468 protein-coding genes, 4 riboswitches and 3 other annotated features (2 of these 475 running past the window's edge) are annotated in these 461,373 nt (G+C 48.9%); of the genes, 146 read left to right on the forward strand and 322 right to left on the reverse strand.

Annotated features, from left to right (window positions below):
• The 4 genes from KNP62_RS05835 to KNP62_RS05850 form a co-directional block, all read right to left on the reverse strand.
• Window positions 1–2,300: the 5' portion of an Ig-like domain-containing protein gene (locus KNP62_RS05835; protein WP_214784218.1), read on the reverse strand. 271 nt of this gene lie to the left of the window's left edge; only the first 2,300 of its 2,571 coding nucleotides appear in the window; the start codon lies at window positions 2,298–2,300; the stop codon falls past the left edge of the window.
• 630 nt (window positions 2,301–2,930) lie between these two features.
• Entirely contained in the window at window positions 2,931–4,247 is a 1,317-nt protein-coding gene (locus tag KNP62_RS05840; protein WP_214784221.1) for an Ig-like domain-containing protein, read from the reverse strand.
• A gap of 215 nt (window positions 4,248–4,462) precedes the next feature.
• Window positions 4,463–7,192 carry a S8 family peptidase gene (locus KNP62_RS05845; protein ID WP_214784223.1) on the reverse strand — a complete coding sequence of 910 codons (2,730 nt, stop codon included), beginning with the start codon at window positions 7,190–7,192 and terminating at the stop codon, window positions 4,463–4,465.
• 160 nt (window positions 7,193–7,352) lie between these two features.
• Window positions 7,353–7,724 carry a nuclear transport factor 2 family protein gene (locus tag KNP62_RS05850; protein ID WP_251125620.1) on the reverse strand — a complete coding sequence of 124 codons (372 nt, stop codon included), beginning with the start codon at window positions 7,722–7,724 and terminating at the stop codon, window positions 7,353–7,355.
• A 118-nt stretch (window positions 7,725–7,842) separates the two neighbouring features.
• Window positions 7,843–8,074 (forward strand) — a binding site (T-box leader).
• A gap of 56 nt (window positions 8,075–8,130) precedes the next feature.
• On the opposite strand from KNP62_RS05850, the gene trpE reads away from it, so the two are divergent.
• Both trpE and KNP62_RS05860 read left to right on the forward strand, forming a co-directional pair.
• Entirely contained in the window at window positions 8,131–9,462 is a 1,332-nt protein-coding gene (gene trpE, locus KNP62_RS05855) for an anthranilate synthase component I (RefSeq protein ID WP_214784226.1), read from the forward strand.
• Window positions 9,459–10,034: an anthranilate synthase component II gene (locus KNP62_RS05860; RefSeq protein WP_214784229.1), complete on the forward strand. Its 576-nt coding sequence runs from the start codon at window positions 9,459–9,461 to the stop codon at window positions 10,032–10,034. The genes trpE and KNP62_RS05860 overlap by 4 nt, the downstream gene beginning before the upstream one ends.
• Window positions 10,035–10,037: 3 nt before the next feature.
• On the opposite strand, the gene KNP62_RS05865 is transcribed toward KNP62_RS05860, so the two are convergent.
• The 7 genes from KNP62_RS05865 to KNP62_RS05895 form a co-directional block, all read right to left on the reverse strand.
• Window positions 10,038–10,733: a ferredoxin--NADP reductase gene (locus KNP62_RS05865; protein WP_214784231.1), complete on the reverse strand. Its 696-nt coding sequence runs from the start codon at window positions 10,731–10,733 to the stop codon at window positions 10,038–10,040.
• Window positions 10,734–10,750: 17 nt separating this feature from the next.
• Window positions 10,751–11,503 (reverse strand): iron ABC transporter ATP-binding protein, encoded by a 753-nt coding sequence (locus tag KNP62_RS05870; RefSeq protein ID WP_214744240.1) that lies wholly within the window; start codon window positions 11,501–11,503, stop codon window positions 10,751–10,753.
• Complete coding sequence (locus KNP62_RS05875; protein WP_214784234.1) at window positions 11,500–12,558, reverse strand: iron chelate uptake ABC transporter family permease subunit; 1,059 nt, start codon at window positions 12,556–12,558, stop codon at window positions 11,500–11,502. The genes KNP62_RS05870 and KNP62_RS05875 overlap by 4 nt, the downstream gene beginning before the upstream one ends.
• A complete protein-coding gene (locus KNP62_RS05880) occupies window positions 12,555–13,559 on the reverse strand; it encodes an ABC transporter permease (RefSeq protein ID WP_214784237.1) in 1,005 nt (334 codons plus the stop codon). The genes KNP62_RS05875 and KNP62_RS05880 overlap by 4 nt, the downstream gene beginning before the upstream one ends.
• A 9-nt stretch (window positions 13,560–13,568) precedes the next feature.
• Entirely contained in the window at window positions 13,569–14,579 is a 1,011-nt protein-coding gene (locus KNP62_RS05885; protein ID WP_214784240.1) for a siderophore ABC transporter substrate-binding protein, read from the reverse strand.
• A gap of 563 nt (window positions 14,580–15,142) precedes the next feature.
• Complete coding sequence (locus KNP62_RS05890) at window positions 15,143–15,430, reverse strand: hypothetical protein (RefSeq protein ID WP_214784243.1); 288 nt, start codon at window positions 15,428–15,430, stop codon at window positions 15,143–15,145.
• Window positions 15,427–15,993: a zinc dependent phospholipase C family protein gene (locus KNP62_RS05895; RefSeq protein ID WP_214784246.1), complete on the reverse strand. Its 567-nt coding sequence runs from the start codon at window positions 15,991–15,993 to the stop codon at window positions 15,427–15,429. The genes KNP62_RS05890 and KNP62_RS05895 overlap by 4 nt, the downstream gene beginning before the upstream one ends.
• 116 nt (window positions 15,994–16,109) lie before the next feature.
• Here KNP62_RS05895 and KNP62_RS05900 point away from each other — a divergent pair, with 116 nt between their 5' ends.
• The 5 genes from KNP62_RS05900 (at window position 16,110) to KNP62_RS05920 (ending at window position 18,587) form a co-directional block, all read left to right on the forward strand.
• Complete coding sequence (locus KNP62_RS05900) at window positions 16,110–16,637, forward strand: TetR/AcrR family transcriptional regulator (RefSeq protein WP_214784249.1); 528 nt, start codon at window positions 16,110–16,112, stop codon at window positions 16,635–16,637.
• 1 nt (window position 16,638) lies between these two features.
• Window positions 16,639–16,947: a DMT family transporter gene (locus tag KNP62_RS05905; RefSeq protein ID WP_214784252.1), complete on the forward strand. Its 309-nt coding sequence runs from the start codon at window positions 16,639–16,641 to the stop codon at window positions 16,945–16,947.
• Window positions 16,948–16,958: 11 nt separating this feature from the next.
• Window positions 16,959–17,291, forward strand: a complete 333-nt coding sequence (locus tag KNP62_RS05910) for a DMT family transporter (RefSeq protein WP_214784255.1) — start codon at window positions 16,959–16,961, stop codon at window positions 17,289–17,291.
• A gap of 118 nt (window positions 17,292–17,409) precedes the next feature.
• On the forward strand, window positions 17,410–18,009 hold the full coding sequence (locus tag KNP62_RS05915; protein ID WP_214784258.1) for a short chain dehydrogenase: 600 nt from the start codon (window positions 17,410–17,412) through the stop codon (window positions 18,007–18,009).
• 119 nt (window positions 18,010–18,128) lie between these two features.
• Window positions 18,129–18,587, forward strand: a complete 459-nt coding sequence (locus KNP62_RS05920) for a hypothetical protein (RefSeq protein ID WP_214784261.1) — start codon at window positions 18,129–18,131, stop codon at window positions 18,585–18,587.
• Between the two features lie 41 nt (window positions 18,588–18,628).
• Here the strand turns inward: KNP62_RS05920 and KNP62_RS05925 are convergent, their stop codons facing one another.
• The 3 genes from KNP62_RS05925 to KNP62_RS05935 are packed head-to-tail and all read right to left on the reverse strand — an operon-like array spanning window position 18,629 to window position 20,463.
• A complete protein-coding gene (locus KNP62_RS05925; protein WP_214784264.1) occupies window positions 18,629–18,991 on the reverse strand; it encodes a VOC family protein in 363 nt (120 codons plus the stop codon).
• 3 nt (window positions 18,992–18,994) lie between these two features.
• Window positions 18,995–19,762 carry an ABC transporter permease gene (locus KNP62_RS05930; RefSeq protein WP_214784267.1) on the reverse strand — a complete coding sequence of 256 codons (768 nt, stop codon included), beginning with the start codon at window positions 19,760–19,762 and terminating at the stop codon, window positions 18,995–18,997.
• The gene (locus KNP62_RS05935; protein WP_214759613.1) at window positions 19,762–20,463 is read right to left on the reverse strand and encodes an ABC transporter ATP-binding protein; all 702 of its coding nucleotides are present in this window, start codon (window positions 20,461–20,463) and stop codon (window positions 19,762–19,764) included. The genes KNP62_RS05930 and KNP62_RS05935 overlap by 1 nt, the downstream gene beginning before the upstream one ends.
• Before the next feature lie 101 nt (window positions 20,464–20,564).
• On the opposite strand from KNP62_RS05935, the gene relB reads away from it, so the two are divergent.
• On the forward strand, window positions 20,565–20,789 hold the full coding sequence (relB, locus tag KNP62_RS05940; RefSeq protein WP_214784270.1) for a type II toxin-antitoxin system RelB family antitoxin: 225 nt from the start codon (window positions 20,565–20,567) through the stop codon (window positions 20,787–20,789).
• 23 nt (window positions 20,790–20,812) lie between these two features.
• Here relB and KNP62_RS05945 read toward each other — a convergent pair whose 3' ends face one another.
• Both KNP62_RS05945 and KNP62_RS05950 read right to left on the reverse strand, forming a co-directional pair.
• Complete coding sequence (locus tag KNP62_RS05945) at window positions 20,813–21,217, reverse strand: hypothetical protein (protein WP_214784273.1); 405 nt, start codon at window positions 21,215–21,217, stop codon at window positions 20,813–20,815.
• Window positions 21,218–21,547: 330 nt separating this feature from the next.
• Window positions 21,548–22,264 carry a GntR family transcriptional regulator gene (locus tag KNP62_RS05950; RefSeq protein WP_214694104.1) on the reverse strand — a complete coding sequence of 239 codons (717 nt, stop codon included), beginning with the start codon at window positions 22,262–22,264 and terminating at the stop codon, window positions 21,548–21,550.
• Window positions 22,265–22,438: 174 nt separating this feature from the next.
• On the opposite strand from KNP62_RS05950, the gene KNP62_RS05955 reads away from it, so the two are divergent.
• The 5 genes from KNP62_RS05955 to KNP62_RS05975 are packed head-to-tail and all read left to right on the forward strand — an operon-like array spanning window position 22,439 to window position 26,381.
• Entirely contained in the window at window positions 22,439–23,758 is a 1,320-nt protein-coding gene (locus KNP62_RS05955; RefSeq protein WP_214784276.1) for a 6-phospho-beta-glucosidase, read from the forward strand.
• Entirely contained in the window at window positions 23,755–25,074 is a 1,320-nt protein-coding gene (locus KNP62_RS05960) for a PTS sugar transporter subunit IIC (protein WP_214784279.1), read from the forward strand. The genes KNP62_RS05955 and KNP62_RS05960 overlap by 4 nt, the downstream gene beginning before the upstream one ends.
• Before the next feature lie 29 nt (window positions 25,075–25,103).
• On the forward strand, window positions 25,104–25,403 hold the full coding sequence (locus KNP62_RS05965) for a PTS sugar transporter subunit IIA (protein ID WP_214785199.1): 300 nt from the start codon (window positions 25,104–25,106) through the stop codon (window positions 25,401–25,403).
• Window positions 25,400–25,693, forward strand: coding sequence for a PTS sugar transporter subunit IIB (locus KNP62_RS05970; protein ID WP_214784282.1), 294 nt, complete (start codon window positions 25,400–25,402; stop codon window positions 25,691–25,693). Before KNP62_RS05965 ends, KNP62_RS05970 begins: the two co-directional genes overlap by 4 nt.
• Window positions 25,650–26,381, forward strand: coding sequence for a carbohydrate deacetylase (locus KNP62_RS05975; protein ID WP_353047518.1), 732 nt, complete (start codon window positions 25,650–25,652; stop codon window positions 26,379–26,381). The genes KNP62_RS05970 and KNP62_RS05975 overlap by 44 nt, the downstream gene beginning before the upstream one ends.
• Before the next feature lie 34 nt (window positions 26,382–26,415).
• On the opposite strand, the gene KNP62_RS05980 is transcribed toward KNP62_RS05975, so the two are convergent.
• Both KNP62_RS05980 and KNP62_RS05985 read right to left on the reverse strand, forming a co-directional pair.
• Window positions 26,416–26,976: an AAA family ATPase gene (locus KNP62_RS05980; protein WP_214784285.1), complete on the reverse strand. Its 561-nt coding sequence runs from the start codon at window positions 26,974–26,976 to the stop codon at window positions 26,416–26,418.
• A gap of 99 nt (window positions 26,977–27,075) precedes the next feature.
• Window positions 27,076–28,206 carry an AI-2E family transporter gene (locus KNP62_RS05985; protein WP_214784288.1) on the reverse strand — a complete coding sequence of 377 codons (1,131 nt, stop codon included), beginning with the start codon at window positions 28,204–28,206 and terminating at the stop codon, window positions 27,076–27,078.
• A gap of 162 nt (window positions 28,207–28,368) precedes the next feature.
• On the opposite strand from KNP62_RS05985, the gene KNP62_RS05990 reads away from it, so the two are divergent.
• Window positions 28,369–29,559, forward strand: a complete 1,191-nt coding sequence (locus KNP62_RS05990; RefSeq protein ID WP_214784290.1) for a S1 family serine peptidase — start codon at window positions 28,369–28,371, stop codon at window positions 29,557–29,559.
• Between the two features lie 11 nt (window positions 29,560–29,570).
• On the opposite strand, the gene KNP62_RS05995 is transcribed toward KNP62_RS05990, so the two are convergent.
• The gene (locus KNP62_RS05995) at window positions 29,571–29,735 is read right to left on the reverse strand and encodes a hypothetical protein (RefSeq protein WP_214694121.1); all 165 of its coding nucleotides are present in this window, start codon (window positions 29,733–29,735) and stop codon (window positions 29,571–29,573) included.
• A gap of 19 nt (window positions 29,736–29,754) precedes the next feature.
• The gene (locus KNP62_RS06000) at window positions 29,755–29,979 is read right to left on the reverse strand and encodes a YobA family protein (RefSeq protein ID WP_214784293.1); all 225 of its coding nucleotides are present in this window, start codon (window positions 29,977–29,979) and stop codon (window positions 29,755–29,757) included.
• Between the two features lie 118 nt (window positions 29,980–30,097).
• On the opposite strand from KNP62_RS06000, the gene KNP62_RS06005 reads away from it, so the two are divergent.
• Window positions 30,098–30,973, forward strand: a complete 876-nt coding sequence (locus KNP62_RS06005) for a tetratricopeptide repeat protein (protein ID WP_214784297.1) — start codon at window positions 30,098–30,100, stop codon at window positions 30,971–30,973.
• Between the two features lie 35 nt (window positions 30,974–31,008).
• On the opposite strand, the gene KNP62_RS06010 is transcribed toward KNP62_RS06005, so the two are convergent.
• From KNP62_RS06010 to KNP62_RS06040, 7 genes are all read right to left on the reverse strand, one after another.
• A complete protein-coding gene (locus KNP62_RS06010; protein WP_074036282.1) occupies window positions 31,009–31,758 on the reverse strand; it encodes an SDR family NAD(P)-dependent oxidoreductase in 750 nt (249 codons plus the stop codon).
• A gap of 117 nt (window positions 31,759–31,875) precedes the next feature.
• Window positions 31,876–33,582: a methyl-accepting chemotaxis protein gene (locus KNP62_RS06015; RefSeq protein ID WP_214784300.1), complete on the reverse strand. Its 1,707-nt coding sequence runs from the start codon at window positions 33,580–33,582 to the stop codon at window positions 31,876–31,878.
• Between the two features lie 182 nt (window positions 33,583–33,764).
• Window positions 33,765–35,609 carry a methyl-accepting chemotaxis protein gene (locus KNP62_RS06020; RefSeq protein ID WP_214784303.1) on the reverse strand — a complete coding sequence of 615 codons (1,845 nt, stop codon included), beginning with the start codon at window positions 35,607–35,609 and terminating at the stop codon, window positions 33,765–33,767.
• A 124-nt stretch (window positions 35,610–35,733) separates the two neighbouring features.
• Window positions 35,734–35,946: a DUF2922 family protein gene (locus KNP62_RS06025; RefSeq protein WP_074036279.1), complete on the reverse strand. Its 213-nt coding sequence runs from the start codon at window positions 35,944–35,946 to the stop codon at window positions 35,734–35,736.
• 26 nt (window positions 35,947–35,972) lie between these two features.
• Window positions 35,973–36,185, reverse strand: a complete 213-nt coding sequence (locus KNP62_RS06030; protein WP_214784306.1) for a hypothetical protein — start codon at window positions 36,183–36,185, stop codon at window positions 35,973–35,975.
• 27 nt (window positions 36,186–36,212) lie between these two features.
• Entirely contained in the window at window positions 36,213–36,353 is a 141-nt protein-coding gene (locus KNP62_RS06035; RefSeq protein WP_214694127.1) for a YvrJ family protein, read from the reverse strand.
• Window positions 36,354–36,421: 68 nt separating this feature from the next.
• A complete protein-coding gene (locus KNP62_RS06040; RefSeq protein WP_214784309.1) occupies window positions 36,422–36,631 on the reverse strand; it encodes a hypothetical protein in 210 nt (69 codons plus the stop codon).
• Between the two features lie 317 nt (window positions 36,632–36,948).
• Between KNP62_RS06040 and KNP62_RS06045 the strand changes: the two genes are divergently transcribed.
• Entirely contained in the window at window positions 36,949–37,392 is a 444-nt protein-coding gene (locus tag KNP62_RS06045) for a MerR family transcriptional regulator (RefSeq protein WP_214694131.1), read from the forward strand.
• Window positions 37,393–37,440: 48 nt separating this feature from the next.
• On the opposite strand, the gene KNP62_RS06050 is transcribed toward KNP62_RS06045, so the two are convergent.
• From KNP62_RS06050 to KNP62_RS06060, 3 genes are read right to left on the reverse strand one after another with little or no spacing between them, the layout of a single operon-like run.
• Window positions 37,441–37,785, reverse strand: coding sequence for a YxeA family protein (locus KNP62_RS06050; RefSeq protein ID WP_214784312.1), 345 nt, complete (start codon window positions 37,783–37,785; stop codon window positions 37,441–37,443).
• A gap of 13 nt (window positions 37,786–37,798) precedes the next feature.
• Window positions 37,799–39,631 carry an ABC transporter permease gene (locus tag KNP62_RS06055; protein ID WP_214784315.1) on the reverse strand — a complete coding sequence of 611 codons (1,833 nt, stop codon included), beginning with the start codon at window positions 39,629–39,631 and terminating at the stop codon, window positions 37,799–37,801.
• Window positions 39,618–40,379 (reverse strand): ABC transporter ATP-binding protein, encoded by a 762-nt coding sequence (locus tag KNP62_RS06060; protein WP_214784318.1) that lies wholly within the window; start codon window positions 40,377–40,379, stop codon window positions 39,618–39,620. Before KNP62_RS06060 ends, KNP62_RS06055 begins: the two co-directional genes overlap by 14 nt.
• Window positions 40,380–40,485: 106 nt before the next feature.
• Between KNP62_RS06060 and KNP62_RS06065 the strand changes: the two genes are divergently transcribed.
• Both KNP62_RS06065 and KNP62_RS06070 read left to right on the forward strand, forming a co-directional pair.
• A complete protein-coding gene (locus KNP62_RS06065; RefSeq protein WP_214784321.1) occupies window positions 40,486–41,172 on the forward strand; it encodes a response regulator transcription factor in 687 nt (228 codons plus the stop codon).
• Between the two features lie 12 nt (window positions 41,173–41,184).
• Window positions 41,185–42,555, forward strand: coding sequence for a sensor histidine kinase (locus tag KNP62_RS06070; RefSeq protein WP_339963136.1), 1,371 nt, complete (start codon window positions 41,185–41,187; stop codon window positions 42,553–42,555).
• Window positions 42,556–42,569: 14 nt separating this feature from the next.
• On the opposite strand, the gene KNP62_RS06075 is transcribed toward KNP62_RS06070, so the two are convergent.
• Window positions 42,570–44,417 carry a sensor domain-containing phosphodiesterase gene (locus KNP62_RS06075; RefSeq protein WP_214784327.1) on the reverse strand — a complete coding sequence of 616 codons (1,848 nt, stop codon included), beginning with the start codon at window positions 44,415–44,417 and terminating at the stop codon, window positions 42,570–42,572.
• Window positions 44,418–44,696: 279 nt separating this feature from the next.
• Here KNP62_RS06075 and KNP62_RS06080 point away from each other — a divergent pair, with 279 nt between their 5' ends.
• Both KNP62_RS06080 and KNP62_RS06085 read left to right on the forward strand, forming a co-directional pair.
• Entirely contained in the window at window positions 44,697–46,508 is a 1,812-nt protein-coding gene (locus KNP62_RS06080; protein ID WP_214784329.1) for a C40 family peptidase, read from the forward strand.
• A 112-nt stretch (window positions 46,509–46,620) separates the two neighbouring features.
• Complete coding sequence (locus tag KNP62_RS06085) at window positions 46,621–49,317, forward strand: EAL domain-containing protein (protein WP_214784332.1); 2,697 nt, start codon at window positions 46,621–46,623, stop codon at window positions 49,315–49,317.
• 12 nt (window positions 49,318–49,329) lie between these two features.
• Here KNP62_RS06085 and KNP62_RS06090 read toward each other — a convergent pair whose 3' ends face one another.
• Both KNP62_RS06090 and KNP62_RS06095 read right to left on the reverse strand, forming a co-directional pair.
• Window positions 49,330–50,058 (reverse strand): DUF3784 domain-containing protein, encoded by a 729-nt coding sequence (locus KNP62_RS06090; RefSeq protein WP_214784335.1) that lies wholly within the window; start codon window positions 50,056–50,058, stop codon window positions 49,330–49,332.
• A gap of 99 nt (window positions 50,059–50,157) precedes the next feature.
• Window positions 50,158–51,399 (reverse strand): UDP-glucose dehydrogenase family protein, encoded by a 1,242-nt coding sequence (locus KNP62_RS06095; RefSeq protein ID WP_214784338.1) that lies wholly within the window; start codon window positions 51,397–51,399, stop codon window positions 50,158–50,160.
• Between the two features lie 104 nt (window positions 51,400–51,503).
• Between KNP62_RS06095 and KNP62_RS06100 the strand changes: the two genes are divergently transcribed.
• Window positions 51,504–51,764, forward strand: coding sequence for a hypothetical protein (locus tag KNP62_RS06100; protein ID WP_214784341.1), 261 nt, complete (start codon window positions 51,504–51,506; stop codon window positions 51,762–51,764).
• Between the two features lie 98 nt (window positions 51,765–51,862).
• Here KNP62_RS06100 and KNP62_RS06105 read toward each other — a convergent pair whose 3' ends face one another.
• The 22 genes from KNP62_RS06105 to KNP62_RS06210 all read right to left on the reverse strand — a co-directional run bounded on the left by KNP62_RS06105 (window position 51,863) and on the right by KNP62_RS06210 (window position 74,681).
• Window positions 51,863–52,870, reverse strand: a complete 1,008-nt coding sequence (locus KNP62_RS06105; protein ID WP_214784344.1) for a DUF916 domain-containing protein — start codon at window positions 52,868–52,870, stop codon at window positions 51,863–51,865.
• 11 nt (window positions 52,871–52,881) lie between these two features.
• Window positions 52,882–53,589, reverse strand: a complete 708-nt coding sequence (locus KNP62_RS06110; RefSeq protein WP_214784347.1) for a WxL domain-containing protein — start codon at window positions 53,587–53,589, stop codon at window positions 52,882–52,884.
• A 17-nt stretch (window positions 53,590–53,606) separates the two neighbouring features.
• Complete coding sequence (locus tag KNP62_RS06115) at window positions 53,607–54,950, reverse strand: hypothetical protein (protein ID WP_214784350.1); 1,344 nt, start codon at window positions 54,948–54,950, stop codon at window positions 53,607–53,609.
• Window positions 54,951–55,101: 151 nt separating this feature from the next.
• Entirely contained in the window at window positions 55,102–55,740 is a 639-nt protein-coding gene (locus tag KNP62_RS06120) for a sugar transferase (RefSeq protein WP_483299209.1), read from the reverse strand.
• Window positions 55,737–56,792 carry a dTDP-glucose 4,6-dehydratase gene (gene rfbB / locus KNP62_RS06125; RefSeq protein ID WP_214784356.1) on the reverse strand — a complete coding sequence of 352 codons (1,056 nt, stop codon included), beginning with the start codon at window positions 56,790–56,792 and terminating at the stop codon, window positions 55,737–55,739. Before rfbB ends, KNP62_RS06120 begins: the two co-directional genes overlap by 4 nt.
• Window positions 56,698–57,669, reverse strand: coding sequence for a glucose-1-phosphate thymidylyltransferase RfbA (rfbA, locus tag KNP62_RS06130; protein ID WP_214784359.1), 972 nt, complete (start codon window positions 57,667–57,669; stop codon window positions 56,698–56,700). Before rfbA ends, rfbB begins: the two co-directional genes overlap by 95 nt.
• A complete protein-coding gene (locus KNP62_RS06135; protein WP_214784362.1) occupies window positions 57,666–58,823 on the reverse strand; it encodes a DegT/DnrJ/EryC1/StrS family aminotransferase in 1,158 nt (385 codons plus the stop codon). Before KNP62_RS06135 ends, rfbA begins: the two co-directional genes overlap by 4 nt.
• 11 nt (window positions 58,824–58,834) lie before the next feature.
• Window positions 58,835–59,551, reverse strand: a complete 717-nt coding sequence (locus KNP62_RS06140) for a WbqC family protein (protein ID WP_214784365.1) — start codon at window positions 59,549–59,551, stop codon at window positions 58,835–58,837.
• Between the two features lie 12 nt (window positions 59,552–59,563).
• The gene (locus tag KNP62_RS06145) at window positions 59,564–60,694 is read right to left on the reverse strand and encodes a glycosyltransferase family 4 protein (RefSeq protein WP_214784368.1); all 1,131 of its coding nucleotides are present in this window, start codon (window positions 60,692–60,694) and stop codon (window positions 59,564–59,566) included.
• 3 nt (window positions 60,695–60,697) lie between these two features.
• Window positions 60,698–61,849, reverse strand: coding sequence for a non-hydrolyzing UDP-N-acetylglucosamine 2-epimerase (gene wecB / locus KNP62_RS06150; protein ID WP_214784371.1), 1,152 nt, complete (start codon window positions 61,847–61,849; stop codon window positions 60,698–60,700).
• Window positions 61,776–62,951 (reverse strand): polysaccharide biosynthesis C-terminal domain-containing protein, encoded by a 1,176-nt coding sequence (locus KNP62_RS06155; protein WP_214784374.1) that lies wholly within the window; start codon window positions 62,949–62,951, stop codon window positions 61,776–61,778. Before KNP62_RS06155 ends, wecB (KNP62_RS06150) begins: the two co-directional genes overlap by 74 nt.
• Window positions 62,948–63,973: a polysaccharide biosynthesis protein gene (locus tag KNP62_RS06160; RefSeq protein WP_214784377.1), complete on the reverse strand. Its 1,026-nt coding sequence runs from the start codon at window positions 63,971–63,973 to the stop codon at window positions 62,948–62,950. The genes KNP62_RS06155 and KNP62_RS06160 overlap by 4 nt, the downstream gene beginning before the upstream one ends.
• A 183-nt stretch (window positions 63,974–64,156) precedes the next feature.
• Window positions 64,157–65,689, reverse strand: coding sequence for an oligosaccharide flippase family protein (locus KNP62_RS06165; protein ID WP_214784380.1), 1,533 nt, complete (start codon window positions 65,687–65,689; stop codon window positions 64,157–64,159).
• A 15-nt stretch (window positions 65,690–65,704) separates the two neighbouring features.
• Complete coding sequence (locus KNP62_RS06170; RefSeq protein ID WP_214784383.1) at window positions 65,705–66,769, reverse strand: EpsG family protein; 1,065 nt, start codon at window positions 66,767–66,769, stop codon at window positions 65,705–65,707.
• Between the two features lie 17 nt (window positions 66,770–66,786).
• Complete coding sequence (locus KNP62_RS06175; RefSeq protein ID WP_214784386.1) at window positions 66,787–67,704, reverse strand: glycosyltransferase family 2 protein; 918 nt, start codon at window positions 67,702–67,704, stop codon at window positions 66,787–66,789.
• Entirely contained in the window at window positions 67,647–68,918 is a 1,272-nt protein-coding gene (locus KNP62_RS06180; RefSeq protein WP_214784389.1) for a glycosyltransferase, read from the reverse strand. Before KNP62_RS06180 ends, KNP62_RS06175 begins: the two co-directional genes overlap by 58 nt.
• A 23-nt stretch (window positions 68,919–68,941) precedes the next feature.
• Entirely contained in the window at window positions 68,942–69,643 is a 702-nt protein-coding gene (locus KNP62_RS06185; RefSeq protein ID WP_214784392.1) for a CpsD/CapB family tyrosine-protein kinase, read from the reverse strand.
• The gene (locus KNP62_RS06190) at window positions 69,606–70,391 is read right to left on the reverse strand and encodes a YveK family protein (RefSeq protein WP_214784395.1); all 786 of its coding nucleotides are present in this window, start codon (window positions 70,389–70,391) and stop codon (window positions 69,606–69,608) included. The genes KNP62_RS06185 and KNP62_RS06190 overlap by 38 nt, the downstream gene beginning before the upstream one ends.
• A gap of 122 nt (window positions 70,392–70,513) precedes the next feature.
• The gene (locus KNP62_RS06195; RefSeq protein ID WP_214784398.1) at window positions 70,514–71,671 is read right to left on the reverse strand and encodes a glycosyltransferase family 4 protein; all 1,158 of its coding nucleotides are present in this window, start codon (window positions 71,669–71,671) and stop codon (window positions 70,514–70,516) included.
• 13 nt (window positions 71,672–71,684) lie between these two features.
• The gene (locus KNP62_RS06200) at window positions 71,685–72,737 is read right to left on the reverse strand and encodes a glycosyltransferase family 2 protein (protein ID WP_214784401.1); all 1,053 of its coding nucleotides are present in this window, start codon (window positions 72,735–72,737) and stop codon (window positions 71,685–71,687) included.
• Window positions 72,738–72,927: 190 nt separating this feature from the next.
• Window positions 72,928–73,839 carry an NAD(P)-dependent oxidoreductase gene (locus KNP62_RS06205; RefSeq protein WP_214784404.1) on the reverse strand — a complete coding sequence of 304 codons (912 nt, stop codon included), beginning with the start codon at window positions 73,837–73,839 and terminating at the stop codon, window positions 72,928–72,930.
• Complete coding sequence (locus KNP62_RS06210) at window positions 73,836–74,681, reverse strand: aldolase/citrate lyase family protein (protein ID WP_214784407.1); 846 nt, start codon at window positions 74,679–74,681, stop codon at window positions 73,836–73,838. The genes KNP62_RS06205 and KNP62_RS06210 overlap by 4 nt, the downstream gene beginning before the upstream one ends.
• A 231-nt stretch (window positions 74,682–74,912) precedes the next feature.
• On the opposite strand from KNP62_RS06210, the gene KNP62_RS06215 reads away from it, so the two are divergent.
• From KNP62_RS06215 to KNP62_RS06280, 14 genes are all read left to right on the forward strand, one after another.
• Window positions 74,913–75,560, forward strand: coding sequence for an acetyltransferase (locus KNP62_RS06215; protein WP_214784410.1), 648 nt, complete (start codon window positions 74,913–74,915; stop codon window positions 75,558–75,560).
• Window positions 75,561–75,789: 229 nt separating this feature from the next.
• Complete coding sequence (locus KNP62_RS06220; RefSeq protein WP_214784413.1) at window positions 75,790–77,913, forward strand: NAD-dependent epimerase/dehydratase family protein; 2,124 nt, start codon at window positions 75,790–75,792, stop codon at window positions 77,911–77,913.
• Window positions 77,903–78,772: a hypothetical protein gene (locus KNP62_RS06225; RefSeq protein ID WP_214784416.1), complete on the forward strand. Its 870-nt coding sequence runs from the start codon at window positions 77,903–77,905 to the stop codon at window positions 78,770–78,772. The genes KNP62_RS06220 and KNP62_RS06225 overlap by 11 nt, the downstream gene beginning before the upstream one ends.
• 10 nt (window positions 78,773–78,782) lie before the next feature.
• On the forward strand, window positions 78,783–80,417 hold the full coding sequence (locus KNP62_RS06230; protein ID WP_214784419.1) for a DUF2194 domain-containing protein: 1,635 nt from the start codon (window positions 78,783–78,785) through the stop codon (window positions 80,415–80,417).
• A complete protein-coding gene (gene pelF, locus KNP62_RS06235) occupies window positions 80,417–81,856 on the forward strand; it encodes a GT4 family glycosyltransferase PelF (RefSeq protein WP_214784422.1) in 1,440 nt (479 codons plus the stop codon). Before KNP62_RS06230 ends, pelF (KNP62_RS06235) begins: the two co-directional genes overlap by 1 nt.
• Window positions 81,819–83,255, forward strand: a complete 1,437-nt coding sequence (gene pelG, locus KNP62_RS06240) for an exopolysaccharide Pel transporter PelG (RefSeq protein WP_214784424.1) — start codon at window positions 81,819–81,821, stop codon at window positions 83,253–83,255. Before pelF (KNP62_RS06235) ends, pelG (KNP62_RS06240) begins: the two co-directional genes overlap by 38 nt.
• A 15-nt stretch (window positions 83,256–83,270) precedes the next feature.
• Window positions 83,271–84,998 carry a CotH kinase family protein gene (locus KNP62_RS06245; RefSeq protein WP_214784427.1) on the forward strand — a complete coding sequence of 576 codons (1,728 nt, stop codon included), beginning with the start codon at window positions 83,271–83,273 and terminating at the stop codon, window positions 84,996–84,998.
• Window positions 84,995–85,693: a polyphosphate polymerase domain-containing protein gene (locus KNP62_RS06250; protein WP_214784430.1), complete on the forward strand. Its 699-nt coding sequence runs from the start codon at window positions 84,995–84,997 to the stop codon at window positions 85,691–85,693. The genes KNP62_RS06245 and KNP62_RS06250 overlap by 4 nt, the downstream gene beginning before the upstream one ends.
• 13 nt (window positions 85,694–85,706) lie before the next feature.
• Window positions 85,707–86,387, forward strand: a complete 681-nt coding sequence (locus KNP62_RS06255) for a DUF4956 domain-containing protein (RefSeq protein WP_214784433.1) — start codon at window positions 85,707–85,709, stop codon at window positions 86,385–86,387.
• A 357-nt stretch (window positions 86,388–86,744) separates the two neighbouring features.
• The gene (locus KNP62_RS06260) at window positions 86,745–88,646 is read left to right on the forward strand and encodes a beta-glucoside-specific PTS transporter subunit IIABC (RefSeq protein WP_214784436.1); all 1,902 of its coding nucleotides are present in this window, start codon (window positions 86,745–86,747) and stop codon (window positions 88,644–88,646) included.
• Window positions 88,647–88,688: 42 nt separating this feature from the next.
• Window positions 88,689–90,140, forward strand: coding sequence for a 6-phospho-beta-glucosidase (locus KNP62_RS06265; protein ID WP_251125621.1), 1,452 nt, complete (start codon window positions 88,689–88,691; stop codon window positions 90,138–90,140).
• Window positions 90,141–90,331: 191 nt separating this feature from the next.
• Window positions 90,332–92,020, forward strand: coding sequence for a hypothetical protein (locus tag KNP62_RS06270; protein ID WP_214784442.1), 1,689 nt, complete (start codon window positions 90,332–90,334; stop codon window positions 92,018–92,020).
• Window positions 92,017–93,516, forward strand: a complete 1,500-nt coding sequence (locus KNP62_RS06275; RefSeq protein ID WP_214784445.1) for a hypothetical protein — start codon at window positions 92,017–92,019, stop codon at window positions 93,514–93,516. Before KNP62_RS06270 ends, KNP62_RS06275 begins: the two co-directional genes overlap by 4 nt.
• 154 nt (window positions 93,517–93,670) lie before the next feature.
• Window positions 93,671–94,858, forward strand: coding sequence for a PIN-like domain-containing protein (locus KNP62_RS06280; RefSeq protein WP_214784448.1), 1,188 nt, complete (start codon window positions 93,671–93,673; stop codon window positions 94,856–94,858).
• A gap of 60 nt (window positions 94,859–94,918) precedes the next feature.
• Here the strand turns inward: KNP62_RS06280 and KNP62_RS06285 are convergent, their stop codons facing one another.
• The 11 genes from KNP62_RS06285 to KNP62_RS06335 form a co-directional block, all read right to left on the reverse strand.
• The gene (locus KNP62_RS06285) at window positions 94,919–95,881 is read right to left on the reverse strand and encodes an aldose epimerase family protein (protein ID WP_214784451.1); all 963 of its coding nucleotides are present in this window, start codon (window positions 95,879–95,881) and stop codon (window positions 94,919–94,921) included.
• Window positions 95,882–95,895: 14 nt separating this feature from the next.
• Window positions 95,896–97,425, reverse strand: coding sequence for a UDP-glucose--hexose-1-phosphate uridylyltransferase (locus KNP62_RS06290; RefSeq protein WP_214784454.1), 1,530 nt, complete (start codon window positions 97,423–97,425; stop codon window positions 95,896–95,898).
• Window positions 97,422–98,426: a UDP-glucose 4-epimerase GalE gene (gene galE, locus KNP62_RS06295; RefSeq protein ID WP_214784456.1), complete on the reverse strand. Its 1,005-nt coding sequence runs from the start codon at window positions 98,424–98,426 to the stop codon at window positions 97,422–97,424. Before galE (KNP62_RS06295) ends, KNP62_RS06290 begins: the two co-directional genes overlap by 4 nt.
• Window positions 98,423–99,607, reverse strand: a complete 1,185-nt coding sequence (locus KNP62_RS06300; RefSeq protein WP_214784459.1) for a galactokinase — start codon at window positions 99,605–99,607, stop codon at window positions 98,423–98,425. Before KNP62_RS06300 ends, galE (KNP62_RS06295) begins: the two co-directional genes overlap by 4 nt.
• Window positions 99,608–99,629: 22 nt before the next feature.
• Window positions 99,630–101,696 carry an alpha-galactosidase gene (locus tag KNP62_RS06305; protein WP_214784461.1) on the reverse strand — a complete coding sequence of 689 codons (2,067 nt, stop codon included), beginning with the start codon at window positions 101,694–101,696 and terminating at the stop codon, window positions 99,630–99,632.
• Complete coding sequence (locus KNP62_RS06310; protein WP_214784464.1) at window positions 101,693–103,681, reverse strand: beta-galactosidase; 1,989 nt, start codon at window positions 103,679–103,681, stop codon at window positions 101,693–101,695. The genes KNP62_RS06305 and KNP62_RS06310 overlap by 4 nt, the downstream gene beginning before the upstream one ends.
• Window positions 103,682–103,699: 18 nt before the next feature.
• Window positions 103,700–104,485: a carbohydrate ABC transporter permease gene (locus tag KNP62_RS06315; RefSeq protein ID WP_214694276.1), complete on the reverse strand. Its 786-nt coding sequence runs from the start codon at window positions 104,483–104,485 to the stop codon at window positions 103,700–103,702.
• Between the two features lie 12 nt (window positions 104,486–104,497).
• A complete protein-coding gene (locus tag KNP62_RS06320; protein WP_214694278.1) occupies window positions 104,498–105,451 on the reverse strand; it encodes a carbohydrate ABC transporter permease in 954 nt (317 codons plus the stop codon).
• Window positions 105,452–105,518: 67 nt separating this feature from the next.
• Window positions 105,519–106,820, reverse strand: coding sequence for an ABC transporter substrate-binding protein (locus tag KNP62_RS06325; protein WP_224862085.1), 1,302 nt, complete (start codon window positions 106,818–106,820; stop codon window positions 105,519–105,521).
• A 24-nt stretch (window positions 106,821–106,844) separates the two neighbouring features.
• Window positions 106,845–107,291 (reverse strand): hypothetical protein, encoded by a 447-nt coding sequence (locus KNP62_RS06330; RefSeq protein ID WP_214744383.1) that lies wholly within the window; start codon window positions 107,289–107,291, stop codon window positions 106,845–106,847.
• 166 nt (window positions 107,292–107,457) lie between these two features.
• Entirely contained in the window at window positions 107,458–108,609 is a 1,152-nt protein-coding gene (locus KNP62_RS06335) for an ROK family transcriptional regulator (protein WP_214784470.1), read from the reverse strand.
• Between the two features lie 295 nt (window positions 108,610–108,904).
• Between KNP62_RS06335 and KNP62_RS06340 the strand changes: the two genes are divergently transcribed.
• Together KNP62_RS06340 and KNP62_RS06345 are read left to right on the forward strand one after the other, a co-directional pair.
• Window positions 108,905–110,854: an McrB family protein gene (locus KNP62_RS06340; RefSeq protein WP_214784473.1), complete on the forward strand. Its 1,950-nt coding sequence runs from the start codon at window positions 108,905–108,907 to the stop codon at window positions 110,852–110,854.
• Between the two features lie 18 nt (window positions 110,855–110,872).
• Window positions 110,873–112,843: a hypothetical protein gene (locus KNP62_RS06345; RefSeq protein ID WP_214784476.1), complete on the forward strand. Its 1,971-nt coding sequence runs from the start codon at window positions 110,873–110,875 to the stop codon at window positions 112,841–112,843.
• A gap of 130 nt (window positions 112,844–112,973) precedes the next feature.
• Here KNP62_RS06345 and KNP62_RS06350 read toward each other — a convergent pair whose 3' ends face one another.
• The 15 genes from KNP62_RS06350 to KNP62_RS06420 form a co-directional block, all read right to left on the reverse strand.
• Window positions 112,974–113,669 carry an N-acetylmannosamine-6-phosphate 2-epimerase gene (locus KNP62_RS06350; protein WP_214784479.1) on the reverse strand — a complete coding sequence of 232 codons (696 nt, stop codon included), beginning with the start codon at window positions 113,667–113,669 and terminating at the stop codon, window positions 112,974–112,976.
• Window positions 113,666–115,174 carry a DUF4127 family protein gene (locus tag KNP62_RS06355; RefSeq protein WP_214784482.1) on the reverse strand — a complete coding sequence of 503 codons (1,509 nt, stop codon included), beginning with the start codon at window positions 115,172–115,174 and terminating at the stop codon, window positions 113,666–113,668. The genes KNP62_RS06350 and KNP62_RS06355 overlap by 4 nt, the downstream gene beginning before the upstream one ends.
• Before the next feature lie 9 nt (window positions 115,175–115,183).
• Window positions 115,184–116,842 (reverse strand): ROK family protein, encoded by a 1,659-nt coding sequence (locus KNP62_RS06360; RefSeq protein WP_214784484.1) that lies wholly within the window; start codon window positions 116,840–116,842, stop codon window positions 115,184–115,186.
• A gap of 24 nt (window positions 116,843–116,866) precedes the next feature.
• Window positions 116,867–119,359 (reverse strand): glycoside hydrolase family 38 N-terminal domain-containing protein, encoded by a 2,493-nt coding sequence (locus KNP62_RS06365; RefSeq protein ID WP_214784487.1) that lies wholly within the window; start codon window positions 119,357–119,359, stop codon window positions 116,867–116,869.
• Window positions 119,356–120,699, reverse strand: coding sequence for an FAD-dependent oxidoreductase (locus KNP62_RS06370; RefSeq protein ID WP_214784490.1), 1,344 nt, complete (start codon window positions 120,697–120,699; stop codon window positions 119,356–119,358). The genes KNP62_RS06365 and KNP62_RS06370 overlap by 4 nt, the downstream gene beginning before the upstream one ends.
• Window positions 120,700–120,720: 21 nt before the next feature.
• The gene (locus KNP62_RS06375) at window positions 120,721–121,545 is read right to left on the reverse strand and encodes a carbohydrate ABC transporter permease (protein WP_214784493.1); all 825 of its coding nucleotides are present in this window, start codon (window positions 121,543–121,545) and stop codon (window positions 120,721–120,723) included.
• Window positions 121,546–121,558: 13 nt separating this feature from the next.
• A complete protein-coding gene (locus tag KNP62_RS06380) occupies window positions 121,559–122,494 on the reverse strand; it encodes a carbohydrate ABC transporter permease (protein ID WP_214736631.1) in 936 nt (311 codons plus the stop codon).
• Between the two features lie 70 nt (window positions 122,495–122,564).
• Entirely contained in the window at window positions 122,565–123,887 is a 1,323-nt protein-coding gene (locus tag KNP62_RS06385; RefSeq protein WP_214784496.1) for an ABC transporter substrate-binding protein, read from the reverse strand.
• 144 nt (window positions 123,888–124,031) lie between these two features.
• Window positions 124,032–126,356, reverse strand: coding sequence for a glycoside hydrolase family 10-like protein (locus KNP62_RS06390; protein ID WP_214784499.1), 2,325 nt, complete (start codon window positions 126,354–126,356; stop codon window positions 124,032–124,034).
• A 240-nt stretch (window positions 126,357–126,596) separates the two neighbouring features.
• Entirely contained in the window at window positions 126,597–127,547 is a 951-nt protein-coding gene (locus KNP62_RS06395; RefSeq protein ID WP_214784501.1) for an acetylxylan esterase, read from the reverse strand.
• A complete protein-coding gene (locus KNP62_RS06400; protein WP_214784504.1) occupies window positions 127,534–128,418 on the reverse strand; it encodes an ROK family protein in 885 nt (294 codons plus the stop codon). Before KNP62_RS06400 ends, KNP62_RS06395 begins: the two co-directional genes overlap by 14 nt.
• Window positions 128,419–128,450: 32 nt before the next feature.
• Entirely contained in the window at window positions 128,451–129,389 is a 939-nt protein-coding gene (gene manA, locus KNP62_RS06405) for a mannose-6-phosphate isomerase, class I (RefSeq protein WP_214784506.1), read from the reverse strand.
• 62 nt (window positions 129,390–129,451) lie between these two features.
• Complete coding sequence (locus KNP62_RS06410; RefSeq protein WP_214784509.1) at window positions 129,452–129,910, reverse strand: PTS sugar transporter subunit IIA; 459 nt, start codon at window positions 129,908–129,910, stop codon at window positions 129,452–129,454.
• A 13-nt stretch (window positions 129,911–129,923) separates the two neighbouring features.
• The gene (locus KNP62_RS06415; protein WP_214784512.1) at window positions 129,924–131,336 is read right to left on the reverse strand and encodes a PTS fructose transporter subunit IIC; all 1,413 of its coding nucleotides are present in this window, start codon (window positions 131,334–131,336) and stop codon (window positions 129,924–129,926) included.
• 96 nt (window positions 131,337–131,432) lie between these two features.
• Window positions 131,433–133,223, reverse strand: a complete 1,791-nt coding sequence (locus KNP62_RS06420; RefSeq protein WP_214784515.1) for a BglG family transcription antiterminator — start codon at window positions 133,221–133,223, stop codon at window positions 131,433–131,435.
• A gap of 496 nt (window positions 133,224–133,719) precedes the next feature.
• Between KNP62_RS06420 and KNP62_RS06425 the strand changes: the two genes are divergently transcribed.
• Together KNP62_RS06425 and KNP62_RS06430 are read left to right on the forward strand one after the other, a co-directional pair.
• Window positions 133,720–134,172 carry a sigma factor gene (locus tag KNP62_RS06425; protein ID WP_214784517.1) on the forward strand — a complete coding sequence of 151 codons (453 nt, stop codon included), beginning with the start codon at window positions 133,720–133,722 and terminating at the stop codon, window positions 134,170–134,172.
• 6 nt (window positions 134,173–134,178) lie between these two features.
• A complete protein-coding gene (locus KNP62_RS06430; RefSeq protein ID WP_214784520.1) occupies window positions 134,179–135,099 on the forward strand; it encodes a tyrosine-type recombinase/integrase in 921 nt (306 codons plus the stop codon).
• Between the two features lie 350 nt (window positions 135,100–135,449).
• On the opposite strand, the gene KNP62_RS06435 is transcribed toward KNP62_RS06430, so the two are convergent.
• The 15 genes from KNP62_RS06435 to KNP62_RS06505 all read right to left on the reverse strand — a co-directional run bounded on the left by KNP62_RS06435 (window position 135,450) and on the right by KNP62_RS06505 (window position 151,293).
• Window positions 135,450–136,028 carry an acyltransferase gene (locus KNP62_RS06435; RefSeq protein ID WP_214784523.1) on the reverse strand — a complete coding sequence of 193 codons (579 nt, stop codon included), beginning with the start codon at window positions 136,026–136,028 and terminating at the stop codon, window positions 135,450–135,452.
• Window positions 136,025–137,251 carry an oligosaccharide flippase family protein gene (locus KNP62_RS06440; protein WP_214784526.1) on the reverse strand — a complete coding sequence of 409 codons (1,227 nt, stop codon included), beginning with the start codon at window positions 137,249–137,251 and terminating at the stop codon, window positions 136,025–136,027. Before KNP62_RS06440 ends, KNP62_RS06435 begins: the two co-directional genes overlap by 4 nt.
• Window positions 137,248–138,582, reverse strand: coding sequence for a hypothetical protein (locus KNP62_RS06445; protein WP_214784529.1), 1,335 nt, complete (start codon window positions 138,580–138,582; stop codon window positions 137,248–137,250). The genes KNP62_RS06440 and KNP62_RS06445 overlap by 4 nt, the downstream gene beginning before the upstream one ends.
• A gap of 124 nt (window positions 138,583–138,706) precedes the next feature.
• Window positions 138,707–139,792, reverse strand: a complete 1,086-nt coding sequence (locus tag KNP62_RS06450) for a glycosyltransferase family protein (protein WP_214784531.1) — start codon at window positions 139,790–139,792, stop codon at window positions 138,707–138,709.
• Between the two features lies 1 nt (window position 139,793).
• Window positions 139,794–140,918 (reverse strand): non-hydrolyzing UDP-N-acetylglucosamine 2-epimerase, encoded by a 1,125-nt coding sequence (gene wecB / locus KNP62_RS06455; RefSeq protein ID WP_214784534.1) that lies wholly within the window; start codon window positions 140,916–140,918, stop codon window positions 139,794–139,796.
• Window positions 140,919–140,925: 7 nt separating this feature from the next.
• Window positions 140,926–142,038, reverse strand: a complete 1,113-nt coding sequence (locus tag KNP62_RS06460) for a polysaccharide biosynthesis C-terminal domain-containing protein (protein WP_214784537.1) — start codon at window positions 142,036–142,038, stop codon at window positions 140,926–140,928.
• Entirely contained in the window at window positions 142,035–143,057 is a 1,023-nt protein-coding gene (locus KNP62_RS06465; protein WP_214784540.1) for a polysaccharide biosynthesis protein, read from the reverse strand. The genes KNP62_RS06460 and KNP62_RS06465 overlap by 4 nt, the downstream gene beginning before the upstream one ends.
• Complete coding sequence (locus KNP62_RS06470) at window positions 143,050–144,279, reverse strand: glycosyltransferase family 4 protein (RefSeq protein ID WP_214784543.1); 1,230 nt, start codon at window positions 144,277–144,279, stop codon at window positions 143,050–143,052. The genes KNP62_RS06465 and KNP62_RS06470 overlap by 8 nt, the downstream gene beginning before the upstream one ends.
• A 34-nt stretch (window positions 144,280–144,313) precedes the next feature.
• Window positions 144,314–145,042 (reverse strand): GNAT family N-acetyltransferase, encoded by a 729-nt coding sequence (locus tag KNP62_RS06475; RefSeq protein ID WP_214784546.1) that lies wholly within the window; start codon window positions 145,040–145,042, stop codon window positions 144,314–144,316.
• A gap of 25 nt (window positions 145,043–145,067) precedes the next feature.
• Window positions 145,068–145,679, reverse strand: coding sequence for a sugar transferase (locus KNP62_RS06480; RefSeq protein ID WP_214784549.1), 612 nt, complete (start codon window positions 145,677–145,679; stop codon window positions 145,068–145,070).
• Entirely contained in the window at window positions 145,679–146,917 is a 1,239-nt protein-coding gene (locus tag KNP62_RS06485) for a DegT/DnrJ/EryC1/StrS family aminotransferase (RefSeq protein ID WP_214784552.1), read from the reverse strand. The genes KNP62_RS06480 and KNP62_RS06485 overlap by 1 nt, the downstream gene beginning before the upstream one ends.
• A gap of 48 nt (window positions 146,918–146,965) precedes the next feature.
• Window positions 146,966–148,798, reverse strand: a complete 1,833-nt coding sequence (locus KNP62_RS06490; protein ID WP_214785203.1) for a polysaccharide biosynthesis protein — start codon at window positions 148,796–148,798, stop codon at window positions 146,966–146,968.
• 280 nt (window positions 148,799–149,078) lie between these two features.
• Window positions 149,079–149,846, reverse strand: coding sequence for a tyrosine-protein phosphatase (locus tag KNP62_RS06495; RefSeq protein ID WP_214784554.1), 768 nt, complete (start codon window positions 149,844–149,846; stop codon window positions 149,079–149,081).
• 15 nt (window positions 149,847–149,861) lie between these two features.
• Window positions 149,862–150,578, reverse strand: coding sequence for a CpsD/CapB family tyrosine-protein kinase (locus tag KNP62_RS06500; protein ID WP_214784557.1), 717 nt, complete (start codon window positions 150,576–150,578; stop codon window positions 149,862–149,864).
• Window positions 150,571–151,293, reverse strand: coding sequence for a YveK family protein (locus tag KNP62_RS06505; protein ID WP_214784560.1), 723 nt, complete (start codon window positions 151,291–151,293; stop codon window positions 150,571–150,573). The genes KNP62_RS06500 and KNP62_RS06505 overlap by 8 nt, the downstream gene beginning before the upstream one ends.
• Before the next feature lie 195 nt (window positions 151,294–151,488).
• Between KNP62_RS06505 and KNP62_RS06510 the strand changes: the two genes are divergently transcribed.
• Window positions 151,489–152,733: a hypothetical protein gene (locus KNP62_RS06510; RefSeq protein WP_214784563.1), complete on the forward strand. Its 1,245-nt coding sequence runs from the start codon at window positions 151,489–151,491 to the stop codon at window positions 152,731–152,733.
• 13 nt (window positions 152,734–152,746) lie between these two features.
• Window positions 152,747–153,763 carry a UDP-glucose 4-epimerase GalE gene (gene galE / locus KNP62_RS06515; protein ID WP_214784566.1) on the forward strand — a complete coding sequence of 339 codons (1,017 nt, stop codon included), beginning with the start codon at window positions 152,747–152,749 and terminating at the stop codon, window positions 153,761–153,763.
• A 15-nt stretch (window positions 153,764–153,778) separates the two neighbouring features.
• On the opposite strand, the gene KNP62_RS06520 is transcribed toward galE (KNP62_RS06515), so the two are convergent.
• From KNP62_RS06520 to KNP62_RS06540, 5 genes are all read right to left on the reverse strand, one after another.
• Complete coding sequence (locus tag KNP62_RS06520) at window positions 153,779–154,117, reverse strand: hypothetical protein (RefSeq protein WP_214784569.1); 339 nt, start codon at window positions 154,115–154,117, stop codon at window positions 153,779–153,781.
• Between the two features lie 128 nt (window positions 154,118–154,245).
• Window positions 154,246–155,430 (reverse strand): alpha-amylase family glycosyl hydrolase, encoded by a 1,185-nt coding sequence (locus tag KNP62_RS06525; RefSeq protein ID WP_214784572.1) that lies wholly within the window; start codon window positions 155,428–155,430, stop codon window positions 154,246–154,248.
• A gap of 84 nt (window positions 155,431–155,514) precedes the next feature.
• Complete coding sequence (locus KNP62_RS06530; protein WP_214784575.1) at window positions 155,515–156,438, reverse strand: LCP family glycopolymer transferase; 924 nt, start codon at window positions 156,436–156,438, stop codon at window positions 155,515–155,517.
• A 104-nt stretch (window positions 156,439–156,542) separates the two neighbouring features.
• Window positions 156,543–157,388, reverse strand: a complete 846-nt coding sequence (locus KNP62_RS06535; protein WP_214784578.1) for a YihY/virulence factor BrkB family protein — start codon at window positions 157,386–157,388, stop codon at window positions 156,543–156,545.
• Window positions 157,389–157,460: 72 nt separating this feature from the next.
• A complete protein-coding gene (locus KNP62_RS06540; protein ID WP_214784581.1) occupies window positions 157,461–158,417 on the reverse strand; it encodes an LCP family glycopolymer transferase in 957 nt (318 codons plus the stop codon).
• A 432-nt stretch (window positions 158,418–158,849) separates the two neighbouring features.
• Between KNP62_RS06540 and KNP62_RS06545 the strand changes: the two genes are divergently transcribed.
• The gene (locus tag KNP62_RS06545) at window positions 158,850–159,062 is read left to right on the forward strand and encodes a hypothetical protein (RefSeq protein WP_214784584.1); all 213 of its coding nucleotides are present in this window, start codon (window positions 158,850–158,852) and stop codon (window positions 159,060–159,062) included.
• Between the two features lie 50 nt (window positions 159,063–159,112).
• Window positions 159,113–160,006: a phosphogluconate dehydrogenase (NAD(+)-dependent, decarboxylating) gene (gene gnd / locus KNP62_RS06550; protein ID WP_353047521.1), complete on the forward strand. Its 894-nt coding sequence runs from the start codon at window positions 159,113–159,115 to the stop codon at window positions 160,004–160,006.
• A gap of 48 nt (window positions 160,007–160,054) precedes the next feature.
• Here gnd (KNP62_RS06550) and KNP62_RS06555 read toward each other — a convergent pair whose 3' ends face one another.
• The 7 genes from KNP62_RS06555 to KNP62_RS06585 all read right to left on the reverse strand — a co-directional run bounded on the left by KNP62_RS06555 (window position 160,055) and on the right by KNP62_RS06585 (window position 168,228).
• A complete protein-coding gene (locus KNP62_RS06555) occupies window positions 160,055–160,648 on the reverse strand; it encodes a hypothetical protein (protein WP_214784590.1) in 594 nt (197 codons plus the stop codon).
• A gap of 19 nt (window positions 160,649–160,667) precedes the next feature.
• On the reverse strand, window positions 160,668–161,282 hold the full coding sequence (locus tag KNP62_RS06560) for a flavodoxin family protein (protein ID WP_214784593.1): 615 nt from the start codon (window positions 161,280–161,282) through the stop codon (window positions 160,668–160,670).
• Between the two features lie 108 nt (window positions 161,283–161,390).
• A complete protein-coding gene (pelG, locus tag KNP62_RS06565; protein WP_214784596.1) occupies window positions 161,391–162,854 on the reverse strand; it encodes an exopolysaccharide Pel transporter PelG in 1,464 nt (487 codons plus the stop codon).
• Window positions 162,835–164,253 carry a GT4 family glycosyltransferase PelF gene (pelF, locus tag KNP62_RS06570; protein ID WP_214784599.1) on the reverse strand — a complete coding sequence of 473 codons (1,419 nt, stop codon included), beginning with the start codon at window positions 164,251–164,253 and terminating at the stop codon, window positions 162,835–162,837. The genes pelG (KNP62_RS06565) and pelF (KNP62_RS06570) overlap by 20 nt, the downstream gene beginning before the upstream one ends.
• Window positions 164,250–166,094 carry a DUF2194 domain-containing protein gene (locus KNP62_RS06575; RefSeq protein WP_214784603.1) on the reverse strand — a complete coding sequence of 615 codons (1,845 nt, stop codon included), beginning with the start codon at window positions 166,092–166,094 and terminating at the stop codon, window positions 164,250–164,252. Before KNP62_RS06575 ends, pelF (KNP62_RS06570) begins: the two co-directional genes overlap by 4 nt.
• Window positions 166,091–167,005: a hypothetical protein gene (locus KNP62_RS06580; RefSeq protein ID WP_214784605.1), complete on the reverse strand. Its 915-nt coding sequence runs from the start codon at window positions 167,003–167,005 to the stop codon at window positions 166,091–166,093. The genes KNP62_RS06575 and KNP62_RS06580 overlap by 4 nt, the downstream gene beginning before the upstream one ends.
• The gene (locus tag KNP62_RS06585; RefSeq protein WP_214784608.1) at window positions 167,002–168,228 is read right to left on the reverse strand and encodes a nucleotidyl cyclase domain-containing protein; all 1,227 of its coding nucleotides are present in this window, start codon (window positions 168,226–168,228) and stop codon (window positions 167,002–167,004) included. The genes KNP62_RS06580 and KNP62_RS06585 overlap by 4 nt, the downstream gene beginning before the upstream one ends.
• Before the next feature lie 75 nt (window positions 168,229–168,303).
• Window positions 168,304–168,390, forward strand: a riboswitch (cyclic di-GMP riboswitch).
• A gap of 40 nt (window positions 168,391–168,430) precedes the next feature.
• On the opposite strand from KNP62_RS06585, the gene KNP62_RS06590 reads away from it, so the two are divergent.
• The gene (locus KNP62_RS06590; RefSeq protein ID WP_214784611.1) at window positions 168,431–169,288 is read left to right on the forward strand and encodes a glycoside hydrolase family 191 protein; all 858 of its coding nucleotides are present in this window, start codon (window positions 168,431–168,433) and stop codon (window positions 169,286–169,288) included.
• Between the two features lie 134 nt (window positions 169,289–169,422).
• On the opposite strand, the gene KNP62_RS06595 is transcribed toward KNP62_RS06590, so the two are convergent.
• The 3 genes from KNP62_RS06595 to KNP62_RS06605 form a co-directional block, all read right to left on the reverse strand.
• Window positions 169,423–170,970 (reverse strand): FMN-binding glutamate synthase family protein, encoded by a 1,548-nt coding sequence (locus tag KNP62_RS06595; protein ID WP_214785205.1) that lies wholly within the window; start codon window positions 170,968–170,970, stop codon window positions 169,423–169,425.
• Window positions 170,971–171,047: 77 nt separating this feature from the next.
• Window positions 171,048–171,434 (reverse strand): hypothetical protein, encoded by a 387-nt coding sequence (locus tag KNP62_RS06600; protein ID WP_214784614.1) that lies wholly within the window; start codon window positions 171,432–171,434, stop codon window positions 171,048–171,050.
• Between the two features lie 83 nt (window positions 171,435–171,517).
• Entirely contained in the window at window positions 171,518–172,366 is an 849-nt protein-coding gene (locus tag KNP62_RS06605; protein WP_214784617.1) for a MurR/RpiR family transcriptional regulator, read from the reverse strand.
• Between the two features lie 150 nt (window positions 172,367–172,516).
• On the opposite strand from KNP62_RS06605, the gene KNP62_RS06610 reads away from it, so the two are divergent.
• Window positions 172,517–174,988 carry a bifunctional diguanylate cyclase/phosphodiesterase gene (locus tag KNP62_RS06610; protein WP_285800609.1) on the forward strand — a complete coding sequence of 824 codons (2,472 nt, stop codon included), beginning with the start codon at window positions 172,517–172,519 and terminating at the stop codon, window positions 174,986–174,988.
• Between the two features lie 58 nt (window positions 174,989–175,046).
• Here KNP62_RS06610 and KNP62_RS06615 read toward each other — a convergent pair whose 3' ends face one another.
• Complete coding sequence (locus KNP62_RS06615) at window positions 175,047–176,663, reverse strand: WD40 repeat domain-containing protein (RefSeq protein ID WP_214784620.1); 1,617 nt, start codon at window positions 176,661–176,663, stop codon at window positions 175,047–175,049.
• Window positions 176,664–176,875: 212 nt separating this feature from the next.
• On the opposite strand from KNP62_RS06615, the gene gnd (KNP62_RS06620) reads away from it, so the two are divergent.
• The 6 genes from gnd (KNP62_RS06620) to KNP62_RS06645 all read left to right on the forward strand — a co-directional run bounded on the left by gnd (KNP62_RS06620) (window position 176,876) and on the right by KNP62_RS06645 (window position 182,378).
• A complete protein-coding gene (gene gnd, locus KNP62_RS06620) occupies window positions 176,876–177,757 on the forward strand; it encodes a phosphogluconate dehydrogenase (NAD(+)-dependent, decarboxylating) (protein ID WP_214784623.1) in 882 nt (293 codons plus the stop codon).
• An 89-nt stretch (window positions 177,758–177,846) separates the two neighbouring features.
• On the forward strand, window positions 177,847–179,190 hold the full coding sequence (locus tag KNP62_RS06625) for a GntT/GntP/DsdX family permease (protein WP_214784625.1): 1,344 nt from the start codon (window positions 177,847–177,849) through the stop codon (window positions 179,188–179,190).
• A gap of 16 nt (window positions 179,191–179,206) precedes the next feature.
• Window positions 179,207–180,706, forward strand: coding sequence for a gluconokinase (gene gntK, locus KNP62_RS06630; protein ID WP_214784626.1), 1,500 nt, complete (start codon window positions 179,207–179,209; stop codon window positions 180,704–180,706).
• A 116-nt stretch (window positions 180,707–180,822) separates the two neighbouring features.
• Entirely contained in the window at window positions 180,823–181,104 is a 282-nt protein-coding gene (locus tag KNP62_RS06635) for a hypothetical protein (protein WP_214784628.1), read from the forward strand.
• 5 nt (window positions 181,105–181,109) lie between these two features.
• Window positions 181,110–181,589 carry a GNAT family N-acetyltransferase gene (locus tag KNP62_RS06640; RefSeq protein WP_251125636.1) on the forward strand — a complete coding sequence of 160 codons (480 nt, stop codon included), beginning with the start codon at window positions 181,110–181,112 and terminating at the stop codon, window positions 181,587–181,589.
• A 54-nt stretch (window positions 181,590–181,643) separates the two neighbouring features.
• Window positions 181,644–182,378, forward strand: a complete 735-nt coding sequence (locus tag KNP62_RS06645; protein ID WP_214784632.1) for a polysaccharide deacetylase family protein — start codon at window positions 181,644–181,646, stop codon at window positions 182,376–182,378.
• Window positions 182,379–182,447: 69 nt separating this feature from the next.
• Here the strand turns inward: KNP62_RS06645 and KNP62_RS06650 are convergent, their stop codons facing one another.
• Window positions 182,448–183,518, reverse strand: a complete 1,071-nt coding sequence (locus KNP62_RS06650) for a GGDEF domain-containing protein (protein WP_214784636.1) — start codon at window positions 183,516–183,518, stop codon at window positions 182,448–182,450.
• A 156-nt stretch (window positions 183,519–183,674) separates the two neighbouring features.
• Entirely contained in the window at window positions 183,675–184,193 is a 519-nt protein-coding gene (locus tag KNP62_RS06655) for a dihydrofolate reductase family protein (protein ID WP_214784639.1), read from the reverse strand.
• A 75-nt stretch (window positions 184,194–184,268) separates the two neighbouring features.
• Between KNP62_RS06655 and KNP62_RS06660 the strand changes: the two genes are divergently transcribed.
• A complete protein-coding gene (locus tag KNP62_RS06660) occupies window positions 184,269–185,159 on the forward strand; it encodes a helix-turn-helix transcriptional regulator (RefSeq protein ID WP_214784642.1) in 891 nt (296 codons plus the stop codon).
• A gap of 38 nt (window positions 185,160–185,197) precedes the next feature.
• Here the strand turns inward: KNP62_RS06660 and KNP62_RS06665 are convergent, their stop codons facing one another.
• Both KNP62_RS06665 and KNP62_RS06670 read right to left on the reverse strand, forming a co-directional pair.
• Window positions 185,198–186,751 (reverse strand): PTS transporter subunit EIIC, encoded by a 1,554-nt coding sequence (locus tag KNP62_RS06665; protein ID WP_214784646.1) that lies wholly within the window; start codon window positions 186,749–186,751, stop codon window positions 185,198–185,200.
• A gap of 71 nt (window positions 186,752–186,822) precedes the next feature.
• Window positions 186,823–188,175 (reverse strand): 6-phospho-alpha-glucosidase, encoded by a 1,353-nt coding sequence (locus KNP62_RS06670; RefSeq protein WP_214784649.1) that lies wholly within the window; start codon window positions 188,173–188,175, stop codon window positions 186,823–186,825.
• Window positions 188,176–188,318: 143 nt separating this feature from the next.
• Between KNP62_RS06670 and KNP62_RS06675 the strand changes: the two genes are divergently transcribed.
• The gene (locus tag KNP62_RS06675) at window positions 188,319–189,056 is read left to right on the forward strand and encodes a GntR family transcriptional regulator (RefSeq protein WP_214744468.1); all 738 of its coding nucleotides are present in this window, start codon (window positions 188,319–188,321) and stop codon (window positions 189,054–189,056) included.
• Window positions 189,057–189,066: 10 nt separating this feature from the next.
• Here the strand turns inward: KNP62_RS06675 and KNP62_RS06680 are convergent, their stop codons facing one another.
• Window positions 189,067–189,483: an Lrp/AsnC family transcriptional regulator gene (locus KNP62_RS06680; protein ID WP_214784652.1), complete on the reverse strand. Its 417-nt coding sequence runs from the start codon at window positions 189,481–189,483 to the stop codon at window positions 189,067–189,069.
• A 118-nt stretch (window positions 189,484–189,601) separates the two neighbouring features.
• On the opposite strand from KNP62_RS06680, the gene KNP62_RS06685 reads away from it, so the two are divergent.
• Window positions 189,602–190,363: an MBL fold metallo-hydrolase gene (locus tag KNP62_RS06685; protein ID WP_214784655.1), complete on the forward strand. Its 762-nt coding sequence runs from the start codon at window positions 189,602–189,604 to the stop codon at window positions 190,361–190,363.
• Window positions 190,364–190,394: 31 nt separating this feature from the next.
• Here KNP62_RS06685 and KNP62_RS06690 read toward each other — a convergent pair whose 3' ends face one another.
• Window positions 190,395–190,640: a type II toxin-antitoxin system Phd/YefM family antitoxin gene (locus tag KNP62_RS06690; RefSeq protein WP_214784658.1), complete on the reverse strand. Its 246-nt coding sequence runs from the start codon at window positions 190,638–190,640 to the stop codon at window positions 190,395–190,397.
• Between the two features lie 111 nt (window positions 190,641–190,751).
• Between KNP62_RS06690 and KNP62_RS06695 the strand changes: the two genes are divergently transcribed.
• Complete coding sequence (locus KNP62_RS06695; RefSeq protein ID WP_214784661.1) at window positions 190,752–191,696, forward strand: M23 family metallopeptidase; 945 nt, start codon at window positions 190,752–190,754, stop codon at window positions 191,694–191,696.
• Window positions 191,697–191,728: 32 nt separating this feature from the next.
• Here KNP62_RS06695 and KNP62_RS06700 read toward each other — a convergent pair whose 3' ends face one another.
• From KNP62_RS06700 to KNP62_RS06725, 6 genes are all read right to left on the reverse strand, one after another.
• Entirely contained in the window at window positions 191,729–192,127 is a 399-nt protein-coding gene (locus KNP62_RS06700; RefSeq protein ID WP_026825163.1) for a cytidine deaminase, read from the reverse strand.
• 177 nt (window positions 192,128–192,304) lie between these two features.
• Window positions 192,305–193,141 (reverse strand): ABC transporter ATP-binding protein, encoded by an 837-nt coding sequence (locus tag KNP62_RS06705; RefSeq protein WP_214784664.1) that lies wholly within the window; start codon window positions 193,139–193,141, stop codon window positions 192,305–192,307.
• Window positions 193,142–194,173 carry a FecCD family ABC transporter permease gene (locus KNP62_RS06710; RefSeq protein ID WP_214784667.1) on the reverse strand — a complete coding sequence of 344 codons (1,032 nt, stop codon included), beginning with the start codon at window positions 194,171–194,173 and terminating at the stop codon, window positions 193,142–193,144. It abuts the gene before it with no gap.
• Window positions 194,170–195,171, reverse strand: a complete 1,002-nt coding sequence (locus KNP62_RS06715) for a FecCD family ABC transporter permease (protein ID WP_483299206.1) — start codon at window positions 195,169–195,171, stop codon at window positions 194,170–194,172. The genes KNP62_RS06710 and KNP62_RS06715 overlap by 4 nt, the downstream gene beginning before the upstream one ends.
• Before the next feature lie 20 nt (window positions 195,172–195,191).
• A complete protein-coding gene (locus KNP62_RS06720; RefSeq protein WP_353047522.1) occupies window positions 195,192–196,235 on the reverse strand; it encodes an iron-siderophore ABC transporter substrate-binding protein in 1,044 nt (347 codons plus the stop codon).
• A gap of 143 nt (window positions 196,236–196,378) precedes the next feature.
• Window positions 196,379–196,972 (reverse strand): FMN-binding negative transcriptional regulator, encoded by a 594-nt coding sequence (locus KNP62_RS06725; protein ID WP_214784673.1) that lies wholly within the window; start codon window positions 196,970–196,972, stop codon window positions 196,379–196,381.
• Window positions 196,973–197,043: 71 nt separating this feature from the next.
• Between KNP62_RS06725 and KNP62_RS06730 the strand changes: the two genes are divergently transcribed.
• On the forward strand, window positions 197,044–197,709 hold the full coding sequence (locus tag KNP62_RS06730) for a haloacid dehalogenase type II (protein ID WP_214784676.1): 666 nt from the start codon (window positions 197,044–197,046) through the stop codon (window positions 197,707–197,709).
• On the opposite strand, the gene KNP62_RS06735 is transcribed toward KNP62_RS06730, so the two are convergent.
• Both KNP62_RS06735 and KNP62_RS06740 read right to left on the reverse strand, forming a co-directional pair.
• Window positions 197,706–198,218: a GNAT family N-acetyltransferase gene (locus KNP62_RS06735; RefSeq protein ID WP_214784679.1), complete on the reverse strand. Its 513-nt coding sequence runs from the start codon at window positions 198,216–198,218 to the stop codon at window positions 197,706–197,708. The two genes, KNP62_RS06730 and KNP62_RS06735, sit on opposite strands and share 4 nt — an antisense overlap.
• Before the next feature lie 15 nt (window positions 198,219–198,233).
• The gene (locus tag KNP62_RS06740) at window positions 198,234–198,686 is read right to left on the reverse strand and encodes a MarR family winged helix-turn-helix transcriptional regulator (RefSeq protein WP_214784681.1); all 453 of its coding nucleotides are present in this window, start codon (window positions 198,684–198,686) and stop codon (window positions 198,234–198,236) included.
• 117 nt (window positions 198,687–198,803) lie between these two features.
• Between KNP62_RS06740 and KNP62_RS06745 the strand changes: the two genes are divergently transcribed.
• The 4 genes from KNP62_RS06745 to KNP62_RS06760 all read left to right on the forward strand — a co-directional run bounded on the left by KNP62_RS06745 (window position 198,804) and on the right by KNP62_RS06760 (window position 201,970).
• On the forward strand, window positions 198,804–199,160 hold the full coding sequence (locus KNP62_RS06745; RefSeq protein WP_214784684.1) for a DUF2200 domain-containing protein: 357 nt from the start codon (window positions 198,804–198,806) through the stop codon (window positions 199,158–199,160).
• Window positions 199,157–199,588 carry a DUF1801 domain-containing protein gene (locus KNP62_RS06750; RefSeq protein WP_214784687.1) on the forward strand — a complete coding sequence of 144 codons (432 nt, stop codon included), beginning with the start codon at window positions 199,157–199,159 and terminating at the stop codon, window positions 199,586–199,588. The genes KNP62_RS06745 and KNP62_RS06750 overlap by 4 nt, the downstream gene beginning before the upstream one ends.
• Before the next feature lie 78 nt (window positions 199,589–199,666).
• Window positions 199,667–200,308, forward strand: a complete 642-nt coding sequence (locus KNP62_RS06755) for a TVP38/TMEM64 family protein (protein WP_214784690.1) — start codon at window positions 199,667–199,669, stop codon at window positions 200,306–200,308.
• A gap of 129 nt (window positions 200,309–200,437) precedes the next feature.
• Complete coding sequence (locus tag KNP62_RS06760; protein ID WP_214784692.1) at window positions 200,438–201,970, forward strand: methyl-accepting chemotaxis protein; 1,533 nt, start codon at window positions 200,438–200,440, stop codon at window positions 201,968–201,970.
• Between the two features lie 38 nt (window positions 201,971–202,008).
• Here the strand turns inward: KNP62_RS06760 and KNP62_RS06765 are convergent, their stop codons facing one another.
• Window positions 202,009–202,866, reverse strand: coding sequence for an SDR family oxidoreductase (locus tag KNP62_RS06765; RefSeq protein WP_214784695.1), 858 nt, complete (start codon window positions 202,864–202,866; stop codon window positions 202,009–202,011).
• A gap of 159 nt (window positions 202,867–203,025) precedes the next feature.
• Between KNP62_RS06765 and KNP62_RS06770 the strand changes: the two genes are divergently transcribed.
• Window positions 203,026–203,946 (forward strand): TerC family protein, encoded by a 921-nt coding sequence (locus tag KNP62_RS06770; protein WP_214784698.1) that lies wholly within the window; start codon window positions 203,026–203,028, stop codon window positions 203,944–203,946.
• An 84-nt stretch (window positions 203,947–204,030) separates the two neighbouring features.
• Window positions 204,031–204,192 carry a hypothetical protein gene (locus tag KNP62_RS06775; RefSeq protein WP_214784701.1) on the forward strand — a complete coding sequence of 54 codons (162 nt, stop codon included), beginning with the start codon at window positions 204,031–204,033 and terminating at the stop codon, window positions 204,190–204,192.
• A gap of 43 nt (window positions 204,193–204,235) precedes the next feature.
• On the opposite strand, the gene KNP62_RS06780 is transcribed toward KNP62_RS06775, so the two are convergent.
• Window positions 204,236–204,952 (reverse strand): peptidoglycan DD-metalloendopeptidase family protein, encoded by a 717-nt coding sequence (locus KNP62_RS06780; protein ID WP_214784704.1) that lies wholly within the window; start codon window positions 204,950–204,952, stop codon window positions 204,236–204,238.
• Window positions 204,953–205,146: 194 nt separating this feature from the next.
• On the reverse strand, window positions 205,147–205,623 hold the full coding sequence (locus KNP62_RS06785; RefSeq protein ID WP_214694422.1) for a DUF305 domain-containing protein: 477 nt from the start codon (window positions 205,621–205,623) through the stop codon (window positions 205,147–205,149).
• 168 nt (window positions 205,624–205,791) lie between these two features.
• On the opposite strand from KNP62_RS06785, the gene KNP62_RS06790 reads away from it, so the two are divergent.
• The 3 genes from KNP62_RS06790 to KNP62_RS06800 are packed head-to-tail and all read left to right on the forward strand — an operon-like array spanning window position 205,792 to window position 208,232.
• Window positions 205,792–206,130 (forward strand): hypothetical protein, encoded by a 339-nt coding sequence (locus KNP62_RS06790; RefSeq protein ID WP_214784707.1) that lies wholly within the window; start codon window positions 205,792–205,794, stop codon window positions 206,128–206,130.
• A gap of 21 nt (window positions 206,131–206,151) precedes the next feature.
• Window positions 206,152–206,826: a response regulator transcription factor gene (locus tag KNP62_RS06795; protein WP_214784710.1), complete on the forward strand. Its 675-nt coding sequence runs from the start codon at window positions 206,152–206,154 to the stop codon at window positions 206,824–206,826.
• A complete protein-coding gene (locus tag KNP62_RS06800; RefSeq protein ID WP_214784713.1) occupies window positions 206,823–208,232 on the forward strand; it encodes a sensor histidine kinase in 1,410 nt (469 codons plus the stop codon). The genes KNP62_RS06795 and KNP62_RS06800 overlap by 4 nt, the downstream gene beginning before the upstream one ends.
• Window positions 208,233–208,250: 18 nt before the next feature.
• Here KNP62_RS06800 and KNP62_RS06805 read toward each other — a convergent pair whose 3' ends face one another.
• Window positions 208,251–209,186: a F510_1955 family glycosylhydrolase gene (locus KNP62_RS06805; RefSeq protein ID WP_214784716.1), complete on the reverse strand. Its 936-nt coding sequence runs from the start codon at window positions 209,184–209,186 to the stop codon at window positions 208,251–208,253.
• A gap of 58 nt (window positions 209,187–209,244) precedes the next feature.
• The gene (locus KNP62_RS06810) at window positions 209,245–211,257 is read right to left on the reverse strand and encodes a heavy metal translocating P-type ATPase (RefSeq protein ID WP_214784719.1); all 2,013 of its coding nucleotides are present in this window, start codon (window positions 211,255–211,257) and stop codon (window positions 209,245–209,247) included.
• Between the two features lie 130 nt (window positions 211,258–211,387).
• Here KNP62_RS06810 and KNP62_RS06815 point away from each other — a divergent pair, with 130 nt between their 5' ends.
• The 4 genes from KNP62_RS06815 to KNP62_RS06830 all read left to right on the forward strand — a co-directional run bounded on the left by KNP62_RS06815 (window position 211,388) and on the right by KNP62_RS06830 (window position 215,636).
• Window positions 211,388–212,917, forward strand: a complete 1,530-nt coding sequence (locus KNP62_RS06815; protein WP_251125622.1) for a multicopper oxidase family protein — start codon at window positions 211,388–211,390, stop codon at window positions 212,915–212,917.
• A 168-nt stretch (window positions 212,918–213,085) separates the two neighbouring features.
• The gene (locus KNP62_RS06820; RefSeq protein ID WP_214784725.1) at window positions 213,086–214,228 is read left to right on the forward strand and encodes a sensor histidine kinase; all 1,143 of its coding nucleotides are present in this window, start codon (window positions 213,086–213,088) and stop codon (window positions 214,226–214,228) included.
• 88 nt (window positions 214,229–214,316) lie between these two features.
• Window positions 214,317–214,460, forward strand: a complete 144-nt coding sequence (locus KNP62_RS06825) for a hypothetical protein (protein ID WP_026825140.1) — start codon at window positions 214,317–214,319, stop codon at window positions 214,458–214,460.
• 90 nt (window positions 214,461–214,550) lie between these two features.
• Complete coding sequence (locus tag KNP62_RS06830; RefSeq protein WP_214784728.1) at window positions 214,551–215,636, forward strand: GGDEF domain-containing protein; 1,086 nt, start codon at window positions 214,551–214,553, stop codon at window positions 215,634–215,636.
• A 40-nt stretch (window positions 215,637–215,676) separates the two neighbouring features.
• On the opposite strand, the gene KNP62_RS06835 is transcribed toward KNP62_RS06830, so the two are convergent.
• From KNP62_RS06835 to KNP62_RS06865, 7 genes are all read right to left on the reverse strand, one after another.
• Window positions 215,677–216,351, reverse strand: a complete 675-nt coding sequence (locus KNP62_RS06835) for a glycerophosphodiester phosphodiesterase (protein WP_214784731.1) — start codon at window positions 216,349–216,351, stop codon at window positions 215,677–215,679.
• A gap of 1 nt (window position 216,352) precedes the next feature.
• Window positions 216,353–217,660 (reverse strand): ABC transporter substrate-binding protein, encoded by a 1,308-nt coding sequence (locus KNP62_RS06840; protein WP_214784733.1) that lies wholly within the window; start codon window positions 217,658–217,660, stop codon window positions 216,353–216,355.
• Window positions 217,661–217,677: 17 nt separating this feature from the next.
• Window positions 217,678–218,487, reverse strand: a complete 810-nt coding sequence (locus KNP62_RS06845) for a carbohydrate ABC transporter permease (protein ID WP_214784736.1) — start codon at window positions 218,485–218,487, stop codon at window positions 217,678–217,680.
• Window positions 218,484–219,389 (reverse strand): carbohydrate ABC transporter permease, encoded by a 906-nt coding sequence (locus KNP62_RS06850; protein ID WP_214784739.1) that lies wholly within the window; start codon window positions 219,387–219,389, stop codon window positions 218,484–218,486. The genes KNP62_RS06845 and KNP62_RS06850 overlap by 4 nt, the downstream gene beginning before the upstream one ends.
• Window positions 219,386–220,477, reverse strand: a complete 1,092-nt coding sequence (locus KNP62_RS06855; protein WP_214784742.1) for an ABC transporter ATP-binding protein — start codon at window positions 220,475–220,477, stop codon at window positions 219,386–219,388. Before KNP62_RS06855 ends, KNP62_RS06850 begins: the two co-directional genes overlap by 4 nt.
• Window positions 220,474–221,061 carry a glycerol-3-phosphate responsive antiterminator gene (locus KNP62_RS06860; RefSeq protein WP_445236762.1) on the reverse strand — a complete coding sequence of 196 codons (588 nt, stop codon included), beginning with the start codon at window positions 221,059–221,061 and terminating at the stop codon, window positions 220,474–220,476. The genes KNP62_RS06855 and KNP62_RS06860 overlap by 4 nt, the downstream gene beginning before the upstream one ends.
• Before the next feature lie 202 nt (window positions 221,062–221,263).
• Window positions 221,264–222,745, reverse strand: a complete 1,482-nt coding sequence (locus tag KNP62_RS06865) for a cryptochrome/photolyase family protein (RefSeq protein WP_214784748.1) — start codon at window positions 222,743–222,745, stop codon at window positions 221,264–221,266.
• Between the two features lie 64 nt (window positions 222,746–222,809).
• On the opposite strand from KNP62_RS06865, the gene KNP62_RS06870 reads away from it, so the two are divergent.
• On the forward strand, window positions 222,810–223,439 hold the full coding sequence (locus KNP62_RS06870; RefSeq protein WP_214784751.1) for a class I SAM-dependent methyltransferase: 630 nt from the start codon (window positions 222,810–222,812) through the stop codon (window positions 223,437–223,439).
• A 108-nt stretch (window positions 223,440–223,547) separates the two neighbouring features.
• Here the strand turns inward: KNP62_RS06870 and KNP62_RS06875 are convergent, their stop codons facing one another.
• The 8 genes from KNP62_RS06875 to KNP62_RS15660 form a co-directional block, all read right to left on the reverse strand.
• Window positions 223,548–224,486 carry a sensor domain-containing diguanylate cyclase gene (locus tag KNP62_RS06875; protein ID WP_214784754.1) on the reverse strand — a complete coding sequence of 313 codons (939 nt, stop codon included), beginning with the start codon at window positions 224,484–224,486 and terminating at the stop codon, window positions 223,548–223,550.
• A 108-nt stretch (window positions 224,487–224,594) separates the two neighbouring features.
• Entirely contained in the window at window positions 224,595–227,921 is a 3,327-nt protein-coding gene (locus tag KNP62_RS06880) for an Ig-like domain-containing protein (protein WP_214784757.1), read from the reverse strand.
• A gap of 158 nt (window positions 227,922–228,079) precedes the next feature.
• Window positions 228,080–228,358, reverse strand: a complete 279-nt coding sequence (locus tag KNP62_RS06885; protein ID WP_012727334.1) for a hypothetical protein — start codon at window positions 228,356–228,358, stop codon at window positions 228,080–228,082.
• Window positions 228,359–228,415: 57 nt separating this feature from the next.
• Window positions 228,416–229,465 carry a C45 family autoproteolytic acyltransferase/hydrolase gene (locus KNP62_RS06890; protein ID WP_214784760.1) on the reverse strand — a complete coding sequence of 350 codons (1,050 nt, stop codon included), beginning with the start codon at window positions 229,463–229,465 and terminating at the stop codon, window positions 228,416–228,418.
• A gap of 63 nt (window positions 229,466–229,528) precedes the next feature.
• Window positions 229,529–231,265: a methyl-accepting chemotaxis protein gene (locus KNP62_RS06895; protein WP_214784763.1), complete on the reverse strand. Its 1,737-nt coding sequence runs from the start codon at window positions 231,263–231,265 to the stop codon at window positions 229,529–229,531.
• 95 nt (window positions 231,266–231,360) lie between these two features.
• The gene (locus KNP62_RS06900; RefSeq protein WP_214784766.1) at window positions 231,361–231,816 is read right to left on the reverse strand and encodes a hypothetical protein; all 456 of its coding nucleotides are present in this window, start codon (window positions 231,814–231,816) and stop codon (window positions 231,361–231,363) included.
• Window positions 231,817–231,827: 11 nt separating this feature from the next.
• Window positions 231,828–232,250 carry a 3-hydroxyacyl-ACP dehydratase FabZ gene (fabZ, locus tag KNP62_RS06905; RefSeq protein ID WP_214694486.1) on the reverse strand — a complete coding sequence of 141 codons (423 nt, stop codon included), beginning with the start codon at window positions 232,248–232,250 and terminating at the stop codon, window positions 231,828–231,830.
• A 13-nt stretch (window positions 232,251–232,263) separates the two neighbouring features.
• Entirely contained in the window at window positions 232,264–232,524 is a 261-nt protein-coding gene (locus tag KNP62_RS15660) for a DNA-directed RNA polymerase subunit beta (protein ID WP_214784769.1), read from the reverse strand.
• Between the two features lie 194 nt (window positions 232,525–232,718).
• Between KNP62_RS15660 and mscL the strand changes: the two genes are divergently transcribed.
• Window positions 232,719–233,096: a large conductance mechanosensitive channel protein MscL gene (gene mscL, locus KNP62_RS06915; protein ID WP_214784772.1), complete on the forward strand. Its 378-nt coding sequence runs from the start codon at window positions 232,719–232,721 to the stop codon at window positions 233,094–233,096.
• A gap of 26 nt (window positions 233,097–233,122) precedes the next feature.
• Here mscL and KNP62_RS06920 read toward each other — a convergent pair whose 3' ends face one another.
• From KNP62_RS06920 to KNP62_RS06935, 4 genes are all read right to left on the reverse strand, one after another.
• Window positions 233,123–234,220, reverse strand: a complete 1,098-nt coding sequence (locus KNP62_RS06920) for a glycerate kinase family protein (protein WP_214784774.1) — start codon at window positions 234,218–234,220, stop codon at window positions 233,123–233,125.
• A gap of 65 nt (window positions 234,221–234,285) precedes the next feature.
• Complete coding sequence (locus KNP62_RS06925; protein WP_214784776.1) at window positions 234,286–235,068, reverse strand: flagellar hook-basal body protein; 783 nt, start codon at window positions 235,066–235,068, stop codon at window positions 234,286–234,288.
• 11 nt (window positions 235,069–235,079) lie between these two features.
• The gene (locus tag KNP62_RS06930) at window positions 235,080–235,853 is read right to left on the reverse strand and encodes a flagellar hook-basal body protein (RefSeq protein WP_214784778.1); all 774 of its coding nucleotides are present in this window, start codon (window positions 235,851–235,853) and stop codon (window positions 235,080–235,082) included.
• Between the two features lie 98 nt (window positions 235,854–235,951).
• Window positions 235,952–237,907, reverse strand: coding sequence for a HAMP domain-containing sensor histidine kinase (locus KNP62_RS06935; protein WP_214784780.1), 1,956 nt, complete (start codon window positions 237,905–237,907; stop codon window positions 235,952–235,954).
• A gap of 187 nt (window positions 237,908–238,094) precedes the next feature.
• On the opposite strand from KNP62_RS06935, the gene KNP62_RS06940 reads away from it, so the two are divergent.
• Together KNP62_RS06940 and KNP62_RS06945 are read left to right on the forward strand one after the other, a co-directional pair.
• The gene (locus tag KNP62_RS06940) at window positions 238,095–239,876 is read left to right on the forward strand and encodes a sensor histidine kinase (protein WP_214784782.1); all 1,782 of its coding nucleotides are present in this window, start codon (window positions 238,095–238,097) and stop codon (window positions 239,874–239,876) included.
• On the forward strand, window positions 239,857–240,636 hold the full coding sequence (locus tag KNP62_RS06945) for a response regulator (protein WP_214784784.1): 780 nt from the start codon (window positions 239,857–239,859) through the stop codon (window positions 240,634–240,636). Before KNP62_RS06940 ends, KNP62_RS06945 begins: the two co-directional genes overlap by 20 nt.
• 40 nt (window positions 240,637–240,676) lie before the next feature.
• On the opposite strand, the gene KNP62_RS06950 is transcribed toward KNP62_RS06945, so the two are convergent.
• Window positions 240,677–241,438 carry an SDR family oxidoreductase gene (locus KNP62_RS06950; protein ID WP_214784785.1) on the reverse strand — a complete coding sequence of 254 codons (762 nt, stop codon included), beginning with the start codon at window positions 241,436–241,438 and terminating at the stop codon, window positions 240,677–240,679.
• Between the two features lie 187 nt (window positions 241,439–241,625).
• On the opposite strand from KNP62_RS06950, the gene KNP62_RS06955 reads away from it, so the two are divergent.
• Window positions 241,626–242,132 (forward strand): hypothetical protein, encoded by a 507-nt coding sequence (locus tag KNP62_RS06955; RefSeq protein ID WP_214784787.1) that lies wholly within the window; start codon window positions 241,626–241,628, stop codon window positions 242,130–242,132.
• 68 nt (window positions 242,133–242,200) lie between these two features.
• On the opposite strand, the gene mreB is transcribed toward KNP62_RS06955, so the two are convergent.
• The 22 genes from mreB to glyA form a co-directional block, all read right to left on the reverse strand.
• Window positions 242,201–243,187: a rod shape-determining protein gene (gene mreB, locus KNP62_RS06960; RefSeq protein ID WP_074035900.1), complete on the reverse strand. Its 987-nt coding sequence runs from the start codon at window positions 243,185–243,187 to the stop codon at window positions 242,201–242,203.
• An 81-nt stretch (window positions 243,188–243,268) separates the two neighbouring features.
• A complete protein-coding gene (murA, locus tag KNP62_RS06965) occupies window positions 243,269–244,570 on the reverse strand; it encodes a UDP-N-acetylglucosamine 1-carboxyvinyltransferase (protein WP_214784789.1) in 1,302 nt (433 codons plus the stop codon).
• 243 nt (window positions 244,571–244,813) lie between these two features.
• Window positions 244,814–245,032, reverse strand: a complete 219-nt coding sequence (locus KNP62_RS06970; RefSeq protein ID WP_074035896.1) for a DUF1146 family protein — start codon at window positions 245,030–245,032, stop codon at window positions 244,814–244,816.
• Window positions 245,033–245,233: 201 nt separating this feature from the next.
• Window positions 245,234–246,424, reverse strand: coding sequence for an EAL and HDOD domain-containing protein (locus tag KNP62_RS06975; RefSeq protein WP_214784791.1), 1,191 nt, complete (start codon window positions 246,422–246,424; stop codon window positions 245,234–245,236).
• 150 nt (window positions 246,425–246,574) lie between these two features.
• Complete coding sequence (locus KNP62_RS06980; RefSeq protein WP_012727354.1) at window positions 246,575–246,985, reverse strand: F0F1 ATP synthase subunit epsilon; 411 nt, start codon at window positions 246,983–246,985, stop codon at window positions 246,575–246,577.
• Window positions 246,986–247,013: 28 nt separating this feature from the next.
• Complete coding sequence (atpD, locus tag KNP62_RS06985; RefSeq protein WP_074035892.1) at window positions 247,014–248,432, reverse strand: F0F1 ATP synthase subunit beta; 1,419 nt, start codon at window positions 248,430–248,432, stop codon at window positions 247,014–247,016.
• A 34-nt stretch (window positions 248,433–248,466) separates the two neighbouring features.
• Entirely contained in the window at window positions 248,467–249,324 is an 858-nt protein-coding gene (atpG, locus tag KNP62_RS06990; RefSeq protein WP_074035890.1) for an ATP synthase F1 subunit gamma, read from the reverse strand.
• A gap of 36 nt (window positions 249,325–249,360) precedes the next feature.
• Entirely contained in the window at window positions 249,361–250,869 is a 1,509-nt protein-coding gene (gene atpA, locus KNP62_RS06995; protein WP_078147660.1) for a F0F1 ATP synthase subunit alpha, read from the reverse strand.
• An 18-nt stretch (window positions 250,870–250,887) separates the two neighbouring features.
• Window positions 250,888–251,421 carry a F0F1 ATP synthase subunit delta gene (locus KNP62_RS07000; RefSeq protein WP_074035886.1) on the reverse strand — a complete coding sequence of 178 codons (534 nt, stop codon included), beginning with the start codon at window positions 251,419–251,421 and terminating at the stop codon, window positions 250,888–250,890.
• Window positions 251,421–251,948: a F0F1 ATP synthase subunit B gene (atpF, locus tag KNP62_RS07005; protein ID WP_074035884.1), complete on the reverse strand. Its 528-nt coding sequence runs from the start codon at window positions 251,946–251,948 to the stop codon at window positions 251,421–251,423. Before atpF ends, KNP62_RS07000 begins: the two co-directional genes overlap by 1 nt.
• 71 nt (window positions 251,949–252,019) lie before the next feature.
• Window positions 252,020–252,241: a F0F1 ATP synthase subunit C gene (atpE, locus tag KNP62_RS07010; protein WP_012727360.1), complete on the reverse strand. Its 222-nt coding sequence runs from the start codon at window positions 252,239–252,241 to the stop codon at window positions 252,020–252,022.
• A 65-nt stretch (window positions 252,242–252,306) separates the two neighbouring features.
• Window positions 252,307–253,044 (reverse strand): F0F1 ATP synthase subunit A, encoded by a 738-nt coding sequence (gene atpB, locus KNP62_RS07015; protein WP_074035878.1) that lies wholly within the window; start codon window positions 253,042–253,044, stop codon window positions 252,307–252,309.
• On the reverse strand, window positions 253,044–253,451 hold the full coding sequence (locus KNP62_RS07020) for an ATP synthase subunit I (protein WP_214784793.1): 408 nt from the start codon (window positions 253,449–253,451) through the stop codon (window positions 253,044–253,046). The genes atpB and KNP62_RS07020 overlap by 1 nt, the downstream gene beginning before the upstream one ends.
• On the reverse strand, window positions 253,448–253,675 hold the full coding sequence (locus KNP62_RS07025) for a hypothetical protein (RefSeq protein ID WP_026825087.1): 228 nt from the start codon (window positions 253,673–253,675) through the stop codon (window positions 253,448–253,450). Before KNP62_RS07025 ends, KNP62_RS07020 begins: the two co-directional genes overlap by 4 nt.
• Window positions 253,676–254,336: 661 nt before the next feature.
• Window positions 254,337–254,966, reverse strand: coding sequence for a uracil phosphoribosyltransferase (gene upp / locus KNP62_RS07030; protein WP_074035874.1), 630 nt, complete (start codon window positions 254,964–254,966; stop codon window positions 254,337–254,339).
• Window positions 254,967–255,069: 103 nt separating this feature from the next.
• Window positions 255,070–256,278: a hypothetical protein gene (locus tag KNP62_RS07035; RefSeq protein ID WP_214784795.1), complete on the reverse strand. Its 1,209-nt coding sequence runs from the start codon at window positions 256,276–256,278 to the stop codon at window positions 255,070–255,072.
• A gap of 187 nt (window positions 256,279–256,465) precedes the next feature.
• Window positions 256,466–257,161 carry a hypothetical protein gene (locus tag KNP62_RS07040; RefSeq protein ID WP_214784797.1) on the reverse strand — a complete coding sequence of 232 codons (696 nt, stop codon included), beginning with the start codon at window positions 257,159–257,161 and terminating at the stop codon, window positions 256,466–256,468.
• 108 nt (window positions 257,162–257,269) lie between these two features.
• The gene (locus tag KNP62_RS07045) at window positions 257,270–258,505 is read right to left on the reverse strand and encodes a HAMP domain-containing sensor histidine kinase (protein ID WP_214784799.1); all 1,236 of its coding nucleotides are present in this window, start codon (window positions 258,503–258,505) and stop codon (window positions 257,270–257,272) included.
• Between the two features lie 2 nt (window positions 258,506–258,507).
• Entirely contained in the window at window positions 258,508–259,185 is a 678-nt protein-coding gene (locus tag KNP62_RS07050) for a response regulator transcription factor (RefSeq protein ID WP_214744568.1), read from the reverse strand.
• Window positions 259,186–259,250: 65 nt separating this feature from the next.
• The gene (locus tag KNP62_RS07055) at window positions 259,251–259,499 is read right to left on the reverse strand and encodes a hypothetical protein (protein ID WP_214784801.1); all 249 of its coding nucleotides are present in this window, start codon (window positions 259,497–259,499) and stop codon (window positions 259,251–259,253) included.
• Window positions 259,500–259,598: 99 nt separating this feature from the next.
• On the reverse strand, window positions 259,599–260,543 hold the full coding sequence (locus KNP62_RS07060) for a hypothetical protein (RefSeq protein WP_214784803.1): 945 nt from the start codon (window positions 260,541–260,543) through the stop codon (window positions 259,599–259,601).
• A gap of 4 nt (window positions 260,544–260,547) precedes the next feature.
• On the reverse strand, window positions 260,548–261,801 hold the full coding sequence (gene glyA, locus KNP62_RS07065; RefSeq protein ID WP_074035858.1) for a serine hydroxymethyltransferase: 1,254 nt from the start codon (window positions 261,799–261,801) through the stop codon (window positions 260,548–260,550).
• Window positions 261,802–261,929: 128 nt separating this feature from the next.
• Between glyA and KNP62_RS07070 the strand changes: the two genes are divergently transcribed.
• Complete coding sequence (locus tag KNP62_RS07070) at window positions 261,930–262,715, forward strand: alpha/beta hydrolase (protein ID WP_214784805.1); 786 nt, start codon at window positions 261,930–261,932, stop codon at window positions 262,713–262,715.
• Between the two features lie 48 nt (window positions 262,716–262,763).
• Here KNP62_RS07070 and KNP62_RS07075 read toward each other — a convergent pair whose 3' ends face one another.
• From KNP62_RS07075 to rho, 10 genes are all read right to left on the reverse strand, one after another.
• Complete coding sequence (locus tag KNP62_RS07075) at window positions 262,764–263,306, reverse strand: TIGR01440 family protein (RefSeq protein WP_483299207.1); 543 nt, start codon at window positions 263,304–263,306, stop codon at window positions 262,764–262,766.
• Window positions 263,303–263,743 (reverse strand): ribose 5-phosphate isomerase B, encoded by a 441-nt coding sequence (gene rpiB / locus KNP62_RS07080; RefSeq protein WP_214694546.1) that lies wholly within the window; start codon window positions 263,741–263,743, stop codon window positions 263,303–263,305. Before rpiB ends, KNP62_RS07075 begins: the two co-directional genes overlap by 4 nt.
• A 4-nt stretch (window positions 263,744–263,747) precedes the next feature.
• Window positions 263,748–264,248, reverse strand: coding sequence for a low molecular weight protein arginine phosphatase (locus KNP62_RS07085; RefSeq protein WP_214694549.1), 501 nt, complete (start codon window positions 264,246–264,248; stop codon window positions 263,748–263,750).
• A 21-nt stretch (window positions 264,249–264,269) separates the two neighbouring features.
• Window positions 264,270–265,280: an L-threonylcarbamoyladenylate synthase gene (locus tag KNP62_RS07090; protein WP_214784809.1), complete on the reverse strand. Its 1,011-nt coding sequence runs from the start codon at window positions 265,278–265,280 to the stop codon at window positions 264,270–264,272.
• Window positions 265,261–266,121: a peptide chain release factor N(5)-glutamine methyltransferase gene (gene prmC, locus KNP62_RS07095; protein ID WP_445236753.1), complete on the reverse strand. Its 861-nt coding sequence runs from the start codon at window positions 266,119–266,121 to the stop codon at window positions 265,261–265,263. The genes KNP62_RS07090 and prmC overlap by 20 nt, the downstream gene beginning before the upstream one ends.
• The gene (gene prfA / locus KNP62_RS07100; protein ID WP_074036532.1) at window positions 266,118–267,188 is read right to left on the reverse strand and encodes a peptide chain release factor 1; all 1,071 of its coding nucleotides are present in this window, start codon (window positions 267,186–267,188) and stop codon (window positions 266,118–266,120) included. Before prfA ends, prmC begins: the two co-directional genes overlap by 4 nt.
• Before the next feature lie 82 nt (window positions 267,189–267,270).
• Window positions 267,271–267,882: a thymidine kinase gene (locus tag KNP62_RS07105; protein WP_214744592.1), complete on the reverse strand. Its 612-nt coding sequence runs from the start codon at window positions 267,880–267,882 to the stop codon at window positions 267,271–267,273.
• 106 nt (window positions 267,883–267,988) lie between these two features.
• A complete protein-coding gene (locus KNP62_RS07110) occupies window positions 267,989–269,212 on the reverse strand; it encodes a cation:proton antiporter (RefSeq protein ID WP_214784811.1) in 1,224 nt (407 codons plus the stop codon).
• 99 nt (window positions 269,213–269,311) lie between these two features.
• Entirely contained in the window at window positions 269,312–269,554 is a 243-nt protein-coding gene (locus KNP62_RS07115; protein ID WP_012727387.1) for a type B 50S ribosomal protein L31, read from the reverse strand.
• Between the two features lie 82 nt (window positions 269,555–269,636).
• On the reverse strand, window positions 269,637–270,974 hold the full coding sequence (gene rho, locus KNP62_RS07120) for a transcription termination factor Rho (protein WP_214784813.1): 1,338 nt from the start codon (window positions 270,972–270,974) through the stop codon (window positions 269,637–269,639).
• 385 nt (window positions 270,975–271,359) lie between these two features.
• Here rho and KNP62_RS07125 point away from each other — a divergent pair, with 385 nt between their 5' ends.
• Window positions 271,360–272,061 carry a C40 family peptidase gene (locus tag KNP62_RS07125; protein ID WP_074035842.1) on the forward strand — a complete coding sequence of 234 codons (702 nt, stop codon included), beginning with the start codon at window positions 271,360–271,362 and terminating at the stop codon, window positions 272,059–272,061.
• A gap of 40 nt (window positions 272,062–272,101) precedes the next feature.
• Here KNP62_RS07125 and KNP62_RS07130 read toward each other — a convergent pair whose 3' ends face one another.
• From KNP62_RS07130 to KNP62_RS07175, 10 genes are all read right to left on the reverse strand, one after another.
• Window positions 272,102–272,872: an ABC transporter permease gene (locus tag KNP62_RS07130; protein WP_012727390.1), complete on the reverse strand. Its 771-nt coding sequence runs from the start codon at window positions 272,870–272,872 to the stop codon at window positions 272,102–272,104.
• Window positions 272,862–273,788 carry an ATP-binding cassette domain-containing protein gene (locus KNP62_RS07135; protein ID WP_214784815.1) on the reverse strand — a complete coding sequence of 309 codons (927 nt, stop codon included), beginning with the start codon at window positions 273,786–273,788 and terminating at the stop codon, window positions 272,862–272,864. Before KNP62_RS07135 ends, KNP62_RS07130 begins: the two co-directional genes overlap by 11 nt.
• 77 nt (window positions 273,789–273,865) lie before the next feature.
• Window positions 273,866–274,837 carry a class II fructose-bisphosphatase gene (glpX, locus tag KNP62_RS07140; RefSeq protein WP_074035838.1) on the reverse strand — a complete coding sequence of 324 codons (972 nt, stop codon included), beginning with the start codon at window positions 274,835–274,837 and terminating at the stop codon, window positions 273,866–273,868.
• 14 nt (window positions 274,838–274,851) lie between these two features.
• A complete protein-coding gene (murA, locus tag KNP62_RS07145) occupies window positions 274,852–276,108 on the reverse strand; it encodes a UDP-N-acetylglucosamine 1-carboxyvinyltransferase (protein WP_214784817.1) in 1,257 nt (418 codons plus the stop codon).
• Between the two features lie 27 nt (window positions 276,109–276,135).
• A complete protein-coding gene (fsa, locus tag KNP62_RS07150; protein ID WP_214784819.1) occupies window positions 276,136–276,786 on the reverse strand; it encodes a fructose-6-phosphate aldolase in 651 nt (216 codons plus the stop codon).
• Window positions 276,787–276,860: 74 nt separating this feature from the next.
• Window positions 276,861–277,691: a hypothetical protein gene (locus tag KNP62_RS07155; RefSeq protein WP_214784821.1), complete on the reverse strand. Its 831-nt coding sequence runs from the start codon at window positions 277,689–277,691 to the stop codon at window positions 276,861–276,863.
• Window positions 277,692–277,786: 95 nt separating this feature from the next.
• Window positions 277,787–278,641: a class II fructose-1,6-bisphosphate aldolase gene (gene fba / locus KNP62_RS07160; protein WP_214694578.1), complete on the reverse strand. Its 855-nt coding sequence runs from the start codon at window positions 278,639–278,641 to the stop codon at window positions 277,787–277,789.
• 161 nt (window positions 278,642–278,802) lie between these two features.
• Complete coding sequence (locus KNP62_RS07165) at window positions 278,803–279,162, reverse strand: response regulator (RefSeq protein WP_074035830.1); 360 nt, start codon at window positions 279,160–279,162, stop codon at window positions 278,803–278,805.
• Window positions 279,163–279,253: 91 nt separating this feature from the next.
• Complete coding sequence (locus KNP62_RS07170) at window positions 279,254–279,613, reverse strand: DUF1093 domain-containing protein (protein ID WP_214784823.1); 360 nt, start codon at window positions 279,611–279,613, stop codon at window positions 279,254–279,256.
• Window positions 279,614–279,740: 127 nt separating this feature from the next.
• Complete coding sequence (locus KNP62_RS07175; RefSeq protein WP_214784825.1) at window positions 279,741–281,399, reverse strand: glycerol-3-phosphate dehydrogenase/oxidase; 1,659 nt, start codon at window positions 281,397–281,399, stop codon at window positions 279,741–279,743.
• A gap of 261 nt (window positions 281,400–281,660) precedes the next feature.
• Between KNP62_RS07175 and KNP62_RS07180 the strand changes: the two genes are divergently transcribed.
• Window positions 281,661–282,776 (forward strand): NADH-dependent flavin oxidoreductase, encoded by a 1,116-nt coding sequence (locus KNP62_RS07180; protein ID WP_214784827.1) that lies wholly within the window; start codon window positions 281,661–281,663, stop codon window positions 282,774–282,776.
• A 20-nt stretch (window positions 282,777–282,796) separates the two neighbouring features.
• On the opposite strand, the gene KNP62_RS07185 is transcribed toward KNP62_RS07180, so the two are convergent.
• The 5 genes from KNP62_RS07185 to KNP62_RS07205 all read right to left on the reverse strand — a co-directional run bounded on the left by KNP62_RS07185 (window position 282,797) and on the right by KNP62_RS07205 (window position 288,076).
• A complete protein-coding gene (locus KNP62_RS07185; protein WP_214784829.1) occupies window positions 282,797–283,342 on the reverse strand; it encodes a GNAT family N-acetyltransferase in 546 nt (181 codons plus the stop codon).
• Between the two features lie 31 nt (window positions 283,343–283,373).
• Window positions 283,374–284,216 carry a TVP38/TMEM64 family protein gene (locus tag KNP62_RS07190; protein WP_214784831.1) on the reverse strand — a complete coding sequence of 281 codons (843 nt, stop codon included), beginning with the start codon at window positions 284,214–284,216 and terminating at the stop codon, window positions 283,374–283,376.
• Window positions 284,217–284,354: 138 nt separating this feature from the next.
• A complete protein-coding gene (locus KNP62_RS07195) occupies window positions 284,355–285,950 on the reverse strand; it encodes a CTP synthase (protein WP_031422194.1) in 1,596 nt (531 codons plus the stop codon).
• A gap of 249 nt (window positions 285,951–286,199) precedes the next feature.
• Window positions 286,200–286,679, reverse strand: a complete 480-nt coding sequence (gene rpoE / locus KNP62_RS07200; RefSeq protein WP_012727404.1) for a DNA-directed RNA polymerase subunit delta — start codon at window positions 286,677–286,679, stop codon at window positions 286,200–286,202.
• Window positions 286,680–286,759: 80 nt separating this feature from the next.
• Window positions 286,760–288,076: a hypothetical protein gene (locus KNP62_RS07205; RefSeq protein ID WP_251125639.1), complete on the reverse strand. Its 1,317-nt coding sequence runs from the start codon at window positions 288,074–288,076 to the stop codon at window positions 286,760–286,762.
• Window positions 288,077–288,254: 178 nt separating this feature from the next.
• Here KNP62_RS07205 and KNP62_RS07210 point away from each other — a divergent pair, with 178 nt between their 5' ends.
• On the forward strand, window positions 288,255–289,553 hold the full coding sequence (locus KNP62_RS07210) for a globin-coupled sensor protein (protein WP_214784835.1): 1,299 nt from the start codon (window positions 288,255–288,257) through the stop codon (window positions 289,551–289,553).
• 52 nt (window positions 289,554–289,605) lie between these two features.
• On the opposite strand, the gene KNP62_RS07215 is transcribed toward KNP62_RS07210, so the two are convergent.
• From KNP62_RS07215 to KNP62_RS07250, 8 genes are all read right to left on the reverse strand, one after another.
• Complete coding sequence (locus KNP62_RS07215) at window positions 289,606–291,732, reverse strand: (Fe-S)-binding protein (protein WP_074035807.1); 2,127 nt, start codon at window positions 291,730–291,732, stop codon at window positions 289,606–289,608.
• A gap of 92 nt (window positions 291,733–291,824) precedes the next feature.
• Complete coding sequence (locus tag KNP62_RS07220; protein WP_214694601.1) at window positions 291,825–292,541, reverse strand: hypothetical protein; 717 nt, start codon at window positions 292,539–292,541, stop codon at window positions 291,825–291,827.
• Between the two features lie 7 nt (window positions 292,542–292,548).
• The gene (locus KNP62_RS07225; RefSeq protein WP_214744620.1) at window positions 292,549–293,067 is read right to left on the reverse strand and encodes a GNAT family N-acetyltransferase; all 519 of its coding nucleotides are present in this window, start codon (window positions 293,065–293,067) and stop codon (window positions 292,549–292,551) included.
• Window positions 293,068–293,235: 168 nt separating this feature from the next.
• Entirely contained in the window at window positions 293,236–293,664 is a 429-nt protein-coding gene (locus KNP62_RS07230) for a hypothetical protein (protein WP_074035800.1), read from the reverse strand.
• Window positions 293,664–294,080 carry a YwiB family protein gene (locus KNP62_RS07235; RefSeq protein WP_214784837.1) on the reverse strand — a complete coding sequence of 139 codons (417 nt, stop codon included), beginning with the start codon at window positions 294,078–294,080 and terminating at the stop codon, window positions 293,664–293,666. Before KNP62_RS07235 ends, KNP62_RS07230 begins: the two co-directional genes overlap by 1 nt.
• A gap of 51 nt (window positions 294,081–294,131) precedes the next feature.
• Window positions 294,132–294,692, reverse strand: a complete 561-nt coding sequence (locus KNP62_RS07240; protein ID WP_214784839.1) for a GNAT family N-acetyltransferase — start codon at window positions 294,690–294,692, stop codon at window positions 294,132–294,134.
• 34 nt (window positions 294,693–294,726) lie between these two features.
• Entirely contained in the window at window positions 294,727–295,389 is a 663-nt protein-coding gene (locus KNP62_RS07245) for a Type 1 glutamine amidotransferase-like domain-containing protein (protein WP_214784841.1), read from the reverse strand.
• A gap of 119 nt (window positions 295,390–295,508) precedes the next feature.
• Window positions 295,509–297,215 (reverse strand): glycoside hydrolase family 13 protein, encoded by a 1,707-nt coding sequence (locus tag KNP62_RS07250; RefSeq protein WP_214784842.1) that lies wholly within the window; start codon window positions 297,213–297,215, stop codon window positions 295,509–295,511.
• A 213-nt stretch (window positions 297,216–297,428) separates the two neighbouring features.
• On the opposite strand from KNP62_RS07250, the gene KNP62_RS07255 reads away from it, so the two are divergent.
• Together KNP62_RS07255 and KNP62_RS07260 are read left to right on the forward strand one after the other, a co-directional pair.
• The gene (locus KNP62_RS07255; RefSeq protein WP_214784844.1) at window positions 297,429–297,893 is read left to right on the forward strand and encodes a GNAT family N-acetyltransferase; all 465 of its coding nucleotides are present in this window, start codon (window positions 297,429–297,431) and stop codon (window positions 297,891–297,893) included.
• Between the two features lie 47 nt (window positions 297,894–297,940).
• Window positions 297,941–298,705, forward strand: coding sequence for a MerR family transcriptional regulator (locus tag KNP62_RS07260; protein WP_214784845.1), 765 nt, complete (start codon window positions 297,941–297,943; stop codon window positions 298,703–298,705).
• 9 nt (window positions 298,706–298,714) lie between these two features.
• On the opposite strand, the gene KNP62_RS07265 is transcribed toward KNP62_RS07260, so the two are convergent.
• The 5 genes from KNP62_RS07265 to KNP62_RS07285 are packed head-to-tail and all read right to left on the reverse strand — an operon-like array spanning window position 298,715 to window position 303,893.
• On the reverse strand, window positions 298,715–299,374 hold the full coding sequence (locus KNP62_RS07265; RefSeq protein ID WP_214784846.1) for a hypothetical protein: 660 nt from the start codon (window positions 299,372–299,374) through the stop codon (window positions 298,715–298,717).
• Window positions 299,375–299,393: 19 nt separating this feature from the next.
• The gene (locus KNP62_RS07270; RefSeq protein ID WP_214784848.1) at window positions 299,394–299,972 is read right to left on the reverse strand and encodes a hypothetical protein; all 579 of its coding nucleotides are present in this window, start codon (window positions 299,970–299,972) and stop codon (window positions 299,394–299,396) included.
• 12 nt (window positions 299,973–299,984) lie between these two features.
• Complete coding sequence (locus tag KNP62_RS07275) at window positions 299,985–301,127, reverse strand: aminotransferase class I/II-fold pyridoxal phosphate-dependent enzyme (protein ID WP_214784850.1); 1,143 nt, start codon at window positions 301,125–301,127, stop codon at window positions 299,985–299,987.
• Window positions 301,124–301,963 carry an NAD-dependent epimerase/dehydratase family protein gene (locus KNP62_RS07280; protein ID WP_214784852.1) on the reverse strand — a complete coding sequence of 280 codons (840 nt, stop codon included), beginning with the start codon at window positions 301,961–301,963 and terminating at the stop codon, window positions 301,124–301,126. The genes KNP62_RS07275 and KNP62_RS07280 overlap by 4 nt, the downstream gene beginning before the upstream one ends.
• Window positions 301,964–301,976: 13 nt before the next feature.
• Window positions 301,977–303,893, reverse strand: coding sequence for a polysaccharide biosynthesis protein (locus KNP62_RS07285; RefSeq protein WP_214784854.1), 1,917 nt, complete (start codon window positions 303,891–303,893; stop codon window positions 301,977–301,979).
• 397 nt (window positions 303,894–304,290) lie between these two features.
• Here KNP62_RS07285 and KNP62_RS07290 point away from each other — a divergent pair, with 397 nt between their 5' ends.
• A complete protein-coding gene (locus KNP62_RS07290; protein ID WP_214744652.1) occupies window positions 304,291–305,043 on the forward strand; it encodes a homing endonuclease associated repeat-containing protein in 753 nt (250 codons plus the stop codon).
• Window positions 305,044–305,093: 50 nt separating this feature from the next.
• Here KNP62_RS07290 and KNP62_RS07295 read toward each other — a convergent pair whose 3' ends face one another.
• From KNP62_RS07295 to speE, 4 genes are all read right to left on the reverse strand, one after another.
• On the reverse strand, window positions 305,094–306,050 hold the full coding sequence (locus tag KNP62_RS07295; protein WP_214784856.1) for a sodium-dependent bicarbonate transport family permease: 957 nt from the start codon (window positions 306,048–306,050) through the stop codon (window positions 305,094–305,096).
• 217 nt (window positions 306,051–306,267) lie between these two features.
• On the reverse strand, window positions 306,268–306,627 hold the full coding sequence (locus tag KNP62_RS07300; protein WP_031422162.1) for a Na-translocating system protein MpsC family protein: 360 nt from the start codon (window positions 306,625–306,627) through the stop codon (window positions 306,268–306,270).
• On the reverse strand, window positions 306,628–307,509 hold the full coding sequence (speB, locus tag KNP62_RS07305) for an agmatinase (protein ID WP_214784858.1): 882 nt from the start codon (window positions 307,507–307,509) through the stop codon (window positions 306,628–306,630).
• A complete protein-coding gene (speE, locus tag KNP62_RS07310) occupies window positions 307,506–308,345 on the reverse strand; it encodes a polyamine aminopropyltransferase (protein WP_012727429.1) in 840 nt (279 codons plus the stop codon). The genes speB and speE overlap by 4 nt, the downstream gene beginning before the upstream one ends.
• Before the next feature lie 201 nt (window positions 308,346–308,546).
• Between speE and KNP62_RS07315 the strand changes: the two genes are divergently transcribed.
• The 4 genes from KNP62_RS07315 (at window position 308,547) to cls (ending at window position 312,851) form a co-directional block, all read left to right on the forward strand.
• A complete protein-coding gene (locus KNP62_RS07315; RefSeq protein ID WP_214784860.1) occupies window positions 308,547–309,485 on the forward strand; it encodes an EAL domain-containing protein in 939 nt (312 codons plus the stop codon).
• A gap of 189 nt (window positions 309,486–309,674) precedes the next feature.
• Window positions 309,675–310,859, forward strand: a complete 1,185-nt coding sequence (locus KNP62_RS07320) for a chloride channel protein (protein ID WP_214784863.1) — start codon at window positions 309,675–309,677, stop codon at window positions 310,857–310,859.
• A gap of 65 nt (window positions 310,860–310,924) precedes the next feature.
• Window positions 310,925–311,275, forward strand: a complete 351-nt coding sequence (locus KNP62_RS07325) for a hypothetical protein (RefSeq protein WP_074035622.1) — start codon at window positions 310,925–310,927, stop codon at window positions 311,273–311,275.
• A 46-nt stretch (window positions 311,276–311,321) separates the two neighbouring features.
• Complete coding sequence (gene cls, locus KNP62_RS07330; protein WP_353047523.1) at window positions 311,322–312,851, forward strand: cardiolipin synthase; 1,530 nt, start codon at window positions 311,322–311,324, stop codon at window positions 312,849–312,851.
• On the opposite strand, the gene KNP62_RS07335 is transcribed toward cls, so the two are convergent.
• The 9 genes from KNP62_RS07335 to ypfJ all read right to left on the reverse strand — a co-directional run bounded on the left by KNP62_RS07335 (window position 312,827) and on the right by ypfJ (window position 321,171).
• Window positions 312,827–313,360, reverse strand: coding sequence for a TVP38/TMEM64 family protein (locus tag KNP62_RS07335; RefSeq protein ID WP_251125625.1), 534 nt, complete (start codon window positions 313,358–313,360; stop codon window positions 312,827–312,829). The two genes, cls and KNP62_RS07335, sit on opposite strands and share 25 nt — an antisense overlap.
• Window positions 313,361–313,423: 63 nt before the next feature.
• Window positions 313,424–314,701, reverse strand: a complete 1,278-nt coding sequence (locus tag KNP62_RS07340; protein WP_214784869.1) for a dicarboxylate/amino acid:cation symporter — start codon at window positions 314,699–314,701, stop codon at window positions 313,424–313,426.
• 157 nt (window positions 314,702–314,858) lie between these two features.
• Complete coding sequence (locus KNP62_RS07345) at window positions 314,859–315,362, reverse strand: YwhD family protein (RefSeq protein WP_214784871.1); 504 nt, start codon at window positions 315,360–315,362, stop codon at window positions 314,859–314,861.
• 55 nt (window positions 315,363–315,417) lie between these two features.
• On the reverse strand, window positions 315,418–316,467 hold the full coding sequence (locus KNP62_RS07350) for a DUF871 domain-containing protein (RefSeq protein ID WP_214784873.1): 1,050 nt from the start codon (window positions 316,465–316,467) through the stop codon (window positions 315,418–315,420).
• Between the two features lie 60 nt (window positions 316,468–316,527).
• Window positions 316,528–317,901, reverse strand: coding sequence for a PTS transporter subunit EIIC (locus tag KNP62_RS07355; protein WP_214784875.1), 1,374 nt, complete (start codon window positions 317,899–317,901; stop codon window positions 316,528–316,530).
• A 14-nt stretch (window positions 317,902–317,915) separates the two neighbouring features.
• Window positions 317,916–318,809: an N-acetylmuramic acid 6-phosphate etherase gene (murQ, locus tag KNP62_RS07360; RefSeq protein ID WP_214784877.1), complete on the reverse strand. Its 894-nt coding sequence runs from the start codon at window positions 318,807–318,809 to the stop codon at window positions 317,916–317,918.
• A gap of 100 nt (window positions 318,810–318,909) precedes the next feature.
• Window positions 318,910–319,377, reverse strand: coding sequence for a GNAT family N-acetyltransferase (locus KNP62_RS07365; RefSeq protein ID WP_214784879.1), 468 nt, complete (start codon window positions 319,375–319,377; stop codon window positions 318,910–318,912).
• On the reverse strand, window positions 319,374–320,222 hold the full coding sequence (locus KNP62_RS07370; protein ID WP_074035742.1) for a MurR/RpiR family transcriptional regulator: 849 nt from the start codon (window positions 320,220–320,222) through the stop codon (window positions 319,374–319,376). The genes KNP62_RS07365 and KNP62_RS07370 overlap by 4 nt, the downstream gene beginning before the upstream one ends.
• A gap of 94 nt (window positions 320,223–320,316) precedes the next feature.
• Entirely contained in the window at window positions 320,317–321,171 is an 855-nt protein-coding gene (gene ypfJ, locus KNP62_RS07375; protein ID WP_214694680.1) for a KPN_02809 family neutral zinc metallopeptidase, read from the reverse strand.
• A 148-nt stretch (window positions 321,172–321,319) separates the two neighbouring features.
• Between ypfJ and KNP62_RS07380 the strand changes: the two genes are divergently transcribed.
• A complete protein-coding gene (locus KNP62_RS07380; RefSeq protein ID WP_012727443.1) occupies window positions 321,320–321,508 on the forward strand; it encodes a 2-hydroxymuconate tautomerase in 189 nt (62 codons plus the stop codon).
• Window positions 321,509–321,560: 52 nt separating this feature from the next.
• On the opposite strand, the gene KNP62_RS07385 is transcribed toward KNP62_RS07380, so the two are convergent.
• The 3 genes from KNP62_RS07385 to KNP62_RS07395 are packed head-to-tail and all read right to left on the reverse strand — an operon-like array spanning window position 321,561 to window position 325,138.
• Window positions 321,561–322,214 carry a hypothetical protein gene (locus tag KNP62_RS07385; protein WP_214784881.1) on the reverse strand — a complete coding sequence of 218 codons (654 nt, stop codon included), beginning with the start codon at window positions 322,212–322,214 and terminating at the stop codon, window positions 321,561–321,563.
• Between the two features lie 20 nt (window positions 322,215–322,234).
• A complete protein-coding gene (locus KNP62_RS07390) occupies window positions 322,235–323,821 on the reverse strand; it encodes a Na/Pi cotransporter family protein (protein WP_214784883.1) in 1,587 nt (528 codons plus the stop codon).
• Between the two features lie 21 nt (window positions 323,822–323,842).
• Window positions 323,843–325,138, reverse strand: coding sequence for an HD domain-containing protein (locus KNP62_RS07395; protein ID WP_214784885.1), 1,296 nt, complete (start codon window positions 325,136–325,138; stop codon window positions 323,843–323,845).
• Window positions 325,139–325,244: 106 nt separating this feature from the next.
• On the opposite strand from KNP62_RS07395, the gene KNP62_RS07400 reads away from it, so the two are divergent.
• On the forward strand, window positions 325,245–326,087 hold the full coding sequence (locus KNP62_RS07400) for a lipoate--protein ligase family protein (RefSeq protein WP_214784887.1): 843 nt from the start codon (window positions 325,245–325,247) through the stop codon (window positions 326,085–326,087).
• Window positions 326,088–326,095: 8 nt separating this feature from the next.
• The gene (locus KNP62_RS07405) at window positions 326,096–326,941 is read left to right on the forward strand and encodes a DegV family protein (protein WP_214784888.1); all 846 of its coding nucleotides are present in this window, start codon (window positions 326,096–326,098) and stop codon (window positions 326,939–326,941) included.
• A 38-nt stretch (window positions 326,942–326,979) separates the two neighbouring features.
• Here the strand turns inward: KNP62_RS07405 and KNP62_RS07410 are convergent, their stop codons facing one another.
• Window positions 326,980–328,929 (reverse strand): glycoside hydrolase family 3 protein, encoded by a 1,950-nt coding sequence (locus KNP62_RS07410; RefSeq protein WP_214784890.1) that lies wholly within the window; start codon window positions 328,927–328,929, stop codon window positions 326,980–326,982.
• Between the two features lie 322 nt (window positions 328,930–329,251).
• Between KNP62_RS07410 and lipA the strand changes: the two genes are divergently transcribed.
• Both lipA and KNP62_RS07420 read left to right on the forward strand, forming a co-directional pair.
• Window positions 329,252–330,154 carry a lipoyl synthase gene (lipA, locus tag KNP62_RS07415; RefSeq protein WP_339962969.1) on the forward strand — a complete coding sequence of 301 codons (903 nt, stop codon included), beginning with the start codon at window positions 329,252–329,254 and terminating at the stop codon, window positions 330,152–330,154.
• A gap of 17 nt (window positions 330,155–330,171) precedes the next feature.
• On the forward strand, window positions 330,172–331,002 hold the full coding sequence (locus KNP62_RS07420) for a lipoate--protein ligase family protein (RefSeq protein WP_214784892.1): 831 nt from the start codon (window positions 330,172–330,174) through the stop codon (window positions 331,000–331,002).
• 34 nt (window positions 331,003–331,036) lie between these two features.
• Here the strand turns inward: KNP62_RS07420 and desA are convergent, their stop codons facing one another.
• The 6 genes from desA to KNP62_RS07450 form a co-directional block, all read right to left on the reverse strand.
• Entirely contained in the window at window positions 331,037–332,050 is a 1,014-nt protein-coding gene (gene desA, locus KNP62_RS07425) for a Delta(5) desaturase DesA (RefSeq protein WP_214784894.1), read from the reverse strand.
• 204 nt (window positions 332,051–332,254) lie between these two features.
• Window positions 332,255–333,796 (reverse strand): alpha-amylase, encoded by a 1,542-nt coding sequence (gene amyS, locus KNP62_RS07430; RefSeq protein WP_371743030.1) that lies wholly within the window; start codon window positions 333,794–333,796, stop codon window positions 332,255–332,257.
• Between the two features lie 175 nt (window positions 333,797–333,971).
• The gene (locus KNP62_RS07435; protein WP_214744697.1) at window positions 333,972–334,499 is read right to left on the reverse strand and encodes a DUF2812 domain-containing protein; all 528 of its coding nucleotides are present in this window, start codon (window positions 334,497–334,499) and stop codon (window positions 333,972–333,974) included.
• On the reverse strand, window positions 334,496–334,828 hold the full coding sequence (locus KNP62_RS07440) for a PadR family transcriptional regulator (RefSeq protein ID WP_214744699.1): 333 nt from the start codon (window positions 334,826–334,828) through the stop codon (window positions 334,496–334,498). The genes KNP62_RS07435 and KNP62_RS07440 overlap by 4 nt, the downstream gene beginning before the upstream one ends.
• Window positions 334,829–334,956: 128 nt before the next feature.
• Window positions 334,957–336,084 (reverse strand): YfbR-like 5'-deoxynucleotidase, encoded by a 1,128-nt coding sequence (locus tag KNP62_RS07445; RefSeq protein ID WP_214784896.1) that lies wholly within the window; start codon window positions 336,082–336,084, stop codon window positions 334,957–334,959.
• 11 nt (window positions 336,085–336,095) lie between these two features.
• Entirely contained in the window at window positions 336,096–337,115 is a 1,020-nt protein-coding gene (locus tag KNP62_RS07450) for an ion channel (RefSeq protein WP_214784898.1), read from the reverse strand.
• 106 nt (window positions 337,116–337,221) lie between these two features.
• On the opposite strand from KNP62_RS07450, the gene KNP62_RS07455 reads away from it, so the two are divergent.
• From KNP62_RS07455 to KNP62_RS07475, 5 genes are all read left to right on the forward strand, one after another.
• Window positions 337,222–337,680, forward strand: coding sequence for a hypothetical protein (locus tag KNP62_RS07455; RefSeq protein ID WP_214694705.1), 459 nt, complete (start codon window positions 337,222–337,224; stop codon window positions 337,678–337,680).
• A complete protein-coding gene (locus tag KNP62_RS07460) occupies window positions 337,677–338,045 on the forward strand; it encodes a hypothetical protein (RefSeq protein WP_214784900.1) in 369 nt (122 codons plus the stop codon). Before KNP62_RS07455 ends, KNP62_RS07460 begins: the two co-directional genes overlap by 4 nt.
• The gene (locus KNP62_RS07465) at window positions 338,042–339,271 is read left to right on the forward strand and encodes a glutathionylspermidine synthase family protein (RefSeq protein ID WP_214784902.1); all 1,230 of its coding nucleotides are present in this window, start codon (window positions 338,042–338,044) and stop codon (window positions 339,269–339,271) included. Before KNP62_RS07460 ends, KNP62_RS07465 begins: the two co-directional genes overlap by 4 nt.
• The gene (locus KNP62_RS07470; protein WP_012727460.1) at window positions 339,268–339,681 is read left to right on the forward strand and encodes a DUF350 domain-containing protein; all 414 of its coding nucleotides are present in this window, start codon (window positions 339,268–339,270) and stop codon (window positions 339,679–339,681) included. Before KNP62_RS07465 ends, KNP62_RS07470 begins: the two co-directional genes overlap by 4 nt.
• Window positions 339,682–339,751: 70 nt before the next feature.
• Entirely contained in the window at window positions 339,752–340,309 is a 558-nt protein-coding gene (locus tag KNP62_RS07475; RefSeq protein ID WP_214784904.1) for a hypothetical protein, read from the forward strand.
• 41 nt (window positions 340,310–340,350) lie between these two features.
• Here KNP62_RS07475 and KNP62_RS07480 read toward each other — a convergent pair whose 3' ends face one another.
• Entirely contained in the window at window positions 340,351–341,451 is a 1,101-nt protein-coding gene (locus KNP62_RS07480) for a globin domain-containing protein (RefSeq protein WP_214784906.1), read from the reverse strand.
• 186 nt (window positions 341,452–341,637) lie between these two features.
• Here KNP62_RS07480 and KNP62_RS07485 point away from each other — a divergent pair, with 186 nt between their 5' ends.
• Window positions 341,638–342,078 (forward strand): RrF2 family transcriptional regulator, encoded by a 441-nt coding sequence (locus tag KNP62_RS07485; protein ID WP_214784908.1) that lies wholly within the window; start codon window positions 341,638–341,640, stop codon window positions 342,076–342,078.
• Between the two features lie 41 nt (window positions 342,079–342,119).
• Here KNP62_RS07485 and KNP62_RS07490 read toward each other — a convergent pair whose 3' ends face one another.
• Entirely contained in the window at window positions 342,120–342,608 is a 489-nt protein-coding gene (locus KNP62_RS07490; RefSeq protein ID WP_214784910.1) for a hypothetical protein, read from the reverse strand.
• A gap of 37 nt (window positions 342,609–342,645) precedes the next feature.
• Window positions 342,646–343,578, reverse strand: a complete 933-nt coding sequence (locus KNP62_RS07495; protein ID WP_214784912.1) for a ring-cleaving dioxygenase — start codon at window positions 343,576–343,578, stop codon at window positions 342,646–342,648.
• A gap of 119 nt (window positions 343,579–343,697) precedes the next feature.
• Here KNP62_RS07495 and KNP62_RS07500 point away from each other — a divergent pair, with 119 nt between their 5' ends.
• The 6 genes from KNP62_RS07500 to KNP62_RS07525 all read left to right on the forward strand — a co-directional run bounded on the left by KNP62_RS07500 (window position 343,698) and on the right by KNP62_RS07525 (window position 348,997).
• Window positions 343,698–343,907, forward strand: coding sequence for a helix-turn-helix transcriptional regulator (locus KNP62_RS07500; protein ID WP_214694717.1), 210 nt, complete (start codon window positions 343,698–343,700; stop codon window positions 343,905–343,907).
• The gene (locus KNP62_RS07505) at window positions 343,904–344,371 is read left to right on the forward strand and encodes a hypothetical protein (RefSeq protein WP_214784914.1); all 468 of its coding nucleotides are present in this window, start codon (window positions 343,904–343,906) and stop codon (window positions 344,369–344,371) included. The genes KNP62_RS07500 and KNP62_RS07505 overlap by 4 nt, the downstream gene beginning before the upstream one ends.
• 129 nt (window positions 344,372–344,500) lie before the next feature.
• Entirely contained in the window at window positions 344,501–345,829 is a 1,329-nt protein-coding gene (locus KNP62_RS07510; RefSeq protein WP_214784916.1) for an MATE family efflux transporter, read from the forward strand.
• Window positions 345,813–348,104, forward strand: coding sequence for a bifunctional glutamate--cysteine ligase GshA/glutathione synthetase GshB (gshAB, locus tag KNP62_RS07515; protein ID WP_214784917.1), 2,292 nt, complete (start codon window positions 345,813–345,815; stop codon window positions 348,102–348,104). Before KNP62_RS07510 ends, gshAB begins: the two co-directional genes overlap by 17 nt.
• Window positions 348,105–348,167: 63 nt before the next feature.
• Window positions 348,168–348,500: an ArsR/SmtB family transcription factor gene (locus KNP62_RS07520; RefSeq protein WP_214784919.1), complete on the forward strand. Its 333-nt coding sequence runs from the start codon at window positions 348,168–348,170 to the stop codon at window positions 348,498–348,500.
• Window positions 348,497–348,997 (forward strand): SRPBCC family protein, encoded by a 501-nt coding sequence (locus KNP62_RS07525; RefSeq protein WP_214694729.1) that lies wholly within the window; start codon window positions 348,497–348,499, stop codon window positions 348,995–348,997. Before KNP62_RS07520 ends, KNP62_RS07525 begins: the two co-directional genes overlap by 4 nt.
• 44 nt (window positions 348,998–349,041) lie before the next feature.
• Here the strand turns inward: KNP62_RS07525 and KNP62_RS07530 are convergent, their stop codons facing one another.
• The 3 genes from KNP62_RS07530 to KNP62_RS07540 are packed head-to-tail and all read right to left on the reverse strand — an operon-like array spanning window position 349,042 to window position 351,630.
• Window positions 349,042–350,100, reverse strand: a complete 1,059-nt coding sequence (locus KNP62_RS07530; protein ID WP_214784921.1) for a threonine aldolase family protein — start codon at window positions 350,098–350,100, stop codon at window positions 349,042–349,044.
• Window positions 350,101–350,155: 55 nt separating this feature from the next.
• Complete coding sequence (locus KNP62_RS07535) at window positions 350,156–351,136, reverse strand: zinc-binding dehydrogenase (protein ID WP_214784923.1); 981 nt, start codon at window positions 351,134–351,136, stop codon at window positions 350,156–350,158.
• A gap of 2 nt (window positions 351,137–351,138) precedes the next feature.
• Entirely contained in the window at window positions 351,139–351,630 is a 492-nt protein-coding gene (locus KNP62_RS07540) for a lactoylglutathione lyase family protein (RefSeq protein ID WP_211782174.1), read from the reverse strand.
• A 118-nt stretch (window positions 351,631–351,748) separates the two neighbouring features.
• On the opposite strand from KNP62_RS07540, the gene KNP62_RS07545 reads away from it, so the two are divergent.
• Window positions 351,749–352,057 (forward strand): winged helix-turn-helix transcriptional regulator, encoded by a 309-nt coding sequence (locus KNP62_RS07545; RefSeq protein ID WP_031422089.1) that lies wholly within the window; start codon window positions 351,749–351,751, stop codon window positions 352,055–352,057.
• A gap of 28 nt (window positions 352,058–352,085) precedes the next feature.
• On the opposite strand, the gene KNP62_RS07550 is transcribed toward KNP62_RS07545, so the two are convergent.
• Window positions 352,086–352,466 (reverse strand): VOC family protein, encoded by a 381-nt coding sequence (locus tag KNP62_RS07550; RefSeq protein WP_214784925.1) that lies wholly within the window; start codon window positions 352,464–352,466, stop codon window positions 352,086–352,088.
• A 75-nt stretch (window positions 352,467–352,541) separates the two neighbouring features.
• Between KNP62_RS07550 and KNP62_RS07555 the strand changes: the two genes are divergently transcribed.
• Window positions 352,542–353,024: a GNAT family N-acetyltransferase gene (locus KNP62_RS07555; RefSeq protein ID WP_214784927.1), complete on the forward strand. Its 483-nt coding sequence runs from the start codon at window positions 352,542–352,544 to the stop codon at window positions 353,022–353,024.
• Window positions 353,025–353,039: 15 nt separating this feature from the next.
• On the opposite strand, the gene KNP62_RS07560 is transcribed toward KNP62_RS07555, so the two are convergent.
• The 5 genes from KNP62_RS07560 to mtnK are packed head-to-tail and all read right to left on the reverse strand — an operon-like array spanning window position 353,040 to window position 358,670.
• Window positions 353,040–354,041, reverse strand: a complete 1,002-nt coding sequence (locus KNP62_RS07560; RefSeq protein WP_214784929.1) for an ABC transporter permease — start codon at window positions 354,039–354,041, stop codon at window positions 353,040–353,042.
• Between the two features lies 1 nt (window position 354,042).
• On the reverse strand, window positions 354,043–355,416 hold the full coding sequence (locus KNP62_RS07565) for a sugar ABC transporter ATP-binding protein (protein ID WP_214784931.1): 1,374 nt from the start codon (window positions 355,414–355,416) through the stop codon (window positions 354,043–354,045).
• Complete coding sequence (locus KNP62_RS07570; protein WP_214784933.1) at window positions 355,416–356,495, reverse strand: sugar ABC transporter substrate-binding protein; 1,080 nt, start codon at window positions 356,493–356,495, stop codon at window positions 355,416–355,418. Before KNP62_RS07570 ends, KNP62_RS07565 begins: the two co-directional genes overlap by 1 nt.
• On the reverse strand, window positions 356,488–357,522 hold the full coding sequence (gene mtnA, locus KNP62_RS07575) for an S-methyl-5-thioribose-1-phosphate isomerase (RefSeq protein WP_214784935.1): 1,035 nt from the start codon (window positions 357,520–357,522) through the stop codon (window positions 356,488–356,490). The genes KNP62_RS07570 and mtnA overlap by 8 nt, the downstream gene beginning before the upstream one ends.
• Window positions 357,519–358,670, reverse strand: a complete 1,152-nt coding sequence (gene mtnK, locus KNP62_RS07580) for an S-methyl-5-thioribose kinase (protein ID WP_214784937.1) — start codon at window positions 358,668–358,670, stop codon at window positions 357,519–357,521. The genes mtnA and mtnK overlap by 4 nt, the downstream gene beginning before the upstream one ends.
• Before the next feature lie 82 nt (window positions 358,671–358,752).
• Window positions 358,753–358,855, reverse strand: a riboswitch (SAM riboswitch).
• 205 nt (window positions 358,856–359,060) lie between these two features.
• Window positions 359,061–359,162, forward strand: a riboswitch (SAM riboswitch).
• 69 nt (window positions 359,163–359,231) lie between these two features.
• On the opposite strand from mtnK, the gene KNP62_RS07585 reads away from it, so the two are divergent.
• The 4 genes from KNP62_RS07585 to KNP62_RS07600 are packed head-to-tail and all read left to right on the forward strand — an operon-like array spanning window position 359,232 to window position 362,194.
• Window positions 359,232–360,386 carry a 2,3-diketo-5-methylthiopentyl-1-phosphate enolase gene (locus KNP62_RS07585; protein ID WP_214784939.1) on the forward strand — a complete coding sequence of 385 codons (1,155 nt, stop codon included), beginning with the start codon at window positions 359,232–359,234 and terminating at the stop codon, window positions 360,384–360,386.
• Entirely contained in the window at window positions 360,383–361,033 is a 651-nt protein-coding gene (locus KNP62_RS07590) for a 2-hydroxy-3-keto-5-methylthiopentenyl-1-phosphate phosphatase (protein ID WP_214784941.1), read from the forward strand. Before KNP62_RS07585 ends, KNP62_RS07590 begins: the two co-directional genes overlap by 4 nt.
• Complete coding sequence (locus KNP62_RS07595) at window positions 361,030–361,647, forward strand: methylthioribulose 1-phosphate dehydratase (protein ID WP_214784943.1); 618 nt, start codon at window positions 361,030–361,032, stop codon at window positions 361,645–361,647. The genes KNP62_RS07590 and KNP62_RS07595 overlap by 4 nt, the downstream gene beginning before the upstream one ends.
• Window positions 361,648–361,660: 13 nt before the next feature.
• Window positions 361,661–362,194: a cupin domain-containing protein gene (locus KNP62_RS07600; RefSeq protein ID WP_214744752.1), complete on the forward strand. Its 534-nt coding sequence runs from the start codon at window positions 361,661–361,663 to the stop codon at window positions 362,192–362,194.
• A gap of 18 nt (window positions 362,195–362,212) precedes the next feature.
• Here KNP62_RS07600 and KNP62_RS07605 read toward each other — a convergent pair whose 3' ends face one another.
• The 3 genes from KNP62_RS07605 to KNP62_RS07615 all read right to left on the reverse strand — a co-directional run bounded on the left by KNP62_RS07605 (window position 362,213) and on the right by KNP62_RS07615 (window position 364,174).
• A complete protein-coding gene (locus tag KNP62_RS07605; protein WP_214784945.1) occupies window positions 362,213–362,695 on the reverse strand; it encodes a DUF4188 domain-containing protein in 483 nt (160 codons plus the stop codon).
• Window positions 362,667–363,233, reverse strand: coding sequence for a PadR family transcriptional regulator (locus tag KNP62_RS07610; RefSeq protein WP_214784947.1), 567 nt, complete (start codon window positions 363,231–363,233; stop codon window positions 362,667–362,669). The genes KNP62_RS07605 and KNP62_RS07610 overlap by 29 nt, the downstream gene beginning before the upstream one ends.
• 110 nt (window positions 363,234–363,343) lie before the next feature.
• Window positions 363,344–364,174: a TerC family protein gene (locus KNP62_RS07615; RefSeq protein ID WP_214784949.1), complete on the reverse strand. Its 831-nt coding sequence runs from the start codon at window positions 364,172–364,174 to the stop codon at window positions 363,344–363,346.
• A 254-nt stretch (window positions 364,175–364,428) separates the two neighbouring features.
• Between KNP62_RS07615 and folE2 the strand changes: the two genes are divergently transcribed.
• A complete protein-coding gene (gene folE2, locus KNP62_RS07620; RefSeq protein WP_214784951.1) occupies window positions 364,429–365,340 on the forward strand; it encodes a GTP cyclohydrolase FolE2 in 912 nt (303 codons plus the stop codon).
• Between the two features lie 41 nt (window positions 365,341–365,381).
• Here folE2 and KNP62_RS07625 read toward each other — a convergent pair whose 3' ends face one another.
• The 3 genes from KNP62_RS07625 to pta all read right to left on the reverse strand — a co-directional run bounded on the left by KNP62_RS07625 (window position 365,382) and on the right by pta (window position 366,939).
• Window positions 365,382–365,549 carry a hypothetical protein gene (locus tag KNP62_RS07625; protein ID WP_158024803.1) on the reverse strand — a complete coding sequence of 56 codons (168 nt, stop codon included), beginning with the start codon at window positions 365,547–365,549 and terminating at the stop codon, window positions 365,382–365,384.
• On the reverse strand, window positions 365,546–365,845 hold the full coding sequence (locus tag KNP62_RS07630) for a rhodanese-like domain-containing protein (RefSeq protein WP_074035656.1): 300 nt from the start codon (window positions 365,843–365,845) through the stop codon (window positions 365,546–365,548). Before KNP62_RS07630 ends, KNP62_RS07625 begins: the two co-directional genes overlap by 4 nt.
• Before the next feature lie 104 nt (window positions 365,846–365,949).
• Window positions 365,950–366,939, reverse strand: a complete 990-nt coding sequence (gene pta, locus KNP62_RS07635; protein WP_214784953.1) for a phosphate acetyltransferase — start codon at window positions 366,937–366,939, stop codon at window positions 365,950–365,952.
• Between the two features lie 338 nt (window positions 366,940–367,277).
• On the opposite strand from pta, the gene hemQ reads away from it, so the two are divergent.
• Both hemQ and KNP62_RS07645 read left to right on the forward strand, forming a co-directional pair.
• The gene (gene hemQ / locus KNP62_RS07640) at window positions 367,278–368,054 is read left to right on the forward strand and encodes a hydrogen peroxide-dependent heme synthase (protein ID WP_214784955.1); all 777 of its coding nucleotides are present in this window, start codon (window positions 367,278–367,280) and stop codon (window positions 368,052–368,054) included.
• 75 nt (window positions 368,055–368,129) lie between these two features.
• Window positions 368,130–368,276: a hypothetical protein gene (locus KNP62_RS07645; RefSeq protein ID WP_012727492.1), complete on the forward strand. Its 147-nt coding sequence runs from the start codon at window positions 368,130–368,132 to the stop codon at window positions 368,274–368,276.
• A gap of 3 nt (window positions 368,277–368,279) precedes the next feature.
• On the opposite strand, the gene KNP62_RS07650 is transcribed toward KNP62_RS07645, so the two are convergent.
• Window positions 368,280–369,218: an ATP-grasp domain-containing protein gene (locus KNP62_RS07650; protein ID WP_214784957.1), complete on the reverse strand. Its 939-nt coding sequence runs from the start codon at window positions 369,216–369,218 to the stop codon at window positions 368,280–368,282.
• A 152-nt stretch (window positions 369,219–369,370) separates the two neighbouring features.
• On the opposite strand from KNP62_RS07650, the gene KNP62_RS07655 reads away from it, so the two are divergent.
• Window positions 369,371–370,861 carry a potassium/proton antiporter gene (locus tag KNP62_RS07655; RefSeq protein WP_214784959.1) on the forward strand — a complete coding sequence of 497 codons (1,491 nt, stop codon included), beginning with the start codon at window positions 369,371–369,373 and terminating at the stop codon, window positions 370,859–370,861.
• A 41-nt stretch (window positions 370,862–370,902) separates the two neighbouring features.
• On the opposite strand, the gene trpA is transcribed toward KNP62_RS07655, so the two are convergent.
• From trpA to trpD, 5 genes are read right to left on the reverse strand one after another with little or no spacing between them, the layout of a single operon-like run.
• On the reverse strand, window positions 370,903–371,670 hold the full coding sequence (gene trpA, locus KNP62_RS07660) for a tryptophan synthase subunit alpha (protein ID WP_214784961.1): 768 nt from the start codon (window positions 371,668–371,670) through the stop codon (window positions 370,903–370,905).
• Window positions 371,667–372,854 carry a tryptophan synthase subunit beta gene (gene trpB / locus KNP62_RS07665; protein WP_214784963.1) on the reverse strand — a complete coding sequence of 396 codons (1,188 nt, stop codon included), beginning with the start codon at window positions 372,852–372,854 and terminating at the stop codon, window positions 371,667–371,669. Before trpB ends, trpA begins: the two co-directional genes overlap by 4 nt.
• On the reverse strand, window positions 372,851–373,405 hold the full coding sequence (locus KNP62_RS07670; protein ID WP_214784965.1) for a phosphoribosylanthranilate isomerase: 555 nt from the start codon (window positions 373,403–373,405) through the stop codon (window positions 372,851–372,853). The genes trpB and KNP62_RS07670 overlap by 4 nt, the downstream gene beginning before the upstream one ends.
• Window positions 373,381–374,142, reverse strand: a complete 762-nt coding sequence (trpC, locus tag KNP62_RS07675; protein WP_214784967.1) for an indole-3-glycerol phosphate synthase TrpC — start codon at window positions 374,140–374,142, stop codon at window positions 373,381–373,383. The genes KNP62_RS07670 and trpC overlap by 25 nt, the downstream gene beginning before the upstream one ends.
• A complete protein-coding gene (gene trpD, locus KNP62_RS07680; RefSeq protein ID WP_214784968.1) occupies window positions 374,139–375,128 on the reverse strand; it encodes an anthranilate phosphoribosyltransferase in 990 nt (329 codons plus the stop codon). Before trpD ends, trpC begins: the two co-directional genes overlap by 4 nt.
• A 55-nt stretch (window positions 375,129–375,183) precedes the next feature.
• Window positions 375,184–375,411 (reverse strand) — a binding site (T-box leader).
• Window positions 375,412–375,459: 48 nt separating this feature from the next.
• Window positions 375,460–375,689, reverse strand: a binding site (T-box leader).
• 194 nt (window positions 375,690–375,883) lie between these two features.
• On the opposite strand from trpD, the gene KNP62_RS07685 reads away from it, so the two are divergent.
• Window positions 375,884–377,245 carry an amino acid permease gene (locus KNP62_RS07685; protein WP_214784970.1) on the forward strand — a complete coding sequence of 454 codons (1,362 nt, stop codon included), beginning with the start codon at window positions 375,884–375,886 and terminating at the stop codon, window positions 377,243–377,245.
• Window positions 377,246–377,330: 85 nt separating this feature from the next.
• Here the strand turns inward: KNP62_RS07685 and KNP62_RS07690 are convergent, their stop codons facing one another.
• The 3 genes from KNP62_RS07690 to KNP62_RS07700 form a co-directional block, all read right to left on the reverse strand.
• Window positions 377,331–378,857 (reverse strand): murein hydrolase activator EnvC family protein, encoded by a 1,527-nt coding sequence (locus KNP62_RS07690; protein WP_214784972.1) that lies wholly within the window; start codon window positions 378,855–378,857, stop codon window positions 377,331–377,333.
• Between the two features lie 421 nt (window positions 378,858–379,278).
• Window positions 379,279–379,644 (reverse strand): DUF423 domain-containing protein, encoded by a 366-nt coding sequence (locus KNP62_RS07695; RefSeq protein WP_214784974.1) that lies wholly within the window; start codon window positions 379,642–379,644, stop codon window positions 379,279–379,281.
• Window positions 379,645–379,656: 12 nt separating this feature from the next.
• Window positions 379,657–380,262, reverse strand: coding sequence for a trimeric intracellular cation channel family protein (locus KNP62_RS07700; protein ID WP_012727503.1), 606 nt, complete (start codon window positions 380,260–380,262; stop codon window positions 379,657–379,659).
• Window positions 380,263–380,355: 93 nt separating this feature from the next.
• Here KNP62_RS07700 and KNP62_RS07705 point away from each other — a divergent pair, with 93 nt between their 5' ends.
• Window positions 380,356–381,993 (forward strand): ABC1 kinase family protein, encoded by a 1,638-nt coding sequence (locus KNP62_RS07705; protein WP_214744786.1) that lies wholly within the window; start codon window positions 380,356–380,358, stop codon window positions 381,991–381,993.
• Here the strand turns inward: KNP62_RS07705 and KNP62_RS07710 are convergent.
• Both KNP62_RS07710 and KNP62_RS07715 read right to left on the reverse strand, forming a co-directional pair.
• Window positions 381,932–383,515 (reverse strand): GNAT family N-acetyltransferase, encoded by a 1,584-nt coding sequence (locus tag KNP62_RS07710; protein ID WP_214784976.1) that lies wholly within the window; start codon window positions 383,513–383,515, stop codon window positions 381,932–381,934. The genes KNP62_RS07705 and KNP62_RS07710 overlap by 62 nt on opposite strands.
• Window positions 383,512–384,024 carry a glycerol-3-phosphate acyltransferase gene (locus KNP62_RS07715; protein WP_214784978.1) on the reverse strand — a complete coding sequence of 171 codons (513 nt, stop codon included), beginning with the start codon at window positions 384,022–384,024 and terminating at the stop codon, window positions 383,512–383,514. Before KNP62_RS07715 ends, KNP62_RS07710 begins: the two co-directional genes overlap by 4 nt.
• A 92-nt stretch (window positions 384,025–384,116) precedes the next feature.
• Between KNP62_RS07715 and KNP62_RS07720 the strand changes: the two genes are divergently transcribed.
• Window positions 384,117–385,529 carry an NAD-dependent succinate-semialdehyde dehydrogenase gene (locus KNP62_RS07720; protein ID WP_214784980.1) on the forward strand — a complete coding sequence of 471 codons (1,413 nt, stop codon included), beginning with the start codon at window positions 384,117–384,119 and terminating at the stop codon, window positions 385,527–385,529.
• A gap of 46 nt (window positions 385,530–385,575) precedes the next feature.
• Here KNP62_RS07720 and KNP62_RS07725 read toward each other — a convergent pair whose 3' ends face one another.
• The 6 genes from KNP62_RS07725 to KNP62_RS07750 all read right to left on the reverse strand — a co-directional run bounded on the left by KNP62_RS07725 (window position 385,576) and on the right by KNP62_RS07750 (window position 389,656).
• Window positions 385,576–386,208 carry an HAD family hydrolase gene (locus KNP62_RS07725; RefSeq protein WP_214784982.1) on the reverse strand — a complete coding sequence of 211 codons (633 nt, stop codon included), beginning with the start codon at window positions 386,206–386,208 and terminating at the stop codon, window positions 385,576–385,578.
• A gap of 116 nt (window positions 386,209–386,324) precedes the next feature.
• Window positions 386,325–386,690 (reverse strand): rhodanese-like domain-containing protein, encoded by a 366-nt coding sequence (locus KNP62_RS07730; protein WP_214744795.1) that lies wholly within the window; start codon window positions 386,688–386,690, stop codon window positions 386,325–386,327.
• 109 nt (window positions 386,691–386,799) lie between these two features.
• Complete coding sequence (locus tag KNP62_RS07735; RefSeq protein WP_214784983.1) at window positions 386,800–387,078, reverse strand: DUF5327 family protein; 279 nt, start codon at window positions 387,076–387,078, stop codon at window positions 386,800–386,802.
• Window positions 387,079–387,140: 62 nt separating this feature from the next.
• Window positions 387,141–388,427, reverse strand: coding sequence for a DUF2252 domain-containing protein (locus KNP62_RS07740; RefSeq protein ID WP_214784986.1), 1,287 nt, complete (start codon window positions 388,425–388,427; stop codon window positions 387,141–387,143).
• Window positions 388,428–388,440: 13 nt separating this feature from the next.
• Window positions 388,441–389,391: a peptide-methionine (S)-S-oxide reductase MsrA gene (msrA, locus tag KNP62_RS07745; protein WP_214784988.1), complete on the reverse strand. Its 951-nt coding sequence runs from the start codon at window positions 389,389–389,391 to the stop codon at window positions 388,441–388,443.
• Between the two features lie 82 nt (window positions 389,392–389,473).
• The gene (locus tag KNP62_RS07750; RefSeq protein ID WP_031422036.1) at window positions 389,474–389,656 is read right to left on the reverse strand and encodes a hypothetical protein; all 183 of its coding nucleotides are present in this window, start codon (window positions 389,654–389,656) and stop codon (window positions 389,474–389,476) included.
• A gap of 225 nt (window positions 389,657–389,881) precedes the next feature.
• Here KNP62_RS07750 and KNP62_RS07755 point away from each other — a divergent pair, with 225 nt between their 5' ends.
• Both KNP62_RS07755 and KNP62_RS07760 read left to right on the forward strand, forming a co-directional pair.
• Window positions 389,882–390,958: a diguanylate cyclase gene (locus tag KNP62_RS07755; protein WP_214784990.1), complete on the forward strand. Its 1,077-nt coding sequence runs from the start codon at window positions 389,882–389,884 to the stop codon at window positions 390,956–390,958.
• A gap of 128 nt (window positions 390,959–391,086) precedes the next feature.
• Complete coding sequence (locus tag KNP62_RS07760) at window positions 391,087–391,611, forward strand: hypothetical protein (protein ID WP_214784991.1); 525 nt, start codon at window positions 391,087–391,089, stop codon at window positions 391,609–391,611.
• A 261-nt stretch (window positions 391,612–391,872) separates the two neighbouring features.
• Here the strand turns inward: KNP62_RS07760 and cydC are convergent, their stop codons facing one another.
• The 8 genes from cydC to arcA all read right to left on the reverse strand — a co-directional run bounded on the left by cydC (window position 391,873) and on the right by arcA (window position 403,523).
• A complete protein-coding gene (gene cydC, locus KNP62_RS07765) occupies window positions 391,873–393,588 on the reverse strand; it encodes a thiol reductant ABC exporter subunit CydC (RefSeq protein WP_214784993.1) in 1,716 nt (571 codons plus the stop codon).
• Complete coding sequence (gene cydD / locus KNP62_RS07770; protein WP_214784995.1) at window positions 393,585–395,309, reverse strand: thiol reductant ABC exporter subunit CydD; 1,725 nt, start codon at window positions 395,307–395,309, stop codon at window positions 393,585–393,587. Before cydD ends, cydC begins: the two co-directional genes overlap by 4 nt.
• Before the next feature lie 122 nt (window positions 395,310–395,431).
• Window positions 395,432–396,121 carry a Crp/Fnr family transcriptional regulator gene (locus tag KNP62_RS07775; RefSeq protein ID WP_214784997.1) on the reverse strand — a complete coding sequence of 230 codons (690 nt, stop codon included), beginning with the start codon at window positions 396,119–396,121 and terminating at the stop codon, window positions 395,432–395,434.
• Between the two features lie 112 nt (window positions 396,122–396,233).
• Window positions 396,234–398,576, reverse strand: coding sequence for a glycoside hydrolase family 31 protein (locus KNP62_RS07780; RefSeq protein ID WP_214784999.1), 2,343 nt, complete (start codon window positions 398,574–398,576; stop codon window positions 396,234–396,236).
• 161 nt (window positions 398,577–398,737) lie between these two features.
• Window positions 398,738–399,700: a carbamate kinase gene (gene arcC / locus KNP62_RS07785; RefSeq protein WP_214785021.1), complete on the reverse strand. Its 963-nt coding sequence runs from the start codon at window positions 399,698–399,700 to the stop codon at window positions 398,738–398,740.
• A gap of 14 nt (window positions 399,701–399,714) precedes the next feature.
• Entirely contained in the window at window positions 399,715–401,190 is a 1,476-nt protein-coding gene (gene arcD / locus KNP62_RS07790; RefSeq protein ID WP_214785023.1) for an arginine-ornithine antiporter, read from the reverse strand.
• A 53-nt stretch (window positions 401,191–401,243) separates the two neighbouring features.
• The gene (gene argF, locus KNP62_RS07795; protein WP_214785025.1) at window positions 401,244–402,272 is read right to left on the reverse strand and encodes an ornithine carbamoyltransferase; all 1,029 of its coding nucleotides are present in this window, start codon (window positions 402,270–402,272) and stop codon (window positions 401,244–401,246) included.
• A 21-nt stretch (window positions 402,273–402,293) separates the two neighbouring features.
• Entirely contained in the window at window positions 402,294–403,523 is a 1,230-nt protein-coding gene (arcA, locus tag KNP62_RS07800) for an arginine deiminase (RefSeq protein WP_214785213.1), read from the reverse strand.
• Between the two features lie 324 nt (window positions 403,524–403,847).
• Here arcA and mgtE point away from each other — a divergent pair, with 324 nt between their 5' ends.
• Window positions 403,848–405,206, forward strand: coding sequence for a magnesium transporter (gene mgtE / locus KNP62_RS07805; protein WP_214785028.1), 1,359 nt, complete (start codon window positions 403,848–403,850; stop codon window positions 405,204–405,206).
• A 64-nt stretch (window positions 405,207–405,270) separates the two neighbouring features.
• Here the strand turns inward: mgtE and KNP62_RS07810 are convergent, their stop codons facing one another.
• The gene (locus KNP62_RS07810) at window positions 405,271–405,888 is read right to left on the reverse strand and encodes a hypothetical protein (protein ID WP_214785030.1); all 618 of its coding nucleotides are present in this window, start codon (window positions 405,886–405,888) and stop codon (window positions 405,271–405,273) included.
• 182 nt (window positions 405,889–406,070) lie between these two features.
• On the opposite strand from KNP62_RS07810, the gene KNP62_RS07815 reads away from it, so the two are divergent.
• Complete coding sequence (locus KNP62_RS07815) at window positions 406,071–407,849, forward strand: solute:sodium symporter family transporter (protein WP_214785032.1); 1,779 nt, start codon at window positions 406,071–406,073, stop codon at window positions 407,847–407,849.
• Between the two features lie 21 nt (window positions 407,850–407,870).
• Here KNP62_RS07815 and KNP62_RS07820 read toward each other — a convergent pair whose 3' ends face one another.
• On the reverse strand, window positions 407,871–408,770 hold the full coding sequence (locus KNP62_RS07820) for a GGDEF domain-containing protein (RefSeq protein WP_214785033.1): 900 nt from the start codon (window positions 408,768–408,770) through the stop codon (window positions 407,871–407,873).
• A 147-nt stretch (window positions 408,771–408,917) separates the two neighbouring features.
• Between KNP62_RS07820 and KNP62_RS07825 the strand changes: the two genes are divergently transcribed.
• The 4 genes from KNP62_RS07825 (at window position 408,918) to KNP62_RS07840 (ending at window position 411,356) form a co-directional block, all read left to right on the forward strand.
• Complete coding sequence (locus tag KNP62_RS07825) at window positions 408,918–409,958, forward strand: serine hydrolase domain-containing protein (protein ID WP_214785035.1); 1,041 nt, start codon at window positions 408,918–408,920, stop codon at window positions 409,956–409,958.
• Window positions 409,955–410,344 carry a GNAT family N-acetyltransferase gene (locus KNP62_RS07830; RefSeq protein WP_214785036.1) on the forward strand — a complete coding sequence of 130 codons (390 nt, stop codon included), beginning with the start codon at window positions 409,955–409,957 and terminating at the stop codon, window positions 410,342–410,344. Before KNP62_RS07825 ends, KNP62_RS07830 begins: the two co-directional genes overlap by 4 nt.
• 11 nt (window positions 410,345–410,355) lie before the next feature.
• Complete coding sequence (locus tag KNP62_RS07835) at window positions 410,356–411,063, forward strand: SDR family NAD(P)-dependent oxidoreductase (protein ID WP_214785038.1); 708 nt, start codon at window positions 410,356–410,358, stop codon at window positions 411,061–411,063.
• Between the two features lie 83 nt (window positions 411,064–411,146).
• Window positions 411,147–411,356, forward strand: coding sequence for a hypothetical protein (locus KNP62_RS07840; RefSeq protein ID WP_214744831.1), 210 nt, complete (start codon window positions 411,147–411,149; stop codon window positions 411,354–411,356).
• An 18-nt stretch (window positions 411,357–411,374) separates the two neighbouring features.
• Here KNP62_RS07840 and KNP62_RS07845 read toward each other — a convergent pair whose 3' ends face one another.
• Window positions 411,375–411,797 carry a hypothetical protein gene (locus KNP62_RS07845; protein ID WP_214744833.1) on the reverse strand — a complete coding sequence of 141 codons (423 nt, stop codon included), beginning with the start codon at window positions 411,795–411,797 and terminating at the stop codon, window positions 411,375–411,377.
• Window positions 411,798–411,940: 143 nt separating this feature from the next.
• Between KNP62_RS07845 and KNP62_RS07850 the strand changes: the two genes are divergently transcribed.
• The gene (locus KNP62_RS07850; RefSeq protein WP_214785040.1) at window positions 411,941–412,933 is read left to right on the forward strand and encodes an MDR family oxidoreductase; all 993 of its coding nucleotides are present in this window, start codon (window positions 411,941–411,943) and stop codon (window positions 412,931–412,933) included.
• Window positions 412,934–413,000: 67 nt separating this feature from the next.
• Here the strand turns inward: KNP62_RS07850 and KNP62_RS07855 are convergent, their stop codons facing one another.
• The 4 genes from KNP62_RS07855 to KNP62_RS07870 form a co-directional block, all read right to left on the reverse strand.
• On the reverse strand, window positions 413,001–413,345 hold the full coding sequence (locus KNP62_RS07855) for a YflT domain-containing protein (protein ID WP_074035567.1): 345 nt from the start codon (window positions 413,343–413,345) through the stop codon (window positions 413,001–413,003).
• 96 nt (window positions 413,346–413,441) lie between these two features.
• Window positions 413,442–414,902 carry a UDP-N-acetylmuramoyl-L-alanyl-D-glutamate--2,6-diaminopimelate ligase gene (locus KNP62_RS07860; RefSeq protein ID WP_214785042.1) on the reverse strand — a complete coding sequence of 487 codons (1,461 nt, stop codon included), beginning with the start codon at window positions 414,900–414,902 and terminating at the stop codon, window positions 413,442–413,444.
• A gap of 150 nt (window positions 414,903–415,052) precedes the next feature.
• On the reverse strand, window positions 415,053–415,253 hold the full coding sequence (locus KNP62_RS07865) for a helix-hairpin-helix domain-containing protein (protein WP_214785044.1): 201 nt from the start codon (window positions 415,251–415,253) through the stop codon (window positions 415,053–415,055).
• Entirely contained in the window at window positions 415,250–415,483 is a 234-nt protein-coding gene (locus KNP62_RS07870; protein ID WP_214744842.1) for a hypothetical protein, read from the reverse strand. The genes KNP62_RS07865 and KNP62_RS07870 overlap by 4 nt, the downstream gene beginning before the upstream one ends.
• Window positions 415,484–415,611: 128 nt before the next feature.
• Between KNP62_RS07870 and KNP62_RS07875 the strand changes: the two genes are divergently transcribed.
• Complete coding sequence (locus KNP62_RS07875) at window positions 415,612–415,827, forward strand: zinc-ribbon domain-containing protein (protein WP_214694872.1); 216 nt, start codon at window positions 415,612–415,614, stop codon at window positions 415,825–415,827.
• A gap of 155 nt (window positions 415,828–415,982) precedes the next feature.
• Entirely contained in the window at window positions 415,983–416,288 is a 306-nt protein-coding gene (locus tag KNP62_RS15775; protein WP_214785046.1) for a sigma factor, read from the forward strand.
• On the opposite strand, the gene KNP62_RS07885 is transcribed toward KNP62_RS15775, so the two are convergent.
• A complete protein-coding gene (locus KNP62_RS07885; RefSeq protein ID WP_214785048.1) occupies window positions 416,234–417,034 on the reverse strand; it encodes an HAD-IIB family hydrolase in 801 nt (266 codons plus the stop codon). The two genes, KNP62_RS15775 and KNP62_RS07885, sit on opposite strands and share 55 nt — an antisense overlap.
• 62 nt (window positions 417,035–417,096) lie before the next feature.
• Here KNP62_RS07885 and KNP62_RS07890 point away from each other — a divergent pair, with 62 nt between their 5' ends.
• The 5 genes from KNP62_RS07890 (at window position 417,097) to KNP62_RS07910 (ending at window position 419,885) form a co-directional block, all read left to right on the forward strand.
• On the forward strand, window positions 417,097–417,363 hold the full coding sequence (locus KNP62_RS07890; RefSeq protein WP_214785050.1) for a hypothetical protein: 267 nt from the start codon (window positions 417,097–417,099) through the stop codon (window positions 417,361–417,363).
• Window positions 417,364–417,432: 69 nt separating this feature from the next.
• Complete coding sequence (locus KNP62_RS07895; RefSeq protein ID WP_214744848.1) at window positions 417,433–417,993, forward strand: RNA polymerase sigma factor; 561 nt, start codon at window positions 417,433–417,435, stop codon at window positions 417,991–417,993.
• Window positions 417,990–418,712, forward strand: coding sequence for an anti-sigma factor (locus KNP62_RS07900; protein ID WP_214785052.1), 723 nt, complete (start codon window positions 417,990–417,992; stop codon window positions 418,710–418,712). Before KNP62_RS07895 ends, KNP62_RS07900 begins: the two co-directional genes overlap by 4 nt.
• A 62-nt stretch (window positions 418,713–418,774) precedes the next feature.
• Complete coding sequence (locus KNP62_RS07905) at window positions 418,775–419,680, forward strand: Gfo/Idh/MocA family protein (protein ID WP_214785054.1); 906 nt, start codon at window positions 418,775–418,777, stop codon at window positions 419,678–419,680.
• A 13-nt stretch (window positions 419,681–419,693) separates the two neighbouring features.
• Window positions 419,694–419,885, forward strand: a complete 192-nt coding sequence (locus KNP62_RS07910; protein WP_214785056.1) for a hypothetical protein — start codon at window positions 419,694–419,696, stop codon at window positions 419,883–419,885.
• 43 nt (window positions 419,886–419,928) lie between these two features.
• On the opposite strand, the gene KNP62_RS07915 is transcribed toward KNP62_RS07910, so the two are convergent.
• The gene (locus KNP62_RS07915; RefSeq protein WP_214785058.1) at window positions 419,929–420,828 is read right to left on the reverse strand and encodes a DMT family transporter; all 900 of its coding nucleotides are present in this window, start codon (window positions 420,826–420,828) and stop codon (window positions 419,929–419,931) included.
• A gap of 326 nt (window positions 420,829–421,154) precedes the next feature.
• Here KNP62_RS07915 and abc-f point away from each other — a divergent pair, with 326 nt between their 5' ends.
• Window positions 421,155–422,999: a ribosomal protection-like ABC-F family protein gene (abc-f, locus tag KNP62_RS07920; RefSeq protein WP_214785060.1), complete on the forward strand. Its 1,845-nt coding sequence runs from the start codon at window positions 421,155–421,157 to the stop codon at window positions 422,997–422,999.
• 17 nt (window positions 423,000–423,016) lie between these two features.
• On the opposite strand, the gene KNP62_RS07925 is transcribed toward abc-f, so the two are convergent.
• Both KNP62_RS07925 and KNP62_RS07930 read right to left on the reverse strand, forming a co-directional pair.
• Window positions 423,017–423,181 carry a hypothetical protein gene (locus tag KNP62_RS07925; protein WP_214785062.1) on the reverse strand — a complete coding sequence of 55 codons (165 nt, stop codon included), beginning with the start codon at window positions 423,179–423,181 and terminating at the stop codon, window positions 423,017–423,019.
• 567 nt (window positions 423,182–423,748) lie between these two features.
• Window positions 423,749–424,597 (reverse strand): Cof-type HAD-IIB family hydrolase, encoded by an 849-nt coding sequence (locus KNP62_RS07930; RefSeq protein WP_214785064.1) that lies wholly within the window; start codon window positions 424,595–424,597, stop codon window positions 423,749–423,751.
• A 133-nt stretch (window positions 424,598–424,730) separates the two neighbouring features.
• Between KNP62_RS07930 and KNP62_RS07935 the strand changes: the two genes are divergently transcribed.
• The 5 genes from KNP62_RS07935 to KNP62_RS07955 all read left to right on the forward strand — a co-directional run bounded on the left by KNP62_RS07935 (window position 424,731) and on the right by KNP62_RS07955 (window position 430,576).
• Window positions 424,731–426,245 (forward strand): glycine betaine uptake BCCT transporter, encoded by a 1,515-nt coding sequence (locus KNP62_RS07935; protein WP_214785066.1) that lies wholly within the window; start codon window positions 424,731–424,733, stop codon window positions 426,243–426,245.
• 138 nt (window positions 426,246–426,383) lie between these two features.
• Window positions 426,384–427,658, forward strand: coding sequence for a kynureninase (kynU, locus tag KNP62_RS07940; RefSeq protein ID WP_214785068.1), 1,275 nt, complete (start codon window positions 426,384–426,386; stop codon window positions 427,656–427,658).
• Between the two features lie 12 nt (window positions 427,659–427,670).
• On the forward strand, window positions 427,671–428,510 hold the full coding sequence (kynA, locus tag KNP62_RS07945; protein WP_214785070.1) for a tryptophan 2,3-dioxygenase: 840 nt from the start codon (window positions 427,671–427,673) through the stop codon (window positions 428,508–428,510).
• Between the two features lie 15 nt (window positions 428,511–428,525).
• Window positions 428,526–429,149, forward strand: a complete 624-nt coding sequence (kynB, locus tag KNP62_RS07950; protein ID WP_214785072.1) for an arylformamidase — start codon at window positions 428,526–428,528, stop codon at window positions 429,147–429,149.
• Between the two features lie 98 nt (window positions 429,150–429,247).
• Entirely contained in the window at window positions 429,248–430,576 is a 1,329-nt protein-coding gene (locus tag KNP62_RS07955) for a sugar phosphate nucleotidyltransferase (RefSeq protein ID WP_214785074.1), read from the forward strand.
• A gap of 52 nt (window positions 430,577–430,628) precedes the next feature.
• Here the strand turns inward: KNP62_RS07955 and rbsB are convergent, their stop codons facing one another.
• The 7 genes from rbsB to KNP62_RS07990 all read right to left on the reverse strand — a co-directional run bounded on the left by rbsB (window position 430,629) and on the right by KNP62_RS07990 (window position 436,926).
• Window positions 430,629–431,540 carry a ribose ABC transporter substrate-binding protein RbsB gene (rbsB, locus tag KNP62_RS07960; protein ID WP_214694925.1) on the reverse strand — a complete coding sequence of 304 codons (912 nt, stop codon included), beginning with the start codon at window positions 431,538–431,540 and terminating at the stop codon, window positions 430,629–430,631.
• A gap of 23 nt (window positions 431,541–431,563) precedes the next feature.
• Window positions 431,564–432,529, reverse strand: a complete 966-nt coding sequence (locus KNP62_RS07965; protein ID WP_214694930.1) for an ABC transporter permease subunit — start codon at window positions 432,527–432,529, stop codon at window positions 431,564–431,566.
• A 1-nt stretch (window position 432,530) separates the two neighbouring features.
• Window positions 432,531–434,009, reverse strand: a complete 1,479-nt coding sequence (locus tag KNP62_RS07970) for a sugar ABC transporter ATP-binding protein (RefSeq protein WP_214785076.1) — start codon at window positions 434,007–434,009, stop codon at window positions 432,531–432,533.
• 12 nt (window positions 434,010–434,021) lie between these two features.
• Window positions 434,022–434,411 carry a D-ribose pyranase gene (rbsD, locus tag KNP62_RS07975; RefSeq protein ID WP_214785078.1) on the reverse strand — a complete coding sequence of 130 codons (390 nt, stop codon included), beginning with the start codon at window positions 434,409–434,411 and terminating at the stop codon, window positions 434,022–434,024.
• Window positions 434,411–435,295, reverse strand: a complete 885-nt coding sequence (gene rbsK / locus KNP62_RS07980) for a ribokinase (RefSeq protein WP_214785080.1) — start codon at window positions 435,293–435,295, stop codon at window positions 434,411–434,413. Before rbsK ends, rbsD begins: the two co-directional genes overlap by 1 nt.
• Window positions 435,296–435,298: 3 nt before the next feature.
• On the reverse strand, window positions 435,299–436,276 hold the full coding sequence (locus KNP62_RS07985; RefSeq protein ID WP_214694937.1) for a LacI family DNA-binding transcriptional regulator: 978 nt from the start codon (window positions 436,274–436,276) through the stop codon (window positions 435,299–435,301).
• Between the two features lie 107 nt (window positions 436,277–436,383).
• Window positions 436,384–436,926 carry a GNAT family N-acetyltransferase gene (locus tag KNP62_RS07990; protein WP_214785082.1) on the reverse strand — a complete coding sequence of 181 codons (543 nt, stop codon included), beginning with the start codon at window positions 436,924–436,926 and terminating at the stop codon, window positions 436,384–436,386.
• A 75-nt stretch (window positions 436,927–437,001) separates the two neighbouring features.
• Here KNP62_RS07990 and KNP62_RS07995 point away from each other — a divergent pair, with 75 nt between their 5' ends.
• A complete protein-coding gene (locus KNP62_RS07995; RefSeq protein WP_012727567.1) occupies window positions 437,002–437,448 on the forward strand; it encodes a DUF4385 domain-containing protein in 447 nt (148 codons plus the stop codon).
• Here the strand turns inward: KNP62_RS07995 and KNP62_RS08000 are convergent.
• The 8 genes from KNP62_RS08000 to tenA form a co-directional block, all read right to left on the reverse strand.
• On the reverse strand, window positions 437,445–437,888 hold the full coding sequence (locus tag KNP62_RS08000) for a GNAT family N-acetyltransferase (RefSeq protein WP_353047525.1): 444 nt from the start codon (window positions 437,886–437,888) through the stop codon (window positions 437,445–437,447). The genes KNP62_RS07995 and KNP62_RS08000 overlap by 4 nt on opposite strands.
• Before the next feature lie 62 nt (window positions 437,889–437,950).
• Window positions 437,951–438,400 (reverse strand): OsmC family protein, encoded by a 450-nt coding sequence (locus KNP62_RS08005; RefSeq protein ID WP_214785084.1) that lies wholly within the window; start codon window positions 438,398–438,400, stop codon window positions 437,951–437,953.
• Between the two features lie 42 nt (window positions 438,401–438,442).
• Window positions 438,443–440,008, reverse strand: a complete 1,566-nt coding sequence (locus KNP62_RS08010; protein WP_214785086.1) for a GGDEF domain-containing protein — start codon at window positions 440,006–440,008, stop codon at window positions 438,443–438,445.
• 112 nt (window positions 440,009–440,120) lie between these two features.
• Window positions 440,121–440,759: an SDR family oxidoreductase gene (locus KNP62_RS08015; RefSeq protein ID WP_214694957.1), complete on the reverse strand. Its 639-nt coding sequence runs from the start codon at window positions 440,757–440,759 to the stop codon at window positions 440,121–440,123.
• Between the two features lie 26 nt (window positions 440,760–440,785).
• Complete coding sequence (gene thiE / locus KNP62_RS08020) at window positions 440,786–441,427, reverse strand: thiamine phosphate synthase (RefSeq protein WP_214785088.1); 642 nt, start codon at window positions 441,425–441,427, stop codon at window positions 440,786–440,788.
• A complete protein-coding gene (gene thiD, locus KNP62_RS08025; RefSeq protein ID WP_214785090.1) occupies window positions 441,396–442,235 on the reverse strand; it encodes a bifunctional hydroxymethylpyrimidine kinase/phosphomethylpyrimidine kinase in 840 nt (279 codons plus the stop codon). The genes thiE and thiD overlap by 32 nt, the downstream gene beginning before the upstream one ends.
• Window positions 442,232–443,023, reverse strand: a complete 792-nt coding sequence (thiM, locus tag KNP62_RS08030) for a hydroxyethylthiazole kinase (protein ID WP_214785092.1) — start codon at window positions 443,021–443,023, stop codon at window positions 442,232–442,234. The genes thiD and thiM overlap by 4 nt, the downstream gene beginning before the upstream one ends.
• The gene (tenA, locus tag KNP62_RS08035; protein WP_214785094.1) at window positions 443,020–443,694 is read right to left on the reverse strand and encodes a thiaminase II; all 675 of its coding nucleotides are present in this window, start codon (window positions 443,692–443,694) and stop codon (window positions 443,020–443,022) included. The genes thiM and tenA overlap by 4 nt, the downstream gene beginning before the upstream one ends.
• 88 nt (window positions 443,695–443,782) lie before the next feature.
• Window positions 443,783–443,887: riboswitch (TPP riboswitch) on the reverse strand.
• Between the two features lie 127 nt (window positions 443,888–444,014).
• Between tenA and KNP62_RS08040 the strand changes: the two genes are divergently transcribed.
• Window positions 444,015–444,419: an ion channel gene (locus tag KNP62_RS08040; protein WP_274664709.1), complete on the forward strand. Its 405-nt coding sequence runs from the start codon at window positions 444,015–444,017 to the stop codon at window positions 444,417–444,419.
• A gap of 7 nt (window positions 444,420–444,426) precedes the next feature.
• On the opposite strand, the gene KNP62_RS08045 is transcribed toward KNP62_RS08040, so the two are convergent.
• From KNP62_RS08045 to KNP62_RS08055, 3 genes are read right to left on the reverse strand one after another with little or no spacing between them, the layout of a single operon-like run.
• A complete protein-coding gene (locus tag KNP62_RS08045; protein WP_012727577.1) occupies window positions 444,427–444,579 on the reverse strand; it encodes a hypothetical protein in 153 nt (50 codons plus the stop codon).
• Between the two features lie 51 nt (window positions 444,580–444,630).
• Window positions 444,631–445,458 carry an aminoglycoside 6-adenylyltransferase gene (locus tag KNP62_RS08050; protein ID WP_214785096.1) on the reverse strand — a complete coding sequence of 276 codons (828 nt, stop codon included), beginning with the start codon at window positions 445,456–445,458 and terminating at the stop codon, window positions 444,631–444,633.
• Window positions 445,455–446,057, reverse strand: coding sequence for a pentapeptide repeat-containing protein (locus KNP62_RS08055; RefSeq protein WP_214785098.1), 603 nt, complete (start codon window positions 446,055–446,057; stop codon window positions 445,455–445,457). The genes KNP62_RS08050 and KNP62_RS08055 overlap by 4 nt, the downstream gene beginning before the upstream one ends.
• A 55-nt stretch (window positions 446,058–446,112) precedes the next feature.
• Here KNP62_RS08055 and KNP62_RS08060 point away from each other — a divergent pair, with 55 nt between their 5' ends.
• Window positions 446,113–446,562 (forward strand): NUDIX hydrolase, encoded by a 450-nt coding sequence (locus KNP62_RS08060; RefSeq protein WP_214744919.1) that lies wholly within the window; start codon window positions 446,113–446,115, stop codon window positions 446,560–446,562.
• A 2-nt stretch (window positions 446,563–446,564) separates the two neighbouring features.
• On the opposite strand, the gene KNP62_RS08065 is transcribed toward KNP62_RS08060, so the two are convergent.
• Window positions 446,565–447,242 (reverse strand): YjjG family noncanonical pyrimidine nucleotidase, encoded by a 678-nt coding sequence (locus KNP62_RS08065; protein ID WP_214785100.1) that lies wholly within the window; start codon window positions 447,240–447,242, stop codon window positions 446,565–446,567.
• A 253-nt stretch (window positions 447,243–447,495) separates the two neighbouring features.
• On the opposite strand from KNP62_RS08065, the gene KNP62_RS08070 reads away from it, so the two are divergent.
• On the forward strand, window positions 447,496–448,953 hold the full coding sequence (locus KNP62_RS08070) for an aldehyde dehydrogenase family protein (RefSeq protein WP_214785102.1): 1,458 nt from the start codon (window positions 447,496–447,498) through the stop codon (window positions 448,951–448,953).
• A 66-nt stretch (window positions 448,954–449,019) separates the two neighbouring features.
• On the opposite strand, the gene KNP62_RS08075 is transcribed toward KNP62_RS08070, so the two are convergent.
• From KNP62_RS08075 to KNP62_RS08100, 6 genes are all read right to left on the reverse strand, one after another.
• Window positions 449,020–449,202 (reverse strand): DUF6440 family protein, encoded by a 183-nt coding sequence (locus KNP62_RS08075; RefSeq protein WP_074035494.1) that lies wholly within the window; start codon window positions 449,200–449,202, stop codon window positions 449,020–449,022.
• A gap of 89 nt (window positions 449,203–449,291) precedes the next feature.
• Window positions 449,292–449,678: a hypothetical protein gene (locus KNP62_RS08080; RefSeq protein WP_214785104.1), complete on the reverse strand. Its 387-nt coding sequence runs from the start codon at window positions 449,676–449,678 to the stop codon at window positions 449,292–449,294.
• A 115-nt stretch (window positions 449,679–449,793) separates the two neighbouring features.
• Complete coding sequence (locus tag KNP62_RS08085; RefSeq protein WP_214785216.1) at window positions 449,794–450,132, reverse strand: zinc ribbon domain-containing protein YjdM; 339 nt, start codon at window positions 450,130–450,132, stop codon at window positions 449,794–449,796.
• Window positions 450,133–450,198: 66 nt separating this feature from the next.
• The gene (locus KNP62_RS08090) at window positions 450,199–450,711 is read right to left on the reverse strand and encodes a GNAT family N-acetyltransferase (RefSeq protein ID WP_214785106.1); all 513 of its coding nucleotides are present in this window, start codon (window positions 450,709–450,711) and stop codon (window positions 450,199–450,201) included.
• Between the two features lie 92 nt (window positions 450,712–450,803).
• The gene (locus KNP62_RS08095; RefSeq protein ID WP_214785108.1) at window positions 450,804–451,133 is read right to left on the reverse strand and encodes a four-helix bundle copper-binding protein; all 330 of its coding nucleotides are present in this window, start codon (window positions 451,131–451,133) and stop codon (window positions 450,804–450,806) included.
• 81 nt (window positions 451,134–451,214) lie between these two features.
• Window positions 451,215–451,826: a protein kinase family protein gene (locus tag KNP62_RS08100; RefSeq protein WP_214785110.1), complete on the reverse strand. Its 612-nt coding sequence runs from the start codon at window positions 451,824–451,826 to the stop codon at window positions 451,215–451,217.
• A gap of 148 nt (window positions 451,827–451,974) precedes the next feature.
• On the opposite strand from KNP62_RS08100, the gene KNP62_RS08105 reads away from it, so the two are divergent.
• The 3 genes from KNP62_RS08105 (at window position 451,975) to KNP62_RS08115 (ending at window position 455,388) form a co-directional block, all read left to right on the forward strand.
• On the forward strand, window positions 451,975–452,871 hold the full coding sequence (locus tag KNP62_RS08105; protein ID WP_214785112.1) for an aldo/keto reductase: 897 nt from the start codon (window positions 451,975–451,977) through the stop codon (window positions 452,869–452,871).
• 286 nt (window positions 452,872–453,157) lie between these two features.
• Complete coding sequence (locus KNP62_RS08110; protein WP_214785114.1) at window positions 453,158–454,423, forward strand: hypothetical protein; 1,266 nt, start codon at window positions 453,158–453,160, stop codon at window positions 454,421–454,423.
• Window positions 454,424–454,530: 107 nt separating this feature from the next.
• Entirely contained in the window at window positions 454,531–455,388 is an 858-nt protein-coding gene (locus KNP62_RS08115; RefSeq protein ID WP_214785116.1) for a pirin family protein, read from the forward strand.
• 39 nt (window positions 455,389–455,427) lie between these two features.
• On the opposite strand, the gene KNP62_RS08120 is transcribed toward KNP62_RS08115, so the two are convergent.
• From KNP62_RS08120 to KNP62_RS08135, 4 genes are read right to left on the reverse strand one after another with little or no spacing between them, the layout of a single operon-like run.
• Window positions 455,428–455,727: a hypothetical protein gene (locus KNP62_RS08120; RefSeq protein WP_214759938.1), complete on the reverse strand. Its 300-nt coding sequence runs from the start codon at window positions 455,725–455,727 to the stop codon at window positions 455,428–455,430.
• Window positions 455,728–455,731: 4 nt separating this feature from the next.
• Window positions 455,732–456,205 (reverse strand): GNAT family N-acetyltransferase, encoded by a 474-nt coding sequence (locus tag KNP62_RS08125; RefSeq protein WP_214785118.1) that lies wholly within the window; start codon window positions 456,203–456,205, stop codon window positions 455,732–455,734.
• Window positions 456,205–456,504: a hypothetical protein gene (locus KNP62_RS08130; RefSeq protein ID WP_214785119.1), complete on the reverse strand. Its 300-nt coding sequence runs from the start codon at window positions 456,502–456,504 to the stop codon at window positions 456,205–456,207. The genes KNP62_RS08125 and KNP62_RS08130 overlap by 1 nt, the downstream gene beginning before the upstream one ends.
• A 57-nt stretch (window positions 456,505–456,561) precedes the next feature.
• Window positions 456,562–457,086, reverse strand: coding sequence for a GrpB family protein (locus KNP62_RS08135; protein WP_214785121.1), 525 nt, complete (start codon window positions 457,084–457,086; stop codon window positions 456,562–456,564).
• A 150-nt stretch (window positions 457,087–457,236) separates the two neighbouring features.
• Between KNP62_RS08135 and KNP62_RS08140 the strand changes: the two genes are divergently transcribed.
• Entirely contained in the window at window positions 457,237–457,782 is a 546-nt protein-coding gene (locus KNP62_RS08140) for a TraR/DksA C4-type zinc finger protein (protein WP_214785123.1), read from the forward strand.
• A gap of 44 nt (window positions 457,783–457,826) precedes the next feature.
• Here the strand turns inward: KNP62_RS08140 and KNP62_RS08145 are convergent, their stop codons facing one another.
• From KNP62_RS08145 to KNP62_RS08155, 3 genes are all read right to left on the reverse strand, one after another.
• The gene (locus KNP62_RS08145) at window positions 457,827–458,810 is read right to left on the reverse strand and encodes a M23 family metallopeptidase (RefSeq protein ID WP_214785125.1); all 984 of its coding nucleotides are present in this window, start codon (window positions 458,808–458,810) and stop codon (window positions 457,827–457,829) included.
• A 163-nt stretch (window positions 458,811–458,973) separates the two neighbouring features.
• A complete protein-coding gene (locus tag KNP62_RS08150) occupies window positions 458,974–459,159 on the reverse strand; it encodes a hypothetical protein (protein ID WP_214785127.1) in 186 nt (61 codons plus the stop codon).
• The gene (locus KNP62_RS08155; protein ID WP_214785128.1) at window positions 459,156–459,947 is read right to left on the reverse strand and encodes a GNAT family N-acetyltransferase; all 792 of its coding nucleotides are present in this window, start codon (window positions 459,945–459,947) and stop codon (window positions 459,156–459,158) included. Before KNP62_RS08155 ends, KNP62_RS08150 begins: the two co-directional genes overlap by 4 nt.
• Before the next feature lie 50 nt (window positions 459,948–459,997).
• Between KNP62_RS08155 and KNP62_RS08160 the strand changes: the two genes are divergently transcribed.
• On the forward strand, window positions 459,998–460,462 hold the full coding sequence (locus KNP62_RS08160; RefSeq protein ID WP_214785130.1) for a GNAT family N-acetyltransferase: 465 nt from the start codon (window positions 459,998–460,000) through the stop codon (window positions 460,460–460,462).
• On the opposite strand, the gene KNP62_RS08165 is transcribed toward KNP62_RS08160, so the two are convergent.
• On the reverse strand, window positions 460,451–461,041 hold the full coding sequence (locus KNP62_RS08165; RefSeq protein WP_214785132.1) for an NUDIX hydrolase: 591 nt from the start codon (window positions 461,039–461,041) through the stop codon (window positions 460,451–460,453). The two genes, KNP62_RS08160 and KNP62_RS08165, sit on opposite strands and share 12 nt — an antisense overlap.
• Window positions 461,038–461,373, reverse strand: partial view of a S66 family peptidase gene (locus KNP62_RS08170; RefSeq protein ID WP_214785134.1) — the 3' portion only. Its footprint extends 669 nt past the window's final position; only the last 336 of its 1,005 coding nucleotides appear in the window; its start codon lies beyond the right edge, outside the window — the gene reads right to left on this strand; the stop codon is at window positions 461,038–461,040. Before KNP62_RS08170 ends, KNP62_RS08165 begins: the two co-directional genes overlap by 4 nt.

Here is a 461,373-nt window from a genome sequence, read left to right on the forward strand (position 1 = left end):
ACGTTTTCAGACAATGACAAGAGTTGTGAAACTTTCTCACCTTGAAGCGTGTTACCTGCAGTTGAAACAAGGTTCTTACCTTCGAAGACATACATTCCGTTAACAGCTACAGAACCAGCTGGCAATTTAACGTGAACTTTTTTCAAGCTGTCTACAAAGTTAAGTGTCGTTCCAGCAGGAAGCGCTTGGCCACCAAGCATGTAGTTAGAAGCTTGGAGCGCAGACGTAGTCATATCTTCGTTGAAAGTAACAACGAGTGTAGACTTATCTACTGCTACAGAACCTGTAACTGTCGCTTTGCTTTCTGGTGTAGCAGGAACGAATTTACCTGTAGTCAAGTTGAAGTACAACGTTGAAGCAAGTGCGTTACCTGAAAGATCTTTAACTGAGTCTTTAGCAATTGAGAATCCGTACGAAGTAGACTCATCGAGGTCAACCGGTACTTTAATTGTGTATGCTTCAGTACCTTCAATTTTACCGTTTCCATCTACATCGTATCCAGTTGATTCATTAACTGCTACTTTGATTGGTGTGCTTTGAATGATTCCGTTGATTGATGTGATGTTAAGATCACCGTTGAAATCAACTTTCTCATTGAAAGTAAGGTAGACAGCATCTAGATCAGTTGAGACTGCTTTGTTGTCAGCAACGAGGATTGCAGCAGAAGCACCAGTGAATGAAGGAGCTGTTGTGTCAGCTTGAATCAATCCAGAGAATGCGTAGTCGTCCCCTTTATTTCCAGCTTTATCTTCGTAACCAGAAACTTTGAATGAAGCATTCAAGAATGTTGCTGAACCAAGTGCAGCTTTAACGTCTGCAGTATACTTCGTTTTAACATCAGCATCTTGAACTAATGCGTAAGCTACGCCGTTTACTGTGAACGTACCAGTAGATTTAAGTTCTTCTGAGAAGTTAAGCGTTACTTTAGTTCCTGAAACAGAACCTGACGCAGTAGGCTTCACGCTGTCCACAACCGGTTTCGCAACTGTGAAGTTAAGTGCGATTGGGTTAGAAACGTTACCAGCAAAGTCTTTAACACCGACGAGGTCAACACGGTATGACTTCTCAGCAGTAAGACCAGAAAGCGTAAGTTTCTTACCGTCAGCCGAAAGTGAACCTGTAGTTTGAACACCGTTCAAGCTCACAACACCTGCAGACTGAACTGGTTCAGAGAACATGATTTCAGCAGTTGTACCTTCAGCTTTAACGCCCGATACAGAAGCAGCTGATTTATCAGCAGCAGAGAAGATCGCGTTGTATGCTGCAGTCAACACTTTAGCGTCAGCTTTAGTTTTGATTGGAGCAACAGTCAGTTTTGCGTTCGAGACTTTGAGCTCGTCAGCTGAAGTAAGTGTAAGAACCAATCCATCTTCAGAAAGAACTGCAGATGTGAATGCTTCTCCTTCAAGCGCTACTTTACCAGCGACGTCATCTTTGTGAACTGGCTTGTTGAAAGTAACTTGAAGTTCTTTTGCGTTGATCGCTTCTACGTTTTTAACCATAGCTGCTTCAACAGTGAAGTTTTGAAGATCAGATTTCACTTCGCCAGAAACGAGTTGGAACGAGTGTGTACCAACTGGGAATTGGCGTGAAACTGACAATTTGCCTTCTTTAGTTACAGTTGCTTCCGTCACGATTGGAGCTGAAGCAGTGTTTTTGTTAGCGTAGACGTGAAGTTCAACCTTTTCGTCTTCTTTAAGGTTTTTCACATCAGCGTTTACAGAAAGAACTTCTGTCGCTTGGTTAACTGAAGCAGAGATGTTTTCGAACTCAACTTCTCCAGCAACAACTGTGTAAGTCAAGAATGAAGTGATGCGGTTCCCGTTGTGGTTGTAAGAGATGAGAACTTTTTGCTCGCCTTCATCTTTCGTGTTGTAAGTTGAGCTCATTGTGAAGCGCTCAGGAGCTTGTGTGTAAACTTTTCCGTCGCGGTACATAACGCGGATTGATGGCTTCTCGAGTTCAGAACCAGCTTCTACTTCACCAAGATCTTGGTCAAGGATGTAGAGTGGGTAGTTACGAGCGTAAAGTTTCTTGATGTAAGTCTTTCCATCAGAACCTTGGCCTTTAACTGTTTGCCATTTGTTGATTGCAGTAACGAGGTATTTACCCCATTTGATCTCAACGCCAGCTGGTGTGTTGAGTGCGAGTGCTTCTTTGAACTTCCCGCCGAGTACAACCTCTGCTTTGAGTTCAACTGTTGAAGTTGATGCTTCTGCTGCCATTACTGGTGTAAGGGCTGCTGCCGTCACAGCAAGAGCTGCTGACGCTTTGACTAGCTTGAATGATTTCTTAGCCATCTTGTGTAAATCCTCCCTTTGGTTATGTTACGTGTTTGTCTCTACTCGTCTACGTCGACGCTCCCCCCGCTAAAGATCCCATATGTATACGCCGCTCATACGAATGACTTATGCAACTTGATCGTTTAGGTCTTGAGCTTCATCGAAACGGGTAGGTATTCTTTCAAGAGGTGACCCTTGAACAATTTACCAAGTATGAACTTGGAAAACCTTACATCCATAATATACATAACGCTTCCAGCTAGCACAAGCGTTTTTTTTCGCAAAAATGGGAATGATTTTGAATTTCTCGTTATTGGAGATTATTCAATATCGAATTTACCTATTTTATAAATGTCGAAATGCGTCGAAAAAGGGCGAATTCAAGCCATTTATCATTCATAAATTCATTTATATACATTATTTGTATATTTAAATGAATAATATGGATTTATGTATAATTTCCATGTCTATTTTTTGATTTAAACATTTATCGACTTTATTTAATCCTAAATTTTACATTGACCAAACTTTTAAAACCATTTCGAGGAAATCCCTGCTCGCCATCACTCCTCCATTAGACCTATCCACGAAATTCAAAAAAGCCGCAGGTGAATGATTCACCTACGGCTAGTAACATATTTCTTCTTATTAATATCCTGCGTATTGAAGCGACTGGATGAAGGCACGCTTCTCACCTGCGATCAACGCCCACTCCACATCATAGTCGTATCCTTCGATTGTGATGACGATCCGATTCTCTGGACGAACATGTTGTTTGACGAAAGCGATCATCTTCGCGCTCGGTTCAAACCAGTACGATTCTTCTACTGATCCGTCATCATATTCATAGTAATCGACATCCCACTCATCGATTGCTTCTGTATATGTCGCATTCCCTACACGGATGCGAAGCTTATTGAATCCAACCACATCTCCATCTTCTGTGTAGTTGCTTAGTAAGAACAACATATTCGATTTCGACGGGCGGTCAATGAAGAACGGTGCAAATGTCTCGTTGTAACGTGTCGAGCCGTCCCACGCGAATACTTCTTTATGGAGGACCGCGCGGAACTCCTCATTCGCCACACGATAGAAGTTGTTGAAAAGCGCGTGTTGAACCGTCAACGTCTCAGAAGCGCTGTAGTTACCAGCACCATCACGTACCGCGAGAGTCATCTTCTTACCGAGTGGTTGTTTTGGAATCGGAAGCACGAACTTCCCAGTCGACATGACCGGTGCTGAGTATGCTTTTCCGTCAATCGTTACGACAACTGTCGCGAGCGGTTCCGCTGTTCCTGCGATTCCGTTCGATGTCGTCGTCACGGCTTGTGTCAAACGAGCTTTTGCAGGTGCAACTTTGTCAGCAACGACCGTTGTTTGAACGAGTTCACTGAGTGCCCCACTCTTCGCTTTCGCTTGTGCTGATAAAGGCGTCCCTACTTTTTGAAGCGCAATCACGCGACGGTATTGCCCGTTCGCATCAAATGATCCGTTGAACGTGCTTCCTCCGACTGTCACCGTTACGCCCACTCCAGGTGTTCCTGTAACAACGATCGCACGTGCCGAGTTATCGACCGTGTTGATGACCGGTGCTTCCGGGCGTTGCTCTGGGTCTTCTGCGACCACGACACGTGTTTCTTCACTTACATTTCCGCTCGCATCGACGAGACGGACTGTGATCACGCGACCGACAGGCTGTGGTGACATCGTGAAAATCGCTTCTCCTGTTGAACGTACGACGCGCTCATATGTTTTGTTCGCGACGAGAATCTCCGCTTTCGTCCCGACTTCTCCTGTAATTTTCAATGAAGTCGACGTATGAAGCGGTGTTTCTACGACTGGTGCTTCTGGTGCCGTCGTATCGACGACCGTTTCATTCGTCTCTGCTGCAACGAATGTTGGAGCGAAACCGCCGAGAACGAGTGTCCCCGCTAAGAATAAAGATAAGTACTTTGGTTGTTTCATGAAAAGATATTCCTCCTAAATAATGTTTTCTTCAGACAACATCTTTATTTTAATGGATTATTTTAAAAATAGGTACATAATTTTCTATTTTTAATCATATTTTTTAAAAACACAAAAGGACTCCTTATTGAAAAGGAATCCCATTGTGTCGCGCTGTATGCATACTCGATTATATATTGAAGAATCGCATATGATTTTTCAGTAATTTCCTATTCTTATCGAACCGTGATCGTTGTGACCGGACTGACCTTCTTCGTCACATCCTCCACATGAACCATCAGGCGCTCGCCTTTCTTCAACACTCGTGTCTTCACGACATATGTGCCGTTCAACGTCACTTTTGACTTTCCGATGACTTGTTTCTTCTGGTCGCGAATGACGACCGTCATCCCAGCCTGAGCTTTACCTGTCACTTGTTTTGTCTTCGCACGCACGGCGTTCACCTGTGCCGTTTTCGGACGAAGTCCTTTCATGACAATGAGGCGCTCGTTCGTACTGAATTTACCATTTGTGTATAGAGCCGTCAGTACAGCCCCTTCTTGTTGAGGTGCGATCGACATTGTGACTGTACCATTTTTTGAAACGCCAGAACCGATACGCTTCGTTCCGTTATAGAGCGTAACGCGTGTCCCAGATTTGACTTTAGCCGAGAAAACTGGCGCATTGTCATAAATCCGATTCGGTTTCGGTGCGAGTTGAAGCATGGATTCAGCGCGATAGACGTCTACTTTCCCGTATCCGCTCACAACATCATAGTACGGAAGAAGTGGACGATCTAATTCATCGAGCACATACTGTAACCCGTCTTCCATTCGTGGGTCACGTGGTGCATCGCCACCCGAGAATGCGAGAGGTTGTGCCGTACGACGAAGGATCGAACGCGCCCCTTCGACCGTCATGTTCGGGTGCTGTGATTTCAAGAGAGCGACGGCAGCCGCGACGTGTGGTGTCGCCATGCTCGTCCCGTCCATATAGACAACGTTTCCATCTGGAACAAGACTCGCTACTTTAGAACCTGGTGCGACGACATCGACATCAATCCCATAGTTCGAGTAATCCGAGACGATCCCGAACGAGTTCGTCGCCCCGACTGAAATCGTGTATTTCGAAGAAGCCGGATAAGACACACGTGACTGTCCGTCATTTCCCGTCGCCGCCACGATGATGACACCACGGTCATGTGCATATTTCAACATGTATCCGAGTGTACGGCTCTCATTTCCACCGAGGCTCATGTTGATGACTTTCGCCCCAGCGTCGACCGCATATTTGATGCCGAGTGCGATTTGATCCGTATCCCCATAACCACCCGCATCGAGAACTTTCACAGGTAAAATCGAGACGTTCGGAACAATCCCACGCATCGAGACACCGTTGTCTCGGATGGCACCGATGACACCGGCGACATGCGTACCGTGACCATGGTCATCAATCGCGTCGCCTTCACCGTTCGGGTCGACAAAGTTCTTTGCGTTGGCGATATCGACCTTCCCTTGTAAATCGAGCAGACGATGGTCGACTCCTGTATCGAGAACGGCCACTTTCACAGCCCGACCAGGAAGTTTTAACGCTTCGTAGCGATCAAGACCAATCCCGGCATCTTGGAACGGCTTGAGAACCGATTTTGAGTTAATAGACCATTGATAATCGAGGCTTACGTCTGTCGCGAACGATTTGTACGTCTGGACCGGTTCGATGTATTCCACGTTCTGGTCTGATTCGAGTGTCGACTTCGCTTGTGCCTGCATCTTCGTAGAAGCTTCTTCTACATCGACGAGCGCAAAGTAATCCGATGGCGAACCGATCGCGATTCGCTCAGCTGAAACGTTATTCATGGCATTCATCTTGCCAAGGGACTTACTCGGTGACGATTTGTATTTGACGATATAACGCGGTGCGTCCTGACCGTCCGTTTGAATCGTCATGCCGATTTTCCCAAAGAGGTCTGATACGGGTGTTCCTGCGAGCGAGTCCATTTCGAGCGCTGTCGCGATTTCACCAATCTCACTTTGGAGCGCCGTCGGAACGCTTCCATCAACAAGTGCATGGAGACGTTTGATTGCCGCTGCATCTTGCGTCTTCAACGTGTAGTCCTTTTTGTCGACAAGCGCTGTCAACAATGGACGGAGTGTCTTCAAGTCTGTGAGTGCCGCTTTTCGTTTTTCTCCATCAAACGTGATCGCTTTGACGATGTAAGGCGAAGCACGGTAATAGAGGGCCGATAAGTCCCGACCTTCTTGTGATTTGCCGAGTACTTCTGACTGCACACGACGGATGAGTTTGAGCATCGAATCACGCTCTGGTGCCGGTTGTACGATTGATTCGACGGCACACATGTCACCACCGACTTCTTCGTACTTCACCGGAAGTTTAACCGGATTGACGACGAGCTTGATGTCTGAAGCGAACATCGAGAGATCCGGTGCTGGTGGCTCTCCCCCTTCTTCTGGTTCTCCTTCTGTCGGTTCCCCGCCTTCTGCTGGTTCTTCACCGACTGGCATGTCCTCTGCCGGAATATCCATCATCCCGTCACCGAGGTCCATCGGCATATACTCGACCTTGATGTAGTATGGACCTTCCCAAGCGAATGGGAACGGAATCTTGGCCGTCTGTTCTCCTTCTTCTTTCGTCGCACTCGCGCGATAGCGATCGAACGTCTCATCCTTCGCCGCCATTTCGGCGCTCGGATAAATGCTGATGTTCGCGAGTTTGGAAGATTCGAACGTGACTTCCATATGTGTCATCGTTGACGCGACACGTTCCATCTTGAACCAATACGTGTTGACCGGTTCGATTTCGGTCGTGAACTCGACCGCCTCTCCCGGATTGAGTAAGGTGGCCTCCTTCATGCCTTCCCCTTTATCGGCTGACACCGGTGGGAGGAATGACAGGACGAGGACGAGGATCGTCATCATCGCCACGAACTGCTTGAATCTCGTTTTCATAGTTTCCCCTCTTTCATTTCGTCTTGGAGTGTATGCTCCAAATCGTTCTACGGAATATATCGGTTAATGTTTCAAAAATGTAACAAAAATGTTTCGACAATGTTTCGACAAGTAAATCGGCTCAAAAAAAGACACCTCTTTTTCAAGAAGTGTCTACACATCATTCGTTGATCATCGTCGCTTGACCGCCTTGCCATAGCCAGTCATCGCCTTCTTTTATATACAGGTGGAGCGCCCAAAAGCGTCCTTCGTATGCATTCGTTCCTAGAATAAACCGTTCTTCGAGCAAGACTTTCACGATTGCGAGGTCCGTCGTCACGGTTTCATCGAACGTCACCGTTTCTTGGGCAATCCATTGAATCGCAGTCGGGTCGACGTATTGGTCGAGGAACGTCTCTTTATCAAACTGACGCCCGCTCGAGTCGACATACCGAAACGAGTCATGCATCAAGTCACGCATCGCGTCGAGGTCACCTGCGACTTGTTTCGCCGCACGGTCGTCAGAAAGTTGTTTCATGTTGAGTGTCTCCATCGGTGCACCTTCCTTTCAAAGTCCATCATAGCATAATTTATCTATTTTCAAATGTCTGTCGCGTTTTGAGTCTTGACAAGAAAGCTTCATCCCGTTAAAGTAACGATAACATTCATACGAACTCGCGATGAGAAAGAAGAGTAGCGCGAAGGGACGTCTTCAGAAAGCCGGTGGTCGATGCGAACCGGTGTCGTGCCTTGCGTGAATGGGCTTTTGAGCGTTCAGACCGACATGTAGGCTCTGACGGGTCCTCCCGTTATCGGGGACAGCGAATGATGGTTCGCGATGAGTGGGAAGACAAGGCGTCTTTCAACGAAGGTGGCAACACGGGGAATCTCCTCGTCCTTCATGTCCGATTGGGCATGTGGGACGGGGAGATTTTTTTTAGTTTAAGGAGGAGATTTCGATGCAACAACTGATCATCAATGGCGACGAATTGACACCGGTGGCAATCTTCCACCGTCTGCAAGGTGAACGTAAGGTCCTGCTTGAGAGTCGGGCGGAAGGCAAGCACGGACGCTATTCCATCATCGCGGCGAATCCGGTCGAGACAATCCAGGTTTATGGGAACGACGTGACAGATTCAACCGGCACTATCTATGCGGACGACCCGCTCCATGCTCTATCTGAACGTATCACACGTGAAGATATCACTGCACCGTATCCGTTCATCGGGGGTGCCGTCGGCTATATCGGCTACGACTTACTTCGCGTGTATGAACCGATCCCAAACACACCGACGGAGACGCGCGATTTACCGGACGCCCTCTTCCAGCGCTATGAGACGGTCGTCTTATACGACCATCTCGAAGAACAGGTCGTCTTGATCGATACGAGTGAGACGGATGCTACGATGCGACTCGAGTCCATCCGTGAACAACTCGAGACACCAGAGACACACGCCCTCGAACCGGTCGTCCGGACGAGCGAACAGCTTTTAACGACAAAAGATGAGTTCATCGACCGTGTCCTCCAGGCGAAAGAGGCGATTCTTGCAGGTGAAGTGTTCCAACTCGTCTTGTCGCAACGCATCGATGCGACGTTTACCGGTGACCCGTTCCACTTTTACCGGACGCTCCGAAAACAAAACCCGAGCCCGTACTTGTTCTATATCGACCTCGGGGAAGCGATCGTCCTCGGTGCCTCACCCGAGAGTCTCGTCCGAGTCGAAAATGGCATCGTGACGACGAACCCCATCGCCGGCACACGTCCACGAGGAAAGACGGTCGAAGAAGATATGCGTCACGCGGAGTCGCTGCTTCAGGACGAGAAGGAACTCGCCGAGCACCGGATGCTCCTCGACCTCGGACGCAACGATATCGGTCGTGTCGCTAAAGTCGGCACAGTCACGATCCCGAAACACATTGAGCTCGAACGGTTCAAAAATGTGATGCACCTCGTCTCCGAAGTCGAAGGTGAGCTTCGTGACGATGTGACGCCAATCGATGCGCTCCGCGCCTGTCTTCCGGCCGGTACCGTCTCGGGTGCCCCGAAGATTCGGGCGATGCAACTCATTGACGAGCTTGAGACGGTGAAGCGCGAAGTGTACGCCGGGGCAGTCGGTTATCTCGACGTCCGGGGCGGATTCGACTTTGCTCTCGCCATCCGGACGATGGTCATCCAAGGTGACACGGCCCACGTCCAAGCTGGTGCCGGCATTGTCTATGATTCGGACCCCGTATCAGAATACGAAGAAACGCTGCATAAAGCCAAATCCCTTTTGGAGGTGTTCGCATGATTCTCCTCATCGACAACTATGATTCGTTCACGTATAACGTCTATCAAGACGTCGCTCGATTCAGTGACGTCTGCGTCATTCGGAATGATGAACATACTATAGAAGAAATCCGTCGCATGAACCCGAGTGGGATCATCCTTTCCCCGGGTCCCGGTGGTCCAAAAGATGCCGGTGTCTCGCTTGTGGTCGTTCGACAATTGTCCGGGTACGTCCCAATCCTTGGGGTCTGTCTCGGTCATCAGGTCATCGCCGAGGCGTTCGGCGGGGTCGTCGGTCGGGCGAACGAGGTCATGCATGGGAAAGTGTCGCGCATCAATACGTCACCGAGCGTCTTATTCGAAGGCTTGTCGATGGATGTCATGCGCTACCACTCGCTCGTCGTACAAGAGACGGAACTGATTGTCACGGCGGAGACGACAGACGGTGTCATCATGGCACTCGAACATCCGAATCATCCGACGTATGGCGTCCAGTTCCATCCTGAGTCGATTGGTACACCAGATGGTCGCAGTATCTTCGAGCGATTCGTCCAGCTGTGCACGAAAAAACCGGGGCGAATGTCCCCGGTTTAAGTATCAGCTTAAAAAGTCTTCTCGTTGAAAATCATGTTTGTCAATCTTGATGTTGTCACAGGCTACTCCGTTTGTTCGGAGCACCTGAATCGTTTCACGCAACAACTCGTCACTGCCAACGACATAGAACAAAGCATCTTGATCGGCTGCCAACGCTTCAACTCGTTCATAATAGTCTTTCCGACTCGGTACGAACTCGGACGTGAAGTGTTCGTTTGATTCGAAGACGTCACTGAACAAATACGCCTTCGACGAATCGACGTTCAATGAATGGAGATGCGGGACGCCTTCCCCGTTCGCCAAATAGTCGAGGACGATTGGACGGAATGTCGCGAGACCGACACCCGCCGATAACAAGTAGACGTTCTTTCCGCTCCGTTCAAGCGGAACGTTCGAATGTGTCTTGAACAAGGCGACCTTGTCCCCCGGCACCATGTCGCGAAGGATGGATTTGAACGTCGAACATTCGGACTTGATGCGGGTCGTGATTCCGATTGCCCCTTCGTGCGGCAACGTCGAAATCGACATATGGCGGACGAGGCTTCGGTTCGGCTTGTCCCCGGCGTTAAATCCTTCGAGCGCGAGATGTGTATGCGCCCCTTCTTGCCACGTGAACTCAGGAGGTAACGCGAGATGGAACGTGTATGTATCGGGTGCTTCGTTTACGACTTTTGTGATGGGTGTCCAATCAATTTTCATATGAATTCTCCCTTTCGTTAATACACCGCAATCGGCCCATACGGCCCTTCGATGATTTCGAGTTTCGTCTCAAAAATATCCGATAAAATCTTGGCGTCCATGATTTCTTCGACCTTCCCGAATGCGGCAATCTGTCCATCTTTCATCGCACAGATCCGGTCCGAGTATTTCGCCGCGAAGTTGATGTCGTGAAGTACCGTGACGATCGTCCGACCAAATTCGTCCGCGACGTGGCGCAAATATTCCATCATCTGAACCGAACGAGCGATATCCAAGTTATTAAGCGGCTCATCGAGGAGGACGTATTCCGTCTCCTGACAGAGCACCATCGCCACATACGCACGCTGACGCTGCCCACCTGACAGTTCGTCGAGATAGCGATTCTCGAGAGCGGTTAAGTCGAGGAAGTCGATATATTTCGAGATGATGGCCTCGTCCTCTTTCGTCAATCTTCCTTTTGAGTACGGGAAGCGACCGAATCCGGCGAGTTGCCGGACCGTGAGCCGCGTCACGAAATGGTTCTCTTGACGAAGAATCGTGATGATTTTCGCCAAATCTTTAGACTTCGTGCTCGACACGTCCATCCCAGCGACTTGAATCTGTCCCTCATCTAAGTTGAGCAACCGTCCAATCATCATGAGCGTCGTCGATTTCCCTGCCCCGTTCGGTCCAATGAGTGAAGTGAACCCGGCTTTTGGGATGTCGAGCGTGAGCGGTCCGATGTGGACGTCATCTGTATACGATTTTTTGACTTGTTCGATTTGAATCATAGTGACCTCTTCCTTAGAATGACGGCCAAGAAGATGAGTCCGCCGAACAACTCGATGATGACGGAGACGACACTTGGCGTCTGGAATATGTGATACATGAAGAAATACGCGCTCGTCAGGACGAAGAACCCTAAGGCGAACGCCATCGGGAAGACGTATTTATGGTCATACGTCGAGGCGACCTGATAGCTGAGCGTTGCGACTAAAAATCCGAAGAACGTGAGCGGACCGATAAGTGCCGTCGACACCGACATGAGGAGTGAAATCAGGACGAGCGTATAGATGACGCTTCTCCGATGATTCACGCCGAACGTCGTCGCAACGTCCTTACCGAGTGCCACGATATTGAGTCGGTTAGAAAACAAGAACAACAATGTCCCAGCGATGACAACAATCGGAATGACGATTGGAAAGTAGGCCACGTCAGCATTCGTCACCGAACCGAACAGTCGTGCCTGCAAGATATCGAACTCGGACGGTGCGAGCATGCGGCGCATGAAAGACGATACCGAGTTCAGTCCCGTCCCGATGATAATCCCAATGAGCAACATGAGCTGAAGATTGGCATATTTCCCCGATAAGAGCCATCCGTATAAGAGAAGACTCATCGTCACCATGAGCCCTACTTGTGTCAAGAAGGCGCCTGTTCCCGAAAATCCAATAAGGGCCCCTGCCCCGAAGAAGAACACCATGCTCGTCTGGATCGTCGAGTAAAGTGCATCGAATCCGAGAAGCGACGGTGTGATGATCCGATTGTTCGTCACGGAATGAAACGCGACCGTCGCAAGGCTTTGGCACAGTGCCGCGATCAACATCGTCACAATGGCGACGATTCGACGTTCGACGACCGGCACGAATGACGGCGAGTCGATGGAGACCGGATTGTTGTAAAGGAGAAGACCGAGCGCGCACAAGAGTCCCCCGAGAATAAACGTACTTAAAAAGAGCCAGTAGCGCCGCGCCGCTCGTTTTGATTGAAACGCCGAAGCATGACGTTCTTCTGTCAATGCGCCGACTTTCATTTCAACGCCATCTCGTTCAATGACCGTACTCATCGAACCCCTCCCTTTTTACGTTGCCGCAATAAAATCATGATGAAGACGAACGCACCAACCGTTCCAAGAATAAGCGAGACCGGGAGTTCGAACGGCATGATGATTGTCCGCGAGATCAAGTCACTCACGAGAATCGCGCCCATTCCGACAAGACAGACCCACGGCAGATTGCTGCGTAAATCATCCCCGCGAAACATCGAAACGAGGTTCGGTACGATGAGACCAAGGAACGGTAAATTCCCGATGACCGTCGCCACGACCCCGACCGACAAGGCGATGAGCCCGGTCGCAATCATCATCAATTGGTTATAGTTCACGCCGAGACTCGTCGCGATGTCTTCCCCGAGCCCAGCTAGCGTCAAACGGTTCGCCAGTAGAAAGATAAGCACCGTCACGATGATGATGACCCATAAATATTCGTAACGTCCGATTTGTACCGAAGCGAATGAGCCGACGAACCAGCCTTCGATCGCCTGACTTGCGCGGAAGAACAAGCCAAGGAACGTCGAGATGGCTGAGATAACCGCCCCTAGCATGAGCCCGATAATCGGGACGATGAGCGACGAGCGGAGTTTGACCGAACGTAAGAACCAGAAGAACACCATCGTTCCGATGAAGGAAAAGACGATGGCCCCGGTCATGCGCATCATGAGGCTCGGTGCCGGAACGAGCAAGTACACGGTAAGTAAGCCTAGTCCTGCCCATTCGAGCGTCCCCGTCGTCGTCGGTTCGACGAGTCGGTTTTGGGTGATGAGCTGCATGACGAGTCCCGCCATCGCCATCGCCGCTCCCGTCAGCATGAGCGCGACCGTACGAGGAACGCGGGTGATCCAAAACATATCGAAGCCGTCTGTCCGTGATAAGTCATATACACCTGTAAAGAGCGACAGCACCGCCAAACCGAGGACGATGATGACGGTGACAACGAACGACTTCGTCCACAATTTAGAAAAGGAGGGCTGAGACATCGTCTCAACCCTGGCTGTCAACGGTTTTTGCATAACGAACCCTTACTTCTTGAGTGCTTCCGCGACACTGTTGAAGAATTCCGAATACGTTTGAATCGATTCGTTCAAGTACGTATCTTTCGGCGCGTAAACGATTTGGTCTTCTGTCACAGCCGTCGTCTTTTGAAGGGCAGGTGCGTTGTCGATGACATCTTCTGCCGGTACTGCTCCTTCTGCGTCACCGAGTGGCGCGTCACGGTCTAAGACGAACAACCAGTCCGGGTTGCTTTCTGCGATGGCTTCAACAGATACTTCATCGCCTTCATGGTCACCCGTTGTCTTCTCGACTTCAAGTGCCGGTACCCAACCAAAGATATCGTACATCGGTCCGAACACGCGTCCCGTCACCGGTGCTGAGAATCCAATGTCGCCGCCCGACACGATGACGGACATGATTGTGTCTTCTCCGTTATATGCTGCTTTTGCACCTTCGATTGACTTGTCGAGGTCAGCGACAATTTGTGCTGCATCTTCGTTCTTGTCAAAGATTTGACCGAGCGTGAGTGTCGTATCTTTCAATCCTTTAACCAAGATCTCACCCGGTGTCCCTGCATCTTCTGGGATTTCAATGTTCAAGTCGATGACCGCTGCTTCTGGTACCAACTTTTTGATATCTTCATAGTAATCCGCGAAACGTTGACCGACGATGACGACGTCCGGGTCCACTCCCGCAATCGCCTCTAAGTTCGGTTCAAAGTGCATACCGACGTCTGCGATGTCTTTGTCTGAGGCGTATGGTGACTCCGCTGGAAGGAGTCCGATTGGTGCCGCCACCAAGTCAATATCCCACGCTGCCAATGTTTCGAACGTACGGTTGTCAAGGGCGACGACTTTCTCCGGATTGACCGGTACCTCGATTGTGCCATGTGCATCCGTAATCTCGACTGTCTCTGTTTTTGTTGCACCGTCGACGTTCTCTTCTTGCTTCGTCTCACTCGTTCCGCCACATGCGGCGAGTACGAAGACGAGTAACGTCAACATGAGTGAAAGTTTAAATTTCCCCACTTCATCCATCTCCTCTGTATGTAAAGTTCAATGATTCTCATATCTGGAACGAGTCGCGCTGGTTATATATGTCTATTCTCACGCACTCATTTTCATTGATAATGATTATCATTGTCGTTTTCATCAAGTAGCATAGCAAACAAAATGTGGATGCGCAATGCCAATTTGACAAGATTCGGATAGGAAAATTTTTCTTTCTATAGACGCACGCACAAAAAAGAAAGTGGAGGTCCACTTTCTTGGTTGAGTTCATGCGATTTAGTTTAGAGTTCAATCATTATTGTGCCGTGCCCTCTTTTTACCTCGAAACACAATATAAGTGATGAACCATACACATGTGATTGTGAACGCCAATAATACGGTTTGTGTCATCCCTCTCGGTAAAAGGTCCACCACGAAAAATAAGGATAAGATGACCGAAAAAATGAGATGTCCAAATCGTAAATCATCATCCAAATCTCGCCAATATATGACTAGAAGGACGAGCGCTACCGGGGCCACGAGGGCTGCTAAAATGAAAAACGGCACACGGCGCATTAGAAACGGAATGTTCTTCGGTTCGTCCATCTGACTCATGCCTCCGAAATCCCGTTCGCCAACAGCAACAAGAAAATCCAAATCGACAATGGGATCATCAATCCGATTGTCGCAAGAAGCGTGTAAATTTTTATGATTCGATCCTTCGTAAACAGTCCCCAAATCAACGTGGCGAACAAGGCGATGTCAATCGCGAGATATACCCAAATGACCATCATCAACTCGAGGTTCGGGAACACTCGGCCATTCAAAGTGAAGAAGATAATCACCGTCAATAGGAAGAGACCGAGCGTGGCGTAGAGTGGTGCGTATCGCTTGTTCATACGAGCATCGCCCGCTTCCGTTTGATCATCTCCAGGCAGCGACGGACACACGTATCGACATAACCATCGAACTGATGCGGCAAGAACATTGTGTATGTCCCCTCCTCTGTCATCGCCGTGTCTCGCTCGATTTTTTCAATCAATTCATCGAAAGCCGGATTCCCTTTCAATCGTTCAAAATTGAACGCCCCTAGTCGTCTGGACAGGCGGGCGTTATAGGCATCAAAATCTGCATAGTAGGCAGCCTGTTTCTCTGGATTTTGGATAATGATTTCTTTCAACCAACTCTTGTAAAACCCTTGTAGCCAAATCTCATCTGCGACGAGATGTGCATAGTAACCGAGTCGAAACGAGCTGTCCTCTCCCTTGCTATCACACCAGTACTGTTCGAAATCGAGACGACGTGATAAATCGTCGTGTCTCCCCGCATAGTAATGCGAATCTCCTTTTTCGGTCGTCGCGTCCGGCGCAAGACTCCCGAGTGTGAATGCAACTTCATCGAGTTCTGGTAACTCTCTTATCATCTCGTTCGCGATAACGAGATGCATCAAATGTGAGCCCATACCTACACCCCCTTTCCCACATTATTCCATCAGCCATTTCGCTAGACAACCTGAATCATTATTTGGTAGGATTACTTTACTAAACGGTCAGTAAAGTAAAAGTGGGGTGTGAATCGATGAGTAAAAAACAATTGTTGTTGCAGACGGCCGCCCAGATGATTCGAGAGGACGGCATCAGTCAATTGTCACTCGAACGATTGGCGACGAAAGCAGGAATCACGAAAGCAGGTGTCCTTTATCATTTTGATAGCAAGGCCAACTTATTGCGTCAGATGAACGAGATGGCTATCGAGACGTTCGAAACACGAATCACCGACCATTTGTCGGATGGTCCGTATCCATTCACTCGTGCTTATGCCCTCGCTACATTGGATGATGTCGACCATGGAGACACAGATCTCATCGCCGTCTTCATCTCCTCACAAGAAGATGCGGCGAGCGAGTCGATTTGGAGCAACGTCTCGACCGGTTGGAACGAACGGTTCGCAGCCGACGGTCCCGACCAAGATGCGATTTTAAAACTCCGTCTCCTCTGTGACGGTTTTTGGTTCGCTGTTTTGTATGGATATAGCGAATCGTTCAAAGATCGTGCGGCGACACTCATCCGAGAGGCGTGTGACGAGTTACTTGAAGGAGGTGGCTGACATGGGATTCATCTATTTGATTGGGGCCATCGTTTCTGAACTATTCGGATCGAGCATGTTGAAAGTGAACGCCACCTCGACGAATCGACTTCCGATTCTCGGGGTTGCCATCGGCTACGGGACGGCGTTTTATTTGTTATCACTGGCGCTCTTCACCATCCCGCTCAGCTTCGCCTATGCGTTTTGGAGCGGTGTCGGGACGGCGCTCACGGCTGTGATCGGCTTTGTCGTCTTCCACGAACAAGTGAGTCGTCAAAAAGTGACCGGAATTGCGCTCGTGATCATCGGGCTCGTCTTTATGAAATTGTGAGGCGAATGAAGATGAAAGCTTATTTTTTACTGTTCTTTTCCATCGCATTCGAGGTACTCGGGACATCGATGTTAAAGCTATCGGACGGATTCACGAACTTTGTGCCGAGTGTCATTCTCTTGGTTAGTTTCGCCGCCTCATTCACCCTCATGGGCATCGTCTTGAAGACAATCCCGCTCAGTATCGCCTATAGCATCTGGGCCGGACTTGGTACGGTGGCGACGGGTCTAATCGGCGTGTTCGTATATGGAGAAGTCCTCTCCGCATTGAACGGGATTGGTTTGTTATTGATTGTCCTTGGGGTCATCGTGATGAATCAACGAGGGCAGAAGGCCGCAGCTTGAACCATCTTCGTTGTACTTGAGAAGCAGTTGCTCACTAGAAGCAACTTGATTGCCGAACGTCCTCACCTTCCGCTACTCTGAAAAGGAATCTAGGCGTGACGAAAGGGGCAATTTTCACATGAATATTTTACTCGTAGGGGCAAGCGGAACGGTCGGTCAGGCCGTCGCAAACGAATTGGAGAAAACACATACAATCATCCGAGCTGGACGTAACGGAGCGGACGTGCAAGTCGACCTCACTTCTGAAGACAGCATCCGTCAGATGTACGAGACAGTCGGTCGCGTCGATGCGGTCATCAGTACGGCGGGCAGCACACATTTCGGTCCACTTTCCGAGATGACGCCGGCAGACAATCAGAAGAGTATGGACAGCAAAATTAAAGGGCAGGTCAACCTCGTCCTTCTCGGACTTGATTATGTGAACGATGGCGGCAGTTTCACACTGACGAGCGGGATCTTGATGGATGATCCCATCAAAGAAGGCGCATCGGCTGCACTCGCGAACGGTGCCATCAAAGGATTTGTCACCGGTGCGGCGATTGAGATGCCACGGGGCATTCGCATCAACAACGTTAGCCCGAACGTTCTCGTCGAAGCGCTCGATGCGTATGGTCCTTATTTCCGTGGTTACGCGGCGGTGCCGGGTGAACGGGTCGCCCTCGCCTATGTGAAGAGCGTCGAAGGCGCGCAGACGGGACAAACGTACGAAGTGTATTAACAGCAAAGCATCTCGTTGAGAGGTGCTTTTTTTCGTACCTTGAACGTTATTTTACCTGCTCATTCATATGAACTCCGCTATACTCAGGACAACTTATATGCGAGAAAGGTTGAATGTTCATGAATCACAAAACACTGCGCGATCTTTTTGACATTCCTCCACCATTCGTCCGCCACCCGTTCCCAAGTCAACTACTTCGCTTCACCGGTCGATTGAAGCGTCCGGAACAATCGTCCATTGAGGCCGTTTTTCGTGTCGGTGGCTTTGGTGTGTTTGATGTGAGTACACTGACCTTTTTTGAAAATGGTACCGTCCTTCGTCACGTCGATCAATCCGCCCTTTCGATATCTGAGGAATTCGAAGGCGAAGAAGCAGAACAAATTCGTATGAAGTTTGAATCACTCGGAACACATCGCTGGCCAATCGTTTTCGAAGAACCCGAAGGCGTCATCACTGTAGATGGTACACAATGGAACCTCAGCGTATACGCTAACGGTAAACTTATTCATGAACATAGCGGAAGTAACGCCTATCCAGCCCAATGGAGACAATTGACGCAGCTATTCTGTATTTCTTGAAGAACGACAAAGGGAGCATCCGCGATGGATGCTCCCTTTCGTCAAAGTGCTTGAATCATTTCGACCCGATTGCCGAACGGATCCCGGAACTCGAATCGATCGAATCCTGGGATTGGGATGCCTTCGGAGTATACAATCTCGTTTTCTGTGAGGGCTGCCTTCCAATGACCTAAATCCGTCACAGCATACGCGATGTGCGCTTTGCTCTTCTGTCGTTCGACGCCGTCCTCAGTACCGACATGAACGGAACGATCACCGACTTGAAGCCAAAATCCGCCGCGCCTTTTCAGTGAGTCCGGCTTCTCGATTTCATGTAGACCGAGAAAGTCGCAGTAGAACGCCTTCGCTTCTCGTTCCGCTCCAGTTGGAATCGTGAGCTGTACATGATGAATCCCTGTGATCATGCTTCATTTCCCCTTCCGATAGGTCAATCCGATATACTGCATCTTCTCGTTAAACAGACGCGGATACGCCAAGTAACCGACGAGTGTCGCCGAGATGGAGGCGGTCGTCAAAATCAAGAACAGAATCAAGAGTTGGTACAGCACCGCTTCCATCGGATCAGCCCCACCGATGATGAGACCACTCATCATTCCCGGTAGCTGGACGAGCCCCATCGTCTTTTGCGCTTCGACGGTCGGGATCATGCTCGTACGAATCGCGTTCTTCAAGCTACGGTCGATGGCCACTTTCGGTGTCCCTCCGAGTGAGAGGATGAGTTCGATGACATCGTCACTCCGTTCGACCTCGTCTTTGAACTTATTCAGGAAGAGGAGCGACAACACCATGCTGTTCCCGATGACCATCCCGCTGATGGGAATGACCTTTTCCGGTTCAAACGGGATGATGCCGAGCCCGAGCATGAGTCCCATCGTCAGCGTTTCGATCGTCACGAGCGTCAAGACGATGATCCACATGATGCCTGGAATCCCGTCCCCTTTCCGTCGGATGTTCTGTGTCGCCGCGACAATCATGAGTAAGATCATCAACAGCATGAAGATTGGACTGTCGCTCTCAAAGACGAACGTCAAGATATAGCCGATGATCAATAGTTGAATGATGGAACGGACGGTCGCGATGATAATATCTCGCTCGAGCCCAAGTCGTAGGACGAACGTCAAGGCGAGCGGGATGACGACGAATATGAGCGCCGTTGCGAGTTCAATGTATGACATCAATCTTCCCCCCTGACGAATTGTTGGATGACAGGATCGTCCGATTCATCGATGAACGATGCGTCCCCATACGCAAGCAGTTCCCCGTCTTTCAAGAACCACATGTCGTCACTCACCCGTCGCGCCTGGTCTAAGTCATGGGTGATCCAGATGACGGTCACGCCATACGATTGTTGCAGTTTCCGGATGAGTCGCTCGATTTCTTTCACTGTCCGATAATCAAGGCTCGCCGTGATTTCATCGAGCAAGAGTACGTCGGGTTTATTGACGAGTGTCCGTGCGATGGCGACCCGACTTCTTTCCCCGCCCGACAATGATTTGACGGGTTGGTCGAGGAGCGCCTCACTCAAATCGACGCGATGAAGCAACTCGGCAGCCCGGTCGCGGTCGAGTGTCTCATCGAAGATGGCTTTTGGGAGATTTAAGTTGTCGTACACCGACCCTTGAATCATCGGCGCACTTTGGAACGCCATCCCGATTTTCTTTCGTAGCTCGAGGATGTCCATCTCCGCGATGTCTTCCCCTTTAAATAAAATCGTGCCCGTGTCTGGTGACAGCAATCCGTTGATATGCTTCAGACACGTCGTCTTGCCGGCGCCGCTCGGTCCGACGAACGTCGTGATCCGTCCTTCCCGAAACGTCCCGGACACATGGTGCAGGATGTCTTGATGACTCACATCTTTGAATTCAATGATTGACATGCTTCTCTCGCCTCCTGATTCTAGTGTACAAAAAAGAAAGGATGAGGTGGTCAAGAATGCAGTTTGTAATCGGTTATAATCAGATTAAGGGGGTGTCTGTGATGGAGACGATAAATATCCATCTCAATGAAGAAGATGTGAGATTCATCAAGGAATATGTAGAAGCGAAACAGCTGCACCTGTCTACCTTCATTCGCGATGTGATGATTGAACATATTCAAAACGAAAGAGACCTAAATCGATATCACGAAACGATGTATCATCATCAAAAGGCATCGAAAGCAATCTCATTCGAAGAGATGATGAAAGAATTGGACGAGGAATAAATGTTTTGCAAATAACATCTACGTTAGACCATCTTTGTTATAGTTGGAGGATCAACCGATAGCACTTCAATCACATCATTTGATGTCAGAAAAACATATTGCTCCACTTCACCCATGCCCTCATATCGTTCAAATGACTCTTGGGCAAACCATTCCAGATAACTAGAATTTTTTACTTTGAATAACGTCCAGTTCCCGTACTCAAGATGTGCATAATGTTTATCTAAATGCTCTAACATTCTGATTCGTGAGCCTTCATCCGAGTTTCGATAAGAAAGTACAAGACAATCAAACAGGAATGAATATTTCTGCCCCTCTGTTTCATCACTTAAGATAATTCGCAAAGAATCACCATCATCAATTAATGACTCTTTATACAGACGTGCTGGAATAGACTCTAACGGAATCCATTTTTCCCATTCATTCATCCAGCTTCCTCCACTCGCCATCCATTACTTGAATTTATTCTCTTCAATCTTTTGAACGAATTCCCAACCCTAAGAGCAAGAGACCAAAAATTAGAACGCCAACAAATGTAGTTACGGTCATATTATGTCACCTTTCGAATCATGTCATCTGTTACAACATTCGAGTGACATCTTGAAATCCCTTGTTCGTATAGTGTTTTAGATTCAGATTCGTACTTATTTTATCGATAAACATAATCATCTCAGACCAAAATGACCATGATTCTTTTTGTTACAGGTTAAACCAAAAAGCGCCCGACCGTTTCTATACGAAACGGTCGAGCGCTTTTGTTAGTTATAATTCCGTTCGATGACGAAGCTCGTCTTGTCCCCACGGAAGTACGAGCGTGAATATTCGATCGCTCGTCCTGACTCATCTTCTGTCACCGTCTCGATATGAAAACATGGTGACCCGAGTGGACAGTTGAGGAGCGTACTCACTTTCTCGTCGGCAAGGGCAATCTCCAATGCCTCCGTCGTCTTCGCGACATGGACATCATGGACTTCAGCGAGTGTTCGGAAGAGCGAATGCTCTGCCTGTTCTTTCGTGATCCCCGGTGCAATCTTCCACGGGATGAATGAGACCTCATACTGGGTCGGTTCCCCGTCCGCATGACGAATCCGCTCAATTTTTTGAATCGGCGCATTGTCCTCTGCTTCAAACACCGAAGCGATTTGACCGGACGCTGAGATGACAGAGATGTCGATCAACGCGACTTGACCACGCTTCCCTTGAACGGCGAGCTGGGCCGCATAGTTGTTCGGTGTATACGATAGCGTCTGCTGGACTTTCTTTCCGGCGACGAACGTGCCGCGACCTTGTTGACGGACCAAATACCCTTCCGTCGTCAATTGGTTGAGGGCGCCACGCACCGTTGTTCGGCTCACATCAAACTCCTCGCAAAGCGCGTACTCGGTCGGAAATTTCTCCCCTTCTTTATAATGCCCACTTTTGATGCGGGACAACAATTCATCCTTGATTGCGGTTTGGAGCGTCGATTGCGACATACCTCCATCTCCTTTACGTTAGGTTGGTTCCTTTATTGTGATACAGCAAGCATACAATTGCAAATACAAAAAACTAATTGTATTATTTGTATTTTTTATATTGCCGATAGTTGTACTATTTGTTATATTTGTTACGACAAAAAGAAATCGCTTTCAAAAGGAGGAGTTGACACCATGGCAGTCAAGGTCGTCATCATCGGCGGTGGGTCTAGTTACACCCCGGAAATCATCGAAGGATTGATTGATCGGCAAGCCTCGTTCCCCGTTCGGGAAATCGTGCTCGTCGATATCGAAGAAGGGAGGGAGAAACTAGAGATTGTCGGTCGTCTCGCTCAGCGGATGATTGAGAAGGCCAACGCCGAGATCACACTCAGTTGGACGCTCGACCGAAGAGCCGCACTCGTCGGCGCAGATTTTGTGTCGACACAGATTCGTGTCGGTGGACTGAAGGCACGTGCGCTCGATGAACGCATCCCGCTCAAACACGGCTTCATCGGACAAGAGACGAACGGCGCAGGTGGATTATTTAAAGCGTTCCGCACGATTCCCGTCTTGATCGACTTGGCCAATGAAGTCGCCGAGATTTGTCCGGACGCCTGGCTCGTCAACTTCACCAATCCGGCGGGTATCGTCACCGAGGCCGTACTCAAGCACTCATCTCATAAGAAGGTCATCGGTGTCTGCAACATCCCGTTCAACATGCGAAACTCGGTCGCAGAGATTCTCGAGACGCCGGTCGAACGAGTCGCGATTGAATTTATCGGATTGAACCATTTCGTCTTCGGTCGTCACGTCTGGGTCGACGGCGTGGATCGGACGAATGACGTCCTTGCTTCGCTCAACGCAGGCAACGACTACTCGCCAGCGAACATCGTCGGTCTCGGATGGAGCGAATCGTTCCTGTCGTCACTCAGTATGTTACCGAACCCGTATCACCAGTACTACTTCCAGACGAAAGACGTGTTGAAAAAAGACCTCGAGGCGTACGAACAAAATGGCACACGTGCCGAAGTCGTTCAACAAGTCGAGGCGCAGTTGTTCGAGAAATATAAAGACGTCGATCTCGCCGTCAAACCGGAAGAGCTTGAAAAACGTGGAGGTGCCTACTATTCAGACGCCGCCTGCAATTTGATGGACTCGATTCACAATGACCGTGGCGACATCCAAACGGTCAACACGCTCAACAACGGCACGATTCGGGATTTACCAGACGACGCGGTCATCGAAGTGAACGCCGTCATCACGAAGTCTGGTCCTCGTCCAATCTCAATCGGGGCGTTACCGCTCCCGATTCGTGGACTCATCACGAACTTAAAAACGTTTGAACAGCTCGCCATTCAGGCGGCTGTATCCGGTTCTTACGAGGACGCCTACCTTGCCTGCCTCATGAACCCGCTCATCCAAGACGAGAAACGAATCGATCCGCTTCTCAAGGAGCTGTTCACAGCGCACGAGGCATACCTACCCCAATTTCAGAAGGAGGTCTATTCATGAACAAGTTTATTGAAATCGCGGGACGTATCGGGTCCCAAAGGCACTTAGTCGCCATCCGTGACGGGTTCGTCTCCGTCATGCCGCTCATCATCGTCGGGTCGCTTGCCGTCCTCATCAACAACTTCCCGGCTGTCAACATCGGCAGTCTCTCGCTCGACTTCGTCGGCGCGATGAACAACATGTTCGGCGAAGGAAATTGGCAAGGACTCGGCGGAAGTATTTGGAACGCGTCTTTCGCCATACTCGGACTGCTGATTGCTTTCTCCATCGGGTATAACTTGGCCCGCTCATACGGGATTGACGGACTTGCGGCAGGGATCTTGTCGCTCGCCTCATACATCATGCTCGTACCGGTCACTGCTGACTGGGGTCTCAACTTCGCATGGCTCGGTGCCCAAGGGCTCTTCGTCGCCATCATCGTGTCGATTGCCGTCACGGAAATGTTCCGCTATCTCATCAATACGAAACTGACAATCAAGATGCCAGAAGGTGTACCAGGTGGGGTCACACGTTCGTTCCAAGCGCTCATCCCATCGATGATCATCTTGACAGTCGTCGCAGGATTCCAGCTTTTCATGACGCTCGTCGTCGAGCTCAGTGTGTTTGAAGTCATCTTCAAGGCGATTCAACAACCGCTCCAAGGATTCGGAGATTCACTCCCTGCTGCCCTTGTCATCGCGTTCTTGAACCACATCCTTTGGTTCTTCGGACTTCACGGGACGAACATCATCGGCTCTGTTATCGAGCCGGTCTATCTCCCGCTCATCGAACAGAACTTGGCGGCATTCCAAGCCGGAACGTCAGCGTTTGATGTGCCGTATACAGTCACAAAACCGTTCTTGGATGCATTCGTCTTCATGGGGGGATCGGGTACGACATTCGCGCTCTTACTCGCCATCTTCATCGTCGTGCGGAAGCAACGGAATCACCCATATCACCAAGTGGCAAAACTCTCAACACCAGCCAGTCTCTTTAACATTAACGAACCGGTCATCTTCGGTCTTCCAATCGTATTGAACCCGATTATGCTCGTACCGTTCATCTTAGTGCCGGTCACGCTCACGATTATCTCATACGTCGCCCTCTCAACAGGGATGGTTCCGAAGACGGTCGCCATCGTTCCTTGGACGACGCCACCAATCATCAGTGGATATCTCGTCACTGGCGGTAGCGTCCGTGGTGTCTTGCTTCAAATCGTCAACTTGTCGATTGCGACTGCGATGTATATCCCATTCGTCATGGCAGGAGCAAGAGCGATGACAGCCGAAATCAACAAAAACAAAGCTGCCACTGAGGAAGGAGAAAAGATTTCGTGAAAACCGAAACGATTCAAGAACTCTCATTTATGATTATTCTGCATGCCGGCAATGCCCGTTCGTCGGCATTCGAAGCCATCGCTGCGGCAAAACGCGGTGAAGCAGACGAGGCGACAGACAAATTAAAAGAAGCCGATGCGGCTTTTCTAGAAGCACACAAATTACAGACAGAACTCTTACAAGAAGAAGCGCGAGGGGCAACGAGCGATATGAGCGTCCTCCTCGTCCACGCCCAAGACCACCTCATGACGGCGATGACCGTGAAAGAACTCGCCGTCGAAATGATTGACATGATCACCCGTTTGAATCGATTGGAGGAAACAACATGAACATCGTACTCGTCTGCTCGGCAGGTATGTCGACATCGATCTTAGTGGAAAAAATGCGAAAAGAAGCCGCGAACCGCGGAATCGACGCGTCCATTGACGCCATCCCCGAGTCTCGTTTGAAAGAACAGACGAATGTCGACGTCATCTTGATTGGACCGCAAGTTCGTTACCTTGAAGGGAAGATCAAATCGTCTGTCGACGTACCGGTCGCGGTCATCGACAATATGGCGTACGGGATGATGAAAGGTGACCTGGTCCTCGATCAGGCACTCGGTCTCGTCAATGCCTAAGACGTTCGTCTTGGTCAACGCCGATGATTTCGGATTGACGACAGGTGTGAACGCCGGCACCTTGGAGAGTCATCTGAATGGAATCGTGAATTCGGCGACGATGATCATGAACGGGTATGCCGTCGAGGAAGCCGTCCAACTCGCGAAACAGCAGCCATCGCTCCGCATCGGTGTCCATCTCGTCTTGTCCTGGGGCAAACCGCTCGCCGACACGAGTGCGCCTCTTACAAAAAAAGACGGCACGTTCCGCTACACGAGCCGTTTCTTGACTGAAGACTTGCCTGACCCAGAGCTCGTCTATCTCGAGTGGAAAGCCCAGATCAAGGCTTTTCTTGCGACAGGTCTCCCGCTCGACCATCTCGACAGTCATCACCATGTTCACGGCTGGCCGGTCCTACATGACGTCATCATTCGTCTCGCCGAAGAATATGACACGACGTTTCGGGCCTTAACGACGCTCGGGTCGCGCCGAGACTTGTGGGTGACCGAACGGTTCAGTGATCAATTTTATGCGGACGGTGTCTCCCATGCGACGCTCGATGCCATCGAACCTGGAGGGTCCATCGAAGTGATGGTCCATCCGGCCGACCTCGACGATGATCTTCCGAGCATCACCTCTTACCTCGTACCACGCCTCCTCGAAAAACAGGTGTTGGTCGACTATCAGCGCCCCGATTGGTGGGCATGATAAAAGCGGGTTCCCTTGTTGGGGACCCGCTTTTTCATAGGTCAAACACTCGTTGTATCTGTGCAGCCGTCTCTTCCGGACTTAAACGGGTGTTGTCGATACGAAGATAATGCTCGACATCCAATTCCCCCGGACGCGAGTTCAAGCGATACATCGTCGCCGTCTGCTTCAGTTCCGCTTCGGACCAGGCGATGTCGCGCTTCGATGGTTTATGCGTGAGGCGGTTCTCCGTCGTATTGCGCGCGAGCCGCTCCTCCATCTCTGCCTCGAGCTCGACGTAGTAAATGTCCGCCCCATGTGATTCGAACAAGTCCGTCACTTTTTTCACGTAATCCCAGTCTTCCTTCATGTCAAACGCCCAGACGAACGTGAAGATCATGCCGGGTAGATCACTCTTGGCGACCGACTCGAACAGCTCTTGCCGAAACAGTTGGACGAGTCGTTTCCCTTCTGCCGTCCCGTAATTGAAGAACGGTCCGACGAGATCGATCGTCATATGGTTATGGAATAACTTGAGTCCGGTCCGGTCGGCGAGTGCCTGTCCGACGGTCATTTTACCGACGGCTTGCGGACCGAATAAGATGATGAACTTCATTAAATCTCCCCCTGCGCTGAATCATTTTGTTCATCATACTAAAGTAGATATAGAAAATCATACGATTGACCAAATTTTCCACGGAATGATCGGAAAGAATCATTTGACCGGCCGATCAACTGGTTGTTTCGATGATTTACGCAACCGATACAGTTTTTGAAGATTAAGAAATGTGACTTTTAACACGGCGTAGAAAGGAACTGCAAGCAACATACCGACAATACCGGCTAATCGACCTGCGACGAGTAAGACCAAGGTGATCGTGATGGGATGGACCCGTAACGACTTCCCTTGTACAAGAGGAGAGATGACATTGGCATCTACTTGTTGAATGATGGTAATCGCGATGATGACATAGATCGCTTTGACCGGTTCATCGATGAACGCGATCAAGACAGCTGGAGCGGCCCCGAGAAAAGGACCGAAATAAGGAATGATATTTGTAGCAAAGATAAAGATACCAAGCGGCAAGAAGAACGGGACATCGAGTAACCAGAGCGCGATCGTCGCAAAGAAACCGACGAATGTACAGACAATCAACTGGGCCCGAACGTAACGCTTGATTGTTTGGTGCATATCCCGAAGAATTTGCCGAGCGTCTTGTTCATAGGCTCCTGGAATCCAGCGAACAATCGCGCTCGACAATTTCCCACCGTCAATCAGCATAAACACATATAAGAACAAGGCGATAAACAGGGTGAACAATCCCGAAATGATAAACGCAAGGACACGACCGAGTGAACCGGCGACGTTCCCGATCACCGCTCCCACCGTATCCGTCAATTGACGAATCCACGTATCAATCGAGGTCTCGTTTTGATTGATATACTCCTGGAACCAAGCGTACTCTTCTAAATTTCTATAGAGACTGACAAGTTGCCGATAACTCGCTTCCGCCACTCGAGGAAAGGCATCGAGTAATGCGAAGAGTTGCCGGGTAATGATGGGACCGAGCGTAATGACAAATAAGACAATGATGAGCAAGAGCAACAGGAGAACGATAAGAATCGCGAACGACCGACGTTTTAACTTCACCTCTAACCAATCAACGAAACCGACAGTGAGATAGAACAGAACGCCCGCAATGAGAAATGGGGTCAATACCGTAGCGAAGAAGATTCCAAGTGGATAAAAGATAAATTCGACTTGCTTCAACATAAAAATAATCGTGAGAACGAGCAACACCCAAATCCCATTACGGAAAGCAGGTGTGAGCCAGAAGGGGTGCATAACATGCCTCCTTTCGTCCGAAGTATACCTATTTTTTCCCCATTTTCAAAAAAACAGTCCCTTACAATTTTTTATAAAAACACCCTCCTAAAATATTTGTTTACCTCTTTCCAATTGAAGGAATAAGCATAACATCGAACTTTTTAGAAAGAAGGTGCCCCCGTGACTTGTCCCCACTGCGGAAAGAAGACACGATCGAAAACGGTCTGTCCGACGTGTGGCCGCCGCTCACGTCGCACGATTTGGTTTCTCGCCGCCCCGCTCGCCATTGCACTCATCGCCTTTGCCACCTTCATTGGAAACGCCTATTTCACGGATATGTTGCGTTCGACCGACTCGCTCGCCGATCAGGTCGACTTACCAGTTGGTGAGGATACCGTTTCTGCTGACGAAGCAACGACCGCCGACTTCGATACGTTACAGGACAGCCTCTTTACCGTCAGTTACGGGACCGGCTTTTTGGTCAGTTCCCGTGATGTCGTCACGGCGGCCTCGAACGTAGCCGGCTTGACGAACATCATCATGTACCATGACGGACAGGCCGTCTCCGGAACAGTCGTCGGTCGTACGAGTTTCATTGCCGTCATTCGCATTGAAGAAACCGACAAAACACCGTTCTTGCTGACGCAAGCCATCGCCGCAGAAGATGAAAACCTTATCACATTGACCATGAAGGAACGCATGAATGGTACTGTCACATTCGCGGAGAACGGCTACATCCGAAACTTTGAATTGCCACGTCATGCGTATGGCAGTCCGCTCCTTTCAGCATCCGGTCGGGTCGTCGCGATTCATTTACGAGGGATTGCCTTACCGACCGCCTTGTTCGAACGAGATCTCCGTACGTTGATCGATTCAGACGTAGCCGCGCCACCACCGGTCGAACTCGCACCGGTCGAGCCGATCCGACCTGATTTGACAGAAGAACCGGTCGTCATTCCGGAAACTCCAAGCGTTCCAGAGACAGAGCCCGAACTACCGCCAGCGACTGAACCAGAAGCACCTGCTGAAGAGAACGTCGAGGAAGAGGTGGTAGAAGAAGAGACCGAACCGGCTACGCCTGAGGTGACACCTGAAGAACCAACCGAACCACCTACAGAGCCAGCAGAACCAGTTGATCCACCGGAAACGGAAGAGCCGATCGAGGATGACCCTCCGGTGACAGAACCAGAAGTGCCTACTGAACCAGAGGAACCTGTCGAGCCTGAGGAGCCAGTTGAACCGGAGGAACCGACCACACTTGAACCAGATGGTGAAGAGGACTCTATAGTCGAGGACGATCCGGTCACGGAAGAAGATGTGGTGGAAGAAGAAAATGTTGAAGAAAACGACACAAGCGCACCATCCGAATGATGGTGTGCTTGTCATTTGTCTTGCGTGAATCGTCGTTGCAAATTACCGAGCACGGCCCCGAGTCCGAGGAGCAAGATGGATAATGCCCAAAATGGCAGCGCGTCTTGCAATAACCAGACGACGAGGGCACTGAATCCAATCACGGCTCCGAGCCACAAAAAGTTACGTTGTCCCATAGGATTCACCTCGTTCTCATCATAACACATCGATGCGATGCGCCGTTGTCTGCGGCGGCAAGGAACGCGTCATCCGCTCATCGTGCTCGACTTTTACATATTGCCCGACGAGAAGTGGTTTCTCTTCAAGAAATGGTTCCTCTAGATGAAACACGATGCCGTCGAACGGTTCTGCCTCTCGTGACGGAGCGACACGAATCTTTTTTTCCATCACTTCTGCGATATAACCTGTGAACGTCGCCATGTCCTCCCCTCCTTTTCACGCCTTACTTTCCATTTCCCGTTTTTTGAAAAGATGCTACTCCCACGTTTCGAGAACAAGTATAATAAAGCCACACCTATATTCGTGAGGAGGAGATCACATGACACACACCATCGATTTACACAGCCCAGACTTCCAACGCACGTTTCTTGAGATGATGCTCCTCGCAGAATTAACAGACGCGTATAACACAGAAGCAATTTCGGCACTTGCGACACGTGGCGAGACGGCTTTCCCAGAAGATCCATTCTTTCCCGCCATGCGCGCCTATCCGTATATTCGTGAAGGGAACACCGCAAAGGCAAAGGAGTGGCTCGATCGAGCAAGTGAACGAGGTGACCATTTCATCCTTCACATGCTGAACGGGATCGTCAGCGAAGATACAGGCTTCACGTTCGAGGCGGAGCAGCATTTCCTCCGAGGTGTCGAACGCTATCCTGACGTTCCGCTCATGCACCGTGCCATCGCCATTCATTACTTCGAGCGGAAGTTCTACGGAGAGGCCGGCCTTCACGTCATGCATTACGTCCGCCTTGCCGGACTCGGACCGGATACCGTCCCGATGCTTCTCGAGTTTTTCCAAGTATACGATGACATCCCGATTGAGATGGTGGACGAATTGATGAAAACGGCGAGCGGCTATTTGACGGCCAATCCGCATGACTCACATGCCCATTCCTTATACGCTGCCATCTGCAGTCAACGTTTCGCTTCCCTCTCCGCCGGACTTGAAGACGAGGACCCGCTCACCGAAGAGATGATTTGGATGCTCCTCGAAGTCGAGAACCACGGGATGTGGAGTGCGACATATGACCGCAGTGAAGACCGGACGTTCCGCCACATGTTCGCGGATTATGTGAACAACGTTATTCTCCCGAACACGTCACAGTTTTATGTATTGCGCCTTCGGATGCGCTATTGGACACGCCGTCTGACACACCGCTTCACAGGTGGCTACACGGTCCCGATGTCATGAAAAAATCACGCCACAAAATGGCGTGATTTTTTAGGTTATCCGGCGTACGGTTTAATCGGTCCGCGTAAACTGAACGAGTAGTCCTCTGGGTCGACAATCCCGACGACTTCATCCCCTTCGAGAAGGTCATACAAGAACTCAGCCATTTCGCGTGCCGTATGATATTTCGCCACGTTCTCACTATAGTCGAATCCTTCCGTATCGCGTGCCCGATCGGCAAAGCTCGTCTCAGTTGCAGCCGGTGCAAGCACTTTCGCCCGAAGCTTCGCACCGCTATTCATCAATTCTTGTGCGAGACCTTCCGTATAAGCGCTCACGTAAAACTTCGTCGCACAATACGTGACCGAGTTTGGCACGATCCGATACCCACCGACGGAAGACACGTTCAACAGTTGCGCCCCCTCAACATCGTGGTAGTCACGGACGTACAGGCTCGATAAGACCGTGAGCGCCTCAATGTTCAGGCGAATCATATTCTCAATCTTGCCTAAATCGACATCTTTGATGAGGTCTGCGTCTCCGAACCCAGCATTGTTGATCCACGTCTCGATATCAAGGTCGGCGAGTGATTCATATAGACCATATACGTTCTCGCTGTATGAAAGGTCTGTCGATTTGATGATGACGTCACTTTCTGACGAGATCGACTTGATTTCGTCTCGCAGCGATTCGAGCTCATCTTTTCGTCTCGCGACGAGGACGAGTGACTTCCCTTTTTCAGCGAGCAGCTTCGCTGTCTCATAGCCAATTCCTGAACTTGCTCCTGTAATGACGGTATATTTCATGTGATCCACTCCCTTTTTTTCGTTTACCCTGTTCTCAATTCCCTACTTTTTGCTTCATGAATCGTCTCGATGTGAATGAAAAAATCCTGACTCCGAAGAGACAGGATTTTCCTCACATCATGTCGTGAACTTTCCAATCAACGTCTGTAAGTCGCTCGTCATATTTCCGAGTGACTCGGCGACGCCGTTCAATTCTTGAATCATCGCAAGTTGTGCGTCAGAAGTTTCTCCGACCGAACGCATCGTTTCAGCCATCGCTTCACTGTCTTGTGACATGTGAAGAGAAGATGTCGCGACTTGCTTCGTCGTCTTCGCAATCTCGTTTGACGCGATGCGGATGTGCGACGTGTTATCGACCGACGTCTCGAGTTGACGGACAATCTGTTCGAACGCACGTGTCGCTTGTTCAAGCAACTGTGAATTCGTTTCGACACGCTTCGCACTGACGACGTGTTGGTCGAGGACGGCATTCGATTGCGCCTGAATCGACTCAATCAGCCCAGCGATTTGTGTCGCCGATTGTTTCGACTGCTCCGCGAGTTTACGCACTTCTTCTGCGACGACCGCGAATCCTTTTCCTTGTTCGCCGGCACGTGCCGCTTCGATGGCCGCGTTCAGCGCCAACAAGTTCGTCTGGTCGGTGATCGATTGGATGACTTCTGTGATGAGGGCGATCTCATCCGACTGTTGTTTCAATGCCGAAATCGATTCCCCGGTGAGACGTGTCTCCCGCTCAAGCGCACGCACTTCATCTTTCGCCTGCGTCATCGTTGCCCCGCCTTCTTCAGCGAGTTTCAAACTTTGTGACACATCATCATCAATCGAACCGATTGAACCGGCGATTTGACCGATGCCTTCGTCCGCAGCTGCCACGGACCGCGCTGAATCACTCGCTTCTTTCGCCTGGGCGACCGTTTCTTCCACGACCCGATCGATGAGGCGAGTCGTCTCTTCCGTCTGTGACGCCATCTCTTCTGTGCTCGCATAGAGCTCTTCAGATTGTGCTGTGATTTCTTGTGCGTTTTGTGTGACACGGTCAATCAATTCGCGTAAGTTCCCCTTCATGCGGTTGAAGCCAGTCATCAACTGTCCGATTTCATCTTGTGTGAGTGCTTCGAGGTCGTCACGTGTCAGATCACCTTCTGCGACCACAGCCACTTCTTTCGCTAAAAAGCGTAGCGGAGCCGTCACCATTCGACTGATGGCGTATCCTGCCCCCACCATCAACACAACACTCACAATGGCGATGACAATCGAATACAAGAAAGCACGCTCGCCCGCCTGTTGGAGTTTGGTTTGCATCGCCAACATGTCTTTCTCCGTTTCGGCTTGAAGCGCCTCCCCTGTCGATGAGATCGACTTCGTGACGTCCGGCATGAGACGGAGCGTCAAGCGGTCGATTGCCTCTTGGTCATTCTCATCGATGGCGGTGATTGCTTGTGTCGCGAGTGCATCGTATCCAGTCGCATATTCCAGCAATGCTTCAAACTCGTTCCGTTCAGCTTCATTGTCTGCCAATCCAATCAATGATTCGATGGCCGTTTTCTTTTCTTCTCCACCTTGGATGATTTGTTGTTTGCGTTCATCATCCTGAACCAAGACATAGCCACGAACCCCATATGCTTGACGTACCATTCCGAGCGCCAAATCGTCCGCCGCTTTCATTTTCATGACATCGTTTGAGATCATCCGCTCATACTGACTCGTCATGCGTTCGAGCGTCCATAGATTGTATCCCATCCCGACGAACGTCAAGATGAGGAGCAATCCGATGCTCGCCATGATTTTTTTGGACAACGTCCATTTGTTGAATACTGTTTTCATGACTTACGAGGAGTCTTCTCCTCTTCCACCTCTTTTTCTCTTTTTGTTTATGTACTGCCTTTTCTATATCGGACATCACACCCTAATTTGTACCAACAATTTGAAATTCACATATGCATTGACCTATCTTTCGAAAAGGCAGCAAAAAAAGAACCAGACGTATGCCTGGTTCTGATTACTGCTTATAGTTTAAATTGAGCGACACGATTCGATAGTTCGCTCGCACGTTTTTCCGTCTCACTCATCTTCGCCTGGACGTCATTGAAACGTTCGACCGAAAGTTGAACTTTCTCTGAGATCGACTGCGTTCCGTCCGCGCCTTCTGTCACGGTCGTCGCCACTTCTTGAATGACGCCGAGAATGTTGTCCGTCATATGTCGGAGTTGAAGCGCATTGCCTTCGAACGTCTTCGCTGTCTCTCCGAATACTGTCGCATCTTGTTCGTATTGCGTTGCGGCATCTTCAAGTCGATCGTAGTCGGCCATGACTTTTGTGTTCAAGAACGTCAGCATGTCAGCCGAACTCGTGTTGAGGCGCTCGACCGAATCGATGACCGTGTTCGATACGTCACGAATCTCGTTCACCGTCTGACGTGAGTTTTCCGCAAGTTTACGGATTTCAGAAGCGACGACCGCGAATCCGCGCCCCGCCTCTCCCGCTCGTGCTGCTTCAATTGATGCGTTCAATGCGAGCAAGTTCGTCTGGTCGGCGATGGCGAGAATGGCCGCCGTCAAGACGCGAATCTCTTCGACAGACTGTGCTCCCTTGATTGCTTCCGCGAGTTCAACCTGCTTCTTCTCGATAATCGTTACAGCCTCCGTCTTCGAGACGACAGCCTGTTCACGCATTTCGTGAGCACGTGTCTCGACACGTGTCGCCGTTTCGGCACTATCGTTGGATAAGTCGACGATGGAATCGATCGAGCTACCCATCTCGGTCGTCGAAGCACTCATCTCTTGCGAAGATGCTGCCGTCTCTTCCATCCCAGCCGTCAATTCTTCGACCGTTCCAGATGTTTCTTCCATATAGTGACTGAGTCGCGTCACTTCAGCAGATACGTCTTTTGAAGATGACAGGACGACTTTTGCCGTCTCGTCGACATCAATCATAATTTCGCGGAGTGTCCCGAGGAACGTGTTGAACGAGCGACTCACTTGGGCAATCTCATCGTTCGACGTCACCGGGATTGTCATCGTCAAATCGCCGCCCTGCGTTGCAAGCTCATCGAAGCGAGTCTGCAGCGTCTGCATCGGTCGGATAATCGAGCGTAACAAGCTGAGTCCGAGGAATAATAGAATGACCACGGCTCCGACCGTCACGGCGACGAGCGCCATGAGTGACTGCATGAATTCACGCTCCATGTCCTGCCCGACACGTTGCGACCCTTCTGAGTTGTATGCGACCAGGTCACTCAGTTTTTGAGTGAAGTTATCATACGTCGCTTGCGACTGGGCATCGTAGTATGAACGTGCCATGCCCGTGTTCCCAGTCGTACTGAACGTCAACATGTTGTCTGAGACACGTTGATACATCTCCCATTGACGTGAGAAGTTATGGAAGAGTTCTTTATCGATTTCGCCTGTCGCTGTTTTTTCGTATTTCGGCGCAATCGTATTGATTTCATCCCGAATCTCTTTCATCTGCGTCATCAATTCTTCTTTTTGCGTCGCATCCTCTGTCACGATGTGATCGAGTTCGAGCGTGCGATAGTTCGCTGCGAGCGTGTTCAGTTCATGGGCATAATCGAGCCCTTTGTTCCAGTTGTTGACGATATCGTCCGCTTGACGGTTCGCGTCGTTCATCGAAAATAGTGCATACCCACCGACGCCAATGACCATGACGAGTGAGATGATGACGAGTCCCCACAATTTTTGACGAATCGTCAAGTTCTTGCCGACGTTCGCCCCGAAAGATGTCGTGCGTTCACGCTTCTCTCCGCGTTTTCGTTTGAGCGTCGGTTTCCACGTCCATGTCGGTTTTCGTTTGATCCGACTGAGTGTCTTAGACCAGATTGATTTCGATGCCATCTATGTATTCCCCTCTCAATCATGCAGTGTTTCCTATACTATCGACAATTTTCTGAAAATAGTGAAGGGGATTGACCAAACTTAAAAAAGGCGACTCCAATTGCAAGAGTCGCCAGCCAAAAGATTATTTTGCACTCAATACCGTCTGCGTGCCTTCAATCATTTTGATTTCCGTCCACTCCATCACGTTTTTCGCGAGTGGATCGTTGGCGACCATGAAGTCCGCCAATGCTTCGATTTTTTGTGAGTCGACGGGTTGCTTCACGTTGTTGAGACGGAAACGAACGACCTTATGGAATGCGTCTAAAAATGAGATTTCAAGTTTTGTGTCAGTCATGGGTTATGTCCTCCTTAGGGTATGGGTTAGACTAAATCGTATTCGCGGATGATGCCGAGATCTGCGTCTTCATGAATCACCAAGTCAATCAAGAGACGACCGAACGCATTGACCGTATCGGCTGTGAGGTCGGCACGGACTGGACCGAACCGTTGTGCTTTTTTCGTTGGTTTTGCCGTTTCAATGTCGTGATGCGTCGTCAAGACGAGTGTCGCTTTCTTTTCTGTTAAGACAGCCATAGGGGGATGGCTCCTTTCAATGGGGGATTAGGTTTCTGATAAGGTCGAATCATCCATGCGCTCGAGGAGCTGGATCATCCGATCGAGTTTCGTCTCGATTCGATGAAGTAAATAGAGCGAAACGACGATCGGGAACCCGAGATTCGAGATGAGTTCGGGCCAACTCATGTGACCACCTGCTCATCATGCCGAATGCCGGTGCCGATACGAGTGAGGTTCTGCATAAGTCCTCCGTGTTAATACACGATCGATTCTTTAGCGACGACGTAATTGACGGATTCGACATCGATGAGTGCCGTCAGTAAATCTCCGAACTGCCGCATCAACGCCTCATCCATTTGACCGCCGAGCGGCCCGTAGCGAACGAGCTGCTTCTTCTCTTTCCCATCCACGAGTCGACGAGTGTCCAAATAAAACATCGTCGCCACTTCTTCGTAAGTTGCCATCTGTCTCACCTCCTTCGCCCTTATTAACCGTTCACGAGATGAATGTGCTCAATCTATTTTCAAGTTGATTTCAAGACAAAAGTCCCATATTGTCTGAATTTTTATTCATTTTTCAGATTTTTACTGCTAAGCTTGAGTTTTGATACCAATTAGGGTATCTTAATGTTCGACAGACATCGTTCAAAATTACGCCAAAAGTCCCATGAATCATTTCCCCACTTTGAAAAAACTGTAAGTTAAAATCTTGTAAATGGGGTACGATACGTAAGAAGACATTTTGAAATGACCAGTCAGTCTTGAAGAAGGAGATCCATCATATGAACAGCTTAGACCTCGCACGTACTACTTCTATTCCTTCCGCTCAACACGACTTCGACCAGGCCGACCTGACGTTTTCAGCGACCGAATGGGATACATACCGACCGGAACAAGGAAAACCAATCTCGTATAAAGAGCAACATTTGATTGTCTATCCGCTCAAAGAATTGAGCCGAGCCTTTAGTGTGGCCGGCATCCCACGCAGCCAACAACAATTGATCAAATGGGAGACAGATGGCGTATTGCCAGCTACCCCGTTCACATTTGGCCGGAAACGATTCTATACGGAAAATCAGATTCGTACCATTGTCGACATCGCATTAGAATGCGGATTGCGTCCACGGACACATGTCAAAAAGACAAACTTCTCGGAATTGGCGCATCATGAATTGACGTACATATTACAACTCGAACTGAACGCCTATGAAGCGCCTGTCGTCTGAGCAGGCAAAAGCCATCCGCCATGATGCTCATGACGAATGGCTTTTTTGTTACCGATTTTGAATGACCGAATCCGGTACGTCCTCGCGTGAGACTTCATCATACGACGTGACGGTGTCCCCGCCCTTAACGTATAAGCGCAAATACGCCCCTTCTCGAAGTTCTTTTCCTGCGGTAAACGTGACTTCTTTCGACTCCCCTTCTGGTGTATAAGCAGGTTGGATGTACACATACCGTGTCATCACAGCCCCATTTTCAAGTGTCGTCTCTTCCACGTCACTCGGTGTTTGAACTTCCACAAACAAGGTGTCTTTTCCAAATCGATTCCAATCCACTTGCAATAAACCCGCGAGGAGTAGGATGGAAACTACTCCCATTCTAATCCATTTCTTCATCTTTCTTCTCTCCTTATCGAATGGCCGTCATGAACCGACGAACCGTGATCCCGTAATAGACCGCATAAATGGCCGTATAGACACCCATCCATGCGAGAACAGGCACCGTGAAATTCATACTTAACAAGTTTGAAAAGGCAATGAGGGCGACCGTCGCATGCAAAATTCCGAGTGCGAACGGTGCGAGGAAGACGACGATGATCTGTTGACGCACCGTCCGTCGTACGTCCCGGTCGGATATCCCGATTTTTTGCAAGATGGCGTACTTCGCCCGGTCATCCTCAGCTTCCGTCATCGTCTTGAAGTAGATGACGCTGCCTGTCGCGACGAGGAAGACGAGTCCGAGGAACGTTCCGACGAAGAGGAGGGCCCCGTTCATCGCCATCGTTTCCGCGTATACGTCCGGTGCGCTCGAGAACGATTCGAGCCCGAAATTCGCCAAACGTTCAGATTGAACTTGTTGATCTTTGAACGACTCCGTGAGGGCGACGTGATACGTCTCGCTCGGCTCCGTCATCGCTTGAAACACATCGTCTGAGACGACGAGGAACGTACCACCGAACGTCATGACGTTGAGTGGTGAAGTTTCGGCACGTGTCGCGACGTCAAACGTCCCTGCTGAAAGTTCGACCGATTCGATCTCCTCCGAGTAACGCTCGTCATAGAACGGGTCGACCCACAACACCTCGACCTTCGGGAACGATGCAGGTTCTTTCTGCCCGAGCCCTTCGAGAAGGTGACGATAGGTCGACGCATCGATGACGCCAAGCTCTCGTTCTCCGTATTCCGCTTCCATCCGGATCGTCTTTTGTTCCACGCTTGATTCGAACGTCGCCCCTTTCACATCGACCGCCTCCCCTTTCCAGGCGTACGTGTACGGTGTATAGGATGCGACATTCTCTTCCGCGTAATAGTAGACACTGAAGATGGCACCACCGGCCGTGATGGCCGTCGCACTGATGATACTGATTAACGTGAGCGTCTTGGCATTACCACGGATGCGATAGAGAAGCTGTGACGTCGTCAACAAGTTAAGTCGTTTCCACGACCAGCGCTCATTCTGTTTCAACCACGTCAGGGCAAAGATCAACACGCTATGGAATAAGAGCGCCGAACCGATGACGCTCAACCCGATGATGAGCAGCGGCATGGCGAGCCCGAGCGTTCTCCAAAGCGAGGACGTCATCAAGTCTTGAAGCGCGAGCCAATAGGCAACGCCGATTGTGAGGACACCCATCAAAGCGACCCATCCTTTCGCCGTCGGCACACCTTCCCCGCTCTTATCCGCATGGAACAGCTCGATCAACTTGAAGCGATAGATGACCCGATACCCTTGGAACGAAGTAAAGAGGAAAATGGCAAGAAACACGAGGAACGTCTCCACGAATGCCGACGCCGAGAAGGCGAATCCAATGTCGAGGTCGCTCTTCATGAGACGCATCAACAGTTGAAGAAGCGCATTCGACCCGAAGAGTCCGAGAACGATTCCGATAATCAAAGACACCGCTCCGATGACGATGTTCTCAAACAAGAGCAAGAGTCCGATTTGTTTCTTTCGGACCCCGAGTAGCGAATAGAGCCCGACTTCTCGCTTCCGACCTCTCAAGAAGAAGGCGTTCGAATAGGCGATGAAGAGCGCGACGAACAACATGAGGATGAACGTCGACGTGCTCATCAATCCACTAATTTTCTTTGACGTCTCCGCGAGTGCACTGATTTCATGACTATGTTTGAGCGTCGCAAACGTGAAGTAAATGACGATGGAGAAGATCGTCGTCCCGACGTAGAGCGCGTATCGCGACAAATTACGTGCGACGTTTTTCTTCGCAAGCTCAAATAGCGTCATCGACGGCACCGCCTTTCGCCAACTCCTCGAGGATTGTTTGGTAGAACGCATCCCGTGAGGCGTTGCCACGAATCAGTTCCTTATTTAAACGTCCGTCCTGGATATAGAGGACACGGCGACAGAAACTTGCCGCGAAGGCGTCATGTGTCACCATCATGATGGTCGTCTCGGCCTCGTTCAACCGTGCGAGCATATTCAATAAATCCGTCGCCGACTTTGAGTCGAGCGCGCCGGTCGGTTCATCGGCGAAGATGAGTTTCGGGTCCGAGATCAAAGCCCGACAGACGGCCGTCCGCTGTTTCTGTCCTCCTGAGATTTGATACGGGTACTGCTCGAGAATCCCTTCAAGCCCAAACCGCTTCGCCAATCGTTCGACTTTCTCTCGCGTCTCGTGAACGGGCGTCTTTGAGACGGCGAGTGGGAGCAACATGTTTTCCCGTACCGTCAACGAGTCGAGCAGGTTGTAGTCTTGGAAGATGAAGCCGAGATGGTCGCGTCGGAAATCTGCGAGCGCCTCTTCGTTCATCGACGCGATATCCTCTCCTTCCACAAGAATCTCACCGGACGTCGGCGTATCGATTGTCGCGAGGACGTTCAGTAGCGTCGACTTCCCGGCCCCGGACGGTCCCATGATTCCGACGAACTCACCATGTTCGATTGTGAACGACACGTCATCGAGCGCCCGAAATGTCATACTTCCTTTTCCATATGTCTTTTGAATCGATTTCACTTGTAATAATGTTTCCATGTTCAGCACCTCTTTCTGACTCTTACATTACGCCCCTTGTCTTAACTTCAACTCACGCGTACCTTACAAAATCCTTACATGATATGCTTGAATAGAGGTGATGACGATGGAACAACCACGGATTCTCATCGTGGATGATGAACAAGATTTATGTACGTTGATGCAACGCGCACTCGAAAAGGAAGGAATCACGCAAATCCGGACCGCCCACACATTGAAGGACGGGTATGACGTCTTCGAGACGTTCCATCCGCATTTGGCGATTTTGGACGTCATGTTACCGGACGGGGAAGGTTATCAACTTTGCCAACAGATTCGGGCACACTCGAACATCCCCATCCTCTTCTTATCCGCTAAATCGGAAGAAGTCGATAAACTGCTCGGCCTCGCCATCGGGGGTGACGATTACATCACGAAGCCGTTCAGTCCGAAAGAAGTGGCCTTCCGCGTAAAAGCACAGTTAAGACGGCTATCGATGATGGAAGCACCGATGGAAGAGACGACCGTCGGACCGTTCCTTATGAATGAAGATGAGACGGAAGTGTATATGAACGGCGAACGATTGGAATTGACGGCGAAAGAAGTCGGTCTCCTCGCCTGCTTTTTACGAAACCCGAATCGAATTCTCAGCAAGGAGACACTGTTCACACAAGTATGGGGCGAATCGTTTTTCGGTTCGGATAACACGGTCATGGTCCACATACGGCGATTGCGTGAAAAAATCGAGCCGAACCCGTCTGCCCCGACCTACATCAAGACGGTCAAAGGTCTCGGCTATCGGTTGACGGTGTAAGGAGCGATCATGATGAAATGGAAGCTGACCGGTCGCTATTTACTGTCGATTGTATTGATTGTCGCCATCGTCGTCTTTCTGAACATCGTCATCTTATTTGTGCTACTCAACGACCGAACGGGTATCGATGATGTCGAAAGCAACTCAGGGGAGACGTTCACCCGTAACTTCAGCACGTACCTGTCACTCGAGGACGGAGAACCCGTCGTCTCAACTGAAGGTCAGGAGGCGCTCGAGCAATATGGGGCGTTCATCCGCTTTTTAGATGAGACGGGACGAGTCGTCAGTGAGATTGACGCACCGAGTGGATTGCCAGACGCCTATTCGCCAATCGAGCTGATTCAAATTTATAAATATATGGATGATGAGCTTCGTCTCTACTTCATCGGAGAGTTTGACGATTACAGCTACCTCATTGGTGTTCCGGATGCTAGTGAACGCCGGGCACTCTTTATGCTAGATGAACAAGCAGTCCTCTCCTATATCGCAAAGGCGTTCCTCTGGATTCTCGTCGTCGATTTGCTCGTGGCCGCCTTGATCGGTCTTTTGTTTAGCTCCAGATTGACCCGCCCCGTCTATCGACTGACCGAGCGCATTCACCAGCTGAAACGTCGGGATTTCTCGACATCCGAACCGAAACGTGTCGGCATTTATCGCCCTGTCTTCCACGACTTGAATGCGGTCTCGGAGACATTGACGACATACGAACGACAACGCGAGGAACTCGATGAGCGACGGAAAGAATGGATGAGTAATGTGTCGCATGATTTGAAGACTCCACTCGCCTCGATTCAAGGATATGCCGAACTATTGGATGACGAATCTCTAGATATAGCCGAGCGTAGCCAATACGTACACGTGATTGAACGCCAGGCGAAATATATGAAAGAATTGCTCGATGACTTCAACTTGACGATGCGTCTGCAACACGGCGACTTCCCGCTCGCGTTGGAAGAGACGCGCCTCGAGCCGTTCGTTCGCGAACTCATCATCGACGTGTTGAACGACCCTCGTTTCAGTGAGCGTCAGATCGAATTCGAGGCGACAGCGGCAGCGACCGTTTCGATTGACCGCCACTTTATGAAGCGTGCCCTGCTCAACTTCTTATATAATGCGCTTCTTCATAACGACGAATCGGTCATCGTGTCGGTTCGGGTCGACGAGGACGTCGTCACGATTGAGGATAACGGAAACGGGATTGCTGAATCCGACTTACCTTATATCTTCGAACGCTATTACCGTGGTACGAACACAGATGATGCCCGTGGGAGCGGTCTAGGAATGGCCATTTCGCGTGATATCATCGAAGCACACGGTGGAAAGGTCGAGGTCGAAAGCGATCCTGGACAAGGGACGACCATCCGAATTCTCTTCACCCCATAGCAAAAGGGACGCACTCAGGCGTCCCTTTTTTGTGTCATATAGTGATCAATCCATGTCTCTAGTTCTTCGAGCGGTAACGGTTTAGAGAAGTAATACCCTTGCATCTCATCACAGCCGAGTTCGCGTAACGCATGCCACTGCTCAATCGTCTCGATCCCTTCACAGACGGTCTTCAAGTTCAGTCCTCGCGCGAGGTCGACGATCGACTCGACGATGACGTTTCCGGTCGGATCGTTCTCCGTCACTTGGATGAATTGACGATCGATTTTGATCTCGTGAATTGGATAGTGCTTCAAGTAGACGAACGCCGAGAATCCGGTCCCGAAGTCATCGATTGAAATCGAAAACCCTTCTTCTCGGAACGCAACAAATCGGTCGATGACATGCTGTTGGTTTTCCATGCCGACACTCTCGGTGATTTCGAGGGTCAAATAGCTCGTACAGACACCCTCTTCACGGGCAATTTGGGCGAACTTCTCGACGACTCCTTCAGACAAGAAGTGACGTGCTGATAAGTTGAGGGCAAGTGAATACCTGTCTCCCCGGTCATGCCATCGCTTGAGCTGGCGACAGGCCGTGACGAATGCCCATTCTTCTAAGTCAATGATGACCCCCGTCGACTCGGCGAGCGGGATGAAGTCGAGCGGAGGGACGAGACCGCGCTCTGGATGATTCCAGCGCATCAAACCTTCGAACCCTCTGAGCACTCCGGTCGTCGCATCGATTTTCGGTTGATAATACAGCATGAACTCATTCCCGGCGAGCCCACTTCGTAAATTCATCTCTAAAATCAGTCGGTTCGCCGCTTTCGTCCCCATTTCTTCTTCATAGAAGACAATCGCAGCCCGTTGAAACGCTCGTTCACTCGCAGCGATGCGTGTTCGGTGAACCATCTCGAGCGTCGTGATATCCTTTTGCTCGACGGCGATAAACGCGCTCATCGTCAAGATGACTTCTAACTCATCAACAAGGAACGGGTCGCGTACGAGAACTTCACACAACTCATCCGCGACGGCATTTAGTTTGATTCGATCCCCGTACGGTAACCAAATCGCAAAACCTGACTGTGACAAGCGACTCAGGTTCGATTCGTCGACATAACGACGTAGGCGATTGGCCACTTCTCGAACAATCTCATCTGATTTTTCGATTCCAATCGCGTCCTCGATCGACCGAAAATCGTCGACCTTCAAATAGACTAAAGCGCCAAGTTGTTGAGGTTGAAGCTGGCGTTCCTCGTCCATTTTCTCGATGAAACCCGTATCTTTTAAAAGCCCCGTCAATTCATCTATATAGGCAAGACGACGAATGTGTGTCTCGACCGCCTGTCGATCAAGCCGGAAGTAGAGAATCGAAATAAAGTCTGTCAGTGTACTAATGATTAATTCCTCGAGATAGGTCCATTCTCGTGGGAAGAATGACTCACAACAGATGACACCTTTGACGCGATTATTCGCATAAATCGGCGCATCGAGCATCGATTGGATTCGCTGTCCTTCCACGAAATAGTCGGTGTATAGTTCCTTCACCCAAGGATGATTCCGAACATCTTCAATCGCAAGCACCCGATCTTTTTGAAGTGCATCAAAATAATCTGGAGCGAGGTTACGATGAATGGTTAACTTTGGATAATGCGTACCTGATTCAGGAGAATAGGCGATTTGGCACGAAATCGACCGATAGGATGAATCAAAATGCCAAATCGACACCGTATCGACCGCCAGCATATCGGCAACGATTTCACACATATATTGCGTTGCCTCTTGTACCGTGTCTTCCGTCACGATTGGCATGCGTACGAGCTCGAACAGTTTCTCTTGATGTTTACGATATGTTTGGTTTGAAAAGTTCTTCTCGACCATCAGTCTTTTACCTCACCACATTTGATTTGACATTATGATAGCATGAAACCTTTCGTCTCACGTTTTCCAAAATTCAACAGAAAGTCAATGCTTCCTACTTTTTCGAATGAATAAAATAGGTAGTTATTCCCACTTCTAAATTATTGACCTCCTTTACAAGAAAGAGACCCGAATTGACCATTTGTCCCATTGCTTGCTCGTTTCATCTCACCGTACAATGAACTTGTATTGTTTCACTTGTTGAATGTTTCGCTCTCATTTTTGAAAGGAAGTGACGCTATGAATCCAAAGTCAGGTCTCACCTATTCATTCGCGGCTCTCGCAGCGGTCAGCGTATTGGCTCATACAGATGAAGCCGCCGCCGCAAGTACACACACGGTGCGATCCGGTGATACGTTGTGGTCCATTAGCCGATCCTACGACCTTTCCGTTTCGGCATTAAAATCGTTGAACGGATTGACGTCTGATTCCATCCGAATCGGTCAAACGCTTCAAGTATCTGGTTCTGGGTCGACAGGCAGTTCGTCACTCTCAACGTCGAGCACGACGCGCATGGCGACGACGGATGCGTTAAATTTACGCTCGGGCGCCGGGACGTCCCATCGAATCCTATTGACGATTCCAAAAGGAAAAGTCGTCACGCCAATCCAAACGAACGGCTCATGGTCAAAAGTGAGCTACGGTGGTCAAACGGGGTGGGTGCACAATGGATACTTGAAAAAGACTTCAACGTCGACTCCCACAACACCTGCACCGACGACACCGCCTAGCGTGAAACCGAGTGCGACCACCGCGAAGACGAAAGTCAATTTGAACCTTCGTGCTTCTAAGTCGACGAAAGCCAGTATCGTATTGACGATTCCAAAGGGGAAAGCCGTCACGGTGCTAAAACGAGAAGGTTCATGGTCACAAGTCAAATATGGCTCACGCACAGGTTATGTCGCTCATACATATTTAACGACATCAGGATCCGCGACACCGTCCACACCTGTCACGACTACTCCAAACCCAAGTACTCCTACGGAAAGTACGGTGAACCAGCAGTTTATCACGACGGCGAACTTGAACGTACGCCAAGGCGCCGGCATCGGCTATGCACTCGTGACGAATATCCCGAACGGTACGGTCGTTCAAGCGACGAAGAAGTCAGGTGACTGGTATTACGTCACGTATAACGGTAAATCCGGTTACGTGAGCGCTGGGTATTTGAAGCAGACGACGACAACTCCAAGCAATCCAACCCCGAACGAAGGCGATGCCGGTGCCGGGAATGCGGAAGTCGATTATGTCGTGAACACACCGTCCCTGAACGTTCGGTCGAGCGCGTCGACGAACGCGACGATCATCGGGAGCGTCAAGGCCGGACAGACATTACGTGTCGTTCAAGCATCAAACGGCTGGCTTCAAATCTACTATGGCAATACGGTCGGTTTTGTCGCTTCCGCTTACGTCAAGACGGTCTCAAAAGGTTCGACCGGAACCGAAGGACCGACGTGGGTGGAAGGTTCGTATGATGCGAATTCATACTATACGTATTACCCAACGGCGATTCGGGCACAGGCGAACGAGTCGAGCAGTACGATCGGTTCGACGCTGCGCGGGGAATTGTTGAACGTGATCGGGGAAACGACGACCCACTACAAGCTCGCTTCAGGTTTTGTTGCGAAGTCAGCTGTCACCGAAATCACGGGTCAGAACGCGCAGGCGACACGACTTGCTACGATTCAGGTCGCCAAACAATACGTTGGTACCCCATATGTATGGGCCTCATCTAGCCCGGCAAATGGTGGTTTTGATTGTTCAGGTCTCATCTATTATGTATTCAATCAGTCAGGCGTCAGCATCCCACGCACAAACGTGGCCAACTACTGGGCTGGTGCTTACTTTGGTCCACAGTTACCGACGTCCTTCGTCCCTCAGGCGGGTGACCTCGTCTTCTTCGAGAATACGTACACTGCGGGACCTTCGCATATGGGCATCATGATCAATGCCGATACATTCATTCATGCCGGCTCGTTCGGATTAGGTTACAACCAAATTAGTAAAGAACCGTATTGGCAATCACGCTTGATTGGTTACAAACGACCGTGACTTTGGTCACGCCATAAAACCCGACGAAAGTCGGGTTTTTCTTTCGTTTTGCAGGATTTTCATCCAGTGAAACGGAATCGGAAGTATGATGAAGGAAAAAAGGAGGTGCCGGATGGGCCAACCCCGTTTTGCTAAAATTCCATACCGTACTTACACGATGGTACTCGCAATCGCTTGTCTCATCGGTGTCTTGATGTTCGGACTCGGGACGAGTTATTACTGGCATGAAAAACAAGAAGCGATCGACGAGACGATCACGAATTTGAATCAGGCGGCAAACCTCGCTGGCGTCGAAGCGTATGTCACCTTGTTCGAGGCGGCGACTCGCTATGAGGATCAATCGAATCAAACGACATCATTTCTTTCTATCCCTTATAAAGAGCGCGCGCTTCAATACAATGAACGACTGCAGAAAGACTTTGAATCAGGTGTAGACGAACAAGAACGAGAGACGCTTCAGACATTTTCGAATGACTTGGAAGGCGTTCTCGATGCAGAACAGTTCGAAGCGGTCCCGTCTGATGTCATCAGTTCAATCAATCGGCGTTGGCTCTATCAAGCGCTCGAACAGACCAATCAACCGAACGCCACGTATGAGCTGACGGATGCGATGATGCGAATGCAGTCAATGCTTATGCGCAATAGCGAGACGTTGTTCCAAGAGACGATTGACGAGGAACAATTGATGAGCACTGTTGATTTGATTGTCAATGAAGCGACAATCATTCAAAAAATCATCGATCAAAACGAAGCGTTACAAACAAAAGCCGTCATCGATGTCGCAGAAAGTGGTCAAACGTTTGCGAATATGGCCAGTCGTGAAGCGTCACTTGAAGCCCGTTACGTCAATTCGACGAACGTTTACGAAGATGCCTACGCTGCCCTTCGCTCGATTCGTTCCACGTCCGAGACGATGTTGCGAGAAGAAAGTAAGCATTATCAAGTCCTTGCCACGGCATCGTTTGTCATGACACTCCTCTTATCGCTCGGACTGCTTTTCCTGCTCTACTATACGCGTAAACGGTATAATCATGATTTGGCGCATCTGAAAGCACGTGCGCTCGCCATCGACCCAAGCTTAGAACCGGTCGAAGCGACATTCCCGAAAACACATGACTTCCGTGGCATCGAGGACGAATTACGTGAGATCGCGGTGAGCGTTCATTCGACCGTCCATGAACTCGAAAATCGCTCACAAGAACTCGTCCGCTATCACGAACGTTGGTCATCGCTCTTCTCCGAGACGGGTCTCGCCATCGCCTTGATGGACGATTCGTATAACCTGATGGAACGCAACGAGATGTTCCGTCAATTTTTCGGGGACCGAAACTTATACGAAATCAATCAGTTGTTCACTGATACGGGACGGCGAATGTTCGAGCAAGCACTTGAAGGCGTGACCGACCAAGGGACGAGCGCCCAGTTCATCATTCATTTAAAAGGTGAACACACACGCTATTTGAACATCAAGCTGACCCCGCTCAAACGGGAAGAAAAACTGACGTACTATTTGATTGTCGAAGATGAGACCGACCGGGTCGAACGGGAGCGAAAAGTCGACCGACTCGTCCGCTTCGATTTGGCGACGAATCTCTATAACGAGTATGGATTCATCAGGAAGTGGGAGCGTCAAGAGATTGACGGAACGTTCGTCCTGATTCGACTGCACGACTACCATCACCTTGTCGACTGGTACGACCCGGCGTATGCGGACTTACTCATGACAGAGTTCGCCCGCTCTGTCGAAGCCCGTCTATCGAAATATGCGCACCATCTCTTCGGTCGATATCGGGATGATATGTTCATGTTATACGTGAAAGGTTTCACTGCCGAGGATGAACATGAACTGCTGGAATTGTTCCCGAGCGAAGTGACGGTCAATCACAAGCGACAAAACGTACACATCCAAATCGGCGCGACCGAGACGAAACCGGCGTATAACGATTGCCTATTCGAGGCGATGAAAGCTTTGCAACATGCGAAAGAAACACGTACGCCGCTCGTTTGGTATGACTCTGACATTCTAGCTCAGATGCAGCTCGCCGCCTTAATCGAACAGGCACTTCCGGATGCGATTCGAAAAGGTGACTTGACAATCGCCTATCAGCCGCAAGTCGAGCTGAAAACTGGACGCGTCGTCGGTGCAGAAGTACTCGCTCGTTGGACACATCCTGAGATGGGCATCATTCCACCGAACGAATTCATCCGAATTGCCGAGCGGTCTGATCAAATCCTGTGGCTGTCACACAACATCCTCGACCAGACGATTGAACAACTCGTCGCTTGGCAAGGAACTTCGTTTGAAGACATCTCTCTCTCGTTCAACTTGTCGGCCCACTCCGTCGACCCATCAATCGTGACGAAACTTCGGGATTCGATTGAGAAATATCCATGGTTACCGGACCGATTGAAAATCGAATTGACCGAGTCATCGGATATCATGTCGTATGCGAGCGAACTTGAACGGTTAGAAGATATCGCCGATCTCGGGTATTGTCTCTCGATTGATGACTTTGGGACTGGATATGCCTCATTCGAAGCGATTTGGCACTTACCGATTCAAGAAGTGAAAATCGACCGGATGTATGTGAGTGGGAAAGCGAAAGAGAGCACGTCATTCTTACGTGCCGTCTCACGCTTTGCGAACGAACAGCAGTTGACCGCTCTCGCGGAAGGCATCGAGACCGAGAGCGACCTGTCCCGTATGATTCGGGAAGGGGTCGAGCTCGGGCAAGGTTACTACTTCTCACCCGCACTCGATGCGGCTTCATTTGAATCATGGGTCAAGACGAAGGGACACTCGAATTGAGTGTCCCTTTCTTCAGCGAGAACGAATGTCCTCATATAACTGCCTCGTCGCTTCTGCCGAGGACTGATTCAGATAAATGGGTTCTTCCGACCAATCGAGTCGAATGACCGGCTCGACATCACGGTCGATAAAGAGAAGAACGTCCTCCCCTGCTTTCGTCCGAAAATGTCCCGTCAGACGTGATCCCGATTCCGCCCCGCTCGTCCGTCGCGCAATTTCGGGTAACGTCGTCCACGTCACATCTTCGAGTTCATCGAATGGGATCTCACGGCTATAGCTCCCCTCAATGACAATCGTTGAGTCTGTCACCGTCACCTCGGTCGGTTGACTGAACCAAAACATGAGCGCCGGCACTCCGACGAGTAAGACGACGGAGACGATGACAATCGGGATGAGGCGTTTTTTACCGCCCGGTCTCAAACGCCCTGATTCGTCATAGATGTTGCCGTCATACTTTTGCATACGCCAAAGCATAGCTACGATGAAGACAATCATCACGATAAAAAATGGAGCGAGTGAAATGTCCAATTCAAATCCTTCGATGAGCGCGATGAGGAGAAAGATAGCACCAATCCCGTAACACATCCACGCGACAAGACGTGCCACTTTTTGAATGTTCACCCGTTCCTTCTTCTCTCTCGACATCGTATTGTAGCCAGAAATCAAATCGTGCCATCCGAGACGGTCTACCGCAAAACCGAGTGCGATGACGATGACCGCCGCCAATACAAGAATCCACATGTGCCTCACCTCCTCTTCTTTCCTTTACGTCATGAGTTACACAAAAGATTCATCCCACACAAAAACAGGACCGCTGAATGAAGCGGTCCCTCAGAAGATTTAGTTTGATGTCGGGGTGTTGGACGGACGTTGCATCCGGCCGATGCCTTCGTACGCGACGTCACCCGGGTCACGCGCGAACTTCCACGCATTCCGCGCATCGATCAACCGACGTTGACGCATGCCGGAGAAGGCTTCCGGTGCCAAGTTCACAAGCTCTTCCCATTCCGTAACGAGAATCGCATAATCTGCATCTTTCAAGGCTTCTTCTACAGACGCTGCTTGTGGATATTCCCATGTTGCGATCGGGTCATAGCCGATGACTTCCACGTCTCGTGCGACCATATGGTGTGCGAGTAGAATGGACGGTGCATCTCGCATATCATCCGTTCCTGGTTTGAATGCCAAACCGAGAATGGCGACACGCATCTTAGGTTCTAGATGAAGTTTCGACAATACGTATGGCGCTTGTGTTTCGTTCACTTTCGCTGCCGCCTTGATGACGCGAAGATTGACGTCATTTTCTTTTGCGACATGAAGAAGCGCATCCATATCTTTCGGGAAACAAGAGCCCCCATATCCGATTCCAGCGTTGAGGAACGAACGCCCGATCCGTGGGTCGAGCCCCATCCCGTCCGCAATCGTCGTGATGTCAGCCCCTGCCTCATCGGCTAGACGAGACAAGTCGTTCATGAAGCTGATCTTTGTCGCCAAAAAGGCGTTCGAGGCGTATTTGATGAGCTCGGCATTGATCGGTGTCGTACAGATGAGCGGGACGCCAAGTCGGCCATAAATCCCTGCCAACTCTTCGCAAACCTCAAGGTCCTCACATCCGATGATGACACGATGTGGTTTCATGACATCCGCGAGGGCGCGCCCTTCCTGTAGAAACTCGGGTACGATCGCAAACGTATGAGAAGGATACATGATTTTCAACAAATCTGTCGTGCCAGGTGGGACCGAGCTACGAATGATGACCTTGTGCTTTGTCTTCAATTCAGATAGAGCTGTCTCGATATAAAAGAGGTCACAACTTCCATCGGGCTTACTCGGTGTGCCGACCGCGAGAACCAAATAGTCGACATGATCTGCATCCGCGATTTCGTCGGTCAACGTGATTTGATCGGCGTGCTCTTGTAACACGTCCGCCATGCCCGGTTCGTGGAATGGAGGGTGACCACTCTTCAGGAGAGCTAACTTCCCTTGGTGCGTCTCGACCCCGATGACTTCATGACCAGCTTTGGCCAATCCGCATAGTGTCGCCAATCCAACATATCCTAAGCCTATAATTCCAAATTTCACATCAGTTCCTCCTTCAATCATCTTTTCTAAGCGTACTCAAATACGCCCAAGAAGTGAAGCTTCTAACACTCTCTCGATGTTCTTTGCTATAATGAGTCAAAATGATGGGTGAAAGGACAAACCGTATGGGCTTAATCGCTTTCTTGTTGGTGACGTTATTGATTTATTTTTGGCTTCCAGTCCGGGGGGGACTGAAAACCTTTTTACTTGTGTTGATCATGGTGAGTGGTTGGCTCTCCATTTTTGAGCTCGTTTCAATCTTAGAAACTCGACCATGGGTATTCGCTCCAATCCTGATTGTCATTGTGTCAGTGATTTGGAAAGTACAACGCGACCGAAAACAGCAAATGAAGAAAAGTGTTTGACCTCGGTCGGGCGCTTTTTCTTTTTGTCCTATTCGAGAAAGTGTGTGAAATTCCTGCATGCATACAAAAATCCTCGTTTCATCGACGAGGATTTGACGTTATTGTGTCTTTAACTTTCTTCTTAAATGAACGATGTACAAGAATGCTACCGTCAACAGAAGCGCAAGCAACGACATCGTCCACGTTCCGCTAAAGAAGCTTGATTCTTCCACAATCGGTTGCTCGACACGTTCGCGAATCGTTTCCGCCTCTTCTTCAGAAACGACCAGTTCGTCTTCCCAAGTCCAAGTCGCCCCTGTACCCGATTCGGTCATCGTCATCTCGACTTGATAAGTGCCCGCATCTAGTCGTTTCGTCAGCGGGAAGCGAAAACCCGTCGATGTGTAAGGGACGAGCTTCGCCTCCATCGCATGATCGAGCTTCACATCTTGTTCATCCGATCGAATCGTCATTTGAACGTCCAAGTCTTGACTGATGGAGCCGGATGCATTCATCACTTGAAACGCGATGTGCGGATAATGATGCTCTTGATTGACGTTCACGCCTTGCCATTCTGGAAAAAACGGGACTTGTTTGACCGAAGTTCGTAAGACGACGCCAATCACATATTCATATCGATTTTGAAGTCCGACCTGTGCATCTTCTTGTCGCTCTGTCGTTTCTGAAACACGGATTCCTCCCAAAATGACACCGTCCACGTCTCCGTTCACGCTGTTCAACACGAAAGATACACGCTTCGACTCACCTGCCGCAGCCGTTACGTTTTCATCAAAAGTGGATACAAGTTCTGTGAAAGAGAGATGATTTGAGATGGCTTTCTCCTGATCATACATGACCACCCCGTTCTCATTCGTATAGCCATTCCCAATCTTTACATCGAACGTTTTGTCTTCAGACGCATGGTTGTGGATAATCACGTCTAACGTCGTTTCTTCATCTTGCTTCACGAGCAAGTCAAAATACCCGACACGGTCATTCGTTTGCTGAACATGTGGGACCCGTTCAACGGAAAAGCCCACTTCTCCGGTTTGCGCGCTTACTGGCATCGTGGAGCTGACGAATAGACAAACGAATAAGATGGAGAGTAATCCGTAACATCTTTTCATACCCGACCCTCTCACGGTGCCAAATCAGGACTGAGTGTCCATGTAAGTTCGGACGTATGCTCCCCGACTTGCTTCGTATTGATTGGGATATCCAAAAACACACCGACATTTTCTGGTCCAATCCAATGCGCAATCCATGTAAAGGGTGCTTCTCCCGTATCAGCCGACAAGAGTGGGACTGCATCGCCACCCGCGTCCACCCGAATTTCGGTGCCTCGTAAATCTGGTCCATCGAATACACTGTTCGTAGCCGGACTGTCCACGACGCCGTTCAAGAATGTCAAATAGGCACCTGTCAACGTTGCGACTCCATTGCTCATAAATGTTGAAGCTTTAACTGAAACCGTCCACTGCCCCGGGATGATGCGGCGATCGGTCACTTGAAGGAATGGACCTTTCGTGAGTGAACCACCTTTGGCAGGAAGCACTGCTTCATATCGCGCCGCCAAATCATTTTCAATCTCGTTTGACCCGAAATAAAGATGCGGAACGAAGTCGAGCGTCAGATCACCAGCTGTATCGTTCACGTCCCCGTCTCCTTCATTCGGTTGGGGGTCCAAGACGATATCCGGATTTTCTGGATCTAAAATCTCAGGCGGCTCGAGGTCGACAAAGTCAATGATGGCGTTTGTCGTCCCTGTCGTCGCAGCATTTACCGTCATCACATTTCCAACAACCCATAATCCAATCATCCAACCCGTTACTTTATTCCATTTCATCATCGGTCATCTCCTTTTCAAGGCGCGTTGACGAGTGTCCAAGTAATCGTTGAGTAATATTGTTGCGCACGTGGTGTTTGTGTTTGTAAATCGAGAACAATCCCTTCATCAGAAGGATAGGAAAGTGTTGTCGGTTCCGTTTCCATCACGCCGGACGTGATCAGTTGTGGTCCTTGTTCAAGAGGCAACAGTTGTCCATCCGTCGTTCGAAAGTGGACACTGTTTTCGAGAACATCTCCCTCACTCGTCTGTAACGGCGAGGCGTTGACTAGGAGTCGCCACGGATAACCGAGTGCCCGCTCATGCGACACAATTAATGTCATCATCATTTGGCGATTCACCGTTCGTCTCGCTTCGTGAAGGGGCACAATCCCAAAATCAATCGTGGAGGGCACAGTTAAATAAAACAGAGGACCCTCTAACGTAAGCGTCCATGAATCGCTCCCGTCGGAAAGGAGTTCAATGTCCACGATTTCGTTCGTCACCTGACTAAAAAACGTATATTGCTGTGGGTGTCCTAGTGGTAGCGATGACAGTGTAAAACTGAGCGTGAACTTATACGTGGACCTCGTGAGTAGCGAGACATTCAATAAGTCATTGACGTTTACAATGACTTGTCCGCTCTCAGGATCGACTGTCAACGCATTGAACGTCCCAGTTTTACGTCCAACCTCCGCACCAATAACACTAATAGACGGTACATCGTAGGTTCCAGTCAAACTCGCTTGATTGATGTAAGGAATCAAACGAGTCGGAATTTTAAAGATGACGTATCGGTTTTTTAACAGGTTCAAATTGAGAACCCCACTCCCCGTGGCTGTCAATGTCACGCGGTCTGAATATGAACCGTCCAAGGTGAGGTCATCAAGCAATGATATGCCGATAATCCCGGATACTTCCTCCGCTGTTTCTGCCTCTTCCTCTGTCACTTCGTCCGATGACGGAGGAGTAGAAGGAACGTCTACAGCAGGCATATCTTCAGTCGGGATGTCCTGATTTGGTTCCCTGGATTCGGTGACAGGTGGGGTGGTCGGGAAATCTCCCTCTTCGTTTCGTTCAGGCACTGTCGCACCTGAATCATCCGGTATCGGAATCATCTCAACCGGTTCTTGGATTTCCTTTTCGTCTACGTCAGCGTCAAGTGGCGGGGGATGTTCTTCTGATGGCGGAGATGACTCCGACGGATTTGGTGGAATCACCTCTTCCGGTGGGGGATCGGGATCCTCCGTTTCTTCAATTGGTACTGGTTCTTCCTGACATTCTACGCACGTCGCATCGTTCGTTGCTTCATACACAAGCGGATGATTCAACGAGATGAACCCAATTAACAGCATCGCGAACAGTAAGTACTTTTTTTCCATAGACCCCTCCATATGTTAAGAGACGACGGGAACAAGATACTACATACATTATATCCATTATCAGACAATTAAAACTTTCAATATGTCATAAATGTTCTATTTATGTATGTCGAACTCAAATAAACACCTTCTGCTTTTGCAAAAAGGTGTTTCAATCATGTATAGATTCATTTCCCATAAACGCTTCCATCGTCGCTGAGGTTTCAGAAGAGATCCCATCTCGTTTAAATACTTTATAAACCGTTTGAACAACAATTTTCCAGTCCCCTAAAAACGTGATATGGTCCACGTATCGAACATCTAAGTTAAACCGGTCTTCCCACGACAAACGGTTACGCCCATTCACTTGAGCAAGTCCGGTCAATCCAGGTCGCACCTCATGACGGCGTTTCTGTACCACACTATATCTAGGTAAATATTCGACAAGAAGCGGCCGAGGACCGACAATCGATAAGTCCCCTTTGATGATGTTGATCAGACTTGGTAACTCATCGATGCTAAGGGAACGTAACTTCTGACCGAATGGTGTCAAACGCTTCTCATCGGGAAGCAGTTCTCCATGTTCATCTCGTTCCTCTGTCATCGTCCGAAATTTGATTAAATGGAATACGACGCCATCCTTACCCGGGCGTTCCTGTAGAAAGAAGATGGGACCCCCGAGCTTGATTCGAATCATCACACCGACAACGAATAAGATTGGGCTCAATACGAGTAGTGCGAGCGATGCTAAGGTGATGTCTTGCATTCGTTTAAAATGACGTTCATACATATTGAACCTCCCCCTTTCTATAGAGAAGCGTACATTTTTTCGTAGTAATCGCGATAAGCTCCCGTTACGACGTCCTCCACCCATTCTTGGTGCGTGCGATACCATTCAATCGTCTCTTCCATTCCCTGTTCAAACTGATAACGAGGTGTCCAACCGAACTCTTCCCGCATTTTAGAGGCATCGATCGCATAACGTCGGTCATGACCAGGTCGGTCGGTGACGAACTGAATCTTATCGTCTGATAGTTGAAACACTTGTAAAATCGTACGAACGAGTTCGAGATTCGTCTTCTCGTTGTTTCCACCGATGTTATACACCTCACCGAAACGACCCTTCTCCCGAACGAGATCGATGGCTTCACAATGGTCTTGAACGTGTAGCCAATCCCGAATATGTCCACCATCCCCATATACAGGAAGCAGTTTCCCAGTCATGCAATGATGCACCATGAGCGGAATCAGTTTTTCTGGGAATTGATACGGTCCATAGTTGTTGCTGCAACGTGTCGTTTTGACGGGGAGCCCGTATGTTTCATGATACGAACGTACAAGTAAATCCGAACTGGCTTTTGATGCTGAATACGGGCTATTCGGTGCAATCGGTGATTCTTCCGTAAAATAGCCGGTCTCGCCGAGTGAGCCATACACTTCATCTGTCGAGACGTGAACGAAACAGACACCCTCTCGGTACTCCCGACTGTATTTGTCATCCGGATGTAGCTTCCAGTGACGCATTGCTACATCTAACAGCACTTGTGTCCCGAGTACGTTTGTCGATAAAAACAGCTCGGGCTCGAGGATGCTGCGGTCGACATGGGATTCTGCCGCAAAGTGAACGACTTCATCCACTTGAAATAGCGTGAACAGTTCATCGATGGCGGGACGATCCCGAATGTCCACTTTTCGAAACACGTAGAGCGGGTCGGTCTCAAACTCCTGGATGTTGTTTAGGTTGCCTGCATACGTCAACGCGTCGACGTTAAGAATGCGGGACGTCGGATGTTTTGCCCGATAGTGTTTTATGAAATTTGAACCGATGAACCCGGCTCCGCCAGTCACTAGGATCGTATGCATTTGTCTGTTCCCCTTCCTCTACGAGTGAGATTAAATATTGACCGTAGTCGGTCATCTTGAGCGTCAAGCCGATGTCCCGAAGCTGTTCACGTGTGATAAAACCACGGCGCCACGCAATTTCTTCAAGACAAGCGATATAGTAGCCTTGTCGTTCTTGCACCGTCTGGACAAAGATTGAAGCTTTGATCATGCCTTCCGGCGTCCCTGTGTCGAGCCATGCCATCCCCCGACCGAATAGGACGACGTTCAGCTCACCCCGCTCGAGATACATATTGTTGATGGATGTGATTTCAAGTTCTCCCCGTGGTGACGGTTTGACTTGTTTTGCGAATTCGACGACTTGATTGTCATAGAAGTATAGGCCGGGTACCGCATAGTTCGATTTTGGAACGGCCGGTTTTTCTTCGATGGACACGACACGATGATTCTCGTCAAACTCGACAACACCGAACGCCCGCGGATCTTTCACCGGATACCCGAAGACCGTCGCACCTTTCGTCTTCGCTTGGGCGTCTTTTAAGAATCGGGTCAAGTCAGGTCCGTAGAAGACGTTGTCGCCTAAAATGAGGCAGACCGAATCATCACCGATGAACTCTTCTCCTAACATGAAGGCATCCGCTAAGCCGACGGGTTTCGTCTGGACTTTATACGAGACGTCAATCCCGAGCTGATGGCCGTCACCGAAGAGGCGTTCATACCCTCCGATGTCTTGAGGAGTAGAGATGACGAGCACTTCTCGGATACCCGCGAGCATCAAGACCGACATCGGATAATAGATGAGCGGCTTGTCGTAAATCGGTAAGAGTTGTTTCGATACAGCTTTTGTCATCGGATAGAGGCGCGTCCCGTTCCCGCCCGCTAATATGATCCCTTTCATCGTGTCATCATCCTTTCTCTCAAGATGTCACAAATTCGCGTGACGTCGGTCGGTGTCAAATCAGGGTAGAGTGGCAACGTCAGGACGCGATTCGCGATTTGTTGGGCGACCGGTGTCCGGCGGCTCGCAAATCGATTTTCCATCCAGTCGTAGTCCGTGACGAGTGGATAAAAGTACTTTCTCGTCAACACACCTTTTGCAGCCAGTACCGTCTCCATCTCGTCTCGACGATTGACCGCATCCGTGAACACGATTGGATAGTAGGAATGATTCGGGTGGACGCCTGGTTGATATTCGAGTACACGAATCCCTGGGATTCCTTTCAAAGCGGCGTCATACAGTTCTCGAATCTGCTTCCGCTTCGCCATCACTTCATCGATATGACGAAGGTTACACAGTCCCATCGCCGCTTGAAATTCATTCATTTTGGCATTCCCACCTGGTTCTTTGACGGTTTCAGGACCCGTGATGCCAAAGTTTTTTAGTCGCTCGAAGCGTTGTTTAAGTGCCGGGTCATTGAATGTGAGTGCCCCGCCCTCAATCGTATGGAAGACTTTCGTCGCATGAAAACTGAACATCGAGACATCTCCGAACGTTCCGATTCCACGTCCGTTCAGCGTCACCCCGAACGTATGGGCTGCATCATAGATCACTTTCAACTTATGTTTTTTCGCGATTGCCTCAATGGCCTCGACATCACATACATTTCCATATACGTGCACGGGTAGAATGGCCGATGTTTTTGATGTAATCAATCGCTCGATTTTTGAAGCATCGAGCGTATAGTTGTCTGCTCGAATGTCTCCAAAGACAGGTGTCAGTCCTTTTCGAATCAACGCGTGTGTCGTCGAAGCGAACGTAAACGGTGTCGTGATGACTTCCCCTGTCAGTCCGAGCGCCTCGATTGCCGCCTCTAACGCCAAGTGACCGTTCGTGAAGAGCGCTACCTGTTCGACGTTCAAATAGTCTTTCAGTGCTTGTTCGAGTTGCTGGTGCTTCGTCCCATTGTTCGTTAGCCATTTTGACTCCCATAACGATCGAATCTCTTCCACATATTCTTCGAATGGAGGGAGTGCCGACTGAATGACCGGAATGACGGGCTCATGCGATGGTAGCGGTGGTGTACTCGACTGAAGATCAACGATGTGCAACATATGCTTCCCTCCTAAGTCGGTTGATGATTGGCGACAAGTTCGTAACGATGAAGCATCTCATGAATGTGTTGAGCAGAGCAGTTCATCATGCAGTCGATGATGGACATGTAAGGCAGATACGTATCCGTTCCCTGCCTGTAAGCCGGGAGGTCTGACTGTAAAAAGGATAGTGCTATACCAGCATGTTGGAACGATTCCTCATCATAGAGTGCTCGCCCATTAATCGCATTGATGTAATGGGTCGCGCCGAGCTGCCTACAATAATCGATTACACGTTCTTGTCCTCTCAAAGTCGGGTCTCGCTCAAGTTCTGATGTCAATAGAAAGCGAGTATCGATTTGGAGATAGCGCGCCACTTCTTGTAGACTTTGAGCGAGATAGATCGCGACGTTTCGTTCTGGATTCGACAGCGCACGTTCGAGAACCGGCATCACCTCATTGAAATAAGGTGCTTTTTGATATGCGTGATGCAGCTGTTTGATTTGCCGCACAACCGTCTCTTCCGCAAGCGCTCGTTCATGTTCACAAATCAACTTGTTCTGGCTCATCTTTTGAATGGATAAGGTGAATGGATGGGGTTCACCGTCGATCACGATCTGATTCCGATGAATCCATCCCTTTTTGATAAATTGGACATCGTCGAAGATGACAAATGTATCGACGGCGTGCATCAGTTGGAAGTAGCCGATGTAGGGGAAAAAGTACGGCTGCATGATGGCGACTTTCATACGAACACTCCTTCACGAAATGATTTGCTTCTCCCGCAACGTGTCATAGTACCCTTTTGCCGTCACATCATTTCGATGGAATTTCACGAGCTCACGAGAGAGTTTGCCGTGTTCGATCAAGCGTTCGGGATGCGCCAAGTATTGCTCGATTCCCGCTTCGATCGACTCCACCGTGACATCACACATGTAACAGTTCTCTCCATCTACCGAATGATGCGATACGTTGTTGATTTGATTGCTGATGACGACCCCCATGCCGGAAGCCCGTGCCTCGATGATCGTCCCGTTCCCGTTCGAGTAAGTTGCCGGGAGAATCAAGATATCGGCTTGTTCGTACACAATCGGCATCTCGTCCCACGCCCGAATCTCATCTAAGAAATGAACGTTCTCGAGATGATGTTCCGCGATGTATGATTTACAGGCTTCGAGTTGTTGACCCGAGTGGTTCAAGTAAAGCTCTAGGTTGTATCGTTTTGATAAATTGCGATACGCCTCGAGGACGAGCAGTGGCTGATACCGTTCGACCAGGCGATTCGCGAACAATAACTTGAACGTGTCCCCTTGTTTTTTATGACGGAGACCATGATCGAAATAGGCATCGATATCTTGTGCATACGTGGCATGCACGACTTTATCCGGATCGAACTGTAGCTCCCGTTTGAACTGATCGACCGCGACCGTTCCCATGCCGAAGAATAAATCCGCATCTTTGAACATCCAATGCAATAGCTGTGTTTTTCGAGGGTTATCGATCCGATTCATCAATCGATCTGACGGGTCATCGTCGTTTTGAAGTGGACGGAGCGGTTCACTCATGACGACCGTTTTGATCCCTAACCGTTTCGCCACTTTTGTGATCAATGCGTGCATCGGCATGAATCCTCCGAGCAAGATGATGTCAGGCTTGAAACGAATGAGTTCAGGAATCAACCCGAGTGAGAGATAGCTCAGTTTCGGGAACCGTTTCGAGTATTTTAAGATCTTACATTTGTCTCCGAGCGGGATTTTCCACCAGTCCGGTCGATTCGCATCCAAGTGTTCATAAAACCAAAACTCTGCATCGAAATATTCTTCTAAGGCGTAACAGAGCTTCACTTGGTACGGAGACGCGATATTACTGATAAAGACAAGCTTCTGTTTCATCGTTTATCCCTCCTTGACGACCTGTCTCGGGTCGACGCTACCTTTCCATACTTCACGTCGAACGTAATCCGTATAAGACAAAAGGATGCGTACGACCTTGTCTGAGACGTTCGGCATACTGTAGTCGTTGACGAGTCGTGGACGTGGTTGTGACAAGACTACAGAGATGCCTTGGAGGATGCGCTCTTTCTCGAGCCCGACCATAAGGACAGCCCCTTCCTCCATCGCTTCAGGACGTTCATGACTCTCGCGGATATTGAGACCTCGCAACCCGAGAATCGAAGACTCTTCACTGATTGTCCCACTATCACTGAGGACCGCCTTCGCATGGAGCTGTAAGTGATTGTAGTCGATGAAACCGAGCGGCTTGAGCAACCGGACGTGCGGATGGAACGTGATATTCAACTCTTGGATCCGCTTCATCGTGCGTGGGTGTGTACTCACGATGACGGGAAGGTCGTACACGTCAGCTACCGTATTCAAACTGTCCACGAGCGCGATAAACAACTTGTCCGAATTGATATTCTCTTCCCGGTGAGCCGAGACGAGGAAATAGCCCTCCCGCATCAAGCCGAGTCGGTCGAGCACGTCCGACTGTTCGATGGCCTCGCGCTTAGAGTGGAGCACTTCATACATCGGACTCCCAGTCTTGATCACCCGTTCTGGCGGTAACCCTTCACGAAGCAGATATTCCCGGGCAATATCGCTATACGTCAAATTGATATCCGACGTATGATCCACGATTTTACGGTTCGTCTCTTCCGGGACGCGCTGGTCGAAGCAGCGATTGCCCGCCTCCATATGGAAGATTGGAATCTTCCGTCGTTTGGCGGCGATGGCCGTCAAGCAAGAGTTCGTATCGCCTAAGATAAGGACCGCATCCGGACGCTCCTGTTCTAAAATCGGATCGATGTGAATCAAGATGTTGCCGATTGTCTCCATCGGACTACCGGTCGCGGCATTTAAAAAGTGGTCTGGCTTTCTTAGTCCAAAATCTTCGAAGAAGACCTCATTTAATTCGTAGTCATAGTTTTGTCCGGTATGCACGAGGATATGCTCGATGGCTTCAGATTGTTCAAGTTTATGAAGGACGGCCGACAGACGAATGATCTCGGGTCGCGTCCCGACGATGGTCATCACTTTGAGCTGTTTCATCTTGCACCTCCATGAAATAAGTATCCGGACGATTCGGGTCAAACGCTTCATTGACCCACATGACCGTCACCAAATCTACCGTTCCAACGTTTTCGATACTGTGTGTATAGCCGACCGGGATATCAATGACGCGCATCATCTCACCCGTCACATAATACGAATGGACGACGTCCTCCCCGAGTTTTCGAAAGTGAATGTTCGCTTCCCCGCTGACCACTAAAAACTTTTCGTTTTTCGTATGATGCCAGTGGTTCCCTTTCGTGATCCCGGGCTTGGCCACATTGACGGAAACTTGACCGCGGTCAGGTGTCCGAAGGAATTCAGTGAACGAGCCCCGGTGATCCTCGTGCTTTCGTAAGTCATATCCGAATGCGTCGACCGGCAAGTAGCTGAGATACGTGCTATAGAGCTGCTTCGTGAAGCGATCATCGAGCGCAGGGACGGCTAGATTCTTCCGACTATCGCGGAACGTATAGAGAAGGTTTGCCAAACGCTCCAGCGAGACGGGGTCATGTGTGTCAACCATCTGATAGCCAGGCTTGACCGGATGTTCCAACACGTTCACGAAAGCTTCCACGACGTCGTCGATATAGGCGAGCGTGACGGTGCGATTCGGATCATGAATCTCGACTGCCTCTCCTTTGGCGACCCGGTCACAAAATGTGGCGACGACACTGTTATAATCCGGTCGACTCCATTTCCCGAACAAGTTCGGAAGTCGATAGATCATCACCTGACGTCCGGTACGGGTCACTTCATCTAGTAGCAACTGCTCGGCTTGACGCTTGCTTTGTCCATATGGGTTGTCGAGCTCGGCTTGAACAGAAGACGCGTAAACGATTGGTGCCGAGTTATCGACTTGAGTGAGGACATCGAGCAGATGTTGCGTCAAGCCGACATTCCCTTCGAAAAACTCGCGTTCCTCTTTCGGACGATTCACCCCAGCCAGATGATAGATGAAGTCTGCTTCACGACAGTAGTTCATGAACGTCTCCTCGTCCGTATCACGTGTTTGAGCAAACACTTCATGCCCGGCCGCTTCGAGCGTCACCCTTAAATTCTTTCCGACGAACCCGTTCGCGCCTGTGATGAGAATCTTCATGAGACTTTCACCCAGCTTTTCAACTCTTGTTGGATATAAGGAAGTTTCATGAGCAGTTGTTTCACTTGTTCGACATTCAGTTGCTCGGTGTTCGCCGAATTATACTCGCCTTCGACGGTCAATTTTTGACTGCCTTCGCTGAAGTATTTTTCATAGTTCAAGTCTCGCGTATCCGCTGGTACCCGGTAAAATCCGCCCATGTCTTCGGCGACCACATTCTCTTCTCGCGTCAAGAGTGTCTCGTACTGTTTCTCCCCGTGACGTGTCCCGATGACTTTAATCGGGTTGTCGACACCGAACAGTTCGATGAGCGCTTGTGCCAACGTTCCAATCGTCGAGGCCGGTGCTTTTTGAACCATGATGTCTCCTGCGTGTGCGTTTTTGAAGGCGAAGACGACGAGTTCGACGGCGTCTTCTAAACTCATCAAGAACCGTGTCATGAATGGATCCGTCACCGTCAACGGCTCACCTCGTTTGATTTGTTCGACGAAGAGTGGGATGACAGAACCGCGTGATGCCATGACATTGCCGTAGCGTGTCCCGCAGATGAGCGTCTGGTCGGGACGAACCGCTTTCGCTTTCGCCACGAACACTTTTTCCATCATCGCCTTTGAGATGCCCATCGCATTGATCGGATAGGCGGCTTTGTCCGTCGAGAGACAAATCACTTTTTTCACGTGTTGCTCGACGGCAGCCGTTAAGACGTTATCTGTACCAAGTACGTTCGTCTTGACCGCCTCGAGCGGGAAGAACTCACAAGACGGGACTTGTTTCAATGCTGCTGCGTGAAAGACGTAGTCGACTCCGTACATGGCGTTACGAACGCTGTTCACGTCACGGACGTCACCGATATAAAATTTGAGCTTATCGTCCTGATAAAGCTTACGCATATCGTCTTGTTTCTTCTCATCGCGCGAGAAGATACGAATCTCTTTAATGTCCGTTTTGAGGAAGCGTTGCATGACCGCATGACCGAACGACCCAGTCCCTCCTGTGATGAGTAACGTCTTATCTTGAAACATTGCAGATCCTCTCCTTCATGATGTAAATGGCTTCTATCGGTGATTGGAAAACTATTGCAATGAGTGGATATTAACGTGATACCCTTCTCCTACAAGAATCTGAAAGATATGTGTATCATTTTTTTGAAAGATGGCTTAATGGCGCGTTCCCATAATTAGAAAAAGCATCCTCGATTGGGATGCTTAAGATGATCGGCGTAATAACCCGGTGATGAGTTGTTTTTCATCCTCTCGAAACGTGAAGAGCCACAAGACGAGGATGTAGGCGGCACCAAGCACCCCGGCTTTCAGTAAGAAGAGAAACAGTGAATTGACGGGAAACGTTTGCTGAATCATCCAGCCTGCCACACCCAAGACGATGAGAGCCGGCATAATCTTGAGATGACACTCTTTAAAGAAGCGCCACATGTTCAGCTGAAGAATCCGGAGATAGACCCAGTTCATAAACAAGATGGTGCCAAAGACATTCCCGATTAAGATAGCGACGGCCGCCCCAATGGCCCCGTAATGCGGCGATAAGATAGAAGATAAGATGACGCTGACGAGTGCGACAATCAAAGAGGCGAACGCCCGATATTTAATTTGGTTCGTCGCAATCAATGTCGTGTAGGCAATCTCTTGAGTCAATGTGATGAACCCTGGGGCGATCAAGAAGAGCGCCACCCAGTAAGACGTATGAAACGATTCGCCGACCCACAGTCGAATAAACTCTTGTCCCATCGTCATGAAGCCGACGATGATCAAACCGACAATGTACAGTTGAATCCGCCCGACCCGGATCAGCAAGTTTTCTAAATCCCCGTGCCGGTTACTCGTCGTCATCCGTGTGACTTTCGGAAGGAAGAGCGAGCCGATGGCCGAGGAGATGGTCCAAACGTATCCTTCGATGACCATCCCGATGGAGAAGAGTGCGATGGAGGCACTCCCCGCGACCGCACCCAAAATGGTCGGGGTGATGTTGAGGATGAATCGCTGCGCGAGTGCAATCAACGTCGTCCAAGACGAAAAGGAGAAGATGTCCCGATACATCGTGCGACTCGAATAGAGGAACTCGACGACGGTATCCGTCCGTCGCATCAAGTAGAGTCCTTTCCCGATGATGATGGAGAGTCCGACGAGCGCGTTGACGAACACGAGCGCATATAGTCCATATCCGAGGAGGAGCGCCCCAATCATCAAGACGACCGTGAGCACTTTTTCAGATAAGTTGAACCAGTTCAAGACGACGAACCGTTCATTCGCAATCAAGATGCCGTTGAACGGTTTTGTCGGAAAGAGGACGACGATATAAAAGCCGACCATGATATAGAGCGTCTTCAATGTATCGATTTCACTCGCGGACAAGCTCGCATAAATCGTCTCGATCATGACGTATACGCCGACGAGCACGAGACCGATCAAGATGGCGATTCCCGTGAACAGTTTGAAGGCGACACCTAAAAAGCGAGACGCCCCCTCTTCGTCACCGAGTGCGTGATAATTGGATAAGAAGCGCGATACGGCCGCTTCAAGCCCGAAGTCGAGAGCGAACATGCTGACGAGCGAGATGGACAGCATATAAAGTCCGTAACTGGCTTGTCCGATTTCAGCAATCATCCACGGCGTATAGATCAACCCTGCTAAAATATTGAAGCCGATGGCGGTATATGACATGAGGGCACCGATTTTGATTTGACGTGAGCTGCGTTGTTCATCGAATTCCACTTTCGTCGCCATTTCGACTTCCCTCCTTTATTTTTGCTGCCAGAAGAATAGATAAATCGGTTCGTTCCGGACGAATAAGAAGAGTAACGCTGTGATGGCCACGTAATAGATGAGCAGGCGCTCCCTTCGGTCAAACGATCGTAAGATTTCTGGAATGAGAAGCATGATAAAAACGGAGAAATATTGAACGACGCGCATCATCGATGGATTGATGAATGTGAGCGGTAAGAAGCAGAGTGCAAGCAACAAGGCGTTGATATAATGGACGGCATACGGGTTGTTCGCAATCATCTCGTCTTTACGCCAGACGGCGACGATGGTGATCAAGAGGAGGAGTAACGAAAAGTTGAGCGTCCCTGCTCCCGCATAGTAATCGTATTGGTCATACCCGCTGATGATCCGGAACAGTTCAAACAGTTGTCCTCTGAAGACGAATAAGAACGGGATGAGCGTCCCCATGAAGAGAAGATAACGGCTCGTCAATTGCTTGTTGGCTAAGAAATAAAACGGGATGAAGACGAGTGCTGATTTATGAATGGTCGCTGCGAGAAGGACGATGAGTAGGAATGGCCAAAACCGACGCGCCTTCACGAACCCATAACCGATCATGACAGCGATGGCCGTCGCAATCGTCTGACGGATTCCCGTAATGGCGAAGAACGCATAAAATAATGTCGAAAAGATGATAAAGCTAAGTAATGGTTCCGTCGAGTTGCGATAGATCCAAATCCCGAACGGTACAAGGAATAGAATCGCGACAATGAGCAAGTACCATTGGTAGTTATCTGTCACGAGCTGGGTCGCTTTTTGAAGAACGAAGTAGCCCGGGTCTCGCTCGTCCCCGCTCTCGAATAAACCGCTCATGAAGTTGTTGCCGATCTGCTCCCACGACATGACCTTCGACTGGTCATACATCCATTTGTACTGCATCGTATCCGCCCCGACACTCAGATGCCGGAAGCCAGACAACACGATCCATTGAACGGTCGCGATGATCACGAACAACAATTTCCCGTTTCGAATGCCGTCATCGCGAAGGAGTAACGCTGCCCAAGCGATGAGGAGAATGAGGTTGATCAAATAGATGAGCATGTCGCCCCTCCTTTTCGTTAGCGATAACGTAAGTCCATGACACCGCGATAGACAGACAACGCCCGATGATATAAATAGGATCTACCTTGTAGCCACCTCTGCTCCCGGTAAGATAACAGACGATGACCGTCGTAACGTGTCATCAACTCTTCCCGCACATCAGGTGCGGTAGAGCGATAGATAGCTCGAAAGACTGTCTTTTGCTTGGAAGGTGACTCAAGCCGTTTCAACAACTGTTCAAAGAAGCGCCGTGACTCGATCGGGGCCACATCCGAAATCCGCTTCGTCTGCTGTTTCGGATGAACGCGCGATTTGACATAAGGGTTGGTCGTCACGAGAAATTCGTATCCGGCAAGCGCCATATCGACCCAAAGCACCCAGTCTTGGATATAGCGATAGTTCGTCGGGAACATCCCTGCCTCTTCAAACGCCTGCTTCGGGACGAGTAATGCACACCCGCTCAGACACGCCTCTAACATTAAATAATCAAACATCTCGTCACTCGTGTAAAAGCCTTTCGTACGCTTCCGAAGTCGTTGAATCGGGCGCCCGACCTCATCAATCAAGTCCGTCCCACAAGATAGAATCGTCTTCTGTGTGGAATCCATTCGGTCGAGGAGTTTGATTTGATGTGCGATTTTCTCAGGTGTATATAAATCATCGTGACTGAGCCACGAGAACCATTCTCCTCGCATCTTCTCAATCCCAAGGTTCAAGGCGGTCGATACGCCACCGTTCTCCTTCTCAAAATAGCGAATGCGATCACCGAACTGTTTGGCGATGGCTGCCGTCGCCCCACCATCCGTCGACCCATCGTTCACGACGATCACTTCAATCGGTTCGTACGTTTGAGCGAGTGCACTCTCGATCGTCTCGTTCAAATAGTCCGCTCCATTGTAGACGGGGATGACGATGGAGACGAGTGGCTGTGCCATAGTGAATCCCTTCCTTTCTGATGGATCAACTCCTGATAGACGTCCAAGTAGTCTGCGACGCGATGTTCCATCCGAAACGCCTGATGGGCATGGGTGACACACGCTTCCGTATAAAACCCTTTTCCATCTCGTTTGATTCGCTCGATCGCATCGACGAGAAGTGCCGGATGACTGCCGGATACGACAGATCCGCACGAGGCCGGGACGAGCTCTGGATTTGCCGTCCCATCTAAGACAATCGCTGGCGTGCCACACGCCATCGCTTCTGCCGTCACTTTCCCGAATGACTCTTCTTCAGATAAGTTCAAAAAGACATCGGCGAGGGCATAATATTCTGCGAGCTCTTCCGGACGGTTCGTCGACGGGATGTGGATGATGTGTTTTGGTAACTCGATGTCTGGCATCGCACCGACGAGTAGGATGGTGACGTCCGGGAGCCGTTCCGCCAAATCCATCCACTTGGACAATCCTTTCGAGTCATCCCAAGAGCTCGCTACCCCAAGGAGCACAAAGCGATTCGTCAGCCTGAGTCTCCGCCGCAACAACGCCGTATCCCGTGGACGGAAAATATCGGTGTCGACCCAGTTATAGATTCGACGAATGATCGAAGATTGCCCGAGAAATGAAAACCTAGCCTCCGTCGTGATCCAATCCGATACACCGATGACAGCGAGTCGAGGAATCGCTTGAAACCACGTTTTCTTGTCTTGCCACATCCGCGCGGTCCGATCGAGTCCCCAACTCGGATTATCGAGGGCGAGTCGTGGACAGTTTCCGCACCCAGATTGCCAGCGGTCGCATCCTGAACTCGTGTAATGCGTACATTTACCGGTATAAAACCAGCAGTCATGCAGCGTCAGGACCGTCGGCGTGTCGGTTTCAGCTAACCACGTCAACAGCGTCTCCAAATGCATATAGTTGGAGTGGAGGTTGTGCAGATGGACGACGTCAGGTGGATTGGCTTCTAATCGACGGATCAGCTCTTCCGTCGCTCCTTTCGAGGCATATCCTTGCTTGCCGGTCAGTCTCGACAAGAAAGCATGACGCTTTTGATCGAACGGCGAGCCGATTCGAATACCCGTCTCACTGTCCGGTCCTGTCGCATAGGCAACGATACTCTCATGACCAGACTGATTGGCGATGGTCGAGAGCTCTTTACAAATTCGTCCTGTGCTCTTTTCCTCATTGATCGCGTTAATGTGTAAGATGCGCATCGTCCTTCGCCTCCTCTCCTGGCTCAATCGTATTTGTAGTGATAATGACGTTCTTTTCCTTTGTCTCGCTTATTCATGACAAGACCGAGGATGTTCGCACCCGACAGTTCAAGCTGCTCTTTCGCTTTCAACACATAGTCTCGGTTCGAGTTGTCGCAACCGATGACAAGGATTGTCCCGTCCGCCTCACTCGCGACAATCCGACTGTCCGCGACCTGCATGATGGGTGGCGCATCTAAGATGATCATGTCATACGATTGCTTGATCTCTTCAAGCACCCGTTTCATCATCGGAGAAGCGAGTAATTCCGAAGGGTTCGGAGGAATCGGTCCGGCCGGCAGCATATACAGCTTAGGTACTTGGGTAGCCTGGATGGATCGCTCGAGCGTCGTCCGTTTGGCGAGCACAGTCGAAAGCCCGAGTTGCCCTGGAAGTTGGAAAGTGAAATGGGCTGTCGGTTTTCGCATATCGCAATCGACGAGTAAGACACGCTTTCCTAGCTGCGCATAGACGATGGCCAGATTGGAAGCCGTCGTCGATTTCCCCTCTCCTGGTGATGCGGACGTGACCACGATGGTTTGTAAGTCCGCTCCAAGCGAGGTGAATTGTAAATTCGTCCGAATCGTCCGATATTGTTCAGCGATGGGAGACTGTGGATTCACGAGCGTGATCAAGCTGCGTTTCGCTTCACGAACTTTGTCTTGTGTCTTTGGTAGGTGGAACATTTGTCTCGTCTCCTTTCGCCACTGGATTGACGTCTTCTTTTACAGGTTCCGGTTTCGACCGCTTCGCGGCCATGTCTCGCTTTTCAATCACTGGAATGTTTCCGATGACCGGTAACGCCAGTAGCTTCTCCGCTTCCTTCTCATCACGGATCCGTTTGTCGAACGTGTAACGGATGAGGGCGAGCACACTTCCGATGACAAACCCGACAATCAAACCGATGCCTGTATACATGACCGTACTCGGTGCAACGGGATCGCTCGGCACGTCAGCAACCGATAAAATCCGGACGTTATCGATATTCATGAGATCCGGGATTTCATTGGCGAATACTTCCGTGATGACGTTCGCGATATTCGCGGCGACGACCGGGTCGCTATACTCGACGACGATATTGATGACTTGGGATTCTTCCTCACTCTCGACCAACAACACTTCGCTAATATCATCCGGCGCGTTCGCCACTTGCTCCTGTACCTCGTTTAAGATGGCAGGACTCCGCATGATGACACGATACGTATTAATCAACGAGAGCGATGACGAGACCTGGGTACTGTCGACAACGTTTGAGCCGGCTTCTTGCTTCGGTACGATCAGCACCTGGGTCGATGCTTCATACGTCGGCTCGATCACATATTGACTGACATAATAGGCCGCTCCTCCGATGATCATGACCGTCAAAAGAATCAACAGTTTACTCTTTTTAAAGACAGCGAGTAAATCCGATAGGAGCATCGTCTGACTATTCACGGGTGAACCCTCCTTCAACTATTCAGCTGCATTTCCTAGTGTCTAGAATCTTGGTGTGCTTACTACTTACCCCCGCTCTTCTGACAAATCAAAAGAAATGATGACCATCTTTTTATAAACTATCAGGAAGGACGTCGATTCCTGAACGTATCGTAAATCTGCTTCATCTCCTCATGGGAACGCTCGACATCAAACGCCTTGGCTGATTGTGAATTATGCAACCCCATCTGATGAGATAGCTCGAAATCCAGTCGCATCGTTCGAATGGCGCGTGCGAATCCTTGAATATCGTTCGGGGCACACTTGAAACCGGTCACCCCGTCGACCGAATAATCGTTGATCCCATGCACGTTCGAGGTGATGATCGGTAACCCTGCCGCCATCGCCTCAAGCGCCGCCATCCCGAGCCCTTCTCGTTTAGATGGGAAGACGAAACAGTCTGCCGCTTTCATCACTTCAAACACGTCATCTCGGAAACCGAGGAGCTGTACTTGATTCGTGAGGTTCGTCTCTCGAATGACTCGCTCTAATTGAGGTCTCGCGTCCCCAGTCCCGGCAATCCAGTAACGGATGCTCGGATCACCGAGTTCGGCAATCGCTCGAATGATGGTCTCGTGATTTTTGTTCTCGTTCAATTCTCCGACGGACAGTAAGACGAAATCGGTATCGGTGTCCACCCCGAGCGACTGACGTTTCAACGGGCGATTGATATGAACCTGTTCGATTCGTTTCGTGTCGACCCCGATCCCTGGAATGCGGAACGTGTGCGTCGTTTTAAATGTCTGTGCTCTCGAAAAGTCTTCCTGATTGATCGTCACGATGGTATCGGTCAATCGGGCAAGTGTCCGTTCGACCGGATAATAGAGCATCCAGTTGAGAGAAGGACTGCCTTTGAAGAAGTGGAACCCGTGAGCCGTGTACATGCATGGCGTATCTGTCTGTCTTGCGACAAGGCGACCAATCACGCCACCGATCGGGGAGTGACAATGAATGAACGCATACGACTGTGCCGTCATGACGCGTTTCAATTGTTGGAATGCCCGAACATGCCCGTTCATCTTTTTGATGTCTCGCTCGAAGTCAATTTGAAAAAGGGTGACCCCTTCCTCCCGTAAACTTTGTTTGACGCGTTCGACCTTTTCTTCGCTATACATACTGCCCCATTCAAAATTCGTGGCGACGTGCACCTCGTATCCCATGTTTTGAAGGGTCCGGATGTTGTCACGGTTAAAACTTTCAATCATCGATACGACCGATGCGACCATGAGGACTCGTTTCATGTTCGACGCCCCCTCACACGCGTTTCCGCAAATAGTTCACGCTGCGGAGCATCAGGACGAGTGGTACGGTCCGTTCGTGCTTACATAATTGGAAGAACGTCCGCCACTTCAAATCGAAGTAACGCATATCCATCTGGGAATACGCCTCTTTGTATTCTTTTTGTTGGAGCACTTGTCGCAACACTTCAGCTTGTGCGAACAGTGGTTTGTTGGAACTCAATTCGTTTAATCCGATCCCAATCATGCTGAGTGCGATCCGATTATAGAGGGCACGCGTATAATCTTCTCCGAGATCATGTTCTTCAATGTACGTCATGAGCATGTGGAAGAATTCGAGTCGTGAGTTCACGAGATTACGTTGATAAACACTCGTCTCAGACTGTCCGTTCGTCTTACGGTAGTGATAGATCGGATAATCGATGTAAATAAAGCGTTGGCAATGTTCGAGTGCCTGAATTTGAAAATAGAGGTCGACAAATGAACCGTACGGACTACGGAACGAGAGATGACGAATCAAATCCCGATGGTACAAGGTGATACAATTCGAATTCAGCGCATCGACCGTCTCCGGATGTGCCAGTTCTTCCCCGACGAGTCCGAACAAACGACGATGGACGAAACGTCTCGTCTCTTCAGCGTTGTACGATAAGAAATCTGCCTCAAAGATACGCTTCGGTAAGGACCGTCCTTCATACTCACGGACGTACGTGCCCATGACAGCATCGGCGCGTTCTGTTTCTGCATGTGTGACGAGAAGCCGAATCGCATCAAGATCTAACCAATCATCGCTATCGATGAACATCATGTATTCACCGGTCGCCATTTGAAGACCCCGGTCGCGGCAGAATGAACAACCACGATTCGTCTGGTCAATCAGAATGACGCGTGGGTCATCATCAAATTCCAGCATGATGTCGAGACTTTGATCCGTACTGCCATCATTGATACAAATGATTTCAAGGTGGGGATACGTCTGATTGACGAGACTGTTTAAACATTGACGTAAAAAAGCGCTCGTGTTGTAAATAGGCACGATGATACTGACGAGCGTGTCAGGACGTTGCATGTGCGTTCACTCCTTCTTCGGTGCAGAGTCATGGTGTCGGTGAGTTACTATAACTCGTTGTTCCCATTCGATTTTTTGAATAAATACGAATTGAAATGAGTAGCGAATAATTTTTTAGTGAATTATCATAAGGGCCTCTTTTGAAGCGGCACAACAAAAAAACAGACCGAATATTTCGGTCTGTCCCTCGTCACGTGGTAGATGGTTGTTCATTCTGTAGATTTGCGAGCACATTCTGGAAGAGTCGGTTGTTCACCTGATCCGATACATAGGAGTTGTGTGGCGTGAGACTCACCCACGCAAACTCATACAACGGATGACTCGGTTGAATCGGCTCCGTTTCGAACACGTCGAGCGCGACGCCGAAGAATTTTCCTTCTTGGAGCGTCTCGACAAGTGCATCCTCGTCGATGATTGCCCCTCGTGCCACATTGATGAGGATCGCATCTTCTTTCATCGCCGCAAGCGCATCCCGATCGATCAGATGATACGTCTCGTCCTTGAGCGGTAACGCCAAAATGACGACGTCGCTCTCTTTCAACACATCATGGAGTTCGTCCAATAACACATAGCGATCGACAAACGGCACGTCTTTTTCACGGTGCCCGACACCAATCAGATGCATATCAAATGCGCGCAGTCGTTTGGCGATCGCCTCACTGACGTTGCCGACACCGAGTAGTGTGACCGTCTTGCCCGTCAATTCAAGTAACCGCCGTTCTTTTTCCCATTGTCGGTTTTGTTGCTTCTCCCGAAACGCAGCCCCATGTTTCATAAAGTCGAGCAATTGCCAAACGACCCATTCCGCCATCGGCACGGCATATGTATCGCCGGCGTTATAGATGCGGATACCTCTTTCTTTTAAGGCTTGAACAGGTAAACGGTCAAGGCCGGCACTCACTGCTTGAACGACCTTCAATCGTGGAAAATCTTCAAGCGCCCGATCAGCAAACACGTTTTGGCAGACGAGCACCTCCACTTCAGATACATCTCGTTCTTGAATGTCCGACTCTTTTTCAAGAATGGTGACGTTGTGGCCTAACTGTTCAAGTCGTGCTTGTTGGTCGAGGGATAGACGCATCCCTGTCACCCATACGTTCATGACAACATTCCTTTCTGTTGTTGTATTTCTAATGTGATGGCTTGAACTTCGTCGACGAGCCGTAGACGATTTTGTTCAAACCATTCCACAGGCATCGTTTCGAGTTGTTGCTCATATGCCCTAATTCTCCATACCCCTTCTCGGAACGTTTGAGCCTGCCGTGACGACACTTTTGTCGCATTTCCGATATTACAGAAACTCCGAGACAAAATGACGCACGACGAACCGAGGCGGACATGCTCTGGAATGATTCGCTCGGCAGGCACCCGCCCCTCCCCGATTCGGGCGATCCCACCGAAGCCATACGGGATACCGGCATCACGGATTTGCGTGACAATCGCTTCGACGAGTCCATTCGTGAGCGGTTCAAATAGAAACGCCTGACCATAACTCAAATGAAGATCGTTCAGTCCGATATGAATCGAATCGATTCCGTGTAAACGTAATACGTCCGGCATGCACGCGACCGCTTCTTTCGTCTCACAGAGAAGACAAACTTTGACGCGCCCCCCGACCATGTCGATAAATGTCTCCACTTCAGCTACCGTTTTATAATATGGCAACATCAATATGTCTGCACCACGAAAAATCGCTTCGTTTATTTCGAAACGTGACCCTGCATGAATCGGATTGATGCGGACGAGCAACATCGCATGTTTCAAGACGGAGCGGATGCGACTGACATCGTGCATCGAATGTCTTGAAATGACCGTGTCGAGATGTCCCTGTCGTTCCTCTTTCCCATTCAATTCTAAATCCACAAAGATGAGATCGACTCCGTTTTGTTCAGCTAACTGTGCAACTTCTGGTTGATTCGTAATGTACATAAACGCCAAAGACATCGTCCTAACCCCCTTTTACAAAATCACTACGATTTGAAATTAGCCATCGCCAAAAACAATGAAACAGAAAAAAATAGCATCTTTTTGAAACGACATACGTCTTGCAAAATAGCATTCCAAATTCATGCTCGCCAATTCTTTTCCGTTTTGTTTGAAATCAAGAGATTCGGCAATACTGTCATTACAGACAAATCATTTCGACATTTTTCGGCAAGAAGGGGTGACTTCCAGATGGAATGGATTGTGATTTTTGGTGCAGGTGGTCACGCGCAAGTATTGATTGATATGTTGGAACTGACAGGGATTTATCGAATTGCAGGCATTTATGATGATAGTCCACATTTAATCGGTAAATTCATTCTTGGATATCCAATCCTCGGGAGAATCGGTTCAAACACGGCTATCCGAAAAGGAATCATCGGAATTGGGGACAATGATCAACGCGCACTCATTGAGCAGCGAATACGAGAACGAATGCCAGACTTTGAATTCATCTCTGCCGTTCATCCTAGCGCCATCATCGGCAAAAATGTCAAGATTGGTCCAGGTGTCGCTGTAATGGCCGGAAGTGTCATCAATCCGAACACGCGACTCGACGCACACAGTGTCGTCAACACGATGTCTTCTGTCGACCATGATTGCCACCTCGCACCGTTTTCTTCTGTGGCGCCTGGTGCTCACCTTGGTGGCAATGTTCGTCTTGGCGAACGCTCTTTCATCGGAATGGGCGCGACAGTCATCCATAATATTCACATCGGGTCCGATACCGTCGTCGGTGCCGGCGCGACCGTCGTTTCCAACTTACCGAGCCAAGTCATTGCGTTCGGGACGCCGGCCAAAGTCACACGGAAGCGTGACATCCAAGAGAAATATCTATAGGTAAAAAGTTCCAACCGTCATTCATCAATCGGTTGGAACTTTTTATTATTCTCATATATCTTTTGTCACATTATGTCGCATCCTTTATGAAACATAAATTTTTCGACTAAAAACGACAAATTATCAATGAAAGTCGTTTGAATTTAGGTAAATTAAAATATCCTTATATTATAATATTTCATACATATTTTTATTTCTTTATAAAATTATTTCACGAAGGAGATCGCCCATGAACATTCTCATTACAGGAGGCTATGGTTTTTTAGGCAGTTCGATCGCCGAACGGTTCTTCAAAGAAGGGCATCGTATACATATTCTCGACAATCTCATATCCGGCTCAAAAGATACAATCGACTTCAAACATCGCCACTTGTCGGCAGACGTGGCCGACCGTAAGTGTGAGACATTTTTCAAAACGTATGCGTTTGATGTCGTCATCCATTGCGCGAACAGTTCAACCGAAGAGCACTCACACCCAACGACAGATGGTCTATTCAATTTGTTGTCCTTGTCTGAAAAATATGGAGTCAAAGAGTTTGTCTCCTTTTCATCAGCTGATGGATTCGAATTCGATGTCGATACAGACATACCTGAGACAGCGTCACTCGTTCCACGCTCGCCTTCTGCGTTAAATGAGCGACACGGCGAGGAGTACTGCCTGCACTGGGGCAATCACTCTGCACTCTCTACATTAGTTTTCCGCTTGTCTTCCGTGTATGGACCGAAGCAACATGTTAGTCTCACGAGTCGATGGATCCACGACCTCATGTCGACGACAAATCCGGAGCATCTCCGACTTCCTTTATCGCGTGACAGTCAAACTGATTTCATTTTTATCGGAGATGTAGTGGAAGCCGTATATCGGGGCGTGATCAGTGAATTATCGGGACTGTATCACCTGTCTTCGGGTGAACCGACTTCGATTAAATCATTCTGCGCATACCTAGGGATCCAACCACCACTTGCGAATCAACATGTACCGAAACATCAGCCCAGCCTCGACAACCGTAAATTGAAGACAGATTTAGACTGGGTACCTCGATTCGGTTTGGAAGAAGGGCTGCACGTAACGAAAAGTTATTATGCACAACAATCGTCATCCACATCGCCCCACCCAATTTCAAAAGAACGTCGATTTAAGAACGTACTCAGCCATCCGATCCTACGAACGCTAGAGAACCTCACCTTGTTCCTTCTGTTCTACATCGGGTCTCTTTTACTGACACCGATTGTGGATACGCCGGACTATTGGTTCATTTATGTCCTCTTGGCAGCACTGTTGTTCGGTAAGTCCCAAGCACTCATCGCTTCCCTCCTCGCTGTCGGGGTCCATCTCTACGAGAGTGCATCGATTGGTCGAAATATCCTGTCTCTCTTTGTCGACAACTCGATTTTGGCCACGTTCACGATGTACTTATTGATTGGTCTCGTCGTCAGCTATGTGATGGAACGTCGAAATATTGAAATTCAATTTTTGAAAGATGAATTGGCCGCAACGACCGAACGGCATACGTTCTTGAGCGAAATCTACGAAGAAACGCTCACCATCAAAAATCAGTTACAGCAACAGATTCTTCACTCAGAAGAGAGTATCGGAAGTGTGTATGAAGCGACGCGTGCCCTCGACAGTTTGGAACCAGAAGGGCTGTTCGTCGGATCGATTTCGGTTTTGGAGAAGACGCTAAAAGCTAAACATTTTGCGATTTACATGGTCAATCAGTCATCTTTCGCCCGACTCGCGGCAAAATCGGCTGATTCTACTTTCGCACCACGTAACTCGTTAGAAATCGTAGAGCAGACGGTGATTCATGAAGTAGTCACTTCTTCCGATATTGTTTTCAATACATCGCTAACGCCTGGTGAGCCTTTATTCGGTGCCCCGCTCATTCGTCAAGGCGAAGTAGTGGCCGTTGTCCTATGTTACGAAGTACCATTCCAGAATTTGACCTTGTCTTACCGCAATTTGATTGATGTCATGATCCGCCTCATCAACTCTTCACTCGATCGCTCGCTCGGGTACATTCATGCGATTCAATCTGATCGCTATGTCGGCAACACGAACGCATTGAAACAAGAGTACTTTGAGCGCATCCTCATTCAAAAAGAACAGGCACAACAGGAATTAAATATCCCGTATACGCTCCTGCTCATCGCAGAAGACAACAGTGAATCCGTCATTCAGAGCACGGATACGACGCTACGGACGACCGACTATTTAGGCTTCCGAACAGATGATCGATTGTATGCCATCCTGTCGAACGCGACGAAAGAAGAGTCACAAATCGTCATCGAACGTCTCGCACGTAAGGCGATTCGTGCCGAAGTCGTGGAGGACGTCACCTATGTGGATTAATCTTTTGCTGTTTCATTATGGCGTGTCTTTACTCGCCTTGCTTCTTTTGTTCGTGAAGCGACGCGAAGACATCATGCCAAGCTTCTTCTTGTTGTTGGCACTCCCCTTTTTCAGTTGGGGAATCCTCTATTATTTGCAACGCTCGAAGCATAGAGATGCCGAACTTCCAGATTGGTTACTTCGAAAAGAGACGTATGAAGATGTGTCGCTTCAACGACCAGATTTGTTGAACGAGACGAATATGATTTCCCTACAGGATGCGCTCATCCTCAACTCCAACCAAGTGAAGCGGAAGACGCTGATGAACGTATTAAAAAATGACTTTCTTCAACAAGCCCCGCTTCTCGCAGCAGCGCTCAAGAGTGAGGACAACGAGACGTCACATTATGCGGCAACCGCGCTACAACAAGCAAAATCATTGCTGTCTAAACAACTTCGACACGTGGAGCGAGAGCTAGCAGAACGTCCGAACGACTTAAGTGTCATGATCAACTACTTAAATATTCTGAAACAGATGATCGATATGGAATTTTTAGATCGACGCACACAAGTGAAATATACGTATTCCTACTTACATGCGTTAACCACCTTGATTGAACTGGGAGGGATGATCAATCCCGATTATCATGTCGAACGAATCCGGGTTGCACTTTCTCTAGAAGAGTATGACCAGGCGCTCGCAGCGAGCGAGCTCTTTTTAAGACAATATCCACGTCGTGAACAGGCCTACTTCGAGGCGATGCATGTTCATTATGTGATGAAGAACGTCAAACAAGTGCATCATATGGTCGATGCGCTTCGTGCATCCGACATTCGTCTCTCACCAGAGGGACTCCAACAATTACGATTTTGGATATAGGGGATTTTTTATGAAATATACATTTAAGATTCAAAAAGGGATGTATTTAATCGGTGGCTTTATCGCACTTTTCGGCTTCATCTTCATCCTAATTCGTTCAGATGTTGTCTTAAAGTTCCCACTGTTCTCAGAGAGTAATCCGACATCAATCCAATCACAATCCGTCTCTCGTGCAGACGGGATGCTCGACTCCTATTTAATATTGAACAGTACGAATGATGAACAGCTTGCTGAGCGTCTTCAGGAACGTTTTCGTTCGATTGGTAAAGAAAGCACTCTCAAGAACATTGAACAACTGACGTCTTTGACGGATGAGAAGACGGTCATCATCGCGACAGAACATCTCGACCGTTTAAAAGACCGAGATATTCTTCTCGATTATGTCGAAAAGGGCGGGACCGTCTTGTTTGCGACACGCCCGTCGCCGAGTGATCGACTGATGGAGATGTATCGCCAAATCGGCATCATCGAAATCGGATCATTTGTCGAGACGACTGGAGTTCGGTTGACCTCTCCGTTTTTCGAAGAGGATGCCGCAAAGTCATTTGAGTCAGAACGTCTATTGAACTCGTCACTCGCCTTACGGATTGACCCAGAGGCCAACTTACTCGCCACGTCCTCACAAGACTTGCCTTTACTGTGGTCAAAAACATACGGGGCAGGCCGATTCATCGTATTCAATGGCACGATGCTTTCCGAGTTCAACCAGCAGGCGCTTCTATTTGTCGGTCTCGCCCAAGGGGAACCTGTGTTGAGACCGATCTTGAATGCAGAAGTCACGACGCTTCAAGGTTTCCCATTCTTAGCTTCGAATGAACGACTTGTCACCAAGTCGATGACCGACCGTGACTACTTCCGGAACGTGTTTTGGGCCGACGTACAGCGCCTCGGCGCCAAATACGGGTTGAACTATGTCCTCGCCACGACGAGTCCTTCGTTGAATCCGACACCGGCAACCTCTGCATATTCGGAAGACTTAGCGCTTTATGGACGAGAGACACTACGATCCGGCGGAGAAATCGCCGTCTCAGGTTCCTCTTCCGAAGAGATTCGCGCAACGAAAACACAGTTTGATTACGCGTTACCCGGTCTCACCATTAAATCGTCTTATCTGACTGATGGAGAGACAGCTCAAGGCGTGTTTGATGATCATATGACAGAGATCGGGACGGCCAGTTTTCCAATAAAAACGGAAGCGGTCGTACAACTGCCATCGACCCCGCTCGACTTTTCCGACCCGGACTGGACAACGTGGACGCTCTTCAACGAGCTCGTAACAAGTGGGAGTGTCTCGATGACGCTCTCCCCTCAAAGCATCACGTCACAAACAGAAGGCGAAGCGTTGGTCACAGCCTTTCAATCTGTCTTAGATGAACAACGTCGCGACGTCCCGTGGCTCCGCTCGATGAAAGCATCGGACGTCGCACGAAACCATCACTTTTTTGAAGGTCACGTGTATGTCAGTCAGTCAGAAAACGTGTATACCTACACGTTGGACGAAGCAGCTGGTGCGACGTACTTTTACCTTCAATCTTCACAAGAGATTGAAGAGGTGGACCAGTGCGAAGTCGAACGAATCGGTCCTGACTTATATCTCGTCAAAACCGAAGCATTATCCTTCTCAATCCGATTGGAGGCGAAATGATGAAGATTTGCTTGATTTCAGAAGGTGCATATCCTCACGTGACGGGTGGTGTATCGAGCTGGATTCAGTCGCTCATCACCGAGATGCCCGAGCATGAGTTCATCGTTTACTCCATCTCGGCAAAAGAAGTGAAAGGAAGTAAACCGAAATATCCCATTCCAGAGAACTTGGTTGAACTGCATGAGATTCACCTCGGTGATTATGTAGACCAAAAGATTGTCAGCGGAAAACGATACAATCTGACGGACGCGGAACGCCTCGCCTTCCTGTCCCTCATGTCGGAGCGCCAGACGGACTGGGACGTATTGTTTCAGTTCTTTACGAGCGGTCGCATCGATTCGGTCATGAACTTCCTTGGCAGTAAAGATTTCTTCGATATCGTCAGTACGCTTTGTGAGAAACGGTTCGTCCAAGTGCCGTTCACCGATATGTTTTGGGCGCTCCGCTCGATGCTGTTACCGTTGTTCGTCTGTATCGACCATAAAGTACCGGAAGCGGACGTCTATCATAGCGTCTCGACCGGCTATGCGGGCGTACTCGGCGCCCTCGCAAAATATCAGTACGGCAAGCCGTTGCTCTTAACGGAACACGGGATTTACACACGGGAACGTGAAGAAGAAATCATCAAAGCCTCATGGATCAAAGGTTACTTTAAAGACGTATGGATCGATTATTTCTATAGCCTCTCCTACTGCGCTTACGGCTACGCCGATGACGTCAGCACGTTGTTCGAAGGGAACCGAGGGATTCAACTGGAGCTCGGTTGTCCGCCGGAGAAGACGTTCCTCGTCCCGAACGGCATCGATGTGTCTCGCTTCTCACCTGAAAGCCGTATGACACGTCCTGGCGTACACATTGGTGCCATCCTTCGGGTCGTCCCGATCAAAGACGTCAAGACGATGCTTCAAGCATTCGCCATCGTCCAAGAGAAGTTCGCGGAAGCCCAATTTTATCTCATCGGACCGTTAGATGAAGACGAGGAGTATTACGAGGAATGTCTCGAGCTCGTCGATATGCTCGGGCTCAAGCATGTTCATTTCACGGGACCTGCCAACGTTCAAGATTATTTGTCCTTTTTAGATATCCTCGTCCTCTCGAGCATCAGTGAGGGACAACCGCTTGTCATCCTCGAAGGGCTCGCCATGGAAATCCCGTTCGTCTCGACCGACGTCGGGGCTTGCCGTGAACTGCTCGAAGGCCCGAACGACCGCTTCGGAAAAGCCGGCAGCATCGTTCCCGTCATGCATTTTCATCTATTGGCGCACGAGATCATCAAATTGATCGAACAACCTGACGTACGAGAGACGTATGGGGAGAATGGACGGTCACGCGTCACGAATCACTACACCTTACCGATGATGATTGATGCATATCGTACTTATTATGAGAAAGGAGAACATCATGGCCGGAATCGGATTTCAATTGAAACGACTGTATGACAAATCAGGATTTTTCGGGCAGCTCCGTGCGTACGGCTATTCAGCCATCACGGCGGTCGGTCCGATGTTTCTCTCCATTCTGCTAATCACTGCATCGCGTGAATGGTTGCTCTACTTGAACGTCGGGGCGAGCGAAGTGAACATCTATATGGCAGCCGTCCAGTACACGTTCATCTTCTCGCAGTTATTGACGGGTGGATTTTTATTTACGATCTCACGGTTCGTGGCGGACCAGACCTTCTTAGAAAAAGAAGAAAACGTCTTGTCCTCGCTCTACGGGCTCATCAGTCTGATCGTCGTGATCGGTCTGGTCATCTCTGTGTTGTTTTATATGAGGTCCCCCCTCCCGTTCAGCTATAAGCTCGTGACATATCTGTATTTCACGCAACTATCCGTCATCTGGATTTTATCGATGTACGTGTCTGCCTTAAAAGACTATAAAAAAATCGTCACGAGTTATGTCCTCGGGACGTTGGTCGCAGCGTTCTTCATTTGGTTGTTGACGTCCCCGCTCGGTCATCCGACGGCGACCTCGGTGTTCATCGGGCTAAATCTCGGCTTCTTCGTCATTTTGATCCGATTGTTCCGCGACATCCATCATTATTTCCAAGTGAATAACCGCAACTACTTCTACTTTTTAGTATATCTCGAGAAGTATCCGCTCCTTTTCTTGATTGGAACGGCCTACTACTTCGGGTTGTATGGCCATAACCTCGCCACCTGGTTTAGTGACCGGGCGATTATCGTCGGGGAGACATACTTGATGGCGCCGTATTACGACACGCCGGTCTTCTACGCCTACTTGAGCGTCCTTCCGTCGCTCGTCTTATTCATGGTGACGCTCGAGACGACGTTTTATACGTCTTATAAGAAATACTACGGTCGGATCTTAAACGGGTATCCGTTCCAAGACATCCAGACCGCCAAGCGTGAGATGTTCCGTGTCCTCGGCTCAGAGCTCTTATTCATGGCCCAAGTCCAGATGCTCGTCACGTTCATCTTCTTGTTCCTCGGTGTCCGTTTATTGCCGTTCCTAGGCATGACGCAAAATCAGATCGACATCTTTATCATCGTCGTACTCGGTAGCTGGTTCTTGAGTCTCGTCATCACGATTTTCTTGATTCTACTGTATTTCGACGAGCGACGCGCCGCCATCCAACTGACAGGATTTTATGCGGTCACGAGTTTCCTCGTGACGCTCGCCCTCGTCTTGTTGTTCGATGTATATGGCGTCGGCATGTTCCTCTCTGCCATTCTCGCCTTCATGTGGGGAGCACGATTACTCATCCGGAGCTTGAACGATATCGACTATACGACGTTCTGCTCGCAGCCGATCGTCTATCAAGAAGTGACGACAAAAACGGAGATGTTCTTACGGCGCATCGGAAGTCTGTCTTAGAAGGAGTTTATATGTATGAAGCGTTTGCCTTACCCGAGAGTGATGATCGGCCTCATCATTCTCTTCTTTCTCTTGTTAGGGATACAAGCCTTATTAAAAGCACCTGAATCAGGCGCGACATCGACAGAACGTACTGAGACGATGAACGAGGTCGCCACACTCGATTCGACATTCAAAGAAGATAAGCGTGTCTATGACAAGCATGACGGGAACAAGCTCGAGCATGTGTATGTCACCATCTTCGACCAGCGTACCGTTCCCGAAAATGACTTGACGTTGTATGACTTGAACGAGTCGTACAAACAGTACAGCAACCTCGAGAGCGGTCCGAAGCTATATGTCCATTTCGAGACCGGGGATGCGAAAGGACCGGACGGAATCCAATTGTTCGATGAACAGGAAGTGAATGCGACGATCCAACTGCGCGGCCGGTCGAGCCGTCTCGAACCGCAAAAATCTTACAAGATTCGTCTTCAAGACAACGCAGGTCTTTGGTACGGTCAAAGCGTCCTCAACTTGAACAAACATGCCGACGACCGCACCCGCGTCCGGAACCGACTCGCGTTCGCGTACTATGAACAGTTAGACGATATCTCCAGTCTACGAACGAACTTTGTCCAGTTACACGTCCGGGATATGACCAATCCCGACAAAGCCGATACGTTCGAAGATTACGGACTCTATACCCACGTCGAACAATTGAACGAAGAAGCACTCGCCGCACGCGGGCTCAATCCGGATGGTCATTTGTATAAAGCCGAGAACTTCGAGTTCTTCCGTTATCCCGACAAACTCTTGCCGAGCGATGACCCGAACTATGACAAAAAAGCGTTCGAATCGGTATTGAAGATCAATGGGTCCGACAATCATGACGAACTGTTGACGATGCTCGACGACTTGAACGACTTGTCGAAACCGTTCGATCAAGTGTTCGACAAGTACTTTGATGAAGACAACTACCTGACCTGGCTCGGGACGAACATCTTGTTCGGAAACTATGACACGATGTCGACCAACTATTACCTGTATAGCCCGCTCAACTCGGAGAAGTGGTACTTCATGCCGTGGGACTTCGACAAGGCGCTCGGTCGGGACACGGAACGTACCGACGCCATGCCGAGTTGGCAACAAGGGATTCAGCGCTACTGGGGAACGCTTCTCCATCGTCGCTACTTAAAAGACCCGGAGAACGTCAAAGCGCTCCAAACGAAGATGACGGAACTTCAAGAGGTGATCAATCCGACCAGAACGAAACAATTGATCGATGGCTTTTATCCCGTCGTCTCGCCACTTGTAACGAGCGAACCGGATTTACGTTTCTTGAAGATCGAGGCGTCTTCCTATGAAGCAAATTATAAGAGATTAGAAGGCATCACGGCGAAATACGCGACAGACTTTGAACGGTCGCTCGAAAATCCGATGCCAATCTTCCTGCAGTACGGTCGCGACGGAAAACAAGATGTGTTCCGCTGGGATGCGTCATACGACCTTCAGAACGAGGAGTTGACGTATCACTTCGAATTGAGCACCTCGCCTGACTTTACAACCTTACTCAAAGAACAAACAAACTTGACGACGTTCTCTTATTCGATGCCGGCTCTCGCGCCAGGTCGCTACTATTGGCGCGTCACCGTTAAGGATGAATCGGGCAACACGCAAATCCCGTTCGATTATTATCGCGACAACGACCGCAAGCTCTATTGGGGCGTCCAACAAATCGTCATACCAGGAGAAGCATCATGAAACGATTCCGACATGAATTAAAATACTTTATCAACGAACAAGACTATCATACGCTTCGTGAGCGTATCGCCACGATTTTGAAACAAGATGAGCATTCCGTCTCTCGTGACGGCTACTTGATCCGAAGTCTCTACTTCGACAATGTCTACGACCACGACTTGATTCAAAAGAACAGCGGCATCTTCCGTCGGAAAAAGTTCCGCATCCGCACATATAACTATTCGGATACTGTCATTCGACTTGAGAAGAAGAGCCGCCAAGGCGAATATATCCTCAAGTCGTCCGTCGCCATCACGCGCGAGGAATACGAACAGATTTTAGATTGGGAGTATGATTTCTTACTCGAGAAGACCGAACCGCTCTACCATGAGTTTTATTCGTATCTCACGGGTACGATCATGCGCCCTCGGGTCATCGTCGATTATGTACGTGAGGCGTATGTCGGCAGCCTCGGCAACGTTCGGGTCACGTTTGACAAAGAACTGAGTTTCGTCACGAACAGTGTCGACCTGTTCGAACCAAACCCGGTCTCCGAAGAAGTCCTTGATTATCCGAAGACGATTCTCGAAGTGAAGTACGACGAGTTTTTACCGGACTATATCCGGCAAGTGTTACAACTTCATACCCATCAACGTTCCGCCATCTCGAAATATGTACACTGTCGGATGGCGAGCATTCAATATCACGGATTTTAGAAAGTGAGAGCCTATGGACACAACCGTAAACTTTAACGACATTATCAAAAATAGCTTTTTAAACGAGTTCAGCTTCGGCAACTTGTCAATCGTCGACGTCATGCTCGGACTGCTCACGGCTTTCCTAGCGGGGAGCTTCATCTACTTCATCTATAAAATTACCTATCGCGGCGTCCTGTATAGCCCGAGCTTCAACGCGACCCTCCTCGTTATGACGATGATCACGTCGCTCGTCATCATGACGATTTCGACGAACGTCGTCCTCTCGCTCGGGATGGTCGGGGCGCTCAGTATCGTCCGCTTCCGGACGGCGATCAAAGACCCGCTCGACGTCGTGTTCATGTTTTGGGCGATCGCTGCCGGTATTTCGAGTGGTGCCGGGCTCTACTTCCTGACCCTGTTCGGTGCAGCGGTCATCGGAGCCGTCATCGTCAGCCTCGCTCGTAAAAAACATACGGATACTCTTTATCTTCTTGTCATCCATTACTATGAGGACGGGAACGATGAAGTACGACGAGAGCTCCAGCAACTCGACTACACGCTCAAGTCGAAGATTGTTCGGAAAGACGTCGTCGAACTGACGGCTGAAGTCCGCTTGAAAATCGACAACACGGCCTTTATGAACCGATTGAATGACATCGAGGAAGTGCGAGATGTTTCTCTTGTTCAATACAATGGAGATTATGCTGTGTAAGACCACGGGACCGATTGAAAGATCGGTCCTTTTGCTGTCTCAACATCTCCGGGTTCTTTACCTTCGCAATTGAATCCTCATTCTCGCGCGTCGCATTGCTTAAAAACCCTTCTCCATCTATGTAGGAGACCTTTCAAAAAACAAATAATGTAAGCGTTGACATTCCGATTTCACTCATGCTACATTTCAAGTATCAAATAACAACTGAACGGTCTCCTGCGCAGGAATGTTACCTTTAGTGGGCATAACCTGGCTCGAGTCAGATGAATGACGTGACTTCACGTTCTTCATTTGGCACGGGTCAGGTTTTTTATTTGACGCAAACCCAAAAATCCATTGAAAAGGTAGGGAACGGACATGAAGTATGAACAGCTCGCACGTGACATCATCCAGCAAGTTGGCGGCAAAGAAAACGTCAACAGCGTCGTCCACTGTATCACCCGTTTGCGTTTCAAATTGAAGGATGAACAAAAAGCCAATACTGAAGCCATCAAAAATATGGATGGGGTCGTCACTGTCATGAAGAGTGGCGGTCAGTATCAAGTCGTCATCGGCAACCATGTTCCAGACGTGTATAAAGCGGTCGTCGAAGTCGGCGGATTCCAAAATCAATCACCGATCGAAGAAGGAAGTGCACCACAAGGGTCCTTGTTCAGTCGATTCATCGATACCATCTCTAGCATTTTCACTCCTGTCCTCGGCGTCTTGGCCGCGACCGGAATGATCAAAGGGTTCAACGCCTTGTTTGTAGCACTCGGTTGGCTCGACAGCACTTCCGGCACGTATCAATTGTTGAATGCGATTGGTGATTCGCTGTTCTACTTCTTCCCGATTTTCCTTGGCTATACGGCCATTAAAAAATTCGGAGGAAGCCCGTTCATCGGTATGGCCATCGGGGCATCGCTCGTCTATCCGACATTGTCCACACTCACTGCGGGAGACCCACTCTATACCGTCTTTACCGGAACGATGTTTGAGTCTCCGATCCATATCACGTTCCTTGGTGTTCCGGTCATTTTAATGACGTACTCGACATCGGTCATCCCAATCATCATCTCGGCGTTCTTCGCAGCGAAACTCGAGAAGTTCTTGAAGACCATCATTCCAGACGTCATCAAAATGTTCATCGTCCCATTACTTACGTTACTCATCGTCGTGCCGCTCACGTTCATCTTGATTGGACCGATTGCGACATGGGCTGGTATGTTGCTCGGTAGTGCGACGGTCGCCGTGTACAATTTGAGCCCGCTCGTCGCCGGTATCTTCCTCGGTGGTTTATGGCAAGTGTTCGTCATCTTCGGTCTTCACTGGGGACTTGTTCCGGTCGCCATCAACAACTTGACATCACTCGGAGCCGATCCTGTACTCGCACTTGTCTTTGCAGCATCATTCGCTCAAATCGGAGCCGTACTTGCCGTCTTCTTGAAAATTAAGAACCAGAAAATCAAAACACTTAGTATCCCGGCCTTTATCTCAGGCATCTTTGGGGTCACCGAACCGGCTATCTATGGGGTGACGCTTCCGCTTAAAAAACCATTTATTATGAGCTGTATCGGTGGTGCTGTCGGTGGTGGAATCATGGGAATCATGGGTACACAAGTCTATATTATCGGGGGTCTCGGTGTCTTTGGTTATCCATCAAACATCTCACCTGAAGGTATTACGACCGGCTTCTACGGTTCACTAATTGGAACAGCCGTTGCCTTCATTGTCGGATTCGTCTTAACGTACCTCTTCGGTGGTGTCAATAAAGCAGCGGCTACGACACCGCAACCAGAAGTCACTCCGGTCGCCAAAGAAGTATCCGCGACAACTGTCGGTCAAGAACAAATCGTCAGTCCGCTCAAAGGAACGGTCGTCCGTTTGAAAGACATCTCAGATGTCGCCTTCTCATCCGGTTCAATCGGTCAAGGCGTCGCAATCGAGCCGACGGAAGGCAAGCTCGTCGCCCCGGTCTCCGGTACCGTGTCCGCACTCTTCCCGACACATCATGCCATTGGCATCACGACGGAATCAGGGGCTGAAATCCTCATCCATATCGGCATGGATACCGTTCAATTAGAAGGAAAGCATTTCAAGGCACACGTCACGCAAGGTGAATTTGTCGAAAAAGGACAACTGTTGATCGAATTCGATATCGAGGCAATCGAACAATCCGGTCGTGCATTAACAACACCGGTAATTGTTACGAATCGAAAAGCACTTTCACCGAACAATGCCAACAACGTTCAGACGGGCGATCCAATTTTCAGCATTTAATGAATCAAGCGGGAGGAATCTTCCTCCCCTATTATAGAAAGGATGGATTCGATGAGTTTTCCAAAAGGATTTTTATGGGGCGGCGCGATTGCCGCAAACCAAGCGGAAGGTGCTTACTCAGAAGGTGGCAAAGGGCTGACGACAGTCGACTTGTTGCCAACCGGGAAGAAACGCTTTGACGTCATGTTCGGAGAGCTACCTTCTTTAGAGCCGGTGCCCGGTGAGTTCTACCCATCGCACGAGGCAATCGATTTTTATCATCGTTATAAAGAAGATATTGCGTTATTCGCCGAGATGGGATTCAAGGCACTTCGTCTTTCCATCGCGTGGTCACGTATCTTCCCGAACGGAGATGATGCAGAACCGAACGAGGAAGGACTACAGTTTTATGATGATGTCTTCGATGAACTATTGAAACATGGTATCGAGCCTGTCGTAACGATTGCTCACTTCGACGTCCCAGTCAGTCTCATCAAAAACTATGGAAGCTGGCGCAATCGCCGGGTTGTCGATTTCTTCGAGACGTATGCGACAACCCTCTTCACTCGCTACAACGGAAAAGTAAAGTATTGGATGACGTTCAACGAGATTAATATGCTGTTACACTTACCATTTATCGGTGCGGGAATCGTATTTGAGGATGGAGAAGACAAACAACAAGTGAAATATCAGGCGGCACACCATCAGCTCGTCGCAAGTGCGAAAGCGGTCAAAGCGGCCCATGCCATCAATCCAGAACTGCAGGTCGGCTGTATGCTTGCCGCCGGTCATACGTATGCCTATTCGTGTAACCCGAATGATGTGTTAGATGCGATGGACAAAGACAGGGAATCGTTTTTCTTCATCGACGTTCAATCGCGCGGGGAATATCCGGGATATGCGAAACGTTATCTAGAAGAACACGGGATCACACTTCAAATGGAAGACGGTGACCTCGAACTGTTGAAAGAGCACACGGTCGATTACATCGGCTTCAGCTATTATGCGAGCCGGACGACGAGCACAGACCCAGAGATTAACGCATCGACCGAAGGTAACATTTTCAGCTCGCTTGAGAACCCGTTCCTCGAGAAGTCAGAATGGGGCTGGACGATCGACCCAACCGGTTTCCGAATCACGGCGAACCAATTGTACGACCGTTACCAAAAACCATTGTTCGTTGTCGAGAACGGACTCGGTGCGGTCGACACACCGGATGCGAACGGATATGTTGAAGACGATTATCGCATCGACTATATGGCAAAACATATCGAACAGATGCACGAGGCCATCAAGGACGGTGTCGACATCATCGGCTACACGAGCTGGGGTCCGATTGACTTAGTGAGTGCGTCGACTGGTGAGATGAAAAAACGCTATGGCTTCATCTATGTCGATAAGGATAACGATGGGAACGGGACACTCAGCCGTTCGAAGAAAAAGAGCTTCGATTGGTATAAGCAAGTGATTACGACAAATGGAGCAGATGTGACACCTCCTGTTAAAACGATATAAATACGTAAATCGAACCAATTCAGTTGATTGGTTCGATTTTTTTCGGTTGAAAAATCATGATGACAGGTTCATCTATTATATGAATTTATACAAAAATTCAATATGTTTTACCAATTAAAATATTTTCCCAACTCTAAATCATCTATAAGTATATAATAACTTTATAAACATAATATGGAAGGTGATACTTGATGAATATTAATACATATTTGAAAGATTACGCACATACTTTACTCGGTGACGGCACTCATATCGCACCGAATATACCTGATAAAAAGTTGAATGGAGCTATTAAGAATTACGCTGAGGATGCGCTCCCGGAACATGTCGTTGCCTTGTACGACTCGACACTTTTTAAGAGTGGTAAAGAAGGCATGCTGTTTCTAGGTGATCGTTTCTACTTCAAACCGTTGCTCGAAAAACCGATTTGCGTTTACTACAAAAATTTGCAGCGCGTTGATTTGGACCGTGAAGTGACATATAAAAACGACAAGCTCAAAGAAAAAGTACACATCGTCATGCATACTGAGGAATATGATTATAGTCTATCGGATAAACTCGCGACGTATAACGTCGAAGGCGTCGTCGAACTATTGAACGGAATTGCCGCTTTGAAAGATAAAGAAGATGAGCTCGTCAACGTTTCTCAAGTGACGCCACTCGCCGACTTACCGGAATCATATAAGCTTACATATTTGAAAGTCTTAGCCAACTTCACGTTCGTCGATGATCATCAAATTGATGCACAAGAATACAGCGAACTCATGTCTCTCGTCACCCGCATCCACCTCAGTTCTGACTATCGTTTACAGCTTCGAGGTTATTTGAGTAACCCGGACGAGCACACTCCGACGATGACGTTAATTGATGAGTTACGCGATTTGTCGACGACCATCGATTTCTCCATAGTCGAAAAATCATTATTCAAAGACTTACTTTACTTATTCAAATTAAAGCGTCCACTCTCGGCTTGGTTTGAAAATAAATTTCTTGAAGAATTGAAGGAAGTTCTATCCATTTCGCGTGAAGAGATCGAACTCATTTCAAGTGCCATTCAAAGCGACGAAGATATTTTGACGTTCCGTAAAAACGACTCAGAAATCGCCAAATCGATGAAAGACTTGGCGGCGAAAGCTGCTGCTGTCGGCGTTCCCCTTACAGCTATTTATTTATCGGGGTCGGTCGTCGGATTGAGTGCCGCCGGATTGACGTCTGGTCTTGCCTCGCTTGGTATGGGTGGACTGCTCGGCTTCTCGAGCATGTTCACAGGTATCGGCGTATTGGTCGTCATTGGTGTCGGTACGTATCAAGGATTAAAGAAAATCACCGGCATGAAAGATATTGAGAATAACAAACAGCGCGAATTTATGTTGCAAGCTATTATTCGCAACACGCAACAAACACTCAACTACCTACTAGAGGACATTAATGAAATCTCGCACCGACTCGTTGTCGCGATTCAACAAGGAAACACCAACTCAGCAAAAATAAATGAGTTATCAAATATGTTGCAAATGCTAAGTCAGAGTGCCCAATTCAGTGCTGACAAACAAGTCCACTCTCAAAAAGAACAAATCATCACGCAGTTGCCTCCAAAACTGAGCACAATCCGATTGGACGAGTTGACTTCGAAACCGACGTATCAGAAGCTACGCGAGTACGTCTACTCATGCTACACGCCACAATCAATTCAAATCGACGATCTGACATTCAGCGACGAGGAAGAATTTGTCTTGAAAGAGACTCTCACTTTAGAAGAGTTCGAACAGTTACATGAATCGTTCCAGGCGATTGGCTACTTCGAGATGTCTGGTGGTGGTTTGGCAGAAGTCACAGGTGGGGCAAAACGTCTTGTGAAGAACGTCTTTGGTGACAAATGAACCGATCCGATCAAGAAATAATTGATGAGGCAAAAGCTCTACTCGTTCAACAACATCAAGCGGCGCAGGCCGAGCAACGCTTAGGCGACATCCATTCACACTTGAATCAACTTGAAGACACGCAGGACGCTCAAACGGTAGCGCTCGACCACTTATTCGAGGACATGATGCGACTGATGAATGGTCAGGTGCCACAAGCAGCCACACCTCAGTTGACGCCACTAGCTGTCCCGACATTCGAGGATCTCGAATCAGTTCAAGTCTTAGACGTTTCATGGAATCTCTATTTAACGAATCTCGATTCATACGCGACCCGTCATGACGTGACGGGACTCGACGACCCCTTCGCCCATCTTTTGACGGCAAGACAGCGGCATGATTTGGCGACAACGTTCAAAGAGGAGTTCTTGCTGAAGGAAGCAGAATGCGACCGTTTTGATTACATGATCGCGTCTTTCAGCGGTCTTGTTGCGGGACTAATCGACAGCTTCTTTGTCGGCTCTCCGACCGATAGTAAACTCCGAAGTTGGTCGGATGAAACGGTCGACAACGTCGTCATCAAATTTGCGAATCTTGTCTGGAAACAAGACAAGAAGAACGGGGCAAACCTCCGCAAGCAACCCGATTCGATCGCGAGTGCTATCGGTTTTTTGGAACGACGCTTTAAAGTGAACTATGACGCACGTTACGCAAAAGATTTGAAGATGGGTGAAGCGACGCTCAATATGCGTCCGTCAGACCACCATTTGAAGTCGCTCGCCCACGCACCGGACATCATCGGCTTGTTCTTCTCGATTTTGGATCAGTTCACAGGGAAAGCAAGCTTCGTATCAGATGGTCGCCTGCTTCGACTCGAGCCAAAAGAAGATGGTACGCAAAAGCTACAAGGTGGTAACTTACTGGCTAAACTGTTTGCCGGGTTTGCCAACTGGTTCGGTCATCTCTTATCTGACATATCCGGTTCGAGTGGTGTGCGCGGACACGATAATGGTCGTCGTGGCGCCGGGATTCCGCTCCCATTTTTCGAACTGTTCCAATTCGCCGATTTCGGACAAGTTTCACATAACGGACAGACACTCTCCTTCGCTGACTTTTCAACAAAAGTGTTCGAGAGTGGGTACGATGCTCGTCACGGTGTCGCGATGGCAGTACCCGTCATCTTTAATGAGCTCGTCATCCGTCTACTTTGGGGATTAAAGAGTCTGTTCTATCATAAAAACGGATGGCTCGCCTCGATTCCAGTCGGCAACAAGCCGACACTTCGGAAAATGCTACTCGTCGGGCACGGCGCTTTATGTTTGACCGACGGGATGGATGCATATATTCGAAGTGGCAACGTACCCATTTTATTTGCGACACGCTTGAACTATGTAGCATGGAGCCGCTTCGCGTTCGCCTCGATGCAAGAGTTGAAGCACGTGCTCGGCAAAGACGTGTACGACTGGAAAGCGGTCGACGCTCATCTCGAGCAAGAATGGAAAAAGCTTAGATTGTGATAAGTAAACAGTTATTTTTTAATAGGTTGCTCTCTTTTTACTCACTTACTTTAATCTGTGATATTTTTATAATACATTTTATTAATTTTGTATCTTCCAAAGCAATTTGATATATAAATTAATCAATAAATAAAATGAAATAGAGGTGGTTTTTGTGGCAGAAGCTTTTAGAGAATTTTTCCATAATACACATTTAGACTTTAAAAACCTGGATTCAGATACTTTAGTTGTATTTGACACAAATACCTTATTAAATATTTATAGATATTCCAATGATACTCGAGAAAAACTTGTCAACACAATAAAGTCCATAAAAGAAAATGTTTGGATTCCTTATCAAGTCGGACTAGAATTCAATTTACAAAGAAGAAGTGTGCAACAACAAATTAAAGACAAGCTAGAATCTAAAGAAAGTGAAATTGATTCTTATTTTTCAAGTCTTGAAAAAGAAATCAATTCAAATTTATTAGTGATTCCTTTAAAAAGTAGCGATATTCAGAACTCGAAAAAAGAAATCTTAGATTTTGTAGCTTCAGAGCTATCTACCCTTAAAACTAAAACTAACGAAAAAATAAAAGAGTTATTTGGGATGATTGACCTCGAAAAAGATCTTATTGAAGAATTTGAAGAGATATTTAAAGATCGAATTGGTGAATGCTATACGCCAGAAGTATTATCAACTAAATTAAGTGATGCTGAAAGTAGGTTTGAAAAGCTCATACCTCCTGGGTTTGAGGATCGAAAAAAGAAGGACACCATATATTATAATGGATTAGAAATACCAGAAAAATTTGGAGATTTAATTCTTTGGTATCAAATTCTTGATCGAGCAAAAGATGAAGCAATTAATAAAGTTGTCTTTATTACAGATGATCAAAAAGATGATTGGTGGTATAGACTAAAAGGCAAAACAATAGGCCCACGTGCAGAATTAAAAAATGAACTACTAAGAATTTCAAATGCGGATTTATTTATGTATAGTTCTAATTCATTCTTAAACCAATTCTCAGATACAGGAATTAAAGATTTAATCTCTGAATCCGTAAAAGACACGAGCACTTCCTTCAAAAAAATCACATTTGTTACTCCTTCTAAGTTTCAAGAAACAGATGGTGATTCAGATACAGGTCTTAAGTTAAAAGACAATAGACAATACAAATATGAAAATTTCTTGTTTAAATTAGCATTAGAGAACATTCAAAAACAGTTAGACTCTCTAGAAAATGACGGAAAAGATCCATATTCAACTGAATATATAGATTTACTTATCAAAAAAGCTGAAATAGAAAACAAAATTGAATTAAATAAAAAGTTATTAGATATCTCAAATAAAGAACATTAAGCGTCACCCCTCAGCTGTGAGGGGTGACGCTTAATGTTCTATCTAGATTATAACCAATACCTATTCCACCCCAAACCGATACACCGTCCGCGAGTGATACAACTCACCTGGTTTCAGTTCGATCGAGGTCGCAACGTCCGGATGGTTCGGGGCGTCCGGGAACGCCTGTGCCTCGAGACAAATCGCGCTATGTTTTTGTCGGCCGTCGAGCGTCACTGGTGTCTCTTCACTGAGGAAGTTGCCCGTATAGACGACCATGACGGGTTGATTCGTCTCGACGGTCATTGTCCGTCCGCTCTCCGGGTCATGTAGCCTCGTCTCTCCGTCCTTCAAGATAAACGGATGATCGAGTCCCCCGGCTTTTACAATCGCTTCGTCTCCTGACTCGAGCGCCTCTCGAACCACTTTCCCATCTCGGAAATCAAACGGGGTCCCGCTCACGTCACGCAACTCTCCTGTCGGCAGCGATTCCGCATCGAGCACCCCGACCGAATCAGCTGGTAGCGTCAGCTCATGGTCATGGATGGTCGGGCGTCCACCGAGATTGAAGTAGTTGTGATGGTTCAGGTTGACCCACGTCAGTTGGTCCGTTTCCGCCGTCATCGTGACAATCAGTTCATTGTCATCTGTCAGCTCATATAACACTTTGAAGAAGACGTTTCCGGGATATCCTTCTTCCCCGTCCGGACTCACATACGTGAACTGGATGCACTGCTCGTCGGCATCCATCTCCCAGTGTCGAGCCGTGATGCCTTTGTCGCCTCCATGGATATGATGAGGCGCCTCGCTTGGGGTCAAGGCGACACCATCGATTTCCGCGTCACGGATCCGTCCAGCAATCCGCCCGACGACCGATCCGAGATAGACCGGATTTTCTAAGTATTGAGAGACGTCCCCATATTTCAAGATGACCGAGTCGAGATTACCGTCTCGGTCCGGGGCCGTCAGTTCCGTCATCGCACAGCCATAGTCGATAGCGGATAGTTTCATGCCGTTGGTGTTTTGAATCGTCGCTTGTTTCACTCGTACAACCACCTTTAGTTCGTTTTCTCTCTCATTCCCGACCTTGGTGTTCCGTACTCCACTTTATCGACATGACTCAAGAGCGAACGGACGAACACATCAAACCGTTCCTGCCCCGTTTCCGTCTGTTTGAAGACTCCTGCGTCTTCGAGTCCTTTCACGAACTTGTCGACGACGGCTTGGTCGACGATTGTTTTCGGGTCGCCCGCCTTCTTGCGTAGTGTATCGGCCCATTCCTGGTGCATCGCTTCGACTTCGACGTCCTCGCCCGCCACATAACGGACGACTTGTTCGAGTTCCGTCTTCAGGCGTGCCGGTAAGACGGCGAGTCCCATCACCTCGATCAAGCCGATATTCTCACGCTTGATGTGGTGCACATCAGCATGAGGATGGAAGATGCCGTCCGGATGTGCGTCGCTCGTCCGATTGTTCCGAAGAACGAGATCGAGCTCATAGCGCCCGTCCCGTCGTCTCGCAATCGGAGTGACCGTGTTATGCGGGACGCCATCCGTATACGGGATGACCTCACTCGATTCGTCCTCATAGTCACGCCAATAGCCGAGCAACTGATTCGCCAACATGACGAGCTGCTCTTGTTGACGGGAACGGAGACGAACGACCGAGAGCGGCCAGTAGAGCGTCTCAATCTCGACCTGGTCATAGCGTTCCGAGCGATACGTCGAGACGACTCGCGCATCATCCATCGCAAACCGGTAGCGGCCGGCCTGATAATGGTCGTGCGTCAAAATCGAACCGCCGACAATCGGCAAGTCCGCGTTCGACCCGGCGAAATAATGCGGGAACTGTGTGATAAAGTCGAGCAGACGCTCGAACGCACCGCGGTCGATGACCATGTCGCGCACCTCGTTCGACAACAAAATCGAGTGCTCGTTGTAGTAGAGGTACGGTGAATATTGGAACGACCACGGTTGACCGCCGAGTGTGAGCGGGATGATGCGATGGTTCGCACGCGCCGGATGTTTCAAGTGCCCGCCGTAGCCTTCGTTCTCAATCGCGAGCAACCCTTTCGGATAGTTCGACGTCGGGGTCGGCTGCGTCCGAGCGAGTGCGATCTCACGCGGGTCCTTCTCCGGTTTGGACAAGTTGATGGTGATGTCGAGCGTGCCATAGCGGGTCGGTGCCTTGTACGTGATGTTGTTCGCGATTCGCCGCGTCTGGATATAGTTTGACGCCTGGCTCATCCGATAGAAATAATCCGTCGCAGCCGTCACGTCAGTCGCACGGAGTTCATTGAAACGACGCGTCACTTCAGACGGTTTCGAGACGAAGACGTTCATCACTTCGGCCATAAAGCGGTCCTTTTCTTCCAGGATTGGTTCAATCAACTCCTGTTCGATCGCATATGCGACCAGCTCCTCTAATGCGTCCGGGATTTCTATCGACGGCACAGACGTCGGGACGTCCATGTCGAATTTATGAAGTGTGGCGAGTACACGGTTCCGTGAATAGATCCGGTCCTGTTCTTCAATCAACTCTGCACGAATCGCCGCCTCGACGAGCGCCTCAATCGTCACATCAATCATCGTCTCACCTCTTTCGCCTGATAACCGAATGGATGGGTCGCATGCCAGTTCCACGCGTCCGTCAAAATCGTTTCGACATTCGAGCGGGTCGGTGTCCAACCGAGGACGCGTCGTGCCTTATCGGAAGAGGCGATCAACTTCGCCGGGTCACCGGCGCGGCGTTCCCCGAGTCGGACCGGGATATCATGACCCGTCACGCGACGTGCCGCTTCAACGATTTCAAGCACGGATAATCCGTTCGCCGTCCCGAGGTTAAACACATCGCTCGCCCCGTCTTCCCGTAAATAACGGAGTGCGAGAAGATGCGCGTCGACGAGGTCTTGGACGTGGATGTAGTCGCGGATACACGTGCCGTCTTCTGTCGCATAGTCGTCACCGAATACGGTGATGGCGTCACGCTGTCCGTTCGCCACTTGAAGGACGATTGGGATGAGGTGTGTCTCCGGGTCATGGTCTTCCCCGATCTCACCGGTCGCGATTGCGCCGGCAACGTTGAAGTAACGGAGCGCGACCGAGCGGATGCCGTGCGCCTGGTCACACCAGCGAATCATCGACTCCATCGCAAGTTTCGTCGCCCCGTACGTGTTCGTCGGGTTCGTCAGCGCCGTCTCATCGATCGGCATGACGGTCTGGTCACCGTATGTCGCGGCCGTCGAGGAGAAGACGATCCGCTTCACCCCTGCGTCCCGCATCGCCTCGAGAAGCACCTGTGTCCCGAAGACGTTGTTGTCATAGTAGGCGAGCGGGTCCGACATCGATTCACCGACGAGCGAGTTTGCCGCGAAATGAAGGACGTCCGTGATTCTTTCTTTCGCGAATACCTCTTTCACGAACGCACGGTCACGCAAGTCTCCTTCATAGAAACGGACGTCTTGCGGGATCGACTCGACGTGTCCCGTCTGGAGATTGTCGAGGATGACGACGTCCTCCCCGTCTTTCAATAAGGCACGGACGGCGTGCGATCCGATATAGCCGGCACCGCCGACGACAAGTACACTCATTTCACTTCCTCCTCTACGAGTTCTCTGACGCCGTCCCCAACCGAGGCGACGTAACATGTCGGCGCGTAACCGATCGTCTCTTCGTACTTCGCAGACGTCTGTTTGATCATCGCATTCGTATCCGTTTGTCGGACGATGGCGATGGCACAGCCACCGAATCCGGCCCCTGTCATACGGGTCCCGATGACACCGTCACAGCCTTGGGCGGCCGCGACGAGCGTATCGAGCTCGAGCCCCGTCACTTCATAATCGTCACGAAGCGACGCGTGTGACGCGTTCATCAACTGACCAAACGTCTCGAGTCGTCCTTCTTGTAAAGCGGTATAGGCAAGTTTCGTCCGCTCGTTCTCCGAGACGGCGTGGCGTGCCCGTTTGCGGAGCGTCTCCGGTAAGTCAATCGCGACTTGTTCGAATGCCTCCATCGACAGCTGCCCGAGTGACGCCACGTCGAATTTTGGTTGAATCAACCCGAGCGCCGTGTCGCATTCACGTCGACGTTCGTTATATTTCGAGTCGGCGAGCTCGCGTCGTTTGTTCGTATTCATGATGACGATGTCATATCCGTCGAGTGCGATCGGTGCGTAGTCATGATGGAGCGTCTCACAATCGAGGAGCATCGCCTGCCCGGCCTTGCCCATCCCGATGGCGAACTGATCCATGATACCGCTGTTGACGCCGATGAATGTGTTCTCGACACGTTGTCCGAGTCGGACGAGGTCAAGTCGTTCGAGACCGAGACCGTACACTTCATTCAACATGAACGCCGTCACGAGTTCGAGGGAGGCCGATGACGAGAGACCTGCCCCGTTCGGGATGTTGCCCGCGAGGAGGAAGTCGAACCCGTGAATATCGTGCCCGTCTTGTCGAAGGAGCTTGACGACACCTTTCACGTAGTTCGCCCAGTCGTGGCTCGCCTCATACGTCCCGTCCGTCACAGGGAACGACACGATGCCGACGTCCTCAAAGTTACGTGAGTAGACACGAATCAAATCGTCCTCCCGCTTCTTCACGAGTCCATACGTCCCGAACGTGATCGCACATGGGAAGACGTGCCCTCCGTTATAGTCGGTGTGCTCGCCAATCAAGTTGATGCGACCCGGTGCGAAGAACACCCGGTCCGCTGATCCGGCGAACACCTCCTCGAATTGTTGTTTCAGCTGTTCCATATCAAATGAAAGCATACGGCTTCATCCCTTCCATCGCTCATGCCGGGTGGATGACCAGGCAATACGCGTCATAGTCTGTTTGTTGTGTGAGGTTTATGCCTTGTTCCATCAAGTAGCGTCCGCTCACGCGGCGCCCTTCTAGTTCGTACGTCCGTTCCGGGTCGAGTCCGCGCAACTTCACGCGCAAGCGGTTCTTCCCGTATTGGCGACGGTCGGCGTTGACGAGGACGACATAGTCTTCGCCATCCGTATAGCCGACGGCGTGGAAGCCGTCCCGTTTGAGCGAGGCGAGACGATGGCTCGTCCCGTGCTGCACGAGCGGGCGGATCGTTTTATACGTCGCGATCCATTCTTTCGCTTCTGCCAATTCTTCTTTCGTCCATTCGAGCAAGTTGCCGCCGATGCCGAGCGTCCCTTGCATGGCGCTGACGAACCGATATCCGAGCGGCAACGAACGATTGTTCAACCAGTTCGGCGCATCCGTCACCCAGCAGCTCATCATCTTGGCGTTATAGGCGTATGAGAAGCCTTCCTGAATCGTGAGACGGTCGAGTGCGTCCGTGTTGTCACTCGTCCAAACCTGTTCGACGCGCGAGAGGACACCGAGGTCAATCCGCCCACCGCCGCCGGCGCATGATTCGAACGCGACGTTCGGGTGTCTTTCCCGCAACGTGTCGAGGATGCGATACACGGCTTCCGCGTGACGGAGCCACAGTTCCTTCGCGTCACGTAGATGTGGGCTGTCAGGCTCGGAGAAGGCGCGGTTCATGTCCCACTTGATGTAACGGATGTCGTGTCGTCCGAGCAACTCGTCGAGCCACGCCGTCACGTGTTCCTCGACTTCAGGCAAGGCGAGGTTCAAGACGAACTGATTCCGCGACGTCGTCGACGGGCGGCCATCCGTATAGTAAATCCACTCCGGATGAGCCCGGTACAAGTCTGAATCTGGATTGACCATCTCCGGTTCGACCCATAGTCCGAACTGGAGACCTTTCTCCTCGACGTAGCGGACGAGAGGGTCGAGCCCGTTCGGGAACTTCATCTCGTTGACGTGCCAATCCCCGAGTCCGGCCGTGTCCGAATGACGCTCACCGAACCAGCCGTCATCGACGACGAACAACTCACAACCGATGGCAGCCGCCTCGTCGACGAGACGTTTCTGTCCGTCTTCGCTGACGTCAAAATAGGTCGCCTCCCACGAGTTGTAGAGGACCGGGCGCAACACGTCACGTGTCGCTTCCGGCATGATGACGTCGCGCTCGAAGTCGTGGGCGTTCTGGCTCATACCACCGAATCCGCGCTGCGTATAGCCGATATAGCCGGTTGGCGTCGTGAAAGATTCATCCGCTTGAAGCGTCTTCGCGAAATCGAACGGGTTAATCCCGCCCGTCACTTGGGTAAAGCCGAACTGGTCTTTCTCGAAATGGATTGCCCAGTTGCCGGAATGTCCGAGGAAGCCGTAGACGACTTCTCCATGTGTCTCCGTCGCGTCACTGTCGAGTGCGAACCACGGGTTGCTTTGATGGCTCGTCAACCCGCGACGGCTCTCGATTGTCTTCTTACCTGGGAGGAGCGGCCCTTCTTGAAGCTGGAACTCGCTCGTCCACGCCCCGCTGAAATGACGGAGGCGCATGTCGCGCTCGATGAGTCCGAGGCTGAATGACTGTGCACTCTCGAGTGTGACCGTCTCTCCTGCTTTGACGGTCATGCGGCGAGCGATGATGTCGTACGCCGGATAAAGCGTGAACTGTAGCGTCACGTGAAGGGACTGAATCGAGTCGATCAAATCGATCTCGAGCGTCTCTCCGTCAATCCGTGCATCACGGAGTGCGAACGCATGCAGCCGTTCCGTCTCGGTATGACTCTTCAACGTCGGTTCCGTATAGACGAGGTCGCCGAACGAGGTGAACTCGTATGCGGCCACCCCTTCCGGTGTCTCGAATGACGAATGCAACACGCGTGCGTCCGGTAGTTCTTTGATATCCGACTCATGTAGGCGTCCACCAAGATACTGATGGACGAGACGACCGCGTGCATCCACATCAAATACGTACGTGAGATTCGTCCCGATGAGGGCGAACCGATTGGCGTGACGAACAATCATGCTTCCACCTCCCGTTTGAGTAGGACGACCGCGAGCGGTTCGAGTTCGAGCGTGCCCGTCACCGTATCCCCGTCGAGCGTCTGCCATGTACCGTCGAGTTCGACGGATGACGTGACCTCGGTCGAATGGTTCATATAGAAGCGAATCAACTGCCCGTCCCCATGACGGTCGACTTTCTCGACATCGTCCGGGAGTCGGTGCGCGTCAATGCCGGCACGTGTGAGTGCCTCGTGATAGACCGTGTCGAGCATCGCATCGTCGACCGATGAGCCGATATACGTCACGTCACCTTTATACGTGTGGCGCGTGATGGCCGCCGTTCCTTTATAGAACGCCTGCCCGTAAGTCGCGAGCACATCTGCACCTTTTGGTGTGATCAAGTCGCACCAGATGTTCGCCTCAGATACTTGGTCGCCGAGGCGGACCTCGTTCGACTGGACGGCTTGTAAACTCTCGTACTCGTCAATCTCGATACCCGCGTACTCAGCGAACTTGCCTGGGAGCGTCAAGTTATGGCAACGGTTGATCGGGTCTTTCACCCCAGTGCGATACGTGAAAATCACGTTGCCACCGTTCTCGATATAGTCGATGAGCGTTTCGTCGAATACGTCATTCCCGAGGAAATAGAGCGGGACGATGACGAGTTTATACGCGTCGAGCGCATCCCCTGGGAAGACGATGTCCGTGTTGACCCCTTGACGGACAGCGGCACCATAGAAGCGGACGAACTCTTGTTTGAAGTTGAACGCGTCCGAGTGCGGTTGATGCGTCCACGCCCATAAGTTCTCCTGATCGAAATAGACGGCGACGTCCGACTTGTACGCAGCCGCGTTGATCATGTCCCCATGCGCGTGAAGCTCTGACATGACGTGCTTCACTTCTTCGAATTTCCGTTTTGGCTTCCCATCATGGTCGATGATGCCGTGACAGAACTCCTCTGTCCCGAAGTCAGCGGCACGGAATCGGAAGTAGACAATCGCCTCGGCGCCACGGGCGACGGCTTGATGTGTCCAAAGACGGATATGTCCTGGTCGTGGCAAGTAGCCGATGCGGCTCCATCCTTGGGCCCCACTGAGCTGCTCCATCACCCAGAACCCTTTTCCTTGTTTTGATGAGCGGCACAGGTCATGGTCGTGCGCCGTCTTCTCGAAACGGTTCGGCTCCGGCAATCCGCCCCAGACCGGGTAGTTGTCGAATGAGACGTAGTCGAGGTCTTGGGCCATCTGTTGCTGGTTGATCGCCATGTCGCTATAGACGAGGTTATGCGTGATGAACGCGTCCTCGTGGATGAGCGGACGGAGCGTGTCGACTTGGAGCTTGTTGAACGAGCGATACGCGTCCGAACAGAAACGGTCGAAATCGACGAGGAGCGACGGGTTGTGTTCTTGGAACACGGTGCGAGGGACCGGAATCTGTGTCCATGCCGTATATGTATGGCTCCAGAAGACGGTCCCCCAAGCCGCGTTGAGCGCGTCGAGCGTCTCGTAACGTTCTTTCAGCCATTCCTGGAATGCCACTTGATCGACGTCGCCGTACGAACGGTCTGACTGTTCATGTCCATACTCGTTGTCCGTCTGCCAGCCAATCACGCGTGGATGACGACCGTACCGCTCCGCCATCTTGCGGGTGATGCGTTCACAGTACTCGCGGTAGACGGGGCTGTTGACCGTATAATGACGACGGGCACCGAAACTGATGCGGACGCCGTCTTTTGTCACCGGGAGAATGTCCGGATACTTCTCGATGAGCCATGCAGGCGGTGTCGCCGTCGGCGTGCCGAGGACGATGTCAAAGTGTTCGCCGAACGTCTCGACGACCTCGTCCCAAAATGAGAAGTCGAACTCACCGTCTGCCGGCTCCATCATCGTCCAGGCGAATTCGGCCATACGGATGACGTTGACACCGAGTTCTTTCATCAAGCGGACGTCCTCGTCCCAAAGCGCACGGTCCGTCTGTTCTGGATAGTAATCTACTCCTAAATACATGCTATTCACCTCAATCGATTATTTGACCGCTCCCGAAGTCATCCCTTTTTGTAAGAAGCGTTGGAAGAAGATATAAAACACCATCGTCGGCAAGCTGATCAAGACGAGCGAGGCGTACAGTTTACCAGGATCCCCGCCGAGCGCTTCCGTGAAGAAGGTCGGTGCCATCGTCACCGTCTGCTTGGCCGGGTCCGTCATGAACGTGAGGACCATCAAGTACTCGTTCCACGAGTTGAGAAACGCATAGATCGTCGCTGTCGCGAGCGCCGGCTTGGCGAGCGGCATCATGACTTTATAGAAGATTTGGAACGTCGACGCCCCGTCGATATGCGCCGCTTCCATCAATTCGTTCGGCAGTTCGTCGAAGTAGCTCTTGATGAGCATGAGCCCGAACGGAAGGAAGAAGGCGATCTCGGCGCCGATCAATCCCCAATAGCTGTTGAGCCCGTCAAGCGTACGCAATGTGAAGAAGAGCGGTACGATGAGCGAGGCGACCGGTAGCATCAACCCTGCCAAGACGAGATTGAACAACAGGCGCTTCCCAGCAAACTGGAGCTTCGAGAATCCGAACGCCGCAAAGGCGAGAAGCGAGATCGAAATGAGAATCATGAAGAACGCGACGATGAAACTGTTGATGACGAACTGTGGGAAGTTCGGATTTTGAAGCGTCGCGATATAGTTTTCAAAGCCGTTGACACGTAAGCTTTCCTTGAACATGACGAAGATTGGGAACAACCAGAGGACCGCCATGAGCGAGAGACCGATATTGGTGAACCATCTTCCTTTTTTCGTTTGCAGTTCCATAGCTACTCCCCCTTAGTCCATTTTCTTCTGTACACGCATCTGGAAGTACGTGATGCCGAGCGCGATCGCAAGCAAGATGATGGCGACGGCACTGGCATAACCGACCTCTTGATGAAGCATCGATTTCCGGAACAAATACGTCGAGATGACCTCCGTCGAGTTACCTGGTCCACCTTGCGTCGAGATCCAGACGATATCGAACGTCTTCAGACCACCGATGACCCCGAGGATCGTCAATGTGAACGTCGTCCCTTTCAAGTTCGGGAAGACGACGCTCCACAGCGTGCGCCAGAAGCCGGCACCGTCAATATTGGCCGCCTCGAACACTTCCCGTTCGATCGCGAGCATCGCCATGTAGTACATGATCATCGACGAGCCCGTCCACTGGAAGATGTTGATCAAGATGATGGCATAGAGTGCGACGTCCTGGTCACCGAGCCAGTTCTGCTCCAAAGCACCGAGACCAATCATGCGAAGGAATTCGTTGATGTAACCGAACTGGAAGTCAAAGATTTGCGTGAACGCCGCCCCGAGGACGACCGGGCTCAAGACGACCGGGAAGAAGAACACCGATTTGAAGAACGTCCGGCCTGCGCCTTTCGTGTGAAGCAAATAGGCCAACACGAGCCCGAGACCCGCCTGAATCGTGACCGTCAAGATCGTGAAGATGCCCGTATTCTTGAGCGCGTTATAAAATTCTGGGTCTTGGAACATCCGTGCGAAGTTCTCGAAGCCGACATACACTTTTTCAAACGAGATCCCATCCCACGAGAAGAGCGAGTGATAGGCGTTATAGAAGATGCCGTAATAGATGAAGGCGATGACGAACAGGACAGTCGGGGCGACGAACGCCCAGCCGATTAAGTTTTGCTTCATCCGCTCCTTCTTCCGGATCGGGTTCGGCGCGCTCGGCGGCACCGACGCGAGCTTCGGCTTGGACTTGTTCAAATCGGTTGCTTGTTGCATAAGGTTCCCTCACTTTCAGATTCAAAAAATCGAGCGCCAGTCAGTCTGGCTACTGGCGCTCGTTCGATTATTTACCTTGGTCCGCAATCGCCTGGATGCGTGCGAGTGCTTCTTTCGCATCTTGTCCGGCAGCGATGTTTTGAAGTTCTTTCCCGAGTGCGTCGTACACTTTCGGGTCACGGATTCCGCGTCCCGCGACAGCATTCTTCACTGTCTCGTTCAAGATTTCGTAAGACTCACGCTCAACGTCGTTCGTGAACTTGTCTTCGTATGCCACTTCGATGTCTTTGACAGCTGGTGCCATCTCAAACTTCTCCATGTAGAGCGCCTGGCCTTCGCCTTGTGTCATATAAGCGATGAAGGCAGCCGCACCTTCTTGTTGTTTCGACTCTTTGTTGACACCGAGTGCCATGTCGATCGATGCGATGACCGGTTGTTCTGTGCCACCTGCGAGGTTAGGCATCGGGACGAAGCCGATCTCGTCTTCGAAGTTGTTCCACTTGTCACGCTTCTCGACCGTCGTCATCGAGTGGGCTTCCCATGAACCGATGATCCACATGGCGGCTTTCTTGTCGAAGAAGTTGTTCATGCCGTCCATGTATGTCGCGAGACCCAATGCCCCTTCTTGGAACACTTTGTCTTCGTATAGTTGTTGCCAAAGTTCAGCTGTCTCGACCATCTCTTTGTCCGTCCACTTCGCGTCGCCTGCGAGTACGTCTTGGATGTAACCTGGTGCGACTTGGTGGCTCAAGACGTTGAAGACGTCGACGCCGACCCATGCATCTTTCGCACCGAGCTGCATCGGGATGACCTTGTCGCCTGACGCGTTGATCTTGTCGATCGCTGCGACCGTCTCGTCATACGTCTTCGGCGGTGTCACGCCGTATTTGTCGAGGAGCGTCTTGTTGTACATGAGGTATGCCTGTCCTGTGAAGCCGACCGGTACCGCATACTGTTCGCCGTCGACCGTCGTCTGTTCGACGCCGAGCTCGATCAATTTGTCTTTCCAGCCTTCGCCGGCCGCTTTGTCCATATAGTCTTTCGCTGGCACGAGGCGGTCCTTGTATTGTGGGATCATCGGCTCTTTGAGACCGATGACGTCCGGACCGTCACCGCCGAGCATCGCGACTTGGAGCTGTTGCTCGTAGTCTTCGAGACGCTTGAATTTGACAACGTAGTCGTCTTGCGATTCGTTGAACGCCTTCGCCATTTCTTCCCCGACTTCAGGTTGTGGCGCCCAGCCCCACCATGTGATGACCGGCTTGCCGTCTTCCGTTGTCGCCGCCGCTTGTTCGTCGTCGCCGCACGCAGCGAGTAAAGATGAGAGCATTAAGACAGATGATGCGAGTGCAATCGTCGTTTTTTTCATGTTCATTCTCCTTTGAATGTGTTGTCACGCCACGATACGATGGCATAACTCCCGAATAAGATGGTCTGGCATCGGGCGATCCCCGAGCCGTGTCAACGTGTACGTGATCAGTTCCAAATCGAGCTTCGGTCCGTCTATGTATGGGCCGACGACGTAAAGGTCCGCCCCGAACGGCAATGCGTCTTGTTCTTTCAATCGCCAAAGCAACAGTTCGAACAAGCCGTCCATGTCGTCGAACGACACGTCGCGAGAGAGCGTCGATGCCCGGAATAATCGGATGTCACGCGTCTCCTCGTCATAGAGACGAAAGATGCCGTCGCGTCTTGAGCGCGTGATGATCATGCTCGTCTCCTCGCCTGTGAACGCTTCCATTTCGTCGAAGGCGAAGTCGTGTCGTGCGAACAATCGGGTCGCCCCGTAGCGACCGAAGATCGCGTGGAACTGGTCTTTCAATGGTGTCTCTTTTTGCATCGCTACCCCTCCAAACGTGTCGTTGAGAGTGTCACCCCTTACTTAGTAAATTAAATTTATTATCTAACTACATATAGACTATAGCATGCCCTTGTTTATGTTGTAAACGCTTTCTTGTGAAGAAATTAAAAATCGCCTTTCTACAAGAGAAAGACGACTCGTTGTTTCATTGGATTTCACCGAACATCTCGTTCGTGATGAGTGCCGCTGCCCCGAGCGCGCCTTGGCTGACGTTCCACGGGACGACACGAATGTCGGTCTGACGGGCGTCAAGGGTGAGTGCCGTCTGGGCGACACGCTCCTGGATGTTCGTCACGACGTCCGGCGCATAGTTGAAGAGTGGTCCCCCGAGAAGGATGCGACCCGGATTCAACAGATGGATCATATTGAGCGTGGCGATGCCGATATATTCACCGGCCCGTTCATACAGCTTTTGAACGTCTTGATTCGAGCTTACGGAATCACGGAGGTCGTCTAGCGTCAGGTCATGCGCGAGTTGACGGGCCTCGTTCAAGATGGCACGCTCACCTGCGACTGCCTCTAAACAGCCACGGTTCCCGCATGAACAAATCGGTCCGTCAAGCATGATGCGCATATGTCCGATCTCACCGGCGATGTGATGCTTCCCATCGATCAACTCGCCTGCGTGGACATACGCTCCCCCGATCCCGTACCCGGCATACACATAAAAGAACTCCTCGATGCCGATGGCTTCCCCAAAATACAGTTCGCCGAGTGCGAGCGTCCGCACGTCGTTCTCGACGAAGACGTGCTGACCGAGTCGCTTTTCAAGTTCATGCTTGAGCGGGATGTCGTGCAAGTGAAAACGTGGCGCGAACAAGACGACCCCGTCACCCGCCTCGACCATCCCGTGCACGGAGACGCCGAGTCCGATGATGTCCCCTTTCGTGCGGTCGTTTAACGTTATGTACAGCGCGACGATGGCGTCGATGAACTCCTCGTTCGTGTCGAACCGTTCGTCATGCCATGCCTCGTCGAGCAGTTCCCCGTGGATGTTCGTTACGACCCCGTGCAGCTTCCGCTGCGTCGCATCGATGCCGATGACGAAACGGTCGCTCGCCGCGAGCTCGAGCATGATCGGGCGTCGCCCCCCACTCGAGACACCAAGTTCCCGCTCATTGATCAGTCCTTCTTCTTTCAGTTCATTGACGATGTTTGAGATCGTCGGCTTCGTCAAACTCGTCTTTTTGGCGAGCTCGACGCGGGACACCGGCTGATGGAGCCGGATGAGCCGAAGGATGAGCGCCCGATTGTAGGACCTCATCCATTTGGAGTTGCGTGGTGTTGTGTTCCCCATGACCATTCCACCTATTCCTGTCATTTTCTTTTAGTATAGCATGTCTGAAATGACCGAAAGCGCTTTTGTTGAATGTGGTTCATTTTACATTTTTTATGTATCGCAGTCAGTATATTTATTCTTTTCTAGACTTTTGCTTTAGTAATGAATATTAATAATTTTTGACCTGTGCACTATTTTTATTTAATAAGGAGTTTGATTATAGAGTTGTCACTTTTGGATTTGGGTATAAATTACCATGTGTTTTTTTGATATTTAATTATTACTCCACTAACAGAAAGGATTGGATTCCCTTATGACAACTCAGAGACCAATTAACACACCAACCAATCTTCGAGAATGGCTAGAATTCAACCATGAATTAATTGAGAAACTCAAAAATCGAGACCTTACAAAAGAAGAGACGAAAGCATTTTATGAAAGAATCACACAAGATAATATCTTTGGCCTTAAAATAATTTTTCGTGTAACCAATAAAACAAAAATAGGCGATGGCAAAGTTCAAATAACGGCTCATATCATGGAAATGACCGAAAATGGATTAATCGGTTGCAAGTCCCCATTATCACCGAATCGAGATTGGGAAATAACAGCATTTTTCCATGGTGAAGTCAGAGTAGAAGAAGGTGAATTGTACGAAAGTAAATACACCTATCAATCGTATAGCGAGTATAGGCATCAGTTACTCACGATTCCTTCGAAAGACATATCTCCATTGAAAGTATCATTTCATGACATTTTACTTCTAAATGGAGGTAAGTCTTTAGCGTCAGTTGCAGAACAGGTTTTTGGGACCGATCTAGAAGCCGTTCTGTTTTCAAGATTTAGTGAATACCGTAATTCTTTATTCAAAGATGAGATTAAAAAAATTGAAACATTAAAGAAGAAGAATGAAGAGGCACAAAAACAACTCAGCATAAAAGAAGATTCGTTGAAAGATGAGTTACAAAAAGTTCAAAAAGATTATGAAAACGAGTTGTCTATTTTAAAAGAAAGCTACCAAAAAGAAATATCCAAACAACAGATTGAACATCAAAAAGAACTAAACAAGCTAAGTTCGCGTGATTTACAATTCTACAACATCCTTTCTAAAATCCATTCGAAACCGAAAGCACGAGAAGACGAGTATTACTTAAAACCAATTTTACAATGGGATCCCAATACAATCGTCGAAACACTTCAAACTCTATTTTATTGTGACCGTGAGGAATCTTTATATTACGATAAGTCTGTGATCGAAACATTTTTGAGAGCACTTCAAACTAATACACTCGTTGTGCTAAGCGGACCGTCCGGGACAGGGAAATCCAGTTTGGTAAGAGCATTTACTGACGCGATTCAGGAAGCCACTGCTCATTTTATATCTGTTCAATCCAGTTGGACGGATAAGATGGACTTATTTGGCTACTTTAATGCAATCGAGCGCTCCTTCGTACCTACCCCATTCCTTGATTCACTTTTAGCTGCAAAGGAATCTAATAGTCTTTATTTAATTTGTCTAGATGAAATGAATTTAGCTCACGTGGAGTATTATTTCGCCGAAATTTTGAGCAGTCAGGAACTAAATAATCCGATTCCACTCTACCCACCGCGTTATTATGAAGAGGCCAGAGAATTCATAGATTTTTATGATTGCATCGATGACCCCACTACGGAGGATAGAAAACAATATCAAAACGCTAAAGAACTACTTCGATACCCTTACGAAATCGAGATTCCATCAAACGTAAGATTTGTTGGAACAATTAATATGGACCATACCGTCAAACCGCTTAGTCCTAAGGTGATTGATCGTTGCTTCATCATCGAACTTACACAACAATCTCCTAGCGCTGATGAACAAACGACACTTGAGTCCTCAACGCTCACAGGTAGAATTGAAATCGACTTAGAATCATTCACGACTCCTATATCATCAGAAGAAGACGTCAAACATGATGTTGAATGGTTAATCGAATGTTCGGATATATTACAGATGATTCCGAATGCACGACTAAATTCACGTGGTAAGAAGCAGCTTATAAACTATTTGCGCATTGGAGCGCATACATCTGAACGTACGTTGAATCAGCTTGTCCTCTCAAAATTGTTGCCCCGCATCAACTTTTCAAAAAGTCAATATCCTGCTGCAACCGATGCTTTTGAGTCCTTTACCAATAGACTACGCGAAAAAAAATTGAAAGAGAGCGCGCAGCGTGCCTCGCAGATGTATAACGATAGTCGACACGTCAACTTTTTCAAATAAGAATAGGAGTAGACATCGATGAAACTATTCAATATACAGTTCTCTAGCAAAGGAGAAGGTAATACGTCAACGTTTCCCGCTCTCCGACTTCCGACTCGTAAAATCAATGAACTTTCAAAATCAGGAGAGACATACTATTTTCAAGAATACAGCATGTATAAAGGAAAGCATCTCCATATTGGCGTTGAGATTGCAGGAGCATACTCGGTACGCCTTAAAGAATATCCTAAGTCTACTTTTATTCGCTCACTCAATGATGAGAATCTATGGTATATGCAATCGGGTGATGCAGAGTTTGGATTAAACGTATGTGGTCAATTTGAAATAGAGGCCTATAACGTCGATCGTCATCTAATTGCTTGCAAGAAATTGATTGTTACACCTGTCACCCTGACGTTACATCAATACGAGCGCATGCAGGCTGAAGTGCAAGATTTACTACTCGCTTTCAACACACAACCGCATGAATCAGAGGGTGTCACGAAAACAGGTCCGACCCATTCTTTTCCGTTGGATGATTTGTACGATCTAGTCAATCAGTTCAAACATACACTCAATACCATTGTTGACTCCCCAGCTGAAGTATTAACTCGTGCACCTGGGAAATCAACAAAAAATCAAATCAAGCGATGGACACCTCGAACAATGGCAGCCTACCAAGCAGGAATGGGTCAACCAAAAATCAATGTCGAGGTAGTCGAAGCTTCACACGACATCATCGAGCATCAAATGATCCGAACGATGGTTGACACAATCCTTTCCTTCCTAAGGAATACACTGAGAGTAGAACTCGGAAGGAAAGAGTTACTTGAAAATGAAAAAGAAGAGCGGGATTTTCTTCTCCCATCGCAAAGTGAATACTCAAAAATCATTTATAATATGCAAAAGAAATTACTAGACGTGATGAACCGACTCTCCATAGCGAATCAAAAAATTAATCTTCTCAACGAAATGATTGACTCGCTACAACCATTCACGAATTCAACATCTTTGTTTAATGTTTCTCCGATTGAAATAGAAGGAACACATTTATTTTTACATGAACCCCGTTATCGCGAAACGTTCGAATGTTTCGAAGACATACTAGCCTTGATTCCTAAATTCACCATCGAAAAGCAACAATTTGTTGAGTCGATGATTCGTTCGCCGTATCTATTCGAGATTTGGACACTGTTGCAAATTTATGCGGAATGTATACGCCTACGATTTCTCCCAGCCGATTCAATCACTGGACTCTTATTCAATTGGCACAACACATATGGTACGTTACGTAATCTCCGTATTATCTTTGAACACCTTGACACGAAGGACTGCATCGCCATCGATTACGAGCCGAATCTACAGTCAAATGAAGGAAATGATCGACGTCCTGACTACTTGATTTCTTTTTTTAATCGTAGAACGCAATCGATTATTCGTCATACACTCGATGCTAAATATAAACCTTATGGTAGTCCTCATGTCAAACTAAAAATCAGTCACGATTTAAAACATTCTTGCCAGCGTTATTTGAACGATTTTAAAGAAACTCCTTATGAAATAAAAAGTGCATCTCTTGTCCATAGTGCAGCTTCCCTTAATGTCTACAATCTAAATATTAAGCACAGTAATGGAACGCCTTATACGTACTCTCATTTCAATATAGCTCCTGGACAGACACATCATTTGTCCACTTATATGAAACGAATCATTCATCAGTATAATGGTAATATCGGTTATTGCCCGTCATGCGGCATGATTGTAAGAGGAATAGATGAAGGATACAAACGTACGTATATTTGCACTTGTCAGGAAGTGTGGGTCGACAACGTATGTAAATTCAAAAAGAATCATCCGGACCATTTACTATACATGCGACTGCTGAAGTATGCGCATGGGAACTATAATAAGCAAGTCGAAAACAATTGGGATGTTCATTGTCAGGTGTGTGGAAAGAATTTTCACGGAGAAGTGTATGAAACAGATGTGCTAGGGAGAAAAATCACTTAAACAGACATATAAAAATCAATACATTAGAGTGGATGATACTATTGAAATTGTTTTTCTCTTTTTCAACTTAATAATACTCAAAAAAGCATAGATGCTTGGTGTATAATCACCAAACAACTATGCTTTTTTGTTATATTTTTTGACTTTTTTGTGAAATCCCTTCCACAAATCGCTTCGCAATCTGTTGCGGTCTTGTGATGGCGCCACCGACAACGACCGCATGTGCTCCGAGTTCAAGGACACGTCGCGCGTGTTCCGGTGTGATCACGTTACCTTCCGCAATGACTGGAATCGAGACGATCTTCACCATTTCCCTTAAAAATTGAAAATCATTTTCATACACTTTCTTGCCTGCCGTCTCTGCGGTATACCCGTAGAGCGTCGGGGCGACGACATCGAAGCCTAGCTGTTCGGCACGGACCGCATCTTCCAGTGTGGCGCAATCCGCCATGAAGCGTTGATTCGAATATTTCTCTCTTACTAATGGAAAGAATGTCGCAATCGTCGAACCGTCCGGACGCTCCCGATGCGTCGCATCGAGTGCAATCAAATCAACCCCTGCTGATACGAGCGCATCAACTTCTTCTAGCGTCGGTGTGATGTAAACATCCGAACCATCGTATTCCCGTTTGATGATGCCAATGATTGGTAAATCGACGACAGCTTGAATCGCCTGAATATCTTCGATCCCGTTCGCGCGAATCCCGCTCGCCCCACCCTCTTTTGCAGCAACAGCCATGCGGGCCATGATAGCCGAACCGTGGAGCGGTTCATCCGGGAGCGCCTGACAGGACACGATCAACTGACTTCTTAATTGTTCAATCATTGGCTTGTTCCTCCAAACTCTAATCGGCATTCAAACATGCGGTTCCAAGGTGCCGATGTGTTGACTGTCCATGCTTCTTGGAAAGAATGACGGATTACATGTCGCGCCACTTCCGTCATCATCTGATTGCGCTCTTGCGAAATTGCTTCGGCATGTCTGCCTAAATCGAAATAGTTGGCTCCGTACTTCGGTAACACGACATCCGTCATCTTCATCCGAACTTTCGCTTGATAGACGAAATCATCAAGGACGTGATAGAAGACGTTCTTGCGAATCCGCTCTCGTTTCCCGACTTGGGCAAACACCCCTTGCGCAAGCGTCGTCCCGAGCGTGTTCCCGTTCGTATTCCAACCTTTGTAAGAGTCCAACTGTTCGAGAACATTCAATTCATCGAGCCACATGATCAACTCTTGATCCCCGCCGTTGGCATAGGCGCTGTCGGCGACGATGACTCGTTTCCCTTGCTTAAGCGCCGATTCGATTTTGGTGACGAATTGACGCATGTGACGAAAACTCGTGTACGTCACATCACGCTCGTCTTGATCCCACGATTCTTGCATCGTGCGTCCCGGTACATTATAAGCCAGAACAAGGTCCGCCTCTTCCATCGTCTGCACGAGGTGTAGTCCAATCGCATCAAGGTGAGCATACATGCTTTCGATGAACGGTCGGTCCTCATACATCGGGATCAACGTCGGACCGAGGACACTACTCCATATCGGATACACACGCGGTTTTGTTCCTCGCTTGTCCAAAAAGGCTCGGGCGACCATTGTGGCGCCCACTTCATCCGCTCCCGGATACATATGGACGTTCGTGAAGACACGCCGCTCTTGAATTTGTCGTAATACGTCCGTCTGGTCAATCGATGTATAGCCGTATTCGGCACTATCGTCTTGCGGGATGAACAATCGTTCGATGACCCCTTCCTCAACGAGTTGAATCATCGCCTCGTTGATGGATCGGTTGAAAGCACGTCTCGTCTCGTAGTCCACGACATACTCAGTCGGAATCAACTCATTCAAGTTCGCGAGTTCGTCCTGTTCCTCCATGGTCAACCCGTCCCGTTCGTCCCGGTCCTGCAACCAGGCTCGTCGATAGATCTCCGCGCCAAATTGTCCATAATAGTCAGGTTCTTCGTCATCCGAACTATACTTCGGCGTGCGCATGATCATCGTCGCGACATAAAGCGGTGCCTTCGTCTTACTCTGAAGTGTCCGGATCCACTCGATGAAGGTATCCCGGTCCGTGTCTGTCATATGATGAAGGCGTGACGGCAATAGTCCGCCATAGCAAAGCATGTCCGCGCTGAGGACGAGAGCGTCGCAGTCGTTGACACGTTGCACCCATTCCCGCATCCCTAATTGGTCGGCTGCTTCTTTTTTGTATCCATATAAATGATCGGGTGGCGTGAGCAGCGTCACCTCGTCGGTCACCCCGACGATCCGCTGCACCACATCGACATTGCATGGTCGTTCATCAATCGGTACATATACAATCTTCATCGTCACACCTCAAATCGTCTCACTGCTCGGCTCTTCCACCCGAACCGTGTGCGTGATGACATCTAATAGATAAAAGAGGGCCACTTCCCGAATGGAGGTCACGTTCGCGTTTTCCGTCGAGGCGACGGTCAAGCGGACGTCGGAGACAGAGAAGAGTGGTGAATCGCTTTGTGTCGATAAACCTACCGTGACGGCACCAATCCGTTTCGCATGTGTCAATCCGTCGATGACCTCCTCACTGTAGCCATCGCGACTGAGCCCGATGACGAGTGTCTCTGGACGAATCGCCCGTTTCGACAATTGAATCGCTTGCGCGCCCGAGAATCCGTCCGTCATGACACCAAATTCGAGGAGTTTCGTCTTGATGGCGGGTAAGAGCGGTGACCACTCATCCGTCGCGTATAAGACGACCTGGTTCGTCGATTCAAGCACTTCCTTCAGTCGATTCATCGCTTTTTGGTCGTACAACGACTCGTATTTCTTCATCATCATGAAGTACGCTTCATTGATATCATCGAGCCCATCGATATTCGAGGGACCGTAGTAGCGATTGCTGACGGTCGCCTCTTTGGCGAGTAGGCGCAACTTGTTATATGACCCGAATTCGAGCTTTTGACAAAAACGGGTGATCGTCGCTTCCGAGACGTTGATCTGACGAGACATCTCCGTGATCGTCTTGTTCGGAACGGCCTCGAGGTTCTGGATGATAAAGTCTGCGACGAGCTGTTCTCGCTTCGTGAAACGATGATGGTTCGACTCGATGATCGTCGTGATGCTCCGGAGCGGTCGCATCGATTCCTGGAGCAAGAAGTGACGAAGCGCCCCAATCATGCCTGCGTTGTTCAAGTTCCGGGCAATCTCGATTGTCGTCTTCTCTAAGATGGCCGGGATGATGTCGGCAGCCAGTTGCTTCATGATGCGAGGATACAGGTAGTCTTTTTGCGCCGTGATTCCGCCACCGATGATGATTTTTTCTGGGTTCATCATATACGTCACCGTCGCGATCCCTTTTGACAAGTAATAGACGAGGCGGTCGATTTCTTCGATGGCGATCGGATTACCCGCATGTGCCATCTCGAACACGTCTTTCCCGTTCAGTCCCGTCTGTTCCGTTCTCGCCTCGACACGTTCGATGAGGACACGCGTCGACGCCAATTCTTCGAACGCATATCCTTCGATCGGGATATATCCGATCTCACCCCCACTGAAGCTATGTCCCGTATGGAGCTTGTTGTCGAGAATGTAACTGCCTCCGATTCCTGTTCCGATTGTCAGACAGAATAAGCTTTTCGCTCCTTTGCCGCTCCCAATCCATGACTCGGCCAGTCCGGCACAGTTCACATCGTTTTCGACCTCGACCGGCAGACTGAACGTCGCCTCTAACGTTTCTTTTAATCGCGTGCCCGTGTAGGCCGGAATCAATTTCGAAGCATAGACGACAATCCCTTCTTTCGAATCGACTTGTCCTGCCGTCGAGATGCAGATGCCTTGTACGTCGTGACGCGTCTGCAAGTCACGGATGAAGCCCGTCACCTTCTCTAAGATGTGAGCCCCGCCCTGGTTGGCTTCGGTCATACTCTCGTGCTTTTCGATAAAGATCGCATCTTCCGTCAACACACCGTACTTGATAAACGACCCGCCAATGTCGAGCGCTACGAATTTTCTCATCTTTGTCACCTTCTTCGTTAAAGTCTATTTCTCTTCGCTCGTCACCCGGATCGTCACGATGTCTTTCGGTCGGACCGTGAACGTTTCACCCACTCGTTCGATGATGTCTCCTGTTAACGTTACTCTCTCTAATGTTACCTGTTGTGCGAACGTCATGGTAACCGAAACACGTTCCGTCGTCGGATTGAATAGGCGAATTTCACTTACATTCGGTTCAATTCCTGTCACACTCGAGAAGACGCCACCTGTCATCGTGAACCAATGCTTCGGTGCCGTTGCGCGTGTTTGCTGCACAATCGGTCGTCGACGGAAGCTCGTGATGTGTGTCGCCGACTCGTTCTCTCGGTTCAACACAAGTCCGTATTCGAACGTGTCGGTTCGCAGACATTGTGCACCCGGCACTTCAAATCCTGGTCCTGCCCCGTTTCCTCGCGTGCGCAAATCCCGTCGAGACAGCCAGCCGACCGCACGGAGCATCGTCAGCTCCACGACGTCTCGGCCGTCATATGTGCTCACTTCGTATTCTTGCAAACCGCGATGGACGAGGGTGTGCGCATTCGCCTGAACGAACGAATAGGTCGGTGCTTGCGCCATGACGCACTCTTCATTTTTCCCGGCATCAAATCGCTTGTCCCGCATCGTTTTCCGTTCGTTCCAATCAAACGCCGTGTCCGCTGTCGTGACTTCGCACGTTCCGACATCAAAGGCGACACGGAGCTTGTGGTCTTGCGCTTTGTTATCTACCGTCGTCTTGAAGCGGATGAGCGGGTCGTGTTCATAAAGTGTGACCGTCGTCGTGATCGGCATCGTCACCATCTGTCCGCTTCCTGTTTGACGTGAATCATCCAAAGATGCGGGGACCGTCAACGCATATTCGAGACGCATCGTTTGATGGGCTTGACCACGCTCCACCGTGGCATGGCGTAGCGTCGCTTTCGTCAAACGGTCTTCACGTGGTGGTGAATAGTTATATGTGTCTCCTGCATCGAGACTCGAGTAGAAGACATGCTGTCCTGGATATCGCGTCCCTGTCTCTACATCTGTGATCGTTAAGCCTTGATCGTCCACTTCGACTTTGACGAACGCATTCTCGATAGCATCATCTATTCGGTCGGGCCGTGCGACTTCTGCTTCAATCCGTTCAATCTCGCACACATAGGCTCCTGCCCCTTCGACCGGTATTGAAAAGACGACGTCATACTCGACATACTCATCGTAATGCGGCTCTGCCAAGATGTGTCGTAGAAACACTTCCTTCTCTTCCCGGCGCAAGACGTCGATTTCAATCGGTCGCCCGTTCATGCTGAGGCGAATCTGTCCGAGGTCGAGTCGTTTCGGGATGCGAATCGTCGTTTCCACCGGGAGCGTCCGCTCGATGGGAACGGTCGAAATCACCACGAGCTGATCGTTATACCCTTCACCGAAATACGGTGCCGGATAATGCTTGTCGAGCTGCGTCTGTTCGAACTGTCTCATGGCAGCAAGGGCACGTGCTGAACGCGTCTCCATCTCGTCATGGACGGCATCGATGCTACATCCGCAGATGCTGTCGTGCGGTTGGTTTTGTAAAATCAGTTTCCATACATACTCTCGGAATGAATCGTTTCGTGTCTCTGTTCCGAGAAAGGCGTTCAAAAATCCGAGTGTGTTGAGCGCTTCATCTTCAACGAGTTGATTATCCCGCTTCAGATACGTCCTTGTCGAGAGAACACCTGGTAGGATGAAGATTTTCGATGGGTCCCGCTGTTCACCGTGTATCGAGGCGGTCGGACGATGTGTCGCCACCGCGTCCGAGTAATCGGACATGAGTGATTGACGGATCGGCAAATTGATGGCATCGAGCCGATCCTTGATGTCAGGTACCGTAAACGTATGGTCGGCCCCGTTCATGACGAGGTAATGACCGCTTTTCACGAACGGTTCGTTACGTGTCAAATAGTCATCCATCTCTTTTTGAAATGCCTCATGCTTTAAGAACGTCTGATAATAGCCTTCGAACAAAGGCAGGACGAACGTCTTGACGTGCGACCCGTTCGGCGCGATCCACGTATTCTCGAATGAATCCGATACGGCGCCACGCCAGAGGATGGCGTGACCGATCCCGAACTGCTCTAGAATCTGTGGCATCTGTCCGATATGTCCGAACGTATCCGGCAAATAGCCGATATCATGTTTCGATCCCAGTTCGCGTGCCATCTTCGTCCCAATCTTCAAGTTTTGAATGAGCGACTCTCCTGCCACTAAAAACTCGTCGGCGAGTAAGTACCATGGTCCGACCTCGATCTTGCCTGCCCGGATCCACTCGACGAGCTGTTCATATTCGTCCGCACTGACCACTTCCCGGTAATCGTCGAGCACGATCGTCTGTCCGTCTAAGAAGAAGTTATCGAATTGTCCGGTCTGAAGCCGGTCGACGACATAGCGTAGTCCTTCTGTCAGTTTGAAGCGGAACGATTCGAACGATTCGTACCATTCCCGGTCCCAATGCGTATGATTCAAGACATGTACTTGTTTCATTGGAGGACCTCCATTCGTTCCCGAATCAACGCACCGTCGAGTTCATTCAGTGCCGTTTTCGTTTTCAATGCGAGTGCGACGGCGAGTCCTGTCGCTTCCCCGACGTCTCGTAGCGTCGGTTGAATCCGAAGGGAGGCTTGCATCAAGAACGTGCTCGAGATGTGTCGTCCGGCGAAGATGACATTCGTCACTTCGTTCACGATGAGGGCACGGTACGGGATCTCATAATATTCACCCGCCGTATATTTCTTCGGTAACGCCTCGGCTCCTTTGACGCGATGTACATCGACGTACCAGTCACCTTTAGCGATTGCGTCATGAAAGCGAGCCCGATTTGCATAGTCCGCCTCGGACAATACATACTTCCCTTGAATCCGGTACGATTCACGGATGCCGAGCTGTGTCGCTTCTTTTAATAAGAACGCGGACTCAAATCCTGGTAAATGACGGACCAAGAATCTGCTGAGACGCTGCATCATCTGTCGCCCGATCCGCACCGCTTCAGAGCGAGCGAACGGGTCGGTCGTATCCGTCAATCCAGGGATGTGGGGACAATTAAAAGAGAAGACACCCGGTTTGCCCGGTTGTGTGAACCCTTGGAAGTATTTCAGGTCGTCGACCGTGAGTTCGCCTGTTGCCAATCCGTCCCGGAATAACCCTTCGAGCACATGCCCTTTCCCGGGGACCATGACGATCTCGAAGAAATCTGGATCCTCGATCTGACAGAACGTTTCGCCGAGTCCGAGCACATAGTCCCGGACACGAGCAAGATCGACACCGCCCATCTCAAAACGGAACGTCATCTGTTGATTATGTCCGTTCTCATCTCCAGAAGACGTCGGGATGTCGGACACACGGGCGACGACGGCGTCCGCTGAAGCATCGATGACCGTCTGCGTCCGAATCGCGACGAGGCCGGCACATGTCTGGACGATCAGATGGGTGATGGTGTCATCGGCTTTTAACACATCGATGACGATGGCATCGTATAATACCTGACATCCGACTTGTTCCAACAACTCATCTAGCACCGCAGTGAGCGTCTCGACGTTGAACCACCGACAATTCGTCGTCCCATCGTCCGTTTTGACGCCGCGCTCTTCTAGTCGGTCTAGAATGTGCCGGTTGACGCCCCGAGGCTGGACGTGCGTCGGCATCATCGGAGAGACGAGTGCGTTCGTCTGCGTCCCCCCGAGTGCGATCGTCTTTTCAATGAGAAGTGTATCGATTCCTTCGTTTGCTGCCGTATAGGCTGCCGTCACGCCAGACGTCCCGCCGCCAACGACGACACACCCGACTTCTCGTACTACCTTGATTTCGTGTCCTGCGTAATGAATCATCTCTTCCGCGTCCTTTCTCTCTTAACCTTTCACGGCGCCATCTGTCGCACCGGAGATAAAGTATTTTTGGAGCGCCATGAATAAAATCAATGTCGGGATCGTCGTCAAGATCGATGCCGCGCTAATCAGTTTCAAGTTTGAGCCATCAAAGTTTTGCGACAGTTGCGCCAATCCGATCGAGAGGGTGTACATGCTACTCTCCGTCGAGTTGAGGAGTGGCCACAAGTAGTCGCCCCACGTCCCCATGAACGTAAAGATCGCCAACGTGACGAGTGTCGGTTTGACGAGCGGCAACGCCACACGATACCAGACTTGGAAGCGGTTCGCCCCGTCCAAGTAAGCTGACTCTTCAAGCTCTTTCGGGATACGCAAGTACGCTTGACGCATCAAGTAAATCCCAAACGCTGTCGCCACCTGCATCACGACGAGACCGATGTAAGAGTTGCGTAGACCGAGCTCTCCCGCGAGTTGGAAAAGTGGTGCCATGTACAGTTGGAACGGGACCATCATCGTCGCGATGATGAGTGAGAGGACGACACCTCTCCCCCGGAAGTCCATCCGTGCCAGCGGATATGCCGCGAGGCTACAGAAGAGCAAGTTCAGCGGGATGGCGATCGCCGTCACGATGAACGTATTCAAAAAGTAGAGACCGAAGTTCGCTTTCGAGAACGAATCGGTGAAGTTCGCGAGTGTCGGGTCTGTCGGATAGACCGTCCCGTAAATGCTTTCCCCTGGCGACTTGAGTGCCATGAACAACGTGACGAGGAACGGTCCGACCGTGATGACCGAAATGAAAATCATCAATAGATACAACATGATTTTTTGTGTCGTTTGTTTACGTTTCATCTTCACTTCTCCTTTATGCCCGTAAATCTTCTTCTCGTGAACTCGTCAATTTCATCTGAAGCAATGAAGCGCCGATTGCGAGAAGGAGCAGGACGACACCAGCGGCGGATGCGATACTGACGTCCAGTGACATGAACTTGTTGTAGATGTACATGACGAGCGTCGTGGTCGCGCCAGCCGGACCGCCACCTGTCGTCAAGGCGATTTCTTCGAACACTTTCATCCCGGCAATGATCGTCATGACCGAGACGAGGGTGACAGATGGTGTGAGCATCGGTACGGTGATACGCCAGAATTTTTGGAAGGCGTTCGCTCCGTCAATCTCGGCAGATTCGTAGACGTCTTTCGAGATCGACTGAAGTCCTGCCAAATAGATGATCATGTAGTAGCCCAAGCCTTTCCACACGGTGATTGCGGATACGGCGACGAGAGCGGTCGAGCTTTGGACGAGTAAGTTTGTCGGATTGTCAAACAGGCCGAGCGATACGAAGATCGATGAGACCGGACCACTCTGTGAGTAAAGCATCTTCCACATGAGCGCGGCGACGACCATCGGCGTGACGACCGGCAAGTAATACAAGATGCGGAACGTCGAGACGCCTTTGATGGCCTGATTGACGAGAACTGCTAAAATCATTGGCAAAAAGATATTCAATGGAAGAACGATGATCAAAAATAAAATCGTATTCCATAACGCGAGCCAGAACGACGTATCTGTAAAAATCTCTTTGAAGTTGGCGAGTCCGACGAACTCTCCAGTCCCCGCAATGATTTTATAGTCCAACAAACTCCAGTGGAACGCCTCGACGATCGGAATGACGAGGAACGTGCCGAGCACAACAATCGATGGGAGTAGGAACAGCCAAGGGGTGAGGAGGTTTTTCTTCTTCCGTCTGACGACCTTCGTTTTCGTGGTCGATACAGGGAGTGCTATATTCTCTTTATTCATCTTCAGGTCTCCTTCCAATAAAACGAGCTGAACCAAAAGAGGGGTCTCCTTTTGATTCAGCTCTCAACGTTTAGAACGTCACGCTCTCTCCAGATTTCTCGAACGCGTCATCCCAAGCTTTCGCAAGTGCTTCTACTGCTTCTTTACCTGACATTTTTCCTTGTAAGTTTTGAACGAAGATGTTCTTCGTCGCTTCACGGAGTTCCGCACTGTTCTCTGTCGGTGGGACAAGAACTTCAGCACGTTCGAGTGATTTCGAAGCTTCCATCATCCCGAGTGCTTTCGGTGAGTCGCCCGGATTCGTGAAGTAGTCATCCTCGAGTGAAGCTTTCGTAGATGGGAGGACCGTTCCTGCCGTCTTCGCGAATTCGAGCTGATTGTCGGCATTCGTGACAAACTCGGCGAATGCGACCGCTGCCTCTTTATTCTTCGTCTTCGCCGGTACGGCGAAGTTCATGACTGCAACGTTAACCGGTGCGTCTGATGCTTCAAGCGGCTGTCCTGCTTTTGAGACTTCATAGATGTCCGGTGCGCCGCTCTCGACCGGTCCGAGGAATGTGACGCCACCTTCGAGTAATGACGTGTTGCCTGCCATGTAGAGTTCTTGACCTGTCTTGATCGAGCCTTCAGCCGCTTCTTGCGGGATCAATCCTTCGTCATACATTTTTTGCATCGTCTCGAAATAGTTGATGATGTCCGCATTGTCGGCGAACGTCGCTTTTCCATCTTCGACGATCGGTTCACCCGCGATGGAGACCATTTTCTCCATGATGGCGTTCCCGTCATTGATGACCGGATAGAACGCCGGTTTACCCGTCTTGTCCGTCAACATTTTCGACGCTTCGTAAATGCCTTCCGTCGAAGTCGGGACTTCTTTGATGCCCGCCTGTTCGAAGTGGTCCCCGTTGTACCAAGAGACGGTCGTCGTCAAGTACCAAGGAAGTGCGTACAGTTTGTCTTCGAACATACCAGACTTGTATGGACCATCCACATAAGCCGTTTTCGCTTCTTCAGACAATATGTCGTCGAGTTCGAGCAATCCACCTTGTGCCGCGATGTTCGACATATAGTGTGGGTTCAAGTTGACGACGTCCGGAACGTCACTACCCGTCAACGACGTCAATACTTTTTGCTCCATCTCATTTTGTGGCACGTCTTCGATGACGACATCCACGTCTGGATGCATCTCTTCAAACTCTTTTTCAATCTCGTCAAAATACGAATCGAATGGCTCCCCTGCGAGTGAGGCCGTCCACATCGTCACCTTCCCCGACAGTTCCCCGTCACTCGATGCCGAACCGCTACCAGACTCTTCATTGCTACAAGCCATCAAGCCGACTGACAAGGCAGCGATCGATGCGCTCGCTGCGAGTTGTTTCGTACGTTTTTTCATCTTTCATTTCCTCCCCGAGATAAAATAGAAAGCGTTTTCACAAATTCATCATATCGTCTCAGAAATCTATTTGCAATACTAAAATCAAAATGAAAATAATTTTCTAAATAAAAACTCGCCCCTTTTCAGAGACGAGTCTAACGGTTAGAACCCTTGACGATCGATGGCGTATTGTAACCACTCTTTCATATCATCCGTTCGTGACTGTAAACGGTCATATAACACCGGCTCGAGTTGCTTGTTTGTTTTCATGACTTCTAATGACTGGTCGATTCGTTGTACGTCCTCTAGGTTGAGCGATTGTTTTCTCGCCGCCTTCTCAAGACGCTGGATCTCTTTGGCGAGTGCACGACCCGCTTTTTTATCCATCGCCCCTTTTGGCATATACAGGCTGTTCATCTCGCGGCGCGTGTCTTTCAACAAGGCTTCGATGGCGAGGAGCGGCTCTTCCCCTGGGTTGACGGCCGTCTCACGCCAAGGACCTTTCCCTAGCGCATCGACGGACGGGGCGCTCGCTTGACCGAATGCGAACATGTTCACACCCGACGTGCCAAACTTCGCCGACAGGACATCGTCCACCGCCGCTCCCTCGCTCAGGTGGTGATAGAACGAGTAGATCCCAGTGAAGTACATCGTCCCTTCCGGCATCAGCTTCTTACTCGCCTGGACCGTCTTTTGAATGCTATTGAAGTCATGTCCGTATGCTTGTGGAATGACGGCATCGATGTCTTCTTTCCAGTCACTGATATACACTTCTTCCGCGCCTGGTTCTGGCGTCGCCGTCAGCATGAACTTCGAATTATTTTGTTTGGAGACGTCATGCAACTTGTCGACGAATTCGTTCTCTCGTTCGCGCACCCATGCTTGGAACGCCTCCCATTCCGGCGTGTCCTTCTTCAAATCGACCGGGTCGATGCCGCTCACTTGCTCATAGAGCGCCCGCGTCGGTTCGCTAAATCCATACGCTTTGTCAAAACCATGATGCGGGAGTCGCATGTAATCGATGTTCAACCCTTTGATGTCGTAAGTCGATTCCATCTCCTCATAGAGCGCGAGCATATAGTCTTGCACTTCAGGCTGCATGATATCTAGCCAATAATAGCGGCTCGACGTGTCCGGCGCCGGCTGTCCGGTCGTATTCGTCCGTTGTACGGCCGCCCATTCCGGATACTGTTTGAACTGAGATGGGACACCGAGGCTCGCTTCCCCAACCATGAATCCATCTGTCCATGCGTGAACCGTCATGCCTCGCTCTTTCGCTTCCGCGATATAGGCGGCGAGAATGTCGGTGTCGTGCTCGCCGAAATCACCGTTTTTGAAGTTCGGGTGCTGGGTGGGAAGTCCATACTGTTCCTGGACCGCACTCGGATAGATCGGGTATCCCCAGAACGTCGTCTCGAGATAGACCGCATTGAACCCGGCCTTTTCCATTCGATCTAAGACGGTCTCGACGCCTGCTAACGTCGACTCTTTCGGACGATGCCACACCGCACGTTGCTCGGCGACACCTGAGTCGATGGAGTAATAATAGGCATCATACGCACGCTGCGTCGCTTGCCTTACCGCATCTAAGGCGATGACCGGGTCTGACTCCCCATCCGCCTGATCTAAATATGTCCGAGCGGAACGGAGCGCCTCGTCTGCCAAGTCGAGCGGGACGTCAATCCATTCCGCACGCGCTTTTGCAATCGACTGTTCAGCCTTCTCAATCGCTTTCTCACTTTGGAACGCATAGCTGTCCACATCCTGTGTGATCGTGATGACCCCGTCCGTCACGTCGACTTTCGCCCCGATGATGCTGTTCCCTGAAAGGAATGCCGAGCTGACACCATGGCCACTGACGACGAATCCGTTATCTGGGATGCTTGAATTCCCGCCCCCAAGCTTCGTCACATAGCCATCTTCGACCGTGATCTCATAGCCATATACGTTCGTCTTCGTCGACTCCCCGAACGCAGGCGTATAGACGATCAACTGGTCCGGGCCGCGGAATCCATCGAACGGTGCCCCGTCCGGGTTCGATGTTCGCGTCGGATCGACGGCGTTCGCCGTGCGTTCTTCTTGTTTGACGACCGGCTCCTCGAGCATGACGCGCTCCCCGACTTCGAGCTGACGCAAGAACGAAGCGACCGCTTCCGTCGTGTCTTTACCCGTCGACAGGACGAGACCATTCTCTGGGATCGGACTGTTCCCGCCTCGTTTCTCCGCTACCGTGTACGTATTGATTCCGACTTTCTCTAGCACGACTTCCGTACTCGCCGGGTTCGTCTCCGTGTAGTAGCTGAACTGATCGTTGAAGATGATGAGTTGCTGCTGGTTCGCGAGTTTGTTGATACCTCCGACACGCATCTCGTCACCCGAGGCGTCGATGACTTTCATCACCTCTTCAGCTGCCGCTCCTTGCATCGGTAATAAACTTCCCAACAACGTGAGGCTAAGTGCCGTACCAACTACGTTACGTTTGTTCATCCCATTCACTCCCTCTTCTAGTAAGTAACCGCTTACAAAAACAACATAGCATAGAGGGTGATAGGTAAAAATAATCATTTTACTTTTATGGAATTTATTGAAAATTATTTTCATTTTAAGAATAGAGCTTCCCGTCTTACGTTTGTCTGCATGAATGACTAGTTCCTTCGTCCCAATACGCCAATGAAGTCTGACTTGTTCACCCAGAATGAAAAAAACTCCGTCAAAATGACGGAGTGCTCACAGTAAAGGGGCGATGAACTTCAACTTTTCTTCCTCGTGGCGGCTCGAGAGACCATGTCCATATTCCGGATAGACACGGAACGCCTTCTCGCCTGAAAGTTCACGGAATAGCGCATACCCTGTCGACGGAGGGCACACCTCATCTAAAAGACCGACCCCGACCATGACGGGACAGGTGATGCGTCTCGCAAAATTGATCCCGTCAACATAGCGAAGCGTATCGTACAATCTCGCTTCCGACTCGTGAAGAGGATCATGTACTTTGAAGTAGTGCGAGATTTCTAAGTACGGGCCGTCCGTCGCGAGCTCGACCCCTCGCAGTATATCACAAAGGAATGGGATATCGACCAAGGCAGCCTTCACTTTCGGATGCAAGGCGCTAACCCCGAGGGCGATGCCACCACCCTGGCTCCCTCCTTCGACGATTGCTGATTTCGCACCTGACAGCATGAGGGCGACATCGAGCGCTCGGATTGAGTCTAGCATGACCCGCGTATAATAATACGTCTCTTTCTTGAAAATCCCTCGCGTCATCCATCCGGCGGCACCGCCCAAAGGCATGAGCACGGACTGCTCCGGGTCCATTCCTTGGTCTCGTGTCTCGACGAGCAGCACGGCCATTCCTTGTACGACATACTTCATGGCGATATGAGGCTCGTGCGTATTCCAGTTATACCCGTGATAGAGGACGACGACGGGAAGCGAGCGGTCAATCGTTGTCGGTTTGATGAACGTCGCTTTGTGTACGAGCGCCCCATGCGACAAGTAACGGATGTCTTCCATCTCGACGTTTCGGACGTAAGCGGGGATTGGATTCCGTTCGATCTGCATCGGAATGTCCCGTAACGTCTCGAGTTCTCGCTCCCAGAATCGATCAAAGTCGTCCGGCATCGTGACACTCGAGCGGTAAGCCTCTAACTCACGGACCGACACATCAACGCCCGGCATGGACGACATCTCCTTTCTTGATGGCGAGGGCGAGCGCTCCTTTTAATCCGGCGAAATCACCGAGTGTCGGTGGGACGATATACGTCTCCAACTCATTCACATACGGATTTTGAATATAGCCGTTCATCTTCTGTCGAAACGCTTCACGCACTTTCGGGAACAGGTGTGACTGCTTCATGACACCACCGCCGAGAATCATCCGCTCCGGGGCGAGAATGAGGGCGATGTTGACAAGCGCCTGTGCCAAATAATCCGCCTCGATGTCCCACGCTAGGTGGGTCGGGTCGAGCAAGTGCGCCTTCTTGCCATGTCTCGCCTCGATGGCAGGACCTGATGCCAATCCTTCAAGACAGTCTCCGTGATACGGGCAGACACCTTTCGACATGTCATCGGGGTGACGACGGACCATCATGTGTCCCATCTCCGGATGCCCCATCCCGTGGACGAGTTCCCCGTCAATCACGGCACCCGCTCCAATCCCGGTACCGACCGTCATGTAGAGACAACTTGAGACGTCAGTCGCCCCGCCAAACGTCATCTCCCCGAGTGCCGCTCCGTTCACGTCAGTATCGAGCACAATCGGGACTTGAAAGTGTGCCTTCAACACGTCATAGAGTGGGTAGTTCGCCCACTTTATTTTCGGTGTCGTGGTGATGCATCCATACGTCTCACTCGACAGATTCAAGTCGACCGGACCGAATGTGCCAACGCCGAGCGCCTCAATCGTTTCTCCTTCAAAGAACTCGAACACGCTTGCCATCGTCTCTTCCGGGTCCGTCGTCGGGATGGACGCGTGACGGATGACGTCCCCTGTCTCCGTCCCGATGCCACAGACGATTTTCGTCCCCCCTAATTCAATCGCTCCAAACATATGTAGCTCCCCTTTCCAGTGTGGTGTCCTACTCACTTCAAACTGCAATCGCTTACAATTAACTCCATGCTACCTGCCACGACACGCGGTTGGTCGCTCACCGTCACAACGAGATGATCGCCCTTCTCGAGCGGGACCCCGTCCAACGCCCCCTCTCCGTTCAGCACACTGATGAGACGGAAGCGGTCCAGTGGTCTGAGCACGAATCCGTCTGTGACGTCCATCCGATAGACGTTGAACTCGTCCGTCTCGATCAATGTCTGAACCGTACCGCCCGTCACGTCTTTCGTCGTCGGATGAACGATTGTAGGCATATCCGGTACCGTCGTCACTTCAATCGCTTGATCGAGATGGAGCTCACGGACATTCCCTTCGTCGTCTGTCCGGTCAAAGTCATATACCCGATACGTCGTGTCTGAAGACTGTTGCGTCTCAAGGATGACAATCCCTTCCCCGATCGCATGGATCGTCCCGCTCGGCACGAAAATGAAATCGCCCGCCTTCACCGGTTGACGACGTAACAACGTGTCCCACTCACCATGCGCAATCGCTTCGGCCAACTGTTCTTTCGTCTCCGCCGTATGTCCGAGAATCAATTCCGCACCCGGCTCTGCCTCGACGACGTACCAACATTCCGTCTTCCCGTATGGTTCTCCTTCTAGACGCATCGCTTCCTCATCGTTCGGGTGGACCTGGACGGACAAGTCGTCCGCCGCATCGAGCAGTTTGACGAGGAGCGGGAAGCTGTCGAGCGTGTACGCCCCAAACAACTCGCGTTTCTCCTCCCAAAGTTCAGCGAGTGTGTACCCTGCAAATTGACCGGAAGTGACGACGCTCATCCCGTTCGGATGGGCCGAGATGCCCCAACACTCGCCGATGTTTCCTTGCGGCAGGTCATACTCGAACGTCGTCTCGAGCTTACGCCCTCCCCAAAGTCGTTCCTGAAAGACTGGTGTGCATGTTAAGATCATGATTCATTCCCCCATTTCTGTGTCTACACCAAGAGGACGCTCTCCGTGAGCGCCCTAAAAGTTTACGCATGTACCGTTTCAAGTTGTGCCATGACATCCTCAACCGTCGTCGCCTCTTGAAGATGACGACGAAACTCATCATCGATGAGACGCCGGCTCAAGAGGGCGAGCATCCGTAAATGTTCGTCCCCTTCCGCTGCCTCAGGGACCCCAATCATGAAAATCAGTTTAGCCGGTTCCCCGTCGAGACTGTCCCACTCGATGCCGTTCGATGCTTTCGCGAACGCGATGACAGGACGTTTGACAGCATCCGTTTTTCCGTGTGGAATGGCGACTTCAAAGCCGATCCCGGTCGAACTGAGCGCTTCCCGACGCTCCAACGCCTCCAAGTACGACAATCGGTCGTTCAAATAGCCGGCACCTTCCAATTTACGCGTCAACACATCGAACGCTTCTTCCCGTGAAGTGACATCCAAATCAAGTTCGATCAGTGACGTTTCCATGTAATCCATCAGTTTCATCTCGATCTCTCCCTTAGCTGACTTGTTTCAAGGCTTCTGAGTTTGTATTTTTCCGTTGGGCACGCTCTTTCAAGAAGATGGTCGTAAACGCCGTAATGAGCGAACCGATGAGTACCGACACGAAGAACATGATGACGTTGTCGACAGCACCGAGCACCGCCACGACCGGCCCCCCGTGAGGAACGTTGTTCGTCACGCCGACCGTGATGGCGATGGCCGCACCGACCATGGCTCCAATCATATTGGCCGGGATGACACGCAGTGGGTCACCAGCCGCGAACGGGATGGCCCCTTCCGTGATACCGACTAGCCCCATCATGAAGGCTGCCTTTCCTGCCTCTTGCTCTTCTTTCACGAATAGTTTTTTACGAAGGAACGTCGCGATGCCCATCCCGAGTGGTGGGATACAGATGGCGACCGCAATCGCCCCCATGATGCCCGTCTGCCCTTCGGCAATCATCGATGCTCCGAATAGGAAGGCGACCTTGTTGACCGGGCCTCCCATATCAAAGGCGATCATGGCACCGAGCAACAGACCGAGCACGATCTTACTTGACCCTTCCATCCCTTGAAGCATAGACGTCAAGCCGTCCATGAGTCCGGCAATCGGTGCACCGACGACGAAGATGAAGAGTGCGGCGATGGCGACCATGCTGACGATCGGAATGACAAGAATCGGCATGATCGGCTGAATCATCTGTGGAACTTTCCACGTTTTGATCCAACGGACGAGATATCCGGCTGCGAAACCTGCCAAGATTCCCCCAAGGAACCCGGCCCCTGCCTCTGACCCATAAAAGCTACCGTTCGCCGCAATGTATCCCCCGACGATACCCGGTGCGAGTGCCGGACGGTCGGCGATGGCATAGGCGATATATCCAGCGAGAATCGGTACCATGAACATGAACGAAGCCGCCCCGACATCTAGCACCTTCTGCCAGACAGACCCTTCCGGAATGGCTAACCCGTTCGCGGTCGGTTCTCCCCCGATGGCGAGCGCCAAGGCGATCAATAAGCCCCCGACCACGACGAACGGGATCATATGGCTCACACCGTTCATGAGCGCCCGATAGACGATGTTCCCGTCTTTTTCTTTCTTGACGTCCTTCGTTGCTCCTTTTTGGATCGGAGCGGTCTTGACGCGTTCAATCAGTTCTGCCGGTTGCTTGATCGCTTCAGCGACCGGAACAACGACGATGCGTTTCCCAGAGAAACGGTTCAAATCGACCGCCTTGTCTGCGGCGATTATGACACCGTCCGCCTCTTTAATTTCCTGTTCAGTCAATCCGTTCTCGATCCCGATTGACCCGTGCGTTTCCACTTTCACGTCATGACCGAGCTCCGCACCCGTCTTTGACAACTTTTCAGCGGCCATGTACGTATGGGCGATGCCGACCGGACAAGCGGTGATGGCAACAATCTTCATAGTGATTTCCCCTTTCGAATAAAGTTGATTTATGCTTGGCTACATGTATACTTTACTCAAATATGAAACGGGTTTCAGATAACCTTTTGCCGTTGACTACGGCAAAAGCAAATCACGGAAGGCACGCGGGTCTTTCGATTCGACTAATTCTCGGACGAGTTTCGGATTTTCCGTCAATGCGGCAATCTCCTCGAACAGATGTGTCGAGAAGGTTTGGTCCGAATCCCGGAATTGAAGAAGGAAGATGAGTCGGACCTGTTCGTTCCCCCAGGTGATCGGTGTCCGAGACACGAGCACGTCGATTCGGTTCGTCTTGGCGAGCTCCGGGTCCCCGTGTGGAATGGCGACACTCTGTCCGATTGAGGTCGAACCGTTCCTTTCACGATTGTATACGCTTTCAGAATAATGTTCGTCAATATGTGCCGCTTCCATCAATACGTGTAAGGCATGACCGCGTGACAGGACGTCATCGACGAATTGAACGTGTCCGACGAGTGAGGCGATGGTCGCGTACGTGTTCCCGTTCACCCCAATCAGCTGTCTCAATTGGTGCACGTCCTGCTCGGTCAAGACGGCGGATACAACATGGACCGGAGTCTCCCGTTCTCCTAGCTGGACCGTCGATACGATCAAGTCCGGCTGACACCCTTCAATCTGTTTCTCGAGCTCGCGCAGCGACGAATACCCAACGATGTGAATGGCGTCGTGAAACTGGTTGTGGAGTCGTGCCGCAATCAATTTACTCGTCCCCATCCCATATGTACAGACGAGAAGGATTCTTTTTTTCTCCTGGCGTCGACGTTCTTCGAGCATCGTCTGGAAATGGAGCGTCAAAAATCCGACTTCATCTTCCGTGACATACAGGTCGAGCTCGCTCTCTAAAATCGAGGCATGTCGCAAGACAGCCGCATATGTGGCGGTGAAGCGACGTTTGATTTGATCGAGGAGCGGATTTTCTAAATAGGCCTTGATCAGTTGGCGATACACCATCGGTCGGATGTGGGCGAGGAGCGACCGATATAACTCCCTCTGCAAGGCCCCTCCGTAAATCGTCCCGTTCACGGCGAGAGCGAACCGATTGGCGGCTCGTGCGACTTCTGTCGTCACATCGTCTTCGGATGGATTGAACTCTTGCGCGCCAGATAGCGCCAGCATGAAGTAAGCCCGCTCTTCTGTCGGGATTTTCATCCCGAGCGATTGTTCCAACACATCTATCTGTCTCATCAATGCATCAAACCCGCGTGTCGCGCGTGCCATCTCGAGTCCTGATGGTGATAAGGTCACGTAGGCGCGGCGGCGTATCCGTTTGAGCGACACGAGCAGGCGTGCCTGCAAGAGTTCGGACGCCGTATCGGAATATTGTTTGTCGACCTCTCGTTCCCAATCCGTTAGGAACGTTTCAATGAGTCTCACGTCTTGCGCGTGTGCCTGGGGCAAACGCGTCTTTACCAAGAGCTGGGTCAACCATTCCCGTCTGACGAGCTCTTCCCCATCGACGCGACAATGTCGGCGATCAAACGTGAGGGGTGCGTCCTTCAGCATCTGTTCGATCGTATCGATGTCTTGTTTGACCGTCGCCTCACTGATATAGAAGGTGCTGGCGATGGCAGCAGACGACGCGATCTCATCAAACAAGAGTCGGATGAGGATTTGTTCGACGCGTCCTTCGTCGTTCGCTGTCTCTTGCATCGGGACGTAATGGTTCTCGAGGAGCCGCACCCCTTTCCCCCGACTCGTCTCAATCTGTACGTCGGACAGTTTCTCGAGCGCACGCAGCTCGGTCCGGACCGTTCGCTCCGAGCAATGGAGCGCCCAAGCGATATCCTTCGTCGACATCCATTCTTTATGTTGTAACAACGCGAGTAACTTTTGCTGTCGTTCCGTCATTATGCATTCCACCTTTGACAGTTTTCCACCAAAAGCATAGCACAAGTATTTCAGACGCCAAGACATTTCTTTGATGATGTGAATCAAGAGAACGAGTCATGCCTAATCCATTTTTCGTGAATTCCGGTCGTTTAGAACATAAAAAAAGCAAGAACAGGAAGGCGGCAAACCTTCACATTCTTGCGTGCATCGATTGGCTTAATCCGTTTGTTTTGCAACTTTCATGAGGATTAAAAACAGCTCGTTTAATTCTCACCAAAACTGGTCACTCTTATTATTTCGCTGGTTAATACAACGCTATCAGGAAAGAAACGCTATTCCCCCCGCCTAGCGACCGCCCTTATCACACATAAGCCCAGGGGATATTTCCGATAACATGGGAATTAAGGTGACAGAGGCGTTAGGCATTGGTGTAACAACGACTGAAAGGAGAAGAATAGCGTTTATACTCGCCCTAACCTAGGAATACGAAAGAGCGCTCGGAAAAGAACCGACGATGAAAACGATTGACGAACAAATCACAGAATGGGAGCCGATGATCCACTATGTCATCCGCCACTTGAACATCCACCAGAACGAGCAGGACGACTGTGTCCAAATTGCCCGCATCGCCTTATGGGAAGCCTTGAAACGAGGCTGCACGCTATCGAAGACGTACTGCTTCCAGCGCATCCGTGGAGCGATTCTGAACCATCAACAAAAGAACGCACGGCATTTGAAACATGAGGTCGCAGCCGAACGGCTCCCCGAGCAATGTATGACATCCGAGCGTCATCTGTTTGACTGGCTCGACGAACAACGGAAGAACCTATCCCCACGCCACTTCGAACTTCTCTGTCATCTGATTGATGGCACGGAACAGACGCTCGACTATTCCGCAAGCCGATTGCGCGCGTATAAGGCGGACGTTCAACGTGAGTTGCGAAAAGAGTTGTATTCGAAGGAGTGAACAACAATGGAACCGATTCAAATCAAAGAAGCAATCACAAGTTACTTGGAAGATGTAGAGATGCGACAACAACGATCACCTGAGACGGTGAAGACGTATCGGAACACGTTACGTCGATTCGAACAGATGATGCAACAGTCGAATGTGATTTTCTTAAAAGACGTGGATGAAACTGACCACGCGTTCCCTTATCGAGACAAACTAGTAGATGAAGAGCTTGCGTCCAACACGATAAAAAAATATGTGAGTGTACTCAAGTCGTTCATGTCCTACTCGGTCAAACGAGGATGGATCACACGTAATCCGTTCGTATTCGTCAACGTACCCGGTGCCGAAGCAAAACGGCAATCCATCATTTTAAGTCGAGAGCAAGTGAATCAGCTGCTGCACCATGCACACAATGCGACATTGTATAACATCTTTTTGATCGGCTGCGATGCGGGCTTCCGAATCAGTGAGACGTTAGATTTAAAACTCGAGGATGTAACGTTTGAGTCGAACGACTTGACCATTCGACACGGGAAAGGGAATAAAATGCGGGAAGTGCCGATGACCGATCGTATCCGAAAATCGTTGGAGCGTTATATTCAGGTCGAGCGGCCAAAGTCAGACAAGGACTCGCGATACTTGTTCATCATGCCGAACGGTTCAAAAGTCCGCGCAAACTATGTGAATGAATATCTCTTGGAAGTATCAGAGGAACAGCTCGGATTCGGAATTACGAGTCACGTCCTCCGTCACAGCTTTGCAACGGAGCTCTATAACGCCGATGTCGAAATCACGAAGATCAGTCGATTACTCGGTCATGCATCGACCGAGACGACCGAGCTGTATCTGCACATTTCGAAAGAACAGAATCAAGAAACGATTGAAGTGTTGAATGCGAAGAATCGGGAGGTGAACAACTTCTTAAAGACTAAGAAATGATGAACTAAAAGAGCGAACATCCATCATAGGGTGTTCGCTCTCATCTGTAAAACGTTTGTGTCACGCGGAAAGATTCATGTCCCTTCTCGCCAGTTGTATTGCAAAATACATACAATTGATATCGGACATTGTTAGCATTCCTTCCATCTCCGAACGTTCTTGTGTCGCAACTTAAACGTTAGGGTGAGATTATGATTGCTGGCAAGTCCTTTTTCTTTTCAAAAATAGGAGTGCAGAGTTGTGTACGTTTCCGTTGCACACTTCTGCACTCCTATTTTGCATTACACACGTAGAACACGGCTCAGTTCAAACAAGTATAGTCTTTTTATCGCATTTAATAATGTACTAAATTAATTATCTCTTCGAATTTCTTTGATAATTCTAGCAGGGTTTCCAGCTATTATGACATTCCCTTCAACAAAACTTTTAGTAACTACACTACCCGCACCAACAATAGTGTTATCACCCAGTATAACACCGGGAAGAATTACCGAATTCATACCAATCCAACATTTTCGTCCAAGTACGACATCTTTAGCTTCTTCATGTAAGTCTAAATTTTCAACACTATGGTTCGCGGTTATTATTCCTACATTAGGGGCAATGTAGCTACCTTTCCCAATATAAATGTCCGCCGCAAAATTATTATAGTAACAACCTGGAGACTGGAAAATATGCAAATCATTCACATCAAAATGAATTTTATCTGATCGATGGATTCTAACCGATGTATCACACGGAAACTCAATATTTCGGTTGAACCCAAAAATCTTGTTTCGAATCCCTAGAAGAACCCAATACCAACCCATCATTTTCTCTTCAAAATACCTTCCTCTTAAGTACTTTTTATTAAAAAAAAATGATGCAACGCTACCAATCATTATTTTTAGTAACTTATTTATGACGGGAAGATAGATTATTTTTTTCATTTACTCTCTCTCCTTTTTATAGAAAATTTCATCAGTACTACAAAATACAAAATATAAATTAACGTATAGAAGAAGTTTAAGTAAGACAGGAATTTTTCAAACGAAAAGTTATTTACATTAGAAATTATGAATAATATTATTGAAATCACTATAAACATACTTTGTAATTGAAAATCAATTATTTGTTTATTTAATATTATAAAAATAGGTGATAAAGACGTAACAATGAATCTAACTCCAAACATTAGTAAAAGGATACTTATAATATCACCAGCCTCTTCCCAATCAGATCCAAATATAACACCAAAGTACGGGGATACATAATAAATCGAGATAAAAACTGGAAATGACAGTGCAGCTAGAATCAATGCGTATCTTACAAAAGTATTTTTAACTGTTTGATCAGATTCAAATTCTAAACTTGCTTGTTTCATAATAATTTTTGACATGTTTCCACTAATGACGTTAAGCGGCAAAGCTAATAACCTAAGTGCCAAGGTATAGAATCCTACATAACTAGCTCCGTATAAACTCGACACTATAACAATTACTAGGGTATAAGACAAGTTATTTACGATTATAGATGGCATAGAGTATAGTGGTTGATTTTTATATTTAATCATTACCGCTAAATGTTCTTTCAGAGGGACACTAAACCCTTTTTTAAAAATAGCTAAAGTTCCTATTGCTTGTTTTTTCATACCAAACACTTGTCCTAAAATGTATGCTAGCAACAGACCAAAATACCCTAAGTTAAATAGACCAAATACTATTGACCCTAAGTTTTGAAAAATGGATCTAATCACAGTGATATATGATATCAACTGATAATTTTCATTTCTATTATTATAGGATATTAACACATTAATTATCCCGTAGGAACTTACAATTAAAAATATAGCTAGAATTGAATAGAATGGAACATCGACTAGTTTAGTATGCAAATTTAACACTGCAAAAATTATTGAAGACAGCATTGCTATTACTAAACTTATCCATAAACTAATTATCATTAAACTTGGTATTTCCTTTTTTTGACAAGACACAATTAACACATCATATCTAGCATTTGATGCCGTCATAAACAAACCTGTAAAAGATAATAAAATCATGTATTGACCAAATTCTTCAGGAGTAAATATCCTGGTCAACAATGGAGTTGAAACAACAGTAATGATTTGCGCAATAATCGAACCAGATACTAAATAGAAAAAGTTTTTCACTTTACATCTCCGAGCAAAACTATTTTATTACTTTTTTTGATAATTATTGAAAAAGTATATAAGATTCCTCCCGATATTATAACAATCGATGAGAGGTTAAGAAGTGCAGGTGTACTAGAGAAAATATTTGTGGCGAAACGCACCACCACGAACGCATACAAAAATTTTAATTCTAGCGTATTAGTTTCGTGCAAAAGGTTTTCAAATGTCAAAGATATAAGTAAGTTAAAAATAGAAATCATAAAGAAGAACGTTCCCAAATGAATATATCCATAACCTGCCGAAGATAACAGATGACCACTACTAACAGATGCATTATAAACAAATGAGTTAAACATTGAGGAAGTAAACTCTAAGTCATTATTTAATAGGAAACTCATCCCAAAAATCGAACGTATGTTTTCATAAATAACATATAATAGATTGCCCTCAAATAATTCACTGAATTGAATTGACAATCCTACATTATCCAATCCCAACGCATATAATTGAAGATTATTTGATATTTCCATGAGATTTAAGTTTGATTGTTGAAGCGTATCTATATATGAACCCGATCGAAATACATAGAAATGCTTATAAATACTCATCAATAAAATTATGAATAAACTTACAAAACTCAGTACATAGACTGTGATCTTTTTGAAGTGAGGAAATAATAAATTCAATACTAGTATTGTTATCACTCCAATATAAAGTTGATTGCTCCTTCTCTCTCCAATAATCAAACCAATGTAGGTCATAGAGATCATTAAAGCAAATAAATAATATCTTACAGCATGATTCTTTCTGTATTCTTTAGCAAATGTATCTACCAGTATCAAAAAGGTAAACATTGCCGCCAAAAATATTATTTGTTTTAAAAAAAACATATAAGTAGTGCTAGCATCGCCGAATCTTTGACTATTAGAAGATACATTAATAATTATAAAATTTAGAAGTTCTCCCGTCTTTCCACTTATTAATAAAATTATCGTGCTAACGATTATAAAAAGAATGTAGAATCCTTTACTCCCTTTGATTCTTATATAATCGCTAGTATTTCGAAACTTTTTAAAAGCCACATCATCTTTCACCATCAGGTAAAAATGAAGAAATGTACTTGAGATAACAGCTTCAATAACTAAAAGGTAAATAGAAAGATTAATGTTATCTTTACTGACCTCAACATAAGTTAAATACTCAAAATTCTTAGAAAGATAAATTGATAGTGGGATAATGACTAATCTAATCATCATTAGAGTATAAAATGACCAAAAAGTAATCTTGTATCTATTAATTTTATTACTCATCGGTATAAATAAAAGGATATAAATCAATATAAACGTCATAGGTAATAACCACATAGATTGATACTGATAAGGTAAAGAACTACGATCAAGCCATAAAAAGATGTTCACTATGATTAAGATAACCGGTAATACGAAAACCTTAAAAAGATTGAAGATCATATTTTTATCCTTTATTTTTTATTTTCCTTAAGTTGGAATCTAATAACTCATTTATTACTTGATTCTCCATCCTTGCTTCTTCAATAAATTTCTTGCAGGACTTCAAATATTCTTCGTAATTTAAATTACTATACCACTTTTCAATTAAAGCCGGTAAATCATGGTTTAAATGATCAATCACAAAACCTAAGGAATATTTTTGTACTAAATTTCCTATATATGTATCATTCATAGCGATTATAGGTTGTTTTGCTAGTACTGAATGATATAACTTTATAGAAATTGAATGATTTAATATTTTATCTTTTTTACCATAAATATTATTTACTAAATCACCTTTTTTTACGTAAAACGAGGTTTCAGATAAATCGAAACTATCATGAAATTCCGCATTATAGATTGAATTTATTTCGCAGTATTCTTTTAAGACATTCGCATTTGTACCAAAATACTGTAATTGAAACTTTTTATTATTCTTGAAAATGTCTAGTATACGTTTATTTTGCTCGAAAAATCTAATATTTCCTACAAAAGATAATTTTAATGGGAAAGAAGATTTTTCTTTTACTGTAGATTCAATATCGGTGGATACTTGTCCAATTATACTATGCATCATATAATATTTTTCAGGTGGTAAAAATTCTTCATATCCTTTTGAAGAAACTGTATTGAAACTGCTGTTTCGAACTGCTTTTTTTACGTTCTTTGAAATTAAAGGAATATCCTGTCCAAAGTAATCTCTTATATTTACACAGTAGCGGTTAGGGAAATTATCCGACAGAAAGCTCCCCAATAAGTGAATGGCTAAATCATTCCACAAAACTATAAAATCATAATCATTATTTAATAATATTTTAGAAGCAAACTTTTTATATTTATAATACTCTTTTATTTTCTGTATCTTCTTAGTATTTTTAGAAAATTCACATCGATATACATATTTATTTTGTTCTCCAATCGATTCTTCAACTCCATATTTATCAAAATATATTAAATCATATGAAATATTGTTATTTTTAAAGTAATCAGTATAGAATGTAACCATTGACATGTGTTTTATATTAACAGCACTGACGATGCATATTTTCAAATCATTTCCTCCAAATATTGTTATTAATATAATCTACATATGAAATGATAATTTTAATAACTTTATAGGACACATTTTCTACTTCGTAGTCTCGAACAATTATATTGTTTGTAAATTCGAATTGTTCTAAATTCTTTAAACCTTGAATTACTCTTTCTTTCTTCAAACCAGACATTATAACTGTAGTTTCCTCCATTGCCTCAGGTCTTTCATGCGCCTCTCTAATATTAAGCGCCTTTAAACTTAATATAGAGGCTTCTTCACTAATTGTCCCACTATCGCTTAATACTGCTTTTGCATTAATTTGAAGATTGTTATAGTCAATAAAACCAAGCGGTTTTAGTAATTGAATATTTTTGTGGAATTTCACTTGTTTCTCATCAATCATTTTTCGAGTCCGGGGATGTGTACTCAATATAATTGGCAAATCATATAATTCGGCAATTGAGTTTAATGAATCCACCAAATTTATAAAGTTTTTTTCTGAACCAATGTTTTCTTCTCTGTGTGCAGAAACTAAAAAATATTTGCCTTTTAGTAAGTTTAGTCGTGATAGTACATCTGAATTTTCAATCTCTGCTCGTTTCGACTCTAAAACTTCATACATAGGACTGCCTGTTTTGATAATACGGTCAGCTGGCAAGCCTTCTCTTAATAAGTACTCTCTTGCAATGCTACTATATGTCAAATTAATATCAGCGATATGATCCACAATTTTACGATTCGTTTCCTCAGGAACACGTTGATCGAAGCAACGATTTCCTGCTTCCATATGGAAAATCGGGATTTTACGTTTCTTCGCTGCAATTGCGCATAAACAGCTGTTTGTATCTCCTAAGATTAATACTGCTTCAGGTTGCTCTTTTTCTAAAATCGGATCAATCGCAATTAAAATATGACCAATTGTTTCCGTAGCTGTTCCATTCGCTGCATTTAAAAAGTAATCAGGTTTTCTCAAATTGAAATCTTCAAAAAACACTTCATTTAATTCGTAATCATAGTTTTGTCCTGTATGCACTAGCACATGCTCGATTGCCTCTGACTCTTCAAGTCGATTAATTGTCGCGGATAAACGAATGATTTCTGGTCTCGTACCTACAATCGTCATAACTTTTAATTTCTTCATTTATGTCTTAAACCTCCAAGTAATATGTATCAGGTCGATTTGGATCAAATGGTTCATTTACCCACATTAACGTAACCATATCTTGATTCCCTAAATTCTCGATGTTGTGTGTATAACCTACTGGAATATCAACTACCTCCAGCTTTTTTCCACTTACAAAATACTCAATGATTTCAGCCGAGTCGATTTTTCTAAAACGAATCACACCTTCCCCACTGACCACAAGAAACTTTTCATTTTTCGTATGATGCCAATGGTTCCCCTTCGTAATGCCTGGTTTAGAAATATTGACGGATACCTGACCTCGATCTGGGGTGCGCATGAATTCTGTAAATGAACCTCTTTCATCCTGATGCATCTTCAATTCATAAGAAAAATCGCGCTCAGGCAAATAGCTTAAATACGTACTATATAACTTTTTGACCAATCCATCATCCTGTTGAGCGATAGATAAATCACTTCTTGATTGTTTGAAAGATGTTAACAAATTAACTAATCGACCGAGTGTTACATCATATGTTGGTGATACGTTGTAGAAATCTTTTTCACCGTTTCGTTTATTCTCACTCAGTATAGAAATTAAGCTCGAAATCACATCGTCTATGTAGGCAACAGTCAACGTTGTCGATTCATCATTCACCTGAATAGGAATATCATGAGAAATGTTATGACAAAATGTCGCGATTACACTATTATAATTTGGCTTACACCATTTACCGAAAAGGTTCGGAAACCGATAGATCATCACTTCTACACTATTCTCTTGGCCGTACTTACGAATAACGCTTTCCGCCTCACGTTTGCTTTCTCCATATGGATTAGATAATTCAGCCTGAGTGGAAGAGGCAAACATGATTGGAGGCTTAATAGAACGCTTTGAAAGTAATGTTACTAGTTTCTCTGTAAAACCATGGTTCCCTGACTTGAACTCCTCATCTTCTTTAGGTCGATTTACACCTGCTAAGTGAAAAACAAAATCAGCTTTCTGTGTATACGAGAGTAGTTCTTCTTCTGTCGTGTTACGATTGCAAAGCATCAAGTGCTCGTAACCCTGATTCTTCAATTCAGCAACTAAATTTTTACCGACAAACCCATTTGAACCTGTAATTAAAATATTCATACATTGATCCGCTTTTCGAGTTCGTCTCGTACGTAATCCAATGTCAACAACCGCTGCTTAATCTCCTCAACTGAGAGACGCTCTGTATTGTTTGAATTATATTCAGTCTCTTGAGTAAGCTGTTCGTCTCCTTCACTGAAATACTTATCATAGTTTAAATCACGTGTATCTGCAGGGACTCTATAGAACCCACCTAAATCTTCCGCTACAATATGCTCTTCGCGAGTCAATAAAGTTTCAAAAGCTTTCTCCCCGTGACGCGTACCAATCACTTTGATTTCATTATCAGCTTCAAATAATTCTTTTAAAGCTAGCGCCAAGTCTCCTACAGTTGATGCTGGAGACTTTTGAACCATAATATCCCCTGCAACTGCGTTATTAAATGCAAACACAACAAGCTCTACTGCTTCTTCTAAACTCATTAAGAAACGAGTCATGTTAGGGTCAGTTACTGTAAGTGGTTCACCATTTTTAATTTGCTCAATAAATAAAGGAATAACTGAGCCTCGAGAAGCCATAACATTCCCGTACCGAGTCCCACAAATTAATGTCTGTGTAGCATCGATTGTTCTAGCCTTTGCAACAAACACTTTTTCCATCATTGCTTTTGAAATCCCCATTGCGTTGATCGGATAGGCTGCTTTATCAGTCGAAAGACAAATTACTTTTTTGACACCTACTTCAATTGCAGCATTCAAAACATTTTCAGTTCCTAGTACATTTGTTTTTACAGCTTCTAACGGGAAAAACTCACAAGAAGGAACTTGCTTTAGTGCAGCCGCATGAAAAACGTAGTCCACCCCATACATTGCATTTTTCACACTATTTTGATCCCGTACATCACCAATATAAAACTTCAATTTGCTATTTTGATATTTTTTACGCATATCTTCTTGTTTTTTTTCATCACGTGAAAAAATCCGGATCTCTTTAATATCGGTTTCTAAAAAACGCTCCATAACCGCGTTGCCAAAAGACCCTGTTCCACCAGTAATTAGTAATGTTTTTTCTTTAAACATAGTTAGTCCTTTCTTGGTCCATAAAATGTTTCTCTAGAATTTGTACAGACTGTTCGACACTTAAATGTTGCTCCATATATTTACGTCCATTTTTGCCTAATTGACTCAAGTCTTCTCGTTTAGATAAATCATCGATCTTATTCAAAAACTCTGATGTATTCTTCGAATGGACCCATTCACCACATTGCGCGGTATCAATTAAATCCTTTAAATCTGACACTTCATCCGTTACTGCCAGAACAGGCTTTCCATATTCCATATAAGATAAAATGCGAGATGGATAATTTGGAATTGTAAATCTCGGATCGAGTACAATTAATCCTATATCCGCTTCCTTTGTTATCTCGTTATAATCATCTCGAGGTAAATTTTCAAGAACTAGAGCATTTGAGATCTTGTGATGTTCAATGATATTTTCAAGTTTGTATCGCTCGGTTCCACGTCCTACGAATAGAAAGAATATATTCGAAGTATCTTTATAATGAAGAACTGCTTCACACAAGATATCAATATATTGCGGGACACCCATGTTACCGCCAAACAAAAACAAACATGCGCTCTTCGGAATATTGTATTTATTCCTCAATTGACCTTTAGAAATATCCTCAAAATTTACATCGCTCATTATTCTTTTTGTGTTTGGAAATATTGTGACTTTTTCTGGTTCAATTTGAGGGTTATGATTTAAGATGTATTTTTTATTAGCTTGCGACATGCAACCAATAGTATCTGCAACACGATATAATTTTTTCTCCTGCGACTCAAAATATTTGAACAATATCCCATTCTTCCGCATCATATTTAGGTCAACAGCATTTTGAGGAAAGATATCCTTAAGCATTAAATAAGCCGGACAATTAAACTTTATTTTTGCCCAAGATACAAGACTAACATTTGTTACTGGCGGAGCCTCAAATAATATGAAATCAAAAATATGATTACTCAGATATTTTTTAATTCCACTTCTCATTAAAAAAGGGATTTTCAGAGTGGTGAGCCCTTTTTCAAATAAATTCACATCATAATAATTACCTGTAACAATTCGAAGTACATCAAATCCGCGTTCTTTTTTCATAGTAGTGACATTTAGGTTTCTTGATTGCTCTGCTACTGCAACAGTTATATCATGTCCACCTTCATGGAGTGCTTCAGCTAAATCAGTATATATAGTGTCACCTTTATTCGGTTCTGGAAATGAAGTTGCAATATATAAAATCTTCAAAATTATTCATGCCCCTTACTATTAATCGAAAGAATTACTCTTTCCATAAGTGATATATTTGATGACAACCAACTTGTTTGCATCCTACTTTTTGATAAAAGTTAATTGCTTCTAAGTTTCTAAACTGTGTTCCTACACGAATATTAATACAGTTCTGGTTAGCAGCCTCATTTTGAACAGCCATGAATAATTTGCTTCCAATCCCCAGATTATTAAATTTAGGATTTACAGCAATCAATTCAATGAGACAGTCATTTTTAATATATGAAAATAAAGCATACCCCATAACTTCTTTACTCTGTTGATTATATGAAATAGCAAAATACTTATCTTCTTTTTCAAATGCATTTTTTAGCCATTCAAAATAAACCACCCTTCCATTTCGTTTTTCCAATTGAGGATCTTCGATGAATTTAGAATATTTAAAATTGGCTAATTTTAAAATTTCTTCATTTCTATTTAGGCCATTTTGAATTACAACATCGTTTGCTGTTTGGTGTATGCGTTCAACTTTTTTTTCAAATTGAATGTTTGTGTCTACTAAATAAGCAGAAGTATTCATACCTATAAAACATGAATTAATCGGTTCTGAGTTCATGTTAACAATAGATACAAATGCATACTCTTCACAGAAATCCAATAATTTTTGCCATTCTTTTAGAGTTAGGGTGCCACTTATAATAGCTTTAGCACTTTTCACATCGAAAAAATCGGTATCCCAGTCTAAGTGCTTGAATGAAAATGAATCGTTTGTTTTTATCACTATCAAAGCCCCCCATTTCAAAAACTCATTTATTTACTATGTCATCACTTTTAACTGCAAAAACATTTTTACGTCTCACCACAGACAAAATAGTAATAAAAACGATTTTCGTATCTAGCAAAAATGATAGATGGTCGACATAGTATATATCGTTCTGTATTCTCTCTTTCCAAGGTATTGTGTTTCTAAAGTAGGCTTGATTAAATCCCGTCACTCCAGGCTTAACTTCCAACTTTCTGTTTTCATTAGTTTCATATAACTCATAATGTTCAGGTAAATCAGGGCGTGGTCCGACGATACTCATATCACCTTTGAGAATATTTAAAAGTTGGGGTGTTTCGTCAATGCTTGTTTTACGAATGAATTTCCCTATCGAAGTTAATCTTGGGTCATCTTCAGAATTGAACGTTGAACCATCACTATTTCGAATATCAGGTGCATTCAATTTCATCGATCTAAATTTATACATTTTGAATACTTTACCGTTTTTTCCGAGCCGGGGAGCATTGTAAAAAATACTTCCCTTATCTTGAAAATATATAATTGGTCCAAATACTATTAAAATCAATAACCAGAACGGCAAAGCAAGTAATGAAATAACCACATCACTTAATCTTTTGAAGTATTTTTTATACATTAACGAGTAACCTCACTTAAGATTACTTTTAAAACCTTATGAAGCTTTTCAACGACATATCTTATGTCATCATCACTTAATAATGTGTGTAGCGGTAATGTGATTTCATTATTATATTGATTGAGCGCGTTAGGATAATTTTTAATATCAAAACCTAAGTTTTTATAAGCTGTAAACAAAGGAAGCGGTTTATAGTGTACATTACACGACACACCATTATTCGCCATCTCTACGATGATTTTATTTCGTTGTTCCTCAGTAATGTTGGGAATACGAACTAAATACAAATGTCCTGATGAACTAAAATCTTCCCCGTAATGCTCTAACGTCTCAACTTCAAGAGGAAGTAACAGATTGTCATACATCTTAATAATTTGTCTACGTCTAACCAACATTTCTTCATATCGTTTCAACTGAACCAGACCAATACTAGCCATAATGTCAGTCATATTACACTTGTAAGCAGGGTACACAATATCATATTCCCATGCACCCTTCTGTGTTTTTGCTAGGGCATCTTTAGACTGTCCGTGGAGACTGTAGAGCATATATTGCTTGTAGAGCCATTCATCATCTAGATCTCCTTCGTTTCGCCAAACTACCGCTCCGCCTTCTGCAGTAGTGAGGTTCTTCACAGCATGGAAAGAAAAGCAAGTAAAGTCAGCATGCTGACCACACTTTACACCACGTCTCTCTGCCCCAAAAGCGTGAGCTGCATCCGTCATAACAATTACTCTGTCAATTTTTCTTTGTAGTTCGTTCTTAGCTATGAACTGCTCTTTTTGACGATTCACAATATCAAAAATCGCATCATAATCACACATTTTCCCAGCAAGATCGACAGCAATAATGGCTTTCGTTCTCTCGTTTATTGCTTGCTCTAATTGTGTATAGTCCATTTCGTATGAGCCAGGAGCAGTATCTACTAATACAATCTTTGCACCTACGTGTTCAATCACAGAGGCAGAAGCTGTATACGTATAAGCCGATGTAATTACTTCATCCCCTGGTCCGATACCTAAAATGCGTAAAGTTAATTCCATAGCTGCGGTAGCCGAATTCAAACAAACTGCTTTATTCACTCCTACAAATTCAGCAATATTATTTTCAAGCTCTTTTGTTCGTGGACCAGTTGTAATCCAACCGGACTTTATAGCCTTAATGACTTCATTAATTTCCGCATCAGAGACATCCGGTGGAGAAAAAGGAATATTTCTCACTAATTCTGTATCAAGCATCTAACTGCCTCATTTCTGAAAATGATATTTTTATAAATATAATTACCATTAAACTGTTTCTTTCAAATTGCCTGTGTGATTTTTTTCAAATCGGTCGAGACAATCATTCGCCCAATTCACAAGATATAGACTAAGTGCTTCGTCTGTCATTAATTGATTCATATTTTCTAATTTGCCATCTAAATCTAGCTCTTCTGTAACAATCCCTGTGAAGATTTTTGGATAAACTGCTTCCGGATGCACTTCGCCTTCTTTCAACAATTCCTCATACATCTTCTCCCCAGGACGAATACCGCTGAACGAAATTGAAATCTGTTCTTCCGTAAAACCACTGAGTTGAATCATATTGCGTGCTAAGTCGACAATCTTCACTGGTTCTCCCATATCAAGGACGAATACTTCTCCACCGTTCGCGAGCGTACCCGCTTGAATGACAAGTCGACTTGCTTCTGGAATTGTCATAAAGTAACGTGTCATATCTGGATGCGTCACCGTCACCGGACCACCTTTAGCAATCTGTGACTTGAATAATGGAATAACAGACCCCCGGCTCCCTAGTACGTTACCGAAACGGACAATCGCATACTTTGTCTCACTTGATTTCGCTAAGTGCTGGACGACCATTTCGGCAATCCGTTTCGTCGAACCCATGACATTCGTCGGGTTGACGGCTTTATCGGTAGAAATCATGACGAAGCGTGAGGCACCAAATTCATCGGCCATCTCCGCCACATTCTTCGTTCCATAAATATTGTTCTTCACCGCTTCGTGCGGGTTTGCTTCCATTAAAGGAACATGTTTATGCGCCGCCGCATGGAAGACGAGATGTGGCGTATAGGTCATAAACACTTCTCGCAGACGTTCCACATCTTGAATATCAGCAATGACAGGGATCAGTTCAGCTTCAATCTTCGCTTCACGTAGTTCACGTTCAATGAGATAAATACTGTTTTCACCATGACCAAGCAATAATAATCGGTCCGGGTTAAACTTTAAGATTTGGCGACAGATTTCGGATCCAATCGATCCACCAGCACCTGTCACCAAAACGGTCTTCCCTTCGACCTCCGCCTGAATTCCTGTAATATCTAATTCGACCGGTTCGCGGCCGAGGAGGTCTTCGATGGATACTTCACGCATTTGATTGACAGCGATTTTCCCAGCTGCCACTTCTTCAATCATCGGAAGCGTATGAACATTCGTACATACTTTCTTCGCGCGTTGAATCAGTGCGACTCGTTCTTGATAACTCATCGATGGAATTGCAAACACGATTTTGTCAATAGCTTCACTCTCGACAATTTCTTCAAGTTGTTCGAGCGTCCCAAGCACTTTGACGTCATTCACTGTTAATGTTTGAAGATGCTTATTATCATCTAAAAATCCAATTGGACTCATCCGGTGATTATTGGAATGCTTCATCTGACGTACTAGCATCCGACCTGCCTGACCGGCTCCGATGATGAGCGTTCGCTTTTCATCTTTTCTTCGTTTCATCTTACGTCCACGCAATATTGACATCTGATCTTGCTTCCATGTCACATAAATTCGTGAACCGAGACGAATCCCACCTAACATGAGTAACGAGAGACAAAAACTTAAGAACAGCATTCTCTCCATCGCCTCACCGTAAACAGCGAATTGAAGTATGTATAAAAAAATCGTGCTAGAAGCGAGTGTCATCGCCAAACGAACTGCTTCCGTCATGCTTGCAAACCGCCAAGCCACCCGATATAAACGACTGAATCCTGCCATAATGATGAAGATAGAACTATATGAAATGGCCGTTTCGATAAAATGATTACGATCGATATTTTGAATGAATTCTACTGGATACAAGAAAAAATAAGAGATGAACATGGCGGATAGAATGGCGAACATATCTAAACTGACAAGTACACCTGTACGTAACGACTTACGACCTAAATCAGGTATCGACAACGATGATCCCTCCTTATGAATTTAAATGTCTGTCTAGTTTGGTCAATTATAGAAAAAAGGATGCTTTTAACATCCTTACTAAAATATATTCTAAGGTTAACACTTTTGACCTAATGAAAAAACCAAGGTAAGGGAATTAAAACCTATTTTCGTTCGACAAGTGTCGACAAAAATCACAAAAGTCATTAATTGTCAACGAAATGTGTAAAAATAAGGGGATTTACTTCTTCCATTTTCCTCGCCAGTTCTTTGTCGGTAAAATCGGGGGATCGACAAAGACGAACTCGTCTTTCACAATCGCCGTTGCGTTTTCTTTTAACGTTTCCCAACGATCTGCCCCTAACTCCTCCGTCACCGCTTGCTTGGCTGCTCCCCAGTAGAACGTACGACGTCCCGTACTATGGGCATCTGAAGCGACGAGTTGACTCAAGCCATTGCGTAAGAAGACGAACGCAATCTCTTTCACGTTCTGACCGAACTCCCCTGTCAAGCTGCTCGTCGTTACTTGAGACAACGCGCCTGATGAGACAAAGTCCATTAATCGTTTCGGGTTGGTCGCCAGTTCCTTGTTTCGTTCTGGGTGAGCGATGACCGGTGTATAGCCTTCCGTCTGCAACCGGAAGAACAATTGCTCAGCGTAAGCTGGGACCGTGTCACTCGGGAACTCAACGAGGACGTAGCGTGACCCAGCGAGTGAGAGCGCCTCCCCGTCTTCTAGCGCCTGAACGAGATCTCCGAACACGCGAATCTCTTGACCTGGGTAAATGTCGAGTTTGATCCCTTCTTGACGTAAGACGTTTTGAAGTGTTGCGGCGGCTTCTTGGACGTTCAAGTCTTCTGTCTCAAATTGAGGGTGAAACGCGTGGGGGGTGACCACGATTGCGGTCACCCCTTCCTCTACGGCGCGTCTCGCCATCTCGATTGTTTGTTCGACCGTTCCCGGACCGTCATCGACAGCCGGGAGAAGATGACAATGGATATCAATCATGGCGTGATTCTCCTTTTATTCGTACGCGTAGTAATAGTAGTAATCATCGCTGCCTTGTGGCTCGCGCTTGTTGAGGACGACTCCGAGGATATGGGCATCCGCAAGGACCAATTGTTCTTTCGCTTTGACGACCATCTGACGGTCTGACTTGTCACAACCGACGACGAGGACGACGCCGTTTACTTTGCGTGCCAAGAGGCGTGTGTCTGCGACTTGCATCATCGGCGGTGCGTCCAAGATGATGACGTCATAATGCTCTTTCAATTCTTCAAGCGTTCTGTCCATCATCTTCGACGAGAGCAACTCGGACGGGTTCGGCGGGATTGGTCCCGCTGCCATTAACTCTAAGTTCTCGACTTGTGTAGAGTGAATCGCTTTATCGAGTGTTGTCTTCTTAGCTAACACTGTCGAGAGTCCGATACCGTTTGAGAGACGGAACGTGAAGTGTGCCGTCGGACGGCGCATATCGCAGTCCATTAATAAGACACGTTTGCCTTGTTGAGCATAGACAACTGCCAAGTTTGAGGCCGTCGTCGACTTCCCTTCCCCTGACGATGATGATGTGATCGCAACTGTCTGCAACTCGTCATCGACCGCTGTGAACTCGAGGTTCGTCCGGATGGTCCGATATTGCTCTGAGATCGGTGACTTTGGTTTATGGACCGTGATTAAGTCACGTCCTGTCTTATCGTACTGAATATGTTTTGATTTCTTTTTTCCAAACTTAAACACGGACCTCTTCCCCTTTCACGTTGGCTTGACGTTGTCGCTGCATCTCGACACGATCGATGACCGGGATCGATCCGAGTACCGGAAGTTCGAGAATCGTCTCGACATCTTGCTCTGTCTTGATGCGACGATCGAGCACGACTTTGAGGAAGGCGATGGCGATTCCTATCATCATCCCAAGTACGGCTGCAATCGCAGTATTAAGTAGAATATTTGGTTTAACTGGGAACATTGGCACGTTCGCATCCGACAATACTTTGACGTTGTCGACACTCATCAATTCAGGTACTTCTTTCGAGAAGACGCGACTGATCTCATTGGCGATATCTGTTGCGACGACCGGATTCGTATGTTGGACGGCAATGTTGATGACTTGTGAGTTTTGTTCGCTATTCACGGTGATCAAATTACTGATGTTGTCGGGTGCCCCAACGACATTTTCTTGGACTTGTTCAAGGATAGCTGGACTTTGAATGATGACACGATACGTATTGACGAGCGTGACCGACGATTGAATTTGACTGCTGTCGATCATGTTGTTCTGAGATTCTTTTGGTGCGACGAGCACTTGTGTCGACGCCTCATACGTCGGGCTGATCACAAATGAGCTCACTAAAAAGGCAATGAGTGCTGCGAGGATGGTTAAACTTGCGATGAGCCACTTGCTCCGCTTCAAGATGGAGAACAATTCTCCAAGGGAAATCGTTTCTTCGTTCATATTCTGTCCTTCTCTCCTTTGTTCCAATAAATTCACTGCTGGAAAATTCCCGCAGATAATATTTAAAATGACAATACCAGAACAGTATAGCAAAATTTTCATCGGTTGATGACCCGTTTTTAAAAAAATGGGTTTTTTGACATGTAAATCTGCTAAACTTTGAAAGGAAGAACTTAACAAAGGAGGAGACCCCTAGTGCATGTAAGTGAGCGCCTACTCCAGCTGTACGCCACGCTCGACCGACAGACACGAGACATCGTCCAGCAACGTATTGAGACAAATTTAGCAGACGGCAAATCGCTTGCCGCCTCTTATCATGAACTGACTGGAGAGATGCATCCTTCACTCTCCACTGAAGAAAAATCTGGTGCGGACTTTTCGAACTGGTTGAAAGAAGGGAAGACGGAGCTAGACCTTTTGACCTATTACGTCGCTCTTCTCGAGAAGAGCGAGATGCTTCACTCGGAAGTGTTCGTCCCACAAGCTGCGAAGCCAACACCACAACCCGTTGCCGAACCAATCGTCTCTAAGGCGGTGGTTGAAACGCTTCCCGAAAAAACAACAGAACCGGAAACCGAAACATCCGCTGAAGCGATATCACCGAAACCACGTTACGTCCCGGAGTCGACAATCCCTTCACGGACGGAGCGTATGAAATCCCATCGTGAAATCAAACCGGCTCGTCCACGTCGAAAGAAAAGTCGTGGTTGGTTGATTGGACTACTCGCCATCATCCTTTTATCCGTCGGTGGGTATGCGGCTTATCCGATGGTATCTGACCTCATCACATCATCATCGACACCGACTGCTACCGAACAACCCGTCACACCAGAAGCTGAACCGGTCGCCGAAACGAAGGCACTCGAAGAAGTGTGGATCGGCGTCAAAAATGCGCCGCTCCTCAGTGAGCCGGACAGTGAGAACGTCGTCTACGTCGCCGACATCGGGGACCGTTATGACGTCATCGAAGAACGTGACGACGCCCTCCTACTCGACCTTGGCTTGAACGAGCTGGCAGGCTGGGTGTCACGCGATGAAGTGGTCACTGAATGGACGGCTACCTCGATCAATGATGCTGACGTATTGGACTGGTTGTCGACTTCCGTCAATCAGACGTTGTTTGACGAATCGCCGGAAGCTTACTTCGGGATGGATGAGAATGAATTGGTCGGAAATGTCGGTGCCGCAAGTGGCTTCGACTCGGACGCCCTACACGAGTATCTCGTCTACCCTGGTCTCTTCTTCACGATGAAAAATGACCAAGTCGAGGCGATCGACTGGTCGAACACGGATCAGACGAAAGAGACGTTCCTCGAGCTCGGCGAACCGACATACGAGACCGAAGACGGCGTCGTCTATGAGAGTGAGAACTATTCACTCCGTCTCTTCATCGGAGAGAACGGATCGACGCGTGTCCGTGTGACGAAATTAAATCAATAATGGAGGTTTTTATATGACCCAAACGATTCTCGTGACGGGTGGTGCCGGTTATATCGGTACGCATACCGTCCTCCAATTACTTGAAGGCGGACACGAGGTGATCGTGCTCGACAACTTGTCGAACAGTAGCCGCGAGGCGTTGAACCGAGTCGAGTCAATGACTGGAAAAGAAGTCACGTTCTATCTCGGCGACATCCTCGACCGGGCATTACTCGAACAGATTTTCTTGACGCATACGATCGATGCCGTCATCCACTTCGCCGGACTGAAAGCCGTCGGTGAGTCGGTGAGAGAACCGCTCCGCTATTACGAAAACAACGTCGTCGGTACGACTGTCCTGTTAGAAGTCATGCAGGCGTTCGATGTGAAACGGATCGTCTTCAGCTCATCGGCGACCGTGTACGGGATGCCGGAACGCACACCGATCGACGAGTCGTTCCCGCTCAGTGCGACGAACCCGTATGGTCGCTCGAAGTTGATGATCGAGGACATCTTGCGTGACGTCGCCGTCGCCGATTCCGAATGGAGCATCGCTCTCCTTCGTTACTTTAACCCGATTGGGGCACATCCGTCCGGTCAGATCGGTGAAGACCCGTTCGACGTGCCGAACAACCTCATGCCGTACATCACCCAAGTCGCTGTCGGCAAACTGAACGAATTGAGCGTCTTCGGTGACGACTATGACACACCGGATGGGACGGGCGTCCGTGACTATATCCACGTCGTCGATCTTGCGTCAGGTCATTTGCAGGCACTCGACTATGTGATGGAACAAACCGGTGTCGAGGCGTTCAACCTCGGCACAGGGACAGGGTATAGCGTCCTCGACCTCGTTCGCGCGTTCGAACAAGAGAGTGGCAAGACGGTGCCGTACAACGTGACGGCGCGTCGTCCTGGTGACATCGCCACGTGTTTTGCCGACCCGACGAAGTCGAAACAGATGCTCGGCTTTGAAGCGAAGCATGACATTCGTGACATGTGCCGCGACGCCTGGAACTGGCAGTCGAACAACCCGAACGGATATAACTAAAAAAATCAGCTGGCGTCAGAACGATTGTTCTTCCGTCAGCTGATTTTTTTGATTCGTCTTTCCTTTTCGCGACATCAGCCCGAAGTCGATGACCACGACGAGCAAGGCGACTGCAATAAATTTCCATACATCGACCATCATGAATTTCTCCCACACATACCCAAGTACCGTGAAACCGAGGAAGGCCGCATAGAAACTAATCCGCCACCATGTCCGATACACGTTCGCACGCCCCCGGTCCAACAAGTAGAGAATGAGGTATGCGCCAAAAGTTAAGAATAAAATCGCGATCATCCAGTACAGAAATGATTGCATCGTCAACCGAAACATCATGAGAAAGAAAGATGAATCCATTGGAAATCCGCTCCTTTGATGACTGACTATTGATGTGTACAAACTTCCTACTCTTCCATTTTCCACCTATTCATCATATGAGTCAATACACCTATGAACGAAAATTCATTTTTGATTCAAAAGACCTATTAGCGTACCCATACATAACCATACGGAGACAATGTGATTTTCTCGATTCGTTCCCCCGTGAACAGGTTCGTCCCTTGAACATCCAATTCAACCTCGCCCTCACTCACGTTCGTATAGAGACGCACCGTACGTCCTTTCCCTTCCCGCTCAACGGCGAACACGTGCGAGTCGACGTCGATGATCCGTTGAGTCGCATAAGGTGACAATGCCGGCTCTGTCCGTTTCACGTTGAGCTGCCCCATGATCCCCGAGAAGCGATTCAGTCGTGTCTCGTCTTTCTTCAGCGATTGGACAAGCTCTTCCTCGTCCGTCGGTCCGCTCACCCCGAATAGCGTCCGATAGTCGACAGACGGGATCCCTTGAAGCGAAAACAAGATACTATGGGCCGCAAGGAGCATCGGCTCGTGGTCATCTAGCAAATTTTTCTCGAAAGGGTCGCGCTCGGCGCTCGACAAGAAATGGAAGTACGTCTTGCCTTCAGGCGGTGCCGTCATCTTTCGTGCCCATTCGGTCAGTCGCGTCGCCTTCCCTTGCGCGAGTGCGAGCGTCACGTGACTCGCTAAATCGAAGTGACAGACGGCGTCCACGACATCGAGATACGGTTCTGCTTCATCGAGCGCGTCCTCAGCGAGAATGAGCTGCCCGTTCGGCTTATAGTGATGCAAGACGATATGCCACAGGTTGAGTACGTCCTGTACCTCGTCGCGTGTCATCCCTCGGAAGGACTGGGCATGGACTCTAATCTTTGTCGCCCCATAGGCGAGGCGCTCGATGAGTGCGTCCGTCTCTGAGAGTACATCGAACTGTTCGACGTTGTATGCGACCGGGTCGAGCTCGTACATGAGTTGAAAGTCGTCGCTCAACTCCCCTAAGTCTTCATACAACCGGATGCGCGGGTCGACCGCCGTGTCCGTCTGGCGCCCAATGTACGGAAAGAGCGAAACGAGATGCAAGTCGCTGATCGTGCCCGCGACATGCTTAGCCAGGACGTCATGAAGTGCCCCCATATCAGGCTTCCCGTCCGTCGTGACGAGACTCGCATCGACAAGTAGAACGTTCGTCTTCTCGCTCGGTGTCTCGTGGTCATGCCAGGCATGACTCTCCCACTTGTCAAATAGGCGATGCCACGCCTGTACATCGCCACCCCATTTATTCAGAATCGGTTCAATTTGTTGCCAATCCATACGTTTCCCTCCTTTTCCTGTCTCTCTACCTTTTTTCACTTCTCACCCATTTCAAAACAAAAAAAGCCGCCCTAATCGGACGACTCACTCCATCAAGCGCTTCAATTCGGTCTGGATCCCATCGAGTGACGCCGGGTCCGGGTTCCAATAATAGATGCCGTCCGACTCGAGTCCTCCACCGCCTTCGATGCGGAGCGTGCTCGCGTTGCGGAACGCACCCATATAGTCCGTCGAGAGCGTCACAAGTTCCTTGAACTCGATGTTCGTCTTCGCCCGGTTGCCGACGACGTCGAGCAAATTCGTCACTTTGTCGAGTGAGAAGTCAGAGCGCCCCTTCTCGATGATGGCCGCAACGACGTCACGCTGCCGCTCTTGGCGACCGAAATCCCCGTTCGGGTCATCGTAGCGCATCCGTGTGTAGGCGAGCGCCTTCTCTCCGTCGAGCGTCACTTCGCCGACGGGGAACGTATAGTTGTCTGAGCTGAACGCAAACTTGTTCATGACGGTGATGCCACCGAGCGCATCGACGACTTCTGTGAACGCCTCCATGTCCGCTTCGACGACGTAATCAATCGGGATATCTAAAAAGTTCTCGACCGTGTCCATCGCCATCTCGGCACCCCCGAACGCATAGGCGTGGTTGATCTTATCGCGATACCCACGACCGATGATCTCCGTCTTCGTGTCACGTGGGATGCTGAGCATCGCCCCTTCGTTCGTATCCGGGTTCATCGTCAGGACGATGATCGAGTCACTTCGTCCTTGTTCCGTTCCCCGTCTGTCGATTCCGAGTAACAGCACGGACACCGAGCGCTTCTCTTCAATCGTCTCGACTTGTTTTCGTTCCGGACTGATCTGTAAGTTATCATTTACTTTCGTCACCGTGTCATTGACCTCATCGACCATCGACCAGACGAACAAGCCGCCTGCGACAAGCATGAGTGTCAGTACGCCCGCTGTGATGCCAAGAATCCATTTCCACTTTGATTTCTTCTGATGTTTCGCCATATCGGGCCACCTTCTTCCGTAAATTCAGTTTGTATATCTTTTCCCAGACTGCACATTGGATTATAGCATGTCTCCAAAAAATGCTAATCATTTCTTTCCAATTCTTATGGGAAATGGGTCTTCATCGGGGTCCGGTACATATGATATGGCCAGGCGGCATTGATTTCTGCCCCAATGAGCATCGTCGTTGCCGTCAAATAGAGCCAGATTTGAAGTAAGATGACGACCCCGATCGTGCCATACGTGTCCCCAAGAATCGAGAACCGCTCGACATAAACGCTATAGCCCGTTGAGATAAGTTGCCACGAGATGACGGCAAAAATGGCGCCCGGTAACGTCTCAAAAAAGCGTACGCGTTGCTGCGGAGCGATCATATAAAAGAATGAGAACGCAAAGACCAAGATGATCGTCGAGACGGTATAGCGCGTGAGCGTCGAGAGACGATCGAACTCCTCGACCTGAGGATAGAGCGCATACAACAAGTCGATAAATTCTTGTCCAAACACGTGAAAGACGACGAGGATGACGGCTCCGATGCTACCAGCAAGGATTGTCATCAAACCAATCAGACGGCGCCACACATAGCCGCGCGCCTCCGTCTCCCCGTAAGCGAAGACGGTCAACTTGACGAGACGGGCCGTCCCGTTCGAGGCCGACCAGAAGGCGATGATGGCACTGACCGACACGAGCCCGCTATTCAAGTTGCCACTGACGTCGTAGACGATCGACAATAACTCTCGCACGCTCGATCCCGGGACGAGCGTCTCGATCTGTTCGATCAACAGCGCCTCGTCGATCTTGAACCATGCCATGACGGCGAACAGGACGAAGAACATCGGGAAGATGGCGAGAAACCAAAAGAAGGCGAGCGTGGCGCTATAGTCGTTAATATGATGGTCCTTGAAGCGATGTCTCACATCGATGGCGAGTCGGGTCAGTCGATTGAGCACGGCCGTCACTCCTTTTTCTTTTCATTATGCCACAAACGAAAGCACCCGATTCATCCGAATCGAGTGCTGCTGTCATTGTTCCATCAATTGTCCGAGGTACGACTTCACTTCGTCGAGTGATGCCTCGTCTGGGTTCCAGTAGTAGATGCCGTCGCTCTCTTTACCGCCGCTTCCTTCGAGACGAAGAACGCTTTGGTTTTTGAAAGCCGTCATGTAATCGCTCGAGAGCGTCCGAATGTCTTTGAACGTCACGTTCGTCTTGGCGTTATTACCGAGGACGTCGAGCATGTTGTTGAAGCGAGAAATCGAGAAGCTGTCCGTCCCTTTATCGACGAGTGCCGTGATGACGTCGCGTTGACGCTCCTGACGACCGAAGTCTCCGCTCGGGTCATCGTAGCGCATCCGTGTATAGGCGAGCGCTTCTGCCCCATCCAGGTTGACCGTTCCCGGTTCGAACGAATACTCACCCGACGTGAAAGCGAACTTGTTCGTCACTTCGACACCACCGAATAAATTGACCGCGTCTTGGAAACCTTTCATGTCGACTTCCGCGACATAATCGATTGGGATGCCGAGGAAGTTTTCGACCGTATCCATCGCCATCTCGGCGCCGCCGAACGCGTAAGCATGGTTGATCTTGTCAGTCGTCCCTTTTCCGACGATCTCCGTCTTCGTATCACGCGGGATGCTCAGCATCGCGCTCTCATCCGAATTCGGGTTGAGCGTCATGACGATGATCGAGTCGCTGCGTCCCTGTTCGTCCGCGCGACGGTCGACCCCAAGCAGTAACACCGAGACCGGTTTTTTATCCGAGATTGTCTGTTGGTTCATCCGCTCTGGGCTGAGCCCGGCCGATTCGTTCAAACGATCGACTGTTGAATCGACTTGATTATACAAATAGTAGGCCATCCCGGCTCCAATGAACAGGAACACTCCAATCACAGCACCTGCGATAATGGCGATGCGCTTCGCGGGTGACACTTTACGACGACGTTTCTTGACTCTCTTTTTAGGCTGTTGCTCTTCCATGACATAGCACCTTTCTATCCCCGATTGACCGTAATTGACACAGGTTTTATTTTATCACTCTAAATCGACAGAGTTTTCCGTTTTTTTATAAAAGAGGTGAATATTTGTCGGACGTTGTCGATTGCTCATATCGCTAGTATCGACAAGGTTTTTTGAAAGTTTAGCAAGTCGTTGTCCATCATAACATACGCCCTTTGAGAGAAATGACGGCATGTCCTACAACAGCCCTACACATTTGGTCACGATTTCAAAATGGATCACGTTTTTTTGCTCCAATATGGAAAGAATGTCGAAAGTTTATCGTTTTTCATAGTTCCTTTTCCTTATTTTCAGAAAACATAATGGTTCATTTGTTTTATTTTTTGTAAAATATGTATGAATGATTAACATAAATGTAATAGTAACCCATTTGATGAATGAGGGGATTAATTGATGCGCTTCATCGTGACGTGTTTTTTAGACCAAAAACAAACTTGTGAGTTTATCGTGTATGGCAGTTCCGAATATGACGCCTACAAAACATTTGAACAGACCCTCCAATCCTTAAACTCATTGACGGGACAGATTTCATTATCGGATGGTGAGATGATTCCGGTATCCCGCATCCTCGCTTATCGCGTCGACCCGATCAAGCCGCTCTTTTGAATCCCGATCGTTTCGGGTAACCCTATTAAGACAACAAATCTGAAAATGGGGTGGAACGAATGGAAATCGGAATGATTGGCCTCGGGAAGATGGGGCTGAACTTGGCATTAAATTTGACGGACAATGGACATCGCGTCTATGGCTATGACCCGGGGAACGTCTCGACGAGTCAGTTCGAGACGAAACAGTCTTTAGAAGAAGTCGTCGCTACATTGAAAGCGCCACGTGTCGTCTGGGTGATGGTACCGGCAGGAGAAGTGACCGAACATGTATTGAACGATTTATACGAAGCTCTCTCCCCTGGGGACATCGTCATCGACGGAGGTAACTCGAATTATAAAGAGTCAATGCGACGCGCCGAGCACTTCAAAGAGAAGCTCATCTATTTCTTTGACGTCGGGACGAGTGGCGGCATGGACGGTGCACGGAACGGGGCCTGTACGATGATTGGTGGGGACTTGGAGGCGTTCGGCAAGATCGAGCAACTGTTCCAAGACGTCTCGACCGACAACGGTTATCTATACGCCGGACCGAGTGGGAGTGGTCACTTCCTGAAAATGGTCCATAACGGAATCGAGTACGGGATGATGCAGGCGATCGCTGAAGGGTTCGAAGTGCTCGAGAAGAGTCCGTTCGACTATGAATATGAGGACGTCGCCCGTGTCTGGAATCACGGCTCCGTCATCCGATCGTGGCTCATGGAACTGACCGAGAGCGCCTTCTCAAAAGATGCGAAGCTCGATGACATCCGCGGGGTCATGCATGCGTCGGGTGAAGGTAAGTGGACGGTCGAGACGGCGCTCGAATACGACGTACCGACACCGGTCATCGCCCTCTCGCTCATGATGCGGCAGCGCTCGCTTCAAGACGACACGTTCTCCGGCAAAGTCGTCGCCGCACTCCGAAATGAGTTCGGGGGACATGCGGTGGAGAAGAAAGAATAGTACACATTCATGAAGCCTCACCTGATTCACTCAAGGTGAGGCTCTTTTTTATAATCCAATCCTATCGAAGTCAATGACTTGATCATCCACCATTTCTCCACCTCGATAATATTGAATATAAATTTGATGATTTAAATAATTGATTTCATAGTAAACACCTAATATAAATCTACATACGAAATCAGGTAAATTTTGTCCATTGTATTTCCAATCTTCACCGTAACTCGGTCGAGTCAACATCTTTAAGCGGTCGATATCTTCAGCGATTTTAATTTGCTGTTCTGAACTTCTTTGCTCGACTTTTTTCATCTCAAGAGCGAAGAGATTATCCTGTATCAAATTTTGACCTCGACTATGCACAATCAAATCACAAGTAATATTCACTTCTTCGTATCGATCATTACGTATTCTTTTAATCCTTCTTCCCACATTTCTATTATATTCGACGTCCACGTAATATCCTTTGTAATGATCATCCTTTCTAATTAAATCATTCAACATATTTTGAAACTGGGCACACATGGCTCTCTCTGAAATCCGACTTTCGAGTAGTCCTATATGATCATTTAGAAAGTTCCGGTTGGCTCTCTCAAAGAGTTCAATCATTTGAAAATATTGAGTCTTACTCGGAAAAGCGTTCATGGTTGTTCCTCCGTATGTTTCACTCCATCGTATTTCCTTCTGCTGGGATCGGATGTGCTTTCAACATACGCGCGAAATGGACGAGGTTGTACGCCATCGTCTTCCCGTGTGACTTCGTGAACGCGTTGTCGCGCCCGGCGTCGATATACGAGTCACCCGGTCCCGCTTCCCCGACCCAGTACGTATCGACGTTCGGCGGCACGGTGAAACCGATGTGGGATAAGGCATAGAGAATGCCGGCACACGCATGTTTCGCTCCGTCCTCATTCCCGGTGACGACGACCCCGCCGACTTTGTTGTAATAGATGGCCTGACCTGACTTGTTCGTCAAGCCGCTGCCCCCATATAACCGCTCGACCACTTGCGTCGCGACACTACTCTTCTCCCCGAGCCAAAGGGGTGTCCCGATGACGACGATGTCTGCCCCTTTCACTTTCTCAAAAATCTGTGGCCATTCATCCCCGTCCCCTTCATCTTCTGTCACCCCGAACGCGACGTGATAGTCGACGATCCGAACGATTTCCGACTCGACCCCAAGCGCGTCAAAATGCGGCAAGATGTCACGAATCAGTCCTTCTGTATGCGACGTCGTGTCGCCACCTTTTAACGTACAATTCAAAAATAGTGCTTTCATGGAATCCCTCCTCGAATAATCTCCAACAGTTACGTGTTCCCCTTCACTCTACTTCTTAATACTATAAACATGACAAAGCCGCCCTCTCCCATGAGAAGGCGGCTTATCTTATGATGCCGATCGTTCGTTGAGCCATTCCCCGACGCGACGGAACGTATCCGTCCGAGGAGGTGCCTCACTTCGGCTGAACGTATGGTAATCAATCTCCGAGACGTATCGAATCAATCGAATGAGCGAGAAGGCGAAAGCGATCGTACAGCCAATCGCAAAACTGAGCCCATAACTGTCCGGTCCGAGTGGAAGGAGCAAATAAGTCAGTCCCGCGTTCATCGTGATGAAGAGGGCCGATGTATACGCCGCTCCCTTATGGTCTTCAAAATAGAGCAACACGAGCGTGAGGACGAGGACCATCGCGTTCGAGAAGGCCCCGATCGTCGTCATTTGGAAGACGTCCCGAATCTCAGGCGAGAGCCCGAGTAACGGGAACAAGACGACTGCGAAGATGACGAAAAGAAGCGAGACGAGCCCTTGGTTACGGAACAGGCGTTGGAGCTCCTGTCGCAAGACGAGTAACATCGCCGCCTTCGACCGCTGAATCTGTTGATACGTCCCGCCTTCATTCACATATCCGTAAAACACGCGATACCGCTCATAAAAGCGCGTCTCGACCGATACGACGAAAATCGTCATCGTCGGGATGATCGTCAAATACGACAAGAAGATGGCCGTGTCATAGACCGGATGGTAACGGAACGTATCGAGATGGATAGCCCCACCTTCGGCGAACCAGATGATCCACGTCCCGACCCAGATCCCGATATTGTACAGGAAGCTTGTCCAAAACAGCGCCGGATAGCGGTCGAAATAGCGATAGAACGAGAACTGACCGACCGTGCTCCGATTCGGGAACGTGAGGAGCATCGATGTGAATAGTCCGAACAACGTCACGACAAGTCCGAGCGTCATGCTCGCCGTTAAGGCGAAGCTCTTCATGTAAGACTCTGTCAAATACGACATCAAGAACTGATCGGTGATGATGATCGCTGCGACGGCGACGACCCCACCGGCGACAAAACTATAGGCGACCGCCTGATAGAACTTCGCCGCGCTCAGGAACAAGAAGTGTACCCAGATCAAGTTGACCGTCATGAACAAGACGAATGCCAATGCGTTCAATAACGCCGGCAGCTCGGAGAACGAAAGGAAGACGGCGAACAACACCGAGGCGATGGCGACGGTCGTCTTCATCATCCCGATGAACGCCGGGAAGATGTCCTCATACCGCTTCTCATAGAAACAGTCCGCCAAGTAGCGTGTGACGACGAGTTGCTGCACGCCGAGCACGACTTGGGAGAAGATGAAGCTATACGAGACGATCAAGTTGAACGTCGTCCGTTCCTCGAGCGTCGCAATCGACAAGTAACTCGTCAGCCACTGCATGAGCGCGATCGTGACGATGACGATGAGCCACGGTCCGGACGTGACGAGACCGGCAAAGGCGTATGCTTTAATACGTGAGGAAAAATAGTCTTCTTGGAACAGCTGTTGTAACTTAAACCCGATGCCCGCCATATGCCGCTCTCCTTTCTTCATATAGATGTAAGTACGCATCGATGAACTGATCGGTGCGATAGTATGTCTCGACGCGCTGTTGCCCGTTTCGCCCGAGTCGGCGCGCGTCTTCACGATTCTGATGGAACCAGACGCAACGTTCCGCGATTCGTCGCGGATTGACCGGTGGTACGACGAACCCGGCGGGACCGAACGGCTCGTCCGGTCGCCCGTTCACGAGCTCTGCACAGGCCCCGACGTCCGTCACGATCCACGGGACGCCTGCTGCCATCCCTTCGAGTACGGCGAGGGGTTGTCCTTCCGAGATACTCGTCAACAGACAGACGTCAAACTCTGGAAGGTGTTTGCGGATATCGACTTTCCCGACCAAGAAGACGGCTTGTTCGAGCTCGAGTTGTTGGATGAGCGCTTCACACTCGGCCGCATATTCTTTGTCCTCATCGAGTGGTCCCATAATGGTCAACTCGAACGGGATGAGCATGTCTTGTAAGAGCTTCGCCGCATAAATCATCGTCTTAATGTCTTTGATCGGGACGACACGGACGATGGCACCGATGCGGAGTTTCTCTCCACCTGCCACGTGACCGAGTGCCGACAAGCCCGTCACGTCGATCCCGTTCGGAATGATGCTTAACTTCTCGACCGGTGCTCCGAGCTGACGTTGCAACTCACCGTTTCGTTCAAACAGCGTGATGACGTCATCCGCTGTCCGGTACGCTTCCCGGGAAATATGGTGGAAAAACTGGATCCAGTGCGAACGGAACTCCGGTGGAATCCATGCCGCCTGTAACAGTTCCTCTTCCCGCTCACGCGAGTAGATGCCGTGCTCGGTTAAGAGAAACGGAATGTTTTGACGCTCTTTCATCGCACTCGCAATCAATCCCGCGTAACCCGTCGACGCGGAATGGATGAGGTCGACTTGTGGCAGGTCTGCCTGCAGGAGGTCGAGGACGGGTGCATACATGCTGCGCCACATCCAGAAGTAATCGATGAACGAACCAGCCTGCCCTTCTTCTTGGTAGCTCTCCGTCACGAGTTGATAGAAGAGACGGCTCGAGAAGAACTGTTCCGGTATACCAATTTGTGACGCTAACATCGGGTAGATCGACGATTCGACTTGACCGAACGTCATCCATGTCTTGATTCGGTCACGTTCTTCTTGCGTCAACGCTTCCGGACGACGTTTCCGTGTCGCGCGCTGGTTGAGGGCGAGCGTGGTCACACCTGTGACGTTCTCCGGTAACGTATATTTATAATCCGCCTCAGACTTCTGGTTTGGCATGATCGAGATGATTTCAAACTCATGCATTGGCATTTGTTGCATCAGCATGTGCACCCAGCTCGACACGCCTCCGCTCACATACGGATAACTCCCTTCGACGACAATTCCAATCTTCATGGGCGCGCTCCTTCCAATATCGGGAGACGAACAGACGTCTCTTTTAGTTCGACTTGATATAACGTACCGCTCTCATCGAACGGTCTGACTTCCCCAAACGCGAAACTTCCTGTATCCAACCGTTTACCAGGCGCGACCCGGACGAGTAGCGTCGACGGGACCGGCAGTTGCTGGGCGTTGATGTCAATCGCGTCATTCGTATAGGCGACGTCGATTTGTGCATCTTGATACAGTTTGTATTTCCGATACGCATCATACTGGCTCAAACCTTCGAGATGTGGATACTTCGCATAGAGTGTCTGGAAGAGACCACCGAACGACTCTTTCATGATGCCCCATCCTTTTCCTTTCGAACGGTTTTCATCCAACACGTCATCCGGGTGAATGAAGTGCGAGACGAGCCCGAAATTGGCGACGGCGTCGATGACGACGAACAGATCATCTGGCGTCTCGTTATATCCGCTCGACACGCGCGGGAAATCATATAAATTCGGATAGACCGGGTCCGGTCCAAACTCTTGGATGTAACTTCCTTTACTCGCATCCCCGCTATAAAGGCCAGCGACAATCAATCCGTCCTCAAACTTCTCGTTCAGGACGCTCAGTCCGGACTGTCCGATGATGTTCGATGGTGGGACGTAGCTACGGATGCGTTCGTTCGGCAAATAATAGTCGAACGCCTCGACGACACGGTCGACGGCCGAACGCATGGCGTCTTTGCTCTCCCATTTCGCATAGCCGAGCTCGGGGTCCATCACCTCGTCACCCATGACAAGTGGTTGGTGGTTGAAGCCGTGGAGTCCGACTTCCCCGTTCGTCTGCAGCAACCCACGCCCGTATTCGAGCATCGGTGCCCGAATTTTCTCGATGAGCTGTTCGGTCGTCTCTTCGTTCGTCGCTTTATAACTGCCGATCAAGAAGCCGGAATACGTGACGTCATAATCTTCACCGATTTGTTTCATATCTTTCCACCATACTTCAGAGAAGAACTCTTTGATGGAGAGGTCGTACTCTTCCGTGATGACGGGATTCGAATAGCTCGGTACCGGTGCCGGGAAGTCGTCGAGATGGACGACCTTGATGCCCGCTTGTGGCATGACAAACGCCGGGAACAACATCGACAGCGACTGCACCATGAGACCGCGTGAGTTCTTATCGGTCAGAGACGTCGTATTCCAAAACATGACCTCTCCTTTCCCGTAGGAAGACTGCCATAAAATCGGTTCGTCTTTCGCCGAGATGAGGACATCCGCCTCATCCTTCAATTCGACGTCGGCGATACTATGGACGAACAAGCCAGAGTCTTGTGGCAAGTCGACATATCCAGGGAAAATTTCTTTCTCAAAAATCAGCCCGTTGACCCCATCCTTGAAGTCCCCGAAATCACTGACGCCGATAAGGTCGGCCCACTCCTGATCGATGAAACGACCAGCGACATAGAGGCGTCCCCCGTTCTCGACGAACGACCGAATCGTCTCATATGGCCATGATTTCGTATTTTCTCCACTGACGACAAGGACGTGTTGCGGAGAAGGCTCAATCGAGGCAATCTCATCTGCCTCGATTGACGTGTATGGCAACTTCGCGTAGTCGAGCGCGTATTTCAAGTTGTTCAAGACGGACGTCGACAAGTCGTCCTCGTTTTGATGGATATAGATTTGAGCCGGCTTCCCTTCCACTGCTCTCACCTCGCCTGCGAGTGTCGTGAACGCCTTCGGCTCATTTGCTTCTTGTGGGATGAGCCGGTGACCGTAGTCGAGCCGTAAAAACTGGACGACGACAATCATCGCGATGATTAAAGAGAACAAGGACGCGAGATACGTCGTAATCGATTTATTCATGGTTTTGCACCTTCTAACTGTTGAATGACAAAGCGATAATCTTCTGGAACGTCTCGTAGGTCGAGATGTTGATGGAGTCGGTCGAGGATTGGACGTAATGACGCCCAGTCCCCATTCGTCATATGATGTTCAATCAATAAGATATAACCATCCGGCACTTCCGGATGATACAACGTGAGTGCCTCCGCCAACCGTTCCCCCGTCTCGACGTCACCTGCTTGGAACGATAGACGGGCTTTCGTGCGCAAATAGGTCTCGTCTGTCGCATCGTGTTCTCCTAGTTGTTCAAGATGAAACATCGTCCGTTGCTGGATGCGGGCTTTCATATCCTCGTCCAAGAGACCACTCTCTAGAAACGAGACGCCCGTCTCGATGACGGGATAAATCGTCTCCGGTCGTTCCGGGTTCACTTGCGCGATCCGCTGCTTGAGCGTCAAATCGTATCGGTCGAACAGCGTGTTCCGGACGGTCGCCGCATAGTGGACGGTTTCCGTATCTTCATGCTCGAGACCTAAATGTAAGTATTCTTCTGTGTTCATAAGCGGTGTCGACATGAGTTGCGTGATTGACTGTTTCCGCTTCTTCCCGTCCATCTGCAAGGCTTCCGCCAATGGGACGAGGTCTAAATCTTCTTTTGCCTGTTGCTGCAAACGCTCCAAGTTGACCGTGTCGAAGTTGATGTATTCGTCATAATCGAGAAGCGTCTTCGATGAAGCAAAACGACGGGCAACCCCGTATGCGATCAAACCGAACAGTTCTCCGATGATTGGGACGACGGCACTGACGAGAAAAATGGAGAGCCAGACGCCCTTCTCGGCCGCATCCACTCTCGGACGGACGATGAGTCGGTAGATGACGAATAAAATCACGGCATGAAGGAGAAAGAACAAGAGAATCATCCATCCGGTCATAGGCGTTTCCCACCTTTCACATAGAACACATGCTCGATTCGCTCCTTGAATCGTTCAGCCGACTCGATCGGTGTGCCCGGGAGAAGGAAGTGAAGGACACGCTCCTCTTCGTCATATCCGATGACGTCGATCTCCCGCATCGATTGACGGAGGATGAGCTCGATTTCAATCAATGACAAGTCGACGCCTTCGACCGGGATCGTGACCGTGCTATACGGTTGGCCATATTGTTCATGGCGCAACACTTGCTGCGCGACTTTTTGTTCGAATGCGTCCATGCGGAACATGCGCGTCCCGTCGACGAGCTGATCGCTGACGAGCATCCACTCGAGCGCATCCGCTTTCTCGATCCGTGTGCCAGCCCAGTCGAGGACGAGCTTCATCATGTTCATCTCGTGACTGCGCAACCGAAGAATGTCGATCTCATGGACAATCAACACTTCTTTCACCGTTCCTTCATAACAGATCGGGGCGACGAGAAGGGGGCCCTCGAGTTCATCGGCCAATCGAATCGTCGGTTTTTGAGACTGGAACATTCGTGCGAAGATGCCTTGCTCCGAATCGATGAAGAGCGTCTGTGGCAAACGCTCGACATCCCCCGAACGGACGTGAAGGCGAAGCGTCCGGCGAGACGTATCGACGTGATAGAGGGCGAGCTGCCGTGCCCGGAACACGCGTGTAAACGTCCCGATCAAATGGTCACGCACCAAGTCTGTCGCGTCCTGGTCGAGTTGAAGACCGACCTCATAGATTCTTGAGAGCGTATACGTCGAATCGAGCACCCGCTTCCGCATCTCTCCTTGTGATTCTTGGAGTTGCTGCACCGTCTGCTTCAACTGTTCGTTCTCGTCGACCACCTCTTCCTGACGGATATGGAGTGACTGGTAGCGCTCACGGTAAGACGTGCTGAAGACGCCGGCGCTCAAGGCGACGAAGAAGTGAAGCAAAATCCACGCGAGTTCGTTCGTATCGTAAAGGAATAAGAGCAAATCCGTCCCTTCCATCAAGAGGAAAGAGAAATGATAGAGACTCGTCAATGCGAAGCTGACGAACGCCCCGAGTAAGCCATAGCGAAGCGAGAAGAGAAGGATATAAAAAATTAACGGGTCAATCGCCCATTCTGACAAAGAAAGACTAAACGTATAGTCCAAAATGCCGATAAGTAAAATAGTCACAATCATTTCAATCCATTTGATTGATGTGCGATGTTGGGTATAAATCATAGTGTCACTCATTCCTTTACGTGGTATTTTATTAAGTAGTAGGACATTCGATGGATTGTTCGACCAAAAATTTCATATCGAGACGGGCAAACTTACTGAAAAGTAAGGGCGCAAAGACATGGGTCGTCGATCTTCATAGATACCGATCGCCAGTCTGCAATAGCCGCAGCCGCTCTCTGATAACTATCAGGAGGGTTTTTTCATGGGTATTTTCTCAGCCAAACGTATCGTCAGCCTCTGTTGTGCATTCGTTGTCGGATTCGCATTATGGACGCCACACCAAGCGGTCGCCAAAGCGAGCAACCCGCTCGCAAACGTCGAGTCGTACAAGATTTATTACGATATGCCGAGTAAGAGCAAGATCAAAAAGATGCAACAATATGACCTCGTTATCATCGAGCCTGTTTATTATACTGCAGCTCAAATCAAAGAGTTACAAAAATTTGGTACGAAAGTGTACGGCTACATCAATACGATGGAAGCTGACAATTGGAACGTCGACTTCATCAAGCAGATGAACGAGTCGGACTTCTTCCACCGTAACGGACAACGTGTCCATTATGCGGAGTGGGATTCTTATTTGGTCGACATGACGTCGACGCACTATCGTGAGCTATTGACGCGTGAAGTGGAGAAACAAATCGTCGCCAAAGGATTAGACGGGGCGTTCTTAGATACTGTCGGAAACATCGACAACGAACATTCAGAACAACCGACCATCTTGAAAGCACAGCGCGACGGGATGAGTCAGTTCATGAAGACGATCAAGGCCAACCACCCTACCCTTTCTCTCATTCAAAACTGGGGATTTGCGACACTGAAGACGTATACGTATCCGTATGTGGATGGTGTCATGTGGGAAAGCTTCAACTATACGACTATTTCGAAAGACCAATGGTCAAAAGACCGGATTCAAGAACTACGTGACCTCGATGCGCGATATGGCATCAAGGCGTTGACGGTATCTTCAAAACAACGTCCGAAGAGTGCGGCATATGCAGAAAAGAATGGGTTTATCCATTTCCATTCAAATGCTACTTTAGATTATAATAAATTCTGACTTTCATTTACATGATTGTACAAGTATCTGGTAGTTTCTACAACGAAAATACTTTAAAAAACATCCTACGAGTTTGCCTTCTTTATCGGCAAATTCGTAGGATGTTTTGATGAAATCCTTTGATTCAACGGTTATTAATCATGCATCAAGCGGATGTGACCGTCCGGCTCTTGATAGATCACATGTTTTTCTGATAGTTCAGTCGGTGAACGGACCCCTGCTGCGGCTGTCATATTGTACAGACCTTCCCGGAGCGAGATGATATAGTTCGTCACCCGAAAACTCTTCTCGTCGACGACGAGGGCACGCTGCAGTTTCGGGTCGGTCGTCGCGACACCGACGGGGCATCGGTTCGTATGGCACACCTGCGCCTGGATGCAGCCGACGTTGAACATGAGCCCGCGGGCGATGTTGACGAGGTCGGCACCGAGTGCGAGGGCAATCGCCAACTTGTCCGCCGTGATGAGTTTCCCCGAGGCGAACAGTTTGATGCGGTCGCGAAGACCATGCTCGATCAAGAGGCGATGGACGTATGGGAGCGCCGCCTTCAATGGCAACCCGACCGTATCCGCGAGTTCCTGATACGTCGCCCCCGTCCCGCCTTCACTCCCGTCAATCGTGATGAAGTCCGGCACGATTTGAGACGTCGCCATCTCAAGGACGAGCGATTCCATGTCCTGTAGGTTGCCGACGACGAGCTTGATGCCGACCGGCTTCCCACCAATCTCACGCAACTTCTCGATAAAGGCCAACAACTCCCCATGCGTCTGAAACTCGGAGAACCGGTTCGGACTGTCAATCGTCTCACCGACACGTACATGGCGGATGCGGGCGATCTCCTCGGTCACTTTCGAGCCGTCGATATGTCCCCCACGCGTCTTCGCCCCTTGTGCGAGTTTCAGCTCGAACGCCTTCACTTGCGGGAGCGCGCTCTTCTGTTTGAACGCTTCCACCGAAAACGCCCCGTCTTCATCCCGGACACCAAACAACGCCGGACCGATTTGACAGATGATATCGACATTCCCTTTCAAATGATAGTCCGAAAGACCACCTTCTCCCGTGTTCATCCATGTCCCGCCCGCACGACCGAGTCCGATGGAAAGGGCCGTGATTGCCTTGTCGCCGAGCGAACCGAAGCTCATCGCCGACTGCCCGACGAGCCCGCGGACGTAGAACGGCTCCCGACACGTCTCTTTCCCGATGATGATGGTATCCTCTTCTGTTAATAAGTACGGCGAGATGTCTCGTTCGACGAGGTGCTCTTTTCGGGTGAAGAGGTTATCCTCATCTAATTCATACACCCACGTCGACACCTTCGTTGAATTGTCGATCCGTAGTTCGTTCCGATTTGTCGGATAAAGGGCGTTTTGAAGATAGAACCCACCCGTTTCAAAGTCTCGCTCCGAACCGAACCCGATGATGCGCGACTTATATTTCCCGGCAATGACAGCCGCCTCGTACTCGTTCTGCGAAAACGGTTTTGCCTCATTATCATTCAAGAACAAATATTGCCGAAGCTCCGGTCCCATCTTCTCGAACATATAACGCAGTTTTCCGAGAATCGGGAAGTTGCGGAGGACGGAGTGTTCACGTTGGTTTCGGTCACGTCGCCACAAGTAAAACAGAAGTAGCGGTGGAGCTGTCATCATCATCAATAAGAGCACAAGCAAGATGGTCAACATCGATGTATTGAGTGACACGGTCTTCCCTCCTTTTTCACTAGACAAAAACACCCTGTCGCAAACGGAACAGGATGTCATCAGTCGCTCGGGATCGTGACCCCGTCAAATTGTTCATTTCGGCAAAGCGTGATCGCCTGCATCGCTAGTTTATAGTCCTCTTCCGGCAAGGCAATCAATTCGGTCGGAAGGACCCATTCTTTTGAGTTATACAAGTGAATGACGAGTTTGGCGAGCACAAACTCTCGTTTATCGAACGTATTATCATCGATGATTGTAGAGGTTCGAATCTTCCCTGCTTCGAGGTCTATATAAGGAAGCAAGCATTCTCGGATATGCGAATGACCCGCAAGTACATATAGCGCGGCATAGTATTCGCGACTAGTACTGCCAGGATCGGTGAGTCGTTGTGCTAACCGTTTGAACTCGTTGTAATGGTCAGAAGACAAAAAATCAATATGGTTCATCGGTCCACCTTCTCTCTCTAAGCCTCGCTTTGCCCTCAGAGTTTATAATTTCCACCTTTTTGTAGAAGTTAACCCTGTTTTCTTTAGATTCGGCGCATTGAAATCGCCTCACGCATCTGTTGGAGAGACGCACGTGCCGCGTCCCCACGTCGCATCATGACAGCTGTAAACAAGGCATCGATCAAGCTGAGTTCCGCGATTCGGGAAGCGAGCGCCTCTGAACGAAACGCCGTCTCTTGGGACACCGTATAGAGCGACACGTCTGCAATCTTCGAGAGAGGTGACTTCGCGTAGTTCGTGATGGCAATCGTCGGAACCCCCTTCTCTTTTAATAACTTTGCAATATCGAGCGTCTCTTTCGAAGCACCTGAGTGCGAGATGACGACGGCGACGTCCGCTGTCGTCAATTGTGAGGCCGACATGAGTTGCATGTGTGACTCGAGGATGGCGCTCACTTGTAGCCCGCTTCGGACGAACTTGTGGTACGCGTCTAACGCGACGACCGCTGACCCACCGCTCCCGAAAAATTCGATACGGCGTGCCCCGAGGAACAATTCAACGGTTTTCTCCAAGGAGTCCCCTTCTAAAATCTGACGCGTCGACTCGATCGTCTTCCCGTTCGTCGAAAAAATTTTCTCTGCAATCTCGAGCACACTGTCTGTCTCTGCGATGTCTTCATGGATGTCTTGGAGCGGTGCGACGACATCCGAGGCGAGTGCGATCTTGAGCGCCTGATAGCCTTTGAAGCCGACGCGCTGACAAAAACGGAATACCGTCGATTCGGCGACGTCGAGGTCGTCTGCCACTTGATTGATCGTATGATGAATGATTTGCTCAGGTTGTTTCAAGATATAGTCGGCAATGCGTTGCTCTTTTTTGCTCAGTGTCGAATAGGCACCACGGATGCGGGCCGTCCCGTTCATCGTTTCCATCAAGAATCACCCTTTCTCTTCTTCATCTAACGATACCGTTTCGAAAAAAATTCCGCAATGTGTGATTGACTCAAAAAGATTGACCCACCTTACAAAAGCAGGCAAGCAGCCGGATTCTTGAATATGCTACTCTAATGAAGCACTTTTTAATTGTTTCACTCTTTGTACCATTTGAAATCGAAAGGACTGTTTCGTATCGAACATCACCTCAGTAGCTCCTACAACTTACCGCTCGTCATTCTTTCCATCGCCGTCGCGATCTTCGCTGCAGGTGTCGCCCTCGATATTAGCAGTCGTTTGAAATATGCCAAGAACGCTTCGCGATTCAGGTGGGTCGTCGCCGGTGCTTTCAGTCTCGGACTTGGAATTTGGGCGATGCACTTCATCGGTATGTTGGCGTTTCACCTGCACGACGACGTGACGTATCACCTTGGCATTGTCTTATTATCAATCGTTCCAGCCGTTGTTGCGTCCGGTCTCGCCTTCTGGATGATCAGCCATCCGAAGACACGACCGATGCAACTCGTCTTTTGTGCCTTCCTAATCAGTGTTGGGGTCGTTTCGATGCACTACATCGGCATGGAAGCGATGCAGATGAACGCCATTCTCACCTATGACCCGGTCATGTGGACTGCGTCTGCGATTGTCGCATTCGTCGCATCGCTCGTCGGCTTGTACATCCTCTTCTATATCCCGAACGTCTCACGGTTTCATTGGCGTCGTCTCGCCAGTTCCGTCTTGATCGGTGTGGCTGTCTCCGGTATGCACTACGTTGGGATGGGCGCTGCTCAGTTCACCCCGACAGATAGTGCCACGCAACCACTGAGCGGTTATGCGGTCGATAGTACCCTTCTCGCCTACGTCATCGCCGCAAGTGTCATGACCTTATTCATCATCATGTACATCTCACTCAAGACGGCCTCACAGCTCGAGGCACAGTCTGAGGAACTCGAATTGAAATTTGAATCCATCATCGAATCGGCGTCTGATGCCATCATCGTCGCCGATCATACCCGTGTCATCCTCCAATGGAATCAAGGAGCAACCGACCTGTTCGGATATACGCAGGAGGAGATGGTCGGGCAATCGATTGTCGCCATCATCCCGGAACGCTTCCGAGATGCCCATGAGCGTGGGATGAAGCGTTACGAGACGACCGGTGAAAAACGCGTCATCGGTCAAACGGTCGAACTGATCGGCTTACGAAAAGACGGTGTCGAAGTCCCGATTGAGATGTCACTTGGTACATGGAAGACGGATAAGGGGATCTTCTTCAGTAGCATCATCCGTGACATCAGTGAACGGAAACGAATCGAGGCGCAAATCAACGACCTCGTCTATTTGGACCCGCTCACCGGTCTCCCGAACCGCCGTCTATTCAGCGACCGCCTCGATGCGCTACTCGGTCAGTCCCAGCAAGAACCGTTCGCCTTGTACTATATCGACCTCGACAACTTCAAAGTCATCAATGACCGCTTCGGCCACTCGATCGGCGACCAATTCTTGAAGCAAGTGACGACCCGGATCCAGTCGACGATACAAAAGTCGGACACGCTCGCCCGTCTCGGTGGAGATGAGTTCATCATCTTGTCGCCGCATACGAAAAGTAACCTCGCGGCCCATCGTGCGCAGGAACTCATCAACATCCTCCATCCCCCGTTCGAACTCGAGAACGAGGAAGTGTTCACCGGTGCCTCAATCGGGATCAGTCTTCACCCGTCCGACGGGGATACGGCAGAAGATTTAATCAAAAATGCCGACATCGCCATGTATCGGGCGAAGGCTGACGGGAAGAACGGCTATCAGTTCTTCACGAACGAACTGAACGAATCGGTGTCCCGTCGCTCGAACTTGTCGATGGCACTCCGAAAAGGTATCGGTCGTGGTGAGTTCACCGTGCACTATCAACCGCAAATTCAGTTAGAGACAGAGATGGTCATCGGGATGGAAGCACTCGTTCGCTGGAATCATCCAGAACTCGGGATGATTTCGCCTGGCGAGTTCATTCCGATCGCCGAAGAGACGGGAAGCATCCACCGCCTCGGTGAGTTCGTCTTAAATGAGGCGTGTCGCCAAAACAAGGCGTGGCAAGATGCCGGCATCCCTCCGTTTCGGGTCGCCGTCAACATCTCGGCCATTCAGTTCGCCCAAAAAGACTTGCCAGAAGTCGTCAGCCGCGCACTCGACGCATCAGGTCTCGACGCGCAGTATTTAGAGCTCGAGTTGACCGAGAGCGTCATCCAAAGTGCGGACCGTGCCATCGAGACGATGCACGAGCTCGTCGCCCTCGGCGTCCATCTCTCGATTGACGACTTCGGGACCGGGTATTCATCACTCAGTTACTTGAAGCTGTTCCCAATCGATACGCTGAAGATTGACCAGCACTTCACGAAGAACATCGAGAGCGACGAGAAGGATGCGGCCCTCGTCAAAACAATCATCCGCATGGCGCACGAGCTCGATTTGAATGTCATCGCAGAAGGCGTCGAGACGGAGAATCAAGTCGCTTTCCTAAAAGCCGAATCGTGTAACCAGGCGCAAGGGTATTTCTACAATCGTCCGTTGCCGGCGGAAGAGATCGAAGTCTTCTTCCAGCAATATAAGAAAGCATCATCGAGTTGAACTTTATATAAAACGAAAAGCCAGCTCTGTCTCCTAAACAGAACTGGCTTTTTATTAGTTATTTCGAATAGAGTGAGATGTAACGTACACGATAATTGGAGTCATAAAATACGTACATCGGAAGCTTGTTGTTGATCTTGTATTCTGCCACTTCCTGAATATAATATTCTTTCAGCGTCTTCCCTGCTCTTGTGAACGTGAATGTTTCCCAATAGTTTTGATATGTGTCGCGAGGTTTTCCAAATGCTTTTTGGAATTCATACTTTGTGATATCTCGTTTTTGAAGAGCGGGTGACATCGTAATGATATTAATTTTTTGAGGTTTCGATGTAGACGTATACATGAAGTTCCCCTGATGACGACCTTTGTACATAAAATCATAGTCACTTTCAAACGTCCCAACCGGACCTTTTACTTTTGCATAATCTCCATATAATTTATGAGGACTATCTAAAAATGTCCCTCGAATCATTTGTTTCTTTTGTGAGAGTAACCAGCTGTGATCAGAAGGACGTGGGTCCGGAAGTACAGTAATCGTTCGTTGTGCCGTAAATCCTTCATACGTTGCTTTTAACGTGACAGTACCTTTACTCTTCGCAATGATTTTCCCACCACTGATATAAGCAGTTTGAGGACTATTCGTCGTCCAGACCACACCATCTTTTACACTGACTGTTTTTCCAGAAGCCGTTTTCACAGAAAGAGATGCGTTATAAGAAGTACCGGCTGTCAGCTTTTGATAAGCAGTCGGAATGTAGGCAGAGATAGGTCGTTCACCGAATCCGTTTGTAGCGTATACTTCCGTATCATACCAATTGCTCACCGTCATGTATTTCCCGTTTGGTGATAACGAAACAGAACGTTCGTTCAAATAGTGGTTCAAATGAATTTTTTTCAAATCAAATGAATAGACTGCGTTATCAATTACCACGAATTGACCGCTCGATTCAATTTTTACTCGTGAAGCTGTTTCATTAGATTTATATTTCGGTTCAGTATAGCGCCCTGCCTCATAACTCGATACAGACTGACTCGTCGCGACTATCAATCGATCATCTCGACTAATCGACATATCATTGACGTTTAACCATTCTTGAACAAACTCTCCAGTGTGCGTATAGAGACGCCCGTGCTTTTCATCTTCAACGAGTACATATGTCTCAGAAGTCATGACAGTCCCAGATTCTGCGCCACGCATCCATTTGACTTGATTCGTCACAACATCATAGGCAGCTAACTTTCCATCACCCGACAAAATCAAAACAGATGTGCCCGGTACGAATGCCCCACCGTTAAACCATTTCATTTCCATCTGACCCGCACCATAGGTCACCGTCTTAATCGTTGTCGTTACTTCCCCAAACGAATCGTATATGTTCACCGATCGATCTTTTCCAAGTGCGACGTACTTTTCATCATCGCTTACAGCAATATATGTACCACCATAACTCTCATCAAACCGTCTCAATGATACACCTGTCTTGACATCGTATAATACCAATTCACTGTAATAATCATCTACTAAACTATATAATTTGTCTCCTTTAAAAATCCCTTCCCCAACAATCCGCTCACTCAATTTACTGATTGTCGGAGCGGTAATTGCCGCATGCGCAGGAGCAATCCCGGTGAAGCAAAGCGCTAGCCCCAATAACAAAAGTGCTATTCTCTTCATAGTTTCCCCTCGTTTCAATAAATTACCATCCATTTTCATCTTATAATGATATGAATTACTGAAGCACTTAATTTTGAACACCATGGAAATAGGTTTTTAATATTTATTTCGTTTTAAAAAGAAAAAAATTCCGCGATCTGACTTGTAAATCGAATTTATTTTGATATGATGAATCTAGAGACGGAAAAAAATTCTTTTTCAGGGGTGACGATATGGAAATTGGTTTGATTGGTTTAGGAAAAATGGGGTACAACTTGGCACTCAACTTGAGCGATCACGGTCACACGGTCGTCGGGACAGACGTCGGGGACGTCACATCAAACGCGTTCACAATTGTGCCGACGCTTGAGGATGTCGTGAACAAGCTGTCGACGCCACGCGTCATCTGGGCGATGGTCCCTGCCGGAGACGTCACGGAAGCGGTGCTTGCGGAGCTATATGAGCGACTCGAACCGGGCGACATCGTGATCGACGGGGGGAACTCGAACTACAAACTGTCGGTCGCACGCGCCGAACAGTTCGCCGAGAAGGACATCAAGTTCTTTGACTGCGGAACGAGCGGTGGCACAGACGGGGCCCGGAACGGTGCCTGTACGATGGTCGGGGGTGACGCGGACGCATGGCCGACAATCGAACCGATCTTCAAAGACTTGTCTGTCGAGAACGGCTACCTGTATACAGGTCCTGCCGGAAGCGGTCACTTCTTGAAGATGATTCATAACGGGATCGAGTACGGGATGATGCAGGCCATCGCCGAAGGGTTCGATATTCTCGAGAAAAGCCCATTCGATTACGACTACGAACAAGTCGCACGCGTCTGGAATCACGGGTCGGTCGTCCGCTCTTGGCTCATGGAACTCACAGAGAACGCCTTCAAGAAAGATGCGAAGCTCGATGAGATCCGTGGGGTCATGCATTCGTCTGGTGAAGGAAAATGGACGATCGAGACGGCGCTCGACCTTCAAGCAGCCGCACCGGTCATCGCCTTGTCGCTCATGATGCGCTATCGCTCACTTGAAGACGACACGTTCTCAGGTAAAGTCGTCGCCGCGCTCCGCAACGAGTTCGGTGGTCACGCGGTCGTCAAGAAGTAAGAAATGCGGAAAAGGTCACGGGGAAATGGCCTTTTCCTTTGTCAGGAACTGTAAACGGTTACATATTTGGAATTTAGGGGGAATACTCAATGTCTGGCTCAACACTTATTTTGATCGCCTTAGCCGGGATCTTCTTGCTCTTATTTTTAGTCATTCGCACAAAGCTTCACGCATTCGTTTCGTTGTTACTTGTCAGTTTAATCGTCGGGGTCGCGGCCGGCATGCCGCTCGGGGACGTCATCGCCTCCATCCAGAACGGAATGGGCGGAACGCTCGGCTTCGTCGCTGTCGTCGTTGGTCTCGGTGCGATGTTCGGGAAGATGCTTGAAGTGTCAGGTGGCGCGGAACGCCTCGCCCAGACGCTCGTCAGTAAGTTCGGGGAAGACAAGGCACAATGGGCACTCGGGATTACCGGGTTCATCGTCGCCGTTCCGGTCTTCTTCGATGTCGGTTTTATCATTCTCGTCCCAATCGTATACGGTCTCGCCAAAAAGACGGGACGTTCGCTTCTCTACTATGGAATTCCGCTCCTTGCAGGTCTCGCGGTCACACATAGCTTCATCCCGCCGACACCTGGTCCAATCGCCGTTGCAAACTTGATCGGTGCCGACCTCGGTTGGGTCATCTTGTTCGGTGTCCTTGCCGGGATTCCAGCGATGATTTTAGCCGGCCCCGTTTTTGGGAAGTATATTGCTAAGAAGATTCATGTGACGATTCCGGATTACATGGAGTTCAAAGAAATCGATACATCGAAAGAATTACCGAGCTTCAAAATGATCTTGTCGCTCATCTTGATCCCGCTCGTGTTGATTTTGGCGAACACGCTCTCTGCGGTACTCTTGGATGAAGGCAACGCCGTCCGTGACTTCTTAACGTTTCTCGGACACCCGTTCGTCGCCTTGACGATCGCGACGCTTCTCACGTTCGTCTTCCTCGGTACACGCCGTGGGTATTCACGTGACGAAGTACAAGAAATCGCAACGAAAGCACTCGAACCAGCCGGGATCATCATCCTCGTCACTGGTGCCGGTGGTGTGTTCAAACAAGTCCTCATCGACTCAGGTGTCGGTGACGTGCTCGGTGAAATGATGGCCGGTTCACCACTTCCGGCAATCGTCCTCGCCTTCTTGATTGCGACGGTCGTCCGTGTGGCCCAAGGGTCAGCAACGGTCTCGATGGTCACAGCAGCAGGACTCATCACACCGCTACTCGAAATCCAAAACATCACGGGCGCGGCGCTCGGTTTGATCGTCATCGCCATCGCCTCAGGAGCGACAGTCCTCTCGCACGTCAACGACTCAGGCTTCTGGCTCGTCAACCGTTACTTCGGTCTCGACGTGAAAGACACGCTCAAGTCATGGACGATCATGGAAACGATTATCGGACTCACCGGCTTTGCCGTCGTGTTCTTGATTAGCCTGTTCATTATCTAAGTTAGGAAGTGATTGTGTGTTTACGATTGGGGTCGATATCGGGACGACGAGTACGAAAGCCGTCCTGTTCAACGGTCATCAACAACTGGCGGTACATAACGTGTTGTATCCGCTTCTCACGCCCGATACGGAGACGGCCGAGCAAGACCCGGTCGTCATCTATGGGGCCGTGCTTGAAGCCGTCTCGGCGGTCCGCGCCAAAGCGGACGGTCCGATTCGCTTCGCATCGTTCAGTTCGGCGATGCACAGCCTGATTGCACTCGATGCATCAGGACGTCCGCTCACGAACAGCATCACGTGGGCCGACAGTCGGGCAAATCCATATACGCAAGAAATCAAACGCGACTTTGATGCGAGCGCCCTCCATATGCGCACCGGTACCCCGGTTCATCCGATGGCACCGCTGTCGAAGCTGCGCTGGTTAAAGGCGGAACATCCTGACGTCTTTGAACAAACAGCCAAGTTCGTCTCCATCAAAGAGTATGTCTTTTACCGTTTGACGGGTCGCTTCGTCGTCGACCACTCCATCGCCTCGGCAACGGGACTGTTCAATTTGAAACAACAGGATTGGGACACAGAAGCACTTGAGGTTGCCGGTGTGACACCAGATCGTTTATCTGAACTCGTGCCGACGACAGAAATTTTACATGTGACACCAGACGTGACCGAGACGCTCGGCTGGGACTTCCCGCTCGTCATCGGGGCAAGCGACGGCGTGCTCTCGAACCTCGGGGTCGGTGCCTTCGAACAAGGCGTCGTCGCCGTGACAATCGGTACAAGTGGCGCCATCCGGACGGTCGTCTCAGAACCCGTCGAAGATCCGAAAGGTCGCATCTTCTGTTACGCGCTGACGGACAAGCATTGGGTGATCGGTGGACCGGTCAATAACGGCGGCATCATCCTTCGTTGGCTCCGTGACGAGTTCGCAGCAAGTGAGGTCGAGACGGCGAAACGGCTCGGCATCGACGCATACGACGTGTTGACGCGAATCGCCGAGACGGTCAAACCAGGAGCGGACGGTCTGTTGTTCCATCCGTATTTGATGGGCGAACGCGCCCCACTCTGGGATTCGAACGCCCGCGGTTCCTTCTTCGGGCTCAGCATCCACCACAAGCGCGAGCACTTCATCCGCGCCGTATTGGAAGGTGTCATCTTTAACCTCTATACAGTCATGCTCGCACTCGACGAGTTGACAGGCGCACCGAACCGCATCCATGCGACGGGCGGGTTCGCCCAGTCGAGCCTCTGGCGCCAAATGATGGCAGACATCTTCGATACACCGGTCGTCGTGCCGGAAAGTCACGAGAGTTCTTGCCTCGGGGCAATCATGCTCGGAGAATATGCATTCGGGGACATCGAGGAATTCCAAGAAGTTCCGCAAGTGACCCACGAGCATACACCGAACATGGAAGCGACGAACGTGTATCGCGAGCTCTTGCCGATCTACATTCGCCTGTCACGTCACCTATCGGAAGAATATGAAGCCATTTCGGCGTTTCAGCGGAAGCATGTGTGACATCAAACCGAGTCCTTCGAGGGCTCGGTTTTTTGAATCATGACAGGAGATTTCGTTTCATACATGGAAAGTAAGTGCGAGGTTGAACTGTCAACATTAGAGAAGGGATTGGTCAAATGGCGATCGCAATCGGATATCTCATTGCAAGTTTAGGCGCATTCGTGGCGTATTGGTTCAGTACGGGCGAAGCACGAAATACAAAATTTAAAATATGGGGTGTTGCGCTCATGATCCCCATTTCACCAGCACTAGCCTTTTCAATCGGACTCTCCTACGCCATCAGTATGCAGAACGGTTGGGCCGGATTGATTATGTGGTTTATTTTCCCTGCAATCTTCTTTAGTGGTCTTGCGCTTCTGTTGGTCGGTCTATTCAAAAAAGAAAAGAAAGTCGTTTGAGCGATATGATGATCACGCTCACGACACCACGTTGCCTCATCCGCCCTTTCGAACGACAAGACATCGAGTCGTTCATGACCTATCGGAACGACTTGGACTGGATGAAGCATCAATCGTTTAAAGGTCTTAGCTATACGGAATACGAGAACGCTCTACTCGGCGAACAATCGCTTCAACACGGCATGCAACTCGCCATCATCGACCAAGCGACGGATGAGTTGATTGGGGACGTGTATATCCACCAAGAAGGTACGACGTATTGGATCGGCTATACCATCACGCCAACTCGTGCTCGCCAAGGTTATGCATTCGAGGTGATGTCGGGATTGATTCGTCACTTGGCCGACCAAGGAGCAGAAGCGTTCAAAGCCGGCGTCCTTGAGACGAACGAAGCGTCGATCGCGCTATTGAAGAAATTGAACTTCACCTATCTCACGACAGAACTCGACGAACAAATTTATCGTCTCGATGTCTCGGATATGTGATAAGGTATGTGTCATATGTCGCTTGTTTTTTGACTCGAGGGAGCTATTGTCAGAATGAAGAAACGCGTTCTATTACTCATGTCTATTTTTTTGTTGATTGGTACGTTGTCACAGGCGGCGATCCCGGAACCGAAAGCCTATAACGACCCGAGCCTCATCTATCTGACGCTTGATGATGGGCCGAACTGGAAAACCGGAAAACTGCTCGACGTGTTGAAGAAGCATCAGGTAAAAGCCACTTTCTTCATCCTCGGGAAGAATATCGAAGGGAATGAGCATCTGCTTCACCGCATCGTCGATGAGGGTCATCTGATTGCTTTACACGGGATGACTCACAAACGTGAAGAGTTTTATGCATCACCGATGACGGCCGTCCGTCAAATGAAAGACGTACAACGTCTCGTTTACGAGGTGACCGGCATCCATACGAATATGGCCCGGACGATTTACGGGAGTGATGAAGGTATGACGCCTGCGCATTGGCAAGTGATGACCGATGCCGGGTTTGAGATTTGGGACTGGAATGTCGGCAGTCTCGATCACGTGTATAAGAAAGACAATGCCCGGGTCGAGCAGCGCGTGTTCAATCGACTCGAGGCGAATCGTGCTGCGAATATCGCTTCCATCATTTTGGCGCACGATCATTCGATGACACCGGAAGCACTCGATACAATCATCCGCTATGCGAAAGAGCGGGACTACGAATTTCGGACGCTCGAAGGCGTTCATCCGCCCCATAACTTTTCAGATGCTTGGGAACCACACGCTAGCGAAAGCACAATACCATGACTGTAGGCCATCTCGTGGTCTACAGTTTTTTCACATGAAAAAGCGCATCGGGATTCCGATGCGCCTTGTCTATCCGACGACACTCTCTGTCACGTGTGTACGGTTTCTGCCACTATTTTTCGCCTCATACAAGCATTCATCTGCCAGGCGAATCATCTCACGAAGGTGCTCGCTCTTGCCGTTCGCAATCCCAATCGAAACGGATAGATGAATCCGTTCGCCATCGAGTAGCTTGAATTCATGCTTGGAGATGCTGCTCCGAATCCGCTCCGCCACGTTGACCACCTCGGTCTGAGAGAGCATCGGAATCAAAATGCCGAACTCTTCTCCCCCGATCCGCGCTTTAATGTCTTGGTCTCGCGTCTCTCGGTGCAACAGTTCCGCAAACTGCTTTAACACCTCATCCCCGTTCGCGTGGCCATATTGATCGTTGATTTGTTTGAAGTGATCGATATCTAAAATCAAGACATTACATGTCGCATACTGTCCTTTGAACTTTTTCATCTGCATCTCCCATGCCCGACGATTGGCGAGACCCGTCAAATGGTCAGTCTCCGCCGAGATTTTATACTCTCTCACGCGGTGATGGATGAGGTACAGGTCAATATTCAACATGGTGATCAACAATCCGATCGGGAAGCTGATCATCGTAACCAACAACGCGACATCTACAGCATTTTCTGTAAAGCCTCCCCCGACAAGAATCCCCATGGCTGCGACCAAACACGTCCATACGTTCAACGTAAGACCAAATTGGAAAAGTCGTTTCTGTAGCCAAATAATCCGGTATGTCAGAATCGTGCCAATTACCATCGTAAAGAGGGCAACGCATGCCACAATCGAGTAAAAATCGATGCCGTAGCTGAATCGGTGAATCGACATAATGGTGGCTGCGATGAATAACGGTGAGACCAAACGGTAAAATCCGAGTAAAAGGAGAACGAGAAACCGAAAATCAATTTTTACGGTATTCTCAAATTGAATGCTTTGCGTGATTAGAAAAATCCCGAAACAGCCTGATAACACACCGATGAGAAGTTTCTGGATGTGTACATGTCTCGTATGATAGTTCATGATCTTCGAGATGAAATAGATGCCAGTAAACGAAATGCACGAATTGGCGATTAGACTCATGAACATTAGTTGTACTCCTTCACATTTGTCATGTTACTTCCACTCTCTACATATATCCAATTTCCATCATTAGCTAACGTATCGAAGTGTAAAACTTTCTACAACATGAATATTTTTCCTTTTTTCACAAAAAATCGAGCCCTTTCTGGACTCGATCCTCACTTATCGTTCATATGTCACCATCACAAATTGACCGGATGCGTGCTGACTCGTCAGTCGAAGTTTCGTCTCTTTTGTGCCTTCTGGGAAGAGTGGGATCCCCTCACCTAACACGACTGGGGCAATCGCAATCTCATACCGGTCAATCAAGTCATATTCCATCGCTGCTTTGATGACTTCACCCCCACCGATGAGCCAGATGTCTTGATCGACTTCTCCTTTCAACCGATGAATCAGTTCTTCGATTGGTTCATCCGTGAACGTGACATGCTCGGCTTCACGGTCAGGCTGACGCGTCAAAATATAGTTCGGGATGTCCTTGTACGGATAATCTCCTTCTTCTAACTTCAGTACTTCCTCATATGTCTTTCGTCCCATGATAACGGCACCAACGGTCTTAAAAAATTCAGCGTAGCCGTTGTCCCCGTCTCCCTCCACGGCGAACAACCAATCGAGTTGGTCGTTCAACCGGGCGATTTTCCCATCTAAACTCATCGCAATATACAACACTACTTTCGGCATCGTATCTTCCTCCTTGATTCGTGATATATTCAGCTTAACGAATAAACACGACAAAATATGACGGGAATGATAGATATGAAAAAACGACATTTACAACTGATTCGACTGCTCAATCGAGGACGACGCTTCACCGCTGAAGAACTGTCTCAAGAGACAGGCGCCTCTATTCGAACGATTCAGCGGGATATGCTGTCACTTGAGGAGCTCGGTTATCCGATTTGGAGTGTGCCTGGGATTGGTGGCGGCTACGAGATGTTGCCGAACCGACTGTTGCCACCGCTTCACCTCCGCGAACAAGAAGCCGTCGCCCTTTATCTTACGTTCAAATGGATGGAACACATCCCGGACGTGCCATTCGGTGATATACGACATACGCTGTCCGACTGGTACGCGAACGAATTACCGCAAGACTTAGAGACGAAGATTCATCGCTTAGAACGAAACATCCTGTGGCTCGGGAACAAACAGATTCCAAAGGCTCCGTTCACAAAGGACATCTATCAGGCTGTCGAACAAAGAAACAAGATCGAGATGACGTATCAAACAACGAAAGGCTCACGTACGTTCACCGTCGCACCGGTCGGCATGGCACTCCTTGACTTAAAGTGGTACGTCTTCGGGCTGTCTGAACTGGGGCTTCGTCAATATCGAATCGACCGAGCGGAAGCGGTCAAGTTGCTAGATGAACCGTTTGAGTCCGAGGATTTGGTGACCTTGCTTCAGGCAAGTGATGAACGAATCGGTGTGACCGTTCAACTCGAACTCACCCCACTCGGACGTCGTTTACTTGAAGATGTATTACCCGATATCGAACAAAAGAATGAATGGGACGTCCCTAAGGAAGAACTGCCGTTTTTATCGAGGCAGCTGTTGAAAGCTGGTGCGGAAGTGGAGGTCAAGGCGCCGAGTGCGTTGCGGGAGATGATGAAGGGGCATGCGGAACGTCTTGTAGCACTATACGTATGAAGACTGAAAAGGCTCAACCCGTGCGGTTGAGCCCGATTTCAATTCGCTTCATCCATTTCCTTATGAATGCGTAGCAATTCGTTTTTGTATAAATCAGAGCGACCTCCAAAAATCGCTTGAATGTTATTTTTCACTTTGACGACTCCAGCTGCTCCGAGTGCTTTTAGTTCATCCTCATTGATTTGAGAAACGTCACTTACTTCAACACGAAGGCGTGTGAAGCATGCATCGATATCAAGGATATTCTCTCGTCCCCCAAGTGCCTCTTCAATCGCAAGTGCTGTCGTTTGAATCGCTGATTGACCTGACTTTTTATCATTGTAGTCTTTACGCGTAAACAGTTTCGCTTCTTGTCCGCCACGCCCTGGTGTTGCCAAATTCCACTTCTTGATAGCGAAAGTAAAGATACTATAGTAAACGATGAAGAAACCAATGCCGACGACGATATTCATCCACCAGCGTGGTGTACCTGGTAAAACGTTCACTAAAATATAGTCAATCAACCCTGATCCTCCAGCCCAACCGATATGTGTATCGAGCGCATACATGAGCGCAAAGGAAATTCCCGTCAACACACTATGGATGACATACAAGACAGGTGCCACAAATAAGAAAGTGAATTCAATCGGTTCTGTGATTCCTGTTAGAAACGCGGTACCGGCTGCTGCGATTAATAAGCCTCGAACGACTGGACGTTTGTCCGGATCAGCCTGACGATACATCGCGAGCGCTGCCCCAAGTAAACCGAACATAATGATTGGGAACTTACCAGACATGAAGCGTCCCGCTGTCACTTCGACACCTTCTGCGATTTGAGCGAGGAAAATGTACTGATCACCGTTCACGACCGCATCACCGACCGTTGCTGTTCCACCAAGAGATGTCCACAGGAACGGAGCATACCAAATATGGTGTAATCCTGTCGGAATCAATAACCGCTCTAACATCCCATATAACCCTACGTATGCAGGATTGGTCGCATCACTCGCGATGACGTTTGCCATTGAAGTGAGTGCCGATTGGATTGGCGGCCAGATGAGCATCATGACAAATCCAAGTAAGATTGAGAAGAAGACCATCACAATCCCGACAGAACGATCACCTGCAAAGAATCCCAACACTTCTGGCGGATTAAATGTATGGAACTTTTTATAAACCCATACCGCGAGCAATCCGACCGCAATCCCTCCGAGTACACCGGTTTCAAGGGAAGGAATACCAAGTAACATGCCATATTCCCCACTCTCAGCAGCCATTTCTGCCGTGATACCAAGAGAGATTGAGATTGTCGTATTCATAATGACATATCCGACGAGTGCTGCGAGTGCGGCAATCCCTGATCCCCCTGACAAACCAACTGCGACCCCGATTGCAAAAATGATTGGTAAGTTCGCAAAAATACTAAGGCCTATTTGTAACATCCCAGCACTGATCGCTTCTACCGTTCCGTTCTGTAAAAAAGTCCAACTATCTGCTAAAGGACCTGTGAGTGCCGCACCTAGTCCTAGCAAAATTCCGGCAGCCGGTAATAAAGCGACCGGTACCATGAGCGCCTTCCCAAACTTTTGAAAAACTCCAAACCATTGACTCATTCGATTCACTCCTCATCTTGTAAGCGTTATCAATCTGGACAATGAGAAAGGGGATTGCCTCCCCTCTCTAGTTACCGAATTTCTACTGTTTCGCCCGATTTTAATTCCGGCCAGTACGTTCTGTTTTCCTCAATCAAATCATCTAAGATTCGACGAGCTATTGGTGCATCGACGACTGTACGATTTAGTGTCAACGCCTGAAGTGCCTTCTCATAACTGTTTTCGAAGTATGCGTCGACGACAAGTTGCTCGTAAGCAAGCTGTCCTTCAATCATTCCTTTGTAAAAACGAGGAATCTTTCCGACTGCGAACGGTTTCGGTCCACGATTGGTAAGCATCGCAGGCACTTCAACCATCGCATCGTCTGGCAAGTTCGAAATGATCCCGTCATTTTTCACCATGACGATGAAAATATCACCGCTATTATAGGCTAGCGAAGCAGCGACCCGAATCATATAGCAGCCGTGGATATCGACCTCAAGGTGAACATTTTCGAGCGAGTCATCTTGAATAATCTGATCGCACATCGAGAAGACACGTTCTTGACGTCCGTTGATTACTTGCCGCGCCCGTGTATTCGTGACATCTTCTTTTTCTGCCATGTCAGATGGATATAAATAATATTGAAGATACGTGTTCGGTAAGTACTCTGGGAAATCCGTCAGCATCTTCTCTACTTGTTTGAACGTCTTGATCCAAGATGGGTCATTCGCAATCTCCGAATCTTCCGGGATGAAACCGTCTTCTAAAATGGCGCGTTTGATATCTGCAGTCAATTCATTTCCTTCTTTATCGAAGATACCTGTGAACCAACCAAAGTGGTTGAGTCCGAAATATTCCGGAACGAGATCCCAAATCTCTTTACCGAGAATCTTCGCATAGCTCACCATGATTGCTGCCGGCATGTCGCAAATATTTAATATTTTTTGATCGTCCGGGTAAGCACGTTTGAGCGCCTCGGCGACAATCGCAGCAGGGTTCGTATAGTTTAAGATCCAGCCATCCGGTGAGCCGGCGCGAATGTCAGAGACGAGTTCAATCATATCTCCGATTGAGCGCATCCCGTATGACATTCCGCCCGGTCCACACGTTTCTTGTCCCACCACGCCATGTCGAAGCGGAATCTGCTCATCTTTTTCGCGCATTTCCAAACCACCTGTCCGAATTTGGACGAAGAAGAAATCCTTATCCTTAAAAGCATATTCTTTGTCCGTCGTGTATTCGAACGACTCGAGTTCTGGATAATGCTCACGCAAGATGACTTCACTCGCTTTCGCGACACGTTCTTGACGTAATTCATCTGTATCGTAAAACGTGATGGAACGAAGTGGGAAGTGTGCTTTTTCCTCAATCAAACTCATGATCATGCCGATTGTGTACGTACTACCTCCACCGACGACTACGAGACGCTGTGGTTTTTTCATGTGTGCGTTCCCCTTTCAATACATATCTAATTGATTACAATACAAATCTAATACATATTATTTGAACCGTCAACACCTTTTTAAAAACGTTTTATTTTTGTATACTATGAGTAATGAACGCATACAATCAGGAGGTTATCTACATGAAAGCCAAATCTCCGCTATACCAGCGGATTGCTCAGGAGATGCGCACGTTTATCGAGACCGGCGATTGGGCGCCCGGTGAAGCGATTCCGACAGAAGCACAACTCGTCGAGGAATTTAAAGCGAGTCGAGTCACCGTTCGACAAGCCGTCAAACTACTTCAAGAAGAAGGTTTGCTTTGGAAACGACAAGGGAGCGGCACATATGTACAATCCGAAAAGATTGAACATAATATGTACGAATTAAAAAGCTTTACTGAAGACATGAAAAGGGAAGGAAAGGACGTCACGAGTAAAGTACTTACTTTCACCGTTCAACCTCCAACTGAAAAAATAAGGGAAATACTCGAACTTGATGAAGACGCTCTTGTCTACTATATTCGCCGGTTACGCTTTGCGAACGGAGAACCGCTCATTGTCGAAGATACGTATCTTCCACTCCAATTGTTTCCGGATTTAACGTACGAGGTAATGACACGGTCGAAGTACGATTACATTGAAAATGTCAAAAACCTGAAGATTGCCGATAGTGTTCAGGAATTTATCCCAGTCTTACCGACGAAAGAAATTGCTGAAATGCTCGAGGTGAGCGATCGAACACCGATACTCAAAGTCGAACTCTATTCGTTTCTCATGGATGGCAGTCGCTTTGAGTTCACCGAAACCTATTTCAAGAGTGAGGAGTATCGCTTTATCATCCGTGCCGGTCGAAGACATGAAACGACAAACACCCAGTGAATTCAACGATTCACTGGGTGTTTTGATGAATGACGAGTGATAGTTTGTAATTCACGTATTTGCTGAGTCCATCTAAAAATGCATTCAGTTCTTGATTCGTCGGGAAGCGACACTCGAGTAAATAGCACCCATCCCCGCTCACCTTGTAGTTATGTCTCACGAATTGCCGATGCTCTTTAAGAAAGAGCAGGTACGGATCATGAAATGTACTCGTCGTGTAGATTGTAATCATCGCATGAATCGGTAGACCAACTCGTTCTTCGTTGATTCGAATCGTATATCCTTCGATGATCCCTAGGTCTTCTAACTTTTTAACACGCGTGGCTGTCGCTTGCCCCGTCAAGTGAATGAGTTCGCCTAATTCCTTCATCGTCATCCGACTATTTTGTTGCAAGGCTTCAATAATACGTTGATCTGTTGCGTCCATGCGGCAACTCCTTTCATCATTCAAGTCAATCAATAAAAAGACTTGAATGAAGTGATGTCTTCCAAAACGGGTACGTTCTACACTACATATATACTACATGGAAAAAGGAGAATCACCTATGAACATTCAATTGATCCGAAATGCGACACTCCGCCTTGAATACGCTGGAAAGACGTTTCTCATCGATCCGTTCCTTGCGAAGAAAGGCACATATCCACCTTTCCCAAACTCGGCACGTCAAGATGAGCACAACCCACTCGTTGAATTGCCGATTTCGATTGAAAATCTTCTACACGGAATTGACGCCGTCATCTTGACCCATCTTCATCTCGACCACTATGACGAAGTCGCAAAAGAGGTACTTGCAAAAGAGCTTCCGATCTTCGTTCAAAATGAAGCAGACCAAACCACCATCCAACAGGATGGATTCACAGACGTTCGCGTGTTGACTGAATCGACCAAATTCGAAGGTATTCATCTCGTCAAAACGGTCGGGGAACATGGTCGAGGCGACATCTTATCGTTGACTGGTGAAGTATGCGGTGTCGTCTTTACACATGAAACGGAAAAAACATTATACGTCGCAGGAGATACAGTCTGGTATGAAGGTGTCGCTGAAACCATTCAATCACATCGCCCAGAGGTGATTATCGTCAATGCGGGAGACAATCAATTCTTAGAAGGTGGTTCACTCGTCATGAATGAAGTGGACGTGCTTCATGTCGCAGAAGCTGCCCCGGACGTCAGCATCATCGCCGTCCATATGGAAGCAGTGAATCACTGGAACTTGTCACGGGCTGACTTACGAAAGTACGCAGAACAGCATCAATTTTCGAATCAGCTCTTCGTCCCTAAAGATGGTGACACACTCAGGCTGTAACATGAAAACCTCCCGAATCATCGGGAGGTTTTCATGTGGTCTCACTTCTAGGACTATTCGATTCCAGTTCATTCACAGAGTCTAACAGACGTTCGGTATTCTTAGCACTGCTCGTCAGGTAAATGGTTTCTAACAAGCTATTATATTCTCGTTCAGAAATGATAACAGCATTTTTCCCGCCTTCTTTCGAGATGAAAATCGTCTCGTCATTTTCACATACTTGATGAAGCAAGCAGTTCAACTTTTTTTGCGCTTTCTGGTATGGAATCGTAGACATTCACATCACTCCTCATTTACGCCCATTATATTATGATTTTTTATGAATGACGAAACATCTATGTTTTTAGATTCGTATAAAAGACCACTCATACACAAAGGCGGAATGCACATGCATCACGAGAACAAACAGTTCATCCACTTATTCAAAAACGGTCAGTTCGATGACATTTATCATCAAATGACCGCTTCGTGCAAATCTCATTATTCCATGGACACGTTTCATCACGAAGCGTCTTCGTTTCATCATGGAATTCGGCGCTATCGTCTGCTCAATGAGATGGTGTTGAATGGGAAACGGTGTGTATTATGGTCGGATTTGCGAAAAGAAAAGTTATTGTCCGTTCAATTCAATCACGTGAATCAGATTGAATCCATTCAGATGACGGTCACATCCTCTTCAAAAGAGACCAATCCTTTCACGAAAAACAAATACCGCCTTCCATTCAAAGAGCAGTGGTTTGTTGTCTCCGAAGGGACGAACGTCGGGATGTATCTTCATGAACCGATTCGAAAGAAACGTGATGGCTATGACTTTCTAAAAACAAAGAATCAGCAATCTTACAAACATAGAAAAGTCGGAATCGATGGCTCGTATGCGTTCGGAGAACAAGTTCTGTCACCACTCGATGGTACAGTTTATCAGGTCGTCGATGGATTAGCAGATGAACCAAATCCTGATCATCCACTCGGCAATCACGTCATCATTCAACACAAACATGATGAATACACGCTTCTCGCCCACTTAGAGAGTGGTTCGATTGTCGTCAAAGTTGGAGACCAAGTGAAGACCAAAAAGGTGCTTGCCCGCTGCGGACGCTCCGGCAACACAGTAGAGCCACGCTTGCATATGCGTGTCATGAATCACCCGACTGTGGACACCGCGACCGCCCTCCCGATTCGATGGAAAGGCCGAAAGCGACCTGTGCGTGGAAAAGTGGTCACCTCCCGCGAAGAGGATGGTTGGTCAAATGGGCTCGTAGCTCTCGATTTTTCAGAACTGCTTTTTTACATCATTCAGGCCATCCCGCGATTATTCTTTCGCTTTTTCGGATAAGAAAACCCCTCAGAAATCTGAGGGGCCCAACATCACATATCCAAATCTGTAAACGCGAGCGGAACGAGTTCCCCAAGCGTCACTTCTTTCACATCGGCGTTGCCGTTTGTAAGGAGTACTTTGAAGTCAGGATCGCCGAACTCGACCATGACCTGGCGACAGATGCTGCAAGGTGGCAAGAAGTCTTCCGTGTCCCCAGACACGGCAACCGCTTCGAAGTCACCTTTTTTGTATCCTTGAGCGATTGCTGTAAAGATGGCTGTACGCTCTGCACAGTTTGTTGCTCCGAACGAGACGTTCTCGACGTTGACACCGTCGATGACCGTGCCGTCCTTCATGAGAAGTGCCGCACCGACGCGGAACTTCGAATATGGTGAATACGCATTGTCCTTCAATTGGCGTGCACGCTCGACTAATTGTTGTTGGTTCATCTTAAGTCATTCCTCTCGAATACCGAATGAACTGATGCCAGTCCCCATGCCTCTCATTTTTGGGCAGGATTTATAGCATACACCCGCCCCAAAGAGAAGTCAACGACTTTTTTAGAACGCTTTCATAGAGAAACAAAAAAGAAGGAACTTCCGCTCCTTCTCCCTTCAAATTCATCTTTATACTAGTTCAAGCTGCGCGACAGGCGCCTCTTCCGTTTCTGGCTGCACATGATGGCGACCAATCGGAATGACGGACGGTGAACCGGATACAGGGTCACACATGACCGAACAGCGAAGGTTGAAGACCCGATGGATCAAATCACACGTGATGACGTCCGACGGCTTCCCTTCCGCAATCAACTTCCCTTTATCGAGTGCGAAAATATAGTCCGCATAACGTGCCGACAAGTTGATATCGTGAAGCACCATGACAATCGTCGTCCCGTACTTTCGGTTCAAGTCTGTCAACAAGTCGAGAATCTCGACCTGATACGTGATATCGAGATACGTCGTCGGTTCATCTAAAAAGAGGACGTCTGTCTGTTGAGCCAGTGCCATCGCAATCCAGACGCGTTGACGCTGTCCGCCTGACAATTCGTCAATCGGACGATCCGCAAACTCCGTGATGTTCATCATCTCCATCGCCTCGGCGACGGCCTCGTAATCGGCTTTCGTCCATCCCTTCAAGAACGATTGATGCGGATAACGACCGCGACCGACGAGATCGGCGACCGTGATTCCTTCAGGTACGACCGGGGACTGTGGCAACATCCCGAGGACACGCGCCAGCTTTTTCGGTGCCATCTTCGAGATCGGCTTATCATAAAGCGTCACTTGACCGGCACTCGGTTTAATGAGGCGTGCCATCGTCTTCAGTAGCGTCGACTTCCCGCAACCGTTCGCACCAATGATGATGCTGATCTGGTTGCTCGGAATTTCAAGACTGATATCGTTCAAAATCATCTTGTCCTCGTATCCTGAGGTGAGATGTTCCACTTTCATAATGGATGCCATTTAGAAGTCCCCTTTCTGGTTCATCCGAATCAACAAGTATAAGAGATAAGGCGCGCCGATGATGCCGGTGATGACACCGACCGGATAGCGTGCCGTGAAGGCGAATTGTCCGACGAGGTCGGCCGCGAGCACTAAGATGATGCCGACAAGCGCTGCCGGCAAGATCCCGGCGTGACTCGTCCCGACGAGGCGTTTGGCAATCGGTCCCGCCAAAAAGGCGATGAAGGCAATTGGTCCCGTCGTCGCTGTCGCGAGAGCGAGCATAAACACCGCCGCAACGATGAGAAGTAATCGGGTTTGGTTCGTATTGATCCCGAGCCCTGTCGCCGCCATTTCACCGAGCTCGAGCATCTCGAGCTGACGGGTGAGTAACAGTACGATCGGTAAACAGATGAGTACCGTGATGATTAAAGGCGGCAACTCTTCTAGCTTCGCCCCATTTAGGCTTCCTGTCAACCATCTCATGGCCATGGCGACATCATTTTGTCGGCTGATGAGCAGTAAATAATTGATGACCGCCGTGAGCATCGCCTGAATGCCAATCCCGACCAAGACGAGGCGTCCGATGGAGAAGGCTGCCCCTTTGGATAAGAAATAGATGACGAGCACGGTCACGAGTCCTCCGATAATCGAGGCAATCGAGATGATGGCCTCGCTCGACTGGAGGACGACGATACAGAAGACGGCAGCCGCACTCGAACCGGTCGTGATGCCGATGACGTTCGGGTTGGCGAGCGGGTTACGGAGCATCGTCTGAAAAATCGTTCCCGCGGCACCAAACGCCGCCCCCGCGAAGACACCGGCGAGCATGCGTGGTAAACGAAGGACCTCTACGGCGAACGTTGCCCCTTTCACATCTTCTCCGAGCAAGACGCCGATGACGTCCTGGACGGGATAAATCGTATTGCCTAGCATAAGCATCAAGCCGCTCAACGTGAGCGCGATGACGGTCAGGAGAAGCGTCATCCCGACGTAGCGACGACGGCGCTTCATGCGTCCTTGTCTGATTTGTTCAATCGCTGGTTGCATCATAGTCCTCGTACTTTCACTTTCATCGTCAATAGAATCAAGATTGGTGCCCCGATGAACGCCGTCACGATCCCGACCTCAAGCTCCCCCGGACTCCCGAGCAAACGTCCGATGACGTCCGAGAAGGTCAGAATGATGGCACCGGCTAGGGCAGACATCGGCATGAGATAACGCTGGTCTGGACCGAGCACGAGCCGAATCAAGTGCGGGGCGAGTAAACCGATGAAGCCAATCGGGCCGGCAAGCGCCGTCGCCGCTCCACACAGGATCACGCCAGCAAACGAGGCGGTCAGCTTCAACGTGCCGGTTCGAACACCAAGACTCTTCGCCATCTCTTCCCCGAGTGCGAGTGCGTTCAAGGAAGGCGCGGTCACAACTGCAATCACGAGACCAATCAATAAGAACGGTAAAAACGTATAGATGGAATCGATGTTTCCTGCCCCAACGCTCCCGACTTGCCAGAAGCGAAACTGATCCATGACGTTCGAGCGCGGGATCATGAGGGCCATGACGAGGGATGACAACGCCGCACTCGTCGCTGCTCCCGCCAAGACGAGTTTGAGCGGGGTCGCCCCACCTCGACCGAGCGAGCCGATGCCGAAGACAAAGATGGCTGTCAACAACGCCCCGACGAGCGCGAACCAGATGAACGCACTCGCTGTCGAGATGTTGAAAAACGCGATTCCGATGACGACAGCAAGCGCTGCTCCCGTGTTGACTCCGAGAATACTCGGGTCGGCGATTGGGTTACGCGTCACCGACTGCATGAGTGCCCCCGCCACACCGAGCGCTGCCCCGCACATGAAACTGAAGATTGTCCGGATGACCCGCTCCCGGACGATGTCCGCTTCATACGACTGAACAGCCGGACGGAATAAACCGTCCAGCAGTTCATTCCACCCGACTGTCCGTGAGCCGAAGGCAAGGGATGCCAGAATACATACCACCGTCAGTACGAGCGTCCCGATCAACAGGAGCGGGAAGTACTTCGGGGTATGCATCTGCTTCACCTGATGTTGCATCATTTTACTTTCGCAAGCGCATCCGATACGCGTGAGACGTACTCATCAATTGTATATTCAATCGAGAGTGGCGTCGGTGTACCTGCCGCTGCGAGTGGCGTGTTATCTTCGATCAAGACGACCGATCCGCGTTCGATGGCTGGCACTTTACTGTAGAGCGGGTCTGCTTGGAGCGCCTTCAACGTATCTTCATTCCCGTATGTGACGAAGATATCGACGTCGTTCAAGATATCAGCGTTCTCTTTGCTGAGTTCAAGATAGAAGCTGTCCGTCTTCCCTGCTTCGTCGACAATGTTTTGTGGATATTCCATCCCGAGTTCTTCGATGAAGGCACCACGTGGGTCACCCGTCGTATAGATATAGAATTTTGAAAGGTCTTCCGCGCTCATCGAGACGAATGCGGCTTTCTTTCCAGCAATCTCAGGAACGGCTGTCGCTTTGTCGGTGATCAACTGCTCCGTGTCCTTGATCAACTGTTCGCCTTCTTCACCAAGTCCCATTGCGAGTGAGTCATAGCGAACCATGTCTTGCCATGACGTGACCCAAGGTGTTTCTTGGTATGCCACGACCGGCGCGATTTGGCTGAGCGTGTCGTAGTCTTCTTGCGTGATCCCTGAGTAGGCCGCCAAGATGACATCTGGGTTTGAATCTGCGATTGCTTCAAAGTCTAATCCGTCTGTGTCTTGATAGATGTTCGGGTTCTCTTCCCCGAGTGCTGTCAACTTCTCTGCTGTCCATGGAAGCATACCACTGTCGTCTTGGACACCGTAGTTCGCAGCCGAGAATCCGACCGGTACGACGTCAAGCGCAAGTGCGACGTCATGGTTTCCCCATGAAATCGTTGCAACACGTTCTGGTTTCTCTTCGATAACCGTTTCACCGAATGCGTGCTCGATTGTGATCGGGTAACCTTCTGCAGATTCCTCCGTCCCTTCATTCGTGGAAGCGTTCTCAGCTTCTTCCGAACCACAACCGGCTAAGATGAGTGCAAAAGCCGATACAAAAATGAACATATGTAACCATTTCTTCAATGTGTTGTTCACGTGATTTTTCTCCTTTTCAAACTTCTCTATTTTCTCGATACTGATAATCATTATCATTTATGAGTATAGACCTGCTCCTAAGTCATGTCAACCGCTATTCGGCAAAGAAATATGAAAAAACCTGCCGTTTTAGGACAGGTTGCTTACGACTTTCGATGCCGTCGCATGACGTCTGCGATCGGTTCATCTTGTTTTTCAAGTTCGGATACGATCCGTTCATGGTCTGTGTCGCTTCGGTTTTGGCTCAACTTGAACGTCGCCTGCATGTCGGTGATGTCAATCCGAAACCCGACGACGCCCTGCATCTGTCGCTTCACCGGTTCCGATAATGTTTCCCAACGCACCGCATGCTCACGCTCCCCTTCGTGCTCACTTAATAATTCTGCAAGTTCCTCCACTAATTCTTCCTCGTTGAGAATCGTTGCACGTCCATACACGTGTACGGCTTGATAGTTCCATGTTGAGACGTCTTCATGACCGTACCATGACGCCGATACGTAGGCGTCTGGTCCTTGGAAGATGACGAGAACGGTTTGATTTTCAATCGTTCGCCATTGCGGATTCGCTTTCGAAATATGTGTCGTCAGTTGCCCATTTGCCTCATCGAATCGTAACGGGACGTGTGTCGCAATCGGTTTTTCCCCGTCATGCGTCACAATCGTGCCGAACGGATGGCTATTCAGAAATGCATAAATTTCAGCTCGTTCTTTGACGGAATATTGATTAGGAATATACATGTCGGACCCCCTTTCTCCTATTATATTCTGAACAAGACGGGTATAACGACACAGAAGGAGGAATGTTTTTTATGAAACCAACCATCAAAGCCATCGTCTTTGACGTATACGGCACCTTATTCGACGTCCATTCGGTAAAGGACGCCTGTGAAGAAGAGTTCCCTGAAAAAGGAGCAGCCATCAGCCAGGTGTGGCGGACGAAACAACTCGAATATTTCTTCTGGCGCCACATGATGGGACGCTACGAAGATTTCGATACGGTGACCCGTGACGCACTGCGTTACGCTTTAGCCGTCCATGACGCAACATCAACGGAGGACATCGAGCAACGTCTCATTGAATCGTATGCACACCTCACCCCGTATGAGGAGGTCGAATCAGTCCTGAAAGAGCTGCATGACGTGAAGACCGTCATCCTCTCGAACGGGACGGACGAGATGCTTGAGGCACTACTCCGTAACGCCGGCCTTGCCGATTATTTTGATGAGGTCTTCAGCGTCGACGGGATCAAACAACCGAAACCAACACCAGCCGCCTACATGCATTGGTTCAAGGCGTCCGGTCTCCGTCGTGACGAGGTGCTCTTCTTATCGTCGAACGGATGGGACATCGCTGGGGCGAAAAACTTCGGCTTCCACGCCGCCTGGATCAATCGGAACAACTTGCCGTTTGAAGCGTTCGATGTGGAACCGGATGCCGTCTATCCGAATTTGAATAACTTGCCAGAATGGCTTTAACCTGTGAACGATCTCGTGAAAATGAGGTCGTTTTGTGCATCCTCTCCCATGAAAAAGGTGTGCACGCCCGTCTGTTCGAACCCATTGCGCCGATAGAATTGAATCGCTTTTTCATTGTGTTCCCATACGCCCAGCCACATCTTCCGTTTATGCAACTTCTTCGCCAATTTGATTGCCTGAGTGAATAACGCTTTCCCCACCCCGTGACCTTGAAACGCTTCTAGTACGTAAATTCGTTCGATTTCAATCGCATCGGTGCCCATCGGTTCGGATTGAGCGTCGCGTACGTTCATTTTCAAATAGCCTGCCAACTCGTCATCTACATATGCAAAGTAGAAATGGGAGTCTGGGTGTGCCAACTCCTGCTTTAACTGCTCAGTCGCATACGCTTTTTCTAGGTAAGCGTTCAAGTGCTCCGGTGTATTGTGATGTGCGAACGTCTCCGTAAACGTCTGGATGCTAATGTGACGCAAGGTTTCTACGTCTGTCACTTTTGAAATTTCAATCATGTACCCTTGCTCCTCTCAGTATTCTCGATGCTTTCCTTTCTTCACCTCGGTCCAATCTGTCTCCACATTGCTTCGTACTTTTTTCAGTAGCTGCAATAATTGCGCTTTTTCTTGCTCGTCGAGTCCCGATAACGCGACCGATGTCGAATATTCATGTTCCCGAATGATGTGCGGATACAATGTCTCGCCTTTCTCCGTCACGTACAGACGTTTAATTTTTTGATTCTCCAAATCTGAGCGCCTTTCAATCCATCCTTCTTGCTCTAGTTTTTTGATGGCACGTGCGGCGGTCGTCCGATCTACCTTAATCAACTCTGCTAGTCGCTCTTGAATGATACCTGGGTGTTCAAAAATCCTGACGACGTATAAGTACTTTCCTTTTTCTAAACCAAGTGCCTTGAATTCAATGTTGCTGATTGAATCGAGGGCACGCGCAATCATCCCGATTTCTCGCAGATGGTCATGCATCAGCAGTCACCTCCGCCTTTTTGTTGTAAATGCAACAAAAATATTTGATATAAGCATACTCGATTTTGTGAGAGAATGAAAGGAGAGATTTTTTATGAAGAAGGAGATGAAAGTGCAATGAGTCACCGCATCTACACGACGAGCTTTGCGAGCGTCTATCCACACTACGTCGCCAAAGCCGAACGGAAAGGACGGACGAAAGAAGAAGTCGACACGATCATTGAATGGTTGACGGGTTATGATGAGACCGGACTCGAACGTCAAATTGAGGATCAAGTTGATTTTGACACATTCTTCGCTTCAGCACCTCGCTTGAATGAAGATCGCGCTCTCATCAAAGGCGTCGTCTGTGGAGTCCGTGTCGAGAACGTCGAAGAGCCGCTCATGCGCGAGATTCGCTACTTGGATAAACTCATCGATGAATTGGCGAAGGGGAAGAAAATGGAGAAGATTCTACGGGGAGGCAAATCATGATGGACGTGACGACACTTGTGGACGAAGAACGGCTCGATTCCTTCATTCATCTGATCGAAGTCATCGATGACCATTTACCAGAAGGCTTTGAAAAGACGACGGACGGACATGGTGTCCATTACGTCGTCCCGCTCGAGCGATATCCGTCTGGTTATCACGTCACACCGGGTACACCGCTTCCCTTTATCAGCGTGATCGCGCAAAAGCGCCATGTCGGACTCTATCATATGGGGATTTACGCCGACCCTGAATTGCTCGCTTGGTTTGAACAGGAGTATGCGAATCGCGTCCCGACGAAGCTCGATATGGGGAAAAGCTGTATTCGCTTCAACAATGTGAAACGGATCCCGTTTGATTTGGTCGGGGAACTCGTCGAGAAGATGACGGTCGATGAATGGATTCAGCGCTATGAAGGAAACCGAGGCTAACGCTTCGGTTTTTTCGCACATTCGTTTTCTTGTGTGAACCGCGTATACGGTATGCTTAGAAAAAAGGAGGGACGCCTCATGCCACGCTGGCTAAAAATCACTTTGTTCTTGCTCGTGTTCGGCACGCTGTTCTATATTACCCACTTCCACTATGAGTTGCGTCCATCTGACATTCGGGACATCGTCTTGTCGTTTGGGTTTTGGGGACCGCTATTCTTTATATTCCTTTACGCCATCGGTCCGGTCGCATTTTTACCGACGTCCGTGCTGTCACTTGGAGCCGGTCTCGCGTTCGGCGTCTGGCCAGGGGTCCTCTATATCATCATCGGGGCGACCGCTGCTGCGACGACCGGTTACGTCATGGGACGCTTTTTCGGCCGCTCGGTCGTCAACGTCGATCGCTATCTGTGGTCAGAGAAGCTATTCACCCAGATGGAGCGCCGCGGTTTCTTATATGTGTTCGTTTTACGACTCATCCCGCTCGTCAGTTTCGACTTGCTCAGTTACGCAGGAGGCATCTCGCGCGTCCGTTTCCGCGCGTTCGTCCCGGCGACCGTACTCGGCATGATTCCAGGGACGTTCGCCTACAGTTTTCTCGGTGCGAGCCTCGCGTCAGGTAGCGTCACGACGATCTTCATCGCCGCACTCGTCTTCGTCGGATTGATTGTCATCACATATATCTTCCGTGAGCCCGTTAAGAGATGGCTTGGGTTAAATTGAGGAATTATGAAAGGGAGCTTTACGCTCTTTTTTTGTGCGCTTAATATGCAATTCGAATAAACTTCTGGGACATCCGTCCGATATGTATAGAGCCACAACAAATGAACACGAGAATGTGAGGAAAGAAACATGAGTTTGATGAAACGAAATCAGTTGATGTTGTTGACGACGTTATTGATTGTGATGACGTCGGTTGTCGTCCATTTGCTTCACCGTTTTACGGAGTTTGCCTACACGTATACGATTTTACGAAACGGCGCGGATGGCTATGTGTACTCGAATGTGACATGGGTGCTCTTCGCGCTCCCACTCGTCTTCCTCGGGATGATGCTCGTCAGCCTGAAGCGAGAAAGCAAGATGTTCTCGTATTGGATGATGCTGACGCTCACCTTCGCGAGCATCTCGACGGTCGCCGGTGGACAAGGACTCGTCGAGTATCACTTCTCCATCTTTGTCGTCTTGGCCATCCTGTCGTTCATGCGTCGTATCGACTTGATTTTATATAGTGCCACCATCTTTGCGGTACAGCATTTGGCAGGATATTTCTTATTTCCTGAAATGATTTGTGGGACGAGCGACTACCCATTTAGCTTGTTACTCGTCCACGCGGTGTATTTGATTCTGCTCAGCGCGGTACTCGTCGCTCAAATCCATTTCCGCAACAAAGAAACGAAACGTGTCGAAGCGCACGAACAGGAGACGCGACAGTTATTGCAACAAGCGATTCATGATGTCAGCTCCCTCGTTCAGTCCTTGAATAGTCACGCGGAAGAACTTGAATCGGCTGCGAACCAGTCGCTCGAATCTGGGGAACAAATCGCCATCACGGTCGACCCAATCGTCGCGCACGCTTCGTCTCAACAAGCTTCGATGGTACAAGGTGCAGATGAGATTCAATCGATCCGTTCGCTGACCGCACTCATCCAAGAACGAATGGCGCAGACGGCAGCGGCTTCGTCCCGTATCGCCAAAGACGCCCTCTCCGGAAATACGGATATGCGCCTCATGGAAGAAAAAGTGCATGAAATCATCACGGAGTCCGAGCAACTTGAGCAAATCGTCACGACGATGACGAATCGCTCCTCTGAAATTCAAGGCATCTTGCAGCAAGTCGGCTCAATCAGTGAACAGACGAACATGCTCGCCTTGAACGCATCGATTGAAGCGGCCCGCGCTGGAGAAGCTGGTCGTGGATTCGCGGTCGTCGCCTCTGAAGTCGGGAAGCTTGCCGTCCAGTCTCGAGAATACGCATCAGAAATGACGCGCGTCCTCGGTGGATTGATGGAAGATACGACGGTCGTCTCGAAGTCGGCTCACCTCTTCAAACAAGCGACTGAAAACTGTCAAACGGTCACTAACGACGTGACGGCTGTCTTCGGTCGTCTCACGGAAGACGTATCGGAAATAGACGCACAAATCGCCTCAATCCAAGAAACGAGACAACTCGTGACGACACAGATGGAGACGCTCGAGACACGCCTCGAATCGACGAAACATGCCTCAAGTGAACTGCAACAACAGATTTACCACGTGGCTGCCGCAACGGAAGAACAGGTCGCCGTCCAAAAAGAACTCAGTTCCATGTCGGACCGTCTCGCTGTCACGGCGAACGCACTCGAAGATGTGACGACCCAACTCGAAGATCACGCATCCCGCGCCTAACACAAATGCCCCCGACCGGTTGGTCGGGGGCACATTGTTTATCGGTCAAGCAATTGACGAATTCCTTCTTGTAATGGTGTGACCGGACGTCCGAGAACCGGTTCAAAGTCGCTCTCGTGAATCTCAAGCGTTCCTTGACGGATGCTTCGCTGGATGCCGGCGAGAAGTGCGACCACGTCATCAGGCATCCCTGCCCCGCGCATCGTCTCTTCATATGCCTCAAGGTTCAGCTCCTGCATCATGACGTCACGTCCTAATACTTCACTGAGTGCATCGACTAAATCTTTTTGCGTATGGAGCGGTCCTGACAATTCATACACCGCACTCTCTTGCTGTTCTTTCAACAGGACGTTCGCCGCTGCTTCCGCATAGTCTTGTTGAAGCGCCCAGCCGACCTTCCCGTCCCGAGCCGCCGTGATCCACGGTGCCCCGTCAACGACTGCCTGCATGCTCGGCAATTCGTTCTCTAAGTACCAATTGTTCCGCAAGAACGCATACGGAATCCCCGATTCCACAATCGCTTCTTCCGTGACTACGTGTGGAGGCGCCATCAAGTTCTCACTGTCTGTCGCATCGGCGAGACTCGTATAGGCGATGAAGGAGACGCCAGCCCGTTTTGCCGCCTCGACCGCGTTCGTATGTTGACGAATCCGCGTGTCGTTATCGCCATCTGCCGAGATGATCAACAGACGCTCGACACCTTTAAACGCTTCATCGAGTGTGTCCGGCTGATCGAAATCTCCGTGTCGTACATCAACCCCGCGCTCTTTCAGCGATGCTGCTTTCTCCGGATTTCGTACGCTGACAGCAAGGTCACTCGCATCGATTGATTTGAGTAATTCCTCTACAATTTTTGATCCTAATTTACCGGTAGCACCGGTGACTAAATATTTCATACGGTCATCCCCTTTCTCATGCTTCAGACCATATTCCCCTTCTGTTCGTGCAATTAACGTTGCGACACATTCCAACAAAAATAATATTTGACTTTAAGTTCATTTGAACTTAAATTAATTATATAGAAGTTCAAATGAACTTAAAAGGAGGAATTGTTGTTGACCCTACTCATCGGGTTTTTACTCATCGTCATCTTCATGCTCGCGCTTGACCTCGGGGTGTTCCACCGTAAGGCACACGAAGTCTCGCTCCGCGAGGCATGGACATGGACGTTTGTCTGGATTGGGATTGCCATCTTATTCGGGGGCTGGTTGTTCTACACGCAAGGTAGTACGGCGGCAACGGAATATGCGAGCGTGTACTTCATCGAGAAGGCACTCGCCATCGATAACGTCTTCGTCTTCTCCCTTGTTTTCGCTTATTTCGCCATCCCGCTCAAGTATCAGCACAAAGTGTTGTTCTGGGGGATTCTCGGAGCCATTTTCTTCCGCGCCGTCTTCATTGTCGCTGGGGTATCGCTATTAGAAAACTTCGGTTGGGTCTACTACGTGTTCGGAGCGTTCCTCGTCTATACAGGTTGGATGATGTACAAGAATATCGGGAAAGACGAGTCACTTGAAGAGAACAAGACGATTCGTTGGCTCGAGCGACGCCTTCCGATCACACAAGACATTTCATCTGGGAAGTTCACGAAACGGATCAATGGCAAGTTGTTCTTCACACCGCTCTTCATCGCGCTCATCTTCATCGAATTGTCGGATATCGTCTTCGCCGTCGATTCGGTCGCCGCGAGCTTCGCGTATTCGCGTGACCCGTATATCATCTTCTATGCGAACATCATGGCGATTCTTGGACTCCGTAGTCTCTACTTCGTCCTCGCCAACTTGATTGACCGTTTCTACTATTTGAAACACGGTCTCAGCTTCATGCTCGTCTTTATCGGGGCGAAGATGATTTTAGGTGATGTGTACAAGATGCCGATTTGGATGTCACTCGGGACAATTGTTCTCGTCATCTTGATTAGCGTCCTCTATAGTTTCTACAAAACGAAACCTAGTTCGTCCAAACACGTATCATGAATCAATCGGTCCATTTCATCGGTGTTCTTTCTTTGAAAATCGGGTAATCATTGAGGTGCACAACTAAAGAAAAGGGGATTCACTATGTTTGATCGGATTGGCCTCATGAGTATCGGTCTCGTCTTCGGGATCATCCTCATGCTACTCTTTAATAATTTATTCGGATTGGTGTTCGGGATTGTCCTTGGCGCATGCCTGATCATCGCCAACCAAATCGGACGAAACAAGCGAACAACGATCCACTAACCAAAAAGCACGCGCTCCCAAATATGGGGCGCGTGCTGTTGCGTTAAAACATCGTATATGGATTGATACTGTTGGCAGGAGATGAACTGCTATACACGTAGCTGTTCCGATGTACTTCGAAATGAAGGTGGTTTCCGAACGAGTTGCCCGTATTCCCGACGGCTCCGATCGTCGTCCCTTTTGCGACCGTCTGTCCTTTCACGACATTGAGGCGGTCGAGGTGTGCGTACACCGTGATATATGTTTGTCCGTTCAACTGATGGGTCATCATGATATGGTTCCCATACGCCCCGTAATTGCGGGAGACGATGACTTGTCCAGACGCGGCAGCAACGACCGGTGTCCCTCTCGGTGCCGCCAAGTCGATGCCGTTATGGAACGTATAACCGTATTGCCCGCTCGCCGGACCATATTTTTGCGTCAACGTCCCTTTTGTCGGAATGACCATCTTCGCTGTCGACGTCGTCGAGAGTGTCGTCACACTGTACTTCTTCACATATGTACTCGATACGTAACGGGCTGTGCCGTTGAAGTTAATTTTCGTCCATCCCCCGCTCACGCCGAGATATTTGAACGACTGCCCCAACTTGGCACTGCCGACGATCGCATACGTCGTGCCTGGGCCCGAACGGACGTTTAAACTGTTGGTCGTGACTTTGACATAATACGTGGTCGCCGCTTCAGCAGGCGTACCAGCTGGAGTGAAGATTCCGATGGTGAGCAACGCAGCACAGAGGAGGGAGAGCATCTTTCGTTTCATGTTATGGTAAATCCTTTCAATTATGTATTTAAATTTTTAATTTTTATATTATCTTGATGAAAAAATTTTACCACCAAAATGAACCGACAAATATGTCATTTATATTTCAAATAAAGGAAAACAAAATATAACTTACTTCCCTTATTTTCCCTCAAAAACAAATAAACACAGTCGATGATGACTGTGTTTGTCTATTATTCTTGATTCTCTTCTGCGTTCTCTTCTTCATCCTCTAAATCTTTAATCAATTGCTTCATCTCTTCGATTTCACGGCGCTGTGCCTTGATGATCTCTTCCGACAGTTCTTTGACGCGCGGGTCCTCAATTTCGGCGCGCTCACTCGTCAAGATCGCGATCGAGTGGTGCGGGATCATCGCCTTCATCCAACTGACGTCATCGACCGTCGTCTGACTACGCACGAGCCAGAGCGAGGCACTGAAGACAAGGGCGCTGACCCCTAGGATGATAAAGTTGAGAGTTTTATTCTTATACATTCCCCACATGAAGAGAAGCATGACGAATGCCATGACCGATCCCATGATGAGTGCCATATACAACCTCGTCTGACTAAAGAAGATATGATTGATTTGAAAGACGTTCAAATACATGAGCCAATACATAATAAATGTAGAGACCGCAATCATGATTCCAAATTTACCGTACGATTTCATCTCGTTCACCCTTTCTTGTTATGCATGTAGAAGTACTTTTACCTACTTGTGCTGCACTCAAACCTGCATGTCTTTTAGCCATGGCACGTTCTTGACACTTTTCACTTCTTTTTCACAAACGTCGGGTAGACTAATGAAATTGAGATTCTGCAAGGAAGGGGAACGACAATGCAAGAGCTGACATTGCGTGACGTATTGGCAACACTAGATTCTGTGTTATCTTGGTCGTATCTCGACCGTCCAGAAGAGATGGCGATTCACGGGGTCGGGGCGACACCAGAAAAAATAAAAAAAATGTTTTTATATGTATGCAAACGTCCGATCAATGAACGTGGTGTCGATTTAGTGAAGGCCGCCATTCGTAACGGCGCAGTGGCCATCGTCACAGATCGACCGATTGATGCGAGAGTACCGGTCATTTACTGTCGAGACATCTCACGCGCATGTGAACAACTGCAGGCTCTTTTTGGCACAGAAGGAAATCACGCGAAGCACGCGGAACGATAAAGAGGAAGGAGGGATTGTAAGATGACGATCCTCATTGTAGATGACGAAGAAAAAATGAGACATTTGATTCGTCTGTTTCTTGAAAGTGACGGGTACACGTGCATCGAGGCGAGTAATGCCCGCTCGGCACTCGACAAAATCGAAGAACGCCCGGACCTCGTCCTTTTAGATATTATGATGCCAGAAGTAGATGGCATCTCGCTTTGTAGACAGTTAAAGACGATAGACCCGTCATTACCCGTCGTCTTGTTGACGGCACGTTCAGACAACGAGACGACCATCCGAGGATTAGATGCCGGAGCAGACGACTACGTGACGAAACCATTCGACGGAAACGTCCTCCTCGCTCGAATTCGTGCCGTCTTACGACGGACCCGCGTCGTCAATATCCAATACGGTCCGCTACGATATGACGAAGAGAGCGGACGGATCCTCTATGAGGAACAAGAAATCGTCCTCACGCCGAAAGCAACGGCCATCCTGAAACTGTTCCTTCAACATCCAAATCGCCTGTTTAACCGTTTGGATTTATATGACCTCGTCTGGCCATACTCTGCCGAATCCGACCCACGTACGGTTGATGCACATATTCGTATGATTCGAGAAAAGTTAGGGGATGCCGGCTTTCCAATCGACGACTATTTGAAGACCGTTTGGGGACGTGGTTATCGATGGACCGAGGAGCGTTCCGGATGAAGCGGAGTCGCGATAGCCTCCCGTTTCGCATCAGCCTCGTCTTCCTCTTATCGACGTTGTTGATTGAAGGCGTGTTATTCCTTCTCCTTTATCACACGTTACTCGGAGAGCGCGTTGTAGAAGAAATCGATCGTCTCGAGTCGAGGGCAGAGAGCCATGCGAACGTGTTGGCGATGAACTTTTCAGAGGAGACAATCGGTCATGTCGCCACGATGGAAAGTGAGACCGACACGAAAGTCGCCATCACAAACTCTGCACATGACCTCCTACAGGCTTCCCGTTCCTTCCCTCAAGTCTTAGTCGATACTGTCGATACGAAACAGCGCATCGGACCTTTCGATGACACGACTATTTTAGAGGACGATTGGGAGAATGAGCCGTACTTGAGCGTTCGTACGCCAATCGTGGATGATACCGGCACTCAATATGGATATGTCTATATGTTTTTACCGACTGAAATCATTCATGGAATCAGTCACCGCCTTCAGTTGCGATTTTTATATATCACGGCCATCGCACTCGTGACGACGATCTTGACCTTCATTCTCCTAAGCCGTCTCATTTCAAAACCGATCGAGTCATTGAGACGGGCGACGGAGAACGTCCTCACGAACCCGGACGATTTACAGTTACCGACGAATCGAGTGGATGAAATCGGAGAATTGGCACGTTCGATTGAATCGATGTCGGTTGAATTATCTCGACTGCGACGTGAGCGACATCAGTTTTTATCCGATCTCTCGCATGAAATCAAGACCCCCCTCACCTATTTGAGAGGATATGCCGAAATCGCTTCGAAAGACAGCACTCCAGAACCGCTTCGGCAACAGTCGATTCAAACGATTTTAGATGAGAGCCGCTCGCTCACGGAACTCGTCGAAAATGCGTTTCAATTGGCACAGCTCGATGAAAACACGTTCTTGTTGCATCGAGAAGAAGTGACCGTCACGACGTTTTGTGCGGACTTACGTCGAATGCTCGATACGATGTTCCGAATGACGACGATTCGCTTCGATGCTGCACCGAACGCGGGACAACAAGACATCGCCCTCACATTGGATCGGCACCGGATGCTCCAAGTCTTCCGCTCCATCGCCCATAATGCGATTGAACATAGTGAGGCCACACATGTCTCCCTGCGCTCAAACGTCACGGACACTCACCTGATCCTGACCATTACAGACGACGGGAAAGGCATTCCTGAAGAAGATTTACCGCACATTTTTGACCGCCTGTATCGTGTGGAAAAATCAAGGTCCCGCCAGACCGGTGGCAGTGGACTCGGACTCGCCATCGCTGACCAAATCGTCAACCGTCACGGCGGAGAATTGACAGTCACGTCTGACGCATCGGGCACTTCTTTCACCGTCATGCTTCCGCTCGACAAAAAGACGCCTATCCTTTAATGGAAAGGCGTCTTTTGATCAGTTGAGCTCACCTTTGTCGAGGCGCATCTCCCATTCCCCGTCTGTAAACTCATATACGCTGTTATCCGATGTGACAAGCAACATGCGCTCCTCTTTGACTGCCAATTCGATTGGCACAGCGTCCGCTTGAAGCTCTGGAAGATTGAACGTCTCTGTCGACTCATCGTCTAAGTTGAAACGAACCCCTTCGAAAGAACCATCTGTCTGTCTTACGTAGGCCAACTGCCCCTCATCTGCTCCGACCGTGACAACCTGTTCTGCTTCAACAAGTGGCTCGAACGAATCTCCAGAGTCATTCGAAACGAGGATGCCGGACGGTCCATAGAAGAAGACGCGCTCCGCATCCGTCGCATCGGCGACGATTCCTGCCACTTGCGTCTCCTCTATTCCTTGTACCTGCATCGGTTCAAACGTTCTTCCTCCGTCTGTCGAGCGATGGAAACCTGTCTCGAGTTGAGACGTCGCCACCTCTAAATAGACGTAAAGCGTTCCTGTCTCATAACCGGCACTCATATAGTGGAAATCCGCTTCTCCTTCAAGCGACCGTGCTTCTAACATTGTACCGTGGTCTTTCCCATGCAACACACCAAGTGGATTTTTGAAGTCTGTTCGGCGGTCGGGGTGACCGCTTGCGTAAAATCCATCCTCGACGACTTCAAACCCCATATAGTCATGGCGATTTGTCGGAAGCGTGTACCAACCGTCTTCTCGATATTCCATCAACCCAGCATGTGTTGCGATGACAGGACGTTCGTCATCTTGCCAAAATCCTGCCCCGTGGATATGGGAGACCATCTCATCCCCCTCGACGCGTTGCCATGCATCTGTCGTTGCGCTCTCTGATTGATTAGTGTCTGACGGTGCCTCTTCCGCTCCACAAGCTGATAAAAGCAGTGGCGTCAGGGCTAGTGACAACATTAGCGTTCGTTTCATCTCGATCCCTCCATCATTAGCATCCCATCTAGCATACATGCTAAAAATGAAAAACTTGTTAAATCTTCAAAAGTCGGGCGTTGATAGCGACAATGACTGTGCTCAAGCTCATCAAGACCGCACCGATGGCTGGTGACAGGATAATGCCAATTGGCGCCAACACGCCTGCAGCGAGTGGGATGGCGACGATGTTGTAACCAGCGGCCCACCACAAGTTTTGTATCATTTTTCGATACGTGTTTTGTGAAAGTTCCAATATCGATAAGACATCTTTCGGATTACTGCGGACGAGGACGATGTCTGCCGTCTCGACGGCAACGTCCGTCCCGCTTCCGATGGCGATACCCACATCCGCTTGTGCCAGTGCCGGGGCATCATTGATTCCGTCTCCGACCATCGCTACTTTACTCCCATCTTTCTGGACGTCCTTCACTTGGTTCGCCTTGTCGTCCGGCAATACTTCGGCATACACGTCATCGATGCCCAGCTGACCTGCGACCCAATGTGCGACCTTCTCATTGTCCCCCGTCAACATGATGGAACGGACACCTTTTTCACGAAGGGCCTCGACGGTCTCCTTCGCCTCTTCCCGTACTAGATCGGCCATTGCGATCATCCCGACCCATTCTCCGTCTTTCAAGACAAAGACGACGGTCTTTCCTTCTTCGGAAAGTCGTGCGAACGTCTCTTCATCGATTTGAATGTGTTGTTCACGGATATGACGTGGACTGACGACTTGAACATGCGCTCCGTCGACCGTCCCTTCTAATCCGACACCCGTCATCGAACCGAAGTTGTCGACAGTCGACAGCTTCAATTCCCGTTTCTCGGCTTCTCGCAAAATTCCTTGAGCAAGCGGATGTTGCGACTCCCGTTCGACAGCTCCAGCTAATCGCAATACATCTTCTTCTGTGAAAGATGAGCTCGCTTGTACGTCCGTGACGCCGAAGTTGCCTTCCGTCAACGTACCCGTCTTATCAAAGATGACCGCATCGAGGCGACGCGCTTCTTCAAATTGAGTCCGATTTCGGATGAGGAGACCTTGTTTCGCCGATAACGCTGTCGAGACGGCAACGACGAGAGGTGTCGCTAGTCCGAGTGCATGGGGACATGAGATGACCATGACCGTCACCATCCGTTCGACTGCCGTTCCGACCGAATAGCCGAGCATGAACCAGATGATAAATGTGATGACGCCTGCTGCAATCGCGATATAGAACAAATATTTCGCCGCACGGTTCGCTAGGTTTTGAGCCCGTGATTTCGATTTTTGTGCCTCGCTCACCAATTCGATGACTTTTGACAAGTACGTGCTTTCTCCCGTACCAATCGTTTCAATCGTCAAACTCCCTTCTTGGTTGATTGAGCCCGCAATGACATCTTCGCCTTCTGTCTTTTCGACCGGGACCGATTCGCCGGTCAACATCGACTCGTCGATCGTCGTTCGTCCTTTGATGATTTTCCCATCCACGGGTACCTGTTCCCCCGGTTTGACGAGGATTCGGTCTCCTTCCTTCAGTTCAGAGATCGGGACGTCTTCCGTTTCTTCCCCATTGATGCGATGCGCCTCGTTCGGGAGCAGTTGCACGAGTTGTTCTAATGCATTTGACGCCCCCATGACAGAGCGCATCTCAATCCAATGTCCGAGTAGCATGATCACAATCAGTGAAGCGAGTTCCCAAAAGAAGTCATGTCCGCTTCCATATCCAAAGACGACAGCTGCGCTATAAAAATAAGCGACGCTGATCGCCAAGCCAATGAGCATCATCATGCCCGGGCTACGATCCCGCAGCTCCTCTACACTCCCTTTCAAGAATGGCCATCCTCCGTATACATACACAATCGTCGCCAACACAAATAAGATGGTCTTTTCAAGCGGAAAATCGAGTTCGAACCGTAGCCATTCTTGAATCATGTCCGACAATAATAAAATCGGGATCATCAGACCGAGCGATACGAAAAAGCGTCGTTTGAAATCGTCAATCATATGCTCGTGTCCGTGTCCGCCATGATGAGAATCGTGACTCTCCTCATGATGTTCATGGTGTTGATTGTGTTCATGTTCCATCATTTATCCTCTCCTTTACACGGATTGTATACCCCTATGCGGTATACAACTAAACGGATTTGGACTTTCATGTTTCTTTCACAATTAGGTGGTACAACAAAGTGAGGACTGAACAATGAAGGAGTGTTATCAGATGAAATCAAAAGGAATGTGGTTCCTGTTGACGGGGATTTTGATTGGGGTCATCCTCGTCTTACTAGTCGTCCTCTTCAACGGGACATGGAACCATAACAACAATATGGATCAAGATCATATGATGGGAAATGATTCGTCGACCGGGCAAATGAGTGACCACATGATGGGGAATAACGGAATGGATGGCAATAGCGGACCGATGGGACACGGTGCGACCCAAGATCTCCAAGCATCGGATGAACCGGAACAGCCGCTTCCGATTCCGACTGCCTTACAGCCAGACCGCGTCACGGAAGATACTGTCTACTACACGGTAGAAGCGACTGAAGGCATGTCTCAATTTTTCCAAGATGGAAAGAAAACGGAGACGCTCGGATATAACGGAGACTTGCTCGGACCGATGCTCGAGCTCCCAAAAGGAAAGACGGTTGTGATTGATACCATCAACCGATTGGATGAACCCACAACGTTTCATTGGCACGGTCTCGTCATTCCTTCCGACATGGACGGGGGACCGCATCAAGCTGTAGCAGCGGGTGAACGTGCACAAGTTCGACTCGATATCGACCAAGAACCGAGCACACTTTGGTTTCATCCGCATCCTATGGGTGCAACAGCTGAACAAGTATACAAAGGTCTCGCCGGTCTCCTCTATGTGACCGATGATACAGAGAGCGGCCTGCCGAATGAATACGGGGTCGATGATATCCCGCTCATCGTACAAGATCGCCTCTTCACCGATAACGGTGAGCTTGATTATGATGCCCACATGAACGTCGACGGAACGACGGGCGATACGATTCTTGCGAACGGCGCCATCAACACCACGTTCGATGTTCAGACTGAGACGCTCCGTGTTCGGCTCGTCAACGGTTCGAACGCACGTGATTTCGACTTCACGCTATCAAACGGGCAGGATATGACACAAATCGCAGGAGATGGTGGCCCACTCGAGCGTCCGGTCACGATGAATACCATCTCGTTGACACCAGGCGAACGGGCCGAGGTGCTGATTGATTTTTCACAAGTAGAAGATGACGTGGCCTTAGAAGCGGACGGGGTAACGTTCACTACGTTCCGTGTCGGTGAACTCGACAAGGCATCCATCGATATTCCGACGACCGAAACGATAGAGCGCTCGACAGATGAGAAAGCAGATCGCCGACTCACGCTGTTTGGAATGGGGAATATGGTGTCGATCAACGGAAAAACGTATGACCCGGAACGTATCGATATCGAAGCGAAACGCGGAGACACCGAAGTGTGGGAGATTGAAAATAAACCTGACATGATGGGTGGGATGACGCATCCTTTCCACATTCACGGCGTCCAGTTCCGAATCATCAGTCGGGACGGCAACCCACCAACCGATCATGAGAAAGGTTGGAAAGACACGGTCGCTGTTGCTCCTGATGAACGGGTGAAAATTGAACTTACCTTCACCGAAACCGGCACGTTTATGTATCATTGCCACATCCTCGAGCATGAAGAGAACGGCATGATGGGACAACTGAAAGTCACGAAATGAATCGAATCTCTCCGCTTACGACGCGGGGAGTTTTTTTGTTGCGATTCGTATAATTCGTCCCGATTTCAGCACATTTCTGTTAGGACTATTGCCTGTATAGGGATTCCTGCCCGAATGTCGTATACTTGTTGTGAATGAATGTACAAATGTGCGCGAGGAGGTAAGTGGATGCATCGATTTCGAAGGGTAAGGCAGAAACAATCCGCTCGTCAAAAACAGGAACGCCATACGTTCTCCATCGCTTCGATTGTAGAAGAAGTGCAAGATGCGATGTGTTATATCGACTTTTCGAAACATCGTCTCTATACAAATGACCTCCTTCATCACTGGTGCCCTTCCATGACGACCCAATCGTTCACCTCGATGGAAGCATTGACTCGATTTCTGTATACGACGTTCGAAGAGCACGGGGCCGACATGGCGCAAGTCACCTATTTGATCCAAGAATTGCTTGAGTGCGAGACAGAGAAATGGCCAAGCATGACGTCACGCCGAATTCAATTCGATGACCGGACGCTACACTTGATCTTCAATTTTACCCGGACACCTCGGGGCGTCTTCATCATGTGGCGTGATCAGACGGAAGCCGTCCGCTTTGAAGAACGAAAAGATGCATTTCTCGCCGAGTTGTCTCATGACTTCCGTACCCCGTTGACCGCAATCCATGGCTTTACCGAATTGTTGATGGCGCGTCATGAAGGTTCCGAGAAGTCGTATCACATGTTGGAACAAGTGAAACAAGAGTCGGAGCGGCTCGAGCGCCTCGTCGATAATTTTCTAGATTATCAAAAGGAGAGTTACTCGGCCGAACAATTGACCGTGTCCACGTTCGCACTTCGCCCATTGTTAGAGGAAGTTATGGCGAGTTATCAATCGACTTCGCCGCTTCACACGGTGACGTTTGAGACGAATGACGTATGGATTCAAGCAGATCCAGAAAAGTTACGGCAATTGCTCCATAACTTGATCGGCAATGCCATCAAATATTCTCCCGACGGTGGTACGGTCCATACACAAGTCGAGGAATGTGACGGTACGGTCATCTTGTCCGTATCAGACAACGGTATCGGCATTCCGGAAGATGCGCTTCCGTATGTGTTTGATGAGTACTATCGTGTCGACTCGATCGCCCATCAATCGATTAAAGGTACAGGACTCGGTCTACGGATTTGCAAACGAATCGCTGAAGCCCATGGTTGGGTCATCCATGCGGATTCCGTTTACGGCGAGGGAACGACCTTCACCATTGAGCTTCATACAAGACATACTTGTCCTTTGCCACGAACATCCTTATCCATCACGTCCGACTGATTCGTTTAGTCGGACGTTTTTTCATTTCGTGATGTAAAGCGATTCAATTTCGGGAATAGAGAATTGATGAAGAGAGGAGGAACTCAAGATGAAACAACGTGGATACTTATCCATCCCGGTCGCCGTCGTGTTCGCCGTCGTTTTTGGTCTCACCCTCGATAACTGGTGGCTCGGGATTGGTATCGGCATCGCTATGTTCTTTGCGTTTCGGGGAACGAAGAAAAAAGCGTGAAGACGAAGTGCATTTTTGCACATCTCTGATTGACATTATTTTGAAGACTGCTACGGTTAATGTATAGTCTACCGAAAAGGTCGTGAAGGAATGACGCTCACCGTCTTGTTACTGAACGCCTGTGTTGCGTTCACCGGATTTTACATCATCTCAAAGATTTATCACTCTTCACTATTCAATTCGCAACGTCTTCGTAGTTTTGTGATTGGATTATTAGCCGGGGCGCTCGGTCTCTTTTTAATGTACAATGCCGTCGAGGCCAACGATACGGTACGTGTGGATTTACGTCATCTACCGCTCGTCTTACTCGCGTTTTACGGCGCTCGGATGCCATTGTTTATTGCGACACTCGTCATTGCGAGCACGCGCTTCCTGTTCGGGATGACGGAACAAGCTTTCATCGCCTTTATCGCGACGTTCATCGTCAGTGTCGGGATGCTATGGATTCATCGTCTCCTTCGCGAACGACTTTTCATGCAAAGTATCTTCTTAAACGTGTGGGCGCTATTCGTCATCTCGATTGCCGTCTACATCAACATGGGATGGAATACAGCATACGTGTCCCTCGTCTTGACCATTTGGATGGTCGGCATGCTCGTCGGTCTGCTGTCGAGTATACTCACAATCGACTTAGAAAAGACGACTCGACGTGCGCTTGAATATAAACGCTCTGCTGAACGAGATCATCTGACAGGTCTGTTCAATCGTCGCGTCTGGGACCGTTACACCGCCTCGCTCGGTGAGGACGACCGCACGTACAACATCCTCGCGCTTGATATCGATCACTTTAAGCACGTGAACGATACATACGGTCACGGAAATGGCGACCTCGTTTTGCAACAGTTCGCTGACATTTTAAAGGTGGAGACTCGCGCACACGATACCGTTGCTCGGATCGGCGGCGAAGAGTTTGTCATCTTGATGTACGATTTGACGCCAGAAAAGGTGGATAAAGTGGCCAACCGGATTCGGGAACGGATTGCTGCTGAAACGTTCTACTTGAACGACTTTCCACCGATTCAAATCACGACGTCCGTCGGAGTCGCCCACGGTACCTCGCTTCCAATCAAACGGATGGTCGACCTCGCAGACTCGGCGCTCTATCAAGCGAAAAATGAAGGGCGCAACCAAGTCGTCGTCTCGACGGTTGCATCACCAGAACCGATCATGACATGAACGAACCCCGCTCCTTCGTAGGAAGCGGGGTTTTGTCTGCTTATTTCGCGAACCGTTCAACTTCATCCGTCATGATGGCTGCTACCGGCATCAGCGGCAGGTCTTTCACATCGTTGATTGTGTAGACACGTGTCTCGAGTGCCGTCCGTCGCATCTCTTCCCATACTTTCGAACCGATAAATTCGGACTGTGCGTGAATCGCCTCGGCTCGAATCGTTTCAGCGAACGAGACGGTGTCCGACTCTCCCGTGAGCGTCAAGACGGCAAGGCGTGCGTGCGGTGCCACATCCCGCATTCGAACGAGTGTCTCCCGATTGAACGAGGAGAAGACGACGCGCCCTGTCATGTGAAACTCATCGACGGCGAGCCAGGCGAGTCGTTCGATGCCCGGATACACATATTGATCTGTCTTCAATTCGACGTTCAGCGTGATGTCACTCCGTTCAATCAAGCCGAGCACTTCTTCTAGTGTCGGGATGCGTTCGTACCCGTCAATCTTCAATTGACGTAGCTCCTGGAGTGTCATGTCTTTTACCCACCCGGTTCCATCCGTCGTCCGATTGACGGTCTCGTCATGGATGACGACAAGCCGACCGTCCTTTGACAGTTGCACGTCGAGCTCGATCCCGTCCACATATGGGAGGGCCGCCTCGAACGCCGACAACGTATTTTCCGGATAATTAGCGCTATACCCACGATGTGCGTAAATCAGCATCTCACTGCCCCAAGGTGGAAGTCGTCTCTTCGGCCGCACGTTTTAATGCGTCTTCGACCGATACGCCTTGATACAAACTCTCCATCGCATTGACGACGCTCTGACGCGATTGAGGGAACGTCGAGATGAGCGCACCTTGTGTCGCTGGTGATGGTTTTGTCTCGCTGAGCTGGTCGACCGTCACTTTGAGCTGTGGATATTTCGCCCACATCTCTTCGACGACCGGTTCGTTGTATGCGTCAGGATTGATGGCAAAGTAACCTGTGTCGACATGCCACTGGGCTTGTGCTTCCGTTGAGGATACATACTTCATGAACTCCCAAGCGCCTTCTTTCGTTTCTTCGGCGATGCCGTCACCCATCCAGAGTGATGCGCCACCGATGACGACGCCTTGACGGTCTGCTTCGTTCGGTACTGGCAAATATGAGGCACCGATCTCAAAGTCTGCGCTGTCCGCTACGGTGCGGATACCGGCTGACGAGTCGAGATACATGGCGACTTTACCCGATTGGAACGCCGCACGCATATCGTCCCAGTTTTGACCGACGTTTAGGAACGTCTGCTCATCGTACATCTCTTTGATCAAATTGAACGCATTCTGCCCTTCTTCCCCATCGAACACGGCCTTCGTCGGCTCACCACTGCGTCCGTTATCGTTATCGACGTAAAGTCCACCTTGCGCGGCGACGAGCTGTTCAAAGAACCAACCATAGTTGAGCATCGTGAAGCCGGTCTGGTCGTCCGTCGTCAACTTCTTCGCTGCTGCTTTCAATTCGTCATACGTGCGCGGCGCCTTCTCCGGGTCAAGTCCCGCCTCTTTGAATGCATCTTTGTTGTAGATAAGGACAGGTGTCGACGAGTTGAACGGCATCGAGTATTGCTTGCCTTCCACTTGGTAATAGCTCAAGATGTTCTCTTCCCACACGCTCGTGTCAAAGTCCTCTTTGTCGATGAACTCTTGGACCGGTGTGATTTTATTGGAGTCGATCATATATTTCGTTCCGACCTCGAACGTCTGCATGATGGCCGGCGCGTCTTCCGAACCGGCGACCGCATTGAACTTCGTCAACGCCTCTTCGTACGTTCCTTGGAAGATTGGTTTCACTTCATAGTCGTCTTGCGACGCGTTGAATGCGTCGACCTGCGTATTGAGCGCTGTCTCCAAGTCCCCGCTCATGGCGTGCCAAAAGACGACTTCTGTCTTTCCGTCTTCTGTCGTCGCCGCGACAGGTGCCGCTTCTTCACTTCCACATGCCCCGAGCAATAACACTGAACTTGCCAACCCTGCGAATAATCCAAACTTTTTCATTTTGTCATGTCCCCCTATTATTTGATCGCGCCTTGCGTCAATCCTTCTTGTAGATGTTTTTGTCCTGCGAATAACAATAAAAGTGTCGGAATGATGATCAAGACGACCGCCGCCATGACGACGCCCCAATCCGAGGCGACCTCGTTCGACTGCATCTGTTTGATTCCGATTTGGACCGTCCGCGCCTGTTCCGTGTTCGTGACGAGAAGCGGCCATAAGTACATGTTCCAAGTCGTCAAAAAGCTATATACCGACAATGTGACGAGCGGTGTCTTCGATACTGGCAAGACAACGTTCCAGAAGAAGCGGAACCGACTGATCCCAGCAATTTGAGACGCCTCATACATCTCATATGGAATCGTCTTGAACTGTTGCCGGAGTAGAAATGTTCCGAACGCAAGTGCGAAGAACGGCACCGATAGTCCCCAGACGGTGTTGAGCCAGCCAAGTGACTGGATTGTCAAAAAGTTCGGCACCATCGTCGCTTCCCATGGGACCATCATCGTCGCGAGGAAGAGCATGAAAATGAGCCCTTTTCCTTTAAAGTCGATGAAGACGAATGCGAATGCCGCGAGGCTCGACAAGACTACCTGTCCGACCATCACGAGAAGCGCGACAATCAGACTGTTCACTAAGTAAGTCAGCATCGGGATTCGTTCGAACGCGGCGATATAGTTCTCAAATGACGGGTCGCGTGGGAGCAGATGTCCCTGGAGCACTTCCTTCCCGTCCATCAGACTGATCGAGAACGCATAGGCAATCGGGAACAGCATGACGACGGCGCTCAAGACGAGTAAGACATATACGCCTATATTCCGTAGTCTCATTGGTAATGCACCTTCCTTTCGACAAGTTTAAATTGGAGCCATGTCAACAAAAGGACGGCGATAAATAAGAGCACGGCTTGTGCACTGGCACTCCCGACGTTGTAGTTGATGAACGCGTCTTTATAGATGGCATAGACGATGACGTTCGTCGCATTCGTCGGTCCGCCTTTCGTCAACAAATCAATCTGTCCGAACGTCTGGAAGGCGTTGATGAGTGAGATGATGCCGACGAAGAAGAGCGTCGGGGACAACATCGGGATTGTGATCGCGCGTAACTGCGTCCAATAGCTCGTTCCGGCAATATCCGCACTCTCGTAGAGCGTTCGGTCGATGTTTTGCAGACCGCCGAGAAGAATCAAAAACGTGAAGCCGATATTCATCCAAACGGTCGCAATCGAAACGGATAGGAGCGCATATTGCGGGTCTAGAAGCCACTGTACGCCGCTGGCACCGATTGCTTCGAGAAACCGGTTGAAGATCCCGATTGACGGGTTATACATGAACATCCAGATGACCGACGAGGCGGCGACACTCATCCCCATCGTCGCCGAGAAGGCTGTTCGAAAGATGCCAATGCCTTTCAACTTCTCATTGGCAAGGAGTGCGAGACCGAGTGCAATCAGAATCGTCAGCGGGACCGTCAAGAGGACGAATCCGACCGTCGCCTGGATGCTTTGCCAAAACGCCGCACTCGTGAACAAGTTGCTGTAATGACCGATGCCGACAAATTCGAGTGGCGTCCCTTGCGTATCCGTCCGAAAGAAGCTCAAGTACATCGTCCGGAGGAGCGGATAGACGAGAAAGACACCAAACAAGATGATGGACGGAGACAAGTACAACAGCCCGCTCGCCGCGTCCGACAGTCTCGTGCGGACCTTCTCCCTCGGTAAGGCGACCGTCATTGGAACACCTCCAACGCCTCAAACAACTTCGGCTGTCGTGGCTCGATGCGATGCCCGTTCGCGTCAAAGAGCGACATCTGTTTCGGATCCACATAACACGCGACTTTTTCTCCGACGGTGAGTGGCCATTGTCCTGACCATTTCGCCAGCCATTCATTGCCACCGACATCGAACGCAAGGATCGTCTCGGTCCCGAGTACTTCGATGTTTTTCAGCTCTGCATAAAACGTCACGTCTTCGTCTGCCGGTTTGATCTGTTCCGGACGTACGCCGAGCGTCGCTTCTGACACTTCTGTCAATGCGTTCGGATGGAACAGGCGGCCGTCTGCTGCCATCCACCCTTTTTCTTGTCGGGTGACCTCGACTAGGTTCATCGGTGGTGATCCGATAAACGAAGCGACGAACGTGTTCGCCGGTTTGTTGTATAGGTCAAGCGGCTTCCCGACTTGTTGCACTTCCCCTTCATTGAGAAGCATGATCCGGTCCGCCATCGTCATCGCCTCGACTTGGTCGTGTGTGACATAAATCATCGTCAGTCCAAGTTTTCGCTGTAACTGGCGAATCTCCGAGCGCATCTTCGCCCGTAGTTTCGCGTCTAAGTTCGAGAGCGGCTCATCCATCAGGCAAATCGGCGCCTCCGTCACGATGGCTCGTGCCAACGCGACCCGTTGTCTCTGACCACCTGAGAGTTCACGTGGCTTCCGTTTCAAATAATCGGTGAGTCCGAGCGTCTCGGCCGCCTGTAGGCAACGCTCACGCTGTTCTAGTTTCGTCAGTCCTTTCGTATGTAGGCCGAACGTGATATTTTTCTCGACCGTCATATGTGGATAAAGGGCATAGTTTTGGAAGACCATCGACAAGTGACGTTCGCTCGGTTTCATCCCGTTTGCTGCCACTCCGTCGATGCGAAGCGTTCCGCCCGTGATGGATTCGAGCCCGGCAATCATGCGAAGCATCGTACTCTTGCCGCAGCCGGATGGTCCAACGAGCGCGAAGAATTCTCCTGCTTCGATTGTCACGTCGATCCCTCGAATGACTTCCGTCTCCCCGAATGATTTTGTCAGTTGTTGTAGTTGGATCGTTTTCATACCAATTCCTCCTTCTGACTTTGGACCTGCCAAAGTCGTTCGTCCCCGGTCGAAACCGCGAATGCCCCATGGTCGAGGGCGCGATGTACATCGATTGGTTGACGAATCATGCCACCCGTCACAATCGGGAAAGAGACTTCCTGGGAAATCTTCTCGACGACTCTCGGAATCAGACCAGGCATGAGTTCAATCGCGTCCGGTTGCTGTGCTTCGGCGAGTTTGAGCCCGCTCGTGACCGCGTCCGAATCGACGAGAAACAGTCGTTGAACCGTCAACAGCCCTGCCCGTTTTGCGTGCTGAAGCACCGATGCTTTCGTCGTGACAATCCCGTCGGCGCCGACACGTTTGGCGAGATAGTCGATTCCATCCCGGTCGAGGCTGATCCCATTGATTCGCTCGGCGTGGAGGAAGACCGTTCGGTTCTCTCGTTTCAAATGCGCCACATAGCGGTCGAGCGTACTGAGCGTCCCCATCATGAGGAACGTCGTCGTCACATCCGTCTTTAAAAACGCTTCGATTTGTTTCGGACTCTTGATTGAGGCAATCATCCGCTCCTGCCCCATTCGTGCAATCGCTTCATTCACTTGAATCATCCTTTCTTGAAAAAAAGGACCAACAGAAACGACACGTCATGGACGTACGGGCTTCTGTTGGTCTCTCAAAGGTTCTACCGGTAAGTATTCACTTGGAAGTGAGGGGGTCTCACAGCTCTTATCGTAGCGGACGATTGTAAAGCTACCATAAAGGAATCGCTAAGTTTCATGAAGGAAACGTAAAAAAACCGATTCACGGGGAATCGGCCAATGTCTGTTCGGCTTTCGCTAATATATCTGATTTGACATCATCGTCTCGCCCTTGCCAATTGCGAACCATCATCTTCATCCGCTGATTTTTTGAGAAACGCTCCTCGTGCCGATCGATGAAGCGCCAGTAAAGGGCGTTGAACGGACAAGCATCCTCTTCGGTCGTATGTTTCGGGTTATACGGGCAATCTCCACAGTAATCACTCATCCGGTCGATATACTTCCCAGAGGCGACATATGGCTTCGTGGCAAGTTTCCCGCCGTCCGCATGCAGGGCCATCCCGAGCACGTTCGGTAAGACGACCCAGTCATAGGCATCGATATACATCTCATTGAACCAGTCGCTCGTCTGTTTCGGTGAGATTTCAAACAACGTCGCGTAGTTTCCGAGCACCATCAGCCGCTGGATGTGATGGTTGTGGGCATGCGCCACGACCGGCTTCAGACTTTGATGCAGACAGTTCAAGTCCGTCTTCGCATCCCAAAAGAAGGTCGGTAAATCGCGTTCATGCTTGAACGTGTTCACCTCTTCATAGCCCGGCATAACAGCGAGATAGACGGCGCGCATATACTCCCGCCACCCGAGGATTTGGCGGACAAACCCTTCAATCGATGACAAGGGAGCGTCAGCCTGACAAGCCGCCTCGACAACTTCATGTGGCGTCAACAGACCGATGTTGATGGCAGCCGACAACAGGCTGTGTGACATCTCTGGTTCATCCGTCATCATCGCATCTTGATAAGGACCGAACGTCTCGAGCCGCTCGTTCACGAATCGATTCAACGCCCGTCTCGCCTCGGTGTGTGTGACCGGCCAATGAAACGGGATCACCTTCCCTGGGTGATCCGAGAATGTCGACTCGACTTTTTTGATGACGTCTTTCGTGATAGCATCCGGTCGGAAATGGATCGCGGACGGAAACGACAGTCCTTCTTTCGGTGGTTTCCGATTTTCCGTATCAAACGACCACTTCCCGCCACGCGGCTTCCCGTCTTCAATTAAAACATCGAACCGTTTGCGCATCTGGCGATAAAACCGATCCATCCGCCACGGTTCGTTTCCGAGCGTATCGGTCGCTTCTTCTTTCGATAAATAGAAGAGCGGGACATCCGTATGTTCGACTAATTTATGTTTCTTACCGAATTGCTTGAGCTTTTTAGTCATCGGTTCGTCCGTGACGGCGGTGACATGAATCTCGTCCGGCTCGTACTGTTTTAGGTGATTGTCCCATGCCTCCTGAAACGAATCCGCTTCATGGTAATCGACGGTGTACCCTTTGTCGCGCAACTCTTCTGCAAAGTGACGCATCGCCGAGAAAATGAGGACGAGTTTTTGCTTATGGTACGGACGCCACGTCGCGCGAGACGTCGCCTCAATCATGACGATGACGTCATCTTCTTTTATATGCTTCAACATCTCGAGTTCGTGTGAGAGTTGGTTGCCAAGTATCCAAAATGAACGCATGTTGTTGACTCCTTTGTTTCATCGATATGCTACAATCAAGCTACTCTTGAAATGAGGTGACATTATGCTCCCACAAGTGTTCAAAAACTGGGTGGACAGTCAGTACGAAAACCCACGTGGTCCCGTCGGAAAATATATCGGGGAAAAGATGGTGCGCCAACACCGTATCGAAGTCGAGTGGACGATCGAACAGTTACATATGCATCTAAACGCCACCGTACTCGAACTCGGGTGTGGAGCCGGTGATGCGTTATCGACGATTCTTCAAAAGCGGGAGGATGTGAACGTGATCGGTCTCGATCGCTCGAAGACACTCATCGCTTCGGCCAAGAACCGGAATGCCGCGTCCATTCAAACGGGACGAGCTCGCTTGATGGAAGGCGATTTTCATCAGTTGGCGATGATTGACGCATCTATCGATCACGTGTTCAGCATTCACACGCTATATTTTTGGGAAGATGTCACGACCGTCCTGTCTGAAATCGAACGCGTCTTGAAACCGAACGGCACATTCGTCATCACCTATTGCGATGGGAAAGGCGATGTGCAGTGGAACGGGATTGCTGACAGGATTCAGAAAGAGTTCATCCCCGAGGCGACGAAATTCGGATTTCAGGACGTGTCGGTACGGCGAGGTCCCGACTCGCGCGACTATCGTACGGTCGCAGTGATGGGACGTAAACCGCATTCTTAATCAGTACCCGTTTTTCATTCGATTCTTTCACGACAATCTGTTCGGCATGACTGAACATAAAATAATAGGCTAAGCCGATGGTCATCCACGGGCTTAGCCTATTAGCGTTCATCTACAAATTTGATACGTGTTCTTCCCGCCCGCCTTTGATTGGTACAGTGCGACATCCGCATCTTTCAACAATTGACGGAGGTCTTTCTCCTCATCAGGATTGTATGGAGCGATACCGATACTTGCTGATAACGGAAGATGGGCGTCCCACTCTTTCAAGACAGTTAACATCCGTTCAGCATACTCGACGACAACTACTTCAGGTAACGCATGTGCGACTTTCACTAAAAACTCATCGCCACCTAAGCGATATACCTTCGAATCATGAATCGGCTCCATCAAGCGTTTCAGACGACGTGCGACTTCTTTTAGAACGAGGTCCCCTTCGTCATGACCAAACGTGTCATTCACAAATTTAAACCCATCTAAATCGATGAGAAAAAGTGCGCCTCCTTGATTCGGATTTGTCTCGAAATAGTTATATAAGTAGTGTCGGTTATACAGATCCGTCAGTTCATCCCGTGAAGCCCGACGTTCGAGCTCTAAGTAATAACTGAACATACGCACTACGCGTTTCAGCAATTGGACACTTTTCGAATCATACTGAGCACTTTTATGATTCGCGACACAAAGCGTCCCGAAGATATCCCCGCTCTTCGTCAAAATCGGGATGCCTAAATACGACTTGATGTTCACTTCCCTCAGTAATGATTGAAGGCGTGTCGACTCGATTTGTTCTTCGATGTCTTCATACATCAAGACTTCTCGCTGATTGAAATCAATTCGATTGCACACCGTATCCTTCAAATCAAAAGACATTCCTTCTTCAAGCATGATGGGAGAATCTTGTGACGACAGTTTGAGGATATGCTGGGTGTCATCTTCAATTGATGTAAGATAGACCAATTTATCTGGCATAATCTCTTTCGCTAACTCAATCATGTCAATCGCGAGCTCATCAAAATTTCGATACATTTGGAACTCATATGAGTGCATATTATCCCCCCCAACCTCATTCATATCTCATTATAACGAATTCTGATGATTTTTATGTAAAAAAATTACATAAAAATCTCCCGAACGTCATGGTCGGGAGATCCTTCATTATTTTGTGACGACGACGTTAACCCGTTTTGTCGCATAACCGGCGCGCGTCATCTCCACTTTCAACGTACTACCTGCTCGTTGTTTGTTCACATACACTTTAAAGTTACCCTTCGTGTCTACCTTTACGGCTTTCCCCACTTTAGAAGAGCCCTTATATACTTGGATTGTCGCACCCGGATGTCCCGTTCCCGTCACAGAAGTATGTGTTGCTCGCAGCGGCTTGACCACAAGCGGCTTCATCACATACTTAATCGTTTGTGTCGAAGCAGAAGAGACATTCCCAAACGCATCTTTGGCACGGACAGAGACCGTTTTGCCCGGTGTCCATTTTTTGATGGTATAGGCGTATACACCTGAGTTGTTCGCTTTCGTCGTATAAGTGCGACCATTATACGCAATCAGGACGGTCGCCCCTTTATCTGTTTTTCCCGTGATTTTCGTCGTCACGGCCGATACTTCATTCACCGTCGGCTTCGCCGGTGCCGTATTGTCTTTCGCTTTGAGGGAAACAGACGTTTTTTGACCGAGTTTATGATACGTGACAAATTGTAATGTCTCCCCTTCTTTATAAGCACGAATCATCGATAGTTTAAACGTCCCCGTGCCATCAATGACCGTTTGACCGAGTTTTGATGCACCGCTCCACACTTCAACTAACGCATGCGCTTCACCTTTCCCGGTGATGTGTCGGGATGCGTTTTGGAATTTGACGTTCGATACATTTTTTCCTTCATACGGCTTCGTCACCGTTTTCGTCAGTTCATACTTCACTGTCTTATCTGGGTTGATCAGTTTGACCGTCACCTTGGCAGGGAGCGTAATATCGTTCGCCCATGTCACGACGCTTCCCATCTCATTTGGATTATATGTTTTTCCATTCACCGTGAATGTATACTGACGTTGATCCATATGGTCGAGTGGTGAATAAAACCAGATGTATTGTCCACCATCGAGGCGAATGTCTTGAATCTTTTCACCAACTGGAGCAACGTATGCAAACGTACGATTGCCTGCCGCATCCATCGATGTGATTTTCACATGACCGTAGGAGACCCCGTTTTTCGTGAAATAAATCGGATCGGTCGTCTTGATGACGAAATCACCTGTCTTCGAAACGGAGACGACTTTTTCTTTATCACTTCGGTACGTGAACGTGACTTTTGCTCCTGGCTCAGTCTTCCCATAAATCACATGTTCGCCTGGCAATACATGCTTTTGCTGCGTCAATTTTGGTCGAGTGATATCCTTCACGGTCACTTTATTTCCCTCTGACCAGTTGCCGGCGCGGTCTTTCGCTTTGATGACCAGATGCGTGACGCCGTCCGTCAATAAATTGGATACAGGGAGTTGGGCAAACTTCGTGTACCCTGAGCTATGGACAGGTGACACTAGATTTGGTTTTACAACCCCTTCACGCAGTAACGTTGTACCCTTATAATAAGCAACCGTAAAGTCCTTCACATACTCATTCGCATGCACATCAATCTGTTTACTCGTGTCTGAGAGAACCTCATACACTTGAAGGATTGGAACCATACTGTCTTCAATCGTATACGAGAAACGTTGGTCGGCTTTTCCAGTTACTTTGACGAGAAGTTCGAACGAATTTGTCTTCTCTACGTTGACTGGAAACTCAAATCGTCCTGTGCCATCGGCGGTGATGTCTTTCGTAATTCCTTTAGAAAATTGTAAGATCGCTCCAGGTTCAGTTGTCCCTTTTAATACTTTGGAATGGTTCGTCAACTTTTCGATGATTGGTTGTTGAATTGCATCGAATGTTCCTTCCACCCAATCCGAGACACGACCATCCGACAATACTGTCCGTGTCATGAAACGATCGTTTACTTCAAGTGGGACAATCGGGTTGGTTAGCGGTGTCTTTTCGACAAGAGATTGTCCATTCGCCTTCTCGACTTTCGTTTCAAATGAAATCGTCTGTCCCGGATAATGGAAGGACGGTAGACTCAACACGAGACGATTCGATTCAAGCTTGATGTTCGGTTTTGGGATGATGCGGTTGTCTTCCGCCCGTACTTCCAATAATGGGTTATTTGAGTAGTTGTATTCATCGACATAGTTGACCATGAATGAGACACCATACAGTTTCGGCAAATCGAACACAATATTGCCGTCCGCGTCACTCGTTTCTCGGAAACGGACTTGTGCATAGCCTGCCCGTGGGTCTTGATACGTGAGCACGAACGTTTGATTCGGTGTCGCTTTCGCAATCAACTTCGCTTCCTCTAAATCAAACGATGTCTTTTCAAAAGAAATCGTTCGAATATCTCGCTTCACCTTCACTTCTTTCGTAAAAAGTGTCTCTTTGTTTTTCGTAATGGTGAATGTGCGAATCGACTGGTCGTTCAATTCATAATCACAGTCAAAATAACCATTGTCATAACTGGTCGTGCAATACTCGCCATCGAGTTCAATCGTCGCTCCCGGGACTGTGATTCCTGTTAGCTGCGTGAACGATTCTTTAATGACGAGAAGCGGATTCTCCGCTGTCGGTTGAAACGCTGGCATTTCAAACGTCTTCCCATCCGTAATCGATTTGTCTACAAAATGAGAAAGTTGGACCGTGTACGTTTGTTTCTCATAAGCACGTGACTCCCATCCTGTAAACGGAAAATCAAATTTCCCTTTCGCATCAGCGCGTCCGGTCCGCACTTCAAAGTATCCAATTTTCACGTGCACTTCCGCATAAGGAAGAGTTGTTCCTGAAACACGTAATGTTTCATGTGGCGGGGCATCTAACGTCAATTCTGCCGGACTTTGAGATGCTTGATACGTTTTAATCGGAGTTGACGCCTTCTCAGGGCTGCTGACGTATACGCTTACCGTTTCTGATGTATTTTTAGGAATGCGTAACTCACCTTTTGCTTCTTTCACACGCCCTTCATATGTCGCATGAATCGTATGGGTTGGATGTGTGACAAATACAAATTCATTGTTAATGAGGCCAAGTAATGTTGCATCAATTGGAGTCACAGGATTCGATGGGGTGACTACTTCTCGCTCAATGACACGAATCAATTGATCAAAGCCATTCGTCTCTCGTTGATAGACTGCGACTTTCCCCACAAGTGGTTCTTCAAATGTATGTGTGTATGTAGAGTTAGCATCACTGACGAGTTTGATAACCTTTTCATTCGCCACAATCGTGACAGGTTGATTCGGTCGATCCGTCGTCCCCTCTACTGTTTTTGGATTAGAAGTCGTCGTACTCACGGTAGCTGCTTTCGTCTCATGAATCGGGAACATCGATCCGATAAGCATACATACAATGAGTAGCGATATGCTTTTTTTCATTGTTGCAAACATCATATTGTCTCCTTTTGGTAAAATCTGATTAAACAATAAAAAATATAGCATGATTTCCAATATTCTAGTCTATGTTTTTTTAAACAAGGTCAATAAAAAGAGCCCTCTATTTTTAGAGTGACTCCTTCCGAACTGATACGTGTTGTATCTGCTCTCACTTATCCCCGACTCTTCCGCGTCAACGTCAATCCACCGAATCCACTAATCACGGCGATATAAAATCCTAAATCGTAGAACCAGCCGGTATTGTTCACTTCGTACACCCGATACGTGTCATTGAATAACCCTAAAATGAGTGAAATCGGTGCAATCCATCCGTGCCAGATTCCCCAGAAAAAGCCTGCCGGGTCCGTCGTGTACGTCCCGTCGCCGGGCACACATCCACCGAGTAGTGTCACGAGCGTGAGCATAATGAGTATGATGCCAAATCGTTTCATCTTTCATCCCTCCTGTTATGTGTATTCCCGTTTCTACAAAAAAAGCACTGACAAATGTCAGCGCCAAAGTTGGACCGTATTCGCAAACTCGATATCGGTCGCGAGTTCCCCGTCAAGCGCATGAAGGTCGAAGTCTTCTCCGTCGAGCCATTTTTGGAAGTCGAAGATGACCGGGTCCCGGTCTCCGCCGAGCGCGAACCACGTCTCGAGCGTTTCTGGGAAATAAGCCGCTGTATGAATCGTCCCCGCCCAGCTCTTATACAGTTCTGAGAAGACGCCCTTGTCGGTGTCGTTCATGAGGCGGAACGCACTCTCTGCGTCTTGAATCAAATGCTGTACCACTTTGATTTCCATCATGCGACGCGTGGAATCGTCCAGGTGGTAGCGATTCTCGTGTTGCAGTAACTCGAAATGGTTCGTGCATATATTGGATTCCCGTACTTGGATATCCCGTGGTGTCGCCTCGATTACGCGTGTCTTCGACGACTTGTCGTGGACGACGTACGTGAAGGAACCGCGATGCGGAATCTCTTTTAATAAGTCGACTGCTTCCTCCACGGTCGCGCACGTCTCGAGAATGATGCGCCCAATCATCTGGCAGACAAATCCGTCACCTGGTCGACGTCGGTTAATAAAATTGTACCCCATCGCGAGACCTTTCTCATTCATCCCGTCCATGCGTCCCGTGACACGAGAGACTGGTCCGATGACGGCATATCCGTCGTCCGGTTGAAACACGTTGTAGCGCCCATCGTACGTCATCGGATGATAGTCATAGTTTCGCACGAGGAAGTTGTCTCCTGTCAGAATCGAACACCCGCTGATTGGATTATTGACTCGGAAATGTCCGAAGTGAAGCAACGTATCATTGAGAGACAGTTTGAGCTCGTCTTGAAGCCCGATCAACTCTTCCCAAATCTTCGGAGCCACTGCATCAAAAGCAGCCTTCGCCTCCTTCGCGTCAATTTCAAATCGGGGCACGCGTAGTTTCCACTGGTCCGTCCGATTCTCGAGCAGTTGACTGCGTTTTATATATTTACCTTGAAAGCGACCGAAGTCATAATGACTTCCGCGAAATTGTGTCAGTTCACTAGAGAATTGTTGCATAAAAAAACCTCCCTTGCGCCCATTATAGCGGACACAGGAGAGGTCTGTCTGAAGTGAGACTGCTTATAACTTGAACTGACGACTCATCTGTTGCATCGATTCCGCTGTCGTCGACAAATCTTTGACGAGACGGTTCATCGTCTCACTTGTCGCCGACATCTGCTCCGTCGAAGCGGCCACTTCCTCGTTCCCGGCCGTGCTCTCTTCTGAGATGGAAGCAATCTCTGACAAGCCGTGCTGGATATGGTCTTGGTTCGTCTTCACCCGATCGAGCTGACTACGCATCGAGCCCGTCAGCTGTTGCATATGGCGGACACTTCGTTCAATTTCCATGAAAGCGTGCTTCGTCGACTCGAGCGTTTCCTTCCCTTCCTCTGCCGCCGTCATACTTTCTGTGAACGTCTGGCCGAGGGCGATCGAATTTTGTTTGACGCTTCCGACAATCTCTGAGATCTCACTGACAGACTCGGCGACACTGTCAGATAGCTTCCGAATCTCCGAAGCGACGACCGCAAACCCTTTCCCGTGTTCACCCGCACGAGCCGCCTCGATCGCTGCGTTCAATGCGAGCAGGTTCGTCTGTTGTGAGATTTGGCGAATCATCGTGACGAGCTCCGTCACCTCGTCCGCCTGTTGCTCGAAATCACGGACTTGTCCTTGTGACGACTTCACCTGTTCATGGATATGTGTCATCTGGTCGACGGCACTCTCCATATAGCGAAGCCCATCCATCGTCACCCGACTGACGACTTCTGCCTGTTCGCTCACTTGGTCTCCGTCTGACGTGGTTTGCTCGACGAGCGTCGAGAATTCGTTCATATGTCCATATAAGCGCATCGTCAATACACTTTGATTTTCAACACCGCTCGCAATCTCTTCCATCGTATAAGCGATTTGACGAGACGCATCATTCACTTCTTCCGAGATGCTCGAGACGTTTCCACTCTCGTCCTTGACCGTTTGCGCCGACGTTTGGATCCCAGAGATGAGGTCTTTCAACATATGGGTCATCTTATCCATTGATACCGTCAGACGTTTGATTTCATCATTCGATTTCAATTGAATGGTTTCGACTTCTTTCGTCGCCGTCGCCAAATCGCCTTCGGCAATCGACGTCGCGACGCGTTCTAACGCTTGAAGAGGACGTAACTTCCAGCCAAGATAGCGCCAAATGATGACTCCCGATCCTGCAAGTAAAATGAGAAGACCAATGAGGATTGGTGGCAAACTCTCGGTCAACACATCTCCTGTGATTGCTGAGACTTCTGTGGCTGCCTTGTCAATTCCAAGGACCCCGATGACCTCGCTACCACGTTTGATTGGAACGAGCACTGTCACATACTTCCCGTATTCCGGATCGTCAATGACGTTCGTTGTGACCGTATCGCCATTGAACGCATTCATCGCTCCTTCGTATGTCATCGCCGTAGTAGGTGTCCCGATGTCTGCTGCATCCGCTTGACTCAAACCATCGATGATGATTTGGACTTCTTCGCCCTCGGTGGCAATCGTATACACATACATGGCCCCGATTTGTTGGCGATATGTATCGAGATATTCTCGCAACTGTTCGTACTGCTCATTTTTTGACGGATTTTTCATGAATGACGCATATGCATCCGCATCTAATGTCTCGTTAATCCGTTCTCCATCTTCAATCATCGTCGCATGCAACGTGCTGAGTACGGAATGCTTCGTACTAAAATATTGCACGACCCCGAACAAGACGATGAGCAAGGTGACGAAGGCTAACATCGCTAATACAATGCGCTTTTGTAACGACTGTGTTTTCTGTTTCATCTCGATTTCCTCCATTCTATCCTTACTCTTTGTATCGGACAGAATGCATCAATCTCCACAAAAAAACAGACGATTTTCGACAAAATCGTCTGTTTTTATTCAAGATTTGTCGAATCGATAACTTCGAGCGGAATCGTAACTTCCGTCTCGCCTTCCTCTACAAGATGGAAGAGTGGAAGTGTATCCGCTACGAAAAGATCAGGGTCGACGTCGGTCTGATATTCATACGTTCGAATGTCTTCTTCCCGCTCTGCAATCAGTTCGCCGAACGGAATCGCAATCCGTTCTCCATCGACCTCATAACTCATGACCGTCGTCGGATCGAGGCGGCGATTTTCTAGCATGCGAATCGTGAAGAGCATTGTTGTATTGTTCGTTCGTTCAAGCGAAACGGCAATCGCATCGGATTGTCCCGCCCGCTTCTCAATCATCGCCTCATCCACGTTCTGTTCATAAACAATGTTCTCTTCGTTCGACTCTTCCGTCTGTAGTTGCTGACAGCCCACAATCGTCATTAAGCCAACTAGTAACACAATTACTAAAGCACGCATCCCATTTCTCCTTACTTCAAGGCGAAAGTGAGTTCTGCTTCACAAGCAACTTCTCCATCGACTGTGGCCACGGCACGTCCTTTACCGATTGGACCACGAATTTTCATGATTTCTACTTCAAGGCGAAGCTGATCACCCGGGACGACTTGACGTTTGAAACGACAGTTGTCAATCCCTGCGAAAAAGGCAAGCTTGCCTCGATTCGATTCGTCTTTCAACATTGCGAAAGCACCGACTTGTGCGAGTGCCTCGACAATCAAGACGCCTGGCATGACGTTATAGTCTGGGAAATGCCCGTTAAAGAACTCTTCGTTCGCCGTGACATTTTTTAATCCGACAGCACGCTTCTTTTCTTCGACTTCGATAATTCGATCAACTAACAGAAACGGGTATCTGTGTGGGATTACTTCTTTAATTTGCTCAATTGTATACATCCATCCACCGCCTTTAAGAGGTTAGCCAAAAATCGGTGATATGGCGCCACGTCTCGATGTCAAACACATCTTTCCAGTCGCCTCCGCCAATGACGCTATATCCAATGATTGCTCCAAGGGCGAGCATCGCGATTGCCAACACTAAAACGACGAGTACACGCAGTAAGATCGGGAATCGACGATGATTCGACAATCGTGATCGCTGCTTCTGCTTCGTCTCTTGTTCTGGTGAACCTTTTTGTTCTTCCGAACTCGTTTGTTCATCGTTCGCCACGTCCAACCATCCTTTCAGCTAAAATGATTATATCATATTAGTACCTGGTATTAAAATGCGTAAATTGCTACCTTTTTAGTGTACCCTATGCACAAATGTCGAACAAGCATCCTTCCCTGACAGAAGCTGAACGATTTTTTCCTTTCATCATAAATATGCTAAGCTTATGCTATTCCATGTCAGGAGGTTTGTTTATGTTAAAAGAGTTTAAAAAATTCGCGATGCGCGGGAATGTCATCGATCTCGCTATCGCGGTCGTACTCGGTGCGGCGTTCACGGCCATCGTCAACTCGCTCGTCAATGATATCTTTATGCCGCTTCTCGGAATCATTATCGGAGGAATTGATTTTTCGAACTTAAAAGCGAGCGTACTCGGAGTGGACGTCTTATACGGGAACTTCATTCAACAGATTGTATCGTTCATCTTGATTGCTTTTGCCCTCTTCCTAATCGTCAAGATCATCAATCGTCTACAACGTGAGAAAGAAGTCGAAGAGGCCGTTGCCCCGACCCCTACGAAAGAAGAGCAGTTGTTGACTGAGATTCGTGACTTACTAAAAGAGCGTCCATGACAAGCTAAAAACGCTTTGACGAATCGTCAAAGCGTTTTTTCGAGGACATGGCGAACCCGTTGGACTGCATTCGTCAATAACGGGGCGGCTTCCCATATTGCTTCTTCTAGTGTCATGATGCGTGACACGATTGGAAAGACGGCGACAATCCCTGATTCCACATGAGCGGTCAAGTCAGATTGTCCGGCAAACACGAGTGTCGGGACCCCGTATGTGTGGGCGAGACGCGCCAACCCGTAAGGCGCTTTCCTCTCTAAACTTTGTGCATCAAACTTCCCTTCTCCTGTGATGAGCCAATCTGCCCCTTTCACATGGTCTTCGAACCTTGACCAACGGACGACTTCTTCGATGCCACTCATATAGGTCGCCCCAAGTTGCAGGAGCGCGAATCCGATACCGCCTGCCGCACCGGCTCCGTCGAGTGACTTCATATCCTGATTGAAGTGACTCGCATAGTCGTCGAGTAACTGATTGTAGCGAACCACATCGTCCGCTGCCAACCCTTTCTGGGGACCGAACACGTGCGCAGCACCTCGTTTTCCCGTCAACGGATTACGTACATCAGAAGCCATTCGCCACTCAACGTCCCTTACTCTCGGGTCGAGTCCTGACCAATCGATGGAAGCGACGTCTGCAAGTTGATGTGGCATCGAGGATACAGCTGCATCGCTCGCATCTAGAAAACGAACACCTAGCGCCTCAAGCATCCCTTTCCCACCATCAATCGTCCCGCTCCCGCCAAGCCCGATGGTGATAACGCCCGCTCCCCGGTCTAGCGCATGAACAATTTGATGCCCGACGCCGACTGAACTATAGCGCCATGGGTCGACGTGGGTGAGGAGCGTTAACCCTGTCGTTTCCGCCACTTCAATCACGGCGTGTTTCGTTAATGGTTCAAAACCGAAACGTGTAGGACGCTTCGTCCCATCCAAGCACGTAACGACCTCTTCCACGATGACCGCATCCTCATGCGTTGCGAGCCACGCATCAAGAAATCCTTCTCCTCCATCTGAAATTGGAATAGCGATGACGTCATGCCCCGGCAAGGCACGACGGACAGCTTGATTCGCTTCCATACTCGACAATGAACCTTTGAATGAATCCATGGCGACCACGATTCGCATCTCGTTGACCTCCCTCTCCATAACTTATACAAAAACCGCCTCTCTCACGGAGAAGCGGTCATACTTTACGGACGTAATGCCGTGACAAGTCCCATCATCTGATCACTCATCGAAAGGGCACGCGAGTTCATTTGATAGGCACGTTGTGTGATGGTCATGTCGGTCATCTCTTTCGTCAAATCCACGTTTGACGACTCGAGTGTTCCTTCCATCAACAAATTCCCTAACGGACGATCGACTTCGGTCTCAAGGTCGGCTGCGAATACGTTATCACCGAGTGGACGCAGTTCAGACGTATTCCGGACTTCTACGATATCGAGTCGTCCAAATTCCTGCTCGACACCGTTCACGCTCGCCACGACTACGCCGTCTTGACGAATGCGATGATTTGTCGCCTCGTTCGGCATCGTGATTGCATTGCCGTCATCTCCGAGGAGCGGGTTTCCGTTCACATCGACGAGTGTCGTCTCATCACCGACAGACAGCTGCATGTTTCCGCTACGTGTCACGCCGACACCGTTCGGCGTGTCCACGACGAAAAATTGACGGCTCGCCTTCAAGAAGACATCGAGACCGCGATCTGTCATGCGGACTTGTCCAATATTGAATTGTTGGGTGATATCAGCGACGTGGCCGCCTACCCCGATGCGAATGCCATTCGGCGTATCCCGACCGACTTCGAATTCTGGACGTGGTTGGTTATCATACGCTTGCGATAAGAGTGACGCGAAGTGCCCTTGTTGACGTTTGAAGCCAACCGTATCGACGTTCGCGATGTTATGACCTGTCACATCTAGTTGACGCTGAAGTTGAGACAGGGAGTTGACCGAATTATAAATGGACTGCATGGTGTTCCTCCTTAACGAACGCGAGCGATTTCGATGGCTCGCTCGGCACTTTTATCATACGCTTGGACGACTTTTTGGTTCGCTTCAAATTGACGATACGTCATCATGAGATCGGCCATCGTCTGGTCGAGGTTGACGTTTGCTTCCTCGATGAAGCCCTGTAACACGTCAACTTGTGCCGGTGCAGGCGCGTCGCCTGTCACGCGCCAATCGTTCCCGACTTGTTCGAGTGTCGTCAAGTCATCGATCTGATAGGCACCGAGTGTCGCCACGTTTTGACCGAGCGACGTGATGACCCCATCTTTCCCTACCTGAAACTCGCTCGAAGGGAGCTGGATGCGTTCCCCTTCATCAGAAAGTACGTATCCACCGTCTGCTGAACGAAGGAATAACCCCTCATCAATCGAGAAGCGGCCATTCGTCGAGTATAACGTCTCGCCTGCCTGTTCGATCGCAAACATCGGTGCACCTGTAAAATCAGCAGGAGCCTTCAAATAAAGATCGGTTGGACTTCCTGATTCCGTGATACTCCCTGCCGAGAAGCGTGGCATCGTCTCTTGAAGGTAGACACCCATAGAAAGGGTGCCGACTTCCCCGTTCACGCGCGACTTCCCATTATCGGGATTGCTCACCTGCGCGAGCAACATCTCTGGAAACGATCGGACCACGCCGTCAGACGCCTTGAAGCCCGGTGTTCTCACATTGCCAAGGTTATTGCTTAAAATTTCTTGTTGGCGCTGAAGGGCATTCATCGCGCCTGCCGCTGTATATAATCCGCGTAGCATTATCGTCTTCCTTTCGTCCTGTAACATGATTCACTCTTTATATCGTACCAAACGAGCGATGCATTCACCGTTTTTTCAAAAAAAGTTCATCCTACGTTTTAGGATGAACTTTCTTCGTTTATATGATCGACCATCGGTAACTCGACAATCATCGTCGTTCCTTCTCCGATTTGAGAACGGACATCAATTGTGCCACCGTGCAATTGGACGATTTCTTTACAGATGGATAATCCTAATCCGGTGCCACCTATGCGACGACTTGCTTCGGATTGTGACCGATAAAATTTATCGAAGATTCGACTGGCGTCTTCCTCGGAAAGCCCCAGACCTTCATCCGTGATGGCGATTTGAATCGTGTCTTCTTCACACGTCACATCGACACTCACATTTCCACCGTCCGGGGAATACTTGATGGCATTGTTCAAAATGTTCGAGAACACCTGTCGTAGCTGGGCCGGGTCTCCTGCCACAAAGAGCGTTTCATCACAGTCGAAGTGGAAGAAATGGTTCTCCGTCGACCCTGCGTGAATCTCGAGTAAGTCGGATAGTAAGTCGTATAGACTCTCGACTTTAAACTCAGGCGTCCCCATACCCGCCTCCATTTTTTGAACGTCTAACAAATCGCTCACGAGACGTTCGAGACGTTTCGTCTCACTCGCAATCATCTCCAAGTAGCGCTCTCGTTTCGTCTCATCTAATTGACGACTTTTCAAGAGCTCGGAAAAGCCGAGAATCGATGTGAGCGGTGTCCGCAACTCATGCGATACGGTTGCGACGAGTTCCGTCTTCACTCGATTGATTTCTGTTTCCTGGGTAATATCACGTGATACGAAGATGACACCGACACGCTCGTTCTGCAAATCGATTGGTTCGGCATACATCCGAATCGTCTTCTGACCGTCTTGCATCGTGTACGTGAACGTCTCATCGAACATTCCCTCTTCCTTCGCACGTTTCGTGAAGCGGTTCAGTCCTTCTTTGTCATCAATCTGATTCATGAACATCGGATAATACATCGCAATCGGATATAAACTCCCACGTTCGGTTGTCGGAATCGGATGTTCATATAAATCAAAGAGCGCGCTGTTTCCGAATCGTTCATTCGTCTTGAGTTCCGTGTAGACGATTGAGTCGCGCATCGTGTGCAAGATTCGGGCGGTCTTTTCACGCTCAAGGTCGACTTGATCTTGTTGAGTCCGAAGCGATCTCGCCATCTCATTAAATGCCTTAGACAATTGACCAACCTCATTTTGTAGCGGTTTAATCGGGATGAGAGTCGCACTCGGATTCGTTGCGAGCCGCTCACTGTTCGTCATGAGCGTCTGCAACTGATTCGTCAGTCGTAAAATATACGGTTGTAAGCCAACGAACAACAAGAAGAGTGCACCGAGCAAAATCAAGAGCCACATCCATTGGGCTTGCACTAACTGTTTCGAGAGTGCATCGCGTAATTCACTTTCTTGAAAGTCGAGATCTGCCCGATAGTCGGTAAAGACCGACTCCATATCGACGATGCTTGCACTCATGTCCGCAGCGTTACTTGAGTTGAGCTTAAATCGCGTCTGAGTAGACGTCTCATTTTTCGGCATGAATTGCCCGACCGTACGCATCTGCAGGAATTCTTCATCCACTTCCCCTGCCTGCTTCGCAATCACATATTGTTCAAGCGCGGGCATGACGCGTGTCGTATAAATCGAGAATAGGAGTCGCGCATCTTCCGCGAACTGCGTTTCTTCCTCATTACTTGCCTGTGTTTCAAACCAGGTCGTTTGTTCATCGATATTCGTTTGAGCCTTACGTACTTCCTCTAACAGGGCGTTTTCCCCGAGGAGGACGTGACCACGTAACTCATACTGCATCGATTGCCACGTTTCAAATAAATCTGTCGCCCGTGCACGTTGCTCACTGATTCGCTCCAATTGAACGGTCGTTTGTTGAATCGATTGTTGCGTATAAAAATAGGTCCCAACCGATGTAAGCGTCACTAAGGCAATCAATATATAAAAAATGGTCATCACTTGTCGACTAATGCGTTGTTCAATCCAACGTTTCATGGAATGCCTTCTTCCTTTACTCCTGGACTGCCTCATTTCGTACGGTGAATGACTTTTTCTGTTCAAACAAAAAAAGTTCGGGTACGATGATGAGACGGAGAGTCACTGCAAAAAATCCATTCACCTATTAGGAAGAATAACGCAATGACCTCACAAGAAACTCACAAAGAATGAAGGGAATGTGCGCATGACTCGTAATCGAATGACGTTTATCTTCATCCTTGTGATGTTGATTGGCGTCAGCCTCACTTTATTGATTCGACATCAGTCAATCAATCCAACTGTCACCGTGAAACAAGGTGAAGCCTCGCTTCTTTCTTCTTCGGTTGACGAAGAGATTCTGCGCCTCGATGGATCGTGGCGTTACGAATCCGGGATTGTCTCAAACGTTGATCGTCGCTCCTATCGAACCATCCCATTTACGACACCATACAAAGAATCCACATATGAAATCGACCTCTCACTTCCAGAAGGAACGTATGCGTTACTCATTCCTTCCTCACTGTCCTCCTCTACGATTTTGATTGATGGAGCCTCTGTTGACACAACGCGCATCGGAAATAATCGTTCAGGTGAACAACCTTCACTTCTGTTACTTGACGATGGAATGAAAGAATTCAGATTGACGGTTCAACAGACACAACAAGCAGGGAATTCAATGCCTATCGAAGAAAGTATATTGGTCGGCCCGTTACACCAGATTATGACGACTCAAAATGCTTATACCGGATACGAATTTTTCATGTTGCTCATTTCACTGCTGATTGCCGCGTTCTATGCCATCGTTTACTTGTTCCATCGAAACGAGCGGTTGTACGGCTATGGAACGGCCTTCTTTATGCTGGTGAGCCTCTCCCTCATGTCTCGGGACGGCATGTGGATCTCAGGAAGTGATAAGTTGACATTAAGTTTGACCTTATTGAGCATGAATATGTTGATTGAATTTTCGAGATGTTTAGAACGTGTACCGTTCGATCGTTTTTTAGCGATTTTGAGGTACCCGCTTTATGGAATGACCGTTTTAGCTGTCCTCCTACCTCAATCCATCTATAGCGTATTCGAATACTTTGTATGGATCATTGTATTATTCATCTCGTTCTTTTGGATCGGATTGAACATTGGATGGCTTCTTGAAAAACAAAAAAATACGAATAAGCTCGAATTATTAACATTCACACTTGCCCAAATCATTGGGTATATCGGCATTATGATGTCGACGTTTATCGTGTCTTCCAATCAACAATTGTATGCCAATACGTTTACCATCGTTTACTTCTTATTGATGTTTTTACTACTGCCGATTCACTTGTCTACGGACAAAAAGAAAAAGCAACAAGTCGAAGCTTTGGCCTCACAACATGAGATGTCATTCTTCAACGCCCAAATCAAACCACACTTCCTCTACAATACGTTTGGGAATGTGATTGCACTGTGCTATACGTCACCACCTGATGCCGCTCGTCTGCTTAGTCATTTAAGTACGTACGTCCGTTTTATTTTCGAAAATGGTCGTACCGATCACGATATCTCCATTCGACAAGAAGTGGACATGATTGACTCTTACCTCGCCATCGAACAGACTCGGTTCCGCGATTCGTTCGAGGTCGTGAAGGAGATTGATGACTCTCTATTAGACTCTACGATTCCGTCGCTACTGATTCAGCCACTCGTTGAAAATGCAGTTCGGCACGGTCTTTACCGGCATCCGGGGCAAAAACGGATTACGCTTTCCATCCAAGAACAAGGTGGGATGATTGATATCCGAGTTCGTGATACAGGGAGCGGATTTGACACTGGTCAATCGAACGAATCATCAGGCATTGGAATCTGTAATATAAAACGCCGAATTGAACATCTTCCTGGTGCAACATTTGATTTAACTTCTACTCTAAATAGAGGTACTGCCGTTCACTTGCGATTACCCAAACAAGAAAGGACGAATCACGTAAATGCGTACGATTTTAATTGAAGATGAACATCATATTCTAGGGATGATGGAACGAATTGTGAAAGAAGAGCCTTCTCTTGAATGGGTCGGTTCGTTCCAAAGTCCGACTCAAGCTCTCACGTTTATTCAAGAACATCCGGTCGACCTCGTCTTTTTAGATATCGAAATGCCTGAGATGACCGGTCTTGAGCTTGCGACCTATTTACCGGAACGGACGCAAGTCGTCTTCACCACCGCACATCAACAGTATGCCGTCGAAGCGTTTAATCTGCATGCGACGCATTACTTGCTGAAGCCGATTACAGAACAGATGATCCATAGCGTCATTCCACGTATCGTTCAGCGCTATGAGGCAATCCAACAAAAAAATCCACATCAATCTTGTCGTATTCAATTCCTGGATCGTTTTTCGGTTCGAACGCAGGATGGAAATCTTGTGAAATGGCCCACTCAAAAAACCGAGGAGTTATTCGCCTACCTGGTCTATCATCGAAAACAAGTCATCAACAAATGGGTGCTCGCGGAAACACTCTATCCGGACATCGATGAACCACAGCGCGCCCTACACAATGTGTACAACGCCATCTATCGTTTGAAAAAGACGCTAGCAGAGCACGAACTCGATATTACGGTGAAGACAATCAATAATGGTTACTCCATCGAACTCGGTGAGTCCTGTGCGTGTGATTATTACGAATGGCTTGATTCAGCACAACCTTCAATCCCTAAGACTGAACTACAGAATCGATTGTTTATCGATAAAGACTATACATGGCACTAAGAAAAAGCATCTCGCGCAAAAAGCGAGATGCTTTTGTATATTAACGCCCCGTGAATCCACCATCTACATGAAGATGTTGCCCATTCACCCATGCTCCGTCTCTTCCCATCAAGAAAGCCACGAAACGCGCCGTATCTTCCGGCGTTCCTACCCGATTGTATGGGAACAATGGGAGCAGGTGCTGACGAAGTTCATCGCCAATCCATCCCGTATCTGTCGGACCCGGATCGAGTGCATTCACGGAAATCCCGTACTTCCCTACTCCGTTTGCGAGTGCAGGTGTGATCGCAATCAATGCCCCTTTTGTCGCAATATACGCTAGGTTATTCGCATCAGCCCCACCCGATACTAAAAACAAAATGCGACCGTCTTGATATCCCGCTTGCTGATAACGTTCAACAAACGCAAAAGTGAGTCCGAGTGCTCCTTCGTTGTTCACCATATAATGTTGCCTCAATACGTCGGTCGTAAAGTTCTCGGCGCTCACATGACGCTCATAGGTCGCGTTATGAATCAGTCTGCTTGGTATGCCAAGTTTGGCTTCAATCCGATCAAGTAGTGCAACTTCATCACCCGAGGCCAAGTCATACGCCTCATGCTCCACACGGGCACCCTGCTCGGTCAACTCTTGAACGAATCGATCGATGAAGCCTCTCTCTTCCCCGACTCCTTCGGTCGCGTCAAACGGACTCCAGTGCGTCAAATACAAGTCATGACCCTCATGTGCGAGTTTTCGTGCGATGGCAGCCCCAATGCCTTGATTACGACTGACTCCGGTAATGAGTGTAAGTGGTTTGTTCATCATGTCCTCCGATTCGATTTTTAATGTTGTTCAGTCATTTAGTGAATCGGTGCCATCATGATTCCCCTCTCATTCCTTAATGATTTCATTATATACAATTTCACCCATATATAACCTATATATTTGTAGTCCCTTCAGATATGATGAAGGTATATGATTCATCACATCGGTATTTGGAGGCGTTTATATGAAAAAGTTAATCATGACGACATTCTGTACACTGACCATCATTGCTGTCTTCTATGCCGCTTGGTCAGATGAATCGTTTGTAACCCTTACCCAATCCGTCGACGTAGATCAAAACGAATTGGAGCGTTACTTGACGACTGAAGTCATGTCCCCTAATTTCGGTGGGGACGTTTACGCGAGTTATCATATTCTCGGGACGAGTATGACTCGACAGGAAGTGTATGTATGGGCGCTTCTTCAAGAGTATTACCCAAATCATCAACAACTCGAACGAGGGACAGGGATGTCTGTTCCAATCGTCTTACGCATTGACCAATCCACAGGGGGATCACGAATAGTCGATCATACGTTACCTCGCGACGGTTCCTATTATCCTAGCGATTTATACACCTTATTCCCGTTACGTATTTCTATCGGCATTATGTATTATCCAATCGAACTTACCAACCGTCTACAACATCAACTTGAAACAGAGTTACCCCTTCCTGTATCGAATGAGTACTGAGGTTGAAACTCATAAGTCTCAATCTACCCAACATAAAAACAGGCGACCGCGCGCGGTCGCCTGTTCGTTTATTTCAATCGATCTAAGTTTTCGAGCATGATTCCTGTTCCGTGCGCGACACTGAGCGTCGGCTCTTCAGCCATCATGACTGGGAGCATGACACGCTCGGCGACGAGTTGATCGAGACCGTGAAGGAGTGATCCCCCACCTGTCATGATGATACCACGGTCGATGATGTCAGCCGCGAGCTCCGGTGGTGTCTGTTCAAGGACACGTTTCGTCGCTTCAACGATCTCGTTCGCTGACTCGGCCATCGCTTCACGGAGTTCTTCCGACGTGATCGTCACTGTACGTGGCAATCCACGTACCATGTCACGTCCGCGAATGTCCATCGACTCGTTACGTCCACCTGGGAACACCGTCGCAATTTCTTTCTTGATTTGCTCAGCTGTCCGTTCCCCGATGATGAGTTTATGCTTCTCTTTGATGGCACGGAGAATGTCCGTGTCGAAACGGTCCCCTGCAATCTTGATTGTTTCACCGCACACGATATCACCCATCGAGAGGATGGCGACATCTGTCGTCCCCCCACCGATGTCGATGATCATGTGACCGACCGGCTTCCAGATGTCCATGCCCGAACCAACAGCTGCTGCTTTTGGTTCTACGGCGAGGAAGACTTCTTTCGCCCCTGCTTTTTCAGCAGCCTCACGAATTGCTTTCGCTTCGACTGGCGTCACGTTCGCAGGTGTACAAATCAACATGCGAATGCCTCCGAAGAAGCCACGGACTTGAATTTTCTCGATGAAGTGACGGAGCATTTCTTCTGTGGTGGCGAAATCGGCGATGACTCCATCACGAAGAGGACGGATCGCCACGATATCACCAGGTGTACGACCAACCATCTCATACGCTTCTGAACCGACTGCTAGCACTTTCCCTGTAGAGCGTTTCATCGCAACGACTGAAGGTTCGTCTAAGACGATTCCTTTCCCTTTTACGTGAATGACAACGTTTGCTGTCCCTAAATCAATCCCGATATCTTTTGAAAACATGATGTATAGGTTCCTCCGTTCATTTCTTCATTGAAAAGAGCGAGAAGAGTCTCTCCTCGCTCTCGAATTCGTGCTCGTTTCTTAGTTCTGAACCATTTCACTCGTGACTTCGACAGTTCCTTGAATGCGCTCGATGTCGGCACCGAGTGCTTGAAGTTTTTTGTGGAAGTCCACGTATCCACGGTCGATATGATATAAATCACCAACGCGTGTCTCTTCTTCTGCGATGAGACCCGCTAGAATAAGTGCTGCTCCGGCACGAAGATCTGTTGCGACGACCTCCGCTCCTTGAAGACGAACGCCACCTTTGACGATTGCTGAACGTCCTTCAATTTTAATGTCCGCATTCATGCGACGGAATTCTTCCACGTGCATGAAGCGATTCTCAAATACTGTTTCTGTAATCACTGATGTGCCGCCTGCTTTCAAGACGAGAGCCATCATTTGTGATTGCATGTCTGTCGGGAATCCAGGGTGTGGCATCGTCTTCACATCGACCGGCTTCAACTGATCCGGCGCTGAGACGCGCATGCCTTCCGCTGTATCTTCGAAGTGTACACCCATCTCTTCCATTTTTGAAATCAGTGGACGAAGGTGTTCACGTTCTGCACCGATGACTTCGATGTCACTTCCTGTGATCGCACCAGCGACAAGGAATGTCCCTGCTTCGATGCGGTCAGGAATGATTGAGTGTTCTGCACCGCGGAGTGTTTCCACACCTTCGATGCGAATCGTTTCTGTACCTGCGCCACGTACGTGTGCGCCCATTCCGTTCAAGAAGTTCGCAAGGTCTACGATTTCAGGCTCTTTCGCGACGTTCTCGATGATCGTTGTGCCTTCTGCAAGCACAGCTGCCATCATGATGTTCTCCGTCGCACCAACAGATGGGAAGTCCAAGTAGATTTTCGCGCCTTGGAGACGACCTTCTACAGAAGCTTCCACGAATCCGTTGCCGATGACTGTCTTCGCACCCATCGCTTCGAATCCTTTTAAGTGGAGGTCAATTGGACGTGAGCCAATTGAGCAACCGCCCGGCATTGCGACACGCGCATGACCGAGACGAGCTAAAAGAGGTCCCATGACGAGGATTGAAGCCCGCATCTTCCGAACGTACTCGAGCGGTGCTTCATCTTTGATGTCGCCCGACGCATCGACAATGACTTCATTCTTCTCTTCATTGAACGACACCTCTGCACCGAGGTGACGAAGTACTTTATTAATCGTGTACACGTCCGCAAGACGTGGTACGTTTTGTAAGATTGACTTTCCTTCGCTAGCTAACAGAGTGGCAACCAATGTTTTGAGTACAGCGTTCTTTGCTCCCTCAACGCGCACAGTACCTGACAGTTTACGTCCTCCACGGACTACAATCAAATCCTTCATATCTCTCTTTGTCCTCCAACTTCATTGTTTTTTTATATAGTGCGTCGATATCCGATTTCGGATGTGATGATGTCGATTATTAGAATGGTTTGTAAAACGTGACCGTTTCTTCATTCGTAAATAAAATCGTAATAAATAAGTTCAAACAGAATGAAAAAAACATCATGTCAGACGAATTTATCCTACATGATAAACATATAGGAGTCGTTACAGCAGGATTACAGTTTGTTAAACATTCTGTGGCTACTGTATAGGTGCGAGCTCTTGTGCCAATCGGATATACTCCAAAAAGAACTGAGCAATCAACGAACCGAAGACGACGGCTACGAGAACGCGCAAGACAGCTGCTTGCGGGCTCCTCACTTGATTAAGCAACTTGTCCCATTTGACGGGTAAGAGTGCCCACCAAGCGACGTAAATCGCTATGACGTAAATCGCTAGCGAAAATACGGTATTGATCATCGACGATTCCCCTCTTTTCTAAAATTCGTACCATTTTTAATCATATCATGTCATGTTAGAGAAAAAAAGACACAGTGTCTCAAGCTTCGAGCGGTTTTAGACCATTCGATCAACTCACTTTCTCCACAAGCACACCAAAAGGGACGTCATCCGCAGTAAGGCCTTACTACAGTAATTGACGCCCCTCACATATTTCAAACATTATTCACTCGATTCGTCAAGGTTACGGGACCAGCGGATGGCTTCTACGTAATATTGAGCCCAATCGGAATCTGTGTTATGAATAGGGATTGTCAATCGCTCATAGGCGATGACATCCTCGAGTAACATCCGCAACCCGTTCGGTTCTCCGAGTAGCGCAGCTTTCACTGGCGGGGCTACAGGCAGCTCTGCAATCAACGTCTGCATCGCCTCATCAAGAATGACATCGAGCGATGAGAAGATTCCCGTGATAAAGGCATCAAAGGAATTGACGCCACTATTTGTATCCTCCGCAATCAACTCCATCATCTTCCCTCGAATGACGCTTTGTTTAATCAATTCCTTTGATTCGGATGTCTGCATCTCACGAAGTAACATTAAATAGGACCAGCGTTTCAATTCATCTAACCCGATTCGGGCGACGGCCTGTTCGATTGACTGAATCGTGCGACGTCCTTTTTGATACACCGTATTGACGGAACGAAGCATTTTATACGATAAGTCGACACTCCGTTCGATTTGTGCTGAAATGCGTCGAAAACTAGGCTCTGGGCGATCCAGTTCTTTCAACACCTCAATGAGCGTATGACGCAGCGGATGGACTTCAGCCCCGTGTATGACGATCGGTCGGCTAAAGAAATAACCTTGGAACATCTTATATCCTAATCGTTTCGCAATCTCGTACTCTGCCGGTGTCTCGATTTTTTCTGCCAAAAACTCGACCCGGTGTCCGAGAGCATCGATTAACCTTTGCTGTTGCTCAACGGGTGTAGCTTGGTAATCTATCTTGATGATGTCAGCCAATCCAATCAAAGGGCGATACTTCTCTTCAAACACGAAGTCATCAAGTGCAATCGTATACCCTTGGCGTCTGAGCGATCGAAGAGACTGCAACACTTTCTCGGTCGGTTCGACGTGCTCGAGTACTTCAACGACGAGGGATTGACGAGGTAACAATGAGGGCACCTCTCCTTCAATCAACGTCTGTGGAAAGTTGATGAAAGCCCTCGTCCCTTCTGTTAATTCCCGAAAATTAAAGACGAGATAGGCGTTATGAATCACGTCAGCCGTTGCTAACGAATCATCGACATTCTCGAAAATGTTATTTTCGCTGCGGCGATACAACAGTTCGTAGCCGCAAACGCGTAATTGTTGGTCAAAAATCGGTTGTCGCGCAACGTAAACTTTCATTTCCTACTCTCCTTTACGATCATTCCCTCCTTTATTATCGGTCATCGTCTCTATATTTTTTACTATTTCCATGATTTAGGTTTGTGACGAAAGACCTATCTTGTCCGTCAAATACAAAAAAACTCCCACACTTTCGTGTGAGAGTCATTGTTATTCTTTCATATCGCGAATGCTCAAGCGGTTGATCGCTTTTTTGAGCGCAAGTTCCGCACGACGGAATTCGAGTTCTGAGAGCTTCGTGTCTTGGAGACGGCGCTCGGCCCGAACTTTCGCCGCAGAAGCGCGGTCATAGTCGATCTTATCCGCCATTTCGGCTGTTTCAGCTAAGATCGTCACCGTATCGGGACGAACTTCCATGAAACCGCCGCTGATTGCGATCAGCGTGCGTCCACCATCTTCGTGGCGCAGTTTGAGGACTGAGACGTCGAGTGGTGTCACCATCGGGATGTGCTTCGGTAAGATACCGAGCTCACCAGTGACCGATTTGGCGATGACCATTCGTGCGTCCCCTTCAAAGGCTGCACCATCCGGGGTGACGACGTTGACGTGAACAGTATTCATCGTCTAGTTTCCCCCTTCCGCGTAGGTCTTAGACCAACGTCTTCGCTTTTTCGATGACGTCTTCGATTGGACCAACGAGACGGAATGCATCTTCAGGAAGATCGTCGTGTTTACCTTCGAGGATCTCTTTGAAGCCGCGTACTGTCTCTTTGACTGGTACGTACGAACCTTTTTGGCCCGTGAACTGCTCAGCCACGTGGAAGTTTTGTGATAAGAAGAACTGAATACGACGTGCACGGTGAACCGTGAGTTTGTCGTCTTCAGACAACTCGTCCATCCCGAGGATTGCGATGATGTCTTGAAGTTCTTTATAACGCTGAAGCGTCTGTTGAACGTTACGCGCGACTTCATAGTGCTCTTTCCCTACGATTTCAGGAGAGAGGGCACGTGAAGTCGATGCGAGTGGGTCAACGGCTGGGTAAATCCCCATCTCCGAAAGACGACGCTCGAGGTTGGTTGTTGCATCAAGGTGAGCGAACGTTGTTGCTGGAGCCGGGTCCGTATAGTCATCGGCTGGTACATAAACCGCTTGAATCGATGTAACCGATCCTTTTGCAGTCGATGTGATCCGCTCTTGAAGCATACCCATTTCAGTAGCAAGTGTCGGCTGGTAACCTACCGCCGATGGCATACGTCCGAGAAGGGCCGATACCTCAGAACCTGCTTGTGTGAAACGGAAGATGTTATCAACGAAGAGAAGAACGTCTTGTCCTTGCTCGTCACGGAAGTATTCTGCCATTGTCAAACCAGTCAAGGCAACACGGAGACGTGCACCAGGTGGTTCGTTCATCTGACCGAAGACCATCGCTGTTTGCTTGATAACGCCTGAGTCCGTCATCTCGTGGAACAAGTCATTTCCTTCACGCGTACGCTCACCGACTCCTGCGAATACAGAAATCCCGCTGTGCTCTTGCGCGATGTTGTTGATGAGTTCCTGGATGAGGACGGTTTTCCCTACACCGGCACCACCGAAGAGGCCGATTTTACCACCTTTGATGTATGGTGCGAGAAGGTCGACGACTTTGATCCCTGTTTCAAGGATTTCAACTTTCGTTGACAATTCGTCAAATGTTGGCGCTTGACGGTGAATCGGTGCACGAAGCACGTCAGCTGCCACTTCTTTATCATCGATCGGGTTACCGAGAACGTTGAAGACACGTCCAAGTGTCATTTCTCCAACTGGTACCGAAATCGGTGATCCTAAGTCAAGTACTTCCATACCGCGGCGAACGCCGTCAGTTGAGTCCATCGCAATCGTACGGACCGTGTCGTCACCAAGGTGAACAGCTACTTCAAGCGTCAAGTCGACACTAACATCGTCTGCTGTCGCTGCCACGTGTGTGACTTTGAGAGCGTTGTAGATGTTCGGTAAGTGGTTGTCGAACTTAACGTCGATAACTGGGCCCATGACTGCGACTACGCGGCCTTTCATGCCGTATTCGTTCATCGTGTTAGCCTCCTACAATCTAGAGAGCGTGCGCTTATTCAAGCGCCGACGCACCTCCGACAATCTCTGTGATTTCTTGTGTGATCGCTGCTTGACGCGCGCGGTTGAATTTGAGCTTGAGTCCGCGAATGAGTTCATCCGCGTTGTCTGTCGCACTCGACATCGCCGTCATCCGTGCTGCGTGCTCTGATACTTTCGCATCGAGCAATGCACCGTAGATGAGTCCTTCCGCATAACGTGGGAGGAGCGCCGCTAAGATCGTTTCTTCTTCTGGTTCGTATTCATACATCACATTGGATGCGGACTGTTCGATATCCCCGAGCGGGAGCAATTGTTGAATCTTCACTTCTTGGCTGATGACCGAGATGAACGAGTTGTAGCAAAGCTTCAATTCATCAATCTCGCTCTCGCTGAAGGCACCAACCGTCTGCTTGACGATTTCTGCGACTTCAACAAAAGTTGGTTGGTCGTTTAGCCCTGTCATCGCGCTATACACCGGAATGTTGCGTGACTTGAAGAACTGGACACCGACTTTTCCGATTACGTAAAGACGATACTCATCTGTTGATGTGTGCTTGTCTTTGAGTTCACGGTACACGTCACGCAAGACGCTGGCGTTGTATCCACCTGCGAGTCCGCGGTCTGACGTGATGACGATATAACCAGTCCGTTTGACGGGACGTACTTGAAGCATCGGGTGTGTCGCGCCTGATGTACCACCGGCGATCGACGAGATGACTTCTTGCAACTTGTCCATGTACGGCTTGAAGTTGGCGTTGTTCCCTTGGGCCCGGTTCAACTTCGATGCCGACACCATGTTCATCGCTTTCGTGATTTGCTTCGTGCTTTGGGTCGAGGTGATCCGCATCTGGATCTCACGTAATGATGCCATTTCGATTCACCACCTTAATAGACGCTCGTCACCGGATTAAACCGATGGCGAGAACGTCTTTTTGAATTCCGTAATTGCGTCGACCATTGCCTCGTCTGAAGGAAGGTTTCCTGTCTGACGGATTTCACGGCAGAGGTCTTTACGGTTTTGGTCGAGCCATGCGTTCATTTCTGTTTCGAAACGACGGATGTCTGTGACTGGGATGTCATCGAGATGACCTTTCGTGAGTGCGTAGATGATGATAACTTGCTTGTCTACAGAAAGCGGTGCGTTCAAGTCTTGTTTCAAGACTTCAACCGTACGCTGACCACGGTTCAACTTCGATTGTGTCGCTTTGTCGAGATCTGACCCGAACTGAGCGAACGCTTCGAGCTCACGGTAAGACGCGAGGTCAAGACGAAGTGTACCAGCAACTTTCTTCATCGCTTTCACCTGTGCCGAACCACCAACACGCGATACCGAGAGACCGGCGTTGATCGCTGGGCGTACCCCAGAGAAGAAGAGGTCCGACTGAAGGAAGATCTGACCGTCTGTGATCGAGATAACGTTTGTCGGGATATATGCTGAGATATCCGATGCTTGTGTCTCGATGAACGGAAGTGCTGTCAATGAACCGCCGCCGAGTTCGTCGTTCAACTTCGCTGCACGCTCAAGAAGGCGTGAGTGGAGGTAGAAGACATCCCCTGGGTAGGCTTCGCGGCCTGGAGGACGACGGAGAAGGAGCGAGAGCTCACGGTAAGCTGCCGCTTGTTTCGAGAGGTCATCATAGACGACGAGGACGTGTTGTCCACGGTCCATGAAGTACTCACCCATCGATACCCCAGCGAATGGCGCGAGGTAAAGAAGTGGTGCCGGCTGTGATGCCGATGCCGAAACGACGATTGTATAGTCGAGTGCGCCGTTTTGACGAAGCGTCTCTACTACGCCACGTACAGTCGATTCTTTCTGACCGATTGCGACGTAGATACAAATCATGTTCTCTTCTTTTTGGTTGATGATCGCATCGATGGCAACAGATGTTTTACCTGTTTGACGGTCACCGATGATGAGCTCACGCTGACCACGACCGATTGGAACGAGGGCGTCAATCGCCTTAATTCCTGTTTGAAGTGGTTCGTGAACCGATTTACGAGCCATAACGCCGTAAGCTTTACGCTCGATCGGGTTATAGTTGTCAGTCACGATTGGTCCAAGACCATCGATTGGTTGTCCAAGCGGGTTCACGACACGTCCGAGGAGTGCCTCACCGACTGGTACTTCCATGATGCGACCTGTACGTTTGACAGAGTCGCCTTCTTTAATGCCTTTGTAATCGCCAAGGATGATAATCCCGACGTTACCTTCTTCTAAGTTTTGCGCCAAGCCCATTACGCCGTTAGAGAACTCTACGAGTTCCCCCGCCATAACGTTATCGAGTCCGTGTGCACGAGCGATACCGTCACCTACTTGAATGACTGTACCTGTCTCGCTGACTTCGATTTCAGAACCGTACGAAGCGATTCGTTCTTTTAGCAGGGCGCTAATTTCTTCAGCTTTGATTGTCATTGAATTCACCCCTATTTCTTACGCATTCAACAATTCACGCTCGAGGCGTGTCAATTTCGTTTCGATCGTATCATCGTACGTCGTGTATCCGACTTGGACACGGAGTCCACCGATGACTTCTTCATCGACGACGTTCTTCAATTGGAGCGTCTTCCCGAGCTTCTGTCCGAAGACGAGTTCGACGTCTTTCAAGTCTGTTGCCGACAACGGGTAGGCGCTTGTGACAATACCCTCTGCAATTCCACGGTAGTCGTTGATATAGTCGCGGACGTATCGTGGCAAAGCGCGAACCTCTGCCGCACGGTCGTTTTCGACCATGACGAGAAGTGTGTTCACGACAATCGCCGTCATATCACCAAAGCTGTCTTTTAAAAGCTGTGCAAGCTCGCTGTCACTGACTGCAGGATTCGTTAAGAGATCCATGAGTTCAGGAGTCGCGTGGAGCACTTCATCGAGCAGACGCACTTCCGCTTCGACTTGGTCGAGCGTGCCTTGTTCCCGTGCTAAGTCGAAGAGCGCTTTGGCATAGCGTTTTGCTAGTGATGCGTTCATCAGTTCGCACCTTTCGCTTTAGACAGGAAGTCTGTGACGAGGGCACGTTGTTTCGCTTCATCGCCTTTAAGGTCTGATTGAAGGACGTGGCGTGCTGCCGAAAGCGCCTGTGTGACGACTTCCGTTTGAAGGGATTGTTTCGCAAGCTCGCGCTCACGCTCAATCGCTTTCTCTGCCTCGATTTTAATTTGTTCAGCTTCCAAACGCGCCTGCTCCACCAAGCGTGCTTGTTCTGCTTCTGCTTGTCGACGGCTTGCGTCGAGCATTTCTTTCGACTCTGTACGTGCTGCACTGAGTGCATCACGTTGTTCGACGACATAGTTTTCCGCATCTTTGCGGCTCTTTTCAGCGAGCTCAATCTCGTTCGCTACATACTCTTCACGCTGTCTCATCATTCCAAGGAGTGGTCCCCAAGCAAATTTCTTCAACAGGGCCAAGAGTACGAGGAATGTGAAAATTGTAAAGATCATATCTAGAATGCGGAGGCCTTCGCCACCAGCACCAGCTGCAATCATCATCGTATCCATGCATACCCTCCTCTTGACTAAATAAGTGAGGGAGACGTGCTCCCTCTCATGCTATTCTCGTTAACTCGGAATCAAGAGTTGAGGAGAAGGAAACCGACAGCCACACCGATGATCGGGAGGGCCTCAACCAAACCGATACCGATGAACATTGTTTGACGAAGTTCGTTTTTGAGTTCTGGTTGACGTGCTTGTCCTTGTACTGTTCCGTATACGATCAAACCGTTACCGATACCAGCTGCGAGTGCTCCAAGACCGATAACAAGTGCTGTTGCGAGAAGATTAAGTTGTTCCATTGTGTATATTCCTCCTAAAAGTTAAGTAAATAATTTGTTTGTAACGCTTTGGCGAGATGTCCGAATCAATGTTCGGCCGAAGCTTTGTGCCCGATGTACACCATTGCAAGCGTCAGGAAAATGTAGGATTGGATAACCCCGATAAAGATTGAGAAACCTTGCCATAGAATCATTGGGAAGACCGCAAAGATTGCGCCGAGCGGGTTGAGTGCTCCTTCGGCTGTAATCGCGAGTCCCAAGATGATGGTAATCATGATTTCACCGGCAAAAATGTTACCGTATAGACGCAAACCGAGCGTCAACGTGTTCGCAAACTCCTCGATCAATTTGATCGGAAGCAAGAACCAGACTGGTTTTACGAATTCCGCCGAATAGTGCTTGAACCCATGTAGCTTCACCCCGTAGTAATGCGACATTGCAACGACGAGTGTCGACAACGCCAGGGTTACGTAAGGATCGGCCGTCGGTGAGTTGAACCACAGATAGTGTCCGGAAATGACGTTAAACGGTAGACCCATCAAGTTTGAGAAGAGAATGAACAAAATCAATGTCATCCCAAATCCGATAAAGCGTCCTCCTGTCTTCCAGTCCATCGCACTAGCGATGATTCCACGCACGAACTCCGCGAAGAATTCCATGAAGTTTTGTTTGCCAGTCGGCTTCATAGCCAAACGTCTTGTTCCCCAGATGGCGAATACGAAGACGAGTAACGCTGCTATTAGCACTGTAATGACGTTCGTCCAGCTCCCGTATAACGTATAGTCCCCAAAGTGCAGAGAATATGTGGGAAACTCATGACCCATTAATATTCACCTCTTTTCCTGCTGAGCTGGGCAAGTGTGAACTCGCCAAATTGTATGATGTGGCCGGCGATTAGACCAGTTACCACCGCGATGACGGACACCCGATCTTCATAGAAAAGACCGACTATCACTGCTAACGCACCGACCGCCATTCTTGAAACGGTCCCGTGCGACTTTGGTCGACGTCCATGCTCGATGACGTCATACATGCGAATGACGCTTCGATTCTGCATATGTAGAATGATGAGACTTCCGACCCCACCGATGAACAACCCAAGAAATACGGCTTTATACATCGGGATGATGAATGCGCCGATGAGCAAAATCGCAAACCAGACGGTAAACCATTTCGTATAACGCTTCATCAGTTCTTTCTGTGCTTTTCTGTCTGCTTGAATCGTATTCATTCGTCCTCTCCTGTCAATAAACTCCGAAGGGTGAGAACTAGCGCCGTAATCCCGAACACGAGTCCGAGGATGATCGACACATTCCAACCAAACGTGCCCCAAAATTCACGTCTTTCGCCGTACTGTCCGACGAGATAACCGATGACGATCGGTCCAGCAAGTGCTGTTGAAATTTGTGAAGCGAGCGAGGCATAGGATAGGTAACGATTGTCTTTTTTCGCCATCCCGGTCCCCCTTTCACGCACGGTGCGCTTCTCTCTTCTTCACGGATTCACACTCGCGTGACCATCAAAAGTCACACAAGTTCAGAGTAATAGAAATGGCATAAGAAGTCAATGAATTTCACAATTATAAAAGCGCTTTAAATCAAGTCGTATCAATAGTTTTACGCACTTCATAAAGTAAACGATTGATGCACTTTTTAAAGAAAGTGTGAAGAAACGTTGAAATAAAAATGTTAACTTTATAACATTTCACAAACGGAATCAGATGAAGAATAGTTCAGTTATACCCCCACGTTTTGGAAATTTCAATCGGTAAACGTTTACGTTCACAAAGAGTTACGAAACGGTCGTTGACTTCATTTTGAAATCGTTTTCAACGTCCTGTTTCAGTATACCGAGGATGTTTTTGCCATGTCGAGCGATTTTGCCCATTTTTTTGTGAGGAATCTCATCGCTCTTTTTGGATGCATTTTTACGTGGCGTCTAAATGAAAGATTGCCGGATTCCTTTAAATAAGAAGAAACAGCATTCAAGTGTCTCGTGTTTTGATTTCTTTCCGTTCACTTTTGTGTCTATTTTGTGACATTCAAAAATGACAAAAATTATTCAAGATGCATTATGAAAAAAAGCAGAAATCGCATCGACGATTTCCGCTTCATTCTTACTTCGTACCAAACAAACGGTCACCCGCATCCCCAAGTCCAGGAACGATATAACCGTGATCATTTAATTTTTCATCGAGTGCTGCGAGATAAATCTCTACATCCGGATGTTCTGCTTGTACACGCTCGACGCCTTCTGGTGCTGCACACAGACAAGCCAACTTGATTGACTTCGCTCCATGTTTTTTAAGAGCCGCGATGGCATCAGCAGCCGAACCGCCCGTTGCGAGCATCGGGTCGACGACGATGAAGTCGCGTTCCGTCACGTCTGTCGGGAGCTTCAAGTAGTATTCGTGTGGCTCAAGTGTTTCCGGATCGCGATAGAGACCGATATGGCCGACTTTTACGTTCGGCATCATTTTGAGGAACCCATCCACCATACCAAGTCCTGCACGTAAAATAGGGACGATTCCCAATTTCTTGCCGGCAATCATCTTTTGAGTGGAAACAGAGACCGGTGTCTCGATTTCTACATCTGTTAGGGGTAGGCTGCGCGTGATTTCGTATGCCATAAGTGAAGAAACTTCGTCGACGAGTTCACGGAACTGCTTCGTCCCCGTCTCTACTTTTCGCATAATCGTCATTTTGTGCTGAATCAAAGGATGGTCATAAACATGTACTTTTCCCATCTTGCTTCACTCCTCTCTCATTCTCTCTCGAGCATTGTACCCTAACTCTGTTGAGATGGGTAGAGCCAACTTCTATTTTAATAGAGGTCAGACGCCCTGAACGTTAATTGATTTGGAAATAGTCGTTCGCAGGGAGTTCATATGACCGAGACGTATGTTGGTCAATCAAGTAAAGTTCGGTTTCCGTCTTCCATACGTCAAACGACTGTTTCGTCAATTCTCTATATAAATGTAATTGCCCTATGTTGACGGCATTCGTCGGCTTCTCGCGCATCTGGACGTGAGACAATTCATCAAACAGTTCTTGAGTTTTTGGTCCATCTAACCAGACCGTATCTCGACTTGATTCAAAGACAGCGAGTTGCATGTCCTCATCCGCTGGTCGTGAAGACATCTTACTCTGGACAGGTCGGCGGACGTGCCCCCAGATTTCAAGGACGGTTCCATATGTTTTCGAGAGTGCGAGTGAGGTCTGTTCAGACACGTCCCCTTCGATTGGTTGTTCCGAGAGGATGATTCGTTTCATCAGTTCTCGATGGTTTCCAACGAGCGAGAGGTCCTCTTCTTTAGCATCGACTTTCATGTACGGCGCTTCGTACATACTCGGAAGAACGAGTTGTCTGAGCGACGGTCCCTTTCCAATTTGCAGGGCGATTCGATCATCGGCCCTCTTCGTCAAAAAGACATAGCCTTCATTTTCTCCACTTTGAAACGGAAAGAGTCTCGGTTCGACAATCGGGTCGAGCGTCCGTCCGTTCCGAATCGTCTCAAACGTCACGTAAATTGCGCCCGTGTCCGGCGTCGTGTAACGAAATGCAGAATCTGGGATGACCGTTTCATGTGCATCGTTCACCTTAAACGCACTCGTAATTTCTTTCATGTCCTCGACGCGATCAAACTCAATCGTCGAGACGACCTCTGACTCGACAAATCGTTCCTTGTCGAGTGCTTCAAACTCTGGAATCGGTTCGATCGCAAACGTCCGCTCCATCAATTGGTTACTGTTGGCACAAGTGAGATATCGCTCTTCTCCCGCAGCAAAATACTTCACATTTTTATAGCCGAGTGCTTCATAAAGGGGATGACGGAATGTCACTTCCGCCACTTTTGCTCTTCGTTTCGGTAAGACATCGGTCGGACGCTTCTCGCAATATGTAAGTATATTTTCTTTCGTTTGTTCGGTTAATGCCACCTCAGGCTCTTGTTCGACTCGATAAGATGACAAAGGACGTAATTCAATCGCGTTCAACGTCTCGGCACCACATCCACTCAACAAGATACAACTGAGTAAGATTCCCCAGTACGTCCGCATTGATGTTCCCCTCATTCCCAATTAGGTGAAAACCACCTAAATTTTTCTTGTACATCATAACATATAACCTATTTTTGTGATGATTTCAGAATTATTACGTTTCTGATGGCTGAGTAGAAGCTTTTGATTGGATAGATTTCTACAAAAAAACCAACCTCTTGAGAGATTGGTTCTTTCGAGCCTTCAATTAATCATTCTCACGTTCATCTTCAGAAGAGTCATCTTGTGATGAATCGTCCTGTGAAGAATCCTCTTGCTCATATTGGTCATCGTCGGATTCATTGTCCACTTCGATGACTGCTTGATCTCGATTCAATTCAAGTTTGACAAGATCTCCGACCCGAGGTGTATCGTCATCGATTTCAGATCGTGCAGCGAGCGGATACGTCTTATCTTTTCCATCGATGTTGATTGTGACTTCTTGATCTGTGAGTTTGACGAGTGCTCCAGTAATGTATGCATCATCATCTCCGCTCTCACGGTCCACTTCTTTCACTTCATCATCTCGATTCAATTCGAGTTTCACTCGGTCACCGACTTGCGGTGTATCGTCGTCAATCTCATGTGTTTGTGCTAATCGGTACGTCGATTCTTTCCCATTGAAGCTGATTGTGACATCTTCTTTTGTCAGACTGACTAGCGTTCCATATAGTTCATAGTCATCTTCTACTCGTGAAGATGATGAGTCGTCGGATGCGTTGACGCTTGAATCCTCTGCTGACGAAGAATCATCCGATTGGTCTTGTGCTGAGTCGTCACTCGCTTGATTGATCGCTTGCGGGACGATGACCGTGTCCGTCTGATTCCCACTCACATAAAATCCAATCCCTACAATTGCCATGACACCAAGTAAAGCTCCGATGATCCAGCCGATGCGTTTCATGTTCATTTCCTCCTCATAATGTGTTCTTCTTATTTTCATCATAAGCCTCGTGTGTGAGAGCGCATTTAAGGCTTCATTAGAAGTTGATGAGAAAATGCGAAATGTTCATCATCGAGTGAGGAAAAATACACTGCCGTCAGGATCATTCGGTTCGCTTCCGATTGTCCAGCCGTTCACATCTGCGACTTCCTTCGCAATCGCAAGACCAAGTCCACTGCCGCTCCGGTCCCTCGCCTCATCCAATCGATAAAAGCGGTCGAACAAACGAGCTCTAACTTCATCTGATAAGACAGGTCCTCTGTCTCGCACTTCGATTCGATTATCTGTCAGGTGAAGACTCGTCTCTTTTGCATATTTCAAACTATTATCGATCAAGATGACGAGAATGCGTTGTAACGATTCACGATGTCCATACCAGCTACCGTTCGCATCGATGGGAAGGTGTACGCCGTGCGACCGTAAAAATCGTTCTGTTAACATGTCTCCAAGCTCAGCCAAATCAATGTCTTCTCGGTCGACCTCTTCAAGCGCAGCGAAGCGATTTAACTCTAGCATCGGTTCAATCAAATCGTTTCGCATCTGTCGCGACTCCGTCAAAATATGATCGATGGCCTCGGCGCGGACACTCTCGTCCTCTTGTCCCCAGCGCTGCAATAATTTCGCGTAACCTTCGATGACGGTCAGTGGTGTTTTTAGTTCATGTGAAACATCGGCGACGAAACGACGCTGTTGGTCCATTGTCCCTTCGACCCGTTCAATCATATGGTTGAATCCGTTCGAAAGGAGCGTCACTTCGTCCTTCCGGTCATCGACCTCAATCGTTTCTAATTTGCCCGATTCGGTAATCCGTTCCATCGTCTCCGTCAATCGCCGTAACGGCGACAGCCCTTGGCGTAAGATCCACCATGTACCGAGGAACGTCAAGAGCACGGCTAGGAAAAACATGACGAGAAAAATTGTCGCCAACGCTTGAATCGTGTCACTCACCGCTCGGTCTTGAAACCCGAATGCCAGCCCATCCGTCGTGGCGACGACGAACCAGTCATCGATGAGTGCGGGTTCTCCGTAATTGATGGGAAATGTCGTCCCGTCCGGCACTTCTCCACCGATGATTCCCCACTCCCCGTTTTCTTGACGCTCTAGAACGACACTGTCTTCATGAAGGGACAGCACGGCATCGCTATTTCGGACGTCTTCTTCTAATAAGTTTAACGCTTGTAGTAACACATCAAAACGTGAATCGACGATCTCTTGCCTCGCGACGAACCATGTCACGCCAAACGAGACGAGAAGGAGCAGCAACATGAACCCGGTCATCGCCCAGGCGATTTTTGTACGTAACATGCTCACTCACCACGCTTCAACATATACCCGACACCACGGACGGTTTGAATCCAAGAACCGGTCAGTTTCTTTCGGACATAACGGACATATACGTCCACAACGTTCGTGTCACCAAAGTAATCGAATCCCCACACATGTTCGACGAGTTGATCACGGGTCAAGACGCGCTCAGGGTTCTCTAAAAAGAAGACCAATAAATCAAACTCCCGTCGCGTCAAATCGATTTTATTTCCCTCGCAATACACTTCATGTCGATTCACATCGACTTTGAGTGTCTCATAGGTCAGGACATGCTCAGAATGGTCCTGCCGAACGAGCTGGCGCATGCGCAAAAACGCCCGGATTCGAGCGAGCACTTCTTCAATTTCGAATGGTTTCGTGATGTAGTCATCGGCACCTAGGTCGAGTCCACTCACTTTGTCATAGCGGTCTCCCCGAGCCGTCACCATGAGAACGGGCAACAGTGGTCGTTCTTCTTTTAATCGACGGACCACCTCGAGTCCGCTCATTTGAGGCAACATGATATCGAGTAAGACGAGATCGATTTCGTCGGCGACGGCCCGCTCTAAACCACTACGCCCATCTGTCGCCACGACGACTTCATACCCTGCATGCTTCAACTCTAGTTCCAGTAACCGTGCAATCTTCGAATCATCTTCTACGACCAGAATCGTCTGCATCCTGCTCACTCCTTTGAAAAAACGCCGAGCGGACCGCTCGACGTATTGGTATTCATTTCCCGAAATCAATCCTCAAAAAACAGACGGACGCCTTCCGGGATTACCGATTCAACTTTTCGTTCAAAACGGTCTTCCCATTGGTCCCACGTTGCATCCACTTGCTCGATTTGCTGCTCGATGCCCGTTGCCGCGAGCGACAATTGCGTGAGGCTTGATTGCCCCGGTGTCGTAAAGAACAAGAAACCGGCAAGTCCGATTCCCATCAGGCCGATTGCCAACAGACTACTCCCAATCATTTTCATTAAACGTTTCATTCGTGCATCCCTCCTACTCGCATCATACGAGGTGAAAACGAGAAATCGAGGTGGAGTTCATTAAAATTTCATGAGAAAAGGCGTTGCTTGCGCAACACCTCACTCGTCGAGCACGGATTTCGCAATCGGCGCCCAATACGTTCCTTTCATTTCTGACACGGTCGTCAGCGTATCCCGATAAGCCGGATCGTCCGCTTTTTTCTCGGCAATCCCTTTCATCCATAGGACATCTGCCTTGTACCCAGACTCAGGATAGGAATCGAGATAAGCCGCGTAATCCGCGATTTTCGCTTTTCCTAACTTATTGTCGACAAGGAGTCGATAAAATCCAACCGCCTGCTCTTGACCTGCTTTCGCTTTCCCGTCGAGCAACTGTTCAGCTTGCTCGTACTGTTTGTCTTGTACGAGCGCTTCGACCTCCGCTAACGGCACGACGTCAGTCGCTTGATCCGGCTTCTCTTCCGCCGAATCACTTGACGTTTCTTCTTGACCTTGTAGCTGTTCATTTTCCTTCTCAAGTCGAGCGACTTCCGCTTCTAGTTCCTTCAAGCGCTCCGCCATCGCCTCTTCCTCGGTCACCGTCTCGACGACGACTTGATCGGTCTCGCTTGGCGGGACAATCGGAGGTGGGGTATCTGGCCAAAACACGAGCGCAGCGGCAGCAAGTCCCACGACGAGCGGAAGACCGAGCCATTTCTTATCAAACTTGAACGCCTGTCGCCACTCGGCTAAATCTGAGTGCTGGATGACGGCCGGAGAAAACGAACGAAAGCGGCGCTTGGCCGCTTTTTTCCCGTTCGCCTTCACTTCTAGCGCAAGACCTAGTCGATGGAACGCAGCGGGCACTTTCATCCCGAGGAGCGGTACGATTCGTTCGCTCGCTTCTTCGTAATAGCCATGGTCGAGGAGCGTCGTGATGACCCCGAACTCACTGGCGACAAGACGGAAAGATGGGTCGTGTTCCCCCTTACGAGCCAACCATTCCGTCATATCGAACAATGGGAGTTCGGATAGCTCTCGTTCTGCGAGTGTCCGGATGTCCATTGACTCAGCCTCGTTCTGGGTAAAGTGGGAACTTCGCAGTTAACGTACGCACGTCTTGAAGTGCTTCTGCGAGTACCGACTCATCTTCATGTTGTTTGAGTACACGACCGATTAGGCGTGCCACTTCTTGCATATCGTCCTCTTTGAAGCCACGCGTCGTCATCGCTGCCGTACCGAGACGGATTCCGCTTGTGACGAACGGTGATGCTGGATCGAATGGGATCGTGTTTTTGTTGACCGTGATTCCTGCAGCGTCGAGCGCATGCTCCGCCGCTTTCCCTGTGATGTCGATTCCTTGAAGGTCGACGAGTAAGAGGTGGTTGTCCGTTCCGCCCGATACGATTCGGAGCCCCTCTTCTTCAAGACCAGCCGCAAGTGCCTGTGCATTGGCGATGACTTGACGTTGATACTCTTTGAATTCTGGTTGGAGCGCCTCTCCGAACGCGACTGCTTTCGCTGCGATGACGTGCATGAGCGGTCCACCTTGAATTCCTGGGAAGATGGATTTGTCGATTGCTTTCGCAAACTCTTCTTTACAAAGAATCATACCGCCACGTGGTCCACGAAGTGTCTTGTGCGTCGTCGTCGTGACGAAATCCGCATGCTCGACTGGGTTCGGGTGAAGACCTGCTGCCACGAGTCCAGCGATGTGCGCCATATCGACCATGAGGTACGCATCGACACTGTCTGCAATCTCACGGAACTTCGCGAAGTCGATTGTACGTGGGTAAGCCGATGCTCCCGCGACAATCAATTTCGGTTTATGTTCTTTCGCGAGCGCTGCGACGACGTCATAGTCGATGTGTTCTGTCTCTTTGTCTACACCGTATTCGACGAAGTTATACTGCACTCCCGAGAAGTTGACCGGGCTACCGTGCGTCAAGTGACCACCGTGTGATAGGTTCATCCCGAGCACCGTGTCTCCTGCTTCAAGCACTGTGAAATAAACTGCCATGTTCGCTTGTGCACCAGAGTGTGGTTGTACGTTCGCATGTTCTGCACCGAACAATGCTTTCGCACGGTCACGCGCCAAGTTTTCAGCGACGTCGACAAACTCACAGCCACCATAATAACGGCGTCCTGGATATCCTTCGGCATATTTGTTCGTCAATACGCCTCCTTGCGCTTCCATGACTGCTTCTGAAACAAAGTTTTCTGAAGCGATGAGTTCGATGTTGTCGCGTTGACGACCGAGCTCGTGTTGCATTGCCTCAAACAATTCTGCATCCTGCACTTTTAACTTCGTCGTGTTTACCATGTGAAGACCCCCTCTAAATGTCTAAAAATCAACACCCCCATCGTACCACACGCTTGTTTTTTTGGGTATCGCTATAATCTGACGAAAAGTTGGGTATCATTTAGAGAGAATCCAAAGGAGGTCACTTCATGATTGAGACAAAAGAAATCACAATTACACCGTTCGAACGCACCCGAACGCTTCGGGTCTATACACCTGCCGATTATGAGACATCGGAAAAACGGTATCCCGTTCTCTATATGCATGACGGGCAAAACTGTTTCGCCGACGAGGAGGCAAGCTATAACATGAGCTGGCGCGTCGGTGAATATTTAGACGCCTCGAAACGTGACTTGATTGTCGTCGCTCTCGATAGCGCACCTGGGGAAAAGCGACTCGATGAGTACGGACCGTGGGAAAATCCATACATCGGAGACAGCCTGCTCGGACGAGACATCGTCCTCGGCGGAGAAGGATCGGCATACATCGAATATATCGCTCAAGAATTGAAACCAAAAATCGATACCGACTACCGAACCATTCCGGAAGAAACGGCGATGATGGGAAGCTCGATGGGTGGACTCATCTCGGTCTACGCAGCGTGTGTGTATCCTGAAATCTTTAAGCGTGTCGCTTCCTTATCATCTGCCTTTTGGTTCAATCAAACCGAGCTGGAGCAATTGATTGAGGCGAGTGACTTAAAAGGTGTAGAACGTCTCTATTTAGATGTCGGTGCCAAAGAAGTCGAAGAACCGATGGAGAACGGACCGACGAACGAGATGTACCGTGAGTCGAGCGAACGGGTGTACAACCTGTTAAAAGACAAGGTCGAGCACATCCGTTTCGAAGTGATCGAAGAAGGCGTCCATAACGAACTTGCCTGGCGCGAACGTTTCCCGATGGTCGTGTCGTATTTATTCGGAGAAGAATTATAACCACAAAAAAGAATCGCATTCGGTCGAAAAACCTGAATGCGATGCTTTTTATTTGTTTGGATATTGAGCCCTTGGCCCACCAATCAGTTTTGGTCTCGTGACTGCGAACGTGACGTACGCTTCGCCGAGATGTTTCGACGATAGTCGGACCGGGATGGCCACTGGCTTCAAATGCATCCCAATCAACGTCGAGCCGATATCGATTCCCGCATCCGCTTGAATCGATTCGACGACACATGGTTCCTCGAAGTTCGCATATGCCTTCTCCGACATCGCCCCACCCGCTGAACGGACAGGAACGACCGTCACTTCCGTGAGACCGAACTGCTTGAGCGTCCGTCGTTCCAGGGTGAGAGCACGGTTGATGTGCTCGCACCCTTGAAACGCCAAATGGACACCTGTCTTCTCTCTAAACTCAAGGAAAGCTTCCATCAACTCTTCTGCGACGTCGATGGACCCTGCCTTCCCAATCGTCTTCCCAAGCACTTCACTCGTGGAGCATCCGATGACGAGAATACGCTCATCATGTAACGGGAACCGTTCGTGAAGCTCCGTTAATAATCCGAGAAGTTCCGTCTTCATCGGGCTCACTTCGATTCGTATGCGCTCATCTTGTCGACACGATTTGAATGGCGACCGCCTTCAAAGTCTGTATCGAGCCACGTCGCCACCAAGTCGACCGCAAGACCAGGTCCGATGACACGCTCGCCCATCGTCATGATGTTCGAGTCGTTATGCTGACGTGTCGCTTTCGCACTGAATGAGTCGTGAACGAGTGCCGCACGAATCCCTTTGACTTTGTTCGCTGCAATCCCGATTCCGATTCCTGTACCGCAAATCAAGATTCCGCGATCGAATTCGCCTGCCGCGACAGCTTCTGCGACCGGAATGGCTACGTCTGGGTAGTCAATCGAGTCAGCCGAGTGCGTGCCAAAGTCTTTATACTCATGTCCGAGTTCCTCAAGCAATGCTACGATGTCTCTCTTTAAGTTGAATCCGCCGTGATCGGCGCCAATTGCAATTTTCATTCGTTCATTCCCCCGTCTTCTTTGGTAGGCGTCTCGGTGGTTTCGTCACCTTTGACCCATCATTCGTTAATTTTAGCACAAGTCGATTCACGAGTGGCTCGAGTTCGTTTCGCACTTGACGATACACATTCATCGAACCGCCGAACGGGTCGTTGATGTCTCGCTCAAGCCCTGTCACGAATTCGTAGAGCGTGTACGTCCGCTCCGCCAAATCCGGGTATGTATCCCGAATTTGTTCACGGTGCGCACGTGTCATCGTCAAGATGATGTCCGCCCAATTTCCTAACACCTCATCGAACGTCTGGGTGACGTGATCGAGCTCAATCCCACGTTCTCTGAGAACTTGCAGTGCATTTTCAGAAGCATCGAATCCTTGCATCGTCCGTAGACCGGCTGAGCGAATATCAAACTCGTCCCCAGTCATTTTCGAACGGAGCAAGGCCATCGCCATCGGGCTTCGGCACGTGTTGCCACTACATATGAATAATACGCGTTTCATTGACATCGCGTGTCCTCCTCTATGTCTTTAGGCATCTTTCGTCGGGTGAACGACCTTCCCTCCCGCCGCTTTGTACAAGCGGTTGTAAACGGCTAAGGCGACCCCGACCGGTTCAATCTTGTTCACATAAATCTCATCGACGTCCGTTTCATCAAATCGACGAAGGGCATCGTATAAACGTTGCGCCGCCACTTCCATCGAAGTACCGAGGGAATAGGTGACATCAGCCATTGTCGGCTCTTCATCGAATACGAGTGCACCGATCCGCAACCCTGTTTGCTTCCGCTCCTCGATGACACGTTGCAAATCCTGACGTGTGCCATCGACTAAAAAGACGGGCGCCGTTGGGGCATAATGCGTGTATTTCATTCCCGGTGATCGTGGTGCGGCTTTGTCGTCACTCAAATTGGCATCTAAGGCAACCGGTCCGATGACAGCTTCGATTTCTTCTCGCGTCACGCCACCCGGTCGTAAAATCGTCACCGTGTCACCCGTACAATCGATGACGGTTGACTCGACGCCGATTCCAGTTGGTCCTCCATCGACAATCCCCGCAATCCGCCCGGCCAAATCGTCAGCCACATGTTGAGCGGTCGTCGGAGACGGACGCCCGGAACGGTTCGCACTTGGTGCCGCAAGTCCTAAGCCTGACTCGCGAATCAACTCAAGTGCCGCCGAATGATTCGGCATCCGAAGTCCGATGGAATCCAGTCCTGCGGTCACGAGCGATGAGGCTCGGCCGTTTGAAGGCAAGATGACCGTCAAAGCGCCTGGCCAAAACGCATCCATCAAGCGCTTGGCAACAGGAGGAATCGTATCGACAAACAACTTCGTTTGTTCGATTGAAGCGATATGGACGATGAGTGGGTTATCCGACGGTCGGCCCTTCGCCTCAAAAATCTTGCGAATCGCCACATCATTCATGGCGTCCCCTGCGAGACCATAGACCGTTTCTGTCGGCATGGCGATGATTTCACCCGCTTGAAGAAGACGTACCCCCTCTTCAATCTCATTCGATTTAATCCATTTCGTTTCCATACGCAATCCCTTCCCTTACGGCATAGACGATACGGTCCTTGCCGTTTATATCTTTTAAAATACCCGTTTCTGCTTCAGGATAACGTTCAGACAGTAATGATTTCACATCTTGTCCTTGGTTATACCCGATTTCAAACGCAATCAATTGCCAATCGGCACGTAAGACGCGCACTGACTCTGAAATCAGTTGGCGATACATATCGAGCCCATCCGCTCCGCCAAAGAGTGCGAGATGCGGTTCATAACCGACAACCGTTTCATCTAATAGCACGTCTGCCTCGATATATGGTGGGTTCGAGACGAGAATTCGAATCGATTGATCGGCAATCGGGGCGAGCCCGTCTCCTTCATAAAAGAGAACATTCGCACCGAGCGCTTCCGCATTCCGTTTCGCGACCGCAATCGCTTCCGGGGAAATATCGACCGTCTGTACCCGGACACCGAGTTCTACACTGAGCGTGATCGCAATCGCCCCGCTCCCTGTTCCAACATCCACGATTTCATCGTCCGCTACGTGACGAATTTGTCCGAGAAGCCAGTCAATCAACTCTTCTGTTTCCGGTCTTGGGATCAAGACGTCCCGATTCACTTCGAACGAGCGACCATAAAACGGCGCCTGTCCGATCACGTGTTGCACGGGTTCTCCAGTCAATAGACGCTCGATTCCGGCTTCGAACCGTTCCGCTTCATCCGCGGATAGTTCATCCGACAATCGAATGAGGAGACCCGTCCGGTCGACATCGAGCACGTGCATGAGCCACCATTCGGCAGCCGCACGGTCACGCCCGGCCTCTTGAAGCCGCTCTTCTGTCTGCTTGAGTAGCGCGGCGACACGCATCATTCCGCATCCTCCATGAGACGTGCCTGTTCATCCATGATGAGGGCGTCAATGATGTCCTCGAGTTCACCCGCTAATACACGATCTAACTTTTGGAGCGTCAATCCGATACGGTGATCGGTGACACGACTTTGTGGGAAGTTATACGTGCGAATCCGTTCAGAGCGGTCCCCTGTTCCGACAGCAGATTTCCGCTGTGCCGACAGTTCTTCCATATGCTCGCTTTGCATTTTGTCATATAGGCGTGCCCGAAGGACCTTCATCGCCTTGTCTTTGTTTTTATGTTGCGATTTCTCATCCTGACACGAGACGACGAGACCAGACGGGATGTGTGTCAAACGGACAGCGGACTGCGTCGTGTTGACGGACTGTCCCCCTGGACCTGACGATGTGAACGTATCGACACGTACATCTTTCATATCGATGTGCACCTCGACATCTTCCGCTTCAGGTAAGACGGCAACCGTCGCCGTAGACGTATGAATCCGTCCACCTGACTCCGTCGACGGGACGCGTTGTACACGATGCGCGCCGTTCTCAAATTTGAGTTTTGAGTAGGCACCTGCCCCGTTGATCATGAACGTGACTTCTTTGAACCCACCGAGCTCCGTATAGTTCGCGTCAATCAGTTCAACTTTCCAGTTTTGACGCTCGGCGAAGCGCGTGTACATCTTATATAAATCGCCTGCGAAAAGGGCTGCCTCGTCTCCTCCTGCTGCACCCCGGACTTCGACGATGACGTTCTTATCATCGTTCGGGTCTTTCGGAAGCAACAAAATCCGCAACTTCGCTTCTAACTCTTTCACTTCCGGCTCCAAGAGGTTCATCTCTTCTTTAGCAAGCTCGCGCATGTCGGCGTCGAGTGTCCGGTCTTCGAGCATCGCCTTCGCTTCTTTGAACGCCTCGCTCTTCTCTTTATATTGACGATACATCTGTACCGTCTCTTCTAACTGCGCCTGTTCTTTCGAATATTGTCTCAACTTCGTCGAGTCGCTGAGCACTTCTGGGTCGGCGAGCATTTCATTCAATTGCATATAGCGATCTTCTAATACACTTAAACGGTCAAACATGATGATCCGTCCTTTCTCCGTCAAATCAAACTCTATCTATTATAGCAAAAAAACGGACCGCCGAGGGCGGTCCGTCGATTCATCAGTCTGCCACCGTATGGCGGACCGGATGTGGTTTATTCGGTACGTCATGACAATGACGGCATCGCGGTTCGTACGACTCCGAAGCCCCAACCAAGATGACCGGATCTTCATAACGAGCCGGCTGTCCGTCAATCAAGCGCTGCGTCCGTGAAGCCGGTGCACCACAAGACAAGCAGATCGCCTGCAGTTTCGTCACAAACTCTGCACGCGACAACAGCTCAGGCATCATTGTGAACGGTTCACCTCGGAAGTCCATATCGAGCCCGGCGCAGATGACGCGTTTGTCCTCGTTCGCGAGTTGTTCGATGACATCGACGATCCCTTCGTCAAAGAACTGTACCTCATCGATTGCGATGACTTGCGTTTCTTCGCGCACGGCATCGTATAAGTCTTGGCTCGACGCGACGGGTACCGCCACGACCGAGTTGCCCGTATGTGAGACGACGTTCTCTTCATGATACCGGTCGTCGATTGCTGGTTTGAACACTTGGACCGGAATCTTTCCATAGTGAGCGCGGCGGACACGGCGAATCAATTCCTCCGACTTCCCTGAAAACATACTCCCACAAATCACTTCAATCCAACCATATCGGTTCGTCACATGCATCATTGTTCTTCGCCCTCTCCATCGATAATCGCTTTCCGATTATACCTATCTTTCGAGTTGAGGAAAAGGGTTGACTTCTTCCAAATTCTCTTTGAAGTGAATCTGTCCTTTACTCGTCAGCTTTCGCTTCTTTTTGCACATCAATTAATTTCAATTTTCGTGCGAGCGGACGAATCGTAAGACCGTGTAACGTTACGGAAAGGAAGACGAGTCCGAGCGTGAGCGGCAACATTTGCTTCGCATCGTCAATCCCGAGATGCGCGACTTCTTCTGCAAAAAATCCAGCGACCGTCATCGCGACGATTCCACGCGGTGCAATCCAGCCGATAAATCCTCGTTCCGCTAGCGGCAATCCTCCCCCAATCGTTGACAAGTAAATCGCAACCGGACGAACCAAGAAGAGAATCCCGGCAATCGTCAAGAGCAGCGGCCATTGGAAGATATTTAAGAGTTCTGCGCGTGAAAGCGACGCCGTTAATAAGATGAAGACAGACGAAATGAGCAAGATTGAAATGTCTTCTTTAAACGATTGCAGTTCTTCGATAATCTCTTCGTCCCGATGTTTCGTATTGGCCATCGTCATCCCCATCGCCGTCACGGCGAGAAGACCGACTTCATGCATCATGAGTTCGCTGAGCGAGAACAAAATGAGGACGGCCGTCAATGTGACCGAGGCACGCAGGTAACGTGGTACTTTCTCCGCGACAAACCACCCCATGAGGAGATGCCCAAACAAGTACCCGAGTCCGATCCCGACAATACAAGCACCGGCAAACAAGAGCTGCATCCATAAGTCCATTCCTTCATATACGATGTATCCGAGCCGGACGACGAAGAGCCCGAGCAGCGCCCCGACCGGATCGACGATAATTCCCTCCCACTTCAAAATCGCTCCGACACGATCTTTCAAGTGCGCCTGTCGCAATAACGGAATGACGACAGTCGGACCCGTCACAACGAAGAGTGCGCCCATCGTCCACGCGACGACCCAGTGTAGCCCGCCGACATATTGAATGAGTAGCGACATTCCGACGAACGCCAGGGCGACTCCCACCGTGACGATGCGGACGATCGACCGTCGGAATTGATTGATTTCGCTGAAGTGAAGACCGAGACTTCCTTCAAATAAGATGATGGCGACCGCAAACGAGATGATGGGACTATATAAATCCCCTAGTAGTTCACGCGGATCAAACAGCCCAAGAATCGGACCTGCCAACACCCCGGCGAGCGTCATAATGATGATTGCCGGAATTTGATAGCGCCATGCCAACCACTGTGACATGATGCCGACCCCGATTAACAAGCTGATACTGATGAGTATAAGTTCCATAACGGCCCCCTAACGACAGTCTTTTGTCTCTTTACCCGCGTCTATGCAACAAAAAACCGCCAAGGGCAATCCCTAGGCGGTGAGCATACAACTTTACGATTAACGTTGATATTTCTTGTTGAAGCGCTCGATACGACCATCTGCAGATGCGAATTTCTGGCGACCTGTGTAGAACGGGTGCGAATCAGAAGATACATCGACACGGATGAGTGGGTACTCGTTTCCATCTTCCATCGTGATTGTCTCGTTAGAGTAACGAGTTGAACCAGTGATGAATTTGAATTCTGTCGTCGAGTCCATGAATACGACTTTACGGTATTCTGGGTGGATTCCTTGTTTCATTGCTTTTCAACTCCTTCGGCCCTAAGTATTCTTTCAACCTAGAGAAAGTTCACTAGAATATAATATCACCCTACTATAGGATTTACAAGTCTGTTTTCGTTTTTTTCACCGGTCGTCTTTTTTTCTTATCTGCCTCTAACGCAGCGAAAAAGTCTAGGTTCGTTTTCGTCTCACGGACACGGCGTAAGAAGTGTTCGACAAAGTCCGAAGACTCGTTCATCGTGCGGCGAATCGTCCATAGCGAGTCGAGTTCGTCCTTGCCGAGTAACAGCTCTTCTTTCCGCGTCCCCGAACGACGAATATCGATTGCCGGGAAGATACGGCGTTCCGCCAATTTCCGATCTAGGTGGAGTTCCATATTCCCCGTTCCTTTGAATTCCTCATAGATGACGTCATCCATTCGTGAACCGGTATCGACGAGTGCGGTCGCAAGAATCGTCAAGCTACCTCCGTCTTCGATATTACGGGCTGCCCCGAAGAATTTTTTCGGTTTGTGGAACGCTGCCGGGTCAATCCCCCCAGAGAGCGTCCGTCCGCTCGGCGGAACGGATAGGTTATACGCACGCGTCAATCGTGTGATGGAATCAAGTAAGATGACCACGTCTTTTTTATGTTCCACGAGACGCATCGCCCGTTCGAGGACGAGCTCTGAAATGCGCGCATGGTTTTCCGGTGTCTCATCAAACGTCGAGAAGGCCACGTCCGCATCCGGTACAGAACGTTGGATGTCGGTCACTTCCTCCGGTCGCTCATCGATTAAAAGAATGATTAATTCGACGTTCGGATGATTCGTCGTGATCGAGTTCGCAATTTCTTTTAAGAGCGAGGTTTTCCCCGCTTTCGGTGGTGCGACAATCAATCCACGTTGTCCGAATCCGACTGGCGCAATCATATCCATGACACGTACTGAGAGATGTTTCGGCTCTGTCTCGAGCACCATCTGTTGTTCCGGGTAAATCGGCGTGAGCGCTGGGAAGTAATCGCGTGACCGCGTCGAGTCCGTCGACTCCCCGTTGACCGCCTCTACACTCAACAATCCTTGGAATCGTTCGTTCTCTTTCGGTTTGCGGACTTTCCCCGTCACGAGGTCCCCGTTTCGGAGGTTGAAACGACGAATTTGTGAAGCAGCGATGTAAATGTCTTCTGAAGATTGAGAGTAATTGATTGGTCGGAGGAAGCCAAATCCGCCGTCATTTTGCGACTGAGGATTCGGTGGAATGATTTCTAGAATACCTTCGAGGAAGTATAAATCTTTTGATTCGGCCTGAGATTTCAAAATTCGAAACATGAGCTCACGTTTCCGTGCTTCTCGGAAGTTTGGAACTTTGACTTCTTTGGCGATCTCATATAATTCTTTTAACGTCTTCGTCTCGAGTTCACGAAGCGTGTAATTTTTTGTCGGTTCTGTCTGTTGACTCATTCAAGTCACCTATCTTTCTACATTTCATTACAAGAAGTATTCAACTTGATTCTTTTTGTTCTGTCATCATCTAATCACATTTTCTTCGTGTCGTCACCGTGCAAAAAACACCTTTTGTCTAACGGTTTCCCTCTTGTACAAATCCTTACACAATAATAGATGGTTTTGTAACAAAATAAGTACTATATCCACATATTGTTTCATTTCTGTTACAAGAAAACGCTTTTTTGACTTGTGATTGAAAAATGCCATCGGTCTTGCGCATGATATAGTTTATTTGCACAGGAAACCGGGTAATACTCGCAACTTGTGCTCGACTATTAAAATATTACTCGACTTTGTCATATAATAACGATTTGATTTTAAAAACGGAGGGAATTACACAATGTTAAAGCGTATTGCATCTATCGTCGTCGCTGCTACTGTTGCTTTCTCGGGTCTCATGTTCTCAACTGGTGAACAAGCAGAAGCCGCTACTGGCACTTTCGCTTACTCGAAAGTCAATGGCTTGAATATCCGCACTGCCCCGTCACTTACGTCATCGAAAGTTGTCGCGAAGATGGATAAAGGTCAACGCTATACATACCTTGGTAAATCCGGTTCGTTCTATAAAATCAACTACAAAGGTACACACCGTTACATCTCAGCTTCTTCAACGTACACGTACTTGAAGCCGAGAACATCAACTTCAACAACGACGACAGTTTCAACGTCATCGTCAAGCAAACGTGCGAAACTCGTTGCTGAGTCGAAAAAGTACCTCGGTACACCTTACCGTTACGGTGGAACAACGACTGCTGGATTTGACTGCTCAGGTTACACTGGACATGTTTACAAAAAAGCAATCGGCAAAACACTCCCACGTTCTTCACGCCAGCAATATTCAAGCGCGAAGAAAATCTCGAAGTCATCGATTCAAGCTGGTGACCTCGTCTTCTTCTCACATTCAGGTGGGACGATCCAACACGTTGGGATGGCACTTAGCAAAACACAAATGATCAACTCAGAAACAGGCGGCGTGAAATACGCGAGCTTCACTTCTGGATACTGGGCACCACGTTACGTTGGCGCTGGATCATACCTCTAATACAACATCACGACTCGGTTCATTGGAACCGAGTCGTTTTTTATTTTTGTTTCAATGCCCCTCTCGCATTCGTCGCTGCGAAGACAATCATGAGTACACTCATCGTTCCTGCCACTGCGAGTCCAGCCGATAGAGCACCCCAGTCAATCTCCGGTTGGGTCAAGACGGCCCGCATCCCTTCAAAAATGTACGTGGTGGGATTGAATGTCGCTGCCACTTTCAACCACTCTGCCTCAATCAATTCTTTTGGAACGAAAGTCGTCGATAAGAAAATGAGTGGGAAGAACAACAGCGTGCCCGCCTGCGCCGCTTGCGCATTCCGTGTCTTCAATGCAACACCTACGGAATAGCCTGCAAATCCAAGACCGAACCCGATGGCGAGTAATACCGTGAAGAAGAAGCCGACCGCCCCTACCGGAATCGTGAGACCGAGTAAAAATGCGACCGCAAAGATGAGTAGCGTTTGGACAAGTAACTGCAACATCCCCGCAATCATTGGTCCGAGTACGATCGCAGTCCGGGTCGCGGGAGTCAATAATAATCTCGCAAAATATCCACTCTCGATATCACGGACAAGCGCCTGTCCTGTTCCCCCTGCCCCACCGACCGCTCCCGAGACGATTGATACCGGTAAAATGAAGTTCAAGTAGTCACTTCCTTCGAACTGAGGAAGGGACGCCACGCTCGACAGACCGCTCGTGTACACGAGTAAAAAGAAAACAGAGATGATCAAGTTCGGAATAAATGAAAACGGATTTCGGATTGTCGTGACTAAACTCCGTTTCGTGAATAACCACGTCTCAGTCCACACGAAGCTCGCCCCCTTCATAAGATTCGCCCGTCACTTGTAAGAATACGTCATCAAGCGACGGTTGTTTCACCGTCAAACGTTCAGGTTGTAGCCCTTGTTCATCTAACGCCCGAACGATTTCGGTCAGCGTCACATCACGCAGTTCGAACGATACATGGTTCCCGTTCGCCGTCGTCTGAAAGAGCGCGGCGGCAGTCGTCGCATCTGACTCGTTCGAGAAATCCATCGCAATCGTCTCACCGCCGACGAGTTGTTTCAGCTCCTCTGCCGTTCCTTCACTGACAATCTTCCCGTGATTGATGATGGCGATTCGGTCAGCCAATTCATCCGCTTCTTCTAAGTACTGGGTTGTCAAAAAAATCGTCGTCCCAAACTCTTGGTTCAGTCTGCGCACTTCATTCCATATTTCAATCCGACTCGCCGGATCGAGACCCGTCGTCGGCTCATCTAAAAACAAGACGGTCGGGCGATGGACGAGCGTAAGGGCTAAGTCAAGACGTCGCCGCATCCCCCCAGAATACGTGCCACTCCGTCGATCTGCGGCATCTGTCAGGGACACGACTTCTAACAACTCATCCGCACGACGACGCGCCTCCTCGTTTGACATCTTAAACAATCGCCCTTGTAAGACGAGCAACTCACGCCCCGTCAGCACTTTATCGATCCCGGTTTCCTGTAAAGCGACCCCAATCGACAGGCGGACGTCTTTTTCTTGTTTGACGACATCGAATCCGTTGACTCTTGCCACTCCGGATGTCGGACGCACGAGCGTCGTCAACATTTGCACCGTCGTCGATTTACCGGCGCCGTTCGGTCCTAAAAATGCAAAAATCTCTCCTTCTTTCACGGAGAACGAAACATCGTTCACCGCCGGAACATCTTTAAATGTCTTCACGAGTCCTTCCACTTCGATCATCACACCCACCTCCTGACTATCCATTCCCGTTTTCACCACAAAAAAGTCGCGGACGTTTACACATCCGCGACTCCATGTTATTCAGGTTTCATGACCATTTTCGGTTTTTTCGTGAGGGAATGATTCCCTTCTACGAAGCGTACAGTACCAGACTTGGCACGCATGACAACGGAATGTGTCTGCCCACCTTGCGACGTGAATTGGACACCACGTAACAATTCACCGTCCGTGACACCTGTCGCCGCAAAGATACAATCCTCACCTTTTACTAAGTCATTAAGGAGAAGAATCCGATCCGTGTCTTCGATGCCCATGTCATGGCAACGTTGTTTTTGTGCCTCGTCTTCCGGGAGCAGACGTCCTTGGAAGTCTCCACCGAGACACTTCATCGCGACAGCGGCGATGACGCCTTCCGGTGCCCCGCCTGAACCGAGTAGCAAGTCGACACCTGTTTTCGGGAAAGCCGTGTTAATGGCTGCGGCGACATCTCCGTCTGGAATCAACTTGATTCGCGCTCCAGTCGCCCGGACCCGCTGAATGATTTCTTCGTGTCGGTCCCGATGTAAGATCGTCACAACGACATCTTCCACGTTTTTCTTCTTCGCCTTCGCCACAATCTCGATGTTCTCTTCAATCGAGTTGTCGAGACTGACGAGACCAGCCGCTTCCGGTCCGACCGCGATTTTTTCCATGTACATGTCCGGTGCGTGAAGGAGGTCTCCCGCGTCGGCGACTGCTAGAACAGCGAGCGCTCCCCACGTTCCGGTTGCCACGATGTTCGTCCCTTCTAACGGGTCGACCGCGACATCGAGACGTGAGCCATAGCCGTTCCCGACCTTTTCTCCGATGTAGAGCATCGGGGCCTCATCCATTTCGCCTTCTCCGATGACGACAATCCCCTTCATCGGAATCGTATCAAAGACGTCACGCATTGCCGTCGTTGCTGCATCATCTGCCTCGACCTTCAAACCGCGACCCATCCAACGGGCTGAAGCAAGTGCCGCTGCTTCTGTGACCCGGACCAGTTCCATCGATAAACTTCGTTCCACCCGAAATCTCCCCTTTATGCCTCGGTGTGATCTTCCACCCAAATGAGCGCACCGAGTTGTTTTAATTTGCCGACAAAGTCGACGTATGAATCATTCAATCGTTCTGCATGAAGTAACGTCGATTCTCCAGACGCCTGAAGTGCTGATAAGACGAGTGCTGCGGCACTTCGTGCATCTGTACATTCCATTTCTGCGTTTGCGAGTTGATTTCCTCCGCGAATGACCGCCGAGGAATCTTCTAGCGTGATTTGCGCGTTCATTCGGCGCATCTCGGCGATATGTCGGAATCGTTGAGAATACAGTTTGTCCGTGACAACGCTCGTCCCGTCTGCCTTCAACAAAGCCGCTGACATGATCGGCTGCAAGTCACTCGGATATCCTGAATAATGGAACACGCGAATGTCTGTCGGCAAGGATTGATTGGCGGTCACCGTCACCGACTCCTCGCCAACTTCCACTTCCGCACCATAATCCAATAGTTTTTGGATGACTCCTTCAAGGTGAGTCGAAATGACCGGTTGCACGGTCACACTCCCCGACACCGCGCCGAACATCATGAACGTTCCTGCCTCGAGGCGATCGGGGATTAACGTATGCGTACACCCATGCAAACGTTCGACTCCTTTGATACGAATCTCATCGGTACCCGCTCCACTCACGTGTGCGCCCATTGATGTGAGCATCGTTGCCACATCGACGACTTCAGGGTCACAGGCCGCATTTTCGATGACCGTCGTGCCTTTCGCCAAGACCGCCGCAAGCATCGCACTCACAGTTGCCCCAAACGACCGTAAGTCTAAGTAAATCCGATTCCCGACGAGTTCTTCGACCCGGACGTGATAGAGACCGGATTCATTCTCTACATGAATGCCGAGACGTTCCAACGCTTTCAAGTGTAAATCAATCGGCCGTGGACCAATCGCATATCCCCCAGGTAGCCCGACCGCTCCTTTTCCGAATCGAGCGGCGAAGACACCGAGTAAATAGACAGCGGCACGAACTTTCCGCGTCTCCGAACCGAGGAGAGGCATGGCGACCGCTTCATTCGAATGAATGGTCATCCGTTCGCCTTCACGCTCGACCCGAACCCCTAACTCTCTCAACAAGTTGACCATCACTTCTACATCTTCAATCATCGGGACGTTTTCAATCGTCACCGATTCTTCGGTAAGAAGTGCAGCCACTAGACAAGGGAGGGCGCTTTGTTTCGCTCCGCTAATTTCGACGGTTCCTTCTAATTTTTGCTGCCCAACGATATGGAGAATTTCCACGCTGATCAAAACCTTTCTACGACGGACTTATTTGGATTGAGCGTTGTTCCAATCCGCTAAAAACTGCTCAATGCCTTTGTCTGTGAGCGGATGTTTCATCATCTGTTCGATGACTTTGTAAGGGACTGTCGCAATGTCAGCCCCGAGGAGTGCGGCTTTCGTCGCGTGAACCGGATGACGTACCGATGCCGCAATGATTTCTGTCTCGATGCCATGAATCGCAAAGATGTTGGCAATCGTCTCGATGAGATCGAGTCCATCTTGACCGATGTCATCCAAACGGCCGATGAATGGAGAAACATATGAAGCGCCGGCACGTGCCGCGAGCAACGCTTGGTTTGCGTTAAAGATGAGCGTCACGTTCGTTTTGATCCCGAGCTCTTTAAACTGCTTGACCGCTTCCATCCCCGCTGGTGTCATCGGTACCTTTACCGTAATATTCGGCGCGATGGCAGCAAGTTCCTTTCCTTCTTCCACCATACCCTCTGCATCCAGTGCAATAACTTCCGCGCTGACTGAGAGATCCCCGACGATCTCACAGATTTCACGAAGTCTTGTATGGAAGTCGACACCTTCTTTCGCGACGAGCGACGGATTCGTCGTCACGCCCCCGATGACGCCCATCTGATGAGCTTGTTTGATGTCTTGCACATTTGCTGTGTCAATGAAAAAACGCATATGTGTCTCCTCCTCAATTTGTGATCGCTTACAATCTCTATTATGAGGAAAGTCATGTCGAATTGCTATACCCTTTACGTCAACGCCGCGATCAAGAGCATGGATGCTGCGATGAGTACAATCCCTATCACCGTTCCAATCGCGGTCCATTTCCGAATTTTCGCCTGCTTCTTATAATATGCCTCATGAGGACCTTCCAGTTGGCGGTCCGCACCGTATGTCTCAATCCATGCTTCGGCAGCAGCCGTTTCATCCTCGGCAATGTTTCCCGTATAGCGGAACGGAATCAATTCGTTCGGTCGATTGAACAGTTCAAATCGCTCTTGACGTGTCGCAATGTTCGCTCCAATCCAATGTAACCATTTAGGTGTATAAAATAGCGGTGTTTCTCGCTCGTGAAAATAAGAAATCCATCGCTCGAACTGATGCACATCACGCATATCAAACAAGATTTCCACCGATTCATTCGCTGTCAAAATGGCAAGCATCGGACAGAGCTCAATCGTCGGTCTCCCGATTGGAATGGTCGGGGACGGTTGGGTTTTGCGAACGATTGCCGGGAAGAACACGACCCGTTCAATCTTCTCTAGTGGGATCGATTGCTCAATCGACTCCTCTGCTTCAACTCGCCATGTTCTTCCAAATAAGTCGGTCGATGTGACCTCATAATGAGAACGGTGTCGCTCTTTCCACAATAACTGACGAAACGTCAGAATGAACCAATACACCCCAAACCCTCCTAATGCCACAATCACTAAGAGCGGGATGAGGTAAGGTTGTGGATTGTACCAAATCAACGCGAGCGGTGCGACCATGATTGCAAACGATAGGCTGATCAACATGAGAATCGCCACGATATAAAAAATCCACCAAAACAGTTCTGTCTTTCGCTCTGTATAACTCATTGAATCCCTCCTCTGACTCATGATTACGGGTTTCACCGAAAGAAAGTTTCAAAAAAAGCCGACTCTTCGAAAAGAGTCGGCTTGGTAAGACAGGATTATGCTTGGTTGCTAGAACCAAACTCACGCATTTTGCCAGTTACGACGTTGTAGATCGCTTCGATCCCAGGTCCGATAACTTTACGTGGGTCATATACTTTCGAGTCAGCGTCAAGCTTCTCACGTACCGCACGAGTCCACTCTTGTTGGCACTCAGTGTTAACGTTGATTTTGCTGTGTCCGAGCTCGATTGCTTTTTTAACTTGGTGCTCAGGAATTCCTGATCCGCCGTGAAGAACGAGTGGAGTTTGTGTCGCTTTCGCAATTTCTTCCATCTCTTTGAAGCCAAGCTTCGGCTCACCTTGGTATGGTCCGTGTACAGAACCGAGTGCTGCAGCAAGTGCATCTACTTTCGCTTCTTTAACTACACGTACACACTCTTCGAGGTCAGCGTATTGTACGCCACCGATGACGCCGTCTTCTTCGCCGCCAACTGTACCGACTTCTGCCTCAACAGAAGCGCCTTTAGCGTGCGCGTACTCGACAACTTGTTTCGTCATTTCGACGTTTTCGTCGATCGGGTGGTGTGAACCGTCGATCATGACTGATGTGAATCCAGCGTCAATCGCTGCTTTACACTTGTCGAATGAAGAACCGTGGTCAAGGTGGATTGCAACTGGAACAGTGATGTTGTAGTCGTGCATGAGACCTTCAACCATTTTGACAACTGTTGTGAAGCCACCCATGTACTTCGCTGCACCTTCTGATACACCGAGGATTACTGGTGATTTCTCGTCTTCCGCAGCGCGAAGAATCGCTTGCGTCCACTCGAGGTTGTTGATGTTGAATTGGCCTACTGCATACTTGCCTTCGAATGCTTTGTTAAGCATTTCTGTCATTGATACTAATGGCATAATGACATCCTCCTGTCTGTTCGCTATTATACACGTTTGGGAAAAGTTCCCCCGTGCAATTCGTTCCCATTATAACACACCGTAAAACATGTGCCTATGCTATTCGGGCATAGAAATGGCTTAGCGCAAGCGTTTACATATGTCATCTTGGTGACGAAACGTCAAATTTTCAAGACTTCCTTCACTTTTTCAATCATTCCGTATATATCAAACGGCTTCTCAAATTGCGCAGTAATTCCGAGACGACGCACCTCGTCAATAACCGTTTCTTCTCCGAACGCCGTCATGATCATGACAGGTGTCTCTAGTTCCTGTTCTCTCATCCGACGCAATACTTCGTGACCGAACATACGGGGCATGTTCATATCGAGAAGTACTAAATCGTATTGCTCTCGCTCTAAAAACTCCCAGGCTTTGATGCCGTCTTGCGCAGTGTCCACGTCAACCCCCATGTTCGTGAACACTTGTGCGAGCATCGTACGAATTCCGTCCTGGTCATCTGCAATCAACATCCGTGACATGTATGTCCCTTCTTTCATTCATCATTTTCCATAATCAAGCAATTCAACCATACCAAACTCGTCTCTTTTTCGCGATGCTTATCTTTTGAAATCAAGGGAACATTGGCTCGGATTCATCTTCTTGCTGTTCTTCTTTCAACTGTGCAGGTACTTCTAGCGCGTTCACGCGTTCATAATCGGTCACTTCAGGAGCTTCCTCTTTGACATACACTTTCAAAAAGTCTCCTTCTGCTAATAATGAGGGAGTCGCAATGGCGAGCGGTCGCTTCTTCCCATCTTCATCGTAGCCGATGAGATCGTACCGATATCCGTGCGATGTCTGTGTCGCCACTTCCGCGCTCGGGACCTTGACATAATACACATCGGCTAACAGACGATCCAGATTGACATAACGCCAGCCTACTATGAATAGAACGCCGATTAATAAGACGGCGATGAGCTTTCGTATCATAAACAGTTCTCCTTCAACGTGAGAGTGACTACTTATGAGATATACCGTTATTCCGAAGTCATGAAACCATTCCACAAAAAGAGGTTCATCCTGTTCAGAATGAACCTCTCGTGTGACGCGTTGGATATTATGATTCGACAGTCACTGGAACGACTGCGATTTCAATCTCTTTCTCGACCTCTTCACGTTCCTCTTTCAAACGCTCATCTGACCACTTGAAGACATCGGCCATACAGCGAAGGACACCGTCTTTGTATTGACGGACGAAGTCGATATCAAAGAACATTGCGCCCGTGCGGCGAATTAAGAAGTCGATGGCACGAACGACTGATTCTTCTTCGATTCCGTAAACCAATTGCGCATAGACGATTTCAGGAAGGTCATATGCGTTCGCATCCATCCGTTCGATGACACGATCGATATTCGATCCGTATAGACGAACGAGTTCTTCCGCATGATTTGCGTCTAAGCCATGATTTTGAAGTTCTTTTGTTTTCTTCTCAAGGAAGTCTTTGAAGCCTTTCGAACCGCCGACGTGACCACCTGACATCGGCATATGCTTCGTCCGGCTAGCCAAATAGACGACACCGTCTTCTTCTTTCAACAGTTTTGCGACGAGGTCGACGACCGTTTCCGACATCTTGCGATACCCTGTCAATTTACCTCCGGCAATCGTGATCAAGCCGCTGTCTGACTGCCAAATTTCGTCCTTACGTGAAATTTCAGAAGGGTCTTTTCCTTCTTCGTAAATCAACGGACGAATACCTGCCCAGCTTGATTCCACATCATCCGCTGTGACATGGACGTCTGGGAACATATAGTGAATGGCTTCTAAAATATAATCGCGGTCTTCCGTCGTCATGCGTGGATGCGCTTTGTTTTTATCGAAGAACGTATCCGTCGTTCCGACGTATGCTTTGTTTCCGCGTGGAATCGCAAAGACCATGCGACCGTCCGGTGTATCGAAATAAATCGCTTGTTTGAGCGGGAATTTCGACTGGTCGATAACCAAGTGAATTCCTTTTGTCAGGCGAAGTTGCTTCCCTTTTTTCGAGTTATCTTCTTCTCGTAACTCGTCGACCCATGGTCCGGTCGCATTGATGACTTTTTTCGCATAGACGTCATACGTCGACCCGTCAATCTGGTCTTCGACGTGTACACCGGCCACTTTGCCGTTTTCATAAATCAATCCTGTCACTTTGGCGTAGTTCATGAGAAGTGCACCATGATTCGCTGCTTCTTTCGCCACTTCAATCGTCAATCGTGCATCATCTGTGCGGTACTCGACGTAGTAACCGCCTCCTACCAGATCATCTTTTTTCACGAGCGGTGCCTTTTTGATGACCTCATTTGGTTTGAGCATCATGCGACGTTCTGCACGTTTTACACCTGCGAGGAAGTCGTATACCATCAGTCCGATCGATGTTGAGAAGGGACCGAACGTACCTCCCTTGTGCATCGGTAAGAGCATTTGTTCCGGTGTCGTGACGTGTGGACCATTCTCATATACGATCGCACGCTCTTTCCCGACTTCTGCGACGAGCGCCACTTCGAATTGTTTCAAATAGCGGAGTCCCCCGTGAACAAGTTTCGTCGAACGACTTGATGTCCCCGCCGCAAAGTCTTGCATCTCGAGGACAGCTGTCTTCATCCCACGCGACGACGCATCGAGCGCAATCCCCGCTCCGGTAATCCCTCCACCGACAACAAGAACGTCATGACGTTCACTTGTCAGTTGCTCATATCGTTTCGCTCGTTCTTTCGCTGAGAAATTTCTGATTTCCATCTTATTCCCTCCTATAGTAAGTACGGTTCAATGAATAGAAAAAGAGACCACAACAAAAACAAGGCTTCCCCCTTCTGTTGTGGTCTCTCTATTGTCTCGAACCGAATATCAACTTTTCTCCTGTATTATACCCTATTCTTTTGAGTTCAATCATCTCTTACGCTTGAGTAACCTGTAATGTGTTCATTCACAAGCATCCGACTCGCATTTTTGAGTCGAGAAGCTTAGACTTCAAGGTATCATGTCGAAGGAGGATTTCAGATGAAACGTATGTTACAACCTTTTCAGTTCAAAAATGGCGTCGAAGTACCGAACCGCCTCGTATTGGCACCGATGACACATTACTCATCAGAGCCAACGGGCGAAGTATCCGAGCATGAGCTCGCCTACTATCGGAAGCGGGCGCAAAACGTCGGGCTCGCCATCACGGCTTGCGCCTACGTGACAGAAGACGGGAAAGGGTTCCCGAACGCATTCGGGGTCAATGACGACAAATTCATCCCGGGTCTCCGTCAATTGGCGGAAAGTTTAAAAGCGGAAGGCGCAAAAGCCATCCTTCAAATTTTCCACGCAGGACGGATGTCACCACCTGAACTCGTCCCGAACGAACAACCTGTCAGCGCAAGTGCCGTCGCACCTGTCCGCGAAGGAGCCGCTACACCACGTGCCCTCGAGACGTCAGAAGTCGAAGCCATCATCGAGGCGTTCGGCGAAGCGACGCGTCGCGCTATCGAAGCCGGATTTGACGGAGTCGAGATTCACGGGGCGAATACCTACTTGATTCAACAATTCTTCTCACCGCACTCGAATCGCCGTGAAGATCGCTTCGGCGGTGATGTCCATGGACGTTTGACGTTCCCACGCGAAGTCATTCGCCGTGTCAAAGAAGCAGCCGCAGATGCAGAAGACTTCCTCGTCGGCTATCGCTTCTCACCAGAAGAAATCGAAGAGCCAGGCATCACGCTCGACGACACGGATGTGTTGCTCGATATGATTTTAGAAGAAGGCGTCGATTATATTCACGCGTCTCTCTGGAACTTCAATACGGCTTCCATGCGTGACGAGAACGTTACGGAACGTTCGATTGACCGCATCGCCAAACGCATCAACGGTGCCATCCCGCTCATCGGAGTCGGGCAACTTCAGCGTCCGGCGCAAGTCGAAGACGCACTCGAGGTCGTCGACCTTGCCGCACTCGGTCGCGAACTCATCATCGACCCGGAATGGCTTGAAAAAGTGAAATCGGACCGCGAAGACGAGATTGAGACAGAACTCGACTTGAACAAACAAGCCGAACTCGCTGTTCCCGCTCCACTCTGGAACGCCATCACGACTCGTGCCGGTTGGTTCCCGATTAAAGATCAAGAAGTGAAATAACACAAAGCACCGCGGACTTTTTATCCGCGGTGCTTTTGCGTAATCCATTCTTCCCGTAACATACCCATCCGAATCGAATCGTAGCGCTTCTCGTTCACGACACGCACTTGACGAATTCGACCTTCCAGTTGCATGCCTACTTTTTCAGCGACCCGCATCATCCGTTCATTTCCTGACCATGTCGTCAAGCCGACACGGACGACTGGTAACGTCTCAAATAAATGTTCTGTCCATAGACGAAGGGCACGCGTCCCGACACCACGATTCCAGCGGTCGGACTGATGCAAGATGATGCCCATCTCGAGCCACTCTCGTCCGGCATCCTCAAAATAATAAGAAACAGTCCCATATACGGTTCCATCCACTTCAATGACCCACATGTCATCTTTTTGGATGAGCGACTGCTCGATTTGCTGAAACTCTTCGTAGGACATCGCCTTGTGTTCAAAGTAAGGGGCGTCCCATTGTTTCCACTCCGGTGTCGCATCCCGATAAATCAATTCCCATAGTCGTGATAAGTCTTGTTCTTCAATCGGTCGAATGACCACTTCATTGTCTTGTCGCATCTTGTCTTCCTTTCTATAGATCGTCCTTACCTTATTCTTGCGTCCCGTTCGAATCCCCTTTTTTTCGCTTACGCCAGATGAACGCAAGAATCAAGACGATCAAACTCGCCATGACGGAAGCGATCGCAATTGGACTCGAATCGGTCATAAACAATTGTCCGATGGAGACAGAATAGGCAAGCCCGAACGACGTGACGAGTTTTGCACCGAACGCGATGCCCGCGAAACGCGGGAACGGCACGCGACTGAATCCGGCCGCAAGACAGATCACCTCGTCCGGCAAAATCGGAATGATGAATAAGACGAGCAAAATGCCAAGACCATACTTCTCGACATATCGGTCGTACGTCTTCAACTTCTCCTCATCGACCCAGCGGATGATTCGCTCACGACCGAACCTGGCCAACCCATACATGACAAAGATACCAAGCGTAGTCGAAATACTTCCGACTAAAGCTGCTCGAAACGGTCCGAGCGCTACACTTCCAATCGGCACACTAACCGCTTCCGGGACCGGTAAGGTAATCGGCTGTAAAAAGCTGAATGCCGCGAACACCCAGACCGCCTGTCGTTCATATTGTTCTAATAGACGATCTAATCCATATGTGTCATAGAGAACAAGTCCGAACGAGACGTAATAGACGAGAACGAAAATCAAGAAGAGAGAAAACGTAATTTTCCACATCTGCTTCAGGATGACGTTCGAGCCGTCCCGAATCGCCCGCAATAGCCCGACCGAGAGGGCTAGTAAGACAATGCCCGTCCACCCGAGCTGGTAGGGTAATAGGAGGGAAGGCAAGACGATGAACGGCAACAGACTGAGCGCCACAAGCCCCAATCCGTATCCAAGATAAATCGAATGTCGTTCTTTCATGAGCCATCACCCTCTCCCCGTTCTACTTCTAGTGTACCCAGAAAGTGAAGGGGATGTATCCTGCCAAGGGCACCTTCCCTCTCATGCTTTTGATGTAGAAAAAGCCACGATCCGCAATGGACCGTGGCTTTCAATCACTTATTCTCCAAGTGATGCTTGGATGAAGTCATGGAATAGACGTTGTGGACGTTCTGGACGCGAAATCAATTCTGGGTGGAACTGTGATGCTACGAACCACTTGTGTTCTGGGATCTCAATGATTTCTACGAGACGACCGTCCGGGCTCGTACCTGAGAACTTAAAGCCTTCTGCTTCAAACGCTTCACGGTACTCGTTGTTGAACTCGTAACGGTGACGGTGACGCTCGTATACGAGCTCTTGATCGTATGCGGCGTGCGCGTTCGTCCCTTTTTCGAGTTTACATGGATAAAGTCCGAGACGGAGTGTGCCGCCGAGGTCTTCGATGTCCTTTTGCTCTGGAAGAAGGTCGATGATTGGATACGGTGTCGATGGATCGATTTCAGCCGTATGGGCACCGTCCAACTTCAAGACGTTACGGGCAAACTCGACCGTCGCGAGTTGCATCCCGAGACAGATTCCGAAGAATGGTACGTTGTTTTCACGAGCGAAACGTGTCGCTTCGATTTTCCCTTCGATCCCACGCTCACCGAACCCACCAGGAACGAGGATACCATCAGCATCGCCGAGGATGTCTGAGACATTTTCAGCTGTCACGTCTTCTGCGTTGATCCAGTCGATGTCGATGTCCGCATTGAATGCATAACCCGCATGCTTGAGCGCCTCTGCGACTGAGATATACGCATCACGCAACTCGACATATTTCCCGACGAGTGCGATTTTCACTTTCTTCTCAAGGTGTGTGACCGTGTGAACGAGCTCTTTCCAAGCCGTCATGTCGGCAGCCGGTGTGTTGAAACCGAAGTAGTCGTTGACGAGTTGGTCCATTCCTTGTTTTTGGAGGTTGAGTGGTACTTCGTAAAGTGTCGACGCATCTTGTGCTTCGATGACCGCCTCTTTACGCGTATCACAGAAGAGTGCGATTTTCTCACGCATGTCTTCCGGGATATCGTGCTCTGTACGGAGAACGATGATGTCTGGCTGAATCCCGTAGCTGCGAAGCTCTTTGACGCTGTGTTGTGTCGGTTTCGTCTTCATCTCACCTGCCGCACGAAGGTAAGGAACGAGCGTACAGTGAACGTACATGACGTTCTCTTTTCCGATGTCATTTTTTACTTGGCGAATGGCTTCGATGAACGGAAGAGATTCGATATCTCCGACTGTTCCACCAATCTCTGTAATGACGACATCAGCGTTCGTCTCACGTCCTGCACGGAAGACACGGTCTTTGATTTCATTCGTGATATGCGGAATGACCTGAACCGTTCCACCGTTATAGTCTCCACGACGCTCTTTTTTCAAGACAGTCGAATAAATGCGACCTGATGTGACGTTCGCGTTTTGCGACAAGTTAATATCGATGAAACGCTCATAGTGTCCAAGGTCAAGGTCAGTCTCAGCGCCATCATCTGTGACGAATACTTCTCCGTGTTGATACGGGCTCATCGTACCTGGGTCAATATTGATGTATGGGTCAAACTTTTGAATCGTGACGTTGAGTCCTCGATTTTTGAGTAGACGCGCGAGTGAAGCTGCCGTGATCCCTTTACCGAGCGAAGATACTACCCCGCCTGTTACGAAAATGTACTTTGTCATGTTTCTTTCTCCTCTCTTGAATACCAACCATCGGGAAACGAAAAAACAAAAAAAGCAAAAGTGCCCCCGAAAATGGAGGACACTTTTGCTGCATCGTTACGTGCTAAACTAGCCCATGACTAATTTACGCCAGAGACGATACAGTCGTCAAGATATTATTTTTTCTTTTTTTCAAGTCGGTGAAAACGACTAAAAAAGAAAAAGAGACACGCCTAGCCGGGCGCGATGCCCGGCTTTTTTTGCGGTCTCTTATAAATCATCCTCGTCTTCGAGATCGAGGTCGTCGTCCAAGTCGTCGTCCTTGAAGTCATCAAGGCCTTCTACTTTTTCTTCTTCGTCCTCATCGTCAAATTCAGATGAATCATAATCTTCTACTTTTGCGAATACATCCAAGTCATCTTCGATGTCGACGATGCCTTCGTCTGCTTCTTCGAACTCTTCTTCGAATTCGTCAAGTTCACCACGTTGACGTGCTTCGATGACGAGATCTTCATCCGACTTGTCGAATGGGTACCAAACGCGAAGCGCCCAACGGTTTGCTCCCAAGTTGACGAACAACCCGTCGATGTTCAAATCGGTGTAAAGTTGTGCGATTTTCTCGAGCTCTTCTTCTTCACTCGCAAACGTATAGTTTTGCTTGATCTTTTCGCGAATCTCATCAAAAGAAACAGGCTGTTCGCCAGTTTCTTGGAGAAGTTCATAAACGAAATCAATCAACGATTTATTCATTAAAGGACACTCCTTTTCCGTCACTAGTTAAACATCACTCCTCATTATAAACAAAAGCGATATGAAAAAGCTAGAGGAAATTATGATTCATTGGATGCCTCGGCTCGAACACGGAACCAATAAACACTGATCAATCCGATATTGAACAACCACGTCAGTCCCATAACGCCAAACATCCATCCTCGCGGGATTTGAAATGACAATTCCGCATTGACGGTCTGTCCAACGTATAAACCGTACGCTAATAATCCGACCATCAGAAATGAGTAGGACACGACCATCCCGAACCGCTTCCACAATTGAATGAGCAACGAGGCAAATTCTTTGTTCTCCCCGTACTCTTCGAATAAGTAAGCATGACTGACACTTGAATACATGGTTTGTGTATAACCACTGACAAATAATACTGGTATGAATGCGAGAGGTTCGATAAACCCTAGAAAAAAAACCAAAGAGGAAATGAGTAACACAAGATAAGGATGGCGCGCAAAATTAAATATATGACCAAACAAGATCCAACCAATCACGCCGGCTAAAAACGGAACGAACACATATATCATTAGCACTTGGAACGAATAGAGAGCAATGCTGACAAATACAGCACCAATCAACGTCCAACCGCCGAACAACCCGATGACAAATGACAATAATTGAACTTGGCGCGTCCGACTCGCCCCAATGAAGGTCCGAACCCGTTTTTGGAATAACAACCAACCCACATATGCTAACAAAATAATCATCAGACTAAACACTTCGATATAGCCACGTGCCCCTTCTAGAAGACTGAGCAGACGACTAATCAATGTAAAGACAGTGACCGCAATAAAGGCACGGAGAAAAGAACGGGTGTCGAACTGCCATGTCGCAGATTTTTGAAGGGACAACTTTCGTACGAATAGCCAAGGTAAAATGAGACTCACTAAGAATAAGGCGATGGCAAAATTGTACGACTGCGTCAACGCATAGGAGAACACGGCAATCCAACCGACTAACCCGAGGACTAATGGTAATGAACTGCCACTCTTTTCATTCGAGTCAGTTTCTACAGCAGGCTTCAGTTCGTTCAATTGCGATAAAATCGTCGTCATGATGGTACCGACTCCAATCGAGCCGACGCCTACCAAAAACGCGCTCCACTCAATGGCGCGATCAAATGGAAGCACAAAACACACGAGACCGACGACAAGGACAGACAAAGCCATTAAAAACGTATCCTTTGAACCGCGTCGACCGATGACATACACCCATAGTAAAAGACCAGACATACTCGCCACATAAAAAATCAGGAATGGAATGAGACGCCCGACCCCTTCTTCGACTGCCATGATGGATAAAAACAAAATCTGGGGAAGGATTTGGCTACTAAGCGCACTGACAATCGTCAACAAGACAATCATATTTTTCACGGTCCGCACCCCTAACTCAAGATTGAATATTCTGCTCTTCCATCACCTTTTCCCATATCCATTTATCGGTGAACCTTTTTCGAAACACATCGACTTCTCAGTTTCTTCACACTTCTGACGATATAGAAGAGAACGCCAATTTAGATATGACATAAAAGGAGAAAAAAATATGGCACTTTTTCGTAAGACAACCTCAACAGGTTTCATTGCTTCCGAAGGTTTTCCCGACATTCAGACAATCGCCAAGCCATCTGACTCGAGTTTGAGCGGACGTGCTCACTATATGGGGTATACGGCCTCTCAAGTGAAGCGCCTACAAGACATGGCTCCACTCGTGGAGTCCCTGCTAGATGAAGTACTTGAAAACGTACTCGATCACTTAATGCTTCAACCCGAAATGGTCAGAATCGCGAACGCCTCATCGACGAGAGATCGTTTAAAAAACGTATTCGCCGATTACTTTCGTAGTTTGTTGACGGGGAACATCGATGACAAATTCTTAGCCATGCGAAAACGAATGGGACAGACACATCACCACTTCGCGGTCCCTGTCGTCTGGTTCTTGGCGACGTATTCTGCTTTCAACACACTACTTGTCCCAAAAGTCGTCGAGACGTATCAACATGACCCGGCTACTTTGACAGAATCTCTTTTGGCGTTATCACACGCGATGAACTTAGACGCACAAATCGTTACCGAACAATACGTCAACGCCCGACTCGATGAACTCGAGTCCGCAAACGAGGCCCGTGCCACATTGTTAAGCGACGTCTCACGCGTCAGTGCAGAAGTCGCTACGACGATGGACCGAACAGGGCAAGCGATGTCTGAAACAAGTAATCGCGCGCACCAAGTTCTTGCGGAAACGGAGCAAACGGAAAAGATGAGTCGTCACTTGATGACGTTGACACATACGAACGGCGAACAAATCGAACAGATGGAAGTCGAATTCAAACAATCTGCCACTTATGTAGACACTTCGCTCGATCGCATCACAGCTCTAAAAAATGGTTCTCAAGAAATCGTCAACATGACGCGAAGCATCGAACAAATCGCCAACCAAACGAACTTGCTCGCCCTAAATGCCTCAATCGAAGCGGCTCGAGCGGGTGAACACGGGAAAGGATTCGCTGTCGTCGCCACCGAAGTGCGCACACTCGCGGAGAACGCGAAACAACTGAGCAGTCAAATCAATGCGCTCATTAACGAAAATGAAGCCAATATCGCAGCACTCTTTGATCAAATGGAACATATGCATCGGACGAACGATGAAGCCATGCGTCAATTGAATGACGTCAAGGTTAGTTTCTCGACCGTTCAAGAAGAAATGGGGCAATACGTCCTTTCGTTTGAACGGAACAAACAAGATCTCGGACAGATGGTTGAAACCATTTCATCCATCAACGAGACGACACAAGGTTTGTCTCATTTGACCTCTTCGCTTCTTTCCACAGCTGAAATGCAATAAACAAATAAGGCACGGTCCGCGGACCGTGCCTTCCTGCATTATTGTACAACCATTATTGTACAACCGGTTCTGGTATCTCGATGGCTTTCAGCGAACGATCGAGTAATTCGACGACGTCGAACGTGCCGACCGTCTCATCGACTTCCTTCGCTTTCGTTCCATCAGACAACATCGTCAAACAGTACGGACATGCCGAACCGATGACCGTCGGTTTCGTCTCAAGCAATTGTTCCGTCCGGGCCACGTTTACACGTGTCCCGACTTTCTCTTCTTGCCACATGAGACCACCACCGGCTCCACAACACATGCCGTTTTCACGGTTACGTGTAGCTTCGACGAGTTCGACACCCGGAATCCGTTCGAGGACGAATCGTGGTGCATCATAAATGCCGTTGTAACGACCGAGGTAACATGAGTCGTGATAGACGACACGTTCGTTCACTTGAAGATCCGGCTGAATCCGACCCGTATCGAGCAATTCGGCGAGTAACTCCGTATGGTGATACACTTTCACACCATCAAGTCCGAAGTCTGGATACTCATTTTTGAATGTGTTGTAGGCGTGTGGGTCAACCGTGACGATCTTCGTCACCCCATACTTCTCAAACAATTTAATGTTCGCTTCGGCGAGTTCTTGGAAGAGTAACTCGTTTCCGATTCGACGAGGTGTGTCCCCTGAGTTCTTCTCTTCGTTTCCGAGAATGGCGAATGAAACGCCCGCCTTGTTCAACACGCTCGCAAAGCTCTGCGCGACTTTTTGGCTACGGCTATCGTAAGATCCCATTGCGCCGACCCAGAAGAGGTATTCGAATTCTTCGCCTGCTTTTTTCTTCTCTTTTGCCGTCGGAATGACGAGTTCTGTATCCTTGCGCCAGTTCTCGCGTTCTTTCCGGTTCATTCCCCATGGGTTTCCTTGACGCTCGATGTTTGCGACCGTGCGCTGCGCCTCCGGATCCATCTTCCCTTCCATCATGACGAGGTAACGACGAAGGTCGATAATTTTATCGACGTGCTCGTTCATGACCGGACATTGATCTTCACAGTTTCGGCATGTCGTACACGCCCAGATTTCTTCTTCCGTGATGACGTTGCCGATCAATTCGTCTGCGACGAGCATATGGCCATCTTGCGCCGCTGCTGCGATTTCAGCACCTTGCGTGTTTTGGAACATGAGTGCCGGTGCCCACGGTGATTTTCTTGTGACCGCCGCACCTTTCATATTCATATGGTCACGAAGTTTGACGATCAAGTCCATCGGCGACAACATCTTCCCTGTTCCCGTTGCCGGACATACATTCGTACAACGTCCGCACTCGACGCAAGCGTACAAGTCGACGAGTTGCTTCTGGTTAAAGTCTTCAATCTTGTTGACCCCGAAGACGATCTCTTCATCTGATTCTTCTGCTTCTTCCATCGCTGAAAAATCAACAGGTGCCAAGCGACCGACTTTATGTGTGCGCCCGAGCCAGACGTTGAGCGTCCCGGCAATCAAGTGCGCGTGTTTGCCTTGCGGGATGTAGACCATAAAGCTGAGTAAGAATAAGAGGTGCATCCACCAAAAGACGACGAACAAGGCGAAAGCGACCGGACCCGGTACCCAAGCAAACGCTGAACCGATGAGTGTCGCGACCGGTTCACCCCACATCGGAAGCTCTTCTTTATAGACGAGGTAAAACCCGTTCCCGAACAAGACGGAAACCATCAACCCGCCGATGAAGATGAGGGCGAGACCTGCTAAGAAGTTTCGTTTCAAGCGCACGAGCTTCTCGACGTAACGACGGTAGAATCCCCAAACGACCGCGACGAGAATCATGAGCATGACGATTTCTTGCATGAACGTGAAGATTGGATAGAGTGGACCGAGCGGGATGTGTGGGAAACGTGTTCCAACCGCTAGTCCTTTCCAAATAAAATCAATCGCCCCGAATTGGACGAGGATAAAGCCATAAAACATCATGACGTGAATGGCGCCACTCTTTTTATCCTTTAACAATTTCTTTTGACCGAACACGTTGATCATGACCTGTTCGAGTCGTTCTTTGTTCGTTTGGCTCCATTCTGCCTTCTTCCCGAGCTTGATGAATGTATAACGCTGGTGGACCAGCGAAGCAAATAAATACACCCCATAGCCGAGGACGAGCAAGAATAGAATCCAGTTGACGATTAAAAATGTAGACATCCCCAAAATTCCCCCTTTTGAAAACGGATTCAATCTTGAATTCAGTATATCAAATGATGAATGAACAGTCATTCATTTTTGTGAAGTTCTCGTCAGAAGTTTAGAAGATGTTTCAAGATGAGCAATAATCCCCCATAACTACATACGGCCAAAACGAATGTGCGGAAGTGTAGATTTCGGTCGGATGGGAGTTCAAACTTCACGATATTGAGAATCATCGCCCCGGCCACGAACGCAAAACAGAGCGCTTCGACGTGTGCAGCCAAGTCAATCCAGCGTGAAAAGAACCCACCGAGCAAAATCCCACCGCTCAACAAGTAGCGTCCTTGTCGCATGTAACGTTCACCATAGTGCCGGTTCAAGTCATGACCGAGTGCCAAAAAGTGGACACCGAGCGCCGTCGCATAGAAGCTTCTCGCAACGAACGTCACGGAATCGGCCGTCACCACATACGCTGAAAATGTCATGTATGCCGTGAGCAGGGTCACTTGTAGCCAATACGAAACGGCCCGATCGACCGCTTCATCTTGGAAGTGAGGCGTCCGAACGAACCGCATCGTGCCATAGAACAATGTAAACCCGATGAGACTGACGATGTAAATCTCTGAAGGTAGGGCCAGATTCAACCAATCGATACGAAGTGTGTCCTGGCGTTTATTCAGCGACGGCAAGAGATACATGAAGAAGTACGTGATGGCGACCCCGCTCGAGAAAGAGAACCACTTCTTTGAAGGAACGGTCTCTTCCCGGAACAAATAGATGCCGAAGAAGTTAATCAGCGCCAAATAAATGATGATCCAGTTCGCCATCTCGTCTTCATCCTCTCAAGTCAATCCAAAACCGCTCAACGATCGTCCCGTCTTCTTCCGTATACGGTGTGTCCGCGACGCCACCGTTGTTTAAAATGACCTGACGGGAAGCGACGTTTGTCCGGTTACACGTAATGAGTGCACGCTCAATACCTAGCTCTTTCACTTTCTCAAGCGCAAGTTGTAATTGAATCGTAGCGAGTCCCCGTCCGCGCGCACTCGGCTTTACTCCATATCCGACATGCCCGCCAATCTTCAAGAGCGATTCGTTCAACTCATGACGAATGTTCGCCGCCCCGAGAAGCTCCTCTCCGTCCGTGAGCCAATACGTCGTGCTCGGGACCCAGCCTTCCTCTATGTTCTCACGTAACTCTTTCTGACGTAACGTGTTGACGTACGCCTCGAAGTCTGTCGTTTCACGGTCCACCGAGGTCGGGACAATCCGCTCATCCCGTTCGTACCATTCCTCTAAAAATGCCAGAATCTGTTCTTTTTGTTCGACAGATGTTTTGATTAGTCTTAACATCACATTTCCCCCTTTATTCAATTCCATTCGTGTTCTCTAAATTGATTTCCTTGTTCCTTCATCTTAAAGAGCGCACAATCGAAATAAAATGGACGTTCTCGTCGAAGTGTGTCCCCTTTCAACCATAAAAAAAAGTGCCATCCTGTTCGGATGACACTGTCGGTATGCTTATTCTTCGAGTCCGAGACGTTGCGGCATATGTGGAGCGAGTTGTCTCGCTTCTTCTAACCGTCCTGCTTCGACGAGCGTATGGAAATGTAAGAACTGTTCGTGCGATGCATCGCTGATGGCTGCCAAATAATCGACGTACCGATCGTAGACCGCTTTGTCTTCTGGGCGTGCCTCGATGAGTGCGATATACAGGCGAACGGTATCCTCTCCGTAAAGGAGCGGGAACTCATCGTTCAATTGAAGCAGTTTATCGATTGAATTGACATCGACACCGTTCTCCTGGTCATAGTGCGTGATGACTTGTTCGGCATGATCCTCGAGACGACCGCGCCACTCTTCATACTCTTCTTCGTTCGTTTCGAGCATCTCGAACCAGTCTTCGTTCAACATCTCTTCAATCTTGTTTACGCGTTCTGTAAAGTTCATCAGTCTTCTCCTCCTTCAAATGTCCATGTGACATGTACTTCATATATGCCAACATCTTCTTCATTCATGGACAACTCATATACGAACGTACATGATTCTTCTGACACATCGAGGTGCGATGTCGTCGTCGCCATCGTCATCGACATATATGGATTCTTGTATAGGCTTTGCGTGAAGCGACCTTCGATGAAGGAGTGATTCATCTCGATCGGTCCTTTACAGATCAGCGCCAATCGTTCCGGCGTGTACTTGATTGTCGTCGGGACCGGTCCGTCCTCTTGTTGTTGGTCAAACATTAAAATAAAGCCAGTCTTCAATGGATAATATAAGCCGTCAGCCGAGAGTTCGATTGCCTCTGGCATATCACTCATCCGTGTTGTTTGCTGGACACGCACGCGAAGTGGTTCAATCGCCATGCTCATCCCCCTTTCCGTCAACTCATCGTACCATATGTGGTAGGAGTCGTTCTATCGACGGCGCTTTGTTTTCACGTAGACGAGATGGTCTACCCAATCTTCGTTCTCAAAGATAAACCCTTCTCTCGTGCACTCATACGACATGCCGACACACTCCGCGAGACAAATGGATGCTTCATTATCGAGATTGATATGTGCCTCGATTCGTTGAAAGTTCAAGTCGTCAAAAGCGATACGCATCGCCAGGTCGACTGCTTCTGTGCCATACCCTTGACCCCAGTGCTGATTATGAATCGTATACCCGACCCTCCCCCATTGAAACGCATCTCGCGCAAGCGTAGAAAAATCCACCATACCAAGGTGTGCCCCATCGTCAAGTCGGAAAATGGCGAAGACATGTGCCTCGTCTTCAAGCGCAAGTGATTGATGATTGTCGACTAGCTGGTCAAACCAAACGGACGTACAGTCGCTCATGTCTAATTTCCCAGGATCATACTCATGTTGCGAAACAAGACGATTCGTAAAACCACTTAACCACGCGTCATAATCTTGTTTCTCTAACGGTCGTACGACGATTCGATTCGTTTTTCGTTGATGTGTAAATCGATTCAATCTCTCAGGTCCCCTTCCTATTGGTTTTATACAGTCAGAAAAACTTCTTCCACTTTCCTTGCGAAATCACATCGATCTTTCCTTCATTCACACGAATCGCGGTCTCGTCATCGATTGCATAGGCGGGTGCCTGTAACGCTTCCGCCCACTCTGCCGCATCTCGTGACGTGTTCTCCGGAAGCATCTCGTGATCAAGGTGTGGAAAGATCGAGAAGTCGACAAATCCTAACGTCTCATCGTTTTGGTCGTCGGATGCGCGCCATCCGACAAACTCTTCCCCGATTCGTGGGGTCATCACCATACTGCCCGCGCTCAATCCGACATAGACGCCTTCCCAAGATGGGAGTAATGCCGCCACCCCGGACTGTTTCATCCAGTGATGTAAAAAGAGCGGATCGCCACCGTTCACTAACAGGACATCGGCCTGTTCAAACGCTGGTCTCCATACCGATTCATCGATACTCGGGAGCGCGCTCAGTTCGAGCACCCCAACCGACTTCCAATCCAACTCACACATCGGTGTCGAGAAATCTCCGTTAAAAAAGTTCCATGCGTGCTGCGTTCCACCGTTCAACGCATAGATGGCTGTCGGGATACAGAGTGCCGTACACTCTTCAATCGGCTTATCCAATAACTCGAGAAGTGCTTGTTTGATGCTTTCGTTCTTAATACCTGCTGACGTTAATAACAGTTTCATCTCCGTTTCCTCCTTCTTCATCTTCCTATAAGGAGTTCGCATGAGTCGCCGTTATCCCCTTTTTCCAACAAAAAAGGCCGTAGACGAATTTTCGTCCACGACCTTGGAGTTCTGAAAAATTAGCTGATTTTATACACGCGACCTTCGAACGGCTTCAAGTGAAGAAGCGTCGATTCTGCATCGCCCTCGACTGGCATGTTGCTCAAGACGACATCTTTCGCACGAAGTGTCAGGTCCATATCGAACATCGTCTCTTTCGCCGTCAAGTTCGTGACGACAAGGTACTGCGTGTTCCCGAGCGTACGCGTATACGCATAGACTTCCGGGTGATCCGGTAAGACGATATCATACGCCCCGTATACAAACGCCTCATCATCTTTACGAAGTTGGATCATCTCTTTATAGAAGTTAAAGATGGAGTCCTCATCTTCAAGCTGTGCTTCGACGTTGATGTCTGTATAGTTCGGGTTGATGCCGACCCATGGCTTCTCTGCGAATGTGAAGCCGGCGTTCGGAGCGTCACTCCACTGCATCGGAGTGCGCGTGTTGTCGCGTGACGAGTTCCACGTGATCCGCATCATCTCGTCATGACTCTTCCCTTGCTCGACGCCGATATAGTAGCGATTGCGTGTCGCGATATCGTCATATTGATCGATTGAATCGAATTTGACGTTCGTCATTCCGATTTCTTGACCTTGATAGATGAATGGCGTTCCTTGCATGAGGAAGTACATCATCGCAATCGACTTCGCGCTTTCTTTCCAGTAACGCTCATCGTCTCCCCATTTCGAGACCGTACGTGTCTGGTCATGGTTTTCGACGTAAAGGGCGTTCCATCCGTCAGCCTCAAGTCCTTTTTGCCATTTCGTCAACACGTTCTTCAAGTGGACGACATCGAGTTTCGAATCGGCGTCCTCACTCCATAGGTCCATGTGTTCGAATTGGAAGACCATGTTCATCTTCCCTTCTTTTTCACCGACCCAAAGGTGTGCATCGTCAGGTGATACGCCGTTCGCCTCACCGACTGTCATGATGTCATGTTTATTGAACGTCTCGTCACGAAGCTCTTCTAGATAGTCGTGAATCCCGTCCACGTTCATGTGCATCTCGAACGACGGTACAAAATCAAGGTCGTTCGGGTTCGGCAAGTCGGCGAACGTCGGATTCTTGCGGATGTGGCTAATTGCATCGACACGGAAACCGTCGATTCCTTTTTCAAGCCACCAGTTGATCATGTCGTATACGGCTGTACGCATCTCAGCGTTTTCCCAGTTGAGGTCTGGCTGTTTTTTCGAGAAGACGTGCAAGTAGTATTGCTCCGTCGCTTCATCGAATTCCCAAGCCGAGCCGCCAAAGATGGATTCCCAGTTGTTCGGCTTCGATCCGTCCGGTTTCCCGTCGCGCCAGATGTACCAGTCACGCTTCGGATTGTCTTTTGAGCTCTTCGATTCAATGAACCAAGGGTGCTCATCCGACGTATGGTTGACGACGAGGTCGAGCAACAGTTTCATACCGCGCTGATGCACTTCGTCCAATAAGCGGTCGAAATCTTCCATCGTACCGAATTCGTCCATGATGTCTTGGTAGTCACTAATGTCATACCCGTTGTCATCGTTTGGCGATTTATACATTGGGCAAATCCAGATGACGTCAATACCGAGGTCTTTCAAATAGTCGAGCTTATCGATGATTCCTTGAATGTCTCCGATTCCGTCTCCGTTCGCGTCATAAAAACTGCGCGGATAAATCTGATAGGCGACGGCTTCTTTCCACCAGTTGCGTTTAAGCGTTTGTGTTTGTTGTTGTTCTCGTTGTAAAAGTTGCATGTGATCTAGATACTCCTTATCCCAAAACTCACTGCTCATCATTTATAATTATCTTATTCGTGCTGTGAACTTTATTTCATTAGCGCAATCGTTTGCACGATGCAATAAATTTATCTTACCAAAAAACATTCGATGATACAAAGATGTTTCATCAGCATACTCAACGTGTACCCTACACGATTTTGAAAAGAAATGAAAGCGAGGTGCCTCATCATGTTTCGATTTGCGACATTTGATGATTTTTCAGCCATTGACCAATTGATTGTAAAGAAAGCGAAAGAGTTTCAGACAGCCGGGAAATCCCAATGGGTCAAATATTTAGAGCCGAGTCGCTCGGATTATGTGCGACACGATTTAACGAAAGGGACTGTGTTTGTATATGAACGTGACCACCACGTCGTCGGTGCCGTCAGTCTCATCCCACCGACCGATTGGGATCTTGCTCTCTGGGACAACCCGGACGGTGCCGTCTACTTGCATCGGCTCGTCACGGATTCGAGCTTGAAGGGGGAGCGGATCGGTGAACGGTTGATGCAGTATGCCCTCTCTCACACTGCTTCGACCGTCCGATTGGATTGCGTGGCAGACAACACGTTCTTGAACGGATACTATCCACAGTTCGGCTTCCGTTACATCGGGGAGCGGAATGGATTTTCGTTATTTGAAAAACAGGCTTGACCTTGACGTGACGTCAACCCTTACGCTTGTGCTAAGGAGGTGAAGGGATGTATACGATTCAACAACTTGCGTCACTCGCCGGCACGACGGCGCGGACGCTTCGACATTATGACGCGGTGGGGCTCCTCGTCCCCACCCGAGACGACAACGGTTACCGACGTTATACGTCAAGCGACGCCGAACGTCTACAGCTCATCTTACTGTATCGAACACTCGACGTTCCGCTCGATCAAATCGGACAACTACTCGATGCATCGACGTTTGATCGAGTCGAAGTATTGAACGAACATGTCGAGGCGTTACGACAAAAAGCCGCCTATTTCGCGCAACTCGCTGAGACGGCGGAAGCGACCCTCACCTCACTCAAAGGAGGGATTCCGATGGAAGACAAGTCATTGTTCAAAGGATTGTCTTATGAAGAGATTCAAGCACATGAGGCAAAACATCAAGACGAGGTAATTGAGCGTTGGGGAGACAGTTCCGCTTATAAAACCGCACAAGAACGGGCATCGAAGCGCTCGAAAGCGGACTGGGAGCAAATCAACCAGATGCAACTCGATTTGATTGCACCACTCGTCGAGCTGTTCCGCTCACAGACCGCAATCGAGGATGACCGCGTTCAATCGGTGGTCAGAGACAATCATCTGTTCATCCACACTCACTTTTACGATTGCTCGCTCGACATGTTCAGCGGACTCGGACAGATGTATGTAGCGGATGAGCGATTCACCGCCTATTATGATCGCTTCGAACCAGGTCTTGCATCGTATTATAACGAAGCCATCCAATATTATTGTATCGCCAACAGTTAAGTCCAAGCCTCAGGCTTGGACTTTAATTTGTCGTCGATCTAGTTGTACGAGATCCAGTGTTTCGATGTGTCGACGCAACATGGGCAAGACCGTGGTCAATTGTAAATAAGGATAGGTGGCAAAATTGTCGCTTCCGCCTTTATAGATGACCGCCCGATCGAGAACGCGCCATCCTTGTGTCGTCCATTGTTCGAGCGTCGCCTCACAAAAAGAAGGCACGGATTGAATCGCCCAATAGGCTTGTAGCTGCCCTTCCGCCATCGATGGACGAACGGTGATGATAGGGCATGACAACTGGTTCAAACGACTCGACTCGATTGGACCGGTTTCATGAATCACGAGCAACTTCGGTTCAAGTCGTTCGAGCCACATGAGCGTTTTGTCATCATTCAAGGATGAGACATGGATGAGGTGATGAGGAGGAATCGGAGAATCCTGTAACGGATAACGCTCTCTCACTTCTCGAATACGCGCTTGACTCGTCCATTTCATATATGGCGTCGCCCATCGAATATATAGATGAGTAATCCACTGTTTGAGCGACTGCGGTCGATGTTCAGTGGGACCGTCTTCTTGAATGACATGTGTCACGCCTAAATCGCGGATCGCGTGATAGACGAAAGTGGATGTATGATGGTCACTAATCATGAGTACAATCGGTCTAGTCATCTCTCGATCCCTCCATTGATCACTTTTGATCCGTCATTTCATGAATCCCTAGTTCGCATAACGCTCGTTTCCAAGAACCAAATCGTCTCGATACTTTCGCAACGCTCGGTTTATTAAAACGTTTAGCCCACTTTTGATACGTAATCGCATTGAAAGGCGTTAATACTCGATACGCTTCATATAATGCTTGTACAATCTCCGCTTTGTCTTTGGCAGGTTGTACGGTGAAATGCTCTTCTTCTAAACGCTCGACCGCTTTGACGGCGAGACTCCACGACCCGAAGTGGGTAATAATATCACCTAATGAAGGAACACTTCGTCCCGATGCCCAGTGCCGATATTGAGCACTCGTCAGCCTTCCTTCTTCTGCCGATGCGAGCCGAAGTGCCTGAATCATATCCTGGGACTCGTATCGTCTAACTTCTAACAGTCCGGATGCTTTCAGGGCATTCATCCACGTTCCATAAACAGATAAAATCTCGAGAAAGGTGGGAACGTCTCGATTTTGGCTCCATCGTTGATATTGTGTCACCGTGAGAGATGGAGTCAGAGATGCTGCGGTTTGAAGCGCTTGAATGATCTCTGCTTCCGTTTTCATTTCATTTCCTCCTTACACGCTTTTTTCTTTTACGAAATGGCGTGTATCTAGCACGGTCTGAATGACTTTCTGTTGTTCACCAATCGTCAAACTCGAGCTCGATGGTAAGCAAATACCGTTTTCAAATAAGTGACGACTCACGTCTTCTCCGTCAACCGTGACGTATTCGGCATCTCGATAGAGCGGTTGTAGGTGCATCGGTTTCCAGACTGGGCGTGATTCAATTTCGGCGTCGCTCAACTGTTGAATCAACTGATCACGGCTGGCGATATCGCGTCCGACTTGCATGGCGGTCAACCAACGATTCGCACGAGAGAAAGGAATTTCTTGTTGATACGTGACATCAATCGTCGAAAACATTTGTTCATACCGACGAAAGACGTTACGTCTCGCCCGGACTCGTTGTTCGATGACCTCTAGCTGTCCTCGACCGATTCCTGCCGACACATTACTCAAGCGATAGTTGTACCCGACTTCTTCATGTTCGTAATGTAAAACGTTCTCTCTTGCTTGCGTTGCGAGTTTCAACGCATATTGGCGCTGACTGTCAGAGCCTAGCAATAGCATCCCTCCACCGGATGTGGTGATGATTTTGTTCCCATTGAACGAATAAAATCCGATGTCACCAATCGTACCGGTCATCTGCCCTTTCCAAGTCGCTCCGAGCGATTCCGCAGCATCTTCAATCAATGCCACCCCGAACTCTTGGCAAATTTGACGAATCTCGCCAATCTTCGCGACTACCCCGTATAGATGAACCACGATGACCGCTTTCGGTAACTTTCCTTTCGTAGCGGCTTGAACCAATGCTTTTCGTAATGCTTCCGGTGACATGTTCCACGTTTCTTTTTCTGAATCGATGAATACCGGTGTCGCCCCGACATACATAATTGGATTGACTGAAGCGACGAATGTGAGGGACTGACAAAAGATCACATCTCCTCTTTCAATTCCTAACGTCAACAACGCGAGATGGAGCGCCGCTGTGCCAGAACTCGTCGCGAGTGTATGTGTGTGATCAACGTACTTCCCAAGCTCTTCTTCAAAGGCGTTAACGTTCGGACCGAGTGGCGCAATCCAGTTACTAGCGAATGCTTCTTCTACGTAAGCCATCTCTCGTCCGGACATGTGCGGTTTTGATAATAAAATAGTCATGTGCTCATGTCCTCCTTCATCATCGTTTGATAGGCGTTGTACCATTCGATCGTCTTCCGTAACCCCTCGTGAAGCGGGGTACGTGGTTGAAATCCAATCATCGCTTCTAGCGTAGGCAAATCTGTTTCTTGAAAGACTTGGTCACGCATCGGTAGAGATACATGGACCGGTTGATGCATCTGGTGCCCGATTTCGGTGAGCAGCGTTTGGACGTGTACATAATCCGAGGCATCGATTCGGAACTGTCCAACGATTGGCAAGCCTGACTGAATCAATTTGATGACACGAACGACGGTTTCGACCACATCATCGATATAAGAGGCTTTTACAATGTCCGTTGCATAGAATCCGACCATACGATGACCTTGGTCAATCGCGAGTACCGCTTTCGAAAACAGGGTTGTCGAATCATCCCAAGGTCCGTATACATCCTCTGTTATCAGATGAAGCGCTGATGAAGAATGACGAGTCTGTTCAATTGGAAGGTCGAACGTGATGAACGACTGAATCGACACCCGACTTTTTTGATTCATGACGAGCTGCTTCACTTGTTCGTATCGCTCTATTTCACGATTTTGATAGACCCCACTGCATAAGATGACGTGATTCGGTTCATACATCGTCATGATTTGGCGCATATGTGGCTTATGTGAGACATCCGTTCGAATGAGATGAAACAAGGGGTGAGACAAGACGTATAGCCGTTGTCTCGCAAGTTGCGTTTTTGATTCTCCTTCGTCATCAATCCCAATCACTTCGTATCCGTCTTTTAGTAGTCGCCTGGCAAGATGAAACCCTTTGAACGTGGATACACCGATCACCATGACACGATCCATTGCACTCCCCCCTTTAATTTCCATCGACGACCCGGATGCGCACTTGCTGGGCTGGGATAAACTCGAATCCACTTGCAAAAATTCGTTGCAAATCTCGGTCAATATCATTACTGTTTGCGACGAATAATAACGCGTCTGTCAGTGCCGGACCGTTTTGTCGGAAGTGTTCAATCAACCGTAAGATGGGAGCGACCGATGTGAACGGGCGGGTACAACCGACAAAGATTTTCGGGAAAATGTTCGCCTCTGGGTCGAGTTCGTTTGTAGCCAGTAATTCTTCATATAACTTTTCACCCGGGCGAATCCCCGTCACTTCAATCGGAATTTGATCGATGGTGAACCCGCTGAGCTCAATCATCTTTTTCGCTAAATCGATAATTTTGACCGGTTCTCCCATATCGAGCACGAAGATTTCTCCACCTCGGGATAACACACTCGCTTGAATGACGAGTCGACTCGCCTCTGGAATGGTCATGAAGTAACGTGTCATCTCTGAATCCGTTACCGTGACCGGTCCTCCTTGAGCAATTTGTTCTTTGAAGAGAGGGACGACCGAACCACGGCTACCGAGAACGTTACCGAATCGAACAACAGCGAAAATCGTATCGCTTGAACGCGCTTTTTCCTGAACGATCATCTCTGCGATTCGTTTTGTCGACCCCATGACGTTCGTTGGGTTGACTGCTTTATCGGTCGATACCATGACGAATCGATCGACCCGATATTTCGAAGCCACATCGACCATATTCTTTGTGCCATAGATATTATTTTTGACTGCTTCAAGCGGGTTATCTTGCATGAGCGGAACGTGTTTGTGTGCCGCTGCATGATAGACGATTTCTGGACGATACGTTTGAAAGACGTGTTCGAGTCTCTCTACATCTTGCACATCCCCGATCACTGGATGAAGTTTCGTCTCGAGTCCAAGTCCGTTTAACTCTTTCTCGATTAAATAAATGCTGTTTTCTCCATGTCCGAAAAGGATCATCTCGGCCGGTTTGAACTTAATCAATTGACGACAGAGTTCCGAACCAATCGACCCTCCTGCCCCTGTCACGAGGACCGTTGCTCCTTCCACGTGCTTCGAGATACCTGAAATATCGAGTTGTACCGGCTCTCGTCCTAACAAATCCTCGATTTTCACTTCGCGAATTTCGTTAATCGACACATTTCCGGTAGCAAGTTCGGACAACATTGGGAGTGCATGTGATTCAACGCCAGTCTTTTCAATACGTTTCAACAATTCGATGCGTCTTGCGTGTGCTAGACTCGGGATAGAGAAAATGACGACTTCAATTCCTTGTTCTTCGATGATGCGTTCTAAATCGTCTGTCGTACCGAGAATCGGGACACCGTGTACATATAAGGAGGCGAGCATCGGATCGTCATCGATAATTCCAACCACATGGAGGACGTTCGTCCGATACTCTTTCAACTCACGTACGATGAGCTGTCCAGAGTTCCCGGCCCCGATGATCAGTGTTTTCCGACCTTGTGGGGCAGGATGCGGTTTGAACGTATGCAAGACGTGATGACGGGCCAAGAAACGTGTGAATAAAATCATGTTGAATGCTAATAGCCCTTGAACCGCAATCATGACGCCGAGCCCGCGTCCGAATTGAAATTGATTGTAGGCGAATAGAATCAAGTCGCTGCTAATCAACGCAATGGTTACTTGTTTCATTTCATGGATTGAGGCATATCGCCAATCGATTCGATGAATTTTCAATAGCGCCCCGACAAGCATGAAGCTAAACATTTTAATCGACACCATCAGCAACAAATCGTATGTTGTCGCTGTGAACGGCATCACTTTCGAAAATAAAATGTCAAACGTCATATATAAGACGATTGAGACGATTGCGATATCGACGCAGAAGAATAATAAGTTTCTGCGATTTCTTCGATAGACGTTAACGAGTGTAGCCATCGTGTATTGCACCTCCAAATGTCTAAGTTGTGTAATCGTGTTGGGTATGGTGTGCGAAGAATGCGTTGATGCTAGTAAACTACCCGAGTCGTTGTAACAAATTTAAGGATAATGCGAGCTTTTTGTTATTAATGAAATCGCTGTAACAAATAAGTTCACAAAGTTATTCTCATCTTTTCTTTCACATAATGAATAATTTTCTTCCGAGCGGGAATGGAAAGAACATACCAAATAAAATTGGGTGTTGTTGACAACTGTGTTTTGAATGAAAAGGAGGAACCTGTACCGCATCGCTGTTTGACTTCTGTACGACCAATCTGACAACATACATGTTCATTCACACCAAGAGACCTTCTGAGACGCCCGTGAGCGTTCACACAAAAGGAGAGACACCAAGATGAAAAAATGGACAAGACCTCAAATCGTACAAGCTTTGCAGTTGGCTGCCCAAGAATACGCAGAACTTGATTCCAAACAATACAGCGTTTGGTCTCATGACAAAAATGTCCCTTCCCTTTCCACCGTCATTCATCAATTTGGTTCGTGGCGCGAAGCCCTCGTTGCGGCACAAATCAAGCTTTCGTTTCATTATTATTCAGACGAAGATATTCTACGCGCGTTAAACAAAGCTGCAGAAGAGCTCACGCTATTCACGAGTCAAACGTACCGAGAATGGTCAAAAGTGACACGATCGCCTTCTCTCACCCTCATCAGTAGTCGCTTTGGTTCATGGTCGAATGCACTCCGAGAAGCGAAACTTCAAACAACGGCCGCTAAAAATAGTGAAGAACGCATCATCCAAGCCTTGATCGAAGCATCGGAAGAACTCGAACGCCTCACGTCTCAACATTATGCGGTGTGGGCGCAAGAACGCGGCTATCCGACCGTTGCGACCATCGCTAGAAAGTATGGTTCTTGGAGCTACGCTCTTTTCGTATTGGACATCGCTCCACCGAAACGGAAATGGGATGAAGAAGATGTGATTGAAGCGCTCCGGCTCGCGAAGAAAGAATTGCCTCATTTCAGCATCCTCCACTATCGAAAATGGGCGGAAGGACGGAACGTGCCGAGTACATCGACGATTAACGTCCTCTTTGGAAGCTGGACGGCCGCTCTCAAATGTATGGAAGCGCAAAAAGTGACACAATAATGCTCAACGAACACACAAAAAGCGCCGACTCAAGAGGAGTCGACGCTTTTTCATGTGACGATTGCAATATACAACGGAATGCCAATCAACAAGTTGAACGGGAACGTGACCGCAAGGGAGAGGGTCAAATAAAAGGACGGTTTCGCTTCCGGGACCGAAGCTTGTAGCATCGCAGGCGCGGCAATGTATGAACCACTCGCCGCTAATGTCATAAGAAGTATCGTTCCTCCTTCTGAAAGACCCGCGACACCCGCTGCCAAAAAGCCAACAAGTGCCCCAATCAACGGGAATAACATCCCCATGGCAACGAACTTCAGCCCATACGTCGGCACCGTCTTCGACTGTTGTCCGACTTTTACCCCCAATCCTAATAAGAAGAGGAGCAACACCCCTGGGAACAAGTCCACAAAGAACGGTTTGAGCGGAGTCGCATCTGGCGTCACGAGTCCGACCACAAGACCTGCCAGCATAAGCAAGATGCTCTTCGAAAATAAGCTATCCCGGAGGACAGACAGCGAATTCGTTTTGCCCGACGTCGCGGTGATCCCCATCACCTGCGTTTGGTTATACAACAGTAACGCCACAATCAGTCCAGGGATTTCAAGAACGACGACCAATGTCGTCATGAACGGTTCATATCCAATCCCTAGGCGCTCCAGCTGCGTCGATGCAGCCACATAGGTCACGAGCGAGACGGAACCAAACGTCGCAGCCATAGCAATCCGTTCGTGGAAGGTAAACTTCAGGAGACCTCCTGCGAGAAAAGCGAGGAGCGGTAATAAAATCCCAATCAACAGCGTCACCGTCAATGGCAGTGCAATTTCTTCAAATGATACCGAGGCGAGTCCCATCCCACCTTTCAATCCAATGGCCAGTAGTAAGTAAATGTTTAGCGTCGTGCTCAGTGAATCAGGAATCTTCAAGTTCGATTTCCCGACTGCGGCAATCACGCCCGTCACAAATAGAAGCACGGGAGCGCTCGTGAGTAAAAATAAAAACAAATCCATACATGTTCCTCCTTGGCGACAAAAAAGCGCACACCTAAAGAAGGCGTGCGCTGTATGCCGACGGCTCGACTATTCGCTCCGTCAGGCCGACAACTGTCGGTTGATTAAATTGTTCAGTAGCTCCGTAAGAAGATCTCGAAAGCACGCTTCGTGACGACTCGTCCATTCGCTCCTCTCACGTCTCTGAATTTCATTTTAAAAAGTCGACGTTCCGTTGTCAATCGGTTTGATCCCAAGGCGCGTCCAAACGAAAGACGATGAGACGCTCCCCTGTTTTCGTACTGATGTCCGTGTGGAGCGAAACAATCGAACGGCCGAGCACTTGCCCGACAATCGTTTCAAGTTGGCTCCGTCCCGATTCGACGAGATTGTTGCGGTATTTCTTCAATTGCTCGCGACCTGACGACTTGGTGGCCAAGTCATACTCGGCCGGCGTCAACACACCTTGGAGTGTGACGATGGCGAGGTCCCGAAGCAGGTCTGCCTTACACGTCAATGACCCGCGACCCAAATATTCTTTCTCCCATTGGGTGATCCGGGCGCTCAGTTCCATTTCCAGCTGACCTTTTTTCCGCATTTATTTCACGAATCCAATCATCATCTCACGAAGAATTTTTGCTGCCGCGATGGCCGTCATATCCGACTGATCGTATGCCGGTGACACTTCGACAAGGTCTGCGCCGATGATGTCGAGGTCTGCGTTCGCGATAGCGTGTACCGCTTCTAGCAATTCTTTCGTCGAGATGCCGCCGATTTCTTGTGTACCTGTCCCTGGTGCTGCTGACGGGTCAAGAACGTCGATGTCGATCGTGACATATACTTTTTTCCCAGCGAGTGTCGGTAAGACGCGCTTGAGAGGCTCGATGACTTCAAATTGATGCATGTTGTAGCCGACTTCACGTGCCCACTCAAACTCTTCTTTCATCCCTGAACGGATTCCGAACGAGTAACAGTTCGATGGTCCAATCAAGTTTGCCGCTTTTTTAAGCGGAGTCGAGTGTGAGAGTGGCTCGCCTTCATACTCATCCCGAAGGTCCGTATGCGCATCCAAGTGGATGATGACAAAGTCGTCGCCGTACACGTCGTGCATCGCTTTGATGATCGGCCATGTGACGAGATGTTCGCCACCCATTCCGAGTGGGAACTTGCCTGCTTTGACGACATCTTTGACGAACGCCTCGATCATATCGAGCGACTTCGGTGCGTTTCCGAATGGAAGTGGGATATCTCCTGCATCGTATACCGCTGCATCTGCCAAATCACCGTCTAAATACGGGCTGTATTCTTCAAGGCCGATCGACACTTCACGAATCCGGTTCGGACCGAAACGTGAACCCGGACGGAAACTGACCGTCCAGTCCATCGGCATCCCGTAAAGAACCGTCTTCGCCTCTGTCACCTCTGGGAGACTGGCGATAAACACTTTACCTGAGTATGCTTCATCAAAACGTTTGATCATTTTGTCAAATCCTCCACGAATTTTGGAAGGACGAACGCCGCGTTGTGAAGCTTCGGCGTGTAATATTTTGTTTCGATGTCATGGAAACGCTCAGCCGATACTTGTTCCGGATCGTATTTCTTCGAACCGATTGTGAACGTCCACATCCCGCTCGGGTACGTCGGAACGTTCGCCGTGTACAATTTCGTGATCGGGAAGATTTCCTTCACGTCACGTTGAACCGTTTGAATGAGTTCTGGTGTGAACCACGGGTTATCCGTTTGTGCGACAAAGATGCCATCCTCTTTGAGCGCTTTCGAGATGCCTGCATAGAATCCTTTTGTGAAGAGGTTCGCTGCTGGCCCAACTGGTTCTGTCGAGTCGACCATAATGACGTCGTACTCGTTCTCTGATTTCGCAATATGCATGAAACCGTCACCGACGATGACTTCAACACGTGGGTTATCAAGTTCACCGGCAATGTTCGGCAAGTATTTCTTCGAATATTCAATGACTTTCCCGTCAATATCAACGAGAACTGCCTTTTCAACTGATGGGTGTTTCATGATTTCACGGATGACACCGCCGTCTCCCCCACCGACTACAAGCACATGCTTTGGATTCGGGTGTGTAAAGAGTGGGACGTGTGCGACCATCTCGTGATAGACGAATTCGTCCTTATCCGTCGTCATGACCATCCCGTCAAGTAACAACATCGTTCCGAACTCGTCCGTTTCGACCATTTCTAGTCGTTGAAACTCCGTTTGTTCGCTCTCATAAACGTGGTTTACACGGAACGTGATCCCGTAATCTTCTGTTTGGTGCTCCGTAAACCATAATTTTAATTTTTGGTCCATCGATAGAACCCCTTTCTGTTCAAAAAGTTGTTCGTATGCGAGTGGCGTTTTGAGGCGCTTCTTAATCATACGATAGGAAGTATACAAAACCTGTACCCATTTTGCACGAATTTTTTGAAGAATGGTTCCTGAATGTGAGTTTTTTGTGAGACGTGACCGATATACTGAATGAACCAATTTTGAATGGAAAGGTGGAATAGTATGTGGTCACCCTGCGCTTCTTGTAATACAACAATTCCTTTGATTGCTCAAGGGACACTCGTCACAACATTCAAGGAATACCCGTATACATCGTTTGAAGAACTAGATGTACTCCTCACACAAGCAAACGGAACGGTATACTGTGTCGATCCTGCATCGAACCGTCAGACCCCGCCGCTTGAGGTCGAAGTATTAAAAGATCAGCTTGCTAACCGGCACATCATTGAACAGATTCAGCACGGCACGTTCGAGAGTCATCTCCAGCCAATCATCTTCCTCGATTCTACGGAAACGTTCGGGTACGAGGCACTTCTCCGTAGCGGTGCCAACATCTCGCCTTATGATTTATTCCGGACGGCAAACCGTTTCGGTCTTCATTCGAAGCTCGATCAACGTGCTCGTGCCGAAGCCATCAAAGCGACATATGAAGTCGTCGCCCCTCACCAAAAGACATTCATCAACTTCTTACCGTCGACGATTTACAACCCCGACTATTGTTTGCAGCATACGTTCGATATCATCGACCGATATCAACTTAACCCGGACCGCTTTATCTTTGAAGTCGTGGAGACGGAGAAGGTACATGACGTCGATCATCTCCAGCACGTCTTTTCGACGTATAAAAAGCGGGGCATGCAAGTTGCGTTAGACGACGTCGGTGCAGGTTTCTCGACCATCGATATGTTGAAGCGGCTCGAACCGGACTATGTCAAAATCGACCGTTCGTATGTTTCATTTTGTGACGAGGATGCCGAGAAGCGGGATTTCCTCAAAAAAGTGCGTGCGTTGACCCATTCGATGGGCATCACACTTCTCGCCGAAGGTGTCGAGCGCATCGAAGAAGCGGATGTGTGCCGTGAGCTCGGATTTGATTTGGCACAAGGGTATTTCTTCGGAAAACCGGCTCCTGCGAAAGAGCACGTTATCAAAACAGCATAAGCACGTTTCTTTATTCCAAGTGTGGGCATCGACTTCATCGAGTGCCCGCACTTTTTTGTTTTTCGTATGAAGCGGTTGTCGTCTTCACCACTTCGAGACGGTTTCATCGATTTATAGGTTTCGGTCTGAGGTGTTCAGGAGATAGCATATTATAGAAGGTCGACGCGAGCGAAAGAGGTGGAGATGTAGATGAAATCATGGATTGTCAGTGGCTATGCCATCGTACTCGGAATCATCATCGGCTTAGTGAGTTGGCTTTTCTTATCGGTTGTTTATAAAGGGATTCACGTTGTGTGGCATACGATTCCTGAGCAATTTGATTTTCCGTTTTATGTGTTTCTCGTACCGGTCATCGCCGGTATATGCATCGGTCTGTTGCAACGTCGATACGGTCAGATGCCCCGTCTCATGCCTGAGGTGTTAGAAGAACGAAAAGGAACGGGACGCATTGACTATCGTTTGATCGGCTTCACGACGTTGACCGCCCTCCTCGTTCTCATTGGAGGGGCAAGTCTTGGCCCTGAGGCCGCGCTCGTCGGAATCGTCGGCGGGCTCACGACGTGGTTCTCGGAGCGCATCCGGCACGTCCGTCAAGAATTAGCGGAATTGCAAGAAGTCGGTCATGCCGTCGTGCTCGGGATTGTCTTCAACGCGCCACTCTTCGGGGCAATCGCAGCGGAAGAGACCGAGCAGAAAAAACAGCCGATGCTGAACCTGCTTGCGACACTTGCCGGAATCGGGACGTTTTATTTACTCAATCAACTTGACGAACGTCCACCGTTCATCATTAAGTTCCCTGCGATTGAAAGTGTCCAGATCGATTGGACGATGTTATGGATTGTTCTTGGCGGCATGGTTCTCGGCTGGCTTTACTTGGTCAGTGAACATGCATTGATGCGGCTCTTCTCAAACGTGCCTATTCTAATCCTCACGACACTCGGCGGCGTCGGAATCGGGATCATGGCTCTTCTTTATCCGGACCTCCTCTTCTCTGGAGAAGAAACGATTCTTGAGTATATCGACGAGTGGAGTCTGATTCCGCTCTACACCCTTCTCTTATTTAGTGTATTGAAACTGCTCTTTACGGCGTTCTGTCTAGCGACTGGATGGCGCGGTGGACACATCTATCCGCTGCTCTTCTCTTCTTTCACGCTCGGTTATTTTTTCAGCCTCTTGTTCGAACTAGATATGACGTTTACGGTCGTTCTGACGACGAGTGCCTTACTCGCCACGGCCATGCGACAACCGTTGGCCATCATCGTGTTACTCGTGCTCTTTTTCCCACCGAATAGTTGGCTCTATGTATTCGCAGTCGTGGCCATCGTTTCTAAAATTCCACTTCCCTCATTCATCCATCCGCCAGTGAAAGCTTGATTTTAGATGTTGAAAAAAGGGTAATGGATGTATAGTTATGCAATCTGTCGAAAGGAGGAACGGTTGTGAGCGAATACGAAATGGCCATTGAAAACCTAATTGACGCAGTTAGCTCGGATTGGATTAGCATCATTTTAGCTATTTTAGTCGTGATTATGGGGATTGTCGTTTTCATCTACGTCGTCATGACAATCGTCGACATGTTTTTATCCAAGGACATCGTCTGGGGAATCGTTGAAGTCATCGCTCTATTCGTAGGACTGGCAGTGCTCTTGTCCGTCTTCTATTACTGGAATCGAAATCGGGTCAAAGCACAGTTCGGTCTCTTCCTCGTCTTGTTCTCTCTCGCAGTAAATGTGTACTTCTTCGTTCGTTATGCGGACGAAATTAACGCTGTCCTGAACAGCGTTTACTAAAAAACGAGGGGAATCTCCCCTCGTTTTCATCGTTCATGGAAAGGTGGTGTTTCCTTTGAAACGTCGCGTCATTCAACTCATCATCATGATCCTCAGCGTCATTTTGCTCGTCGGTCTCTTGTTTTGGCTCGATATCCTCATTCCCGTATTAATCGGGATCGCCATCGTCGCACCGCTCGTCGTCGGTTGGCAGATTTTATTTGACCAAGTACAGCCCCAAGGGAAGCTCGCCTGGTTATTGACCGTATTCTTCATCCCGTTCATCGGCGTCTTGGCATGGGTCATGTTCGGCCGTACGCCGCGTCGCCATCGACGCTTTAAACGAACATCGTCAGAAATCCGGATGCTAAAACAAGCGATCGAGAGTGAAAAAATCGAGACTTCTCCTGATATCGTGTCTGCTTATCCGTTGACACGGACACTTGAAAAATTAGGAGCAAGCGGTGCGGACGCTCACACGTCGACAACTCTCCTCGTCAACGGCGAAGAAAAGTTCGAGGCGTTATTAGATGCCATCAACAGTGCGACCGACCATATCCACATTCAATACTATCTATTTAGAACCGATGAGATTTCATTAAAGGTCCGAGATGCACTCATCCAAAAATCAAATGAGAACGTCATCGTTCGCTTTTTATATGACGGACTCGGTAGCCAAGAAATCGGGGAAGATTTTATTCAGCCGTTACGGGAATCCCGCGTCCACGTCCAAGCGTTCGATCCGGTCCTGCACCCTTATCTCGTCTTCAATGCCAACTTCCGCAACCATCAAAAACTGATTGTCGTGGATGGACGAATCGCGCTAACAGGCGGGTTGAACGTCGGTGATGAATATCTCGGAAAAAATGAGAAGCTCGGTTTCTGGCGTGACACGCATCTACGTCTCGAAGGTCCGCTCGTCCGAGAACTCCAACAGCTTTTTGTCGAGAACTGGCTGTATGCGGGACAAGGGACAATTGATGAGACGTGGGACCTATTCGCAGATGAAGAGCACCTCTCTCAGTACTTTGTGAATGAACCGAAAGGACAAAACGGGGCGACACAACTGCTCGTCACGTCACCTGGTAAAGACGTGACGATTCGCGATGGGTTGATGCGTCTGTTGATGGAGGCAAAAGAGTCGATCTGGCTCACCACCCCATACCTCGTTCCTCCACCTGAACTGTTGGCGATTCTCGAAGTCGCAGGTCGTAGCGGCATTGATGTGCGCATCGTCGTACCGGGCAAGGGAGACGAATGGTTCAGCTTCCATGCGACCGAATATTATTTCGAACAGCTGTTGAAGCGGAACATTAAAATTTATAAATACAATCGCCATTTCATCCATGCGAAAACGCTCCTGATCGATGGCAAAGTTGCACTCGTCGGGTCAGCCAACTTCGATTTCCGAAGTATGTTTCTGAATCACGAGATGATGATCGCCCAGTTCGATACGACGTCAATCCAACAACTTCACGAAACCTTCTTAAAAGATTTTGAGGAATCGATTTTAATCGACTGGGCCGTGTTACGGAAGAAAACGACCGGTAAGCGTTTCGTCGAGGCGTTTTGTCATATCTTCTCGCCTCTTCTCTGACGCATTCGCCAGACGAGGTAAGAAACCCCGACGAGACCGACCAAGAACAGTTGCCATCCGACCGTCAATTGCATCGCTGCCGTCACCGCCAGCCCTTCCATGATGAGGGCAGGCACTTTCCCAATCGTACTTGCGACCGCAAATGAGGCGAGTGTCATACGACTGAACGCTGCCGATAACGTGACAAGTCCCGACGGTACGAACGGCATGAGACGCATGCCAAGGACGAGAAACCATGCCTCCGCCCCTGTGGCCTCACGGAGTCGCTGAAACCGGCCACCGTCCGGGGACGTATAACGATGCAGCGCTTTTCGGTAAAGAATGAAACTGACGATGGCTCCTACCGCCTCACCGACAATCGAGACGAGAATACCGGGTACGAGACCGAGGACGCTCACGTTGATCGCCGTCAAAAAAGCACTCGGTAACACCCCAGCCACCGCAATCACACTATTGAGTAAAATACTCATTATTAAAAATAAAGGGAGCGGGAGCAGTTCCCATTCCATAACCATCACTCTTTCTATTCACAAAATAAGGACCATGACGCGTTGTCATGGTCCTTTACTATATCATAGCGATGATGAAGAGGTCGCGCCTGCTTCATCCCACGAGTCTTCGTCGACTGGTGGTAAATGTTTTTCTTCCAATTTCGAAACGACAACCGCACATGCCGCATCCCCCGTGATGTTGACAGATGTGCGAAGCATATCGAGAATACGGTCGACCCCGATAATGAGGGCGATTCCCTCTACCGGTAAGTTGACCGACTGAAGGACGAGGGCAAGCATGACAAGCCCGACTCCTGGTACACCTGCTGTCCCGATTGAAGCAAGGACCGCCGTAATGACGACCGTCAACAATTGAGTCATTGTTAAGTCAGACGCGAATACTTGCGCAATGAAGATGGTAGCAACACCTTGCATGATGGCCGTTCCGTCCATGTTGACCGTTGCCCCGAGTGGTTGCACGAACGACGAAATCGAACGTGGTACACCGAGTTTCTTCTGGGCGACTTCCATCGATACCGGAAGCGTCGCATTCGACGAAGATGTCGAGAATGCGAATGTCATCGCCTCATAGAAGTTTTTGAAGAAGAACACTGGGCTCATCTTTCCGATGAAGTAAACGGCTGCCCCGTATACAATCGTTGCGTGTAAGAAGAGCGTCAAGACAACGGCAATCATATACCATGCCATGGCGACGACCGCATCGAGACCGATGCCTCCGATTGCCGAAGCAATCAATGCGAATGCACCGTATGGCGCGAGCTTCATGACGAGATGAATCAAGTACATCATGATGCGATCACCTTGTTTGACGAATTGACGCCATGTCTTCGCCTTGTCACCAAGGGCAATCAGCGCGAATCCAATCAATGCTGCAAAGACGATGATTTGAAGCATGTTTCCTTCAGCGAGTGCCGTAATCGGATTCGTTGGAATCATATTGACGAATGTCTGTACGATATTTGACGATTCCTCGGTCGCTGTAGATTCAAATTCAAGACCTGTTGTTTGGAAGTCCCCACGCTCCCCTGGTTGTAAAACAGATGCGACGCCCATCGCCAACATAATCGCGAGTGCTGTCGTCGCTAAGAAGAACAAAATCGACTTCGTCCCGACCCGACCTAGCTCTTTCGGGTCCCCGAGACCCATGACGCCTAAAATAATCGAGAAGAAGACGATCGGCACGACTAACATTTTAATCAGATTCAAAAAGACCGTTCCGACCGGAGATAAAATATACGGATTCACAATCTCATAAATTGAATCCGGCAATCCCGCCAATCCGAGACCAACTACAACACCTAGCGCGAGACCGATTAAGATTTTTTTCGTTTCGCTCATCGTATCACCCTTTCTTTTTTTCACAATGTAGTCAGTATATCATAATACTGAATTTTCATACAATTACAAATGAATATCTCTTCAGTTACATAATTTCCTTTTACTCCCAAAAATGCGAAACAAAAAAGATTGGAGACGAAAAAATCGTCCAATCTTTTTACTCGGCACCTAAGCGCTCGAGCTCTGCATGAAGTTCAGTCGAGTTCGTCCAAATTTCTGGGCGATGTTCTTGTAGGAAATTCGCCAATACGTCGCGGGACGGAGCGTCCATCATGTCGATTAAAATCCGACCCTTCAACGATTTGTCCATCTGATTGACGTGATAAGGCAATAATTTATAGCCTCGTCTCGCTTCGACATCTACCGACATGTCACATGCCGCGACGCCGCCATAGTAAAAGCCTTCTCGTTTTCGACCGACCGTCACCCAAATGATCCAATACGGTTTCCCGTTCGGTACCGCTTCTTGGTCCGTCAAAAACTTGATTCGCTTCTCGATGGCAGACTTGGCGTGCATCGCACCCATATCGATTGTCGCCGTGCCCGCCTCGACATCGATGATGACCGGGGACATGTTATTTAAACTAAGCGAACCGACACCAAAACCGCCGTGCCCGTCCGTCGCGTCGTCTGAAATGATATTAAAATTAATGTCTTTCATGTTCCACCCTCCCTCTCTACTGTACACAATGATATAGGATGGTGGCAATCCTGAGTCACTTCCAGTCAATTTGAAAACGTCTTCCCGGTCCAATGTGACGGATGAGCGTGCGGTCCATTTCAATGACCCGACCGATGACGTTGACCCGTTCATCTGCCGGCAAATCCCGCTTCGTTACTTGCAGTTCTCCCTCATAACGCCCATATCGTTCGTTGTCCATCGTGATGCTGCCGAGCAGTCGTTCTTCTGTATGTTGCGGTTGAATCAAATGGTCCCCGGGTCGTCCGTAAGCTCTCGATTCGACCGAGCGAATGACATCTCGGGCTGGGTCCATCCGGTTCGTATGCAGTGTCGGTAATGAATCGACACTGTACTCTGAAGTTGCACGAAGGACGATGATTCCTTCATCGTACACCTGAAATTGTCGCATCGCCTGATTGGACACGCGCGGGTCACCAATCAAAATTCGGTCGACCGTCGCTTGTAAATCGATATAACACGAAAGCGGAGACTGATGGCGATGCTCCTCGAGTGTCGGTAACGTCTCATGAAGAGGTCCACGTAACTGTTCATCTCCAGGAATGAACGCCTGTACTTTGATTCCTTGTGCATGTAACCAGGCGTTTCTCTCGTCAAACCAGGAGCGGTCAAGCCCCGTCTCGGGACGGGGATAAAAATTATGCCACGCTTCGACGTGGTCCCGTCGTAGCCCTTGTCGCAACATCTCTTCAAGCTCTGTTTCCGTGAGTGTACTGGCATTAAGTGCGACCATCATATGTCGTGACAAGTCGGCCACTTGTTTCGGTGTGACGCCATAGTCGACACGTAACCCCGTGACGCCCCAGTCCAACAGTGTATGGGCATCATTCCAGTCCTTACCGAGCGCCTGTAGAGATGACGGGGCGATGTCTGCCACGAGTTCCATGTTTAGGCGTCTTGCCAATTCCCCTAACTGCTGGAGCCGTCCTGTATATAACGTCGAATCGTCTTCCGGAATATGAAGCGACGTGAAGATGCTCGTGAACCCGCTCTCTCGCATGCGTTCGATCCAATCAATGGACGCAGACGTCAATTCCTCACTTAAGTAAACAGAAATCCCTCTCATCTATTTCCCTCCTCACAAAACGTATAGAAAAAGATGACTCGACCGAGCCATCTTTGTTTGTCAAATCCCATCCGCCATCTCTTCTTTGAAGCCGAAGAAATAAGTGAACAGGAAGCCTGCCGTATACGAAATCAATAGTCCGGCGACATACGTCAAATACATCCCGTCGTCAATCAGCGGTGTAAGGGATAGACCCGATACACCAATTCCAAGTGCAGCCGTCTTCATCGTTGCTTGGAAGGCACCACCGACCGCTGCCCCGAGACATGCCGTTAAGAACGGACGTCCGAGCGGAAGTGTGACCCCGTAAAGGAGCGGTTCGCCGATTCCAAGGAAACCGACCGGGATGGCCCCTTTGATAATATTACGGAGTCGCGGGTTGCTTGTCTTCACAAAGATTGCAAGCGCCGCACCGACTTGACCGGCACCCGCCATCGCCAAGATTGGAAGAAGCGCCGTCGTCCCGACCGTATTCAACAGTTCTAAATGGATCGGCGTCAAACCATGGTGTAACCCGACCATGACGAGCGGTAAGAAGAAACCGGCCAAAAGTGCCCCAGCGACAGGTCCCCCGAACTCAAGCGTCGCATTAATGCCTCGCATGATCCCATCTGACAATACACCCGCGACCGGCATGATCGCATAGAGTGCTGTAAATCCGACGATGAGGACCGTGAAGAGTGGTGTGAAGATAATATCGATCGATACCGGCATGAAGCGACGAATATGCTTCTCGATATACGTCATGAGCCAACCGGCAAAAATGACACCGAACAAGCCACCGCGTCCGACGACAAGCGGTTCCCCATAAATGACGATGTCCGCGAGGAGCGGGTTGAATAGAATCCCTCCGGCAATCGCCCCGAGCACCGGTGTCCCCCCGAACTCTTTCGCCGTGTTCCACCCGACGAGGATGGCTAAGTATGCGAAGACTGTGCTACCGAGGACGAGTAAAATCTGCATCCACGTCTCCGTCCGGTCGACACCGGCGTTGACAGCAAAGTTCGCCGCACCGTTGATGATTCCTGAAGCGACAAGACCCGGAATGAGCGGGATGAAAATATTCCCGAGTCGACGGAGGAATCGTTTAAACGGTGACTTTTGCTTTTCTTTTACTTTTTGACGCTCGACCGCTGCGCGTTCCTCTGGCGTCAAGTTCGCGTCCACTGACTCTTCTCCGATCGCAAGGCCTGTCTCATGACTCATATAATCCGCGACCCGATTCACCGTTCCCGGACCGACGACGATTTGTAGCGTCTCATCATCGATGACCCCCATGACGCCATCAATCTTCTTCAAGGCGTCAAGATCGGCTTTGGTCGGATCCTTCAACGACAATCGGACACGCGTCATACAGTGAGCGAGTTGACGAATGTTCTCTTTCCCCCCGACTTGTGCGAGGATGTCCCGTGCTAAAACCTCTTCTTTCTTCATCTCGATTTTCCCCCTTATAGCGCCTCGCGGACAAACCCGTTCGCACGCTCTAATCGTTTGATGGCTTCTTCATAAGAGACGTCCGCCAAAATCATGACGATTGCTGTTTTGACATGTCCTTTGGATGACGCAAAATAACGCGCGGCCGTTTCCATGTCGACCCCTGTCGCTTCTGCAATCATCCGCTTGGCACGTACTTCTAATTTTTCGTTCGTCGGTTTCACGTCGACCATCAAGTTTTGATACACTTTGCCTACTCCAATCATCGACGTTGTCGAAATCATGTTGAGGACCAATTTCTGTGCCGTCCCTGCCTTCAATCGTGTCGAACCGGTCAACACTTCCGGTCCTGTCTCCACTTCAATCGGATAGTCTGCATGGCGGCTGATGATTGCGTCCTGATTACAGGAGATGGCCGCAGTGGTTGCTCCAACTTCCCGTGCATAATCGAGACCTCCGATCACATACGGCGTCCGCCCGCTCGCCGCAATCCCAATGACAGTGTCGTCCGCCGTCAGTTGAAGCGCTTTCAAATCATCGACTGCCAATTCCTTGCTGTCTTCTGCTCCCTCGACCGCTTGAATGAGCGCACGCTCGCCACCGGCAATCAACCCGATGACCTGATCCGGGGACACCCCGAACGTCGGTACGCACTCTGCGGCGTCTAAAATGCCTAAACGTCCACTCGTACCCGCCCCGATATAAATCAAGCGACCGCCTTTACGAAAGGATGCGATGACCCGCTCCACAACTTGCGCGATGACGGGAATCTGATGTTGAATCACTTGCGGGACTTGTCGGTCCTCACTGTTCATGATCGTCAATCGCTCCTCGATCGACATCTCATCTAGTTGCATCGTTCGTTCATTCCGTCTTTCTGTAGCCAATTTCTCTAGCATCGCCACCATCCTTTCTTCTCTATGATTTCATGGTACTATATTGAAACTTAAAGTCAATTTATTATTAGTTATTTTTGAAATTTAATTTCAGTATTTACGAAAGAAAAACTCACTCCGGTCGAATGAGTTGTTTCTTCAGGACGTGAACGCGCACGCCTTTATTCGTGGTAGAATCCTTTTCGTATACATAGCCGTTTCGCTCCCAAAACCGACGAGCGCGCAGATTGTTCGGAAGGACACCTAATCGAAACACCGTCTGATAGGGGCGCATATACTCTTCTTCCACTTGTTCATATAACGTTTGCGCCAAGCCCGTCCCGTGAAGGGTCTCATCGACGACGAACAATCCGAGCCAAAGCGAACCGTCCACGGGATGTCGTTTCAACAGGTCCGCGATGGCGACAATCCGTCCATCTGCACGAATAATCAGACTGACGGTGCCGTCCTCTGCAAAATCCGCCACGTTCTCATCACGGAACGCTTGAATGGACTGTCCATTCAAACGGGCAAAGGTACGTTGTCTCACCAAGAAGTCTTCCAATTCCGCGCGATCTTCTTTCGAATACGGTCTGATCATCGGCGCAACTTCACCATCTCATCTCGCGCTTCGGCATAGCGATCAATCAAGCCTTCTCCTTTTCGATGCAAGAGACCCATATATAACGTATCGACAATTGTTAATTGCGTCATCCGCGAGGCGATGCTCGCAATCCGGAAATCGCTCTCGACGTTCGGCGTACAAAGGCGTACGTCCGCTTCCCGATAAAGTGGCGACTTGTCCAAGTTCGTGATGGCGATGACGGGCACACGTTTCTTCTTGGCGAAACGAACGAGTTCGAGCACATCTTTCGTCCGTCCCGACGTGCTGATGGCGACGAATACGTCTGATTTTCCTAAATGCGGAATCAACGACAACATATAATGAAAGTCCGACGATGTCGTAGCCGCATACCCGAGCTTCGTGAATTTATATTGCGCATCCATCGCTGCAGTCGACGATCCACCGACCCCATAAAAGATGACACGATTCGCGCGCGCGAATAAGTCCACCGCATGTTCGAGCTCGCGTTTGTCCATCGCTTCGGCACACGCCTCGATCGCCGCTTTATTCACATGGATGACTTTTTGAAACGAATCGTACGGCGTATCTTTTTGCTGGAGAACGTTGAAGTCCGTCAATGTCGTTTCTGTGACGGCCAAGTCTTTCACGAGCGCAAGCTTAAATGCTTTAAAGCTATCAATCCCGACTACGCGGGCGAAACGGACGATACTCGCCTCGGATACATCCGTCTTTTGGGCAAGTTCTTTCGTCGTCATATTTGGAATGAGCGTTGAATGGGACAAGATATAGTCCGCGATTTTCTTTTCAACCGCCGTCATATCGTCTTTTGCTAAATCAATTTTCGTAAGTAAGGATTCCATCGGGTCATCCCCTTCCTGCAACTGTTGTTCTTTTATGATAGCGGATTCTTTCCTCATATTCCAACCGGCTAAAAAGGTCGAGCGTGCGCCCGACCTATAAGTTGTTCGTATTGAACGTATCTCCACCTTGAATCGACCCGTTCTCAAAGCCTCTCTCGAACCAGCGCATCCGCTGTTCCGACGTTCCATGCGTGAACGAGTCCGGCGTCACGTATCCACGCGCCTGACGTTGTAACGTGTCGTCACCGATCTGGTGAGCTGCATTCATCGCTTCTTCGACGTCCCCTGCTTCGAGGTAACCGAGTCCTTGCGCGTGATGCGCCCATACGCCTGCGTAGTAGTCCGCCTGTAACTCGAAACGGACGAGATAGCGATTGAATTCAGTCTCGCTCATCTCATTCCGAAGCGGCATAATCTCTTCTGTCGTTCCGAGAAGCGTCTGGACATGGTGCCCGACCTCATGGGCGACGACGTATGCCATCGCAAAATCACCCGGCGCATTGAAACGCTGACTCAGCTCATCATAGAAACTTAAATCAATGTACAGCTTTTGATCACCCGGACAGTAGAAGGGGCCGACCGCCGACCCGGCGATGCCGCAAGCGGATTCAACTTGTCCCGAGAACAGGACGAGCGTCGGTTCTTGGTACGTCATGCCGTTCTCCGCAAAAATATCTGTCCATACTTCTTCCGTATCTTTCAAGACGACCGCCACAAAGTCCGCCATCTCCTCTTCTCGCTCCGTACCGGTGTATGTTCCTTCAGTTTGCGGCTCACCTAGTCCGATATTGTTGACGAGGTCGGTCGGGCTTCCCCCATTCAATAATGTAAAGACGATGACGAGAATCAATCCGAGACCACCCCCGACCCCGGCAATCCCTTTTCCTCCGATGCTACGCCCTCTTCGGTCCTCGACGTTACGGCTCTGTTGTCTACCTTTCCACTTCATCTTCATTCCTCCTACATTCGCTCTGTCTTGTTCCTTACCCGAAATGTTGAAAAAGTGAGCGCAAGCTTTGAGGTGGACGAAAATTTTCTTTTCTCGAGGAAGTGGATTCACTACAATGAAAGAGACTTCAGCAAAGGAGGAATGACCCATGCCTTACGTAACGGTAAAAATGCTCCCGGGCCGTACCGTGGAACAAAAACGCGCGTTAATTGAAAAAGTGACGGATGCAGTCTCAGAGACAACGAATGCTCCGAAAGAGAACATCACTGTCTTCATCGAAGAGATGGATGCGACGCACTACGGTCAAGCCGGCGTCATGCACGCGGACAAGAAATAAGTAACGAACGGACTCCTTGAATCGGGGTCCGTTTTTTCGTCTAAGCACCACGTCAAATATGTATTCGTTGAACTTCTTGAATTTTCGCTTGTAGCCCACAAAGAACCTCTTCAATGAAATCATCGACCTCTTCAGGTGACATATATACATATTCATGCTGTGGGTCAAACGGATGTGTTTTATAGAAGGACGTGATGTTTTGAATTTGTTGTCCCGTTTGTCCTTGTGGGAAAAACGGTAAGACGTCTTCGAACGAGTCAATGTGACAGAAGTCCGTCCAAAAGATATGATTCGGATGTTTTGCCAAGTACTCAAAGTCAATCCCATACCAGTCCGTTTTGACTAAACGGGTATAGTCTGGTGTTCCGACGATTGCCCGTACAATCGGTTCTTCTTTTTTCGCACGGGTCAACTGCACCCAATATTCGTCTGTGACCAGATGAAAATAATAACCGACTAAATAAGACCATTCTGTATTCGATTTTGTGGTCCCTCCATCTAAATACGTCTGTTTGAACAAATCAGAGGAGATCCCGTTCTCTGTTTTGAAATGGGTGATGGTTTTCGGTGGTTCAGGACGTCCATCCGCTCCGACCAACCCACAGTCTGGACCGATATTTCCTACTAAAAAAGGTATGCGTTCAAACGCGGAATCTGTCTCGAGAATCCGCTCCGCGATACGAAAGTGAGTCACCCATGTCGCCATTTTCATTCCTCCATTTTACTTCAATCTTCTCGGTTCACTTCGAACCGTTCACTCGGCATGGTCGGCTTAATCAAGTGCCGTGTTGCCCGCCAAATGTGGTAACCGATCCGGTCAAGCCACAGCAATACTTGTACTTTTTGGATCGTCTGGTCCATCTCCAACTGATTCGCCGCCGTTTCTTCAAGCAGCTCAGAGCGATGTGCCTTCCGATATTCCGCCAATTGTTTTGACGCCTGTTTCCACATCTTCGAATCTTCCGGTGGCGTATGATGGTTCAATTGATGAACGAGATCGAGTTCGTGCAAGACGAGTTCGCGCGCCGCTAAAAAGTCCGTGTCCCGCAGTGACTGGACCGGTTCGATTTCACGCAATACGTACAACCACCGTTCGAGATGGTCGATTGAATGCAGGAGGGACAAGTGTTGCCCGTAGTCATTTTGCTTTCCGACATCGTCTAGTTGAATCGTACTCAAAAAGACGCGGACATCGCTCAGCGTCTTGTCGACGAGCGTCAATTCATCTTCCCGGAGACGTCCCTCCCGGACGAGCAACTCGGTCTCGTTCCCTAAATAGCGTTCAATCTCGAGTAAAGACCGGCGAGCCGCCTCAAGGGCGACCGTTGGGAGTTGCGACATGTTCTTGTCGAGCAGACGTGTCAATTTTTCTGATCGGCTCGGAATCCATTTTAGTAACCTTCTTGCGAACGGCTGATAAAATGGCAAGAACAAGAGGACGCCTAACACATGGAACGTCGTATGGAATAGGGCGAGACGTAACAAGTCGTTCCAGTTGAACCAATCGGCTACTCGATTGACGACATAGAAGAGAACGGGAAACGTCAGCCATCCGATGAGGACGATGGACACGTGATAGATGGCATGCCCCAATACGATGCGTCGGGCCGACTTCCAGCCTCCGATTGAACCGAGTGCCACGACAAGACTCGTCCCAGCACTTTGACCGAGTACCAAAAAAGTGGCTTGCGGAAGTGAAATCGCGGCGGTCGCAAGAGCCGTCATCGTTAAGACGAGCCCAATCGTCGACGACTGAAGGACAACCGTCATCGCAAACCCGATGCCAATCAGGAACGCCTGTTGAGAAAAACGCATCGACTCGATTGGTCCGAACGAGAACGTGACGACATCCCGCATCGCCTCTTGTAGCGTCCCAACCCCGACAAAAATCAAACCGATACTGACGAATAATAGCCCGATTCGTCGTAGACGTGGTCCTGAGAGACGAAGTGCCATCCCGAGACCGATGAGTGGCAAGAACACTTGACGTACGTCTACGTTATAGCCAAGGACGGCGATGATCCATCCGGTCGTCGCGCTACCTACGTTCGCCCCGATGATGAGCGGCAATGCTTGCGTGAACGTGATCAATCCTGCGCTCACAAAACCAATCGTCATCAACGTCGTGACGGTAGAGGATTGAAATAAAGCCGTCAACATCGCGCCAAGTGTCGCCCCCGACAACGAGCCATCGGTGAATTGGTTCAACCGATGACGAAGTCGAGTACCGGCCCATTTTTTCAGCGTGTCTGTGAGTAACGTCATCCCGAGTAAAAAAATCCCGATGCCACCAATCAGTGTCGCAATCTCCATCGTGTCACGCCCCTTTTCGGGTTATTCGGATTTCAATGTCGACAAGAGCCACGATTTTTCATTCGCATGATCCCTTAAGTTTAGCAACACATCTTCTGGATAATAAATTTTTTCATCCGATTGTCTCGAGTTCAAAATCGACTGGACGAGCATCGACACTTCCGAAATCTCTTTCCGTTCCCCATCGTTCATCTGAAGATAAATGCCTTCATACTTCCCCTGCCCTTTGTACAAGTCATACGGCAACTGACTCAATTGATCTTCGAGCAAGTAATATTTCGGCGGAAGTCCGATGCCTTCCATCGTCTGCCGCAACCGTTCCATATAGCGGACGCGGTTCGCTTCCGGGAAGTTTTTATATTTCAATAAACGACGATTCACGAAACGGCTCGATAAATCGGCTAGAATCGCGTCGTCTTCCTCCATCCATTCCTGGAAATAGAAGTAGACGACCGTCTCGTCCAACTTTAAATATTGTTCAAGCGACATGCCGTTTTGGTCAAAAATTGGTAAGAAATGTTTCGGCATCATCTTGAATGCATAGCCGCTCTCATATAGTTCCTGCGCTCGCTCGAGAATCGCTTTCAAGAGGAGGTCACTTGAACGTGTCGCTGGGTGAAGGTACACTTGCCAATACATTTGATAGCGGCGCATGATATAGTCTTCAATCGTATGCATCCCCGACTGTTTGACGACGACTTGGTCCTCATCTGGTCTAAGAACACGCAACATGCGCTCTAAATCAAACTTTCCATAACTGACACCCGCAAAGTGCGCATCACGTAATAAATAATCCATCCGATCGACATCGAGCTGCGAACTGAGCATATTGACGATCAAGCGGTTCGGATGCGTCTTGTTGATGATGGAGGCCACCTCTTCTGCGAACCCGACACCCATCTCCGACAACACTTGGTTGACCTCGGTATCGCCTAAAATGATGCGCTCGGTCCACACTTCATGGCGAACAGAGAAGACATGTTCGAACGCATGTGAGAATGGGCCGTGACCGACATCGTGCAAAAGCGCCGCCGCTAACAACAGTTCACGGTCGCGGTCATCCCATTCCGGATATTGTTGGAACTGGTCAATCAATTGGCGCGCAATCTCATAGACGCCGAGAGAATGATGGAATCGCGTGTGCTCTGCGCCGTGGAACGTCAAAAAGGATGTCCCAAGTTGCTTGATGCGGCGTAAACGTTGAAACTCTTTCGTGTTGATCAGTTCCCAAATAAGGTGATCGTAGACGTAAATATAACGGTGTACCGGGTCTTTAAACACTTTTGACCCAGATAATTGTCCTCGTGACGAGTACATGACATGCCCTCCTACGTTTCGTTATGTTCTAGATTCGACTTCAAACGAATCGTTCCCTCCATGCTATAATGAGAAGGAAAATTATTTGTGAAAAGGAATTAAGTATATGATCCATCCATTATTAAAACAACCGAGCTATCGTGTGATCGACCAATCGAGCCTTGGCACGATGTTTCAAGCGGAACAATCGTTCGCGACTGATGACACGTTATGTGCTTCGACCCAACAATCAGGCGCTGTCTTGCGCGCATGGGTGCACACGAATACGATTGTACTCGGAATTCAAGATGCAAGGTTACCTCATTTAAAAGATGGGGTCCGGTATTTGCACGAGCGCGGCTTCCGGCCGGTCGTCCGTAACTCAGGTGGGCTCGCCGTCGTGTTAGACGAGGATGTCCTGAACTTATCTTTAATCTTACCCGAGAATGACGGCATTCAAATCGACAGCGGCTATGAGGCCATGACTTCCCTCATCCAACACATGTTTCAAGACGTCACGAACGACATCGTCCCAGGTGAAATCGTCGGCTCGTACTGTCCGGGAAGTTTCGACTTGTCGATTGACGGCAAAAAGTTCGCCGGTATTTCACAACGACGCGTCCGTGGCGGCGTCGCCGTTCAAATTTACTTGAGCGTAAGACAGAGCGGGAGCGAACGTGCCGAAATCATCCGAGACTTTTATGAATTGGCCATCCAAGGGGAGGCGACCAAGTTCACATACCCGACCATTGTACCGGAAACGATGGCGTCGTTAGAAGACTTGCTCGGCATTCCTCTCACGGTTCAAGATGTTCTGACACGGGCCTACCGCGTCCTTTCCACTGTCAGTACGCTCCAAAACGCGTCGCTGACGGCTGAAGAACAAACGACACTCGTGAGCCAGCTCGAACGGATGTGGAAACGGAATGAACCATTACGCGAGATCGAACAACAATTAACAGAGGAGTGATTCATCCAATGTTTAAACTGATCACAGACACCGGGGCCGATTTGACGCACGATCAAATCATTGAGTACGGTCTTGAGATTTTACCGCTCGGTGTCATCATCGACAACGAAGAGTTTTTAGACGGGGAGACGATTCAACCGAAAGACGTATACGATGCGATGCGTCAAGGTAAGACACCGAAGACGTTCCAAATCGAGGCGTCGCGAATCGAGCATTGCTTCCGTCAACATCTCGAAGCCGAAATCCCGTTTTTATACCTCACTTTCTCCGGAGAACTCTCCGGTACATATCAAACGGCTGTCATGGTCGGTGAGATGCTCAAAGAGGAGTATCCAGACAGCACGTTCAAGATTATCGATACGCGAACGGCTTCTGTCGGACAGGCATTGTTCGTCAAGACGGTCGCAGAGTACGGACAAGACCATACGTATGAAGAAACAAGTGAATATGCTGCTTCACTCGTCGGAAAGATTCGCCACTTGTTCACGGTCGAGTCACTCGAATATTTGATGCGGGGCGGACGCGTCTCGAAAGCGAGCGCTTTCATCGGTGACTTGTTGACGATTCTGCCGTTACTGACGGTCGAGGACGGGAAGCTCGTCCCGATTGAAAAGGTACGCGGTCATAAAAAGGTCATGCGCCGTATGGTCGAATGGACGATGGAATCGAAGTCACTCGTCGAGAACGGGGACCTTTTCATCGGTCATGGCGACGACTCTAAAAAAGCGGAACAGTTTGAGAAGATGGTCCTTGGACATGTCCAACCGAAACACATCACGAAAACACTTGTCGGCTCTGCCATCGGTGCCCATACCGGTCCGGGTCTACTCGTCATCGCCTATTTCGAGGCATAAAAAATGAGCTCCCCGCCATCGGGTGAGCTCATTTTCGTTTAGCGGTTCCAGTTTTTAAATCCATCTCCAAACTGTGCATAGTTCTCGTCTTGGAATACACCGTCCACAAATTCCGGCACGTCTACCGGCAACGTTCCTTGCGGCTTCACTTCGCCAAAAATGGCACGAATGCCCGCCGGCAAGTTCGGTCCGGCCGATTTCAAGTTACCCGCTTCCGAGTCCGGTCCGTTCGGATCGCCTTTGAACCCATAGATCAAGAGCTGCGCCGGAGCGTCTGGCTGAACGGCTACATCGTATGGGTTACGCAAGCTGAGTAAGACTGATTTCTTCCCTGTCTCGTTGGCGTAACGGAACACTTCCGCCGGCACGTAATGGTCAGCCGATGTCGGCTTCAATTTTGCGCTATTGTTCACGTTCGAACCGACAATAATGTAATCGGCTGCCTCGACTTTTTGCTGAAGTGCCGGATTTTGCGTTAAGTGTGGCGTTGATGCCGAATAGTTGGCCGTGATGACGTTCACGCCTTTCATATTCCCGGCGTTCTTCTCAAGCGACTTGATTGTCTTCACCATACTGTCCGTTTGATCTTTCGCTGGTGACAAGACGAGCACCGTGTCCCCTTTTTTCGGTTTGAACGGGAGTGTCTTGTCCTCATTCTTCACAAGTGTGACGGCTGCTTCCGCGATTTCACGCTCTTTCGCTTTATGCTCCGCACTACCTACGACTGCGTTCGCTTCTGTAAGCTTCGCCTCGAGCGTCGTCGAGTCAATCGTCTCTCCCCAAATGCCGCGCTCTGCCTTCAGTTTTAAAATACGCTCGACCGACTCATCGATAGTCGCCTCTGATAAACGTCCATCCTTCACCGCTTGGATGACTTCATCAAAGATGGCTTCAAGTTTGATTACGTCTGCTTCCGAACGCAAAATCGTCGGCATGAGGGCGATATCGACGCCCGCTTCAAACGTCTTGATGACCGCTTCTGCTTCCGTAAAGTTGTCGGAGATGGCCTGCATGTTGAGCGCGTCGGTCACAACAATCCCGTCATATCCGAGTTCCTCACGTAGCACTCCCGTGATGACATCGTCCGAGAGCGTCGCTGGGAGTGGGAACGTCCCACGATCCGACTCGACGACCTCATCTTCGATTTGCGGCATGCCGATATGTGCCGTCATGATCATGTCGATCCCTTCTGTAATCGCACGTTTAAACGGCAACAACTCGAGTCCACGCAATTCGTCGAGCGACTTATCGACAATCGGTAGTCCATAGTGTGAGTCGACTGCCGTATCCCCATGACCCGGGAAATGTTTCGCCGTCGCCGCGACACCTTGGTCTTGAATGCCTTGTGTCATCGCTGACCCGAGTTCGCCGACTAGTTCAGGGTCGCTCGAGAATGAACGGACCCCAATGACAGGGTTTCCCGGATTGTTGTTGACGTCGAGTACCGGTCCGAAGTTCACGTTTACCCCGAGTGCGTTCAATTCAGAACCGATGATGTTTCCAGCGTCATACGCATATTGACTGTTCCGAGTCGCCCCGATTGCCATATTTCCTGGTAAGTTCGTCCCTGTCCCAAGACGCGTCACGATACCCCCTTCTTGGTCAATCGTGACAAAGAGCGGAATGTCGTTACTGTCGTCTTGCTTCACGACTTCCTGTAAATCGTGAACGAGTTTCGTCGTCTGTTCCGTCTCCTTCACGTTCTCCGCAAACAGAATCACGCCACCGAGATCAAAACGATCAATCACACGCGCCACTTCCGGTGCAAGAGAAGTATGGTTCGCCCCGTTCCAAAGCCGGAAGTCCGGCATGATCATCTGCCCGATTTTTTGTTCGAGCGTCATCGATTCTAGCTTCGTGTTGACGCGCTGGTCGATCGACATCGTCGGCGTCCCTTCCGCTACGACCGCATCCGCTGCCGGAATCGATGAAACGAGTAGTGCCGTCGTCAATCCGAGTGTTGCTGTCCAGTTCAATGCCTTGTTCATGTTCCCCACTCCCCTTAGTCCAATTTGACTGACCCCCAAACGAAAAGGCATGGAGGAAGAAGCGTTGCCTCATCAACGCTCGTTCACCCCATGCCTGATCGCATCAGTTACATTTGGTTCTTATTCAGGTGGTCAACAACAGTATAGCAACTCCATTTTTCAGAAACAATGACTCATGTGAAAGCGTAACCATTTTGAAACAATGTTTCTGTTTTGATACACAGAAAACTGTATTGGCAAAACCAATAATTTCCGTGGTTCGTTTTTGATTCTTTTTTTGGTAAACTCAATTCGATACAGGTTAACTTTCAAAAAGGGGGAAATTATTGTGGCAAGAGGGGAACTGAAACGAAAGCCGGAATGGTTGAAGATTAAATTAAATACGAACGACACGTATACCGGTTTGAAGAAGATGATGCGCGAAAAAAATCTACATACGGTATGTGAGGAAGCCAAGTGTCCGAACATCCATGAATGTTGGGCGGTACGTCGGACCGCGACGTTCATGATTTTAGGAAGTATTTGTACACGTGCCTGCCGCTTTTGTGCCGTCACGACCGGTAAACCGAACGAGCTCGATTGGGAAGAGCCAAAGCGCGTCGCCGAATCCGTACGCCTCATGAACTTGAAGCACGTCGTCATCACTGCTGTCGCCCGTGATGACTTGAACGATTACGGGGCTACTGTCTTCGCAGAAACGGTTCGTGCCGTCCGTGCTATGAATCCAGAGACATCGATCGAAGTGCTCCCGTCTGACATGATGGGTGACTTCTCTGCCTTGCAGACGTTGATTGATGCGGGTCCTGACATCATGAACCATAACTTAGAGACGGTTCGTCGCCTCACACCGAGAGTCCGTGCCAAAGCGACATACGACCGCACACTCGAATTCTTGAAACGCTCAAAAGAATTGAACCCGGATATCCCGACAAAATCGTCAATCATGGTCGGACTCGGAGAAACGAAAGAGGAATTGATTGAAGCGATGGATGACCTCCGCGCACACAACGTCGACATCTTGACACTCGGTCAATACTTGCAACCGACGAAGAAACACCTCGAGGTGGAACGTTACTACCACCCGGATGAGTTCGCCGAGTTGAAAGAGATCGCACTATCAAAAGGATTCTCACATTGTGAGGCAGGTCCGCTTGTCCGCTCGTCTTACCATGCGGATGAACAAGTACACAAGGCGCGTCGCCACACGATGTTGCCAATCGACTAATAGAAAGAAGAGAGATTATGACTGGTACGACGTGGCACTTACTTAGAACTGAATCCACTTCACCGGCTGAGAATATGGCGATTGACGAAGCCATCGCCAACTGGGTCGCGAAGGGAGAACTCAAACCGACGCTTCGTTTTTATTCATGGGCACCTCATGCGATCAGCGTCGGACGTTTCCAGCGGGCTACGCGTGACTTGGACCGTGACGCCCTCACGAAGAACAACATTCCGGTCGTCCGTCGCCTGACCGGGGGACGCGCCGTGTTGCACGCCGATGAGTTGACGTATAGCGTCATCTTGCCCGAATCGACCCCGGCCCTCCCAACGAATATCATCGAGAGCTATCGCTTGCTCACGGAAGGAGTCCGTCGTGGTTATCACGAGCTCGGTGTACCAGCCGAGTTTTCGGTGCCGTTGACAGAAGAGGACCGTGAGGCGCTCCGCAAACCGAAATCAGCCGTCTGCTTCGATGCCGCCTCCTATTATGAGCTGGCCGTCGACGGGAAAAAGATTGCGGGTAGCGCACAAGTGCGCCACCAAGGGGCCGTGCTTCAACATGGATCCATCCCTCTTTCTGTCGACGATGAGGTATTGTTTGACTGTTTCGCGATGGAGGAGCACGAAAAACGTGAAGCCAAAAGTCGGTTCAGCGAAAAAGCCGTCGCCTTGAACGATACGTTACAGCGCTTCGTCTCCTTTGACGAAGTAGCGGCCGCGTTCGAGACCGGCTTCAAAGATGCCTTCTCGTTGACGTTCGAACCGCTCGTCTTCACGAAAGAACAGCAAGCCGAAATCGATCTGCTCATCAAGAAGTATGAGAGTGATGAATGGGTCTGGAAACGCTAAAAAGATTGTCCCTTTTGACTGGGACAATCTTTTTTTATGCCGCGTTCGTTCGGCGCAACAGATGGCGCACTTCCCGGAACGTGACGAATGTTTTATTGTTCGCATCATACAATTTGTAACGTAACGATTTCAAACTTGAAAACAGTCCGATTGTCGTCGCCCGTTGTAACGGTGGTGTCGACGTATGTGCCTTCTCCAAATGATAGTTCGGGACACGCGGACTCAAATGGTGGACATGATGGAAACCGATATTCCCGGTCACCCATTGGAGCACTTTCGGCAATTCATAGTATGAACTTCCTTCGATTGCCGCCTTCACGTAATCCCACTCCTGCTCATCCTCAAAGTACGAATCTTCGAACGTGTGCTGGACATAGAACAACCAAATCCCAAGTACGCCAGCGATGAACATCGTCGTGCCTTGAACAATGAGGAACGCTTGCCATCCGATGACATAAATCAACGCACTGTATAACACGACGAGTGAGAGATTAATGATATGTGTGTTTTGGCGTTCTTTCTTACGGGCGTCTTTTCGATTGAAGCGGCTCGTCACGAGAATGAGCCAGAGCGGTCCAAGACCGAACATGACGAGCGGATGACGATATAGGCGATACTTCAATCGCGTCCATTTCGAGGCTTCGATGTACTCCTCAATCGTCATGACCCAGATGTCCCCAACGCCTCGTTTATCCAAGTTTCCGCTCGACGCATGATGAATCGCATGCTCTCGCTTCCACTTCTCGTACGGGAATAACGTCAAGATTCCTGTAATGGTTCCGACAATCGCGTTCGCCTTCTTATTTTTGAAGAACGAACCGTGTGTGCAGTCATGGAAGATGATGAACATCCGCACAACAAATCCTGCCGCAATCAACGTGAACGGTAATGTCAGGAAAATCGAGACACTCAATAGTCGATACGCTAAGAACCATGATACGAGAAACGGTAAAATCGTATTGATCATCTGCCGCACACTGATCCGGATATCGGACTTTTCAAACGGCGAGACGTGCTTTCTTAATTGGGCAATCTTTTCTTTACTCATAACAACCTCCTTGAATTCAACAGCGTCACAACGCAAAAATATAAATGAAACCAACAACCAACGTTGTTCAATGTGAATTCATGGATCGGAAAGTCCTCCCTATCAAGAATTAACACTAGGTCATTATATCATGTATAAAAAATATGTGGTGAAAATTCAGAAAAAAGACTTGTCTCATTTTTAGGTGAGACAAGTCTGATGGATTTATTGCTGCGTATAGATGGAAACCGAGCCGCCGTTGACGAAGAACTCGCCCCAACCATCTGCATTGATCGTCACGAGACGACCATTGTTGCCGGTCATGTCTTTCCATACTTCTCCCGCGTTCTGCTTCCCGACATACATCCACTTCGAACCACCAGGTCCGTCCGACAAAATTGTCGCAAGACCTGACTTCGCACGGTCTGTCACACCTTCACGTGTCCAACCGATGACGTCTTGGTGGTTGATGTAGTCATGTTGTGTGCCATAGGCAAAGTCTTTACGCGCTTTCAAAATCGGTTGAAGAGACCCTGACATGTTCGGGATCTCACGGTTCGTTGTCCCTTTCGTCCCGTAATAATCCCCGTAGAAGAGTGTCGGGTATCCTTGACCGCGTGTCATGATCGTCGCATAGGCGAGCGGTTTGAACCAATTGGCAACCGTCGACTCGAGTGATTGCCCAGGTTGTGAGTCATGGTTGTCGACAATGGTGACGGCGAGTGTAGGATGCTGCTCGACGACCGTTCCTTTTAGAATGTTGCGCATGTCATAGTAACCGCCACCGTTCCCTGCCGCTTGGAAGTTGTAGTGGAGCGGTACATCGAATACCGAGTGAGTATAGCCCGTCTTCGCCAAGTAATCATTGATAGCCCCAAGGTCGTTTTTCCAATACTCCGCGACGGTGAACATCTCTTTCCCCGTCGTCTGACGGACGCTTGTCACCCACTCTTTCAAGTACGAATGATTAATATGTTTGACCGCATCGAGACGGAATCCATCGAGACCGAGCGAATCCGCGTACCATTTCCCCCAGTTTTTCATCTCTTGTCGCACTTCCGGATGCTCAAAATCAACATCGGCGTACATCAAGTAGTCATAGTTCCCGTTCTCCCCGGACACTTCACTGTCCCACGCTTTACCCGTGCTTCGGAATTTATAAATCCGGCTTAAGTTCCGTGACTGATCCCAATCAGTCCCGTCAAAGTGATACCAACGCCACTTGAACGGCGAGTATGTATTGTTGCGGCCCGCAAAATTGAATCCTGTCCAGGCAGAAATCGAATATTCCCCAGACGTCTCCTGATTCCGGTTAGAAGGATTGACCTCGACAGCCTGAACGGACTCGGTATAATCCGCTCCGCCCTTATGGTTCATGACCACATCCCCGTATACGCCAATCCCTTTTCCGCGTAAGTTGGAGATGGCCGACTGTAGCTGCGCTTTTGTTCCATACTTCGTCCGTGTCGTCCCTTTTTGATTGAACTCTCCTAAATCATACAAATCATAGGCCCCGTATCCGACATCATTTTGAGATGTCCCTTTATACGCCGGCGGAATCCAAACCGTGGAGATGCCGATGTCTTTCAAGTGCTGCGAATCGTTCGAGAGACGGTTCCAATGGAGCCCATCGTTCGGGACATACCATTCAAAGTATTGCATCATCGTACCGTTCTGTGGAGTTGCCGCTTGTGCGACCGGTTGCCCCGAAAGCAGTGCAATCGATGTCACTCCAGCCAGCACGGCAATCCCTTGTCGTTTCTTCAACATCATTCATTCCTCCTCAACTAAATAACGAAAGCGCTTGCATGAATTATTGTGAAGGATTTTGATTTTGTTGCATAGACTAATGTCTAAAAACAGTTCTCTCTCCCTAACTATTTTTCATTTGAATAGTTCAGTTGAACGAAACAAAGACGGATGGCTTGTGCCATCCGCCTAATCATCCTTGACGGCTTATTCGTTTTCGCTTGAAACGGTAGCCAATGTACGGTAGTCCTGTAAATACGAGACCGATTGTCACGAGTAGTTGAACACCGATCAATATCGTCTCGACGACGATTGGCCACTCAAACTGAAACAAGGAAAACAGGGCAATCCATAAAATACCTAGGATGAGCGCAGCTCGTCCCATCTGACGTTCCATGTCATGATATTTCTCCTCTGCCGTTTCGACATCCGAATAAATCGGCTTGGCATCTCGATTCCCTTTGAAAATATGAATCTCATCCCCGGTCGATGTGACATGTTGCCATCCGCTCGATGCAAACAGGTCAAAGTAGTCTTCATCCGGACGGGTTCGATAATCCAAACTATATTGAACGTCTTCCGGTTCCCCTTCAACGAGCGTGTATCCTAGAGGTGCGAATTGCTTCAAATGCCAACCCTTGGCTGCCATTCGTTCTAGTTTTCGCATCTCACGCTCTTCGGCAAACGCTAGTCCCCAGCTCGACATATACTTCTGTCTCATCGTGATCCCTCCATATCTAAAATGGCACAGGCATCTTCGACCATCGCCTGTCGTCTCTTCACATCATCCGTCAGAATCGAACGCCCTTTACGCGTAATCTGGTAGTTCTTTTTCTTTCCGTCCCCGTCCATCGGTTCAATCAGTTCGGCGTTCAATAATTTTTTGATAATCGTATACATCGACGCAGGACCGATTTGCATTCGTCCTCGTGTGATTTCTTCGACAAATTGCATGACCAAATAACCATGACGCGGCGTCGTGAGCGCCAATAAGATGTAAAACATACTATCCGTCAGTTCTCCTAACTCCAAGGAGTCCGTTCGCGGCATCTTCTTCACCTCCTATATCATTGAATGATACATTTCTTACGTTCAATATATATCGTTAAATGATATATGTCAATAAATGATATAAAAAGTCGCGAACAATTAAGTTCGCGACTTCTGTGTGAATCGATTTAGCTTGTGACGTAATCCAGATCGTGCAAAATATAGGCGAGGAAGAAAATCATACTCGGGTTTTCATAACGCATCTGGACTTTACGGAGCTGCTCGCGATACGTGACCTCATACTCGGCCCCGTTCATCTTCCGCTCCATGTTCATCTTGATGAGGGCATCGAGTTTGTCCATCATGTCGACGAGCATCCCTTCATACGTATCATCTTTCGAATCAGCCATATATCGACGGAACGCCGGTTGCATATATGCCGGCAACAGCCCGAGAAGACGTTCACTCTCTGCCCGTTCGTACGCCTCAAATGCCGCTCCCGTCTCTTTCGTCGAATGCTTGACCGGTCCAAGCACATCTCCGGTCACCCCTTCGACTAAGTCGTGACATAGTAGTCGAGCGACGAGCTCGGCGACATCGACGTCAACATCATACTTTTCACGTTCTAGGAGTCCACTGAACATACCGAGCGCGGCTGCCCGGAAACCATGAATCGCATCGTTATCGTCAATCGTGTTGAAGCGACCTTTCCAACGACGGACACTGTCCATTCGCATGACGTTCTCGATGAAGCGTAACACATCAGTCTCCGCCTCAACCTGATCGAACAGCCAACGCACCGAATCAATCGGATGATGACGGAGAGCGGCTTTCATCTCTTCTAACTTGTCATCGAAATGAGGAGAGCCATGGGCGACTTCCCGTCGTACGAATAGCATCGCATCAAAAGAATCGATTCCGTCGACAATCCGTCCTTCGAACGAGTCATCTTCCGCCTCAACAACAAAACGGTGGAAGTGAGGACGTAACGACTGTGACAACAATTCGACAAGACCGAGGCTCGCTGTCCGTTCCATGCGCTCGATGTGACCAATCAAGGTCGGCTCTTTTTTCGTCCGGTGCATGATCGGACCGGTCTGTACTTCATTCATGTCGTGGAAAATAGCTTTCCCGAGCAAATCGAGCAAGTCGACGTCACGCCCGTTCTCTTTTTCCACATAAGCCGCGATCAAGCTGAAGACCGCGACACGAAAGCTATGACTCGCTGCATTATCATGATAATGTGGGGCATATTCGTCCCATCGTTGCACGTTTTGCATGCGTGTCATCTTTCGGATAAACGTTCCGTTATGCATGGTTTCACTCCTTACGATAATCGTTCAAATACATCGTCATGACAGACGACATAGAGCATGTCTGTGTCTTGTAGTGGCAAATCGAGCATCGTCGCCACATCCAAGCGGTCATTGACCGCGATGAGTGTCACCCCTGATTCAAGTAATGCTGTATTTGCTTGTCGAACATTTTGCCACTCGACTTTTGGTTTCAACGCTTGGATGTTCCCACCCGACTGTTTGCTTAACAATTGACGGAAAATCGCCGTCGTCCCCGGTTGTAATGTCGCTTTCGCCATCAAGAGCGAGACTGAGTCATTCGCTAAAATAAAGTCGTCGACGCGGACGTGTTTGAATTTCGAGATATTCCGCTCTTCACACACTTCAACGACCGTGTGCAAATCCACTTGATATTCAGAAGACAGCGCCTCGACCGCTGAGGCAATCAAAAGCGATTTCCCATCGGCGAGTAATGTCTCCGTGATTCGCGCATCCGCAAAAATGGCCACGCGTCGTGCTTTCAGGACGTTCGCCTGCAATAAGACCGCTTCATCTGAGGCATCCCCTGAAACGAAGTGCACTTGATCGTGCACGTACGGCTCCTCGATCAATTGATCGATCAAGACGATTTCCGCTTTCGGTTCATAGTTAAGCACTTCATCAATTGCCTTTTTCGTCTTCGGGGACCACCCGATATACACATAATGTCCTTCTCCACGATACACTAGTCTTCCCTCCCGTTTTAACCGTTGAAACGTCGCGCCGATTTCAACTAATTTTCCAATCAACGCCCCGATAATCCCAATCCCGAATAGGAATAAGAAAATCCCGAGCCATCGTCCTGCCACGGAGGACGGATAAAAATCCCCATATCCGACAGTCGTCAGCGTCGTCATCGTCCACCAGAACGAATCAAATAACGACCCGAACGTCTCAGGCTCTAACCAATAACCGAGCACGGTCCCTAGGACGATAATGCCAATCGAAGCTAGAACGACATTTAAAAATGATAATTTCGCTAATCCTTTCCACACACGAAATAAGATATGCACTGTTTCCCCCTCCTTCTCTCTTATATACTAAACGTATCTACAAAAAGATTCACGAAACCATTTTGATCGTGATTCCGTATAAGAAGAAAAAAGGAAGGACTGACATATGAACTCAATCGTCTTAGAGTATCGTCTCTATAAAAATGAATTATCGTTCGAACCACTATACCACTACACGTCTCTCGGATTAGACGAAGTGCTGGCCCGTCGCGAGTGTGAGTTTTTCGTCAAAGACGGCATGACCTATAAGCAACGCTCGTCCGCCCTAGAAGGCGATCAATACTTCTTGATTTACGTCGACCGTTACACAGAAGGACCGATGGACAAACACGAAACGAGCGAAATCAAAGTCGAGATTCGTACGCTTGACGACCGCTTTGACAACCCGCTGCTCGAAGCCTATTATGTCGACCGTCACCTCGATGCGCTCGCCATGCTCGGGAGCCAGTACTTGTACGTCGCCGGCAAAGAATATGAACGTGATTCAGCAGAAACAGATGAAGATCGTGGTGTGTATGTCATCTATGTCACACCGACAGGTTATGAATTGGAGGAATCAACATGAAGACAAGCAAGAAAATTTTAAGTGGACTCTCGGTCGCCGTATTGACCACTTCCCTTGCCGCGTGTGGTGGGGACGAATATGAAGAGGCGGCACTACCGGAAGAACCGACCGGCTACGAATGTGACGATTGGGACTGGGATGACGAGACAGAATCCTATTATTGTGACGATGACCGCTCTCCTCACTTTGGCAGCTACTTCTTACTCGGTAGCCTGTTCAACTCAAAAAACGCATTGAAGAGCTCTTCGTCGTATAAGACGTATAAAGCAAATGGTGGCGCGACTGGCGCCGTATCGAACGGTTCCAATTCAGGATCGTCAAAATCTGGACTCGGTAGCGGCTCTAAAGGTGGATTTGGCGGATGACGCGTGACGAACTTTACAGTCAAATCCCTTATTTTTGGCCTGATTTAAACGATGAAGAATATGCCTTATACGATTGTTTCGAGATGACCGCCTCGCAGGTTGCCTCTGTCCGAGAGGCGACCGAGGCGGTTGACTCGATTTTCCGGAAGACGAATCAATTGTTACGCACGCTACCGGACGAGACGCTCCGACTGCTTGGTTATCCCGAGGCGAGCCTGCCGTTCTTACGGGAGAAGACGATGCCACAGGAGACGATCATCGGTCGTTACGACTGGATCATGAAAGACGGTCAACTCAAGTTGATGGAGTTCAATGCGGATACGCCGACCTTTATTAAAGAGCTGTTTGATGTGAACGGCGTGGTCGCTTCTGAGTTTGGTCTCCTCGACCCGAACAGGGAAGCCACCGCCCAACTGAAAACCGAGCTGCGGAAAGCTATCGTCGCCGCGTGGCAACGACTTTCTCGAGAAGGTACTCCAAAGATTGTCTTTACGGCACATGATGACAATATCGAAGACAAGTGGACGGCGCGCTTCTTACAAGAAACGCTCGACTTACCGTCTGAATTCGTACCGTTGCACGCTTTACTCGTCGACGAAGACGGTGTCTACACACCATCGGGGGAACGAATCGATATCTTGTATCGTCAAACATATCCAATCGAGCATCTCGTGGACGACCGAGCAGCAGACGGAGACTTGATCGGCATTCGGTTGCTCGAATTGAACCTACAAAAACATGTGTCGCTTCTCAACCCGCTCTCGGCATTCCTCATGCAGTCGAAAGGTGTCCAAGCCTTGATTTGGGAATTGTATGAGACCGAGACATTGTTCGATGAAGCCGAGCGCGACATCATCGGAACTTATTTTTTACCGACTTACTTAGAAGAGACACCGTTTCTCGGCGAATCGGATTACGTCAAAAAGCCGGCGTTCGGACGCGAAGGGGACTCCGTCATCTTGTACACGAAAGACGGCCAACCGTTTCACCGAGAAGCACTGCAAACGTATGCGGAAGAAACAGCCGTGTACCAACAGTTCATCGAACTTCCGATACGGATGACGACGACTGTCAAAGGTCGTGTCGAGACACATTATATGGTCGGATGTTTCTGTTTGAATGGACATCCGTCCGCACTCGGCGTCCGTGCCGGTAGCATGATCACGAACAACCAATCTTACTACTTAGCCGTTGGCACACCTACTCAAAAGGAGACAAACTCATGACTTTCATCACACTCGACTCAATTTTAAGCTTCCTCGCCCACCTCGGGACAGGGTTCGGTCTCATTCTCGCTGGACTCATCATCTTCGCACTAACGACCAAATATTCGGAACGTAAATTAATCAAAGAAGGCAACATGGCCGTCGCGTTGAAACTTTGGGGGAAAGCACTCGGACTCGCCATCGTCATCTATACAGTTTGGGCGAACAGCGTCAACTTGCTCGATGCGTTCATCTGGGGACTCGTCGGCATCGCTGCCCAAGTATTGGCATTCTGGACGTTTGAATATATCCTCACACCTGGCGTGAACTTAGAAAAAGAAGTCGAGAACGGCAACATGGCGATCGGTTTCAGCTTGTTCGCCGCATCACTCGTCGTCGGTATCATCGTCGCCGCGAGCTTGACGTACTAATTCAAACACCCCATGCACGCATTCGCGAGGCATGGGGTGTCTCTATTTATAACAGATTGGAGGAAGAATCATGTCCAAACGAATCATCCTACTCACGATCGTCTCCGGTCTTATCATCGTCGCCATCGCTGTCGGTGTCGGACTGTATACGTACACGAACATTCAGTCTGACAAGTCATACGAAAATGCCCAAAAAGAACTGAACCGTTATATCACGATGAATGACTGGTACGCCTATGAATTTCATAATCGGGAAGAGTCGATTCTTTCTTTTTATTCAAACGAAGATCGTTCCATCATCGGTCTAGCCGAAATCGATGTCAAGACAGGAAATTCAGTTTCTGTCACGAAACAAGTGACACCAGACCAACCGTTCGATTTTGTTGTGCTTGAAGACGGAGAAACCGAGTATATCGGTGTACGTCTCAATGACCGACCAGAAGAAGTTGTTTACTTACGGTTGAACGGTGACGATGTCTCAAAAGATTTTCTCGTCAACAATCCCGAGAACGAAGGCTACGCCATGACATACGTCATCGAAACAACAAAACGGTCAGATGGTGTGTGGTCGCTTGAGACGTTGGATACCAACAAACAAGTCATTCATTCAAGTGAACTCACGGAATAACCTATATTATGCGTCAAGACGACTTTTTCTAGTCGTCTTTTTTAGTTGGTCGCGAGTACAGCAGACGGTCCGAAAAACTCATATCGTGCCTGAGGAATCACACGTACAACCGTCTCCATCATGGCGTTCGGTCCGCACGTATAGACGTCATGTCCTTCGACATCAAGTGCCTCAAGTTGCGTCGCATTCATACAACCCGATACGTCATCCACGTGTGTGATAAGGTGGAGCCCATTAGCCACAAGTTCATCAAGTTCGTCTCCGAGCGGCCGGAGTGTTGTGCTGCGAATCGCGTGCAACAATGTGACGGAACGCCCTTGTCCGAGTGCCGTCTTCGCCATATTGAAGAGTGGTGTAATGCCGATTCCTCCCGCAATCAGTGTGAGCGGTCGATCTGACGCCTCAAGCGTAAATTCACCGGCTGGTGCGCTTACCGGAATTTCGGTACCGACCGTTTGTTCATGAAGCCAGTTCGAAACAAGCCCTTCTTGTTTCGGTGCGATCCAGTACCCGTTTTCTGTCGTATCGATGACGCTATATTGGCGGTGGTGCAAGATGTCCTCGCCAGCGATTCGCGCCTGAACCGAGATGTATTGTCCTGGGATGGCTGCACCGACGACCCCATCTTTCGCAACGAGACGCAATCGCTTCACTTCCGGTGTGTCTTCAATGATTTCTTCGATGACGAACGGTTTGAATCCGACCCACGGTGCGTCATCATACATCTGTTTCTCGAGTGAGATGAAGACATCGGCAATCACGCCATACGCTTTCGCCCATGCATCGATGATGTCTGGTGTTGCCGCTTCTCCGAGGACATCTTGAATCGCTCCGAGTAAGTTTTCACCGACAATCGGATAATGTTCTGGACGGATATTCAAACTCTTATGTTTATGGAGTGCCGGTTGAATGGCAGGAAGAATCGCTTCGAGCCGGTCGATATGAAGCGCTGCCGCATAGACCGCGTTCGCGAGTGCCTCCGGTTGGCGTCCTCGTTTTTGGTTCGTATGGTTGAAGAAGTGACGAACTTCTGGATTTTGTTCAAACATTCGTTGATAAAAATGCTTCGTAATCGTCACACCATGCTCTTTCAAAACAGGCGCCGTCGCTTTTACAATCTCAATCGTTTGTTGATCTAACATATGTTTATCCCCCTTTTGTTTCGTACACGTTCATTATGTGATTCAGGTCACTTTAAATCAATATATTAAATACTTGTTTAAAACGAGTTTCACGATTCCGACTCATTTCTGCCACCATCCTTTCACATTTACACGAATCGCACTTTTAGACGTTGTCTTGTACAATGGAAAAAGAGGTGATGATGGATGAGACTCACGCAAACGTGTGACTACGCACTCCGGACGTTAATGTATAGCGCCACGTTTTCACATCGGCTCGTCACGATTCAAGAAGTGGCTGACCAATACAACATCTCCAAAAACCATGTCATGAAAGTCGTATACGAGCTTGGCAAACATGGTTACTTGGAGTCGGTTCGTGGCCGTGGTGGCGGGTTCCGTCTCGCGCGCCCGATGGAAGACATCAACGTAGGCGAGGTGGTTCGAACGATGGAACCGCTCGAGCTCGTGGAATGCTTCGGGGAAGGTCGATGCGTGATCGCACCAGCCTGTGACTTACGAAGTGTGTTGAATGAGGCCATGCTGGCGTTCTTTCAAGTGCTCGACCGTTACACGATTGCCGATCTCGTCGCCAATCGAACGAACGAACTGGCCCTGCTCTTAGGCGTACAAAACCCGACGGACTGAAAAAAGTCCGTCGGGTTTTTGTATGTCTCTATTTTTAGGACTCATCGCCACCAACGTTTCATCATTTTTTTCACATATAGTTCTGGGGACGTCTGATGCATGAAATCTTCAAAACATTCATTCAGGTTGTTTTCTAACTCTTCATCGAGTTCATTTCCATCTTCGTCATACAATTCAAAATGTGTATATTTCCAATCGTTATACGCATCAAACAATAAGTCGTGGTAGCATTGCCAATGCTTACCGAAATTTGATGTGAATGTTGGCACCCATTGATTGATATAAATGTTGTGTAGCAACTCTTCGAATTCGGATGAGTACCAATGGTTATTTCCGAGCTTGTTAACCAAGTCTTGAAATGTTTCCAGCGTCATCGGTTCAACCTCTCCAGAATAGTCATAACTCACTTTATTGAACTGATAAGGATGGGGAAACGCCTCTTCTGTTTTTATCCATTGATGAGGCCGGTATTGCTCGATCATTTCACCTAGCAATCTGGCAATCACAAGATTGACTGCTTGCGTATCCAATTCATTCACCTCATTACAGTTATGAATGTTCATTCGATTACAATTTCTTTAGTCTCGATTCGATTTCCGCTCGTCTCGACTCCAGAAACGGCGGCAAGGCCAAACGTTCTCCGAGTGCTTCAACTGATTCATCCGTCGCGAATCCAGGTTCATCAGTTGCTAGTTCTACTAAGATCCCACTCGGCTCGCGGAAGTAGATCGACTGAAAATAGTAGCGGTCAATGAGACCGGAGTGACTGATCCCATGTGCGTCAAGCTTCTCAATCCACTTCGCCATATCGTCTGTATCTTCCACTCGAATCGCCACATGATGCACACTTCCCCGCCCTGGTCGTTCCGATGGCAAATCCGGCCGATCGACGAGATGAATCTCTGTCGCCACGCCACCTTCTCCCGTCTCAAAAACACGCACATCGTGACCATCCCGTTCAAACGTCGTCACATATCGATAACCGAGTATTTCAGTCAGCACCCGTGCCGTCTTGTCAATCCGCCGTACCGTCCACTCACTCCATCCGAGCCCGAAGATGCCGACGTCTGCTGGCACAGGACCCTTTTTCCAAGGTGTCCCGCTCCCTCCTTCCACCAGACAGAGACGTTGGCCTTCATGATCTTCGAACGAAAGGGTTGCCCTTCCTAAAACTGACTCGATTTCACCGTAAGATACATCGAACGTGTCAAAGCGCTCCTGCCAGTACGCGAGCGCCCCACCCGGCACTCTGAGCGCTGTCCGGGAAATACTGTTTGACCCTCGATACGTCTGTCCGAGAAACGGTAACTCAAAGAACGTCAAATCGGTTCCAGGCGTCCCGGTCTCGTCTGCATAGAACAAGTGATACATCGATGGGTCATCCTGATTGACTGTCTTTTTGACGAGCCGCATCCCTAGTATTTCCGTGTAGAATCGTAAGTTCTTTTTGGCATCCCCGGTCATCGCCGACACGTGATGTTGTCCTCCAATCGCTTTCATCCGCTATCTCCCCTTTCGACTATAACGTTATTGTATCACCTCCAACTAAGTAAAGTCTTCTTTACATTATGTAAAGTTTGTTTTACACTAGTGGTAGAAACTAGAAATGAGGTGGCACGATGCCATTAGTCAACCGCGTAAAAGAACTGCGTGCTCGGCACCAGTTAACCCAAGGGGACCTTGCCGAAAAGGTCGGTGTGACGAGACAGACGATCATCTCGCTCGAGAAAGGTAGCTACACGCCGTCACTCATGCTGGCGATGCACATCGCACGCGTGTTCGAGGAACCGGTCGAATCTATATTCACAATCGAGGAGGAAACAAAATGAAACACGTCGTCGTTCAGTCAATTTCCAGTATCATCTTGTATATCCTGATGGCTTTTCTATTCAGCTCATTTCTATCTGATGTATCGAAGACCGTCATCGAGTCTGACAGATTTCTCATTGAATTCAACTTACTGCCTATACTGTTACTGGTTATTTTCGGCATTGTTTGGACAGTCTATTCGTTTAACACCCGCCCGAATAAACAGTTGAGCTTTGCCCAATGGTCTATCCGCATGACCGAGTTCAGTGAGGTCGATGAGCGTGAACAAATCATCACAGCGAAAGCGACAAAAGCGGCATACGTCTCGTTCGGCATTTCCGTTCCTATTTTCATGGGATCGTTTATGTTCTATCCATTGTTTGAAGATACACTCCCCGCCTATCCAATTTATGCACTCGCCTCAACGCTCATCATCGCGACACTCGTCTATATGACGACCTGGATTCGCGGCTATCAACATTAAGGAATTCATCACGAATTCCTTTTTTTGTGTCCATTTTTCATCGATTCGGACATCATGATTGCCAATTCTATTACACCGTGCTTATATATAACTAAACGGTTATATAAAGAATGTAAGGAGTCTTGCTTTGTGAAAACTGTCGATTTGACGATTGGAAACGTGCAACGTGTCATTCTGGCTCTCGCCCTTCCGCTCGTCGGTAGCTCGTTATTACAGTTTACGTATAGTCTCGTTGACATGTTTTGGGTCGGTGCGCTAGGGAGCGATGCTGTGGCAAGTATCGGTGCGGCCAGTTTTTATATCATGCTCGGACAGGCGATTCAATCGTTGATTGTCGTTGGCGCCGGTATCAAAGTATCACAAGCTGTCGGGAAACGTGACCTCGATCTGGTTCAGTGCTATGTCCGGGCCGGCAGACGTCTGAATCTAACACTCGGTCTTTCGTACGTCTCATTGTTGATTTTGTTCGGTCATACCTCCATCGGCTTTTTGAATATGGGGGCCCCCGCTGTGGAACAGCTTGCGTACGAATATTTATTCGTCAGCGCGCCGATGCTCATCTTCTCTTTCTTTAATTTGCTGTTTGCTCGTCTATTCAGTGCATATGGCAATACGACAACAGCGATGCGAATCAATGCGACAGGCGTCATCCTCAACATGATTCTCTCCCCGATCTTCATTTATCCATTCCAACTCGGTGTGATTGGGGCTGCTCTTGCGACACTTGTCGCCAACGTCATCATGTTCGGATTGTTTTGGCACCGCGCTCGTACATTGTTCAGTTGGGATGAAGTCGTTCAGCCGACTCGAGCTGATTATGTAGAGGTGTTCCGTCTTGGTTTTCCGATGGCAACCCAACGGATTTTGTTCACGGTAATCAGTATTTTTCTTGCCCGCATGATTGGCTCATACGGGACGGAAGCGATTGCGGCACAGCGCATCGGACTTCAAATCGAATCGATTGCCTACATGATGATTGGTGGCTTGAACGGAGCAATGGCTAGCTATACGGGACAAAATCTCGGGGCACGAAAAGTAGATCGTGTGTATGAAGGTTACCGGGTAACGACCCGACTTGGGATGATCTATACGGGATTCATCATGTTGTTATTTTTAATCATCCCGGATTTGCTCATTGGTCTATTCGTCGATGACGTTCGAACCATCGAGATTGGGGCAAGTTACTTACGAATTATCGGCATTTCGCTCGTCTTCTCATCGATTGAAATGATCGGAAACGGATACTTCTCAGGACTCGGATTACCAAAAATCCCTGCGACCATCTCGATTATTTTCACAGTGGCCCGTATCCCGCTCGCATTTGTTCTTGAGCCTTATCTCGGAATCGATGCCATCTGGTGGAGTATCGCCATCTCAAGTATCACGAAAGGACTTGTCTCCGCCCTCTTTGTCCGATTAACGAAAAAGGAAGTGATTTCCCTTGCAGAAGCAGTTTAATCAACTACCCTACCAGCTCATCACGAGTGGAAAATTTGCCATCGAGCGAGAAATGTTACGGGTCACGTCAGACGGCACGCTAGCTGTTTCGAAGCATCCAAAAGCACTCGGTCATAAAGCGACACATCCATATATCACGACCGACTTCTCGGAAAGTCAAATCGAGCTCATCACCCCGACATTTCCGACAATCGAGGAAGCACATCACTTTTTAGAAACGCTATACGACATCACGGCGCTAAACATAGGCGACGAACGCCTGTGGCCACAATCGATGCCATGCGCATTGCCGGAAGGCGGTACGATTCCACTCGCTGATTTTGGTGTGACTGGAATCGAAGCTAGCCGTTACCGGGAGCATTTGCTCCACAAATATGGGGCGAAAAAACAACTCATTTCCGGAATTCATTTCAATTTTTCGTTTTCCGATGAAATGTTATCCGCACTGTACGAAGGGTCTCCTGAACAATATCGACACTTCAAAGATCAGCTTTACTTAAAATTGATTCGTCAATATTTACGGATGCGTTGGCTCATCGTCTATTTGTTCGGTGCTACACCAGCCGTTCATGTGAGTTATGAAGAACAATGTGTCAGTCAGATGCAAGCGCTCCACGAAGATACTTTTTCAAATAAACAAGCATTGTCATATCGGAATAGCGACTGTGGGTATACGAATGTTGAACCGCTTTATCCAAATTATGCGACACTCTCAAGTTATATAGATGATGTAAGATGGTTCATTGCCAAAGGCGAGATCGCCAATCCGAACGAACTCTACTCACCCATCCGATTGAAAACGTCGAAAGGTGGTAACGATTTAAATCAACTCGAAGCACACGGCATCGATTATATCGAAATTCGCAATATCGATTTGAATCCGTTTGAAAAGACAGGAATTGCGCGTTCGGATTTACGGTTCCTTCATCTGTTTTTGCTGTACTTGACCTTTACTGAGGAGACACCTTATTTCGATTGGCAAGCTGAAGCGTACAATAATCAACAACGTGTCGCCAAAGAAGGCATGTCTCCTACAAGCATATTGACTCGAGATGGCCTCGCCATACCTTTACACATGTACGCGACAGAACTTCTCGACGCCATCGATGCGTTCAACACACACTATGACCTCGGCTTCGAAGATGTCTTTCCCGCTCTACGCGAAAAAATTGATCACGTGGACCGGACGTACGCTTCCCGATTGCAGACGATTATGACCGAGACAGGTTATCACGCATGGTCCCTCGCCCAAGCAGAACACTTTTATGAGGACGCCTATGCAAATCGTTTTCGCATCCACGGTTATGCCGACCTGGAACTGTCTACTCAAATCTTAATGAAATCTGCAATTAAACGTGGCTATCGTGTCGATGTCATCGATCGTTCCGACCAGTTCATTCGTATTCGAAACGGCAAACACCATGAGTACGTTAAACAGGCAACGAAAACATCAAAAGACAATTACGTTTCCGTTCTAATGATGGAGAATAAAACGGTGACAAAGTTTGTACTCGCCGAACATGGAATTCGCGTCCCTGAAGGGGTAGAACTTCAAGAGGAATCAGATTTATCTCAGGCATGGCATTCATTTTCAAAACAACCCATCGTCTTAAAACCAAAGTCTACAAACTTCGGAGTCGGTATTCACATTTTTAAAGACGGAGCGACGTATGAGGAAGGACTCTCTGCATTTCAGTATGCGAAAACATTTGACGATGTCGTTTTATTAGAGACGTTTTTACCTGGGAAAGAGTATCGCTTCCTCGTCATCGGGGAAGAGGTCGCAGGCGTCCTTCATCGTGTCCCGGCGAACGTGACTGGGGATGGCACCTCTTCCATTCGTCAACTCGTTGCGACAAAAAATGAAGATCCGTTGCGTGGGAAAGGATACAAGACACCACTCGAGAAAATCGAAATCGACGAGGTCGTCTACTCATTTTTACATGCTCAAGGTAAGACACCCGATAGTATTCCAGCTCTCGATGAGCGCGTCTTTTTGCGCGAAAACTCTAACATCAGTACCGGCGGAGATAGTATCGATTACACTGATCAAGTTCCTGACATCTACAAGCGTATTGCTGTCGATGCAGCTAAGTCAGTGGGGGCAACGATCTGTGGTGTCGATATGATGATTCCCTCTCTCGATGATGCGCAAATCGAATACGGCATCATCGAATTGAATTTTAATCCTGCGATCCATATCCACGCTTTTCCTTATGAGGGTAAGGAACGACCGATTGGTGAAATGTTACTTGATTTATTATTTAAACAGTGAGTATTCCTGTTTTAGAATATTCTAAATTGGGAATATTCTAAACTAAGAGGACGGTGACGAGAAATGGAAGAGAAACTGGCTTCTTTGTTTCAAGCGTTAGCCGACCCGAATCGGTTGCGGATGATTGAATTGTTACGGAAACAGGAGTGGACGGTCGGAATGATGGCAACACAGCTTGGAATCAGTCAACCGCAGACGTCAAAGCACTTGCGAATCTTACATGATGTGGGGCTTGTCACGGTAACGATTGATGCCAACCGGAGACGCTACGCGCTCAAGTCTCAAGCACTTGAACCGTTAGATGCTTGGCGGACCTATATCGCGCGGGAAACAGAGCGTCTCGATCGATTGGAATCGTTTTTAGCGGAGTCACAACGAGAGGAGAATAAATCATGAGTACGGTCAAATCACATGTAGAGGGCACGACATTGATTATGGAACGTCTGTTCAAGGCACCACGGCAACTTGTATTCGAAGCATTCTCGACACCCGCACATTTAGAAAAATGGTGGGGACCGGCTGGATGGGAGACGAAAGTATACAGCTTCGACTTCAAACCAGGTGGAATTTGGCACTACTGCATGACGTGTGTTGACAAAAATCAAGGTGACTTTTACGGCATGGAGTCATGGGGCAAATCGACCTTTATCGAGATTGATCCCTATTCCCGAATCGTCTATACGGATGCGTTCTCAGATGCGGACGGACACGTCAATCCGGACTTACCTGTCATGACCATCACGAATGAGTTTCTCGATACATCGGAAGGCACGCTATTCATTAGCCGCTCCGAATTCCCGAATGAAGAAGCTCTCCAACAAGTCGTCGAGATGGGGGCTGTCGAAGGATTCACCTCTCAACTCGATCGTCTTGAAGCGATTGTCAGCCAGTAAAAAACATGCACCATTCCCGAAATAGGAATGGTGCATGTTTTGATTTATCTGAACTGTCGAAACAATACGTCAAGCTGTTCTGGCGTGATTTCCTCAAACGTATCCCCGATGCTGACTTCGGTTGAACAAAATCCTACTTTTTCAACGAGATATCCCGTAATGCCCACCCCAGTTTTTTCTTGAATGCGCGCAATGTTCTCACTTAGTTCTTCCTTCTCCCCTTGAAAGTGGAGGTGGAACATATTTGTGACCGGGATGCGTGGCGTCGTCCAGACGCCGTCGAGTCCGTTGAATCGCGCTGCCAACTGTACGGCATGATCCCGATACTCGGCCATCTTATCTTTCCGCATCTCGTAATAATAATCTGAAGAAAGAATATACGGGTAAAGGCTAATCAAATCACCGCCGTAGCGTCGCTTCCACACCTTCGACGTGTCACAAAATGATTTCGGTCCAGCAAGGATGGCACCGGCAATCCCACCGATTCCTTTATAAAACGAGACGTACACGCTATCAAAAAGTGCACAGATTTCAGATGCTTCTTTTTCGTAATACGGTAGCGATTCGAACAGTCGTGCCCCGTCCAGATGCAGGTAGATCCCTTTCTCACGACAGTGTTCATGAATCGCCACAAGCTCCTCGAACGTCGGCAATTCCCCGCCGATTTCCCGTTGTGGTAGTTCGAGCAGTAGACACGCGATGTCTGGCAACGCTTGAATCTCTTCGAGTGTCATCACCCGATTTTCGTCCCCAACTAAAATCGGTTCGATGTGATGTAACTCCTTCAAGCCATCCTGCTCATGGATTTCAAGGTGGCAGAGCGGATGATACGCGACCGTGTTCTTCCCTGTTTCATCACACCAAATGCGTAACGCGATTTGTTGCGCCATCGTGCCACTCGGAAAGAATACCGCCGACTCTTTCCCAAGAACTTGTGCCATCTTCTCTTCAAACTGTCGAATCGTTTTCCCCTGTCCATACTGGTCACTCGGCTCATCGTCACGCACATGCTCAAACGCCCGTTTCAACACTCCAATTTCCCGTTTGCCGTGACCGCTCAACTGAACATCTGTCTGTCGATACGTGTCTGCTAATCGCTCCATATATTCCCCTCCTCAACAAATAAACTCCCTGTCAGTATAACAGGGAGTCCTCTACTCAGTCGCGAATGCGGACGATGAGTTTACCGCGCACTTTCCGCGTTTGTAGTTTTTCGAGACCTTCTTTCAACTGGTCGAACGATAACACTTCTGTGACGAGATCGTTCAGTTCACCTGCATCAAGCAAGTTCATCATCTCTTCGGCCATATACGCCAAGTTGCGAATCGCATGTTCGTCCTCGCTCACATGTGCCGCCCCGAGTGCCACTTCATGAATCGAAGGGGATAACGTGAATCCTTTCATGTTCGTCATATCTGGTGGACCGGCAATATAGGCGAGGTGTCCGCTGAACGCGAGACGATCTAGGTCAGCCGTCGCGACGTCGCGACCGACCGTGTTCAAAATCAAGTCGACACCACGTCCATCCGTCTCTTCCATGATTCGTGCCGTCACGTCTTCCACGTTATAATCAATCGCCACGTCCGCCCCGAGTGACTCTACCCACTCAAAGTTTTCAGGAGATGCCGTCGTGAACACTTTTAACCCGAGGCGTTTTGCGAGTTGAATCGCAAAGCCACCGACACCGCCTGCCCCAGCGTGTACGAGAATCGTCTCCTTATCCCGCGTGTTCAGCTTCTGCATAACCGCTTCATAAGCTGTCATCCCCGCACACAGGATGGAAGCCGCCGCTTCATCGCTCACACCTTGCGGAACGACCGCACAGGCCCTTGCATCGACAACCGTGTACTCGGCAAACCCTCCATATTTCGAAAGATCCGTATGAACGGCTACACGTGAACCCGTAATGATGTTGGCGATACTCGAACCGACCTCAACGACTTCTCCGACGAGATCGACACCGAGAATATGTGGGTATGCCCAGTTCGGGTTTCCGTTTGAGCCGACTTTATAGTCGACCGGATTCAAGGCGACCGCTTCGACACGAATCAACAATTCTCCCGTTCTTGGTGTCGGTCGGTCGATTTCTCCAATATGCAGATGATCTAGACCAGGTTGATCGAGTAGCCATGCTTTCATGTTTAGTAAGCTCCTTCCGAATACGTGAGTTCGTATGAGTGTGAATAAATTTCAACGAGATTGCCGAATGGGTCTTCGCAGTACACCATGCGATACGGTTTCTCGCCTGGGTAGTATTCGCGAATCGGCATCCGCTGTTTGCCGCCATGGGCGACAATCTTCTCGACAAGCCCTTCGATGTCAGGGTCTTGTACACAGTAGTGGAAGATCCCTGTCTTCCAAAACTCGAAGTTGTCTTCTGGTGTTTCGTTGTTCGGGAATTCGAACAACTCGATTCCGATTCCGTCTCCCGTTGACATATGGGCGATTCGGAATTTGCCCCAGCCCGGTCCGAAAACGTCGGTACACATCACACCGATTGGCGAATCATCCTCGACGACGTCTGATGGTGTCATAATCGTATACCACCCCATCACGTCCTCATAAAATTTTACGGCCTCAGCGACGCTCGGTACAGAAAGACCGATGTGTGAAAACGTTCTTGGATATGTCATGTTTCATCTACTCCTTTTTGTTTGCTCAATTTAGCGGATAACGATAAGATACTGTCATTGAAGCAAGAAAAAAAGTACGCACATTGAAGTAACTACCCGAAAGTGAGGCTCTTTGAACATGACCACATCGTTCCCCGTCAACCGCGCACTCGAGATTATCGGCGGCAAATGGCGCCCTCAAGTGTATTGCACGCTTCAAGATGGACCGCTTCGTTTTTCCGATATTCAACGGGCGATTCCTGACGTCAGCCGAAAAGTGTTGACCGACCAATTGCGTGAACTCGAGCAACTCGGTATGGTTCGCCGTGTCGACTATTCGACCGAGAAGCACCTCCATGTCGAGTATTCATTGACTGAAGATGCCCTCGGCCTGCAGCCCGCCATGAATGCCCTTTGTTCATGGGGAGAGTGCCACGACAACAAATAATCCCGAGCCACATGGCCCGGGATTATTTTTATGAAGCGAACAAACTGATCAAATTCCCATCCGCATCGTACAGGATGGCGTAACGTTGTCCCCAAAACGCATCCCATGGGGCTTTGTGTGACGCATATCCTTGTTCAAGTACCTTGTCATATAATCGGTCGAGCGCCTCACGGCTTTCACATAAGAAGGCAAGCTCGATCCGATGCCCGTCTGCCTGTTTCCATTCCCCGTATACTGATTCGGCCACTTCCACCGTATCGAACGCGAGACGCACGCCTCCTTCATCAATCTCTACATGCGCTTCCCCGTTCATCGCTTCTGGAATCTCAAACCCGAGTGCACGATAAAAGTCGAGCGACCGCTTCATATCCGTCACGACGATCCCGACCATGTCCAACTTGACTGCCATCACGTTCCCTCCCCTTGTTTTCATGATACGATTTGAGTGTAGCACGACCACTTCGATCAGAGAGGAGGAATTTTCATGAGCCATACGTTTCATCCACTCACCCAAGAGCAAGCCGAACTGATCGCCTTCGAGTGGCGCTATGAAGGCGAATACGCATTTTACAATATGGACGCCGACGAGGAAGACCTCGCCTTATTTTTAGATGCGAATGAACGGGGAAACACGACGTTCGCCATTCTTAATGATGATGAACTGATTGGCTTTGTCACGTTGCAGTTTGAATCAGCGGACACCATTTCCATCGGTCTCGGCATGCGTCCTGATTTGACGGGGAGCGGCAACGGACATCGATTCCTCACTTCAATCTTGAATTGGATCGGGGCGACATATGGGACTCGCACAGTGCATCTTGCCGTCGCCACGTTCAACAAACGGGCCATCCGGTTATACGAGTCGCTCGGTTTCATCCCACAAGACACGTTCATGCAGGAGACGAACGGCGGTGTGTATCCGTTTCTCACAATGACGCGTGAACAAAGCGAACCCCCGAACAACTGATGTCCGGGGGTTTTGTCATGTCCGCTGTTTCTTTTGAATATACGAGAGACCGAGCGCTCCAATGAGAATCGTCCCTTTGACGATATCTTGCGCATAATACGGTACGTCCCACATCGTCAGCCCATTCAAGAGAATCCCGATTAAAATAGCTCCAATCAATGTCCCAATGACATTCGGACGCCCCGTCCCAAAGACGGCATAACCGATATAAGCAGCCGCAACGGCGTCCATCAAGAGGGGCGCCCCAGCCGAAACTTGCCCCGTCCCGATCCGAGATGCGAGAATGATGCCGCCGATGGCCGCAAACAACCCGCTGAGCACGTAGGCATACAACTTGATCCGATTCACGGCAATCCCGGAGCGGCGGGCCGCTTCTGCGTTCGACCCGACGTAATAAAACTCACGCCCGGTACGTGTATACGTTAAAAACAGATGAGCCCCAATGAAGAACAACAGCATAAGTAGGGCAACGAACGGAATTGGACCAATCGTTCCTTGACCGATGAATAAGAACGACGGAATGAAGCGTCCTGGCGCCGTCCCCCCTTCAATCGGCATGTTGTCATAAATCGAGAATCCTTTCGTATACGTCAACTGAATCCCATTAATGACGTACATGATGGCAAGTGTCGCTAGTAAATCCGGTAACCGGAATTTGATTGTGACGAGCGCATTCAATAATCCGACGAGAATCCCCAGTGCGAGCGGAATCAGTAGGGCGACGAGAAGCTCTTGTCGATGAAGGACAAGGCTTGCCGCTGCACCGATTGTCGCGAGACTCGCCGTCGACCCGACCGATAAGTCGAAACCGCCGACGATGAGCGAAAACGTGACGCCAAGAGCAAGTAACGACACGATTGAAACTGATTTGATGATGTCACTAAAGTTTGCATACGTCAGAAATTGATCGTTCGTCACGGTAAAGACTGCGATCAACCCAATGATTGCAAGTAACGTCCCGTATTGACCGATCTGACCGCTGATTCGTTTTCGTTCCTTGACCACTAATTGTGCCATGTCATGCGCCTCCTTTCTCTACAAATTGTCCACGGTCGAGCCAAAGAATCCGATTGGCGACCCGTTCAAGTTCATGTCGCTCACTTGACGTGAACAACACGGTCTTCCCTTGTTTCGCGAGTGCAATGACGCGTTCATACACATCTTGCTTCGCTGCAATATCAATTCCTTTTGTCGGTTCGTCGAGCAAATAGATGTCGCGGTCGTCGAGTAACCATTTGCTAAAGACGACCTTCTGCTGATTTCCACCACTCAGCTCACCGACCGCTTGTTTCACGTTCGCATAGCGAACGCGAAGCGATGCCAATACGTCAGAGACCCCATCGGTCTTTCCTGCGACAGAAATCACATTCCGCTCAATCGTCTCGTCTAGAAATAATCCGTGACGACGTCTCTCCTCCGGAACGAGTGCAAACCCTAAACGTACGGCGTCTGTCGGTTCTTTGATCACGTGTATTGTTCCATCAACCGTGATCAATTGACGAAGCCCAGAAAGACCGAACAAGGCTTCTACCAGTTCCGTCTTCCCGCTTCCCGTCAATCCTCCAATCCCGAGCACTTCCCCACGGTACGCTTCAACGGAGAGATTCGTTCCGAACGCAGGGAGAGTCAACTGCGCGGATAAGCGACTCTCCTCCTCAGGGGTTGCCTTTTCTTGTGTCCATTCAAATGTCGTCCCACTCAAAAAGGTTTGAACGGCTTCCGTGGAAAGGGGTTGAAACGGTCCCTCATATACGACGCGTCCGTCTCGAAGAAACGTAGATGTTGACGTGACGCGCGTCAGTTCGTCTGATCGGTGCGTGACCAACACGATGCCTACCCCTTCTGCCGCCAGTGTTTGTAATAATTCAAGCAAGGCATCGGCATCCGTTTCCGACAAGGCGGCGGTCGGTTCATCGAGTAATAAATACTTGGCATCACTCTCAAGCGCCCGAGCGATAAGCAGACGTTGCTTTACGCTGAGCGGGTAGTGACCGGCCGGACGCGTTGGATCGATGTCTAACCCGACCCGGGATAGCACGTCTTTTGCCCGCTGTTTCAACAGTTGTGGGCGAATCCGTTTCACCGTCTGCCATGGAAGAACATTCTCGTATACAGGCAAGTCCAAATAGAGCGCGTCATCCACTTCTTGCGACACCGTGATAATGCCTTGACGAATCGCTTCCGCCGGTGTGAGACGCGTGGTCGTCCCGTCAATGGACAGTTCGCCGGACGTCGGTTCGACCGTGCCGTTCAGTAGCTTGATCAGTGTACTCTTACCCGCCCCGTTCAGACCGAGGAGTCCATGAATGTCTCCCGGTTTTAGGCTGAACGACAGCTGATCGAGTACGGTCACTTCACCATACTGTTTCGTGATTCGTTCCAAGCGAATCATCAGTCGGTCTCCTTCATCCAGTCCGACCATGCCGCATTCGACTCACCCCAACCCGGAACGTATTGTCCGAGGTCACTCATCGTGACAGGTTCATCCGGCAAGACGTCACGGTCCACTAAATAAGGATCGACCGAGTGAATCGAAGGGGTTTCTTCCCCGACCACTTTTTGATAAGCGTAACGGACTTGGATGCGACCGATTTCAGCAGGATCCGTCGCGGCCGTCACGCCCCACGGACTCCCATCTTCTTGCATGAGTTGTAGATCTTCGTCACTCAAGTCAATCCCGTAAACCGCAATCTCGTCACGTCCTGCTTGCTTGATGGCACGGCTCGCCCCTTTGGCGAACTCATCCCACATCGCAAACACCGCGTCGATTTCGCCTTCCGGATACTTCTTCAAAATCGCCTCCATCTGACTTTGTGTATCGAGCGCCGTGTTGTTCGTCGCCGAACCGAACTTTGCGACTTCCTGGATACCTGGATATCGTTTCAAGAACGCGTCATAAATCGTATGACGACGTTCCATCGGCGTGAATCCGCCGACCCAGATTGTGACGATGTTCCCTTCCCCGTCCAAATCTTCAGCAAGAGCTTTGAGTGAACGCCAAGCGAGGGAATAATCATCTTGATCGATGACCGTCACCCCTTCATTCGTTAAATCGTTATCGAATGCGACGACTTTGATGCCCTTATCGAGTGCCCGTTGAACAGGCTCTTTCAAGGCATCGGCACGTCCGTGGTCAATCAAAATCACATCGACCCCTTGCGTCGTGGCCGTATCGACATAACTCGCCATCTTCGATAAATCATTATCGGCGTTATACACTTTCACGTTGCCACCGAACGCTTCGACTTGCTCGGTCACCCCTTCGATATATTGCGAAGAGAACGTCCCAATCGACATCTGCATGACGAGGGCGACTTTTAGGTCTTTCGGAAGCGTCTCATTTGATACGCTGACTGTTTTCGTCTCCATTTTATTTGTTGTCGCGGTCGTTTTCGGTTGCGCCTGTTCGTTCGTGCATCCAGCAAGTGCTAAGATGACGGTCAACAGGAAGAAGATGATTTTTTTAGACATATGCGTTTCCTCCTACGTGTTGTACAATGACCGACTCGGTCGGTTCGAGCACACCTGTCTCTGTGATCAGACCGGTGATGAGTTCTGGTGGGGTCACATCAAACGCCGGATTGAAGACGGTGATGCCGACGAGTGCCGTCGGGTGTCCCCCGATATGGGTCACTTCATGCGCGTCCCGTTCTTCGATTTGAATCGTGTCGTCTGCTTCCAAATCAAACGTCGAATGCGGGGCTGCCACATAAAACGGGATGCCGTAATGCTTCGCCAAAATCGCGAGCTGGAGTGTCCCGATCTTGTTTGCCGTATGACCGGTACGGGTGATGCGGTCCGCCCCGACGATGATGGCATCGATTTGTTTCGTCTGAATCGTCCACGCTGCCATATTATCCGTGATCAATGTGACGTCGATGTCTGCCCGGTCGAGCTCCCACACCGTCAACCGTGCCCCTTGAAGCAGTGGACGAGTTTCCGACGCGAATACACGAAACGGGATGCCTCGTTCTTTTCCGACATAAAACGGAGCGAGCGCGGTACCGTACCGTGACGTCGCAATGGCACCGGCGTTACAAATCGTCAACACGTTCCCTCCAGCAGGTAACACAGTCAACGCATGTTCACCAATCGTGCGATACGTGGCCACGTCTTGTTCATAGATTTCAATCGCACGCACTTTGATGGCTTTTGCAATCTGCTCAAAGTCTTCCCCCACATTCAGTCGAAGGAGTGATTCGATGACATGCTGTAAGTTGATCGCTGTTGGTCTTGTCGCAATCAACCGTTGACCAACCTGATTCAATTGGAGATGAAAATAGGGATTGTCTTGCAGGCGTGACGCTTCTTTCGCAAGGACGAACGCCCCGAAGTAAGCGATGGCCGGCGCACCTCGGACTTGGAGCGACTTGATCGCCTGTTCGGCCTGTTCGAGCGTTATCACTTCGACATAGCGCTCTTCTTGCGGCAACTGTGTCTGATCTAAAATCGTCAACACCTCGGTGTCGGCATCGAAATGAATACTTTGCACACTCATACCCGCACCTCCGATAGAACCGGGATCAGCTGGTCGATGGATTGAATCTGATGACGCTGTTTGATGAGACGCGTGCCGAGTTCTAGGGCATGACGTTTCCGTTCGATACGAAGGTCGTCTGGCAATGTTTCCAAGTCAGCGACGCCCGCTAGACCGACCGTCCGACGAATCAATTCGCAGCCCGCGTAGCCGATCGCATCACTCAAAATCGATGGCAACAGTTCGTCCACGAATCCTACTGTGTTGAATGTCTCGACCGCCTGTGTGAAGCGTGTACGGAACGTTTTTTCGAACGTTTCCCAGACAGTGAGCACTTCTGTGAAGCGTTCGAACCGCTTCAACGGATGTGCATACGTCGAGAACACCAAATGGGCGATGATTTGACCGATGTCAAAACCGAATGGACCATAAAATGCAAACTCAGGATCGATGATTTTTGTTTCCTGACGCGTCGCAAAAATGCTTCCAGTATGTAAATCCCCATGTAGCAACGCTTCGTGTTTAGTCACGAACCCGACCTTCAATTTCGTCACTTCAATTTTCAAGGCGAGGTCTGACCAAAGCTGCTCCACGTCCGGACGAAGAGGCGTTTCGATTTGATTCGATTCTGCATCACGATACGGATCAGTGAAGATCAGTTTTTCTGTGATATCGCATAGCTCTGGATTGTAATACTCTTTTTCGATTTGTTTCTTGGCGAGCGGTCCTTTCGCATAGTCAGATGTCGCAAACAACGTTTCCCCGAGGAATGTACCGACGTGACGCGCCAAATTCGGATAGCTCTCTCCTTTTAGGAAACCCGTCCGGACGATTTCAAACGCTGACAAATCTTCTAAAATCGTATAGGCGAGTTCACGGTCGCTACCGAGTACATCTGGTACGAATTGTGGTACGACTTTTGAAAACTCACGGAGTGCCAGTTGTTCAATCCACGAACGGTCAAGCGTGAGCGGCCAGCTCTCTCCAACGACTTTTGCGTACGGCAACGCCTGTTTCACGATTAATGACGTTTCTCCTTGACGAATGCGAAAGACGAGATTTAAATTTCCATCTCCGATTTCCTCACATTCTGCAATCCCCTCTTCTAGTAACCCCAACTGTCGAACGTGTTCGACGACACTTTGTTCTGTAAACGCCTCATAAGCCATGATGATTTTCCCCTTTCTTGAATCTATGCATGAAAAAAGCCCCTTTCTCCGCGAGAAAGAGGCACACCCAAATTGGTTGTTCCTCTCATCTTTCAGACATATGTCTGGTGGATGTAGCACCGTGCCAAATGGTCGGTTGCTGCGGCGTCTTAGGGCCAATTCCCTCTGCCAACTCGCGATAAGAGTAAATGATGTAATTGTGTTTGACGTGTTGAGACGAATATTACGGACTAGGCACGCTAGTTGTCAATCCTCTATTTTCGGTCGACTCCCTATTTTTGACACGCATATATAGAAACATTATTTTCAAACTTTTTTTCTCAAAAAAAGGAATTGACGAGTGAGCGATTCTATGTAAAAATTCAATTAAATTTCACAACTTCACAACTATTCTTATCAAGAGCAGACGGAGGGACAAGCCCGATGATGTCGCAGCAACCGACCAGAAATGGCACGGTGCTAATTCTTGCAGCTATCGCTGAGAGATAAGAGTTCATTGTTTTCGAATGACCTCTTGCCAAGCCAAGAGGTCATTTTTGTTTGACCTGAAAGGAGGAACTTATGGGAATCATCGCTACTTATGAAATCAAACATACCGATCACGTCGAGCACGTGGCTGAAAAAATCGCACATGAGCTGACCGTCGGCACATGGACCGAATTGAACCATCTCGAGCAGCATCAACTACAGGCATTCCGCGGTGAGGTCATCGATACCTCCCAACAGGAAACGACGAGTCGCTTCTCGATTCGTTACCCGCTACATAATGTGACGCCGGACTTTTCGTCCATTCTGACGACGACATTCGGAAAGCTGTCGCTCGACCCAAGCGTCCAACTTGTCGACCTAACGCTCCCAAACGAGCTCGCATCGGACTTTCCGGGTGCCGCATTCGGAGTCGAAGGTGTCCGCGACATCCTTCGAGTATACGACCGACCGCTCGCCATGAGCATCTTCAAAGGCGTCATCGGGCGTGACCTTGATTTTTTGGCGACACAACTTCGTGACCAGTTTACAGGTGGCATCGATCTTGTGAAAGACGATGAGATTTTATATGACAATCCGCTCACCCCATCGCTCGAACGGGCTCGGATTGGAGCATCGATCATTCAAGAACACCAAGAACTAACGGGTCGTTCCGTTCTATACGCCGTCACGTTGAGCGGACCCGTTTTCACCTTACGCGACCAGGCGAAACGTTTGATTGAGGCAGGCGCGACCGCACTTTTGTTCAACGTGTATACGTACGGGCTCGACGCGTTACGGGAACTCGCTAAAGATCCCGAGATTCACGTCCCGATTTTGGCACATCCCGCTTTTGCAGGAGCGTTGACCGGATCGATTCGTCATTCCCTCCTTTTCGGGAAACTGATTCGACTCGCCGGGGCGGACTTGACGCTTTTCCCGTCACCATATGGTTCACTGTCGACACCGAAAGACGAAGCAGAACAGATTCAAACTTACGCGACAGAACCTCATTGGACGAAACCGATTCTGACGGTCCCTTCTGCCGGAATTCACCCAGGACTCGTCCCGGATTTGATTCGTGACTTCGGAACGGATGTCGTCATCAATGCCGGCGGTGGGATTCATGGGCATCCCGACGGTGCGGCTGCCGGAGCGAGGGCATTCCGCCAAGCAATTGACCAGGCAATCGGTAAGATGAGCGAGACCGATGCGTTATCGACCGCGTTGGATGCGTGGGGTACGCGATGAGTACGCACGTCATCTGTGATTTCGACGGCACCATCACGGAAGAAGATAACATCATCGCGTTGATGCGACGCTTCGCCCCACCTGAATGGGTCGAACTCAAAGAAGGTGTTTTGAACCAAACGCTCTCCATTCGAGAAGGCGTCGGTCAAATGTTCAGCCTGCTCCCGAGTCATCAGCAAGCTTTGTATCATGACTTTCTGCAGTCAACCATCACGCTTCGGCCAGGGTTCATCAAGTTTTTACAAGAGACACAGTCACTTGGCTTTCGATTTGATGTCGTCAGTGGCGGTATGGACTTTTTCGTCCATCCGATTCTAGAAGGTCATGTGGCACCGGAACACATCTACTGCAATCACGTTGATTTTTCAAGGGAGACGGCACGTGTCATATGGCCTCATTCATGCGATGCCCATTGCTCGAATGATTGCGGATGTTGCAAGCCGACGATTGCCCGACAGATCGTCTCACCTACCGATACGTTGATCGTCATCGGGGACTCCGTCACCGATTTTGAAATCGCCAAACGTGCCGACGTCGTGTATGCGCGGGGTCAACTGATTTCACTTTGCGAGACAGAAGGAATCCACTATGTTCCGTTCGAGACATTCTATGACATTTCAGCTCACATGAAAGGAGTGAACGTATGACCGTACAAGAACGATGGGTAGAACTCGCCGACATTAAAGACGAGCTTGCCGCCCGGGACTGGTTCCCCGGGACGAGTGGCAATCTGGCGATCCGCGTATCGGACGACCCGTTGACGTTCCTCGTAACGGCAAGCGGTCGTGATAAACGAAAGCGCACCAATGAAGACTTCGTCCTCGTCGATGCGACCGGTCAATTGATTGGAGAGCAAACAGGCAGACCGTCCGCGGAGACGTTGCTACACGTCGAAATCTTTAACAACACGAACGCAACCTGTTCTCTTCACGTGCATACCGTCGACAATAACGTCATCTCAGAGCTTTACGCGGCGAACGGACAAGTCACGTTCACGGGCCAAGAAATCATCAAGGCACTCGGCTATTGGGAGGAAACGGCCAGTGTCCGGATCCCGATCATCGAGAATCATGCGGATATCCCGACACTCGCCCGTGCATTTGCCCCACATGTCACAAGCGATGCCGGAGCCGTTCTCATCCGGAATCACGGGATCACCGTTTGGGGAGAGACGCCCGCTGCAGCAAAACGTTATTTAGAGGCATATGAATTTTTGTTTAGCTACTCATTAAAATTACGCGCCTTAGGCGTCCATTCATAAGGAGGAATTCAACATGGCAACGATTTATTTTCAACAAACCGAAGAACGTGTCAGTGATCAACAAGAGGTACGTGACTTTTTAGACTCACGAGGCATCCTTTACGAAGCATGGGATATCGCGAAATTACCAGCTTCCCTTCAAGAAAACTATCAACTGACAGATGAAGACAAAGCCGTCATTTTATCGACGTTCCAAGACGAGATTCAAGACGTATCGACGCGACGTGGTTATCAAACGGCTGACGTTATTTCCTTGTCTGATGCGACGCCAAACTTAGACGAACTGCTCGTCAACTTCCAAAAAGAACATCACCATACGGATGACGAGGTTCGCTTCATCGTCAGTGGTCACGGCATCTTTGCGATTGACGATGCAGAGCGCGGGTACTTTAATATCGAGCTCAATCCGGGTGACCTCATCTCGGTGCCGGTCAACACGCGTCATTACTTCACGTTGCAAGAAGACCGCCAAGTCGTCGCCGTTCGTATTTTCGTGACGACCGAGGGCTGGGTGCCGATCTACGACAAAGAAAATGTGAATGCATAATAAAAACGGGCAGGTGCGTCATGCATCTGTCCGTTGCTTTTGCTCGTGTAAAGACCGTTCACCCAATCGCTCTTTTGCCGAATTTCTTCCTTTGCCTACATCCACAGTACCAAGCGCTTTACCGAGACCACGATCCGGTAGATTGACATACATCGTCTCATAATTACTCCCTGCGTATGTTTCGTGGAAAATACCAACGACATCCGTCGCCCTTGCCTTTTGATTGAATGCTTTCCACGCCTCAAGATGCGTGTTCCCGTACGCATAGTCGAGTAATTCATCTGTTGACCGCCAATATTGAATCAACGTGACCGAGCGCCAACCAATCGTCAGATCATGTGACAGAAAGCCAAGTTCCTTCTGTGTATACAATTCTTTCAGCATGGCCGGCATGGCATTGAAGACCGGCCACCATTTTCGAATCGATCGCAAACGATTCACTCGTAAGCCAATGACAAACACCACTACTTCTTCATTCGGGACGGCCATTTTGAGCGCCATCGTTTTCTCCTCCTTTGAGGGTGATCACAGCTGCTTCACACCATTCAATCAACGCCTTCGTTTGGCGTTTTCCATAATCGAGTGTCAACAACCAATAAACAGCGTCAGGTGATTGCGAGTCGCTCGCTTGAATCATCGTCTCGATGGCTTTATACGTCTCCAGTCGTTCCCGTAGCAATCGTTCATGGTGTGTAATTTTGCTGATTGTTTGCTCCATCGTCTCATGTCGAGCGAAGAACAATTTTAGCAAGAGCTCATTCCGTTGAACTGGTAACGTATCCGGCTCTTCTGCAATCCATTGTCTTAACTCGTCGTGACCGCTTGACGTCAGCTCGTATGCTTTCCGTTCATTGTCTTCCACCTGATGAATCAATCCTTCTGTTTCTAACGTCCGGAGCATCGGATACACTTGACCGAAACTAATTTTCCAAAAATGGTTAAGGCTACGATCAATCATCTGTTTCATGTCATATCCTGTTCGACACTCCGTCGTCAATAAGCCTAAAACAGCGTATCGTGTCATATTTTCACGAGGCATTCGATCCCTCCTATCTAAAAGATAGTATCTATTTGATATATTCCCTCGTATCACAGAAATGAAAACAAAAAAAAAAGCGTACTTCCCGTGAGAAGATACGCTTTTGGAGATTATGCTTGTTTTGCTGTTGGTTTCGATGAGAACCAGCCCCATGTCGCAATCCCGACCATGACTGACCAGAAGAAGATGGTCCAAGCTGTCGAGTGGACGAATCCGTCTGGGAGTCCCATGAATTCGAACGGCGTACCGGCAATCAACTCTTTGAACCCTGGGTGCTCGAGTACGAGAACCGTCAATTTGACCCCGACCCAACCGACGATGATGAAGGCGGCCGTTTCAAGTGTAGGACGCTGATGAAGCAACTTGACGAAAATACGTGCTGCAAATCGCATCAAGACGACCCCGATGAGTCCACCTGTCAACACGACGAAGAACTGACCCGAGTCAATCCCACCGATTTCACCAAGACCGAGCGGTGGCAAGCTGACCGCAAGTGCGACCGCTGCCAAAATCGAATCGACCGCAAAGGCGATGTCTGCAAATTCGACTTTCGCAACAGTGAGCCAAAACTCTTTCTTCGATACCGGCTTTTCTGTGACAGCCGTCTCTTCTTTCGCTTCGGCCGCCAACTCCTGTTGCGGCTCCATCTTCCTCGCCTTATAGGTCATATACAGGTGTCGCGCACTCATTCCGATTAAGTAAAGTGCACCGAGTGCCTGTACTTGCCATACATTGATCAAGAACGAGATCAAGAACAATGCGATAAATCGGAAGACGAACGCCCCTAAGAGTCCGTAGAACAATGCCTTCTTCTGCTCTGTACGCGGCAAGTGTTTGACCATGACGGCCAAGACGAGCGCGTTGTCTGCAGATAACAAGCCTTCCAAACCGACGAGTACGACGACAATCCAGGCATACTGCAGAACTAACTGCCAATCCATAAAAACATCTCCTTTTTTCTTTCAGTTCCTTCATATTTAACAGTGATCTATTTTTTAAGTTCACAGGACCATTTTATTCCCGTTCACAAAGTAAATCAATCCTCTTTGTTCAATATCTGAAGGATTTTTTTGCAATTGCATATTGAAAACATGTTATGAGAGCAAAATCATACCCGTTCAGCCATCATTTCGTGATAAAATCCTAACAAGAACGAGTGGTCCTTTGAACCGCTCTAAAAAAGGAGAATCCGATTATGTCTACAAGCCATGTCGCTTTACCTACTAAAGCAGAACGACATAAATTGTTCGGGTCGGTCCCACCGATTAAAGGAACAAAGCCGACCGAGAAAGAACAGATGGTCGATTTACAAAATACACCGAAAAACTTCTTATTCGCCCTCGACAGTGTCGGCATCTCAAATGTGAAGCACCCTGTGAACGTCGAGACGCCAGAAGGGGTCCAATCAACGGTCGCTACATTCGAATTGACGACATCGCTCGTTCAAGATCGTAAAGGAATCAACATGTCCCGTTTGACTGAACAGCTCGACGCGTACCATCAACAAGGATGGACGGTATCGAACGGTTCGTTGATCGAGTTCGCACAGGAGCTTGCCGAGCGTATGGAACAAACGGAAGGCCAATTGACAATCCGTTACCCATGGTTCTTCACGCGTAAAGCACCTGCGACAGGTCTTAGCGGTTTGATGAACGCAGACGTCATGCACCGTGTGACGTACAACCTTGAAACGGGCGTCGCAAACGTGACGGTCGGTCTCGTCATCAACGTCACAACGCTTTGCCCATGTTCAAAAGAAATCAGTGAGTACAGCGCCCATAACCAACGTGGATACATCACGATCGAAGCAGGTCTTGATGAAACGTCGATGGACGGATTCGACTGGCGTGCGGCACTTCTCGATGCAGCGGAGTCGAACGCCTCAGCACCACTCCATCCGGTCCTCAAACGTCCGGATGAAAAACGTGCGACTGAAATCGCGTACGAAAACCCACGTTTCGTAGAAGATATGGTCCGCTTGATCGCGGCTGACTTGTACGAGATGAAAGAAGTCGTGAACTTCTTCGTCGAATGCCGTAACGAAGAATCGATTCACCAACACGATGCCATCGCATCGATCACATTCGATAAGCGTCAAGACGCATAAAAAAATGCGGAACCTCTTTTGCAAGATGGTTCCGCATTTTTTTATAGACTTGTCACGAGTTCAATCGTCAATAAGATGATGATGAGCATCACCCAGACTGCCCAGACGAGTCGCCACTTCTCCCAGTCAAATCGCTTCATCACCGCATAGACAGTAAGGTAAAGCGCGATGAGAAGCGGTACGACGACCCAAGGATTTTCTAACATCACGCTTCGATGTCGCCATCCCAAGCGAGCATCCCGCCGTCGACGTTGACGACTTTGTAGCCTTGTGACTCTAAGTAATCACACGCTGTTTGACTTCGTCCACCTGAGCGACAGATGACATGATACACATTGTCTTGTGCCAACTTTTCTGTCACATGTGGGAATTCAGATAGTGGATAGAGCGGTACGTTCGGGATATGCCCTGCATCATATTCATCTTGTTCGCGCACATCGATGATATGGAGAGACTCCCCGTTCTCTAACTTTTCTCGTAATTCCGTTGCATGAATGCTTTGCATACATAGCTCCCCTTTCGATAATAGATTCCTCTTTTAGTTTACCTCAGCTACCATTCAAAAAAACACAAAAAAAGCACCCTTCTATTAAGAAGGATGCTCCCAACTTACGCTTCGTTGCGCTCGTCGATTGCTTGTGCTGCTGTGATGAGCGTCAATTTGTAGACGTCCTCTTCGTTACAGCCACGTGATAAGTCGTTCACTGGTTTGTTGAGACCTTGAAGGATTGGGCCGATCGCTTCGAATCCACCGAAACGTTGAACCATCTTGTAGCCAATGTTTCCTGCTTCAAGACTTGGGAAGACGAATACGTTCGCCTTACCAGCTACGTCAGAACCCGGGGCTTTCTTCGCCGCTACGCTAGGGACGAATGCCGCATCGAATTGAAGTTCTCCGTCGATTGGAAGGTTCGGTGATTTTTCTTTCGCAAGACGTGTAGCTTCCACGACTTTCTCTGTTTCAGGTGACTTTGCAGAACCTTTCGTCGAGAAGCTGAGAAGCGCGACTTGTGGGTCGATGCCGAAAGTCTTCGCTGTCGCTGCAGACAAGAACGCGTTCTCTGCTAAGTCTGCTGCATCCGGTGCGATGTTGATTGCACAGTCCGAGAAGACGTATTGCTCGTTATCACGTACCATGATGAACACACCTGACGTCTTTTTGATACCTGGTTGCATCTTGATGATTTGAAGTGCCGGACGTACCGTATCGGCCGTCGCGTGCATCGCGCCTGAGACAAGACCTTCTGCTTTTCCTGTGTGAACGAGCATCGTTCCGAAGTAGTTCACGTCTGATGTGAGGAGTTCGCGCGCTTGTTCAGCTGTCGCTTTCCCTTTACGACGCTCGACGAATGATTCGACAAGAACATCGATGTCTTCGTATGTCGCTGGGTCGTATTGTGTCAAACCTGAGATGTCAAAACCGTGTTTTGCCGCAACCGCTTCGACGTCTGCTTTCGCACCGACGACGATCGGTTCTACCATACCGTCCGCCTTTAATCGAACAGCTGCTCCAAGAACACGCTCATCGACGCCTTCCGGGAAGACGATTGTCGGACGAATCGGACTGACTTTTTGCTTCAACGTTTCAAATAATTTCATAACGAGTGAACCCCTTTTCTCAATTTACAGCATGACTGCTAATGGTTTTGCCGTTGACTTGTGTCTTTACGCGATTTCAATTATACACAGTACCCTTTTTAAAATAAACTATTCTGCCCATTTCGCCATAAATCGCTTAGAATCAATCATTATATGAATAGAACAGTTTTGACAAATCGACTGATACAGCCATTTTTGTAGCCGTTTTCATGTTTCTGCCCTCTGTTCTTTACCCTTCGTGAATCGTGATAACCCTCACAGTGTCTCAAAGTTGCCAGTCAGTGAAGCGTGTATGGTAAAATAGACGGCGAAGCCAAGTCCCGAAAGGAGATTTTTTTATGTCAGAACGTCCAGTACCTACAACAGATACACAACATGCCGCCGCCACGTTAGACGGATGGTATACCCTTCATGATTTCCGCACAATCGATTGGGCCCGTTTGAAGCTCGTCGACGCCGAGAAGCGTCAACAGATGATTGACGAGTTCACTGCGTTCCTCGCCTCTCTTGAAGAAGTTGAAGCAAAAGGCGAAGGAAGCCACGCCTTCTACTCGATTCTCGGTCAAAAGGCAGACCTCGTCTTGATGGTCCTTCGCCCGACATTCAACGACCTTGAAGACGTCGAGCGCGCATTCCGCAAAACAGCGCTATACGACTATATGATTCCGTCGTATTCGTACGTATCGGTCATCGAGCTCGGTATGTATCGTGGATCTGGAGATGGGGACCCATATCAAAACCCTCATATCCGCTCACGTCTCTACCCGACACTTCCAAAAGCCGCACACATCTGTTTCTATCCGATGAGCAAGGCTCGTCGCGACGGCGACAACTGGTACATGTTGTCGATGGATGAGCGCAAAGACCTCATGTATCGCCACAGCATGATCGGTCGTAGCTACGCCGGTAAGATTCAGCAGTTCATCGGTGGGTCGACTGGATTCGACGCATGGGAATGGGGCGTCACGCTCTTCGCTGAAGATTCACTTCAGTTCAAGAAGATCGTCTACGAGATGCGCTTCGATGAAGTGAGTGCGAAATACGGTGAGTTCGGCGACTTCTACGTCGGAAACATCTTACCGAAAGAAAATTTGAGCACATTCTTTAGCGTGTAAAAGGTTTACGCGTATAGCACCTCGGGAATTAAGGATGATGTAAGCAAGTAATCCTGATTAACGAGGTGAACAACGATGCGCGTGTTTAAAGAAACCGATCGTGACACTGCGGAACGTTTAGATTCGTTCATCGAACGAATGGCACCGACAGCAGAATTAGTCCAACATCGATTTGAAGAGCAACTCAAACATACACAGCAAAAGGGTCAGGCGAGCGCCTGACCCTTATTTTGTCGTGGTGACGTGAAGTGCGTCGCCTAAGAAAGTAGCCAATTCAAGCATCCCATAGCGCCCTGCTTTCGCTTCAGCGTCGGAATTATAATTCGTATTCGTATTGACGTCGTAGGCGTAGACGTTACCGTCTCGGTCTCGGATAATCTCAATTCCGGCGATATCAATCTCATTCGCTTTCAGGAACTGTTCAAGCTGTGAAATGATCGGGTCATCGAACCCTTCGACGATTTCAAACTTCGCCGGTGGCGTCTCCCCGACTGGGCAGAACTGGTCTTCAATCGAGCAGGCATCTGCCGGGCAGAGCTGGAATCCTTCCGATGTATCGACACGCACCGCATAAAGGAACTTCCCACCGATGAATTCACAACGGGTAATATACGGCTCTGGGGCTTCGATATATTGTTGGATGAGCGTGATGCCGTCAACCGAGTCCTCAAACGAGGGACCGTATACATATTCCTTCAATCCTTCGATCGTATAGAACAATTGGACACCAAGTCCTTTTCCGGCACGATTATGTTTCGTGATGAACGGTGTCATGTCTAGCTTTTCAGCCGCCTCGATGATTTGGTCTTTACCGACCGCCGCAATCGTCTTCGGCACACGAATCCCTTCGCGGCGAAGCGCCGTGTACTGATTGACTTTGCTTACTTCTAGGCGGATGGCACGCGTTCCGTTGAACACGGTACGGTCATGCGCTTCTAGCCAAGCAAGGACACCTTCCGTCAATTCGGGTGCATACCGATGCCCGCGTGTGTGCGAAGAAGCACTCATGCGATTATAAAAGACACCTTCCGGGGGCGTTGCTTCGAGATCAATCGTCCCTTGGTCCAAGTGCCATAATTCATAAGGCAACTGTAGTTCTTCTAAGCGATGAACCAGATGGTTCGTCCATTCTTCGTTCTCATGAATGACGTGAATTTTAGACATCATCATCCCTCCCTATTCTTGTTCTCACTTTACCATACCCATAACTTATAATTCCAATGTGTAAGGTTGGTCTAATCGTCAATTCTGAAATATCAGACGATTTCATGGTATAATGAACCTAAGAGTATTGTTTTAGAAAGGAAGTGTTGTGTTTGCCCGTACCTGTCATCAGTACTGATGTACTCATTTTACTCTTCGGTCTCCTCCTTGTAGCCGGTGTCATGGCAACGCGAATCTCGACTCGCTTCGGCTTGCCTGCCTTGATCTTGTTTATGGGGATCGGCATGATCATGGGAAGTGATATTACCGGTCTCATCTTCTTCGACGACTCCAACCTGGCACAGCTGATCGGGGTAGCCGCCTTGATTGTCATTTTGTTTGAAGGGGGTCTTCAGACGAAATGGTCATCGATTCGGAGTGTCCTCGCGCCAGCTGCCTCACTTGCGACATTCGGTGTCTTAATTACCACGACCGTCGTCGCTGTAGCCGTTCGTTTCGTATTTGGTTTCGACTGGATTGAATCTTTCTTATTCGGTGCGATTATCGGTTCGACCGATGCGGCTGCCGTCTTCGCTGCATTTAAAGGTAAGAACATCTCACCGAAAGTCGGTGCGACACTCGAAGCCGAGTCCGGCACGAACGACCCGATGGCGATGTTTTTGACGATTCTCGCTCTCGACTTCATGATGAAGCCAGGCACGACCATATGGGATGGCATTTGGATGTTCATTCTTCAAATCGTTATCGGGGCCCTCATCGGCTTTGTCCTCGGTCAACTGTCCCGCCTCATGTTGAACCACCTGAGACTAGAGTCGAGTGGACTTCATGCCGTCCTCATGATTTCGATGGCATTCCTCACATATGGTGTCACGGCTTACTTATTGGGAAGTGGACTGCTTGCCGTGTATATCGCCGCCATGATTGTCGGAAATGCGGATACGGCGCATGAAGTGACGATTGTCCAATTCTCGGAAGCACTTGCATGGATCATGCAAATCATCATGTTCGTCATTCTTGGGTTGCTCGTCTTCCCTCGTCAACTCATCGAACCGGACTTGATTTGGAAAGGACTACTCATTTCATTCGTCCTCATGTTCGTGGCTCGTCCGATTGCCGTCTATTTATCGACGCTCGGGATGGCTTTTACAAGAAAAGAAAAATTCTTTATTTCATGGGCTGGTTTAAAAGGAGCCGTACCAATCGTCCTTGCAACCTTCCCGCTCATTGCCGGCACTGAAAATAGTCAACTGTTATTCAACGCCGTCTTTTTCGTCGTCGTGACGAGTGCCTTGATTCAAGGAACGACGTTGACGCCGCTCGCTGAAAAATTGGGGTTGCTCGGACCGGACAAAATCCGTTCGCCGTATACGATCGCCCTCGTCTCGAGTAAACAGTCTCAACATAAGCTCGTTCCTTATGTTGTCACGGAGAGCTCCTCGATGATCGGCAAAACGTTAGCGGATATCACGCTCCCACCGAACACCGTCGTCAATGCCATCGTCCGAAACGAATATTTGATTCCACCAAATGGACAGACATCCATCGAGGAAGGCGACCTACTATATGTGCTCGCCTCGATGTATCGTCATGATCAACTAGACCAATCATTTGGTGAAGACGGTCTCGACCGAGTGGAACTATGAGTAAACGAATAACCGGCGCCTCAATCGAAGCGCCGGTTTTCTTATGCATGTATGTGCTTTGCCGATTGGATCAACGTCTCGACGTCATCTGTTCGTCCTTCATGAAGTGCCTCGACGATGAAGCTCCCGACGACGACACCATCACATGCTTGTCCTAACGTCTGCACTTGCTCCGGACGATGTACGCCGAATCCTGCCAAGACAGGAACGCGTGACTGCTCTGTCAATCGAGTCAAATAAGCGAGTAACTCGTCCGGAAACACATCGGCTTTCCCAGTCGTCCCTTTGAGCGTGACCGCATAGACGAATCCTTCCGCTTTCTCTAGGATGGATGCCGTACGCTCTTCGCTACTTGTCAATGTAACGAGCGGGATGACGGCGACGTCATGCCGGTCGATATCTGCGAATAATTGGAGACTCTCTTCAAACGGGAGATCCGGAATGATAACCCCGCTTACGCCACATTCATTCGCCCGGTCAAAGAACGGTTGAACCCCGAACCGAAACACTGGATTCAAGTATGTCATCAAGACGATTGGAACGTTAAATTGATCATTTCCTTCTATTAAATGGTTTAATACCATTTCGAGCGTCACACCTGCTTCAAGAGCACGCATTCCTGCCGCCTCAATGATTGGACCATCTGCCACCGGATCGGAGAAGGGAATTCCGAGTTCAATCGCCGTCGCACCCATCCGTTCTAGTTCTACGATGGTCGGGATGAGTCGGTCCATCCCGCCATCACCAGCCATGATATATGGGACGAATGCTGCCCCTTCTCGCTCTCGAATCGCTGTTTCTAGTTTCATCGTGTCGCCACCTTCTCTCGGATTGTGTGGACGTCTTTGTCTCCGCGCCCTGATAAACAAATCACTAATGTTTCGTCCTCACCCATCGTCTTCGCGAGCGTCTCCGCATAAGCGAGAGCATGTGAGGATTCTAAGGCAGGAATGATGCCTTCTTGTCGACTGAGTGCGAGACACGCATCGAGTGCCGCGTCATCCGTGACGGCTGCGTACCGCACCCGCTCGATGTCTTTCAAGAAGCTGTGCTCTGGTCCTACCCCCGGATAGTCGAGCCCGGCTGAGATTGAATGTGCCTCCTCGATTTGACCGGCCGCATCTTGCAACACATACATGAGCGAACCATGTAAGACACCGACTTTCCCTTTCGTAAGGGTTGCCGCATGTTTATCTGTATCAATGCCACTGCCTGCCGCCTCGACACCGTAGAGGGCGACCGACTCATCGTTCAAGAACGGATAGAACATGCCCATGGCGTTACTTCCTCCTCCGACACAAGCGACGACGGCGTCTGGGAGACGTCCGGTCTGTTCGAGGATTTGACGACGCGTCTCTGTCCCGATCACGCTTTGGAAGTCACGAACCATCTGCGGGAACGGGTGCGGTCCGAGTACAGAGCCCATCACGTAATGCGTATCGTCGACATGTTTGACCCAGTAACGAAGCGCTTCATTGACGGCATCTTTTAACGTACGGCTGCCTGATTTGACAGGGACGACTTTCGCTCCGAGCAGTTCCATCCGAAAGACGTTCAACGCTTGGCGCTCGACATCGACCTCACCCATGAAGATGGTGCACTCTAAATCGAGTAATGCACATACCGTCGCAGTCGCGACGCCGTGCTGACCGGCACCTGTCTCCGCGACGACTTTCTGTTTCCCCATCCGTTTCGCGAGGAGCGCCTGCCCGATTGTGTTATTGATTTTGTGGGCACCGGTATGGTTCAAGTCTTCCCGTTTCAAATAAACGTTCGTCCCGAGGCGACGACTCAAGTTCGATGCATAATAAAGCGGCGTCTCACGTCCTACGTATTCACTTAATAAAGAAGAGAAGCGTTCTTGAAACTCAGGGTCTTGCTTCGCCTCTTCGTAAGCGACCTCTAATTCTTCGACCGCTTGCATGAGCGTCTCCGGAATGTACTTCCCACCATATTGTCCAAATTTCCCGTTCACTGGTTGTGCATACATCATAGTTCCTCCTTGGCGCGTTGAATGAACGCACGAATTTTTTCGATATCTTTCACACCGTCCGTCTCGACACCGCTCGAGACGTCGACGCCGTCTGGTTGAATCGTTTGAATCGCTTGTCTCACATTATTCGGGGATAGGCCGCCCGCTAGCCAAAACGGACGTTCCGGCCGATCGATTGCGTCCCAGTCTAATACTTGCCCACTTCCCGGATTCGGATGATCCATCAATCGGACATCCGCCGTCTCCTCGGTCGACGCATCGATAATCGGTAACCCGAAGATGCGGAGTTCTTCCATTGATTGTGTCCGATGGTGAATTTGTAAATCCGTCAGCCCCACGTCCATCGCTTGCTCGATGTCTTCCATTGAAGGACTTAAAAACACACCAACGATTCGAACCGATTCCGGGATCTGTGTAGCTAGCGTCTTTGCTGTCGTCACGTCGATTTGACGAGAACTTGGCGCGAATACGAACCCGATGGCATCCGCCCCCGCCTCGACCGCTGCTTGGACAGCTTCTTCTGTCTTTATTCCACAGATTTTAACGAACATGTTTTCAACTCCTCGAGTAGCCGGGTCGGGTCTTCTTCACGCATGAGTGCTTCCCCGACGAGAATGGCGCTTGCCCCGGCTTCTTGTAAGCGTGCAGCTGCCTCGACTGTGCTGACTCCACTTTCGCTGACGAACGTGACGTCGGGGTAGCGTTTCATCAAATCGATCGATGTCTCGAGGGATACCTCGAACGTTTTTAAGTCTCTGTTATTGATGCCAATCAACACGTCATCGAGTTCGAGTGCAATGCGTAACTCTGCCTCATCATGTACTTCGACTAAGACGTCGAGACCAATGGAGCGGGCATATCGCGTCAACTCGTGGAGGCGTGTCGGATGAAGGGCTGCCACGATGAGAAGTGCGACACTCGCCCCGTAATGCTTCGCATAGTCGAGTTGTCGTTCATCGATGATGAAATCTTTACAGAGCACCGGGATTGTGACGACGTCGGCGACTTGTCGTAAATCGTCAAAGGAACCGTTGAAATACGTTTTGTCTGTCAGAACGGAAATCATTGTCGCACCGGCTTGTTCATATTGACGAGCTCGTTCGGCAACGTCGACCGTTTCTCGAATCATTCCTTTTGAAGGAGACGACCGTTTAATTTCCGAGATGATATGGAATCCATCATTCATCATAGTTAAAAGAGCGACCGGTTTTGTCACAGCAACATCAATGGGCTGCATGCGACTAACCTCTTCGATTTTCGTTCCGATGATTTTCGTTAAATAACTCATGCCTCTACCTCCGTACGTTGTAAGTGTTGTAACACGCGCAATGCGTGTCCTTCGTCAATGCTTCGTTTCGCCTCTTTCACTCCCTCCCGGAGCGTTGAAGTCGTGCCGTACGTACAAAGGGCCAGCGCCGCGTTCAGTAAGACGACGTCTCGTGCCGGACCTGTTTCTCCGTTCAACACGGCGAGCAGTGTCGCGGCGTTCTCTTCCGGTGTCCCTCCGCGTAATGCTTCGAGTGGCGCCCGCATTAAGCCGACATCTCGTGGGTCGACCGCGTAACGCGCCGTCTGTTCCCCATCAAAGAAGTACACATCGTTCACACCAGCAAGGCTCGCTTCATCGAGCCCTCCCGCACCGTGTACGACCATGCCACGCTCTACGCCAAGATGCCGCATCGCGGTCGCCATTTTCTCAAGTAGCGACGGATGATAAACACCGATCAATTGTCGTTTCGGACGAAGCGGATTCGTCAACGGTCCGATTTGATTGAAGATGGTCGCCGTTGCGAGTCGTTTCCGGACCGGCATGACGTGCTTCATAATCGGATGGACATGTTGGGCGAAGAGGAAACTCAAATTCGTTCGCTTCAAGTCGGCATGTACTTCTTCTGCCGTCTTCACGATTGGAACGTTCAATGCCTCGAGGACGTCGGCACTTCCCGATCGACTCGATACGCTTCGGTTTCCGTGTTTGGCGACCGGAATGCCGAGACCGGCTAGGACGAACGCGACGGTCGAACTGATATTGAACGTGTGCGCCCCATCGCCGCCAGTGCCACACACATCGAGTATCGGTAAATCAGTCGGGGGGAACTGTGCCGCTTCACAGATGTACGCCGCGAGTCCCGCCATCTCTTCTGCCGTCTCCCCGCGTTCTTTCATCGCGAGTAGCACCCGTTCGATTTGCGCCTCATCCGCTTGGAACATCTCGCTTGCTGCCACTTTCATATCTGCTGTTGATAATGCGTTTGTCTCCAATTGTTGAATCATCGTCTGTTCCCCCTCTAAAAATGTGTATAAAAAAACTCCACACGACAGTCGTCGTATGGAGGACGGTTCTAGACCGCGGTGCCACCTCTCGTTGATTCCAAAGAATCCACTCTCCGATGCAATCACATCGTATCCCGATAACGGGGGAAACCGTCACGACCTACTTCATTCAGCCATGCTCTCATGAGTCCATTCACGCGGACGCCTCGGTCAGGATCTCACCACCCCTGACTCTCTGGACGAAACGTCTTCTCGCGCTACTCTTCTCAATCCTCGATTTGTGTTATTGAAACGAAAAAGGGGTCACCCGTCTCCTCATAGCTTACGCTACAAGAAGGACGAGTAACCCCGTGGTGCCACCTTCGTTGGTTCTAACAGAACCCACTTCACGGACAATCATCCGCTTCCCCATGATAACGGTGGGTAACCCGCTAAAGCCTACTCAAAGTTCGGTTTAGAGCTCAGAAGTCCATTCGCGACGTCCTATATACTGATTCGCACCACCCATCAGCTCTCTGTCATACAGGATTCGTCGTTACTTCTCTTCGTCGACGCCTTTATTCGTTTCAGTTAAGTTAACTCGTACTATACAGGGCGGATCATTCCATGTCAAATAAAAAAATTAAAAAAACTTTGCCTCTATATGTGCACTCGAAAACAGGGAACCTTCACCGATTTTTCGAATTGACATCGTTTTTTTCCGTCTGCTATAGTCGTCCACAACAACATTTCACTCAACTAAAGGAGAATCGATTTTGGAAACAAACAAACTAAAACGTGAGCTGTCCACCCGGCAACTTACGATGATTTCCCTCGGGAGTGCCATCGGAACCGGGCTTTTCCTCGGAAGCGGGCTTGCCATTCAAACCGCTGGTCCGAGCGTGCTCGTCAGCTATGCCATCGGGGCGTTCATCGTCCTCTTACTCATGGGTGCACTCGCCGAAATGACGGTCGCTCATCCAACATCTGGATCATTCGGAACGATTGCCGAGCGCTATGTCCATCCACTCGCAGGCTTTCTCGTTCGTTACTCTTACTGGGTCGCGAACGTACTAGCTGTAGGGGTTGAAGTCAGTGCCATCGCCATCTATATGCGTTACTGGTTCCCGGATGTGAACGGGTTCGTTTGGATCGCCCTCTTCGGTGGACTACTCATTTACGTCAACGCCCGTCACGTTCATACGTTCGGAACAACCGAATACTGGTTATCATTTATCAAAGTAACTGCCATCATCCTATTCATCGTCCTTGGTGCCGCTACATTGTTCGGCGAACCAGGATCACCGATCGAATCGATCACGACAGGAAACGAAGGATTCTTCGCTTTCGGATTTTACGGGATGTGGGTGACGATTTTTATTTCCCTCTTCAGTTTTCTCGGAACCGAACTCGTCGCCGTCACTGCAGGTGAAGCAAAAGACCCGGACCAAGCCGTACCACGCGCTTTACGCGCTACCGTGTTCCGCTTGACGTTCTTCTATGTCGTCACGCTCGCCATCATGCTCATGCTCATCCCATGGCAGCAAGCAGGGATCGATCAAAGTCCGTTCGTGCTCGTCATGGAACAGTTTGATGTCCCGTTCGCGGCAGGCATCCTCAACTTTGTCATTTTGATTGCTGCCTTGTCTGCCATGAACGCACAGCTTTACGCGTCGACACGTATGATGTACTCACTCGCGGAAGCCGGTGATGCACCGAAAGCATTCAAAACAATCAGCAAAAATGGCATTCCGATGTTCGCGCTACTCGTTTCAACGGGCGGGATCGTCCTCGCTGCTTTACTACAAGTATTCATGGAGTCATCGTATCCGTTCTTAATGGGGATCTCGATGTTCGGAGCCATTTTCACTTGGTTCATGGTCTTCGTCTCCCACTTGTTCTTCCGTAAGAAATGGACTGGGCGAAAACTTCCTGTCCGCATGATGGGGTATCCGTTCCTCCCATTGCTCGGAGCAGTCTTACTCCTCAGCCTAATGATCACGACATGGTTCACGGACTTCAATATTTTGCTGAAGTTCGGCATCCCGTGGTTAATCGGCTTGACGATCATCTACTACGTGCGTGAACAAATGCGTAAGAAACAAAATCATTCAAGTGATATCGAACAAGCCAACTAACAAGCATCCCTTCGCGACAGTGGAGGGATTTTTTGTACGCACGAAAGCCCCTTTCGCAATCGAAAGGGGCTTTCTGTATGAGGCATCAGAAGAACTGACGCGGGTTGACCGTGCTACCTGCGCTCGTTGCCGAGTATGAGTAGCCGCCTTTATGAATCTCAAAGTGCAAGTGCGGACCTGACGAGTTCCCTGTGTTTCCAAGTGTCCCGATGTTCGACCCTTGTGTCACACGCTGTCCTGAGCTGACAGATACCGAGTTCATATGGGCATAAACTGTCGTCCAAACTTGACCGTTGATGACGTGCGCGATCATGACGTGGTTCCCGTATGCGCCACCCCAACCTGCACGAATGACCGTACCTGTCGCAGATGCACGAATCGGTGTCCCTGTTGGACCCGCGATGTCTACACCGTTATGGAACGTGTAGCCATACGCACCGCTCGCCGGACCCCATCCTTGTGAGTAGCGTCCTGAAGCCGGTTGAATGAACATCGAGCTAGATGGTGCTGGTGTCGACGTCGTCGGTGCCGGTTTTGGCGCTGGAGCTGGTGCTGGCTTCGGTGCCGGCGCCGGTTTTGGTTCAGGTTTTGGTGCTGGTGCTGATGAAGCCGTGTTGTTTGAAGACGACGAAGACGGGGTATTCGTCTTATTGTCCTGCTTTTGTTGTGCAGCTTGCTTCTGTTGTGCAGCTTCACGAGCCGCTTCCGCTTCTCGTGCTGCCTCCGCCTTACGAGCTGCTTCAGCTTGACGTGCAGCTTCTGCTTGGCGTGCTTCTTCTGCTTTACGTGCCGCCTCTTGACGAGCTGCTTCTTCAGCACGACGACGAGCTTCCTCTTCCTCACGACGTTGTGCTTCGATTTCAGCCGCAATCGCCTGTTCTTGTGCGACTAACGTCGCTTCAATCTCTTGAAGATCGAAAATTTGCGATTCGAACTTAATGTTCTTCTCTTCAAGCTCTTTGATGCGTTTTTCACGTTGCTTCATCTTCTTCTCAAGCTCGGCTTGACGAACTTCGAGTGCTTTTTGCTGTTCGAGAAGTGAAGCGCGTTCTGCTTTCAAGTCAGCCTGTGCTTCTTTCAACGACTTTTGTGTCGCTTCATAGTCATCGAACAATTCTTGGTCACTTCGCTGGATTGTTCCAGCCGTAATCATACGCGTGACGAGGTCAGAGAGATTTTTTGAACCGAAGATGAATTCAGCCCAGTTGATCGATCCGCCACCGTTCTTTTGCATCGTGGCCATCCGTTCTTTCATCATTGCTTCTTGTGCCTTCATTTTTTCTTGGTAATCTTTAATGTCGGCTTCAAGATCCTCGATTTTCATCTCGGTACGCTTGATTTCTTGGCGCTTCATCGCGACATCATTGATGATGTCTTGCAATTGTGCGTCCATTTTATTGACCTCTGCCTGAACTTTTGAAATCTCTTCTTTGTTCACTTCAATCTTTGAAGACGTGTCGGCTTGGTCTTTTTTCACGCTATTGCGTTTTTCTTGTACTTTTTGTTGTTCTTCTTGCTTTTCTTTAATCGAAGTCGATGCATCGGCAACTGTATGTGTGCTGATGAGCATCACACCAAGCGTCAGCGTCGAGACTGTGCGTTTCCAATTCATGAATGGGGTACATCCTTTCTTAAATAACAAACGTGGGTACCTACTACACTACATATTTTTAAAGCCGTTTCAGTATGTAACAAAAACGATCATTTAGTTAAGTTTCAACACGACTAATTATATCTAACTGTTAGATATTTTCCTGTTAAAGTTATATTTCAATTTTATTACGCACGAACAGGCGCACAGGCAACGAAATCGTCTAACTTATTATTTATCAATACCTTTTTAAATCGTTCGATTTGACATCTTCCTGTAATGTTTTATGTAAATAGAGAACGCTTTACCCTATTTTCAAATAGTAATCTGATTACATCTTTTTAAGGTTTCCAATTGATGGAATGACCCCTCAAAAAAATCCACGCCCTTGCCTCATGTACACATGAGCAAAGACATGGATGTCGATTTGATCGGCCTTCTGTTATAACTTTGTTGCGCCAACAATCACAAAGATCCAAGCGGCGATGAATAACACGCCACCAATCGGAGTCACGGCTCCGAGTTTTGTGATCCCCGTCAACGCCATGACGTACAAGCTTCCCGAGAAAAAGATGATTCCGGCAAACATGAGCCATCCGGCAATGTTAAATTGGCTGATGCTCACACGCATGAGCAGTGTCGCAATCCCAATGATCCCGAGTGCGTGAATCATATGATAAAGCACCCCGGTCTGCCAGTTCGCCAACATATTCGGTGACAGTCTCTCTTTTAAGGCATGGGCACCGAACGCACCGAGTGCCACGCCGAGTGCCATCAATCCGGCACCAATCATTAATAAGATTTTCATTTCCGTTCCCCCTTATCTGACTTTACGTGCTGGTAAATTCCACTTCCGATAGTAGGATATCACTCGAAGTGTCGCTACGACAATTAATAGTGCATAGACGGCAAGGCCACCTTCGAGCTTGAAGTAATACGTGATGACCGCGATGAGAATCGCCCAAATCGCGTACACTTCCGATTGTAAGACGAGCGGTTTACGCCCGGCCAGTAAGTCGCGGACCACACCACCCCCGACACCTGTCAGGACAGCCGCCGCAATCGCTGCCGATAATGGCAAATCTAGCTTGATGGCGACTTGTGCTCCTTGGAAGGCGAAGGCGACCAAACCGATGGCATCGACAATGACCCCCCAGCGTTCCCAATGTGGCAATACGACACTCGGTAGCAGGAAGATGAGGAGTGCGACAAGAAAACATAAAATAAATAAATCATTCTGTTGCCAAATCAAACTGACGGGGTTTCCTAATAGGACGTTTCGAATCGCACCGCCCCCAAAGGCAGTGATAAACGCGAGTAGCCACACCCCAAAAATATCGTATTTTTCATCCATCGCAATGATGGCTCCGCTCGCCGCGAACGCTATCGTTCCGACGACGTTGAGCAATTCCCACTCCATGAACATCCCTTGCCCTTTCTTCAACGCATTGTATGGTAAAGTATAGTTACAAAAAATCAGGTCAGTCGAGCGACTGTCGTAAAGGATGTCGGTATTACTATGAAACGTATCGCTTTGTTCCGTATATGGATTATCGTCACCATGTTCGCCCGATTCATCATTCGGCTATACGCCTTTTCACGTAAACAACAACAAGGCGTCGCCACGACAGAAGAATATGAAGCACTCATGCTCAAGCTCGCGCGTGAGTATAAACGAAATGCGTTAAGACTCGAAGGCTTATTAATCAAGCTCGGACAATTTCTATCCATTCGTGCGGATTTATTGCCACCGGCCGTCCTGAATGAGCTCTCTGAACTCGTCGACCGTGTCCCGACATCGGGTTGGGAGAAGTCGCGCGCGATTCTAGAGGCTGAATGGGGCGTTCCTTACTCGCAAGTCGTCAAAGACGTCGGAATCGATGCCGTCGCCTCCGCCTCGATCGGGGAAGTATACGGCGCCACATTGCTCGAAAACGGGAAACGGGTCGCCATCAAAATTCAACGTCCGAATATCGAAAAAATTATTCGTACGGACTTCCGTGCTATGCGAATTGTCACGTCGATGTTGAAGCGGACATCCCTCGCTAAATCGACCGACTTAGATAGCTTATATCGCCAAATGATTTTTGTCATCGGGGATGAACTAAATTTTCAAACCGAATTAAAAAATGCTCTCTATTTTAAAGCAAAATATGCTGATAATCCGGACGTTTATATCCCGGATTATCACGAGCATCTCTGTACGAACCGTGTCTTGACGATGGACTGGGTCGATGCACGACGCATCACCGACCTCGCCTTCTTGAAAGAAAATGACATTGATCGCTCCGCACTAGCCGAACGGTTGTTCACGCTCGCCGCCGAACAGTTGTTGTTCGGTGGACAGTTCCATGCCGACCCACACCCCGGAAACGTCCAAATCCGGGCAGACGGCACCATCATCTTACTCGACTTCGGTATGGTCGGACAGACGACGGCACATGACATGGCGACGATTCGAAACATTCTACAGGCGTTCATCTCGCTCGACTATGACAGTATCGTCGATGGACTCGAAGATTTACGATTCCTGTTACCGACGGCGAACAAACAAAACATTCGCCAAGCACTCGAAAAGGCCGTGACGTTTTATTTGGAGACCGATATCGATACGGTCGATACAAGGTTGATCGAGAAAGTATTACAGGATATTCAGTTGCTCGTCAAAAACGAACCGATTCAACTCCCGGCGGAATTTGCCTTCTTCGGGCGAGCCGCCTCGACCTTGCTCGGCATCCTGCAAATCCTCGACCCGAAAATCGACCTGTTCACACTCGGTAAACCGATTGTCATCGAATGGCTCGAGGAAGACGGGACAACGCTTCAAAACCGATATGTGAAGACCGGGATCAACTACGCGAAGAAGTTATTGAACGTCCCGCCGCTTCTCGACAATTACTTAAAAGAACCGACGCGAAAACGCCTGTCGGAGCAAGCGATGTTCCAACGCAACTTGGAATCAAAAGAACTGTTGCACCGCCAGACGTTCAATGCCATCGTCATCTTGCTCGGGTTGCTCGTCGGACTACTCGGCTATATTCGACCAGATGAATGGCTGTTCTGGTCGGGCGGCGTCGTCTCCGTACTGGCTTACTTCAATTGGAGACGCCTCGGACGAAAAATTCGTCACTTGGCACGTCAGGATTTTCGAGTTTGAGCGAACCGTCACTCTCAGGAGTGGCGGTTTTTTGTCGCATCCACTCGGCAATATAAGCACCGACGTCACGCATCATGCGAGGTGTCGTCCAGCCCATCGTCGATACTTGGATGACGTTCGCTCGCTTCAAATATTCACTCTCGTATTGCACGAGATAACCTTGATACGACAACTGTCGACCGAGCTCGATTGAAGACTGTCCGAATGGGACCGGGATCGTGATGATACCGGGTGACTGGGCAGGATTCAGCTCGATCTGTAAGCCGTTCTCACAGAGTGAGTTGATCAGGACGATCATCTTCTCTTCGTGCGACGCGACTTCCGCTTCCGTCAGTTCATCCAATGCAATCGCCATCGCCGAAAGGAGCGGTTCGGATTGGGTGAAAGCAATCGGTTGATAGAGGGATAAGTCTAAGTAGCGAGGCACGTCTCGTAACGCTTCTGCTCGCCCTCTCATGGCAACGAACGCGAGACCTGGGGCGTTCCGTAGCGCCTTTCCTGAGGAGAAGGTCACAAAATCAGCAAAGGAATAGTCATAGACGAGTGTCCCAACAGCACTAATCGCATCGACGGCAACGACACCTTGCCACGCATGAAGTGGGGTGAGATCGATTAAAATTCCTAAGGATGTCTCACAATGCACCGTCCACACCCAGTCTGGTTTAATGCGTTCAAGTTCAGAAACATCCCACTTCCCTTTCCGGTCCGCTTGAATGACGTCAAACGAGAGACCAGCGCGGGATGCATGATCCATAAGACGTTCTCCGAATTCACCGGCGCATAAAATGACACCGTGTCCACTCAAGCGTGAAGCGACCGCATCATTGGCAACCGTGCCGCTTCCTAAGAGCGTATAGACGTAAGGAAGTCCGACTCGTTGCGTCAATTGTTGCTGAATGGATTTGAGCATGCGGCTCGTCTCGTTTGAACGGTGTGGGAGCGGCTGTCTCGAGAGTCTCGCCCTTACACGCTCCGAGCATTCGACAGGACCTGCAAGCAAACTCTTTGGCCGAAGCGTCGATGCTGACTTTGATTCATAAAATGCTGAACGCGTTAACACCATCGGCACATATCGCGCTTCCTCAGGACCGATTGGATCCGCAAATGGGACAAATCCGAATCGGTGATAGAGCACTTGTTCACGCGTCGTTCCGCTGATGACGATACCGTCGACTTCACGTTCTGTCGCATCTCCAATGACTGCTCGCATCAATCCGGCGAACGTACGATTGCGCCGATACGCTTTCTTCACAGCAAGCAGACGAATCTCGAGCCAATCCCCGTCAGGAACACACACCCCTTTTTGTTCTAACGAAAAAGGTCGTTCGCCACGTAGCGCGCACATGGCGACCACTTCACCGCCCGCTTCCCCAATCCAATATGTATTCTCTTCATGAAACTTGTCGACGAGTCGACGTTCTAGATTCGGCGGATGTTGCGGAATCTCTTCGACGAACGTTTCATAATTTAATCGATGAATGGCGTCAAAATCAGATGAACCGGCTTTTCGATAAACAATCATGCTTTCCCCTCCTTCACATGATGATAGACAATCACGATGGCAATGAGTGTGGCCCAGATGATATTTCCGATACTTCCAAGTGCAGCCAACGGAAGTAGGACGAGCATGATGAGGCCGGTCTCACGTGAATTACCCGTCACTTTAATCAAAAGTAATAGAATCAAGAGACCACCGATAAACCACCACGGGTCGTATGCCCATATGATTCCAGAAAAAACGGCATATCCCTTCCCGCCTGCGCGGATTCGCCAAAACGGATAAATATGACCGAGCGTGAGCGCTAGTGCCGTCTGCCAAAAATACGGTCCGCTCACCTGGAGGACAAGTATCGTCTTCAGCACGTCAAATCCATATACGATCAAAAACGCCTTCACCCCTCCGATGCGATGCGCATTGCGGGCACCGGTATTGTTTGAACCAGATGTCGCTAAATCATGACCACTTAACAACCCATAAAGTCTTCCCCCGAGCAGACTACCGACTAGATAGCCGACGATGATGATCCACATAGTATCCCCTCATTTTTTGGAAAATTGTGTGCGTTTCAGAAAAACGGGTATCCTCTAATTAACTGTGCACTTTTTGGAAAGGGGAAATCAAGATGCGAGAAGAGAAAAACTTCATTAACGGGGAATGGACAGAGACGGAACAGACAATCGAGGTACGCAACCCGGCCACAGGAAATGTGATGGCCGTTGTGACGAAAAGTGATACCGCCGAAGCGACACAAGCTGTCGATGCGGCGCATGAAGCGCTACAGGAATGGCAACAGAAGACGGCGGACGAACGAGGGGCTCTACTGAATGAGTGGCATCGTTTGATCGCAGAACATACAGAAGAACTTGCCCGGACGATGGTCGAGGAGCAAGGAAAGCCCCTGAAAGAAGCCATCGGTGAAATCAACTATGCGAACGGCTTTATCGACTGGTATGCGGCAGAAGGACGACGCGTGTACGGAGAGACGATTCCCGCCTCTTCGAACAAGAAGCGAATCTTCGCCATCAAGCAACCGGTCGGCGTCATCGCCGCCATCACACCTTGGAACTTCCCGGCTGCCATGATTACGCGGAAAGTCGCACCAGCGCTTGCTGCCGGCTGTACGGTTGTCATGAAACCCGCATCGGCGACTCCGTTGACGGCAATCGAATTAATCAAATTAGCCGAAAAGGCAGGCTTCCCAAAAGGAGTCATCAACCTCGTGACAGGGCAAGCGTCTGATATCGTCAAAGCGTGGCAACAAGACAAGCGGGTACGAAAATTGACGTTCACCGGGTCGACAGAAGTCGGGAAGATGCTCATGCGTGACGCTGCGGACACGATGAAAAAGATTTCCCTTGAGCTCGGAGGGCACGCCCCGCTCATCGTCACGGCCAAAGCTGACTTAGATAAAGCCGTCCCGCAAGCGGTCGCCACGAAGTTCCGTAACGGTGGGCAGACGTGCGTCTGTGCGAACCGAATTTACGTCGAACGTGCCGTCGTCGATGAATTCTCGGAGCGTTTCATCAAAGAGGTCGAAGCGCTGAAAGTCGGGAACGGGCTAGAGGAAGGAGTCGACATCGGTCCGCTCATCGACGACGATGCGCTCAGTAAAGTCGAAAAGCATATCGAGGACGCTCAAATTCGCGGTGGTGAAGTATACGGTGGTGAAGTATTGGACGGTTTATTCATTCGTCCGGCAGTCATCCGTTACGCGAATGAAGACATGCTCTGCATGAATGAAGAGACATTTGGTCCGGTTGCCCCAATCGCGACATTCGATTCACTCGAAGAAGTAATCAAACGAGCAAATAATACACCGTTCGGCTTAGCCGCTTATCTATTCACGCAAGACATCAACGAAGCGGTCTATTTAGCAGAGTCGTTAGAGTATGGAATCGTTGGTGTGAATGATGGTCTTCCGTCAACTCCTCAAGCGCCGTTCGGTGGATGGAAAGAAAGTGGACTCGGGCGTGAAGGTGGTCACCACGGCATCGAAGAATTTTTAGAAGTCAAATACATCTCACTCGGGTTGTAAGTATAGGCATACAAAAAGGCTTGTCGCATGTGCGACAAGCTTTTTCTTATCGGTTGACCCATTCGACTAAATCGTTCGGCGATTTGATGACGTGATCCGCAAGCGCCCACTCTTCTTCATTTCCAAATCCGAACCCTGTCAAAACGACTGGGAAATCATGTGCCCGTGCTGCCTCGACATCCGATTTGCGATCGCCGACCATAATATAGTCTGCCTCACCGTGACGGACACGGTGCGCTGTCAGAATATCCGCTTTCTTTTCGCCACTGACAGACTCCAAGCATTCCGGTGCCGTCATGTAGGAGCGAATCTGTTGCGTATCTAAAATCAAGTTCATGTAATGGACGCCGCAGTTGCTCGCCGTCGTCAACGTATGACCTTGTTCGTGAAGCGTCTCCAACATGTCACGAATGCCATCGAATAAGACGTTTTGCCCTTCCATCGTCTTCTCGAGCGTCGTGTGACGCAATCTACGAATGAGACGAATTTCTTCGAGCGTCGCTTCCGGGATGACATGCTCCCAAAACGCGTTACCTGCCAAGCCATATCCTGAACGGACCGCCTCTTCACTCGGTTTCGGAAGGTGAGGAAGTTCCTCGAGCGCCTCATGAATCGCCTGCGTCATCGGTCCAGTCGTATCTACTAACGTGCCATCGATATCAAATAAAATCACTGCCATTAGATGAATCTCCTCTCTTTCAATTGCTTCCCTTACCGTAGCAGAATCCCCGAAAATGCAAAAGAGAAAACGTGGTGACAAAAAAACGACTGAACCGATTCGTTCAGTCGCATCTATTATCCACGCCAGAAGTTCATTCCGCCTTTTACTGAATAGACGTCGGTATATCCGGCACTCTTGAGCATCGCTGCAGCGCGTTGGCTACGCATCCCGCTCTGACAGATGACATAGACAGGACGCTCCTTTTCTTTCGGATATTTCGCTTGAGCATTACCGAATCCGGATAAAGGTACGTTTTTCGCCTGCTTGATATGTCCCCCGCGGTATTCATGCGGCTCACGTACATCCAACAATTGAATGTTTCGCTCTTCTGCGATTCTACGCTTCAAGTCATCCGTCGAGACCGTTTTGACATTGTTACGACGACTCCACCAAAAATACACGATTCCAATGACGACCGCTACAAAAAGAAAATCCAACATATTCACGCCTCCATTTGCTTTTCATTTCTTACACCCATTATACCCCCCATGGTATTTAAGTCAATGAATGTGAATCCACAAAAAAAACCACATGTGTATCACATGTGGTTCAAAAATCGAGCAATGAATCGGATTTGGGTTGTTCGTCTTCTTCCATGGGAATCCCGAGGAAAGCGGCCATCTGACGATCAAGCGGAGGTTTTCCCTCACTCGCCGGTGTCGTCATTTGTGGCGCGCTGACAGGTTTCCCTTCAGACGTCTCCGCTAGCAGCAGTTCGCAAAAGCCCATCAACTTTGCCAAATGACGCTTTTGCACTTCGCCCGTCGACGACTCAATTTGTGTCATCACCTGACGCATCTGGGCGATGACTTGTTGTTCTGTAATCATGATCCTTACACATCCTTTACGCTTCCATTGTGCAGGATTTCCCCTTCGATTCGCAAGTGTCCTCAACGTTTCCTTGATTCGACCCAGTTCAAAAAGGCATCGTAATCAAAGCGAACTTGATTTGCATAAAAATCGGCCCATCTCGACAACTGCCGGATGAATAACGATGGGGAGTCCCCGATGGCCGCCGTAATTCGTTCACTCGCCGTATAATCTAGCACGTTAGACGTTGCATCGGCCCTTGCGTGAATTTTCGCTGTGATTTGTGCTTGCACCTTCAACGTCTCAATGAGTGACGTCTCGTCTTTCATATGCTTCGCCTTCACTTTTCGTTTGTACGGCGAACGCTGCCTGACATAGTACTCTTTCCCATCAATCGTCAAATAGCCGAGATAAGGGTCACGACTATGAACCATTGCCCGCTGCGCGGCAACGACACGCGCCCCTTGGTGCGACAATCCATTCTCAAATAGCGGATGCGTCGGCAGAAACAGCGATGGGACAGCCGACTGTGCCTGTTTCATCTCTAAAATGACATCTTCATCGTGCTCTTGATCGGCCCCTTCAATCAAAATATAATAACGCTCTAGACCGATGGAGGCCGTACCGCTTTGCAGCTTGATGGCGATGTCTTTGATTTCATAATGATCGGCGTGATGTCGATGCTCATCCGACAAGGAAGATAAATAATCTCCCCAACCCGCCTCGATTTTATCTCGTACTTCAGGCGAAACGGCAAGCAAATCGTCACTCGTTGAAAAATAACGTTCCTCGTCCCGTACTTCCGTCCGTTCGGACATAAATTCGTCTTTCTTTTTCTCCGCTTTTTTAATGACTTTCTTCACGGCTTTACACGTATTCTCTTTTGTAAATTGAATATGTTCACTTTTTCCTTTCGCATGCTTCTCAATCGCCTCCGCATACGAGCGTGCAAATGCCTCAATGGCTGCTTTACCGTCAAACCCCGACTCGGCCGCGAACAAATCGACAGAGACTGCCATCCGCAACAAGTCGAACAGATAGGAACCGATATACGCCTCGTCAAAGTCGTTTACGTCATAAATGATCGTACCGGCCCCGTCCTCGAACACACCGAAATTCTCAAAGTGCAAGTCTCCTTGAATGAACGTCGGATGGTTGGGACCCGTGTCAAACGCGATGGGGACTTTCGCAAAGTCGTAATAGAACAAGTGCGAGCTCCCTCGAAAGAAGGAGAACGGGCTCGAACTCATTTTGGCGTACTTCTCTTGTCTCGCTTCTTCCGAAAGATGTCGAATCGACTGGTCGTAAAAATCAAGGACGGTCCCAATCGTTTCGCACCGAATTTGTTGTTTGACGGCTGTGAACATACAACTCTCCCCTTCACTTGTTGAATAAGTGTTTATATTCCCCGTACCCAGCTTCTTCAAGCTCTTCTACAGGAATGAATCGGAGAGCGGCCGAGTTGATGCAATAGCGTAAACCACCGAGTTCTTTCGGTCCATCATCAAAGACGTGACCGAGGTGACTGTCACCTTGTTTTGAACGGACTTCTGTCCGGACCATGTGGTGCGTCGTGTCCATGTTCAAGTCGACTCGTTTCTCCTCGATCGGACGCGAGAAGCTCGGCCATCCACAGTTTGACTGGAACTTATCGTGAGATGTGAACAGTGGTGTTCCATCAACGATGTCGACGTATAATCCTTCACGTTCTTCGTCCCAGTATTCGTTTTTAAACGGCGGCTCTGTTCCGTTTTCTTGTGTGACTTTATATTGCATCGGCGTCAAGCGCTCACGGAGTGCCTGTTGCTTCTTCCGATCACTCCATGCTTCTTTTACGAATTTCGCGCGACCCGAGCCGACCCGGTACATTTCGTAGCGGAACGGATTCTTTTTATAGTAGTCCTGGTGGTAATCTTCCGCTTCCCAGAACGTTTTCGCAGGGCGAATGTCGACTTCAATCGGACGATCAAACCGTCCTGAGTCTTCTACTTCTTGTTTCGAGCGCTCCGCTGCGTCCCGTTGTTCTTCTGAATGATAGAAAATTGCCGGACGATACGATTCGCCTCGATCATTAAATTGTCCACCGCCGTCTGTCGGGTCGATTTGACGCCAATAGATGCGAAGCAACTCCTCATACGAGATGACCTCAGGATCGAACGTGATTTCGACCGCCTCTAAATGTCCCGTCGTCTCTGAACAGACTTGTTGATACGTTGGGTTGTCGACATGTCCTCCCGTGTAGCCGGAAATGACACGTTCGACCCCCTCATATTTATGAAACGGTTTGACCATGCACCAAAAACAGCCTCCCGCAAATGTAGCTTTTGCCATAAAAAATCCCTCCTTACTTTGTAGTGTACCCAAAAAAGTCGCAAGACAACAAAAAACGAGAACCACAAAATGTGTTCTCGTTTTAGTCTTCTTCGACTTGGTTCACATGACGCATCACTAAAAATAAGATGACTCCTACAATCGCAGCCCCTAAAAGCGTCAACACCATGTTATCTCTAGCCGATAAAGTATAAAAGATCGCTAATCCAATCAAAATGAGCGCAATCGGAATAAACGCTCGCTTAAAATGATCCCAGTAACGCACGGACAGTCCTCCTTTTCTCTTATCATACCAAACTTTCGATTTTCGATAACGAAAGTTCTAAAAGTTGAAACATGTCTGTGAAACCGAAAAGGAATGATTGGAGTTGGACTTGAATTCTAAATCAGAAGAACTTATATTTTTGGTCGCAGGTTAATCCTACCTGTTTCCGACAAGATGATTTATACTATAACTAAATATTTCCATACAGGGTAAGGGGGAGCTTCGATGCTCACAATCGTCAATGCATTCTTTATCAACCTGTGTATCTTATTCACGCTCTTCACGATTTCCTTTTTGCCGTTCCGTAATCGACCTCGGTTGACACCACAGTCTCCGTTAAAGGGAAGAGTTTTACTCGGTGTACAAACCGGACTGATTGCCATCTTGTTGTTAGTGAACGCCTTACCTCTTGAAGGGGTTCTCATCGACTTGCGTAACATCCCAATCATACTCGCCGTTCTATTTGGCGGATGGGTAAGTGGTGCCGTCGCGGGTGTCATCTTATTGACGGGTCGCTTCCTTGTCCTACTTTTTACAGATGGGGCCATGATCGGTCTCTACCTTGCCATCGCGACAATGATTGTATTAGTTGGGGCGACAAGCATTTTACGTAAACGTATGGATAACACACGCCCGACATTACTTGTATTCACGACAATCAGCATCGCCATTTTTGGAGCAGCCATCTATGCCGCACTGCCGCTCAATCTGTTCTATCCCGTCCTGATTGTCTACACGTTAATGTCTTATGGTGGAGCTTGTGCCGCCTATCGGTTATTGCTCGAATTACGCCGTCACTTTGAGAACGTCCAACATCAACAACAGCTTGCGCGCACTGATGCGCTCACCGGAATTGCCAACCGTCGTTTGTTGAATGAAGCGATGGCTAACTTGACGGTCGAGGCAGAAGAATATGCGTTAATCTTAGTCGATATTGATCACTTCAAGCGGGTGAATGACACGTACGGGCACGACGTCGGCGATGACGTGTTACGTGAACTCGGTATGCTGCTCGTCAACGAAAGTGAAGAACGGCACCTGGTCGGTCGCTTCGGTGGAGAAGAATTTTTAATCGTCATGCCTCACGCTACGCGAGATGAAGTGTCTCGCCTCGCAGAATCTATCCGAGAAAAGGTTTCGACGTTCCCGTTTGAAACGAGTGCAGGTACGCTACACATCACCGTTTCGCTAGGAGCCTGCCATTCAAACGATATTGAAATCGATAGTGTGTTGAAGCACGCAGACGAAGCGCTATATCACGCAAAAGAGTCTGGACGAAATCGATTCATCCTCGCTTCTTAAAGGATTGAACACTTCACACTTGAGCATGTTTTCTCGCTTTACTTTCTCGAAACGAATCGTTAAACTAGGCTAGACTTTGGTTCAGATTGGTACATCAGGATTTATTCAGAAAAGGGGAAACATCGTTCATGTCAGTTTTGTTATCTTTGTTTGGAATTATGTTTATCAGCTCGTTCGCGATTGACTATAAACGTGGGAAGACGCTTCAACAATCGGCACTCGGGGGAATTCGTTCGATTCAACAAAACTTATGGATTTTCTTCCGTACGTCGCTCTCGATGATGATCGTCATCGGCCCACTCTTACTCATTTCAGGACTCGTGTTCTCAGATTTAGTGGCATTTAACACCGCCCCATCTTTCTTGATTGCCGTACTTAGTATCGGTTTTGCTGAACGGATTATCGGAATGACCGTCGCACCACTAATCCGTACGTTTTGGCATCAACGTGGTCGTCTCATGCCACTTTATTTAGACGCTGCTCTTTACGTATTCTTGCTATCGATTCTCGTCTTAGAGTTTTTGATGAACATTCCTGGGATCGACCTCCAATCACCGTTCATCGCGCTATTTTACGCGTTCGCGCTCTTCTTCACGAGATACTTGTTCAGTCTCATTCGATTCACGGTTCAAAAAGGAGTCCCCTCGAACTGATTCGAGACCCCATCCATACGTGTTAGCACGTATGGATATTTTTTTCGTTATTCTCGTTGACAATGAGAATCGTTATCAACTATACTCTAGATGTAGCTTCCTAAAAGCTTGACGTGCACGTTCCCCAAACACATCACGTCACGTGGATTCCCCTCCACGACACTCTTTTTGAAAGCATTGCTGCGACAACCCCCATTTGTTGCACCCATATTTGCCAAAAACAAGACGAGCAGCCCACCGACGGGGCTGCTCGTCTTTTTGTTATGCGAACACTTCTTGTTCGATTTGTTTCAATTCGTAAAACATACCACGTTTCATCATCAATTCCTCATAAGATCCAATTTCAACGATTCGTCCGGCTTCCATCACGATGATTTGGTCAAAGGCTTCGAGTCCCGTCAAGCGGTGACTGACAAGGATGAGCGTCCCTGCCCCGGCCTGATTCACTAGTTCAGAAAAGACATGCGCTTCCGTTCCTGCATCAAGCGCAGAAGTAGGTTCATCGAGCAACCAGATCAGCCCGTTTTTAAGAAGGGCTCGCGCAATCGCTAACCGTTGACGTTCCCCACCTGACAAGTTCGCCCCTTTTTCAAGGACCGGCTCATCGAGTGAAAACGATAAACGGACACGTTCGAGCGCCACAAGCATCTCCTCATCGGTAAAGTCACCGGCTAGTGCCAGGTTCTCCCGTACGGTCCCGTAAAAGAAGTGATTGTCTTGCAAGACGACACTCGCATGTTGCCAGATCGAAGTCTGTTTCATGTCATTCAAGTTGTCTTGATCGAGTCGGATCGTCCCGTCTTCTGTCCGGACAAATGCCAACAACAGTTGGAGCAACGTCGACTTCCCGGAGCCGCTCGGTCCGACGATGACCGTCTTCGAACCACTCGGGATGTGTAACGACACATCGTCAATCACGTCCCGATACGTATCCGGATAGCGATAGCGAACATGCTCAAATGAGATGGATGGCGATGCCGTGAACGTCACATCCTGACGTTTCGCTTCGAGCGCCTCAATCGTTTCGCTCGGCTCCATCACTTCAAACAATCGATCAGCGGCTTGTTTGCTGTCTGCAAAGTGTCCCGGGAACACAGCCATCGGTGTCGTGTTCTCAAACGCTGTGAGCGACATCATGATGAGCATCGCCAAGAAGAGCCCGTTCAAATCTCCATCTACGACTTGATAGGCACCGATTGCCAAGACGCCCCATGAGACGAGTAAAGAGGCGGCGACGACGAGCGCGGAGTTGAAAAATTGATTCGTCGTATCTTTCCGCTCCGCTTCCATGTAGCGTTCGCTACGCGCATAGACAGCTTGCTTCGTACGATCGAGTTGATGATGTAGTTTTAAATCTCGATATCCGTACATCATCTCGGTCAATTGAATCGATACATCCCCGCGCAATGCACGAATCGTCTCGTCATGACGAGCGCGAATCCGAGCAAATCCGAGTGGGATCAAAAATCCGGTGACGAGCACACCGAGTAAGATCCATAGACTGACCGCGAACGAGAAGAACGTCACAAAGAAGATCGTACTCAAGAACACGAGCACGAGTATGATTGGCGGATAGAATACGCGGAGAAAATAGTTTTGTAGGCTCTCCACATCTCCGACGACACGTGCAAGCAAATCCCCACTCCGATATTTTGCAAAAATCGAGGGGACGAGCGGTTCAAGTTGTCGATAAAAGCGGACACGCAGCTCGCTCAATATCGTAAACGTTGCCCGGTGTGACGCGAGGCGCTCCCGATAACGACTTCCTGCCCGAATGACCCCGAACAGTTTGATGAGAACGACGGGTACCATGAGCGCATACAGTGGCGGAACAAGCCCTGCCCTTGAGACGAGGTATCCGCTTGCTGCAAACAGGGCGACCGCCGCAATCCCGGCTGCATATCCAAAGAAGATGGAGAGAAGGATATCTTTCTTCTCGCGCATCATCCATTTTGTAATCGTCCAAAGCGAGTTCATCGGCTCACCCCTTTCTGAAGCGCAAACAGTTCCGCATACTCTGGGACGGCGAGCAACGCGTCATGTGTGCCTTCCGCAATCCGTTGCCCGTCCTCCATAAACCAGATGGTATCCGCCTCTTTGATTGTATGCAGGCGATGAGCCACCGTGATCAACGTTGCCTCTTTCGACAACTCAGCAATCGAACGTCTCACAATCTGTTCGGTCTTCAAATCGAGACCGGTCGTCGGCTCATCGAATAAGAGGATACCAGGTCGTTTAAAGAAGGCACGGGCGAGTGCGAGACGTTGTCGTTCTCCACCCGATAGACCAAATCCACCTTCTCCAAGCTCCGTCCAGATCCCGTTCGGTAATTGATCGATCACCTCAGACAGTCCTGCCGCATCGGCTGCTTCCCGTAACGCAAGCTCATCGGCCTCTTCGCCTAAGGCGATGTTATCGGCAAGTGTGCCGGCGAATAGATAAGGGTTTTGTGAGATATAGGCAATATTTCCGTACCAGGCAGACTCGTCAAACGACTGAAGAGGTTCACCATCCACGAGGACACGTCCCGATTTCACCTGTAGCAGTCCGGAGATGACATTCAGTACTGTCGTCTTCCCGGAACCACTCGCACCGACCAAGGCCAGGTGAGTGCCGGACGGAATCCGACCGCTCAACGGTTGAAGCGCAAAGCGTCCGCCTGCATATTCGAAGGAGACGTCTTCGAGTTCAAGGTTTGGTGTTCGTGAACCCAGTGACTTCGTTCCCCATTCGATGCGGTCATCGGGGGCGTCTAATACCTCAAAGATTCGGTCGGCCGCACCCATACTTCCACGTCCCGTATGGAAGGCACTTCCTAAATCTTTAATCGCTAAATAATACTCTGGCGCCAATACGAGAATCAAAAAACCAGAGAAGAACGTGAGGTTTTGCCACACGACCATCTGCAATGCGACTTCTAACGCGACGACTCCGGTACTGAGCATCGAGATGAACTCGAGCATAAGTCCTGATAAGAACGCCGTCTTCAAAACGACCATCGTCGCATCCCGAAAGTCGAGGCTGCTCTTCTCAATCGCCTTCGCTTCTTGCTCCGTGCGATTGTAAAGCTTGAGCGTCGTCAATCCTTGTAAGACATCTAAAAATTTACCGGAAAACTGATTCATCTTCTCCATCTGTTCTTCTGATTTTTTCTGAGTCGCAATCCCGATGATGATGAAGAACAGCGGAATGAACGGTGCCGTGACCATCATGATGACTCCTGAAATCCAGTGTTGGCTGAAGACGACGACCAAAATGAGGAGCGGGATGATCGACGTTTGGATGACTTGCGGCCAATATTGACTGAAGTACGCGTCGACCTCGTCGACAGCATCCATGAACACACTGACCTTTTTACCTGATTGTCCTGTCAAAGATGACTCGACCGGACTCGTGGCGTACCGCTCCAACAGTTGAAGGCGTAACGTCTGTTTCGCCTTTTCGGATAAACTCGCACCGATGCGTCCCGACACGTATCCAAAAAGCGCTCGTGCCAGTAAAGCAACGACGAGCCATAGTAAAGCCGGAAGGATGGCTTCGAATGATTCATCCTTTAAAAAGATTCGGTCGACGATGTCGACGATTAAATACGCTTGCGCCAAAATCGATAGTCCAATCATGACCGCGGATAACACGAGTCCGATGATGTGACCCCTTTCGGCGAAAGCAAGGGCTTGCAGTCGTTTCACTGCATTCATCCTTTCTCTATTTACAATTCCATTGCTTTGTGAGATTCATCACTAATTATACAATATGCCACGTGTTGAAGCGAACGCCCCGCTCGTTCGAACATGTAAAAGACGCCCTCATCCGAGTGGCGTCAGTCGATGTCTTGCTCAAAATATTCAGGATGCCCGATCACAAGTTGATGGGCGTCGATACGAAGGATCTCTTCTTTTCGAAGCTTCGCTAAAATCGTCGAAACCGTCTCCCGGGACGTACCGGACAGACGAGAAAGTTCGATTGCGGTGAATGGGCATCGGACACGGACACCTTGTTCGTCCGGTTCCCCTAAATCTTCAATTAAGAAATGGAGCGTATTGATGACACGCTCTTTCGCACTCGGTGTGATGATTTCTTGGACACGCCTTTCATGCAAATCAAGAATACGATTCATCTGGCCAATGATATAGAGCAGCATGCTCGACTGCGTGGACACGAACCGCTCAAAGCGATCTGTCGGGATGTAGATGACCTCAATGTCCGTCACCGCTTCAGCTGTATGCCGATAGTCTTCCCCTGTGAATAAACCGTTGTATGGGAAAAATTGTTTCGGTTTCACGTAATCGGCGTAATGATGGGTCGCATTCTCGTTCATCCGTTCGAGTTTGATATAACCGCTCATCAAGAAATACACACGCTCCCGCGGGTCCCCTTCCATGAACAACAGTTGTCCTTTCCGATACGTCCGGCAATAGACGTGCGGAATCAACTGTTCAAGTGCTCGACTTGGACATGTCGCAAACAGCGTCAACTGCCGTAAATCGTCAATCGTCCACATGTGTCGCATGTTCATCCCCTCATTTCTATTCTTCTATCTTCAGTATAATGGGATTTTCAATGAAAACGCTTTCTAAATCCGACAGTTTTCTGACATGACAAAAGGGGGTCTCCCCCCTTTTTCAGTCCAACATCAGTTCCAATAGCGCGTCCTGTAAATCACGATCGAGTTCTAACGCATGGAGGTCAAACAGCCATGCCTCGAGACGCGTCTTCGTGGTCGCCATCTGATATAGACGATCTTTCAAGTCATAAGCGATTTCAGCGCGATCTAAGAAGCGATAGAGACGGTCGAGTCGATGTGCGTTTTGTGTCACATCGACCGGCAGCGTCACGGTCTGCTCCTGTTTCCATTCACCGAGTGGGATGTGTAACGTCTGCGTCTCCGCATCATAGTCCCCTTCTCCGACGACCCCACGGACTAGAATCGTCAACGTTCGATTCGCCGGGACGAGTGTCAAATCACCTGACGTCTCGATGTGGAGCGTACGCGCTTCCCAATCGAGTGTGAACGTCGTTTCGAGTGACGCCCCCGTCTCATAATCCCGGCTTTCCCCGTCATCTTCGTACATCGTGAACGTGTTCGAGGCACCTGGAAAGACGAGTACTTCTAGCTCGCTCGGGTTCCCCGTTTCGTTCGCATGCGGTTCATGCGGCATCATTGGAATGATGGCACCCGCTTTGGCGAAGACCGGTTGCCCTTCGAGTCCACGGAACACACGAATCGACTTGTCGCCTTCATAACGATGTCCTGTAAAGAAATCGAACCATTGCCCTTTCGGCAACCACACGTTCGCACCCGCGACATGGAGCTGTCGGTCCATTGGTGTGACAATCGGGGAGACGATGAGTTCACTTCCGAAATAAAACTGATTCGGCACCTGATAAGCCGCTTCATCATCGGGATGTTCGATATACATCGGTAACACGAGTGGCAACGCTTCTGCATGGTTCCGATAGTTCATCGTATACAAATAAGGAATGAGTTGATGACGCAGGCGTAAGAATCGCTTCATTGACTGTTCGGCTTCGATTCCGAAACGCCAAGGCTCTTTTCCGTTGAACGTGCTGAACGTCGAGTGGAGGCGCATTATTGGACTGAACACTCCGTATGCGACCCAACGCGCCGCGAGCTCATCGTCTTTTTTACCACGATGATGCCCTCCGATGTCATGACTCCACCATCCATAACCAATGTTCGTCGCTGTTGCCGTGAAATACGGCTGGAATGCGAGCGATGCCCACGAGATGATCGTGTCCCCTGAGAAGCCGACCGGGTAACGGTGGCTCCCTGGTCCTGCGTAACGAGAAAAAATGAGGGGGCGTTTGCCGTCACGAGCGATGTCGATGGCGTGATAATGATTCAACATCCATAACGGATCGAGTCCTTCCATCTTCGACGTCGACCCTTGTTGCCAGTCGATCCACCAAAAATCAACGCCGTCTGCTTCATGCGGGTGATGCATCTGTTCGAAATACGCTTGAATGAATCGCTTGTCCGAAAAATCGAAAGGGATTCGGTCACCCGATTCCGGATCGACGCCCATCGCCTCAGCCATCGCCGCATACTGGTCTTCAAACGCACGGACCCCGTCAGCGGGGTGTAAGTTCAACGTCACCATCATCCCCTCGTCTTTTAACCATTTGAGGAATCGCTTCGGTTCAGGGAATAAGTTTTTATTCCACGAATAGCCCGTCCAGCCACTCCCATACTCTTCCGGGATGTCTGTCACGTGCCAGTCCATATCGATGACGCTGACCGAGAACGGGACGTCTTCGGATTTGAAGCGGCGCATCAACGCCTTATACTCTTTTTCGTCGTATCGCCAATAGCGGCTCCACCAGTTTCCGAGCGCTTTACGAGGAAGCATCGGCGTCGGCCCCGTCAACGTGTAAAAGTCTCGAAGTGCCTGTTTATAGTCATGACCATATCCGAAGTAGTAAATATCATGAATCCCTTTTCGTCTCGGCTCGACGAAGCGGTCATCTGTCATCAAAAACGAGGACGAATCATCAATGATCGCATATCCTTGTTTGGAGAGAATTCCTTCTTCTAATTCCGTCGCCCCGTCCACATGGTCGAGCGTCCGCGCCGTTCCTTTCAGCGTCCGCTCGGGACCGTTGAACATGTAGCGGCTGTAATACGTACTGAAGTTCCCTTTCACGTCCACATAGAGCGTGTTCGGTGCGAACGGTCCTTTCGTATAGTATAAGTGAACGTGTTCCGTGATGATTTGGAGCTCTGCCTCGTCTTCGATCACTCGGAACTGTGGAACGTCAAATTCTCGATTCCACGCCACTTGGGTGGCACGGTCTTCAAAAATCCCGTCTTCTGCATACTCCATCCGAATTAACTGACTCGTCAATACGGTAAAACGATAACAGCTTCCTTGCACGATTGCCTCTTCTCTTGCTTTCGGTCTCATCCACGACTGATATACATGATTTTCTTCGAATAGGCGCATAAACTCGAGCGTTTCCGCTCTCCGTCACTTCCTTCCTGAAATTAGTGCAAACGTTTACACTGAATATGATAGCAATCTCATTTTTGGCATACAACATTCCTTCCCCTTGAATCGGGACAGAAAACAAAAAGTCGCAAACGTTTCACGTTTGCGACACATTCTTATTGTTGGAGGGATGGAGCCAAACGGACGCGTGTTCCGGCATCCCCATAAATGGCAGCTAGCGCCTGGTCGAGTGACGTGATGATGGCGATCCGGTTCGTGCCGGATTCTGCGAACTGTAGTGCCGCTCTTACTTTTGGTAACATGCTACCCGGAGCGAACTGTCCTTCGGCGATATACGTCTCCATCTGTTCCTTTGAGGTCTCTTGGAGCGCCGTCTCATCTGGCTTCCCGAAGTTGACATACACATGTTCGACCGCAGTCAGGATGAGCAATACGTCTGCGTTGACGAGGTCCGCGAGTTTCGCAGCCGCAAAGTCTTTATCGATGACCGCCTCGATTCCGACATACCCTTCAGTCGTCTCCATGACCGGAATACCACCGCCACCGGAAGCGACGACGATATGCCCCGCTTCAACGAGCGTTCGGATGACGGCGTGTTCCGCGATTTTCATCGGGACTGGGCTCGGGACGACACGACGGTATCCACGACCTGCATCTTCTTTGAAGACGTAACCCGTCGTCCGTTCGAGATGAAGTGCCTCTTCTTCCGTATAAAACGGACCGATCGGTTTCGATGGATGATGAAACGCACTATCATTCGGATCGACCACGCTTCGTGTGACGAGCGAAGCCACATCTCGTTCAAGACCGCGCGCACGCAGTGCTTTCGTCAGCGCATTTTCAAACCAGTATCCAATCATTCCTTGCGTCATCGCACCACATACATCAAGGGGCATCGCCGGCGTAGCCGGACTGTCTGATGCGGCTTGTTGTAACATTAAATTTCCCACTTGCGGACCGTTCCCGTGTGTGATGATGACGTCGATCCCTTCTGCAATCAGTGCTGCGAGAGATTCTGCCGTCGCCTCGACCGCTCGCATTTGTGCTTCCGCTGTCGCATCTTTACCTTGTTGAATCGCATTTCCGCCTAGGGCGATGACCACACGTTTTTTCTCCATATCGATACCCCCGATCAGATGACTGAGATATTACCAGATAGTATGCGTACGACTGCGAAAATGGCGAGTGCGGTCAACACTCCGGCGACCAACCATTCCGTTTTGTTGAGTGACTTGATGCCATTTTCACGTTGCGCTTTCATGTAGAGAAGTGTTCCTGGTGCGTATAGAAGGGTCGTGAGCAGTAAATAATCGATTCCTGCCGCATAGATGAGCCACAATCCGTAAATGGAAGCGACCAATCCAATCGTCAAATCGCGTGTTCTCCGTTCACCGGTGCTATAACCGATTCCATTTTTCGATACCTTCACTTGGTAAAATGCCGAGAATACATACGGGATCAAAATGGCACTGGAAGCGAGGGAGAACGCAAAATTATAGGCGGCATCTGAAATCAAGAAGGTGAAGAGGAAGAGCTGAATCAATCCGTTTGTTAACCAAAGTGCGTTGACAGGTGCCTGATTTTTATTCTCTTTCGTGAACCATTTCGGGAACACGCCGTCTTTCGCAGCAACGAACGGAATTTCAGCCGCGAGAAGCGTCCAACCGAGCCATGCCCCGAGTACGGAGATGACGAGTCCACCGTTGATGAGCATCGCGCCCCAAGGACCGACTGCTGACTCGAGCAAGTAAGCCATCGCCGGTTGCGAGGCGTTCGCCACGTTTTCCGGTGTCATGAGGCCGAGTGACATGATGGAGATGAGTAAATAGATGACGAGTGTACCGAGCAATCCGATGACAGTTGCCTTTCCGACGTCAGAGCGCTTCCGGGCACGACCCGAGAGAACAACCGCCCCTTCGACGCCGATGAATACCCACAGCGTGACGAGCATCGTCGAGACGACCTGGTCGCGAACACTTCCCCATGAGAAGCCGCCTTGTCCCCAAAAATCGAAGGTGAAGTTTTCGAGATTGAAGAAGAACAACGTAATCGTAATGAATGCAAAAATCGGAACGAGCTTGGCAATCGTGGTGACGATGTTGATCATCGAAGCCTCATGCACCCCACGAAGAATGAGCGTGTGTACGAGCCACAGCATGATGGAGGCTCCGACGATGGAGGCAATATTTTGTCCCCCTTCAAAAATCGGGAAGAAATAGCCGACCGAACTGAACAGCAGTGTGGCATACGCCACGTTTCCGAGCCAGGCAGATAACCAGTATCCCCAGGCCGAGTTGAATCCGACGAACGAACCGAAACCGGCACGGGCATAGCTATAGACACCACCGTCCAAATCAGGGCGACGCATCGTCAAGTTTTGAAAACTGAGACCGAGTGCGATGATCCCGATTCCGGTGATGACCCACCCGATGAGAATGGCACCCGCGTTCGCGCCTTGCGCTAAATCGGCGGCCAAGTTGAAGGCGCCACCGCCAATCATCGATCCGACGACAAGTGCCGTCAACGCTCCGAGACCTAATCGCTTGTCTTGCTTGTCAGGATGTACTCCAGCCGAACCACCTGAGTCATGCTCCAACTTCGTAGACATTCTACTCATCCCTTTCGCTTATTTTGAAACGGGAGGGGAAGTCCCCCTCCCCGTCAACGTTCAAGCCATTCGCGTGTCTCCGTGAGCGTTGCCGCCATTACCGCCTTAATCGTATGCATCCGGTTTTCCGCTTCATCAAATACGAACGAGTGACGACTGCGGAACACCTCATCAGTCACTTCCATTTCCGTCAATCCGTACTGTTCATGAATCGACCGCCCGACCTCTGTCTCTAAGTCGTGGAAGGCAGGGAGGCAGTGTAAAAACATGATGTCCGGGTTGCCGCTCTTTTGAAGCATATCCATGTTCACTTGATATGGTCGCAACAGTTCGATCCGTTCTGCGAAAGCCGCCTCTTCGCCCATCGACACCCATACATCCGTGTAGACGACGTCCGCCTGATCCATCGCTTCTTCAATGCTCTCCGTCAACGTGATGACGGCGCCTGTTTCAGCAGCAACCGATTTCGCATAATTGACGATTTCGTCAGATGGCCAAAGTGATTTCGGTGCGCAAATCCGCATATCCATCCCTACTTTTGCGCCACCGATCAATAGCGTGTTCCCCATGTTGTTCCGGCCGTCGCCGACGTACACGAATTTGATTCCGGCCAATTCTCCTTTTTGTTCTTTCACCGTCAAGAAGTCGGCCAAGATTTGTGTCGGATGATAGAGGTCGGTCAATCCGTTCCAAACCGGCACCCCTGCATCTTTCGCCAGACCTTCTACCGTCTCATGGGCGAACCCTCGGAATTGAATGCCGTCAAACATGCGCCCGAGGACGATAGCCGTATCGCGTACCGACTCTTTCTTCCCGAACTGGATATCATTTTTGCCTAAATATTCAGGATGCATCCCTAAGTCGATTGCGGCGACCGTGAACGCACAACGCGTCCGCGTCGATGGTTTTTCGAAAAGAAGAGCGATGTTTTTCCCTTCACAAATCCGATGTGGGATGCCTTGTTTCTTTTGACGTTTGAATGCAGCAGACAAATCGATCAAATAATTGATTTCTTCACCAGAAAACTCGTTTAACGATAAAAAGTGACGACCTTTCAAATCAAAATTGAACGTTGTAGACATACTGCTTCCTCCTTATCATATTTAGATGTCTTGGCGGATAATCGGACAACTCATGCAACGTGGACCTCCACGTCCGCGCGATAGTTCACTCGACATGATTTCAATCACTTCGACGCCTTCTTTACGAAGCAGTTCATTTGAGACGTAGTTCCGGTCATATGTGACCACGACACCCGGTGCGATGGCAAGCGTATTCGATCCATCGTTCCACTGTTCGCGCGCCGCTGCAATCGGGTCGCCGCCTCCACAAGGAATCAACGTCGCTTCCTGTAAGCCGAGGACGTCTTTTAACACTTTCAACAAATCGGTGTGCTGCGTGATCTGCAATTCACCTTCTGCACTCAATGAAAGTTCGAAAATATTCATCTTTCCTTCCGGTCCTTGAATGAACGGATGGATGGTGAATTTATCATGGTCGACCATCGTAAAGACGGTATCGAGATGCATGAAGGCGCGTGATTTTGGAATTTCGATGGCAATTACTTTTTTGAAGCTGTCTCCATGTTTGAGCAAATTGAGAGCGACGCGCTCGATTCCTTGCGCGGTCGTTCGTTCAGAGATGCCGATGGCGACAACTTCTTTCGATAAGACAAGCTCGTCCCCGCCCTCCATCGCAAATCGATAGTCGCGGTCTGACCAAATCGGAACATCATGTTTCGCAAAGCGTGGGTGATAGCGCATAATATATTGCGTGAAGAGTGATTCACGGCGACGTGCCGGTTCTTTCATTCGGTTGATGGAGAGACCATGACCGATTGCGGCGGCCGGATCTCGTGTGAAATAGAGGTTTGGCATAGGATCTAAAAAGAAGGGGTACGTATCTTCAATCATTTCGTGTAAATGTCGGCGTTTCTCCGGCTTGATCTCCGATTTTCGGATACCGGCCATCACCGTTTCAATCAACATCTCATTATCAAAATCCAGTAAATATTCTTTTAACGTTTCATAAGAGCCGTTGATATTTGATTTAGACTCCGATAAGATATCCGCGACAAACTTTTCGCGCACACCAGGGAGCGACAATGTCTCAGCCATTAATTTTTCGAGATAAAGGACTTCCACACCGCGATTTTGGAGCGCACTCGCAAAATAGTCGTGCTCTTTTTGAATGACCGGCAAATGGGGAATATCATCGAACAAGAGGCGCTCTAAATATTCCGGGGTGAGGTTTTCTAATTCCCTTCCCGGTCGTTTCAGTAATACCGTTTTTAATTCTCCAATTTCTGAATACACATGAATCGGATGTTTCAGCGTCGTATCTTGTGAAATCGGTTGATTCGTCATTGAGATCATCTCGCTTCCTCCTTGTGATTCGGGTGTGTGACTACCCTTACCTTATCACTTTACCAAATTTACGAATGTCTAATCCGGCAGTTCACCTGTTAGTGATTCCACATGGCTATGTATAAACCTTCACCTTTGTGAATGAACAAACAATGCATGAAAAATCGAAGTCGTGACAAGGGGAAATGAGATGTATGGATGATGAATACAATCCTCCTAAAAAACATGAAAAACTTTTTTTTGAGACCTGCAGAGTAAGCTGAAAAATGCGAAAGATCAGGATGTGAGCAAATGAAAATAGAAGAAATGGAATACAACGAACATGAAGCGGCACTTCGCACATTGATTCAAAAGGGAGACCCGGTCGATTTTCAAGACCTCTTCCTCTCCCTCCACCCCGGTGAACAGGCCGATCATTTTATCGAACTCGATCAGCATGAGCGTGCGTTCGTATATCGAACAATCTCACCTGAAGTGTTTACTGACCTTTTTGAAAAACTGACGTTAGATGAACAGTGTTCATTCATCCAAGAAACGCCTCAGCCGTATGCTGTCCGGATTTTAAATGAGATGTATTCAGATAACGCCGCTGATTTGATGCGGGAGCTACCCGATGCGTTCATGGACACACTATTCGAGCAGATGGACGATATCGAGGAACAAGAAGTCAAAGATTTGATGCAATATCCGGAAGAGACGGCCGGAGCGCTCATGACGACCGAGTTCGTCGTCCTTCAAGCGAACAAGACGGTCGGACTGACTTTAGAAGAGTTGCGTGAACTCGGACCAGACGCTGAGACGATTTATTACTTATATGTGGTCGACCAAGCACACCAGCTTGTTGGTGTCGTCTCCTTACGTGATTTGATTGTCGCGCCGCTCGATGCAAAAATCGAGGACATCATGGGCTTTCGCGTCATCTCGGCAAACGTCATGACCGACCAGGAAGACTTGGCTCGGATTGTCCAAAAGTATGATTTATTGGCCCTTCCTGTCATTGACGACCAGCAAAAGCTACTCGGCATCATCACGGTCGATGATGTGTTAGACGTGATCGAGCGCGAAACGACGGAAGACTTTGAAGAACTTTCCGCGACGAAGGGATCATCCGATATCAACATGAGTCCGTTCGAGGCGGCGAAAAAACGTGCTCCATGGATTGTCAGCCTCATGTTTCTCGGGATGATCACGGCCTCGACAATCGGTGGCTTCGAAGACACGCTTGAAACGATTGTGCTCCTCGCCGTCTTCATGCCACTTGTCATGGGTTCTGCCGGGAACGCAGCCACCCAGTCACTCGTCGTTGCTGTTCGTTCGATTGCGCTTGGCACGATCAATCGTAAGAACGTTATGAAGATGATTCGACGCGAACTCGGAACGGGCATTATCTTAGGGATTGCTTGTATGATTGTCATCTTCGGGGTCATCACGATTCTTTATGACAACATGCTCATCGGCTTCATTGTCGGGGTCTCCATCTTTGCAGCACTCAGTGTCGCCACGATGATCGGTACGATTGTCCCGCTTCTTATCAATCGCCTGAAGTTAGACCCTGCTGTCGCCTCCGGACCGTTCATTACGACGCTGATGGACAATTTAGGGCTCATCATCTATTTCACGGTCGCGACATCCATGCTTCAGTTTTTATGACATTTATAAAAGTTCACACGAAAAAGCGGTGCTGATTTCGTCAGCGCCGCTTTCACTCGTTATATCATTGAGATTCCTCTAACAGACGTTCTTGGGTCTCGTTGAAAGCTTCAATGTCTTCATCCGTCATCACGTCGTTGTGTTCTGCCATATAAGGATTGTCGTTCAATAATGTCTCTAGTTTACTCAAGTCAGCACTTCGCCCGCTTTCTTGATAAAGATTGGATTCTCCTACCGAAGTCAATGTTCCCGCCCGATTCACTTTGAAATGTCCTTGTTGTAGACCGACAATTCGATACGCGTTCTCAATCACGGGTCCCTCGTATTTTTGTAAATACAAGAGAACGTTTTCTCCTCGTCTGACGAGCGGGTCTTCTTCCATATCGTTTTGTAAGAGGGGGATCGTATCGGTTTGCTTGAGTTCATGACTCACGTCTCGATAGACACGCTGCACGTGAATATCTGATTCAAAGAAAGTAACCGAATGATATTCAAAAGATCTCGGGTGACTGCTGACTTTACCGACGATGACGACCGGCGAGCGTGTAGCTAAATCGTCTATGTGTCGGAAGCTTTCGGTCACAGCCAAATCACTCGTGTTTCCTTCTTTCAGGATTTCGCTAAACATGACATAACCTGCTACCACTGCAACAGATAATATTCCAATCATCCATTTCCTCAAAGAGATTCCTCCCACCGATTCGCCCTATTGAATTTCTAATCGATCACATTGAGAACTTTATTAATTTATGCCTAGCCCATGACTTTTTATCATTCTATCAAGATAAGAGGACTACTTTCTTACACTTTAGGGTATTTTCTACAAATAGATTATATAACATAAGTAAGAAGTGAGGGGATTCTATGACGATTCAGCAAGTACTCTACATACTCGTGACTGGTGCTTTGTTCATGGCACTCGTCGCCTACGTCTCATATCGCATGACGCGAGGAAAAGTCGAAAGTGCCGATGATTATTTCTTGGCCGGTCGCGGATTGACGGGCGTCTTCATCGCAGGTTCGCTCCTCTTGACCAACTTGTCTGCTGAACAATTGATCGGTTTAAACGGTCAATCGTTCGCCGGCAACATGTCGGCAATGGCTTGGGAAGTCACAGCTGGAATTGCTGCCATCATCATGGCGCTCTTTTTACTACCGCGTTTTCTTGGTATCGGGATCTCGACCATCCCTGAATTTTTAAGTCAACGCTATGACGAGGACGTTCGTCGATTGACCGTCCTGCTGTTTTTACTCGGCTATATGTGCGTGACGATTCCGTCTATGCTGTACTCAGGTGGATTGGCCGTCCTCCAACTATTCGACGTACCTACCCTTCTCGGCATCAGTTTTGAACAGTCTCTTTGGATTGTCGTCTGGTTCATCGGAATCATCGGGGCGATTTACGCCATCTTCGGCGGGCTTCGCGCGGTCGCCGTTTCCGACACGCTAAACGGGATTGGTCTCATCATCATCGGCTTCCTCGTTCCGACGCTTGGCTTCCTCGCACTAGGTGACGGGAATCTGTTGGACGGGATGAAGACGATTGCAACAACAAATCCCGAAAAGTTGAACGCCATCGGTTCAGCCAATGACTCGGTTCCGTTCCTGTCTATTTTCACCGGGATGATTTTTGCGAACTTGTTCTACTGGGCACTCAATCAATACGTGATTCAACGCGCTCTCGGCGCAAAAAACTTGGCAGAGGGACAAAAAGGAGTACTTTTTACGGGTTATTTAAAACTACTTGTTCCCATTTTTATGCTCTTGCCTGGCGTCATCGCCTTCCATTTGTATGGATCGAACGTCGAGAAAGCCGATTTAGCGTATCCGAGCTTGATTGCCGAGCTACTTCCAATGTGGCTCATGGGCTTTTTCCTTGCCGTCTTACTCGGTGCCGTGTTCAGTTCATTTAACTCACTGTTAAATAGTATCGCGACGCTGTTCGTCCTCGATATTTATAAACCAAAGTTCAAGCCGAATGCCTCTGACCAAGATTTGATTCGCGTCAGCAAATGGTTTGGCACGTTCGTGGCGCTCGTCTCTTTCTTTGTCGCCCCGAATCTCATGTATGCACCAGATGGGCTATGGGATTTGATTCGACGTTTTACAGGCTTCTTTAACATTCCGATTCTTGTCATCGTCTTGATCGGTATGCTCGTCAAACGAGTTCCCCCGATTGCTGCGAAGACCGTCGTTTTCTTCCACGTCATCGCTTACTATTTCCTCGTGTGGGGAACAGACCAATGGTTCGGTGTGGAAATCGGGATTAACTTCATCCATATTTACGGTATCCTCTTCGTCGTCGAGACGGCCATCATGCTCATCTTCGCTCGCGTACGACCGATGCTCCAAGCGAATCCGATTCGAATCGAGCTCGGACGAGTCAAACCATGGCGTCACGCGTTATCGACTTCAATCTTGCTTGTCGCTTCGATGATTTTCGTCTATCTCGTCTTTTCACCAATTGGACTTGCCTACGCGGATGGAATTGTTTCCGGATGGTTCGCTCCATTGACGATTGGGCTCATTGCCGTGACGACCCTTCTGATTTGGGCATCTTATCGTTATGGACTCGCGCGATATGAACGTTATCTCAATAACTTAGGTGAAGAATCACCTGAAGTAGAGGAAGCGAGTAGTTAACGAAAAAGAGATTTTCTTGAACTAAACGTCAAGAAGATCTCTTTTTTGTTGCTGCTTTTGTTCATACATTGCGTCATCTGCTTCTTGCCAGAGTACTTCGATTGATTCTGGATGAGATGCCCAAGCCAATCCGATGGCCACTGAGATTTCCTCTTCCCGGCATGTCGTTTCAATCTCATGAACCATCTTCTCGCATGCCTCTTTTGACATCATCTGAAGAAACAAGACAAACTCGTCTCCTCCAATCCGATAGACAGAGGACTCGATGGTTTGAAGGAGGTTACCGACACGCTTCAACAAACAGTCACCGGCAGAGTGTCCTTTTTGATCGTTCACGACTTTCAAGTCATTCACGTCGATGACGATGATTCCGACGTTTCTCATCCCCTCAGCTTGACCGATTGTCTCTTCAAACGCCCGACGATTGAAGACACCTGTCAAACTGTCATGACGACTTTCATACAGAAGACGCTCACGCTCGGTCATGGCCTCCTCGATGTTCCGAATCACACCTTGCACCGCCACAATCTCACCGTTCTCATAGATTGGGGTCGTATACTCTTCAAACCATACATAGGTGCCTTCATTCGTCCGCCACCGCTGAAGAATTGCTTCTTCATAGTCGACGCGCCCCAATACTTTGTCTAGCAACAATCGTCGATCGTCCGGATGGATTCTGCGGAAACATTCCTGCGCATTCGAATAACTACGCATGACGGTCCCTTCCCCTAGATATAAATCTAAAGAAGGACTGATATACCGAAAACGCCACGTTGGTTTCGTTTCAAAAATATAGATGACATCTTTCGTTTGGTTCCCGAAATGCATGAACGAAAGCGTCTGTGGATGTGGCCGTTGACGCTTATGTAGCCACAAAGCAATCAAACATCCAACGAGTATCCCTAAAAAGAATAGCGTCATTGAATACACTTCCTCTCTGTTCGCCCATATCGTACCACGTTCGAGGTCAGACACCTGTCTCAATTCCTGTTATTTGGTAAATGTTTTTTTGAATATTGAGTAAATTTATGGATAGTCCATTTAGACGTGATATAGTCGAAGTACTTGATGACGCAACAATTGGAGGTTCTTTTGCAAAACATCACGCATCTCACATTGGACGAAACATTCTCTGGTGTCTATTCCGTCACCAACCCGGATACGTCCATTCATCAACCCCTTGGCTATGCTAATCGCTCGGAACAGATTCAACACGAAGTCAAAACGAGATTTGGAATCGCTTCCGGCTGCAAACTGTTCACAGCAATCGCCATTTGTCAGTTAGTCGAACAAGATCGACTCTCTTTTTCGACTTCACTTGATTCGTTTCAGACATTCGACCTACCTTACATATCCTCAAAAGTTACAATCCATCAGCTATTGACTCATACGTCGGGGATCCCTGACTATTTTGATGAGTCCGTCTCTGACGACTTCGAAGGGTTGTGGCGTGATGTTCCGATGTATCGACTTCAACAAGTCCGTGATTTTTTACCGCTATTTCAACAAAAAACGATGAAGGATGAACCAGGTTCTCGATTCTCCTACAATAATGCCGGGTATATTCTGTTAGGGTTGATTGTCGAGGAAGTGACCGGGCAATCTTTCACCGATTACGTCGAACAGTCGATTTTTCAACCTGCTAACATGAACGATTCCGGATATTTCTCACTCGATGCCTTACCCGCCAAGACGGCGCTCGGCTATATCGATCATTCGGACGGTTCATGGCGTACGAATCAATATGCGATTCCGATCAAAGGAGGAGCAGATGGTGGCGCGTATGTGACCGTTCAAGATATGACTCATTTTTGGGAGGCATTGTTTTCACATCGACTTCTTGACGCCGCTTCCACGTCGCTCCTTCTCACACCACACGTGACGGTCAATGACCGAGGTAGCAGTTATGGATACGGGGTTTGGATTCAGCATCATTCGTCAGGAGACATTTATAAGTACCATGTGATGGGATATGACCCAGGCGTCAGCTTTCATTCCGGGTATTACCCAGAAACTCAGGTCATTTCGGTCGTTTGTTCGAATCAATCAGACGGCGCGTTTGATGTGATGAAGCAAATCGAAGCACAGATGGGAGAGCGAATCGAATGAAAATCCGTGCATATGTCGCGTCAGATTTTGAACACATCCAGCAGCTCAATCGTGAGGAAGGTTGGACTCAACTCGTCGAACAGGGAGAGCTGACCCGTGAAGCGTGGCGTCAATCGAACGTCACGTATGTCATGGAGTCTGATAATGGAGAGATTGTCGCCTACTTACGGGGACTGACCGATACGACAGTCAGCTTGTATGTTTGTGAATTGTTAGTCGCTTCCGCCTATCGAAAACGAGGTCTTGGTGAACAACTTCTTCAACATGTCCATGCGCTCTATCCTGACACGCGTCTTGAGATGCTAGCGAGCCAAGCCTCGCACACATATTACGAAAAACTGCGATTCCGTCCGTTTTACGGCTTTCGGAAAACGATTCACGAATAGGAGGAATATATATGAAACTTGCACTCGTCACCGGGGCATCACGCGGTCTCGGCCGTGCCATTGCCCAAGAGCTCCAAGCTCGAGGTTATGACGTGATCGGTCTCTCACGTTCACAGGCCGAAGACGTCACACATGAACAACTACCCGTCGACCTCTCAGACGTCTCAGGAATCGAAACGGTCATTCAAGACATTACTCCGCTTCTAGAGAATGCCGATTCGATTCTCCTCGTTCAAAATGCCGCATGGATTGAACCGATTCATCGTGTCGGACAGTTGGATGGGAAGAAAGTGACGGCTCATGTCCATGCCAACCTACTCGCACCGATGCTATTGGCGAACGCGGTCCTCGCTTTCAACAAGCCGACCGATTTGATTCATGTGACGTCTGGCGCGGCCAAACGTCCGATTTCAGGTTGGAGTGCGTATTGCGGCACGAAAGCAGGACTCGACCATTTCACGGAAACGCTAGCACTCGAGCTCGAAGGTACCCCGCATCGGGCGGCACTCTTCAATCCTGGCGTGATGGATACATCGATGCAGGCGGAGATTCGCTCTTCTTCGGAAGAGGCGTTTGCAGACCTCGAACAATTCCGTTCATACGAAACAGAGGGACGACTCCGCTCTCCCGAGACGGTCGCGCGCGTGTTCGTCGAACAATTGATTGACCGCCCTCTTGAAAACGGCAAGACGTACTCGATTTACGACTTAATCAAATAATTTACCTGGTCAAAAATAAAGTCACCCTCTTATCAATAAACCGTCTACACTACTTTCATAGACATGTGAAAGGGTGGATCATGATGAAGACGATTGCCGGAGGATTACTGTTATTTGGATTATTTAGTTTGACGATGTCGTTCACGATGATTGGAGATACCGCTGTCGTCGGGGCAATGGTCAGTGGTGTTGCACTATTGTGTAGTGTCGGTCTCTTTTTCGGGTCGACCGAGCTTGCCCGCGTCCGCAGCGACTTGCTTCATGACAAAAAAACGTCTTTCCCATCTGAATGAGGGAAAGACGTTTTTGATTCAGTCTTCTTCGTATTCATCTAATAAATCGTCGACATCATATTCTTCAAAGTCTTCTTCGTCGATAAAAATATCGCGATCGTTCACAACGTGGATTGGACCATTGGCCACATCGATGCGAATCGTCCACGCCCAAGGAATGCGTAATCGGTTATGAACCCCTGTCCAGAACTCCATCGACTCTTGCTCAAACCGCTCAAATTCTGTTAGGAGCTCTTTGAACGAAACACCTGATAGCTGGAAGTTTGAGTCTTGGAGACGTTGAAGCGCATGATGTTTCGCTTCTAATTCGGCCGCTCGGACCATTTCTTCAGCGGTCGCCATCTCGAGGATCGTGCCGTCTGGTGGGAGAATATCGTATACGTTGAACAATTCGCCTTCTTCTACTTCTACATCGTCAAACTCATAGTCATCGTGCCGCATACTACATTCCTCCTTACGCAATTTGAATCCTCTTTATTATACCACTCTCGATCTGATTCCCCCTAAAGATTCGTGCATATATTTTATTTGTCACGGGAAACACTGTTAGAGTGAAGACATCCATAGGAAAAGAGGTTATGCACATGAACGAGTCATTCCAAGCACTCGTGCTCGACCAGCACGATGAACACCTTCATGCCGAAGTAAAAGAAGTGAAATCTGACGTCCTTCCGAAAGAAGAAGACGGAAATGTGTTAGTGGAAGTCCACTACTCCGCGTTGAATTATAAAGACGCACTCGGATTAACGACATCAGGCAAGATCGTAAGCCATTATCCATTTATTCCAGGATGTGAATTTGTCGGGAAAGTAGTCGAATCGGATCATCTCGATATCAAAGTTGGAGACGAAGTCATCGCAACCGGTTTCGGGATCGGGGAACGTCATTTCGGCGGTTTCAGTCAATACGCGCAAGTACCCGGTAACTGGCTCGTCAAATTACCGAAAGGGATGAGCATGCGAGATGCCATCGCAATCGGGACGCCTGGCCTCACAGCCATGCTTTCCATTGATGCTCTTGAACATGCTGGCGTTCGTCCTGGGGAAGAGGTGCTTGTCACGGGCGCGACGGGTGGCGTCGGAAGTTTCGCCATTACGTTACTTCGTCGTCTTGGCTATCATGTCGTCGCCTCGACTGGTAAAACGGATTCACCATACTTACGCTCACTCGGTGTCGAGACAATCATTGATCGAAGCGAATTAGAAGGGCCTCCTCGTCCACTGGCTAAACAACGTTTCGATGCCGCCATCGATTCGGTCGGTGGGAATACCCTCGCCAACATTTTGAGCCAAACCCGATATGAAGGTGCTGTCGCCGCATGCGGTCTCGTCGGTGGCGCCGACTTGCCGACGAGTGTCTATCCGTTCATCCTTCGTGGGGTGAAACTGATTGGAATCGATTCGGTTATGCAGCCGATGGCACGCCGTACAAACGCATGGGAACGCCTTGAGGAACTCATTGATCCGAAAGTGTTGAATGACATGATCCATGAGATTCCGCTACACGACGTCCCACGTCACGCCGAAGCCATGATGCGCGGCGAGTTGAGTGGTCGCACGGTTGTCCGTCTTCGCTAAACACATCAAAGGAGGCTGAATCGCTCGCGATTCAGCCTCTTTTCTCTCTATTCTCCATGGTGTGGAATTAGATGGTAAAGCCAGCCGGTGCGTCTTTCACAACGACGAGCACTTTTCCTTTGTCTAGTTTTTCTTCTAAACGTTCCGACTCTTCTTTCGTGAAGCCGAGTTCCTGGAACTCAGCACGAAGTTCGTCCCCTTTTTTGCGGAACATGTTTTTAGCGGCTGTCCCCAAGCCGACGTCACTTGCAGAAACGGTGTTCGCATCCGCGTTGTCCGCAACACGTTTACTTCTGTCATCGTCATGTGTGATGACGTAGATGTTGGATTCATCTATCCCATTTGATTTCATCGATTGAACGGCGGTTACGACTTCTTCATCATTTGTAAATTCTTTGTACAAAACTGACATGTCTATTCTCCTCCTTCAATTCTACTACACTATTATGTATTACCTTCCTCGTCATTTTTCACACATTAAAAAACGATGACAAACGTCATCGTTTTGTTAAACGGCAGGTTCCTGCCCTTTTTGTTTTTTCAATTCTTCCAATAGAATATCTGATTCATTGAACGGAATCGAATGTCGACCAATCCGCTCGATGTGATCGTGTCCTTTGCCGACGACCACGACTCGTTTCCCTTTTAACGCCTGCATCGCCGCATGGCGAAGCGCATCTTCTCTCGCTTCAAATGTCACGTACTTCACGTTCGGCTGGATCCCTTTGACTAAATCGCCAATGATTTGTTTCGGGTCTTCCATACGCACGTCATGTACAGTAACAATCACCTCGTTTGAATATTGACTCGCGATGCGACCCATGTCTTGACGTTTCGTCGGATCGCGGTCTCCTGCCGCACTTAAGACGACGACGAGCGATTGGTCGTCTTGTTGTAACGTGGATAGGCATTTCTCTAGACCGTCTGGAGTGTGTGCATAATCAATATAAATTTCGGCATCTTCTGTATCGAGGCGCTCAAGACGTCCTTTTGGCAACGTAAGACCTGGTACGTTCGAGACAATCGTCCGAAGTGCCATATCAGAAGTGGAGACAAGTCCGATTGCCGCCGCCAAATTCGAGGCATTGAATGCGCCCATAAACCGGACGGGAACTTCTAGCTTAAATTCTTTCATATGAACAAGAACCGTATCCTCACGCCAGATGACTTGAATATCGGCCTCTATTTGCTCTGATGTACTATACATGATGGTTTGGCGTGTCGGTGCAAATTCGGACATGACTCGGCTCGCCTTGTCTTCCGCGTTCAACACGATCGCGTCTCCATTCGTCACTTCTACCTGTTCAAATAATCGTGCTTTTGCACGAGCATATTCATCCATTGAACGATGATAATCCAGATGATCATGCGTCAAATTCGTAAATGCGGCCGCGTGAAAGTGGATTCCGGCCACACGTCCCTCCATCAATGCATGCGATGACACTTCTAGTACACAGTCTGTGACACCTGCATCAACCATATCCGCTAAAATGCGATGTAAGACGACGGCTTCAGGCGTTGTATTGGCCGTCTCAATCGTTTGATTGTGGAAACGAGCGCCAATCGTACTGACAATCCCTGCACGAAGTCCAGAGAGACGCAATAAATCATAGGTCAACGTCGCTGTCGTTGTTTTTCCATTCGTTCCCGTCACACCATATATACGCATCCGATGAGACGGATGATTATAAAAAGCGCTCGCAACCGCTCCTGCTGTCTGCTTCGTATCGGCAACAACCACATTCGGTACATCGAGATCGAGTGGATATTCTGAGATGACCGCACTCGCACCATTCGCCACGGCGTCTTCGGCAAACTTGTGCCCGTCAACCGTATAGCCACGAATGCAAATAAAGACATTCCCTGAACTGACCTTTCTGGAATCCGTTTCGACTCCGGTCACCCATGGATCAAGCTTTATGTCATCCATCTCATTTTGTAAAATGGCGGATAAACGTTTCGTTCTCATGCTGTGTACGTCCTTTCTCATGGGTGTCGCTAGGTGTATAAACCTTATCGTCATGTTACTAGATTTTAACGGCAATTGAGATGACAAATATATTACTTCCCGTTTTCAATGAAAAGCAATCACTTCACGAAAAAAACCTAGACGTTTCATTCACGTACTAGGTTCCTCTCTTTTGAATGTTAGATGATGTTTAGTTAACTCGTTTTGCAGGACGCGGATGGCATTAGGACCAACGCCATGCCAACTCTCTACTTCACGACGCGTATAAAGAGACAAGTCATCCAAGGAATCGACTCCTTTTGACGTCAAAGCTCTTTTGGCCGGTGCAGCCAATTTCGGTAAGGCAATCATCCGATCTCCACCTTCCGCTTTCTAAATCGTTCGTTGATGGGAAGACAGGCAAGAACTTGTTCGATTCGAAATGTTCGTCTGGCCCGTTTATTCAAATCCCACGCCACGACATGTTCTCCTTGCACTTTAATCAATTTGACCCGCCGCTTCGAAAATACTCCATGTCGATCCACATATACCATTTCTGTGACCAGACCCGAACGCATCCATCGTAACAATTCTTCTCTCATCCTGTTTTCCCCTCCTTTTATTTAGTATAAGTATACAGAACATTTGTTCTCATTTCTATTGATAAGCTGTTCGCATATGCAAATTTCGATTATGATGGAAGAAATTCAACAGGAAAGGAAAGAAGACGATGACCTACGTTTTATTACTCGTTTTAGCGGCCTTTTTATTCGGTGCGATGATTTTCGCTGCACTGGCATTACCAAATCTTCGCAACATTTTATTCAATCGCGGCACCCTGTTCAATCAACAGAGTGAAACCGTCACTTGCCCGAAGTGCAAAACGTCATTTAAACGCGCGCCGGGAGATGCGCAGACGTGTCCAAATTGTTATCATACGTTCTAGATGGAAGAAGTAGGTTGCATATTTAACCATGTATTTTGACATTCTTTTTGTTTGAATGACCTCAAATTAGTGAAATAAGAAAAAGGATGCTTTATCTAAGTAAAGTTCCTTGTTTTTCACTGTTGAACCTTTATTTCATACGAAAGGAGTTGCATATGCTTCCTACACTCGACGAGCGCCTAATCGATCAAATTCGTTTAAAAAATCGACAAGCCCTAGAACATTTATATGCCCGCTATGAAAATCTTCTCTATCGATATGCGCTTCATCTAAATAACCATCCCGCGACTGCTGAGGCAGCTTTGACGGACTTATTTTGTCACGTCTGGCAACAACGCCTCAACTTCGAACCCCATAAAGAAACCGTTCGCGCGACTCTTATGCGTTCGTTAGAACAAATCATGCATCATATGAACGAAGAAACATCCGCCTCCAGTATTTCTAAAATTCCTTCCGCATAGGTGTTTTTTGTCACCTTTGAATGCAATCGCTTCGCCTGTTCGGTCGCGTTGTTCACTAAATATCCGTTTCCGACATATGCTAGCATGCCAATGTCGTTTCCACTGTCGCCAAAAGCGTACGTATCTTCTCGTGAAAAGGAAGCAGTGGCGTTTACATATTCCAAGCTTGATACTTTCCCCGCATGCTTTGGATAAAAATCAACATCGAACGCATCGGCCGGGTCACCTGCGTTCGGATTGCATCGACTGATGTTGACTGCGATGCCGGCTGAATCTGTCAGCATCCGAATCGTTTCTCTCCATGAACCGACTTGGTCGCGGGCATAGTAACTTCGAATCCAAGGACTCATCCCATTCCCCGGCTGTTCATTTAATTGAATACGCATCTGTCCAGTCTGTGACACGATACGTTCCACACGTGATGCAAAATCGCTCGGAAATAGTTCTTGATAGACCTTGTCCTCAACGAACGTTCCGTCCGTCTCGATTCGATATAATTCTGTGCCTAAACTTGAGGCGATCCGATGAGGCCAAAAGCGAAGATTCGCTCGTTTTACTTTTTCGTGTAACGACGCAAGCGAGCTACCCGTCACCCACATCGTCGACACGTTTGACGAATGTCGTTCCAAAAAATCCTCGAGCCGACGGATGGAAGCTAGTTGCTCATCAGAACACGCATGTGGAAAGTAGGTCTCATCAAAATCAAAACAAACAAGTATACGCCCTTCATCTGTGAATCGTTTCATTCTATCGTCTCCTTATCGTTTTCCCTTTCCTGTATAGTACAATGAAACGGAGGAGGGATCTTATGATTCAACGTATCGCTCAAATCTATTGCCAAATAAGTAGCCTGATGACGGGGTTGATCATCGTTCTCGCTTTCCTACTTGGCATTCGATCGTATTTCTTTTGGATAACGGTCAGTTCTCCCTTGGTCGCCATCGGCTTGATGCTCATGACAGCGGTCGGGTTAAGTGTGATCACCTATACGCTCTCAGAGAAATTACGATTGTTCATTTATACGAAACTTCCAATCCCATCATCTACATGTTCAATAAATAGTCACACAAAATAGTCATCCATTTTTCTGTTTTGTACGTTAGATCAATACAAGGGACATCCCTTCTGCGCAAAGGAGTATGTTATGACTGACTTAGAATTATACGAGCGTGTCCGGCAAAAGGACAAAGAAGCGCTCGAAATATTGTATGATCGGTATGAGCGAATTTTATACGCTTTTGTCCTACAGCTGACAAAGGATCGTGATTTAGCCGAAGAAGCTATGCAAGAAGTATTTATCAAGTTGTGGCGTGGCGGTGGCGTCTACGATGATTCGAAAGGCAAGTTCAGATCGTGGCTCTTTACGATGAGCCGTCACGTAGCCATCGACTTGATCCGCAAGCGGAAACCTGATTTACAACTAGACGAATCGTACGCCGAGGCCATTCCTTCTGAGTCACCATCCGTTGAAAAAGAAGTGGAGTGGCAAGAAGAACGCGCTCAAATCGAGACGGCCATGGCGACACTGCCGGCCGAACAACAGCAAGTCGTTCGACTCATGTACTTCCAAGGGCTCAGTCAGCAAAAGATTGCTGATGCATGTGGCATCCCGCTTGGTACAGTGAAAGGAAGGATTCGACTGGCGCTGAAGCAACTGAGGAAACAGTTATCCCATGAATTCATCGGAAAGGAGGTAGAACAATGAACGCATGCGACCAATTGATTGACTATTTCAACCAACATCTATCGGAAGATGAACGAGCAAAATTCGAACAACACTTAGTATCGTGTAAAGATTGTCAAGAAGAGCTCGAGCAACTCGAAGCACTCGTCGGTGGCGTCGCGTTCTTGTCTACTCCGATTGAACCACCCCGAGGCATGAAAGCACGTGTCCTCGATCGTGTATTCGAAGAAGAAGACAATGAACCTGTCCCATCGCCCGCAACATCCGAATCTGTCCCACCCGTTACACCTTTCAAACAGAAACGAGAACGGAAAGTACCTGTCTGGGGAATGGTTACGCTCGCAGCAGCGCTCCTGCTCTCTTTGATTGGAAACGGGTATCTGCTTACCAATCAACCCGATTCACCTGGCATCGCACTGACCGAATCGATTCCACTTGAAGGTGAGTCTGAAGGAACCGCTTATCTTGCAGAACAGGATGGTACAACACAATTGATTGTTCAAACGAACGGCTTAGCCTCACTCGACGACAATGAAGTGTACCAAGTGTGGCTGTTAAAAGATGGTTCCCCAATTCCTACCGGTGCCTTCGTCACAGACGATAAGGGCAACGGGACGGTCATCTATACGCTCGACTCGGATGAAGTCGACGTCGACTGGGATACGGTCGCCGTCACAAAAGAACCGAATCGTGGCAACGAGACACCAGAAGGCGAAATCGTCTTAAGTGCCAGCCTTTAACCTCAACCGGACACATATACTGTCCGGTTTTTTTGTTATGATGGACCAAAGGAGTGAATGGGATGCAAAAACCTAAAATCGGGATTGTCGGACTCGGAAACATCGCCCAAAAAGCGTATTTACCAATCCTTGCGAACCACCCCCTCATTGATGTAATCGGTGCATTTTCTCCGAACACATCGAAGCGGGAAAAGATTTGCCAAACGTATCGGATGACCTCGTTCGACACATTGGAGGAACTCGCCTCATCGGTCGATGCGGCATTCGTACATAGTTCGACTGAAACCCATTATGACGTCGTTTCGTATTTACTAGAACGCGGGGTCGACGTTTACGTGGATAAGCCCCTCGCCGCAACATTGGATGAGGCGGAACAACTCGTCGAACTAGCCGAGCGACTCGGCCGCAAATTGATGGTCGGGTTCAATCGACGCTTCGCCCCGATGTATAGACGTCTTCAACAAGAATCACCCTCACATATGATCGATGTGGTGAAACATCGGGAGAACGATGTCGGTCCACAGGATGCGATGTTCACCCTTCTTGATGATTATTTGCATGTCGTTGACACGTTACGTTTCCTCGCCGGAAACGAGCTTCGACTCGTATCAGGTCAACTCGAGGTCAATGACAAGCAAGAACTTCGCTTCGCCCGTCATATATGGCAAGACGAGCATGGGATGCATACGACATCGATGCATCGTTCGGCTGGAGCGAACCATGAGCACGTCTCCATCGTCCGTGACGGAGAGCAGCTATCCGTCGACGAGATGGTCACGCTACATCGCTTCAACGATGGACGACATGAAGTGGAGACGTTCGGATCGTGGGACCCGACACTCACACAGCGAGGGTTCCAGGGAGCAATCGATCACTTCATTTCAGCCCTCATCGATGATACACCCATTCAAACAGACGGTCGTGTTGCGCTTGAGACACAGCGGCTTGTCACAAAATGTTTCGAGTAAAGGAGGGATACACATGGATTTCTTTTTCTACATCATGGTCATGGTAATCGTCGTTTCGTCGATCGGTGCCAATACGATTATCAAAACGAGAGAAGCTCGTGTCGAAGAGCGTCGCCTAAAAATTGAAGAAGAGAAGCTCGCTATCCAACGTCTTCAACTCGAAATGAAACGCGAACAAGACAAGCTCGAGCATCACGGTTTTTAATAAAAGCGGTCGCCCTCTAAACATGAGAGCAACCGTGTTGTCGTCAAAGATTTCGTTCTGACATGGGCAGTTGTTGTCGCCGTTCTGCGAGCGTCGACCACGTCACGGCCGTCATGATACAACCGGCACCGATAAAGAAATTCAGATGGAGCGTCTCATTCAAGACGAGCCATCCGAGCGTCCCTCCGACCAAAGGCTGGAAGAAGAAAAAGAGTGACCCGACACTCGCATCCATTAACTCAAGCCCCTTGTTCCAAAAGAAGAACGCCCCTGCCGTCGACACGACACCGATATATAGGACACTGAGCCAAAGAACACCATTCAATTCCGGAAAGCCGTTTTGCATGACCTCCATACTCATCAAAGGGGTCATCAGCAACCATGCGACTCCAATCGCAAACGTCGTCAGTGTCAACGTCGATAAGGTCTGTGTCCCGATTTTCACGTAAATGGACATGAGCGCCCACGTCACGGCGGCTAATACGAGTATAAAACTGCCTACGCGATACGTCCCTTCCCCTTCCCAACCGACCACAATGAGAACACCCACCGTCGCCAGTCCGAGGGCACCTACTTTGACAGGGGTCAATCGCTCCTTCAATAGGATTCGAGCGAATAAGACCATGAACGCTGGCGTCGCTGCGGTCACGAGGGATCCGGTATGCGCATCCGATAGCTTCGTTCCGATAAATTGAAACGAAATCGAAGCGACGTACCCGATGACACCGACGAGTCCAATCCATTTCCAATCTGTCCGTCGAATCCGCTCCCGTCCAAACCGAAGCCAGACGGCGAATAGGACGGTAAATGCAACAGCATATCGTAGCCAGACAAACGTGAACGGTTCAATATAAGCGAGCGCATACTTACTGACCACATACATCCCGCCCCATATACTCGCCGCAAGTGTCAAACTGAGTGCTCCTAGCCATTCTTTCCTCATGCTTTCGCCTCCTCAATGGCGACTATATACGACATCCTCATGTCTATTTCCTTTATTTTCATTGTCAGTCTAAAGAAAAACGCTTACAATCAAGACATAGATAAATGAAAGGAGGGAGAAAGGTGAAATTTGTCGACCGTACGCATTGGACAACTGAACATTTGTACATTTTGCGTGCGATTTTTCACGATGTCGCTTAATCAAGGGACCCGTCTGTCCTTTTTTAGACATTGCTGAATATACGACAAAGCGCCTCTCTCTCTAAACCGAGCGCTTCTTTGCGCTCGGTTTTTTTTGATAGGCCCTGATCTCAGGAGGAACCTATTATGTTAATCGATTTACAACACATTCAAAAACAATACGGTGGTCACGCCGTTCTCACAGATGCGAATTTAATGATAAATGAACGCGAACGAGTCGGGCTCGTCGGTCGGAACGGCAGCGGTAAAACGACACTGTTACGCATGATTGTCGGCTCTGAAGAGCATGACGCCGGAACGATTTACCGTCGGCAACGACTCTCCATCGGCTATTTGGTCCAGCTTCCCGATTATCCCGGAAACAGTGGACGCGATGTCCTTCAGACCGCCTTCGAGGAAGTCCTTCGCCTTCGCGAGAAGATGTCTCGCCTCGAGGAAGAGATGGCGACGACTAAACAGCTCGAACGTCTTCTCGAAACATACGGGACGGTCCAAGCGCAATTCGAACATGCGGGCGGCTACGTCTACGAGTCAAAAATCAGTGCGATGATTGACGGGTTGAAGCTGACCTCATTCGTAGACCAACCGTTCGATACGTTGAGCGGCGGGGAACGTACAAAAATCGGTCTCGCCTTGGCGCTTCTTCAAAAGCCAGAGCTACTCATTTTGGACGAACCGACGAACCATCTGGATTTAGAAGCGATGACGTGGCTCGAATCCTATTTACAGGATTACGATTCAGCGCTCCTGATCGTGTCCCACGACCGTGTCTTCTTGGATGCGGTCGCCACGCGAATCGTCGAGTGTGAAGACGGTGAATTGACGAGTTATCCCGGAAACTATACCGATTTCGTCGCCCAAAAAGAAAAACAATTGCTCGATCAGTTCCATGCCTATACCGAGCAACAAAAGAAGATTAAAAAGATGAAAGAAACGATTCGGCAGTTACGGCAATGGGCCAACGAAGGCAATCCACCGAATGAAAAGTTCTATCGTCGCGCTAAATCGATGGAAAAGGCTCTCGAACGAATCGAGCGGATCAAGAAACCACAACTCGAAGCCGACCAACCGAACATCCACTTCACAACGAACGGACGGACCGGGCGCGACGTCTTCGAAGTGAGTGACGTGACACTCGCCTATGATCGTCCTCTATTTGAAGACATGCATTTTTACACGGGGCACGGGGAACGCGTCGCCATCGTCGGACCGAACGGGAGCGGGAAGTCTTCGCTGTTGAAGATATTGCTCGGTCAAGTCGTACCGCAAGCCGGAACTGTGAGGCGAGCCGACCAAGCCAAAATCGGTTATTTATCGCAACACATCACGTTTGATGAGTCGCATCGATTAATTGAAGCGTTCCGAGACCGAATCGCAGTCGATGAAGGAAAAGCGAGACACCTCCTTGCTCAGTTTTTGTTCTACGGACCGAGTGTATTCAAACCTGTCTCGAATTTAAGCGGCGGTGAGAAGATGCGCCTCATGCTTGCAATCCTCGTCCATGAAGAAATCAATGTCCTCGTCTTAGACGAGCCGACAAACCACCTTGATATCGAATCGAGAGAGGCACTTGAAGAAGCGCTCGAACGTTTCCCTGGATCGGTCGTTACCGTCTCCCATGACCGCTACTTCTTAAATAAATTGTTCCCCATCACGTATTGGCTCGACGGGACGATGACGCGGTTTGAAGGCAACGTCGCCTATGCCCTCGACAAACGTGGACAGGAATCGAAAGATGAACCTATAACGGAATACGTTAAACCATCGAAATCGGTGAAGCAGACGAAATCTACTCCATCTACGATTGATGAAGAAGCTCACCTGACCCGATTAGAAGCAGAGCATCAGGCACTGCTCCAACGGATGAATGAATTGGATGACCTTGATGAATTGATGGCGCTACAACAACAAGTTGATGCACTGCAAGAAGAAATCGATGACGTGATGACACGTTTACTCGAATCCTTATAAAAAGAAGCGGCACCCAATCAAGGGCGTCGCTTCTTTTGCTCAAATCGAGTCTGTATGAGATAGCCGATGACCGCGATGGCCATCAACCCAATCGGGAATATGCGATAAAGACCTTCCATCGTTCCCGTGGTCAAAAGAATCATTCCACTCAAGAGCGTCCCAAACCAATATAGCTTTGGCATATGATCCCTCCATCGGTTGCATTCACTCAATAGGATACCACAAGAAAAGCGCCCTCACCCGGCGCTTTTCTTGATTCTCTAGTCCCCGGACTTTCATCCAACCAAGCCCCGCTCGATTGACCGTCCCATCTGTGATTTGGTTCGACTAGAGATGTCCAAGCCAACGTGACGCATCATTCGAATCAGTTCATCGTCCATTGGTTCACCAATTGTTTTTCATTACATAAAATGAAATCGAACAGGTGACTCGTAGACATTTTGATTGAATGGGCACGATAGACTTGGCACCTATACTGTCCACTTCTGGCGCGGATCATGTGGAATTCCTTATACAAACAGTCTGTCTGGTATGCTTGATCGTATGGCAAGCAGAGGCCGACGCATCATCGTTTGGAATACACGATTCACGCTCACATGGACTTTCCCATCCGCTTTCTGCGATCAGCTACAGGTGACGAAAGTGCCTCCCCGTTCCCCGACTCATTTCAGAAAGTGAATGGTTACATGTATACAATATCCGTTTTAAGCGAGATTCAATCCTCGTTCACGATTTCTCCATAATCCAATTTATACATAATGCGCCAACGCGTAAGCGACCCCGTCCTCTTCCACATCTTTGGTAATATGTGTGCTCAAATCTTTTAGCGGATCCACGGCATTTCCCATCGCAATCCTTGTCTCTGCTACTTCAAACATCGATACATCATTCAAATTGTCTCCGATGGCAACGACATCATGCATGGCAATCTGATAATGCTCCGCTAGCTGTTTTAGCGCCGCTCCTTTACTTGCATGAGGATGTCCAATCTCAATTTTCGTCCAACCCGCTGTCGTGATCAAAATGTCGTTCCGTGGTTCATAAACTTTGCGCAAGCGGTGTAGCTTTTGGCGATCGAACGAGTAGACAAACACCTTGTACACTTCATCTCGTTCAAAGTCGATGTCTTCCATCGAGTCCATGTACGTCAGACCAAACTGTTCATTTTGAATTTCAATCTCACGTTCTGCCCATTCCCGACTAAATGATTGATCGTGCGGCAACACTTCATCGAGTTCCCGCTTTAATAAATCGCTTCCCGAACGAAGCACCTTCACTCCCGCATTCGTATAAAATTCGACGTACGCATCGTCCGCTTTTGCGATTTCCCATAGTTCATTTACAATTGTCTGGTCCATCGCATGATAGTAAATTCGCTCGTTCTCATAAAAGCCGATTGCTCCGTTACCTGACAAAATCGGACAGACGAGGTCACTTCGCTTCAACAGTTCTTCGATATCATGAATCGAACGTCCTGAACAAATGGCGACGATATCACCATTTTCTTGTCGACGACGAATCGCTTCCTGGTTCGCCTCTGTAATCACACCCGTGCGCGATAACAGCGTCCCGTCTAAATCAATCGCAATCAATTTCATAGCATTCCCTCCTCTTTGGTTCTTTTCCCGATTCAACTATACAAAACACGATAAAACGCGCTTCCTGTTTGCAATGTGAAGATTAGGGAATCGTTTATTAGTCCTACATAATATTTTTTGAAAGGAGACATCTATGAAAGATTCTACACAAAAGCCACGTTTGAATCGCGTCTTTTACATTTCAGCAAGTTTGATCGCCTTACTCGTTCTATTCGGAGCGATTGCACCAACGACATTCGCTTCAATCGCAGGATCCATTTTTAACTTTACGACTCGCTCGTTCGGTTGGTTTTATTTACTTTCCGTGTTCTTGTTTGTGCTCTTTTTAGTCTTTTTAGCGTTTAGTAAATACGGAAAAATCCGTCTCGGGAAAGATGACGATCGCCCTCAATATCCGTTCTTCACTTGGATCGGTATGTTATTCTCCGCTGGGTTTGGTGTCGGACTCGTCTTTTGGGGTGTTGCCGAGCCGATGAGTCATTTCTTCACGCCACCGTACGCGGATACGGAGGCACTGACGGTTGAGGGAGCACGTCTTGCGATGGCCTATTCGTTCTTCCATTGGGGTGTCAGTCAGTGGTCTGTTTTTGCGATTGTCGGACTGATCATCGCCTACTTCCAGTTCCGTCGTAATGCGGACGGACTCATCTCGACTAGCCTTTCACCGCTTATAAAAGAGCGACCGTACAAACAACCGTTGAACCAGACGATTGATATTTTAGCGGTCATCGCCACTGTCATGGGTGTCGCGACGTCACTTGGTTTAGGCGTTCTTCAAATCAATGGCGGACTGAACAGCGTATTCGGGCTCCCGAACACCGCTTGGATGCAAGTCGCCATCATCGTCGTCTTGACCGCCCTCTTTTTAACATCGACGACGACAGGGCTCGATCGCGGCATCAAGTGGTTGAGTAACATAAATTTAGGGACCGCACTCGTGTTGATGGTGTTTGTCTTCTTTGCCGGTCCAACCATCTTCATCCTAGAGACCCTCACCCTTGGCTTAGGTGACTACTTACAAAATTTCATTCGCTATAGTCTGCGTCTACAACCGTATCAGCAAGGGACGTGGGTCCGAGATTGGACGATCTTTTATTGGGCGTGGGCCATCGCTTGGTCACCGTTCGTCGGAGCATTCGTCGCACGTGTCTCACGAGGACGCACCATTCGTGAGTTCATCGTCGGGGTCCTCATCGTTCCTCCGTTCATCGCACTCTTATGGATTGCCGTGTTTGGCGGCACTGCCCTCCATTTAGATTTGTTCGAAGGAACTTCCATCGCCGAAGCCGTCAATGCGGACGTGACGAGCGCACTGTTTGTGACGTTTGCCGAGCTACCATTCAGCTTCATCCTGTCCGTCTTGTCGATTCTCTTGATTTTGACGTTCTTGATCACATCGGCAGATTCTGCTACCTATATCATCAGCAGTATGACTACAAATGGTAGCTTGAATCCTCCTCTACCCGTTCGCATCGCCTGGGGTGTTCTGTTAGGAGGAATCGCCGCCGTTCTATTGATTGCGAGTGGGTTGGAAGGACTTCAAACCGCATCATTGATTTCCGCCTTGCCGTTCACCATCATCCTTTTATTGATGGTCTTCACACTATTCAAGCTACTCCGACAAGAGAATGTACGAAAAATAAAATAAGCTACACTCCTAAACGCTCAAGATTACGCTTGAGCGTTTTTTAGTTTGACTCGCTGACACCTCGTTGTTTGTTGACTTCCTCATAACCGATTGCTACGATTTTGACAACGTACACAGCATGAAGGGGGAAATGGGGATATGAACGATTTCACACGTGCCTACGCACAACAACTAGACAAACAAGACCCACTCGCATCTTATCGGGAAGAATTTTACTTACCGGAAGACGGGATTTATATGGATGGGAATTCACTCGGGCTCTTATCGAAACGAGCCGAGCGCACGCTCCTTGAATCGCTTGCGGACTGGAAAGAGCTCGGGATTGACGGCTGGATGTCCGGTCGTCATCCTTGGTTCAACTTGTCCGAAGAGTTGGCCGCACTGAATGCGCCGCTCATCGGTGGAAAGCCAGAAGAAGTGATGGTCACCGGCTCGACGACGGTGAACTTGCATCAACTCGTTGCTTCGTTCTTTAAACCAGAAGGCAAACGTACGAAAATTTTGGCAGACACCCTCACGTTTCCGTCTGATATCTACGCTTTGAAGAGTCAGCTCGAACTACGTGGACTCGACCCTTCGGAGCATCTCGTTCAAGTCGAAAGTCCGGACGGGCGCTTCTTAGTAGAAGACGATTTGATTGCCGCGATGACCGACGAGATCGCCCTGATCGTATTGCCGACCGTCCTCTATCGGAGCGGTCAGATTTTAGACATGCCGCGTCTGGCGAAAGCGGCGCACGAACGTGGCATTTTAATCGGGTTTGATGCTTGTCATTCCGTCGGTGCCATCCCTCACGATTTCCACGACTGGGGTGTCGACTTCGCTTACTGGTGCAACTATAAACATTTGAACGGTGGTCCGGGAACGGTCGGTGGCTTATTCGTACATGAACGTCACTTCGGCACGACACCAGGACTCGCTGGATGGTTCGGTTCACGCAAAGACAAACAGTTTGATATGGACCATACGATGACACCGGCTGAACATGCAGGCGCATTCCAAATCGGTACGCCACATGTCATGAGCCTCGCTCCGCAGCTTGGTGCCCTCGAGATGTTTAACGAGGTCGGGATGGAAGCGATTCGTCAAAAATCACTCGCCCTCACGACATATATGATGGAATTGATTGAAGACATGCTCGCACCACACGGGTTCTTCATCGGAAGCCCGACGGACACACGTCAACGCGGTGCCCACTTGAGCCTCGAGCACCCAGAGGCGGCACGCATCTGTAAAGCATTGAAAAAACATCACATCATCCCTGACTTCCGGGCACCGAACATCATCCGTCTCGCACCGGTCGCATTGTATAACACGTTTACCGACGTGTATGACGTGATTGTGACGTTAAAGAAAATCATGGATGACAAAGAATATGAGGCGTTCGAGAACGTCCGCGAAGTGGTCGCATAAGGGGGAATTGTCATGAGTGAACGTATGGAACATAAAGTGGAAAAAACGATTCAAACCGACTTCTCTAAAGATATGTCGTACGGGGACTACCTCCAGCTCGACCCGATTTTATCGAGCCAGCATCGCCTTTCCGACCATCACGATGAGATGCTCTTTATCATCATCCATCAGACGAGCGAGTTATGGATGAAGCTCATCTTGCATGAATTGACGGCGGCCACAACGGCCATCACGAACGGGGAGCTCGAGCGCTCATTCAAAATGCTCGCTCGCGTCTCAAAAATCCAGCAGCAACTCATCCAGTCATGGGGCGTCCTCGCGACATTGACACCGGCCGAGTATTTAGAGTTCCGAGACCAACTCGGCTCTTCATCTGGTTTTCAGTCTTATCAAAACCGACAGATTGAATTCGCGCTCGGCTTCAAAAACGCACGAACGCTCAGCGTCTATGCGCATGATGAAAAACTATATCCGCTGCTCGAAGGGTCACTTCAAGCACCTAGCATTTATGACGTGACCGTCCGTGAGATGCATCGCCGTGGTCTTCCGATTGATGCGAACGTGCTCGAACGAGATGTCACACAGGACTGGGAATGGAACGAAAGTGTCGAGAAGGCATGGGTCGAGGTCTATCGCGACGTCGACACGTATTGGGACTTGTATGAGCTCGGTGAAAAACTACTCGATATCGGGAGCCAACAACAGATGTGGCGCTTCAACCATATGAGTACCGTAGAACGCATCATCGGACAGAAGATGGGAACAGGCGGCTCGTCCGGTGTGAACTACTTGCGCCGCGTGCTCGATCATCGTTTCTTCCCAGAGCTTTGGACGGTCCGAACATCATTATAAGAGGAGCTGAACGAAATGACATGGATTGATGTATCCCAACCACTTCATGCCGATGTGACGACATGGCCGGGAGACACGAAGTTTTCGTACGAAATCGCTTGGCCGATGGCACAGAGCGGTTCAGTGAATGTCGGGAAAGTGACGATGAGTTTACACGTCGGGACGCATATCGATGCCCCATTTCACTTTGACGACCACGGGAAGCGTGTCATCGACCTCGACCCTTCCTTCTATATCGGTCCAGCCCGTGTCATTCATATGCCACATAAGTCAAAAATTGAAGCGTCTGACTTGGACGGTCATGACTTGACCGGGGTCGAACGCCTCATTTTGAGGACGGATGGTTGGCCAGATAAAAGCGTCTTCCCAGAGACGATTCCTGAACTGACGCCGTCTCTTGCCGATCGTCTCGGAGAACTCGGAATCTTTTTAATCGGGCTCGATTTGCCTTCCGTTGATGCGATTGACAGTAAAGAGATGGGTGCCCATCATGCGTTAGCACGAAATGGTGTCCATATATTAGAAGGGCTCGTCCTAGACGATATTTTGCCGGGGGATTATGACTTGAATGCCGTCCCGCTCCCAATCGTCGAAGGTGACGGAAGCCCCGTTCGTGCACTGCTTCGCCCCATGTCGTAAAGTGATAGCCGGAATCGGCTGTCTCTTTTTTGATTAGACAGGGATAGTCCAACGTTTGGCGAAATAGATGAAAACTCCATTTGAAAAGAGGATGTGCGATGAAAATTCTATTATTATCTGGTGGTGATGGAAAAAGATTATGGCCACTTTCGAATAATTCGAACGCTAAGCAATTCATTCGCTTGTTGCCTAGCGTAGATGGAACGAAGCAATCAATGCTTGAAAGAGTTTATAATCAACTTAAAAAACACGATTTAGACACTCATGCTTTCATCACCACAAATATTCAGCAAAAAGATTGTGTCATTCATCAAATTGGTACAGATACTAATATCATCTCCGAACCAAGTCGGCGAGATACATTCCCTGCAATCGTACTCGGTGCTAGTTATTTGAACGAACAACAGGTCAATCCGGATGAGACGGTACTCGTGATGCCGGTCGATGCTTATGTCGACCTTCGTTTCTTTGAATATTTTCCTCAATTGGATGAAGCGGTACAAGCGAATGACGATGCCCTACATCTGGTTGGGGTCACTCCCCTCCACCCGACTTCGAAATACGGATACATCGTCCCAGACGAAACGGCTCAAATCTCCTCTGTTCGCTTGTTCCAAGAAAAACCGACCGTCGATGTGGCGGAACAGTTGATTGAACAAGGCGCATTATGGAACTGTGGAATCTTCGCTTGTAAGTTGCACTTGTTGCTCGATGAACTGACGGAGCGAAACTTACCGACGACATATTCAGAACTTACGACCCGCTACGATGATTTAGAAAAAACGTCGTTCGACTATGCCGTCGTCGAACATGCGGAGTCCGTGTTCGTCCATCGTTACGATGGGGATTGGAAGGACCTAGGAACATGGAATACCTTGACGGAAGAAATGACGTCCACCACCCACGGTCAGGTTGAGTTGTTCGAGTCGACGAACACACATGTCATCAATGAATTGAATCTTCCGTTGATTGGAATCGGGCTCGAAGATCTCGTTGTCGCCGTCAACGCGGACGGGATTCTCGTCTCGACGAAAGATGCGACGCCGCAGTTAAAAGATTATCTAGCCTCCTCTGACGACTATCCAAAGTTCAAATGGAAGCGCTGGGGACAATCCGAAGTGATTCATCACGAGACGCTCGCGGACGGTCATCACAGTGTGACGCGACGGATGCTCGTCCAGGTCGGAAAAGAACTCAGCTATCATTATCACGAAGCGACCGATACGATTTGGACGCTGCTTCAAGGAACGGCGACCGTAACAATTGATGGACAATCGTTTGAAGCGAAGCCAGCCGACGTTATCTCAATCCAACGTGGACAGGCTCATATGTTAAGAGCTAGTGAAACTGTCATTTTGATAGAATTACAATACTCTTCGGGATACATGAACAAAGATACGCATTTACTTATTTCTCCATTTAGATGAAAAACCTCACGAGCTCTACCCGAAATCAAGGCATCGTGAGGTTTCATTTTCCTTATTTGATTAATTCGAGTTCGACCGGGATGTTCTCTTCCACCGTTTCACCCTTCAAATGATTGATTGCCGCTTCTACACCCAATTTACCAATCTCAGCTGGTTTTTGAGCAACCGTTGCTGCCATCGTCCCACCTTCGACCGCTTTGACCGCATCGTCTGTTGCATCGAATCCGATGACTTTCACGTCACTCATTCCAGCCGCTTCAAGTGCTTGAACAGCACCGAGTGCCATCTCATCGTTATGTGCGAATACAGCGACGATGTCTTTATTGTCTTGTAAAATATTCTCCATGACCGTTAATCCTTCTGCACGGTCAAAGTTTGCAGATTGTTTTGCCACGACTTCCAATTTCCCATCGATTGCTTCGTTAAATCCTTGTCCACGGTCACGTGTCGCTGACGCTCCCGGAATCCCTTCGAGTTCGACGACTTTTTGACCTTCGCCTACGAGTTCGACCATGTAGTCACCCGCCAACTGTCCACCCGCGACGTTGTCTGAGGCGACGTGTGCGACCACTTCACCAGTCTCTGCGTTACGGTCTACCGTGATGACCGGAATGCCTGCATCATTTGCTGCTTGTACCGCTGCGCCGACTGCTTCTGAATCTGTCGGGTTGATGAGAATCAAATCCATTCCTTTTTGAATCATGTCTTCAACGTCATTCACTTGTTTCGCGGCATCGTTTTGCGCGTCCGCCACTGTCAATGTCGCATCCATTTCGTTCGCCTGTTCTTCTGCGCCTTCTTTCAATGCGACGAAGAACGGGTTGTTCAATGTCGAGATGGATAAGCCGATTTCATAATCCCCATCTTTCGTTTCAGTCTCAGAAGTAGACCCCGGTTGTTCAGTCGAGCAAGCTGCCATCAGTACCATCGTTAGTGCGAGTAGCCAAGCTGTCCATTTTTTCATGTTCCGTTTTCCCCTTTCGCGTGTTACGCGTTTTGTCGACGATCAAGCAATACTGCAAACAATATAACTGCACCTTTTACGACGAGTTGGAAGAAAGATGATACGCCGAGAAGGTTCAATCCGTTGTTCAATGTGCCGATGATCAGTGCCCCGATCAATGTTCCGACAATCCAACCTCGACCACCTGCAAGGCTCGTTCCCCCGAGAACGACCGCCGCGATAGCATCGAGTTCATATGACGTTCCTGCCGTCGGTTGTGCGGAGTTGAGACGTGATGTCAAGATGATGCCCGCGAGTGCAGCAAGCATACCCGATAGCGAATAAATCATAATTTTGACTTTATTGACGCCAATCCCCATCAATTTTGCTGCTTCTTCATTTCCACCGATTGCGTACGTGTGACGACCAAATGTCGTCTTTTTCAAAATGAAATAAAGAACACCGAACGCGAGTAACATCGTCAATGCCGGCACCGGGATAATCCAGAAGTAGCCACGTCCCAGCATCTCGAACCACCCAGAATTTCCGAGACCAGTAATCGGTCGCCCGTCCGTATAGACGAGCGTCAAACCTCGGTAAATCGTCATCGTGGCCAATGTCGCGATGAACGGCGCCACTTTCCCGTATGTGATGACCGCCCCGTTAAAAGCCCCGAGAACGGCACCCGCAATCAAGCCAAGTGCAACGGCCATGACCGCATGTTGACCGTCCACCATCATGCCTGCCACTAGTGCAGATGCGAGCGCTAAAATCGAGCCGACCGATAAATCAATCCCGCCTGTCAAGATGACGAATGTCATCCCGAAGGCAATCAAGGCATTGATGGACACTTGTCGAAGTACGTTAAAGATATTATTTAATGATAAAAATCCAGGTTCGAGCGCGGTCACGACGACGACGATGACGAGTAGACCAAACAGCGGTCCTAACTTTTGTCCCCATCCAAGTCGACCCGGGCGCTTCAGTGCAGTCGTTGCTTTCAATTCCATATCATTGCCCTCCTGTCGCATACGTCATTACTTTTTCTTGCGTCGCCTCTTCTTTTGTGAGCGTTCCGGTCACAACCCCTTCCCGCATGACGACGATTCGGTCACTCATCCCAAGCACTTCCGGTAAATCGGAGGAGACCATGATGATGGCGACACCTGACTCCGCAAGATCACTCATGATGTTATAAATTTCTTTCTTGGCACCGACGTCGACTCCACGGGTTGGTTCATCTAAAATCAAGACGTCCGGCTCGACACCTAACCATTTACCGAGCACAATCTTCTGTTGGTTCCCACCGGACAACGACTTCACTTTTTGCTCCATCGAATGATGCTTGACCCGCAGTTTTTGTAAGTACGTCTCGGCGAATGTCGCTTCTTGTTGTTTGGAGATGACCGACCCTTTTGCCCGTTTATCGAGTGTCGGGAGTGATAAGTTTTCTCTTAGCGAGAAGTCGAGAAGCAAGCCCTCGCCTTTTCGGTCTTCTGTTAAAAAGGCGATGCCATGTTTGATGGCGTCTGCCGGAGTCTTGATCCGAATCGGTTTTCCGTTCAGTTTGATGACTCCACCTTTGTGGGCGTCTGCTCCGAACAAAGCACGCATCACTTCAGTCCGTCCTGCTCCCATCAATCCGGAGAATCCGACGATTTCACCGGCTCGAACGTTGAATGATACGTTGTGGAACCGGTTACCTATTAAATCATCTACTTCGAGAACGACCTCCCCAAGCGTCGCGGTGCGCGTCGGATAGCGTTCACCGATTTCGCGTCCGACCATATCGCGTACGGTTTCCTCAAAAGATGTGTCTTGAATCATACGGGTCGAGATGGACTGTCCGTCCCGAAGTACGGTGATTCGATCACACAAGTCAAAAATTTCTTCCATGCGGTGAGAGATATAAATGATGGACACACCTTGATCTCGTAAGGCACGTGAGACGGCGAAGAGTGCCTGAATTTCGCGATCCGTCAAGGCGGCCGTCGGTTCATCCATGACGATGACTTTCGCATCTGTCATGAGTGCCTTGGCAATCTCAATCATCTGTTGCTGACCGACCGATAAATTGCGTGCCACTTCATCGACATCCATAAAGACGTTCAATTCTGCCAAATATTCACGAGCGCGTCGTGTCATTTCCTGTTGTTTGACCATCCCGAACGGTCCCGTCAATTCTCGACCTAAAAATAAGTTTTCCGTTACCGTCATCTCCGGTAAAATGTTGAGCTCCTGATGGATGAAGGCAATCCCTTCTTGCTCCGCTTCTTTTGGGTGTTTGAATTGACGTTTCTTCCCATCGATGAGGATGTCTCCTTCATCTTGAGCATGAAGACCGGTCATCACTTTCATCAACGTTGACTTGCCTGCTCCGTTTTCCCCCATGAGCGCATGAATTTCTCCGGGCAATAGTTCGAAGTCGACCCCTTTCAAGACGGAGACCGGACCGAACGACTTATGGATGCCTTTCAACTGAATGTGCATCGAAATCCCCCCTTAAAAAATGACCCCGGCGTGTAAGATGACGTTCGCGTAAGGTGTCGCTTCCCCAGTTCGAATGACCACTTTTGCTTTTGCGACCTCCCGTTTGAAATCTTCATGCGAACACATGTCGATGCTTGTATATCGTTCTTTCAGTGAATCTGCAATCGTCGGGTTGTGTGTGAGAATCTCTTCGGCAATCGTGATGCGCTCTACGACCAAATCCGATTCGACGACATCAAGTACCTCAAGAAAGGAAGGTTCCCCGATTCGGAGGCTAAGGTCGACACGCTTAACCCCGTCTGGAATCGGGAGTCCGCAGTCTGCGATGACGACCCGATCCGTATGCCCGAGATCGGCAAAGATTTTTGCTAGATGACTGTTTATAATCCCTTGTTTTTTCATCACACGCGCTCCAATCGTTGTTGTACATCTTCTCGTGTCGGCATACCACCTTGTGCGCCAAACCCTTCGACACTCATACCGGACGCGACCACGGCAAACCGTACGGCCGTCTCCAAATCATCTTGTTCGATGAGGGAGACAGCGAGCGCACCGTTGAACGTGTCACCGGCTCCTGTCGTGTCGACGACGTTCGCTCGGATAGCTGGCACATGCCGCACTTCTCGTCCATCATGGAATCGAACACCTCGGACGCCTTCTGTCACGAGTAACTTGTTCGGATATCGTTCAAGCACTTCGTCCACGGACAATCCCTTAAATAAATCTCGGCATTCATGTTCATTCGGCGTCAAGTACGTGACGTCTTCAATCACTTCTGGCGGGAGTGGTTGCGACGGTGCCGGATTGAGGAGCACCGGAATCGCTTTCTCCTTACAGTAAGCGGTCACTTGCCGAACGGTCTCAATCGGAATCTCGAGCTGTAAGAGTACGAACGACTGCTCATCGAGTAACTGATCTAGTTCCTCTTCCGTGAAGAAGACCTGCTTGTTCGCGGATTGGACGACGACAATCGAATTATCTGCTTCCGCCAATACGATGTGTGCCGTCCCCGTCACTTCATTCGGTATGATCCGAACGTGCGCAACATCGACGCCATACTGTTTGAAGTTCTCAACAATCTGCTGACCGAACGGATCGTTCCCTACACAACCGACCATCTGCACCGTACTTCCTAACTTAGAAGCAGCGACCGCTTGGTTCGCACCTTTCCCTCCTGGAACGGTACGAAACGACTCGCCGATGACGGTTTCCCCTGCTTGCGGACGTTTGTCGGACGTGACGACAAGGTCCATCGATATACTGCCAATGACAACAATGCGTTTCATTCTTTATTTCTCCTTCCGCTTTGTCGTTTGTCTTTCAAGCAACGTGACCGGTAACAACATCTCTCTCGGTCGTGTATCTTTTTTCTCAATCAAATCGAGCAATCGTTCTGTCGCCACTCGCCCCATCTCATAAATCGGTTGAACGATGGTCGTCAGCGGCGGAGACGTCATCTCCCCTAGCTCGATCCCGTCATATCCGATGACCTGTAGTTCTTCTGGGACACGAATGTTTCGACGAACTGCTTCCTGCAATACGGCGGCTGCAATCACATCGTTTGCTGCAAAGATGCCGTCGAACGGCCACGCATGATCGAACAGCTCTTGGGACGCTTTCAAGGCGTCTTTGAACGTGAACGTGGACTCGGTCATCCCGACGAGCTTGTCTCCCGCTACTTCGACAAATCCTTCGGTCCGACGCTTGACCGTCTTGAGATGATCAGGTCCGGCAATATGAGCCAGACGTGTCGCACCGTGTTGTAACAATGTGTCAGCTGCCAACTTTCCGCCCTCATAACCGTCCGATACAACGGCGTCGATTCCAGCCTTCACGATTCGGTCGAGCGCGACCATCGGTAAATCCAACGTCTCGTAATTCGGGTTGTGCGAATGGTTCGTCGTGATGATCAGCCCGTCGACATGCATCGTCTGCAAGGCGACCAAATATGTCTGCTCTTTTTCGAGTTGTTCGTCTGTGTTGCATAAGACGACTTGATACCCATGCTGATTGGCGACATCCTCAATCGCCCGAGCCAGCTGTGGAAAGAACGGGTTTGTGATGTCCGGCATGATGAGTCCAATCAAATTCGACGATTTTTTATAGAGCGAACGAGCGACTCGGTTCGGTGCGTAATTCAGTTCTGCAATCGCCTTTTCGACCGCTTCTTTCGCCTCTTCGCTCACATATCCGCTCTTATTCATGACGCGTGATACGGTCGCCACTGAGACGTTCGCATGTTTTGCCACTTGTTTGATGGTCGCCATTTGACATCCTCCGTTCTGGAAACGCTTACAAAACCATCTTAATGTGTAACCGGTTACACATCAAGGGGTTTTTATGATTTCATGAAAAAACACATTGAAACAGCGCTTCAATGTGTAGAGAACGTCGGATTGAGTTGGACATAGACGAGGCATTCTACCGTTCGTCCATCGAGTCGAGTCAATTCTTGCGTTTTCGTGAACGCATAGGTGAACCCACATTTCTCAACGACACGTCGGGATTGGTCATTGAAGCTGAAATAGCCGCACCAAATCCGCTCCAGCCCTAATGCTTCGAATCCAAATCGAATCATCGCCTGAACGGCTTCCGGCACATAGCCGTTCCCCCAATAATCGGGGCTGAGCACATAACCGATTTCACGTTGAGCCTCATGTTGAATCGTAGGGTCCGGTCTTCGGTCGTGTAATCCGATGCTGCCAATCACTTGCCCGGTTTCTTTCAACACGATCGCCCACACGTCTTTTTCCTCAACAAACAGTCGAATGACATCTTTCGTCTCCTCAACGGATTCATGTGGCGCCCAACCGGCCATCGGTCCGACACGTTCGTCTTTGGCGTAACGATACATATCCTCTGCGTCCTCTAGCGTAAATGCTCTTAAGACCAATCGTTCTGTCTCCATCTTGATCATACAAACCCATCCTTTTCCTTCAAGTTGTTTCTTTCCTCGACCTAATGGGAAAACGTTAGGCGAGGAGGAATGAACATGCCATTTGACTATGATTTAAATTTTGATGAAATCGACTTCCGAAAACAACCCGAACTGTACCGAGTCGGGCGTGGTGAACAAGGGGTACTACTCGTCGAACCGTATAAAAGTGAGATTTTGCCCCATTGGCGATTTAAAACGCCAGAGATTGCGAAACAATCCGCTGAAGAAATCATGGAATTGTTTGAAGCGTATCGCGCAAACGATGATTTTGTCGGAATGGACATGGCCCGAAAGTTCATCCAAATGGGATACACGCGAGCCCGACGCTACGCCAATTATAAAGGTGGTCGTAAATATAAAGAAGACGGTGACATCCACGAGCGCGAAATCGACGAAGAAAAAGCAGAGTCTGCCCGCATCTTCAAAACGTATTGGGATCAACTCCGTGCCGATGAGGATTATTTGCGACGTAAAAAGGCACATCAGAAACAATATGGTTAATCGCGCATCATCACTTGGAACGGGACCTCATTTCGCTCAAACGTTGTGATGGTATGAAATCCAAGCGTTTCATATAGATGAATCGCACGCTCGTTGAAAGAGGCGACCGTTAAACGGAGCGGTTTCCCCTGTTCCGCCGCTCTCTTTATGACGTATTCCACAAACGATCGTCCGCGTCCTTTACCCGTCAAGTCAGGTCTCATCCCAAATCCAATGTCCACGAAGTCTGACGAATACGGATATGTCGAGTTGGGCACTTGTGCAGCAGCACCGATACAATAAAATCCAATCAGCTCATGATTCTCTAACATCGCCTGATATGTCATCAACTCGTCAATCCCCTCTTCAGAAGGCGACTGATTATAGAAATCATAAGGAGCTGCGTACGTCCATTTTTGAATTTGACTTGCCCATTCAGATGTCATCGGTTGGTGGTTCACTTGGTTTTCCTCCGTACTCTTTTCATGGTTACTATGTAAAAAAGATGAGGTTTCCCCCATCTTTATTTTCGAGTCCAATCTGCCTTCATCTCCACGTCCGCTTCATGCATGAGATTATGAATCGGGCATCGTGCCTCGACGCCTTTTCGTAGTTCGGCAATTCGCTCATCCGACTCGGTCGTATCCAATACGATTTTCATCTGAACTGACTCAAAATACGTTCGGACACCTTCCATCCCTTGGAATCCTCTCGGATCGAGTGTCCCTTCCGTCACGAATTGGACTCCTTCATAATCAAAATTTAAATCTTGCGCGACATAGGCAATCATGATCGTCGTACAAGATGATAGCGCTCCAAGAAGATATTCGAGCGGATTCGGCCCCATATTCGTTCCACCGAGTCGTTCCGGCTCATCTACGATAAATGGGGTGTGCTCACCTACACGTACATTCGTCTTGACGCCTCCCGCTTCTCCCTCGGCGCGCATCGTGACTAACGGTCTTTCTGACATGTTCCATCCTCCTCTTCATCATCAAACACTTCTATGTTCCCTTTATTTCGGGCCATGTAACGCCTCGTCATAAATCGCATAATCGTTTTTTCCGTCCTGCTTGATTTGATACATCGCCTGGTCCGCTTTATGAATCAGCGTATCCAAGTCCGTCCCTTGATCCGGCGCATGACTGACCCCAATACTTGCCCGGATTGGAATCGTCACATCCGGCGTTCTGTATGGATTCCGATTCAACGTCATCTGAAGTTCATGAATAAATGCGAGTACTTCAGATTCCGTCAGATCGACTAAGTAGATATAAAACTCATCACCTCCAACACGGGAAGCCAAGCCGACATCTCGCGTTGATGCTTCTAACAATCCACCTAAATGCGTTAAGAAATGATCGCCCTCTTGGTGACCATACGTATCATTGACCGCTTTGAAACCGTCCAAATCAATAATCAATAAAGATAATCTTGAGGAACTTAGTAACGCATGGTCTGCCTGTTCATAAAACGCACGTCGATTGGCCAACTTCGTCAGTGGGTCATGATAGGCAAAGAAACGGATTGTTTGCTCTGCTTCTTTGAACGAATGAACGTCTCGAATGATGATCATCCCATGGATTGTTCGATCGATATCAACAAAGTCCCCATCAATGACGACATACCGCTCTTGCCCGGATTTCGTCATAATCTTCGTCTCGAACTCTAAAAACTTTTTGCGAGTCTGGAAATGTTGATGATAATGCTCCATCCACTCCGCCTTTTTCTTTTCCGGTAATAAATCGACAAAGCGTTCATTTACGACACGGACCGTATGAAAGAGTGTGCGCGCTGCTGGATTCGCACTTTCCACTTTTCCATCGGGATCAATCAACAAGATGGCAGATGGATTCAAGTTATACAGTGTCCCGTATCGTTTCACGTAAGAGGTCAAGAAATCCAAACGATTCATTGCGATGACGAGCGCCACTGCCCATACGAGCCCTCCATACATATAAGAGTACGGCGGAATGAACCCACGGAATTGAAAATAACCGAAGACAACATCCCATAACAATACGACATTTGCCGTCCAAAAAAGCATGCGCAACACGCGTTGGTGTTCTCTTCGTTCCGCACGTTTGAGAGCATAAAAAATGAGACCGATGATCAATATGTGAAAGATGTTCCCGACGGTCAGCGTAATCAAATAAGAAGCGTTGAACTCGGGATAAATCCAGATCCCCACTTGCTCAAACTGTTGACTGTTGATGATGTTCTCTCGCCGGATATACGTCAATATGACGGGAATCAGCGGCAAATAGACGACCCAAGGATACAGCCACTTCGGTGCCTTTGCTCCGACGCCTGTGATACTTAATATGAAATGAACAGAAAAGATAAAGATGAAGATGCCGGCATTCCCAAACCAATACGCAATGAGTGCCGGACTGTATTCAATCGGAGAAAGATGGCGGACAAATTCAGCCAAGAAGAGCATCGAATAACCGAACACAAACAGGCTCAGCAAACGATGCTCTACTTTATTCGGATTGCGTTGAAAGACATCGAGTGCTAAAAATCCGAGCAAAAATGACGGTAACAAATAGACCGCCAGATAAATAAACATCTCGGTCATGCGGGACCTCCTCATCTGTTCGTATTCTTCTATTTCGTTATTCTGCGTTCTTTTCCCTCTTTAACGCGACAAAAAACGGGATGGTTCACATCCCGTTCTTCGTGTCACACACTTATAACGTTTCTTCGATCGGGGTATCCCCTTTGATCAAATCGATTGCTTTGTTCTGCGCGTTTGAATGGTTATGAAGGACGTGCACCAAGAATGATGCCACGTCTTCGCGTGGAATCTCTCCACTTCCCTCGAATTGCGTGTTCACTTTGCCCGTTCCCGCATCATCTGTCAATGCGCCCGGACGTACAATCGTGTATGTGAGTCCACTCTGTTCGAGTAAGCGATCGGCATGATGCTTCGCTACATAGTAAGGCTTCATCGAATCTGGCCAAGCTGAGCGATCCTCTGCTTTCAAGGCGCTGACCATGACGAAGTGTTTGATGTTTCCGTTCGCTTGTGCTGCTTCGATACTCTTCGCTGCACCATCTAGGTCAATTAAGAGTGTCTTGTCTGCTCCAGTGCTTCCACCAGAACCGGCTGCGAACACGATGACATCCATTCCGTCGATTGCCTTTTCCAAGTCTGCCACTGAACCTTCAAGGTCACCGAGTACGGCGTTGTATCCTTTTGACTTGAAGTCATTGAGTTGCTCTTCTTTACGCACCATCGCTGTGACGTGATGCTTCCCTTCATTGTGTAACTTTTCCACCAATTGATGGCCAATCTGGCCGTTTGCACCGATTACAAATACGTTCATCTGTCTTCCTCCTCAAGAAATTAAATTCAGAGACAAGCGAAACGCCGGGTAGCCGTTGCTACATCCGGTGCAGAAGCAATGGCAGAGATGACGGCAACGCCGTCTGCCCCGTCATGAATGATGGAAGGAACATGCTCTGGAAGGATGCCTCCGATCCCCACAATCGGAAGCTGTGGGTATTGTTCACGGACTTGTTGAATCAGTTCAGTGCCGCGCACATGCCCCGCATCCAATTTGCTTTTCGTCGCGTGAATCGGGCCAATCCCGACATAATCTGCAAACGGAAGAGCCGCACTTACTTCCTCCATCGTATGGACCGACACCCCTAACCATTTGTCAGGGCCTAACTTTGCACGGACCCATTCGGCAGGCAAGTCGTCTTGTCCGACATGCACACCGTCTGCACCAATCGAGATTGCCAAGTTCACATCGTCATTGATGATGAATGGAACATTCGCTTGTCGACATACCTGTTGGAGCGTCCTTGCCATTGCTTCTTTTTCATCTCCATACAATGCATCTTTACCTTTTTCGCGAAATTGAAAACATGTCACACCACATCGAAGTGCCGTTTCGAGTGTCCCCACCAAATCAGATGTATCCGTCGTCCCACACACAAAATAAAGACGAAGTTGCTTAGCGAGCGCTTGTTTCGTACATGACGTCAACGGTAACCACCTCTTCTTTCGCTAAACGATGTCCCCAATGATTTGTCGGTCCATGTCCCTGTCCAATCGATAATCCATGCGTGATCGCCTGATGGATAAATTGCTTCGCGTCCGCGACAGCTTGACGAAGTGTCTTTCCGTATGCCAGCTCAGCCGTCAAAGCTGCAGAGAACGTACATCCCGTTCCATGTGTGTCTTTCGTCCGAACGCGGGGTGCGCTCACTTGAAACGCTTCAGATTCGGACACAATCAAATCGACGGCCTTCACACCTTCCATATGTCCACCTTTGATGATGACGACATCGACACCGAGTGCCCGAATCAATTGAGCGGCCTTCATCTGATCTGCCTCCGTTCGAATCTCGATTCCGGCCAATACCTCTGCCTCAGGGATATTTGGCGTCACGACCGTCGCATATGGCAACAGCTTCGTCCGAAGTGCCTCGACCGCGCTATCTTGCAACAAAGAAGCGCCCCCTTTCGCCACCATGACAGGATCGACGACGACGTGGTGGAAACGATGACGTTCAAGTGCTGCGGCTACCGCTTCAATTCGCTCCGCATCTACCAACATGCCAGTCTTGCATGCTGTAATCTGAAAGTCATTGGCCACTGCATCGATTTGCCGAGTGATCATTTCCGGGGAAATCGCTTCAATCCCATGCACACCTAGTGTGTTTTGAGCCGTAACCGCGGTCAACACACTCGTCCCGAACGCACCGAGCTCTTGAAATGTTTTTAAATCGGCCTGAATACCAGCGCCGCCCCCTGAATCAGATCCTGCAATCGTCAAGACTTGTGGTCTCATGAGGTCGACACCTCGATTCGATTCGTCGGGATTGTATATTGCGTCAATTGATGGAGTGCATTTAAAAAATGAATAGGAAAATCTCCCGGTCCTTCTGCGTGTTCACTCGCCAATTCTCCACAATAGGCATAACCTGATATAGCTGTCACCGTCGCCTTGAGCGCGCTCTTTTCAACCGCAAGACAAGCCCCGACGACCGCACTAAGCAAGCATCCCGTACCGGTCGTCTCGGTCATCCGTTTTGTTCCACCTCGTACTTCCATGACGACACTCCCGTCGCTGACCACGTCTTCTTTTCCAGTTACGGCCACGACGCATCCGTATCGTTTCGCCGCTTCAAGCGCCAATTGTCGCGGTTCACATGCTCCGTCACCTGCATCGACACCTCGCGCTACCCAATCGACACCTATCAATGTCGCAATTTCTCCTGCATTTCCCCGAATGACCGTGACACGGACGTGACGCAAAATGCGTTCGACGACATCCCGGCGGAACGACGTCGCCCCGACTCCAACCGGATCAAGTACAATCGGGCATCCCGCTTCGTTCGCCGCTTGTCCCGCACGAATCATCGTCGCCTCAGTCATCGTACCGAGTGTCCCGATGTTTAACACGAGCGCATCGCTCACAAATGTCATCTCTGCCACTTCTTCAATCGCGTCTGCCATCACCGGAGAAGCACCGATGGCGAGCAGTCCATTCGCCGAAAAATTGGCCACAACCGTGTTTGTGATGTTGTGGATCAATGGCGATTGTTTTCGAATCTCACTCCAAATCTCCTGTCTCATTGGTTGACCTCCTGTGACAACGACCATGATTCGAGCGTCCATGCCATTTCCCAGAAGGCGACTTCGTAATAGCAACTCTTCAAGAAGAGTTTTGTGTAACGAAGCCGTTCTTCTTCTGTCGCTTGTCCAGCCAATTCATCCAACCGATCAATCTGTTCTTCCACCAACTCACGGAACCACTCCGAACCGTACGTCGCAATCCAAGCTGAATAAATCGGATGGTCAGGTCGTTTATCTTTTAAACGTTCACCGATTTCGTAATACACCCAATAACACGGAAGAATTGACGCCAATACGTCACCGAGAGTCGGCCCTGCCTGTTGCATATGAAGGGCATACGCATAAGCGGTTGGTGCCGGTTCAAATGTCGCCAGTTCAACATCCGTCACGTTGAGCATCGTAAAGAACTCACGATGAAGTGAGAGTTCCGCCTCAATCGTGTGCAACGCATGCGTCAAAAAGCGACTCGATAGTTCCATCGTCGGTGCAAGCGTCGCCCCTTTGGCCTGCACTTTTGAGAATTGATTCAAGTAATACGAGTCTTGCATGACGTAATGTCTAAACTTTTTCTCATCGAGCGTTCCTTCTCCGAGTGAACGGACGAACGGATGATGAAAGCTTGCTTCAAACAATCCATCCGCTTCCTGACGTAGGTGATCTGTAAATTTCATAGTAACTCCCCCTTATAACAGATAAAAAGACGCCGCCTCCCATAACGGAAGCGGCGTCTCGAACAGTCATATCTAGGTGAAGCCATATGAGTCGTCTCGCCCACTTCCCTACGCTAGCGTGAACTAGATCAGGTTCGAAGGGTCTGGACCTTGTCCATCTCAGCCGCGTGACGCGACTCCCCTAGTGGCAAACATTATGAAATTCAGTCGTCTTCGACCACATTCTATCAATCTTTTTACCAATTGAAAACCTTTTCCTCTCCCGTTTCTCATCCTTCGCTTAGGGAATGGATAAATGAACTCATTTACATGAAAAGGATGTGTCCGGATTGAATACGATTTTATTAACCATTGCATTACTCTTCATCAGTTTGAACGTGTTTTGGTTTTTCAAACGTCAAACGTACAAGCAAACAGGATTTGACGGGAGATTGTTCGCTCAGTTGTTCGTTAGCCTACTTGGTGTCATGTTAGGATTCACATTGATTTATTATGCTTTATCTCGTGATTCAGTCATTCTTGTGACTTCACTCGAATCCATGAATGCCGTTGAACCGACTTGGGAAAACCTCCTGTATTTCAGCGGGGTCACTTTATTATCAATCGGATTTGGTGATTTGTTGCCGATTGGTTTGACCCGATTATTCGCCATCATCGAAGGCGCCATCGGCATTTTGTTACCGAGTGCCTTCTTCATCAAATCGATGTATCAAAAAGACAAGTGAACATGTCCTAGCGCCCCGTGATGAGTAAGAACATATTAAATGCGACGAGACCAAGGGGGAGCATCGCAACCAAAATGATTGGCCATTTTTTTAAGCGAATGCCGACAAAGAGGACAAGACTTCCGACTAGAAGAGCAATAAATGTCGTATATGGATTCATGTAAAAAACGCTCCTTTCTCTATAAGGAGCGTTTCCCGGCTCACGGCCTCATTAATCGTTCGAATGTCGAAGTGTTGCACATGCGGCACGGACGCGTCTGGCTTCTTCTTCCCGGAAGACGAAATCACCTTGTTCCGCGACACGCTGCGCGCAAAAGAAGAAGAGTGATTGCAGGCGGTCATGCGTGTCTTCAATAGCGCTCAGCTCAGCCAAGGCATACGTCGCCGTGAGCATCTCCCACAACTCTTCCGGTAAATGCTCTCGCATCCCGTCGCCAGACTTTCCGAGATTTACTGAGAATTCCGTCGCATAGCCGATATTCCATTGCATCATCTGACGGAGCATATTTCGCATGATGTCGAGATGATCGAGCGCGTATAACACCTGGTGTCGTTTGATTCCTTTGATAACATAGAGTGACACCCACCAAAACTCATTCCAACAAGCCGCATACTCGTCAACAGACGGGCGTGTCACACGGTATGTGTTGTCTGACGGTGTCACACTCGGATGATGATCTCGGTCGAACACGATCTGACTGAGCGAATCGGCTTCGAGCATCTCTTCAAGTTGCTCGATGCTTCGAATCGTCAAATCAATACGATGTCCGTCTACATACTGCACCAAAAATGCCACATGTCGTTCGGGATCAGACGTTTCAGGTGTCTGCATGATCAAGACTTCTCCAAACATATCGATCCATGAGCGATCGGTCGCAACCGCTTTTACATCTTCTACGTAAAAAGTGAGGTCGACATCCTGATACGCGTCCGCTTGTACATTCGGATTGACGAGCGAGCCGTTCAAGACGACCGTTCGGATGTATTCACGTTCTTTCGCGAACGCAATCAACTGTTCAATAATTTGTTCCGGTTTCATTCTATAATCGCCCCCAATGAGCGCGCGACTTGGATTGCCTGCATCGCGTCTAGTTTTGTTTGTTGTAACGTCACGTTTGAAAAATCAACCCCGTCGACAAGTGCCCCTCTGAAGTCAGCACCACGGCACACCGCATGTTGAAGTGTCGCTCGTGACAAGTCCGCCTGATGCCAAACCGTCTCGGTCAAATCGGCACCGTATAGGTCCGCCTCAACCATACGAACGTGGGTCCAATCCATTTTCTTGAGTGACACGTGACGAAGGTTGACGAATGACCAGTCCCCTTCTGTTACATGGACGCCCTCAAACTGACTCTCCTCAAAGGAAGACCCCGTCATTTTACATTGCTCAAACTCACTCGTGAACAAATTGGCACCATGGAACTGACAGTTCAAAAATGAGCTGCCGACATGACGGGACGCATTCCATTTCGAATCGGTAAAATCACAGTTGATGAACTGACAGCGCTCCGTTTGTAGTTCCGTCGCATCGACGTATGTGAAGCGACAATTCTCGAACGTGACGTGTGACAGCTCTTCGTCACGGAGTGTCACGTCGCGGAAATCTTCGTCTCGATATTGCGTATATGGTTGAAACATAATATCCCTCCTTCAGGTATACTAGAACATATGACAAAGATTGGAAGTGATATAGATGGACCTCGTATTCCCGACTGAACAAGGCGTCTTCAATTACCGCGTCGCCGGTATTTTCGTGAAAGACGGACACGTATTGATTCACCGAAATATCCGGGATGACTTTTGGGCACTGCCTGGTGGTCGCGTGACGCTCGGTGAAGAAGCCGCAACCGCCCTCGCGCGCGAGCTACATGAAGAATTGGATATGCGCGTGACCGATACCACGTTCGCCTTCGTCCACGAGAACTTGTTTACCTACAACGACCAACCGTTTCATGAGATTGGACTGTACTTTTATGTAGACGGTGACCTCCCGCTCCAAGAAGGAGACTTTTACGGACCTGAAGGAGACCACCTCATCTATCGTTGGCAAAAACTTGACCGTCTTCGAGAGGTCACGCTCTATCCAGAAGTACTCGCACAACTACCGAATCGTTTGCCGTCTCATTCACTAAATCCGGCTTGAACTTAGAGAAGCGATTTCAACTCGTTTAAATGTCGAATCTCGTACGTCGACTCCATCGTCGCGGCCACTTCATTCGGATTGAACCAACATGTATCTAGGCCGTACATCCGCCCACCGGCGATGTCTGCCGTGACTGAGTCGCCAATGATTAAGCCCTTCTCTGGCTTTACGTTCGGGATTCGATCAAAGACGTAGTCAAAGAACGGCTTCATCGGTTTTTGCGAGCCGGTCGCATCCGATACGAAGACGTCTTGGAAGTACGGCAATAGTCCCGATGACTCTAACCGTTTGAATTGTGTCTCCGTCACACCGTTTGTGACGATATAGAGCGGATAGTCCGCGCTCAGCGTTTGGACAATCTCTAACGCGCCGTCGACCATGTGTACGCCTGCATGTAAGTAGTCCCGATACTGCTGTTCGACCTGCGGACCGTCGACCGTGAGTCCGAGCGAATCGAACAGTTTCGTGTGACGACCGACGAGTACTTCTTCACGGTCTACTTCGCCGCGCTCAAATGCGCGCCATAGGCCGCTGTTAATGTCGACATACCGCGCCTTCACTTCATCCGTCATCTGGACATTGTAGGAGGCGAGTAATTGTTCTAAGGCAACGTGCTCACTTTGCTTAAAATCTAACAATGTGTCATCAATATCAAATAAAATCGCTTCATATCGTTTCATGTTTCTTTCTAACCCCTCTCTTCGTCTAACTGTACAGGAAGTAATCAGGAACTTCAAAAGGAGTGGTGATGGACGAACCCACACTTGAGTTCTAGTAATGGTATGTTTCTACTCTTGCTAACAGACCTCTCCGCTTCCCTCATCTGTCCCAAACGTCATGCTTCAAACCTAATCACTCGACCGATTAAGATGTTTATTTTTATAAAATAAGTGAATACTTCCTATGGTGAAGAAAAACAAAGGAGTGTTCTACATGCATACAGATTTTACGAAAATGTACATCAATGGTGAGTGGGTAAGCGGATCAAGTGAGAAGTCGATCGACAACGTCAATCCGTTCTCGAACGAAACACTGTTCTCGATTCAATCAGCGGATGAAGATGATTTGAATCGTGCTTATGAAGCAGCCAAAGCGTCTCAAACGGACTGGGCTGACATGCTTCCGCAAGCACGACGGGAATTGATCGAGAAGTTTGCCCAGGTGACGATGGACAACAAGGAACTCATCGTCGATTGGCTCGTGAAAGAGTCTGGCAGTACACGAATCAAGGCAGAAGGCGAATTTGCCGCATCGATGGCTATCATCAAAGAAGCCGCGACATTCCCATTCCGTATGGACGGACTCATCAAACCTTCGGTCGTGCTGAACAAAGAAAATCGGGTTTATCGTAAACCACTCGGGGTCATCGGAATCATCAGTCCTTGGAATTTCCCGTTCCATTTGGCTGTTCGTTCAATCGTGACGGCTCTCGCGACCGGGAATGCGGTCGTCGTCAAACCGGCTACAGCGACACCGGTCACAGGTGGTCTTCTGTTCGCATCGCTCTTTGAAGAAGCAGGACTTCCAAAAGGCGTACTCAATGTCGTCGTCGGACGAGGGTCTGAAATCGGTGATGCGATTGTCGAACATCCGATTCCGCGTCTCATCTCGTTCACAGGTTCAACCGAGGTTGGTCAAGGAATCGCAGAGAAAGCGGGTCGCCTCTTGAAGAAGACGGCTCTTGAACTCGGTGGGAACAACGTGTTTGTCGTACTCGACGATGCCGACCTCGATCGTGCCGTCGAATCAGCGGTATACAGCAAGTTTTACCATCAAGGGCAAATTTGTATGTCGACAAACCGGATCCTCGTCGCCGAATCGATTCATGACGAATTCGTGGAACGTTACGTCGAGCGTGTTAAACAATTAAAAGCAGGCGACCCGAACGAAAAAGACACACAAGTCGGTCCGCTCATCGACCACGATCAAATCGATCGTATCTTGGAGCAAATCGAGAAAACCGTCGATGCAGGTGCGACCGTTCATACTGGCGGAACAGCCGACGGCAACGTTCTCGAACCGACCGTCCTCAGTGGTGTCACGAATGACATGCCACTCGCAAAAAACGAAATCTTTGGACCGGTTGCGGTCATCCTTTCGTTTAAAGATGACGAAGAGGCACTCCGTCTCTCGAATGAATTGCCGTATGGATTGAGCGGCGCCGTCCACGGTTCGGTTTACCGTGCGACCAATTTCGCACGAAAAGTCGAAACCGGCATGATTCACGTCAACGACCAATCGGTCAATGACGAACCACATATGCCGTTCGGAGGCGAGAAAAACTCCGGTCTCGGACGTTTCAACGGCGAATGGGTACTCGAAGAGTTCACGACGCTCCAATGGGTATCCGTCATGCATGAACGTCGCGAGTATAAACCATTCTTCTCATAAGACGGTCCATACAAAAAACCAGGCTGATCGGCCTGGTTTTTTGTATGAATTCTATATTCCACGATTTCACGAAGTCGATTTTGGCTTCTCAATGACGACTTTTCCATGTTCATCTAAGAGAGGCGTCATTCCGCTCAATCCTAAGCCGCTAGTCATCAAATAGTGAACGCCTGTATAGCTATCCACGACAATTTTTATAATTCCACCACTCATATGCTGTTTTGACTTCAATACAAATCGTTGTCCCACGAAATGTCTTCCTCCTCTTTTTTGATTTAGAATGCCTTCATCATCATCTCATATCTACATAAGGCACATACTATTTTTTACCATTTGAATCATTCTAAGAATTCATTTACATCCTTGATATGTTCTTCAGTAATTTTAAAATATTCGTTACTTTCCATACCTTTTGAAAAAACGAACTCATTGTTGTCATTTTTCCAAAAGTTCACCATCAATTCCATCGTGGATTCCTCTGGCTTATTGATGGTCACTACATATTGAGGAAGCCCTTTTGGACGTTCATTTGTGATCGAACTTGCTTCAATTATCGTTTTGAAGTCATCAATCTTTTCTTTATCTGTCACCGTGTTTTCAGAGTACACAATCGTTTGTGCATCAGTATAATTGCCAACAACGAGTTCTCGTTCTTGTTGACCACATCCCATTAATATAGATAACGAAATCACACTGAGGAAGATAATCATTTTCTTCAATAACATGTTCTCCCTCCTTTACACTTTGAATACGCTTACATGTTATCATAAGTCACAATTTACAAAAAAGACGAACCAAGGCGCATTTCACGCCCCAATTCGTCGACAGTCTGACGTTATGTTAGATTTTCTTCACAAACTCCGACTTCAGTTTCATCGCGCCGAGACCTTCGATTTTGCAATCGATGTCATGGTCACCGTCCACAAGTCGAATCCCTTTTACTTTCGTCCCTTGTTTGACGACAAGCGATGTCCCTTTCACTTTCAAATCCTTGATGACAGTGACAGTATCTCCATCTTGAAGCGGATTTCCGTTCACGTCTTTGATTTGAGACGCTGCTTCCGCTTCGGCTGCCTCGCTCGGTGACCACTCATAGGCGCACTCCGGGCAGACGAGAAGTGGACCGTCCTCATATACATAAGACGATTGACATTTTGGACAATTCGGGTACTCGTTCATACGTTTTCCTCCATTCGATTCACTCGTTTCAGTATATCGCATGGAGAGGCATCCTTTCTAGACGGTTCACCCTTCCGTAGGTGACGCAGGACCTTCTAAATCGAGTTGATAAAACGATAAATCGAGCCATTTCCCGAATTTATACCCGGCATTTCGAATCGTTCCTGAATGTACAAACCCAACTTTTTCGTGGGCACGGATGCTCGTCACGTTCGACGTATCAATCCCACCAATCACAGTTTTCATCCCTCTTGCTCCTGCGATACGGATGATTTCCTTTAGTAGTTTGTTGCCAATTCCTTTCCCGCGATAGCCAGGGTGTACGTACACGGAATGCTCGACCGTGTAGTGGTAAGCCGGCCACGGGCGGAATGGCCCAAACGTCGCAAATCCCATGACGACATCATCCTCGACCCACACGATGATCGGACAGTCTTGTTCTTTCTTCTCTTCATACCAGGCGACCCTGTTCTCGAGCGTCACCGGTTCATAATGATAGACGGCCGTGCTGTTCACGATTGCGTCATTATAAATATGTAAAATCATTTGAAGATTGTCTCGCCGACAGTTGCGAATCATACCAACACCTACTTCTCGTTTTTTTCATTATACGAATCCCCTCTTCAAAAGACACGAAAAAAGTGACCGGTCCCATCGACCAGTCACTCAGACTATGCTGCTAGGCGGTCACACATCGAAGCACATTCTGTACAGACGCGCGCACATTCCTGACAATGCGCGTGTTTATGTTTCCCACACTCTTGTGCACAGGCTTTACAGATGACCGCACACGCTCGAGCAAGTTCTGGGACAAATGCCGAGTCACGCGTCATTGCCTCGGCAAGAAACGCACAGGCCGCGGCACATTCACGGTCGAGCCGGATACAATCGACCATCATCTGTACGTCTTTTTCTTCTAAACAAGATTCCAGACAGTAGTTGCACGTCTCCACGCATTCGTGGAGTGTTTCGAGTTCATTCGCATAGATTCGATGAGCCATTCGTCATTCCCCTTTCACTTCTCCTTTGGATTTGGACACGTTACCCATGTTCCCTAATCGACAAAAGAAAAACGACCCAGATCAAGAATCCGGATCGTTCACGAATTTACGGTACAAATAAGCGATTCGATTAAGTAAGGCCTCATTATACTGTTTCGGCATGAAACGATAGCGATAGAGACGATACATTCGCTTCAAGTCTTCCCACTGATGGTCGATTTGTTGTCCTTGTCTAAAGCGTGCCAAATCAATCAAGAAAACTTGTCCGTTCGGCGTCAAAATAATGTTTCGCAAATGGACGTCCGATGGGGTCAATCCTAACAACCGTGCTTGACGAAGTGCTTCGTCCACGATTTCGATATAAGACGGGTCAATCCAGATGCCCTCTGTCAGACACTCAAACAGCGTCTTCCCTTCGATGTAATCCATGACTAAATAAGAGTCACCCACTTCATAACAAGTCGGAAAATAAGGAAGCCCTTTTAGCTTTTCATAGATGGCTGCCTCTTCGATTGCGATTTGTTCGTATCCCGGAAAGAACACTTTAATGACGCGGTCCTTTTCTTTTAAACGAAACACGGCCGCACTGCGTCCAATCCCGTGTAACTGAAGCTCGGGGTGCATCTCCATTACCTGAAACGAGTCGCCCACCCGTTCGAAGGTGACGTCCGCATATGGTTTATAGTCACTCATCTGTCACGCCTCTTTCCTGTTTCTCTTCTTTATCATCATAGCGCATACAAGCTCATTTGACGCTAAAACTGCTCGAGGGGGTGACAAGTGACGCGCTTTCTTTGAAGACGTATAATGAAAAGCGACTGACAACCAAGGAGGAGTTATTATGCAACGCATCGCTTTAACAGAAGAACTATCATTCTCACGCGTCATCCATGGAATGTGGCGACTCGCTGATTGGGACATGACCCCACAGGAACGTCTCACGTTCATCGAACAATGTCTCGAACTCGGCATCACGACGTTTGACCATGCGGATATTTATGGTGGTTATACATGTGAAGGATTGTTTGGGGAAGCGTTAAAACTAAAGCCTGAACTCCGTGACCAAATGGAGATCGTCACAAAAACGGGCATCAAATTGACAGGATCATTCAATCCGGGTCAAACGCTCAACTATTATGACACGACAAAAGAACATATCATCGCGCAAGCGGAGCGTTCGTTAAAAGAACTTGCCATCGATCACATTGATACATTATTGATTCACCGCCCAGACCCACTCATGAACCCGGATGAAGTCGCCGAGGCCTTCATTACGTTACGTGATAGTGGCAAAGTACGTGAATTCGGTGTATCCAACCACGTGCCGGCCACACAACACTTGCTTCAATCACGTCTCCCGTTCCAACTCGTGACGAACCAACTTGAACTCTCTCCAATGCAATTGAAACATTTCGAAGATGGGTCGGTTGACCTTTGTCACGAAAAACGGATGCCACTCATGGCTTGGAGCCCACTCGCAGGAGGGCAGCTTTTCAAAGACGAACAGTACGCACCTCTTCGTGAAAAACTCGAGGAGATTCGCGCGCGTCACAATGCGAGCGGAATCGATTCGATTGTGTATGCATGGCTCGTCAAACACCCTGCGAACATCATGCCAATCATCGGATCAGGAAAAATCGAGCGCGTTCAAACAGGTGTCGACGCACTTCAAATCGATCTTACACGTGAAGAATGGTTCGAAATTTTGAAGGCAGCACGCGGTCGAGATGTTGATTGAAGGGAACTTCATCAAATAAATTCCATCGGATTCTAATCTGATGATTTAGACGAAAAATTGCTATTTTTCAAATCTGCTTCAAATCAACGTTTTTTCGTCAAAAATCGACACGATAAAAAAGGTTAAAAGTAAAAATAAAACATAAATGGTTTCATCCCCCGTCCAGTTCAAGTTGGACGGGTTTTTTAATTTTTTTTAAAAATAACACATTAATTTTCCTAAGACTAAAGTCACAAAAAAATGGTGCTAGAATGGTGAAAGTGATTCATCGAAGGAGAGTACCGATGTGAAAAAGTACCTGATTTTCAGTACCCTCGTCATCCTATTTTTCTTATTCGGGTGCGAGGAAGAACGCGCACTCCGACTCCAACCTGCCCCAGAATATTATCAAGGACGTGCCTTGTTACCGAATGGACAACAAATCGAAATGCCAGAATCTGATCGCGCATTAATCATCGAATTGTGTCAACCAGATAATGCAGTTTCGACAATTCCGAGCGGCGAGAGACGTTGGCTTGGAACGGTCACGCTGACACAGCCATTAACAGATGTCGCCACGTCATCCGCGTTCCCGACGGCCACATTGTTTACAGTCAATAATGAATCGTATGTACAATGTCAGCTAGACTCGATTACGTATGTCACCAAAACAAACAATCTTCCTGAAAGCTTACATGATGTCCAATATACAGCAGACTCTTATCCAGATATCGCGAAGATTCGCTCTGCCGAACCACATGAATATGACCATTTTGCTGAAGAGATGAAAAAGCCGATAGGTAATGAGCCCTATCCAGAACGAACCGGAATCGAACATACCCTCTTCCATATCACGATGCCGTTTAACGGAGAATTTGAACTGACATTGACATCGTCAGAAGGAGAAGAGCGTCTGATGATTCCGATTGATGCATCACGTCAACCTTATCTGTCAGTAGGTCTCGGGGCAGAGCAATCGGATGATACGTTACAATATGCGATTTACACCAGTTCAGATCAAAACGATTATCAAACGGTCTTACGACCGAAAGATGGTCATATGTCACAGGTATTCGGTGCGAAGGCAGCATCTCAATTGCCATCTGTTCTTATACCCGGACACAGCTATCCACTGTATAGTTTTACGTACATGAAAGACGGAACGGCGCACCGTCAGCTCGTCTCCATCACGTATCATCAACCAGAATTAATGTATGGAGAGAAATTGAACGAACAAATTCACGAAACGTTAAGCAGTGAGCGACATGCCCTGTTTCATGAGTTAGCGCTTCTTGGTACAGAGTCAAAAGACGCCTCGTTTTTACAGCATGTCGGAACAGAAGAAGTAGACTTTCTCTTCCGTGCGATTGAACAGGCGAATGCGACATCTCACGCAGGAACACCTGCACCTGTTCCTTATTTGACACTGTTTCAAGGTGTATGTGCCCAAACGTTTGACGTGAGTTATGACGGGAACGATGTCTACGTAACGAATGCGGAGACGGGGGCCCACTTTAAACTGTTACGTGAGGACGCCATCAAGTGGCATAACCTATTTAAAGACAATAGTTGATTCGGCAGATGCCAAGTGCATCTGCCTTTTTTGCATATCCATGAGGCAAATTAGACCCTAACGAAAACGTTTTTTGGGAAGATAAAAAGAGAAAGGAGTGAAGTGTTGTGACCAATTCATTTGTTAGAGATGTCGACAAGCATTGGCGCGTCAGTTATCGCCAAAACGGATATCCGCACGTTCAACAAGGTTGGGTATTACCACCTGAACAAAAAGAGACGTTTGACCCCTTCATTTTGATGGCCGAAGACTGGTTCAAACGAGGAACGTTTTCCGATCATCCACATCGTGGGTTCCAGACAATCACATACGTCATCGACGGGCGTCTCGAACACATTGACAATCATGGAGGACATTCGATTTTAGATGCTGGTGATGTCCAATATATGAATGCCGGATGGGCGGCTCGCCATGCTGAGGAAGCCGTCGATGATGACCTCATCCATACCCTTCAATTGTGGTTGAATTTGCCGAAGTCTCTAAAAACGACGACGACCTCTTATCAAAATGTGTATGTCGAAGACGCGCCGGTTGTTCTGATTGACGGTGGGCAGCTTCGTGTCTACTCTGGCGAAATCGCTGGTGTAAAAGGACCGATGGAGAGTCTCGTTCCAATCACGATGACCGAGGTCTTGCTGAAAGAAGAGAGTGCGTACGAACATGTCCTTCCCGCGAACCATAACAGCTTCCTGTATGTTCTAGCAGGATCTGTTGAAGTCGGGACATCCAGTACCCCGCTCGATAAGACGGATGTGGCGACACTGACGTTTGATGAAACGTCCGATGCGATGAGTACCCTTCACCTCCAAGCGACAAGCCGCACACGCGTCCTCATCTATTCGGGAAAACCGATTCGGGAAGAGTATATCGCGCACGGTCCTTTCGTGATGAATACGGAAGAAGAGATTCGCCAAGCCTTCCGCGACTATCATAGCGGCGACTTCGGCCCTCCAGCCGTCAAATAAACAAAGGGAGCATCTCAATTTGCGAGAGCTCCCTTTCGTTCATTTTTCCGGTTGTAGTACGGTTTGTTGTGTCGGAACGTGACCGATTGGTACAGTACGCTCCACGAGGACGTAACGTTTACCTTCGACTTCGAACTTGCGGTCCCCAAGGTAATGGGCAGCCTTGCCGTCTTCATATAGCTTCGCCAAAATGGCAGGCACGTATTCTTCTAACTTCGTGTAATGCTCATCGAGGGTCATGACGATGTTTCCCCCTTTATATCCGAGCCAGTAACTATAAAAGAACCAACCCAATGAAAGTACCCCGAGAATTCCTAATCCAATTGTGATCCATTCCATTTGCTCATTCCCCCAATGTTTTCATGACAATCTGACGTTTCGGAGCGAATCCGATTTCGTCATAAAAAGAGGCCGCTTCGCTGTTGATCATCCAATAGTCCAACTCAATCGACTTGAATTGGTGATCAAGTGCCCATTGCTCGATCCACTCCATCATGCGTCGTCCGTATCCTTTGCGCTGATAGATTGTATCGATGCTGATGTGATGTACATATACCGTTCGAACGGCTTGGCGAAACGCGGTCGCCTCACTCACTTTCTCCTCGAACCATATGTAGCCGACAGGGGTTGCTTCTACTTCCATCACCATGAAATGATGATTCAGTCTCTCCATCAGCGTCAAAAAGGCTTCATACATCTTCTCTTCCTCATATTCCGCAAAGTAATCTGAATTCATGCGGACGTGATGTTCATGAATGGAACGATTTAATCGAGCGATGAGTCGGGCATCTGTTGTTGAGACGAACACGCTGTCCATCAACCGTTAAATCCTGTGTGATTCCGATCTTCTATCACACCATGTGGTTTTTCAGTCCCATGCAACGTATGCTCTTTCGAAGTCGAAGTCCCTTTCCCTTCTAGGCGACGTTGAAGCGGACGGGCCAAGAAGTAACCCATAAGAAGCGAAATCGGCAACACAAGAAAAAATGAACCGAGTACCGTCAACATATACCCTTTATCTGTATCTCCGGCGATCATCCGGAGGACGAAGAACAATCCGACGAATACGAGTGCAGCCAAGGAGTATTCTACGCATTTTCCAAGAAACCATTTCATATGAGATCTCTCCCCTCAAGGTTTGATGTATTATACGACGATTCCCACAAAAAGGTTTCACACGCCATGATTTTCTTTATACCACTTCGTTGCCAGTCGTTCCGTTTCAATGATCCACTCATGTTTTCCTTGAATGTAGCCTTCCATATCTTCCGGATGTTGCGCTGCGAGTTGCAATTTCAACTCTCCATACGCATCGCGCACCTCAGGGAATGTACGCAAGTAATCCCGGAAGGCGAGGTGTCTCAAGACATCTGGATTCCCTTCTTCAAACACATGTACGTGAACCGTCCGCTCCTCTTCTCCTTTTCGGAAATAGCGACGCTTTGGAATACCGTATTCACCGAGCCCTCGATACCCGAGCGCTTCCATCCGTTCCGTATACGCATCAACTCGTTCGATGTCCCGTACGACAGGCATCATATCGATGATTGGCTTCGCCGCGAGTCCTTCGACCGAGGTGCTCCCGATATGATGAATCGCGACGAGCTCTCCTTCAAACAATCGGCTCAACTTCCCTGCCTCTTCTTCAAATCGGTGCTTCCACTCCGGATGATATGCGACCACTTCGACTTTTCGCATGATTCGTTCCTCCTCACTAAAATCCATATGTTCTATTATCATCATACCCTTTTCGCCTCTCGACATAATGGATTCCACTTCAAAAGGTTTGTGCGCAAATAAAATGGGAAACCTTATATTAATGACTTGAGAACTGGAGAGTGAATCAATATGTTGACTGCAGAACAAATCGAAACGTTTAAAAAACGTCTGTTGAAAGAAAAAGCAAAAACAGAAGGTTACATGGATAGCCGAGAAGAGACGTATGATGAAGGCGAGCTCTCTCATTACGATAATCACCCGGCCGATTCCGGTGAAGAACTCTTTTTACGAGAACGCGATCAAGCGCTCAACGAGCTCGACGAAGAGTTTTTGAGCGATGTCGATAAAGCACTACTCGCCATCCAGAACGGTACGTATGGTCAATGTGAAGTGTGCGGGAAAGACATTGAACTGGACCGGCTTGAAGTCATCCCGGAAGCCACGTTATGTATCGAGCACGCTCGTGCCCAGGAAGAGGAAGAGCACGAACATGAACTCGATCGACCGGTCGAAGAAGACGTGTTGAACCCGAATGAGACGGCCCGTCGCAAAGAACTGGACGGAACGGATGAACCCGGTCAAAAGACGGATGCCTTTTCACAAGTTGAAGATTACGGCAGTTCGGATACGATTGCCGATAGTGAAGGCAACCACGACCCGACACGCGAACAATGAAAAATGCCCTGACCTCGTTTACGAGGCTCAGGGCATCTGTCTGATTAAAACGTTGCTTTCACTGGAGAAGCACCACCAAGGCGCTCTGCCACTTTCATCGGGTTGACGGCATTTCCAGCTGAACTAGCTGAGAAATTGTAGTTCCCTTTATGAATTTCAAAGTGTAAGTGTGGACCTGACGAGTTGCCCGTGTTTCCGATTTGACCAATCGGTTCACCTTGACGCACCGTCTGACCTTTTTTCACATCGACCTTATGCATATGGGCATAGACCGTCGTCCATTTCTGGCCATCTACGTTATGCTCAATTTGAATATGATTTCCATAAGGTCCACTTGAGCTAACTTTTGTGACTTTTCCAGCTTCTGCGGCGTAAATCGGTGTACCTGTTTTAGCGGCAATATCCAAACCGTTGTGGAACGTGTATCCGAACTGTCCGCTTGCTGCACCGAACCCTTGTGAGAGGCGTCCTTCTGCAGGCATCAAGAACTGATCAGGCGCCATCGCTTCATACTGCTTCTTCAAATCACTTAACTGATTCGTTTGCTTCTTATATTGTTTCGACTTTTCGTCATATGCTGTCTTCACGTCTTGACGTGTCGCTTCAATCTGTTGTTGTTCTTCTGTTAGCTGCTTCAGCGTTTCATTCACTTGTTCTTTCTTCTCAACGAGTGCTTGATGCGCTTCCTCAGCCTCAGCTGCCTCCGCTTTCGCACTCGGTAGGACAGAAGATACGACTTTCGCAAAGAGTGACTCTTCCGTCGGAACGAGCTCCTCTTCGACTGCCTCTAATTCTTTAGAAGTACCTTCAATTTTGTCCCGTAATGCTTCCGCATTGCGATCGACTTCATCCAACTTTGACTGGATTTTTTGAATGGCTTGTTTCGTCTCTTTGACTTGTTTCGTAGTTTGTTGTACAGATTTCTCTGTTTGAACGAGGTCTTGCGGGGACATTTCGTTAGCAGATGCGGTTTGTCCTTGGAATAAGAGTACGCCGACACCTGCTGTCATGATCAGTTGTTTCCACATATATATAATAAACCCTCCAAATTGATACATTCATGAACTTCAAAAAAGCTACATATGCGAATATACCACTGGGGGTTAAATATTTCAATATATGAAGTTTTTCATTTTCATGTCATTCATGACAGCACGATGTGATATTTTCAAGTATTACTTCACAAGGATTTCACTTACGTTTTTTCGTATAATATCCAGCAAGGATGATGCCGAGGACTGACAAGATAGTCAGCCCAAGTCCAACTATAAGCAACAGATTCACCATTTCTGGCGAGAGATTCGTCGTCAGCGCGATGATGGTCGCTGTATTTCCTAACATCAATCCGATGATACAGACAAGTAAAAATCGCTTCATCGTACCTCCTTCACCATTTCAAACTGCGAGATGTCATCTTGTACAAATCCCAATCGTCGTGCTGCGTCAATCCATTCAGGACGGTCCGACGTCAAAGTGAGGTGAAGCGGAGAGCGACTCGCAGCCGCGCGCAATAGCCATTCTGCATCTTCAGCGTGACCAAAAACATCGAGCAGTACATGATCGCGGTATAACAAAAATCCTTCTTGTTTATTTTCAACCACTTTCACAAGCTCTGCCTCCTGCTGGGTCACACGCACATCGCGTTGCCAAATCGGAACATACTGAGCTGTCGGATACAGTTGGTTGAACAGCGTTTGAATCGGTTCCGAAGTCATGTGAGCAGTCGTTTCAAGTGGTACCGCCTGAAAGTAATAGATTTCACGTGTCGTCTTATATCCAAGTTGATGATAAAGCGACAACGCTGCATCGTTCCCTTGAATTACTTCAAGCAAACGAGTTCCTTTGGCGTCCTCTTCAAATCGTTGCATCAACTCGGTCGCAACGCCTAATTTCCGAGCGTGCGGGGCGACAGCAAGTCCGCCGCAACGTGTCTGCCATCCCGAATCGAGATATGCAATCCCACTCAATACGACGCCGACCGGCTCTTCCCCGTCATAAGCGACGATTGAACGAGACGGCTGATTTTGGTCTCGTACGAGAAAGACGTCTTCAAACGTCTGCTCATCGAATTGGAACGGAATGATATAATCAGAAAAACCAGTCATAAACGCCCGATATAGATCTTGCACAGGCGGGTTTTGACGATATGTAAGTTGTGTAGCCATCTAATTCCCCTTTTCTGAATGAAATCAATAAAGCCAGAAGGAGACGCCTTATGAACATCTCATTAGAATATCGAAATGATACGCATCGACCGATTCTCGATACGTTCACCTTGCCGACGGACCAAGAAAAGTATACAACCCTTCCAAAAGACATGGACGACCCACTTCCTGAAGGCGTTCATCCGATTGTTGTCGTCGAGCAGAAGCCAGTCGGAATGTTTTTACTACATGACAACGAACGAGTCGCTTCTTATACGGATAAACCACATGCGCTGCTCTTCTCGGCTTTTGCCATCAATGAGGCAGATCAAGGCAAGGGGTACGCAAAAGCGGCACTCCAAGAACTTCCGAAGTTCGTGCGTCAACATTTCCCTCATATCCGTGAAGTCGTATTATCCGTCAACCTGAAAAATGATGTGGCGTTTACACTTTATACGACAAACGGATGGGTCGATACCGGACGTCGAATCGGTGGACCGATCGGCGAGCAGAGAATTCTCGCTTTATCGATTTGACGCATCGATTCGTGCTAACCCCTCACATATACGGTGCCAATACGTCAGACGATGCGGAACTAAATCGGCTTGTGTGATTTGAACGAGATGGTTCGTCATGATGGAGTTTCCTTCAATCGTACGCAATCGTCCTTCCGTGAGCGCCATCAGCTCGTCCCTGTGCACAGCTACCACGTCCATCACTTCCTGGTCGTCAAAACGGAGCGGTTCGTCTTGATAAGCGTAGCTATACGTATGTGCAAACTCGCGATCGAGGAAACCGCCCAGTTCAATCACGTCTTCAAATATTCCAAGAGCTGTGAGCTGTTCGAACGTCAATGACAGTCCGAGCTCTTCTTCAATTTCACGAATACCATCAATGAACGTCTCGTTTGAAGCGAGATGTCCCGCTGCGGTGATGTCATATTTCCCGGGAAAATCCTGTTTCTCCATACTTCTGCGCTGTAGATAGATAAATTGTTCTTTCCAGAACCAGCAGTGGAACGTCTCATGCCAATCTCCGTCTACATGAACCTGTCCTCGCTCTTTCTCTCCTATTTTTTGATGACTTTCGTCAAATATCGTGAGGTGTTCTTTCATGCTGACACCCCATCTTCTAAAAATCGGATCGTTCCATTCGTCGCATCCAATTCGACCTGAATACCGATTGGGAAGACGTGTGACGGGAACGTATGACCAATATCGACATTCGTCAAAATAGGGATGTCCGTGTCCCCGATGACTTCAAGCAACAAGTCGTTGAACGAGAACGGAGCTGATTGATCTTGGAAATGTTCGTGCTTGCCGATGACCAGACCCGAAATCTCATCAAATACACCAGACAATTTCAACATACTGAGCAAGCGCTCTTCTTCAGCCATCGTTTTGAACGAGTCTTCTAAGAAAAGAATCGCCCCCTTCAAATCGGGATA

Source organism: Exiguobacterium sp. s183 (assembly GCF_018617655.1).
GTDB lineage: Bacteria > Bacillota > Bacilli > Exiguobacteriales > Exiguobacteriaceae > Exiguobacterium > Exiguobacterium aestuarii_A.

Bases quoted from the DNA above. Each gene is read 5' to 3' on its own strand.
- KNP62_RS05840 (WP_214784221.1), bottom strand. From the start codon at position 4,247: ATGAAACAACCAAAGTACTTATCTTTATTCTTAGCGGGGACACTCGTT.
- KNP62_RS05845 (WP_214784223.1), bottom strand. From the start codon at position 7,192: ATGAAAACGAGATTCAAGCAGTTCGTGGCGATGATGACGATCCTCGTC.
- KNP62_RS05850 (WP_251125620.1), bottom strand. From the start codon at position 7,724: ATGGAGACACTCAACATGAAACAACTTTCTGACGACCGTGCGGCGAAA.
- trpE (WP_214784226.1), top strand. From the start codon at position 8,131: ATGCAACAACTGATCATCAATGGCGACGAATTGACACCGGTGGCAATC.
- KNP62_RS05860 (WP_214784229.1), top strand. From the start codon at position 9,459: ATGATTCTCCTCATCGACAACTATGATTCGTTCACGTATAACGTCTAT.
- KNP62_RS05865 (WP_214784231.1), bottom strand. From the start codon at position 10,733: ATGAAAATTGATTGGACACCCATCACAAAAGTCGTAAACGAAGCACCC.
- KNP62_RS05870 (WP_214744240.1), bottom strand. From the start codon at position 11,503: ATGATTCAAATCGAACAAGTCAAAAAATCGTATACAGATGACGTCCAC.
- KNP62_RS05875 (WP_214784234.1), bottom strand. From the start codon at position 12,558: ATGAGTACGGTCATTGAACGAGATGGCGTTGAAATGAAAGTCGGCGCA.
- KNP62_RS05880 (WP_214784237.1), bottom strand. From the start codon at position 13,559: ATGCAAAAACCGTTGACAGCCAGGGTTGAGACGATGTCTCAGCCCTCC.
- KNP62_RS05885 (WP_214784240.1), bottom strand. From the start codon at position 14,579: ATGGATGAAGTGGGGAAATTTAAACTTTCACTCATGTTGACGTTACTC.
- KNP62_RS05890 (WP_214784243.1), bottom strand. From the start codon at position 15,430: ATGAACAAGCGATACGCACCACTCTACGCCACGCTCGGTCTCTTCCTA.
- KNP62_RS05895 (WP_214784246.1), bottom strand. From the start codon at position 15,993: ATGGGCTCACATTTGATGCATCTCGTTATCGCGAACGAGATGATAAGA.
- KNP62_RS05900 (WP_214784249.1), top strand. From the start codon at position 16,110: ATGAGTAAAAAACAATTGTTGTTGCAGACGGCCGCCCAGATGATTCGA.
- KNP62_RS05905 (WP_214784252.1), top strand. From the start codon at position 16,639: ATGGGATTCATCTATTTGATTGGGGCCATCGTTTCTGAACTATTCGGA.
- KNP62_RS05910 (WP_214784255.1), top strand. From the start codon at position 16,959: ATGAAAGCTTATTTTTTACTGTTCTTTTCCATCGCATTCGAGGTACTC.
- KNP62_RS05915 (WP_214784258.1), top strand. From the start codon at position 17,410: ATGAATATTTTACTCGTAGGGGCAAGCGGAACGGTCGGTCAGGCCGTC.
- KNP62_RS05920 (WP_214784261.1), top strand. From the start codon at position 18,129: ATGAATCACAAAACACTGCGCGATCTTTTTGACATTCCTCCACCATTC.
- KNP62_RS05925 (WP_214784264.1), bottom strand. From the start codon at position 18,991: ATGATCACAGGGATTCATCATGTACAGCTCACGATTCCAACTGGAGCG.
- KNP62_RS05930 (WP_214784267.1), bottom strand. From the start codon at position 19,762: ATGTCATACATTGAACTCGCAACGGCGCTCATATTCGTCGTCATCCCG.
- KNP62_RS05935 (WP_214759613.1), bottom strand. From the start codon at position 20,463: ATGTCAATCATTGAATTCAAAGATGTGAGTCATCAAGACATCCTGCAC.
- relB (WP_214784270.1), top strand. From the start codon at position 20,565: ATGGAGACGATAAATATCCATCTCAATGAAGAAGATGTGAGATTCATC.
- KNP62_RS05945 (WP_214784273.1), bottom strand. From the start codon at position 21,217: ATGAATGAATGGGAAAAATGGATTCCGTTAGAGTCTATTCCAGCACGT.
- KNP62_RS05950 (WP_214694104.1), bottom strand. From the start codon at position 22,264: ATGTCGCAATCGACGCTCCAAACCGCAATCAAGGATGAATTGTTGTCC.
- KNP62_RS05955 (WP_214784276.1), top strand. From the start codon at position 22,439: ATGGCAGTCAAGGTCGTCATCATCGGCGGTGGGTCTAGTTACACCCCG.
- KNP62_RS05960 (WP_214784279.1), top strand. From the start codon at position 23,755: ATGAACAAGTTTATTGAAATCGCGGGACGTATCGGGTCCCAAAGGCAC.
- KNP62_RS05965 (WP_214785199.1), top strand. From the start codon at position 25,104: ATGATTATTCTGCATGCCGGCAATGCCCGTTCGTCGGCATTCGAAGCC.
- KNP62_RS05970 (WP_214784282.1), top strand. From the start codon at position 25,400: ATGAACATCGTACTCGTCTGCTCGGCAGGTATGTCGACATCGATCTTA.
- KNP62_RS05980 (WP_214784285.1), bottom strand. From the start codon at position 26,976: ATGAAGTTCATCATCTTATTCGGTCCGCAAGCCGTCGGTAAAATGACC.
- KNP62_RS05985 (WP_214784288.1), bottom strand. From the start codon at position 28,206: ATGCACCCCTTCTGGCTCACACCTGCTTTCCGTAATGGGATTTGGGTG.
- KNP62_RS05995 (WP_214694121.1), bottom strand. From the start codon at position 29,735: ATGGGACAACGTAACTTTTTGTGGCTCGGAGCCGTGATTGGATTCAGT.
- KNP62_RS06000 (WP_214784293.1), bottom strand. From the start codon at position 29,979: ATGGCGACGTTCACAGGTTATATCGCAGAAGTGATGGAAAAAAAGATT.
- KNP62_RS06005 (WP_214784297.1), top strand. From the start codon at position 30,098: ATGACACACACCATCGATTTACACAGCCCAGACTTCCAACGCACGTTT.
- KNP62_RS06010 (WP_074036282.1), bottom strand. From the start codon at position 31,758: ATGAAATATACCGTCATTACAGGAGCAAGTTCAGGAATTGGCTATGAG.
- KNP62_RS06015 (WP_214784300.1), bottom strand. From the start codon at position 33,582: ATGAAAACAGTATTCAACAAATGGACGTTGTCCAAAAAAATCATGGCG.
- KNP62_RS06020 (WP_214784303.1), bottom strand. From the start codon at position 35,609: ATGGCATCGAAATCAATCTGGTCTAAGACACTCAGTCGGATCAAACGA.
- KNP62_RS06025 (WP_074036279.1), bottom strand. From the start codon at position 35,946: ATGACTGACACAAAACTTGAAATCTCATTTTTAGACGCATTCCATAAG.
- KNP62_RS06030 (WP_214784306.1), bottom strand. From the start codon at position 36,185: ATGGCTGTCTTAACAGAAAAGAAAGCGACACTCGTCTTGACGACGCAT.
- KNP62_RS06035 (WP_214694127.1), bottom strand. From the start codon at position 36,353: ATGAGTTGGCCCGAACTCATCTCGAATCTCGGGTTCCCGATCGTCGTT.
- KNP62_RS06040 (WP_214784309.1), bottom strand. From the start codon at position 36,631: ATGGCAACTTACGAAGAAGTGGCGACGATGTTTTATTTGGACACTCGT.
- KNP62_RS06045 (WP_214694131.1), top strand. From the start codon at position 36,949: ATGAACAGCTTAGACCTCGCACGTACTACTTCTATTCCTTCCGCTCAA.
- KNP62_RS06050 (WP_214784312.1), bottom strand. From the start codon at position 37,785: ATGAAGAAATGGATTAGAATGGGAGTAGTTTCCATCCTACTCCTCGCG.
- KNP62_RS06055 (WP_214784315.1), bottom strand. From the start codon at position 39,631: ATGACGCTATTTGAGCTTGCGAAGAAAAACGTCGCACGTAATTTGTCG.
- KNP62_RS06060 (WP_214784318.1), bottom strand. From the start codon at position 40,379: ATGGAAACATTATTACAAGTGAAATCGATTCAAAAGACATATGGAAAA.
- KNP62_RS06065 (WP_214784321.1), top strand. From the start codon at position 40,486: ATGGAACAACCACGGATTCTCATCGTGGATGATGAACAAGATTTATGT.
- KNP62_RS06070 (WP_339963136.1), top strand. From the start codon at position 41,185: ATGAAATGGAAGCTGACCGGTCGCTATTTACTGTCGATTGTATTGATT.
- KNP62_RS06075 (WP_214784327.1), bottom strand. From the start codon at position 44,417: ATGGTCGAGAAGAACTTTTCAAACCAAACATATCGTAAACATCAAGAG.
- KNP62_RS06080 (WP_214784329.1), top strand. From the start codon at position 44,697: ATGAATCCAAAGTCAGGTCTCACCTATTCATTCGCGGCTCTCGCAGCG.
- KNP62_RS06085 (WP_214784332.1), top strand. From the start codon at position 46,621: ATGGGCCAACCCCGTTTTGCTAAAATTCCATACCGTACTTACACGATG.
- KNP62_RS06090 (WP_214784335.1), bottom strand. From the start codon at position 50,058: ATGTGGATTCTTGTATTGGCGGCGGTCATCGTCATCGCACTCGGTTTT.
- KNP62_RS06100 (WP_214784341.1), top strand. From the start codon at position 51,504: ATGGGTGAAAGGACAAACCGTATGGGCTTAATCGCTTTCTTGTTGGTG.
- KNP62_RS06105 (WP_214784344.1), bottom strand. From the start codon at position 52,870: ATGAAAAGATGTTACGGATTACTCTCCATCTTATTCGTTTGTCTATTC.
- KNP62_RS06110 (WP_214784347.1), bottom strand. From the start codon at position 53,589: ATGAAATGGAATAAAGTAACGGGTTGGATGATTGGATTATGGGTTGTT.
- KNP62_RS06115 (WP_214784350.1), bottom strand. From the start codon at position 54,950: ATGGAAAAAAAGTACTTACTGTTCGCGATGCTGTTAATTGGGTTCATC.
- rfbB (WP_214784356.1), bottom strand. From the start codon at position 56,792: ATGCATACGATCCTAGTGACTGGCGGAGCCGGGTTCATCGGTTCAAAT.
- rfbA (WP_214784359.1), bottom strand. From the start codon at position 57,669: ATGAAAGGGATCATATTAGCGGGCGGGAACGGGACGCGCCTCTATCCG.
- KNP62_RS06135 (WP_214784362.1), bottom strand. From the start codon at position 58,823: ATGTTGCACATCGTTGATCTTCAGTCGAGTACACCACCGCTACCATCG.
- KNP62_RS06140 (WP_214784365.1), bottom strand. From the start codon at position 59,551: ATGAAAGTCGCCATCATGCAGCCGTACTTTTTCCCCTACATCGGCTAC.
- KNP62_RS06145 (WP_214784368.1), bottom strand. From the start codon at position 60,694: ATGAAACAGAAGCTTGTCTTTATCAGTAATATCGCGTCTCCGTACCAA.
- wecB (WP_214784371.1), bottom strand. From the start codon at position 61,849: ATGAAACAGCTCAAAGTGATGACCATCGTCGGGACGCGACCCGAGATC.
- KNP62_RS06155 (WP_214784374.1), bottom strand. From the start codon at position 62,951: ATGAAGATTCTCATCACAGGCGCGAACGGGTTCGTCGGAAAGAATTTA.
- KNP62_RS06160 (WP_214784377.1), bottom strand. From the start codon at position 63,973: ATGTTTCAAGATAAGACGTTACTCATCACAGGAGGGACTGGGTCGTTC.
- KNP62_RS06165 (WP_214784380.1), bottom strand. From the start codon at position 65,689: ATGGCGACGAAAGTGGAATTCGATGAACAACGCAGCTCACGTCAAATC.
- KNP62_RS06170 (WP_214784383.1), bottom strand. From the start codon at position 66,769: ATGCTCATCTATTTGATCAACCTCATTCTCCTCATCGCTTGGGCAGCG.
- KNP62_RS06175 (WP_214784386.1), bottom strand. From the start codon at position 67,704: ATGGCACAGCCACTCGTCTCCATCGTCATCCCCGTCTACAATGGAGCG.
- KNP62_RS06180 (WP_214784389.1), bottom strand. From the start codon at position 68,918: ATGCGCATCTTACACATTAACGCGATCAATGAGGAAAAGAGCACAGGA.
- KNP62_RS06185 (WP_214784392.1), bottom strand. From the start codon at position 69,643: ATGTTCCACCTACCAAAGACACAAGACAAAGTTCGTGAAGCGAAACGC.
- KNP62_RS06195 (WP_214784398.1), bottom strand. From the start codon at position 71,671: ATGAAACGAGTCCTCATGGTCGCATCGGTCGTATCGATGATTGAAAGT.
- KNP62_RS06200 (WP_214784401.1), bottom strand. From the start codon at position 72,737: ATGCAACGTCCTGACACGCTCGTCAGTATCATCGTGCCTATTTACAAC.
- KNP62_RS06205 (WP_214784404.1), bottom strand. From the start codon at position 73,839: ATGAACGTATGGGTGACAGGGATGCGTCTATCCCTCGACCAACAAGCA.
- KNP62_RS06210 (WP_214784407.1), bottom strand. From the start codon at position 74,681: ATGTCTTTGGCGTTTATGTACATTACGAATCAACCAGAAGTTGCACAG.
- KNP62_RS06215 (WP_214784410.1), top strand. From the start codon at position 74,913: ATGGAATGGATTGTGATTTTTGGTGCAGGTGGTCACGCGCAAGTATTG.
- KNP62_RS06220 (WP_214784413.1), top strand. From the start codon at position 75,790: ATGAACATTCTCATTACAGGAGGCTATGGTTTTTTAGGCAGTTCGATC.
- KNP62_RS06225 (WP_214784416.1), top strand. From the start codon at position 77,903: ATGTGGATTAATCTTTTGCTGTTTCATTATGGCGTGTCTTTACTCGCC.
- KNP62_RS06230 (WP_214784419.1), top strand. From the start codon at position 78,783: ATGAAATATACATTTAAGATTCAAAAAGGGATGTATTTAATCGGTGGC.
- pelF (WP_214784422.1), top strand. From the start codon at position 80,417: ATGAAGATTTGCTTGATTTCAGAAGGTGCATATCCTCACGTGACGGGT.
- pelG (WP_214784424.1), top strand. From the start codon at position 81,819: ATGGCCGGAATCGGATTTCAATTGAAACGACTGTATGACAAATCAGGA.
- KNP62_RS06245 (WP_214784427.1), top strand. From the start codon at position 83,271: ATGAAGCGTTTGCCTTACCCGAGAGTGATGATCGGCCTCATCATTCTC.
- KNP62_RS06250 (WP_214784430.1), top strand. From the start codon at position 84,995: ATGAAACGATTCCGACATGAATTAAAATACTTTATCAACGAACAAGAC.
- KNP62_RS06255 (WP_214784433.1), top strand. From the start codon at position 85,707: ATGGACACAACCGTAAACTTTAACGACATTATCAAAAATAGCTTTTTA.
- KNP62_RS06260 (WP_214784436.1), top strand. From the start codon at position 86,745: ATGAAGTATGAACAGCTCGCACGTGACATCATCCAGCAAGTTGGCGGC.
- KNP62_RS06265 (WP_251125621.1), top strand. From the start codon at position 88,689: ATGGATTCGATGAGTTTTCCAAAAGGATTTTTATGGGGCGGCGCGATT.
- KNP62_RS06270 (WP_214784442.1), top strand. From the start codon at position 90,332: ATGAATATTAATACATATTTGAAAGATTACGCACATACTTTACTCGGT.
- KNP62_RS06275 (WP_214784445.1), top strand. From the start codon at position 92,017: ATGAACCGATCCGATCAAGAAATAATTGATGAGGCAAAAGCTCTACTC.
- KNP62_RS06290 (WP_214784454.1), bottom strand. From the start codon at position 97,425: ATGATTGATGTGACGATTGAGGCGCTCGTCGAGGCGGCGATTCGTGCA.
- galE (WP_214784456.1), bottom strand. From the start codon at position 98,426: ATGAGTGTACTTGTCGTCGGCGGTGCCGGCTATATCGGATCGCACGCC.
- KNP62_RS06300 (WP_214784459.1), bottom strand. From the start codon at position 99,607: ATGCTTTCATTTGATATGGAACAGCTGAAACAACAATTCGAGGAGGTG.
- KNP62_RS06305 (WP_214784461.1), bottom strand. From the start codon at position 101,696: ATGATTGTTCGTCACGCCAATCGGTTCGCCCTCATCGGGACGAATCTC.
- KNP62_RS06310 (WP_214784464.1), bottom strand. From the start codon at position 103,681: ATGTATTTAGGAGTAGATTACTATCCAGAACAGACGGACCGTGCGCTT.
- KNP62_RS06315 (WP_214694276.1), bottom strand. From the start codon at position 104,485: ATGGAACTGCAAACGAAAAAAGGAAGATGGTTCACCAATATCGGTCTC.
- KNP62_RS06320 (WP_214694278.1), bottom strand. From the start codon at position 105,451: ATGCAACAAGCAACCGATTTGAACAAGTCCAAGCCGAAGCTCGCGTCG.
- KNP62_RS06325 (WP_224862085.1), bottom strand. From the start codon at position 106,820: ATGAAAAAAACGACGATTGCACTCGCATCATCTGTCTTAATGCTCTCA.
- KNP62_RS06330 (WP_214744383.1), bottom strand. From the start codon at position 107,291: ATGCAAAAAGAGACACCATTGAAAGACCAGTTCCACGCGATCTTCGGT.
- KNP62_RS06335 (WP_214784470.1), bottom strand. From the start codon at position 108,609: ATGGGGAACACAACACCACGCAACTCCAAATGGATGAGGTCCTACAAT.
- KNP62_RS06340 (WP_214784473.1), top strand. From the start codon at position 108,905: ATGACAACTCAGAGACCAATTAACACACCAACCAATCTTCGAGAATGG.
- KNP62_RS06345 (WP_214784476.1), top strand. From the start codon at position 110,873: ATGAAACTATTCAATATACAGTTCTCTAGCAAAGGAGAAGGTAATACG.
- KNP62_RS06350 (WP_214784479.1), bottom strand. From the start codon at position 113,669: ATGATTGAACAATTAAGAAGTCAGTTGATCGTGTCCTGTCAGGCGCTC.
- KNP62_RS06355 (WP_214784482.1), bottom strand. From the start codon at position 115,174: ATGAAGATTGTATATGTACCGATTGATGAACGACCATGCAATGTCGAT.
- KNP62_RS06360 (WP_214784484.1), bottom strand. From the start codon at position 116,842: ATGAGAAAATTCGTAGCGCTCGACATTGGCGGGTCGTTTATCAAGTAC.
- KNP62_RS06365 (WP_214784487.1), bottom strand. From the start codon at position 119,359: ATGAAACAAGTACATGTCTTGAATCATACGCATTGGGACCGGGAATGG.
- KNP62_RS06370 (WP_214784490.1), bottom strand. From the start codon at position 120,699: ATGATTCATTACGCAGGACACGAAATCAAGGTAGTACGAGAAGTCGGG.
- KNP62_RS06375 (WP_214784493.1), bottom strand. From the start codon at position 121,545: ATGAAACGTAAACAAACGACACAAAAAATCATGTTGTATCTATTGATG.
- KNP62_RS06380 (WP_214736631.1), bottom strand. From the start codon at position 122,494: ATGAATAAAGAGAATATAGCACTCCCTGTATCGACCACGAAAACGAAG.
- KNP62_RS06385 (WP_214784496.1), bottom strand. From the start codon at position 123,887: ATGAAAAAACGTACGAAACAACTCGCAGCGAGCGCATCGATCGCTGCC.
- KNP62_RS06390 (WP_214784499.1), bottom strand. From the start codon at position 126,356: ATGAACAAACGTAACGTAGTTGGTACGGCACTTAGCCTCACGTTGTTG.
- KNP62_RS06395 (WP_214784501.1), bottom strand. From the start codon at position 127,547: ATGCCGGGCGTTGATGTGTCGGTCCGTGAGTTAGAGGCTTACCGCTCG.
- KNP62_RS06400 (WP_214784504.1), bottom strand. From the start codon at position 128,418: ATGTTTGGAGCGATTGAATTAGGGGGGACGAAAATCGTCTGTGGCATC.
- manA (WP_214784506.1), bottom strand. From the start codon at position 129,389: ATGATCTTAACATGCACACCAGTCTTTCAGGAACGACTTTGGGGAGGG.
- KNP62_RS06410 (WP_214784509.1), bottom strand. From the start codon at position 129,910: ATGAAACTGATGGATTACATGGAAACGTCACTGATCGAACTTGATTTG.
- KNP62_RS06415 (WP_214784512.1), bottom strand. From the start codon at position 131,336: ATGAAGATTGTTGCCATCACCGCTTGTCCGGTCGGCATCGCCCATACG.
- KNP62_RS06420 (WP_214784515.1), bottom strand. From the start codon at position 133,223: ATGACGGAACGACAGCAAAAGTTACTCGCGTTGTTACAACATAAAGAA.
- KNP62_RS06425 (WP_214784517.1), top strand. From the start codon at position 133,720: ATGAAAACGATTGACGAACAAATCACAGAATGGGAGCCGATGATCCAC.
- KNP62_RS06430 (WP_214784520.1), top strand. From the start codon at position 134,179: ATGGAACCGATTCAAATCAAAGAAGCAATCACAAGTTACTTGGAAGAT.
- KNP62_RS06435 (WP_214784523.1), bottom strand. From the start codon at position 136,028: ATGAAAAAAATAATCTATCTTCCCGTCATAAATAAGTTACTAAAAATA.
- KNP62_RS06445 (WP_214784529.1), bottom strand. From the start codon at position 138,582: ATGACGTTTATATTGATTTATATCCTTTTATTTATACCGATGAGTAAT.
- wecB (WP_214784534.1), bottom strand. From the start codon at position 140,918: ATGAAGAAATTAAAAGTTATGACGATTGTAGGTACGAGACCAGAAATC.
- KNP62_RS06460 (WP_214784537.1), bottom strand. From the start codon at position 142,038: ATGAATATTTTAATTACAGGTTCAAATGGGTTTGTCGGTAAAAATTTA.
- KNP62_RS06465 (WP_214784540.1), bottom strand. From the start codon at position 143,057: ATGTTTAAAGAAAAAACATTACTAATTACTGGTGGAACAGGGTCTTTT.
- KNP62_RS06480 (WP_214784549.1), bottom strand. From the start codon at position 145,679: ATGTATAAAAAATACTTCAAAAGATTAAGTGATGTGGTTATTTCATTA.
- KNP62_RS06485 (WP_214784552.1), bottom strand. From the start codon at position 146,917: ATGCTTGATACAGAATTAGTGAGAAATATTCCTTTTTCTCCACCGGAT.
- KNP62_RS06490 (WP_214785203.1), bottom strand. From the start codon at position 148,798: ATGTTCGCCATTCTATCCGCCATGTTCATCTCTTATTTTTTCTTGTAT.
- KNP62_RS06495 (WP_214784554.1), bottom strand. From the start codon at position 149,846: ATGATTGATATCCATTGTCATCTTCTCCCGGCTGTCGATGACGGTCCG.
- KNP62_RS06505 (WP_214784560.1), bottom strand. From the start codon at position 151,293: ATGAACGAAGAAACGATTTCCCTTGGAGAATTGTTCTCCATCTTGAAG.
- galE (WP_214784566.1), top strand. From the start codon at position 152,747: ATGACCCAAACGATTCTCGTGACGGGTGGTGCCGGTTATATCGGTACG.
- KNP62_RS06520 (WP_214784569.1), bottom strand. From the start codon at position 154,117: ATGGATTCATCTTTCTTTCTCATGATGTTTCGGTTGACGATGCAATCA.
- KNP62_RS06525 (WP_214784572.1), bottom strand. From the start codon at position 155,430: ATGGATTGGCAACAAATTGAACCGATTCTGAATAAATGGGGTGGCGAT.
- KNP62_RS06530 (WP_214784575.1), bottom strand. From the start codon at position 156,438: ATGGCGAAACATCAGAAGAAATCAAAGTGGAAATGGATTCTTGGCATC.
- KNP62_RS06540 (WP_214784581.1), bottom strand. From the start codon at position 158,417: ATGGAAGAGCAACAGCCTAAAAAGAGAGTCAAGAAACGTCGTCGTAAA.
- KNP62_RS06545 (WP_214784584.1), top strand. From the start codon at position 158,850: ATGCGCTTCATCGTGACGTGTTTTTTAGACCAAAAACAAACTTGTGAG.
- KNP62_RS06555 (WP_214784590.1), bottom strand. From the start codon at position 160,648: ATGAACGCTTTTCCGAGTAAGACTCAATATTTTCAAATGATTGAACTC.
- KNP62_RS06560 (WP_214784593.1), bottom strand. From the start codon at position 161,282: ATGAAAGCACTATTTTTGAATTGTACGTTAAAAGGTGGCGACACGACG.
- pelG (WP_214784596.1), bottom strand. From the start codon at position 162,854: ATGGCGGGCATCGGGTTTAAGTTACAACAGCTGTTCCAAGAAGACTAT.
- pelF (WP_214784599.1), bottom strand. From the start codon at position 164,253: ATGAAGATTGGAATTGTCGTCGAAGGGAGTTATCCGTATGTGAGCGGA.
- KNP62_RS06575 (WP_214784603.1), bottom strand. From the start codon at position 166,094: ATGAATAAATCGATTACGACGTATCTCGCGTCCTTGTTCTCTTTAATC.
- KNP62_RS06580 (WP_214784605.1), bottom strand. From the start codon at position 167,005: ATGACCGGATGGATGATTCTCTTGTTCTTTCTCCTTCATGCCGTGATT.
- KNP62_RS06585 (WP_214784608.1), bottom strand. From the start codon at position 168,228: ATGATTTATACCCAACATCGCACATCAATCAAATGGATTGAAATGATT.
- KNP62_RS06590 (WP_214784611.1), top strand. From the start codon at position 168,431: ATGGGTATTTTCTCAGCCAAACGTATCGTCAGCCTCTGTTGTGCATTC.
- KNP62_RS06595 (WP_214785205.1), bottom strand. From the start codon at position 170,970: ATGTTGACCATCTTGCTTGTGCTCTTATTGATGATGATGACAGCTCCA.
- KNP62_RS06600 (WP_214784614.1), bottom strand. From the start codon at position 171,434: ATGAACCATATTGATTTTTTGTCTTCTGACCATTACAACGAGTTCAAA.
- KNP62_RS06605 (WP_214784617.1), bottom strand. From the start codon at position 172,366: ATGGAAACGATGAACGGGACGGCCCGCATCCGTGGTGCCTATTCGACA.
- KNP62_RS06615 (WP_214784620.1), bottom strand. From the start codon at position 176,663: ATGAAGAGAATAGCACTTTTGTTATTGGGGCTAGCGCTTTGCTTCACC.
- gnd (WP_214784623.1), top strand. From the start codon at position 176,876: ATGGAAATTGGTTTGATTGGTTTAGGAAAAATGGGGTACAACTTGGCA.
- KNP62_RS06625 (WP_214784625.1), top strand. From the start codon at position 177,847: ATGTCTGGCTCAACACTTATTTTGATCGCCTTAGCCGGGATCTTCTTG.
- KNP62_RS06635 (WP_214784628.1), top strand. From the start codon at position 180,823: ATGGCGATCGCAATCGGATATCTCATTGCAAGTTTAGGCGCATTCGTG.
- KNP62_RS06640 (WP_251125636.1), top strand. From the start codon at position 181,110: ATGATGATCACGCTCACGACACCACGTTGCCTCATCCGCCCTTTCGAA.
- KNP62_RS06645 (WP_214784632.1), top strand. From the start codon at position 181,644: ATGAAGAAACGCGTTCTATTACTCATGTCTATTTTTTTGTTGATTGGT.
- KNP62_RS06650 (WP_214784636.1), bottom strand. From the start codon at position 183,518: ATGTTCATGAGTCTAATCGCCAATTCGTGCATTTCGTTTACTGGCATC.
- KNP62_RS06655 (WP_214784639.1), bottom strand. From the start codon at position 184,193: ATGCCGAAAGTAGTGTTGTATATTGCGATGAGTTTAGATGGGAAAATC.
- KNP62_RS06660 (WP_214784642.1), top strand. From the start codon at position 184,269: ATGAAAAAACGACATTTACAACTGATTCGACTGCTCAATCGAGGACGA.
- KNP62_RS06665 (WP_214784646.1), bottom strand. From the start codon at position 186,751: ATGAGTCAATGGTTTGGAGTTTTTCAAAAGTTTGGGAAGGCGCTCATG.
- KNP62_RS06670 (WP_214784649.1), bottom strand. From the start codon at position 188,175: ATGAAAAAACCACAGCGTCTCGTAGTCGTCGGTGGAGGTAGTACGTAC.
- KNP62_RS06675 (WP_214744468.1), top strand. From the start codon at position 188,319: ATGAAAGCCAAATCTCCGCTATACCAGCGGATTGCTCAGGAGATGCGC.
- KNP62_RS06680 (WP_214784652.1), bottom strand. From the start codon at position 189,483: ATGGACGCAACAGATCAACGTATTATTGAAGCCTTGCAACAAAATAGT.
- KNP62_RS06685 (WP_214784655.1), top strand. From the start codon at position 189,602: ATGAACATTCAATTGATCCGAAATGCGACACTCCGCCTTGAATACGCT.
- KNP62_RS06690 (WP_214784658.1), bottom strand. From the start codon at position 190,640: ATGTCTACGATTCCATACCAGAAAGCGCAAAAAAAGTTGAACTGCTTG.
- KNP62_RS06695 (WP_214784661.1), top strand. From the start codon at position 190,752: ATGCATCACGAGAACAAACAGTTCATCCACTTATTCAAAAACGGTCAG.
- KNP62_RS06700 (WP_026825163.1), bottom strand. From the start codon at position 192,127: ATGAACCAACAACAATTAGTCGAGCGTGCACGCCAATTGAAGGACAAT.
- KNP62_RS06705 (WP_214784664.1), bottom strand. From the start codon at position 193,141: ATGGCATCCATTATGAAAGTGGAACATCTCACCTCAGGATACGAGGAC.
- KNP62_RS06710 (WP_214784667.1), bottom strand. From the start codon at position 194,173: ATGATGCAACCAGCGATTGAACAAATCAGACAAGGACGCATGAAGCGC.
- KNP62_RS06715 (WP_483299206.1), bottom strand. From the start codon at position 195,171: ATGCATACCCCGAAGTACTTCCCGCTCCTGTTGATCGGGACGCTCGTA.
- KNP62_RS06725 (WP_214784673.1), bottom strand. From the start codon at position 196,972: ATGTATATTCCTAATCAATATTCCGTCAAAGAACGAGCTGAAATTTAT.
- KNP62_RS06730 (WP_214784676.1), top strand. From the start codon at position 197,044: ATGAAACCAACCATCAAAGCCATCGTCTTTGACGTATACGGCACCTTA.
- KNP62_RS06735 (WP_214784679.1), bottom strand. From the start codon at position 198,218: ATGATTGAAATTTCAAAAGTGACAGACGTAGAAACCTTGCGTCACATT.
- KNP62_RS06740 (WP_214784681.1), bottom strand. From the start codon at position 198,686: ATGCATGACCATCTGCGAGAAATCGGGATGATTGCGCGTGCCCTCGAT.
- KNP62_RS06745 (WP_214784684.1), top strand. From the start codon at position 198,804: ATGAGTCACCGCATCTACACGACGAGCTTTGCGAGCGTCTATCCACAC.
- KNP62_RS06750 (WP_214784687.1), top strand. From the start codon at position 199,157: ATGATGGACGTGACGACACTTGTGGACGAAGAACGGCTCGATTCCTTC.
- KNP62_RS06755 (WP_214784690.1), top strand. From the start codon at position 199,667: ATGCCACGCTGGCTAAAAATCACTTTGTTCTTGCTCGTGTTCGGCACG.
- KNP62_RS06760 (WP_214784692.1), top strand. From the start codon at position 200,438: ATGAGTTTGATGAAACGAAATCAGTTGATGTTGTTGACGACGTTATTG.
- KNP62_RS06765 (WP_214784695.1), bottom strand. From the start codon at position 202,866: ATGAAATATTTAGTCACCGGTGCTACCGGTAAATTAGGATCAAAAATT.
- KNP62_RS06775 (WP_214784701.1), top strand. From the start codon at position 204,031: ATGTTTGATCGGATTGGCCTCATGAGTATCGGTCTCGTCTTCGGGATC.
- KNP62_RS06780 (WP_214784704.1), bottom strand. From the start codon at position 204,952: ATGAAACGAAAGATGCTCTCCCTCCTCTGTGCTGCGTTGCTCACCATC.
- KNP62_RS06785 (WP_214694422.1), bottom strand. From the start codon at position 205,623: ATGAAATCGTACGGTAAATTTGGAATCATGATTGCGGTCTCTACATTT.
- KNP62_RS06790 (WP_214784707.1), top strand. From the start codon at position 205,792: ATGCAAGAGCTGACATTGCGTGACGTATTGGCAACACTAGATTCTGTG.
- KNP62_RS06795 (WP_214784710.1), top strand. From the start codon at position 206,152: ATGACGATCCTCATTGTAGATGACGAAGAAAAAATGAGACATTTGATT.
- KNP62_RS06800 (WP_214784713.1), top strand. From the start codon at position 206,823: ATGAAGCGGAGTCGCGATAGCCTCCCGTTTCGCATCAGCCTCGTCTTC.
- KNP62_RS06805 (WP_214784716.1), bottom strand. From the start codon at position 209,186: ATGAAACGAACGCTAATGTTGTCACTAGCCCTGACGCCACTGCTTTTA.
- KNP62_RS06810 (WP_214784719.1), bottom strand. From the start codon at position 211,257: ATGATGGAACATGAACACAATCAACACCATGAACATCATGAGGAGAGT.
- KNP62_RS06815 (WP_251125622.1), top strand. From the start codon at position 211,388: ATGAAATCAAAAGGAATGTGGTTCCTGTTGACGGGGATTTTGATTGGG.
- KNP62_RS06820 (WP_214784725.1), top strand. From the start codon at position 213,086: ATGCATCGATTTCGAAGGGTAAGGCAGAAACAATCCGCTCGTCAAAAA.
- KNP62_RS06825 (WP_026825140.1), top strand. From the start codon at position 214,317: ATGAAACAACGTGGATACTTATCCATCCCGGTCGCCGTCGTGTTCGCC.
- KNP62_RS06830 (WP_214784728.1), top strand. From the start codon at position 214,551: ATGACGCTCACCGTCTTGTTACTGAACGCCTGTGTTGCGTTCACCGGA.
- KNP62_RS06835 (WP_214784731.1), bottom strand. From the start codon at position 216,351: ATGCTGATTTACGCACATCGTGGGTATAGCGCTAATTATCCGGAAAAT.
- KNP62_RS06840 (WP_214784733.1), bottom strand. From the start codon at position 217,660: ATGAAAAAGTTTGGATTATTCGCAGGGTTGGCAAGTTCAGTGTTATTG.
- KNP62_RS06845 (WP_214784736.1), bottom strand. From the start codon at position 218,487: ATGAGACTACGGAATATAGGCGTATATGTCTTACTCGTCTTGAGCGCC.
- KNP62_RS06850 (WP_214784739.1), bottom strand. From the start codon at position 219,389: ATGACGGTCGCCTTACCGAGGGAGAAGGTCCGCACGAGACTGTCGGAC.
- KNP62_RS06855 (WP_214784742.1), bottom strand. From the start codon at position 220,477: ATGAAAACGATCCAACTACAACAACTGACAAAATCATTCGGGGAGACG.
- KNP62_RS06865 (WP_214784748.1), bottom strand. From the start codon at position 222,745: ATGCGTTCATTTTGGATACTTGGCAACCAACTCTCACACGAACTCGAG.
- KNP62_RS06870 (WP_214784751.1), top strand. From the start codon at position 222,810: ATGCTCCCACAAGTGTTCAAAAACTGGGTGGACAGTCAGTACGAAAAC.
- KNP62_RS06875 (WP_214784754.1), bottom strand. From the start codon at position 224,486: ATGCACTCATATGAGTTCCAAATGTATCGAAATTTTGATGAGCTCGCG.
- KNP62_RS06880 (WP_214784757.1), bottom strand. From the start codon at position 227,921: ATGTTTGCAACAATGAAAAAAAGCATATCGCTACTCATTGTATGTATG.
- KNP62_RS06885 (WP_012727334.1), bottom strand. From the start codon at position 228,358: ATGAAACGATTTGGCATCATACTCATTATGCTCACGCTCGTGACACTA.
- KNP62_RS06890 (WP_214784760.1), bottom strand. From the start codon at position 229,465: ATGCAACAATTCTCTAGTGAACTGACACAATTTCGCGGAAGTCATTAT.
- KNP62_RS06895 (WP_214784763.1), bottom strand. From the start codon at position 231,265: ATGAAACAGAAAACACAGTCGTTACAAAAGCGCATTGTATTAGCGATG.
- KNP62_RS06900 (WP_214784766.1), bottom strand. From the start codon at position 231,816: ATGCGTGCTTTAGTAATTGTGTTACTAGTTGGCTTAATGACGATTGTG.
- fabZ (WP_214694486.1), bottom strand. From the start codon at position 232,250: ATGTATACAATTGAGCAAATTAAAGAAGTAATCCCACACAGATACCCG.
- mscL (WP_214784772.1), top strand. From the start codon at position 232,719: ATGTTAAAAGAGTTTAAAAAATTCGCGATGCGCGGGAATGTCATCGAT.
- KNP62_RS06920 (WP_214784774.1), bottom strand. From the start codon at position 234,220: ATGCGAATCGTGGTCGCCATGGATTCATTCAAAGGTTCATTGTCGAGT.
- KNP62_RS06925 (WP_214784776.1), bottom strand. From the start codon at position 235,068: ATGCAGTCCATTTATAATTCGGTCAACTCCCTGTCTCAACTTCAGCGT.
- KNP62_RS06930 (WP_214784778.1), bottom strand. From the start codon at position 235,853: ATGCTACGCGGATTATATACAGCGGCAGGCGCGATGAATGCCCTTCAG.
- KNP62_RS06935 (WP_214784780.1), bottom strand. From the start codon at position 237,907: ATGAAACGTTGGATTGAACAACGCATTAGTCGACAAGTGATGACCATT.
- KNP62_RS06940 (WP_214784782.1), top strand. From the start codon at position 238,095: ATGACTCGTAATCGAATGACGTTTATCTTCATCCTTGTGATGTTGATT.
- KNP62_RS06945 (WP_214784784.1), top strand. From the start codon at position 239,857: ATGCGTACGATTTTAATTGAAGATGAACATCATATTCTAGGGATGATG.
- KNP62_RS06950 (WP_214784785.1), bottom strand. From the start codon at position 241,438: ATGAACAAACCACTTACACTCATTACCGGAGTCAGTCGTAATCAAGGC.
- KNP62_RS06955 (WP_214784787.1), top strand. From the start codon at position 241,626: ATGAAAAAGTTAATCATGACGACATTCTGTACACTGACCATCATTGCT.
- mreB (WP_074035900.1), bottom strand. From the start codon at position 243,187: ATGTTTTCAAAAGATATCGGGATTGATTTAGGGACAGCAAACGTTGTC.
- murA (WP_214784789.1), bottom strand. From the start codon at position 244,570: ATGAAGGATTTGATTGTAGTCCGTGGAGGACGTAAACTGTCAGGTACT.
- KNP62_RS06970 (WP_074035896.1), bottom strand. From the start codon at position 245,032: ATGATCAATACCGTATTTTCGCTAGCGATTTACGTCATAGCGATTTAC.
- KNP62_RS06975 (WP_214784791.1), bottom strand. From the start codon at position 246,424: ATGAAAGTTTACGTTGCGCGACAACCGATTTTTGACCAACAATTACGC.
- KNP62_RS06980 (WP_012727354.1), bottom strand. From the start codon at position 246,985: ATGAATACTGTTCACGTCAACGTCGTCACCCCGGATGGTGCAGCCTTT.
- atpD (WP_074035892.1), bottom strand. From the start codon at position 248,432: ATGAACGAATACGGCATGAAAGGCCGCGTAGTCGCAGTCATGGGCCCA.
- atpG (WP_074035890.1), bottom strand. From the start codon at position 249,324: ATGGCATCATTACGTGAGATCCAGATGCGGATCACCTCGACCCAAAGC.
- atpA (WP_078147660.1), bottom strand. From the start codon at position 250,869: ATGACAATCAAAGCTGAAGAAATTAGCGCCCTGCTAAAAGAACGAATC.
- KNP62_RS07000 (WP_074035886.1), bottom strand. From the start codon at position 251,421: ATGAACGCATCACTAGCAAAACGCTATGCCAAAGCGCTCTTCGACTTA.
- atpF (WP_074035884.1), bottom strand. From the start codon at position 251,948: ATGGATACGATGATGATTGCAGCTGGTGCTGGTGGCGAAGGCCTCCGC.
- atpE (WP_012727360.1), bottom strand. From the start codon at position 252,241: ATGGAACAACTTAATCTTCTCGCAACAGCACTTGTTATCGGTCTTGGA.
- atpB (WP_074035878.1), bottom strand. From the start codon at position 253,044: ATGGGTCATGAGTTTCCCACATATTCTCTGCACTTTGGGGACTATACG.
- KNP62_RS07020 (WP_214784793.1), bottom strand. From the start codon at position 253,451: ATGAATACGATTCAAGCAGACAGAAAAGCACAGAAAGAACTGATGAAG.
- KNP62_RS07025 (WP_026825087.1), bottom strand. From the start codon at position 253,675: ATGGCGAAAAAAGACAATCGTTACCTATCCTATGCCTCGCTCGCTTCA.
- upp (WP_074035874.1), bottom strand. From the start codon at position 254,966: ATGGGAAAAGTACATGTTTATGACCATCCTTTGATTCAGCACAAAATG.
- KNP62_RS07035 (WP_214784795.1), bottom strand. From the start codon at position 256,278: ATGCGGACGTACTGGGGAATCTTACTCAGTTGTATCTTGTTGAGTGGA.
- KNP62_RS07040 (WP_214784797.1), bottom strand. From the start codon at position 257,161: ATGAAACGCATCGGCTGGATCATCGGAGCTTTACTTGGTGTCATGGCA.
- KNP62_RS07045 (WP_214784799.1), bottom strand. From the start codon at position 258,505: ATGTTACGTACAAAAATCGCCTGGGCGATGACCGGGTTCATGTTGCTG.
- KNP62_RS07050 (WP_214744568.1), bottom strand. From the start codon at position 259,185: ATGCAGACGATTCTGGTCGTAGAAGATGATTCGAAGATTGCACGGTTA.
- KNP62_RS07055 (WP_214784801.1), bottom strand. From the start codon at position 259,499: ATGAAACGTTTAATGAAAATGATTGGGAGTAGTCTGTTGGCAATCGGC.
- KNP62_RS07060 (WP_214784803.1), bottom strand. From the start codon at position 260,543: ATGGACATCCGGACACTCGCAGAACGAGAGCTATCCGAACTCCCATTG.
- glyA (WP_074035858.1), bottom strand. From the start codon at position 261,801: ATGGTAAACACGACGAAGTTAAAAGTGCAGGATGCAGAATTGTTTGAG.
- KNP62_RS07070 (WP_214784805.1), top strand. From the start codon at position 261,930: ATGATTGAGACAAAAGAAATCACAATTACACCGTTCGAACGCACCCGA.
- rpiB (WP_214694546.1), bottom strand. From the start codon at position 263,743: ATGAAAATTGCAATTGGCGCCGATCACGGCGGATTCAACTTAAAGAGA.
- KNP62_RS07085 (WP_214694549.1), bottom strand. From the start codon at position 264,248: ATGTCAATGAAACGCGTATTATTCATATGTAGTGGCAACACGTGCCGA.
- KNP62_RS07090 (WP_214784809.1), bottom strand. From the start codon at position 265,280: ATGGAAACGAAATGGATTAAATCGAATGAGATTGAAGAGGGGGTACGT.
- prmC (WP_445236753.1), bottom strand. From the start codon at position 266,121: ATGATGCGTGTCGCCGCGCTACTCAAGCAGACAGAAGAGCGGCTTCAA.
- prfA (WP_074036532.1), bottom strand. From the start codon at position 267,188: ATGTTTGACCGTTTAAGTGTATTAGAAGATCGCTATATGCAATTGAAT.
- KNP62_RS07105 (WP_214744592.1), bottom strand. From the start codon at position 267,882: ATGATGCATGTGACGAACCGATATGGTTGGATTGAAGTGATTTGTGGG.
- KNP62_RS07110 (WP_214784811.1), bottom strand. From the start codon at position 269,212: ATGGAACTTATACTCATCAGTATCAGCTTGTTAATCGGGGTCGGCATC.
- KNP62_RS07115 (WP_012727387.1), bottom strand. From the start codon at position 269,554: ATGAAACAAGGAATCCACCCAGAATACCGTAAAGTCGTATTCATGGAC.
- rho (WP_214784813.1), bottom strand. From the start codon at position 270,974: ATGAGTCAACAGACAGAACCGACAAAAAATTACACGCTTCGTGAACTC.
- KNP62_RS07125 (WP_074035842.1), top strand. From the start codon at position 271,360: ATGTTAAAGCGTATTGCATCTATCGTCGTCGCTGCTACTGTTGCTTTC.
- KNP62_RS07135 (WP_214784815.1), bottom strand. From the start codon at position 273,788: ATGATCGAAGTGGAAGGACTCGTGAAGACATTTAAAGATGTTCCGGCG.
- fsa (WP_214784819.1), bottom strand. From the start codon at position 276,786: ATGCGTTTTTTCATTGACACAGCAAATGTGCAAGACATCAAACAAGCT.
- KNP62_RS07155 (WP_214784821.1), bottom strand. From the start codon at position 277,691: ATGAGTTATACAGAGCGAAAGACAGAACTGTTTTGGTGGATTTTTTAT.
- fba (WP_214694578.1), bottom strand. From the start codon at position 278,641: ATGCCATTAGTATCAATGACAGAAATGCTTAACAAAGCATTCGAAGGC.
- KNP62_RS07165 (WP_074035830.1), bottom strand. From the start codon at position 279,162: ATGTCACGGATGTTGATTGCAGATGACCAGGACGGAATTCGTACGATG.
- KNP62_RS07170 (WP_214784823.1), bottom strand. From the start codon at position 279,613: ATGATACGAAAGCTCATCGCCGTCTTATTAATCGGCGTTCTATTCATA.
- KNP62_RS07175 (WP_214784825.1), bottom strand. From the start codon at position 281,399: ATGGAAATCAGAAATTTCTCAGCGAAAGAACGAGCGAAACGATATGAG.
- KNP62_RS07180 (WP_214784827.1), top strand. From the start codon at position 281,661: ATGAAACGTATGTTACAACCTTTTCAGTTCAAAAATGGCGTCGAAGTA.
- KNP62_RS07185 (WP_214784829.1), bottom strand. From the start codon at position 283,342: ATGCGACAAGACAATGAAGTGGTCATTCGACCGATTGAAGAACAAGAC.
- KNP62_RS07190 (WP_214784831.1), bottom strand. From the start codon at position 284,216: ATGAAAGAACGACATTCGATTTATCTTGGATACGGATTGGGGCTTGTG.
- KNP62_RS07195 (WP_031422194.1), bottom strand. From the start codon at position 285,950: ATGACAAAGTACATTTTCGTAACAGGCGGGGTAGTATCTTCGCTCGGT.
- rpoE (WP_012727404.1), bottom strand. From the start codon at position 286,679: ATGAATAAATCGTTGATTGATTTCGTTTATGAACTTCTCCAAGAAACT.
- KNP62_RS07205 (WP_251125639.1), bottom strand. From the start codon at position 288,076: ATGATTGTCTTGTTGACGATTGTCAGTGCGCTTAGTAGCCAAATCCTT.
- KNP62_RS07210 (WP_214784835.1), top strand. From the start codon at position 288,255: ATGGCACTTTTTCGTAAGACAACCTCAACAGGTTTCATTGCTTCCGAA.
- KNP62_RS07215 (WP_074035807.1), bottom strand. From the start codon at position 291,732: ATGTCTACATTTTTAATCGTCAACTGGATTCTATTCTTGCTCGTCCTC.
- KNP62_RS07220 (WP_214694601.1), bottom strand. From the start codon at position 292,541: ATGGCGAACTGGATCATCATTTATTTGGCGCTGATTAACTTCTTCGGC.
- KNP62_RS07225 (WP_214744620.1), bottom strand. From the start codon at position 293,067: ATGTTAAGACTAATCAAAACATCTGTCGAACAAAAAGAACAGATTCTG.
- KNP62_RS07230 (WP_074035800.1), bottom strand. From the start codon at position 293,664: ATGAACTTTACAGAACGCGTAAACAAGATTGAAGAGATGTTGAACGAA.
- KNP62_RS07235 (WP_214784837.1), bottom strand. From the start codon at position 294,080: ATGGCGATTGAACCACTTCGCGTGCGTGTCCAGCAAACAACACGGATG.
- KNP62_RS07245 (WP_214784841.1), bottom strand. From the start codon at position 295,389: ATGAAACTGTTATTAACGTCAGCAGGTATTAAGAACGAAAGCATCAAA.
- KNP62_RS07250 (WP_214784842.1), bottom strand. From the start codon at position 297,215: ATGCAACTTTTACAACGAGAACAACAACAAACACAAACGCTTAAACGC.
- KNP62_RS07255 (WP_214784844.1), top strand. From the start codon at position 297,429: ATGTTTCGATTTGCGACATTTGATGATTTTTCAGCCATTGACCAATTG.
- KNP62_RS07260 (WP_214784845.1), top strand. From the start codon at position 297,941: ATGTATACGATTCAACAACTTGCGTCACTCGCCGGCACGACGGCGCGG.
- KNP62_RS07265 (WP_214784846.1), bottom strand. From the start codon at position 299,374: ATGACTAGACCGATTGTACTCATGATTAGTGACCATCATACATCCACT.
- KNP62_RS07270 (WP_214784848.1), bottom strand. From the start codon at position 299,972: ATGAAAACGGAAGCAGAGATCATTCAAGCGCTTCAAACCGCAGCATCT.
- KNP62_RS07275 (WP_214784850.1), bottom strand. From the start codon at position 301,127: ATGACTATTTTATTATCAAAACCGCACATGTCCGGACGAGAGATGGCT.
- KNP62_RS07280 (WP_214784852.1), bottom strand. From the start codon at position 301,963: ATGGATCGTGTCATGGTGATCGGTGTATCCACGTTCAAAGGGTTTCAT.
- KNP62_RS07285 (WP_214784854.1), bottom strand. From the start codon at position 303,893: ATGGCTACACTCGTTAACGTCTATCGAAGAAATCGCAGAAACTTATTA.
- KNP62_RS07290 (WP_214744652.1), top strand. From the start codon at position 304,291: ATGAAAAAATGGACAAGACCTCAAATCGTACAAGCTTTGCAGTTGGCT.
- KNP62_RS07295 (WP_214784856.1), bottom strand. From the start codon at position 306,050: ATGGATTTGTTTTTATTTTTACTCACGAGCGCTCCCGTGCTTCTATTT.
- KNP62_RS07300 (WP_031422162.1), bottom strand. From the start codon at position 306,627: ATGCGGAAAAAAGGTCAGCTGGAAATGGAACTGAGCGCCCGGATCACC.
- speB (WP_214784858.1), bottom strand. From the start codon at position 307,509: ATGATCAAACGTTTTGATGAAGCATACTCAGGTAAAGTGTTTATCGCC.
- speE (WP_012727429.1), bottom strand. From the start codon at position 308,345: ATGGACCAAAAATTAAAATTATGGTTTACGGAGCACCAAACAGAAGAT.
- KNP62_RS07315 (WP_214784860.1), top strand. From the start codon at position 308,547: ATGTGGTCACCCTGCGCTTCTTGTAATACAACAATTCCTTTGATTGCT.
- KNP62_RS07320 (WP_214784863.1), top strand. From the start codon at position 309,675: ATGAAATCATGGATTGTCAGTGGCTATGCCATCGTACTCGGAATCATC.
- KNP62_RS07335 (WP_251125625.1), bottom strand. From the start codon at position 313,360: ATGGAATGGGAACTGCTCCCGCTCCCTTTATTTTTAATAATGAGTATT.
- KNP62_RS07340 (WP_214784869.1), bottom strand. From the start codon at position 314,701: ATGAGCGAAACGAAAAAAATCTTAATCGGTCTCGCGCTAGGTGTTGTA.
- KNP62_RS07345 (WP_214784871.1), bottom strand. From the start codon at position 315,362: ATGAAAGACATTAATTTTAATATCATTTCAGACGACGCGACGGACGGG.
- KNP62_RS07350 (WP_214784873.1), bottom strand. From the start codon at position 316,467: ATGAGAGGGATTTCTGTTTACTTAAGTGAGGAATTGACGTCTGCGTCC.
- KNP62_RS07355 (WP_214784875.1), bottom strand. From the start codon at position 317,901: ATGAAGAAAGAAGAGGTTTTAGCACGGGACATCCTCGCACAAGTCGGG.
- murQ (WP_214784877.1), bottom strand. From the start codon at position 318,809: ATGGTGGCGATGCTAGAGAAATTGGCTACAGAAAGACGGAATGAACGA.
- KNP62_RS07365 (WP_214784879.1), bottom strand. From the start codon at position 319,377: ATGATCAGACCGTATTCGAAAGAAGATCGCGCGGAATTGGAAGACTTC.
- KNP62_RS07370 (WP_074035742.1), bottom strand. From the start codon at position 320,222: ATGGAATCCTTACTTACGAAAATTGATTTAGCAAAAGACGATATGACG.
- ypfJ (WP_214694680.1), bottom strand. From the start codon at position 321,171: ATGAAGTGGAAAGGTAGACAACAGAGCCGTAACGTCGAGGACCGAAGA.
- KNP62_RS07380 (WP_012727443.1), top strand. From the start codon at position 321,320: ATGCCTTACGTAACGGTAAAAATGCTCCCGGGCCGTACCGTGGAACAA.
- KNP62_RS07385 (WP_214784881.1), bottom strand. From the start codon at position 322,214: ATGGCGACATGGGTGACTCACTTTCGTATCGCGGAGCGGATTCTCGAG.
- KNP62_RS07390 (WP_214784883.1), bottom strand. From the start codon at position 323,821: ATGGAGATTGCGACACTGATTGGTGGCATCGGGATTTTTTTACTCGGG.
- KNP62_RS07395 (WP_214784885.1), bottom strand. From the start codon at position 325,138: ATGTACTCGTCACGAGGACAATTATCTGGGTCAAAAGTGTTTAAAGAC.
- KNP62_RS07400 (WP_214784887.1), top strand. From the start codon at position 325,245: ATGATCCATCCATTATTAAAACAACCGAGCTATCGTGTGATCGACCAA.
- KNP62_RS07405 (WP_214784888.1), top strand. From the start codon at position 326,096: ATGTTTAAACTGATCACAGACACCGGGGCCGATTTGACGCACGATCAA.
- KNP62_RS07410 (WP_214784890.1), bottom strand. From the start codon at position 328,929: ATGAACAAGGCATTGAACTGGACAGCAACACTCGGATTGACGACGGCA.
- KNP62_RS07420 (WP_214784892.1), top strand. From the start codon at position 330,172: ATGACTGGTACGACGTGGCACTTACTTAGAACTGAATCCACTTCACCG.
- desA (WP_214784894.1), bottom strand. From the start codon at position 332,050: ATGAGTAAAGAAAAGATTGCCCAATTAAGAAAGCACGTCTCGCCGTTT.
- KNP62_RS07435 (WP_214744697.1), bottom strand. From the start codon at position 334,499: ATGAGACAGAAGTATATGTCGAGCTGGGGACTAGCGTTTGCCGAAGAG.
- KNP62_RS07440 (WP_214744699.1), bottom strand. From the start codon at position 334,828: ATGCCGCGAACGGACTCCTTGGAGTTAGGAGAACTGACGGATAGTATG.
- KNP62_RS07445 (WP_214784896.1), bottom strand. From the start codon at position 336,084: ATGCATAACGGAACGTTTATCCGAAAGATGACACGCATGCAAAACGTG.
- KNP62_RS07455 (WP_214694705.1), top strand. From the start codon at position 337,222: ATGAACTCAATCGTCTTAGAGTATCGTCTCTATAAAAATGAATTATCG.
- KNP62_RS07460 (WP_214784900.1), top strand. From the start codon at position 337,677: ATGAAGACAAGCAAGAAAATTTTAAGTGGACTCTCGGTCGCCGTATTG.
- KNP62_RS07465 (WP_214784902.1), top strand. From the start codon at position 338,042: ATGACGCGTGACGAACTTTACAGTCAAATCCCTTATTTTTGGCCTGAT.
- KNP62_RS07470 (WP_012727460.1), top strand. From the start codon at position 339,268: ATGACTTTCATCACACTCGACTCAATTTTAAGCTTCCTCGCCCACCTC.
- KNP62_RS07475 (WP_214784904.1), top strand. From the start codon at position 339,752: ATGTCCAAACGAATCATCCTACTCACGATCGTCTCCGGTCTTATCATC.
- KNP62_RS07480 (WP_214784906.1), bottom strand. From the start codon at position 341,451: ATGTTAGATCAACAAACGATTGAGATTGTAAAAGCGACGGCGCCTGTT.
- KNP62_RS07485 (WP_214784908.1), top strand. From the start codon at position 341,638: ATGAGACTCACGCAAACGTGTGACTACGCACTCCGGACGTTAATGTAT.
- KNP62_RS07495 (WP_214784912.1), bottom strand. From the start codon at position 343,578: ATGAAAGCGATTGGAGGACAACATCACGTGTCGGCGATGACCGGGGAT.
- KNP62_RS07500 (WP_214694717.1), top strand. From the start codon at position 343,698: ATGCCATTAGTCAACCGCGTAAAAGAACTGCGTGCTCGGCACCAGTTA.
- KNP62_RS07505 (WP_214784914.1), top strand. From the start codon at position 343,904: ATGAAACACGTCGTCGTTCAGTCAATTTCCAGTATCATCTTGTATATC.
- KNP62_RS07520 (WP_214784919.1), top strand. From the start codon at position 348,168: ATGGAAGAGAAACTGGCTTCTTTGTTTCAAGCGTTAGCCGACCCGAAT.
- KNP62_RS07525 (WP_214694729.1), top strand. From the start codon at position 348,497: ATGAGTACGGTCAAATCACATGTAGAGGGCACGACATTGATTATGGAA.
- KNP62_RS07530 (WP_214784921.1), bottom strand. From the start codon at position 350,100: ATGGAGCGATTAGCAGACACGTATCGACAGACAGATGTTCAGTTGAGC.
- KNP62_RS07535 (WP_214784923.1), bottom strand. From the start codon at position 351,136: ATGAAAGCATGGCTACTCGATCAACCTGGTCTAGATCATCTGCATATT.
- KNP62_RS07540 (WP_211782174.1), bottom strand. From the start codon at position 351,630: ATGACATATCCAAGAACGTTTTCACACATCGGTCTTTCTGTACCGAGC.
- KNP62_RS07545 (WP_031422089.1), top strand. From the start codon at position 351,749: ATGACCACATCGTTCCCCGTCAACCGCGCACTCGAGATTATCGGCGGC.
- KNP62_RS07550 (WP_214784925.1), bottom strand. From the start codon at position 352,466: ATGGCAGTCAAGTTGGACATGGTCGGGATCGTCGTGACGGATATGAAG.
- KNP62_RS07555 (WP_214784927.1), top strand. From the start codon at position 352,542: ATGAGCCATACGTTTCATCCACTCACCCAAGAGCAAGCCGAACTGATC.
- KNP62_RS07560 (WP_214784929.1), bottom strand. From the start codon at position 354,041: ATGGCACAATTAGTGGTCAAGGAACGAAAACGAATCAGCGGTCAGATC.
- KNP62_RS07565 (WP_214784931.1), bottom strand. From the start codon at position 355,416: ATGATTCGCTTGGAACGAATCACGAAACAGTATGGTGAAGTGACCGTA.
- KNP62_RS07570 (WP_214784933.1), bottom strand. From the start codon at position 356,495: ATGTCTAAAAAAATCATCTTCTTCCTGTTGACCGTCATCTTAGCACTT.
- mtnA (WP_214784935.1), bottom strand. From the start codon at position 357,522: ATGAGTGTGCAAAGTATTCATTTCGATGCCGACACCGAGGTGTTGACG.
- mtnK (WP_214784937.1), bottom strand. From the start codon at position 358,670: ATGGCTTATGAGGCGTTTACAGAACAAAGTGTCGTCGAACACGTTCGA.
- KNP62_RS07585 (WP_214784939.1), top strand. From the start codon at position 359,232: ATGGGAATCATCGCTACTTATGAAATCAAACATACCGATCACGTCGAG.
- KNP62_RS07590 (WP_214784941.1), top strand. From the start codon at position 360,383: ATGAGTACGCACGTCATCTGTGATTTCGACGGCACCATCACGGAAGAA.
- KNP62_RS07595 (WP_214784943.1), top strand. From the start codon at position 361,030: ATGACCGTACAAGAACGATGGGTAGAACTCGCCGACATTAAAGACGAG.
- KNP62_RS07600 (WP_214744752.1), top strand. From the start codon at position 361,661: ATGGCAACGATTTATTTTCAACAAACCGAAGAACGTGTCAGTGATCAA.
- KNP62_RS07605 (WP_214784945.1), bottom strand. From the start codon at position 362,695: ATGGCGCTCAAAATGGCCGTCCCGAATGAAGAAGTAGTGGTGTTTGTC.
- KNP62_RS07610 (WP_214784947.1), bottom strand. From the start codon at position 363,233: ATGCCTCGTGAAAATATGACACGATACGCTGTTTTAGGCTTATTGACG.
- KNP62_RS07615 (WP_214784949.1), bottom strand. From the start codon at position 364,174: ATGGATTGGCAGTTAGTTCTGCAGTATGCCTGGATTGTCGTCGTACTC.
- folE2 (WP_214784951.1), top strand. From the start codon at position 364,429: ATGTCTACAAGCCATGTCGCTTTACCTACTAAAGCAGAACGACATAAA.
- KNP62_RS07630 (WP_074035656.1), bottom strand. From the start codon at position 365,845: ATGCAAAGCATTCATGCAACGGAATTACGAGAAAAGTTAGAGAACGGG.
- pta (WP_214784953.1), bottom strand. From the start codon at position 366,939: ATGAAATTATTTGAAACGTTGAAGCAAAAAGTCAGTCCGATTCGTCCG.
- hemQ (WP_214784955.1), top strand. From the start codon at position 367,278: ATGTCAGAACGTCCAGTACCTACAACAGATACACAACATGCCGCCGCC.
- KNP62_RS07645 (WP_012727492.1), top strand. From the start codon at position 368,130: ATGCGCGTGTTTAAAGAAACCGATCGTGACACTGCGGAACGTTTAGAT.
- KNP62_RS07650 (WP_214784957.1), bottom strand. From the start codon at position 369,218: ATGTCTAAAATTCACGTCATTCATGAGAACGAAGAATGGACGAACCAT.
- trpA (WP_214784961.1), bottom strand. From the start codon at position 371,670: ATGAAACTAGAAACAGCGATTCGAGAGCGAGAAGGGGCAGCATTCGTC.
- trpB (WP_214784963.1), bottom strand. From the start codon at position 372,854: ATGATGTATGCACAACCAGTGAACGGGAAATTTGGACAATATGGTGGG.
- KNP62_RS07670 (WP_214784965.1), bottom strand. From the start codon at position 373,405: ATGTTCGTTAAAATCTGTGGAATAAAGACAGAAGAAGCTGTCCAAGCA.
- trpC (WP_214784967.1), bottom strand. From the start codon at position 374,142: ATGAGTTATTTAACGAAAATCATCGGAACGAAAATCGAAGAGGTTAGT.
- trpD (WP_214784968.1), bottom strand. From the start codon at position 375,128: ATGATTCAACAATTGGAGACAAACGCATTATCAACAGCAGATATGAAA.
- KNP62_RS07690 (WP_214784972.1), bottom strand. From the start codon at position 378,857: ATGAATTGGAAACGCACAGTCTCGACGCTGACGCTTGGTGTGATGCTC.
- KNP62_RS07695 (WP_214784974.1), bottom strand. From the start codon at position 379,644: ATGAAAATCTTATTAATGATTGGTGCCGGATTGATGGCACTCGGCGTG.
- KNP62_RS07700 (WP_012727503.1), bottom strand. From the start codon at position 380,262: ATGTTCATGGAGTGGGAATTGCTCAACGTCGTCGGAACGATAGCGTTC.
- KNP62_RS07705 (WP_214744786.1), top strand. From the start codon at position 380,356: ATGAAACGTATCGCTTTGTTCCGTATATGGATTATCGTCACCATGTTC.
- KNP62_RS07710 (WP_214784976.1), bottom strand. From the start codon at position 383,515: ATGATTGTTTATCGAAAAGCCGGTTCATCTGATTTTGACGCCATTCAT.
- KNP62_RS07715 (WP_214784978.1), bottom strand. From the start codon at position 384,024: ATGTGGATCATCATCGTCGGCTATCTAGTCGGTAGTCTGCTCGGGGGA.
- KNP62_RS07720 (WP_214784980.1), top strand. From the start codon at position 384,117: ATGCGAGAAGAGAAAAACTTCATTAACGGGGAATGGACAGAGACGGAA.
- KNP62_RS07725 (WP_214784982.1), bottom strand. From the start codon at position 386,208: ATGGCAGTGATTTTATTTGATATCGATGGCACGTTAGTAGATACGACT.
- KNP62_RS07730 (WP_214744795.1), bottom strand. From the start codon at position 386,690: ATGTTGGATTTTCTTTTTGTAGCGGTCGTCATTGGAATCGTGTATTTT.
- KNP62_RS07735 (WP_214784983.1), bottom strand. From the start codon at position 387,078: ATGATTACAGAACAACAAGTCATCGCCCAGATGCGTCAGGTGATGACA.
- KNP62_RS07740 (WP_214784986.1), bottom strand. From the start codon at position 388,427: ATGTTCACAGCCGTCAAACAACAAATTCGGTGCGAAACGATTGGGACC.
- msrA (WP_214784988.1), bottom strand. From the start codon at position 389,391: ATGGCAAAAGCTACATTTGCGGGAGGCTGTTTTTGGTGCATGGTCAAA.
- KNP62_RS07755 (WP_214784990.1), top strand. From the start codon at position 389,882: ATGCTCACAATCGTCAATGCATTCTTTATCAACCTGTGTATCTTATTC.
- KNP62_RS07760 (WP_214784991.1), top strand. From the start codon at position 391,087: ATGTCAGTTTTGTTATCTTTGTTTGGAATTATGTTTATCAGCTCGTTC.
- cydC (WP_214784993.1), bottom strand. From the start codon at position 393,588: ATGAACTCGCTTTGGACGATTACAAAATGGATGATGCGCGAGAAGAAA.
- cydD (WP_214784995.1), bottom strand. From the start codon at position 395,309: ATGAATGCAGTGAAACGACTGCAAGCCCTTGCTTTCGCCGAAAGGGGT.
- KNP62_RS07775 (WP_214784997.1), bottom strand. From the start codon at position 396,121: ATGCGACACATGTGGACGATTGACGATTTACGGCAGTTGACGCTGTTT.
- KNP62_RS07780 (WP_214784999.1), bottom strand. From the start codon at position 398,576: ATGCGCCTATTCGAAGAAAATCATGTATATCAGTCGTGGATGAGACCG.
- arcC (WP_214785021.1), bottom strand. From the start codon at position 399,700: ATGGAGAAAAAACGTGTGGTCATCGCCCTAGGCGGAAATGCGATTCAA.
- arcD (WP_214785023.1), bottom strand. From the start codon at position 401,190: ATGTCTACGAAGTTGGAGCATGACTCAGGTGGTTCGGCTGGAGTACAT.
- argF (WP_214785025.1), bottom strand. From the start codon at position 402,272: ATGTCTACAACGTTCAATTTTGATTTGAAAGGTCGTCACTTTTTATCG.
- mgtE (WP_214785028.1), top strand. From the start codon at position 403,848: ATGAAAATAGAAGAAATGGAATACAACGAACATGAAGCGGCACTTCGC.
- KNP62_RS07815 (WP_214785032.1), top strand. From the start codon at position 406,071: ATGACGATTCAGCAAGTACTCTACATACTCGTGACTGGTGCTTTGTTC.
- KNP62_RS07820 (WP_214785033.1), bottom strand. From the start codon at position 408,770: ATGACGCTATTCTTTTTAGGGATACTCGTTGGATGTTTGATTGCTTTG.
- KNP62_RS07825 (WP_214785035.1), top strand. From the start codon at position 408,918: ATGACGCAACAATTGGAGGTTCTTTTGCAAAACATCACGCATCTCACA.
- KNP62_RS07830 (WP_214785036.1), top strand. From the start codon at position 409,955: ATGAAAATCCGTGCATATGTCGCGTCAGATTTTGAACACATCCAGCAG.
- KNP62_RS07835 (WP_214785038.1), top strand. From the start codon at position 410,356: ATGAAACTTGCACTCGTCACCGGGGCATCACGCGGTCTCGGCCGTGCC.
- KNP62_RS07840 (WP_214744831.1), top strand. From the start codon at position 411,147: ATGAAGACGATTGCCGGAGGATTACTGTTATTTGGATTATTTAGTTTG.
- KNP62_RS07845 (WP_214744833.1), bottom strand. From the start codon at position 411,797: ATGCGGCACGATGACTATGAGTTTGACGATGTAGAAGTAGAAGAAGGC.
- KNP62_RS07850 (WP_214785040.1), top strand. From the start codon at position 411,941: ATGAACGAGTCATTCCAAGCACTCGTGCTCGACCAGCACGATGAACAC.
- KNP62_RS07855 (WP_074035567.1), bottom strand. From the start codon at position 413,345: ATGTCAGTTTTGTACAAAGAATTTACAAATGATGAAGAAGTCGTAACC.
- KNP62_RS07860 (WP_214785042.1), bottom strand. From the start codon at position 414,902: ATGAGAACGAAACGTTTATCCGCCATTTTACAAAATGAGATGGATGAC.
- KNP62_RS07865 (WP_214785044.1), bottom strand. From the start codon at position 415,253: ATGATTGCCTTACCGAAATTGGCTGCACCGGCCAAAAGAGCTTTGACG.
- KNP62_RS07870 (WP_214744842.1), bottom strand. From the start codon at position 415,483: ATGAGAGAAGAATTGTTACGATGGATGCGTTCGGGTCTGGTCACAGAA.
- KNP62_RS07875 (WP_214694872.1), top strand. From the start codon at position 415,612: ATGACCTACGTTTTATTACTCGTTTTAGCGGCCTTTTTATTCGGTGCG.
- KNP62_RS15775 (WP_214785046.1), top strand. From the start codon at position 415,983: ATGCTTCCTACACTCGACGAGCGCCTAATCGATCAAATTCGTTTAAAA.
- KNP62_RS07885 (WP_214785048.1), bottom strand. From the start codon at position 417,034: ATGAAACGATTCACAGATGAAGGGCGTATACTTGTTTGTTTTGATTTT.
- KNP62_RS07890 (WP_214785050.1), top strand. From the start codon at position 417,097: ATGATTCAACGTATCGCTCAAATCTATTGCCAAATAAGTAGCCTGATG.
- KNP62_RS07895 (WP_214744848.1), top strand. From the start codon at position 417,433: ATGACTGACTTAGAATTATACGAGCGTGTCCGGCAAAAGGACAAAGAA.
- KNP62_RS07900 (WP_214785052.1), top strand. From the start codon at position 417,990: ATGAACGCATGCGACCAATTGATTGACTATTTCAACCAACATCTATCG.
- KNP62_RS07905 (WP_214785054.1), top strand. From the start codon at position 418,775: ATGCAAAAACCTAAAATCGGGATTGTCGGACTCGGAAACATCGCCCAA.
- KNP62_RS07910 (WP_214785056.1), top strand. From the start codon at position 419,694: ATGGATTTCTTTTTCTACATCATGGTCATGGTAATCGTCGTTTCGTCG.
- KNP62_RS07915 (WP_214785058.1), bottom strand. From the start codon at position 420,828: ATGAGGAAAGAATGGCTAGGAGCACTCAGTTTGACACTTGCGGCGAGT.
- abc-f (WP_214785060.1), top strand. From the start codon at position 421,155: ATGTTAATCGATTTACAACACATTCAAAAACAATACGGTGGTCACGCC.
- KNP62_RS07925 (WP_214785062.1), bottom strand. From the start codon at position 423,181: ATGCCAAAGCTATATTGGTTTGGGACGCTCTTGAGTGGAATGATTCTT.
- KNP62_RS07930 (WP_214785064.1), bottom strand. From the start codon at position 424,597: ATGAAATTGATTGCGATTGATTTAGACGGGACGCTGTTATCGCGCACG.
- KNP62_RS07935 (WP_214785066.1), top strand. From the start codon at position 424,731: ATGAAAGATTCTACACAAAAGCCACGTTTGAATCGCGTCTTTTACATT.
- kynU (WP_214785068.1), top strand. From the start codon at position 426,384: ATGAACGATTTCACACGTGCCTACGCACAACAACTAGACAAACAAGAC.
- kynA (WP_214785070.1), top strand. From the start codon at position 427,671: ATGAGTGAACGTATGGAACATAAAGTGGAAAAAACGATTCAAACCGAC.
- kynB (WP_214785072.1), top strand. From the start codon at position 428,526: ATGACATGGATTGATGTATCCCAACCACTTCATGCCGATGTGACGACA.
- KNP62_RS07955 (WP_214785074.1), top strand. From the start codon at position 429,248: ATGAAAATTCTATTATTATCTGGTGGTGATGGAAAAAGATTATGGCCA.
- rbsB (WP_214694925.1), bottom strand. From the start codon at position 431,540: ATGAAAAAATGGACAGCTTGGCTACTCGCACTAACGATGGTACTGATG.
- KNP62_RS07965 (WP_214694930.1), bottom strand. From the start codon at position 432,529: ATGGAATTGAAAGCAACGACTGCACTGAAGCGCCCGGGTCGACTTGGA.
- KNP62_RS07970 (WP_214785076.1), bottom strand. From the start codon at position 434,009: ATGCACATTCAGTTGAAAGGCATCCATAAGTCGTTCGGTCCGGTCTCC.
- rbsD (WP_214785078.1), bottom strand. From the start codon at position 434,411: ATGAAAAAACAAGGGATTATAAACAGTCATCTAGCAAAAATCTTTGCC.
- rbsK (WP_214785080.1), bottom strand. From the start codon at position 435,295: ATGAAACGCATTGTTGTCATTGGCAGTATATCGATGGACCTTGTCGTC.
- KNP62_RS07985 (WP_214694937.1), bottom strand. From the start codon at position 436,276: ATGGCGACCATCAAACAAGTGGCAAAACATGCGAACGTCTCAGTGGCG.
- KNP62_RS07990 (WP_214785082.1), bottom strand. From the start codon at position 436,926: ATGATCAAGATGGAGACAGAACGATTGGTCTTAAGAGCATTTACGCTA.
- KNP62_RS07995 (WP_012727567.1), top strand. From the start codon at position 437,002: ATGCCATTTGACTATGATTTAAATTTTGATGAAATCGACTTCCGAAAA.
- KNP62_RS08005 (WP_214785084.1), bottom strand. From the start codon at position 438,400: ATGTCAGAAAGACCGTTAGTCACGATGCGCGCCGAGGGAGAAGCGGGA.
- KNP62_RS08010 (WP_214785086.1), bottom strand. From the start codon at position 440,008: ATGACCGAGATGTTTATTTATCTGGCGGTCTATTTGTTACCGTCATTT.
- KNP62_RS08015 (WP_214694957.1), bottom strand. From the start codon at position 440,759: ATGAACGTATTTGTAATCGGTGCAAACGGCCAGATTGGCCATCAATTG.
- thiD (WP_214785090.1), bottom strand. From the start codon at position 442,235: ATGAGACCACAAGTCTTGACGATTGCAGGATCTGATTCAGGGGGCGGC.
- thiM (WP_214785092.1), bottom strand. From the start codon at position 443,023: ATGAGACAGGAGATTTGGAGTGAGATTCGAAAACAATCGCCATTGATC.
- tenA (WP_214785094.1), bottom strand. From the start codon at position 443,694: ATGAAATTTACAGATCACCTACGTCAGGAAGCGGATGGATTGTTTGAA.
- KNP62_RS08045 (WP_012727577.1), bottom strand. From the start codon at position 444,579: ATGAATCCATATACGACATTTATTGCTCTTCTAGTCGGAAGTCTTGTC.
- KNP62_RS08050 (WP_214785096.1), bottom strand. From the start codon at position 445,458: ATGAAACCGGAACAAATTATTGAACAGTTGATTGCGTTCGCGAAAGAA.
- KNP62_RS08055 (WP_214785098.1), bottom strand. From the start codon at position 446,057: ATGTTTCAACCATATACGCAATATCGAGACGAAGATTTCCGCGACGTG.
- KNP62_RS08060 (WP_214744919.1), top strand. From the start codon at position 446,113: ATGGACCTCGTATTCCCGACTGAACAAGGCGTCTTCAATTACCGCGTC.
- KNP62_RS08065 (WP_214785100.1), bottom strand. From the start codon at position 447,242: ATGAAACGATATGAAGCGATTTTATTTGATATTGATGACACATTGTTA.
- KNP62_RS08070 (WP_214785102.1), top strand. From the start codon at position 447,496: ATGCATACAGATTTTACGAAAATGTACATCAATGGTGAGTGGGTAAGC.
- KNP62_RS08080 (WP_214785104.1), bottom strand. From the start codon at position 449,678: ATGTTATTGAAGAAAATGATTATCTTCCTCAGTGTGATTTCGTTATCT.
- KNP62_RS08085 (WP_214785216.1), bottom strand. From the start codon at position 450,132: ATGAACGAGTACCCGAATTGTCCAAAATGTCAATCGTCTTATGTATAT.
- KNP62_RS08090 (WP_214785106.1), bottom strand. From the start codon at position 450,711: ATGATTCGCAACTGTCGGCGAGACAATCTTCAAATGATTTTACATATT.
- KNP62_RS08095 (WP_214785108.1), bottom strand. From the start codon at position 451,133: ATGGCTCATCGAATCTATGCGAATGAACTCGAAACACTCCACGAATGC.
- KNP62_RS08100 (WP_214785110.1), bottom strand. From the start codon at position 451,826: ATGAGTGACTATAAACCATATGCGGACGTCACCTTCGAACGGGTGGGC.
- KNP62_RS08105 (WP_214785112.1), top strand. From the start codon at position 451,975: ATGCAACGCATCGCTTTAACAGAAGAACTATCATTCTCACGCGTCATC.
- KNP62_RS08120 (WP_214759938.1), bottom strand. From the start codon at position 455,727: ATGGAATGGATCACAATTGGATTAGGAATTCTCGGGGTACTTTCATTG.
- KNP62_RS08125 (WP_214785118.1), bottom strand. From the start codon at position 456,205: ATGGACAGCGTGTTCGTCTCAACAACAGATGCCCGACTCATCGCTCGA.
- KNP62_RS08130 (WP_214785119.1), bottom strand. From the start codon at position 456,504: ATGAAATGGTTTCTTGGAAAATGCGTAGAATACTCCTTGGCTGCACTC.
- KNP62_RS08135 (WP_214785121.1), bottom strand. From the start codon at position 457,086: ATGCGAAAAGTCGAAGTGGTCGCATATCATCCGGAGTGGAAGCACCGA.
- KNP62_RS08140 (WP_214785123.1), top strand. From the start codon at position 457,237: ATGTTGACTGCAGAACAAATCGAAACGTTTAAAAAACGTCTGTTGAAA.
- KNP62_RS08145 (WP_214785125.1), bottom strand. From the start codon at position 458,810: ATGTGGAAACAACTGATCATGACAGCAGGTGTCGGCGTACTCTTATTC.
- KNP62_RS08150 (WP_214785127.1), bottom strand. From the start codon at position 459,159: ATGAAGCGATTTTTACTTGTCTGTATCATCGGATTGATGTTAGGAAAT.
- KNP62_RS08155 (WP_214785128.1), bottom strand. From the start codon at position 459,947: ATGGCTACACAACTTACATATCGTCAAAACCCGCCTGTGCAAGATCTA.
- KNP62_RS08160 (WP_214785130.1), top strand. From the start codon at position 459,998: ATGAACATCTCATTAGAATATCGAAATGATACGCATCGACCGATTCTC.
- KNP62_RS08165 (WP_214785132.1), bottom strand. From the start codon at position 461,041: ATGAAAGAACACCTCACGATATTTGACGAAAGTCATCAAAAAATAGGA.